Genomic DNA, 461,373 nt, shown 5'->3' on the forward strand with positions numbered 1-461,373 from the left:
GCAGCCGGTCACCGTGCCCGTCGACGCCGCCGCGGCGGCGGAGCGCCTAGGTCTGGCCTGACCCCCCGTCGCCCGCGCCCCGGTGCACGGCGCCGGGGCGCGGGCGCCCCGGGCGTACGGCCCCGGGCGTACGGCACCTCGGTGCCCGATGCTTCCGGTGGGCAGGGCTCCGGCCTCCGGTGCGGTGGTCCGGCCCCGCAGGCCGCCCCCCGCACCGGCGGGCCCGCCGACCCCGTACCGCCAGGCCCCGCGGACCCGGCACGGCCGGGGCCGGACGGCACCGGGGCCGGACGGCACCGGGGTCCGCGCGGGCCGGTGACGGGCCCGCACCCCGCCCGTACCGGACCGGGTGGCTCCCCGGGACGGGTGCCCGGCCCGGAGCCGTACCGCCGCCCCGTACCGCCGCCCCGCACCGGGCCGGCACCGCCCCGCACCGGGCGTACGCGGACCCCTTCGGGCCCGCCAGCGCCGGGTGCGCGGGCGCGGGGAGGCCGCGCGGCACCGGGAAGCACGGACGTGCGTGCGACACGCATCGTGCGCCTCCCGTGCGCCCTATGTCGCGGCTGAACCTTCCTTCGATAGGCTGTACCGAACCCACCCCGCCGCATATGCCGCGGGAGACGACGCCGTTGGTGACCGCCCACACGGCCCAGGGTCCCCCGTACGTCTGACGCCGAGCCCTCGCAGTCCCCCGCCCATCCCCACCCCGCAGGTCACCCCCGCAGGTTCAGATCAAGGAGAGTCAACGAGCGATGGCCGGTCCCGCGTTCCGCGCCGCCGCCGTACGAGTGCGCGTCCCCGCCACCAGCGCCAACCTCGGCCCGGGCTTCGACGCCTTCGGCCTGGCGCTGGGGCTCTACGACGACGTCGTCGTCAGGGTCGCCGACTCCGGGCTGCACATCGACATCGCCGGCGAGGGCGCCGACACGCTGCCGCGCGACGAGAGCCACCTCCTCGTACGCTCCCTGCGCACCGCGTTCGACCTGCTCGGCGGGCAGCCCCGCGGCCTTGAGGTGGTCTGCGCCAACCGCATCCCGCACGGCCGGGGCCTCGGCTCCTCCTCCGCCGCCATCTGCGCCGGCATCGTCGCCGCCCGCGCCGTGACCATAGGCGGCGACAGCCGGCTCGACGACGCCGCGCTGCTGGAGCTCGCGACCGAGATCGAGGGCCACCCCGACAACGTCGCCGCCTGCCTGTTCGGCGGCTTCACCCTCGCCTGGACCGAGTCCGGAGCGGCCCGCGCCATCAGGATGGACCCCAGCGGTTCCATCGTTCCGGTGGTTTTCGTCCCGGCGAACCCGGTCCTGACCGAGACGGCCCGCGGCCTGCTGCCCCGTACCGTCCCCCATGTGGACGCCGCCGCCAACGCCGGCCGCGCCGCGCTGCTCGTCGAGGCCCTGACCAGGCGCCCCGAGCTGCTGCTGGCCGCCACCGAGGACCGGCTCCACCAGGAGTACCGGGCTCCCGCGATGCCCGAGAGCATCGCCCTGGTGAACCGGCTGCGGGCGGACGGCATCCCCGCGGTCATCTCCGGCGCGGGCCCGACGGTGCTCGCGCTGGCCGAGGACGGCGCGGCGGACAAGGTCGCGCTGCTGGCGGGAGAGGGCTGGGCGGCCAACCGGCTCGCCCTCGACACCGCGGGGGCGAGCGTGCTGCCGCTCGCCCCGTAGCAGGGCCGGACGGCCGGACGGCCGGACCCGCCACGGCGCGGACCGCGGACGCGCGGAATGCCGGACGGACGGGCCGGACCGGCGCCGGAAACGGGCGCCGTACGGACGGATCGCCGGATACACGGATTGCCGGTGTGGGAGAGGGGGAATGTTTGTTGGAGCCGGTAGTGTTAACCTCAAGTCTGCACCCGACGTCTTTGTGGCGCGGTGCTGCGTGTCCCCGTCAGGGACCACCATTCTTCCGGGAGCCTCCCCAACTGCCTGAGCAGCCTGCCTGAGCAGTTTCGAGCACGCTCCGGAACCGGCGCGCGTCTCCCCTCGCTTTTCCCGCGAGAGGGCCGAGCAGGGGGCCTCGGGCCGGACCCACGCACGTTATCTCTTCCGCCGCCGAGAATCCCGGCGGAACCACCGCCCCGGCACGGACCCCCATCAGGGCCGAGGCCGGACAGCACAACCGGTCGCCGAGCCAGAAGGCCGACGTCCGCTCCAGGGAAGGACCCTTCGTGAGCGACACCACCGATCTGATGGGCGTGACTGCCGACAAGACTGTCGACACCACCGCGCCCGCCGCAGGTGCTGCCACTGGCACCACCTCACGGCGCCGCCGCTCCGGCACCGGCCTCGAGGGCATGGTCCTGGCCGAGCTGCAGCAGGTCGCGTCCGGCCTCGGCATCAGGGGCACCGCGCGCATGCGCAAGAGCCAGCTGATCGAGGTCATCAAGGAAGCGCAGGCCGGCGGCGGGGCGGCGCCGAAGTCCGCCGACGCCACCGCCACCGAGACCAAGCCCAAGCGCCGCGCCACGTCCCGCGCCCGCACCGGCGGCGAGGCCGACGGCAAGACCGCCGAGGCCGCCGACGCCGGCGCCGCCACGGCGGCGAAGGCCGAGCGGGCCGAGAAGCCCGCCAAGGCGGAGAAGGCCGACAAGGGCGACGCCGCGCGCGGCGAGAAGACCGCCGCGCAGGCGCAGATCGAGATCCCCGGCCAGCCGTCGCCGAAGGGCGCCACCGCCCTGGAGACGGGCGAGGAGGCCGCCGGCGAGCGCCGCCGCCGCCGCGCCACCGCCGCGGCCGGCAGCCCCGCCGTGGAGGCCGAGGCCCGCACGGACGTCCGTACCGACGTGCGCACGGAGGCCCGCCCCGAGGGCCAGGAGACCCGTACGGCCGAATCCGGCGCCGACGGCGCCGAGGCCGCCCGCCGGGACCGCCGCGAGCGCCGCGAGCGCGACCGCGGTGAGCGGGGCGACCGCCAGCGGGACCGCCGCGACCGCGGCAAGGGCGACGACCAGCAGGGCGGCGGCCAGCGCCAGCAGCGCCAGGGCGCCCCGCAGGGCCAGGCGGGCCCGCAGGACGACTACGACGACGAGGCCGGCGGCCGCCGGGGCCGTCGCGGCCGCTACCGCGACCGCCGCGGTCGCCGCGGGCGCGAGGACTTCGCCGGCGGCGGCGAGGTGCAGGTCTCCGAGGACGACGTCCTGATCCCCGTCGCGGGCATCCTCGACATCCTCGACAACTACGCGTTCATCCGGACCTCCGGCTACCTGCCCGGCCCGAACGACGTGTACGTGTCGCTGGCGCAGGTTCGCAAGTACGGGCTGCGCAAGGGCGACCACATCACGGGCGCCGTGCGCCAGCCGAAGGAGGGCGAGCGCCGCGAGAAGTTCAACGCGCTCGTCCGCCTGGACTCGGCCAACGGCATGGCCGCCGACTCCGGCCGCGGCCGCCCCGAGTTCAACAAGCTGACCCCGCTCTACCCGCAGGACCGGCTCCGCCTGGAGACCGACCCGGGCGTGCTGACCACGCGGATCATCGACCTCGTGTCGCCGATCGGCAAGGGCCAGCGCGGTCTGATCGTGGCCCCGCCGAAGACCGGCAAGACCATGATCATGCAGGCGGTCGCCAACGCGATCACCCACAACAACCCCGAGTGCCACCTGATGGTCGTCCTCGTCGACGAGCGTCCGGAGGAGGTCACCGACATGCAGCGGTCGGTGAAGGGCGAGGTCATCTCCTCGACCTTCGACCGGCCCGCCGAGGACCACACCACCGTCGCCGAGCTGGCCATCGAGCGCGCCAAGCGCCTGGTGGAGCTGGGCCACGACGTGGTCGTCCTGCTCGACTCGATCACCCGCCTGGGCCGCGCGTACAACCTCGCGGCGCCCGCCTCCGGCCGCATCCTGTCCGGTGGTGTCGACTCGACCGCGCTCTACCCGCCGAAGCGCTTCTTCGGTGCCGCGCGCAACATCGAGGACGGCGGCTCGCTGACCATCCTGGCCACCGCGCTGGTCGACACCGGCTCGCGCATGGACGAGGTGATCTTCGAGGAGTTCAAGGGCACCGGCAACATGGAGCTCAAGCTCGACCGGAAGCTCGCCGACAAGCGCATCTTCCCCGCGGTGGACGTCGACGCGTCCGGCACCCGCAAGGAGGAGATCCTGCTGGGCAGCGAGGAGCTCGCCATCGTCTGGAAGCTGCGCCGGGTGCTGCACGCGCTCGACCAGCAGCAGGCGATCGAGCTGCTGCTCGACAAGATGAAGCAGACGAAGTCGAACGCCGAGTTCCTGCTCCAGATCCAGAAGACGACCCCGTCGTCCGGCAACGGCAACGACTGACGCCTTCGCGGCGCCCCCGCGGCGCACGGACCGCCCCCGGCCACCACCTCGGTGACCGGGGGCGGTTCTCGCGTTGTACGATCAGCGCGTCGTAGTGGGGGGGGGAACGTACTTGCGAATACGCCCACCGAGTCAGCGGAGCCGCGCCCTGAAACACCGGGCCGCTCCGCGCCGTTGCGTCGTGGGCCGCGCCGAGTGCGTCCGCCCCGCCCGAAGCGTTCCGGTGGCCCGGCTCCTCCCCGCTCCACAGCGAGAGGAGTCTTGAGTGACATCTGCCCAGTGGAGGGCGCGTACCGTCCTCCCCGCGGCCGCCGCCGCACTCGCCCTGAGCGGTGCGATGCTCGGCGCCGCCGTGCCCGCGCAGGCCGCGGACGGGGTCCCGGCCCCGGCGAAGCAGGGCGCGGGCGAGGTGCAGGCCCCGTCCAAGGCGGACCTGCTGGAGCGGGTCCGGGGCTCGGTCGCCGACGTCAACGACGGCGAGGCCGACACCAGCCCGGCGCGCGAGCAGGAGGCCGGCGAGCCGGCCGGCTCCGGCGCCAAGGAGTCGTACATCATCGGCGGCACGCCCGCCACCATCACCGAGGCGCCGTGGATGGTGCAGCTGCACTACTACGACGACAAGGGCACCGCCGACGAGGCGGACGACGAGGGCTACTTCTGCGGCGGCTCGCTCGTCGCCCCGAACAAGGTCCTCACCGCCGCGCACTGCGTGTACGGGCTGAACTGGGCCGACAACGGCGCGGTCGTCGCCGGCACCAACCAGATGCCGACCGTGACCGACAGCGGCGCGGACCTGCACGGCGGCCGCGCCACGGGCATCTACCGCCAGTGGCTGAGCCCGACGTACGACGACGCCACGCTGACGGGCGGTGACCTCGCCGTCCTCACGCTGTTCGACCCGATGCCGTACAAGACCCTCCAGCTCACCCAGAGCGGCGACACGGTCTCGTACAAGCCGGGCACCCCCGCCACCGTCTACGGCTGGGGCCGCACCAGCTCCACCCACCAGGACGGCGCGCAGACGCTGCAGAAGGCCGTGGTCCCGATGCGGGACGACGCCACCTGCTCGGCCTACTTCCAGGGCGACTTCGTCCCGGGCCAGATGACCTGCGCCGGCAACCCGGCCAGCGGCCAGGACGCGGGCACGGTCAGCCCGTGCAACGGCGACTCGGGCGGCCCGCTCGTCGTCGGCGGCCGGGTCGCCGGTGTGGTGTCCTGGGGCGTCCAGGACTGCGTCGAGAAGGGCGCGTACGGCGTCTACGCGAAGACCGGCACGTACGTCGGCCAGGTCAACGCGCGGATCGACGACACCGACCTCGACTTCGACGGCCGCGCGGACCTCTTCGCCCGCACGTCCGCCGGCGACGCCTGGGAGTACTACTCCCGCGGGACCGGGCTGGGCGGCCGGGTGTACCAGGGCGACTGGAGCGGCTTCGACCTGGTCCGCCAGACCGACCTCGACCGGGACGGCTACCCCGACTACCTCCGCCGTACGACCGGTGGCACCCTGCAGTGGTTCCGCCCGTACACCGACCAGGCGACCAGCGTCGGCTCCGGCTGGGGCGCCATGAAGAACATCGTGGTCCCCGGCGACATGACCGGCGACGCGCTGCCCGACCTGCTCGCGCAGGACAAGAGCGGCTACCTGTGGCTGTACCCGGGCCGCGGCAACGGCACCTTCGGCTCGCGCGTCAGCGTCGGCTCCGGCTGGGGCGTCATGACCGTCTCCGGCAAGGGCGACTACACCGGCGACGGCAAGCCCGACATGCTGGCCCGCGACACGGCGGGGCGCCTGTGGGTGTACCCGGGCCGGGGCACCGCCACGGCGACGTTCACCAACCGCGTCCTGGCCGGCAAGAGCGGCTGGAACTTCACCGCGTACGCCGCCACCGGCGACATCAGCGGTGACGGCAAGGCCGACCTGCTGGCCCGCGACTCGGCCGGTGTGCTGTGGCTGTACCAGGGCCGCGGCTCCTCCGCGGCGCCGTTCGTGCCCCGCGTGAAGATCGGCTCCGGCTGGAACGCGTTCAACGTGCTCGGCTGACCGGAGTCGCCGACGGAGGAGCGGTACTCCGCCCCCCTTCCTGTGCCCGCCGTGCGCCCCGCACGGCGGGCACGGCCATGCCCGCCGCCCCCGCGCGCCGGGCACGGCCACGACCGGGCCGCGACCCGCGCGTCGCGTGGGCGGGGCGGGCCCCGGGACGGTCCGGGCGGCCGGTGCAACCCTTTCCCCGTGTCCGCTGTCTGATCGGGTGCCGCCGGGGAAACCCGGTGGGGACACGGGTCGAGGGGATCGAGGACACCATGGGCGAGCAGGGCGAGCAGGGCGAGCGGGACACGGACGGCATATCCGGCTCCGGGGAGGGCCGGGACCGGGACAGGCCCGCCCCCGCCAGACGCGGCCTGGTGATCGCGGCCTGGTCGGTCGCGGCGCTGCTGGTCCTCGGCGCGGGCGGCGGAGCGGTCGCGTACCTGAAGATCGACGGCAACATCCGCAGCGTCGACATCAACACCCAGCTCGGCGACGACCGGCCCCAGGACATCGAGGACGGCTCCCTCGACATCCTCGTCCTCGGCTCCGACTCCCGCTCGGGCGCGAACGGCGCCTACGGCCGCGACGAGGGCGCGGCCCGCTCCGACACCGCGATGGTGGTCCACGTCCACGAGGGCCGGAAGAAGGCGAGCGTCGTCTCCATCCCGCGCGACACGCTGGTCACCCGCCCCGAGTGCGCCCGCCGCGACGGCACGAGCGAACCGGCCGCGTACCGGGCGATGTTCAACACCGCCTACGAGGTCGGCGGACCCGCCTGCGCCGTGAAGACCGTCGAGCAGATGTCCGGGGTCCGCATGGACCACTACGTCGAGGTCGACTTCACCGGCTTCAAGGAGATCATCGACGCGCTGGGCGGCGTCCAGGTCACCACCACGCGCCCGATCAAGGACGGCAGCAGCCACCTCGACCTCGACCCGGGCACCCACCAGCTCGACGGGGAGCAGGCCCTCGGCCTGGTCCGCACCCGCAAGGGCGTCGGCGACCAGAGCGACCTCGGCCGCATCCAGCTCCAGCAGGCCTTCGTCAAGGCGCTCGTCGAGCAGGTCGGGAAGGTCGGCGTCTTCACCAGCCCGCAGAAGCTGTGGGGCCTCGCCGACACGGCCACCAAGGCCGTCACCACCGACTCGGAGCTGGACGGCGTCAAGGAGCTCGCCGACCTCGCCGGGGGCCTGTCCGGTCTCGGCGCGGACGACATCCACATGATCACGCTGCCCGTCCGGTACGACACGGTCGACCCCAACCGGGTCGTCCCCGTCGAGGCCCAGGCCGGGCAGGTGTGGCAGGCGCTGCTGTCGGACCTGCCCGTCCCGGCCTCCGCGACCCGCGACACCGCCACCGGCGCCGCGGCGGACGTCGTGCGCTGACCCGCGCCTCCGCCCCGCCCGCCCCGTCCCGCCCGCCTCGCCCCGCCCCGCCCCGCCCCCGGTGGAATACCCGGCGCCCCACCCCGGTTTTGGGAGATACGGCCGGTCCTGGCAGACTGGTACGTCGGCCCCGGTTCACGCGCCCGCATCCCGCCGACGCGACCCGGAGCCCTCCCGAAACTAGGAGACACCTTGAAGCGCGACATCCACCCCGAGTACGTCGAGACCCAGGTCAGCTGCACCTGCGGTGCGTCGTTCACCACCCGCAGCACGATCGAGGCCGGCACCATCCGTGCCGAGGTCTGCTCCGAGTGCCACCCGTTCTACACGGGCAAGCAGAAGATCCTCGACACCGGTGGCCGTGTGGCCCGCTTCGAGGCCCGCTTCGGCAAGGCTGCCGGCTCGAAGAAGTAGCGAGCCGTACCGCCGGTCTCCGGCCGTCCCTCGGACGGCCGGGACCGGCTTTTTGGTCGGGGGTCCGGGGTCGCCCCCCAGGGCGCCCCGCCCTCCCGCAGCCCCTCATCTACACCCCACTCCAGGAGCCCCCGATGTTCGAGGCGGTCGAGGAACTGGTCGGCGAGCACGCCGACCTCGAGAAGAAGCTCGCCGACCCTTCGGTCCACGCCGACCAGGCCAACGCGCGCAAGCTGAACAAGCGCTACGCCGAGCTGACCCCGATCGTCGGCACGTACCGCTCCTGGAAGCAGACCGGCGACGACATCGAGACGGCCCGCGAGTTCGCCGCCGACGACCCCGACTTCGCCGCCGAGGTCAAGGTGCTGGAGAAGCAGCGCGAGGAGCTCACCGACCGGCTGCGGCTGCTCCTCGTCCCGCGCGACCCCAGCGACGACAAGGACGTCATCCTGGAGATCAAGGCGGGCGCGGGCGGCGACGAGTCCGCCCTCTTCGCCGGCGACCTGCTGCGGATGTACCTGCGGTACGCCGAGCGGGTCGGCTGGAAGACCGAGATCATCGACGCCACCGAGTCCGAGCTGGGCGGCTACAAGGACGTCCAGGTCGCCGTGAAGACCAAGGGCGGCAACGGCGCCACCGAGCCCGGCCAGGGCGTCTGGGCCCGCCTGAAGTACGAGGGCGGGGTGCACCGCGTGCAGCGCGTGCCCGCCACCGAGTCGCAGGGCCGCATCCACACCTCCGCCGCCGGCGTCCTCGTCACGCCCGAGGCCGAGGAGATCGACGTCGAGATCAACCCCAACGACCTGCGGATCGACGTCTACCGCTCCTCCGGCCCCGGCGGCCAGTCCGTCAACACGACCGACTCCGCCGTCCGCATCACGCACCTGCCGACCGGCGTCGTCGCCTCCTGCCAGAACGAGAAGAGCCAGCTCCAGAACAAGGAGCAGGCCCTGCGCATCCTCCGCTCCCGGCTGCTGGCCATCGCCCAGGAGGAGGCCGAGCGCAGCGCCGCGGACGCCCGCCGCAGCCAGGTGCGCACGGTCGACCGGTCGGAGAAGATCCGCACGTACAACTACCCCGAGAACCGCATCTCGGACCACCGGGTGGGGTTCAAGGCGTACAACCTGGACCAGGTGCTGGACGGGGACCTCGACTCCGTGATCCAGGCGTGCGTCGACGCCGACGCGGCGGCGAAGCTCTCCGCCGCGTGAGCCGGTCCCCGTACCCGGCTTGAGGGCCCGTACCCGGCCCCGCCGGGCCCCGCGCCCGGCCCCGGCCACCCGGCGGGCCCGGTAGCCTCGGTTCCGCGCCCGGCCGCCGTACCCGCCCAGCGGCCCCGTCCCGGTGACCGCGACCCCCGACCCGCCCCGTACGACCAGCAGCCCGGAGGACCACGTGCAGCAGAATCCCGGGGGGAGAACCCCGAGCCCCCGCAGCCTGCTGCTGGCGGAAGTCGCCCAGGCCACGCAGCGCCTGGCCGACGCCGGCGTGCCGTCGCCGCGCTTCGACGCGGAGGAGCTCGCCGCGTTCGTGCACGGCGTGAAGCGCGGCGAGCTGCACCTCGTCAAGGACGCCGACTTCGACGCCCGCTACTGGGAGGCCGTCGCCCGCCGCGAGGCCCGTGAGCCGCTCCAGCACATCACCGGCCGGGCGTTCTTCCGCTACCTGGAGCTCCAGGTCGGCCCCGGCGTCTTCGTCCCGCGCCCGGAGACCGAGTCGGTCGTCGGCTGGGCCATAGACGCCGTGCGCGCCATGGACGTGGTCGAGCCGCTCATCGTCGACCTGTGCTCCGGCTCCGGCGCCATCGCGCTCGCCATGGCCCAGGAGGTGCCGCGCTCCCGCGTGCACGCCGTGGAGCTCTCCGAGGACGCCCTCGTGTGGACCCGGCGCAACGCCGAGGGCACCAGGGTCACCGTCCACCACGGCGACGCCCTGACGGCCCTGCCCGAGCTGGACGGCCAGGTCGACCTGGTGATCAGCAACCCGCCGTACATCCCGCTCACCGAGTGGGAGTACGTGGCGCCCGAGGCGCGCGACCACGACCCCGAGATGGCGCTGTTCTCCGGCGAGGACGGCCTCGACGTGATCCGCGGCATCGAGCGCACCGCGCACCGGCTCCTGCGCCCCGGCGGCCTCGTCGTCGTCGAGCACGCGGACACGCAGGGCGGCCAGGTGCCGTGGATCTTCAACGAGGAGGCCGGCTGGACGGACGCCGCCGACCACCCCGACCTGAACAACCGCCCCCGCTTCGCGACCGCGCGCAAGGCGACGCCGTGACCGAGCGAAACGGGAGCGCGGTCCCCGCACGGGGACACCGGACGGCGCCGCAGGCGCCCGTGACGACCCAGCCGAAGGGCGGCGGTGCCCGCAGCGTCCCCGAGGCGAACCGAGTGACCGAAACTGGGAGGGCCCGCTGATGGCACGGCGATACGACTGCAACGACGCGACCGACCGCTCGACGGGCCTGCGCGAGGCCGCGTCCGCCGTCCGCCGCGGCGAGCTCGTCGTGCTGCCGACGGACACCGTCTACGGCATCGGCGCCGACGCCTTCAGCCCGGAGGCCGTCGCCGACCTGCTGGACGCCAAGGGCCGCGGCCGCAACATGCCGACCCCCGTCCTCATCGGCTCGCCCAACACCCTGCACGGACTGGTCACCGACTTCTCCGAGAAGGCGTGGGAGCTCGTGGACGCCTTCTGGCCGGGCGCCCTGACGCTGGTCGCCAGGCACCAGCCGTCGCTCCAGTGGGACCTGGGCGACACGCGCGGCACGGTCGCGATCCGCATGCCGCTGCACCCGGTGGCGATCGAGCTGCTGACGGAGGTCGGCCCCATGGCCGTGTCCTCGGCGAACCTGACCGGCCACCCCGCGCCCGAGGACTGCGACGCCGCCCAGGGCATGCTCGGCGACTCCGTGTCGGTGTACCTGGACGGCGGGCCCACGCCGGGCATCGTCCCGTCGTCGATCGTCGACGTCACGCGGGACGTGCCGGTGCTGCTGCGCGCGGGCGCGCTGTCCGCGGAGGAGCTGCGCAAGGTCGTACCCGACCTCGAGGTGGCCAATTGACCGCCCCTGAGGGGCGTGGCATAGGCACGGCGAGCACGTTCCGCATCCTCCACGTCAGCACCGGCAACGTCTGCCGCTCGCCGATCACCGAGCGGCTGACGCGGCACGCCCTGCGCGGGCGCATCGGCGACCCGGCGGGGTGCGGCCTCATCGTGGAGAGCGCCGGTACGTGGGGGCACGAGGGCGCCCCGATGGAGGCCAACGCCGAGACCGTCCTCGCGGACTTCGGCGCGGATGCCCGCGGCTTCGTCGGCCGCGAGCTGATCGACGAGCACGTCATCCGCGCCGACCTGGTCCTCACCGCGACCCGCGACCACCGCGCCCAGGTCATCTCCATGGGGCACAGCGCGGGGCTGCGCACGTTCACGCTCAAGGAGTTCACCCGGCTCGTACGGGCCATAGACCCGACGACGCTGCCCGACCCGGAGGCCGAGGGCGTGGTGGCCCGCGCGCACGCCCTGGTGCAGGCGGCGGCGGCGCTGCGCGGCTGGCTGCTGGCGCCGAACGCCGAGGCGGACGAGGTGAACGACCCGTACGGCGCCCCCATCACCTTCTTCCGGTCCGTCGGCGACGAGATCAACCAGGCGCTGGAGCCGGTCGTGACGGCCCTCACCGGCGTACCCGCCGACCACTGAGCCCCGGGCCCCGCCCCGCCCTGCCCCGGCCCCCCGTCGCCCGCCCGTCCCCGGTCCCGCGGCCCCCCCCGGGCCCGGAACGCGCCCGCCCGTGCCCCGGCCCGGCGGGTTTGGCCGCGCGCCGTGCGTCCCCCAGCGCGGCCGCGCCCCCCCGCACCCGAGCGCGCCCCGGCTCCGTCCTGACCCCTGCCGAGCGCGCCCCGGCCACCACCCCGTGCCCGCGCACCCCGTTGCCCGCGCACCCCGTGCCGTCCCCAGCTCGTGCCGCCGCACCCCGTGCCGCCCCACCGCCGGTCGGGCGCACTCCGGGCCGGGGCCGCCGCACGCTCACCGGCCGGGCCCGTGGCAGGCGTGCTTCGTCCCCCGTGCGGGCGACCCCCGCTCACCGGGCACCCGCGCGCCCCCGCGGGCGCGCCCTGCGAACCGCTTGGCAGCCGGTCGGCCCGCCCCGCGCCGACGGCCCGCCCCGCGCGTGTACGGGCCCTGCGTCCCTCCGCGCCCCCCAGGGCACCCCGCCGGGTCCGGAGCCGCGTGCCGCGCACGGGCGGCCGGGCGGCGGCCGGCGGGCGGGGTGTGCGGCTCCGCCCTACAGTGGAGGAACCGGGGGACCCGCCTGGAGCGCCTGGAGCCACCGATGCCGCTCACCGCTGGAGCCGGGGACGCGCTCGACGGCGCCCCCGCACCGGACGCACACGGGCCGGACGGGGACGCCCCCGGGCCCGACAGGGACGCCTACGGGCCCGACGCGGACGCGTTGCGCCGCCAGGACCCTGAGATCGCCGACATCCTCGACGGGGAGGCCCGGCGGCAGGACGAGGACCTCCAGCTCAGCGCCGCCGAGAACTTCACCTCCCCGGCCGTGCTCGCCGCGCTCGGCTCACGGCTCGCCAACAAGTACGCCGAGGGCTACCCCGGCCGCCGCCACCACGGCGGCTGCGAGTACGCCGACGCCGCCGAGCGCGTCGCCGTCGACCGCGCCCGCGCCCTCTTCGGCGCCGACCACGCCAACGTCCAGGCCCACTCCGGCTCGTCCGCCGTCCTCGCGGCGTACGCGGCGCTGCTGCGGCCCGGCGACACCGTCCTCGCCCTGGGCCTCGCCCACGGCGGCCACCTCACGCACGGCTCCCCGGCGAACTTCTCGGGCCGCTGGTTCGACTTCGTCCCGTACGGCGTGGACGCGGAGAGCGGGCTCATCGCCTACGACCAGGTGCGCGCCCTGGCCCGCCGGCACCGCCCGCGCGCGATCGTGTGCGGCTCCATCTCGTACCCGCGGCACATCGACTACGCCGAGTTCCGCGACATCGCCGACGAGACCGGCGCGGCCCTCATCGCGGACGCCGCGCACCCGATCGGCCTGGTGGCCGGGGGAGCGGCGCCGAGCCCCGTCCCGTACGCGGACGTCGTGTGCGCGACGACCCACAAGGTGCTGCGCGGCCCGCGCGGCGGCCTGGTGCTGTGCGGGGACGAGCTGGCGGAGAGGATCGACCGGGCGGTGTTCCCCTTCACGCAGAGCGGCGCCCACATGCACACGGTCGCGGCCAAGGCGGTCGCGTTCGGGGAGGCGGCGGGCGCGGAGTACCGGCGGTACGCGCACCGGGTCGTCGACAACGCCCGGCTGCTCGCCGCCCACCTGGAGGCCCTGGGCCTCGCCGTCACCACGGGCGGCACGGACACCCACCTGATCACCGCCGACCCGGCCCCGCTCGGACTGGACGGCCGCACCGCGCGGGGGCGGCTGGCGGCGTCCGGGATGGTGGTGGAGACCTGCGTCCTGCCGCACGGGGACGGCCGCGGCATCCGGCTCGGCACCGCCGCGGTGACCACCCAGGGGATGGGCGCGGAGGAGATGGCCGAGATCGCGCGGCTGCTCGCCGGCGCCCTCCGCACGGACGGCGGGGACGGGACGGGTACGGCCGCGGTACGCGCGGGTGTGCGGGAGCTGACCGGAAGGTTCCCCCCGTACCGGCGCGGGTAGCCGGCCCCGCCCGCCCGCCCGCCCGCGCGCCCGCGCCGGGGCCGCACCGGTGCCGGATCGCGGCCGGATCGCGGCCGGATCGGGCCGCTTCCGAGGGAGCGCCGGAGCCCGCGGACGGGCCCGTCGCGGCCCGTCCGCGAGATCGTGCCGGGCCCGTGTGCAACCGTCCGCCGCCTCGGGGTGTCACACACCATGGAGGCCGCGCGACTAGGGTGTGGGGCTGAGATGGCCAGCTATTCCTGTGGGGCAGCCCGTGCGTGATTACCTGCTGACGCTCTGCATCACGGCCGCGGTGACCTATCTGCTCACCGGGCCGGTGCGGAAGTTCGCCATCGCGGCGGGCGCGATGCCCGAGATCCGCGCGCGTGACGTGCACCGAGAACCCACGCCCCGGCTGGGCGGCATCGCCATGTTCTTCGGCCTGTGCGCGGGCCTGCTGGTCGCGGACCACCTGGACAACCTCAACAGCGTCTTCGAGCTGTCCAACGAGCCGCGCGCGCTGCTCTCCGGTGCCGCCCTGATCTGGCTGATCGGCGTCCTGGACGACAAGTTCGAGATCGACGCGCTGATCAAGCTGGGCGCGCAGATGATCGCCGCGGGCGTCATGGTCGTGCAGGGTCTGACGATCCTGTGGCTGCCGATCCCGGGCATCGGCACGGTCGGGCTCACCCAGTGGCAGGGCACGCTGCTCACGGTCGCGCTGGTCGTCCTCACCATCAACGCCGTGAACTTCGTGGACGGCCTCGACGGCCTGGCCGCCGGCATGGTCTGCCTCGCCGCCGCCGCGTTCTTCCTGTACGCGTACCGGATCTGGTTCGGCTACGGGATCGAGGCCGCCGCGCCCGCGACGCTGTTCGCCGCCGTGCTGATGGGCATGTGCCTGGGCTTCCTGCCGCACAACATGCACCCGGCGCGGATCTTCATGGGCGACTCGGGGTCGATGCTGATCGGCCTGGTGCTGGCCGCGTCGGCGATCTCCATCACGGGTCAGGTGGACCCGGACACACTGCTGGTCTTCGAGGGCTCCACCCGCGAGGCGACGCACGCCGCGCTGCCGGTCTTCATGCCGCTGCTGCTGCCGCTGACGATCATCGCGATCCCGATGGCCGACCTGTTCCTGGCCATCGTGCGGCGCACCTGGAACGGCCAGTCGCCGTTCGCCGCCGACCGCGGGCACCTGCACCACCGGCTGCTCGAGATCGGCCACTCGCACAGCCGGGCCGTGTGGATCATGTACTTCTGGTCGTCGCTGATCGCCTTCGGAACCCTGACGTACTCCGTCCACTCGGAGTCCATGTGGATCATCCTGCCGATCGTGGTGCTGAGTGCGGTCGGCCTGGTGCTGCTGCTCCTGCCGCGCTTCCAGCCGCGCGCGCCGCTGTGGGCGCAGTCGTTCGTGCCGCCCCGCTACCGGCGCCGCAGGCGGACCGGCGAGGAGGGCGAGCCCGTCCCGGGGGAGCCGTCGCGGGAGGGGCCGGGCGCCGCCCCGGAGGAGCCCGCCGACTCCGTGCGGGTGCCGGAGGGGATCAACGGCGCGACCGCCGTGGGGCACCGCTCGCGGCTGCCCGAGCGGGGTAAAGTCGGTTCACCGCGTTGACGGACCGCCGCAATGGCCCCGTTACCAGACAAAGCTCCCTGGCGAGATGCACACTCGCGCGCTATCCCTCTCATGTGTGAGTGTTGGCACACTTTCGGGTAAAGACCTCGCCAAATAGTTTGTGATAGCGTTCACGAGGCCCGGCGATAGTGGGCGGTCGTTGTGCGAAGGCCCACGGCTCCGACGACCGGCTTCTGCCGTGCCTGGCTCTGTCCATGACGACACCCCCTGCTTGCCCCCCAGTAGCGGAGACGCCGCCATGCCCTCTAGCGCCACCCGCGCTCTTCTTCCGATGGTCGTGCCCACGGCCGCCGTCGGCGTGCTCGCCGCTGCCGTGAGCGCCGTGACCGCAGGTGCGAAGGGGGCGATCGGGTCCGTCCTGGGCGTCCTGGTCGTGCTGGTCTTCATGGCGGCGGGGCAGCTGGCCCTCCAGTACGTCGCCAAGGCGATGCCCCAGCTCTTCCAGGGCATGGGGCTCATGATCTACTCCGTGCAGCTGGTGCTGCTGCTCGTGTTCGTCATGGCCGTGCGGGACACCACGGCCTTCGACCTCCAGGCCATGGCGTTCACGCTGGTGGCCGCCGTCGTCGTCTGGATCGCCGCGCAGGCGCGGGCCGGCCTGAAGGCGCGGACCCCGTACGTCGAGCCGGCCCTGGAGACCCCGCACCAGCCGCAGGGTGCCGAGGTGCCCCATGAGAAGTAGGGGCGGTATAAGCGTCCGTGCGAAGGGCTGCTATCGTCCGGTTCAAACTGCGGCACTGAGGGTGAGGGCAGGAGCGCTGTCGTCGACCCCGACGCGAGGCTTCACGCCTGTCCGCCGCCACCACCCCCGTAAGACAAGTCCGGTGCCGACCTGCGGCTGCCTGCCGCTCCGATACAACGAGGTTGCCGTAACCATGCGCCATGCAGAAGGAGCTCTTGGTGACTGCTGACGCCCAGACGCTCGCGTTCGAGGTCGACTGCCATCTGTTCGAGGGATGCGGCTTCCCCGCCCCCTCCGTGTGGTCGTTCATCTTCGACCCGATCTTCGTGGTCGGGCCCGTCGAGTTCAACAAGCCGATGCTGCTGGCGATCATCGGGACCTTCGCCATCATCGCGTTCTTCTGGGCCGCCTTCGCCAAGGCCAAGGTGGTTCCCGGCAAGTTCCAGATGGTCGCCGAGGCGCTCTACGAGTTCGTCCGCCAGGGCGTGGCCCGCGAGGTCATCGGCAAGAAGGGCGAGCCCTTCGTACCGCTCCTCGTGTCGCTGTTCTTCTTCGTGTGGATGCTGAACCTCTGGGCCCTGATCCCGCTGGCGCAGTTCCCGGTCAGCTCCGTCATCGCCTACCCGGTCGGCCTGGCCCTCCTGGTGTGGGTCACCTACATGACGGTCACCTTCCGGAGCAACGGCTTCGTCGGCGGCATCCGCAACCTCTGCGTGCCGAGCGGCCTGCCCAAGCCGATCTACGTGCTGCTGACGCCGCTCGAGTTCGTGTCCAACGTCTTCGTACGCCCCTTCACCCTGGCCGTACGACTCTTCGCGAACATGTTCGCGGGACACATCCTGATCCTGATCTTCACCATCGCCACGTGGTACATGCTCGGCACGTTCCTGGGCACGGTCTACGCCTCGGCGTCCTTCCTGATGACGCTCGTCCTCACGGTCTTCGAGCTCTTCATCCAGGCGCTCCAGGCGTACGTGTTCACCGTCCTGACCGCCACGTACCTCTCGCAGGCGCTCGAAGAAGCGCACTGACGAAACAGCCACCCCGGCTGCCCCCAAGACGTCCGGTGGACCACCAGCCACCGGCCCACCAAGAGAAGGAACCACGGACATGTCTGCTCTCGAGACCCTCGCGGCTGTCAACGGCAACGTCGGCACCATCGGTTACGGCCTCGCCGCGATCGGCCCGGGTATCGGTATCGGCATCATCTTCGGCAACGGTGTGCAGGCCATCGCCCGCCAGCCCGAGGCCGCCGGCCTCATCCGCCAGAACATGCTGCTCGGCTTCGCCGTCGTCGAGGCCCTCGCGCTCATCGGCTTCGTCGTTCCGTTCATCGTCAAGTAACGGTCCGTTCGTAGCCGCATTCGACGGAAAGGTCCATCATGTTGCATCTGGCAGCTGAAGAGCCGCAGATGCCGCTGCTCCCGGTCTGGCCCGAGATCGTCATCGGCCTGATCGCCTTCGGCATCGTCTTCGTCATCTTCGCCAAGAAGCTCCTTCCGACGATCAACAAGGCTCTGGAAGAGCGCCGTGAGGCCATCGAAGGCCGCATGGAGCAGGCTGAGGCGGCCCAGGTCGAGGCCCAGAGTGTTCTGGAGCAGTACCGGGCGCAGCTCGACGAGGCCCGGCACGAGGCCGCGCGACTGCGCCAGGAGGCCCAGGAGCAGGGCGCCACGATCATCGCCGAGATGAGGGCGGAAGGCCAGCGCCAGCGCGACGAGATCATCGCCACGGGCCAGGCCCAGATCGAGCGCGAGCGCGCCGCGGCCGCCGCAGCCCTGCGGCAGGACGTCGGCAAGCTCGCCACCGACCTGGCCGGCAAGCTGGTCGGCGAGTCCCTCGAGGACACCGCCCGCCAGAGCCGCACCATCGACCGCTTCCTCGACGAGCTCGAGGAGAAGGCCGAGGCGTCCCGATGAACGGAGCGAGCCGCGAGGCACTGGCTGCCGCGCGCGAGCGTCTCGACGCGCTGACCGACAACACGTCGGTCGACGCCGGGAGGCTCGCCGAGGAGCTGGCCGCCGTCACCGCGCTGCTCGACCGCGAGGTGTCGCTGCGCCGGGTCCTCACCGACCCGGCGCAGGCCGGCGAGGCCAAGGCCGACCTGGCCGCGCGACTGCTGAGCGGTCAGGTGGGCGGGGAGACCGTCGACCTGGTCTCCGGCATGGTCCGCTCCCGCTGGTCCGCGTCGCGCGACCTGGTCGACGCGCTCGAGGAGCTGGCGGACACCGCGGACCTCACGGCCGCCCAGCGGGCCGGCGTCCTCGACGACGTCGAGGACGAGCTGTTCCGGTTCGGCCGCATCGCTGCCTCCAGCCCCGAGCTGCGGGCCGCGCTGTCCGACCGGGCCGCCACGGCCACCGCCAAGGGCGAGCTGCTGCGCCGCCTCCTGGGCGGCCGGGCGCACGCGGTCACCGAGCGGCTGATCATCCGCCTCGTCACCCGGCCGCGGGGACGTAGCCTGGAGGGGGGACTCGAGTCCCTGTCCAAGCTCGCCGCGGCGCGCCGGGACCGCATGGTCGCGGTGGTCACCTCGGCGGTACCGCTCACGGACCAGCAGAAGCGGCGCCTCGGCGCGGCGCTGGCCCGGATGTACGGCCGTGAGATGCACCTGAACCTGGACGTGGACCCCACGGTCCTCGGCGGGATCTCGGTGCGGATCGGTGACGAGGTCGTCGACGGCACGATCGCCACCCGCCTCGACGAGGCGTCGCGGCGACTGGCCGACTGACCCGCGGACCAGGTCACCACAGCAAGCAAAGCGTTACCTACGGCCCGGTTGGGCCGTGCACAGGATGCAGAAGTTCTGGGGGCCCGCGGCGTCAGCCGCACCGGGCAGCACAGCCCCAGACCCCCCAAAGCAACTTCGGGCCCAACAAGGAGAGCAGGGAACCCAGATGGCGGAGCTCACGATCCGGCCGGAGGAGATCCGGGACGCGCTGGAGAACTTTGTCCAGTCGTACAAGCCGGACGCGGCCTCGCGCGAGGAGGTCGGTACGGTCAGCCTTGCCGGCGACGGCATCGCGAAGGTGGAGGGTCTTCCCTCGACCATGGCCAACGAGCTGCTGAAGTTCGAGGACGGCACCCTCGGCCTCGCCCTCAACCTCGAGGAGCGCGAGATCGGTGCCATTGTCCTCGGTGAGTTCAGCGGCATCGAGGAGGGCCAGTCGGTCCAGCGCACCGGCGAGGTCCTGTCCGTCGCCGTCGGCGAGGGCTACCTGGGTCGCGTCGTCGACCCGCTCGGCAACCCGATCGACGGCCTCGGCGAGATCGAGACGTCGGGCCGTCGCGCCCTCGAGCTGCAGGCCCCCACGGTCATGCAGCGCAAGTCGGTGCACGAGCCGATGGAGACGGGCTACAAGGCCGTCGACGCGATGACCCCGATCGGCCGCGGTCAGCGTCAGCTGATCATCGGCGACCGCCAGACGGGCAAGACCGCCCTGGCCGTCGACACGATCATCAACCAGCGTGACAACTGGCGCACCGGCGACCCGAAGAAGCAGGTCCGCTGCATCTACGTCGCCATCGGCCAGAAGGGCTCCACCATCGCGTCCGTCCGCGGCGCGCTGGAGGAGGCCGGCGCCCTGGAGTACACGACCATCGTCGCCGCCCCGGCGTCCGACCCGGCCGGCTTCAAGTACCTGGCGCCCTACACCGGCTCCGCCATCGGTCAGCAGTGGATGTACGAGGGCAAGCACGTCCTCATCGTCTTCGACGACCTGTCGAAGCAGGCCGACGCCTACCGCGCCGTGTCGCTGCTGCTGCGCCGCCCGCCGGGCCGCGAGGCCTACCCGGGCGACGTCTTCTACCTGCACTCCCGCCTGCTGGAGCGCTGCGCCAAGCTCTCCGACGAGATGGGCGCCGGCTCCATGACCGGCCTCCCGATCGTCGAGACCAAGGCCAACGACGTCTCGGCGTTCATCCCGACGAACGTCATCTCCATCACCGACGGCCAGTGCTTCCTGGAGTCCGACCTGTTCAACGCCGGTCAGCGCCCGGCCCTGAACGTCGGTATCTCCGTGTCGCGCGTCGGTGGCTCCGCCCAGCACAAGGCCATGAAGCAGGTCTCCGGCCGGCTCCGTGTCGACCTGGCCCAGTTCCGCGAGCTGGAGGCGTTCGCCGCCTTCGGTTCCGACCTGGACGCCGCGTCGAAGGCCGCCCTGGAGCGCGGCAAGCGCATGGTCGAGCTGCTGAAGCAGCCGCAGTACCAGCCGATGTCGACCGAGAACCAGGTCGTCTCCGTCTGGGCCGGCACCACCGGCAGGATGGACGACGTCCCGGTCCAGGACATCCGCCGCTTCGAGACGGAGCTGCTGGACTACCTGCACCGCGAGCACAAGTCGCTCATGACGTCGATCCGCGAGGGCGGCAAGATGTCGGACGACACGCTCGAGAAGGTCGCGGAGTGCATCGTGGACTTCAAGAAGCAGTTCGAGACCTTCGACGGCAAGCTGCTCGGCGAGGACGCCCCGGCCGCCGTCAACGTCTCCAAGTGACGACGGAAGGGACCTGATCCATGGGAGCGCAGCTCCGGGTCTACAAGCGTCGCATCCGGTCGATCACCGCGACGAAGAAGATCACCAAGGCGATGGAGATGATCTCCGCCTCGCGCATCGTCAAGGCGCAGCGCAAGGTGGCGGCCTCCACGCCGTACGCGACCGAGCTCACCCGCGCGGTCACGGCGGTGGCGACCGGATCGAAGACCGACCACCCGCTCACCACGGAGGCGCAGTCCCCGACCCGTGCCGCGGTCCTGCTCGTCACGAGCGACCGCGGTCTGGCCGGCGGCTACTCCGCCAACGCCATCAAGCAGGCCGACCGGCTCTCCGAGCGGCTGCGCGGCGAGGGCAAGGAGGTCGACACGTACATCGTCGGCCGCAAGGGTGTCGCCTACTACGGGTTCCGCGAGCGCAAGGTCGCGGACTCGTGGACCGGCTTCTCCGACAACCCGACCTACGCGGACGCCAAGCAGGTGGCCGCCCCGCTGATCGCGGCCGTCCAGCAGGACACCGCGGACGGCGGTGTGGACGAGCTGCACATCGTCTTCACGGAGTTCGTGTCGATGATGACGCAGACCCCGGTGGACAACCGGATGCTGCCGCTCAGCCTCGCCGAGGCCGAGGAGGAGACGGGGACGAAGGGCGAGCTCCTTCCCCTGTTCGACTTCGAGCCGTCGGCGGAGGACGTCCTCGACGCCCTCCTGCCGCGCTACGTCGAGAGCCGTGTCTACAACGCCCTGCTGCAGGCCGCCGCCTCCGAGCACGCGGCCCGCCGCCGGGCGATGAAGTCGGCCACCGACAACGCGGGAGAGCTGATCAACACGCTCTCGCGCCTTGCCAACGCGGCCCGCCAGGCCGAAATCACCCAGGAAATCAGCGAGATCGTCGGAGGCGCCAGCGCCCTGGCCGACGCGACCGCGGGGAGTGACAAGTAATGACGACCTCTGTTGAGACGGCCACGGCGACTGGCCGCGTCGCCCGGGTCATCGGCCCGGTCGTCGACGTGGAGTTCCCCGTCGACGCGATGCCGGAGATCTACAACGCGCTGACGGTCGAGGTCGACGACCCGGCCGAGGAGGGCAAGCGCAAGACGCTGACGCTCGAGGTGGCGCAGCACCTCGGCGACGGCATCATCCGCGCCATCTCCATGCAGCCCACCGACGGCCTGGTCCGCCAGGCCCCGGTGACCGACACGGGCAAGGGCATCACCGTCCCGGTCGGCGACTTCACCAAGGGCAAGGTGTTCAACACCCTCGGCGAGGTGCTGAACGTGCCCGAGGCGAACGCCGAGGTCACCGAGCGCTGGCCGATCCACCGCACCGCCCCGGCCTTCGACCAGCTCGAGTCGAAGACCGAGATGTTCGAGACCGGTCTGAAGGTCGTCGACCTTCTCACCCCGTACGTCAAGGGTGGAAAGATCGGTCTGTTCGGTGGCGCCGGTGTCGGCAAGACCGTGCTGATCCAGGAAATGATCATGCGTGTCGCCAACCTCCACGAGGGCGTCTCCGTCTTCGCGGGCGTCGGCGAGCGCACCCGTGAGGGCAACGACCTGATCGCGGAGATGGAGGAGTCCGGCGTCCTGGACAAGACCGCCCTGGTCTTCGGCCAGATGGACGAGCCCCCGGGCACCCGTCTGCGCGTCGCCCTGGCCGGTCTGACGATGGCGGAGTACTTCCGCGACGTCCAGAAGCAGGACGTGCTCTTCTTCATCGACAACATCTTCCGGTTCACCCAGGCCGGTTCCGAGGTGTCCACCCTGCTCGGCCGCATGCCGTCCGCGGTGGGCTACCAGCCGAACCTGGCCGACGAGATGGGCCTCCTCCAGGAGCGCATCACGTCGACCCGCGGTCACTCGATCACCTCGATGCAGGCGATCTACGTCCCCGCCGACGACCTGACCGACCCGGCGCCGGCCACCACCTTCGCCCACCTCGACGCGACGACGGTTCTCTCCCGTCCGATCTCCGAGAAGGGCATCTACCCGGCCGTGGACCCGCTGGACTCCACGTCCCGGATCCTGGACCCGCGCTACATCGCGCAGGACCACTACGACACCGCCATGCGGGTCAAGGGCATCCTGCAGAAGTACAAGGACCTCCAGGACATCATCGCGATCCTCGGTATCGACGAGCTGGGCGAAGAGGACAAGCTGGTCGTCCACCGCGCCCGTCGCGTCGAGCGCTTCCTGTCCCAGAACACCCACGCGGCGAAGCAGTTCACCGGCGTGGACGGTTCGGACGTGCCGCTCGACGAGTCGATCGCCGCGTTCAACGCGATCTGCGACGGTGAGTACGACCACTTCCCCGAGCAGGCCTTCTTCATGTGCGGTGGGCTCGAGGACCTCAAGAAGAACGCCAAGGACCTGGGCGTCTCCTGAGGTCGGTGCGGTGCGAGGGGGCGGGCGCGTCCCGCCCCCTCGCACCGCACGCCCCTGACGGGAGGACCCCTCCCGGACCCCGGCCGCCCCGGCGGCCGGCCACCGGCCCGCCCGGCCGGTGCGGGTCATCGGCGCTCCGGCGCCGGCGGCCCTACTAGACTTATGACCCAACACCCGGCAAGACCCGCCGGGTGGTGACCCGAGGAGCCACCCTTGGCCGCTGAGCTGCACGTCGAGCTGGTCGCCGCGGACCGGAGTGTCTGGTCCGGCGAGGCCACCATGGTCATCGCGCGCACCACCTCCGGCGACATCGGCGTCATGCCCGGCCACCAGCCGCTGCTGGGTGTGCTGGAGTCGGGCCCGGTGACCATCCGCACCAGCGAGGGGAGCACCGTCGTCGCCGCCGTGCACGGCGGCTTCCTCTCCTTCGCGGACAACAAGCTGTCGCTGCTCGCGGAGATCGCCGAGCTTGCGGAAGAGATCGACACCCAGCGCGCCGAGCGCGCGCTGGAGCGTGCGAAGTCGGAGTCGGACGCCGCCGCCGAGCGGCGCGCCGAGGTCCGGCTGCGTGCGGTGGCGGCGCACTAGCGCTCCGCCGCTGATCACCTTGCCGGGCGCCCCCAGGGGCGGCCCGGCCCCTCAGCCGCGGCTCGATCCGGACACTCCGGACCGGGCCGCGGCTGAGGCGATGCAGATGCAGGTCGTATTCGGTAACAGGACGAGGCGAGGAGGTCGGTGGAGATGTTCCTCGCTCTGCTGTTGAGCGCACTGGTCGTCGCACTGGTGGTGATCGGGCTCTTCGTCTTCGGCCTGCGCCGGCGGCTGATCCAGCGGTCGGGCGGCACCTTCGACTGCAGTCTGCGCTGGAACGTCCCCGAGGAGGACGACACCTCCGGCAAGGGCTGGGTGTACGGGGTGGCCCGGTACAGCGGCGACCAGGTCGGCTGGTTCCGCGTCTTCTCGTACGCGCCCCGGCCGCGCCGCGTCCTGGAGCGCGCCTCCATCGAGGTCCTGGACCGCCGTATGCCGGAGGGCGAGGAGGAGCTGGCGCTGCTGTCGGACTCCGTCGTGCTCGGCTGCCTCCACCGGGGGACGCGCCTGGAGCTCGCCATGAGCGAGGACGCCCTGACCGGGTTCCTCGCCTGGCTGGAGGCCGCGCCCCCCGGCCAACGGGTGAACGTGGCGTAGTTCTTCCCTGCCCGTTGGTGGGGGTGCCCCCGGACGGAGTCTGGGGGAGGGTGAACGTGGCGTGGTTCTTCCCTGCCCGTTGGTGGGGGCGGGGAGTGCGGCGTGGTGCTTCCCTGCCGGTGGCGGGGGCCCTCCGACGCGGCGGGGGACGGTGGGCGTCGTCGCCCGGTCCCTCCCGCCCCGGGGCGGGAGAGTGAGCGCCGCGTAGGTCCCGCGTCCCGCGTCCCGCGTACACGGATCGAGCCGCACCGTTTCCGGTGCGGCTCGATCATTTCGCGGGGGGTGGTGCGAGGGGGTTACTGGAGGCCGGAGTGGACGGCCGTGGCCAGCTCACCGTTGGCGGTGTCGCCGCTGAACTCCCAGTAGAAGGCGCCGCCCAGGCCCTGGCCCTTGGCCCAGGCCATCTTGGACTGGACCGTCGCCGGGGTGTCGTAGCTCCACCAGTTGGTGCCGCAGTGGGCGTACGCGGTGCCCGCCACGGTGCCGTTCGCCGGGCAGGTGTTCTTGAGGACCTTGTAGTCCTCGATGCCCTGCTCGTACGTGCCGCCCGCCGGGCCCGTCGCGGTGCCGCCCGGCTCCTTCTGGGTGACGCCGGTCCAGCCGCGCCCGTAGAAGCCGATGCCGAGCAGCAGCTTCTTGGCGGGCACGCCCTTCGCCTTCAGCTTGGCGATCGCCTCGGCGGAGGTGAAGCCGGACTGCGGGATGCCCGGGTAGGTGGTCAGCGGGGAGTGCGGGGCCGTCGGGCCCTTCGCCGCCCAGGCGCCGAAGAAGTCGTACGTCATCACGTTGTACCAGTCGACGTACTGCGCGGCCGGGCCGTAGTCGGCGGCGTCGATCTTGCCGCCGGCCGAGGCGTCGGCGGTGATCGCCGCGGTGACCAGGTTGTTCGCACCGAACTTGGCGCGCATCGACTTCATCATCTTGGACATGGCGGTCTGGCCGCTGGCGTCGCAGGTCAGGCCGCAGGCGTTCGGGTACTCCCAGTCCAGGTCGATGCCGTCGAAGACGTCGGCCCAGCGCGGGTCCTCCACCAGGTCGTAGCAGGACTGGGCGAAGGCGTCCGGGTTCTGGATCGCCTGGCCGAAGCCGCCGGACCAGGTCCAGCCGCCGAACGACCACAGCACCTTGATGTGCGGGTACTGGGCCTTCAGCTTGCGGAGCTGGTTGAAGTTGCCGCGCAGCGGCTGGTCCCAGGTGTCGGCCTTGCCGTCGACGGACTGGTCGGCGGTGTACGCCTTGTCGTAGTCCGCGTAGGCGTCACCGATGGTGCACTTGCCGCCCTGGACGTTGCCGAACGCGTAGTTGATGTGGGTGATCTTGTTGACCGTGCCCGACGTCACCAGGTTCTTGACGTGGTAGTTGCGGCCGTAGACGCCCCAGTTGGTGAAGTAGCCCATCTTGACGGTGGACGACGGGCCGGGGCCGGGGCCCCCGTCGCCACCGGTCGTGCGGACCGCGACGGAGCCGCTGGCCGGGCCGGTCTGGTCGGCCGTGTCACGGGCCTGGACGCTGTAGGAGTAGTCGGTGCCGGCGGTCAGCCCGCTGTCGGCGTACGTCGTGCCGGTGACGGTCGCGACCTTGGCGCCGTCGCGCAGGACGTCGTAGTTCTTGACGCCCTTGTCGTCGGTGGCCGCGGACCAGCTCAGCTTCACCGAGGTGTCGGTGACGTCCGAGGCGGTCGGGGTGCCGGGCGCCGACGGCGGGTTGTCGCCGGGCTGGCCGGGGCCGCCGTCGCAGGACTCGCCGTTCAGTTTGCAGCCGGTGGGGGAGCCGGTGCCGGTGCCGTTGAACCCGAAGGTGACCGACGCCCCGGGGGCGAGGCTGCCGTTCCAGGACAGGTTCTTGGCGGTCCAGTGGTTGCCGCTGCCGGTGACGGTGGCGTCCCAGGCGGAGCCGACCGACGTGCCGGAGGGGAAGTCCCACTCGACGGTCCAGGAGTTGAGGGCGGTGGTGCCGGTGTTCTTCACCGTCCACTTGCCCTCGAAACCGCCGCCCCAGTCCGAGACCTTGGTGTAGGTGGCGGTCGCCGAGGCGGCTGCCTGGGCGGGGGTTGCGAGGCCGACCATGGCGGCCAGGGGAAGCAGCAGTGCGGTGGCTCCGGCCGTGGCTCTGGCCAGGAGTCCCGTCCTGCGCGGTGGTGCTTGAGTGCTCGTACTCAACGGTGCTCCTCAAGGTGCGGACGGACATGGTGGGGGTCCGTGTGTCCGTGAATGGTGCGCGCCGTGAGCGTAGGAAGGTCTGGACCAATCGTCAATAGGTCCAGACCACTGTGAGGGGGCGTCGACTCACACACCCAACTCGCGCGCGAGGACCGCCGCTTGCACCCGGCTGCGCAGCCCGAGCTTGCCCAGAACCCTGCTGACGTGCGTCTTCACCGTCGCCTCCGCCATGTCGAGGCGCACGGCGACCTCGGCGTTCGACAGCCCCTCCCCGAGACATGACAAAACTTCGCGCTCCCGCCGGGTGAGCGGCGCCAGGACGCCCGGATCGGGCGCCGTGCCCGCCTGCGCCGCGCCCCGCGCCGGGCGGCCCGGCCGGGGGGCCGCGAACTCGGCGATGAGGCGCCGGGTGACCGCCGGGGCGATCAGGCCCTCACCGCGCGCCACCGTCCGCACGGCCTCGATCAGGTCCCGCGCCTCGGTGTTCTTCAGCAGGAAGCCGGCGGCGCCCGCCCGCAGCGCCCCGAAGACGTACGCGTCCAGGTCGAAGGTGGTCAGGACCAGCACGTCGGCCAGGTCCTCGGCCACCACCCGCCGGGTCGCCTCCACCCCGTCCATGACCGGCATCTGAATGTCCATCAGGACCAGGTCGGGGCGCAGCGCGCGGGCCATCCGCACGGCCGTCTCGCCGTCGCCGGCCTCGCCGACGACCTCGATGTCCGGGGCGCTGCGCAGGATGAGGACGAGCCCGGCCCGTACGGCCTTCTGGTCCTCCGCGACCAGCACGCGCACGGCGGCGCCGCCCGTACGGGTGCCCGTACCGCCGTCCGTACCGGGTCCGGCCGCCGTACCGGGTCCGGCCCCCGTGCCGGGTCCCGCTTCCGCTCCCGCTCCCGGTCCGCTTCGGGTCCCGGCTTCCGTATCCCTGTTCACGGACTCGGCTCCTTGTCGTCCTTCGCCACGGGCAGTACCGCCCGCACCCGCCATGTCTCCCGCCCCGCCGCCCCGCCCACGGGGCCCGCCTCGAACTCCCCGCCCAGCAGCGCCACCCGCTCCCGCATCCCCACCAGCCCCGCCCCCGAACCGGGCGCGCGCGGCCCCGCCGCGGCCCTGCGGCCGTACGGGCTCGTCACGGTCACCTCCAGCGCGTGGTCGGCCCGCTCCACCGCGACGGCCACCTCCCCCGTGTCGGCGTGCTTCAGCGCGTTCGTCAGCGACTCCTGCACGATCCGGTACGCCGCCAGCTCCACCGGCGCCGGAAGGCCCTCCTCCTGCGGCGGGGCGGTCAGCGTGAACTCCAGCCCGCTGGCCGCGCCGTTCGCCGCCGCCTGCCGTACGAGGGCGGCCAGCCCGGCCAGCGTCGGCGCGGGCGCCGGTTCCTCGCTGTCGCCGCCGTCCCGGAGCAGCGAGATCAGGCGCCGCATCTCGGCCAGGCCCTCGACGCTGTTCTCCCGGATCACCCCCAGCGCCTCCCGGCTCGTGTCCGCGTCGTCCAGGGAGAGTGCGGCGGTCGAGTGGATGGCGATGGCGGACAGGTGCCCGGCCACCATGTCGTGGAGCTCGCGTGCCATCCGGGACCGCTCCGCGACCACCGCCTCCCGCCGGTCCATCTCGGCCAGCAGCGCCGTCTGCTCGGCCCGCAGCCGGGCCGCGTCGGCGGCCTGCCGGTGGTTGCGCACCACCGCGCCGGTCGTGGCCGGCACGAAGGACACCATGCCGGTGAGGACGCCGAGCAGCAGCGCCCACGGCTCCTGGTACCAGGCCAGCGCCCCGACCGAGACGGCGACGGTGACCAGGCCGGTGACCACCGGCAGCCGCCGGGCGGAGGCGGGGGCGCCGTACACCACCGCGGCGTACACCAGGTCCGTGAACATCAGGATCGTCGCGATGTTGCCGCGCGTGAACTGGTCCGCGACCACCGCGACCGTCCCGGCCAGCAGCGCCGTGCGCGGCATGGTGCGCCGTAGGAACTCCAGCGACGCCATGGCGCACAGGGGCAGCAGCACCGCCCACGAGGAGTCGACGACCGCGTGGTGCGGCCCCTGGTTGAAGACGCCGAGCGACCAGAGCAGCAGCCCGCCGGCGAGGCCGGTCGAGGCCAGGAACACGTCGTCGCGGTGGAGGCGGGGGAGGGGCACGGACCCATCCAACACGGCCCGGCGCCGCCATCGCCTCACCGCCGGGGCCGAACGCGACTACATCGAAGGATGCAGCGCGGATTCGTCATCGGCGACGACGCCCGCGGCGCGCGGCGGCGGCACGCTGGACCCATGGTCGTCACATTGATCGTGATCTGCGAAGTCGGCTTCTGGGTGCTGCTGGCGGCGGGGCTCGCCACCCGGTACGTGCTCCGGATGCCGCGTACCGGCGCGGCGCTGCTGCTGTGCGAGCCGCTGCTGGAGGTGGTCCTGCTGGTCGTCACCGCCGTCGACCTGCGCGGCGGCGCCGAACCGAGCTGGCGGCACGGGCTGGCGGCCCTGTACATCGGCTACACCGTCGGCCACGGGCACCGGACCGTGAAGTGGCTGGACGGCCACGCCGCCCACCGCCTGGCCGGTGCCCCGCGCCCGGCGGGCCCGCCCCGGTACGGGACGGCGCGCGCCCGGTACGAGGGCCGCCTGTGGCTCGGCACCCTGCTCGGCGCCGCCGTCGCGACGGCCCTGCTCCAGGCCGCCGTCTGGTACGTGGACGACCCGAGCCGGGTGGGCCCGCTCCAGAGCTGGATGGGCGGGGCGTGGCGGGCGGTCGCCATCCACGGGGTGATCGCCGCGTCGTACGCGATCTGGCCGAAGAAGCCCCCGAAGGAGAGCCGGGACGAGAACCGAGAGGAGACCCGGGACGAGAACCGAGACGAGAACCGAGAGGAGAACAGGGACGAGGACCGGCAGGAGCCCATGGCGGGCACCTCGGAGCAGGCCCCGCGTGAGCGGCTCCGCACGGAGGGCTCGGAGCGGGACCAGCCCCGGCAGGGCCCCCGGAACGGCTCGGCGCGCCCCCCGCGGGAGGACGCCCGCCCCGAGGACCACCTTCAGGACCGTCCCGAAGCCCGCCCGAGCAGGCGCTGAAGCCCGTCCGGCGCCGCTAGCGCTCCCCGCCCGGCACCCACAGGACGTCCCCGACCTCCTTGTTGGCCGTCCGGGCGAGGATGAACAGCAGGTCGGACAGCCGGTTCAGGTACGTGGCCGTCAGGGCGTTCATCGTCTCGCCGTGCACCTCCAGCGCGGCCCACGTCGAGCGCTCCGCGCGGCGCACCACCGTGCACGCCTGGTGCAGCAGCGCCGCGCCCGGCGTGCCGCCCGGCAGGATGAAGGAGCGCAGCTTGTCCAGGTCCTCCAGGAACCGGTCGCAGTCCGCCTCCAGCTTGTCGACGTACCCCTGCTCGACGCGCAGCGGCGGGTACTCCGGGTCCTGGACGACCGGGGTCGCGAGGTCGGCGCCCACGTCGAACAGGTCGTTCTGCACCCGTACGAGCACCTTCACGACCTCCTCCGGCAGCGCGCCGAGCGCGATGGCCGTCCCGATGACGGCGTTCGCCTCGTTCGCGTCGGCGTACGCCGCGATCCGCAGGTCCGTCTTGGCGGTGCGGCTCATGTCGCCGAGCGCCGTCGTGCCCTTGTCGCCGGTACGGGTGTAGATGCGCGTCAGATTGACCATACGGCCAGCCTAGTGACGTCCCGCCCCGCCGGAAGCCCCGCCCGCCGCGGCCCGCGTCACACCCCCGCCGGCGGGTGCCGGACCGGCGCCTTCCGGCCACGTGGCTCACGGGCCGCGGCACCCTGGTGTGATGTCCGTCATCTGAGACGTGACGCGCATCTCTTCACCGCCACAGGAACCCTTCCGGGCAGTAACCTCCCGCCGGAGAACCGAAAAGTGGACGCGTGTGAAGGGGATTGAACGTGGCCAGGAAGCTCGCCGTCATCGGCGCCGGACTCATGGGGTCCGGCATCGCGCAGGTCTCGGCCCAGGCGGGCTGGGACGTCGTCCTGCGCGACGTCACGGACGCCGCCCTCACACGCGGCACGGACGGGATCAAGGCGTCGTACGACAAGTTCGTCGCCAAGGGGAAGCTGGACGCCGCCGACGCCGAGGCCGCGCTGGGCCGCATCACCACGACCACCGACCTGGACGCCGCCGCCGACGCCGACGTCGTCGTCGAGGCCGTCTTCGAGAAGCTGGAGGTCAAGCACGAGATCTTCCGCGCCCTCGACAAGCTCGTCCGGGACGACGCGGTCCTCGCCTCCAACACCTCCGCCATCCCGATCACCAAGATCGCGGCGGTCACCGAGCGCCCCGAGCGGGTCGTCGGCACCCACTTCTTCTCGCCCGTCCCGATGATGGCGCTCTGCGAGCTCGTCCGCGGCTACAAGACGAGCGACGAGACGCTGGCCACCGCCCGCGAGTTCGCCGAGTCGGTCGGCAAGACCTGCATCGTCGTCAACCGCGACGTGGCCGGCTTCGTCACCACGCGCCTGATCTCGGCGCTCGTCGTCGAGGCCGCCAAGCTCTACGAGTCGGGCGTCGCCTCCGCCGAGGACATCGACACCGCCTGCAAGCTGGGCTTCGGCCACGCCATGGGGCCCCTCGCCACCGCCGACCTCACCGGCGTCGACATCCTCCTCCACGCCACCGGCAACATCTACACCGAGTGCCAGGACGAGAAGTTCGCCCCGCCGGAGCTGATGCGCCGCATGGTGGACGCCGGCGACATCGGCCGCAAGAGCGGTCAGGGCTTCTACAAGCACTGACCCCTCCGCACCAAACCGTGTTCACCCCCCGGGGTGAATTTGGTATCGGTTCGCTCACAACGCGCAACTGCTCAGGTGATGCGGCAGTCAGTTGTTGCAACAGAAAGATGTGACGGAAAACGAACAGCACTCTCGGGGAGCGCATATGCACATCAGGGGCGACCACACCGAGCTGGTCGTCGGGGGCCGCCTCGACGTCCGCAGCGCGGCGGACGCCCGTACGGTCCTGCACTCGGCCGTGGACGACGGGTCCGGCGACCTGGTGCTCGACCTGACCGGCCTCGACTCCTGGGACGCCACCGGGCTCGGGGTCATCATGGGAGCCCACCGCCGTGCGGGCCGCTGCGGCCGCCGCCTCGTCCTGCGCGGTGTCCCGCCCCAGATGCAGCGCCTCCTCGTGGCGACGCGGCTCCACCGCATCCTCGCCATCGAGGGCGGCCTCGCCGCCGAGTCGCTGCCGCGCGTCTGAACCGCCGCCCGGCAACCGGCGGCCCCGGCAACCGGCGGCCCCGGTGACCGGACGGCGCCCCCGTGAACCGCGGGCCGGCGGGTGCGGAACGGAGCACCCGCCGGCCCGCGGCTCGCGTACGCCGTCGCCGCGGGCCGGGGGCGTGCGAGCCGCCCGTACATGCGGGACCAATCGCCCCACCCGCCCATAGTCACAAGACCGTGACGTCTGGGGCGGCCGGCACCCCGGCTGTTTCCCCGCACCCGGCGGACGTCTAGGGTCTTGGTCGTCTGCCCATCGACGGACCCACACGGCGGGCACCGGACCAGAAGCGACAACGCGCGTGCAGATCGGCCGGGAGGGGCTTCGCCGCACCACGCTTTTGGGGGCTTTCACCATGGACCCGATGAACCCGCAGCCGGACGACCCCGGCCACGACCCGACCGGCGGCGCCGCCCGCCCCGGCGGCGACAGCGGTCGCCCCCGCACCTCCCGCGACGACCTGCCCGCCCCGGCAGGCGCCGGTACGCCGCCCGCCCCCGCCCGCACCGCCAAGCTCGTCACCGGCGACTTCCTGCTCACCGTCAACCCCGTCGACGGCAGCGAGATCGAGCCCTGCCCGCCCGGCCGCCAGCCGGAGGCCCCCGCCCGCCGCACCCCCGAGCAGCGCGCCGAACGCGACCGCGCCGCCGCCCCGCCCGTCCCCACCGGGCCGGCCGCGCCGCACCCGCCGCTGCTGCGCCGCGACGACGAGCGGGAACGGCTCGTCCAGCTCCTCTCCCGCGGCCGCTCCGTCCGCCTCACCGGCCCCGCCGGCTCCGGGCGCACCCGGCTCCTCGACGCCGTCGCCGCCGACTGCGCCGACCTCGCGCCCGACGGCGTCATCCGCCTCTCCGGCCACCGCCGCACCGTCGGTGAGGTGCTGTACGCCCTGTTCGCCGCCGTCCACCACGCCCCCGCGCACCGCCCCGACCGGGCCGGAGTGCGCGCGTACGTCCGGGAGATCGGCGCCGTCGTCCTCCTCGACGACCTGGAGTTCGGCGGCGCGGCCCTCGACGAGCTGCTCGACGCGGCCCCCGAGTGCGCCTTCCTCCTGGCCGCCACCCCCGGCACCCCGGCCCCCTCCCCGGACGCCTCCGTCGAGGAGGTCGCCCTCGCGGGCCTCGACCGGTCCACCACCCTCGAACTCCTCGAGCACGCCGTCGACCGGCCGTTGACCGACGAGGAGGCCAACTGGGCCGGCGACCTGTGGTTCGAGTCCGAGGGGCTGCCCCTGCGCTTCGTCCAGGCCGGTGCCCTGCTCCGGCAGCGCGACGCGCTGCGCGGGCCCGCCCCCGGGGACGAGGGCGCAGACCCGGACGGCAGCGTCTTCACCGACGTGCGCGACACGCCCCTGCCGAGCCTCGGCGAGGCGGCGGCGCCCGCCGCGCTGCTCGCCTCCCGGCTCTCCGAGGCCGCCCGCGACACGCTCCGCTTCGCCGTCGCCCTCGGCGGCGAGGTCCCCCACCAGGCGCACCTGCCCGCCCTCGTCGGCGACACCCACGCCGACGCCGCGCTCGGCGAGCTCGTCCGCTGCGGGCTGCTCACCCCCGTCGGCCCCCGCCACCGGCTGGCGCCCGGCGTCGCCGAACAGCTCGCGGAGCACGGCTACGAGGAGGGCGCCCCCGCCCGCGCCCACACCGCCGCCCAGCACTACGCCTGGTGGGCGGGGCACCCGTCCGTCGCACCCGAGCGGGTCGCCGCGGAGTCCGACGCGGTGCTCGCCGCCCTGCACGCACTCGCCTCCAGCCAGGAGGCCGGACACGCCAGCGCCGCCGTCCTGCTGGCCCGCAGCGCCGCGCCCGCCCTCGCGGCGGCGCTGCACTGGGGCGCCTGGGAGCGGGCGCTGCGCTCCGGCCAGGCCGCCGCGCGGCTCGCGGGCGAGGTCGCCGAAGAGGCGTACTTCCACCACGAGCTGGGCGTCCTCGCCCTGTGCCGGGGCAACCTGGAGCGGGCGCGCGCCGAGCTGGAGGCGTCCATCGCGCTGCGCGGCGCCCTCGCCGACAAGCGCGGCACGGTCGCCGGGCGGCGGGCCCTCGCCCTGGTCGCCGACCGGGAGCGCGGCGCCGCCCTGCACGGCGCCCCGGCCGCGCCGCCGGTCACCCTCCGCGCGCCCACCCCGCCCGGCACGGGCGGCACGGGCGGCGCGGCCGGGGCGGGCGGCGCCGGCGGTACGAGCGGTACGGCGCCGGGCGGTGCGGGACCGGCCGGCGCCGGGCCCGGTGCGGCGGGCGGCGCGGCCGGCGCGGGCCGGCCGGCACTCGCGGGCTCGGCGGGCGGCTCGGCCGCGGCTCCGGGCGCCTCCGGCGGGTACGGCACGTCCGCCCCCGCGGGCCGTACGACCGGCCCCGCCTTCGGCGCGGCGGCGACCGGCGGGCCCGGCGGGGACGTCGCCTCCGGTTCCGCTTCCGCCGCCGGTCCGGCGCGAGGACCCGCGTACGGCTCCGGAGGGGCGGACTTCGACACCGCGTACGCCGCCGTCGTCGCGGGCGCGCAGGGCGGCAAGTACGCCGCCGCCCCGGCCCGCCAGGCGCGGTCGGCGCGCAGGCGCCTGCGCGGCCTGATGGTGGCCGGCACCCGGCGGAACCTGGTCGCGGCCGGGGCGGGCGCCGTCCTCGCGGCGGTCCTCGGCACGGTCGTCACCATCGGCGCCACCTCCGGCAGCGGCGACGGCGCCCCGGCCGACGGCACGGCCGTCACCGAGCACTCGGCGGACACCGACGCCGTCGGCGGCGGGGGCTTCGAGGAGACGGACCCGGGCGACGGCTCCACCGGCACCCCGGGCGGCGGCACGGGCGGCCCCGGCACCGGGGCGACCGGCGACGCCCCCGGCTCGTCCCAGGAGCCCGGTACGGCCGGCCCCACCGGGGACGAGGCGTCCGACCCCGCCGCGAGCCCGTCGGCGACGGACGACGACCCGGCGTCCGGCGGCACGGGCGGCGACGACGACGGCGCGGGCACCGGCGGCGACGGCACCACGGGCGGCGGCTCCACCACCTCCCCGGGCACCACGGGCTCCCCGACCTCGGGCGGCGGCTCGGGCAGCGGCAGCCCCGACCCCTCCGGTTCCTCGTCGAGCCCGGCGCCCTCCACCTCGTCGACGCCGCCCCCGGAGCCCACCCCGACCGGTGACGCGGGCGGCACCACCGGCTCGGACAGCGGCAGCGATGGCGGCGGCGAGTCCGGCGGCTCGTCGGCGACCGCGAGCGGCCCGGTGGCCCCGCCCGGCGACCCCGGTACGACGGGCGACTCCGCGACGACGGGCGACTCCGGGACGACCGGCGGGACCGGGACGACCGGCGGCACGGCCGCCTGACCCGCCGGGGGAGCCCGCCGCGGGCCCGGTCCCGGTGCGCCCGCCCGCCCCGCCGGTCCCGCCCAGCGGACCGGCCCCGCACGGCAGGACGGCCCCGGGCGGTGTCACCGCCCGGGGCCGTCGCCGCGGAGCACGCCGTACGGCGGCGCCGTCCGTACGGTGGGGGCGGACGGTGAACCACCGGCCGCCCCCGCCGTGCTGACGCTCCGTCAGAAAAGTCGCAGCTTGTCGTCCTCGATGCCGCGCAGTGCGTCGTAGTCCAGCACCACGCAGTCGATGCCCCGGTCCGTCGCCAGCACCCGCGCCTGCGGCTTGATCTCCTGCGCGGCGAAGACGCCCTTCACCGGTGCCAGGTGCGGGTCCCGGTTCAGCAGGTCGAGGTAGCGGGTGAGCTGCTCGACGCCGTCGATCTCGCCGCGCCGCTTGATCTCGACGGCCACCGTGCCGCCCTCGCCGTCCCGGCACAGGATGTCCACCGGGCCGATCGCCGTCGGGTACTCGCGGCGGATCAGCGTGTATCCGTCACCCAGTGTCTCGATCCGGTCGGCGAGCAGCTCCTGGAGGTGCGCCTCCACGCCGTCCTTGATGAGACCGGGGTCGACCCCCAGCTCGTGGGACGAGTCGTGGAGGACCTCCTCCATCGTGATGATCAGTTTCTCGCCCGCCTTGTTGACGACCGTCCACACGCCGGAGGACTCCCCCTCGCCCTCCTTGAGGGTGCACGGCGGGGACATCCAGTTGAGGGGCTTGTAGGCCCGGTCGTCGGCGTGGATCGAGACGCTGCCGTCCGCCTTGATCAGGATCAGCCGGTGGGCGGAGGGGAGGTGGGCGGTGAGCCGGCCCGCGTAGTCCACGGAGCAGCGGGCGATGACGAGACGCATGGTGCGCAACGCTACTCGACGCACGCGGTATCGCGCGATTCGGTGCCAAACGGCCCTGGAACCTTGGCCTGTTGTGGGCCAATCTCCTGGTGCGGTCCGGACAGCGCGCCTACCGTGGAAGCGGGAGGTCGTCACTCGTGCACGCAGCGTGTGCGTACGGGGGGCTCCTCCCGCCCTGCCCGTAAGACCCCGCTCCCCGCGGGGTCGCGAGAGGAGAACCCATGTCGCTCGACGTCTCACCGGCCCTTATGGAACAGGCCGAGCGAGGCGAGGTCGACGAAGCCGCCTTCGTCGACTGCGTCCGGACCTCCCTGCCCTTCGCCTGGGAGATGATCAGTTCTCTGGTGGCCCGGCTGAGGGAGGACGGGGGTGCCTTCGCCGACAACCAGACGCCCCCGCCGGACGAGCACGCGCGCGGCCAGCTCCTGCGCGCCATGGCGAGCGACGCGATACGGGGGGCGCTGGAGCGCCACTTCGGCGTCCGGCTGGCCTTCCAGAACTGCCACCGCGTCGCCGTGTTCCCGCCGGGTCCGGTGGCCGACGAGCGGCTCGCCCGCTTCACGTCCGTACGCGCCCAGCTCCTGAACCAGTCGCCGGTGCTGCGCGACTGCTGACCGCCGCGCACGTGTTGCCGCTCCGCTCCGCGGCGCCCCGGCCGGCGCCCCGGCGCAGGGGCGGCAGTCGCGCCCCGCCGGGCCTCGCCGCCGCACCGCGTCCCGCCCCGCACGCGCGCCCGCCCCACCCGAGCCCATCGCCCGCGCGCCCGCCGCCCGAGCCGGCCGCCCACGCGCCCATCGCCCACGCGCCCGGCCACCGCGCCCGCCCCGCTCCCGGGCCGCGCCCCGCCCGCTCACCGCAGCAGCGGCAGCACCTCGGCGCCGAGCCGGTGTACGTTCTCCTCCGTCGCCGCGAGCTGCCCCGACCCCTCCACGAGCAGCGCGAACCGCCGGATGCCGGTCCGCTCCGCCGTGGCGGCCAGCCGGTCCGCCGCGAGCCGGGGCGTCCCGACCGGGTGCAGCCGGCACAGCAGCTCGGTGTACGCGTACGGATCCCGCATCGCGCGGGGCCGCCCGTCCACGGTCACATGGGCGCCCAGGCCGTCCCGGAGCCACCCCGGCACGGCCTTCAGCAGGACCTCCACGGCGTCCGCCGTGTGGTCGGCGAGCTGGGCGACCCCGGCCGACACATGGCCGTCCGCGATCCGCTCCACCTCGTCCGGGTCGTGGCCGGCCGCCAGTGCCTCGCGCCGCCACAGGGCGGTCATCTCCGCCTTCTCCTCGTCCCCGCAGTGCATGCCGAGCAGCATCGGCACCCCGTGCGCGGCGGCGAGCCGGACACTCCCCGGCGAGGTGCAGGCGAGGACCGCCTCCGGCGCGCCGGACCCGTCGATCAGCTCGTCCGGCCGGGGCACGACCGGCACCTCCCGGAAGCGGTGCCGCTCGCCGTCCGCCGCCACCCGGTCCTGGCGCAGCCAGCGCAGCAGCACCTCCAGCGACTCGGGGAAGTGCCGCTCGTACGCCTCCAGGCCCGCGCCGAACACCTCCAGGTCGACCCACGGCCCGCCCCGCCCGACGCCCAGCGTGAACCGCCCGCCCGAGGCGATGTGCAGCAGCGCGGCCTGCTCGCCCAGCGCGACCGGGTGCGCGGTCGGCAGCACGCTCACCGCCGTGCCGACCCGGATGCGGCGCGTCCGGCCCAGCAGCAGCGCGGCCAGGGTGATGGCCGAGGGGCACACCCCGTACGGCACGAAGTGGTGCTCCGCCAGCCACACCGCGTCCAGCCCGGCCTCCTCGGCGGCCTCCGCGGAACGCACCGCGCGGTGCAGCGCCTCGCTGTGGCCCTGGCCGGGGAACTGCGCCGCCGGCACGAAGGTTCCCACGCGCATTGCCTCATGCCTCCTCGACGGCAGGTACCGGTTCTCCTCATCGCGGTCAACGGCTGACACGTGCCAGGGGCAACGGCCCACGGCCGGGTTGTTGCGATTTTCTGGTAACCGCCCCCGGACGAGGGGCTGCTCGTACAGGTGTCGGAGGGTCGCCGGGTCGTCGGGGGGCCGCCGGAAGGCGCTTAGGCTGGACGGGATACCTGCCCGCCGCGCCCTGTGAGGTGTTTTCCGTGTCCCCGCGCCGCAACCGGCCCCACAAGAGGGGCGGAGAGAGGACCCCCGAGACCGGAGGGGACGACGGCGACCGCTACGGCGGCTTCCAGCGGACGGAGAGCTGGCAGGGCGAGGACTGGTCGGTGCGGAACGTGGCGGGCGCGAGCGCCGCGGGGAAGCGCTACCGCTGCCCCGGGTGCGACCAGGAGATCCCCTCCGGCGTCCCGCACGTGGTGGCCTGGCCGCAGTACGGCGGCGGCGTGGACGACCGGCGGCACTGGCACCGGGCGTGCTGGAACGCGAAGGACCGCCGCACCACCCGGGTGCAGCGGTCCCGCAACGCCCCACGCTACTGAGGCCCCGGTCCTGCGGGCCCCGCCCGCACGGACCCCGGTCCCCCGGCCGCCGGGGCCCGACCTGACGGCCCCCGGCCCACGGCGCCCCGCCCCCGCGACCCGAGCCCTCCGGCCCACGGCGCGCCCCGCCCCCCGGAACCCGACGGCCCCCGGCACCGCGCACGCCCCCTCGGCCGCCGCGCCCCGGAGCCCCCGCGCCCGTACGGCCCCTCAGGCGTCCCTGCGGTCGAGCACCGCGTACGCCCCGCCCAGCGCCGCGGCGGTGACGCCCATGAGGATCCACAGCGCCCCCCAGCCGGACGTCATCGGCACGTCGGAGGCGAGGCCCTCGGTGTACATGGCGCTCAGGAGCGTCGGGATCGAGTACTCGACGAGGGTGTCCCGCACCCCGTGCAGCGCGTTCGCGTACATCCCGATCGCCAGCACGTACGGCAGCAGCACCAGGCCGATCATGGTGGTGATCGAGCCGGCCGAGTGGCGCAGCAGGGCGCCCACGGCGAGCGACAGCAGTCCCAGGCACGCCATGAACAGCCCCACGCCGACCGTGACGCGCAGCCACTGCCCGGCGCTCGCCCCGCTCGTCGTGCCGAGCATGGCGCTCTGCACCACCGCCGTGACCGCCGAGACGATGGTCGTGGTCGCGAAGACGACCCCGAAGAAGACGATCGCCTTGGCCGTGAGCACCCGGCTGCGGCTCGGGCACGCCGTCAGCGTCGTACGGATCATGCCCGTGCCGAACTCGGAGGTGATCGTCAGCACGCCGAGCGTGATCACGCACACGGTGGCGAGCATCATGCCGGGCAGGCCCAGGCCGAGGACGGAGCCGCGGGGCTCGACCTCCCCCTCCGGCACCCCGTCGAGCGCGAACGCCAGCAGCGCTCCGAAGCCGACGACGAGCACGACCATCACGCCCAGCGTCCAGATCGTCGACCGCAGCGACCGCATCTTGGTCCACTCGGAGGCGACGGCGTCCCCGAGGTGGGCGCGGCGCACGGGGATGGGGGAGGTGTACGGGGTGGTCGGGGTGGTGGTCATCGCGCTTCCTCGGGACTCTCGTGCGTACGGCTCCGCTCCGGCCCGCCCCCGCCCGGCGCCCCGCCCCCGTCCGGCCCCGCAGCCGGCACCGCGCCGGGGGCCGGGGCGGCCGGCGCCGGCACCGCGCCGGAGACGGGTGCGGCGGGGACGGGCACCGCGCCCGGCGCCGCTCCCGGTACGGGCGGCGGGGGTGCGTACCAACCCTCCAGCGGCACCTCGGGGACGACGGGCGCCTCCGGCTGCTCCGGCAGGGGGCCCAGTTCCGCGAGCCGGTCGTCGGTGGAGCGGTAGTCCACCGCGGCCTGCGTCAGCCGCATGTACGCCTCCTCCAGCGACGCCTGGTGCGGGGACAGCTCCCACAGCCGCGCCCCCGCCCCGTGCGCCAGGTCGCTGATGCGGGGGAGCGGCAGCCCGGTCACGCGCAGCGCCCCGTCCCGCTCGGGGAGCACGAAGCCCCCGGCCTCCGTCAGCGCGGCGACCAGCCGCTTCCGCTGCTCCGGCTCGTCCGCCGGGACGCGGACGCGGGCGAAGCCGGCGGAGTTCGCCGCGATGAAGGCGCGCACGCTCATGTCCGCGAGCAGCCGCCCCCGGCCGATGACGATCAGGTGGTCGGCGGTCAGCGCCATCTCGCTCATCAGGTGCGAGGAGACGAGGACCGTGCGGCCCTCGGCGGCCAGCGCCCTCATCAGGTTCCGCACCCAGAGGATGCCCTCCGGGTCCAGGCCGTTGACCGGCTCGTCGAAGAGGAGCACCTGCGGGTCGCCGAGGAGCGCCGCCGCGATGCCCAGGCGCTGGCCCATGCCGAGCGAGAAGCCCTTGGAGCGCCTGCGCGCCACGTCCCTGAGGCCGACGACGCCAAGCACCTCGTCCACGCGGCCCGCGGGGATGCCGGCGAGCTGGGCGAGGGCGAGCAGATGGGCGCGGGCCGTGCGCCCGCCGTGCACCGCGCGCGCGTCGAGCAGGGCGCCGACCTGGCGGGGGGCGTTGGGCAGGGCGCGGAAGGGGTGGCCGCCGATGGTGACGTGGCCGGAGGTGGGCCGGTCCAGGCCGAGGATCATGCGCATGGTGGTCGACTTGCCGGAGCCGTTGGGACCCAGGAACCCGGTGACGACGCCGGGCCGCACCTGGAACGACAGGTCGTCCACGGCGGTCTTGGCGCCGTAGCGCTTGGTCAGGCGGACTGCCTCGATCATTCTCCAGCCCCACACAGGTCGGTTCGGCGGCGGGCGGCGGCGCACCGCGCGTCCGTGCGCCGCCACCCGTGAGAAGTAGGAAGGGGGCGGAGCCTTGACGGTTCCGCCCCCTACAAACGTACGCGAAACCTACGCGTCGCGGTTCCGCAGCACCAGGTAGCCGCCGGCGAGGGCCGCCGCCACCCACAGCGCCATGATCCCGAGGCCGCCCCACGGGCCGTACGGCGCGGGGTCCTGGCCCAAGGCGCCGGGCACGACCTGCATGATCGCCGAGCCGGCCTGGTCGGGGAAGTACCGCGCCACGTCACGGGTGGCGGGGATGGCCGACATGATCTGCGTCACCAGGAAGAAGAACGGCATGAGGATGCCGAGCGACAGGATCGAGGAGCGCAGCATCGCCGTCACGCCCATCGCGAAGACGGTGAGCAGGCACATGTAGAGGCCGCCGCCGACCACGGCGCGCAGCACGTTCTCCTCGCCGATCGTCGTGCCGTGCTCGCCGAGCATCGCCTGGCCGGTGAAGAAGGCCAGGAAGCTGGTGAGGAGGCCGACGACCAGCGCCAGCAGCCCCGCCACGGCGATCTTGCCGTAGAGGAACGCGGCCCGCTGCGGCACGGCCGCGAGCGAGGTGCGGATCATGCCGGTGCTGTACTCGGTGCCGACGACCAGGACACCGAAGACGATCATCGCGAGCTGCCCCAGGGTCATCCCGGAGAAGCTGATCATCGTCGGGTCGAAGGTCATCCGGGAGACCTCGTCGAGGTCGTCGAACTGCACGCGCATGAGGGCGCTGAGCGCGGCGCCGACCGCCACCGTCACGGCGAGGGCCGCGGCGAGCGTCCACACCGTCGACGCCACCGTACGGATCTTGGTCCACTCCGACCGCAGGACCGCGGGTACCGATGCCATGGTTCAGGCCCCCTTCGCGTCCGCGCCCCACTGGGGAGCGGCGCCTTCGTGTGCGTGGTACTCGACCGCTCCCGCGGTCATGCGCATGAACGCGTCCTCCAGCGAGGCGCGCTGGGCGCTCAGCTCGTGGAGGACGATCCCGTGCTCGCCGAGCAGTTCGCCGACGTGCTCCGTCGTGGCCCCGTCGATCTCCAGGGCGCCGTCCGCGCCGTCCGCGGCCGTCAGGCCGGCGGCCCGCAGGACGTCCCGGGTCTGCTCCTGCTGCGGGGTGCGCAGGCGCACATAGCTGCGCGAGTTGTGGTGGATGAAATCGGCCATGGAGGTGTCCGCGAGGAGGCGTCCCTGCCCGATGACGACCAAGTGGTCCGCCGTCAGCGCCATTTCGCTCATCAGATGACTCGAAACGAAGATCGTCCGGCCTTCCGAAGCGAGGTGCTTCATCAGATTGCGGATCCAGAGAATTCCCTCGGGGTCCAGACCGTTGACGGGTTCGTCGAACATCAGAATGCGGGGGTCGCCGAGGAGTGCCGCGGCGATTCCGAGACGCTGCCCCATACCCATCGAAAAGTTCTTCGATTTCTTGCGCGCCACCGCCGAAAGTCCGACGATGTCCAGCACCTCGTCGACCCGCCCCTCCGGAATCCGGTTCGACTGCGCCAGGCAGAGCAGGTTGTTGTGGGCGGTCCGCCCGCCGTGCATGGCCTTGGCGTCCAGCAGGGCGCCGATGTGCTTGAGCGGCTCGTCCAGCTCGCGGTAGTGGCGGCCGTCGATCCGGACCGTGCCGCTCGTCGGGGAGTCCAGGCCCAGCATCATGCGCATGGTCGTGGACTTGCCCGCGCCGTTCGGCCCGAGGAACCCGGTCACCATTCCGGGACGGACCGTGAAGGAGAGCTGGTCTACGGCCGTCTTTGTGCCGAAACGTTTGGTCAGGCCCTCTAGTTCGATCATGCGCCCTACGCTACGTAACCGAAAGGCCCCCCGCCAACCGGAATGACGGGGGGCTTTTCCGAAGCTCGCGGCTCCGGTCCCACGGGGGAACGGGACCGGCGGGTCAACCGGCCTTGCGGGCAAGCCCGTCAGGCCCGTGGGCGACCGCTCAGCGGGACTGCTGCGCCGGCACGCCGCGGCCGGTCGCGTCGTCGTCCGGAACGTTCGCCGCGGCGACCGCGGCGCCGGTCAGCGTGGCCAGCATCTCGCGGACGTTGGTGAGCTGGGCGTTGATCGAGTCGCGACGGTTCGTCAGCGCCGCCAGCTCGCGCTCCGATTCGCTGCGGATGCGGTCGGCCTTGGCGTTCGCGTCGGCGACGATGTCCTCGGCCTGGCGCTGCGCCGTCTCCACCGTCTGACGGGCCCGGCGCTCCGCGTCCGTACGCAGCTTCTCCGCCTCCAGGCGCAGCTGCTCGGCGCGGTGCTCGATCTCCGCCAGCCGCTTCTCCGCCTTCGCCTGGCGCGAGGCCAGGTCGCGCTCCGACTGCTCGCGGCGCTTGGCGAGGTTCGTCTCGAAGTCCGCGGCGGCCTGGGCGGCCTTGGCGCGGGTCTCCTCGAAGAGCGCGTCGGCCTCCTCGCGCTTGGACTGGGCGTCCTTCTGCGCCTCGGCGCGCAGCGTGGCCGCCTCGGACTGGGCCTTCTCGACGATGCGGACGCCCTCGTCCTCGGCCTTCGCCTTGCGGTCCGCCGCGTACGCCTCGGCGTCGTTGCGCACCTGCTGCGCGGCCGACTCGGCCAGCTCGCGGTGCTGCTCCGCGGCGCGGCGGGCCTCCTCGCGCAGGTCCTTGGCCTCCTCCTCGGCGAGGCGGAGGATCTTCTCGACGCGGGCGCCGAGACCGGCGTACGACGGCTCGGCGTCGCTCACCTGGGCCTGGGCGTTCTGCGTCTCGAGGTGCAGCTCCTCGATGCGCTTTTCCAGAGCAGTGATCCGGGCCAGAGCACTGTCACGGTCGGCGACGAGCTTGGTAATGCGGTCGTCCACCTGACCGCGGTCGTAACCACGCCGCACGAGCTCGAAGCCGAAGGGGGAGGAAGTGTCGCTCATGGGGTTCCTGTCGAATGAGACCGGTGAGGTGTTAGAGGGAATCCTAGGGGCCCGAGCGGCGTGTCATCGAGCGGATGACCGTTTGGTTGAGAGAATGTCCAGCCTTTCGAGTGGCTCAATCGGCGTTTGACTTGCCCCCCGTACGGGTACCGGCCGCCGCTGCCGCCTTGACGCCGCCGTCCTTGCCGCCGTCCCTCCCGCCGGGCGCGGGCACGGGCGCCTCGAAGGACTCCAGCGCCTCCAGCACCGCCTGGACGCGGGAGATCTCCCCCTGGATGTCCTTCTGACGGCGCACCAGCACCTCCAGCTCCTGCCGGGCCTCCGTCACCAGGGCCTCGGCCTCCGCCTCCGCCTCGGCCTTGACCCGCTCGGCCTCGCGGGACACGTCGGCCTTCTTCTGGTTGGCCTCCTTGAGCAGCAGCTCGGCCTTCTTCACCGCGGCGATGCGGACCTTGCTCGCCTCCGAGTTGGCGTCCGACAGCAGCTTCTTGGCCTTCGCCTCCGCCTCGGCCACCTGCTCCCGCGCCGTCTGCACCAGCTTGTCGGCCCGCTCGCCGGCGACCCTCACCTGCTCGGCGCTCTCCCGGCGGGCCCGCTCGTGCAGCTCCTCGATCTCCGCCTCGGTACGGCCGCGCAGCTCCTCCGCACGCTCCCTTATGGCGCCGGCGTCGCTGCGCGCGCCGACCAGCAGCTCGTCGGCGTCCGTCCGGGCCTTCTCCACCAGGGCGTTGCCCTCGACGGTCGCCTCGGACACGATCCGCTCGGCCTCCTTGCGGGCCGCGCCGACCATCGTGTCCGCCTGCGACTCGGCGTCCGCGGTGGCGCGCAGCGCCTCCTCCCGCGCCTTCGCCACCAGCTCGTCCGCCTGCCCGGCGGCGTCCGCCCGGCGCTTCGCCGCGGCCTCGCGGGCTTCGTCCAGCACCCGGTCCGCCTCCGCGCGGGCCTCCGCGCGCAGCCGCTCCGCGGCCTCCTCGGTCTCCTTGAGGCGCGCCTGCGCCTCCTTGCGGACCCGCTCGGCCGCCTGCTGCGCCGAACCGACCGTCTCGGCGGCCTCGGCGCGCAGCCGCTCCGCCTCCCCGGTCGCCTCGGCGCGCAGCCGCTCCGCCTCCGCCGTCGCGTCCCCGACCAGCCGCTCGGCCTTGCCCGTGGCCTCGCGGACCAGCTTCTCCGCCTCGCCCGTCGCGTCGCCGACCAGCTTCTCCGCCTCGGCGGACGCCTCGGTGACGAGCCGGTCGGCCTGCTCCGCCGCGTCCGCGCGCCGCCTGCCGGCCTCCTCGCGCGCCTCGTCGCCCAGCCGGGCCGCCTCCGCCCGCGCCTCGTCGAGGACCTCGACCGCCTCGGTCGCGAGCCGGTCGGCCTCCTCCGCCGCACGGGCCGTCAGGCGCTCCGCCTCGGCCGTCGCGTCGCCGACCAGCCGCTCGGCCTCGGCCGTGGCGTCGCCGACCAGCTTCTGCGCCTCGGCGGACGCCTCGGTGACGAGCCGGTCCGCCTGCGCGGCCGCCTCGGAGCGGATGCGGTTGGCGTCGCCGCGGGCCTCCGCGCGCGTACGGGCCGCGTCCTGCTCGGCCGACGCCAGCGAGTCCGACGCCTCCGTCCGCACCCGCTGCGCGTACTCGGCGCTGTCCGCCTTGAGCCGGTCGGCCTCCGCCAGGGCCTCCTTGACGGCCCGCTCGGCGAGCGACTTGGCGGCCTCGCTCTCCTCCTGCGCGCGCTCGCGGACCCGGGCCGCGTCCTGCGCGGCCCGCTCCCGCTCCTCGTGGGCGTCGGCGCGGACCCGGTCCGCCTCCTCCTGCGCCTCGGTGCGCGTGCGCTCCGCCGCGTGCTCGGCCGCCGACCGCAGCCCGGCGACCTCCTCCTCGGCGGCCTCCTGGAGCCCGGCCACCGAGTCCCGCACCTGCTGCGCGGTCTGCTCGGCGGCGGAGACCAGCTCCGTGGCGCGCTGGTCCGCCTCCTCGACCAGCCGCTCCGCCTCCGCCTGGGCCTCCTCGACCCGCTTGCGGGCCGACGCCAGCAGCTCCTCGCTCTGCGCGCGGGCCCGGTCGCGCTCCCGCTCCGCCTCGGCGCGCGCGGTGCCCAGCGTCTCCTCGGCCTCCCGGCGGCGCCGGTTCGCCTCGTCCTGCGCCGCCGCCAGCTCCTCGGCGGCCTCCGCCGTGAGCCGCTCGGCCGCACCCTGCGCCTCGGCGCGCACCCGGTCGGCGGTCTCCTGGGCCTCCGTGCGCAGCCGCTCCGCCTCGGCGGCGGCCTCGGCGCGCAGCCGTACGGCCGCGTTCTCCGCCTCCGCGCGCGAGCTCGACGCGTCGGCGGCGGCCTCGGTGCGCAGCCGCCCCGCCTCCTGCTCGGCCTGCTCCTGGAGCGCGCGCCGCCGCTCGGCGGCCTCCGTGCGCAGCCGCTCCGTCTCCTCGGCGGCCTCCCGCCGCAGCCGCTCGGACTCGGCGCGCGCCTCGTCGAGGGCCTTCTCGGCCGCGGCGAGCCGGGCCCGGGCCTCCTCGTGGAGCCGGGCCAGCTCCTCGGCGGCCTCGGCCCGGCGGGCCTCGACGCCCCGCTCGGCCTCCTCGCGCAGCGCCTCCGCGGCGGCCTCCGCGGCCGTGCGCACCGACTCGGCCTGCTCGTCGGCGTCGGCGCGCAGCTGCTCGGCCTCCGCGCGGGTGCGCTCCAGGACCTCGTCGGCCTGGGCGCGCAGGGCGGTGGCCCGCTCGATCGCCTCCGTACGGACCCGCTCGCTGTCGGCGGTCGCCGCAGCGCGCAGCTCGTCGGCGTCCGCCTTCGCCTTGCTCAGCAGCTCCTCGGCGGTCCTGGCCGCCTCCTCGATCTGCTGCACCGACTCGCGCCGCGCCTCGGCGCGGATGCGCTCGCCCTCCGCGACGGCCTCGGAGCGGAGCGTCTCGGCCTCCCCGCGCAGCCGCCGCGCCTCCTCCTGGAGCGCGACGGTCTTGGCGCGGTACTCCTTGGTGTCGTCCTTCGCGGCGCCGCGCAGCTGCTCGGCGGAGTCGGCGGCCTCGCCGACCAGCCGGTCCGCCTCCGCCTCGGCCTCGCGGCGGATCCGCTCGGCCTCCTCGGCCGCCTTGCGGGTGGTCGCCTGGGCCTCCTCGGACGCCTTGCCGAGCATCTCCTCGGCGGCGCGGGCGGCGTTGGCGAGCTGTGCGGCGGAGTCCTCGGCGGCCTTGGTACGGGCCTTCTCGGCGGCCTCCGCGAGGAGCTGCTCGGCCTCGGCGCGGGCGTCGGCGAGGGCCTGCCCGGCGTCCGCGCGGAGCGCCTCGGCCTCCTTGGTGGCCTCGCCGACCAGGCGGGCGATCTCCGCCTTGGCGGTGCGGGTGCGCTGCTCGTTGGCGGACTCGGCGGTGGCGATCCGCTTGGCGGCGTCCTCGGTGGCGGCGGCGACGACCTTGTCGGCCTCGGCGCGGGCCAGCCGCAGCCGCTCCTCGGCCTCCTGCATCCGCTGCTCGGCGGCCCGGGACAGCTCCGCCGCCTGCCGCCGGCTCTGCTCGGCCTCGGTGGCGGTGGCCGTGCGCAGCCGCTCCGCGTGGCCGGTGGCCTCCTGGGCCTGCGCGGAGGCGGCGTCGAGGAGCCGCTCGGCGTCCTTGCGGGCGCGCAGCAGGATCGCCTCGGCCTCGGTGCGGGCCGCCTCGGACTCGGCGGCCAGCCGCCGGCGGGCCTCCTCCGCGACGCGGGCCGCCTCGGCGCGGGCGGCGGCCAGGGCCTGCTCGGCCTCGGCGCGCGACTCCTCCATCAGGCGCCGCGCCTGGGCCTCCGTACGGGCGCGCAGCTGCTCGGCCCAGGCCACGTTCTCGTTGACGTGGGCCTCGACGGTGCGGCGGCGCTCGGCGAGCTCCTGGTCCAGCTGCTGGCGCCGCTGCACGGCCTCGTTGTGCAACTCGGCCTGGAGGCGGGCCTGGTGCTCGGCGTGCTCCTGGAGGATGCGCTGGGTCTGGGCGCGGGCCTCGCGCAGCTCGCGCTCGGCGTCGGTGCGCATCTGCTCGGCCTGCATCTGGGCGTTGCGCAGCATCTGCTCGGCCTGGTAGCCGAGGTCGGCACCGTCGTAAGCGGGCCGGGACGCGATGGTGCGCCGGGCCTCGTGGAGCTTGGCGCGCAACACCTCGACCTGGTAACCGAGGTCCTCGGCGTGCTGGACGGCCTTCTCCCGCTCGGTCTTCAGCCGGTCCATCTCGGCCTCGAACCGCGAAAGGTGGTCGTCGTCAGCCCGGTGGCTCTCCTGGCGTTCGTAGCCCCGCACTGCGCGGTCCCATCCGTCCCCTGGTCGCGAACTCTCTTCGTACGGGCACCGTTCGACGGCGAACGGCCCCCCGGGGAATGGTGTCAGATCGACGCTGCCGACGACGACGCCGCAGGGCGGCTCCGACCCGGCCCCGGCCCGGAGCCGCCCACTCTACCGGGCCGGGATGCGTCGGTTCAGTGCTCGGCTGAGGAGGGCTCAGCCGAGGTGACCAGTTCGGTGAGCACGCCGTGGCAGTCCTTGGGGTGCAGGAACGTGATCCGCGACCCCATGGAGCCGCGCCGGGGCTCGTCGTAGAGGACGCGGACGCCCTTGCCGCGGATGTCCGCGGCGTCGCCGTCCACGTCCGCGGTGCCGAAGGCGATGTGGTGGACGCCCTCGCCGTTCTTCGCCAGCCACTTCGCGACGGTGGAGTCCTCGCGGGTCGGCTCCAGCAGCTGGAGGTAGGAGGCGCCGCCGTCGGACGTCTCGTTGATCTTGAGCATGGCCTCGCGGACCCCCTGCTCCTCGTTGACCTCGGTGTGGAAGACCTCGAAGCCGTACGTCGAGCGGTAGAACTCGACGGTCTTGTCGAGGTCGAAGCAGGCGATCCCGATGTGGTCGATTCTCGTGAGCATGCGAACAGTGCAGCGCTCCGGCGGCCGGTTACGCAACGTGCGCGCCGTCACACCGACGGCCCGGTGACCGCGCGTGGTACCGCTCAGTACATTGGCGGTAAACCCTCGTTCACTCCGCAGCCCTCCCGGCTGAAAGGGGATCGTCCTCATGTCTGGAACGACCGGTACCACCTCCGTCATCGTGGCGGGCGCGCGTACGCCCATGGGCCGGCTGCTCGGCTCCCTCAAGTCCTTCTCCGGCGCGGACCTCGGCGGCTTCGCGATCAAGGCGGCGCTCGACCGGGCCGGCATCGGCGGCGACCAGGTGCAGTACGTGATCATGGGCCAGGTGCTCCAGGCGGGCGCCGGTCAGATCCCCGCCCGTCAGGCCGCCGTCAAGGCGGGCATCCCGATGAACGTCCCGGCGCTGACGATCAACAAGGTCTGCCTCTCCGGCCTCGACGCCATCGCCCTGGCCGACCAGCTCATCCGCGCCGGCGAGTTCGACGTGGTCGTGGCGGGCGGCCAGGAGTCCATGACCAACGCGCCGCACCTGCTGCCGAAGTCCCGCGAGGGCTACAAGTACGGTGCGATCGAGATGCTCGACGCGATGGCGCACGACGGCCTCACGGACCCGTTCGACCACGTCGCCATGGGCGCGTCCACCGAGCGGCACAACACCCGCCTGGGCATCGGCCGCGCCGAGCAGGACGAGGTCTCCGCCTGGTCGCACCAGCGCGCGGCGGCGGCCCAGAAGAACGGCCTCTTCGAGGCCGAGATCACCCCGGTCGAGATCCCGCAGCGCAAGGGCGACCCGGTGATCTTCGCCAAGGACGAGGGCATCCGCCCGGAGACGACCGCCGAGACGCTCGGCAGGCTCCGCCCGGCCTTCGACAAGGACGGCACCATCACGGCCGGCTCGTCCTCGCAGATCTCCGACGGCGCCGCCGCGGTCGTCGTGATGAGCAAGGCCAAGGCCGAGGAGCTCGGCCTGGAGTGGATCGCCGAGATCGGCGCGCACGGCAACGTCGCGGGACCGGACAACAGCCTCCAGTCCCAGCCGTCCAACGCGATCCTGCACGCCCTGAAGAAGGAGGGCCTCGGCGTCGAGGACCTCGACCTGGTCGAGATCAACGAGGCGTTCGCCGCCGTCACCGTGCAGTCCGTGAAGGACCTCGGGGTGTCCCCTGAAAAGGTGAACGTCAACGGTGGCGCGATCGCGCTGGGCCACCCCATCGGCATGTCCGGCGCCCGTATCGTGCTGCACCTGGCCCTGGAGCTCAGGCGGCGCGGCGGCGGCATCGGCGCGGCGGGCCTGTGCGGCGGCGGCGGCCAGGGCGACGCGCTGATCGTGCGCGTCCCGAGCGCTTCGTCGAAGTGAAGTAAGGAGCTCTGTACGAGATGGTGGACGTCCCCGCACTGGTCGCCCAGGCACGGGAGGGCCGGCCGCGTGCCGTGGCCCGGCTGATCTCGCTCGTGGAGGGGGCGTCCCCGCAGCTCCGTGAGGTGATGGCGGCGCTGGCCCCGCTGACGGGCAACGCGTACGTCGTCGGTCTGACGGGCTCGCCCGGCGTCGGCAAGTCCACGTCGACGTCGGCGCTGGTCTCCGCGTACCGCAGGGCCGGCAAGCGGGTCGGCGTGCTGGCGGTGGACCCGTCGTCGCCGTTCTCCGGCGGCGCGCTGCTGGGCGACCGGGTGCGGATGTCCGAGCACGCCTCCGACCCCGGGGTGTACATCCGCTCCATGGCCACCCGCGGGCACCTGGGCGGGCTCGCCTGGTCGGCCCCGCAGGCGATCCGCGTCCTGGACGCGGCCGGCTGCGACGTGGTGCTGGTGGAGACCGTCGGCGTCGGCCAGTCCGAGGTGGAGATCGCCTCGCAGGCCGACACCTCCGTGGTGCTGCTGGCGCCCGGCATGGGCGACGGCATCCAGGCGGCGAAGGCCGGCATCCTGGAGATCGGCGACGTGTACGTGGTGAACAAGGCGGACCGGGACGGCGCCGACGCGACCGCCCGCGAGCTGAACCACATGCTCGGCCTCGGCGAGGCCCGCGCGCCGGGCGACTGGCGGCCGCCGATCGTCAAGACGGTCGCCGCGCGCGGAGAGGGCGTCGACGAGGTCGTGGAGGCCCTGGAGAAGCACCGCGCGTGGATGGAGGAGCACGGCGTCCTCGCGGAGCGCCGCCGGGCCCGCGCCGCCCACGAGGTGGAGACCATCGCCGTCACGGCGCTGCGGGAGCGGATCGGCGACCTGCGCGGGGACCGGCGCCTGGACGCGCTGGCCGAGCGGATCACGGCGGGCGAGCTGGACCCGTACGCCGCCGCCGACGAGCTGGTGGCGGGCCTGACGGGCCGCTGAGGCGCCGCGGGGCGACCGCCTCTCGCGGGCGGCCGGCGGCAGTGCGGGTCCTCGGCCCTGTACGGCCCTCGGCCCTGTACGGCGAAGGCCCGCGCCGCGATCGGCCCGCGCCGAGAACGGCCCCGCCCCCGGAACCGGGGCGGGGCCGTTCTCGTGTCCGTGTCTGCCGCCGTCCCGGCGGTGGAGGGTCTGTCGGCGTGGCCCTCACCGGGGGAGTGGCGCCCCGCGGGGCAGCGCGGGGGCGTGGAGCGCTCGTAGGCGCTCGTGCTACGGCTTGCCGCGCAGTCCGCGCAGGTGCTCCGCGATGGGCCGCAGCGAGCCGTGCAGCCCGCTCAGCGCCTCGGGGGCGAGCTGGTCGATGAAGTGCCTGCGCACCGACTCCACGTGGTGCGGGGCCACCTTGCGCATGGTCTCCATGCCCTGGTCGGTGAGGACGGCGAACAGGCCGCGCCGGTCCGACTCGCAGTTCTCGCGGCGGACCATCCCGGCGTTCTCCATCCGGGTGATCTGGTGCGAGAGCCGGCTCTTGGACTGGAGCGTGGCGGCGGCGAGGTCGGTCATGCGCATCCGCCGCTCCGGTGACTCCGAGAGGTTCACGAGGATCTCGTAGTCGTTGTAGGTCAGGCCGAACGGCTGGAGATCTCGCTCCAGTTGGTAGGTCAGCAGTCGATTGACGTCCAGATAGGTGCGCCAGGCGCACTGCTCGTCATCGGTGAGCCACGGAATGGCCGTCTCGGTCTCCATATACGGATTCTACCTAAGATGTTGAAAGTTGGACGAAGTGAAGTGACGCCGCTTCGCTTCCCCGTCCCCCGTCCTCTCCCGCCCGCCCCGCAAGGGCGCAGGCGTTCGAGCGCGTCACACTCCGCAGACTACCGCTCACAGCCCGAAGCGACGCTGGAGGTCGCCCAGGTGGCCGGGAAGGCGCGGTACCCCCGCGGCCGGGCCGTGGCCGGAACCGTGCCCCGCGGGCGGCGCACCACCGGCCGGGACGCCCGGCTGGTGCGGAACGGTTCCCGTCCCGTGCTCCGCCATCAGCGCCTCCGACGACTGGAGCAGCACCGTCCCCGCCCCCACGAACTCGAACTGGTGCTCCTCGCCCGACGCCCCGCCGATCCCGGTCAGCGCCCGCACCCCGCCCAGCACGCCCGTCATGTACCCGTGGTCGTAGTGGTGGCACGGCGACGGGCAGTCGGCCCAGCCCACCAGCGCCTGCGGGTCCACCCGCAGCGGCGGCTCCATGAACACGACCGGCCCGTTGGACGCCGCCACGAACTTCCCCGTCCCGATCAGCGTCAGGAACCCCGGCACGATCGACTGCTTCAGCGCCAGCGACGGCTCGAAGGCCAGCAGGTTCCCCGCCCGGATCGTCAGGTTCCCCTCGTCCAGGTCGTACGAGTTCACGTCGAAGGCCCGGTCGGCCAGCAGCATCTTGCCGCTGCCCTCCGCCACCACCCAGTCGCCGGCGTGCATCGGCGAGTGGAAGCTGGTCCGCACCAGCCGGTCCAGCGCCCCGTGCCCCACGCCGTTGAAGGCGATGTCCCCGTAGTAGGCGATCATCTTCCCCTTCTGCAGGAACCACCGCGACCCCTTGAGGTCCACGCAGAAGGTGTACGGGTTGACGTTGTCGTCGCCCGGCAGGTTCGAGGGGTCGTACACCGCGGACGTGCTCACAGCTTCTCCTCCGACGCCTGGACGTACACCGCACCACTGCCGCTCAGCTCCAGCTGGAACGCCTCGCCCGAGCCGCGCCCCACCATGTCGCGCCAGCCCAGCGCGGTGGAGAGCCTGTTCCGTACGTCGCCGTGGTGCGCGACGTACGCCTGCGGGTCCACGTGGACCGGCCGCCCCGGCACGATCGGCAGCTCCAGCACCCCGCCGTGCGCCATCACCGCGACCGCGCCGTGGCCCCTGAGCGTCGTGGTGAACAGGCCCTGGCCCGTCACCTGGCCGCGCACCATGCCCATCACGCCGCCCTGCGACCCCATGAACATCGTGCCCTGCTCCAGCGTCCCGTCGAACGCCAGCAGCCGGTCCGCCTCCACGTACAGGGTGTCCCCGGCCAGCGCGATCACCTGCACGTGGTGGCCGCCGTGCCCGAACAGCACCGTGCCGTCGCCCTCGACCGTCATCAGCGGCGCCGCCTCGCCCGCCGCGCGCCGGCCCAGCATCGCCATGACGCCGCCCTGGCCTCCGGCGAGGTTCGGCGTGAAGGTGACGTTCCCCCGGTACGCGAGCATCGCGCCGCGCTGGCTGAACATCCGCTGCCCCGGCGCCACCACGGCCTCGACCATCTTGGAGTTGATCTCCCGGAACGGCATCAGACGTCCCCTCCCACCGTGTTGCGCTCGCTCGGCTGCACGTACACCAGGCCGTCGCCCTCGAACCGCATCTGGAACGCCTCGCCGCCGCCCTCGCCCAGCAGCGTGCGGAACGTCACACCCGACTGGAGGCTCTGCCGGAGGTTCCCCTGGTGCGCCACGTACGCGCCGGGGTCGACCGACAGCGGGTACGACGGCGACACGCGCAGCACGACCGCCGGGCCGTCCGACATGATCGCCACCTGCCCGGAGCCCTCGACCGTCGTCGTGAACAGGCCGGTGCCCGACGCGCCGCCGCGCAGCCCGGTGAACGTCGTGCCCGTGCGCAGCCCGCCGTCGGAGCAGAGCAGGTTGCTCGCCTCGACGTGCAGCGTGTCGCCGCGCACCGCCAGGAGCGTGATGTCGGAGGCCCGGTCGGCGAAGAAGCAGGTGCCCTGCCCCCGCACCTCCATGACCTCCATCTGCTCGCCGGTGAGCCGCCGGGTGACCATGCCGCGCAGGCCCTCGCCCCCGCCGCTCATCTTCTTGAAGGCCATCTCGCCCTCGTACGCGACCATCGAGCCGTTCTTCGCCCGGACCGTGTCGCCGGCGAGGTCGACGGCCAGGACCTTGCTGCCTTGGAGTCGGAAGGTTGCCACGGCCCGACGGTAGCCGCCCCGGCGCCCGAGCGGGACACCCTCCCCGCCGGCCGCCGCGGCGGCGCGGGGACGTGACGGGTCCGACTCCCGCCCCCTCGCCCCACCTGTTCGGCCACCTGACACAATGAGCGGACGCTTGTGCGCCCGTTCACAAGACCTATCCACACGCAGAGGTGCCAGTTCCCGTGGACATCAAGACCGCATCCGCCCTCCACCGTCTCCGGCTCGTCTCCGGCCCCGAGGCGGTCTCCTTCCTCGTGCTCCTCGTCTGCTCGGTGCTCAAGCGCACGACGGAGTTCAACGCCGTCCCCTTCATGGGCGCCGTCCACGGCTTCCTGTTCGTGGTCTACCTGGTCTTCTGGCTGGACGCCTGGAACAAGGCCAAGTGGGACCTGAAGACCGGCGTGCTGTTCTTCGCCCTGTCCGTGGTGCCCTTCGGCGGCTTCTACGCCGACCGCAAGCTGAAGCGCGCCGCCGACGACGCGGTGATCGCCTCCCGCGCCCGCCGCGAGGGGACGGTCGACGCGTGATCGTCGCCTTCTCCGTGACGCCGCTGGGCGTGGGCGAGGACGTCGGGGAGTACGTCGCCGAGGCCGTCCGCGTCGTCCGCGAGTCCGGCCTGCCGAACCGCACGGACGCGATGTTCACCTCCGTGGAAGGCGAGTGGGACGAGGTCATGGACGTCGTCCGCCGCGCGGTCGCCGCGGTGGAGGCCCGCGCCCCGCGCGTCTCCCTGGTCCTGAAGGCCGACATCCGCCCGGGCGTCACCGACGGCCTGACCTCCAAGGTCGAGACGATCGACCGCCACCTGGCCTGAGGCCTGACGCCTGCCCCGCCCGCGACCCCGCGGGCGGGGTGCTGCCGCCTCACCCGCAGCCGAGGGCCTTCCGGGCCGCCGTGTCGAACGCCGCGCTGAGGTCCTTGCGCGCGGGGAAGCCCGCGTCGGCGCGCTTCTCGGGGGTCCAGTAGTCGTTTTCGTCCCAGACGAAGTACGTCTGGCGGCCTCCGCACCGCGCGCGGGTGTAGTCGGTGTCCTTGAAGGCGGCGGTCAGGGCGGGGTGTCGCACGATCGCGAATCGCGCGAAGGGCCCCTCGCGCGGCTTCTCCGAGAACGCCGGGTCGCAGAACCAGCCGCCCCCGTCACGGGAGCCGGAGACCCGCTCCACCACCGTCCCGCCGCGCGGCCGCGGCAGTACGAACCCGTCGAGCCCGCAGACCGTGCCGAAGTCGGTCGCGGCGGCGGGTGACGCGCTGCTCGGCTCGCCCACCGCGACCGTGTCGGGCTCCGCGCAGCCGTGCCGCTCCACCAGCCCCCGGGCGGCCGACTCCAGGACCCGTGCGATCCCCGCCGGGTCGCCGTCGCCGTCGAGGACGGTAGCCCGCAGAACGGGCCGCTCGTCCTCGCCGGTCCGGGGGACGGCCTCCCGGCACGAGTCCGGCAGCAGCCCCCAGCCCCCGTATGCGTCCACCGCCCCTGCCGTACGCGAACCGGTCAGCAGGGCCTCGGAGCCCGAGACGCGCCACAGGCCCCGGTCGAAGGGGAAGCGCGACGACTCGTCCACCGGCATGAGGATCAGCGTCGTGCCCGGGCCCGAGCCCCAGCCTTCACCTGGCACGACCCGTGCACGGAGTCCTTGCCGATCACCGGATCGCCACCGCCCAGCGCCCGCTGCGCGTCGGCGGCGGCCACCCAGCCGTGGCACACCCGGTCGGGCCCGAAGGCGTTCGTCGTCTTCCCGAGCAGGACGCCGCCCGCCAGCAGTGCCAGTGCGACGAGTGGCACGCCGCCCCAGCGCAGCAGGGGTGAACGGGCCGGACTTGCGCCTGTCATCGGCCCTCCCCGACGCCGGAGCAGCCGAACGACGGGCGGACCTTCTCGACGAAGGACCGGAACTGCTGCGCGTCCCTCGGTGCGGCGGGCTCGTCCCACGACCGGAGTTGCTGCGTTCCGATCTCCATGGCGAAGTACGTCTCCTTGCCCTCGCATGTGGCCACGACGTGCGTGGCGTCGAAGCCCGTGACGGCCCAGCCGTCGATCGGCGACTCCTCGGAGTACGCCTTCGACTGCTTGATGCCGCCGATCACGACGGGGTCCTGGACGACCGAGTACGTGGCGAAGCCGCTGCCCCGGTCCCGGTCGCCGGAGTCGTCGTCCTGGCCGTGCTCCAGGGCCACGAAGCACGTCCAGAGCGGCCCGCGCGCGGCGGGCGCGATCTCGCGGACCTTCCGGGCCTGCCCGGTCGACCCGGCGGGCAGGGAGAACCCGGGCACGCCGCACAGCCTGCCGGCATCGGCGTCCCGCTCCACCGGCGTGGCACCGATGCCCGGGGGCGCCTTGAGCCGGTCGGCGTCGCACTTCGTGTGGTCCATCAGCCGGTTCGCCGCGTCCACCGCGAGCGCGGCGAGGCCCACGCGGTCGGCGGAGCCTTCCCTGCTCATGAGGCTGACGTTCACCCTCACGGACTCGCCGTCCAGGCACGCGGGCGGAAGCCACACCCACGCCTTGCGGTCCTTCTCCACGCCGCCGCTGGCCGGGCCGGAGAAGTAGGTGACCGCGGCCTGCTCGGGCCCGCCGCCCGTGAACGCCTCGTCTCCCCGGTCGCGGGTGGTGTAGAGATGCATCTCCAGGTCCGGGGAGCCGGGGAGGGCGGAGGTGTTGTCGAGCCAGCAGTCGAAGGCCGCCTCGCCCGGTCGCGGCGCCGCGTCGCCGTCGTCGGAGACCCGGCCCGTCCGCGAGAACGCCGCCTCGGCGGCCCGCGCGGACACCAGCCCGCCGCACAGCTCGTCGTCACCGAGCACGTTCGTGTTGTACGAGACGTGCACAAAGATGCCGACGAGCGCGAGTGACACCAGCGGTACCGCGATCTTCCACCGTCGTGAGGTTCTCCCCATGGCCGCCGTGTCTCCCCCGAGCGTCGATCCGAGCTGCTGATGTGCCGCGTACGGCAGTGCCCCAAGCTACCGAAGGCCCATGTCGCGTCCGTGAGCGGGCGAGTCACGGGTGAGGGACCCCGCCCCGGCCGGGGGCGACCGAGGCGTGAGACCGGGCTGACCGGCATGTGACCACTCGGTAAGGTCATGGCGTGCCGAAGCCGCTCAGTCTCCCCTTCGACCCCATCGCCCGCGCCGACGAGCTCTGGCGGCAGCGCTGGGGCCCGGTCCCGCCGATGGCCGCGATCACCTCGATCATGCGCGCCCACCAGATCCTGCTGGCCGAGGTCGACGCCGTGGTCAAGCCGTACGGGCTGACGTTCGCGCGGTACGAGGCGCTGGTGCTGCTGACCTTCTCCAAGGCGGGCGAGCTGCCCATGTCGAAGATCGGCGAGCGGCTCATGGTCCACCCCACGTCGGTGACGAACACGGTGGACCGGCTGGTCCGCTCCGGGCTCGTGGCCAAGCGGCCGAACCCCAACGACGGGCGCGGCACGCTCGCGTCCATCACGGACAAGGGCCGCGAGGTGGTCGAGGCCGCCACGGCCGACCTGATGGCCATGGACTTCGGCCTCGGCGCGTACGACGCGGAGGAGTGCGGGGAGATCTTCGCGATGCTCCGGCCGCTGCGGGTGGCGGCGGGGGACTTCGCGGAGGGGTAGCGGAGGGGCGGCCGAGGGGCGGCCGAGGGGGAGGGGCGCGCGAAGATCGCCCGGATCGGGTGGTTACGCTCGATGCCATGAAATCCAGCGTGCTGACCCGCTACCGGGTGATGGCCTACGTGACCGCCGTCATGCTGCTCGTGCTCTCCACCTGCATGGTCTTCAAGTACGGGTTCGACATGGGCGAGGACGTCACCTTCGCGGTGTCCCAGACCCACGGCGTCCTCTACATCATCTACCTGGTCTTCGCCTTCGACCTGGGCTCCAAGGCCCGCTGGCCGTTCGGCAAGCTCCTGTGGGTGCTGCTGTCGGGCACGATCCCCTTCGCCGCCTTCTTCGTCGAGCGCAAGGTGGCCGCCGAGGTGAAGCCGCTGGTCAGCGGCGCCGCTCCGGCCCCCGCCAAGGCCTGACGGGAGTCCCCGCCGCCGGGTGTGACGCGCGCCCGGCGGTCAGCCGTCGACATTTACTTGGACGTCCTAGTAAATTCGAGGGTATGGACGCTGACGCCATCGAGGAAGGCCGCCGACGCTGGCAGGCCCGTTACGACGCCGCCCGGAAGCGCGACGCCGACTTCACCACGCTCTCCGGCGACCCCGTGGAGCCCGTCTACGGGCCCCGGCCCGGCGACACCTACGACGGCTTCGAGCGGATCGGCTGGCCCGGTGAGTACCCCTTCACCCGCGGCCTGTACCCGACCGGCTACCGCGGCCGCACCTGGACCATCCGCCAGTTCGCCGGCTTCGGCAACGCCGAGCAGACCAACGAGCGGTACAAGATGATTCTCGCGGCGGGCGGCGGCGGCCTCTCGGTCGCCTTCGACATGCCGACGCTCATGGGCCGCGACTCCGACGACCCCCGCTCCCTGGGCGAGGTCGGCCACTGCGGCGTCGCCATCGACTCCGCCGCCGACATGGAGGTCCTCTTCAAGGACATCCCGCTCGGCGACGTCACCACGTCGATGACGATCAGCGGCCCGGCCGTACCGGTCTTCTGCATGTACCTCGTCGCCGCCGAGCGCCAGGGCGTCGACCCGGGCGTCCTCAACGGCACGCTCCAGACGGACATCTTCAAGGAGTACATCGCCCAGAAGGAGTGGCTGTTCGAGCCGGAGCCCCACCTGCGCCTCATCGGCGACCTGATGGAGCACTGCGCCCGCCACATCCCGGCGTACAAGCCGCTGTCCGTCTCCGGCTACCACATCCGCGAGGCCGGCTCGACGGCCGCGCAGGAGCTGGCGTACACCCTCGCGGACGGCTTCGGCTACGTCGAGCTGGGCCTCTCCCGCGGCCTGGACGTGGACGTCTTCGCACCCGGCCTCTCCTTCTTCTTCGACGCGCACGTCGACTTCTTCGAGGAGATCGCCAAGTTCCGCGCCGCCCGCCGCATCTGGGCCCGCTGGCTGAAGGAGGTCTACGGCGCCCGGACCGACAAGGCGCAGTGGCTCCGCTTCCACACCCAGACCGCCGGCGTCTCGCTGACCGCGCAGCAGCCGTACAACAACGTCGTCCGCACGGCCGTCGAAGCCCTCGCGGCGGTCCTCGGCGGCACCAACTCGCTCCACACCAACGCCCTCGACGAGACCCTGGCGCTCCCCTCCGAGCAGGCCGCCGAGATCGCGCTGCGCACCCAGCAGGTGCTGATGGAGGAGACCGGCGTCGCCAACGTCGCCGACCCGCTGGGCGGTTCCTGGTACGTGGAGCAGCTCACCGACCGCATCGAGGCCGACGCCGAGAAGATCTTCGACCAGATCAAGGAGCGCGGCCTGCGCGCCCACCCCGACGGGCGGCACCCCATCGGCCCGATCACCTCCGGCATCCTGCGCGGCATCGAGGACGGCTGGTTCACCGGCGAGATCGCCGAGGCGGCCTTCCGCTACCAGCAGTCCCTGGAGAAGGGCGACAAGCGGGTCGTCGGCGTCAACTGCCACACCGGCTCGGTCACCGGCGACCTGGAGATCCTGCGGGTCAGCCACGAGGTCGAGCGGGAGCAGGTGCGCGCCCTCGCCGACCGCAAGGACCGCCGCGACGACGCGCGGGTCCGCGCCGCGCTCGACGCGATGCTGGCCGCCGCGCGGGACGGCTCGAACATGATCGAGCCGATGCTCGACGCCGTACGGGCCGAGGCCACGCTCGGCGAGATCTGCGACGCCCTGCGCGACGAGTGGGGCACGTACACCGAGCCCGCCGGCTTCTGACCGGTCCGGGCCCGCCGGGGGCGGGTGGGAAACCCCTCGCCCCCGGTGGCCCCGGCGGGCATCCTGGAGCGCGTGCGCATCGAGATCCGTGAGGCGACCGCCGGCGACTGGCCGGCGGTCTGGCCCTTCTTCCACGCCATCGTCGCCGCCGGCGAGACCTTCACCTACCCGCCGGAGCTCGGCGCCGAGGAGGCGCGGGGCTGGTGGATGCCGGAGCCGCCGAACCGCACGGTCGTCGCCGTCGACGCGGCCGGCGCGGTCGTCGGCACGGCCAAGATGAACCGCAACCAGGCCGGCAACGGCGCCCACGTCGCCAGCGCCAGCTACATGGTCGACCCGGCGCACGGCGGGCGCGGCGTCGGCCGGGCGCTCGTGGAGGACAGCCTCCGGTGGGCGAAGGCCGCCGGCTTCCGGGGCATGCAGTTCAACGCGGTCGTCGAGACCAACGCCCACGCGGTGCGGCTCTACGAGGAGCTGGGCTTCCGCATCGTCGGCACCGTCCCGGAGGCCTTCCGCCACCCGGTGCTGGGGTACACGGGGCTGCATGTGATGTACCGGCCGCTCTGACGGCCGGGTCCTCGCGCCGCCGGGTCCTCGCGCCCCCGGGCGCTCTCGCGTCCGCGCCGGGGGCCGGTGCCGGGGCGCCGGGCTCCGGCCGGGGGCCTCAGTCGCCGGCCGCCCCGAGGCCGCCGAGGAGCAGGGCCGTGAAGCGCCGGACCCACTCGGCGTCGACGGGCCGGCCGCTGACCAGGGCACGGTGCACCACGGCGCCGGCGATCACGTCGAAGACCAGGTCGTCGACGGCGCTCCCCGCCCCCGGCGGGCCGCCCTCGGGCGCCGCCGGGAGCTCCCCGCGGGCCTGGGCGCGCGCCCGGCCCTCCAGGACCAGGCGCTTCTGGCGCTCCACGATGGAGGCCCCGATGCGGGCGCGCAGCGCCTCGTCGCGGGTCGACTCGGCGACGACGGCCATCAGCGCCGTCTTGGCCTCGGGCCGTTCGAGGAGCGCGGCGAACTGCCGCACGACGCCCTCGACGTCCGCGGCGAGACTGCCCCGGTCGGGCAGCTCCAGCTCGTCGAAGAGGACGGCGACGGCGTCCACGACCAGCTCGTTCTTCCCGGGCCAGCGCCGGTAGAGGGTGGTCTTGGCGACACCGGCGCGGGTGGCCACGTCGCTCATCGACAGCCCGGACCAGCCGAGTTCGACCAGGGCGGCGCGGGTGGCCTCCAGGATCGCGGTGTCCGCCGCCGCGCTGCGCGGACGCCCGGGGCGGCCGGGCCGTCCGGCGGTGGGGGAAAGGGGGTGGCGGCGGCGCATGACGGCGACCATACCGGCGGGTAGCCTCACCGGCCCCGGTGTCGTACGTGTGAGCCAGTTCACCCGGCCCGCCATCCCGGTGCGGCGGCGGCGCAGATACGCTACGAGGCGTAGCGAAAGGCCCGCGCGGCCCGCAGCGACGACCACCGGCACCGGGTGGGGACCCGGAGCCAACACGGCTTGTGCCGTGACTTACCGGTTACGCGCGCGGAAGGGGGAGGATGTACCCATGCAGCCTAGGAACATGTCCATGAGCGGCGTCGTCGACCTCGCCGCGGTGAAGGCGGCCGGAGAGGCCAAGGCGAAGGCGGAGAAGGCGCGAGCGCAGGCGGCCCGGCAGGGTGGCACGGGTGCCGTGCCGCCGGCGGCGCTGGTGATCGATGTCGACGAGGCCGGCTTCGAGCGCGATGTCATCCAGCGCTCCGCCGAGGTGCCGGTCGTCATCGACTTCTGGGCCGAGTGGTGCCAGCCCTGCAAGCAGCTCGGACCCCTGCTGGAGCGGCTGGCCGTCGAGTACGGCGGCCGCATCCTGCTGGCGAAGGTCGACGTCGACGCCAACCAGATGCTGATGCAGCAGTTCGGGATCCAGGGCATCCCGGCGGTGTTCGCGGTGGTGGCCGGCCAGGCCCTGCCGCTCTTCCAGGGGGCGGCGCCGGAGCCGCAGATCCGCGAGACCCTCGACCAGCTCGTCCAGGTCGCCGAGCAGCGCTTCGGCCTGACGGGCCTGACCGTCGACGGCGACGCGGCGGCGCCGGGCGCGCAGGCCGAAGCGGTGCCGGCCGGCCCGTACGACGCGCTGCTGGAGGCGGCGGTGCGGGCGCTGGACTCCGACGACATCCCCGGCGCCGTCCAGGCGTACAAGAACGTCCTGGTGGACGACCCGGAGAACCCGGAGGCCAAGCTGGGCCTCGCCCAGGCCGAACTGCTCGGCCGGGTCCGCGAGATGGACCCGCAGGCGGTCCGCAAGAGCGCCGCCGACGACCCGGCGGACGTGCCGGCGCAGCTCGCCGCCGCCGACCTCGACCTCGTGGGCGGCCATGTCGAGGACGCCTTCGGGCGGCTGGTCGACACGGTGCGGCGCACGGCCGGGGACGACCGGAACGCCGCGCGGGTGCGGCTTCTGGAGCTGTTCGAGGTCATCGGCCAGGAGGACCCGAGGGTGATCAAGGCCCGCGGCGACCTGGCCCGCGTGCTGTTCTGACCCTCGCCCCCGAGGGCGGCTCCTCCGGCGGACCGGGGGGCGGACCGGAGGGCGGGTCAACGGACTCCAGGCGGCCGCGCTTTGCCAAATCTTGGCAAACGCGGCCGCTGTTACTTCCAGTAAGTCAACGCCGTCCTTATGTCCCTCTATCGCGGCCGAAATCTCCTTTCGCCCGACCAGTCGGTGGCACCGTGCGTACCCGCGCGGCGGCGCCCCGTCGCGCCCGTTTCACCGGCCCGCTACCAGTCGGTAACGAACCCTCTTGTGCCCTGCGGCCGAATGGACCACGATCGGCCACGCTCGGTCCGACACCGCACCAGCCCGGCAACCAGCCGCGCCGCGGGGTCGGGTCCCCACCGGGTGGGCCGGGGCGTGACGCGCCGGCCGAGGACAGGGGGGTTCCTGCTCATCGGCAGGGCCTGTCCGACGGGCCGCGCGGACGCCTGCGCCGAGCGGCCGGTGGTTGTCGCTCGGGGGTGGTCGCCGGTGATCCGGACGCGGTACGCGCCCGATCCGCGGGCGTTCCCCTTCCCGAGGACGTAGCACTTCTCCCATCCCGGGCGGCCTTCGGGCCCCGCCCGGAGATGTACGTCCGAGAAGGAGGAATCTATGCAGTCCCAGGTTCGCGGTGGGACCAGATGGAAGCGGTTCGCCGTCGTCATGGTGCCCAGCGTGGCCGCGACGGCCGCGATCGGCGTCGGCCTGGCCCAGGGGGCGCTCGCGGCGTCGTTCGCGGTCTCCGGCCAGGAGTTCAAGGTCACGGCCGACCATCTGTACGGTGAGGGCTTCGCCCAGTACGGCGGCGTCGACATGGGCTACGCCAACGTGAAGGAAGGCGACCAGCTCGTTCCGCGCCCGGTCGCCATCTCGACCTTCAGGAACGCCACCATCACCAAGATGTGCCAGTCGGTCGTCACGCCCGACGTCCCGGTCTTCGGCAAGATCACGCTGAGGCTGGAGGCCGGTCCGGGGCCGGCGGCGGAGCAGAAGGTCCAGGCGACCAACCTGTACCTCGACGTCACCGACCTCGACGCCGACGCCGAGTTCAGGAACATCGACATCGGCGTGGCGGCGAAGGACACCGCGGAGGGCACGCGCTTCGGCAAGGGCCCGGCGGTCAAGGACCGGAACATCAACCAGAACGGCTTCGCCCAGCAGGCGGAGACGGCGACCCTCACGAACGTGAAGCAGAAGGCCTGGGCGACCACGGCCGGCACGTTCAAGCTGAGCGGTCTGAAGATGCGCCTGCACAAGGGCGACGGCCCCAAGGTCGAGTGCTACTGACCGGTGGTCCGTGCGGACGGGCGCGGGACCCGCGAGGCGACCGCGCCCGCCCGTCTCCCTCCTCACACAGCAACACCAGTTCCAGGGAGCTTCCATGAGCGCCGTGTCGCCGGAGCAGAACGAGCACTTCACCCGCGTCCTCAGGCGGCGGTTCCGTGACTGGCGGGGCAGCCGGCCCTTCTGGGCGGGCCTGTTCACCCTGCTGGGCGGAATACCGATCGCCTACTTCCCGTACGCGACCCTCCAGCTCGGGCAGATGACCCTCTCGATGGCGACGACCGCGGGCTCCGGGTCGCTGATCATCGGCGTCCTGCTGGTCACCCTGGGCCTGACCATGTGGTTCCAGCAGGCCGTGCGGGTCTTCGCCGGGGTCGCGGCCATCCTGCTCGCCCTCGTGTCCATCCCCGTGGCCAACCTGGGCGGGTTCGCCGTCGGCTTCCTCATGGCCCTCGTCGGCGGGGCGCTCTCCCTCTCCTGGGCGCCCGGGGAGCCGGAGGCCGGGCAGGCCGCGGGGGAGCGGCACCGCGCGGACGGCACGCCGGAGCCGGCCGGCGCGCCCGCGTACGACACCGAGACGACGCTCGACGCCAACGGCGGGAGGAACAGTGCGGGGTGACGAGACACAGCCGGCGGCGCACGGCGGCGGGGCCGCGGGCACGAGACGGGGTCCGCGTCACGCGGCCCCCCGCAAGTCGCTGCTGAGCAAGCTCCAGGCACCGGCCGGGAAGGCGCTGGCGCTGGCCGCGATGCCCACGGCCGTGCTCGTCGGCATGAGCCTCACCCAGCGCCCGGCGCTGGCGGACGACAAGGACATCCCCTTCGCGCCGGGCCCGTGCGTGACGCAGCCGGACGAGCCGGCCGGGTCGCGGGAGCCCGAGCCGCGCCCGTCCCCGTCCGGTCCGGCGTCCGCCTCGCCGGGCGCCTCCCCCTCGCCGTCCGCGACCGGCGGTGGCGGGGGCGGTACGGAGACGGAGGCGCCGACCGGGGAGCCTTCGGCGGGCGGGACGACCGGGCCGGCGAGGGAACCGGCCGGGGACGCGCGACCGGGCGCCTCCCCGTCCGCGGGCCCGAGCCCCTCGCCCACCGCGTCCCGCCACCCGCTGGACCCGCTGGGCGTGGGGGAGGCCGTCAGGGACCTCCTCACCGGACTGACGGGCCATCAGGAGCCGTCCGGGTCCGCGGTGCCGCCCGCTCCGGCACCGGCTCCCACCGCCACCGCCGCGCCCTCGCGGGACGCGGGCGGCACGGACGCCGACGCGCCCGCGACGGCGCCCGGGGCCCCGCCCGTGCTCGCCGGCAGGGCGGGGGACCAGGCGGTGGACCAGACCGCGGGCACGACGCGGGACAAGACGGCGGACCGGACCGAGGAGGCCATCAGGGAGGCCGCCGAGCGGGCCGGCGCCGAGGTCGAGGAGCTGTCCGAGGACGCCAAGGGGCTTCAGCCCAGGAAGGACCGGGACGTCCCGGACGGCGCCAAGCCGCGCTTCCCGTGCCCGACCCCCGACCCCCAGGCCCTCGCCGACGCCGAGCTGGAGCCCGGAATCCCGCTGGTGGCGGACGACCCGTGGCGGCTGGAGAGCACCATGCTCACCCTGCGCGGGCTGAAGTACCACGGCGTCGTCGAGGTCCGGACCGGCGGCGGCACGGTCAAGAAGGCCCTGAAGTTCACCGCGTCCGAGGTGGACATCAAGGACCTGCACCAGCTCACCGTGCACAGCGAGGGCCGCACCGGGCACGTGACGTCCCGGCCGGGCACCACGTCCACGATCCGGGGCGGCACGGTGACGATGTACACCGAGGAGCTGAAGGGCAACCTCTTCGGCCTCATCCCCATCACGTTCAGCCCGGCGACCCCGCCCCCGCTGGACGTGCCCTTCGCCTTCTTCACCGACGTCCAAGTCGTCCAGGCGGCCCAGTTCGGCGGCACCCTCACCGTGCCGGGGCTGGGCAACTACGTCGAGGGGTGATGCCCTCGCGGGGCGCGTCGCGCCGCCGGGGCGCGCGGGCATGCCCGAGGGCGGCGCCCCTGACCGCGGGGTGCCGCCCTCGTCGCGTACGGGACCCGGCGCCGGGCCGGGCCGGTGTCAGGCCGTCTTGTTGCTGCCCAGGTGGTGGACCCGGACCATGTTGGTGGTGCCGGGGACGCCGGGCGGCGAGCCGGCCGTGATGATCATGGTGTCGCCCGCGTTGTACCGCTGGAGCTTCAGCAGCTCGGCGTCGACCAGGTCGACCATCGCGTCGGTGTTGTCCACGTGCGGGACGACGAAGGACTCGACGCCCCAGCTCAGGGTGAGCTGGTTGCGGGTGGACGCGTCCGTCGTGAACGCCAGGATCGGCTGCGTCGCGCGGTAGCGGGACAGGCGGCGGGCCGTGTCACCGGACTTGGTGAAGGCGATCAGGGCCTTGCCGTGCAGGAAGTCCGCGATCTCGGCCGCCGCGCGGGCCACCGAACCGCCCTGCGTGCGCGGCTTCTTGCCGGGGACGAGCGGCTGGAGGCCCTTGGAGAGCAGCTCCTCCTCCGCGGCGGTCACGATCTTCGACATCGTCTTGACCGTCTCGATCGGGTACGCGCCCACGGACGACTCCGCCGACAGCATGACCGCGTCGGCGCCGTCGAGGATCGCGTTCGCCACGTCGGACGCCTCGGCGCGGGTCGGGCGCGAGTTGGTGATCATCGACTCCATCATCTGGGTCGCGACGATCACCGGCTTGGCGTTGCGGCGGCACAGCTCGATGAGCCGCTTCTGCACCATGGGGACCTTCTCGAGCGGGTACTCGACGGCCAGGTCGCCGCGGGCCACCATCACGCCGTCGAACGCCATCACGACGTCCTGCATGTTGGCGACGGCCTGCGGCTTCTCCACCTTCGCGATGACCGGGACCCGGCGGCCCACCTCGTCCATCACCCGGTGGACGTCCTTGACGTCGTCGGCGTCCCGGACGAAGGAGAGCGCGACCATGTCGCAGCCCATCCGCAGGGCGAACCGCAGGTCCTCGACGTCCTTCTCGGAGAGCGCCGGCACGTTCACCGCGGCGCCGGGGAGGTTGATGCCCTTGTGGTCGGAGATGACCCCGCCCTCGATGACGATGGAGCGCACCCGCGCGCCCTCGACCTCCAGGACCTTCAGCTCGACGTTGCCGTCGTTGATGAGGATCTGGTCGCCCTTGGCCACGTCGCCGGGAAGGCCCTTGTACGTGGTGCCGCAGATCGACTTGTCGCCGGGGACGTCCTCGGTGGTGATGGTGAACTCGTCCCCGCGGACCAGCTCGACCGGGCCCTCGGCGAAGGTCTCCAGGCGGATCTTCGGGCCCTGGAGGTCCGCGAGGACACCGACGGCCTGGCCCGTGTCCTCGGCGGCCCGCCGAAGGCGGTGGTACCGCTCCTCGTGCTCAGTGTGGGTGCCGTGGCTCATGTTGAAACGGGCCACGTTCATGCCGGCCTCGATGAGAGCTTTCAGCTGCTCGTAGGAGTCGACGGCGGGGCCCAGTGTGCAGACGATTTTGGAACGGCGCATAAGGCGATCCTATCGGTTTGTTTCTGTGCGGAATATTCCGGCCGGCGGAATGTACAAATGGGCGGACTGCCGCTCAGTCGAGTTAAGCGGGACGCGTTGTTGTTTCCCGTTGTTTCCCGGTTTCAGTTGTTTACCAGCGAGTAGGTCTGCCGTGCGATCTCCAGCTCCTCGTCGGTCGGGACGACCGCGACCGCGACGCGGGCGCCCGCGGGCGAGATCAGCCGGGGCTCGCCGGACCGGACGGCGTTGAGCTCGGCGTCCACCGAGAGGCCCAGCGGTTCCAGGCCCTCCACGGCAGCTTCCCGCACGGCGGCGGCGTTCTCACCCACACCCGCCGTGAACACCACCGCGTCCACCCGCCCGAGCACCGCGATGTACGCCCCGATGTACTTCTTCAGCCGGTGCACGTAAATGTCGAACGCGAGCTTCGCCCGCTCGTCGCCCTCCTCGATTCGGCGGCGGATCTCCCGCATGTCGTTGTCCCCGCACAGCCCGACGAGTCCGCTCCGCTTGTTCAGCAGTTCGTCGACCTCGTCGACCGACATCCCCGCCACCCGCCGCAGGTGGAAGGTGACCGCCGGGTCCACGTCCCCGGACCGGGTGCCCATGACCAGTCCCTCCAGCGGGGTCAGCCCCATCGACGTGTCCACGCAGGCCCCGCCGGCCACCGCCGAGGCGGACGCCCCGTTGCCCAGGTGCAGCACGATCACGTTCACCTCGGACGGGTCCCTGCCCAGCAGCCGCGCCGCCTCCCGCGAGACGTACGCGTGCGAGGTGCCGTGGAAGCCGTACCGGCGGATGCGGTGGGCGTCGGCGGTCTCCGTGTCGATGGCGTACCGGGCGGCGTACTCCGGCATCGTCGTGTGGAACGCCGTGTCGAAGACGGCCACCTGCGGCAGGTCCGGGCGCAGCGCCCGCGCCGTCCGGATGCCCGTGATGTTCGCGGGGTTGTGCAGCGGCGCGACCGGGACGAGGCGCTCGATCTCCGCCAGCACCTCGTCCGTGATCACCGTGGGCTCGGTGAAGCGCAGTCCGCCGTGGACGACGCGGTGGCCGATGGCCGCCAGCTCGGGCGAGTCCAGCCCCAGCCCGTCGGCGGCCAGCTCCGCGGCGACCGCCTTCAGCGCCGCCTCGTGGCTCGCCATCGGCGCGGTCCGCTCGCGCCGCTCGCCGTCCGGCGCGGTGTGCACCAGGCGCGAGACGCGCTCGCCGATCCGCTCCACCAGCCCGGCGGCCGGGCGGGAGCCGTCGCGCATGTCGAGGAGCTGGTACTTCAGCGACGAGGAACCGGAGTTGAGGACGAGGACACGGTGGGCGCTGGTCACGGGTGCGGTGCTTTCTGTGGGACGGGCGGGGCGCGGAGGGTGCGGAGGCGGGCTTCGCCGGGGCGGGCCGCCGGGCCCGCGACCGGGGGCGGGCCGGGGCGGGCGCGGGGCGAGTCGGGGGCGTACGGGAGGGGCGGGCGGTGTCAGGAGGAGGGGGTGTGCGGGGCGGTGGCCTGGGCCTGGATGGCGGTGATGGCCACGGTGTTCACGATGTCGCTGACGAGGGCGCCGCGCGACAGGTCGTTGACCGGCTTGCGCAGGCCCTGGAGCACCGGGCCGACCGCCACGGCGCCCGCCGAGCGCTGCACGGCCTTGTACGTGTTGTTGCCGGTGTTCAGGTCCGGGAAGATCAGCACGGTGGCCCGGCCCGCCACCTCCGACCCCGGCAGCTTCGTCGCCGCGACGGACGGCTCCACGGCGGCGTCGTACTGGATCGGGCCCTCGATCTTCAGCTCCGGGTGCGCCGCGCGGACCAGCTTGGTCGCCTCGCGCACCTTGTCCACGTCCGCGCCCGAGCCCGAGGTGCCGGTCGAGTACGACAGCATCGCGATCCGCGGCTCCACGCCGAACCGCGCGGCCGTCGCCGCGGACTGGACCGCGATGTCCGCGAGCTGCTCGGCGTCCGGGTCCGGGTTGACCGCGCAGTCGCCGTACACCAGCACCTCCTCGGCGAGGCACATGAAGAAGACCGACGACACGATCGACGCGTCCGGCTTCGTCTTGATGATCTCGAACGCGGGGCGGATCGTCGCCGCCGTCGAGTGCACCGACCCCGACACCATGCCGTCGGCGAGGCCCTCCTCGACCATCAGGGTGCCGAAGTAGTTGACGTCCGACACCACGTCGTACGCCAGCTCCACCGAGACGCCCCTGTGGGCGCGGAGCGCCGCGTACCGCTCCGCGAAGCGCTGCCGCAGCTCGGACTCGGCCGGGTCGATCAGCTGCGCGCCGGACAGGTCGATGCTCAGGTCGGCGGCCTTCCTGCGGATCGCGTCCGGGTCGCCGAGCAGCGTCAGATCGCACACGTCCCGGCGGATCAGCACGTCGGCGGCGCGCAGCACCCGCTCCTCCCCGCCCTCCGGCAGGACGACCCGGCGGCGGTCGGCGCGCGCCTGCTCCAGCAGCTCGTGCTCGAACATCATCGGCGTGACCCGGCCGCTGCGCGCCACGGACAGCCGCTTCACCAGGTCCGCCGAGTCCACGTGCCGCTCGAACAGGCCGAGCGCCGTCTCCGCCTTGCGCGGGGTCGCCGCCGTCATCTTGCCCTCCAGCGCGAACAGCTCCTGCGCGGTGGGGAAGCTGTTGCCGCTGACCGCGAGCACCGGCGTGCCCGGCGCGAGGCGGGCGGCCAGGGTCAGGACGGCCTCGCTGGGCTGCTCGTTCAGCGTCAGCAGGACGCCGGCGATCGGCGGCGTACCCGCCGAGTGCGCCGCCAGCGCGCCCACCACCAGGTCGGCGCGGTCGCCGGGGGTGACGACCAGGCAGCCGGGGGTCAGCGCGGCCAGGAAGTTCGGCAGCGTCGCCCCGCCGAAGACGAAGTCCAGGGCGTCGCGGGCCAGCCCCGAGCCGTCGCCGAGCACCACGCGGGCGCCGAGCGCGTGGCTGATCTGCGCCACCGTCGGCGCCGAGAGCGAGGCGTCGTCCGGCAGCACGTAGCACGGCACGGGCAGCCGGGCCCCGAGCCGTTCGGCTATCGCCTCCCGGTCCCGCGCCGCGACCCGGTTCACCACCATCGCGAGGACGTCGCAGCCGAGCCCGTCGTACGCGCGGAACGCGTTGCGCGCCTCGGCCCGCACCGCGTCGGCCTCCCGTCCCTTGCCGCCGACGACCGGGATGACGGACGCGCCGAACTCGTTGGCCAGACGGGCGTTGAGCGCCAGCTCGTCCGGGAGCTGCGTCGCCGCGTAGTCCGTGCCGAGGACGAGGACGACCTCGTACTCCCGGGCCACCGCGTGGAAGCGGTCCACCAGGCGGGAGACGAGCGCGTCGGTGCCCTGCTCGGCCTGGAGCGCCGCCGCCTGCGCGTAGTCCATGCCGTACACGGCGGCCGGGTCCTGCGACAGCCGGTAGCGGGCCCGCAGCAGTTCGAAGAGGCGGTCGGGCCCGTCGTGCACGAGCGGCCGGAACACCCCCACCCGGTCCACCTGGCGGGTGAGGAGCTCCATCACTCCCAGCTCGACGACCTGGCGGCCGTCCCCGCGCTCGATCCCGGTCACGTACACGCTGCGCGCCACGCCGTGGTCTCCTGTCCGTCAAGCGAGTGTGCGACTTGTGCTCCGTATGGGCGGAAAAACACCTCCCGAGAGGTGGCCATACCCTCTTGACAGTACCTCTGCGAGTGGGTAAAGCGCTTGCCGGGTGCCGGTCGGGCCCGCGCGGCAGGGCGGGCGGGGGGAGCGGGGCCCGTGGGACAATTCGGGTGACGTCGTGGGGCCGCCGGACGGCGCCCGCCGGGGACGCTCGTACGGTGTCCGCGGGGCGCTCGCGGGGCGCCGGTCCGGGGCCCGGCCCCGCTCCTCGTCCGCCCCCGTCCGCTCCTTCGTCCGTTCCCTCGTCCGACCCCGGCCCCCACCCCGACCCCCAGCCCCCCGGCCCCTACCGAGCAGGAGACACAGCACGATGCGCATCGGAGTCCTCACCGCAGGCGGCGACTGCCCCGGACTGAACGCCGTGATCCGCTCGGTCGTGCACCGCGCGCTGACCGGCTACGGCGACGAGGTCATCGGCTTCGAGGACGGGTTCAAGGGCCTCCTCGACGGCTACTTCCGCCCCCTCGACCTGAACGCGGTCAGCGGCATCCTCGCGCGGGGCGGCACCATCCTCGGCTCCGCCCGTCTGGAGCGCGCCCGCCTCCGGGAGGCCGCCGAGAACTGCGCCGAACTGCAGCGCCGGTACGGCATCGACGTGCTCATCCCGATCGGCGGCGAGGGCACGCTGACGGCGGCCCGCATGCTCTCCGACGCGGGCATGCCGGTGGTCGGCGTCCCCAAGACCATCGACAACGACATCTCGGCGACGGACCGCACCTTCGGTTTCGACACGGCCGTGATGGTCGCCACGGAGGCCATAGACCGACTGAAGACCACGGCCGAGTCGCACCAGCGCGTGATGGTCGTGGAGGTGATGGGGCGGCACGCCGGGTGGATCGCCCTGGAGTCCGGCATGGCGGGCGGCGCGCACGGCATCTGCCTGCCGGAGCGGCCCTTCCAGGTGGACGACCTGGTCAAGATGGTCGAGGAGCGCTTCGCGCGGGGCAAGAAGTTCGCCGTCGTCTGCGTCGCGGAGGGCGCGCACCCGGCGGAGGGGTCGATGGAGTACCGCAAGGGCGAGATCGACCAGTACGGCCACGAGCGGTTCCAGGGCATCGGCACGCGGCTCGCCAAGGAGCTGGAGAAGCGCCTCGGCAAGGAGGCCCGGCCCGTGATCCTCGGCCACGTCCAGCGCGGCGGCACCCCCACCGCGTACGACCGCGTCCTCGCGACCCGGTTCGGCTGGCACGCGGTGGAGGCCGCGCACCGGGGCGACTTCGGGCGGATGACCGCGCTGCGGGGCACGTCCATCACGATGGCGCCGCTCGCGGACGCGACGACACGGCTGAAGACGGTCCCCGAGGACCGGATGCTGGAGGCGGAGTCCGTCTTCTGACCGGCCCGGCCCGGCCCGCTCGGTCCGTGCCGCTCGGTTCCGGTCCGGTCCGGTCCGGTGGTGCGGGTCGGTCGGGGTCCGGTCGGTCGCGGTCCGGTCGGGCCCGGCCCACGGCGCACGTCGGGCGGCCCGGCCGTGCCCTTCGTCAGGCCGGGGCCGCTCCGGTGTTCTCGCCACCGGCCGGCATGCCGTCCCGTCGGGCCGGCGCCGTGCCCGGCGGCTGAAAACCACCCTTGAGCGCCCCCGCCGTTTGAACAAGGCTGGGGGCTTGTCCCGGACATGTCCGGACCGGGGCCGGGGCGGGCGAGGAAAGGGAGCGGCGGATGGCCGACGCGGAGCGGGCTCCGGGCGTCGAGGGGGAGCACCCGGCCGGGGACGCGGCCCCCGCGGTCCCCGCCGGCCCCGCGGACCCCTCGGCTCCGGCGGAATCCGCAGAGCCCGTACGTCCCGAGGGCGCCGCGCAACCCGTACGTCCCGAGGACCCCGCGGAACCCGTACGTCCCGAGGGCGCCGCGCAACCCGTACGTCCCGAGGGCGCCGCGGAGTTCCTGGACTCGACCGGCCCCGAGCGCGTGGCCGACCCCCCGGCCTCCGCGGGCCCCGGGGGGTTCGCGGACCCCGTGGCCCCCGCGGACCGGGCCGCCGCGTCCGGGACCGACCTGCCGGCGGAGCGGCGGGGGCGGGACCTCCGGGCGTGGGCCGGGCGGCTCCTGGTGCCCGTGGTGGGGGTGGCCGCGCTGGCCGCGGCGCTGCTCTCCATCGCCTCGTATCTCGGCGGCGACGGGGACGGCCCCCGCCCGCCGGTCGCGTCCGCCTCCCCGCGGCCCACCGCGCCGGGCGGCGTGCCCGCGCCGCAGGGCGGTGCCCCCGAGCCGTCGGCCGCCGCCGCACCGGGTGACGAGACTCCTGCCCGGCAGGCCGCCGCCGCGCGGGCGGTCGGGGGTCCCGTCGGGGCGCGCGCTCCGCACTCCGGGCTCCGCACCGACGGGCGGCTCGGGCAGCGCGGCGCCCGGATGGCCCGGTCCGACCACGCCGGGGCCGCGGCGGCCGAGGCCGGGGCGGCCCGCGCGTCGGCTCCCTGAGCCGCGCCCGCCGGGCCTACTCGCCGGCCAGCGCCCAGAAGTGCTCCAGTACGCGGTCCAGGTACTCCCGCCCCGCCGCCTCCCCGTCGCCGCCGTCCTGGTCGCTCCAGCCGTACGTGGCGGCCGTCCGCGCCTGGTAGCCGGCGTGCAGCCGCTGGAGGACGTCCTCCAGCCGGTCCCGGCCCAGCGGCACGAGCTTCGCGGCCGGGCGGACGTGGGCCTGCCAGCGGGTGGTGACCGCGTCACGCAGCAGCTCGGCCAGCTCGGCGTCCCGCCCGGTGGCGCTCACCAGCTCCCGCGGCCCCAGCCCGAGGGCCCGAGCGAGGGCGGAGGTCTGCCGGTCGTTGCCGCTCCACTGGCCGGTTTCCTCCATCCGCGCGTACGACCGGGGGTCGAGGCCGACCCGCCGCGCCAGGTCGTCGGGGCTCAGGCCCCGCCCGACGCGGTACTCCCGCAGGGTCGTCACGGCGGCGAGCAGGTCCTCCGGCGAGCACCACAGCACCCCGGCGAGGGCGGTCAGCTCCCGCGCGTCGGGGCGGGCGGTGCCGCGCTCCCAGGCGACGACGGTCTCCGGGGCGATGCTCAGCCCGTACTGGGCGCGCAGCCCGTAGGCGACATGGCCGGGGGTCATGCCCAGGCCCTCGCGGAGGCGGCGCGCGGACGGGGCGTGGAAGGGGGGCGTGGGGGCGGTGGGTCTCGGATGCACGCGCACAAACTAGAGCCGGCTCGTCACCCTTGGCTACGGTTCGTTCGAAGAGCGGACGATGTTGGAGGAAAGTCCATGCCGCCCCCGAGGGGGCGCCGGGGCGCCCGGACGGCGCCGGTCGCCGCACTCCGCGGGGTCGGCGCCGCCCCCGCGGCCGGGTCAGCGGCCGGCCGCCGCCGGGAGCCACCGGTACCGCAGCTCCGGGCGCCCGACCTGGCCGTACCGGGGGCTGCGCTCCGCCCGCCCGGCGGTCACCAGGTGCTCCAGGTACCGGCGGGCGGTGATCCGGGAGATCCCGACGGCGGCGCCGGCCTCGGCGGCGGTCAGCCCGCCGGACGCCGCGCGCAGGGCGACGGTCACGGCGGCGAGGGTCGGGCCGCTCAGCCCCTTGGGCGGTGCGGCGGGCTGCGGGGCGCGCAGCGCGGCGAGCGCCCGGTCCACCTCGTCCTGCCCGGACGCCTCTCCCACGGCCGCGCGGAACTCGGCGTACCGGGCCAGCCGGTCCCGCAGCGTGGCGAACGTGAACGGCTTCAGCACGTACTGCACGACGCCCAGCGACACGCCCTCCCGCACGACCGCGAGGTCCCGCGCGGACGTCACGGCGATGACGTCGGCCCCGTGCCCGGCGGCCCGCAGCCCGCGCAGGAGGTGCAGGCCGTGGCCGTCGGGCAGGTACAGGTCGAGGAGGATCAGGTCGACCGGCGCGCGCTCCAGCAGCCGTACGGCGGCGGCGCGCGAGTGGGCGACCCCGACGACGTGGAAGCCGGGCACGCGCCCCGCGTACAGGGCGTGGGCGTCGGCGGCGACCGGGTCGTCCTCGACGACCAGCACCCGGATGCTTCCGGCGCCCGCCCCGGCCCCGCCCGCACCGGCACCCGCCCCGGCCCCGCCCGCACCGGCCCCGCCCGCACCGGCACCCGCCCCGGCGCCGCCCGTACCGGCGCCCGCCCCCGCCCGGCCGCCGTCCCCGGTCCTGCCCGTACGGGCCCGCGCCCCCGGCCCGCCGCCCCGGCCGGGAGCCCCGGCTCCACCGCCCGTGCTCATCCCGGTACCTCCCCTCCCGGCTCGGTCCTTGCCGCGCCACCGTCCGCGGCCGGGGACGGCACCCGGCCCGGTCCCGTCCCGTCCGGCCCAGCGCATGCCGCCCTCCGGTCCGGCACCGTACCCGCCCGGTCCGCCGGGGCCCCGCCGGAGCCCGCGCAGGCCGGATCCGCCGCCGTCCCGCCGGAGCCCGCGCAGGCCGGGTCGGGCGCCGCCCCACTGGAGCCCACGCCCGCACCCGCCCGGTCCGCCGCCGTCCCGCCGGAGCCCGCGCCCGCCCGTTCCGCGCCCGCCGTCGGGCCCCCGGCACGGCCCGCGCCCGCCGCCTCCCGCCCCTCCGCCGGGCCCGTCCCCCGCGGGGCGTCCGGCAGGGGGAGGCGGACGGTGAACTCGGCGCCGCCCTCCGGGCCGGTGCGCAGCTCCACCCGGCCGCCCGCGCGGTGGGCCGCCTGACGCACCAGGGGCAGGCCGATGCCCCGGCCGGGGCCGTGCGTGGACCAGCCGCGCGCGAACACCGCGTCCTCCTCGCCCGGCGGCACGCCCGGCCCCGTGTCCGCGACCCGCAGCAGCAGGGCGCCGCCGGTCGCGACCAGGGTCACCGTCACCCGCGCGCCCGCCGAGCCCTGGGCGGCCTCCACGGCGTTGTCGATCAGGTTGCCCAGGATGGTGACGAGGTCCCGCGCCGCCAGACCGGGGGGCAGCACCCCGTCGTCGATCCGGCTGTCGTCGGCCAGCACCAGCTCGACGCCCCGCTCGCCGGCCTGCGCCGACTTGCCGAGCAGCAGCGCCGCCAGCACCGGCTCGCCGACCGCGTCGACCACCCGGTCGGTGAGGGTCTGCGCCAGCTCCAGCTCCGCCGTCGCGAACTCCACCGCCTCCTCCACGCGGCCCAGTTCTATGAGCGACACGACGGTGTGCAGCCGGTTCGCCGCCTCGTGCGCCTGCGCCCGCAGCGCCTGGGTGAAGCCACGCTCGGAGTCCAGCTCCCCGGAGAGCTCCTGGAGCTCGGTGCGGTCCCGCAGCGTCACGACCGTGCCGCGCCGCTCCCCGCCGACCACGGGCCGGGTCGACACGACCAGCACCCGGTCCGCCGTGAGGTGGATCTCGTCCTCGCGGGGCTCGGCCGCCAGCAGGGCGCCGGTCAGTGACGGCGGCAGCCCGAGCCCGGCGACCGGGGCGCCCACGGCGTCCTCCGGCAGGCCCAGCAGGTCCCGCGCCCCGTCGTTGACCAGCGCGATCCGCCGCTGGCCGTCCAGCATCAGCAGTCCCTCGCGCACCGCGTGCAGCGCCGCCTCGTGGTAGGCGTGGACCCGGCTCAGCTCGGTGGCGTTCATCCCGTGGGTGTGCCGCCGCAGCCGGGCGTTGACCACGTACGTGCCGACCGCGCCCAGCGCCAGCGCCGCGCCCGCGAAGCCGAGCAGCGCGGTGACCTGGCGGCGCAGCTGCGCGCTGATCCGGTCGACGGTGATGCCCGCGCTGACCAGGGCGACGACCCGGTCGCGGTCCCACACGGGCGTGACGGTCCGCACCGACCGGCCGAGGGTCCCCTCGTACGTCTCGGTCAGGGTGCCGCCGCGCTGCGCCGCGTCGATGTGGCCCAGGTACGTGCCGCCTATCCGGTCCGTGTCGGGGTGCGTCCAGCGCGTCCCGTCGGGCGCCATCACCACCACGAACGTCACCCCGTGCTCGCCGGTGAGGGCGTCGGCGTACGGCTGGAGGGCGGCCGTCGGGTTGTCGGAGCGGGCGGCGGCGACGACCGAGGGGGAGCGGGCCACGGCCGTCGCGGTGGCCGTGGCCTGCCGGCGCGCGGTCTCCTCCGCCTCGGCGCGGTCGGTGACGTACGCGAAGGCCGCGCAGCCGGCCACGACGACCGCCACCAGCACCGCCTGCATGGCGAAGAGCTGGCCGGCGAGGCTCCTGGGCCGGGGAAAGCGCATGCGGGCCAGTGTGCCCGGCCAGGGTGGCGTGAACGAAACGCACGCAACGGTGACCGGCGTCACAGGGCTGGTGGATAGTCGCGGGGATCCACAGGGACGTGGACCGATCACTTCCAGGGAGGATGCCGTGGCCGCACGCCGGGAACGCACCCACTATCTCTATCTGGCCGTCATCGCGGCCGTCGTACTCGGCGTCGCGGTGGGCTTCGCCGCGCCGGGGGTGGCGCAGGAGCTCAAGCCGCTGGGCACCGGCTTCGTCAGCCTCATCAAGATGATGATCTCGCCGGTGATCTTCTGCACGATCGTGCTCGGCGTGGGCTCGGTCCGCAAGGCCGCGAAGGTGGGCGCCGTCGGCGGCCTGGCCCTCGGCTACTTCATGGTCATGTCGACCGTGGCGCTCGCCATCGGCCTGGTCGTCGGCAACCTGCTGGAGCCCGGCGCGGGGCTGCGCATCACGGAGGAGACCCGCGCGGCGGGCGGGCAGCAGGCGGAGGGGGCGAGCGAGGGCACCGTCGACTTCCTCCTCGGGATCATCCCCAAGACCCTCGTGTCGGCGTTCACCGAGGGCGAGGTCCTCCAGACGCTGCTGGTCGCGCTGCTCGCGGGCTTCGCGCTCCAGGCGATGGGGAGAGCCGGGGAGCCGGTGCTGCGCGGCATCGGGCACATCCAGCGGCTGGTCTTCCGCATCCTGGCGATGATCATGTGGGTGGCGCCGGTCGGCGCGTTCGGCGCCATCGCCGCGGTGGTCGGCTCGACCGGTCTGGACGCGCTCAAGTCGCTGGCCGTCATCATGCTCGGCTTCTACGCCACCTGCGTCGTCTTCGTCTTCCTCGTCCTGGGCACGCTGCTGCGGCTGGTGGCGGGGGTGAGCGTGTTCGCGCTGTGCAAGTACCTGGCGCGGGAGTTCCTGCTCATCCTGTCCACGTCGTCGTCCGAGTCGGCGCTGCCGCGGCTCATCGCGAAGATGGAGCACCTGGGCGTCAGCAAGCCGGTCGTCGGCATCACCGTGCCGACCGGCTACTCCTTCAACCTGGACGGCACCGCGATCTACCTGACGATGGCGGCGCTCTTCGTGGCCGAGGCGATGGGGCAGCCGCTGGCGCTGGGCGAGCAGATCTCGCTGCTGGTCTTCATGGTCATCGCGTCGAAGGGCGCGGCGGGCGTCACGGGCGCCGGGCTCGCGACCCTCGCGGGCGGGCTCCAGTCGCACAAGCCGGCGCTGGTCGACGGCGTGGGCCTGATCGTGGGCATCGACCGGTTCATGAGCGAGGCGCGCGCCCTGACCAACTTCGCGGGCAACGCGGTCGCGACCGTGCTGATCGGCACCTGGACGAAGGAGATCGACAAGGAGCGGGTGGCGGAGGTCCTCGCCGGCCGGGCGCCCTTCGACGAGACCACCCTGCTGGACGACGGCCACGGCCCGGCCGCCCCGGACGGGGACGGCGCCGAAGCCTCCGGTACGCCGCACCGGCCCGCCGGCGCGGGCGAGCCGGCCAGGGTCTGACCGGCCCGGCCCACGCGGGTGCGGGCGCGGCGACCGGAGCGGAACCGGCCTGCCGCGCCCGCGCCTGCGTGCCCGTACCCGCGTGCCCGTACCCGCGTGCCCGTACCCGCGTGCCCGTACCCGCGCGCCCGTAACCCCCGCGCCCGTACCCCTGAGCCCCGTGCCCCGTGCCGATACCGCCCTGCCCGGTGCTCCGTGCCGGCACCCGTACCGCCGTGCCCCGCGCCCGCGCCCGTACCGCCGGGCCCGCGCCCGCGCCCGTACCGCCCGCCACGGGTCAGCTCGTGCCGCCGCCCCGCCCGCGCCCGGCCGTGCGCTGGCTCGCCGCGATCAGGAGGACGCCGGCCAGCATGAGCGCGGTGCCGCCCAGGGTCCCCCACTGCCGGACGTCGAGGTCGGCGGGCATCAGCCCGAAGGCCGCCTGGCAGCACAGGGCGGCGGCCATCACCACCTGTGCCCAGCCGTACAGCCGTGTGCGGCGGACGGTCTTCCGGTTCCAGGGGGGCACCCAGCCGCGGGTGATCGCCGCGGTGCCGGACGCGGCGACGAGCAGCGCCGCCAGCCCGACCGCCAGGCCGAGGTAGAGCCTCATGTCCCCTCCCTGCGGGCCGCGCCCGAGCCCGGCACCGGCGCGATCATGACACCTCCCGTGCCGCACGTCCATGCCCGGACCGGAGGGGCCCCACCGGAGGCCCCGGACGGCCCGGACCGGACGGGACGGGGGCGCCCGCGCGGCGGGCCGGGGGGCGTACACGAAAAAGCCCCGCGCCGCGGAAGTGGCGGGCGGGGTCGGAGCACGCGTAGACTGGTGCATTCCGCGTGCGAGCATGCGAAAGTCGCAGCGGAGTCAACAGGCAAAAGGTATCGCGTCGGGAGTGCAATTGTCAATCCGGGAGACCGAGGCGCTGCGGGACGAGCAGCGGTTCGTCAGCGGGCTCTACCACCGGCTCGACCGACTGCGCGAGCGGGCCGAGGCGGCCGTGCGCGACGCGCTGAGGGACGCCGGGAGCGGGCGGCAGGCGCGGATCGAGCGGGACATCGCCGTCGCCGAGCAGTCCGGGCTGCTCGCCGCGTACGACGCGGGGGAGCAGGGGCTGTGCTTCGGGCGGCTGGTGTTCCGCGACGGGCGCGACCACCACATCGGGCGCATCGGCGTCCGCGAGGACGACGCCGAGCGCACCCCGCTCGTGGTCGACTGGCGCGCCGAGATCGCCCGCCCCTTCTATCTGGCGACCGGCCACACCCCCATGGGCCTGAGCCGCCGCCGCCACCTCACCACGAGCGGCCGCGAGGTCACCGCGCTGCACGACGAGATCCTCGACCTGAGCGACCCGACCCGCAGCGGCCACGAGGGCCGCGACGCCGACGAGGTGCTGCTCGCCGCGCTCGACACCGCCCGCACGGGCCGCATGGGCGACATCGTGCGGACCGTCCAGGCCGAGCAGGACCGCGTCATCCGCGCACCGCACCAGGGCGTCCTCGTCGTGGAGGGCGGACCCGGCACCGGCAAGACCGCCGTCGCCCTGCACCGCGCCGCCTACCTGCTGTACGCGCAGCGCGAGCTGCTGGCCCGCCGCGCGGTCCTGGTCGTCGGGCCCAACGCGGCGTTCCTGCGCTACATCGGGGACGTGCTGCCCAGCCTCGGCGAGACCGGGGTCCTCCTCGCCACCCCCGGCGAGCTGTTCCCCGGCGTCCGCGCGACGGGCGCCGACACCCCGGAGGCCGCCGAGATCAAGGGCCGGGCCGCCATGGCCGGCGTGCTGGCCGCCTACGTCCGCGACCAGCAGACCGTGCCGCCCACCGGCGCGCCGCTGGAGGTCCCCCACGAGGACTACGGCACGCTGCTCATCGACCGGGACACCGCCGAGGACGCCCGCTGGGACGCCCGCGGCACCGGCCTGCCGCACAACCTCGCCCGCCCCCGCTTCGCCACCCGGATCGTCGACGCGCTCACCGCCCAGCTCGCGGACCGGCTCGGCGCCGACCCCTACGGGGGCCCGAACCTCCTCGACGCCTCCGACATCGCCCAGATCGGCAAGGAGGTCGCCGCCAGCGACGAGGTGCACGCCGCCATCGACGAGCTGTGGCCCGTGCTCAGCCCGCAGCGCCTGGTCGAACGGTTCCTGGAGGATCCCCACGGCTACCTCCCCGACGGCGAGGCCGAGTTCCTGCGCCGCGAGCCCGGCGCCCCCTGGACCCCCGCCGACGTGCCGCTCCTCGACGAGGCGGCCGAACTGCTCGGCGAGGACGACTCCGCCGCCCGCGCGGCGGCCGCCCGCGAGCGCGCCCGCCGCGTCGCCTACGCGCAGGGCGTCCTCGACGTGTCGTACGCCTCGCGGACCTACGAGTTCGAGGACGAGGAGTCGGAGGTGCTGGCCGCGCACGACGTCATCGACGCCGAGCGGTTCGCCGAGCGCCACGAGGAGGACGACCACCGCACCGCCGCCGAACGGGCCGCGGCCGACCGCACCTGGGCGTTCGGCCACATCATCGTGGACGAGGCGCAGGAGCTGTCCGCGATGGCCTGGCGGCTGCTGATGCGCCGCGTCCCGACCCGCTCCATGACCCTGGTCGGCGACCCCGCCCAGACCGGCGACCCGGCCGCCTGCGGCTCCTGGCGGGAGATCCTCGGCCCGTACGTCGGGGACCGCTACGAGCACGTCACGCTCGGCGTGAACTACCGCACCCCCGCGGAGATCATGGAGGTCGCCGCCGCCGTGCGGCGCGCCGAGGAGCCGGACTTCCGCCCGCCCCGCTCGGTGCGCTCCACCGGCGTGGCGCCCTGGGAGACCGTCACGGACGACCTGCCGGGCGCCGTCGCGCGGGCCGTCGCCCGCGAGGCGCGCGCCGAGGGGCGGCTCGCCGTCATCGCGCCCGCCGCCCACCATCCGGGACTGGCCGCCGCCCTCCCCGAGGCGGCGCACGGCCCCAACCCGGACCTGACCCGGCCGGTCGTCCTGCTCGACCCCCGGCAGGCGAAGGGCCTGGAGTTCGACACGGTGATCGTCGCGGACCCCGACGGCGTCCGCGCCGCCGGGCCGCACGGCGTCAACGACCTGTACGTGGCGCTGACCCGCGCGACCCAGCGGCTGGGCACCGTACGGCTCAGGCCGGCCTGAGCCAGACCGTCGCCAGCGGCGGCAGCGTCATGCGGACGCCGTCCGGCCCGCGCGTGAGCGCCCCGGCGTTGCGCACGCCGCCGCCGCCGTACCGGACGGCGTCCGTGTTGAGGACCTCCGCCCACGCCGGTACGGACTGGGGGGTCCACAGCCGGTAGTCGTGCCGCACCACGGGCGAGAAGTTGCTCACCGCCAGCAGCGGGGCGCCGTGCGCGTCGTACCGCAGGAACGCGAACACGTTGTCGTCGGCGGCGTCGCCCAGCGCCCACTGGAAGCCCTCGGGGACCGTGTCCCGCTCCCACAGCGCCGGCGTCGCCGCGTACACCGCGTTCAGGTCCCGCACCAGGTCCCGCACGCCCCGGTGGTCGCCCGCCGAGTGGTAGTCGTCGGCCAGCAGCCACCACTCGGGCCCGTCCGTGTGCGACCACTCGGCGCCCTGCGCGAACTCCTGCCCCATGAAGAGGAGCTGCTTGCCGGGGTGGGCCCACATGAAGCCCAGGTACGCGCGGTGGTTGGCGCGCCGCTGCCACCAGTCGCCCGGCATCTTCGACACCAGCGCCTGCTTGCCGTGCACCACCTCGTCGTGGGAGATCGGCAGCACGTAGTTCTCGCTGTAGGCGTACACCATCGAGAAGGTCATCTCGTTGTGGTGGTACTTGCGGTGCACCGGCTCCTTGGAGACGTACACCAGCGAGTCGTGCATCCAGCCCATGTTCCACTTCAGCCCGAAGCCGAGGCCGCCCTGGTCGGTGGGGCGGGTCACGCCCTCCCAGGCCGTGGACTCCTCCGCGACCGTCACCACGCCGGGGCAGCGCCGGTACACGGTCGCGTTCATCTCCTGGAGGAAGCGGACCGCGTCGAAGTTCTCCCGCCCGCCGTGCTCGTTGGGCGCCCACTCGCCGTACTCGCGGGAGTAGTCCAGGTAGAGCATCGAGGCGACCGCGTCCACCCGCAGCCCGTCGATGTGGAACTCCTGGCACCAGTAGACGGCGTTCGCCACGAGGAAGTTGCGCACCTCCGTGCGGCCGTAGTCGAACTCCAGCGTCCCCCAGTCCGGGTGCTCGGCGCGGCGCGGGTCGGGGTGCTCGTACAGCGGCGTGCCGTCGAAGCGGGCGAGCGCCCAGTCGTCCTTCGGGAAGTGCGCGGGCACCCAGTCGACGAGGACGCCGATGCCCTCCTGGTGCAGCCGGTCCACCAGGTGCTTGAAGTCGTCCGGGGTGCCCAGCCGGGCCGTGGGCGCGTAGTACGAGGTGACCTGGTAGCCCCACGACGGGCTGTACGGGTGCTCGGCGACCGGCATCAGCTCCACGTGGGTGAAGCCGAGGTCCTTCACGTACGCGGGCAGCACCTCGGCGAGCTCGCGGTACGACAGCCCCGGCCGCCAGGACGGCAGGTGCACCTCGTACACGGAGAACGGCGCCTCGTGCACCGGTCGCTCGCCCCGGCGGGCCATCCACGCGGCGTCCCCCCACGTGTGGTGCGAGGCGGTGACCACCGAGGCGGTCTCGGGCGGGCACTGGGTGCGGCGGGCCATCGGGTCGGCGCGCAGCGCGTGGTGCCCGTCCGGGCCGACCACCTCGAACTTGTAGAGCGTGCCCTCGCCGATGCCCGGCACGAACAGCTCCCACACGCCGCTCGCGCCGAGCGACCGCATCGGCAGTCCGGTGCCGTCCCAGAACGTCCAGTCCCCGGCGAGCCGCACCCCGCGCGCGTTGGGCGCCCACACGGTGAAGCGCGTGCCCGCCACGCCCTGATGGGTCATCACCCGGGCGCCGAGCGCCGTCCACAGCTCCTCGTGGCGGCCCTCCCGGATCAGGTGCAGGTCCAGCTCGCCCAGCGCGGGCAGGAACCGGTACGGGTCGTGGACCTCCAGCTCGGCGCCGTCGTACGAGACGAGCAGCCGGTAGCCCTCCGGCACGGCCGGAAGCGGCAGGACGCCGGAGAACAGGCCGTCGCCGTCGTCGCGCAGCGGGTGCCGCGCCCCGTCGGCGAGGACCACCGCGACCGCCCGCGCCTGCGGGCGCAGCGCCCGGAACGCCACCCCGCCGGGCACCTGGTGCGCGCCCAGCAGCCCGTGCGGGTCGTGGTGCTCCCCGGCGAGAAGCCGGGCCCGGTCGGCCCCCTCCAGGGCGGCCGGCCCCGGCACCCGGTCGGCCCCCTCGCGGGGCCGGGGCGGCGCGGCGGCGGCCGGGGCCCCGGAGCGGGCGGCGGCCGGGGCGGATCCGGCCGGGGCGGATCCGGTGCCGCCGGCCGCCATGGCCGCGCGGCCGGTCCGTGCGGCGGCGGTCCGTGCGGCGGCGGTCCCGTCCGCGGTGGCCGCGGCGGCCGGGGCGGCCGGGGTGTCCGCGCCGGCCACGGGGCGCGCGGGGGCCTCGGGGGCGGCCGGGACCGGCGGGGACGCGGGGGCCGGGGCCGGCGTGGGGGCGTCCAGGGTGGTGGCGACCGGCTGGGCGGTCCTCGTGGGCGGTTTGCGGGTCGGACGGCGGGGGGTCACGGGGGTGTGTCCTCCTCGGAGGGGTGGGTGAGCAGGGGTGGACGGGCCGGGGACCGGATCAGGGCAGACGGTCGGGGGAGTAGCGGGTGCGGCCGGTCAGCGCCCGCCCGGCGACCGGCGGCAGCGGTGCCACGCCCGGGGGCGCGGCGAGCCGTTCCACGGCCGCCATCGGCACGCGCAGCCAGTCGGGGCGGTGCCGGGCCTCGTAGACGACCTCGTACACCGCCTTGTCCGTCTCGTACGCGCGCAGCAGCGCGGCCTCGGCGCGCGGGTCGCGGCCGGACGCCTCCGCGTACCCGGCGCAGTACGCCTCGCGGCAGCGCTCCGCCCAGCGCGGGTCCAGCGGGTGGTGGGAGTGGGCCGCGTAGTCGAAGGAGCGCAGCATCCCGGCGACGTCCCGCACCGGCGGCTGCGGGCGGCGCCGCTCGGCGAGCGGCTTCGTGGGCTCCCCCTCGAAGTCGATCACCGACCACTCGCCGTCCGCGCTGCGCAGCGCCTGTCCCAGGTGCAGGTCGCCGTGGACCCGCTGGGCGCGCCACGTGCCGCCGTTCTCGGCGAGCGCGGCCACCGTCTCGAAGGCGGCCCGCAGGCCGGGGACGTACGGCATGAGCGCGGGCACCGCCTGGGTGGCGGCGTCCAGGCGGCGGCTCATCGCCACCGCCAGCTCGCGGGCCTGCCGCCGGGCGAGCCGCACCGTCGGCAGCGCCTCCGCCAGGGCCGTGTGGACCTCGGCGGTGGCCCGGCCCAGCGCGTGCGCCTCCGGGACGAAGTCCCGCCCCGCCGCCAGCGCCTCCAGGGCGAGCTGCCAGCCGTCCTGCGAACCGCGCAGGTACGGCTGGAGCACGCCGAGGGTGGCGCCGTCCGGGCCGGAGCCCGCCTCGTACCAGGCGACGGGCGCGGGGACCCGCGCGCAGCCGGCGCGGGCGAGGGCGAGCGGCAGTTCCAGGTCCGGGTTGGCGCCCGGGTGGATCCGCCGGAAGATCTTCAGGATGTAGGCGTCGCCGTAGACGAGCGACGTGTTCGACTGCTCGGCGTCCAGCACGCGCGGGGGCAGTCCGTCGGGGATGGCCACCGTCCGGTGGAAGCGCAGCGGGCCGATCGTGCCGGGCGACCGCAGCCGCTCCAGGAGCAGCGCCGCGAGCCGCGGGTCCTGGAGCGCCTCGTACACGGTGCGTCCCGCCAGCGGCCCCCCGGTGACGCGCCCGATCAGGGCGGGGGCCAGCCGGGGCGGAAGCGCGTCGCACACGCCCAGCAGGAGCTGGTAGCAGTCGCCGGGCGAGGCCGACGCGGTCAGGCCGGGCTGCTGGACGCGGACGAGCAGATGGAGCAGTCCGGGTCCGGCGGGGCCGGGCGGGAGCAGTTCGGTGGCCGACACGAGGGCGAAGCCGGTGACCGGCTTGCCCTTCCCGGCGAACCACCGTCTGCGCGGCAGCCATGCGAGGAGCAGTGGCGCCAGTGACGGCAGGAGGGCGACGGGTGCCCGGGCGGTGGATGCGGTCTCCGACATGGCAGCGCGTCCTTTCCCCGGGTACTACAGAATGCACGGAACGTGCAGAGTGTCCCGGAATGCGGCGTGGGCTGTCCGGCTGTGCGGGACGTGTCGGGCGGGGATGGTCCTTATAGACCCGAATCGACGTATGACGGGGACAGTGCCCAGGGCGGAGCGAGGGAAACGCCCCGCCCTGTCGTACGGGTGTGCGGATGTGCGGTGGGGTGACGCGCCGTCAGCGGCGCGCCGCCGCCGGCCGGGACGCAGGGCCGGCGGGGGTGCCGGCGGGTGTGCTGCCGGGGGTGCCGGCCCGGGTGGGGGCCGGGGCGGGGGCCGCGGTGGCGGACCTGGTGCCGGCCGGGGTGGGGGCCGGGCTTCCGGCCGCGGTGGCGGCCGTGGTGACAGAACTGGTGGCGGCCGTGGTGACGGACCCGGTGGCGGCCGGGGGGTGGGCCGGGGTGCCGGGCCGCGGGCCGGCCGGGGCGGGTGCCGGGGTGGTGTCCGGGGCGGAGGCCGGGGTGTCGGCCGGGATGCCGCGGGGGGTGCCGCGGGGGGTGCCGGCCGGGGTGGGGGCCGACGGGGCGCCGGGGGTCCCGGCGGGGGCGGGGCGGGGGGTGCGCCGGGCGGACCCGTCGGCCCTCGCGGGGAGCGCCGTGTGCGCCGTGTCCGCGCGCAGCCGGAACCAGTAGAAGCCGTGCCCGGCGAGGGTCAGCAGATAGGGCAGCTCGCCGACGGCGGGGAAGCGCACCCCGCCGATCAGCTCCACGGGGTGGAGGCCGTCGAACCGCCGCAGGTCCAGCTCGGTCGGCTGCGGGAAGCGCGAGAAGTTGTGCACGCACATCACCAGGTCGTCGCCGTACTCGCGGAGGAAGGCGAGGACGGCCGGGTTCGACGAGGGCAGCTCGGTGTACGAGCCGAGCCCGAAGGCCGGGTTCTGCTTGCGGATCTCGATCATCCGGCGGGTCCAGTGCAGCAGCGACGACGGCGAGGCCATCGACGCCTCCACGTTGGTCACCTGGTAGCCGTAGACCGGGTCCATGATGGTCGGCAGGTAGAGCCGCCCCGGATCGCAGGAGGAGAAGCCGGCGTTGCGGTCGGGCGTCCACTGCATCGGGGTCCGCACGGCGTCCCGGTCGCCCAGCCAGATGTTGTCGCCCATGCCGATCTCGTCGCCGTAGTAGAGGATCGGCGAGCCGGGCAGGGAGAGCAGCAGCGCGGTGAACAGCTCGATCTGGTTGCGGTCGTTGTCCAGGAGCGGGGCCAGCCGCCGCCGGATGCCGATGTTGGCGCGCATCCGCGGGTCCTTGGCGTACTCCGCGTACATGTAGTCGCGCTCCTCGTCGGTGACCATCTCCAGGGTCAGCTCGTCGTGGTTGCGCAGGAAGATGCCCCACTGGCAGTTCTCCGGGATCGCCGGGGTCTTGGCCAGGATCTCGGAGACGGGGTAGCGGGACTCCCTCCGCACCGCCATGAAGATGCGCGGCATCACCGGGAAGTGGAACGCCATGTGGCACTCGTCGCCGCCCCCGGCGAAGTCGCCGAAGTAGTCGACGACGTCCTCCGGCCACTGGTTGGCCTCGGCGAGCAGCACCGTGTCCGGGTAGGCGGCGTCGATCTCCTTGCGGACCCGCTTCAGGAAGGCGTGGGTCGCCGGGAGGTTCTCGCAGTTGGTGCCTTCCTCCTGGTAGAGGTACGGCACGGCGTCGAGGCGGAAGCCGTCGATGCCCAGGTCCAGCCAGAACCGCAGCGCGGACAGGATCTCCTGCTGCACGGCCGGGTTCTCGTAGTTGAGGTCCGGCTGGTGCGAGAAGAACCGGTGCCAGTAGTACTGCTTGCGCACCGGGTCGAAGGTCCAGTTGGACGTCTCGGTGTCGACGAAGATGATCCGGGCGTCCTGGTACTGCTTGTCGTCGTCGGCCCAGACGTAGTAGTCGCCGTAGGGGCCGTCCGGGTTGGCGCGGGACTCCTGGAACCACGGGTGCTGGTCGCTGGTGTGGTTCATCACGAAGTCGATGATCACCCGCATGCCGCGCTGGTGCGCGGCGTCCACGAACTCGACGAAGTCCGCCAGGTCACCGAAGTCCGGCAGCACCGACGTGTAGTCGGCCACGTCGTAACCGCCGTCGCGGAGCGGGGACTTGAAGAAGGGCGGCAGCCAGAGGCAGTCGACCCCCAGCCACTGCAGGTAGTCCAGTCTGGCCGTGAGGCCCCTCAGGTCGCCGATGCCGTCGCCGTTGCTGTCCTGGAAGGAGCGGACCAGCACCTCGTAGAACACGGCCCGCTTGAACCAGTCGGGGTCCCGGTCCTTGGCGGGGGTGTCCTCGAACGTGTCGTGGACGGGCTCGTTCACGGTCATGATGTGGGTGACCCTCCGATCGGGGGAGACGGTCGCAGGACCGAACGGTGCGGATCCGCGGGGAAGCCCCCGGACGACCGGCACACCACCAGCACGTGCGCGGGTCTGACACCCGGCTCCAGGCGCACATAGTTGGTCCTGCCCCAGTGATATGTGTCGCCGGTGAGCTCGTCGCGCACCGGTACGGTCTCGTGCCAGTCGAGGCCGAGATCCGGCATGTCCAACGAAACCGTCGCCTCCTGGGTGTGGTGGGGGTCGAGGTTCACGACCACCAGAACCACGTTCGAACCCCGCCGCTTGCTGTACGCGATGACCGCGTCGTTGTCGGCGTGGTGGAAGCGGAGGTTCCGAAGCCGCCGCAGCGCCGGGTGGCGGCGCCGCAGCCGGTTGAGCGTGGTGATGAGCGGGGCGATGCTGCGGCCCTCCCGCTCGGCGGCGGCCCAGTCGCGCGGCCGCAGCTGGTACTTCTCCGAGTCGAGGTACTCCTCGCTCCCCTCCCGCAGCGGGGTGTTCTCGCACAGCTCGTACCCGGCGTACATCCCCCACGTCGGCGACAGCGTGGCCGCGAGCACCGCCCGCACCTCGAACGCGGGCCGCCCGCCGTGCTGGAGGTACGCGGGCAGGATGTCGGGCGTGTTCACGAAGAGGTTCGGCCGCATGGAGGCGGCGCTCTCCCCGGACAGCTCCGTCAGGTACTCGGTCAGCTCGTGCTTGGTGTTGCGCCAGGTGAAGTAGGTGTACGACTGCTGGAAGCCGATCTCGCCGAGCGTGCGCATCATCGCCGGCCGGGTGAACGCCTCCGCCAGGAAGATCACGTCCGGGTCGGTGCGGTTGACCGCGGCGATGACCTTCTGCCAGAACACCACCGGCTTGGTGTGCGGGTTGTCCACGCGGAAGATCCGCACGCCGTGCGCCATCCAGTGCCGCAGCACCCGGACCGTCTCGCGGACGATCCCGCGCATGTCCTCGTCGAACGCGACGGGATAGATGTCCTGGTACTTCTTCGGCGGGTTCTCCGCGTACGCGATCGAGCCGTCCGCCCGGCGCCGGAACCACGCCGGGCGCCTGCGCACCCACGGGTGGTCCGGGGAGCACTGGAGGGCGAAGTCCAGGGCGACCTCCAGGCGCAGCTCCCGCGCCCGCGCCACGAACGCGTCGAAGTCCTCCAGCGTCCCCAGGTCCGGGTGGACCGCGTCGTGCCCGCCGGCGGCCGAACCGATCGCCCACGGCACGCCCGGGTCGCCCGGCCCGGCGGTCAGGGAGTTGTTCGGGCCCTTGCGGTGCGTCGTGCCGATCGGGTGGATCGGCGGCAGGTACACCACGTCGAAGCCCATCGCGGCGATGGCCGGCAGCCGCTCGGCCGCCGTGCGGAACGTCCCCGGCACCAGGCGGCCGTCCGCGTCCTCGTACGCCCCCTCGGAGCGGGGGAACATCTCGTACCAGGACCCGAACAGCGCCCGCTCCCGCTCCACCAGCAGCGGCAGCGGCTTCGAGGCGCTCACCAGTTCGCGCAGCGGGTGCCGGTCCAGGGCCTGGCGCACCTCCACCGCCAGCGCGGCGGCCAGCCGGTCGGCGGGGGAGCGGCGCACGTCCCGCAGCGCGTCCACCGCCGCCAGGACGGCCTCGCGCCCCTCGTCCTTGGGGACCCCGTCCGCCGCCCGCTCGTGCAGCGCGGCGCCCTCGGCCAGGACCAGCTCCGTGTCGATGCCGGCCGGGATCTTGATCCCCGCCTCGTGGCGCCAGGTGGCGACCGGGTCGCCCCACGCCTCCACGTGGTAGGTCCACAGCCCCTCGCAGTCCGGTGTGACGTCGGCGCCCCACCGGTCCGTGCCGGGCGCCAGCTCCCGCATCGGCGTGAACGGGCCGGTCCGACCCGCCGGGTCGGTGAGCACCGCGTTCGCGGCGACGGCGTCATGGCCCTCGCGGAAGACCGTGGCCGACACCTGGAAGGTCTCACCGGCCACCGCCTTGGCGGGCCGTCTGCCGCGGTCGACGGCGGGGGAGACGTCCAGGACGGGGATACGACCAATCAGCGCGTTCACAGCATCACCTGAGGGTTGCCTACGGGGTATCGCTCTTTGTAACGGCTTCGTTGCGGCGTGGTGCGTCGCGGGCATCACCGCTCCTCTCCGGTTTCACTCGGGTGGGCGGGTACCGGGGGAGCCTTCCCCCGCGCCTCTGGTGGGCAATCCGGGGGTTTCCCGGCCCGGGGGACCGTATGGCGTCGGGCCAGACGGCCGAGAACCGCTCTCGTTCGGCTGATTCCGTATGCCGGCGCCCGCCGGGAGTGTCGGGTGCGGCGGACGGGGCGAGCCGCCCGGGTGACCGCGCCCCGCCGTGCGCCGCCGCGCTCCGTCCACCAACGGGCGCACGCCGCGACACGCCCGGCTCGTACGTGCTCCCCCGAATGCGCCCTGCGAGCCCCCCGTGCCTCGCGCGCCCCGCGCCGTGGCCGCGCGCGGCGCCGTGGCACTACCGTCGGGCCGGGACGCCGGACGCATACCGTGGTGCGTCCGCCACTGTACGTATCTCCCCTGCGAAGGTGGAACACGTGAAGGCCATCCGTCGATTCACCGTCCGCCCCGTCCTGCCCGACCCCCTGCGACCCCTCTGCGACCTCGCGCGGAACCTGCGCTGGTCCTGGCACGCCGAGACCCGAGAGCTCTTCCAGGCCGTCGACCCCGAGGGGTGGCGCGCGTCCGGCGGCGACCCCGTGCGGCTCCTCGGCACCGTCTCCGCCGCCCGCCTCGGCGAGCTGGCCAGGGACCGCAGGTTCCTGCGCCGCCTGACCGCCGCCGCCGACGACCTCGACGACTACCTGCACGGCCGCCGCTGGTACCAGAGCCGGACCGCCGGCGACCGGGCCGCGGGCGACCGGACCGTCGGCGACCGGACCGCCGGCGGCGAGGCCGCCGACGAACCGCCCGCCGCCATCGCGTACTTCTCGCCCGAGTTCGGCGTCACCGCCGCCCTGCCGCAGTACTCCGGCGGCCTCGGCATCCTCGCCGGCGACCACCTCAAGGCCGCCAGCGACCTCGGCGTCCCGCTCATCGGCGTCGGCCTGCTCTACCGGCACGGCTACTTCCGCCAGTCCCTCTCCCGCGACGGCTGGCAGCAGGAGCACTACCCGCTCCTCGACCCCAACGAGCTCCCGCTGACCCTGCTGCGCCGCCCCGACGGCGCCCCCGTCCGCGTCGGCCTCGCCCTGCCCGGCGGCGGCTCCCTCCACGCCCACGTGTGGGTGGCGCAGGTGGGCCGCGTCCCGCTGCTGATGCTCGACTCGGACGTCGAGGAGAACGGGCCCGGCGAACGGAACGTCACCGACCGGCTGTACGGCGGCGGCAGCGAGCACCGGCTCCTGCAGGAGATGCTGCTGGGGATGGGGGGCGTCCGGGCCGTGCGGGCGTACTGCGCCGTCACCGGCCACCCCGCCCCCGAGGTGTTCCACACCAACGAGGGCCACGCCGGCTTCCTGGGCCTGGAGCGCATCCGGGAGCTCACCGACCGGGGCACCGGCTTCGACGCCGCCCTGGAGGCCGTGCGGGCCGGGACCGTCTTCACCACCCACACGCCCGTCCCCGCCGGCATCGACCGCTTCGACCGCGAGCTGGTCGCCCGCCACTTCGGACCGGGGGCGGAGCTGCCCGGCGTGGACGTCGGCCGCGTCCTCCAGCTCGGCCGCGAGACCTACCCGGGCGGCGACCCCGGCGTCTTCAACATGGCCGTCATGGGGCTGCGCCTCGCCCAGCGGGCCAACGGCGTCTCCACCCTGCACGGCGCCGTCAGCCGCTCGATGTTCGCCGGGCTCTGGCCGGGCTTCGACCCCGAGGAGGTGCCCATCACCTCCATCACCAACGGCGTCCACGCCCCCACCTGGGTGGCGCCCGAGGTGCTGCGCCTCGGCGCCCGGCGGATCGGCGCCCACCGCGCCGAGGACGCCCTCAGTGTGGGCGGCTCGCAGCGCTGGGACGCCGTCGCCGACCTCGACGACACCGCGATCTGGGAGCTGCGCCGCGAACTGCGCGAGCAGCTCGTCCACGAGGTGCGGGCCCGGCTGCGCGCCTCCTGGCGGGAGCGCGGCGCCGCCTCGGCCGAACTGGGCTGGATCGACGGGGTCCTCGACCCCGACGTCCTCACCATCGGCTTCGCCCGCCGCGTCCCCTCGTACAAGCGGCTGACGCTGATGCTGCGCGACCGAGACCGGCTGCGGGAGATGCTGCTCCACCCGACGCGGCCCGTGCAGATCGTCGTCGCCGGCAAGGCCCACCCGGCCGACGACGGCGGCAAGCGGCTGGTGCGGGAGATGGTCCGGTTCGCCGACGACCCGCGGGTGCGCCACCGCATCGTCTTCCTGCCGGACTACGGCATGGCGATGGCCAAGAAGCTCTACCCCGGCTGCGACGTGTGGCTGAACAACCCGCTGCGGCCGCTGGAGGCGTGCGGGACGAGCGGGATGAAGGCGGCGCTCAACGGCTGCCTCAACCTGTCCGTGCGCGACGGCTGGTGGGACGAGTGGTACGACCCCGACTTCGGCTGGGCCATCCCCACCGCCGACGGGCCCACCACCGACGAGGACCGCCGCGACGACCTGGAGGCGCACGCCCTGTACGAGCTGATCGAGCAGCGCGTGGCGCCCCGCTTCTACGACCGCGGTGCCAACGGGCTGCCCGAGCGGTGGATCGAGATGGTGCGCCGCACCCTGGCCTCCCTGGGGCCCAAGGTGCTGGCGGGGCGCATGGTGCGGGAGTACGTGGAGCGGCTGTACACCCCGGCCGCGCGGGCGCACCGGGCCATGACCCCGGACGCGGCGGGCGAGCTGGCGGAGTGGAAGGCCCGGGTGCGCGCCGCCTGGCCGGGGGTGGCCGTCGACCACGTGGAGGTCGACGAGGTGAGCGAGATCGCCGAACTGGGGTCGACGCTCGCCCTGCGGGTGCGGGTCACCCTCGGCGACCTGACGCCGGAGGACGTGGAGGTGCAGGCGGTCGCGGGCCGGGTGGACACCCGCGACGGGCTCGCCGACGCGCGGGCGTTCCCGCTGAAGCCCGCGGGCGGCGGCGGGCCCGACCAGCAGGGCCGCTGGGCGTACGAGGGGCCGCTGACGCTGGACCGCACCGGCCCCTTCGGCTACACCGTCCGGGTCCTGCCCGCGCACCGGCTGCTCACGGCCGGGGTGGACCTGGGCCTGGTCGCCCTGCCGGCCGATTCGGCGGCGGACGGCGCGGGGGTGCTGCTGCGCTGAGGGGCGGGCCGGCCGGGGCCGGCCGGCCGGTGCGCGGCTCCGCGTCGGTGCCGGGGGCCTTCGAGGGCCGTCGCCCCCTCCCCACGCGGGGGGCGACGGGCCCGCGCCCAGCCTGCCGCGCGGGGCCCGGTCCGGACATCCTCCCCCGGTCCCGGTCGCCTCGGCCGTGCGACGGAGGCGCGGGCGGTACCGGAGGACGAGCCGCGTGCCGGAGGCCCGTGCCGCCCGGCTTGGCTCCGTGCCGCCCGGTGCCGCCCGGCTTCGCGCCGTGCCGCCCGGCTTCGCGCCGTTCGGGCGCCGTGCGCGGGCCCGGTCGTGGGGCGGGGCGCGCACGCGTGAGGCCGCCGCCCCTGGGGGCGGCGGCCTCGTGCCGGTGCGGGGCGGCCTCGCGGCCGGGGCCTACGGGAAGGTCAGCTTGAAGCCGTTGATGTAGCCGGTGTCGTAGCGGGCCGTGTCCTGGACGCGGAGCTTCCAGGTGCCGTTGGCGACCTCGCTGGACGCGTCGACGGTGTACGTCTCCTGGACGTTGTCGGCGGAGTCGCCGCCGCTGGCGTTCTTCAGGCGGTACGCGGTGCCGTCCGGGGCCACGAGGTCGACGACCAGGTCGCCGCGCCAGGTGTGGACGATGTCCACGCCGACCTTCAGGGCGGAGGGCGCGTTGCCGGTGACGCCGGTGACGTTGACGGACGAGGTGACGGCCGCGCCCGCGTCGGGGATGCTCACGTCGGCGGTGTTCTCGAAGACCTTGCCGCCGGGGTCGCCGCCGCCGCCCGGCCGGGCGCCGACGTTGACGCCGGCCCAGGCGTGCTCGACGGCCAGGACCTCGGGGCTGCCCGCCCCGTACAGCTCGGTGGCCACGGCGACCGTGCCGGCGCGGGCGCCCGCGTAGTTGGTGGTGCTGGTGAACTTGGTGGTGAGCGCCTTGAACCAGATCAGCGCGGCCTTGTCGCGGCCGATGCCGGTGACGGGCAGGCCGTCGGAGGTCGGCGAGTCGTAGCTGACGCCGTTGACCGTCTTGGCGCCGCTGCCCTCGGAGAGCAGGTAGAACCAGTGGTTGGCGGGGCCCGACGAGTAGTGCACGTCGACGCTGCCGATGCCGGAGTACCAGTAGTCCTTGGACGAGCCGTCCCTGCTGGGCTTGTCCATGTAGCGCAGCGGGGTGCCGTTGCCGCGGATGTCGATCTTCTCGCCGACCAGGTAGTCGCCGACGTCCTTGCTGTTGTTGGCGTGGAACTCGACGGCGGCGGCGAAGATGTCGGAGGTCGCCTCGTTCAGGCCGCCGGACTCGCCGCTGTAGACCAGCCGGGCGGTGTTCGAGGTCAGACCGTGGGTCATCTCGTGCGCGGCCACGTCGATCGAGGTGAGCGGCTTGGCGTTGTTGGCGCCGTCGCCGTACGTCATGCAGAAGCAGCTGTCCTGCCAGAACGCGTTGACGTAGTTGTTGCCGTAGTGGACCCGCGAGTACGCGCCGACGCCGTCGCCCCGGATGCCGGAGCGGCCGTGCACGTTCTTGTAGTAGTCCCAGGTGAGGGCGGCGCCGTAGTGGGCGTCGGCGCCGGCCGTCTCCAGGTTGGACGGGGTGCCGTCGCCCCAGGTGTCGTCGGAGCCGGAGAACAGCGTGCCGGTGCCGGAGGAGCCCCGGTTCAGGTTGTACGTCTTGTGGCCGCCGCGCGCGGTGTCGGTCAGCGTGTACGAGCTGCCCGACTGGGCGGTGCCCAGCGTGACCTGGCCGCTGTACATGGTGTTGCCGGTGCCGTTGTGGACGGCCTGCCACTCGTAGAGCTTCTCGCCGGTGGCGGCGTCGGTGACCACGTGCAGCTCGTTGGGCGTGCCGTCGTGCTGGAGGCCCCCGACGACGGTCTCGTACGCCAGGACGGGCTTGCCCTCGGCGAGCCAGACGACCTTGCGGGGCGCGCTCTCGGGGGCCGACGCCTTGGAGCCCTCGGCGCGGGCGGCGGCGACCGCCTGGCGCTCGGCCGCGGCCGGGGCGACGTCGGCGGTGGTGTCGACGTTCCGCAGCTCCGCGCGGGACGCCTTGGCGACGCCCTCGGTGCGGCCCGCCTTGTCCTCCGTGACCACGAGGTCGCCGCCGAGGACGGGCAGTCCGGCGTAGGTCCGCTCGTAGCGCGTGTGGGTGGTTCCGTCGCGGTCCTGGACCACGTCGCGGACGACCAGCTTCTCCTGGGCGCCGAGGCCCAGTTCCCTCGCCTTCGCGGCCTTCTCGGCGTCGGCCGCGCGGATCAGCGCGGTGCGCTGGGCGGGGGTGAGGTCGGCGGGGAGGGAGCCGGGGTCGGCCTGCGCGCCGGCCTGGAGCCTGGGGGCCGGGGAGCCGAGGCCGTCGGCGGCGGTGGCCGGGCCGGTCTGGACGCCCACGGCGAGCATGGCGGCCGCGGCGACGAGGGCGCCGGTGGCGGTCGCGCGACGGGATGGCGTGGATCTCACGCGGAACTCCTTTGCGAGGGGGGTACCGGGGCGGGGTGGGCCCACGGGGCGTGCAAACAGAGCTGGCGGAGCGGGGTTGGGAGAACGGGGGAAGAGTGGCACCGCACAGGCGTACGTGTCAGGAGCGCGTCAAAAGGTTGGCCGGAAATCGTCCGTTGCTCGAAAGTCCGAGTCCGTTAACCGGACGTCAACTCGACGTAAAGGCGGCCGTGCCCGCACCGGGAGGCGTGGCGGGCGCCGGGCGGCCGGGTGGTGACGCGTACGCGGCGCTGATCGTCGCCGGGTGGCGCGGGTCCGTCCCCGCGGCGTGCGGGACGGGCCGTGGCGGCGGGGGCCGCCCTGCCCGGGACCCTCGATGGGGGCCCTGGCGGGGTGGCGGCGAGGCGTGGCCGGAAATGGCCCATGGCACACGATCGGCCCTGGGCGGGTGAGACTTGGGTCCGAACACGAGACCGAGAAGAGGAAACCGGTGACCACCCTGATCCGCCCGTCCACACCCCCCGACCACCGCCCCGGCGGGCCCCCGGACGGACGCGCGGCGCCCGGATCGGACGCGGGACCGGGCGCCGGTGCGGCCGGGCGCGGTGCGCGTGCGGTGACGGCGGATGGGCGCGGTGCGCGTGCGGTGACGGTGGCCCGGCCGGATAGGCGCGGCGGCCTTCGGCCGGGTGTGCGCGCGGCTGCCTGGGGACCGGGGGCCCGCCGGTGAGCCTCCTCCCCTTCGCCCGCCCCGTCCCGCTGTGCGTCCTGCGCTCCGGCGCGGAGCCGCGCGCCGAACACGGCCACGATCCCGACCGGTTCGTCGAGATCGGGTCGCTCACCAAGGTCCTGACCGGCACCGCCCTCGTCCGGATGGCCGCGGCGGGGCTGCTGGACGTGGACGACCCGGTGGAGCGGTGGCTGCCGGCCGCGCCCCCGTCCGGCATCACCCTGCGCCACCTGGCGGACCACACCTCCGGCCTGCCCCGGCTGCCTCCGGCCCTGGGGCCGCGTCGCGACCCGTACGCCCCGTTCACCGCCGAGGCGCTGGGCGCGACGCTGCCCCGTCTCGACCGGCTCGCCACGCGCCCGGCCGGGGAGGGCACCGAGTACTCCAACCTCGGGTACGCGGTGCTGGGCGCCGCCCTCGCCGCAGCCGCGCGGCAGCCGTATCCGGACCTCCTGCGCGCCCACGTCCTCGAACCGCTGGGCGTCGCCGACGCGGTCGCGGTGACCCCGCCGGAGAGCCGGGCCCTGCGCGCGAGGGGCCTTCTCGGACGGGTGCGCGGCTCGTGGACCATGGACGGGGCCATCCTGCCCGCCGGGGGCCTGTGGGCCACGCCCCGCGCCCTCGCGGCGGTGGTGCGCGGGCTGCTCGTGGAGCGGGCGCTCGGCGAGCCCGCCCCCTCCTGGCAGACGGCCGGGGACATCCGCTGGCACAACGGCGCCACCCGGCACGCCTCCGCTTTCGCCGGGGCGGTCACCGGCAGCGGGGAGTGGGTGCTGGTCCACCGGCTGGGCGGCAGCCCCGAGGAGACCGACCGGATCGGCGCCGCGCTGCTCACCGGGCGGGCCTGAGAGGCCCGGCCCGGCGCCGGCCGGATGTGCCGGGCCGGATGCGCCGGGCCGGGTACGCCGGGCTGATGTGCGGTGCCGCGTGCGCCGCGGCGGCCGCGGCGGCCCGGGGCGGTGCCTCCCGGGCGGGCCCGGTGGCGCGCCCCGGAGGCGCCGGGCATCCCGGCCCGCCGCACCCCGCCCGCCGCACCCCGCACCCGAACCGCCGCACCCCGCACCCGGCCCGGCGGCTTCGACAGGGGGCCGCGCCGGGCCGCCGGTCCTCCGGCTCGGGGGCCGCGCCCCGCACCCGCCGCCGCGCGTCCGGCCCGGATGCCGCGGCCCAAGGGCCGCGCCGCGCCCCAGGCGCGGTGCCCGCGGGGCGCGCCGCGCCCCAGGGGCGGTGCGCCCCGCGCCGGACCGGTCCCGCCGCCTCAGCCGACCAGGCTCTCCCGCCACGCCCGGTGCAGCCCGGCGAACCGGCCGTCCCCGGCGATGAGCCGCTCGGGCGGGCCGTCCTCCACGATCCGCCCGTCCTCCATCACCAGCACCCGGTCCGCGATCTCCACCGTGGACAGCCGGTGCGCGATCACCACCGCCGTACGGCCGTGCAGCACCGTGTCCATCGCGTGCTGCACCGCCCGTTCGCCGGGGATGTCCAGCGAGCTGGTCGCCTCGTCGAGGATCAGCACCCCCGGATCGGCCAGCAGCGCGCGGGCGAACGCCACCAGCTGCCGCTGCCCCGCCGAGATGCGCCCGCCGCGCTTGCGCACGTCCGTGTCGTACCCGTCGGGGAGCGCCGCGATGAAGTCGTGCGCGCCGATCGCCTTCGCGGCGCGCTCGACCTCCTCCCGCGTCGCGTCCGGCCGGCCGATCGCGATGTTCTCCGCCACCGTCCCCGAGAACAGGAACGCCTCCTGCGTCACCATCACCACGCCGCGCCGCAGCTCGGGCGAGGGCAGCTCCCGCAGGTCGACGCCGTCGAGCAGGACCCGCCCCTCCGACGGGTCGTAGAAGCGGGCCAGCAGCTTCGCCAGCGTCGACTTGCCCGCGCCCGTCGAGCCCACCACGGCCACCGTCTGCCCCGCCGGAAGCGTCAGGTCGAAGCGCGGCAGCACCTCGCCTCCCGTCCGGTACGCGAAGCTGACGCCCTCGAAGACGACCTCCCTGCCGGGTGCCCCCGAGGGTCGGGGCGGCAGCTCCCGCGCCGCCTCCGGCTCCGGCTCGGGCACGGTCGGGCGCTGGGCCAGCAGGCCGGCGATCTTCTCCAGGGAGGCGGCGGCCGACTCGTACGCGTTGAGGAACATCCCCAGCCGGTCGATCGGGTCGTACAGCCGCCGCATGTACAGCACGGCCGCCGCGAGCACGCCCAGCGCCAGCGTGCCGTCCGCGACCCGGTAGGCGCCCCACAGCACCATGCCGGCGACGGCCGTGTTGGCGACCAGCCGGGAGCCCACCACGTACCGGGCCATCTCCAGGATCGCGTCGCCGTTGCGCCGCTCGTGACGGCGGTTCAGCGCGCCGAAGACCTCGTCGTTGGACCGCTCCCGGCGGAACGCCCGGACCGGCCGGATGCCGTTCATGGTCTCCGCGAACTTGACGATGACCGCGGCGATGGCGGTGGAGCGGGCGCTGAACGCCGCCGACGCCCGGCGCCGGTACATCCGCACCAGCAGGTACAGCGGCACGAACGAGGCGACCGCGACCGCGCCGATGCCCAGGTCCAGCCAGAGCAGGATCAGCGAGATGCTGACGAACGACAGCACCACGTTGACCAGCTCCTGCAGGCCCTCGCTCAGCAGCTCGCGCAGCGACTCCACATCGGTCGTCGACCGCGAGATGAGCCGCCCCGACGTGTACCGCTCGTGGAAGTCCACGCTCAGCGCCTGCGCGTGGCGGAAGATCCGGCCCCGCAGGTCGAGCAGCACGTCCTGGTTGACCCGCGCCGACGCGGCGACGAAGGCGTACTGGAACAGCCCGGCGCCCAGCGCGCACAGCGCGTACCCGGCGGCCACCGCGACCACCGGCCCGTGGTCGCCCTGCCGCAGCGCGGGCACGGCCCGGTCGATGGCGTACGCCACGAGCAGCGGGCCCGCCTGCACGGCCGCCTGCTGGAGGAGGAGCATCAGCGCAGCCACCGCCACCCGGCCGCGCCGGGGCGCCAGCAGCGACCGGAGCAGTGCGCCCGTCGCCCCCTTCGGTGCGGGCAGCGCGTCCCGGTCGAACGGGTCCCGCCCGCCCTGCCCGCCCTGGCCGTCCCGCCCGTCCTCCCCGTCCCGGCCGTCGCGCCCGTCCCGTCCGGCGGGGCCGCCGGCCCCGCCGCTCCCGTCGGCGGCGCGCGCGGCCTCCCCGCTTCCCGCGGGTTCCTCGTGCTCGCGCAGCGCCTGGTCCTGAGCCGTCATCGCCCGCCCTCCTCAGCGCCCGCCGCGCCCGTGCCCGCGGGCGCACCCGACATCAGCCACGCGTACTCGGCACTGGTCCGCAGCAGCTCCTGGTGCGTGCCGACCGCCGCGATCCGGCCCTCCGACAGCAGCGCCACCCGGTCCGCCAGCAGCACCGTGGACGGGCGGTGCGCCACCACCAGCGCCGTCGTGTCCCGCAGCACCTCCCGCAGCGCGGCCTCCACCAGCGCCTCGGTGTGCACGTCCAGCGCGGAGAGCGGGTCGTCCAGGACCAGGAACCGGGGGCCGCCCGCGACCGCGCGCGCCAGCGCCAGCCGCTGCCGCTGCCCGCCGGACAGGCTCAGCCCCTGCTCGCCCACCTCGGTCGCGGTCCCGTGCGGCAGGTCCGCGACGAACCGGGCCTGCGCCACCTCCAGCGCGCGCCGCAGCTCCGTGTCACCCGCCTCGGGTCCCGCGCCCATGAGCACGTTCTCCCGGACGCTCGCCGAGAACAGCGTCGGCTCCTCGAAGGCGACCGCCACCAGCGACCGCAGCCGCTCGCGGGGCATCGCCGCGATGTCCTCGCCGTCCAGCAGGATGCGCCCGGCGGTCGGCTCGTACAGCCGGGGCACCAGCGCCGTGAGCGTCGTCTTGCCCGACCCCGTCGCGCCCACCAGCGCCAGCGTCTCGCCCGGCCGGACGCGCAGGTCCACCCCGCGCAGGACGGGCGGGGAGCCCTCGGGCGCGTCCGGGTAGCGGAACACCACCCCCTCGAACACCAACCCGCCCGCGTCCCGGGGCCCCGCGGGCGCGGGCGCCGTCGCGGCCGGGGCGCGGCCGGCGGACTCCTCCGCCTGGTCCATCACCTCGAAGTACCGCTCCGTCGCCGTCGCCGCCTCCTGGCTCATCGCCAGCAGGAAGCCGATCGACTCCACCGGCCACCGCAGCGCCAGCGCCGTCGACAGGAACGCCACCAGCGTCCCCGCCGACAGGTCCCCGTCGGCCACCTGCACCGTGCCCAGCACCAGCGCCGCGCCGATCGCCAGCTCCGGGACGGTCGTGATGAACGCCCAGATCCCCGCGAGCAGCCGCGCCTTGTGCAGCTCGGTGCCGCGCAGCCGCCCGGCCAGCACCCGGAAGGCCCGCGCCTGGCTGCGATGGCGCCCGAAGCCCTTCACCACCCGGATGCCGAGCACGCTCTCCTCGACCAGCGTCGTCAGGTCGCCCACCTGGTCCTGGGCCCGCCGCGCGGCCTTGGAGTACCGCGTCTCGAACAGCGAGCAGCCCACCACGAGCGGCACCACCGGCAGCAGCAGCACCAGCCCCAGCGTCCACTCCTGGGCCAGCAGCACCACGAACCCGGCGAGCACCGTCACACCGTTGACGAACAGGAACGTCAGCGGGAACACCAGGAACATCCGCAGCAGCGACAGGTCCGTCGTGCCGCGCGACAGCAGCTGCCCCGAAGCCCACCGGTCGTGGAAGGCCACCGGCAGCCGCTGCAGCCGCCGGAACAGGTCCGCGCGCAGGGCGGCCTCCACCGCCGTGGAGGGGCGCGCCACCAGCCAGCGCCGCAGCCCGAAGAGCAGGGCCTCGACCACGCCGAGCCCCAGCACGGCGAACGCGCCGAGCCACACGCCGTCCGGGTCGCGGTCGGCGACCGGCCCGTCCACCATCCACTTCAGGACCAGCGGGATGACCAGGCTCAGGCAGGACGCCACCACCGCGACCAGCGCGGCGGTGAGGAACCGCCCCTTCACCGGACGCAGGTACGGCCACAGCCGCAGCAGCGAGCGCACGGCGGAGCGCTTGGGGACGGGTGGGCGCGAGGGGGCGAAGGCGGAGGCAGACATCAGGACCGAGACTAGGGTTCGTTACTGACATCGCTCACGCGGTTTTCCGCCGAACGCCCCGCTGTTCACCCCCGTTCACCCCAGGCCGCCCCGTTCACCCCGGGCCACCCCCGTTCACCCCCCGACCACCCCCGTTCACCCCCGGCCGCCCCGTGCCTCCCCGACCGCCATCGGCACGCGCCCCCTCACTCCGTCACCCGCCACAGCTGCGCCGACCGCGGGGGCACCGTCACCGCCTCCCCGCCCCGGCACACCTCGCCCGGCGCCCGCTCCTGCTCCTCCCGCGAGGTGTCGACGAGCAGCTCGTACCCCTCCGCCCACGGAGGCCCCGGCAGCCGGTGCTCCAGCGGCCCGTCGCCCGCGTGCAGGACCACCAGGAAGCTGTCGTCCACCACCGCCCCGCCCCGCTCGTCCTGGCCGGGGATGTCCCGCCCCGACAGGTAGAAGGCGATGGTCCGCGCCGGGGCGTACCAGTCGCCCTCCGTCATCTCCTCTCCCGCCGCCGTGAACCACGCCAGGTCCCGCAGCCCGTCCGCGCCCTGCGGGCGGCCGGAGAAGAAGGCCCGCCGCCGCAGCACCGGGTGTGCGCGGCGCAGCGCCAGCAGCCGCCTGGCCAGCGCCAGCAGCTCGCGCGCCCACCCCTCCTCCAGCAGCGACCAGTCCACCCAGCCGGTCTCGTTGTCCTGGCAGTAGGCGTTGTTGTTGCCGCCCTGCGTGCGGCCCATCTCGTCGCCCGCCACCAGCATCGGCACACCCGTGGAGAGCAGCAGCGTGGTGAGCAGGTTGCGGATCTGGCGGCGGCGCAGCGCGTTCACCGCCTCGTCGCCGGTCTCGCCCTCGGCGCCGCAGTTCCACGACCGGTTGTCGTCCGTGCCGTCGCGGTTGTCCTCGCCGTTGGCCTCGTTGTGCTTGCGCTCGTACGACACGAGGTCCCGCAGGGTGAATCCGTCGTGGGCGGTGACGAAGTTGACCGACGCGTACGGGCGGCGCCCGCCCCACGCGTACAGGTCGCTCGACCCGGACAGCCGGTACCCGAGGTCCCGTACGTCGGGCAGGGCGCCGCGCCAGAAGTCCCGCACCGCGTCCCGGTAGCGGTCGTTCCACTCGGTCCACAGCGGCGGGAAGGCGCCCACCTGGTAGCCGCCGCTGCCCACGTCCCACGGCTCGGCGATCAGCTTCACCCGCCGCAGCACCGGGTCCTGGGCGATCACCGCGAGGAACGGCGACAGCATGTCCACGTCGTGCATCGACCGGGCGAGCGCCGCCGCCAGGTCGAAGCGGAAGCCGTCCACGCCCATCTCCGTGACCCAGTACCGCAGCGAGTCGGTGATGAGCCGCAGCACCTGCGGCTGGACGACATGGAGGGTGTTGCCGCAGCCGGTGTAGTCGGCGTACCGGCGGGCGTCGTGCTGGAGCCGGTAGTACCCCCGGTTGTCGACGCCGCGCAGCGACAGCATCGGGCCCAGCTCCCCGGCCTCGGCCGTGTGGTTGTAGACCACGTCGAGGATCACCTCGATGCCGGCCTCGTGCAGCGCCCGCACCATCCGCCGGAACTCCCCGACCTGCTGCCCGCCCGTGCCCGTCGCGGCGTACGCGGCGTGCGGCGCGAAGTAGCCGATCGAGTTGTAGCCCCAGTGGTTGCGCAGCCCCCGGCGCAGCAGGTGGTCCTCGTGCGCGAACTGGTGCACCGGCAGCAGCTCCACCGCCGTGACGCCGAGCCGTACGAGGTGCTCGACCGCCGCCGGGTGCGCGAGCCCCGCGTACGTGCCGCGCAGCTCCTCGGGGACGCCGGGGTGGCGCATGGTGAAGCCCCGCACGTGCAGCTCGTAGATGACGGAGTCCGCCCACGGCGTCTTCGGCCTGCGGTCGTCGGCCCACTCGTCGCCGGGCTCGGCCTCGTGGACCACGACGCCCTTGGGCACGTACGGCGCCGAGTCGCGGTCGTCGCGGACGGTGTCCGCCACGTGCTGGTCCGGCCAGTCCCGCACGTGCCCGTACACCTCGGGGGGCAGCCGGTCGAAGTCGCCGTCCACGGCGCGGGCGTACGGGTCGAGGAGCAGCTTCGCCGGGTTCCAGCGGGCGCCGGTCCACGGGTCCCAGCGGCCGTGCACCCGGTACCCGTACCGGCGGCCCGGCCGCACCCCCGGTACGAAGCCGTGCCAGATCTCGTGCGTCAGCTCGGTCAGCGGCACCCGCGTCTCGGTGCCGTCCGGGTCGAACAGGCACACCTCGACGGCCTCGGCGCCGCCCGCCCACAGCGCGAAGTTGGTCCCGGCCACCCCGTCGGGGCCGGTGCGGTGGCGGGCGCCGAGCGGGGTCGGCGAGCCCGGCCAGACGGGTGGCGGCGGCGCCGGCGGGGCCGCCCCCGCGGTGGCACCGGGCCCGGTGTGGGTCACCGGCCCGGTGTGGTGCACGGGGCCGGTGTGCGGTACGGGGCCGGTGTGCGGCACCGGCCCCGTGCGGGCCGCGGGCCGTGCCCGGGGCGGCCCGGCCCGCCCCGCCGCCGGGCGGGGGGCGGGGGGCGCGTCCGGAGCCCCCGGGTCGCCACCCTGAACTGGCCTCTGCTCGGCTGCGCTCGACACCTGCCGGCCTCCCGCGGCTCGTCCGGCGACCGGCCGGGGCTCCCGACACCCCCGTTCCGGTCCTCCCCGTGCTCTGTCGGTGTTCTGCCCGGACGGCACCGCTCCCAACATGGCCCGCCCCGAACACGACCCGTACAGCGGTCCGCGCGGCCTCCCCCGACCGGCCGGTGGGAGGAGACGGGGAAACGTGGGAGATGTGGGAAGCATGAGGAGCTTGAGCAGCCTGAGGAGCTGGAAGAACCCGAGGAGCCCGAGGAGCCCGGTGGCCGCGAGCGCCGGGGGAGGGGCGGCCCGCACGGGGGACGCGGAGGGCACGGGACGCCGGACCGGACCCGGAACCGCCCCGCCGGCGGACCGGTCGCCGGCGGACCGGGCGGTGGCGCCCCGGACCGCGGCGATCCGGGCGACGGCCGTCCGGTCGGCGGCGGCGCGGACGGCGATCCGGTCGGCGGTGGTCTGGGCGGTGGCGGTGGCCGCGCTCGCCGGGTGCGGGGCGGGCGGGGTGCTGGAGGGCCTCGGCGGGAAGGCCGGGTGGGGCCGGGACGAGGCGATCAGCGTCGCCCCGCACGACGGGGCGCGGGACGTCCCGCCGGACGGGCGGCTGGAGGTGCGGGTGCCGGAGGGGCGGCTGGAGTCCGTACGGGTGCGCGGGGCGCGCGACGCGGAGGCGGCCGAGGTGCCCGGCACGGTGGCGCCGGACGGGCGGAGCTGGCGGCCCCGCCCGGGGACGCGGCTGGCGCTCGCCGCCCGGTACGCCGTGGACGCGGTCGCCGTGGACGGGAACGGCCGGCGCACGGTCCGGCGCACCGAGTTCGCCACGCGCGTCCCCGACCGGCGCTTCGTCGCGTACTTCGCGCCCGAGGACCGCGCCACGGTCGGCACCGGGATGATCGTGACCTTCCGGTTCAACCGGCCCGTCCGCGACCGGGCCGCCGTGGAGCGGGCCATCCGGGTGACCGCCGACCCGCCGGTCGAGGTCGCCGGCCACTGGTTCGGCGCCGAACGGCTCGACGTGCGCCCCGCGCGGTACTGGCGCCCCGGCACGCGGGTCACCGTGGAGCTGCGGCTGAGGGACGTGGAGGCGGCGCCGGGCGTGTACGGCGTGCAGCGGCTGACCACCCGGTTCACCGTGGGCCGCTCGCAGGTCTCCCGCGTCGACGCGGCGGCCCACACCATGGAGGTGCGCCGTGACGGCCGCCTCCTGGCCACGGTGCCGATCACCGCGGGGGCGCCGAAGACCACCACGTACAACGGCCGGATGGTGGTGACGGAGCTGCACGAGGTGACCCGGATGAACGGCGCCACGGTCGGCTTCACGGACGCCGACGGCAAGAGCGAGTACGACATCAAGGACGTGCCGCACGCCATGCGCCTCACCGAGTCCGGCACCTTCCTGCACGGCAACTACTGGGCGGAGCGCTCGGTGTTCGGCGCCTCGAACGTCAGCCACGGCTGCGTCGGACTGCGGGACGTCAAGGGCGGCAGCGCCGACTCGCCCGCGGGCTGGTTCTTCGACCGCACCCTCGTGGGCGACGTCGTCGAGGTGGTCAACTCGCGGGACCGGACGGTGGCCGCCGGCAACGGGCTGAGCGGCTGGAACATGAGCTGGGCCCGGTGGAAGGCCGGCTCCGCGCTGCGCTGAGCCCGCGGGCCCCGGCCGTCCCGCGGGGGCCCGCGCCGCGCTCCCGGCACCCGCGCGGACGGGAAAGTTGCCATGTGAACGACTTGGGACCGAACGGTGACAATCCGGTGGGTTCGGTGGAACTGGCGGTGTGATTATCTAACGCGGTGCGTGCGGGTGCAGCACGCGGGGGTGCAGGTCCGACGGCGGTGCGCCGGGACCGTGCGAGGGGAGTGTTCATCGTGAAGGGGCAGCCGATATCGGGGGCGTCGGCCGGAGCCGTCGTACGGGGCGGGCGCGGCCGGCGCCGCCGGGGCGCGGGGATGACCGCGGTCGCCGGAACACTGCTGCTGCTCGTCACCGCGTGCGGCGGCGGGGACCCGGCGAGCGGCGACAAGGGCGCGCCGGGCAAGAACGGCGCGGGGCAGGTGGCGAACGCCGCCTCGGAGGCCGTGGTCACCGTGACGCCGAAGGACGGCGCCGAGTCGGTGCCGACCAGCGGCTCGCTGAAGGTCACCGCGGAGAAGGGCAAGCTGTCGACGGTCACAGTCACCGACTCCAAGGGCCGGCCCGTCGAGGGCACCCTGGCGGCCGACGGCACGAGCTGGCAGCCGGTCAGGCACCTCGCCGCGGCGACCCGGTACAAGGTGCACGCCGTCGCCGAGGACGCCGAGGGCCGCGAGTCGGCCAGGGACACCACGTTCACGACGCTCGTGCCGAAGAACACCTTCATCGGCCAGTACACGCCCGAGGACGGCCAGACGGTCGGCGTCGGCATGCCGGTGTCCATCCGGTTCTCGCGCGGCATCACCGACCCGGAGGCCGTCGAGGCGGGCATCAAGGTGACCGCCGTCCCGGCGGTGCCCGTCGAGGGCCACTGGTTCGGCAACGACCGGTTGGACTTCCGCCCGGAGAAGTACTGGAAGCCCGGCACCAAGGTGACCGTCGAGCTGAACCTGGACGGCGTCGAGGGCCGCCCCGGCGTCTACGGCAAGCAGGCCAAGAAGTTCGCCTTCACCATCGGCCGCAGCCAGGTCTCCACCGTCGACGCGAGCGCCAAGACGATGACCGTCGTCCGCGACGGCAGGACCCTCAAGACCATCCCGATCACCGCGGGCGCCCCGGCCACCACCACGTACAACGGCCAGATGGTCATCAGCGAGAAGTACAAGGTGACCCGGATGAACGGCGCGACCGTCGGCTTCGGCGGCGAGTACGACATCAAGGACGTGCCGCACGCGATGCGCCTGTCCACCTCGGGCACCTTCATCCACGGCAACTACTGGGCGTCGGCCGGCACCTTCGGCTCGGCCAACGTCAGCCACGGCTGCGTCGGCCTGCGGGACGTGCGCGGCGCGTGGGACGGCTCCACCCCGGCCGCGTGGTTCTACGACAACTCGATCATCGGTGACGTGGTCGTGGTGAAGAACTCCAAGGACAAGCAGATCCAGCCGGACAACGGCCTCAACGGCTGGAACATGCCGTGGTCGGAGTGGACCAAGTAGCCGAACGGTGAGAAACGCCCCACGGGGGCCGGTGCTGTGACCCACCGCACCGGTCCCCTCGGCGTTAACGGCGGCTAACCTGCCCCGTATGACAGTGACTCTCGAAGTTTCCGCGGGCGTCGGCACCATCCGCCTGGACCGCCCGCCGATGAACGCGCTGGACATCGCCACCCAGGACCGGCTCAAGGAGCTGGCCGAGGAGGCCGCGCGCCGCGATGACGTCCGCGCCGTCGTCGTGTACGGCGGCGAGAAGGTGTTCGCCGCCGGCGCGGACATCAAGGAGATGCAGGTCATGGACCACGCGGCCATGGTCGTGCGCGGCAAGGCCCTCCAGGACTCCTTCACCGCCGTCGCCCGCATCCCCAAGCCCGTCGTCGCCGCGATCACCGGCTACGCGCTGGGCGGCGGCTGCGAGCTGGCGCTCTGCGCCGACTTCCGGATCGCCGCCGACAACGCCAAGCTGGGCCAGCCCGAGATCCTGCTCGGCCTCATCCCGGGCGCCGGCGGCACGCAGCGGCTCGCCCGCCTCGTCGGCCCGTCCAAGGCCAAGGACCTCATCTTCACCGGCCGCCATGTGAAGGCCGACGAGGCGCTGGCCATCGGCCTCGTCGACCGGGTGGTCCCGGCCGCCGAGGTGTACGAGCAGGCGCACGCCTGGGCCGCGAAGCTCGCACAGGGCCCGGCGCTCGCCCTGCGCGCCGCGAAGGAGTCGGTCGACGCCGGCCTGGAGACGGACATCGAGACGGGCCTGGCCGTCGAACGCAACTGGTTCGCGGGCCTGTTCGCGACCGAGGACCGCGAGCGCGGCATGCGCAGCTTCGTGGAGGAGGGGCCGGGCAAGGCCAAGTTCCTCTGATCCCACTCCTGTTGCGGTGTCCGCGGTGGACGGGGCGGAACCTCGGGCGGCCGCGGCGGGGCCGGCGGGCGTCACCCCCGGTTCCCCCGTCCGAGTGGTTTGAGGCCCCCTGGTGGAACCGCCGAGGGGCTTGGAGTCGGCCATCTCCGGCACCCTCGCGGCCTGCGGTGTATCCGCAGGTCAGCGGGGGTGTCCGGGGTGCGAGATGCCTCCGTCATATGCCCGGAGCGGCCTTCGGCGGGCCCCCGCCGGCTCCGACGCCGCCCACCCGATTCCCGCGGAACCGCCCCGCCGTCACCGCCCGGCGGTCATCATGGTGGGCATGGCGGGGCTGGATGGTGTGGAGCGACCGTGGGAGTACGGCGGTGCCACCGCGGAGAGATGGACGCCCACCGCGGATGACGAACAGGCCCTCAAGGTCCTGGAGATGTACGGCGATCCGGCCGTGGAGGAGGTGCGGCTGCCGTCGCGCCCCGAGTCCGCCGCCATCGCCCGCCGGCTCGCCCAGTGCGTCGTCATGCGGACCTGGGGGCTCGGCCCGCAGATCGCCGAGGACGTGGTCCTGCTCGTCTCCGAGCTCGTCGGGAACGCCGTGCGGCACACCGGCGCCCGCGCCTTCGGGTTACGGATGACCCGCCGCCGGGGTGGCCGGATCCGAGTGGAGGTCCGCGACCCGTCGCGCGGGCTGCCGTGCCTGCTGCCGGTGCGGAGCATGGACGTCAGCGGGCGCGGGCTGTTCCTCGTCGACCGGCTCTCCGACCGCTGGGGCGTCGACCTGCTGCCGCGCGGCAAGAACACCTGGTTCGAGATGCGCGTCTCCGACCGCTGACCCCCGCGCCCTGCCCCGCCCGGTCCCGCGCCCCGCCGGGCCCCGCGCCCCGCGCGCGGACCCGAGCCGGGAAACGCGGAAGCCCCCTGCGCGCCGTCGTGGGGCGCCGCGGGGGCTTCCGGGAAGCGCCGCGGACGAAAAGGGGTGTTGCCCGACGGCGCCGTCGACGACCTGGCCCGGGTCGAGGGGGTCGTATGCCCCCGACTATGGCAGACAGGAGGCCACCCCACCAAACTCACCTATCGCATCTTATGTGTCTATTCTGGACATAACAGCGGTGAATCCAAGGTGAATGAACGATCCAGCCTGCCGAACCATGAATAACTATGGAGTCCATCGATTATTCGCTCAGTGTTACCTCCGCCGGTGCCTCGCCACGCTCCTCTGCCCGTGCTTCACCCGGCACCCCGCCCGGCACCCCGCCCGGCGCCCCGCCCGGCACCCCGCAGGGCACGGATACCGACACCGTGAACGCCCCTGCCTCCGCCACCACCCGGAGCGCTCCGCCCAGCGCCCCCACCCGCGCCCGCAGCCCCACCAGCCCCGTCCCCCGGCGCGCCCCCGCGCCGCCCGCGCCCCCCGGCAAGGGCGCCGGCACGCCGTCGTTGCGCACCGACAGGCGCAGTCCGGCGGGCGCCGCCTCCAGGCTGATCGCGCACCGCGCCGCCCGGCTGTGCTGGAGCACGTTCGCCACGGCCTCCCGCACCACCGCCCGCAGGCACTCCACCACCGCCGGGTCCGCCTCCACCCGCGGCGGTGCCACCACCCGTACGGCGATCCCGGCGAGCCCCAGCAGCCGGCCGGCCTGGCGCACCTCGTCCACCAGCGACAGCCCGTCCGGAGCCGGAAGCCCGGCCGGCGGCGGATCGCACAGCGCCCGCACGTCCTCGTGGGCCCGCCGGGCCAGACGCACCGCCGAGGCCAGCGCGAGCCGCAGGTCCTCCGCGCCCGCGCCCGCCGGAGCGCCCGCGCCCGCCGGAGCGCCCGCACCCGCCGGAGCGCCCGCACCGGCCGGGGCGCCCGCCCCCGGGGCGCCCGCCCCCGGAGCACCCGCGCCCCCCGGAGCACCCGCGCCCCCCGGAGCACCCGCGCCCCCCGGCGCGCCCGCCCGCAGCACCGACTCGGCCTGCACCGCGATGGCCGCCAGCGACGATCCGACCAGGTCGTGCAGGTCCTGGCGTATCCGCTGCCGCTCCCGCTGCTCGGCCAGCCGCGCCGCCTGCTCCCGCGCCCCGTGCGCCCACGCCACCACCATCGCCAGCCGCGCCACCGTGCACACCGCGCACGCGGTCACCACCGCCCGCAGGGCCGCCGCCACGCCCCCGCCCGGCGGCGGCGCCACCCAGCCCGCCGCCACCAGCAGGGGGCCGCCGCACACCACCGCCACCGCCAGCGGCACGGCCGACGGGAGCGGCAGCGCGCACAGCACCGCGCCCGCCAGCACCCCGGTCAGCCCCAGCCAGCTGCCCGGCAGCGACACCACCAGCACGTACGTCAGCACGGCCTGCACGGCCAGCAGCACCATCCGCCAGCCGTACGGCACCCGGCGCGGCGGCGGCTCGCACTGCACCAGCGTCAGCACCGCCACCAGTGCCGCCAGCGGCAGCCCCGCCAGCAGCCCGCGGTCGCCCCCGGCCGCCGCGACCTCCTCCACGGCGACCGCGGCGACGGACCCCGCCACCAGCAGCACCAGCCCCGCCGGCACCCACCGTCCACCCGGTGGCAGCCCCTTCCACTTCCCCGCGGAAACCGTCACTTCCGACCCCTCCCCCTGAGCACCGGCAGCCGCGCCCCCCACACCACAGGGGCAACGTGAAGATCTCACTCCTCAGCGGTGACGGCCGGTGCTTTCATCCCGCATGGTTCATGATCCTTCAGCAGAGAGTGGTGTTCCATGCCAGAGCACATACCTCCCCGCGACCAGTGGGAGGGTTCGGCCGTCGTGCTGCAGCAGCGCAGACGCGTCCTCTCCCGCGTCGCCGTCGTCGCCGCGATGGCGCTGGCCGTCGAGACCGGCCTGCTCGTCTCGGGCAGCGGCACCGCCGTCGCCGTCAACCGCCCCGCCGCGCAGACCCCCGAGGCGCCCGCCGCGCGTCCCAAGGGGCCGGACGCCGCCGACGACATCGCCTCCGCCAAGGTCGCCGCCAAGCTGTACGGCAAGCGCGTCGAAGCGCTGTCCGAGCGCACCGAGACCTCCACCACCTGGGTGAACAAGGACGGCACCCTCACCACCGAACTGGCCGCCGGACCCGTGCGCTTCGAGCGCGACGGCGAGTGGACCGACGTCGACGTCACCCTCCGGCAGGCCGGCGGCGCGGTCGCGGCCAAGGCCCACCCCCACGGACTCCGCCTCGGCGGCAAGGGCGGCGCCCTGCCGCGCAGCCTCGCCGGCGCTCGCTCCGCCGCCCCGCGCGACCTGGTCACCCTCGGCGAGGGCGACGAGCAGATCACCCTCCAGTGGAAGGGCGGCCTGCCCGCCCCCGCCCTGGACGGCACCCGCGCCACCTACCGGGACGCCCTGCCCGGCGCCGACGTGATCGTCGAGGCCACCCGCACCGGCTTCGAGCAGTACGTCCGCATCAACCGGCGGCCCGCCGAGGGCTACTCGTACACCCTGCCGCTGAAGGCCAAGGGCCTGACCGCCAAGCCGCAGGCCGACGGCAGCGTCCTGTTCACCGACCGGAAGAACACCAGGCGGGCCGTCATGCCCGCCCCGGTCATGTGGGACGCCACCGTCGACCCCGTCTCCGGCGAGCACACCCGCCAGGTCCCGGTCGCCATGAAGGTCGAGCAGAAGGGCTCCACCGTCAACCTGGTGGTCACCCCGGACGCGAAGTACCTCGCCGACCCGGCCACCCGGTACCCGGTCACCGTCGACCCGTCCACCTCCGCCCTCGGCAACGTCTTCGACACGTACGTCCAGGAGGGCGAGACCACCGACAAGTCGACCGGCACCGAGCTCTGGCTCGGCAACCCGGGCACCACCAACCCCGACGGCTCCAGCCGCTACGCCCGCTCCTTCCTCACCTGGGACACCACGCCCGTCCGGGACGCCCTCGTCTCCGGCGCCAAGCTCAGCCTCTACAACACCCACTCCGGCAACACCGACTGCACCGGCGCCTCCTGGACCGTCTGGGAGACCGGCGCCCCCTCCACCTCCACCCGGTGGGGCACCCAGCCGGCCTGGGTCCAGCAGTACGCGAGCTCCACCGAGACCAAGGGCCGCGACAACTGCGGCGGCGACGGCTGGATCAACGCCGACGTGACGAGCCTCGTCCAGAAGTGGGCGTCCGCGAAGAACACCCGCTCCCACATGGGCCTGCGCGCCCCGTCGGCCTCCACCACCCAGTGGAAGCAGGTCCGCTCCGGGAACGCCGCGTCCAACCCGCCGAAGCTGGTGGTGAACTACAACTTCCGGCCCAAGACCGGCACCAAGCAGGAGGCCGGCCCGCCGTTCTTCTCGTACAGCGGCACCTACGTCGCCAACACCCTCACCCCGACGCTCCGCGACACCTTCACGGACGCCGACGGCGACAAGGTCAACGGCACGTTCCAGATCTTCGACAACGCCACCGACACCCAGGTCGGCGACGTCATCGTCTCCAAGTACGTCGCCTCCGGGCAGGCCGCGTCCGTGACCGTGCCCGCCGGGGTGCTCACCGAGGGCAGGACGTACAAGTTCCGCACCTCCCCCTACGACGGGACGCACTACAACACCGGCTGGTCCGCCTGGCGGCTGTTCACCGTCGACACCAAGGCGCCCTCCGCGCCCACGGCGGTCACCTCCACCGACTACCCGGCCGGCCAGTGGGTGAAGGGCGAGGGCCAGCCCGGCACGTTCACCGTCACCCCGCCCGGTGCCGACCACCACTGGCTCGAGTGGTCCCTCGACGGCGTCACCTGGACCAAGGTCGCCACCGGCGGCGCGAGCACGCCCAAGGCGATCTCCGTCACCCCGCCGAAGAACGGCACCCACACCCTCCAGGTCCGGGCCGTCGACAAGGCCGACAACAAGTCCGAGGCGCGCACCTACGTCTTCCACGCGGGCTCCGGCGGCTTCGTCCAGCCCGCCGAGGGCGAGCGCACCGCCCGCCGCCTCCCGCTGGTCGCCGAGGCCGCCGCCGGCACCTACGACCGGGTCGCCTTCTCCTGGCGGCGCTCCGAGGCCGACGCCTGGACGCCGATCCCGCCCGCCCACGTCACCTCCGGCGGCACCGCGCTCGGCGCCTGGCCCGTGCCGCTGGTGAACGGCAGGAACGCGCCGCTCGTCTGGAACGCCACGGACACCGTCGACCCCGACGGCAACGTCCAGATCAAGGCCGACTTCACCGGACCCGGCGGGGCCTCCAGCAGCACCGCGCCCCTCACCGCGGTCGTCGACCGCAACGCCGAGGGCGCCTCCACCACGGACGTCGGCCCCGGCTCGCTCAACCTGCTGACCGGCAACTACACGCTGTCCGAGACCGACCTGTCGCTGTTCGGCATGTCCGTCACCCGCAGCGTCTCCTCCCGCACGCCCAACCAGGGCGCCGCCCAGGAGGGCCAGGCGCCGATCTTCGGCAGGGAGTGGGTCTCCGGCACCATGGCGGACGTCGCCGAGAGCGACTACAGCCACCTGCGCCGCGTCTCCGACACCGCCGTCGACGTGGTGCTGGAGGAGGGCGACGCCATCCACTTCACCGCCAACGCCGCCAGGACCGGCTGGGTGCCCGAGCCCGGCTCCGAGGACCTGACGCTCAAGGGCGGGGTGACCGGCACCTTCACCCTCACCGACCCCGAGGGCACGGTCACCACCTTCGCCAAGCCGGACGCCGCGGCCACCACCTGGCAGGTCTCCAGCGTCCTGGAGGACGGCCTCGCCAACACCACCACCAAGATCGTGTCCGAGACGGTCACGGTCGACGGAAAGAAGCTGGCCCGGCCCAAGCGCGTCATCGCGCCCACCTCCGCCGCCACCACCGCCGCGTGCGAGACCAGCCCGGCCACCAAGGGCTGCCGCGTCCTGGACTTCGTCTACGCGACCACCACCACGGCCACCGGCACCCAGACCGACGCCGAGTTCGGCGACTACGCCGGCCAGGTCAGCGAGATCCGCGCCTGGCTGACCGACCCCGGAGCCGCCGCCGCCACCGCGACGGCCGTCGCCAAGTACCGCTACGACTCCACCGGCGCCCTGCGCCAGCAGTGGGACCCGCGGCTCAGCCAGGCCACCCAGACCCAGTACGCCTACCACGGCGGCCGGGTCGTGTGGCTGCAGCAGAAGAGCCGGCTGCCGTACAGCTTCACCTACGGCGACGCCGCCGCGGGCACCGCGCCCGGTGACGGCATGCTGCTGAAGTCCTCCCGGCAGGCCCTCAAGCAGGGCACGGCCGACGTGGTCGAGGGCACCGCCGTCACCTCCGTGGTCTACGGCGTGCCCCTCACCGGCGCCTCCGCCCCGCACCCCATGGGCGCCTCGGACGTACGGGCCTGGGGCCAGTCCGACGCCCCGACCGACGCGACCGCCGTCTTCCCGGCGGACTCCGTCCCGGCCGCCCACTCGGGCGCCTCCCTCTCCGCCGGCGACTACCGCCGTGCCACGGTGACCTACCTCAACGCCTCCGGGCGCACGGTGAACACCGCGAGCCCCGGCGGCCACATCACCACCACCGAGCACGACAGCCGCGGCAACGTGGTGCGCGAACTGACCGCGGGCAACCGCGCCCTCGCGCTCGGCGCCACCGAGGAGCAGCGCGCCGCCCTCACCGACCTGGGCGTCAACCGGATGTCCCCGGCCGAGCGGGCCCACCTGCTGTCCACCACCTCCCTCTACGACGACTCCGGCGTGCTGAAGACCGAGGAGTTCGGCCCCCTCCACCGGGTCGACCTCACCGAGGACCTCAAGGACGGCGCCACCGTCCTGGTCCCCGCCGGCACCTCGGTGCCCGGCCGCGCCTGGACCGTCAACGAGTACGACGAGGGCCGGCCCACCGACGGCACCGCCAAGGTCAGGAACCAGCTCACCCTGTCCGTCAAGGGCGTGCGGGTGCGCGACCACTACGCCGTCATGGGCGAGAAGACCCTGGAGGAGACCCAGTACGACTGGGCGAAGGGCCTGCCGACCCTCACCATCAAGGACCCCGGCGGCAAGAACATCACCACGACCACCGGCTACGACGCCCAGGGCCGCGTCACCTCCCAGGTGCTGCCCGGCGGCACCGGCAACGACGCCGCCAGCCGCATCACCGCCTACTGGGCCGCCGACGGCACCGGCTGGTGCAAGGGCCGCCCCGAGTGGGCCGACCTGGTGTGCTGGACCGGCCCCGCGGGCGACATCACCGGCGGCGGCAGCCAGCCCGCCAAGCTCGTCAACACCACCACCGAGTACGACCGCTGGGGCAATCCGGCCGAGGTCACCGACGAGGTGAACGGGGTCACCCGCACCACCGTCACCACCTACGACGCGGCCGGCCGCAAGAGCACCGAGACCGTCACCGGCGGCCTCGGCCAGGCGGTGCCGGCCACCACCACCACGTACGACCCGGCCGGCGGCGAGATCACCGAGATCGCCTCGCCGAGCGGCACGATCACCAAGGTGTACGACAAGCTCGGCCGCCTGATCTCGTACTCCGACGCCGACGGCGCCACCACGACCTTCGCGTACGACCTCCTCGACCGCAAGGTCAAGGAGACCGACTCGGCCCCGTCCACGGTGACGTACACCTACGACCACACCGCCGAACCGCGCGGTCTGGCCACCGCCCGCACCGACTCGGTCGCCGGCACCTTCCGCGCCACCTACGACGCGGACGGCTCGCTCGCCACGGAGAAGCTGCCCGGCGGCTACACCCTGGTGGTGACCGAGGACAGCACCGGCTCCGCCGTCAGCCGCGCCTACACCCGCGACAGCGACGGCCTGTCCGTCTACACCGACGCGGTCACGTACGACGCGCACGGCAGGGTGAGCACCCACGCGGGCTGGAGCGAGCAGAGGTTCCGCTACGACCGGGCCGGCCGCCTCGTCACCGTCGAGGACACCGTCGACCTGGTGTGCACCCGCCGCTCCTACGGCTTCGACGCCCGCTCCAACCGCACCTCCCTGACCTCGGTCACCGGCGAGCCCGGCGGCGACTGCCCGGCCAGCGGCGGCACCACGGCCACGTACACGTACGACAGCGCCGACCGGCTCATCGCCGCCGGCCACACGTACGACGCGTTCGGCCGGACCACCGCCCTGCCGGGCACGACCGTCGCCTACCACGCCAACGACCTGGTCCACCGGCAGACCGCCGGCGGCGAGCGGCAGACGTGGGAGCTCGACCCGGAGCACCGGTTCCGCTCCTGGACCGTGGAGAGCGACGCCGGCGGCTCCTGGACGCGGACCGCGTCCAAGCTCAACCACTACGACGGCGACGACGACAACCCCCGGTGGATCACCGAGGACACCACCACGGGCGACCTCACCCGCAACGTGCCGTCCCTCGGCGGCGACCTGGCCGCCACCACCACCGCCACCGGCGGCACGGTGCTCCAACTGGCCACCGTCCACGGCGACATCGCCCTTCGGCTCCCGCTCGGCCCGCAGGCGGCCCCGGTCGCCCTGGACAGCGACGAGTACGGCAACCCGCGCCCCGGACGGGCCACCGCCCGCTACGCGTGGCTCGGCGCCAAGCAGCGCTCCACCGAGACCCTCACCGGCCTCACCCTCATGGGCGTGCGCCTCTACAACCCGGCGACCGGCCGCTTCCTGTCCAGCGACCCGGTCTACGGCGGCAGCGCCAACGCCTACGAGTACGGCTACGGCGACCCCGTGAACAACGTCGACCTGGACGGCAAGTGGGTGCCCCTGGCCATCGCCGCCGTCCGCGTCGGCTGGGCCTGCTGGAAGCACTGCCGCAAGGCGTACAAGGCGGTGCGGACCGGCTACCGGGCCTACCGCTCGCTGCGCCGCTTCCAGAGCAGCACGCGGCGCCTGCACCGGCAGATCAACCGCTCCCGCCGCTACACGTCGCACCGCCGCCCCGGCGGCGGCCTGCGGCACCTGGGCCGCTGCGTCGGCACGTACGCCGGATTCGGCGCCCTGGCGGGCTCGTTCAAGTCGTCGGCCCGCTGGGTCAGCTACTCGACCGCGGCCGGCGGGTTCTACGGGGCCTACCGCTATCTTCGGAAGCGGTGCTGAGCCGCACGAAACCACGGCCGACGGCCCCCGCCGCGGCGCCCGGGCCCCCGCGGCCCGGGCGCCGGACGGCGGCCGACACCGGGGCGGGCCGGGCGTGCGCACGCCCGGCCCGCCCCGCCGCTCACAAGGGGTGACATGACCGAGACCGTCCCGCGGGCGCCGCGCCCGCTCACCGACTCCGCACTCTTCGTCCTGTGGTGGGCGTGGGCCTGGCAGTCCTCGGGCGCGACCGCCCGCGGCACCACCCTCACCGACCAGCTCACGCACGGCACACCCTGGTGGTGGTGGGTGATCCTCGCCGGACTGCTCTGCGGCGCGCCGATGCTGGCCCGCGCCCCCGGCGCGGGCGTCGCCCGGGCCGTCCGCCGGCTCACGGGGGGCGCCGGCGCGCCCGCCGCCGTCGCCGCGACCCTGGCCGCCCTCGTGGCGCCCGCCCTCGTCCTCGGGGTGGGCTGCGGGGCCGTCGTCTCCGCCCTGCCGCTCGCCGAACGCTGGGACGGATTCCTCCACGTGGCGGTCGCGCCGCCCGCGCTCGCCGTGTACGCGGCCGGGTGCGCCGCGGTGCTCCTGCGCCGCCGCGGCGACCGGGGGGAGAGGGCCGCCGCACGGCGGTGAGCACGCGCGCGAGCACCCATAATCAAGCACATGATCAGGGTGCTGGTGGTCGACGACCACGCCGTCGTGCGGGCCGGACTGGTGGCGCTCCTGAACACCGCCCTCGGCATCGAGGCCGTCGGCGAGGCCGCCGACGCGCAGAGCGCCCTCGCCGAGGCGGTCCGGCTCCGCCCCGACGTGGCCCTGCTCGACATCGACCTGCCCGGCGGCACCGACGGCATCGCCCTCGCCGCCGCGCTCACCGCCCGCGTACCGGACTGCCGGCCGCTGATGCTGACCGCCCTGGACCGGCCCGGCCACCTGGAGCGGGCGCTGCGGGCGGGGGCGCGCGGCTACCTCCTCAAGAGCGCCACCGCCGAGGAGACCGCCGACGCCATCCGCCGCGTCGCCGAGGGCGGGCGCGCGCTGGACCCGCGGATGCGGGCGTCACGGCCCGAGCCCTGCCCGCTGACGGAGCGGGAGGCGGAGGCGCTCCGGCTGGCCGCGGTGGGCGCCACCGCCCGCGAGATCGCCGCCGACCTGTTCCTCAGCGTCGGCACGGTACGCAACCGCCTGTCGTCGGCGGTGGGAAAGCTGCACGCCAGAACCCTGGTCGACGCGATCGGCATAGCCCAGCGCCACGGCTGGATCTGACCCGCCCCCCAGGGCCCGTGCCCCGGCCCACCCCTCCCCAGCCCCGGCCCCCCTCCCCAGCCCCTGAAGGCACCCCTTCCCAGCCCCGGAAGGCACTCCTCCCCAGCCCCGGAAGACACCTTTCCCCAGGCCCAGAAGACACCCTCTCCAGGCCCGGAAGACACCCCTCCCCAGGCCCGGCAGGCGCCTTTCCCCAGGTCCCGGCCCGCACCCGCCACAAAGCACCCGGACCCCGCCCCCACCACCGGGCCCCGGCCGCCCCCTCCTCCCACCCCCTTCAGCGGGCGACCAGCAGCGCCTCGGCGCACACCGCCCGGTAGCCCGCAGCCTGGAAGGCGCGCACGCTGCGGGCGTTGCCCGGCGACTGCTGCGCCCACACATGCCCGTCCGGCACCAGGTGCCGCGCCGCCAGCGCCAGCCGTACGCCCAGCCCCCGGCCCCGCGCGTCCTCGTCCACCTCGACCGCGGCCTCCCAGCGGCCCGCGACGGCCCGCCCCAGCACGAGCACCCCGCCGTCCGCCCGCCACACCCGCACGTCGTCCCGGTACTTCCGCGCCCGCGCCACCCGCGGGTGCTCCGGGTCCTCGATCGCGCGCAGCGGCAGGGGCGGCTCACCGGGGAGGGCGGGCGCCACGGTCAGCAGGTCGACGGTGCCCACGAAGCGCCCGGTGCGGCGGATGAGCGACGCCAGGAACAGCGGGCTCATGGAGGCGGCGAGCGGGTCGCTCCCGGCGGCGGCCAGCTCACCCCGGATCCAGGCGGGGTCCTCGTCGAGGAAGACCAGGGAGTGCGCGGTGAAGGCCAGCACCCCGGCGTCGCGCGGGCTCGGTTGCGGGACGATCCGCGTGGTGCCGTCCGGCACCGGGAAGTCGCCGCGCGCCGCGGCCTTAAGGACACGTGCCACCTCATCGCTCATGCCCCCATCGTCCTCCCCGGCCCACGGCGTCCGCCCGGACCCCCTGCCGTTACTCTTACGGCCGTAGTACAGACATATGAAGGGGTGGAGCGATGGCGGACATCGAGTCTGCGCGCAAGGCTTTCGACCGTTACGACGTGAACGGCGACGGGTTCATCACGGCCGCGGAGTACAAGAGCGTCATGGCGCAGCTCGGCGACTTCCACGTCACCGAGCCGGTCGCCCAGGCGGTCATCAATGCCCAGGACGGCAACGGCGACGGCCTCCTGAGCTGGGACGAGTTCTGGACCCACCTCAACAAGTCCTGACCCAAGCAGGCCCAAGGGGGCGCCCCACACCACGCGGGGCGCCCCCTCGGCACAGCCGGCCCGCGCACGCCGCCCCGTCGCTCACGGGCAGCGGCTCCCGCAAGCTTCACGGCTCCTCACCGAGTGAGCGCAAGGGGGCCGGGCCGACGTATGGCCCGCGTCAGACCTTGACGATGCGGACACCGGGGCCGCAGAGCATGAGAAGGTCCTCAGGGTCCGAAGTCAGGACGGTAGCCGGGGCCGGTGAGGCGAGAGCGGTGGCGGCGACGATGGCGTCGAGGGCGTACTTGTGCCCGTGCAGCCCCGCTCCGGCGAGCAGCCTGCTGGCGCGGCGGGCGATGGCTTCGGTGGGCGGGATGACGTTCACACGGGAGACGGCGTAGTCGAAGCGTGCCTGATTCACCTTGGGGTCGCGTGCTTCGACGAGTGTGACGGAGCTGATGACGACGCGGACGTCCTCGGCTTCGGCCGCGGCCAGCCACTCGGTGATGTCGGGCGAGCGCCGTACGAGTCCGGACATGCCTTCGCAGTCCAGAACGAGCGTGCCGCTCACGCGGCGTCCGCCGAACCCGCGGCGTTACCCCGGAGAATCGCACGCTTGTCGTCGACCGCCGACTGATCGACCGGACCGTGCTCGGCTTCCGCGTCCTCGATGAGCTCGCGCAGTCTGTCCCGCTCCAGCTGACGCTGGATGAGGGCCTCGACGTAGGCGGACATGCCGCGCTTGCCCGTACGCGCTTTGAGGGCGGCGATGGTGCCTTCGTGGAGCGAGACGGACACAGGGCGGACGGGCCCTTCGCCGGGCGCCGGGGAGGTTGCCATGGCGTCCACTTTAACAAGACTCTTGTTATGTGATGTCGGGGTGGGGCTTGGAGCGACCCGGCCCCGGCGTCCAATGTCGGGTGGGTAGCACGGGCCACCCGCTCAAGCGGCCGGCGGCGAGAGCGCGCCAGGGACTCCTCCGCTGCGGGGGAAGACCCCGGCGGCGCGCTCGCACACAAGCGCGCCGCCAGGGCCCCCGAGGTCAGCACTCGATGATGTTGACCGCGAGGCCGCCTCGCGCCGTCTCCTTGTACTTGACGGACATGTCCGCGCCCGTCTCCTTCATGGTCTTGATGACCTTGTCGAGGGAGACCTTGTGGCTGCCGTCGCCGCGCATGGCCATGCGGGCCGCCGTGACGGCCTTCACCGCGGCCATGCCGTTGCGCTCGATGCAGGGGATCTGGACCAGGCCGCCCACCGGGTCGCAGGTCAGGCCCAGGTTGTGCTCCATGCCGATCTCGGCGGCGTTCTCCACCTGCTCCGGGGAGCCGCCCAGGACCTCGGCGAGGGCGCCCGCCGCCATGGAGCAGGCGGAGCCGACCTCGCCCTGGCAGCCGACCTCGGCGCCGGAGATGGAGGCGTTCTCCTTGAACAGCATGCCGACTGCGCCCGCCGCGAGGAGGAAGCGCACGACGCCGTCCTCGTCGGCGCCCGGCACGAAGTTCATGTAGTAGTGCAGCACCGCCGGGATGATGCCGGCCGCGCCGTTGGTCGGGGCGGTGACGACCCGGCCGCCGGCGGCGTTCTCCTCGTTGACCGCCATGGCGTACAGGGTGATCCACTCCATGGCCAGGGCCTGCGGGTCGCCCTCGGAGCGCAGCTTGCGGGCGGTCGTGGCGGCGCGGCGGCGGACCTTGAGGCCGCCGGGCAGGATGCCCTCGCGGGACATGCCCCGGTCGACGCACTCGCGCATGACGCGCCAGATCTCCAGCAGGCCCGCGCGGATCTCCGCCTCGGTGCGCCACGCCTTCTCGTTCTCCAGCATCAGCGCGGAGATCGACAGGCCGGTCTCGCGGGTGAGGCGCAGCAGCTCGTCGCCGGTGCGGAAGGGGTACTTCAGGACCGTGTCGTCCAGCTTGATCCGGTCCTCGCCGACGGCGTCCTCGTCCACGACGAACCCGCCGCCGACCGAGTAGTACGTCTTCTCCAGCAGCGTCTCGCCGTTCTCGCCGTACGCCCACACGGTCATGCCGTTGGCGTGGTAGGGGAGCGCCTTGCGGCGGTGCAGCACCAGGTCGGTGTCGAAGTCGAAGCCGATCTCGTGAACGCCGAGCAGGTTGATCCGCCCGCTGTCCTTGATCCGCTGGACCCTGTCGTCGGCCGTCTCCACGTCGACGGTGCGGGGCGAGTCGCCCTCCAGGCCGAGCAGGACGGCCTTGGGGGTGCCGTGGCCGTGGCCGGTCGCGCCCAGGGAGCCGTACAGCTCGCAGCGGACCGCCGTGGTGGAGGCGAGGAGGCCCTCGTTCTTCAGGCGGCGCGCGAACATCCGGGCCGCCCGCATGGGGCCGACCGTGTGGGAGCTGGACGGGCCGATGCCGACCGAGAACAGGTCGAAGACCGAGATGGCCACGGGAGTACTCCTAGGTGGTAGACGCCGCTGTCTGCCGATGGGGGGTGGTGCAGGGGCTGGGGGAGAGGGAGGGGGAGGGGGAGGGGGCCCGGGGACCGGGGACCGGGCGGACATGGTGCGGGGCACCGCACCCACTCGTCTTCCAGTGTGGCGCGGTGCCCCGCGGTGTGGCCGGTGACCTTCCCCACGCCGCCGGGGCGCGGGGGCGGGGTCCTACAGGCCGGGGTACAGCGGGTGCCTGTCGGCCAGGGCCGTCACCCGGGCCTTCAGCGCGTCGGCGTCGTACGACGGCTTCAGCGCCTCGGCGATGATGTCGGCGACCTCGGCGAAGTCCTCCGCCTGGAAGCCGCGCGTGGCCAGCGCCGGGGTGCCGATGCGCAGGCCGGAGGTGACCATCGGGGGCCGCGGGTCGTTCGGGATGGCGTTCCGGTTGACGGTGATGCCGATCCCGTGGAGGCGGTCCTCGGCCTGCTGGCCGTCGAGCTCGCTGTTGCGCAGGTCGACCAGGACCAGGTGCACGTCCGTGCCGCCGGAGAGGACGGAGACGCCCGCCTCGGTGACGTCGTCGCGGACCAGGCGCTCGGCGATGATCCGCGCGCCGTCCAGGGTGCGCTGCTGGCGCTCCTTGAACTCCTCGCTCGCCGCGACCTTGAACGAGACCGCCTTCGCCGCGATGACGTGCTCCAGCGGGCCGCCCTGCTGGCCGGGGAAGACCGCGGAGTTGATCTTCTTGGCCAGCTCGGCGGTCGACAGGATGACACCGCCGCGCGGGCCGCCCAGCGTCTTGTGCGTCGTGGTGGTGACCACGTGGGCGTGCGGCACCGGGTTCGGGTGGAGCCCGGCCGCGACGAGGCCCGCGAAGTGGGCCATGTCGACCATCAGGTACGCGCCGACCTCGTCCGCGATCCGGCGGAAGGCGGCGAAGTCCAGCTGCCGCGGGTACGCGGACCAGCCGGCGACGATCAGCTTCGGCTTGGACTCCTTGGCGAGGCGCTCGACCTCGGCCATGTCGACCTGGCCCGTGGCGTCGTCGACGTGGTAGGCGACGACGTTGTAGAGCTTGCCGGAGAAGTTGATCTTCATGCCGTGGGTCAGGTGCCCGCCGTGGGCGAGGTTCAGACCCATGATCGTGTCGCCCGGCTTGAGCAGGGCGAACATCGCCGCGGCGTTGGCCTGGGCACCGGAGTGCGGCTGCACGTTGGCGTGCTCGGCGCCGAAGAGCTCCTTGATGCGGTCGATGGCGATCTGCTCGACCACGTCGACGTGCTCGCAGCCGCCGTAGTAGCGGCGGCCGGGGTAGCCCTCGGCGTACTTGTTGGTGAGGACGGAGCCCTGGGCCTCCATGACCGCGACCGGAGCGAAGTTCTCCGAGGCGATCATCTCCAGGGTGTTCTGCTGGCGGCGGAGCTCGGCGTCGACGGCGGCGGCGACGTCCGGGTCCAGCTCGTGGAGAGGGGTGTTCAGAAGCGACATCACGCGGTCCCTAGGGGTGTGGGTGTCGGGCTGGTCAGCCGGCGAACTCGGTGTACTCGTCGGCGGAGAGCAGGTCCTCCGGCGCCTCCGTCACGCGCACCTTGAACAGCCAGCCGCCCTCGAACGGCGCGGTGTTCACCAGGGAGGGGTCGTCCACGACCGCCTGGTTGGCCTCGACGACCTCACCGGTGACCGGCGAGTAGAGGTCGCTGACCGACTTGGTGGACTCCAGCTCACCGCAGGTCTCGCCCGCGGTGACGGTGGAGCCGGCTTCCGGGAGCTGGACGTACACGACGTCGCCGAGGGCGTTCGCCGCGTGTTCCGTGATGCCGACCGTCGACACGCCGTCCTCGGCGGCCGACAGCCACTCGTGCTCCTTGCTGTAGCGCAGCTGCTGGGGGTTGCTCATGACTCGAATTCTCCTGTACGGGCGAGAGTGCTGGTGAACGGGGAGGGGGTGGGCGGGATCGGTGCCCCGCGCCGTGAGCGGCCTGCTCGCGAGCGTGTCACTTCCGCCGCTTGTAGAAGGGCAGCGCCACGACCTCGTACGGCTCGTGGGTACCACGGATGTCGACGCCCACGCCCGGCGCGCCCGGCTCGGCGTGCGCCGCGTCCACGTACGCCATGGCGATCGGCTTGCCGAGCGTGGGGGAGGGGGCGCCGGAGGTGACCTCGCCGACCACCTCGCCGCCCGCGACGACGGCCATCCCGGCGCGCGGCACACGGCGGCCCTCGGCGACCAGGCCGACCAGCTTGCGCGGCGGCGCGGCCGCGGCGCGCTCGGCGGCGGCCTCCAGCGCGGAGCGGCCCACGAAGTCGCCGGTCTTCTCGAACTTCACGACCCGGCCGAGACCCGCGTCGAACGGGGTCAGGTCCGTGGTCAGCTCGTGCCCGTACAGCGGCATGCCCGCCTCCAGGCGCAGCGTGTCCCGGCAGGACAGGCCGCACGGGATCAGCCCGGCGCCCTGGCCCGCCTCGGTCAGCGCCTTCCACAGGGTCTCGGCGTGCTCGGGCGCCGTGAACAGCTCGAAGCCGTCCTCACCGGTGTAGCCGGTGCGGGCGATCAGCGCCGGGACGCCGGCGACCGTGCCCGGCAGGCCCGCGTAGTACTTCAGGCCGTCCAGGTCGGCGTCGGTGAGCGACTTCAGGATGCCGGGGGACTCGGGGCCCTGCACGGCGATCAGCGCGTAGGCGTCCCGGTCGTCGCGGACCTCGGCGTCGAAGCCGGCGGCGCGCTCGTTCAGCGCGTCCAGCACCACCTGCGCGTTGGAGGCGTTGGCGACGACCATGTACTCCTGCTCGGCGAGCCGGTACACGATGAGGTCGTCGAGGATGCCGCCGTCCTCGCGGCAGATCATGGTGTAGCGGGCCCGGCCCACGCCGACGCCGCCGATGTTGCCGACCAGGGCGAAGTCGAGGAGGGCGGCGGCCTGGGCGCCGGTCACGGTGATCTCACCCATGTGGGAGAGGTCGAACAGGCCGGCGGCGGTGCGGACGGCGACGTGCTCGTCGCGCTCGCTGCCGTAGCGCAGCGGCATGTCCCAGCCGGCGAAGTCGGTCATGGTCGCGCCCAGCGAGCGATGCAGTGCGTCGAGGGCCGTACGGCGGGGGGTAGTGCTCATGAAAGGGCTCCCAGGTCCGGGGCATGGGTGGCGAGGACGATCCTCCCCATCTGTCATCGGAACCTGAGAGGTTCGCCGTGAACCCTCGCGGGACGCGGCTTGCACCTTGGGTGGAGCGTCCCCCGGCGGTGCGGGGAGCGGCTCGCTTTTCAGATCTGCCTCATCACGTGCGGTGCGGGGCCTGAGAGATTCAAGGGAGGAACTTGCTCCTTCGGCGTCCGGGCCGGCACGGCCCGGAACTCTCCCGCACGGATTCGAGCGGCCTGTATGAGGTTGTCGGCGCGCACATCATCGCACGAGGGCCCCGATCGGCAAACCCTCGGCTTGTCGGCAAATCGCTTGTGCTCCATTACCGGTTCTTTACACTTCTTGGGCAGGCTCCGGGCGGAGCCGAGCTCGGGAGGGGCACATGACGTTGCAGCGGTCCGGTGCGTACGCCACGACCGCGGGGGTGCCGGCGCCGCCGGCGCTGCCCGTCCGCACGACCGCCGCCGTGGCCCTGCGCGACCTGCGCGACCGTGAGGGGCGCGTCCCGCGCGAGCTGTCCTTCGCCGAGGCCGACGTCGTCGTCGTCTCCGGCCTGCCGGGCAGCGGCAAGTCCACGCTCATCCGGCGCGTCGCGCCCGACCGGGCCGTCGACTCGCAGGACGCCCGCGAGCGCTGGGAGGCGCGGGTGCCGCGGCTCCTGCCGTACGCCCTCTACCGGCCCCTCGTGCGGGCCGCCCACTACGCCGGCCTGCGCGCCCGGCTGCGCGACGGCCGGGGCGTCGTCGTCCACGACTGCGGCACGCAGTCCTGGGTGCGCCGCTGGCTCGCCCGCGAGGCCCGCCGCCGGGGCGGGGCCCTGCACCTGCTGCTCCTCGACGTGGACCCCGAGACGGCCCGCGACGGCCAGCGGCGGCGGGGCAGGGGCGTCTCCGCGTACGCCTTCGCCCGGCACCGCAGAGCCGTCGGCCGCCTCCTGCGCGACGCCGAGCACGGCGCCCTCCCGCCCGGCTGCGCCTCGGCGACCCTGCTCGACCGCCCCGCGGCCACCGCCCTCACCCGCGTCACCTTCAGCTGACCGGCCGGGCGGGCGGCCCGAGCGGCCCGGCGGGCGGGCGCCGCCCGGACGCCCCGGTCCGCCGCTCCTCCCGGCCGCTCGCCGCGGTCGCGCCTTCCGGGCGCCCCGGCCGGCGGCCCGCCCGTTCGGCGTGGCCGCGGCCCTTCCGGGCGCCCCCGGCCCGCCCGCGCCCCTCGCCGTCGCCCGCGACGACCACGGGACGGCCCCCGGGCGCTAGGGTGCTGGGCGTCGTGTTGGGAGTACGGGGAAGGACACCGTGGACACCGCAGCCATCGTCGACACCGCCTGGCCGTCCAACGAGATGGAGGAGGTCCTCTCCGCCTCCCTCGGGCAGAGCGCCGCCGGCGCCCGCATCGTCGAGGTGCTCGGCCGCAGCCAGGTCTGGGTGCCCCTGCCCAGGGGCGGCTCCGCCGAGGGCGCCGGCCCCGGCGCGCCCGGCCTCGACCTGCCCACACTGGAGTGCGACGGCCTGCCGTACGTCCCGGTGTTCACCTCCGAGAGCCAGTTCCGCGCCTGCGCCGGCGCCCACATGGCGTACGCCGTGGCCCCCGCGGTCGAGTTCGCGCGCGGCCTGCCGCCGCAGCTCGGCCTCGCCCTCAACCCCGGCGGCACCGTCGGCGCGCCCCTGCCGCCGCCCGCCGTCGCCGAGCTGTGCCGCGCCGGCCGCGACCCGCTCACCGGGCCCGCCCCCGACCCGGCCGCCCCCGGCCGGCCCGCCGCCCCCGCCCCGTCCGGCGCCCGCGTCCGGCTGTTCGAGCCCGACTGGCAGGACGACCCGGTGGACTTCCTCTCCGCCGCAGGCGCCGAGTTCGAGGCGGCCGGCACGGTCCTCACCGCCCGCCGCGCCCTCGCCAGCATCGAGGGCGACCCGCCCGTCCTCTTCGTCGGCGTCCAGCTCGCCTCCTGGGAGGAGAGCGCCCGCAGCGCGCCCATGGAGGCGCTCGGCCGCGCGCTCGGCGCCGTCCCCGTGCCGTGGCCGGTCAACCTGGTCCTCCTCGACATCGCCCAGGACCCCGTCGGGGACTGGATGCTCGAAAAGGTGCGCCCCTTCTACCGCCGCGAACACGGCGCCTGAGCGGCCCGCCCTTAAGCTGGATCCGGAAGTCTGCGAACGAGGGGCGGGATCAGGTGAGCGCGCAAGGCACCGCGGCGGCCGGTCAGGTCGAGCACATGCTGCGGCAGGTCACGCCCGGCCGCTACGACGCGTACGAGGCGCTGCTGCACACCCTCGCCGAGGGCCACGTCTGGATGCTGCTCTGGCACGGTCAGGCCGGCTCACCCGACGCCCAGTACGGGAACATGGAGGTCGAGGGGCTCGGGTACGCCCCGTGCGTCACCTCCGCCCAGGAGCTGGCCGCCTCCGGCTGGACCCGCGCCCACGAGGTCGTCGCCGTCCGCGACGTGGCCCGCGCCCTCTACCCCGACCGGTGGGGCGTCTGGCTCAACCCGCACGCCCCCGGCGGCGGCGTCGGCATCCCCTGGGCCGACCTGCGCCGCATCGCCACCGGCCTGGACCGCATGCCCGCGGGGCCGCTGCGCCTCTCCGAGCCCGCCATCGAGCTGCCGCAGTTCTACGCCCTGCTCACGCAGAACGCCCACCGCACCCCGGCCGTGCGCTCCCTGCGCCGCGCGTGGGTGCAGCCCGCGCTCGGCACGCCGTACCTCGCCATCGGCCTCGACCTGTACGACACGGGCCAGGCGTCCGTCGACGCGGTCCGCGCGATGATGGGCCAGTCCGTCGCCGCCGTCCCGGACGGGCTGCCCGTGTCGACCGTCGCCATGTCCGACGGGTACGACCCGGTCGGCCTGTGGCTGCGCGCCAACGCCCGGCCCTTCTACCACCGCGAGGCCCACCACGCCCCGCAGCAGCAGGGCGCCGCCCCGTACGGCCCCCTGCGGTAGGGCCGACGGCGCCGCAGCGGCACCGCGAAGCACGCGCAAGCACGCGGAAGTACCCGGAAGCACTCGGAAGCACTCGGAAGCACTCGGAAAAGCGCAGAGGCGCTGAGAAGCGCCGACAAGCCCTGAGAAGCGCCGACAAGCGCCGAGAAGCGCTCAGAAACACGGAGAAGCGCCGAACGGCACTGAAACCGGCATCGAGCGGAACCGAACCGGCACGGAAACGGCCCGGCGAAAAGTCCCTTTCGAACTCCCCTGTATGTCGGGCGTGTTAACCGCCGCAAGCGGGCTTGTCCGGGATGAACCCGGTTTGGTGACTGTCCGGGTCTCGACTAGGTATCACCGCTATCCGGACTGTTCTCCGGGATGCCGCCCGTCGGTAGTGTTCGGCCGGTCAAGACCTCATTCACTAGGCCAAACCAGGGGTGGCCCATGCGAATATTCAAGTCCCGTGCGGTCCGGGCGGTCACCGCGGCGCTCGCCGTCGGAATGATCGCGACGGGCTGCGCCAGCGAACGCGGCAAGGACGGCGGCAAGGGCGGCGACAAGGACACGTTCGTGTTCGCCGGCGCCGGTGACCCCGGCTCGCTCGACCCGGCCCTCGCCAGCGACGGCGAGACGTTCCGCGTCACCCGCCAGGCCTTCGAGGCCCTGCTGGAGCACGAGTCGGGCGGCAGCAAGCTCGTCGGCGGCCTCGCCGAGTCGTGGAGCGGCAACCCGGCAGGCACGGTGTGGACGTTCAACCTCCGCAAGGGGGTCACGTTCCACGACGGGGAGGCGTTCAACGCGGCCGCCGTCTGCGCCAACTACGACCACTGGTTCAACTGGAAGGGCACCTACCAGTCGAGCGCGGTCTCGTACTACTGGCAGAAGATCATGGGCGGCTTCGCGAAGAACGAGGACGCGGAGGCCCCCAAGGCGAACTACAAGTCCTGCACCGCCAAGGACGAGAACACCGCCGTCATCGAGGTCCACGAGCCCTCCGCCAACCTGCCCGGCGGCTTCTCCCTCCAGGCGCTGGCGATCCACTCGCCGAAGGCCCTCAAGGAGTACGAGAAGCAGGCCGCGACCGGCAAGGGCGAGGCCATCTCCTACCCCAAGTACAGCCAGGAGGCCGGCACGGTCGCCGGCACCGGCCCGTACCGGATCGTCAAGTGGAACAAGGGCAACAAGGAGATCACCCTTGAGCGCTTCGACGACTACTGGGGCGACAAGGCCAAGGTGAAGAACCTGGTCTTCCGCACCATCGCCACCGAGGAGGGCCGCCGCCAGGCCCTGCAGGCCGGCGACGTCGACGGCTACGACCTGGTGTCCCCCGCGGACGTGAAGACCCTGGAGAAGGGCGGCTTCAACGTCCCGACCCGTGACGTCTTCAACCTCTTCTACGTGGGCATGACCCAGGAGAAGAACCCGGCGCTGAAGAAGCCCGAGGTCCGCCAGGCCATCGCGCACGCCATCGACCGCGAGAACATCGTCAAGACCCAGCTCCCCGAGGGCGGCAAGGTCGCGACCCAGTTCATGCCCGACACGGTCGCCGGCTGGTCCGACAAGGTCAAGACGTACGCGCACGACACGAACAAGGCCAAGCAGCTCCTCGCCGCCGCCGGCGAGTCCAAGCTGAAGCTCGAGTTCTGCTACCCGACCGAGGTCACCCGGCCCTACATGCCGGCCCCGCAGGACATGTTCGAGCTGATGAAGGCCGACCTGGAGAAGGCCGGCATCACCGTCACCCCGAAGCCCATGAAGTGGGCCCCGGACTACCTGGACGCCACCGAGGCGGGCGCCTGCGCCCTGCACATGCTCGGCTGGACCGGTGACTTCAACGACGGCTACAACTTCATCGGCACCTGGTTCGCCAAGTACGACAAGCAGTGGGGCTTCAAGGAGCAGAAGATCTTCGACACGGTGAACGCCGGCTCGAAGATCGGTGACCCCGCCCAGCGCGTGGACGCCTACAAGAAGGCCAACGAGGCGATCATGGAGTACCTGCCGGGTCTCCCCATCTCCTCGTCCCCGCCGGCCATCGCGTTCGGCAAGGACGTCAACCCGCCGAAGGTCTCCCCGCTGACGCAGGAGAACTTCGCCGAGGTCTCCTTCAAGTAATCGCGCCCGCAAGCGGGGTCCCGCCCGGCCACGGCATCGCGTGGCCGGGCGGGCCCGCTTCGGCGTCCACCCAAGGCTTCCGGCGTCCACGGAGGACTTCCCGGCGTCCGCGCAGGACCTTCCCGCGTCCGCGCAGGACTTCCCGGCGTCCACGTGAGACGTCCGGCGTACACGTAAGAAAGGGGCATGCGGGGTGCTGCGACTCGTCGTACGAAGACTGCTACAGCTGATACCCACCCTGCTCGGCCTGTCGGTTCTCCTCTTCCTCTGGCTGAACCGGCTGCCCGGCGGACCCGCCTCGGCGATCCTGGGCGAACGGGCCACACCGACCGAAGTGGCCCGCATCAACCGCGCACTCGGCCTCGACCAGCCGGTCTGGGTGCAGTACGGCCGCTTCCTCAAGCGCATCTTCGAGCTCGACCTGGGGACCTCGACCAAGACCGGGCAGCCCGTGTGGGACGAGTTCGCCCTGCGCTTCCCGGCCACCGTGGAGCTGAGCGTCATGGCGATGCTCATCGCCGTCGTCGTCGGCATCCCGCTCGGCTACCTCGCCGCCAAGCGGCGCGGCGGCTGGCTCGACGTGGCCGCCGTCTCCGGCTCGCTCGTCGGCATCTGCGTCCCGGTCTTCTTCCTCGCCCTCATCCTGAAGGGCTTCTTCGCCGTCAACCTGGGCCTCTTCCCCAGCTACGGACGGCTCACCACCGGCCTCGACGCCACCGACGTCACCGGCTTCGCCGTCCTCGACGGCATCCTCACCGGCGAGTTCGACGCCACCCTGGACGCGCTGCACCACCTCGCGCTGCCGGCCATCACCCTCGCCTCCATCCCGCTCGCCGTCATCGTCCGGATGACCCGCGCCAGCGTCCTGGAGGTCCTCGGCGAGGACTACGTCCGCACCGCCGAGTCCAAGGGCCTGGAGAAGAACACCGTCCGCGTCCGCCACGTGCTGCGCAACGCCCTGCTGCCCGTGGTCACCGCGATCGGCCTGCTCACCGGCTCCCTCCTGTCGGGCGCGGTCCTCACCGAGTCCGTCTTCAGCTTCGGCGGCATCGGCTCCTTCATCAAGGACGCGATCGACGCCCGCGACTACCCGGTGCTCGTCGGCTTCATCATGTTCATCGCGATGGTGTACGTCGTCATCAACCTGCTGGTGGACCTGGCGTACAGCCTCATCGACCCGAGAGTGCGGGTGAACTGACGTGTCCACCAAGACAGACAAGATCGACCGCCTCGCGCAGCTCACCCAGGCGAACGAGACGACGACCGGCGCCAGCCTGTGGCGCGAGGCGCTGCGCCGCCTCAAGGCCAGCAAGATGGCCGTCATCGGCGCCGCGATCATCGCCGTCTTCGTCGTCGTCGCGATCGTCGGCCCGTGGCTCGCGCCGCACGCCCCGACCGCGCAGACCTGGCGCGGCGAGGTCTTCGCCAACCAGGGCCAGTTCGTCGGCGCCCGCGGCGAGAACTGGTTCGGCCTCGACCACCTCGGCCGGGACCTGTTCTCCCGGATGCTGGTCGGCGCCCGCCAGACGCTCCTCGTCGGCGTCGTCTCCATGCTCATCGGCCTGGTCGTCGGCGCCCTGATCGGCATGCTGTCCGGCGCCGCCGCCACCCTCGGCGGCAGGGCCGGGGCGCGGATCGACACGGTCGTCATGCGCTTCATCGACATCCTGCTGTCGCTGCCGTCGCTGCTGCTCGCCGTCTCCATCGCGGCGGTCATGGGCCAGTCCCTGACGACCGTGATGATCGCCGTCGGCGTCGTCCAGATCCCGATCTTCGCGCGGCTGCTGCGCGGCTCGATGCTCGCCCAGGGCGGCTCGGACTACGTCCTGGCGGCCAAGGCCCTCGGCGTACGGCGCCGGCGGATCGTGCTGACCCAGATCCTGCCGAACTCGCTCAGCCCCGTGATCGTCCAGGCGACCCTCAGCCTCGCCACCGCGATCATCGAGGCCGCCGCCCTGTCGTACCTCGGCCTCGGCAACCCGGACCCGGCCGTGCCGGAGTGGGGCGTCATGCTCGCCCAGGCGCAGCGGTTCTTCGACAACGCGCCGATGATGGCCGTCTACCCGGCGGTCGGGATCATCATCACCGCCCTCGGCTTCACCCTGCTCGGCGAGGCCATGCGCGAAGCCCTCGACCCGAAGCTGCGAGGCTGAACTGCCATGCCACTGCTCACAGTTGACGAACTGACCGTCACCTTCGGCGGACGCGGGCGCAAGCCCTCCACGGCGGTCGACGGCGTCTCCTTCACCGTCGACCAGGGCCAGGTCGTCGGCCTGGTCGGCGAGTCCGGCTGCGGCAAGTCCGTGACCTCCCTCGCCCTGATGGGTCTGCTCCCGGCCAAGGGCGTCACCGTCGGCGGGCGCGCCGTGTTCGACGGCGAGGACCTGCTCTCCATGAGCCCGCGGAAGCTGCGCGACATGCGCGGCAGCAAGCTCGCGATGATCTTCCAGGACCCGCTGTCCTCGCTGAACCCGGTCATCCCGATCGGCGTGCAGGTCACCGAGATCCTCCAGCGGCACCGCGGCCTGAAGGGCGAGCCCGCCCGCAAGGAGGCCGCGCACCTCCTCGACCGGGTGGGCATCCCCGACCCGGCGCGGCGCCTCAAGGAGTACCCGCACCAGCTCTCGGGCGGCATGCGGCAGCGCGCCCTCATCGCCATGGCGGTGGCGTGCGCCCCGCGCCTGCTCATCGCCGACGAGCCCACGACGGCGCTCGACGTGACGATCCAGGCGCAGATCCTGGAGCTGCTGAAGGAGCTCGTGGACCAGGAGGGCACCGCCCTGCTGATGATCACCCACGATCTGGGGGTCGTCGCCGGGCTCTGCGACGAGGTGAACGTGCTGTACGCGGGGAAGGCGGTGGAGTCCGCGGGCCGCCGCGAACTGTTCGCCCACCCCACGCACCCGTACGCGCACGGCCTCCTCGGCTCCATCCCCCGTCTGGACGCCCCGCGCGGTGAGCCGCTGAACCCCATCCGCGGCTCCATCAACGACAAGATCGCCTGGGCGGACGGCTGCGCCTTCGCGCCCCGCTGCGACCACTACACCCTGGAGTGCCTCACCGGCACGCCCCCGCTGACCGAGCCGCGCACCGAGGGCCACCGGGTGCGCTGCGTCAACCCCGTGCTGCCCGACGCACCGGCCGAGGAGGTACCGGCATGAGCCTGCTCGAACTGGACGGGGTGAAGGTCCACTTCCCCGTCAAGAGGGGTCTCCTCTTCGACCGCACGGTCGGTCACGTCTACGCCGTCGACGGCGTCTCGCTGAAGGTCGAGGCCGGCCAGACGTACGGCCTCGTCGGCGAGTCCGGGTGCGGCAAGACGACGCTGGGCCGGGCCGTGCTGCGGCTGGTCGACGTCACGGACGGCGAGGTCGTCTTCGACGGCACCGACCTGGCGAAGCTGCCCGAGGAGGAGATGCGGAGGTTCCGGCGCCGCCTCCAGATGGTGTTCCAGGACCCGCTGGGCAGCCTGAACCCGCGCCAGAACATCGAGTCGATCCTCTCCGAGGGGATGCTCGCGCACGGCATCGGGGCCACCCAGGAGGAGCGGCGCGAGAAGATCAAGGCGATCCTCCAGCGGGTCGGCCTGCCGGCCAACGCGCTGTCGCGCTACCCGCACGAGTTCTCCGGCGGCCAGCGCCAGCGCATCGGCATCGCCCGCGCCCTGGTGCTGGAGCCGGACGTCATCATCTGCGACGAGCCGGTGTCGGCGCTGGACGTGTCGATCCAGGCGCAGGTCGTCAACCTGCTGGAGGAGCTCCAGGAGCAGCTCGGCCTCACCTATCTGGTGATCGCCCACGACCTGGCCGTCGTCCGGCACATCTCGGACGTCATCGGCGTGATGTACCTGGGCTCCCTGGTGGAGGAGGCGCCGAGCGACGCGCTGTACGCGGCGCCGAAGCACCCGTACACCAGGGCGCTGATGTCGGCGGTGCCGGTGCCGGACCCGGAGGTGGAGGACCGGCGCGAGCGCATCCTGCTCCACGGGGACCTGCCGTCCCCGGCGAACCCGCCGACCGGGTGCCGCTTCCACACCCGCTGCCCGTGGGCGCAGGCGCGGTGCGCGGCGGAGCGGCCGGAGCTGGTGGACGCGGGCGAGGGGCACAAGGTGGCGTGCCACTTCACGGCGGAGATCGAGTCGGGCGAGCTGCCGCTGACCCGGCCGACGGACCTGGCGGCGGTGGTCGCGGCCGAGGTGCCCGCGCCGACCGCGTCCCCGGAGGGGGCGACCGACCCGGGCAGCCCGGAGGGCGCCGGGGGGCCGGAGGTTGCGACGGACGCGAAGGTCGCGACGGACGCGGCGGGCGAGAAGGACGCGTAGGACGTGCGGGGCGCGACGGGCGGCGGGCGCGAAGGGAGTGGGGAGCTGACCGGAGCGGCGGGCGCGAAGGCGTCCTGACGCCCCCGTCCTGACGCCCCCGCCCTGACGCCCCGGACCGGGTCCCGGCCCTCGGGTCCCGAACCGGCTCCCGGCCTTGGGCCCCCGAACCGGGGCCCGAGGGCCGGGGCTCCGGTGCCGCATGGGCCTCGGCCCCGGCTCTCCGGTCGCGACCGGGCTCCGGTACCCGGCCCCGGCTCCCCGGTCCCGTATCCGCCCCGCCCCGCCGACCCGGCCACGCGACGGCACGCCCGCCGCCCGGCCGGGGCGGCGGCCAGGGCCCGAGCGGCACCGGACCGTACCCGCCCGGCCGGCGCGAGGGCGTCAGCCACCCGCCCGTACCGCCCGGCTCGGCACGCGGGTGCCGGGGGTCCCTGCGTGCCCCCGCACCGGCGCGCCGGTGCGGGGGCCGCCCGCGTACGGGCGCGCGGGCGGTTGTCCCGTGACGTACCGGACGGGGTAGAACTGTCCGGTGCTCCAGGACCTGTTCACGCCCTCCGTCCTCCACTCCCTCGACCTGGCGGGCATCTTCGTCTTCGCCATCTCCGGCGCCCTCCTCGCCGTGCGCAGGAACTTCGACGTCTTCGGCATGGCCGTCCTCGCCGAGGTCACCGCGCTGGGCGGCGGGCTCTTCCGCGACCTGGTCATCGGGGCGGTCCCCCCGGCCGCCTTCACCGACCTCGGCTACTTCCTCATGCCGCTCGTCGCCACGGTGCTCGTCTTCTTCCTGCACCCGGTCGTGGAGCGCACCCAGGCCGCCGTGAACGTCTTCGACGCCGCCGGGCTGGGCCTCTTCTGCGTGGCCGGGACGACCAAGGCGTACGAGTACGGGCTCGGCCTCACCCAGTCCGCCGTGCTCGGCCTGGCCACCGCCGTCGGCGGCGGCGTGCTGCGCGACGTCCTCGCGAACGAGGCGCCGTCGCTGCTGCGCTGGGACCGCGACCTCTACGCCGTGCCCGCCATCGTCGGCTCCACGCTGGTCGTGCTCTTCATCCGGTTCGAGATGCTGAACCCCTTCACCAGCGCGCTCGCCGCCCTCGCCGCGTTCCTCCTGCGCCTGCTCGCGCTCCGCTACCGCTGGCGCGCGCCGCGCGCGTGGAACCGGCGCTCCACGGCCGTCGAGCGCCCCGACGAACAGAAAGCTACCGCTTAGTAGTTTGCTGTTGTACGGTGCTGGCCATGGACAGCAGCAGTCAGTTCGACCGCGACACCGCGGTGAACCTCCGCGCCCCGGGCGTCTACGACACGACCCTCTCCGCCGACTGGACCATCTTCGGCGTCGTCAACGGCGGCTACCTGCTCGCCCTGCTGGGCCGCGCCCTCGGCGAGGCGCTGCCGCACCCCCACCCCCTCACCGTCTCGGCCTACTACCTGGCCCCCTCGCTGCCCGGCCCCGCGGTGATCCGCACCGAGACCGTCCGCGCCGGCCGCACCCTGTCGACCGGTCAGGCGTCCCTCTTCCAGTACGCGGAGGACGGCACCGAGACCGAGCGCATCCGCGTGCTGGCCGGCTACGGCGACCTCGACGCGCTCCCCGAGGACGTCCGCACCAGCGCCAAGCCGCCCGCCCTCCCGCCGTACGAGCACTGCTTCGGGCCGGCCGACGCGCCCGCCCCGCTGCCCGGCTCCGCCGAGATCACCCGGCTCCTCGACATCAAGCTGGATCCGGCCACCATCGGCTGGGCGGTCGGCGACCCGTCCGGCAAGGGCGAGGTGCGCGGGTGGTTCGGGCTGGCCGACGGGCGCGACCCCGACCCGCTGTCCCTGCTGCTCACCGTCGACGCGCTCCCGCCGACCGCCTTCGACCTGGGCCTCAGCGGCTGGACCCCGACCGTCGAACTGACCGCGCACATCCGCTGCCGCCCCGCCCCCGGCCCGCTGCGGGTCTCCATCACCACCCGCAACCTGGCCGGCGGCTTCCTGGAGGAGGACGCCGAGGTCTGGGACAGCGCCGACCGCCTGGTCGCCCAGTCGCGCCAGCTGGCCCGCGCCCCGCGCGCGTCCTGACCGGCCCGGTCGATCGGGGATCGGCAGGGAGTCTTCGGGGCGCGGGCCCGCGGAGCGGGGCCCGCGGCGTGGGCGGCCGGGGTGCGCGTCCGTGCTCCACCGCGCCCCCGGACCCATGGCGCGCAAGCGCGGCCGTGTGCCCGGAGCGTCCCGGGGTAGGCGCGACTAGACTGACCGGTCAGTGCATAGTTGTCCGCTCCGCCCCGGGAGGCAACCCGATGCTCTTCCTCGCCGCCGCCCTGCTGCTGCTCGGCACCCTCATGGGGACGGCCGCGTTCATCCCGCCGACGGCCACCGCCGCGGGTGCCGCCGCCATCGCCGTGTGGCTCCTCGTCTTCGCCGTGCGCGAGCGCACCGCCCGCCCCCGCCGCGCCGGCTCACAGGCCGCCCGGGAGCACTGACGGGAGGCCGCGATGAATCCCGCCGCTCTCCCGCGCCGCGCCGCCGGCACCGGTGCCGGGCCTTCACGCGACGCCGGCACCGCGCGCCCGCGCCGCGACGCCGACGGCATGGCCGTCGCCTCCTTCGTGCTGGGCCTCGTCGGCCTCCTCGTCCTGAACGCCCTGCTCGGCCCCATGGCCCTCTGCCTCGCCGTGCTGGCCCTGCGCCGCGGCACCCGGCGGCGCGGACGGGCGCTTCTCGGCCTCGCCCTCGGCGCCGCCGACCTCGCCCTGCTGGCCGTCCTCGCCGCCGCCAGCGGCACCGTCTCCTGGCACCTAAGCTGACGGGCCCGTCCGGCCGGCCGGCGGTCTGGCCGTATCCGCCCCGTCGGGCCGCCGCCCCGGACTCGTAGAATCGGGGGCACCATGGCCTACCTCGACCACGCCGCGACCACTCCGATGCTCCCGGAGGCGGTCGAGGCGATGACCGCCCAGCTCACCGCCACGGGCAACGCCTCGTCCCTGCACGCCGCCGGACGGCGGGCCCGCCGTACCGTCGAGGAGGCGCGCGAGGCGCTCGCCGAGGCACTCGGGGCGCGCCCCAGCGAGGTGGTCCTCACCTCCGGCGGCACCGAGGCCGACAACCTCGCCGTCAAGGGCCTCTACTGGTCCCGCCGCGCCGCCGACCCGCGCCGCGTCCGCGTCCTGACCAGCCCCGTCGAGCACCACGCCGTCCTCGACGCCGTCCACTGGCTCGGCGACCACGAGGGCGCCACCGTCGAGTACCTCCCCGTCGACCACCACGGCCGCGTGCACCCCGAGGCGCTGCGCGAGGCCATCGCCCGCGACCCCGGCAGCGTCGCCCTCGCGACCGTCATGTGGGCGAACAACGAGATCGGCACCCTCATGCCGATCGCCGAACTCGCTTCCGCGGCGCGCGAGTTCGACGTGCCGCTGCACTCCGACGCCGTCCAGGCCGTCGGCCAGGTCCCGGTCTCCTTCGCCGAGTCCGGGCTCGCCGCCATGACCGTCTCCGGCCACAAGATCGGCGGCCCGTACGGCATCGGGGCCCTCCTCCTCGGCCGTGCCCACAGCCCCGTGCCCGTCCTCCACGGGGGCGGGCAGGAGCGCCACGTCCGCTCCGGCACCCTGGACGTGCCCGCCGTCGCCGCCTTCGCCGTGGCCGCGCGGATCGCCACCGAGCGCCGCGAGCACTTCGCCCGCGAGGTCGGCGCCCTGCGCGACGCGCTGGTCGCCGCCGTCCGCGCCGCCGTCCCCGACGCGGTCCTCGGCGGGGACCCTGAGGACCGGCTCCCCGCCAACGCCCACTTCAGCTTCCCCGGCTGCGAGGGCGACTCCCTGCTGCTGCTCCTCGACGCGCAGGGCATCGAGTGCTCCACCGGCTCCGCCTGCACCGCGGGCGTCGCCCAGCCCAGCCACGTCGTCCTCGCCACCGGCACCGACCCGGCCCTGGCGCGCGGCACGCTGCGCTTCACCCTGGGCCACACCTCCACCCGCGCCGACGTCGACGCCCTCGCCCGCGCCATCGGCTCCGCCGTGGAGCGCGCCCGCACGGCCGGCCTCAGCTGAACGGTTTCCCCGAAACGCTCCCGCCGGTCCGGACCGTGGTCCACCATGTCCCCATGACGATGGATCGCATCAGCGCGGCAGTCTCCGCCCTCGGCGTCGTCGCCGGCACGCTGGTGCTCCTCGTGGCCTTCGACCAGTACCGCGCGGGGGAATCGGCCGGCTGGGTCGCGCTGGCCGCCGCGGTCCTCCTCGCCTCCCTGTACGCGCTCGTGCGGGACGTACGACGGCTGCGGAGGCCCTCGGCCTGACCGGGGCGCCCGGCGGTCCGCGGCCGTACGCACAGCCGTCCACGCCGGCCCGCGGTCCCGGTCCCGGCCCCCGCGGTCCCGGCAGGCCCACCGCCCCCGCCCCCGGCAGGCGCCCGCCGCCCCGGCCCCCTCAGCCCTCCCGCGCCGCCGCGCGGGACGCCGGGGCGGAGGACGACGCGGACGGGGGAGTCGACGGGGACGGCCGCGGGCTCGCCGCCGCGCGGCGGACCAGCTCCATGTACCGGTCCCAGTCCCAGTGCGGCCCCGGATCGGTGTGGTCCGTGCCCTCCACCTCGACATGGCCGATGACGTGCTCCCGGTCGACCGGTATGCCGTACCGGGCGCATATGCCCGCCGTCAGCCGCGCCGACGCCGCGTACATCTCGGGCGTGAAGTCCTGCGGCCGGTCCACGAAGCCCTCGTGCTCGATGCCGATGCTCCGCTCGTTCATGTCCCGGTTCCCCGCGTGGAACGCCACGTCCAGCTCCCGGATCATCTGCGCCACCCGGCCGTCCTTGCCGACCACGTAGTGCGTCGCCGCGCCGTGCCCCGGGTTCTTGAAGACCCGCAGCGCCGTCGCGTAGCTGCCCTGCACGACGTGGATCACCACCCGGTCGATGCCGAAGTCGTCCGGCCGGTCCGCCCGCCGCCAGTTCGCGCGCGCCGCCGCCGTCCACACCGCGCCCGCGTGGTCCAGCTCCCCCTCCACCCGCCGCCTCTCCGTGCCCGGCAGCCGCCACCACAGGCGGCGCAGCTCGTCCCAGCCCGCCACCGCCGCGCCCGCCGCCGCCGCGCCGCCGCCGATCAGCAGGGCACGCCGCCCCACCCGCCGGGTCTCGCCCCGGCCCTCGTCTTCGCCCATACGGGGAGAACGCTCACTCCCGCGACGACGGTTCCCGGCGCCCCGTACCCTGGTACGGCTATGACTGAGACCTCCCCGCGCCCGCTCCGCGTCCTCGCCGCCATGTCCGGCGGCGTCGACTCCGCCGTCGCCGCCGCCCGTGCCGCCGAGGCGGGCCACGACGTGACCGGGGTGCACCTGGCGCTCTCCGCCAATCCGCAGTCCTTCCGCACCGGCGCCCGCGGCTGCTGCACCGTCGAGGACTCCCGCGACGCCCGCCGCGCCGCCGACGTGATCGGCATCCCCTTCTACGTGTGGGACCTCGCCGAGCGCTTCCGCGAGGACGTGGTGGAGGACTTCGTCGCCGAGTACGAGGCGGGCCGCACGCCCAACCCCTGCCTGCGCTGCAACGAGAAGATCAAGTTCGCCGCGCTCCTCGACAAGGCCCTCGCCCTGGGCTTCGACGCGGTCTGCACGGGCCACTACGCCAAGGTCGTCACCCTCCCCGACGGCTCGCGCGAACTGCACCGGGCCTCCGACACGGCCAAGGACCAGTCGTACGTGCTGGGCGTGCTGGACGAGCGGCAGCTCGCCCACGCGATGTTCCCGCTGGGCGACACCCTCACCACCAAGGACGAGATCCGCGCGGAGGCCGAGCGGCGCGGCCTGGCCGTCGCGAAGAAGCCGGACAGCCACGACATCTGCTTCATCGCGGACGGCGACACCCAGGGCTTCCTGGCCGCCCGGCTGGGCAGGGCCGAGGGCGACATCGTCGACGAGGCCGGCAACCGCCTCGGCGGCCACGACGGCGCCTACGGCTTCACCATCGGCCAGCGCAAGGGCCTGCGCATCGGCCACCCGGCACCCGACGGCAAGCCCCGGTACGTCCTGGACATCTCACCGGTGGACAACACCGTCACCGTGGGCCCCGCCGAGGCGCTGGACGTCACCGCGCTGACGGCGATCAGGCCCCGCTGGTGCGGCCGCGCCCCCGAGGGCCCCGGCACGTACACGGCGCAGCTGCGCGCGCACGGCGGGGAGACGGAGGTGACGGCCGCGCTGGAGGGCGACGAGCTGAGGGTCGCCTTCACGGAGCCGGTCCGCGGCGTCGCCCCCGGCCAGGCGATCGTCCTGTACGACGGCACCCGCGTCGTCGGCTCGGCCACCATCGCCACCACCACCCGCCGCGACCGAACGACCGCCCCCACGGCCTGACGGCGCCGTCCCCGCCGCCCCCGCCGCTCCCGTCGGCGGCCGTGCGGTGCCGGTCCGGCGGCCGGACGACTCGGCCGGGTCAGTCCTCGTCCTCGTCGTAGAAGCAGAAGTACCCCGCGATGGAAGCGACTTCGGGCTTGGGGTCGGGGTACGCCCAGACCGCGTCGGGGCGGCCCGGCAGGGACCAGTAGGACGCCGTCCCCTTGAACGGGCAGTACGTGTGCCGCTCCGACGGCACCAGCAGGTCCGTGCGCACGTCCTCGGGCGGCAGGTACAGCCGTACCCGGCAGCCCGTCTCGCGCAGGGCCAGGGCGCGGTCGGTCCGTGCGACCGGCTCGCCGTCCCGTACGACCCGGACCGGCCCGTCGGCCGGCTCGATGGTGATGCGGTGCCCTGAAGAGGTCATACCCGGGCAACGGCCGGGAGCCGGGCGCTGTTCCCGGTCGGTGCGTACGGCGGCCGGACACCGGACGGGCGCCCGCCGACCGGCCCGCGCCCGGCGCCCCCAGGCCCGGCCCGCGGCACGGCCCGCGGCACGGCCGTCCGGCGCCCCCGGCCCCGGGCCGCGGTGCCCGTCCGCCCGCGACCCTCCGGGTGCCGGTGGGCGCGCGGGCGGGTGCGAGCATGGCACCCATGACCACACACCTGATCACCGGCGCGGGCTCCGGCATCGGCGAGGCCGTGGCGCGCCGCCTCCACGCGCGCGGGGACGACCTGATCCTGCTCGCCCGCGACGCCGGACGGGCCAGGGAGCTGGCCGAGCTGTACCCGGGCGCCCGCACCCTCGTCGGGGACCTCGCCAACCCGGACCGGCTGTCCTGGGCCTTCTCCCACCAGCAGCTGCCCGACCGGCTCGACACGCTGCTGCACATCGCCGGGGTCGTGGACCTCGGCCCGGTCGGCGAGCTGACCACCAAGGCGTGGCGCTCCCAGCTCGACGTCAACCTGGTCGCCCCCGCCGAGCTGACCCGGCTGCTCCTGCCGCAGCTGCGGGTCTCGCAGGGGCACGTGGTGTTCGTCAACTCCGGCGCCGGGCTCCGCGCGAACCCTGACTGGGCCGCGTACGCCGCGTCCAAGCACGGGCTGAAGGCCCTCGCGGACGCCCTGCGCGCGGAGGAGCGGCCGCACGGCGTGCGCGTCACCTCCGTGTACCCGGGCCGTACGGCCAGCCCCATGCAGGCCAAGGTCCACCAGCAGGAGGGCAGGGAGTACGACACCTCCGGGCTCATGGACCCCGACTCGGTCGCCACGGCCGTGCTGACCGCCGTGGACCTGCCGCGCGACGCGGAGATCCAGGACCTGACCGTCCGGCCGGGGCCGGCGCCCCGGCCGCGTACCCTTCCCGGGTGAGCGAGAACAACCACAGCGACGACATCAACTGGGGCCCGGCCACGGGGGTCGGGTCGATGCCGGGCGGCGACGCGCGCGAGGCCGCCAGGACCGTGACCGGGTCCTTCGAGGACTTCGTCCACCTGCCCGAACTGCCCGCGCGCGGGCCCGGCGCGGACATGGTCGGCCGCACCCTCGGGCTGCTGGTCGAGGTCTACGCGCGCGTGGAGCCCAGCGGGTGGCGGGTCGGCGACCGGCCGGGCCGCGACACCCGCCGCTCCCACGCGTGGCTGCGGGAGGACCTCGACGCGCTGGAGGAGTACACGCAGGGGTACTCGGGCGTGCTGAAGGTCCAGGCCGTGGGCCCGTGGACGCTCGCCGCCGCGCTGGAGCTGCGGGGCGGCGAGGCCGCCCTCGGCGACGCCGGGGCCTGCCGGGACCTCGCCGCGTCGCTCGCGGAGGGCCTGCGCGGGCACCTCGCGGACGTGCGCCGCCGGGTGCCGGGCGCCCGCGTCGTGCTCCAGCTCGACGAGCCGTCCCTCACCGCCGTGCTGCGCGGGCGGGTCAGGACCGCGAGCGGCTACCGCACCCACCGGGCCGTCGACCGGCAGGTCGTGGAGGGCGCCCTGCGGGACGTGCTCGCCGCCCACGACGGGCCCGCCGTCGTGCACTCCTGCGCCCCCGACGTGCCGTTCGCGCTGCTGCGCCGGGCCGGTGCCGCCGCCGTGTCGTTCGATTTCGGGCTCCTCACCGAGCGTGACGATGAGGCGATCGGCGAGGCGGTCGAGGGCGGTACGACGCTGTTCGCCGGCGTCGTGCCGTCCACCGACGCCGCGTTGTCAGACCCTGCCGGTAGCGTCATGGGGGTCAGGACGCTGTGGCGCAGGCTGGGGCTGAATCCGGGGAGTCTGGCCGACTCCCTGGTGATCACTCCCACGTGCGGGCTGGCGGGTGCCTCGCCCGCGTACGCCCGCCGCGCGCTGGCGCACTGTGTCAAGGCGGCGAAGTCCCTCGCGGACAACCCTGAGTAACGGGAGGATCGACGTGGCTGTCGAACAGCACGACCAGCGCGACGCGGTACCGGCGGAGGCGCGGGAGGAGCACGCCCGCCTGGCGGAGGAGGTCGAGGAGCACCGCTTCCGGTACTACGTGAAGGACCAGCCGGTCATCAGCGACGCCGAGTTCGACGGGCTGCTGCGCTCCCTGGAGGAGCTGGAGGAGCGGTACGCGGAGCTGCGGACGCCCGAGTCGCCCACCCAGAAGGTCGCGGGGACGTACGAGACGGAGTTCACGGCCGTCGCGCACCGGCAGCGGATGCTCTCCCTGGACAACGTCTTCGACGACGCGGGCCTGGCCGCCTGGGCCGAGCGGGTGGGGCGCGACGTCGGTTCGCCGGAGCACCACTTCCTGTGCGAGCTGAAGGTCGACGGCCTCGCCGTCAACCTGACGTACGAGAAGGGCCGGCTCACGCGCGCGGCGACCCGCGGCGACGGCCGCACGGGCGAGGACATCACGCCGAACGTCCGCACGATCTCCGACATCCCCGACCGGCTGAAGGGCGACCGCGTCCCGGACCTCGTGGAGATCCGCGGCGAGGTGTACTTCCCGATGGAGAAGTTCGAGGAGCTGAACGCCCGTCTGGTCGCCGCCGGCGACAAGCCCTTCGCCAACCCGCGCAACGCCGCCGCCGGGTCGCTCCGCCAGAAGGACCCCCGCGTCACGGCCACGCGCCCGCTCCACATGGTCGTGCACGGCATCGGCGCGCTGGAGGGCCTGACCCTCGACCGGCTCTCCGAGGCGTACGAGCTGCTGCACACGTGGGGCCTGCCCACGGCCCGGCACAACCGCGTGGTCGACGGCATCGACGGCGTGCGGGAGTTCATCGCGTACTACGGCGAGAACCGCCACTCGGTGGAGCACGAGATCGACGGCGTCGTCGTCAAGCTGGACGAGATCCGCCTCCAGGGCCGCCTGGGCTCCACGTCCCGTGCCCCGCGCTGGGCGATCGCGTACAAGTACGCGCCGGAGGAGGTCAACACCAAGCTGCTCGACATCCGCGTCGGCGTCGGCCGCACCGGCCGCGTCACGCCGTACGCGCAGGTCGAGCCGGTGACGGTGGCCGGCTCCGAGGTCGAGTTCGCCACGCTGCACAACCAGGACGTGGTGCGGGCCAAGGGCGTCCTCATCGGCGACACGGTGGTGCTGCGCAAGGCCGGAGACGTCATCCCGGAGATCCTCGGCCCGGTCGTGGACCTGCGGGAGGGCGGCGAGCGCGAGTTCGTCATGCCCGCCGAGTGCCCCGAGTGCGGGACGCCGCTGAAGCCCATGAAGGAGGGCGACGTCGACCTGCGCTGCCCGAACGCCCGCACGTGCCCGGCCCAGCTGCGCGAACGGCTGTTCTACCTGGCGGGGCGCCGCTGCTTCGACATCGAGAACTTCGGCTACGTCGCCGCCGCCGCGCTCACCCGGCCGCTGGAGCCCGCCGAGCCGGCGATCACGGACGAGGGCGACCTGTTCGACCTCGACCCGGAGAAGCTGCGGCACATCAAGGCGTACGTCCTCGACCAGGACAGCGGGCTGCCCAAGCGCGACCCGAAGACCGGCGAGGAGAAGGTCGTCACCGTCTTCGCCAACCAGCAGGGCGAGCTGAAGAAGAACGCCCAGGCGATGCTCGCCAACATCGAGGCGGCCAAGACCCGCCCGCTCGCGCGCGTCATCACGGCCCTGTCGATCCGCCACGTCGGCCCGGTCGCCGCCGAGGCGCTGGCCCGCGAGTTCCGCTCCCTCGACCGCATCGAACAGGCGGACGAGGCGGAGCTGGCCGCCGTCGACGGTGTCGGAGGCGTCATCGCCGCGTCGCTGAAGCAGTGGTTCGCCGAGGACTGGCACCGCGAGATCCTGCGCAAGTGGCGCGCCGCCGGCGTCCGCATGGAGGAGGAGGGCGGAGGAGAGGACGAGGGCCCGCGCCCGCTGGAAGGGCTCACCGTCGTCGTCACCGGCACGCTGCAGAACCACACGCGGGACGGCGCCAAGGAGGTGCTGCAGAAGGCCGGGGCGAAGGTCACCGGCTCCGTCTCCAAGAAGACGGCGTTCGTCGTCGTCGGGGAGAACCCGGGCTCCAAGTACGACAAGGCGATGCAGCTGAAGGTCCCGGTGCTCGACGAGGCGGGCTTCGCCGTCCTGCTCGAACAGGGGCCCGAAGCCGCCCGCGCGGTCGCCGTCCCGGTCGAACAGGAGACGGAGGGCTGAGCCGAACAGGCTGGAAAACGTCACCCGTTCAGCGCATATCAGCTGGATAAGGGTGGCCGGGGCGCATTCGGGCAAGAGCTGTAGAGCGCTGCCCGTCAACGCCCTCCGCGGCCTACTGTGGTGATGTGCGCCTGTCGTGCACGGCCGCGTCGGGGAAGTCCAGTCGTGGTGGAACGGCAACAGGCCATCACGAGGCAGAGGCAACGGCACCGCCGGCTGTGAGAGGGACGGAATGAAACCGACCGAGAGTGCCGACCCGGTCGCGCGTCCGCGTGCGCGTGCCCGAGCGGGGTGCGCGGCGGCCCGCGACCGCGTCCTCGCCCGGCTGCCCGCCGTCGTCGTGACCCTCGCGGGCATCGCGCTCGCCTCCGGCTTCTACCGCGCCGTGAGCCAGGGCCACGCCCTGTTCCCCGGCGGGACGACCGGCTGGTCCCTCGCCGTCCTCACCGGCATCGTGGTCGGCCACCTCGTGGCCCTCGGCCGCGACCGCTGGTGGGGCGGCACGGGCTCCGGCGCCGCCCTCACCCTCGCCGTGCTGATCCTGTACGGCTGGGTGCCCGCCGGCCTGGTCAGCCTCGCCGTCGTCGTCCTCGTCGGCGCCGCCCGCCGGCACCGCTGGCGGCAGGGTGTCCTGCACGGCGCCGCCGACGTGCTCGGCATCGGCGGCGCCGCGCTCGTGCTGGCCGCCTTCGGCGCCGTCCCGTCGGTCGAACGGCCCTGGCAGCCACTCGAATGGGGGATCGCCGCCGTACCGGAGGTCGCCCTCGCCGCCGGGACGTACCTGGTGGTGACCCGGCTCCTGCTGTGGTACACGCTCTCCCCGCCGGGCGGCACCCTGCCCACGGCCGCCCGCACGGCCCTGCTCCGGCAGGGCCTCGTCGCCGTCGCCCTGCTCGGCATCGCGCCGCTGATCTGCGTCGTCGCCGTCTCCCTCCCGGTCCTGCTGCCGCTGTTCGCGGTGCCCTTAATCGCGCTCGACTCCACCCTCTGGATCGCCCGTGCCCGCGCCGAGGAGCAGCTCCGCGACCCGCTCACCGGCCTCCCCAACCGCCAGTGGCTGCTCGAACGGACCTGGGCGGCCCTGGAGGCCGCCGAGGCCGACGGCCGGCGCAGCGCGCTCGTCCTCATCGACCTCGACCGCTTCCGGTCCGTCAACGACACGCTCGGCCACCTCGCCGGCGACCGGCTCCTCCTCCAGATCGCCGAGCGGCTGCGCCTCGCCCTCCCGCGCGGCGCGGAGGCCGCCCGGCTCGGCGGCGACGAATTCGCCGTTCTCCTCCCGGTGGCCGATTCCACGACCAGCGCCCAGCGGGTCGCCCGCCACCTCGCCGCCGACCTCTCCTCCCCGCTCGACCTCGACGGACTCACGCTCGTCCTGGAGGCCAGCGCGGGCGTCGCCGTCTTCCCCGACCACGCCCTCGACGCGGAGGGGCTCCTCCAGCGCGCCGACGTGGCCATGTACCAGGCGAAGCGCGACCGCACCGGCGTCGAGGTGTACGAGTCCAAGCGGGACTCCAACACGCCCGACCGGCTCGGCCTCCTCGGCGACCTGCGCCGCGCCCTCGACGCGGGCGAGGTGGAGCTGCACTACCAGCCCAAGGTCCGCTTCGACGGCCACGTCGCCGGCCTGGAGGCGCTGGTCCGCTGGGTCCACCCGGAGCGCGGCCGCGTCCCCCCGGACGAGTTCATCGCCATCGCCGAGTCCTCCGGCCTGATGCCCCACCTCACGGAGTACGTCCTGGAGACGGCCCTCGGCCAGGTCGCCCGCTGGCGCGCCCAGGGCCTGGAGGTCCCCGTCGCGGTGAACGTCTCCCCGCGCGACGTGCACAGCCCCGGCTTCGCGGGGGCCGTCGCCGCCCGCCTGGCCCGCCACAACGTGCCCGCCGCCGCCCTCCAGCTGGAGATAACGGAGCACGTCCTGCTGGAGGACCCGCAGCGTGCCGCCGACACCCTCGCCGGGCTGACGGGTCACGGCGTGAAGATGTCCCTGGACGACTTCGGCACGGGCTACTCGTCCCTGGTCCACCTGCGCCGCCTCCCGGTCAGCGAACTGAAGATCGACCGCTCCTTCGTGGCCCGCCTCGCCGTCGACACGGAGGACGCCGAGATCGTCCGCTGCACCGTGGACCTGGCCCACTCCCTCGGCCTGCTCGTCGTCGCCGAGGGCGTGGAGGACGACGAGACCTGGGAGCGCCTGCGCGACCTGGGCTGCGACGCCGTCCAGGGGTGGCTGGTCGCCGCCGCGATGCCGCCCCACGAGACGACCGCCTGGCTGCGCGCCCGCGGGGTGCACCGCAGGCGCCCCGCCGCGGCGCTCCCGCCCGGCCACGCCGCCGACCGCCCGCCCGGCCACGCCCCGGACCGCCCGCCCGCGCACGCCGCCGACCACCCGTCCAACGGCGCACCCGGCCACGCGTCCGCCCACCCCCCGGCGCACGCTCCGACCCACCCCTCCGGCCACCCCGCCACCCACCCCTCCGCGCACCCCTCCACCCACCCCTCCGGCCATCCCACCGGCCACGCGCCCGGCCACTCCACGGGCCGGCCGTCCGGTCACCCGGTCACCTGACGGGACCCGAGCCGGGACGGGTACCCGCGGAGGGCGGGCAAACCGTTTCACGGGCATCGCGGCGCGCCCCATAGGATTGGGCCAAAACCCAATCACTCACCCCTGAGGATCGCTGCATGCCTGGCATCACGCGCGAGGAGGTCGCCCACCTCGCCCGGCTGGCGCGTCTGGAGCTGAAGGACGAAGAGGTCGACCACTTCGCCACCCAGCTCGACGACATCATCGGCGCGGTCGCCCGCGTCTCCGAGGTCGCCGACCAAGACGTCCCGCCGACCTCCCACCCGCTGCCGCTGACCAACGTCATGCGCGCGGACGAGGTCCGTCCGTCGCTCACCCCCGAGCAGGCGCTCTCCGGCGCGCCCGCCCAGGAGAAGCAGCGTTTCAAGGTGCCGCAGATCCTCGGGGAGGACTGACCGACATGACGGACAGCACCATCATCAAGCTCACCGCGGCCGAGCTCGCGGCGAAGATCGCCGCCGGCGAACTCACCGCCGTCGAGGTCGCCGAGGCGCACCTCGCCCGCATCGAGGCGGTCGACGAGAAGGTCCACGCCTTCCTGCACATCGACCGCGAGGGCGCCCTCGCGCAGGCCCGCGCCGTCGACGAGAAGCGCGAGCGCGGCGAGGAGCTGGGCCCGCTCGCCGGCGTCCCGCTCGCCCTGAAGGACATCTTCACCACGAGCGACATGCCGACCACCGTCGGCTCGAAGATGCTCGAAGGCTGGATCCCGCCGTACGACGCGACGCTCGTCGCCCGGCTGCGCGCCGCCGACGTGGTCATCCTCGGCAAGACCAACATGGACGAGTTCGCCATGGGCTCCTCCACCGAGAACAGCGCCTACGGTCCCACCGGGAACCCGTGGGACCTGACCCGCATCCCCGGCGGCTCCGGCGGCGGCTCCTCGGCCGCCCTCGCCTCGTACGAGGCGCCCCTCGCCATCGGCACGGACACCGGCGGCTCCATCCGCCAGCCGGCCGCCGTCACCGGCACGGTCGGCGTCAAGCCGACGTACGGCGCGGTGTCCCGCTACGGCATGGTCGCCTTCTCCTCCTCGCTCGACCAGGGCGGCCCCTGCGCCCGCACGGTCCTCGACGCGGCCCTGCTCCACGAGGTGATCGCCGGGCACGACCCGATGGACTCCACCTCCATCGCCGCGCCCGTCCCGCCGGTCGTCGAGGCCGCCCGCAGCGGCAGCGTCCAGGGCATGCGGGTCGGCGTCGTCAGGCAGTTCCGCGGCGAGGGCTACCAGGCCGGCGTCGTCCAGCGGTTCGACGAGGCCGTCGAGCTGCTGAAGGAGCTCGGCGCCGAGATCGTCGAGCTGGACTGCCCCTCCTTCGACCTGGCGCTCTCCGCGTACTACCTGATCGCGCCCTCCGAGTGCTCCTCCAACCTCGCCCGCTTCGACGGCCTGCGCTACGGCCTGCGGACCGGCGACGACGGCACGCGCTCGGCGGAGGAGGTCACCTCCCTCACCCGCGAGGCCGGCTTCGGCGACGAGGTCAAGCGCCGCATCATGCTCGGCACGTACGCGCTCAGCTCCGGCTACTACGACGCGTACTACGGCAGCGCCCAGAAGGTCCGCACGCTCATCAAGCAGGACTTCGACAAGGCGTTCGAGCAGGTGGACGTGATCGTCTCCCCGACGACCCCGACCACCGCCTTCCCGATCGGCGAGCGCGCCGACGACCCGATGGCGATGTACCTCGCCGACCTGTGCACCATCCCCACCAACCTGGCCGGCAACGCGGCCATGTCGCTGCCCTGCGGGCTGGCGCCGGAGGACAACCTGCCGGTCGGCCTGCAGATCATCGCCCCCGTCATGAAGGACGACCGCCTCTACCGGGTGGGCGCCGCCGTCGAGGCCGCCTTCGTGGAAAAGTGGGGCCACCCGCTGCTCGAGGAGGCTCCGTCGCTGTGAGTGCACTGTCCAAGGCCAAAGGCTTCCGTAGCTCGAAGTCCGGTCTCTACATCTCGATGGCCACGTCCGCGTTCGGCGCGGTCGGCGTGGTCAAGCAGATCAAGAAGGCCCGTGGCGAGAGCGACATGCTCCGGCTCGTCGACGCCGTCGTCACCGGCGTCGCCGTCGTCACCAACCTCGCCATCCTCTACCGCGAGGTGAAGCGCCTCGGCGACGACGACGTCCTGCTGGGCTGAGAAGGAAGTTTTCACCGTGACCACCACGACCGACCTGGTGTCGTACGAGGACGCTCTCGCGACGTACGACCCCGTCATGGGCCTTGAGGTCCATGTCGAACTCGGCACCAAGACCAAGATGTTCTGCGGCTGCTCCACCGAGCTGGGCGCCGAGCCGAACACCCAGACCTGCCCGGTCTGCCTCGGCATGCCCGGCGCGCTGCCCGTCGTCAACGCGACCGGCGTCGAGTCCGCGATCAGGATCGGCCTCGCACTGAACTGCGAGATCGCCGAATGGTGCCGTTTCGCCCGGAAGAACTACTTCTATCCGGACATGCCGAAGAACTTCCAGACCTCCCAGTACGACGAGCCGATCGCCTTCAACGGCTACCTGGACGTCCAGCTGGAGGACGGCGAGGTCTTCCGCGTGGAGATCGAGCGCGCCCACATGGAGGAGGACACCGGCAAGTCGACCCACGTCGGCGGCGCCACCGGCCGCATCCACGGCGCGTCCCACTCGCTGCTCGACTACAACCGCGCCGGCATCCCGCTGATCGAGATCGTCACCAAGCCGATCGTCGGCGCAGGCGACCGCGCCCCCGAGGTCGCCAAGGCGTACGTCGCCGAGCTGCGTGCCCTCATCCGCGCCCTCGGCGTCTCCGAGGCGCGCATGGAGATGGGCCAGATGCGCTGCGACGTCAACCTGTCGCTGCGCCCCATCGGCACGGAGAAGTTCGGCACCCGCAGCGAGACGAAGAACGTCAACTCGCTCCGGTCGGTCGAGCGGGCCGTGCGCTACGAGGTCCAGCGGCACGCCGCGGTCCTCATCGGCGGCGGCACGATCGTGCAGGAGACCCGCCACTTCCACGAGGACGACGGCTCCACGACGTCCGGCCGGGTCAAGGAGGAGGCGGAGGACTACCGCTACTTCCCCGAGCCCGACCTCGTGCCCGTCGCCCCGTCCCGCGAGTGGGTCGAGGAGATCCGCGCCGGGCTCCCCGAGCTGCCGCGCGTGCGCCGCAACCGGCTGCGCGAGGAGTGGGGCGTGACCGCACTGGACATGCAGTCCATCCTCAACGCGGGCGCGCTCGACCTGATCACCGCCACGATCGACGCGGGCGCCCCGGCCGACCAGGCCCGCAAGTGGTGGATGGGCGAGCTGTCCCGGCACGCCAACGAGACCGGCACGTCCCTGGACGAGCTGGCGATCACCCCGGCGCAGGTCGCCCGGGTGGCCGAGCTGGTGTCCCGCGGCGACCTCAACGACAAGCTGGCCCGCCAGGTCATCGAGGGCGTCCTGGTGGGCGAGGGTGACCCGGACACCGTCGTGGAGAAGCGCGGCCTGAAGGTCGTCTCCGACGAGGGCGCCCTGGGTGCCGCCGTCGACGAGGCCATCGCCGGCAACGCCGCCATCGCCGACAAGATCCGCGGCGGCAAGGTCGCCGCGGCCGGCGCGCTGGTCGGCGCGGTCATGAAGGCCACGCGCGGCCAGGCCGACGCCGCGCGGGTGCGCGAGCTGATCCTGGAGAGGCTGGGCGTCACCGAGGGCTGACGACCGGCCCCGCACGGCGTACGAGGGCGGCGCACCGGCACCGGTGTGCCGCCCTTCCGCGCGCCCGGCGCCCTCCTGCCAGCCCGTCGCCGTCCTGCGGGCCCGCCGCCCTTCCACGGGCCCGACGTCGCCCTCGTGCGTCCCCGGCGGCCCGCCGCAGGCTCCGCGTCCGCGCGTCGCGGTGCCGCTGTTCCCGCGGTCCCGCCTCTGTGAGTAACCCCACGAAACGGACAAAGGATCTCTTTTCGCTGCAAGAGTTGTTCCCGTCGCGGTCGTGCGTTCCTCCGGGAAGTTCCCGGTGTCGCGGAAGCAGGACCCCCCTATCAGGGAGCGAAGCCCTTGGCAGCCATCGCCCGCTGGTGCGTGCGCCACCGAATCGTCACCGTACTGCTGTGGCTCGCCGCGCTCGTCGGCGTCACGGTCGCCTCCGCGGTGGCCGGGTCCGCGTACTCCAACGACTACGAGGTGCCGGGCACCGAGTCCGGACGCGCCACGGCCGTGCTCCAGGAGGCGTTCCCCGGCCGCGGCGGCGACAGCGCCACCGTGGTGTGGCACACGGAGAGCGGCGACGTACGCGGCGGGGACGTCGAGCGGCGCGTCACGGCCCTGCTCGACGACGTCCGGAGCCTGCCCGGCGTGGCCGCCGTGACCGGCCCGTACGGCCCCGCGCAGCCCGCCGCGGCGGACGCCCCCGCCGGCGACCCCGCCCAGGCCCGCACCGGCGCCGAGGGCACGGCCCGGGCGCAGGGCACCGCCCCGCAGGAGGCTCAGGGCCAGAACACCCAGGCCCAGAGCGAACAGTCCCAGAACGCCCAGGCCCCGGGCGGGGCCCAGAGCGCTCGGGACCAGGCCGCCGCCGGGACCGCCGCCGAGGCCGCGAGCAACCAGATCAGCGCCGACGGCCGCACCGCCTACGCCACCGTCACCTTCGACGGCCTCGCCGAGGACATACCCGAGACCCAGGCCCGCGCCCTGGTCGACACCGTGGGCGCCGCCTCCGGCGACGGCCTGGACGTCGAGGTGGGCGGCACGGTCGCCACCCTCGCCAAGGGCGGCGGCTCCCACACCGCGGAGATGGTCGGCGTCGCCGTCGCCGCCGTCGTCCTCTTCCTGGCCTTCGGCTCCCTGGCCGCGAGCGTCCTGCCCATCGCCACCGCACTCGTCAGCGTCGGCACCGCGTACGCGGGGATATCCCTGCTCGGCCATGTGATGACCGTGGCGGACTTCGCCCCGATGCTCGGCCTGCTCATCGGCCTCGGCGTCGGCATCGACTACGCGCTGTTCATCGTCACCCGCCACCGCAAGGGCCTCAAGCGGGGCCTCGGCGTCGCGGAGGCCGCGCGGAACGCGGTCGCGACCACCGGCCGTGCCGTCGTCTTCGCCGGGGCCACCGTCTGCATCGCCCTGCTCGGGATGCTCATCCTGCGCCTGAACTTCCTCAACGGCGTCGCCGTCGCCGCCTCGCTGACCGTCGTCCTCACCGTCGCCGCGTCCGTCACGCTGCTGCCCGCCCTGCTGTCCCTCATCGGCATGCGCGCCCTGTCCCGCCGCGAGCGCCGCCGCCTGGCCGAGCACGGCCCGGAGCCGGAGGTGCCGACCGGGTTCGCCGCCCGCTGGTCCGCGTTCGTGGAGCGCCACCCGAAGAAGCTGGGCGCCGTCGCCGCCGTCGTGATGCTGGTCCTCGCCCTGCCGACGCTCTCCCTGCGCCTGGGCACCTCCGACCAGGGCAACGACCCCGCGTCGACGACCACCCGGCAGGCCTACGACATGCTGGCCGACGGCTTCGGCCCCGGCGTCAACGGCCCCCTCACCCTCGTCGCCGAGATGGAGGGCGCGAACGACCGCCTGGCCCTGAACCAGCTGTCCGACCAGCTCCGCGCGACGCCCGGCGTCGAGTCGGTCGGCCCCGTCGCGTACGGGGGCGGCGACACGGCGGTCCTCACCGTCGTACCGGACTCCGCGCCCCAGTCGCAGCAGACCAGCGACCTGGTGGACCGGCTGCGCTCCGACGTGCTGCCCGCCGCCGAGTCCGGGACCTCCCTCGACGTCCACGTGGGCGGCATCACGGCCGCGTACGACGACTTCGCGCAGGTCATCATCGGCAAGCTGCCGCTGTTCGTCGGCGTGGTGATCGCGCTCGGCTGCGTCCTGCTGCTGCTCGCCTTCCGGTCCGTCGGCATCCCGCTGAAGGCCGCGGCGATGAACGTGGCGGCCGTCGCGTCGGCCTTCGGAGTCGTGGTGGCCATCTTCCAGTGGGGCTGGGGCAGCGAGCTGCTCGGGCTCGGGCGGGCCGGACCCATCGAGCCGTTCCTGCCGGTGATCGCCGTGTCCGTGCTGTTCGGGCTGTCCATGGACTACCAGGTGTTCCTGGTCAGCCGGATGTACGAGGAGTGGCTGGAGACCGGCGACAACCGGCGGGCGGTCCGGGTCGGGCTCGCCGAGACCAGCCGGGTGATCAACTCCGCCGCCGTCATCATGATCGCCGTGTTCCTGGCGTTCGTCCTCTCCGGCGACCGGGTGATCGCGATGTTCGGCATCGGGCTCGCCGCGGCCGTCGCCCTGGACGCGTTCGTCCTGCGGACCCTGCTCGTACCGGCCCTGATGCACATGCTCGGCGGCGCCAACTGGTGGCTGCCCCGCTCGCTCGACCGCTGGCTGCCGCGCATCAGCATCGAGGCGCCGGAGAGCCGCGAGCCCGCTCGTGCGAGGATCGCCCCGCAGCGCGCGAGCGGCGAAGGGGAGCTCGTGCCGTAGGCCCGCCGCACCGGCGGGGGAGGGGGAAGCACCATGAGCGTCTTCAGCCGGTCCCTGGGGGACGGCGCCGAGCTCGGCCCGCTGGAGCCCTGGCAGGCCGAGGAGTACCTGGCCCACCTGGACCGGGGCCGCGAGCACATCGGGCGGTTCATCCCGCTCCCGGACGTCGCCCCGGACGTGCCGTCCGCGCGGGCCTTCCTCCAGGCCTACGCCGACAAGACCGCCGCCGACACGGGCCGCATCTGGGGCATCCGCCAGGACGGGACCCTGGTCGGCGGGGTGCTGTTCCGGACCATGGACCCCGCCGCGGGCACCTGCGAGGCGGGCTGCTGGCTGGAGCCCGCCGCCGTGGGGCGGGGGCTGGTGACCCGCGCGGCGCGCGTCATCATCGACTGGGCGGTCGACGTGCGCGGGATGCACCGGGTCGAGTGGCAGGTCGCCTCGGGGAACACCGCGAGCGTCAACGTCGCCAGGCGGCTCGGCATGACCCGCGAGGGTGTCCTGCGCGAGAGCCGCGTCCACCGGGGCGTACGGCTCGACATCGAGGTCTGGTCCGTCCTGGCCCCCGAGTGGCGGGCCCTGCGCGCGGGCGGGGCGGGCGCGTAGCGGCGGGGCGGGCGGGCGCGGCGAGGGGCGGGCGGCGCCGTGACCCGCCCGGTCGTGCGGACGCCCGCCCGGTCGTGCGGACGGGCGGCCTGTGCGGCGCGGAGGCGGACGGCCGGTGCGGCGCCGGTGCAGCGGCGCGGCGCCGGGTGCGGGAGGCCGCCCGAAGGCCCCGGACGGCCCTGCCCCGCCTCCTCCTACCGCACCTCCAGGAGGAGGATGCGGTCGTCTCCGGCCTCCGGGGTGCCCCGGGTGTCGGTCTCGCTCGTGACGAGCCACAGGCGGTCGCCGCCCGCCGCCGCCACGGTGCGCAGCCGCCCGTACTCGCCCTCCAGGAACGCCTGGGGCGCCGCCGACGGCCTCTCGCCCGCCATGGGGATCCGCCACAGCCGCTCACCGCGCAGCCCGGCCATCCACACCGACCCGCGCGCCACGGCGATGCCGCTCGGCGAGGCGTCGGCCGTCGGCCACTGCGCCACCGGCTCGGTGAAGCCGGCGCCGCCGTCCTTGCCCTCGGTCTCCGGCCAGCCGTAGTTGCCGCCCGGCTTGATCAGGTTCAGCTCGTCCCAGGTGTTCTGCCCGAACTCGGCCGCCCACAGCCGCTTCTGCCCGTCCCAGGCGAGGCCCTGGACGTTGCGGTGCCCGTACGAGTAGACGACCGAGTCCGCCTCCGGGTTGCCGTGCACGGGCTGACCGTCCGGGGTCATCCGGAGGATCTTGCCGCCCAGCGACGCCTTGTCCTGCGACAGTCCCGTGTCGCCGGTCTCGCCGGTGCCCGCGTACAGCATGCCGTCCGGGCCGAAGGCGATGCGGCCGCCGTTGTGGACCACGCCCTTGGGGATGCCCCGCAGCACCGTGTCGGGCGCGCCGAGCCGCTGCCCGGCCGGGCGGGACTCGTCGTACAGCAGGCGGGCGATCCGGTTGTCGGACTCGGTGGTGAAGTACGCGTACACCAGCCGGTCCTCGGCGAACTTCGGCGACAGCGCGATGCCGAGCAGCCCGCCCTCCCCGCCGGGCGCCACTCCCGGCACCTCGCCGAGCACGGTCAGCTCGCCGCTCTCGGCGTCGACGCGCGTGATGGTGCCCTCGTCGCGGGAGGAGACCAGCAGGTCGCCGCCGGGCAGCGGGGCCAGCCCCCAGGGCGACTCGAGCCCCTGGGCGACCGTCGACACCACCCGCACCGAGCCCTTCGCGGGCGGAGCGGACGGGGAGGGCGAGGCGGACGCCGGTGCGGCGGCGGACGCGGTGGAGCCGGCCGTCGGCGTGCCGGCCGCGGGGCTCGCCGGGCCGCTCCCCCCGTCCGCCGTACACCCGGTCGCCAGCAGCAGAGCGGCAGCGGCCGACACAGCCGTCACAGCGGGACGTCTCACGTTCCTCGTTCCTTCCCCGGCGGTGAGGTGGAGCCCGTTTCCGGACCAGCGTAGGGCTTCCCGGCCCCCGGCCACGGTCCGACCGGCGGCCCGGTCCGTGCCCTGGCCGCCGGGCGCGGAGGCCACGGGCCCCCGGTCGGCCGTCCACCGCACACCCCCTGCCTCGCGCAGCGGGGACGGCGGCGCACGCGCCACCGCGCCCCCGCCCGCAGCCGGGCACGACGGCCACCGCGCCACCGCCGGGGCAGGCCCACCGCGCCACCGCCCGCGCCCCCCGGCCGGGCGACGGCCACCGCGACGCTGGCCGGGCGACCGCCACCGCGACGCCGCCCGCGCCACCGCCGGGGGAGGCGGCCCGTCCCCCCCCCGCGCTCCCCGCCGGGGAGGGCGGCCCCGCGCGCCGCCGCCTCAGTCCCAGGAACCGCGGGCCGGCGGGAGGGCGGCGATCTCCGCCAGGTCGCGCGCCGTCAGCGCCAGCCGGGCCGCGCCGGCGTTCTCCACCGCCCAGCACTCCCGCTTCGTGCCCGGCACGGGGACGACGTGCCGCCCCTGCGCCAGCGTCCAGGCCAGCGCCACCTGCGCCGGGGTCACCCCCGCCGCCGCGCCCCCGTGCCGCTGTGCCACCCGCCGCAGCCCCGCGACGAGCGGCTGGTTCGCGGCCATCATCTCGGCGGTGAAGCGCGGGTGCCGGGCCCGGGGGTCGTCCGGCTCGAACCCGCTCCCCGGCGTCAGCGTCCCCGTCAGGAAGCCGCTGCCGAGCGGCATCGCGGCCAGGAACCCCACCCCGCGCGCCGCGCACCACGGCAGCAGCCGCGCCAGCGCCTCCGGCGACCACACGGACAGCTCCGCCTGCACGGCGCTCACCGGGAAGACCTGCTGTACCCGGTCGAGTTGCCGAATCGTTCCGTCGTGCACGTCACGCCACCGGTACGCGCCGCTGTGCGGACCCGGGCGCCGCGCCCCCCGCACGCCCACGGCGCACCACCCCAGCGCGCGCACCTTCCCGGCGGTCACCAGCTCCGCCATCGCGCCCCAGGTCTCCTCGACCGGCACTTCCGGGTCGACCCGGTGCAGCTGGTACAGGTCGATCACGTCCGTCTGGAGCCGCCGCAGCGAGGCGTCGCACGCGCGCCGCACGTACGAGGGGCGCCCGTTGGCCACGATGTGACCGTCGCCCACCAGCAGCCCGCACTTGGTCGCGACGAACGCGTCCGCGCGCCGCTCCCTGAGCACCCGGCCCAGCAGCAGCTCGTTGGTGAACGGCCCGTACATGTCGGCGGTGTCGAGGAGGCTCACCCCCGCGTCGAGCGCGGCGTGCACGGCGCGCAGCGAGCGGTCGCCGCGCTGCTGGGAGGTGCTGTACGCCCAGCTCATCGGCATGCAGCCGAGGCCGATCGCCCCCACGTCGAGCCCGGTCGCCCCGAGTGTCCTGCGCTCCAACTCCCCGTTCCTCCCTGTGCGGCGCACCAAAACTAACCAATGGCGAGCCGTTTCCTTCGCCTAGCCTCCTGGGCATGACTGCTGTTGACGCGACCGCCGACGTGTGGCTGCCCATCCCCGCCGACGAGGTGGAGGGGCTGCCCGACCCCGAGGCGACCGGTTTCACCTACCGATACTGGGACGGCCTCACCGATTTCCCCGCCGACCCCGCCGACTGCGCCTTCTACGTCGTCCCGTACATGAAGGGCACGGAGATCGCGGTGCGCCCGCTCGCCGCGATGACCTCGCTGCGGGTGGTGCAGACCCTGTCGGCCGGCGTCGACCACGTGACGCCCGGCCTGCCCGACGTGGCGCCCGGTGTCGCGCTGTGCAACGCCCGCGGCGTCCACGAGGCCAGTACGGCCGAGCTCACCCTGGCCCTGGTGCTGGCGTCGCTGCGCGGCATCCCCGGTTTCGTGCGCGGCCAGGACCGCGAGGAGTGGCGGGCCGGCTTCTATCCGGCGCTCGCCGACAAGTCGGTGCTGATCGTCGGGTACGGGTCCATCGGCGAGGCCATCGACGACCGGCTCGCGCCCTTCGAGTGCGCGCGGGTCGTGCGCGTCGCGCGCTCCGCCCGCACCACCGGGCGCGGCCCCGTGCACGCCTTCACCGACCTGCCGCGCCTGCTGCCCGAGGCCGACGTGGTGATCCTGTCGACCCCGCTCACCGAGGAGACCCGGAACCTCGCCGACGCGGCGTTCCTGGCCCGCATGAAGGACGGCGCGCTGCTGGTGAACGTCGCCCGCGGGCCCGTCGTGGACACCAAGGCGCTCCTCGCGGAGACCGGGAGCGGCCGCCTGACCGCCGCTCTCGACGTCACCGACCCCGAGCCGCTCCCGGCCGGGCACCCGCTCTGGCACGCGCCGGGCGTGCTGATCAGCCCGCATGTGGGCGGCTCCACCTCGGCCTTCATGCCCCGCGCCAAACGGCTGATCACCGAGCAGCTCACCCGGTTCGCGGCCGGGGAGCCGCTGCGCAACCTCGTCCTGACCACCGGCTAGATCCAGCCGTTTCGCGGGGCTCCCGGCCGTTTGGACGCGGGGCCCGTCCGGACGGCCCGTCCGGCGGGCGCGCACCTGTCGGTACGTGCCCGCCGGCTTTGCCTGCGGCCGGTACGTCCGGACGGATACGCTCCGGAACGTTTCGGGCGCAGTGCGTACGTATAGCCGACTTGATCGTTACGGAGCGTATAGAGATCCTGTCCCTGAGTGACGATCCTGGTGTATCGTCACGACTTGGGGGCACGTCGAGCAGGAGAACCGGCGCCGGGGAAGACGTGATGCCGACGTGATTGCCGATCAGAATCCGAGGGGGGCGACGGGCGATGCGCGGTCGAGACAGCGACGATCCGAAGCGGCGGGGCGACCGGAGCTTCCCGGCCGGACCCCACGCGACCGAGGGATTCCGGACGGAACCCCAGCTGAGGGAACCGACCGGCACCCAGGCCGGCCGGGCCCGAGCCGACCGGAGGGGGCCGGGCAGGACGGAGCCCGCCACACCTCCCGGCCGAACGGCTCCCGGCCGAACGGCCCCCGAGCGGCCGGCGCCCAGGCGGACGGCTGCCTTCCGTGGGGACCCCGTCCCCGCGAGGTCCGCGCGCGTGGAGCCCGTCCCCGGGAAGTCCACCGGCACGGCGCCCGCCCGCACGGTGCCCGCCCGGACGGGAGCGCTGCGATGAGGGCCCCGGCGAGCGCCCCCGGCGTCCTCGTCGAGCGCGGGCCCGCGGCCGGCGGCGCGCCCTGCGGGCCGCCCGGCGACGGAGCGGGCGGTGCGAGAGGCCAGCTGGTCCTCGCCGTCCTGTGCGGCGGATACGCCACGGGCGCGCTGCTCGGCTGGGGCTCCGAGAAGCTGGCGCTGGTGATGGGCGACTTCGGGCTGAGCGCAGCCGCCCTGGTCGCCGCCGTCTCCTGCTTCCGCTACGGCCGCGCCCACGGCAGCCCGTTCCGCCCGGCCTGGCTGCTGTTCGCCCTCTCCTCCGCGATGGCCTCCTGCGGCAACGCCGTATGGGGCTGGTACGAGGTCGTCCTGGGCCGGCCGGTGCCCGACCCGTCGCTCGCCGACGTGTTCTTCCTGCTCTTCGCGCCGCCCGCCATCGTCGGACTGCTCGTCCTCGCCAAGCGCCCGGTCAACCGGGCGGAGTGGGTCTGCCTGGCGCTCGACTCCTGGCTCATCGCCGGGTCGCTGCTCACGCTCTCCTGGAGCCTCGCCCTCGCGCACACGGCCCGCGTCGACGGCGAGAGCGTCGCCCGCGCGGCCCTCTCCCTCGCCTACCCGCTGCTTGACATCGTTCTCGTGAGCATGGTCCTCGCCCTGCACTTCCGCCGCTCCAGGGGCAACCGCACGGCGGTCCACACCGCCGTCGCCGCCCTGGCCCTCACCGTGCTGTGCGACGCCCTCTTCACGTCCCCGCTGCTGCGCGACACCTACAGCTCCGGACAGCTCCTCGACGCGGGCTGGTTCGCCGGCTCCCTGCTCCTCGCCTACGCCCCGTGGGCGGCGCGCCGGGCGGCCGGTCCGCCGCCCCCGGAGCCGGGCCGCCGGGCCCCGCGCGGCGAGCGCCCGCAGCGCCACCCCGGCCGGCCGACCGCGGGCTCGCTCGCCGCGCTCACGCCCTACCTCGCGGCCGGCGTCTGCACCCTCAGCATCCTGTACTTCTTCGTCGAAGGCCGCCGCGTGGACCGGTTCGTCGTCCTCACCGGCTGCACGGTCGTGCTCGCCCTGGTCGTCCGGCAGGGCATCATGCTGCTCGACAACATCGCCCTCACCCAGGAGCTGGCCGAGAAGGAGAACCACTTCCGGTCCCTGGTCCAGAGCTCCAGCGACGTGATCATGATCGCCGACCCCGGCGGCGTCCTGCGCTACGTCAGCCCGGCCGCCTCCGGGGTGTACGGCCGGGACGCCGAGGAGCTGATGGGCACGGAGCTCTCCGCGCTGATCCACCCCGACGACCTCGGGCAGGTCGTCCACGAGGTGCGCAGATTCCTCGCCGCGCCGCCGTCCGAGGAGCCCACCACCCGCATCGAGTGCCGCTTCCGGTCCGGTGGCGGGGGCGCCTTCCGCTCGGCCGGCGCCGAGGGCGGGGGAGACTGGCTCCACGTCGAGTCGACCGTCAACCGCCACGAGGGCGGCCTGATCTTCAACAGCCGCGACGTCACCGAGCGGGTCCGCCTCCAGGCCCAGCTCCAGCACAACGCCGAGCACGACCCGCTCACCGACCTGCCCAACCGCGCCCTGTTCACCCAGCGCGTCCGCCAGGCCCTCGCCGGCCGCCGCTCCGGCGACTCCGGCACGGCGGTGCTCTTCATCGACCTCGACGGCTTCAAGGGCGTCAACGACCGCCTCGGCCACCAGGCGGGCGACGAACTGCTCATCCAGGCCGCCCGCCGCCTCCAGGAGTCCGTACGGGCCGGGGACACCGCCGCGCGGCTCGGCGGCGACGAGTTCGCCGCCCTCATCGCCGGGGACGCCGGCCAGGACCCCGCCGCCCGTGAGTTCCAGGTCCACGAGATCGCCGACCGGCTCCGCCTCACCCTCTCCCAGCCGTACCGGATCGACGGCGCCGACGTCCGCGTCGCCGCCTCCATCGGCGTGGCCTTCGCCGAACCGGGCATCACCGCCGGCGACCTGCTGCGCAACGCCGACCTCGCCATGTACCGCGCCAAGGCCGGCGGCAAGAACCGCGTCGAGCTGTACGCCCCGCAGATGCAGGCCGAGGCCGTACGCCGCACGGCGCTCGACACCCGGCTGCGCACCGCCCTGCACGACGGCGAGTTCGCCCTCCTCCACCAGCCCGTCGTGGACCTCGCCACGGGCCGGGTCGCCGCCGTCGCCGCGCAGGCCCGCTGGCGCTCCGCGCAGGGCATCCTGTTCACCCCCGCCGAGTTCCTGCGCGTCGCCGACGACGCGGGCGAGCGCACCGCCGAGCTCGGCCGCTGGATGCTGGAGGAGGCGGTCGCCCAGGCGGCCGAGCGGCGCCGGCACGGCCACCGCGCCCCCGTCTCCGTCCGGGTGCCGGCCCGCCGCCTGCTCGACCGCTCCTTCGCGCTCGGCACCGTCGAGGCGCTGCTGGGCCGGCACGGACTGCCGGCCGGGTCCCTCGTCCTGGAGCTCGCCGACAGCGACCCGCGGCTCTCCTTCGACGAGCTGGAGCAGCGCCTCGTCGCCCTCCGCCGCCTCGGCGTGCGGGTCGCGCTCGACGGCTTCGGCAGCGGGTACGCCGCGATCAACGCCCTGCGCAGGCTCCCGGTCGACATACTGAAGCTGGACCGCGGCCTGGTGGAGGGCGTGGTCGAGTCCGCCCGGCTCCACAAGATCACCAGCGGGCTGCTGCGGATCGCCGGGGACCTCGGCCTGCACTCCGTCGCCGAGGGCGTCGACGTACCCGAGCAGGTCACCGCGCTGCGCGCCATGGGGTGCACCCACGCGCAGGGCACGGCCTTCTCCGGGCCGCTGGACGAGCACGGGCTCCGCCGCGCCCTGGCGCGCGACGCCTATCCCGTCCCCGGCGCTCAGCCGCGGCCCGTCCTCGCCGGCGGGTCGGTCCCCGCGCGGGTGGTGCCGTCCGGATCGCTCCCCTCGATGCGCTCACATAGTGAGACGCGTGTCCCACCCACTTGACACTGACCGTGCGCCGGGGGGAGGGTCAGTGCCATGCGCACCCGAATTCTCGTACTTGGAAAGCGCGTCGGCTGAGCAGGCCCACCATGGCACTGCGGACTCCCCCCGGCGCGCTCCCCTCGCTTGCCTCACGGCACGAGGGGTTTTTTGTTGCACCGGAACATCGCGACACACCCTGACAGACACCGACAGACCCGCCGAAGACTCTCGCCAAAACCCTCAGCTTCGAGAAGAGATTGCCGATGACCGAGCAGGCCACCGGGGCCCACCACCCGCAGCCACGGCCCCGTTCCGGCGGACAGCCCTCCGCCACCGTTGAGCACGTCACGGGCGCCCAGTCCCTGATCCGCTCGCTCGAGGAAGTCGGGGCCGAGACGGTGTTCGGCATCCCCGGCGGCGCGATCCTGCCCGCGTACGACCCGATGATGGACTCCACCCGGGTCCGCCACGTCCTCGTCCGCCACGAGCAGGGAGCCGGCCACGCCGCCACCGGCTACGCGCAGGCCACCGGCAAGGTGGGCGTCTGCATGGCCACCTCCGGCCCCGGCGCCACCAACCTGGTCACCCCCATCGCCGACGCCCACATGGACTCCGTCCCGCTCGTCGCGATCACCGGCCAGGTCTCCTCCAAGGCGATCGGCACCGACGCCTTCCAGGAAGCCGACATCTGCGGCATCACCATGCCGATCACCAAGCACAACTTCCTGGTCACCAAGGCCGAGGACATCCCGAGGACCATCGCCGAGGCCTTCCACATCGCCTCCACCGGCCGCCCCGGCCCCGTGCTCGTCGACATCGCCAAGGACGCCCTCCAGGCCAGGACGACCTTCAGCTGGCCCCCGCAGACGGACCTGCCCGGCTACCGCCCCGTCACCAAGCCGCACGCCAAGCAGATCCGCGAGGCCGCCAAGCTGATCACCTCCGCCAGGCGGCCCGTCCTGTACGTCGGCGGCGGCGTCCTCAAGGCCGGCGCCACCGCCGAGCTGAAGGTCCTCGCGGAGCTGACCGGGGCCCCCGTCACCACCACGCTGATGGCCCTCGGCGCCTTCCCCGACACCCACCCGCAGCACGTCGGCATGCCCGGCATGCACGGCTCCGTCACCGCCGTCACCGCCCTGCAGAAGGCCGACCTGATCGTCGCCCTCGGCGCCCGCTTCGACGACCGCGTCACCGGCAAGCTGGACAGCTTCGCCCCGTACGCCAAGGTCGTCCACGCCGACATCGACCCGGCGGAGATCGGCAAGAACCGCGTCGCCGACGTGCCGATCGTCGGCGACGCCCGCGAGGTCATCGCCGACCTGGTGCAGGCCGTCCAGGCGGAGCACACGGCGGGCCACACCGGCGACTACACCGCCTGGTGGAAGGACCTCAACCGCTGGCGCGAGACCTACCCCCTCGGCTACGACCAGCCCGAGGACGGCAGCCTCGCCCCCCAGCAGGTCATCCAGCGCATCGGCCAGCTCGCCCCGGACGACACGATCTTCGCCGCCGGCGTCGGCCAGCACCAGATGTGGGCCGCCCACTTCATCGACTACGACCAGCCCGCCACCTGGCTCAACTCCGGCGGCGCCGGGACCATGGGGTACGCCGTCCCGGCCGCCATGGGCGCCAAGGCCGGTGCCCCCGACCGCACGGTCTGGGCCATCGACGGCGACGGCTGCTTCCAGATGACCAACCAGGAACTGGTCACCTGCGCGCTGAACAACATCCCCATCAAGGTCGCCATCATCAACAACGGCGCCCTCGGCATGGTCCGCCAGTGGCAGACGCTCTTCTACAACCAGCGCTACTCCAACACCGTCCTGCACTCCGGCCCCGAGGCGGACGGCAAGGCGGCCGGCGCGGGCACCCGCGTCCCGGACTTCGTGAAGCTGGCCGAGGCGATGGGCTGCGTCGCCATGCGCTGCGAGAGCCCCGACGACCTGGACAAGGTCATCACCGAGGCCAACGCCATCAACGACCGCCCCGTCGTCATCGACTTCATCGTCCACGAGGACGCCCAGGTGTGGCCCATGGTCGCCGCCGGCACCTCCAACGACGAGGTCATGGCCGCCCGCGGCGTCCGCCCCGACTTCGGCGACAGCGAAGACGACTGAGAGAGAGTCGAGTCACCACACCATGTCCAAGCACACGCTCTCCGTCCTGGTGGAGAACACCCCCGGCATCCTCGCCCGGATCGCCGCCCTCTTCTCCCGCCGCGGCTTCAACATCGACTCCCTCGCCGTCGGCGTCACCGAGCACCCCGACATCTCCCGCATCACCATCGTGGTCAATGTCGAGGACCTGCCGCTGGAGCAGGTGACCAAGCAGCTCAACAAGCTGGTCAACGTCCTGAAGATCGTCGAACTCGAGCCCGGCGCCGCGATCCAGCGCGAGCTCGTCCTGGTGAAGGTCCGCGCCGACAACGAGACCCGCTCCCAGATCGTCGAGATCGTCCAGCTCTTCCGCGCCAAGACCGTCGACGTCTCGCCCGAGGCGGTGACCATCGAGGCCACCGGATCGAGTGACAAGCTGGAGGCGATGCTGAAGATGCTGGAGCAGTTCGGCATCAAGGAGCTCGTCCAGTCCGGCACCATCGCCATAGGGCGCGGTTCCCGGTCCATCACGGACCGGTCGCTGCGCGCCCTGGAGCGCTCGGCGTAGTCCGCGCAGTCCGCGTACCGAGACCCCCCGACGTTCTCGTCCCTCCCGCCGTACGGTGGGACGCACCACCAGAAAACCCAAGGAGAAACCCAGTGGCCGAGCTGTTCTACGACGACGACGCCGACCTGTCCATCATCCAGGGCCGCAAGGTCGCGGTGATCGGATACGGCAGCCAGGGCCACGCCCACGCGCTGTCCCTCCGCGACTCCGGTGTCGACGTCCGCGTCGGTCTGCACGAGGGCTCCAAGTCCAAGGCGAAGGCCGAGGAGCAGGGCCTGCGCGTCGTCACCCCGGCGGAGGCCGCCGCCGAGGCCGACGTGATCATGATCCTCATCCCGGACCCCATCCAGGCCCAGGTCTACGAGGACTCCATCAAGGGCAACCTGAAGGACGGCGACGCGCTGTTCTTCGCCCACGGCTTCAACGTCCGCTTCGGCTTCATCAAGCCCCCGGCCGGCGTCGACGTCGCGCTCGTCGCCCCCAAGGGCCCGGGCCACCTGGTCCGCCGTCAGTACGAGGAGGGCCGCGGCGTCCCGGCGATCGCCGCCGTCGAGCAGGACGCCACGGGCAACGCCTTCGCCCTGGCCCTGTCGTACGCGAAGGCCATCGGCGGCACCCGGGCGGGCGTCATCAAGACGACCTTCACCGAGGAGACCGAGACCGACCTGTTCGGCGAGCAGGCCGTGCTCTGCGGCGGCACCTCGGCGCTGGTCAAGGCGGGCTTCGAGACCCTGGTCGAGGCCGGCTACCAGCCGGAGATCGCCTACTTCGAGTGCCTCCACGAGCTGAAGCTGATCGTCGACCTGATGTACGAGGGCGGCCTGGAGAAGATGCGCTGGTCGGTCTCCGAGACCGCCGAGTGGGGCGACTACGTCACGGGCCCGCGCATCATCACGGACGCCACCAAGGCCGAGATGAAGAAGGTCCTCGGCGAGATCCAGGACGGCACGTTCGCCAAGAACTGGATGGACGAGTACCACGGCGGCCTGAAGAAGTACCAGGAGTACAAGACGCAGGACTCCGAGCACCTGCTGGAGACCACCGGCAAGGAGCTGCGCAAGCTCATGAGCTGGGTGGACAACGACGAGGCGTGAGCCTCGCGGCGGCGGGGCCGGGCGCGTGCCCGGCCCCGCCGCCGTACGCCCGGCCGCCGTTCGGCCGTCCGGGCCGCCCCCGGTGAGCCGTCCGGGACCCTCCCGGAAGCACCGCCCGGGGACCGCGGGCACCCGCCCGCGCCCCGCCCGTCGAAGGCTTGTCCACGACGTCCAGCCCCGTGTGGGTGATCCTGCCAACGAGGCGCAGAATCGGGTCGCCGCCGCCACTACACTGCACAGCAATACGCGTCAGGCCCACAGCGTCGTGCGTCTTCCACGCGGCAAGCCCCCCTCCACCGCCTGCGGCCGTCGGGACGGCCGTCCGCACTGGACTTGTGAGGACCTCACGTGAGCTCGAAACCCGTCGTACTCATCGCTGAAGAGCTGTCGCCCGCCACCGTCGACGCCCTCGGCCCCGACTTCGAGATCCGGCACTGCAACGGCGCCAACCGCGAGGAGCTCCTCCCCGCCATCGCCGACGTCGACGCGATCCTGATCCGCTCCGCCACCAAGGTCGACGCCGAGGCCGTCGCCGCGGCCCGCCGGCTGAAGGTCGTCGCCCGCGCAGGCGTGGGCCTGGACAACGTCGACGTCTCCGCCGCCACCAAGGCCGGCGTGATGGTCGTCAACGCCCCCACGTCCAACATCGTCACCGCCGCCGAGCTCGCCTGCGGCCTGCTCATCGCCACGGCCCGCAACATCCCGCAGGCCAACACGGCGCTGAAGAACGGCGAGTGGAAGCGCAGCAAGTACACCGGCGTCGAGCTGAGCGAGAAGACCCTCGGCGTCGTCGGCCTCGGCCGCATCGGCGTCCTGGTCGCCCAGCGCATGTCCGCGTTCGGGATGAAGGTCGTCGCCTACGACCCCTACGTGCAGCCGGCCCGCGCCGCGCAGATGGGCGTCAAGCTGCTTTCCCTGGACGAGCTGCTGGAGACCGCCGACTTCATCACCGTCCACCTGCCGAAGACGCCCGAGACGATCGGCCTCATCGGCGACGAGGCGCTGCACAAGGTCAAGCCGACCGTCCGCATCGTCAACGCCGCGCGCGGCGGCATCGTGGACGAGGAGGCGCTGTACTCGGCGCTGAAGGAGGGCCGCGTCGCGGGCGCCGGCCTCGACGTGTACGCCAAGGAGCCGTGCACGGACTCCCCGCTCTTCCAGTTCGACCAGGTCGTGTGCACCCCGCACCTCGGGGCGTCCACGGACGAGGCGCAGGAGAAGGCCGGCATCGCCGTCGCCCGCTCGGTGCGCCTGGCCCTCGCCGGGGAGCTGGTCCCGGACGCGGTGAACGTGCAGGGCGGCGTCATCGCCGAGGACGTCAAGCCGGGCCTGCCGCTCGCGGAGCGCCTCGGCCGGATCTTCACGGCCCTGGCGGGCGAGGTCGCCGTCCGCCTCGACGTGGAGGTGTACGGCGAGATCACCCAGCACGACGTCAAGGTGCTGGAGCTGTCCGCCCTCAAGGGCGTCTTCGAGGACGTGGTCGACGAGACCGTGTCGTACGTCAACGCCCCGCTGTTCGCGCAGGAGCGCGGCGTCGAGGTGCGGCTCACCACGAGCAGCGAGTCTCCCGACCACCGCAACGTCATCACCGTCCGCGGCACCCTCGGCAGCGGTGAGGAGGTCGCCGTCTCCGGCACCCTGGTCGGCCCCAAGCACCTGCAGAAGCTGGTCGCGGTCGGCGAGTACGACGTGGACCTGGCGCTCGCCGACCACATGGTCGTCCTGCGCTACGAGGACCGCCCCGGTGTCGTCGGCACCGTCGGCCGCATCCTCGGCGAGGCCGGGCTGAACATCGCCGGCATGCAGGTCGCCCGCGCCGAGGAGGGCGGCGAGGCGCTGGCCGTCCTCACCGTCGACGACACGGTGCCGCAGGCGGTGCTGACGGAGCTGGCCGCCGAGGTGGGCGCCACCTCCGCCCGCTCCGCCAACCTGGTCTGACACCCCCGCACCACTCCGGCGCCCCCGCCCCCGCAACCCTGCGGCGGCGGGGGCGCCGCAGGGTCACCGCGCGGACGGCCGGCGCGGCTCACCCGCCCGCCGGGCCGCCGAGGCGGCGGGCCTTCAGGGACAGGTGCAGCAGCAGCCGGTCCTCTCCGTCGTCGAGGTCGAGGCCGGTGAGCTGCTCGACGCGGGAGAGCCGGTAGTACAGGGTCTGCCGGTGGATGCCGAGGGCGGCGGCGGCGCGGCCCGCCTGGCCCGCGTGGTCGAGGAACACCTCGGCGGTGCGGGCCAGTTCGGCGTGCGCGCGGCCCAGCAGGGGGCGTACCGCCGGGTCGTCGGCGGCCTCCCGCGGCAGGGCGGTCAGCAGCCGGTACGGGCCGATGGAGGCCCAGGGGGCGACGGGGCCCAGGCGCGGCTCGGCCAGCGCCGCGCGCGCCGCCGAGGTGGCCTCCGCCCAGGCGCCGCGCAGCTCCGCCAGGCCCCGCCGCGGGGTGGCCACCCCGGCCGCGGCGCCGGGCCCCGCCAGGTCGCACAGCCGGGCGCCGGCCGTCAGCGCGGGGGTGAGGACGTCGGGGGAGCGGAGGCGGACCAGGGCGGCCAGCACCTGCCCGGCCGCCGCCCCCGGCGCGGCCACGTCCCGGGCGCCCTCCCGGTCGCCCGGCCCGTCCGGGGCGCCGGCCCCGGCGGCGGTCCCGGCGGCGGCTCCGGCTCGGGCGCCCAGGCCCGGCCGGGGGCCCCGCTCCGGGCGGGCGCCTTCCCCGGTGCGCTCCCTCGCCGAGCGCGCGCCCGCCCCCGCCGGGGGGCCTTCCGGGTGGGCGCCGTCCCCGGCCCGGGCGCCGGCGGTTGCGGTACCCGCCGTGGCGCCTCCCGCCTCGGTACCCGCCGCCTGGGCCCCCGCCGCCGGCCGGTCGCCGTGCCCCGGCCGGGTGCCCTCCCCGGAGCGGGCGGCCACCGCCCGGCCGCGCCCCGTCCGGTTCTCCGCCCCCGGCGCCGCCGTCCCCGGCGCGCCGCGCCCCGGCCGGGCGCCCGCCCCCGGCAGGTCCGCGCCCGGCAGCCCCGGTGCGCCGGGGCCCGGCCACGGCGCCGTGCACAGGGCCGCCGCCCCCGGAGCCGTACGTACCGACGGGCTGTCGCCGCCCGGCCACGGCGCCACGCACACCAGGGCGTGCAGCCCGTCGGCGGCCGGGCCGAGCGCCGAGCGCAGGGCGGCCAGCGCCTGGTCGTATCCCCAGTCCCGCTCCGCCGTCAGCGCGGCGCGCAGCTCGCGCGACAGGTCGCCGCCGGCCCGCTCCTCCTCGGCGAGCAGCGCGCCGATCCTGGCCGCCACCTCCATGGCCGCGGCGAGCCGCTCCGGCGACGGGCCGGGCGGGGTGTCGAGCAGCCACACGTACCCGAGGGCCACGCCCCGGTGGCGTACGGGCAGGCAGAGCCGGTCCCGGTAGACGCCCGCGTCGGGGGCGGCCGGGATGCGGACGGGGCCCGTCGCGCGTGTGATGCCGAACCCCTCGAACCACGCGCGCACCGCCGGGGTGGACCTGCGGGTGAGGATCGAGCGCGTACGGACCGGGTCCATGGCGGAGGCGTCGTCGCTGTCGTGCGCGCCGAAGGCGATCAGCCCGAAATCCCGGTTCTCCAGCGTGGCGGGGGCGCCGAGCAGCGCCGAGATCTCGTCGACCAGTTCCTGGTAATCGCCCTTCACCCGGACATTCTCCCACCGTTTCAGACAGATGTCTGAGATCCGCGGCACGGATGCGTGACAGCTGTCGATGGCCCGGCGGCGGGGTGATCCTTAGGTTTCACGGTGGTTCTCCGCGCTGTTTCCGCGATGTCGGATTCCGGCCGCCCCATCCTGTAGTCCCCCCTTGTTCGTGGAGGTGCCCCGTGCTGGGTCCCGTGATCCTCGCCGCTTCGCGCAGCGACAAGATGCGCCGCATTGTCTCGGCGGCTCCGGTGACCAAGCCGGTCGTCGACCGGTTCATCCCCGGTGAGACGGTCGACCAGGTCATCCCCATCGTCACGGGCCTCGCGGACAGGGGCCTGGAGGTCACCCTCGACGTGGTGGGCGAGGACATCACCACCCCGGAGCAGGCCGCCGCCGCCCGCGACGCCTACCTGGAGCTCATCGGCCGCCTGGAGCCGCTGGGCCTCGGCACGCGGGCCGAGATGTCGGTCAAGCTGTCGATGTTCGGCCAGGCCCTTCCGGGCGGCCACGAGCTGGCCCTCGCCAACGTGCGGCCGGTCGTCGAGGCCGCCGCCGCCATCGGCACGACCGTCACCCTGGACGCCGAGGACCACACGACGCTGGACTCGATGTTCGCCATCCACGAGGAGCTGCGGAAGGACTTCCCGCAGACCGGCTGCGTCATCCAGGCGTACCTCTTCCGCACCGAGGAGGACGCCCGCCGCCTCGCCGCGGACGGCAGCCGGGTCCGCCTGGTGAAGGGCGCCTACAAGGAGCCGGCCTCCGTGGCGCACCAGGACAAGGCGGAGATCGACCTGGCGTACGTCCGCGTCCTGAAGACCCTGATGGCCGGCTCGGGCTACCCCATGATCGGCTCGCACGACCCGCGGCTCATCGCCGTGACGCAGGAGCTCGCGCGCCGCCACGGGCGCAAACTGGACGAGTACGAGTTCCAGATGCTGTACGGCATCCGCAGCGAGGAGCACGTCCGGCTGGCCGCCGAGGGCCACCGGATGCGGGTGTATACGGCGTACGGAACCGACTGGTACGGCTACTTCATGCGCCGTCTGGCGGAGAAGCCGGCCAACCTGCTGTTCTTCGTCCGCTCGATGATCACCAAGAACTGATCCGGAGCCCGTGGGGGCGACGCCCCTGACACCCCTCACCAAAGGAGTTACGAGACCCATGGACGCTGTGACCCAGGTCCCCGCCCCGGTCAACGAGCCGGTGCACGGCTACGCCCCCGGCTCCCCCGAGCGGGCCCGGCTGGAGGCGAAGCTCAAGGAGCTGGCCGAGAACCCGATCGACCTGCCGATGACGATCAACGGCGTCAAGCGCATGGGTGGCGGCGAGCGGGTGGACGTCGTGCAGCCGCACAACCACGGGGCCGTCATCGGCACCTTCGCCGGCGCCACGCGGCAGGACGCGCAGGACGCGATCGACGCCGCCCTGGCCGCCGCCCCGGCGTGGCGCTCGATGTCCTTCGACGACCGCGCCGCGATCTTCCTGCGCGCCGCCGAGCTGCTGGCCGGGCCGTGGCGCGAGACGCTGGCCGCCTCCACCATGCTGGGCCAGTCCAAGACCGCGCAGCAGGCCGAGATCGACACCCCGTGCGAGCTGGTCGACTTCTGGCGGTTCAACGTCAAGTACGCCCGCGACCTGCTCGCCGAGCAGCCCCCGGCGAACGCGCCCGGCGTGTGGAACCGCCTGGACCACCGTCCGCTGGAGGGCTTCGTCTACGCGATCACGCCGTTCAACTTCACGGCCATCGCGGGCAACCTCCCCACCGCCCCCGCCCTCATGGGCAACGTCGTGGTGTGGAAGCCGTCCCCGACCCAGACCCACGCCGCCGTGCTGCTCATGGAGCTGCTGGAGGAGGCCGGCCTGCCGAAGGGCGTCATCAACCTGGTGACCGGCGACGGCATCGCCGTCTCCGAGGTGGCCCTGGAGCACCCGATGCTCGCGGGCATCCACTTCACCGGCTCCACCCGCACCTTCCAGCACCTGTGGAAGACGGTCGGCAACAACATCGAGAAGTACCGCTCCTACCCGCGGATCGTCGGCGAGACGGGCGGCAAGGACTTCGTCGTCGCCCACCCGAGCGCCGACCGCGCCGTCCTGAAGACCGCGCTGACCCGCGGCGCCTTCGAGTTCCAGGGCCAGAAGTGCTCGGCGACCTCGCGCGCGTACATCCCCGCCTCGATCTGGAACTCCGGCTTCAAGGAGCAGTTCGCGGCCGAGGTCGACGGCATCCGGATGGGTGACGTCACCGACCTGACGAACTTCATCGGCGCCGTCATCGACGAGCGCGCCTTCGCCAAGAACAAGGCCGCGATCGACCGCGCCAAGGCCGACCCGACCTGCGAGATCGTCGCGGGCGGCACGTACGACGACTCGGTGGGCTACTTCGTCCGCCCGACCGTCATCGAGTGCACCGACCCGGAGAACGAGGTCTTCCGGGACGAGTACTTCGGCCCGATCCTGGCCGTGTACGTCTACGAGGATGACCAGTACGACGCCATGCTCGACCAGATGGAGTCGGTTTCGGCCTATGCGCTGACCGGTTCGGTCATCGCCAACGACCGCGCGGCGGCGGCGCACACGATGGAGAAGCTGCGGTACGCCGCGGGCAACTTCTACATCAACGACAAGTCGACCGGCGCCGTGGTCGGCCAGCAGCCCTTCGGCGGCGGCCGCGCCTCCGGCACCAACGACAAGGCCGGCGCCCCGCAGAACCTGATGCGCTGGACGCTGACCCGCGCCATCAAGGAGACGCTGGTCCCGCCGACCGAGTACGGCTACCCGCACATGGGCTGACGCCCGCGCACGGGCTGACGCCCGCCCCGGCCCGTACGCACGGGCCGGCGGGCCGATGCCCGCCCCGGCCGCACCGCGGCCGGGCTGCGGCCCGCGAGGCCGCCCCCTGACGCCGCCCCCTTCCGGCCCCCACGCCGGGAGGGGGCGGTCTCCATGTCCGGGTCGTCGCGCCGGAGGCCGGGCGCGGCGGAAACGCGCCCTTGCGGTCAGTGAAGCGTTCATGTCAAGTTGCTCCCTCGGTACGTCCCCACCCGTCACCGACAAGGAGACCCCGGCATGAGACGCACCACCCGTGCGCGCACCGGCCTGTCCGCCCTGCTCCTCGCCGCCTCCCTCGGCCTCGGCGCCGCCCCGGCCGGAGCCGACGCCCCCCAGAGGCCCGCCCCCGCCCCGGCCTCCGACTCCGCCGCCGCCCTCCACGCCCTCGACGCCGCCGTCGAGCGGACCCTCGGCGACGACAGCGCCGGCACCTACGTGGACGCCGGCACCGGCGAACTCGTCGTCACCGTCACCACCGAGGCCGCCGCCGCCAAGGTCCGCGCGGCGGGCGCCACGCCCCGGCGGGTCCAGCGCGGCGCCGCCGAGCTCGACGCGGCCATGGCCGCCCTGGAGGCACGGGCCAAGATCCCCGGCACCTCGTGGGGGCTGGACCCGCGCACCAACCGGATCGCCGTGGAGGCCGACTCCTCCGTCTCCGCCCGCGACCTGGCCCGGCTCCGCAAGGTCGCCGCCTCCCTCGACGGCGCCGTCAGCGTCACCCGCGTCCCCGGCGTGTTCCAGCGCGAGGTGGCCGGCGGCGACGCCATCTACGGCGGCGGCTCGCGCTGCTCGGCGGCCTTCAACGTCACCAAGAACGGCGTCCGGTACTTCCTGACCGCCGGGCACTGCACCAACCTCTCGTCCACCTGGTCGTCCACCTCCGGCGGCACGTCCATCGGCGTCCGCGAGGGCACCAGCTTCCCGACCAACGACTACGGCATCGTCCGCTACACGACCACGACCAACGTGGACGGCCGGGTCAACCTGTACAACGGCGGCTACCAGGACATCGCCTCCGCGGCCGACGCCGTCGTGGGCCAGGCCATCAAGAAGAGCGGCTCCACGACCAAGGTCACCAGCGGCACCGTCAGCGCCGTCAACGTCACCGTCAACTACAGCGACGGCCCCGTCTACGGCATGGTCCGCACGACCGCCTGCTCCGCCGGCGGCGACAGCGGCGGCGCCCACTTCGCCGGTTCCGTCGCCCTCGGCATCCACTCGGGCAGCTCCGGCTGCACGGGCACCAACGGCTCCGCCATCCACCAGCCGGTCCGCGAGGCCCTGAGCGCCTATGGCGTGAACGTGTACTGACCCGCCCCCGCCCGGCCGGGCGGAGTGCCACAGTGGGCGGTATGAGTGATCGTCTCCATACCGCCCACACCTACGAGCTGGCACCGGCCGTGCTCGCCTCGATCCGCGCCCTCCTCCAGGACGCCTTCGAAGGCGACCTGAGCGAGGAGGACTGGGAGCACGGCCTCGGCGGCGTCCACGCGTACGCCGAGGACCGCGGCGGGCGGATCGTGGCGCACGGCAGCGTCGTCATGCGCCGCGTGGTCCACGCCGGGCGCGCCCACCGCGTCGGGTACGTGGAGGCCGTGGGCGTACGGGCGGACCGCCGCCGCCAGGGGCTGGGCACGCGGGTGATGGCGGCGCTGGAGGAGGTCCTCGACGGGGCGTACGACTTCGGCGCGCTCTCCGCCTCCGACGCGGGCGCCCTGCTCTACCGCTCGCGCGGCTGGCACCTGTGGAACGGCCGCATCGAGGCGTACGGCCCGCACGGGGTGGTCCGGATGGCGGACGAGGAGGACTGCACCTTCCTGCGGCCCTCGGCGGGCCGGCCGCTGCCCGCGCCGGAGGGCGGTCCCCTGCAGTTCGACTGGCGGGACGGCGACGTGCTCTGACGCCCCGCCGACGCGTCAGGCGGGGCGCGGGCGCGGCCCAGGTGCGGGCGCGTACGGGGCGCGCACGGGGCGCGTTCGCGGGCGCGCCACCCCCGCCGTCTCAGATAGTAGGAAGTCCGAGTAATCCTGGAGACAGCGGCGGCCCGCTCGCTTAGCGTGGAGGGAGCCGAACGTCTCGCTCCATCAGCGAACGGCGGTCGAGAGCGCGGTGCCCACGGCAGGTCACCCCTGCGGCAGCGCTCCCCGCCCCCTTCCGGCGCCTCCCCAGCCTCGCCCCGCCAAGGAGCCCCGCCATGACCGCTGCCGCCGCCGCCCGCCGTGCCCGCCGCGTCCGCCACGCGGCCGCCCGCCCCTCCGAGACCGAGCGCAAGAACGCCGCCGCCGCCCTCCAGCGCGCCCTGGACCGCCGCGACAACGGCGGCTCCACCGGCCACTGAGCCCGACCGCCGACCACACCGCGTCCGCCGCCCCGCCTCCGCCACGCGTCCGTATCGTGGACGGTGCGTGTCAGGCAGTGGGACGCGGAGTAGGGTGCCGACATGTCTCGCAGCATCAATCTCGCAGTCATCCCCGGTGACGGCATCGGCCCCGAGGTCGTGTCCCAGGGGCTCAAGGTCCTGTCCGCGGTCCTCCCGCAGGACGTGAAGCTGGAGACCCGTGAGTACGATCTCGGCGCCCGGCGCTGGCACCGCACGGGGGAGACCCTCCCCGACGCGGAGCTGGAGGACCTCAAGGGCCACGACGCCATCCTCCTCGGCGCGATCGGCGACCCGTCCGTTCCCTCCGGCGTGCTGGAGCGGGGCCTGCTGCTGAAGCTGCGCTTCGCCTTCGACCACTACGTGAACCTGCGTCCGTCGAAGCTCCTCCCGCACACCGCGACCCCGCTGGCGGGCCGCCCCGACATCGACTTCGTCGTCGTCCGCGAGGGCACCGAGGGCCCGTACACCGGCAACGGCGGCAGCCTGCGCACCGGCACCCCGGCCGAGGTCGCCACCGAGGTCAGCGTCAACACCGCGTACGGCGTCGAGCGCGTCGTGCGCGACGCCTACGAGCGGGCCCAGGCCCGCCCCCGCAGGAAGCTGACGCTCGTCCACAAGAACAACGTCCTCGTCCACGCCGGGCACATGTGGAAGAAGATCTTCGACAAGGTCGGCGAGGAGTACCCCGAGGTCACCACGGACTACCTGCACGTCGACGCCGCGACGATCTTCTTCGTCACGGACCCCGCGCGCTTCGACGTGATCGTCACCGACAACCTCTTCGGCGACATCCTGACCGACCTCGCCGCCGCCGTGACCGGCGGGATCGGCCTGGCCGCCTCCGGCAACATCAACCCGGCGGGCGCCTTCCCGTCGATGTTCGAGCCGGTCCACGGCTCCGCGCCCGACATCGCGGGCCAGGGCAAGGCGGACCCCACCGCGACCGTCCTGTCCGTCGCGCTGCTCCTGCGCCACCTCGGCCACGAGGCCGAGGCCGCCCGGATCGAGGAGGCGGTCGCCGCCGACCTCGCCGAGCGCGCCGGCGCCCCCGCGCGCTCCACGGACGAGATCGGCGACGCGCTCGCGGTACGCGTGGCGAACTGACCCGCCGACTGGAGCCACCAGAACACAGCCGCCGGGTCGCGACAGCGCCCGGCGGCTTCTGCGTGCCGCCGCCGGGTGCCACCATCGAACCCCGGACCGCGGTCACACCCGTTTCCCCGCACAGGGCCCCCGAGCGATAATCGAACGCGGGGCCGCGGCATGCGGTATCGCTCGGACGTCCTACGAAAGCCGCAGCAGCGGCGGGGCGGCGGCGTGAGCGCGGTCCGACCCACACACACCGGTGAAGGACACAGCACTCATGACGACGCCCACGACGATCGAGCTCAAGCCCTCCTCGACCCCGCTGTCCGCCGCCCAGCGCGAGGCGGTCCTGGCCAACCCCGGCTTCGGCCGCCACTTCACCGACCACATGGTGACCATCAAGTGGACCGCGGGCCGCGGCTGGCACGACGCCCAGCTCACGCCGTACGGCCCGCTCTCCCTCGACCCCGCCAACATGACCCTGCACTACGCGCAGGAGATCTTCGAGGGCCTCAAGGCGTACCGCCGCCCCGACGGCACGGTCTCCCTCTTCCGGCCCGAGGCCAACGCCGAGCGGTTCCAGCGCTCCGCCCGCCGCCTCGCCATGCCCGAGCTGCCCGTCGAGACCTTCGTCGCCGCGTGCGACGCGCTGGTCCGCCAGGACGAGGCGTGGGTCCCGCCGCACGGTGGCGAGGAATCCCTCTACCTGCGGCCCTTCATGATCGCCACGGAGGTCGGGCTGGGCGTCCGGCCGGCCGACGAGTACCTCTTCGTCGTCATCGCGTCGCCCGCGGGCGCCTACTTCCCCGGCGGCGTGAAGCCGGTCTCCGTCTGGCTGTCGGAGAACTACGTCCGCGCCGTCCCCGGCGGCATGGGCTTCGCCAAGACCGGCGGCAACTACGCCGCGTCCCTGCTCGCCCAGGCCGAGGCCGCCGAGAAGGGCTGCGACCAGGTCGTCTGGCTCGACGCGCTGGAGCACAAGTGGGTCGAGGAGATGGGCGGCATGAACCTGTACTTCGTGTACGGGAACAAGATCGTCACGCCTGAGCTGACCGGCTCCCTCCTCGCCGGCATCACCCGTGACTCGCTGCTCCAGGTCGCCCGCGACCTCGGCTACGAGTCCGAGGAGCGCCGCGTCTCCACCGAGCAGTGGCGCCGGGACACGGAGAACGGCACGCTCACCGAGGTCTTCGCCTGCGGCACGGCCGCCGTGATCACCCCGGTCGGCACGGTCAAGTCGGCGAGCGGCGAGTGGACGCAGGGCGACGGCACGCCCGGCGAGGTCACCCTGAAGCTCCGCCGGGCCCTGCTGGACATCCAGACGGGCGCCGCCGAGGACACCCACGGCTGGACCCACCCGGTCGCCTGACCCCGCCCCACCCGGTCGCCTGACCCGCCCGCCCCAGCCGGTCGCCTGACGGCCGCCGAGGTCCGCCGCGCCCGCCGCGGCCCGCGTTCCGCCCTCCACGGCGGCCCGCGGGCGGCGGCGGGCGCCGTGCTTTCCGGCGGGCGCCAGGACGCAGGCGCCGTACGTCCGTGCGCCCGCACCCTCGCGCCCCGGCCGCGCCCACTCCTCCGCCCGCGCCTGCGCCGTGCCGCCCGTGCCGCCCGTGCCGCTCGCGCCGCCCACCCGTGCCGTGCCGCCTCCGCCTGTGCCGCGCCGCCCCACCCGCGCCTCCCCGCCCGCCCCGCCCGTGTCGCGCCCTCCGGCCCCGTCCCCTCCGCGCGCGGAGCATGGAGCGGCGCTCCATCTGTTCCCCCTCACATATCCGCCCTGATTCTCATCCAGGTCCCATCCGTTTAGAGTGATGCTCTAAGTCAACCTCGTCGTACACGCCAGGAGGTGCGAGGGCCGTGCGCCTGACCCCCACGGAACGCGACCGGCTGCTCCTCTTCAGTGCCGCCGAACTCGCCCGGTCCCGCCGCGCCCGCGGGCTCCGGCTGAACATCCCCGAGGCCACCGCCCTGATCGCGGACACCGTCTGCGAGGCCGCGCGCGACGGCCTGCGCCTCGCCGAGGCCGTCGAGGCGGCCCGCTCGGTGCTCGGCCCGGACGACGTCCTGCCCGGCGTGGCCGACGTGGTCACCGAGGTCCACGTGGAGGCCGTCTTCGACGACGGCTCCCGCCTCGCCGTGGTCACCGACCCCATCGGCGGCCCCTCCGCCGGCCCCGACGCGCCCGGCGCCCTGCTGCCAGGGGCCGGATACGGCGAGGCGGCCCCGGTCGCGACGCTGACCGTCCGGAACACCGCCGCCGTGCCGGTCAGCGTCACCTCCCACTTCCACTTCTTCGAGGCCAACCCCCGGCTGCGGTTCGACCGGGCGGCCGCCTACGGGATGCGGCTGTGCGTCCCGGCCGGCTCGTCGGTGCGGTTCGACCCGGGCGGCGAGGCGGAGGTCGGGCTGGTGCCCCTCGGCGGCGACCGGGTGGCGATCGGGTTCGCCGGGCTGGTGGACGGCCCGCTGGACGCGCCCGGCGCGAAGGAGGAGGCCCTGCGCAGGGCGGCGGCCTGCGGCTACCTCGGCGCCGCACCGGACCCCGGCCCCGGCCCGGACCCCGGCCCCGGCCCGGACCCCGGCCCCGGCCCGGACCCCGGCCCCGGCCCAGACCCCAGCCCCGGCCCCGACTCCGACCCCGAGGGCCGGCCCAGCCAGGCCCCCGCCGCCCGTGAGGAGGACTGATGGACCCCTACGCGTACGCCTCCGTGCACGGCCCCCGCGCCGGCGACCGCGTCCGCCTGGGCGACTCCGGCCTCACCGTGCGGGTCGAGTCCGACGCCCAGAAGCCGGGCGACGAGTTCCTCGCGGGCTTCGGCAAGACCGCCCGCGACGGGCTGCACCTGAAGGCCGCCGCCGTCCGCGACACCTGCGACGTGGTCATCAGCAACGTCCTGGTCGTCGACGCCGTGCAGGGCATCCGCAAGGCGTCGATCGGCATCCGGGAGGGCCGGATCCACGCCATCGGCCGGGCCGGCAACCCCGACACCCTCGACGGGGTCGACGTGGTCGTCGGCACGGGCACCTCCATCGTGTCCGGCGAGGGCCTGATCGCCACCGCCGGGGCCGTCGACACCCACGTCCACCTGCTGTCGCCCCGCATCATGGAGGCGTCGTTGGCCTCCGGGGTGACCACGATCATCGGCCAGGAGTTCGGGCCCGTATGGGGCGTCGGCGTCAACTCGCCGTGGGCGCTGCGCCACGCCTTCAACGCCTTCGACGCCTGGCCGGTCAACATCGGCTTCCTGGCGCGCGGTTCGTCCTCGGACCCCGCGCCGCTGGTGGAGGCCCTGGCCGAGGGCGGCGCCTCCGGCTTCAAGGTCCACGAGGACATGGGCGCCCACACCCGCGCCCTGGACACGGCGCTGCGGGTCGCCGAGGACCACGACGTGCAGGTCGCCCTGCACAGCGACGGCCTCAACGAGTGCCTGTCCGTGGAGGACACCCTCAGGGTCCTCGAAGGGCGCACCATCCACGCCTTCCACATCGAGGGCTGCGGCGGCGGCCACGTCCCCAACGTCCTCAAGATGGCGGGCGTCCCCCACGTCATCGGCTCGTCCACCAACCCCACGCTGCCCTTCGGGCGGGACGCGCTCGCCGAGCACTACGGGATGATCGTCTCCGTCCACGACCTCAAGACCGACCTGCCCGGTGACGCGGCCCTCGCCCGCGACCGCATCCGCGCCGGGACGATGGGCGCCGAGGACGTCCTGCACGACCTGGGGGCGATCGGCATCACCTCCTCGGACGCCCAGGGCATGGGCCGGGCGGGCGAGACCGTGCGCCGCACCTTCGCCATGGCCGGGAAGATGAAGGCCGAGCTGGCCCCGCTCGACGGCGACGGGGACGGCGACGACAACGCCCGCGTCCTGCGGTACATCGCCAAGCTCACCGTCAACCCGGCCATCGCCCACGGCCTCGCCCACGAGATCGGCTCCATCGAGCCCGGCAAGCTCGCGGACATCGTGCTGTGGCGGCCCGAGTTCTTCGGCGCGAAGCCGCAGCTCGTCCTGAAGGCGGGCTTCCCCGCGTACGGGGTGGTGGGCGACCCGAACGCCGCCACCGACACCTGCGAACCGCTCGTCCTCGGTCCGCAGTTCGGCGCCCACGGCGCGACGGCCGCGGACCTCTCCGTCGCGTTCGTCTCCGGCGCCGCCGCCCAGCTCGGTGCCGACCGGATGCCCACCCGCCGCCGGCGCGTCGCCGTACGCGGCACCCGCGGCATCGGCCCCGCCGACCTGCGCCGCAACTCCCGCGTCGGCGAGGTCGCCGTCGACGCCCGCACCGGCCTGGTCACCCTCGACGGCGAGCCGGTCCGCTCGGACCCCGCCGACTCCGTCTCCCTCAACCGCCTCTACTTCCTCTGAGGACCGCCCCCATGACGTTCCGCATGCCCGCCGAGTGGACTCCCCACGAGCGCACCTGGATGGCCTGGCCCACCGCCAACCCGACCTTCGCCACACCGGAGGACCTGGCCTCGGCCCGAGCGGCATGGGCACGGGTGGCCCGCGCCGTACGCCGCTTCGAGCCGGTCACCCTGGTCACCGCCCCCGGCGACGCCGACTCGGCCCGAGCCCTCCTCGGCGACGCCGTCGACCTGGTGGAGCGCGACCTCGACGACGCCTGGATGCGGGACACCGGCCCCACCTTCGTCACCGACGGCACCCGGCTCGCCGCCGTGGACTGGGTGTTCAACGGCTGGGGCGCCGCCGACTGGGCCCGCTGGGAGCACGACGCGAAGGTCGCCCGCCATGTCGCGGACCTCGCCGGGGCCCCCGTGCACGCCAGCCCGCTCGTCAACGAGGGCGGGGCGATCCACGTCGACGGCGAGGGCACGGTCCTGCTCACCGACACGGTCCAGCTCGGCCCCGAACGCAACCCCGGCTGGACCCGCGCCCAGGTCGAGGCGGAGGTGCACGCCAGGCTCGGCACCACCAAGGCGATCTGGCTGCCGCGCGGGCTGACCGCCGACTACGGCGACTACGGCACCCGCGGCCACGTCGACATCGTGGCCGCCTTCGCCCGGCCCGGCGTCGTCGTCGCCCACACCCAGCCCGACCCCGCCCACCCCGACCACGAGCCCTGCAAGGAGATCGTCGCCCTCCTGCGCTCCCAGACCGACGCGCGGGGCCGCGCCCTGGAGGTCGTCGAGGTCCCCGCGCCGACCGTCCTCCAGGCCGACGGCGGGTGGGTCGACTACTCGTACATCAACCACTACCTCTGCAACGGCGGTGTCGTCCTGTGCGCCTTCGACGACCCGCGCGACGAGACGGCGGCGGATGTCTTCCGCCGCCTGTTCCCCGACCGCGCCGTGACCCTCGTCGACGCCCGCCCCGTCTTCGCCCACGGCGGCGGCATCCACTGCATCACCCAGCAGCAGCCCCGGGTCTGAGACCCGCGCGCGGGCGGCGCCGGGAGGACCGCTGACGCCCCCGCGCGGGCGGCACCGGGGAAAACCGCTGGTCCGGCCATGGGTGCGGCTGACAGCCTGCGCCCATGGCCGACGCACGCCCCGCCCCGCACCCCGACTACCGGATCACCCGGACCTACGCCCTGCCCGAGGACGCCTGGCACATCGAGCTCGACCACCGCGACGCGAGCCGCCTGGTCACCGCCGTCATCCCCGACGAGGACCCGGCACGCGAGCCCTCCTTCCACCTCTTCGCCCCGGACGGGCACGACGTGCCGTACGAGGTCCTGGTGTGGTTCATGGCCGAGGCGGCCGACGAGGTGCGCACCCTGCGGGCCTGGACGAAGCTCCCGGCCGCCGCCGTGGACACGGTCGTGGCGCTGCGCGAGGCGGTAGCCGCCGACGGCTGGGCCGACGAGGACGGTCCGGCCCTGCTCGCCCTGCTCTCCGGCGCGCTCCCCGGCGACCAGGTGGCGGCGGTCGTCCTGGAGGTCCTCGGAGTCGGCACGGAGGCCCTGACCGGCCCGCCGCCCGCCCCCGCCGCCGTGGCGGCTCTGCGGGAACGGATGGCGGGGGCGGGATGGGCATCGGGTACAACGGACGGGTGAACGACCCCCAAGCCGCCCCCGCCGAAGAGGGCTCCGCCGGCCCCGCCCCCGGCGCGGCAGGCCCCACCGGCCGCGCCCGCACCGGCGGCGCCTCCGCCCCCACCGGCGGCGCCTCCGCCCAGGCGGGCGGCGCCTCCGCCCCCACCGGCGACGCCTCCGTCCAGGCGGGCGGCGCCTCCGCCCCCACCGGCGACGCCTCCGTCCAGGCGGGCGGCGCCTCCGCCCCCACCGGCGGCGCCTCCGCCCAGGCTGACGGCCCCGCCGCCCGGACGGACGGCGGCCCCGCCGCCCGGACGGACGGCGGCCCCGCCCGCGCCCCCCGCCCCGCCCGGCGCCGCAACACCGCGCCGCCTCGCGAGGACGTGCTCGCCGCAGCCATGGCGACCATCGCCGAGCGCGGGCTGGACGGCCTCACCATGGCCGGCCTCGGCCGCGACGTCGGCATGAGCAGCGGCCACCTCCTCTACTACTTCCGCACCAAGGACGAGCTGCTGCTGCGCACCCTGGAGTGGAGCGAGGGCCGCCTCGGCGCGGAGCGCGGCGCCCTGCTGTCCCGGCACGACCTCCCCGTCGCCGGGCGTCTGGCCGCGTACGTCGAGCTGTACGTCCCCGACGGCCCCCGCGACCCGCACTGGACGCTCTGGCTGGAGGTGTGGAACCGCTCGCAGTACGCCGGCGACGACGCGCGCGACCGCCAGGCGGCCATCGAGGGCGCCTGGCACCGCGATCTCGTCGCCCTCATCGCCGAGGGCGTCTCGCGCGGCGAACTGCGCCCCGTCGACCCCGACCGGTACGCGGCCCGGCTGCGCGCCCTCCTCGACGGGTTCAGCGTCCACGTCGCCGTCGGCCTGCCCGGCACCGGCCGCGCCCAGGTGCTCGCCCAGGTGCGCGAACACCTCGCCGAAACCCTGCTGTCCGGGTCTTGACCGCATCGTGAGATCCGTGCCCACGCGGTGGCGCACCTGTGGCAGACTGCCGCCGTGCTCGCAAACCCGATGATTATCGGCAGCAGCGCGCCGGTCCGCAGTGACCGCTGAACGACGGCAGTGACCCCGCCGCGGCAGCGACACCGTGTCCCAGACCCGCGCGCAGACCTCTCGCACCCGCGAGGGGTCTTTTCGTTTTCCGGGCCCCACCCGAGGGCCGGCGGCGAGCGCGCGAGAATGGGGACAAGCGGAACCACCCATTCCCCCACCCGGGCCCCCCACCCCGCCCGGGACCGGGCGGGGGAGGGAATCCCACCGGAGCCCATCCGACAGGAGCAGGACAGCCATGACCACGGATCAGCCCGTCGACGACGGCTTCCACGTCTTCGACACGACACTGCGCGACGGCGCCCAGCGCGAGGGCATCAACCTCACCGTCGCCGACAAGCTGACCATCGCCCGGCACCTGGACGACTTCGGCGTGGGCTTCATCGAGGGCGGCTGGCCCGGTGCCAACCCGCGCGACACCGAGTTCTTCGCCCGCGCCCTCGCGGAGATCGACTTCCGGCACGCCCAGCTCGTGGCCTTCGGCGCCACCCGCCGCCCCGGCATCAGCGCCGCCGACGACCCGCAGGTCAAGGCGCTCCTCGACTCCGGCGCACCGGTCATCACCCTGGTCGCCAAGTCCCACGACCGCCATGTGGAACTGGCGCTGCGCACCACGCTCGACGAGAACCTCGCCATGGTCCGCGACACCGTCCGGTACCTGTGCGGGCAGGGCCGCCGCGTCTTCGTCGACTGCGAGCACTTCTTCGACGGCCACCGCGCGAACCCCGAGTACGCCAAGGCCGTCGTCCGCGCCGCGCACGAGGCCGGCGCCGACGTGGTCGTGCTCTGCGACACCAACGGCGGGATGCTCCCGGCCCAGGTCCAGGCCGTCGTCTCCACCGTCGCCGCCGACACCGGCGCCCGCCTCGGCATCCACGCCCAGGACGACACCGGCTGCGCCGTCGCCAACACCCTCGCCGCCGTCGACGGCGGCGCCACCCACGTCCAGTGCACCGCCAACGGCTACGGCGAGCGCGTCGGCAACGCCAACCTCTTCCCCGTCGTCGCCGCGCTGGAGCTCAAGTACGGCCGCCGCGTCCTGCCCGAGGGCTCCCTGGCGGAGATGACCCGCATCTCCCACGCCATCGCCGAGGTCGTCAACCTCACCCCCTCCACCCACCAGCCGTACGTCGGCGTCTCCGCCTTCGCCCACAAGGCGGGCCTGCACGCCTCCGCGATCAAGGTCGACCCGGACCTGTACCAGCACATCGACCCCGAGCTGGTCGGCAACACCATGCGCATGCTCGTCTCCGACATGGCCGGACGCGCCTCGGTCGAGCTGAAGGGCAAGGAGCTCGGCATCGACCTGGGCGGCGACCGGGAGCTGGTCGGCCGCGTCGTCGACCGCGTCAAGGACCGGGAGCTGCGCGGCTACACGTACGAGGCGGCCGACGCCTCCTTCGAGCTGCTGCTCCGCGAGGAGGTCGAGGGCCGGCCGCTGCGCTACTTCCGTACGGAGTCCTGGCGGGCCATCTCCGAGAACCGCCCCGACGGCAGCCACGCCAACGAGGCGACGGTCAAGGTCTGGGCCGACGGCGAGCGCATCGTCGCCACGGCGGAGGGCAACGGCCCGGTGAACGCCCTGGACCGGGCGCTGCTCGCGGCGCTGGAGCGGATCCACCCGCAGCTCACCAAGTTCGAGCTGGTCGACTACAAGGTGCGCATCCTGGAGGGCCGCCACGGCACCGAGTCCACCACCCGCGTCCTGATCACCACCGGCGACGGCGACACCGAGTGGTCGACGGTGGGCGTCGGGGAGAACGTGATCGACGCGTCCTGGCAGGCGCTGGTGGACGCCTACACGTACGGTCTGCTGAAGGCGGGCGTGCGGCCGGCGGAGCGGTAGCGGCGGTCCCGCGGGGCGGGGCGGCCGCACGGCGACCGCCCCGCCATCCCCGCCTCCTGGGCCTCTCCGTGATCGTCGTGAATTACCCCACATGGGGTACCGTCGATGATATGAGGAGAAACCCCCTTTCCCTCCTGGCGGTCCTGGCGGGCCTGGTGCTCTCGGCCCTCCTGGCCCTGGCACCCGCCGCGCACGCGCAGGCGTCCGAGGGGGTGCGCGAGGCCGCGCAGGCCCTGCGGCAGGGGCCGGTCTACGTGCACCCGGAGGCGGCCGGCGAACTGCCCGAGCGGGAGGCGCAGGCGCTGGAGCGCAAGATCCTCGACGCGGACAAGCCCCTGATGGTGGCGGTGCTGCCGGACACGGAGGAGTTCCCGGAGGAGACCCTGCTGCGCGAGCTGCGCACCCTGACCGGGGTGACCGGCGTGTACGCCGTCCGCCTCGGCGACGCCTTCGACGCGGGCGCCGACCGGGCGGTGATGGCCCCGCAGGCGGTCGGCAACCTCGTCTCGGCGGTCCACGGTCCCGGTGTGGACACGGGTACGGAGCTGAACGCCTTCGCCGACCAGGCCCTGCCGCAGATGCGCGGCTCGGCGCCGTCCTCCTGGGAGGGCGTGCCCGACGCGGGCGGCACCCCGGTCGGCGGCCTGATCACCATCGGCGTGCTGCTCGCGGTGGTGGCCGGCGCGGTGTCGCTGACGACCGTCCGCGGCCGCAACCGCAAGCGGGCCGAGGAGCGCGAGGCGCTGGAGAAGCTGCGCGTCGTTGTGGACGAGGACATCACCGCGTACGGCGAGGAGCTGGACCGCCTCGACTTCCAGCCGGGCGACCCGTCCGCCGACGACGCCCAGCGCCGCGACTACGAGGGCGCGCTCGACGCGTACGACAAGGCGAAGCAGCTCATGGCCGGGGCCCGCCACCCCCACGACGTCCGGGGCGTGACCGAGGCCCTCGCGGACGGCCGCCACGCGCTGGCCGTCCTCGCCGCCCGCCGCGAGGGCCGCCCGCTTCCCGAGCGGCGGGCACCCTGCTTCTTCGACCCGCGCCACGGCCCGTCCGTCACCGACCTGGCCTGGACGCCGCCCGGCGGCTCCCCGCGCGACGTGCCGGTCTGCGCGGCGGACGAGTCCCGCATCAAGGCCGGCCAGGACCCGGCGGCCCGCCAGGTCGCCACCGAGTCGGGCCCCCGCCCCTACTGGGAGGCCGGCCCCGCCTACGGCCCCTGGGCGGGCGGCTACTACGGCGGCGCCCTCCTGCCGGGCCTCCTCGTCGGCACGATGCTCGGCACCACCCTGGCCACCCCCGCGTACGCGGGCGAGTACGGCGGCGAGGGCTTCGCGGGCGGCGACTTCTCCGGCGGCGACTTCAACGCCTCCGACTTCGGCGGCGACTTCGGCGGCGGAGGCTGGGGCGGCGGCGACTTCGGCGGTGGCGGCGACTTCGGCGGCGGGTTCTGACGCACCGGCCCTCAGGCCCAGGGGCCGCGTCCGGCACCCGCGTGCGGCGGCATCGACGCGACCGGCTTCCCGCAGCCGTGCGGCGCCGTGCTCCGCGCACTCCTCACGAGACGGATCCCCGTGTCCTCGGGCCGGTGGGGCGCGGGCCCGCCTTCCGCAGGCGGCGTTCCAAGGGGTGCTCCACCCAGTGGTACGCGGCCGCCGACACGGCCAGGCTCGCCGCCAGCACCAGCAGCCACACCCCCGCCGTCGCCGTGAGGCCCACCGGGCGGCCGTACGTGCCGATCCACAGGCGGATCACGATCTCGTGGACCAGGTACCAGGCGAACGACCAGTGCCCGAGCCGGATCGCCCACCGGCCGCCCAGCCCCGTGCGGCGGCCCTCCAGGTCGGCGCGGGCGGCGGCGACGACCAGCAGGGCGAACAGCGGCGCGGAGAGCAGCTGCGACGCCTGGTACGGGCTGTACCAGAGCGCGTCCGGCACCGCCCGCGACCAGGGGACCAGCACCAGGTGCCAGGCCACGACCAGCGCGACGGCCGCGCCCGGCCGCACCGGCGGGCGCCAGCCGCGCGCCACCGCCAGCCCCGCCGCCACGCCGAGCAGGAACTGCGGGGTACGGGTCACCGGGAAGTAGCCGAGCGCCCAGGACCGTACGACCGGGTCCGCGATCACCGCCCCGCACAGCCACACCGCCAGGACGGCCGCGCACGCGGCGACCGCCACACCGGCGCGCCCGCGCGCCGAGCGCAGCCAGGGGAGGGCGAGCAGCAGCGGGAACAGCAGGTAGAACCACGCCTCGTCGCTCAGCGACCAGGCGGCCGGGTTGCCGCCGCGCAGCAGATCCGGGTCGGGCAGCCAGGCGTTGGCCAGGAGCAGGGTCGCGGCGACCGACCGCGGTGACACCCGCGTGCCCAGCGCGGCGTACGCGGCCACGGACAGCGCCGTCGTCACGGCGAGCAGCGGCCAGATCCGCGCGAACCTCCGCCACAGGAAGACCTTCGCCGGGACCCGCTGCCCGTCGTAGGTCCACGCCAGGACGAACCCGGACAGGACGAAGAAGAAGGTCACCCCGCTGCGGCCGTACCAGGTCGCGTCGCTGATCCAGGGGAGCGCGCCCGCCTGGCGGGAGAGGTGGTACAGGACGACCACGAGCGCGGCCCAGAAGCGCAGGCCGGTGAGGGAGGGGAGACGGTCCCGGCCGGAGAGGTCCGGCGCGGGGCCGTGGGCCGGGAGGCGCGCGGGGCGGGTGGTGCGGGGCATCCGGCGATTATGGCGGCGGGGGCGGGGGAGGGCCGGCGGGGGCCCGGAGGGGGGAGGGCCGGCCGGGGCCCGGAGGGGTGCGAGGGCGGTATCCGGGCCCGGAGGGGTGGCGGGACGGCTGCCGGCGCCGGTGGAGCGGGTGCCGCTCGGACGGTGGTGGCGCGGGCGGGGCGCGTACGGGCGGGGTGTGCACCGGCGCGCACGGGCTTCGTCTCGTACGGCGGCGGCGCCCAGGGCCGTATGACGACGCCCAGCGCCCACCTCGGCCGCCGGAGGGGCGGTGGGCGGGCGCTGCGGGATGGTGCGGCGGGCGGCGGGTGGCTACGCCGTGCGGATCGCGGAGATCTCGAAGGTCAGCTTGATCTTGTCGCTGACCAGGACCCCGCCGGTCTCCAGGGCCGCGTTCCAGGTGAGCCCCCAGTCGGAGCGCAGGATCTCGGCCCGGCCCTCGAAGCCGACGCGCTCGTTGCCGAACGGGTCCTTCGCGGCGCCGTTGAACTCCAGGTCGATCGCGACCGGGCGGGTCGTGCCCTTGATCGTCAGGTCGCCGTGGATCCGGTAGTCCGAGCCGCCCAGCGCCTCGGCGGACGTGGAGCGGAAGGTCATCAGCGGGAACCGCTCGGCGTCGAAGAAGTCGGCGCCGCGCAGGTGGCCGTCGCGGTCGGCGCTGCCGGTGTCGACGGAGGCCATGCGGATGTCCAGCGACGCGGCCGACGCGGCCGGGTCCGACCCGTCCAGCGTCAGGGTGCCCTCGTAGTCGGTGAAGGCGCCGCGCACATTGGTGATCATCGCGTGGCGGGCGGTGAAGCCGAGCGTGCTGTGCGCGGTGTCGATCGTGTACGTGCCGGTCAGGGCGGCGAGCGCCGGGTCGGCGGCCGGCGCGGTGGCCGTGGCGGGCTTCGTGCCGGAGGTGCGGGTGAACAGGCCCATGGGGTGCTCCTTGAGAGGAAAGTCGTTGAAGCTTGAACTACTTCGACTGTAGACCCTTTCTCTTCAACGTTCAACCACTTGGGGTCGCGCCGACACGGCTTACGCCCATCCGGTGACGTCCGGCGCCCCGCGCCGCGCCGCCGCCCGCGCGGGCGCGCCGGGCCGGCTGGAGGTCCTCCACAACACGGCCGCGACCCGGCCCGTCCGTCGCGCGTTCGCCCCGGGCCCGCCCGTGCGGGTACTGTCCACCCGGCCCGCCCCACGGCCGCGGATCGCCCCGGCGGCGGCCCCCGCCGGGTGGTGCTCGCCCGCACGGACCGCATCACGCCAGGGCCGCCCGCACGCCCCGGCCCGAGGTCCTTGTGGGAAGCCCACAACACCACTGGGCCGAAAGCTGGTACTTCGCCTGCATGACAGGACGGTTCTGTGCAGGACGGACAGCAGATCAGTCCGGAGACTGTACGGAGTCAACGGCGGGTTTTCCTTGGTCGGCTCCGTAGGGTCGGTGCATGACCGTTGTGGACGAAACCCAGGGAGAGCCCGCCGACGCCCGCGGGCGTGTGGCCGAGCTGCACGCCCTGCGCGAGGAGGCGCGGCGCGGCCCGAGCGAGCGCGCCACCGAGGCGCAGCACGCCAAGGGGAAGCTGACCGCCCGGGAGCGCATCGACCTCCTGCTGGACGAGGGGTCGTTCCGGGAGGTCGAACAGCTGCGCCGGCACCGGGCGACCGGCTTCGGCCTGGAGCACAAGAAGCCCTACACCGACGGCGTCATCACCGGCTGGGGCACGGTGGAGGGCCGCACGGTCTTCGTCTACGCCCACGACTTCCGGATCTTCGGCGGCGCCCTGGGCGAGGCCCACGCCACCAAGATCCACAAGATCATGGACATGGCCATCGCGGCCGGCGCCCCGCTGGTCTCCCTCAACGACGGCGCCGGCGCCCGCATCCAGGAGGGTGTCTCCGCCCTCGCCGGGTACGGCGGCATCTTCCAGCGCAACACCAGGGCGTCCGGGGTCATCCCGCAGATCTCCGTGATGCTCGGCCCCTGCGCCGGCGGCGCCGCCTACAGCCCCGCGCTGACCGACTTCGTCTTCATGGTCCGCGACACCTCGCAGATGTTCATCACCGGCCCCGACGTCGTCAAGGCCGTCACCGGCGAGGAGATCACCCAGAACGGGCTCGGCGGCGCCGACGTCCACGCCGAGACCTCCGGCGTGGCCCACTTCGCCTACGACGACGAGGAGACCTGCATCGCGGAGGTCCGCTACCTCCTGTCGATGCTCCCCTCCAACAACCGCGAGAACCCGCCGGTCCACCCGGCCGAGGACCCCGCCGACCGGCGCGGCGACGTCCTGCTGGACCTCGTGCCCGCCGACGGCAACCGCCCGTACGACATGCACAAGGTCATCGAGGAGATCGTCGACGACGGCGACTTCCTGGAGGTCCACGAGCGCTGGGCGCGCAACATCGTCTGCGCCCTGGCCCGCCTCGACGGCCAGGTCGTCGGCATCGTCGCCAACCAGCCGCAGACCCTCGCCGGGGTACTGGACATCGAGGCGTCCGAGAAGGCCGCCCGCTTCGTCCAGATGTGCGACGCCTTCAACATCCCGATCATCACCTTCCTCGACGTGCCCGGCTTCCTGCCCGGCGTCGACCAGGAGCACGGCGGCATCATCCGCCACGGCGCGAAGCTGCTGTACGCGTACTGCAACGCCACCGTCCCGCGCATCTCCCTCATCCTGCGCAAGGCCTACGGCGGCGCCTACATCGTCATGGACTCCCAGTCCATCGGCGCCGACCTCACCTACGCCTGGCCCACCAACGAGATCGCCGTCATGGGCGCCGAAGGCGCGGCCAACGTCATCTTCCGCCGCCAGATCGCCGACGCCGAGGACCCCGAGGCCATGCGCGCCCGCATGGTCAAGGAGTACAAGGCCGAGCTGATGCACCCGTACTACGCCGCCGAGCGCGGCCTCGTCGACGACGTCATCGACCCGGCCGAGACCCGCGAGGTCCTCATCAGGTCCCTCGCGATGCTCCGCACCAAGCACGCCGACCTGCCGTCGCGCAAGCACGGCAACCCGCCGCAGTAAGCCACGAGGAGACCTTGTGACCACGCCCCTGGCAGACCCCTCCCTCCTGCGGGTCGAGAAGGGCCACGCCGCGCCCGAGGAGCTCGCCGCGCTCACCGCGGTCATCCTGGCCCGCGCCAACGCCCGTCCCGCCGCCGTTCCCGCGCAGCGCGTCCGCTCCACGGCCGGCTGGCGCCGCCTGGAGCGCCAGGGCGGCTTCCGGGCCGCCCACTCCTGGCAGCGCTGACCCCGGCACGCCCGTCGCGAGGGCCCCGCACTCCGTCCCCGGACCGAGTGCGGGGCCCTCGCCGTGCGCCACCCGGACGCAGGCGTCGCCGGGCGGCACGCCGCGGTGTGCGGTGGGACGACGCGAGAAGCCCGCCGTACCGGACCGGTACGGCGGGCTTCTCGCGTGTCGGACGCGGCGGACGCGCCGGACGCGCCGAGCGCGGTGGGACTTACCGCAGTCGTGCCATGAGGGCGTGTTCGACGAGGGTGATGAGGGCGCTCTTGGCGTCCGCGCGGTGGCGGGCGTCGGTGGTGATGATGGGGGTGTCGGGGCCGATCTGGAGGGCTTCGCGGACTTCGTCTGGGGTGTAGGGCTGGTGTCCGTCGAAGCCGTTGAGGGCGATGACGAAGGGCAGGCCGCTGTTCTCGAAGTAGTCGACGGCGGGGAAGCAGTCGGCCAGGCGGCGGGTGTCGACGAGGACGACGGCGCCGATGGCGCCGCGTACGAGGTCGTCCCACATGAACCAGAAGCGGTCCTGGCCGGGGGTGCCGAAGAGGTAGAGGATCAGGTCCTGGTCCAGGGTGATCCGGCCGAAGTCCATGGCGACGGTCGTCGTCGTCTTGTCGCCGGTGTGGGTGAGGTCGTCGATGCCCGCGGACGCGGACGTCATGACGGCCTCGGTACGCAGCGGGTTGATCTCCGAGACGGCGCCGACGAACGTGGTCTTGCCCACGCCGAAGCCGCCCGCCACCACGATCTTCGCGCTGGTGGTTGAGCGGGCCGCACCGCCGCTAGAGCTTGCGAAGTCCACTGAGCACCCTTTCGAGCAGTGTCACGTCTGGCTGGCCGCCGGCGGCCTCGTCGCCGCCGGGCTGATGGATGGCGACGAGCCCCGCCTCGGCCAGGTCGGCGACGAGGATCCGGGCAACGCCGAGGGGGATGGAGAGCAGTGCCGAGATCTCCGCCACCGACTTGATCTCGAAGCACAGCCGGCAGATCCGCTGGTGCTCGGGCAACTGCCCGTGCAGCCGCGACGGATCGGCCGTGGTCGACACCAGCGCCTCGATGGCGAGCTGGTACCGGGGGCGGGTCCGGCCACCCGTCATGGCGTACGGCCGGACCAGCGGGTTGTGGGCGGCCGCGCGGGCGTCCGCCGCCTGCTCCGGGGACTGGTACCGCTGCCGCGCCGGATGGCTGCGCGGCGCCTGCGGCTGCTGGTAGGGCTGCTGGTACCCGCCCTGACCGCCCGGCGCGGAGGGAAAGTCGTAGTGGTTCTGGGCGTTGCCACCCTGCACCTGGTGAGCACCGCTGTAAGGGTGGTGTCCGCCCGGGGGTGTAGCCACGTTTCCTCCTCCGACTGTCGAGCGCCGGTCCACGTCCCCGTGGAACCGCGCCACCGCACCATAAGGCGCGGTGGCGAGAAACGCACGGTCCTATCGCTAGTTGAGAAGACTGCCTTGCAGTTCCGCGCGCAGGTCCGGGGTGAGGACGCTGCCGGCACGGTCCACGAGCAGGGCCATCTCGTAGCCCACGAGGCCGATGTCGGCGTCGGGGTGGGCGAGGACGGCCAGCGAGGAACCGTCCGAGATGGACATGATGAAGAGGAAGCCGCGCTCCATCTCCACCACGGTCTGGTTGACCAGTCCGCCCTCGAAGATGCGGGACGCGCCCGCCGTCAGCGAGGTCAGACCGGACGCGACGGCGGCCAGCTGGTCGGCACGGTCACGCGGGAAACCCTCGGACATCGCCAGCAGGAGTCCGTCGGCGGAGACCACCACCGTGTGCGACACCCCGGGGGTGTTGTCCACGAAGTTGGTGATCAACCAGTTCAGATTCTGCGCCGCCTGGCTCATCGGGCTCACACTAACGCTCCTGGTTGTAGGTACTACCCGGGCCACTGTGTCGATCGTAAGTGGCCGATCCGTTCATGTCCGTCCCCGCACTGCGCCCCTTCTGGACGCCGCGCCGCAGGTTGCTCAACCTGCCGCGGACGTCTTCGGGGGCGCGGGAGACCTGTGGGCCGCCCTGCGGGGTCTGTTCCGCGGTTCCCTCGACCAGGTTCGCCTTGGGAACCCGGCGGGGCAGCCCGGAGGCCGTCACCCCGCCGGCCTTCGGCTCCTTGAGCTTGCCGGCCCGCTGCCAGCGCTCGTCGTTCGCCGAACGCCAGTCACCGGTCCGCTCGGTCTCGCTCGCGGAAGCCTGCCGGACCGGCTGGACCTGCCGGTCCTGGGTGTCCTGCCGGTGGTTTCCGTTCAGGTTCGTCCGCTCCGCCGCGCGCTGGCTGCCACGGCGCGGGAGACCCGCCTCGGTCAGCTCGTGCGCGGCGTCGGGCTCGGAACCCGGACGGTCGAAGCCTACGCCGTCCCGCTCGTTCGCGGGAGCGGCGGGCGCGGATTCCGATTCGCCGCCGTAGCCGCCGTCGTAGCCGCCCTCGTACGTGGCGGTGGCCGGCCACCCGCCCTGCTCGGACCCGGAGTCGAACCGGCCGTCGGGCGACGGCTGTCCGGCGGTCCCGTCCGGGTAGCCGCCCTCCGGATACACGGGGCCCGGGTACTGTCCGGCGGTCTGCACGCCGCCGTCCGCGTAGCCGTCCTGGCGGTACTCGCCGGTGTCCTGGCCGTACCCGCCCTCCGCGCCGTGGCCCTCGGCGCGGTAGCCGTCGGCCGGGTAGCCGCCGGTCTGGTACTCGCCGGTCTGGTACTCACCGGACTGGTACTCACCGGTCTGGTACTGGCCGTCCTGGTACCCGTCCGTTCCGCCCTGGTGGCCGCCGTCCCGGTACCCGTCGGCCGGGTGGCCCTCCCGCGGCGGTACGTCGCCGTACCCGGGCTGCTGCCCGTAGCCGCCCTGGTCGTGGCCGGCGTGGGCGTCCTGCCCCTCGTACGGGGCCTCGTAGCCGCCCTCGTACCGCTCCTGCTCCCCGCCCTCGGCGGACGGACCGCCCTGGAGCTGGGCGCCGAGCGCGGCACGGCGCTCCTCGCGCATCAGGGAGCGGCCCACCGGGTTCAGGGCGGTGCCGTCCTGCTGCTGCTCGTAGCGGGAGTCGTCGAAGCCCAGCTCCGCGGCGGTCCGCAGCGGGGCCGGCTCGTACGCCTGCTGCTCCGGGATGATCTGGGAGACCGTGAAGTCCTCCTGCAGCGGCTCGCCGCCACCGCCGTGGGTGATCGCGTCCGGCAGCATGACCAGCGAGGTCGTCCCGGCCTGCTCGCCCGAGGGGCGGAGCTGGACGCGGATGCCGTGCCGGTCGGCGAGGCGGCCGACCACGAAGAGGCCCATGCGCTGGGACACCGCGACGTCCACCGTCGGCGGGTTGGCCAGCTTGTGGTTGATGTCGGCGAAGTCCTCGGCGGTCAGGCCGATGCCCTTGTCGTGGATCTCGACCATCACCCGGCCGTCCGGCAGACGGGTGGCGGTGACCCGCACCTTCGTCTGCGGCGACGAGAAGGTGGTCGCGTTCTCCAGCAGCTCGGCGAGCAGGTGCACGAGGTCGGTCACGGCCTGGCCGTGGATCTCCGCCTCGGGGACGCCCGACAGCTCGATGCGCTCGTACTGCTCCACCTCGGAGGTGGCGGCGCGCATCACGTCGACCAGCGGGACCGGCTGGTCCCAGCGGCGGCCCGGCTCCTCGCCGGCGAGGATCAGGAGGTTCTCGCCGTTGCGGCGCATGCGCGTGGCCAGGTGGTCCAGCTTGAAGAGGTTCTCCAGCTGGTCCGGGTCGGCCTCGTTGTTCTCCAGGTCCGTGATGAGGGTGAGCTGGCCCTCGATCAGGGACTGGTTGCGGCGCGACAGGTTGGTGAAGATCGCGTTGACGTTGCCCCGCAGCAGGGCCTGCTCGGCGGCGAGCCGGACCGCCTCGCGGTGGACCTGGTCGAAGGCGCGCGCGACCTCGCCGATCTCGTCCCGCGACTCGATCGGGATCGGCTCGACACGGGTGTCGACCTTGCCGGGGTCGGTCCGGGACAGTTGGTCGACCAGCATCGGCAGGCGCTGCTCGGCGACGCCCAGCGCGGCGTGGCGCAGGCGGCGCATGGAGCGGCTCATCTGCCGGGCCATGAGGCCGGCCAGGACGAAGGCGGCGAGCAGGGCGACCACGACGACGCCGCCGTTGACGAAGGCGTCGTTGCGGGCCTCGTCGGCGATGCGGGAGGCCTCGTTGAGCGCCTTGGTCAGCAGCTCCTTCTCGACCTCGGTGTAGCCGTCGAACTTGGCCGTGGAGACCGCCATCCAGGTCTCGGGGGTGACGCCGCCCTCCTTGCGCTTGACGAGCGCGCGGATGTCGTCGGCGTCCTCGGCCGCGCCGATCTCCCGGGTCATCCCCTCGAAGACCGACTTCTCGCCCGTGGCGGTCTCGGCGACCGGGGGCTGCACCCCGGAGGAGGAGAACTCCTTGGCGCCGTCCTGGGCCTTGCGGGTCATGACCTCGCCGAGGCGGTCGACGTCCTCCTGCGTACCACCCGAGACGAACTCGCCGACGGCGATGTCCTCCAGGTAGGCGTACGAGTTGAACGCCTTCGACTGGGCCTTGAAGACCTCGTCGTCCTTGCTCGGGCGCAGCAGCAGGTGCATGCCGATCGAGCGCTGCAGCGACTCGGCGGCCTTGGCGAGCTGCACGGCGTAGACGGTGCGGCCGAAGCTGGTGACGTTGCCGGTGCCGAGGCCGAGCTCGTTGGAGAACTCCATGAGCACGTGCTGGACGGCGGTGTAGCCCTCCTCGGTCTTCACCGGGTCGAGGGCCTTGGTGTACGCCGCCTTGCGCAGGTCCTGCAGGCGCGGCTCCTCCTTGCGGAACAGCGTCAGGCGGCGCTGGAGGCCCTGCCCGTCGTCGGGCATGTCGCGGACGGCCTCGTCGAACTTGCGCTTCGCGGCGTCCGTGACGGCGTACGCGTCGGTGACGGCGCCCGTCTCGCGGTCGTCCGGGCTCTTGGCGGTGAGCAGCGGTTCGGCGGTCAGGTCCCGCTCGTTCAGCAGCGCCTGGCCGTACTCGGAGGCAGCCTGCACGATGCGCGTGGTCTTCTCCGCGTCCAGCGCCTCCTGCCAGGTGTCGACGGACGACTTCACCTGGAAGCCGCCCATGACCAGGCCGATGATCACCGGGAGCAGGAGGATCGCGTTCAGGCGGGTCGCGACGCGCCAGTTGCGGGGGGAGAACCGGTTGGGGTCGCCGACCGGGGCGCCCGCGCCGGCCGATCCGGCCGGGGGTGTCGCGGGCCCGTCCGCAGGCGGCGCCGCCGTGCGCGGCGGCGGGGTGAAGTTCCCCCGCGCCTGCTGCTCCGCGGCGCTCTTCGTGCTTCGCCTCACTCGACCAACAACCTCTCGGCGTCGGCACCTAGGATGTGCCGTTCTTCTGCTTCAGAGCCGTACTACTCAGGAGTTCGTGCATTGCAGCACGTAAAGCGGCCGCGCTCCAAACAGCCCGATCGAGCGAATCCCTTCACACCGTGCGACAGATAAAACGGGCATAAAGAGCAGGGGTCGTCATAAGGTCGAGCCTGTGTGCGCACAGCGGTACCAGCCGGATGCGTCTCGTGTCCGCAGGGTCGCAATTCTCTGTCGAAATGTTATGAACGTCCCGGGCGGGCCGTGTCGGATGACACAGCCCGCCCACCGGATGCCTACGACAACTGCCGTATACCTTCGTCCACTTGTTGATCGACTTGCCGCGGCCCGTGATCGGCCGCCCGGGAGTCCCTACTTCAGTCGTGCCATGAGGGCGTGTTCGACGAGGGTGATGAGGGCGCTCTTGGCGTCCGCGCGGTGGCGGGCGTCGGTGGTGATGATGGGGGTGTCGGGGCCGATCTGGAGGGCTTCGCGGACTTCGTCGGGGGTGTAGGGCTGGTGTCCGTCGAAGCCGTTGAGGGCGATGACGAAGGGCAGGCCGCTGTTCTCGAAGTAGTCGACGGCGGGGAAGCAGTCGGCCAGGCGGCGGGTGTCGACGAGGACGACGGCGCCGATGGCGCCGCGTACGAGGTCGTCCCACATGAACCAGAAGCGGTCCTGGCCGGGGGTGCCGAAGAGGTAGAGGATCAGGTCCTGGTCCAGGGTGATCCGGCCGAAGTCCATGGCGACCGTCGTGGTCTTCTTGTCGCCGGTGTGGGTGAGGTCGTCGATGCCCGCGGACGCGGACGTCATGACGGCCTCGGTACGCAGCGGGTTGATCTCCGAGACGGCGCCGACGAACGTGGTCTTGCCCACGCCGAAGCCGCCCGCCACCACGATCTTCGCGCTGGTCGTCGACCGACCCTCGGTGGCCGTCCCGCCGCTAGAGCTTCCGAAGTCCACTGAGCACCCTTTCGAGCAGCGTCACATCCGGCGTTCCGCCGGCCTCTCCGTTTCCGGGCTGGTGGATCGCCACCATGCCCGCCTCCGCCAGGTCGGCGACGAGGATCCGCGCCACGCCGAGCGGCATCGACAGCAGGGCCGAGACCTCGGCCACGGACTTCACCTCACGGCAGAGGTGGCAGATCCGCTGGTGCTCGGGGAGCAGGGTGGCGAGGTGCGCCGGATCGGCCGTGGTCGACACCAGCGCCTCGATGGCGAGCTGGTAGCGCGGCCGGGTCCGGCCGCCGGTCATCGCATAGGGACGGACCAGCGGCTGATCGCCTTCATGCCCGTACGCGGCGTCGTCATACGACGCGCCGTACGGATCGTGAGAGGCGGGGGGCGGGGTCATGAATCCTCCGGTCGTGACAGCAGGTGGTCTGCGTGCCGTCTGACTGGGCCGGTGGGGGGCCGGATGGGGCGGCCGACGGTTTAGATGACACAAAGCCGGAAGGCGGGTACGGAGGGGCGTACCCGCCTGGCCGGGATCAGTGGAGCAGGCTGCCCTGGAGCTCCGCGCGGAGGTCCGGGGTGAGGACGCTGCCGGCACGGTCCACCAGCAGCGCCATCTCGTAGCCCACGAGGCCGATGTCGCACTCGGGGTGCGCCAGGACGGCCAGGGACGAGCCGTCCGAGACGGACATGAGGAAGAGGAAGCCGCGCTCCATCTCCACCACGGTCTGGTTGACCGGACCGCCCTCGAAGATGCGGGACGCGCCCGCGGTCAGCGAGGTCAGACCGGACGCGACGGCGGCCAGCTGGTCGGCACGGTCACGCGGGAAACCCTCCGACATCGCCAGCAGGAGTCCGTCGGCGGAGACCACCACCGTGTGCGACACCCCGGGGGTGTTGTCCACGAAGTTGGTGATCAACCAGTTCAGATTCTGCGCCGCCTGGCTCATCGCGCTCAAAACTCACGCTCCTGCTGGTGAGTGGGGCCGACCTGGAAGCTGCCGGTGTTGCCGGAGCCTGCCTGCCGTCCCTGCTGGATACCGCGCCGCAGGTTCGTCAGGCGGCCCCGGACGTCGTCGGGGGCCCGCGAGACCTGCGGACCGGACTGGTGCGGCTGCTCCTGCGCCGTGCCCGGCACCAGGTTGGCGCGCGGCACCCGGCGGGGGAGGCCGGAGGTGGTCACGCCGCCGGCCGCGGGCTTGCGCACCCGCTCCGCCTGGCGCACCAGTTCGTCGTTGGGCGTCGTACGCCAGCCCTGGGCCGCGGCGTCGGAGCCGCCGCCCCGCTGCGCCTGGCCGGGGCCCTGGTGCCGGCCGGAAGCCGCCGGGTCCTGGCCGAAGCCGCCGGGAGCCTGGTTCCGCTCCGGGGCCTGGCCGAGGCCGCCCTGCTGGGGCACCGCGTGGGCCGGGCGGCCGGGCGCGGAGCGCTGCGGCTGACCGGACTGCGGCTGCTGCGGCACGACCGGGGTGGGCATCGTCTGGTCGGGCGCCGCGTACGGCTCGCCGCCCGGACGGCCCTGGTGGCGGCCCTGCCCGTAGCCCTGGCCCTGGGCGTCCTGGCCGTAGCCCTGGCCGAAGCCCTGGTCGGGCGACGAGAACTGGGCGGGGGCGTCCTGGCCGTAGCCCCGGCCCGGCGCGTCCTGGCCGTAGCCCTGGGCCTGGCCCTGGGCGTCCTGGCGGGGCGCAGGGGCCTGGGGGGCGGCGTTCTGGTCGCCCTCCTGCTGGCCGTGGAACCAGTTGGTCTCCAGCGTGTCGTACAGCGGCGTGCGGCCGTCGCCCGCGCCGGTCGCGGGCGGCAGGCTGCCGGCCGGCTGGCGCGGCGCGCCGAAGTCGGGGCGCGGGATCGCGGCGGTGGCCGCCGGGTCCTGGCCCAGGCCCTGGTCCTGGTTCCGGCCCTGGCCCTGGCCCGGGTACGCGTTCTGGTCGGGGTACGGGTTCTGGCCGCCCTGGCGGGTGGAGGCGTCCGGTCGCGGGCCGTCGAAGTCGGGGCGCGGGAACTCGGCCGTGGAGCCGGGGCCCTGCCGGTCCGACGGGAGCGCCGGGCGCGCGAACTGGCCGGTCGCCTCGTGCTCCTCGTGGCCGCGCGGCGCGTCCGGCGGGGACTGCCGCGGGGCCTGGTCGCCGCCCCAGCCGCCCTGCTGGGCGCGCCCGGGGCGCTGCGGGGCGCCCGGCAGCTCGGCGCGCGGGCCGCCGGGGGCCGGCAGGGGCCGGCGCTGCTGCCCCTGGTCGCCCTGGGCCGGCTGGCCGCCGTGCGGGGCCTGGCCGCCCTGGCCGCCCTGCCACACGTCGGAGCGCGTCGGGATGCCGCCCGGCTGAGCGGTGCCGTCCTGCGGGTTCGGGCCCTGCTCCCCGTACGGGGCCTGGCCGCCCTGGCCGCGGCCGGAGGGGCCGCCCTGCGGCCCGCCGAACAGCCCGCCGCCCTGCGGGGAGCCGCCCTGCGGGGCACCGCCCCGGCGCCCGGACTGGTCGTCGCGGCCCGGCAGCGCGGCGCGGGAGCCGGAGCCGACCTGGCCGCGCGCGGCGAGGCCCGCGGCGAGGCGGTTCTGCGGGCCGCCGCCCGGACCGGACCGCCCTGCGGCAGTCCGCCGGGGCCGTTCGGGCCGGCCGGGCCGCCCGGCTTCCTGCCGCCCTGGGTGACGTCCACGGGGAGCATGACCAGCGCGGTCGTACCGCCCGAGTCGGAGGGGCGCAGCTGGATCCGGATGCCGTGGCGCAGCGACAGGCGGCCGACCACGAAGAGGCCCATGCGGCGGGAGACCGACACGTCCACGGTGGGCGGCGAGGCGAGCCGCTCGTTGATCGCGGCGAGGTCCTCGGGGGAGAGGCCGATACCGGTGTCGTGGATCTCGACCAGCACCCGGCCGTCGGGCAGGGCGTGGCCGGTGACGCGCACCTTGGTCTGCGGCGAGGAGAACGACGTGGCGTTCTCCAGCAGCTCGGCGAGGAGGTGGACGAGGTCGTTGACGACGCGTCCGGCGACCTCGGTGGCGGGTACGGAGGCGAGCTCGATGCGCTCGTACTGCTCCACCTCGGAGGCGGCGGCGCGCAGGACGTCGACCAGCGGCACGGGACGCGTCCACCGGCGGCCCGGCTCCTCGCCGGCGAGGACGAGGAGGTTCTCGCCGTTACGGCGCATGCGGGTCGCGAGGTGGTCGAGCTTGAACAGCGAGGAGAGCTGGTCCGGGTCGGCCTCGCGGGACTCCAGCTCCGAGATGAGCGAGAGCTGGCGCTGGATCAGACCCTGGGAGCGGCGCGAGAGGTTGGTGAACATCGCGTTGACGTTGCCCCGCAGCAGGGCCTGCTCGGCGGCGAGGCGGACCGCCTCGCGGTGCACCTCGTCGAACGCCTCGGCCACCTTGCCGATCTCGTCGCGCGAGTGGACGCCGACGGACTCCACGGACGTGTCGACGTCCTGCGGGTCGGCCTCGGAGAGCTGCTTGACCAGCTCGGGCAGCCGCTCCTGGGCGACGCGGGTGGCGGTGTCCTGGAGCCGCCGCAGCGACGTGATCATGGAGCGGGCCACCACGAAGGCGCCGACCAGCGACACGCCGAGGACCAGCAGGATCAGGGCACCGTTGATGATCGCGTCGCGCTGCGCCTCCTGGCGCAGGTCACGGGCCTTGCCCTCCATCTCGCCGAGCAGCGTGGCCTCGATGGTCTCCATCGCGCGGAGCTTGGTCTCGGCCTCCTCGGTCCAGTCGAGGTAGGTGCGGACCGGGGCGCGGCTCAGGCCGTTCGGCTCGCGCAGCACGCGGTCGGCGTACTGGTCGGCGGCCTGGATCGCGGGGTTGCCGGAGTTCAGCGGGCCGAGCAGCTCGGTGGCGTCGCCGCCCGCGGACTCGTAGACGGAGCGGAACGACTTGAGCGAGGCGCTCTCGTTGACGTGGGCGTCCCTGGCGAACTGCCGGTCGAACTCGTTGAGCCGCGGCTTCTTCGAGGTCTTGTCCGGGAGCGCGGCGGCGATGACGGCCCGCTGCATCGACGCGTACTCCTTGGCGGAGGAGAACGCCGCGAGCGCACGCGTGCGCTTGATCATGTCGGGGTTGCTGGTGGCCTGCGCCATGTCCTGCGACAGGGTGAGCAGCGACTCGATGAGCCGGTTGTACTTGCTCACCGTCGCGGAGGTCATCTGCTTGTCCGCGTAGGCGGTCTTGCGGATCTCGCCCAGCGTGATGACCTGGTTGGCGATCTGGGTGACGTTGGCGCGGATACTCGCCAGCGCCTCGTCGTCCTGGGTGTCGCCGATCTCGTCGGTGGCGCTCAGGAAGGCGCGCGTGGCCGCGTCCGTCTTCTCGCGCGGGTCCGTGATGTTGAAGTTGTCGGCGTTGGCGCTGTTGGCGATGGGGCCGGCCGACTTGTCCCGCTCCTGCTGGAGCGCCTGCGCGAGGTGGTGTGCCTCGCGGGTGAGCTTGGTGAGCAGCTGCATGTGGTCCAGCTGCTCCATGTTCTCCATGGACTCCTGGATGCGGAGTCCACCGAGGGAGGTCGCCGCGACCACGGGGAGGGCGAGCAGGGAGACGAGCCGGGTGCTGATGCGCCAGTTGCGCAGGGCTATTCGGGAGCCGGTGTCGCCGGGCACCGGGGCGTTCGGCTCCGCGTCCGGCTTGGCGGACTTCGCCGCCTTGCCCGCCTTGCTCGACTTGCCCGCCTTGTCGCGCCGTCCGGGCTTCACGCCCTTGCCGCCACCCGCGGCACCCGCCGGCTCGGGCCCGGTGGGCCCTCCCGCCGGCCGGCCGGCCTGTTCGCCGTCGCCGGCGGCCGCCGGTCCCGGGTTCTGGGTGTGCTGGGGCGAGGAGCCGCGGTCGGTCCCGCCGCGCGGCTCCTGTTCCGCCGCAGCGCTGCCATCCCTCTTGAAACGTCCCTGCACTAGCGTCGCAACCTCTGGACCAGGCGTCCCTCCGCGCGAGCGGACGAGACGGTGTCGGCGTCGTGGGAGCGCGAGCGCGCCCCTCGGTGAGCGTCGGTGACCGGCGCGGAACCCCCCCTTCCCACCGCCGCTCGGCGCTGCCTTGTGGCGCCCAGTTCGCCGGTCTCCATCGCGGCGGTGCGTGAGATTCCAGCACAGTGCCGGATCTCCAACAAGGGCGGTGGTCCGGCCCGTGGACCTGGTCACCACCCGTGATGACGTCCTCACGTGCGGTGGAAAGCGATCACGGAGGAATGGGGCATTAGCGTGCGAGTCGCTTACGCGTGGAGGGTGCCCCAGTCGAGATGATCAGCGGCGGAATGATGGATTCAGTGAGGTAATGCCCGAATTGGGTGTCCTCAACTACCGTCCGGAATGCCCGACTTGGGGGGTGCCCGGTGAGCAAACTCACATGCCATTGATGCGCTGTTCGCGGTAATGGCGGGGATACCGATGTTTAGCCTGACGCAGAACAGGGATGGGTCGATCCGTCAAGGGGCCCACGCCGCCCGCCCGAGCCGAGCAACGCCGAGCAACGAGGTCTGAAGCCACCGTGAAGACGACGATGACGATCCGCAGCACCGCCAACCCCCGCCGCACCACCCTCGCCCACCTCGAGGACGCGGCCCGGCTGGAGCGCGGCGCCCTCCCGGAGCAGGCCGGCCCGCTGCCCGCCGCCACGGCCAACCCCCGCCGCACCGTCCTGATGAAGGCCCCGGCCCCGGCGGCCCCCGCCGAGTGACCCGCACGGCCGGATGACCCGCACGGCCGGGCGCCTCGCGCCCGGCCGCGGCCGAGCCTCCCGGAGGAGCGCCCCCCCCGTACGGCCCCGAGCCGCGAGGCGGCCCGGCCCGCCGGGAGCCCCGCCCCGCCGGGACGCCTGAGCCGGCCGGACCGCCCCCGGCCGGCTCCCCTGGCCCGGCCGGCTGGCCCCGCCGCCGGAGGCCGGCACCCCGCCACCGGGCCCCGGCCCGGACGGCCCTGGTCGTACGGGGGCTCCGCCGGCCCGGTCACCCGGCCCCCGCCGGACGCCCGGCGCGCCGGTGCGCGCGGCCCGGAGCGGGGCGCGCGCACCGGCGTGCGGCGGGGCGCCCGCCCCTCGCGCGTTAGCCTGGAGCGTCAGACTCCAGCCAGCTCAGTGAGGGGCACACGCATCCGTGCGCATCGCCAGATTCTCCATCGACGGCAATGTCGCCTTCGGCGCGGTCGAGGGTGGGAGCGCCCCGGGCGCCGAGGGTGACCTCGTCCTCGACATCATCAAGGGCATCCCGTACACCGACTTCGAGCTCAGCGGCACCAAGGTCCCGCTGAGCAAGGTCCGGCTGCTGCCGCCGGTACTCCCCAACAAGGTCGTGGCCATCGGGCGCAACTACGCCGAGCACGCCGCGGAGCTCGGCAACGAGGTCCCGGAGGTGCCCGTCGCCTTCTTCAAGCCCACCACCTCGGTGATCGGCTCCGGCGACGCCATCGAGTACCCCTCCTTCTCGAACGAGCTGCACCACGAGGCCGAGCTCGCCGTCGTCATCGGCCGCATGTGCCGCGAGGTCCCGCGCGAGCGCGTCAAGGACGTCGTCTTCGGGTACACCTGCGCCAACGACGTCACCGCCCGCGACGCCCAGCGGCGCGAGAAGCAGTGGGCCCGCGCCAAGGGCTTCGACACCTCCTGCCCCCTGGGCCCCTGGGTGGAGACCGACCTCGACCCGGGCGACCTGGCGATCCAGTGCACGGTCAACGGCGAGCAGCGCCAGCTCGGGCGTACGAGCGACATGGTCCGCTCCGTCGAGGACCTGGTGGTCCACATCTCCGAGGCCATGACGCTGCTCCCCGGCGACGTGATCCTCACCGGCACCCCCGCCGGGGTCGGCCCCCTCAACGTCGGCGACGAGGTCGCCGTCACCATCGAAGGCATCGGCACTCTCACCAACAAGGTGATCAAGCGTGGTTAACACCCCCGACCGCCCCGTCCGCGTACGGTTCTGCCCGTCCCCGACGGGCAACCCGCACGTGGGCCTGGTCCGCACCGCCCTGTTCAACTGGGCGTTCGCCCGGCACCACGGCGGCACCATGGTCTTCCGCATCGAGGACACCGACGCGGCCCGCGACTCGGAGGAGTCGTACCGGCAGCTCCTGGACGCGATGCGCTGGCTCGGCCTCGACTGGGACGAGGGCCCCGAGGTCGGCGGCCCCCACGCCCCGTACCGGCAGTCCGAGCGCATGGACGTCTACCGGGACGTCGCGGACCGGCTCCTCAAGGGCGGCCACGCCTACCACTGCTACTGCACCGCCGAGGAGCTGGACGAGCGCCGCGAGGCCGCCCGCGCCGCCGGGAAGCCCTCCGGGTACGACGGCCACTGCCGCGAGCTCACCGCCGAGCGGATCGCCGGGTACGAGGCGGAGGGCCGCTCCGCGATCGTCCGCTTCCGCATGCCGGACCAGCCCATCACCTTCCGCGACCTGGTCCGCGGCGAGCTGACCTTCACCCCGGAGAACGTCCCGGACTACGGGATCGTCCGCGCCAACGGCGCCCCGCTCTACACGCTGGTCAACCCGGTCGACGACGCGCTGATGGAGATCACGCACGTCCTGCGCGGCGAGGACCTGCTCTCCTCCACCCCGCGCCAGATCGCCCTGTACAAGGCGCTGATCGAGCTGGGCGTCGCCAAGGCGATCCCGGAGTTCGGCCACCTGCCGTACGTGATGGGCGAGGGCAACAAGAAGCTCTCCAAGCGCGACCCGCAGTCCTCGCTGAACCTGTACCGGGAGCGCGGCTTCCTGCGCGAGGGCCTGCTGAACTACCTGTCCCTCCTCGGCTGGTCCTTCTCCGCCGACCAGGACGTGTTCACGGTCGCCCAGATGGTCGAGAAGTTCGACATCGCGGACGTCAACGCCAACCCGGCGCGCTTCGACCTGAAGAAGGCCGAGTCGATCAACGCCGACCACATCCGCATGCTCGGCGAGGCGGAGTTCGCCGCCGCCTGCGAGCCCTGGCTCCAGGCCCCGCACGCCCCCTGGGCGCCGGAGGACTTCGACCGCGAGGCGTGGGAGCGGATCGCCCCGCACGCCCAGACCCGCCTCACGGTCCTGTCGGACATCACCGCCAACGTCGACTTCCTGTTCCTGAAGGAGCCGGTCGAGGACGAGGCGTCCTGGCAGAAGGCGATGAAGGGCGATCCGGCTGCCCTGCTCACCACCGCCCGCGCCCGGCTGGAGGCGGCCGACTGGTCCAGCCCCGAGTCCCTGAAGGACGCCGTCCTGAAGGCGGGCGAGGAGCACGGCCTCAAGCTCGGCAAGGCCCAGGCCCCGGTGCGCGTCGCCGTGACCGGCCGCACGGTCGGCCTGCCGCTCTTCGAGTCCCTGGAGATCCTCGGCCGGGACCGGACCCTCGCCCGGATCGACGCGGCCCTGGCGAAGCTCGCCGGCTGACCCCGGCACCGTACGCACGCCCGCGGGGGCGGCGCCCACCTCACCGTGGCCGCCGCCCCCGCCCGCGTCCCCCGCCCGCGTCCCCCGCCCGCGTCCCCGTCCCGACGCCCTCCCGTCGTCCGCCCCGGACTCGTCCACCAGCGCGGCGCTCCCCCCCCCTCGCGTCCCCTGCGGTGTTCACCCGGCCGCGTCCCGCCCACCTGCCGTTCGGCCCCCACCTGTCCGCGGTCCGGCGCGCGTCCGCCTTCCGTGCGACGCCCGGCGCCGGACGGCGCGCGGCGGCCGAGCGCGCCCGGACACGCGCCCCCGTACGCGTGCCGCCCCGAACCCGGGCAGTCCGCGTCCCCGGCCCCCGCACCCACCGGCCGCGCGCGACGGGCGCCCCGCCCCCCCCGCGCGCCGCCCCCGGCCGTGTCCGGAAAGGCGCCGCCCGGCGGAGGGCGGCGGTACCGTCGGCGTATGGCGATCCGCGCGGTCCTCTGGGACATCGACGACACGATCTTCGACTACGCCGCCGCCGACCGCGCCGGGATGCGGCGCCACCTCAGCGAGGAGGGGCAGTACGGCGGCTTCGCCGACGTCGAGGAGGCCCTGCTGCGGTGGCGGGAGGCGACCACCCTGCACTGGGCGCGGTTCGCCGCAGGGGAGACCACCTGGGAGGAGCAGCGCCGCGACCGCGTCCGCACGTTCCTGGGCGTCCCGCTCGGCGACGACGAGGCGGACGCCTGGTTCGAGCGGTACCTGGCGCACTACGAGGCCGCCTGGGCGCTCTTCCCGGACACCGTCCCGGTGCTGGACGCCCTCGCCGCCCGGTACCGGCACGCCGTCCTGTCGAACTCGTCCCTGCTCAACCAGGACCGCAAGCTCCGCGTCCTCGGCGTGCGCGACCGGTTCGAGGCCGTGCTCTGCGCCGCCGACATCGGTGTGTCCAAGCCGCACGCCGCCGCCTTCCACGCCGCGTGCGACGCCCTCGCCCTGGCGCCCGGGGAGGTCGCGTACGTCGGCGACCACCCCGACGTCGACGCCCGCGGCGCCGTCGACGCGGGCCTCCACGGAGTCTGGCTCGACCGCTCCGACCTGGGCGGACACCCCGAGCTGACCCGGATCACCGACCTCCACCAGCTGCCCGCGCTGCTCGGCGGCGATACCCGTTTTGGAGCGCCGGACACCTTCGGGTAATGTTCTTCCTGCGCCGAGGGGAGCGGGCCGAAAGGCCGGAGCCCCGAAGCGCAAAGCCGAACAATATCTCCCTCGGGGGTTGCGTTCCGGTGGCCTATGGTGTAATTGGCAGCACGACTGATTCTGGTTCAGTTAGTCTTGGTTCGAGTCCAGGTAGGCCAGCTCGCAGAGCTCATCTGCAAAGCCCCCGTTGTGTAGCGGCCTAGCACGCTGCCCTCTCAAGGCAGTAGCGCCGGTTCGAATCCGGTCGGGGGTACAGATCCTTCCCGCGGGATCATCAGGGTCGCACCCGATGATCTCGATGCAGGATCGCTAGGGCCCCCGTTGTGTAGCGGCCTAGCACGCCGCCCTCTCAAGGCGGTAGCGCCGGTTCGAATCCGGTCGGGGGTACCAACTGGTCTAAACCACCAGTGGCCTATGGTGTAATTGGCAGCACGACTGATTCTGGTTCAGTTAGTCTTGGTTCGAGTCCAGGTAGGCCAGCGGGTTCACGCGAGTGATCCACGCCCCCGTTGTGTAGCGGCCTAGCACGCCGCCCTCTCAAGGCGGTAGCGCCGGTTCGAATCCGGTCGGGGGTACAAGACGAGGAAGCCCTCCCCAGCAGGGGAGGGCTTCCTCGTGTGTGCGGTCCGGGTGCGCGCACACCCGAGAGGACGCGTACCCCCGGGGCCGGCCGGATCGGGAGACAACGACGGCCCACCGCTGCGGCGTTGAAGCGGTGAGCCGGAGTTGGCGATGAGGATCATGGACAGGACGAGCGGGGCGCTCAGCCCGAGCGGCGCAGGGCCTCCGTCAGGCGGGAGGCCGCGTCGATGACGGCCTGCGCGTGCATCCGCCCGGGGTGGCGCGACAGGCGCTCGATCGGGCCGGACACGGACACGGCGGCCACCACCCGGTTCGACGGGCCCCGCACGGGCGCCGACACGGACGCGACGCCCGGCTCCCGCTCGCCGATCGACTGCGCCCAGCCGCGGCGCCGCACGCCCGACAGGGCCGTCGCCGTGAAGCGGGCCCCCTGCAGGCCCCGGTGCAGCCGCTCCGGCTCCTCCCAGGCCATGAGGATCTGTGCCGACGAGCCGGCCTTCATCGTGAGCGTGGAGCCGACCGGGACCGTGTCCCGCAGGCCCGAGAGCCGCTCCGCGGCCGCCACGCAGATGCGCATGTCGCCCTGGCGGCGGTAGAGCTGGGCGCTCTCCCCCGTCACGTCGCGCAGATGCGTGAGCACCGGGCCGGCCGTGGCCAGCAGGCGGTCCTCGCCCGCCGCCGCGGCCAGCTCGGCCAGCCGCGGGCCCAGGATGAACCGGCCCTGCATGTCCCTCGCCACCATCCGGTGGTGCTCCAGGGCCACGGCCAGCCGGTGGGCCGTGGGTCGTGCGAGCCCGGTCGCCGCGACCAGCCCGGCGAGGGTGGCCGGACCGGACTCCAGAGCGCTCAATACCAGAGCTGCCTTGTCGAGAACGCCGACGCCGCTAGAGTTGTCCATGCAACGATACTCGCGTCTCACTCTGTGAAACGCAAGTTCAATTTTCCCGGGATCTTGCCAGTCTGGTGGTGCGGCCCGGCATCCACGGTCCGCTGCCGCCGTCCCGTACGTGGAACCACGGGGAGACCCGGGCGCCGGCGCAGATGTCTCTAGATCGCCGGCACAGTCGCCGGCCGGAGGGAAAGCGATGGGTAGGACACTCGCGGAGAAGGTCTGGGACGACCACGTCGTCCGGCGCGCCGAGGGCGAGCCCGACCTCCTCTACATCGACCTGCACCTGCTGCACGAGGTGACCAGCCCCCAGGCCTTCGACGGCCTCCGCAAGAGCGGCCGGCAGGTGCGGCGCCTCGACCTGACCATCGCCACCGAGGACCACAACACCCCGACCCTCGACATCGACAAGCCGATCGCGGACCCGGTCTCCCGCGCCCAGCTGGAGACCCTGCGCAGGAACTGCGCGGAGTTCGGCGTGCGGCTCCACCCGCTCGGCGACGTCGAGCAGGGCGTCGTCCACGTCGTCGGCCCCCAGCTGGGCCTCACCCAGCCCGGCACGACCGTGGTCTGCGGCGACTCCCACACCTCCACGCACGGCGCCTTCGGCGCGCTGGCCTTCGGCATCGGCACCTCCCAGGTGGAGCACGTGCTGGCCACCCAGACGCTGCCCATGGCCCGCCCCAGGACCATGGCCATCACCGTCGACGGCGAGCTGCCCGACGGCGTCACCGCCAAGGACCTCATCCTGGCGATCATCGCGAGGATCGGCACCGGCGGCGGCCAGGGCTACGTCCTGGAGTACCGCGGCTCCGCCATCGAGAAGCTGTCGATGGAAGCCCGCATGACCATCTGCAACATGTCCATCGAGGCCGGCGCCCGCGCGGGCATGATCGCCCCCGACGAGACCACCTTCGCGTACCTGAAGGGCCGCGCCCACGCCCCCGAGGGCGACGACTGGGACGCCGCCGTGGCGTACTGGAAGACCCTGCGCACCGACGACGACGCCGTCTTCGACGCCGAGGTCGTCATCGACGCCGCCGAGCTGTCCCCCTTCGTCACCTGGGGTACCAACCCCGGCCAGGGCGCCCCGCTTTCCGCGTCCGTCCCCGACCCCGCGTCGTACGAGGACGCCTCGGAGCGGCTCGCCGCCGAGAAGGCCCTGGAGTACATGGGGCTCAAGCCCGGGCAGCCCCTGCGCGACATCAGGGTCGACACCGTCTTCGTCGGCTCCTGCACCAACGGCCGCATCGAGGACCTGCGCAACGCCGCCGCCCTCCTGGAGGGCCGCAAGGTCGCCGACGGCGTCCGCATGCTGGTCGTCCCCGGCTCCGTCCGGGTCGCCCTCCAGGCCGTCGAGGAGGGCCTGGACAAGGTCTTCAAGGAGGCCGGCGCCGAATGGCGGCACGCCGGCTGCTCCATGTGCCTGGGCATGAACCCCGACCAACTCGCCCCCGGCGAGCGCTCCGCGTCCACCTCCAACCGCAACTTCGAGGGGCGGCAGGGCAAGGGCGGCCGCACCCACCTCGTCTCGCCGCAGGTCGCCGCCGCCACCGCGGTCCTCGGCCACCTGGCCTGCCCGGCCGACCTGTCCGACGCCGACGCCACCACTCCCGCGGGGGTCTGAAGAACCATGGAAGCTTTCACCACGCACACCGGCCGCGCCGTCCCGCTGCGCCGCAGCAACGTCGACACGGACCAGATCATCCCCGCGCACTGGCTCAAGAAGGTCACCCGCGACGGCTTCGAGGACGGCCTCTTCGAGGCATGGCGCAAGGACCCCGAGTTCGTCCTCAACCGCCCCGAGCGGCAGGGCGCCACCGTGCTCGTCGCCGGCCCCGACTTCGGCACCGGCTCCTCCCGCGAGCACGCCGTGTGGGCCCTGCAGAACTACGGCTTCAAGACCGTGATCTCCTCGCGCTTCGCCGACATCTTCCGCGGCAACTCGCTGAAGAACGGGCTGCTCACGGTGGTCCTCGACCAGAAGACCGTGGACGCCCTCTGGGAGCTGACCGAGGCCGACCCGCAGGCCGAGATCACCGTCGACCTCGTCGCCCGGCAGGTCCGCGCCGAAGGCGTCACCGCCGACTTCGAGCTGGACGAGAACGCCCGCTGGCGGCTGCTCAACGGCCTCGACGACATCAGCATCACCCTGCGGAACGAGGCGGACATCGCCGCGTACGAGACCGAGCGCCCCTCGTACAAGCCGCGCACCCTGCCCGTCTGACCCGTCCGGGGCCCCGCCCCGCGCATCCCCTCCCGGTGCCCCCGGCCGCCCGACGGCCGGGGGCACCGGCGTCTCGCGGCAAGCCGCCGCGCGCCCGCCCGCGTCCGCCTGTCAACTGGCGTGAAAACGACCCTGGCGGCGCCCGTGGCACCCCCGGCCGAGCCCCCCGCCACCATCCGGCCGAAGGCCGCGCACCCCGCGGCGGGGCCGCCCCGAACAGCCGCCCGAAAGTGCCCGCGAGGACATCAACCTGGTTTGTGAACTGGGAAGTTGGGCAAACGAGCCGTATCGCGGGGAGTGCCCCCGGATCGGCCCCGAAACGCCGTCGGAGCAGGTCAGTTACCCCCTACGCAGGCGACAACTCGGCCCAGATGGCACAATCGGTGCATGGAACGCGACAGCCAACTCGAGCTCTACGAGGCGGTCGCAACCCGGCTGAAAGAAGCGCACTCCCGAGTGCGCGCACTGCAAGTCCCGGAGGGCGTAAGGATGGCGCTGTCCCGGAAGCTGCTGGTCGTCACGGCCGCGGCGAAGCACGATCTGGCGGACGCGGCGCGGCGTCTCGACCGGCTGATGAAGGACCTCGACGAAGGCCGATTCCCTGAAGGGGACTGACCGCCCGGAAGTCCGCGGACGGCTACTGCGTTGCGGCACAAGGGTGATTAGCCCGTTTCGTGTTTGATTTGCGGTATATATCTGCCTAACGTGCGAAAACGCTTGAACACTTTCGTTCCGGCAATGTCTCCGAAGGGGAAGACGTGAACAAGGCGCAGCTCGTAGAAGCGATTGCCGACAAGATGGGCGGCCGCCAGCAGGCCGCCGACGCCGTCGACGCGGTACTCGACGCGATCGTCCGTGCGGTGGTCGCCGGTGACCGGGTCTCGGTCACCGGCTTCGGCTCGTTCGAGAAGGTCGAGCGTCCGGCCCGCTACGCCCGCAACCCGCAGACCGGCGAGCGCGTCCGGGTCAAGAAGACCTCCGTTCCGCGCTTCCGCGCCGGCCAGGGCTTCAAGGACCTGGTCAGCGGCACCAAGAAGCTGCCCAAGGGCGGCGAGGTCGCCGTCAAGAAGGCGCCCAAGGGCAGCCTCACCGGCGCCCCGCCCACCATCGCCAAGGCCGCCACCAAGAAGGCCGCCGCGAAGAAGGCCGCCGCCAAGAAGGCCACGCCGGCGAAGAAGACGACCACGGCCGCGGCGGCGAAGAAGACCACGGCGAAGAAGACCACCTCCGCGGCGGCCAAGAAGACCACGGCGGCCGCCAAGAAGGCCGCGCCCGCCAAGAAGACCACCACGGCCGCGGCGGCGAAGAAGACCACCGCGAAGAAGACCACCGCGCCCGCGAAGAAGGCCACCGCCAAGAAGGCCCCGGCCAAGAAGACGACGGCCCGCAAGACGACCGCCGCCAAGAAGACCGCCACGCCGAGGAACAAGTAAGCGGCGCAAGGGCGAGGAGACACTCACCGGAACGGCGCGGGCGCCCATCGGGCGACCCGCACACGCTCGCACGCGGGGCCGGGCTCCCTCCGGGGAGCCCGGCCCGCGGTGCGTTCGGCGCGGCGGGCGGCCCCGAACTCCCCGGCCGGGCCCACCACCCCGTACCGCGGCCGCGGACCCACCCGCCCGGCCCCGGTCCGCTCCCGCCCCGCCGGCGGCCGGCCCGCCCGCGCCGCCCCCGGCTTCCGGGCCAGGAGCCGTCCGGCCTCCCCGAGCCACCACAGCGCCCCGCCCGCCGCCGATGCCGGTCCTGCCGCGCGGGGGCGCCCGCCGCCCCGAAGTCCATCCGCCCGGCACCCCGAGGCACCGCCCGCCGCCGCTCAGCCGCCGTGCGGATCAGCCGCCGTGCGGATACCGCCGCACCGAGTCGCCACCGGAACGGCCGCGCACCCGGCGCCGCCCGTGCCGGCCCGACGCCGAAGCGGCCCCGCACCGGCTGTGGACCCGGACCACCCCGGCCCCGAACGCCCGCCCCGTACGCCGGCCCGGCCCCGAACGCCCGCCCGCATCCCGCCCCCGCCCGTCAGCACGCGAGTACGTGCCGGAGCCCTTACCGCACGGCCGGAGCCGCGTACCGCACGCACGGCCGCAGTCCCGTACCGCACAGCCGGAGCGCCCCTGACGGCCGGAGCCCACCCCGGGCAGCCGGCGGAGCGCGCCCCGTCAGAACGTCTGCAGCGTCACCAGTGTGATCCGCAGGGCCCCGCCCTCGTCCTCCGTCTCGATCCGCACCCGCTGCCCCGCCCTCAGCAGCCGCAGACCCCCCGCGTCGAACGCCTCCGCGCCGAACTCCACCGGCGTGCCGTCGTCGAGCAGCACACTGCCGCTGCGGGTCTCGGGGTCGTACGTGTACGCGGTCGCCTGCATGCCCCGCAGCCTATCCGGCGACCGCCGCGAGGGCCCCGGCCCGGCACCGCTCCGCCGTGCGCGGCCCCACACCGAGCCGCAGCGCCGCCCGCAGGTCCGCCGCCGTGTCCACGTCCCGCCGCACCGACACGACACCGCCGAGCCGAATTTCCACCGCGCCCGACGACAAATGCGCCCGCCGCGACGCCCCTCCGAAAGCGGGCCGCAATTCAATTCCCGGCGCCGCCGACAGAAACGTCGTGCCGATATCGGCGGCGTCCGCCAGAAATGCCCGGGGAAATCGCCCCGCCACCGCCAGCACCCGCCCCAGTTCCGCCGGGCGCAGCGCCGGGAGGTCCGCGTTCAGCGCGGCCACCGGAGCCCCCGGCCCGCGCTCCCGCGCCGCCCCCGCCCCGTACGCCAGCGCCGCGTTGAGCCCGGCCGCCGGGCGGTCCGGCACCACGCCGGCGCCCAGCGCGGCCAGCCGCCGCGCGGCCACCGGGTCGTCCGTGACGACCACCACATCCCCCACCGCCGCGCAGGCCAGCGCCGCCGCCACCGTGTCCTGCGCGAACGCCAGCGCCAGCCGCCGCCGCTCCGCCGGGCCGACCGCCCCCGCCAGCCGGGTCTTGGCCCGCGCGAGGGGCTTCAGCGGGACCACCAGCGACCAGCGCGCCCCCGCCTGACCCCGCGCCCCGCCACCCGCGCCCGCGCGCTCTCCGTCCTTCTCCATCGGGGCCATTGTGGCGTGCTCGGGTCACGGCCCCGAGGGGCGGCGGGGGCGGCGGGGCGTACGGTGTCCTCGACAGACCAGGGGCATGGGGCGACACTTGACCCCCGGCAAGACCAGTTCCACAGCAGTCCCACAGGAAGGTGTCCGCGTGTCCCGCCGCAGAATCGGCTTCTGGTACCGCCTGGCGGCGGTCATCGCAAAACCGCCGCTGGTGGTTCTGTTCAAGCGGGACTGGCGGGGAATGGAGCACATTCCCGGCGAGGGCGGATTCATCACGGCCGTCAACCACAACTCGTACCTCGACCCGCTCTCGTACGCGCACTTCCAGTACAACACCGGACGGGTGCCGCGCTTCCTGGCGAAGGCCGGGCTCTTCAAGGGCGCCTTCGTCGGCACGATGCTCCGCGGCACGGGCCAGATCCCGGTCTACCGGGAGACGACCAACGCCCTGGACGCCTTCCGCGCCGCCGTCGCCGCCATCGAGCGGGGCGAGTGCGTGGCCTTCTACCCCGAGGGCACCCTCACCCGGGACCCCGAGATGTGGCCCATGGCGGGCAAGACCGGGGCGGCCCGCGTCGCGCTGCTCACCAGGGTGCCCGTCATCCCGGTCGCCCAGTGGGGCGCCAACCTGGCGATGCCGCCGTACGCCAAGGAGGGGAAGCTCCGCCTCTTCCCCCGCAAGACGCTGACGGTCGTCGCCGGGCCGCCCGTGGACCTGTCCCGCTTCTACGGCGACGAGCCCACCAACGAGGTCCTGCGCGAGGCCACCGAGGAGATCATGCGCGCCATCACCGCGCTGCTGGAGGAGATCCGGGGCGAGCAGGCCCCCGCCGAGCCGTACGACCACCGCACGGCCCGGCTGGAACAGCGCCGCAAGGCGGCAGGGGAGGAAGTGAAGTGACTCAGCCCGTCAAGGCGGCCGTCTACGGGACGGGCTCGTGGGGCACGGCCTTCGGCATGGTCCTCGCCGACGCCGGCTGCGACGTCACCCTCTGGGGGCGCCGCGCGGAGGTCGCCGACGCCGTCAACACCACCCGGACCAACCCGGACTACTTCCCCGGCGTCGAGCTGCCCGCGAACCTGCGCGCCACCACCGACCCGGCCGAGGCGGCGGAGGGCGCCGACTTCACGGTGCTCGCCATCCCCTCCCAGACGCTCCGCGGCAACCTCGCCGCCTGGGCGCCCCACCTCGCCCCCGGCACGGTGCTGGTGTCCCTGATGAAGGGCATCGAGCTGGGCACCTGCGAGCGGATGACCGAGGTCGTCCAGGAGGTCGCCCGGGTCCCCGCCGAGCGCGTCGCCGTCGTCACCGGCCCCAACCTCGCCCGGGAGATCGTCGCCCGGATGCCGGCAGCCGCCGTCGTGGCCTGCGTCGACGAGGACGTCGCCCGGCGGCTCCAGGCCGCCTGCCACACCCCCTACTTCCGCCCGTACACCAACACCGACGTGGTCGGCTGCGAGCTGGGCGGCGCCGTCAAGAACGTCATCGGCCTCGCCGTCGGCATCGCGGACGGCATGGGCCTGGGCGACAACGCCAAGGGCTCCCTCATCACCCGCGGCCTCGCCGAGACCACCCGCCTCGGCCTCGCCATGGGCGCCGACCCGCTCACCTTCTCCGGCCTCGCCGGCCTCGGCGACCTGGTCGCCACCTGCTCCTCGCCGCTCTCCCGCAACCACACCTTCGGCTTCAACCTCGGCAAGGGCATGACGCTGGAGGAGACCATCGCGGTCACCCGGCAGACCGCCGAGGGCGTCAAGTCCTGCCGGTCCGTCCTCGACCTGGCCCGCCGGCACGGGGTCGACATGCCGATCACCGAGACCGTCGTCGGCATCGTCCACGACGGAAAGCCGCCGATGGTGGCGCTCAAGGAGCTGATGTCGCGCAGCGCCAAGCCCGAGCGGCGCTGACGCACCGGGGGCGAGCGGGTACGCTCATCGCGATATGAGCAGCGAGAACCTCCCCACCAGCCCCGGGCGTAAGCCGCGCGTGGCCGTCGTCTTCGGCGGACGCAGCTCCGAGCACGCCATCTCCGTCGTCACGGCCGGCGCCGTCCTGCGCGCCATCGACCGGACGAAGTACGACGTGCTGCCCATCGGCATCGCCCTCGACGGCCGCTGGGCGCTGACCGCCGACGCGCCGGAGCGGATGGCCATCGCCGACCGCGCGCTGCCCAGCGTCGACGACCTCGCCGAGCCCGGCGAGGGCACGGTCGTGCTGTCCGCCGACCCCACCAGCCGGGAGATCGTCTACACGGAGCCCAGCTCCGTGCCGAAGGCCCTCGGCGAGGTCGACGTCGTCTTCCCCGTCCTCCACGGCCCCTACGGCGAGGACGGCACCCTCCAGGGCCTGCTGGAGCTGGCGGGGGTCCCGTACGTCGGCGCCGGCGTCCTCGCCTCCGCGGTCGGCCAGGACAAGGAGTACATGAAGCGCGTCTTCGCCTCCTTCGGCCTGCCCGTCGGTCCGTACGAGGTCATCCGCCCCCGCGAGTGGGACCGCGACCCGGCCGCCGCCCGGCGGAAGGTCACCGACTTCGCCGCCGAGCACGGCTGGCCGCTGTTCGTGAAGCCCGCCCGCGCCGGCTCGTCCATCGGCATCACCAAGGTGGACGACGAGTCCGGCCTCGACGCGGCCCTCGACGAGGCCCGCCGCCACGACCCCAAGGTCCTGGTCGAGTCGCTGCTCACGGGCCGCGAGATCGAGTGCGGCGTCCTGGAGTTCGAGGACGGCCCGCGCGCCAGCGTCCCGGCCTGGATCCCGCCCGTCAGCGACCACGAGTTCTACGACTTCGAGGCGAAGTACATCGACTCGGCGTCCGGTGTCGTGCCCGCCCCGATCACCCCGGAGCAGACCGCCGAGGTGCAGCGGCTCGCCGTCGCCGCGTTCGAGGCGGCCTCCTGCGAGGGCCTGGTCCGCGCCGACTTCTTCCTCACCGACGACGGCGAGTTCGTCATCAACGAGATCAACACCATGCCGGGCTTCACCCCGATCTCGATGTACCCGCGCATGTGGGAGGCGTCCGGGGTCGACTACCCGGAGCTGATCGACCGCCTCGTCCAGGCCGCGCTGCGCCGCCCGACCGGGCTGCGCTAGGCCGGACCGGACCGCGCCAGGCCGGTCCGCGGGCGTCCCCGCGGGGCGCCCGCACCGGTGCACCGCCCCGCGCCGCGCCCCCGGGATCCCGGGGGCGCGGCGCGGGCGTACCGCCGCCTCAGACCGTGTCGGGGACCGTCCTGCTCACCGGGCCGGCGAAGGCCACCAGCGGGCCCGAGTCGTGTGCGAAGCGCTCGTCCAGGGACAGCTCCACGTACGCGGCGCGGTAGGTCGTGGTGAACCGGGGACCCGTGCCCTCCCGCTGCTCCAGCAGCCAGTTGACGCCGTCCGCCTCGATCGCGTGCGCCTGCGGATCGCTCATCCGGGCGGGCCGGGGCACGCCGCAGCGCAGTACGATCGCCCCGTCGCCCCACGCGGCGGTCAGTTCGGAACGCGGCGACGTGGTGTCCCGGGCCAGCCCGGCGACCGTGTCCGGCAGTTCCCGGTGCAGGGCCCGGCAGTACGCGGCCGGCTCCGCGGCCGGGCTCGGGACCGGGACGGGCGTCTGCGAGCCCGTCGGGGCGCAGCCCGGAGCCGTCGCCAGCAGCAGGGCCGCGGCGACGGCGCCGGCCGCGGAGGGCAGGCGGGGGAACCGGTGGGAGGACTTCACCGGCTCAGCGTAGACGGGGGCTACAGGTGGACGACCGGGCAGGTCAGGGTGCGGGTGATGCCTTCCACCTGCTGGACCTTGGCGACGACCATGCGGCCCAGCTCGTCGACCGTGTCCGCCTGGGCGCGCACGATCACGTCGTACGGGCCCGTCACGTCCTCGGCCTGGAGCACGCCGGGGATCTCCGCGATGGTCTCGGCGACCAGCGACGCCTTCCCCACCTCGGTCTGAATCAGGATGTACGCCTGTACCACGAAACCTCCAGGGCGGCCGAGGGATTCGTCCCGGGCGACGAGGGCCCAGGGGAGAAAGGGACGCCACGGTATCGCGTCGCCGCGTGCGGCGGGGAGACCACGGGGCCGGGGGTGCCCGGAGCGTGGCACACGGAAGACAGAAGTTGACGGCTTCGCCCGTCTCAATGACCGTACCTACAGCAGTGACGGCTCGCGACCGCAACCGCACCAGGACCAGTCGGTCGTACGGTGAGCCCACGACGACATGGAGAGGTGGACCTCGGTGAAGGGCACTGTCGGCGAGCTCGGGGAGTTCGGGCTCATCAGGGAGCTCACCTCCCGGCTCACCACCACCCCGGCGGTACGGATCGGGCCGGGGGACGACGCCGCCGTCGTGGCCGCGCCCGACCGGCGGGTCGTCGCCAGCACGGACATCCTGCTGGAGGGCCGCCACTTCCGCCGCGACTGGTCCACCGCGTACGACGTGGGCCGCAAGGCCGCCGCCCAGAACCTCGCGGACATCGCCGCCATGGGCGCCGTGCCCACCGCGCTCCTCCTCGGCCTGGTGGTCCCCGCCGAACTCCCCGCCACCTGGCCCACCGAGCTGATGGACGGCCTGCGCGACGAGTGCCAGGTCGCGGGGGCGGCCGTCGTCGGCGGCGACGTCGTACGCGGCGACACCATCACCGTCTCCATCACCGCCCTCGGCGACCTCCGCAACCACGAGCCGGTCACCCGCGGCGGCGCCCAGCCCGGCGACGTCGTCGCCTACACCGGCTGGCTCGGCTGGTCCGCCGCCGGGTACGCGGTCCTCTCCCGCGGCTTCCGCTCCCCGCGCGCCTTCGTCGAGGCCCACCGCCGGCCCGAACCGCCGTACCACGCGGGCCCGGCCGCCGCGGGGCTGGGCGCGACCGCCATGTGCGACGTCAGCGACGGCCTCATCGCCGACCTCCGGCACATCGCGGAGGCCAGCAAGGTCCGCATCGACCTGCGCTCCGGCGCCATCGACATCCCCACCCAGATGAACGACATCGGCCAGGCCGTCGGCGTCGACCCGCTGCAGTGGGTGCTCACCGGGGGAGAGGACCACGCGATCGTGGCGACGTTCCCACCGGACGTGAAGCTGCCCGCCCGCTGGAAGGTGATCGGCGAGGTCCTCAACCCGTCCGCCCTGCCCCAGGTCACCGTCGACGGCGCGCCCTGGCACGCGGCGGGCGGCTGGGACCACTTCGGCGGCGGTCCGTACGGGGGCGTCGAGTGACCGCCTCCTCGCACCGGGCCGCCTCCTCGCCCCCGACGGCCTCCCCGCGGCAGGCCGCCCCGCCGCACGGCGCGGCTCCGGCCCGGCAGGCGCCGCCCAGGGTGCTGACCGTCGCCGGGTCCGACTCGGGCGGCGGCGCGGGCATCCAGGCCGACCTGAAGACCATGCTCGCCCTGGGCGTCCACGGCATGAGCGTGCTGACGGCCGTCACCGCCCAGAACTCGCTCGGCGTCCAGGGCGCCTGGGAACTGCCGGTGGAGGCGGTCCGCGCCCAGTACCGCAGCGTCGTCGACGACATCGGCGTCCAGGCGGTGAAGACCGGCATGCTCGCGTCCGCCCCCCTCGTGGAGGCCGTCGCCGAGCTGATCGCGGGGACCGGCGTCCCGGCCGTGGTGGACCCGGTCGGCGTCTCCAAGCACGGCGACCCGCTGCTGGCCGCGTCCGCCCTCGACTCCGTGCGCGAGCGGCTGCTGCCCGCGGCCACCGTCGCGACCCCGAACCTCGACGAGGTGGCGCAGCTCACGGACGTACGGGTGGAGCGCGAGGAGGACCTGCGGCGGGCCGCCGACGCGGTGCTGGCGTTCGGGCCGCGCTGGGCGCTCATCAAGGGCGGCCACCTGGCCGGGGAGGCGGTCGACCTGCTGACCGACGGCACCGAGGAGCACTGGTACCGGGCGCCGCGCCTCGACAACCGGCACACCCACGGCACCGGCTGCACGCTCGCCTCCGCCGTGGCCGCCGGACTGGCGCTGGGCCTGCCCGTGCCGGACGCGGTGCGGCGGGCCAAGGAGTACGTGACCGGGGCCATCGCGGCCGGGTTCGCCCTCGGCGCGGGCATCGGGCCGGTCGACCACGGCTGGGAGTTCCGCGCCCCGGGAGGTCCGTGACCGGGAGGTCCGCGTCCGGGAGGTCCGCGCCCGAGGGGTCCGCGGCTGAGCCGCCGGCGCCGCGCCGGGCGCCGCGTCGTGCCCGCGCCCCGGGCCGCGCCCGCGGCCCCGTGCCGCCCCCGCCCCGGGCCGCGCCCGCCCCGTGAGCCCCGTGCCCTACGGCCGCGGCGGGGACGGGGGCGTCCGCGTACGGCAAGAAGCCGGTCCACCCGAGGGTGGACCGGCTTCCAAGGCAACCGCAGAGGCTGCGCTACGACGAGACGTCGCCGGATCACTCCGCCTGCGCGGAGCGGCCCTTGCTTAGCGCGAGACCTTGCCGGCCTTGATGCACGAGGTGCAGACGTTGAGCCGCTTCGGCGTCCGACCGACCACGGCACGCACGCGCTGGATGTTCGGGTTCCAGCGACGGGACGTACGGCGGTGCGAGTGCGAAATGTTGTTGCCGAAGCCCGGCCCCTTGCCGCAGACGTCGCAGTTGGCAGCCACGGGTCACTCCAAAGACTTCAGATGCACGTACAGTGAAATCCGGCGAGCCGGAATCAGATCGGTGACGTACAGGTCGGTGACTGAAGTGGCGTTGCCGGGGAACGGCCCGACTCTCATCGGGCAACCGGAGCAGCATACAACGGCCACTTCGGTAGAACGAAACTACCACGGACCGCCGGGCCCCCGCCCCGGCCCCTCCCGTCCCTGGGTCTACCCTGCGGTGCAGCCCACACCCCACGCGGCGGCGTGCGGGAGCCCCACGAGGAGGATCACCAGGTGCCGGAGAAGTTGGGGCGGGACCTCGACCCCGCAGCGGTCCGCGCCTGGTGCGCGCTGGCGCTGGACGCCCTCGGCCGGGAGCGCGAGGAGATCGACGCGATCAACGTCTACCCGGTCGCCGACGGGGACACCGGCACCAACCTGTACCTCACCGTGGAGGCCGCCCGGCAGGCCGTCGAGGCCCTCTTCGCGGCCGGCGGCCACGGCGGCGGGGGCGCGGACGGCGACGGCCGCGGCGGTGCCGCCCCCGCGCCCGCCGACACCGTGCGGGCCCTGGCGCACGGCGCGCTCGTCGGCGCCCGCGGCAACTCCGGCACGATCCTGGCCCAGCTGCTGCGCGGCATGGCCGACGTGCTGGCGCACGGCTGTGACGGAGCCCACCTGGCGCGGGCCCTGAGCACCGCGTCCGCCGCCGCCCGGCAGGCCGTCGCCCACCCCGTGGAGGGCACCATCCTCAGCGTCGCCGAGGCCGCCGCACGCGCCGCCGGCGAGGCGGGCCGGGACCTCCGGGACGTCGCCCGCGCCGCGTACGACGGGGCCCGCGCAGCCCTGGACGCCACCCCCGGCCAGCTCGACGTGCTCGCCCGCGCGGGCGTCGTCGACGCGGGCGGGCGGGGCCTCGTCGCCGTGCTCGGCGCGCTCGTGGAGGCCCTGTCCGGCGAGGCCCCCGCGCCCGTGCCGCGCGCCCGCCGCGCCTCGCCCCTCCTCCCCGCCGCGGGGGCGCCCGGCGGGGACTGCGCGGCGAGCGGCCCCGCGTACGAGGTGATCTACCTGCTGGAGGCCGGCGACGACGCCGTCGCCCGGCTCCGCGCCCGGCTCGACGCGCTCGGGGACTCCCTGGTCGTCGTCGGCGGCGACGGCCTGTGGAACGTCCACGTCCACGTGGACGACGCGGGCGCGGCCGTCGAGGCCGGCGTCGAGGCGGGACGCCCGTACCGCATCCGCGTCACGCACTTCGCGGCCGACGCGGCGCGCGCCGCCGCCGCGGAGGCCGGCGGCTCCCCGGCCGAACCGGCCCAGCGCGCCGTCGTGGCCGTCGTACCGGGGGAGGGGCTGGCCGGGCTGTGCGCCGAGGTGGGCGCCACCACCGTCCTCGCCCTCCCCGGCCGCCCGCCCGCCAGCGGCGAGCTGCTCGACGCCATCCGCCGCGCCCACGCGCGCGAGGTGGTCCTCCTGCCCAACTCCGCAGAACTGCGGCACACCGCCGCCGCCGCCGCGGAGCGGGCCCGCGCCGAAGGCGTCCGCGTCGCCCTCATCCCCACCAGGGCCGCCGTCCAGGGCATCGCCGCGCTCGCCGTCCACGAGCCGGGGCGCCGCTTCGACGAGGACGTGGTCGCCATGACGGCCGCCGCCGGCGCGACCCGCTACGGCGAACTGGCCGTCGCCGAGCACCGGTCGTTCACGTCCGCGGGCGTCTGCCAGGCCGGCGACGTGCTCGGGCTCATCGACGGCGATGTCGCCGTGATCGGCCAGGACCTCGCCGAGACGGCCCAGGGCGTCCTGGACCGGATGCTGTCGGGCGGCGGCGAACTCGTCACGCTGGTCCTCGCCGCCGACGCCCCGCCCGCCCTCGCCGCCCGGCTGGAGCGGCACGTGCGGCAGCGGTACCTCGCGGTCGACACGTGCGTCCACCACGGGGGCCGCCAGCACGCGCCGCTCCTCATCGGCGTGGAGTGACCCCCGGGCCGGGCCCCGGCGTCTGCGGCCTCCGGCTCCCGCGCGGCCCCGGCTCCCGGTGGCACCCGCGCCGGTCCGGGCGCCCGCCGCTGCCGCCCGCTGTCGGTGGCGTGGTGTGGAATGGAGGCCGGACCAGGACGGGTACGGAAGGAGGAGGCCGCCGTGCTGAGCGAACCCCTGAGGAAGGTCCTCGGGCCGGCCACCGCCAAGGTGATGGCCGAGGCCCTGGACCTGCACACCGTCGGCGACCTCCTGCACCACTACCCGCGCCGGTACGCCGAGCGCGGCGAGCTGACCACGCTCGCCGACCTCCCGCTGGACGAGCACGTCACGGTCGTCGCCCAGGTCGCGGACGCCCGCCTCCACACGTACAACGGCCCGCGCGGGCGGGGCCAGCGACTGGAGGTGACCATCACCGACGGCAGCGGCCGGCTGCGGCTGGTCTTCTTCGGCAAGGGCGTCCACAAGCCCCACAAGGAGCTCCTGCCGGGCACGCGCGCGATGTTCGCGGGCAAGGTGTCGCTGTTCAACCGCAGGCTCCAGCTCGCCCACCCCGCGTACGAGCCGCTGCGCGGCGACGGCGACCCGGCCGTCGACGCCTGGGCGGGCGCCCTCATCCCCCTGTACCCGGCCACCACCAAGCTGGAGTCCTGGAAGATCGCCAAGGCGGTCGACGCGGTCCTCCCGCGCGTCCACGACGCCGTCGACCCGCTGCCCGCCGCCCTGCGCGAGGGCCGCGGCCTCGCCGACCTGCCCGACGCCCTCCACCGCATCCACCGCCCGCGCACCAAGGCCGACATCGCCGCCGCCCGCGAACGGCTCAAGTGGGACGAGGCGTTCGTCCTCCAGGTCGCCCTCGCCCGCCGCCGGTACGCCGACGCGCAGCTCCCCGCCGTCCCCCGCAGGCCCGTGCCGGGCGGCCTCCTCGACGCGTTCGACGCCCGCCTGCCGTTCACCCTCACCGACGGCCAGCGCACGGTCTCCAAGGAGATCTTCGACGACCTCGCCACCGACCACCCCATGCACCGCCTCCTCCAGGGCGAGGTCGGCAGCGGCAAGACGATGGTGGCCCTGCGCGCCATGCTCGCCGTCGTCGACGCCGGGGGACAGGCCGCCATGCTGGCCCCGACCGAGGTCCTCGCCCAGCAGCACCACCGCTCCATCACCGAGATGATGGGCGACCTCGCGCAGGGGGGCATGCTGGGCGGCGCCGAGCACGCCACCAAGGTCGTCCTGCTCACCGGCTCCATGGGCGCGGCCGCCCGCCGCCAGGCCCTCCTCGACCTGGCCACCGGCGAGGCCGGGGTCGTCGTCGGCACGCACGCCCTGATCGAGGACAAGGTCCGCTTCCACGACCTGGGCCTCGTCGTGGTGGACGAGCAGCACCGCTTCGGCGTCGAGCAGCGCGACGCCCTGCGCGGCAAGGGCAAGCAGCCGCCCCACCTGCTCGTCATGACGGCCACGCCCATCCCGCGCACGGTGGCGATGACGGTCTTCGGCGACCTGGAGACCTCCGTCCTGGACCAGCTCCCGGCCGGCCGCTCGCCCATCGCCACCCACGTCGTCCCCGCCCGCGACAAGCCGCACTTCCTCTCCCGCGCCTGGGAGCGCGTCCGGGAGGAGGTCGAGGGCGGCCACCAGGCGTACGTGGTGTGCCCCCGCATCGGCGACGACGAGGACGAGCAGGGCGCGGGCGGCAAAGGCGCCGCCGGGAAGTCCCGCGGCGGCCGGGGCGCGCGGGCCGGCGCGGACACGGCCGGGTACGGCGGCGGGCACGACGCGGAGGGCGCCGGGGACGGCCCGGACGAGGGGGCCGGCGAGGGCGCGGACGAGAAGCGGCCGCCCCTCGCGGTCACCGAGGTGGCCGAGCAGCTCGCCCGCGGCCCCCTCGCGGGCCTGCGCGTCGAGGTGCTGCACGGCAGGATGCACCCCGACGACAAGGACGCCGTCATGCGCCGCTTCGCGCGGGGCGAGGCGGACGTGCTCGTCGCCACCACCGTCATCGAGGTCGGCGTCAACGTCCCCAACGCGACCGCCATGGTCATCATGGACGCCGACCGGTTCGGCGTCTCGCAGCTCCACCAGCTGCGCGGCCGGGTGGGCCGGGGCTCCGCCCCCGGACTGTGCCTCCTGGTCACCGACATGCCCGAGGCGACCCCCGCCCGGCAGCGCCTCGCCGCCGTCGCCGCCACCCTCGACGGCTTCGAGCTGTCCCGTATCGACCTCGAGCAGCGCCGCGAGGGCGACGTACTCGGCCAGGCCCAGTCCGGCGTCCGCTCCTCCCTGCGCATGCTCACCGTCATCGAGGACGAGGAGGTCATCGCCGCCGCCCGCGCCGAGGCCACCGCCGTCGTCGCCGACGACCCGGAGCTGGAGCGCCACCCGGAGCTGCGCACCGCCCTCGACGCGCTGCTGGACGCCGAGCGCGAGCGGTACCTGGAGAAGGGGTGACACGCGCCCGGCCGGGCGGGCCCATATCGTGGAGGCGGGGCGGGCGACCGGCCCCCGCGCGACCGGGTCCCGTACAGCCGGCCCGGACCGCCCGGGCGCGCCGTGACCGTCCCGGGGCCCGCGAGGCCCGACCCCGCCGGACCACCGCCCGACGGACGACCGCCCGACGGACCACCGCCCGACCGATCACCGGGCCGACTGTTCACCGGCCGACCGACGAACCGACGAACCGACCCACCCACCGACCCACCCACCGACCCACCGACCCACCCACCGACCGACAAGGACTGAGATGACCCGCGTGATCGCCGGAGCGGCCGGTGGACGCCGCCTGGCCGTACCGCCGGGCAACGGCACCCGTCCCACCTCCGACCGGGCGCGCGAGGGCCTGTTCTCCACCTGGCAGTCGCTGCTGGGCACCCTCGACGGCATCCGCGTCGCCGACCTGTACGCCGGGTCCGGGGCGGTCGGCTTGGAGGCCCTGTCGCGGGGCGCCGCGCACGCCCTGCTGGTGGAGGCCGACGCCCGCGCCGCCCGCACCGTCCGCGAGAACGTCCGCGCGCTCGGCCTGCCCGGCGCCGAGGTCCGCGCGGCCCGTGCCGAGCAGGTCGTCGCGGGACCGCCGCCGGCCGAGCCGTACGACGCGGTCTTCCTCGACCCGCCGTACGCCGTCTCCGACGACGATCTTCGGGAGATACTCCTCACACTCCGCCTCCAGGGGTGGCTCGCGGCCGAGGCCCTCGTCACCGTGGAGCGCAGCACCAGGGGCGGGGCGTTCGACTGGCCGGACGGATTCGAGCCACTGCGGGCCCGTCGCTACGGCGAGGGAACGTTTTGGTACGGTCGCGCCGCCGCTGCGTGCGAAGACGCACCATGACCGGACCGGAGAGCGAGGGACTTCAGTTGCGCCGAGCAGTCTGTCCGGGGTCGTTCGACCCCATCACCAACGGACACCTCGACATCATCGCCCGCGCCTCCAAGCTGTACGACGTCGTGCACGTGGCCGTGATGATCAACAAGTCCAAGCAGGGCCTGTTCACGGTCGACGAGCGGATGGACCTCATCCGCCGGGTCACCGCCGAGTACGACAACGTGGTGGTGGAAGCCCACCACGGCCTCCTCGTGGACTTCTGCAAGGAGCGCGACATCCCGGCCATCGTCAAGGGCCTGCGCGCGGTCAGCGACTTCGACTACGAGCTCCAGATGGCCCAGATGAACAACGGCCTGACGGGCGTCGAGACGCTGTTCGTGCCGACCAACCCGACGTACAGCTTCCTCTCCTCCTCGCTGGTCAAGGAGGTGGCGGCGTGGGGCGGCGACGTCTCGCACCTGCTGCCGCCCGTCGTCCACGAGGCGCTCGTCGCCCGGCTGCGCGAGAAGTGACCGCCTGACGCTCCGCCAGGAGACCCCGGGGCCGCCGCCGTCGAGCCCGGGGGAGCCGGTGTCGGACGGGGCCCGACTGGCCGTACAGTCGTTGCGTCCGTCTTCCCAACCGGCTGTAGAGAGTGGCGAGCACACGGTGGACGTGCAGAAGAAGCTCGACGAGATCGTCGAGGCGGTCGGCAGCGCCCGGTCCATGCCCATGTCGGCCTCCTGCGTGGTGAACCGCGCCGAACTGCTCGCGAAGCTGGAAGAGGTGCGCCAGGCGCTCCCCGACTCCCTCGCCCGGGCGAGGGAGGTGATCGGCGGCCGGGAGCAGATGGTCGAGGAGGCCCACCGGGAGGCGGAGCGGATCATCGCCGCCGCCCACGCCGAGCGCGGCTCCCTCATCTCCGACAGCCAGGTCGCCCGGCAGTCCCAGGAGGAGGCCGACCGCATCCTCGCGGAGGCCCGCCGGGAGGCCGAGGAGATCCGCGCCGAGGCGGACGACTACGTCGACTCCAAGCTCGCCAACTTCGAGGTCGTCCTCACCAAGACCATCGGCTCCGTCGACCGGGGCCGCGAGAAGCTCCTCGGCCGGGGCCCCGGCCTGGACGAGCAGGGCTTCGCCGACGAGGACGCCCCCGAGTACAGCTCCGACCCGCAGACCCTGGTCCACCGCGCCGACGCGTACGTCGACGCCAAGCTGAGCGCCTTCGAGGCGGTGCTCAGCAAGACCCTGGAGGCCGTCGGACGGGGCCGCCAGAAGCTGCACGGGCGCACCGCCACGGACGCCCTCGGCGAGCACATGGCCGCCCAGGACGCGGCGGGCCCCGGCCAGCTCCACACGAGCGACGCCGACTACCTGGCCGGCCTGGCCGAGCAGGCCGACTTCCAGCCCGCCGCCATGGCCGCCCCGGTCGCGCCGCCCGAGCCGGCGGCCGCCCCCCAGGCCCCGCCGCCGCCCGCGCACCAGCCCGACCCGTACGGGTACCCGGCCCAGCAGCCCCAGGACGCGTACGGCTACCAGCAGGACCCCTACGGGTACGCCCAGCAGGGTTACGACCAGAACGGCTACGCCACCCACGGCTACGGCGCCCAGCAGGACCCGTACGCCTACCAGCAGCCCCTGGCGGACCACAGCGCGCAGCCGCCCCAGCAGCCGCACCAGCAGACGGCGGCGCTCGACGAGACCAGCTTCTTCGACACGAGCATGATCGACCTGGAGCAGCTGCGCCGCTACGAGCAGGGCCGCGGCCAGGGCCACTGACCCGCCCGCGGCACCGGCCCGCTCGCGCCTCCCCGCCTCCGCGCCTCCCGCCCGCTGCGGCCCCGGCCGGACCGGGCGCCTCCGGCCGGGGCCGCGAGCGGCCGGATTGGGTCCTGGGCGGAGCGTCCAGTATCCTGGCTGTTCGGTCGCGAGTACGTCCGCGATCCTGGCTGCCCGCTTAGCCCGACGGCCCGGCCGGTGCGGCCCCTCCACGATTCTCGAAAGCAGGAAGAGCCCTGAGTACGCGCCTCGACCACCGCAACCCCCTCGTGTTCGACACGCACGAGCTGGGGCGGCGTCCCGGCGCGCTCCAGCGGCTCACCCGCGAGGTGGCGGCCCCCGCCGACCTCGGGATCGACGGAGTGATCGGCGTACCGCAGGGCTCGCCCGTCGAGCTCGACATCCGCCTCGAGTCGGTCATGGAAGGGGTGCTCGTCACAGGCACCGCCCGTGCGTCGGCCGAGGGGGAGTGCGTAAGGTGTCTGGAGCCGCTGAGCCGAGAGGTCGAGGCGGACTTCCAGGAGATGTTCTCGTACCCCGACACCGACGACCGGGGCCGCCACGCGGCCTCGGGCGACGATGCCGAGGACGACGAGGGCATCATCCCCCTCGAGGACGGCATGTTCGACCTCGAGCCCGTGCTGCGTGACGCGGTGGTGCTCGCACTGCCGATGCAGCCGGTGTGCCGGGAGGACTGTGCGGGACTGTGCCCCGAGTGCGGGGCCAACCTGAACGACGACCCGGACCACCACCATGACGCCGTCGGCATCCGTTGGGCGGCACTGCAGGGACTCGCCGATTCACTCGGAACCGGTGAGAAGGACGACATGAGCGGCGCCGAACCGGGCGTCGACGAGAAGCAGGAGAAGTAGCCGTGGCTGTTCCGAAGCGGAAGATGTCGCGCAGCAACACGCGCCACCGCCGGTCGCAGTGGAAGGCTGCGGTCCCCACCCTGGTTTCGTGCGAGCGTTGCCAGGAGCCGAAGCAGCAGCACATCGCGTGCCCCAGCTGCGGCACGTACAACAAGCGCCAGGTCCTCGCGGTCTGAGGGCTGGGTGAGAGGCACCGTGTCCAGCCAGAAGACGGCGGATGAAGCCGCCGGGAAGCAGGCGGAGAACACGGCCTCGTCCCACACGCTTCTGGAAGGGCGGCTCGGCTACCAGGTCGAGTCCGCCCTTCTGGTGCGTGCGCTGACGCACCGTTCGTACGCGTACGAGAACGGCGGTCTGCCCACCAACGAGCGGCTGGAGTTCCTCGGGGACTCCGTGCTCGGCCTGGTGGTCACGGACACGCTGTACCGCACCCACCCCGACCTGCCCGAAGGCCAGCTGGCCAAGCTGCGGGCCGCGGTGGTCAACTCGCGTGCGCTGGCGGAGGTCGGGCGCGGGCTCGACCTGGGCTCCTTCATCCGGCTCGGCCGGGGCGAAGAGGGCACGGGCGGCCGGGACAAGGCTTCCATCCTCGCCGACACCCTCGAAGCGGTGATCGGCGCGGTCTATCTCGACCAGGGCCTCGACGCGGCGTCCGAGCTGGTCCACCGGCTCTTCGACCCGCTGATCGAGAAGTCCTCGAACCTCGGTGCGGGCCTGGACTGGAAGACCAGCCTCCAGGAGCTGACCGCGGCCGAGGGTCTCGGTGTGCCGGAGTACCTCGTCACCGAGACGGGGCCCGACCACGAGAAGACCTTCACTGCTGCCGCCCGCGTCGGTGGTGTCTCGTACGGCACCGGCACCGGCCGCAGCAAGAAGGAAGCGGAGCAGCAGGCGGCGGAATCCGCCTGGCGCGCGATCCGCAAGGCCGCCGACGAGCGCGAGGCGGCGGCCGCCGCCGGTGCGGAGGCGTCCGAGGCCGCGGCCGCCTCCGGGGCCCCGGCCGGGGAGGCGCCGTCCGACGCGGACCCCGCGACAGCGGACCAGGCCCCGGCCTGACCACCGGCGCTCGGGCCCCGGCCTGACGACCGGCACCCGGGCCCCCGGCCCGGCCACCGGTGACCGGGCCCCGGCCCGGTGGCCTCGGCCCGGAGGCCCGGTCGGCGAGGTGACGAACCACGCCGGCGGCCGGGGCACGGTCACAGTCCGCTGGTCCGGCCCGGCCCGGCCGACGGGCCGCAGGTCCGGCCACCGGTAGCGGTGCGACGCCCGGCCGACGGCCAGGCCGCGGCCTGCCGCCGACCGGGCCCGGAGCGCCGCCGCCCAGGCCCGAGCACCGCCGCACCTCCGATGGCCGCCCCGCCCGGCCGCCACCGGGGGTGCGGCCGCTTCTCCGGCCGGGTGGACCGACCGGGGGAACGCCTCGACGCCAGGCCGCACCACCCGGCCCCGGGCCCGCCCCCGGGCCCGCCTTCGGACCAGCGGGCACGCCCGCCCGCCTCCCGCCTCCCGTCCCCGTCCGCTGACCGGAACGCCGAGCGAACCGGCCCCGGCTCCCGCCCCCAGCCCCTTCCCCGCCGACCAGAGGAGTGCCGTGCCCGAGCTGCCCGAGGTGGAAGTCGTCCGGCGGGGTCTCGAACGCTGGGTGAGCGGCCGCACGGTCGCCTCGGTCGAGGTGCTGCACCCGCGCGCCGTGCGGCGCCACCCCGGGGGCGGCCCCGACTTCGCCGCGCGCCTGACCGGCCACCGCATCGGCGCGGCCAGGCGGCGCGGCAAGTACCTGTGGCTGCCGCTGGACGACACGGACGCCTCCGTCCTCGGCCACCTCGGCATGAGCGGCCAGCTCCTCGTCCAGCCCGAGGACGCCCCCGACGAGAAGCACCTGCGCGTGCGGGTGCGCTTCGCCGACACGCTCGGCACCGAACTGCGCTTCGTCGACCAGCGGACCTTCGGCGGGCTGTCCCTGCACGACAACACCCCCGAGGGCCTGCCCGACGTCATCGCGCACATCGCCCGCGACCCGCTGGACCCGGCGTTCGACGACGCGGCCTTCCACGCGGCCCTGCGGCTGCGGCGCACCACCATCAAGCGGGCCCTGCTGGACCAGAGCCTCATCAGCGGCGTCGGCAACATCTACGCGGACGAGGCGCTGTGGCGCTCCCGCCTCCACTACGACCGGCCCACCGCCCTGTTCACCCGGCCCCGCTCGTACGAACTGCTCGGCCACGTCCGGGACGTGATGAACGAGGCGCTCGCGGCCGGCGGGACCAGCTTCGACAGCCTGTACGTCAACGTGAACGGCGAGTCCGGCTACTTCGACCGGTCCCTCGACGCGTACGGCCGCGAGGACGAGCCCTGCCGGCGCTGCGGCACCCCGATGCGCCGCCGCCCGTGGATGAACCGGTCCAGCTACTTCTGCCCCCGCTGCCAACGCCCCCCGCGCCCCACGGCCGCGCCCCGCCCCTGACCCGCCCCGACCGGTACCGTCACCGGGGGGCCTTGCGCCGTCACGTACGCCGCCTGGCCTTCGCCTTGCGCTCGGCCTCCTGGCGCTTGCGGATCGCGTGGGAGGACCAGGCGCCGCGATGGCGGTCGCACCGGGAGGCGCCGATCACGGCGAGCCGCCGGCACCTGGTCCCCTTCCCCGCGGACGGGGCAGGCCTTGCAGCGACGCACGGCACCGGGGAGGCGCACACCGAGGCATGGCCACTCTGCCCGGTGCACAGGGGGCGCGCCGCCCGGCCGCGGCCATGGCCCTCAGGGCCTCGCCGGTTGTCCGGGCAGCCCACGCGGCACCGGGCCCCGTCGCCCGCCGGGGAGCCTCAGAAGCCGAAGTTCTGCGTCCACCACGGGCCGCCGGGGGCGATGTGGACGCCGACGCCGAGGCGCGTGAAGTCGCAGTTCAGGATGTTGTCGCGGTGGCCCTGGCTGTTCATCCAGGACTCCATGACCGCCGCCGCGTCCGCCTGGCCGCGGGCGATGTTCTCGCCGCCGAGGCCGTCGACGCCCGCCTGGGCAGCGCGCTCCCACGGGCCGTCGCCGTCGGGGTCCGTGTGGGAGAAGAAGTCCCGCACGGCCATGTCCTGGCTGAACGCCCGCGCCAGGTCGCCGAGGTCCGTCGACGCGCGGACCGGGCTGCAGCCGGCCTTGGCGCGCTCCCGGTTGACCAGCTCCAGCACCGCCGCCTCCAGGGCGGCGGCCCGGCTGGACGGGGCGAGCGACGGGGGCTTCGCCGCCGGCTTCTCCGCGGTCTTCTCCGGGGCCGGCGGCGCCTCGGAGCGGGGCGCGGGGGCGGACGTGCGGGTCTTCGCCGGGGCCGGCGGCGCCGACTTCGTACGGGCCGGGGAGGTCGACGGGGCCGCGGACGAGGAAGGGGCGGACGGGGTCGGCGAGGCCGACGGGCCGGGGGAGGGGGACTTCGAGGGCGCCGCGAGGGACGGCGAAGCCCCGGGCGGGGCCGCCGCGGACGGCGCCGCACCGCTCCGTACGGCGTCCGCACGGCCCTGCGCGTCCAGCTCCGCCGGGCCGCCGGTCCGGATGCGCTCCTGCGGCGAGGCCCCGCCGCCGATCGTGAACGTGTCGCCGCCGGGCAGGACGCCCGACGTCACCGCGACGGCGCCCACCGCCATGGCGGCCGAGGCGCCCAGCAGCCCGCCGCGCAGCGGCAGCCCGCGCTTCCCGTGCCGCCCGCCCCGGTGCCCCCGGGGCGTACCGGCGGCACCGGCCGCGTGGTCGTCGGCGGCGGGTGCGGCGCCGGAGCGTCGATGGCGTCCCATCTGCTCTGCCTCCTGCTCCTGCGTCCTGCAGTGCTGTGGTGGTGGTTCGGTCGCCCGCCCGTCATTGGCCCGGACGGGTGAGGCTCATTGCGTGGGGACTGTACGCCATGGCCCGCCGGAGCCGAGGTGCCCGGGCGGTGATCGGCCGGTTAGCGTGCAGCCATGAGCGACGAGGCACGGATCACGGCGTGGGTACGCGGACGGGTACAGGGAGTGGGCTTCCGCTGGTTCACCAGGGAGAACGCCCTGGAGATCGGTGGCCTCACCGGATTCGCCCTCAACCTCGACGACGGCCGCGTCCAGGTCGTCGCCGAAGGGCCGCGTGAGAATTGCCACCGTCTCCTGGACTGGCTCCGCTCCGGCGACACACCCGGCCGGGTCGACGGCGTCACTGAGATCTGGGACACGCCGCGCGGTGGTTACGAGGGATTCCAGGTGCGCTGAAAGGCGTCCGCGCGCCCCCATTCCGGGGGCGCGCGGAGCGTGAAAGGGGCGCTCGTGGCGCCCGTGTGCGCGGCCTCGTGAGACAGAAATGACCAGGTGATTGCCGAGAAGGGGTTGTGAGTAAGGGCCCCGCGCGCAAGGATGATCTCGGGGCCCTTCCGGGTGCCGCGCGTGAGGCGCCGCCGCAGGTTCCGCGGCAGTGACGCTTCCGGCCGCCCGTCGATCCCGGCCGTGATCGTGTTGACCGTCAAACTTTTTGGTGAGAGTCTGGAAGCCCCGCGCACCTTAGCTGTTCGGCGGTGAGAACCGCATCGGCATCCCCTCCGCCGGGCATCGCGGGTGCGAAAGCCCTCACGACCCACACCGCTTCGGTCGGTCACTCATTGTGGAGGACCATCCATCATGGCAAAGGCGCTTCTCGGATATGTCGGCGGTACCGACCCGCGACTGCTCGCCGAGATGCGACGGCTTCAGCAGCGCGTCCAGGACCTGGAATCCGAGCTGGTCCGGATCCAGTCCGAGAAGGACGCGCTCGCCGCTGCCGCCGCTCACCGCGAGCCGCTGCTCGACGGCATCGACATCGACGTACCCAAGGGCGAGCCTGCGCTCACCTGACTCCCACCCGGAGCCCGCGGCACCCGGGCCCGCGGGAAGGTGAGAAACACTCTCGCGACAGATATGCAAGGGACGCTCCGGCGTCCCTTCTTTCTTTTCCCGCCCCGCGTTCACCGGGGTGTTCCACCCCGGCCGCCCCGTGCTTACCGACTGGTCTGCCCCTCTCGTTCGGCGGTCAAACGAAACCGGCCCGGTAGAGTCCCGGAGCGTGCACCTCAAGGCCCTGACCCTCCGCGGATTCAAGTCGTTCGCCTCCGCCACCACCCTGCGGTTCGAACCGGGCATCACCTGCGTCGTCGGCCCCAACGGCTCCGGAAAGTCCAATGTCGTCGACGCGCTCTCCTGGGTCATGGGGGAACAGGGCGCGAAATCCCTGCGCGGCGGCAAGATGGAAGACGTGATCTTCGCCGGTACGACCGGCCGGCCGCCCCTCGGACGCGCCGAGGTGTCCCTCACGATCGACAACACCGACGGCGCCCTCCCGATCGACTACGCGGAGGTCACCCTCACGCGGATCATGTTCCGCAACGGCGGCAGCGAATACCAGATCAACGGCGACACCTGCCGTCTCCTCGACTTCCAGGAACTGCTCAGCGATTCCGGAATCGGCCGCGAGATGCACGTCATCGTCGGCCAGGGCCAGCTCGACTCCGTCCTCCACGCCGACCCGGCCGGCCGCCGGGCCTTCATCGAGGAGGCCGCCGGCGTGCTCAAGCACCGCAGGCGCAAGGAGAAGGCCCTGCGCAAGCTCGACGCCATGCGGGCCAACCTGGCCCGCGTCCAGGACCTCGCCGACGAGCTGCGCCGCCAGCTCAAGCCGCTCGGCCGGCAGGCCGCCGTCGCCCGCCGCGCCGCCGTCATCCAGGCCGAGCTGCGCGACGCCCGCCTGCGCCTGCTCGCCGACGACCTCGTACGCCTCCGCCAGGCGCTGGCCGCCGAGCTCGCCGACGAGGCCGCCCTCAAGGAGCGCAAGGACCGGGCCGAGGCCGAACTGGCGGCCGCCGCCTCGCGGGAGGCCGCCCTGGAGGAGGAGGTACGGCGCCTCGCCCCCCGCCTCCAGCGCGCCCAGCACACCTGGTACGAGCTGTCGCGACTGGCCGAGCGGGTGCGCGGCACGGTCTCCCTGGCCGACGCCCGCGTCCGCAGCGCCACCACCCAGCCCGCCGAGGAGCGGCGGGGCCGCGACCCCGAGGACCTGGAGCGCGAGGCCGCCCGGGTACGGGAGCAGGAGGCGGAGCTGCGGGCCGCGGTGGAGGCGGCCGACCGGGCCCTGGAGGACACCGTCGCCCACCGCGCCGAGCTGGAGCGGGCCCTCGCCGCGGAGGAGCGCCGCCTCAGGGACGCCGCCCGCGCCATCGCCGACCGCCGCGAGGGCCTCGCCCGGCTCACCGGCCAGGCCGGTGCCGCCCGCTCCCGCGCCGCCGCCGCCCAGGCCGAGATCGACCGGCTGGCCGCCGCCCACGACGAGGCCCGCGAGCGCGCCGCCGCCGCGGAGGAGGAGTACGAGCGGCTGCGCGCCGAGGTGGACGCCCTGGACGCCGACGACGCCCGACTGGCCGCCGCCCACGAGGCCGCCGAGCGGGAGCAGACCGAGGCCGAGGCCGCCCTCGCCGCGATCCGGGAGGCCGCCACCGACGCCGAGCGGCGCCGCGCCGCCACCCGCGCCCGGCACGACGCCCTCGCCCTCGGGCTGCGCCGCAAGGACGGCACGGGCGCCCTCCTCGACGCGGCCGACCGCCTCACCGGCCTGCTCGGCCCGGCCGCCGGACTCCTCACCGTCGAGCCGGGGCACGAGACCGCGCTGGCCGCCGCCCTCGGCGCCGCCGCCGACGCCCTCGCCGTGACCGGACCGGCCACCGCGGCCGAGGCGCTGCGCCTCCTGCGCAAACAGGACGCGGGCCGCGCCACCCTCCTCATCGCAGGCGCCCCCGCCCCGCCGGGACCCGAGGCGGGGGCGCCGGATGGGGGCCCGGCCGTCGCTCCGGCCGAAGCCGGGGGCCCCGCCCGCTCCGGCGCCCCGGCCGCTGCCGAATGCCCCGCCGCCTCCGGCGCCTCGGTCTCCCCGGCCGTCCCCGGCCGCCAGGCCGACTCCGGCGTCCCGGTCTCCCCGGCCGTCCCCGGCCGCCAGGCCGACTCCGGCGCCCCAGTCCCGGGCCGCCCCACGACCCCGCCCCTTCCGGACCGGGCGGAGGACGCCGCCGCCGGGCCCGGTGCCGGCGCCCCTCGCGACGGGCGAGCCGACCGCCCGGCCGGGCTGCCGGGCGGGGGCGTGTTCGCCGCCGGCCTGGTGCGGGGGCCCGACGAGCTGATGCCCTCCGTGCGCCTGCTGCTGAGGGACGTCGTGGTCGTGCCCGCGCTGGAGGACGCCGAGCGGCTGCTGCGGGCCCGGCCCGGGCTCACCGCCGTGACCGCCGACGGGGACCTCCTCGCCGCGCACTACGCGTCCGGCGGCTCCGCCGGGGCGCCCAGCCTCCTGGAGGTGCAGGCGTCCGTGGACGAGGCCGCCGCCGAGCTGGCCGGGCTGGCCGTACGGTGCGAGGAGCTGGCCGCGCGGCAGGAGGAGGCCACCGGGCGGTGCCGGGCCCACGCCGCCCGCGCGCAGGAGCTGCGGGAGCGCCGCCGGGCCGCCGACCGGGAGAAGTCGGACACCGCCCAGCGGCTCGGGCGGCTCGCCGGGCAGGCCAGGGGCGCCGCGGGCGAGGCGGAGCGGGCCGCCGCGGCCGTCGCCCGCGCCCAGGAGGCCCTCGACCGGGCGGCCGAGGAGGCCGAGGAGCTGGCCGAGCGGCTCCTCGTTGCCGAGGAGGCCCCGGTCGACGACGAGCCCGACACCTCCGTACGGGACCGGCTCGCCGCCGACGGGGCCAACGCCCGCCAGACCGAGATGGAGGCCCGCCTCCAGCTCCGCACCCACGAGGAGCGCGTCAAGGGGATCGCCGGCCGCGCCGACTCCCTGGACCGCGCCGCCCGCGCCGAGCGCGAGGCCCGCACCCGCGCGGAACGGCGCCGCGCCCGGCTGCGCCACGAGGCGGAGGTCGCCGGTGCCGTCGCGGCGGGGGCCCGGCAGCTCCTCGCGTACATCGAGGCGTCCCTCGAACGCGCGGAGCGGGAGCGGTCGGCCGCCGAGTCGGCGAAGGCCGCCGGGGAGCGGGACCTGGCGGCGGCCCGCGCGCGGGGCCGGGACCTCAAGGCCGAGCTGGACAAGCTGACCGACTCGGTCCACCGGGGCGAGGTGCTCGGCGCGGAGAAGCGGCTGCGCATCGAGCAGCTGGAGACCCGCGCCCTGGAGGAGCTGGGCGTGGAGGCGGCGGTGCTCGTCGCCGAGTACGGACCGGACCAGCCCGTACCGCCCCCGCCGCCCGCGGACGGCGGAACCCCGCGGCGGACCGGGGAGCCCGGCGGTGCCCGGGGGACCGGGGGAGCCGCGGGGGCGCCGGAGAAGCCGGCGGGCGCGGGTGAGCCGACGGACGCCGGGGACGCCGGGGACGCCGGGGACATGGAGGGCTCCGGGGATACGGGGGACACCGGGGGCACGGGGGACACCGAGACCGGGACCGCCGGCGCGTCGGCCGGCCGGCCCTTCGTCCGCGCCGAGCAGGAGAAGCGGCTCAAGGCCGCCGAACGGGCGTACCAGCAGCTCGGCAAGGTGAACCCGCTCGCCTTGGAGGAGTTCGCGGCGCTGGAGGAGCGCCACCAGTTCCTGTCCGAGCAGCTCGACGACCTGAAGAAGACCCGCGCGGACCTGCTGCGGGTGGTGAAGGAGGTCGACGAGCGGGTCGAGCGGGTCTTCACCGAGGCGTTCCGGGACACGGCGCGGGAGTTCGAGGGCGTCTTCTCGCGGCTGTTCCCCGGCGGCGAGGGGCGCCTGGTCCTGACCGACCCGGACGACATGCTGGCCACCGGGGTCGACGTCGAGGCCAGGCCGCCGGGCAAGAAGGTCAAGCGGCTGTCGCTGCTGTCCGGCGGGGAGCGGTCGCTGACGGCCGTGGCGCTGCTGGTCTCCATCTTCAAGGCCCGCCCCAGCCCCTTCTACGTGATGGACGAGGTGGAGGCGGCACTCGACGACACCAACCTCCAGCGGCTCATCGGGATCATGCGGGAGCTCCAGGAGAGCTCGCAGCTCATCGTCATCACCCACCAGAAGCGCACCATGGAGGTCGCGGACGCGCTCTACGGGGTGTCGATGCAGGGCGACGGGGTATCGAAGGTCGTGAGCCAGAGGCTCCGCTGACCCGATCCAGTGATCAACTTCAACCCTTGAATCCAACGGCCAGAGTCCTGCGCTCCACATCACACAGTGCCAGGTATTGACTTCAGGAATTGAACACATAGTCTCGGCTCGATTGATTCCACCTTCAAGTGGTGGGCGGCATGAGGTTGTGCGCCACTGGAAGGGCTCATCCCCCACGCCCGGCGACGGCGCCGGGCCCAGGAGTTCCACGTGACCAGCACGCAACACCCCGCGTCGGGAGCCCGGCAGGCCCACCCCGACCACCTCAGCCACGTCATCTTCATCACGGCCGCCGCCGCGATGGGCGGCTTCCTCTTCGGCTACGACAGCTCCGTCATCAACGGCGCGGTCGAGGCGATCCGCGACCGCTACGACGTCGGCTCCGGCGTGCTCGCCCAGGTCATCGCCATCGCGCTCATCGGCTGCGCCACCGCCGGCCGCATCGCCGACCGCATCGGCCGCATCCGCTGCATGCAGATCGCCGCCGCGTTGTTCACGGTCAGCGCCGTGGGCTCCGCCCTGCCCTTCGCCCTGTGGGACCTGGCGTTCTGGCGCGTCGTCGGCGGCTTCGCCATCGGCATGGCGTCCGTCATCGGCCCCGCCTACATCGCGGAGGTCGCCCCCGCCGCGTACCGGGGCCGCCTCGGCGCGTTCCAGCAGGCCGCGATCGTGATCGGCATCGCCGTCTCGCAGCTCGTCAACTACGCGATCCTCAACCTCGCCGGAGGCGACCAGCGCGGCGAGATCGCCGGCCTGGAGGCCTGGCAGTGGATGCTCGGCGTCATGGTCGTGCCCGCGGTCCTCTACGGCGTGCTGTCCTTCGCCATCCCCGAGTCGCCCCGCTTCCTGATCTCCGTCGGCCGCAAGGACCGCGCCCGTGAGGTGCTCGCCGAGGTCGAGGGCCGGGGCGTGGACCTCGACGCCCGCGTGGCCGAGATCGAGACGGCCATGCACCGCGAGCACAAGTCCACCTTCAAGGACCTGCTCGGCGGCCGGTTCGCGCTGCTGCCCATCGTCTGGGTCGGCATCGGCCTGTCGGTCTTCCAGCAGCTCGTCGGCATCAACGTCGCCTTCTACTACTCCGCGACCCTGTGGCAGTCGGTCGGCATCGACCCGTCCGGCTCGTTCTTCTACTCGTTCACCACGTCGATCATCAACATCATCGGCACCGTGATCGCGATGGTCCTGGTCGACCGGGTCGGCCGCAGGCCGCTCGCCCTCGTCGGCTCCGCCGGTATGGCCGTGTCCCTCGCCATCGAGGCGTGGGCCTTCTCCGCCGACCTCGTGGACGGCAAGCTCCCCGCCACCCAGGGCGCCGTCGCCCTGGCCGCCGCCCACGCCTTCGTCCTCTTCTTCGCCCTCTCGTGGGGCGTGGTGGTCTGGGTCTTCCTCGGCGAGATGTTCCCCAACCGCATCCGCGCCGCCGCCCTGGGCGTCGCCGCGTCCGCCCAGTGGCTCGCCAACTGGACGATCACCGCGAGCTTCCCCTCGCTCGCCGAGTGGAACCTCTCCGGCACGTACGTCATCTACACGGTCTTCGCCGTGCTCTCCATCCCCTTCGTGCTCAAGTTCGTGAAGGAAACCAAGGGCAAGGCGTTGGAGGAGATGGGCTAATCCCCGCTGCCCCTCTCCTCGATCTCCCGACTGCCCCGGCGCCGCCCCTTCCGCGCGCGCCGGGGCAGTCGGCCTGCCCGCGCCGTGCGCCCGCCACCGCCACGCGCCCGCCTCGGCGCCCCGTGCACCCGCCTCCGGGCGGCGCCGAGCCGTGCGCCCGCCCGGCCCGCCGCGTACGGGGCTGCCCCGCGCGCCCGCGTACGAGGCTCCCCTCACCACCTGACAGCCACCCGATCACCCGCATTCGCCGCCCCCGCCACCACAACCGCCGAAACCCGGCCTTCCGGGCAGGAGGGGCGGCGACCGCGTCGCGCATACTGGACGGACCATGGAATTCGTCATCCTTGCTGTAGTCATCGCCCTGGTCGCGGTCGGCGTGATCAGCGGCCTCGTCGTCGGCGGACGCCGGAAGAAGCAGCTGCCGCCGCCCGAGGCCCCGACCACCACGCCGACCATCACCGCCCCGCCAGCCGAGCCACGCGTCGGCGAGGAGGCGGAGACACCCCGCGACGAGCAACGCCGGGTCATCGAGGAGGTCGGCCTCCCGACGGCCGAGGAGGCCGTCGAGACGCCCGCCGCCATCGAGGACCCGGTCGTCGCGGAGCCCCCCGTCCGCGAGGTCGAGATCCCCGCGCCCACCGCCGGGCGCCTCGTCCGGCTGCGCGCCCGGCTCGCCCGCTCCCAGAACTCCCTGGGCAAGGGCCTGCTCACCCTGCTCTCGCGCGACAACCTCGACGAGGAGACGTGGGAGGAGATCGAGGACACCCTCCTCACCGCCGATGTCGGCGTCACCCCCACGCAGGAGCTGGTGGAACGCCTCCGCGAGCGCGTCCGGGTCCTCGGCACCCGCACGCCCGACGAGCTGCGCACCCTCCTCCGCGAGGAGCTGCTCACCCTCGTCGGCACCGACTCCGACCGCTCCCTGAAGACGGAGGGCGGCCTGGAGACGCCGGGCGTCGTCATGGTCGTCGGCGTCAACGGCACCGGCAAGACCACCACCACCGGCAAGCTCGCCCGGGTCCTGGTCGCCGACGGCCGCTCCGTCGTGCTCGGCGCCGCCGACACCTTCCGCGCCGCCGCCGCGGACCAGCTCCAGACCTGGGGCGAGCGCGTCGGCGCCCGTACGGTGCGCGGTCCCGAGGGCGGCGACCCCGCCTCCATCGCGTACGACGCCGTCAAGGAGGGCATCGCGGAGGGCGCCGACGTGGTGCTCATCGACACCGCGGGCCGTCTGCACACCAAGACCGGGCTCATGGACGAGCTGGGCAAGGTCAAGCGCGTCGTCGAGAAGCACGGCCCGCTGGACGAGGTGCTCCTCGTCCTGGACGCCACGACCGGCCAGAACGGCCTGATCCAGGCCCGCGTCTTCGCCGAGGTCGTGGACATCACGGGCATCGTCCTCACCAAGCTGGACGGCACCGCCAAGGGCGGCATCGTCATCGCCGTCCAGCGCGAGCTGGGCGTCCCGGTGAAGCTGGTCGGCCTCGGCGAGGGCCCGGACGACCTGGCCCCCTTCGAGCCGGAGGCCTTCGTGGACGCCCTGATCGGCGACCCGGTCTGACCCTCCCCCCCCGGACGTGAGCGGGGCGGCCCCGAGGCGCAGCGGCGCCGGGGGCCGCCCCGCCGCCGGGGGCCGCCCCGCCGCCGTCGGGAGCCCCGCCGCCGTCGGGAGCCCCGCCGCCGTCGGGAGCCCCGCCGCCGTCGGGAGCCCCGCCGCCGTCGGGAGCCCCGCCGCTCAGGCCGCCGCGGCGCGATGGCTGACGTAGGCGAGGGTGCCCAGCAGGAGCCGGGCCTGCGGAGCGCTGTGCGGGGCGTCCGGGGACGGGGCGCGCAGCCAGCGGACCGGCCCGTGGCCCCCCAGGTCGGAGGGCGGCGCCGTGATCCAGCTGCCCGGGCCCAGGCAGCGCAGGTCCAGCTCCGCGTCGTCCCAGCCCATCCGGTACAGCAGCCGCGGCAGCTCGGCCGCCGCCCCCGGCGCCACGAAGAACTGCGCCCGTCCCGTCGGCGTCACGCACACCGGCCCCAGCGGCAGCCCCATCCGCTCCAGCCGCACCAGCGCCCGCCGCCCCGCCGCCTCCGCGACCTCCAGAACGTCGAAGGCCCGCCCCACGGGCAGCAGCAGCGCCGCACCCGGGAACCGCGACCACGCCTCGGCCACCTCGTCGAGCGAGGCGCCCGCCGGGACTTCCGGCGCGAACCCCAGCGGGTGCGCCCCCGGAGCCGTACAGGACGGGTCGCCGCAGGAGCAGGCGCCGGCGGCGGCGCGGGCGCCCGGCACCACGTCCCACCCCCACAGGCCGGTGTACTCCGCCACCACGGTGCACTCCGCCGCCCGTGTCGCCCGGCGCCGGGAGCCCGGGAACGTCAACCCGGCGAGGCCGGTGAAACCGGTCCACCCGGACCGCATGTCGCGGATGCGCGTGCCGCCGATCGTGAAGCCCATGCCCCCTCCAACGGGTCGAACTCGCCGGTGGTTACGACTCGGAGCGTAGTCGTGACTCTGCGTCATATCGCCACCCGTTCGGGCGGCGCGTGGGCGCCGGAGCGGTGGTGCGCGCACCACCCGCGCGCCGCCCCGAGCCGCAGTGCGCCGGGCCCGCGTGTGTCGTGTGTCAAGTGAATCGCGCCCAGTTGCAAGGGAGTTCATTCGAAGGGGTGGCGAATGGTGGCGTTTCCGCGAAGAGCCTCGCGGAGCAGGTGATCGTAGGATTACTTTCAGTGCGCGAACCTTGGGTAGCGTCCGCACTCGTGGGTATGCCGGGGGCAACGCGGCGTCCGTCGGCAGGGGTGCGGCCCATGGGCCCGGCCCCGGGACGCCGGCGCACGGCCCACGGCACTCTGACCAGGGTTCGGCAACACGGAGATTCGGCGGATGGGGGCCTTCCAGTGGGCGGCAGCGGCACAGACGGTACGAATGCCGGGAAGCGCCCGAACGAGCAGCTCGCCTCGTGGTTCGTGCGCAGCGGCTGGTCCAAGGGCGAGCTCGCCCGCCAGGTGAACCGCCGCGCCCGCCAGATGGGCGCCCACCACATCAGCACCGACACCTCCCGCGTACGGCGCTGGCTCGACGGGGAGCAGCCCCGCGAGCCGATCCCGCGCATCCTGTCCGAGCTGTTCTCGGAGCGTTTCGGCACCGTCGTCGCCGTCGAGGACCTCGGGCTGCGCGCCGCCCACCAGTCACCCTCCGTGGCCGGGGTCGACCTGCCGTGGGCGGGGCCGCAGACGGTCTCCCTGCTCAGCGAGTTCTCCCGCAGCGACCTGATGCTCGCCCGCCGGGGCTTCCTCGGCACGTCCCTCACCCTGGCCGCCGGACCCTCCCTGATCGAGCCCATGCAGCGCTGGCTCGTCCCCACCCCGGCCGCCGAGCGCACCGACCCGCCGGCGTCCTCCCGGCGGCCCAACCGGCTCTCACGGGCCGAGCTGGACATGCTCGAGTCCACGACCGCCATGTTCCGCAGCTGGGACGCCCAGAGCGGCGGCGGACTGCGCCGCAAGGCCGTCGTCGGCCAGCTCCACGAGGTCACCGACCTGCTCCAGGAGCCCCAGCCGGCCGCCGTCTCGCAGCGCCTGTTCCGCTGTGCGGCCGAACTGGCCGAGCTGGCCGGGTGGATGAGCTACGACGTGGGCCTCCAGCCCACCGCCCAGAAGTACTTCGTGCTCGCCCTGCACGCCGCCAAGGAGGCCGGGGACAAGCCGCTCGGCTCGTACATCCTCTCCTCCATGAGCCGTCAGATGATCCACCTCGGACGGCCGGACGACGCCCTGGAGCTCATCCACCTCGCCCAGTACGGCAGTCGCGACTGCGCCACCTCCCGCACCCAGGCGATGCTGTATGCGATGGAGGCCCGCGCCTACGCCAACATGGGCCAGCCCGGCAAGTGCAAGCGGGCCGTGCGGATGGCCGAGGAGACCTTCGCCGACGCCGGCCTCGACGACGAGCCCGACCCCGACTGGATCCGCTTCTTCACCGAGGCCGAGCTCAGCGGGGAGAACTCCCACTCCTACCGCGACCTCGCCTACTTCTCCGGCCGCAGCCCCGCCTACGCCTCGCTCGCCGAGCCGGTCATGCGGCGCGCCGTCGAGCTGTTCTCCACCGACCCGGAGCACCAGCGCTCGTACGCCCTCAACCTGGTCGGCATGGCCACCGTCCACCTGCTCAAGCGCGAGCCCGAGCAGGCCGTGGAGCACGCGAGGCAGGCGCTCACCATCGCCGCCCGGGTCCGCTCCGAGCGGGTGAACACCCGGCTCCGCAAGACCGTCGACACCGCCGTACGCGACTTCGGCGACGTCCCCGAGGTCACCGACATCACCGAACTCCTCGCCAAGACCCTCCCCGAGACCGCCGAAGCGGTCTGAGCCGCCCGCGGCCCAGGGCCCCCGGCCGCGGCGGTCCACCCCGTACACCCGAAACGGTTCCCCCACCGCCAGGTCCACGGGTGCGACCGCCGCGGCCGGTTCTGTGCCGGGGGCCGGCAGGCGGAGCCGCGCACGGAACCGCGCGAACCCGCACGGAACCGTCCGGCGGCGTCGGGCGGCGTCGGGCGGCGTCCGGCGGAGGGTATCGCCGTGACCCGGCCGTGCCCCGGCGGTTCACGGCCGCGTAACACGTCCCGCCCCTTCGTCACCGCCCCGAAACACCCAGCGGCATCGCCGGAAACGGCGCTGCGCGAATCTCCTGCGTCATAACCGGCCATCCCTCACAGCCGCGCAGCCCCGGCTCCGCGCCCCGCACAGGCCGACCGACGACGAGGAGACGCCGATGCCCCCAGGCATCCTGACGCTCGCCGCAGAGGAAGCTCCCACGCTCTCTGCCGCCAACACCGGATTCATGCTCATCTGCTCCGCGCTCGTGATGCTGATGACCCCCGGGCTCGCCTTCTTCTACGGAGGCATGGTCCGCGTCAAGAGCACCCTCAACATGCTGATGATGAGCTTCGTCAGCCTCGGGATCGTCACGGTCCTGTGGGTCCTCTACGGCTTCAGCATCGCCTTCGGCACGGACACCGGTTCGCTCGTCGGCTGGTCCTCCGACTACGCCGGGCTCAGCGGCATCGGACGCGACGAGCTGTGGGGCGCCACGACCATCCCGGTCTTCGTCTTCGCCGCCTTCCAGCTGATGTTCGCGGTCATCACCCCCGCCCTGATCAGCGGCGCCCTCGCCGACCGCGTCAAGTTCGGCGCCTGGGCGCTGTTCATCGCCCTGTGGGCCACCGTCGTCTACTTCCCCGTCGCCCACTGGGTGTGGGCGGAGGGCGGCTGGCTCTTCGAGATGGGCGTCATCGACTTCGCAGGCGGCACCGCCGTCCACATCAACGCGGGCGCCGCCGCCCTCGCCGTCATCCTCGTCATCGGCAAGCGCGTCGGCTTCGGCAAGGACCCGATGCGCCCGCACAGCCTCCCCCTCGTCATGCTCGGCGCGGCCCTCCTCTGGTTCGGCTGGTTCGGCTTCAACGCCGGCTCCTGGCTTGGCAACGACGACGGCGTCGGCGCCGTGATGTTCGTCAACACCCAGGTCGCCACCGCCGCCGCCATGCTCGCCTGGCTCGGCTACGAGAAGGTCCGCCACGGCGCCTGCACCACCCTCGGCGCCGCCTCCGGCGCCGTCGCCGGCCTCGTCGCCGTCACCCCGGCCGGCGGCTCCTGCTCCCCGCTCGGCGCCCTCGCGATCGGCGCCGTCGCCGGCCTGCTCTGTGCCATGGCCGTCGGCCTCAAGTACCGCTTCGGCTACGACGACTCCCTCGACGTCGTCGGCGTCCACCTCGTCGGCGGCGTCGTCGGCTCCGTCCTCGTCGGCTTCTTCGCCACCGGCGGCGTCCAGTCCGAGGCCAAGGGGCTCTTCTACGGCGGCGGCGCCGAGCAGCTCGTCAAGCAGGTCGTCGGCGTCGCCGCCGTCCTCGCCTACTCCCTGGCCGTCTCCGCGGTCCTCGCCCTGGTCCTCCACAAGACGATCGGCATGCGGGTCGACGAGGACGACGAGGTCTCCGGCATCGACCAGGTCGAGCACGCCGAGACGGCCTACGACCACAGCGGCGCCGGCGGCGGCACCGCCCCCCGCAAGGCCGCACCGGCCACCGCCGCGACCACGCCGGCGACGCAGCAGAAGAAGGTGGACGCATGAAGCTCATCACCGCGATCGTCAAGCCGCACCGGCTCGACGAGGTCAAGGAAGCCCTCCAGGCCTTCGGGGTCCAGGGACTCACCGTCAGCGAGGCCAGCGGCTACGGCCGCCAGCGCGGCCACACCGAGGTCTACCGGGGCGCCGAGTACACCGTCGACCTCGTACCCAAGATCCGCATCGAGGTCCTCGTCGAGGACGACGACGCCGAGCAGCTCATCGACGTCATCGCCAAGGCCGCCCGCACCGGCAAGATCGGCGACGGCAAGGTGTGGAGCGTCCCCGTCGACACGGCCGTACGCGTCCGCACCGGCGAACGCGGCCCCGACGCGCTGTAAGGGAGCAGCCGGGTGACGAGCACCGACAGTGAAGCGACGACGGAAGACTCGGGACCCGGCGGGTACGCGGCGGCCCGGCTGCGCCTCCTCCAGGAGGAGACGCGGCCCGGGCCGCCGCGCCGTGCCGCGCTCGCCCGGCTCACCGACGACTGGCTCGCCGCGCTCCACGCGGCCGCCTCCCCGCCCCCCGGCACCGCCCTCGTCGCCGTCGGCGGGTACGGGCGCGGCGAACTCTCCCCCCGCAGCGACCTCGACCTGCTCCTGCTCCACGACGGCACCGCGTCCCCGGCCGCCGTCGCCGCCCTCGCCGACCGCCTCTGGTACCCCGTCTGGGACCTCGGCCTCGCCCTCGACCACTCCGTACGCACCCCCGCCGAGGCCCGCGCGACCGCCGCCGCCGACCTCAGGGCCCACCTCGGCCTCCTCGACGCCCGCCCCGTCGCGGGCGACCGCGCCCTCGCCGCCGGCCTGCGCGCCGCCGTACTCGCCGACTGGCGCGACCGGGCGCCCACCCGCCTCCCCGCCCTCCACGAGCTGTGCCGCGAACGCGCCGAACGCCACGGCGAACTGCCCCACCTCCTCGAACCCGACCTCAAGGAGGCCCGCGGCGGCCTGCGCGACGCCACCGCCCTGCGCGCCGTCGCCGCCTCCTGGCTCGCCGACGCCCCCCGCGACGGCCTCGACGACGCCCGCCGCGCCCTCCTCGACGTACGCGACGCCCTCCACCTCGTCACCGGCCGCGCCACGGACCGCCTCGCCCTCCAGGAGCAGGACCAGGTCGCCCGCGCCCTCGGCCTGCCCGACGCCGACGCCCTGCTCCGCCGCGTCTACGAGGCCGCCCGCACCCTCGCGTACGCCTCCGACGTCACCTGGCGCGAGGTCCACCGCGTCCTGCGCGCCCGCTCCCCCCGGACCCGCCTGCGCGGCCTCCTCGGCGGCCCGCGCGGCGGCAGGAGCCGGCCCGAGCGCACCCCGCTCGCCGAGGGGGTGGTCGAGATGGACGGCGAGGCCGTCCTCGCCCGCACCGCCCGCCCCGAACGCGACCCCGTCCTCCCGCTGCGCGCCGCCGCCGCGGCGGCCCAGGCCGGACTGCCGCTCTCCCGGCACGCCGTACGCCGCCTCGCCGCGACCGCCGACCCGCTGCCCGTACCGTGGCCCGCCGAGGCCCGCGAGCAGCTCGTCACCCTCCTCGGCGCGGGCGAGCCGGCCGTCGCCGTGTGGGAGGCGCTCGAAGCCGAGGGGCTCGTCACCCGCCTCATCCCCGAGTGGGAGCGGGTGCGGTGCCTCCCGCAGCGCAACCCCGTCCACACCTGGACCGTCGACCGCCACCTGGTCGAGACCGCCGTACGCGCCTCCTCCCTCACCCGCCGGGTCGGCCGCCCCGACCTGCTGCTCGCCGCCGCCCTCCTGCACGACATCGGCAAGGGGGCGCCCGGCGACCACGCGCGCGCGGGTGAGGGGATCGCCCGCGCGGTCGCCGCCCGCGCCGGCTTCGACCCGGCGGACACCGCCGTCATCGCCACCCTCGTACGCCACCACCTCCTCCTCGTGGAGACCGCCACCCGGCGCGACCTCGACGACCCCGCCACCGTCGCCTCGGTGGCCCGCGCCGTCGGCTGCGCCGCCACGCTGGAACTGCTCCACGCCCTCACGGAGGCCGACGCCCTCGCCACCGGCCCCGCCGCCTGGTCCGCCTGGCGGGCCTCGCTCGTCGCCGACCTCGTGGCACGCGTCGCCGCCGCCCTCGCGGGCGGCGCCCCGCCCCGCCCCGCCGACCCCGCCGCACCGGGCGCCCGGGAGGAGCGCCTGGCCGTGGAGGCGCTGCGCACCGGCGAGCCGGTCCTGGCCCTGCACACCCGCGCCGAGACCGCCGCGTCTCCACCGGCCGGGGGGCCGCTCACGGCCGGGGAGGCCGCGCCGGCCGGGGGGCCTCTCCCGGGCGGCGGGGACCCGGCGGCGCGCGGAACGGAGCCCGCGGCGCCCGGCGGCGGCCCCGAGCCCGTCGGCGTGGAACTGCTCATCGCCCTGCCCGACCAGCCCGGCGTCCTCCCCGCCGCCGCCGGGGTCCTCGCCCTGCACCGGCTCACCGTCCGCTCCGCCGACCTGCGCGCCGTCGACCTGCCCGACGCGCTCGGCGCCACCGGCTCCGTGCTGGTGCTCAACTGGCGGGTCGCCGCCCAGTACGGCTCCCTCCCGCAGCCCGGCCGGCTGCGCGCCGACCTCGTCCGCGCCCTCGACGGCTCCCTCGACGTGGCCGCCCGGCTCGCCGAGCGGGACGCCGCCCACCCCGGCCGGCGCGGCGTCCCGGCCCCGCCGCCGCGCGTCACCGTCGCACCGGCCGGGTCGGCCGCCCGGGCCACGGTCCTGGAGGTCCGCGCCCAGGACGCCCCCGGCCTGCTCCACCGCATCGGCCGGGCCCTGGAGGACGCGGGGGTGCGGGTGCGCAGCGCCCATGTCAGCACGCTCGGCGCGAACGCGGTGGACGCCTTCTACGTCACGACCGGCGAGGGGGCACCGCTGCCGGGCGAGGAGGCGGTGTCGGTGGCGCGGCGGCTGGAGGAGGCGCTGCGGGGGTGACCCCGTACCCGCGTCTTGCCCCGCGGGTGCGTACGCCCTCCGGTGCGCGGCCTCCCCGCCGCCCGCTCCCGTCGCCGGGCGGGGACGATCCGCCCGCCGGGCCGGATACTCTGGAGGGCGACCCAGCTCCCGACTCCGAGGACCGACGCCGCCGTGTTCGATACTCTCTCCGACCGCCTTTCAGCCACCTTCAAGTCCCTGCGGGGCAAGGGCAGGCTCAGCGAGGCGGACATCGACGCCACGGCCCGCGAGATCCGCATCGCGCTCCTCGAAGCGGACGTGGCCCTGCCGGTCGTGCGCGCCTTCATCAAGGACGTCAAGGAAAGGTGCCTCGGGGCGGAGGTCTCCAAGGCCCTCAACCCCGCCCAGCAGGTCATCAAGATCGTCAACGAGGAACTGGTCAAGGTCCTCGGCGGCGAGACCCGGCGGCTGCGCTTCGCCAAGCAGCCCCCGACCGTCATCATGCTGGCCGGCCTCCAGGGTGCCGGTAAGACGACCCTCGCCGGAAAGCTCGGCCTGTGGCTCAAGGGACAGGGCCACTCGCCGCTGCTCGTCGCCTGCGACCTCCAGCGCCCGAACGCCGTCAACCAGCTGTCCGTCGTCGCCGAGCGGGCCGGCGTGGCCGTGTACGCGCCGGAGCCGGGCAACGGCGTCGGCGACCCGGTCGAGGTCGCGAAGGACTCCCTCGAGTACGCGCGGACCAAGCTCCACGACATCGTCATCGTCGACACCGCCGGCCGCCTCGGCATCGACCAGGAGATGATGCAGCAGGCCGCGGACATCCGCGACGCGGTCTCCCCGAACGAGATCCTCTTCGTCGTCGACGCGATGATCGGCCAGGACGCCGTCAACACGGCGGAGGCGTTCCGCGACGGCGTCGGCTTCGACGGTGTCGTCCTCTCCAAGCTCGACGGCGACGCCCGCGGCGGTGCCGCGCTCTCCATCGCGCACGTCACCGGCCGCCAGATCATGTTCGCCTCCAACGGCGAGAAGCTGGACGACTTCGACGCGTTCCACCCGGACCGCATGGCCTCCCGCATCCTCGGCATGGGCGACGTGCTGTCGCTGATCGAGAAGGCCGAGCAGACCTTCAGCCAGGAAGAGGCCGCCAAGATGGCCTCGAAGCTGGCGTCCTCGAAGGGCAAGGACTTCACGCTCGACGACTTCCTGGCCCAGATGGAGCAGGTCCGGAAGATGGGCTCCATCTCCAAGCTGCTCGGCATGCTCCCCGGCATGGCCCAGATGAAGGACCAGATCAACAACATCGACGAGCGGGACGTGGACCGAACGGCCGCGATCATCAAGTCGATGACCCCGGCGGAGCGCCAGGACCCGACGATCATCAACGGCTCCCGCCGGGCGCGCATCGCGCGGGGTTCCGGTGTGGACGTGAGCGCCGTGAAGTCGCTGGTGGAGCGGTTCTTCGAGGCCCGCAAGATGATGTCGCGGATGGCGCAGGGCGGCGGCCTGCCGGGGATGCCGGGCATGCCGGGCATGGGCGGCGCCGGCCGGCAGAAGAAGCAGCAGAAGCAGGCGAAGGGCAAGCGCCGCAGCGGCAACCCGATGAAGCGCAAGGCCGAGGAGCAGGCCGCCGCGGTGCGCCGGGAGCAGCAGGTGCAGCAGGGCGGCGCGTTCGGGCTCCCGGCGGGCCAGCCGGGCCAGGACTTCGAGCTCCCGGACGAGTTCAAGAAGTTCATGCGCTGACCGCGCGCCGGGGCGGGCCGCGCCCGCCCGCGGCCCGCGCCGGTACGAGGTGAGGGGCACCCGCCCACGGCGGGTGCCCCTCACGCGTGCCGGGTGGACGGCGGCCGCACGTACGCGTCCGGGGCGCACCCGCGCCCGGCCTCGCCCCGCTCGGCCTCCCGGGCGCCCGGTCTCGCGCCGTCCGGCCTCCCGGCGTCCGGCCTCGCCCCGCCCGCACCGGGAGGAGCCCCGGGGCGGTCCCACGGCCCGGCGCGCGCGGGCGCCGGGCCGGTGGGTCACGGGATGCGGGCGACCAGGTAGCGGAAGACGTTCGGCATCCAGACGGTGCCGTCGTGCCGGACGTACGGATGGAGGGCCTCCGCGACCTCCTTCTCGACGGTCGCCTGGTCGCTGGCGGCGACCGCCGCGTCGAAGAGGCCGGTGGACAGCAGCCCGCGCACGGCGCTGTCGGTGTCCGCGTAGCCGAAGGGGCAGGAGACCCTCCCGGAGCCGTCCGGCCGCAGCCCGGCCCGCGCGGCCACCTCCTCCAGGTCGTCGCGGTGGGCCGGCCGCCAGCGTCCGCCGCCGCGCAGCCGCTCGGCCAGGCGCCCCGCGACGCGGAACACCGAGGTCGTGGCGCAGCGCTCGGGCGGGCCCCAGCCGGTGAGGACGACGGCGCCGCCGCGCTCCGCGAGCGGGACGGCCGCGGTGAGGGCCGGCACGAGGCCGTCCGAGTCGCCCGCGGTGCAGCCGACCGGCTGGAAGGCGGTGACGAGGTTGTACGGGAGTGCCGGGTCGGCGGCGGCGTCGGGTCCGCCGTACAGCAGCCGGGACTCCTGGCCGGCGCCGGGGCCCCGGTGGCCGCCCGGCCCCGAGGCCGCCGGGTCGGGGAGCAGCCGCTCCCTGGCCAGGTCCACGCGCGCGTGGTCGGTGTCCACCCCGGTGACCCGCGCCCCGCGCGTGGCGGCCATCAGCAGGGCCAGGCCGGAGCCGCAGCCGAGCCCGAGGAGCCGGGTCGCGGTGCCGACCTCCAGGTGCTCGTACACCGCCTCGTAGAGCGGTACCAGCATCCGCTCCTGGATCTCCGCCCAGTCACGGGCGCGCGCCGGCGCGTCCGCGGCGGCGGGGGCCGAGGCCGGGTGGGGTTGGTGCCGGACGAGCATCGGTGTCATCGAATGCGCCCCAATCAGCCGAGAGTGCAACTGTCGCGTCCGTGCTCTGCTGGACAGCCCCCGTGAACGTGCGCTCCGCACGGTCCGCGGCCAGGGAACTCCGCTTCCGCCCCCGCGTCCAGGGGGTCGGGCCGCAATGCGCGCGTGCCCCGGTCGTGCGCCCCCTGGCCCGGCACGAACCACTCCCCATAGTGGGGCCGCCGCGCGAATCCCGCCATGCCGGCGGGGCCGGTGCGACGAGCACCGCCCGACGGGGGTAACGTCACCCCCGGTGATGCGCCGTCACCCCGCGCCACCCGGCGCGGACCGGGCGAGGGGGCGCCCCGACGCCGTCCGAGCCGCGCTCCGTCCGGCGACCATACGTCCACCTTGGTGCGAGCTGAGTGGCTTCTTCCGCAGATCAGCGCACTGGCCCTCGTGAGGACACATCAATGCCAACTGACGGGTACGTGCAAAATATTTGGGATGCCCCGGAATGGAACCCGACGGGACCCCGGCTCGTTGTTCACGACGTGAGCACGACACCACCTGTCCTCGCCGCAGAACTGGCACAGGCGTGGGCCGACATCCAGCGGCACCACCCCGAGCTGCCCGATCTAGCCGCGCCCGAGTCCCTGATCGGAGAGTCGTCGTCCGCCTGCGGCGCCGAGCTCTCCTTCGAGCGACTGCTCCACGAGGCAGTCCACGGCATCGCCGCCGCCCGAGGAGTCCGCGACACCTCGCGCGCCGGCCGCTACCACAACCGCCGATTCCTGGCGATCGCCGAGGAGATGGGCCTGGACCACTCCGAGGAGCCGCACCCGAGCAGCGGTTTCTCCCTGGTCACGCTCAGCCCCGAGGCCAAGCGCCGGTACCGGCCGACCATCGAGCGGCTGCAGCGCGCCCTCAAGGCGCACACGGCCGCGACGGCCGCCGACACCAAGCGCTCCTTCCGGGGGCCCGCCGCGCGCCACGGCTCGTCCGGCGGCGGCGTCCGGGTCAAGGCCGTCTGCGACTGCGGGCGCAACGTCCGCGTCGTCCCGTCGGTCCTCGCCCAGGCGCCGATCGTGTGCGGCGGCTGCGGGAAGCCCTTCCGCATCCCGGAGGCGATGGGCGCCGCGAGATGACCCGCGCTCCGGCGGTCCGGGGCCGGCGGCCGCTCGCCCGGAGCGGCGGCGGCCGCCCCCGCTCCGGCGGCCCCGCGCGGTGTGGCACAATGGCTAGCTGTACTCGACAGTCGAACAGGACCCCTCTCTCCTACGGCTGACGCGTCCATCGGGCACTCGGGTACCGCAACCCCACGTGGCATTTCGTCGTGCCCTACCACGTCAAGACCAGGAGACACCACACCCGTGGCAGTCAAGATCAAGCTGAAGCGTCTGGGCAAGATCCGTTCGCCTCACTACCGCATCGTCGTCGCCGACTCCCGCACCCGCCGTGACGGCCGGGCGATCGAGGAGATCGGCCTGTACCACCCGGTGCAGAACCCGTCCCGCATCGAGGTCGACTCGGAGCGCGCGCAGTACTGGCTCTCCGTCGGCGCCCAGCCGACCGAGCCCGTCCTCGCCATCCTGAAGCTGACCGGCGACTGGCAGAAGCACAAGGGCCTGCCGGCCCCCGAGAAGCCGCTGCTGGCCCCGGCCACCAAGGAAGACAAGCGCGCTTCCTTCGAGGCCTTCGCCAAGGCGATCGAGGGCGACGAGGCCAAGGGTGAGGCCATCACCCCGAAGGCCAAGAAGGCCGACAAGAAGGCGGACGAGGCCGAGGCCGCGCCCGCTGAGTCGACCGAGGCCTGAGCATGCTCGAGGAGGCTCTCGAGCACCTCGTGAAGGGCATCGTCGACAACCCCGACGACGTGCGGGTCGCCTCACGCGACCTGCGCCGCGGGCGCGTGCTGGAGGTCCGGGTGCACCCCGACGACCTCGGCAAGGTGATCGGCCGCAACGGCCGCACCGCGCGCGCACTGCGCACGGTCGTGGGTGCCATCGGCGGCCGGGGGATCCGAGTCGACCTCGTCGACGTGGACCAGGTCCGCTGAGCGAAGTTGAACACCGGCGCACGGGCCGGGGAGGGCTGCCGCCCGCCCCGGCCCGTCGTCGTCCGACAGGAGAGTCCAGAAAGTGCAGCTCGTAGTCGCGCGGATCGGCCGCGCCCACGGCATCAAGGGCGAGGTCACCGTCGAGGTACGCACGGACGAGCCCGAGGTGCGGCTCGCGCCCGGCGCCGTGCTCGCCACCGACCCGGCCTCCGCCGGGCCCCTCACCATCGAGACCGGCCGCGTCCACAGCGGCCGGCTCCTGCTGCGCTTCGCCGGCGTACGGGACCGGAACGCCGCGGAGGCGCTGCGCAACACCCTCCTCATCGCCGACGTCGACCCCGACGAGCGCCCCGAGGAGCCGGACGAGTACTACGACCACCAGCTCGTCGACCTCGACGTGGTCCTCGCCGACGGCACCGAGGTCGGGCGGATCACCGAGGTCTCGCACCTGCCGTACCAGGACCTCTTCGTGGTCGAGCGGGCGGACGGCACCGAGGTGCTGATCCCGTTCGTCGAGGAGATCGTCACCGAGGTCGACCTCGACGCGCAGCGGGTCGTCATCGTCCCGCCGCCCGGCCTCATCGACGACCGCGCCGTGATCGCCACGGCCCGCGAGGCGGAGGCCGGGAGGGCCGGCACCGGCCACGGGACCGCGGCGGACGGGGCCGCGGGCGGGACCGCGGCGGACGGGGGCGCTCGGGGCGACGGCCCGGGGCGCGACGCCGGTGACGTCCGGGCCGCCGGGGACGGGGACGACCGCTGATGCGGCTCGACGTCGTCACGATCTTCCCCGAGTACCTCGAACCGCTGAACGTCTCGCTCGTCGGCAAGGCCCGCGCCCGCGGCCGGCTCGACGTCCACGTCCACGACCTGCGCCGCTGGACGTACGACCGGCACCACACCGTCGACGACACCCCCTACGGCGGCGGCCCGGGCATGGTCATGAAGACCGAGCCCTGGGGCGAGGCCCTCGACGAGGTCACCGCCGCCGGATACGAGGCCGGCGCCCACGGCCCCGTACTCGTCGTACCCACGCCCAGCGGGCGCCCCTTCACCCAGGAGGTCGCCGTCGAGCTGTCGCGGCGGCCCTGGCTGGTGTTCACGCCGGCCCGCTACGAGGGCATCGACCGGCGCGTCACGGACGAGTACGCCACCCGGATGCCCGTGTACGAGGTCTCCATCGGCGACTACGTGCTCGCCGGCGGGGAGGCCGCCGTACTGGTGATCACCGAGGCCGTGGCCCGCCTCCTGCCGGGCGTCCTCGGCAACGCGGAGTCCCACCGGGACGACTCGTTCGCGCCCGGCGCGATGGCGAACCTCCTGGAGGGCCCCGTCTACACCAAGCCGCCCGTCTGGCGCGGCCACGGCATCCCCGACGTGCTGCTCAGCGGCCACCACGGGAAGATCGCGCGCTGGCGCCGGGACGAGGCCCTCCGGCGCACCGCCCGGCACCGCCCCGACCTCATCGAGCGGTGCGACCCCGCGGCCTTCGACAAGAAGGACCGGGAGACCCTCTCCATCCTCGGCTGGGCCCCCGAGCCAGGTGGCCGATTTTGGCGCAGGCCGGACGACGTGGAAGAATAGGCCGCTGCCGTACGCCCGGCCGGCGCCCCTGCCACAGGGGGACACGACGCCGCCCCCGGCGCACGCGCCACCCACCCCGACTTACTAGTTGCCGCTGATGACCTGTGGCATCAGCGAGGAAGCAGACGATCATGTCTCACGTGCTCGACGCCGTCAACGCCGCGTCCCTGCGGTCCGACGTCCCGGCGTTCCGTCCCGGTGACACCGTGAACGTCCACGTTCGCGTCATCGAGGGCAACCGCTCCCGTATCCAGCAGTTCAAGGGTGTCGTCATCCGCCGCCAGGGCTCGGGCGTCTCCGAGACCTTCACGGTCCGCAAGGTCTCCTTCTCCGTCGGCGTCGAGCGCACCTTCCCGGTGCACAGCCCGATCTTCGAGAAGATCGAGCTGGTCACCCGCGGCGACGTCCGCCGCGCGAAGCTGTACTACCTCCGTGAGCTGCGCGGCAAGGCCGCGAAGATCAAGGAGAAGCGCGAGAACTGAGCGCCGGCCCAGCCCGCGCGCCCACGCTTCGGTGAGCCGCACCGGGCGGCCGGTTAGGCTCTGCCCCTGATGGACACCGAAGCCACGCACCCGGAGCGCGACCTCCCTCCCGACGCCGAAAGGCGGCCGGGGCGGGGGTCGCGCTTCGCGCTTTCCCGGCGTACCGCCGCCCTGATCGGCATCGCCTGGGCCGCCGTGCTGCTGCTCCTCGGCCACTTCGTCATCCAGCCCTTCCAGATCCCCAGCCGCTCCATGGAGCCGACGCTCCAGGTGGGCGACCGCGTCATCGTCAACAAGCTCGCGTACCGCTTCGGCGACCGGCCCGAGCGCGGCGACGTCGTCGTCTTCGACGGAACCGGCTCCTTCGTCCGCGCCCCCGCCGAGGAGAACCCGGTCGCCGGACTCGTGCGCGGGGCCGCGCGGGCGCTGGGCCTCGCCGAGCCCGACGGGACCGACTTCGTCAAGCGCGTCGTGGGCGTCGGCGGCGACCGGGTGAAGTGCTGCGACAAGGGCGGCAGGATCGAGGTGAACGGCGTCCCCGTCGCGGAGCGGTATCTGTACCCCGGCGACACGCCCTCCTCGGTCCGGTTCGACATCGCGGTGCCGCGGGGCACGCTGTGGGTCATGGGTGACCACCGCAGCCAGTCCAGCGACTCCCGCGACCACCTGGGCTCCCCGGGGGGCGGCGTGGTGCCCGTCGACATGGTGATCGGCCGCGCCGACTGGATCGGCTGGCCCGCCCGCCGCTGGTCCGCCGTGGAGGCGACCGGTGCCTTCGAAGCCGTACCGGACCCTCCCGCGCCGGGCTCCGCCGGTTCGGGCGGCGGACGTGGGTAGCCGCGGGCGGCGGGCCGGGCACCGCGCCGATCCCGGGCGGCCCGCCGGGACGCGGCCCGGGGAGGCCCGGCCGCTGCCCGGCCGGGCGGAGCGGCGCAGACTCGCCCGCAGGGTGAAGCGGCGCAGACGCCGCTCGGCGGTCAAGGAGCTCTCCCTCCTCGTCACCGTCGCGGTGGTCATCGCGCTCGTGCTGAAGACCTTCCTGCTGCAGGCGTTCGTCATCCCGTCCGGCTCCATGGAGCAGACGATCCGCATCGACGACCGCGTCCTCGTCGACAAGCTGACGCCCTGGTTCGGGTCGCGGCCCGAGCGCGGCGACGTCGTCGTCTTCCAGGACCCGGGCGGCTGGCTCCACCACGAGCAGGCCCCGCGGGAGGACGCCCCCGTCGTCGGCCAGCTCAAGCGGGGCCTCTCCCTCATCGGCCTGCTGCCGTCGGACGACCGGCAGGACCTCATCAAGCGGGTCGTCGCCGTCGGCGGCGACACGGTGAGGTGCTGCGACGCGCAGGGGCGGGTCACCGTCAACGGCGCCCCCGTGGACGAGCCGTACCTCCATCCGGGTAACGCGCCCTCGCAGATCCCGTTCGACGTGCGGGTGCCGGAGGGACGGCTGTTCGTCCTGGGCGACCACCGCTCCAGCTCGGCCGACTCCCGGTTCCACCTGGACGAGGAACACCAGGGGACCATCGCGGAGGACCAGGTCGTGGGGCGGGCGTTCGTCATCGCCTGGCCCTTCGGGCACTGGAGCCGCCTCGGCGACGGCGGGGCGTTCGACGCCGTGCCGGACGCGCCGACGGGGGCGGCGGCGGCCCTCGGCACGTCGCATAGTGTGTCCCCCTGGTACGCGAACGGATCGCAACGGCTCCCGACCCCTGCGGAACTCCCGCTCGTTATGGGAGTGATGGGCCTTCCCCTGCTTCGGGGGCGGGCGAAAGCACGGACTGAGGAGTGGACGTGGGGGATCTGGCGGTCGGCGCACGATCCGGACGCGAGGAGCCGGAGAAGGGGCGCGGACGGATCGCGGACGCGTCCCCCGGCCCGGGCGGGACATCCGCCGCGGGCGTGACCGAGAGCGCGGCCGTCCGGGGTGGCGCGCCGCACGGCGCACGGAGCGCCGAGAACACCGAGGGCGACACAGTGGACAACGACCAGACCGTGGGCGGCGGCGGGAACGGCGGCGGCCGGGACGGCGGCGAGGGCGGCGACGGCGACGGCGGGGAGGGCCGGCCGGCCAGGCAGCGCTCCTTCTGGAAGGAGCTGCCGCTGCTGGTCGGTATCGCCCTGGTCCTGGCGCTGCTCATCAAGACCTTCCTGGTCCAGGCCTTCTCCATTCCGTCCGAGTCGATGATGGACACCCTCAAGCGCGGCGACCGCGTGCTGGTGGACAAGCTGACCCCGTGGTTCGGCTCCGAGCCGGAGCGCGGCGAGGTCGTCGTCTTCGAGGACCCGGGCGGCTGGCTGAACGAGCCCGCGCCCGAGCCCAACCCGCTGCAGCGCTTCCTCAGCTTCATCGGCCTGATGCCGGCGGCCGACCAGCAGAACCTCATCAAGCGGGTCATCGCGGTCGGCGGCGACACCGTGGAGTGCAAGAAGGGCGGCAAGGTCCACGTCAACGGCAAGGCGCTGGACGAGACCTCGTACCTCTACCCCGGCTCCACGCCGTGCGACGACGAGCCGTTCGGCCCGGTCAAGGTCCCCGACGGCCGGATCTGGGTCATGGGCGACAACCGGCAGAACTCGCTCGACTCCCGCTACCACCAGGAGCTCCCCGGCGACGGCACCGTGTCCAACGAGGAGGTCGTGGGCCGCGCGGTCGTCGTCGCGTGGCCGGTCGGCCGCTGGTCCACCCTGCCGGTGCCGGACACCTTCGACCAGCCCGGACTGAGCGCCGCCGCCGCGGCCGCCGCCGGGCCGGGCGCACTGGGCCTGGCGGGGGCCGTGCCCCTGGTGCTGTGGCGCCGCCGCCGGCTCGCCGCGCGCGAGGAGGCCGGCGCCCGCGGCTGAGGGGTCTCCGCGAGGGCGCTTCGGGGCCGGCCCCGCGGGTGCGCGCCGCTGCGGCGGAGAGCGCGGCCGTACCGCTGGGCCGGGCGCACCGCCCGGCGCCGTGGCCTCGGCCGGCGCACCGCCCGGAGCCGTGGCCTCGGCCGGGGGCGTACCGCCCGGTAGCGGGCGCGGGTAGGGTGCCGTCCCGGGGCACACGACCTCCTGATCGGGGAGCGCTGGGATGGGCGGATCGATACGTGATACGGACGGCCGCGGCCGTCTCGGCGGCGTGCTGTCGGGACTGGCCGTGGCCGTCGGCTGTGTGCTGTTCCTCGGCGGCTTCGCCTGGGGCGCCGTCCTCTACCGGCCCTACACGGTGCCCACCGACTCGATGAGCCCGACCGTGACGGCGGGCGACCGGGTGCTGGCCCAGCGGATCGACGGTTCCGAGGTGCGGCGGGGCGACGTCGTCGTGTTCACCGACGCCCGGTGGGGCGGCCTGCCCATGATCAAGCGCGTGGTCGGGCTCGACGGCGACCGGGTCGCCTGCTGCGACGCGGACGGCCGGCTCACCGTCAACGGCACGCCCGTCCCCGAGCCGTACCTGCGCTCCCAGGGCTGGGGCGGCAAGGAGGCCGCGTCGCCGACCGGCTTCTCCGCGACCGTGCCGGACGGGCACCTCTTCCTCCTCGGCGACCAGCGCGCCGGGTCGCAGGACTCGCGGGTGCACCTCCAGGAGCCGGGCGGGGGCTCGGTGCCGCGCGGCGCCGTCACCGCCCGGCTGGACGCCGTCGTGTGGCCGGTGGGCGGGGCCGCGGTGGTCGACCGGCCGCTTTCCTTCGCGGCGCTGCCGGGCGGGGTCTCGGAGCCGGGACCCGTACGGACGCTGGGGTGGGCCGTGCTCGCCGGTGCGGTGCTCGTCCTGGGCGGCGCGGCCTACGGACCGCTGGCACGGCTGGGCGCCGGACGCGGCTCCGGCGCGGGGCGGGTCCCCGGTGCGGGGCGGGGGCAGGACTCCGGGCGTACGGGGCCGGGGGCGGCGCCGGGGGCGCGGCCGCCGGGCGGGGCGCGGGACGCGTCGCCGGACGGCTCCTCGGGCGGGGCCCGGCGGCGGCTGACGGGCGAGGGCTGACGGCGTGGTGCGGGAGGCGCGGGCGGTGGACGTGAGCGGACGGGTGGACGAGCCGCGCGGGGCGCGGCCCGGGAGCGCGCCGGGTGGGGCGGCCGGCGGGGACGCGTCCCTGGCGGGCGTGCCGGGTGGGGCGGCCCGCGCGGAGGGGCCCGAGACGGAGGGGCCCGAGGCGGACGGGGTCGCGGTGGGCGTGGCGGGCGGGCTGCCGCCCGGTGGGCTGCGGCGGGTGGCGCGGGTCGTCCTGCTCGATCCGGACGACCGGATCCTGCTGATGCACGGCCACGAGCCGGACGACCCCGCGCGGAGCTGGTGGTTCACGCCCGGCGGCGGGGTCGAGGGCGACGAGACGCGCGAGGAGGCCGCGCTGCGCGAGCTGGCCGAGGAGACCGGCATCACGGACGCCGAGCTGGGGCCCGTGGTGTGGCGGCGGATCTGCTCCTTCCCCTTCGACGGACGCCGCTGGAACCAGGACGAGTGGTACTACCTGGCCCGCACCCGGCACCGGACGGCCGCCCTGGGGGAGCGCCTCACCGACCTGGAGGTCCGCAGTGTCGCGGGGCTGAGGTGGTGGACCTCCGCCGAACTGTCCGCGGCCCGTGAGACGGTGTACCCGACACGACTCGCCGGGCTGCTGCGCACGCTGCTCGACGAGGGCCCGCCGCCCGCGCCGGTCGTCCTGTCCCCGGAAATCGTCTGAGGGCAGAGGTGACTGGCGCACAATGGGGGCACGCACGGCTGAAGGGGAACATGCCATGAGCGCCGAGGACCTCGAGAAGTACGAAACCGAGATGGAGCTGAAGCTCTACCGGGAGTACCGCGACGTCGTCGGGCTGTTCAAATACGTCATCGAGACCGAGCGTCGCTTCTACCTGACGAACGACTACGAGATGCAGGTGCACTCGGTGCACGGCGAGGTCTTCTTCGAGGTGTCGATGGCGGACGCGTGGGTCTGGGACATGTATCGGCCGGCCCGCTTCGTCAAACAGGTACGTGTGCTCACGTTCAAGGACGTGAACATCGAGGAGCTCAACAAGTCGGATCTGGAGCTTCCGGGCAGCTGATTCACCCGCACGGGTGAGGCGGTTCTCCACAGAGGGCCGGTTGTCCACCGGTCGCGCACCAAGATCCGCAAGGTGGGGGCCGAGGCGTCACAGTCGGTACCGGAGGTGGTGCCGAGATGAACGCCACGGGGGCACTCGGGCAGTACGGGGAGAGGCTGGCGGTACGCCGGCTGGGCGAGGCGGGCATGTCCGTCCTCGCGAGGAACTGGCGCTGCGGTCGGAGCGGCGAGATCGACATCGTCGCCCGCGACGGCGACGCGGTCGTGGTGTGCGAGGTGAAGACCCGCCGGGCGGGGTCGTTCCAGCATCCGCTGGCGGCGGTGACGCCGGCGAAGGCCGACCGGCTGAGGAGACTCGCCGCGTGCTGGGTCGACCGGCACGGCGGGCCGCCACCGGGCGGGGTCCGCATCGACCTGGTCGGTGTGGTGCTGCCCCGGCGCGGCGCCCCCGTCGTCCAGCACGTGCGGGGGGTGGCCTGATGGCGTTCGCCCGTACGTGCTCGGTGGCACTGGTCGGTGTCGACGGGGTGGTGGTCGAAGTCCAGGCGGACCTGGAGCCGGGCGTCGCCGCGTTCACCCTGGTCGGCCTGCCGGACAAGAGCCTCACCGAGAGCCGCGACCGGGTGCGGGCCGCGGTGGTCAACTCCGGGGCGCAGTGGCCGCAGAAGAAGCTGACCGTCGGGCTGAGCCCCGCCTCGGTGCCCAAGGCCGGCTCCAGCTTCGACCTCGCCATCGCCGTCGCCACGATGGCGGCGGCCGAGCTGATCGACCCGCGCGCGATCGCGGACCTCGTCCTCATCGGGGAGCTGGGCCTCGACGGCCGGGTCAGGCCCGTGCGCGGGGTGCTCCCGGCCGTCCTCGCCGCGGCCGAGGCCGGGTACGAGCACGTCGTCGTGCCCGAGCGGACCGCCGGGGAGGCGTCGCTGGTGCCCGGCGTGTCCGTACTGGGCGTACGGAGCCTGCGCCAGCTGGTCGCCGTCCTCACCGACGGGCCCGTACCCGAGGAGGAGCCCGACGAGGAGGGCAGGCCCGACCCCATGCTGGCGGGCCTGGTCGTGCCGGGCGCCGGGGTCGGCACCGGACTGGCCGCCGACCCGGGCGAGGGCCCCGACCTGGCGGACGTCGCCGGCCAGCGCGGGGCGCGGCTCGCCCTGGAGGTCGCGGCGGCGGGCGGCCACCACCTGCTGCTGTCCGGTCCGCCCGGCGCGGGCAAGACCATGCTGGCCGAGCGGCTGCCCGGACTGCTGCCGCCGCTGACGCGCGGCGAGTCGCTGGAGGTGACGGCCGTCCACTCCGTGGCGGGCATCCTGCCGCCGGACAGGCCCCTGGTGCGCCGGGCGCCGTACTGCGCGCCGCACCACTCGGCGACGATGCAGTCCCTCGTCGGCGGCGGCAACGGACTGCCGCGTCCGGGAGCCGTGTCGCTCGCCCACCGGGGGGTGCTCTTCCTGGACGAGGCGCCCGAGTTCTCCGGCAAGGTCCTGGACGCCCTGCGGCAGCCGCTGGAGTCCGGCCAGGTGGTGGTGGCCCGCGCGGCGGGCGTGGTGCGGCTGCCGGCGCGCTTCCTGATGGTCCTCGCGGCCAACCCGTGCCCGTGCGGGCGGCACAGCCGGCAGGGCGACAGCTGCGAGTGCCCGTCGTCGGTGATCCGCCGCTACCAGGCCCGCCTCTCCGGGCCGCTGCTCGACCGCGTGGACCTGCGCGTCGAGGTGGAGCCGGTCAGCCGCGCCGACCTGCTGGCCGCGAGAGGCGAGCCCACCGCCGCCGTAGCCGCCCGCGTCCTGGCCGCGAGGGAGCGGGCCGCCGCCCGGCTGATCGGCACCCCCTGGACCCGCAACGCCGACGTGCCCGGCCACGAGCTGCGCACCCGCTGGCACCCGGCCCCCGGCGCCCTGGCGGCGGCCGAACGGGACATGGAGCGCGGCCTGCTCACCGCGCGCGGCCTCGACCGGGTCCTGCGCACCGCGTGGACCCTCGCCGACCTCGCGGGCCGGGCACGCCCCGAGGCCCACGACGTCGACCTCGCGCTGGAACTGCGCACCGGCATCGCGCGCGGCGTCCCCGTCAGCGCGGGAGGCCCCCGATGACGCCCGCGGCCGGCGCGCCGGCCCCGGCTCCCGGACAGCCGCCCGGACACGGGTCCGGACGCCGGCCGCCCGCTCGGGCCCCGAAGCCGCCTGCACGGCCCGGTGCGGGAGCGCCCGGAACGGAGCGCACCGGGCCCTGGGCTCCGGAGCGCGCGGGGCCGGGCGCACCGGCGGTGGAGAGCGCCGGGCCGACGGCGCCGGTGGAGCACGCCGGGCCGGGCGCGCGGGAAGCGGAGGACACCCGGCCGGGCGTCCCCGACGAGGAGCGGATCGCCCGTGCGGCGCTGAGCCGGGTGATCGAGCCGGGGGACCCCCACGGCGGGCGGTGGCTGCGCGAACTGGGCGCCGTGGAGGTGCTGCGGCGGCTGAGCGCGGAGCCGTACCGCCCAGGAGCGCTCACCGGGGCGAGCGAGCGGCGCCTCCAGGGCTACCTGGGGCGGATGCCACGGGTGCGGCCCCGCCGGGACCTGGAGGCCGTCCACGCGCTCGGCGGGCGGTTCGTCGTCCCCGGCGACGCCGAGTGGCCGAGCCAGCTCGACGACCTCGGGGACGCCAGGCCCGTCGGCCTGTGGGTGCGGGGCGCCGCCGACCTCCGGCGGTGGGCGCTGCGCTCCGTCGCCCTCGTCGGCGCCCGCGCCTGCACGCCCTACGGGGCGCACATGGCGGCCGTGCTCGGCGGAGGGCTCGCCGAGCGCGGCTGGGTCGTCGTGTCCGGGGCGGCGTTCGGCATCGACGGCGCCGCCCACCGGGGCGCCCTCGGCGCGGAGGGCGCCACCGTCGCCGTACTGGCCTGCGGCGTCGACGTGGCCTATCCGCGCGGGCACGCCGGGCTGATCGGCCGCATCGCCCAGCAGGGACTGGTGGTCGGCGAGCTGCCGCCCGGCGACCACCCCACACCGGGGCGGTTCCTGCTGCGCAACCGGGTCATCGCCGCCCTCACGCGGGGCACCGTCGTGGTGGAGGCGGCCTACCGCAGCGGGGCGCTCGCCACCGCGCGGGACGCCCTGCGGCTCGGCCGCCACACGATGGGCGTGCCCGGCGCCGCGACCAGCGGGCTGTCCGCCGGGGTCCACGAGCTGCTGCGCGGCGGGGCCGTCCTGGTCACGGACGCGGACGAGATCGCCGAACTCGTCGGCGACATCGGGGAGCTGGCCCCGGACCGGCGCGGGCCCGTCGTGCCCCGGGACCTGCTCGACCCGGTGACCGCGCGGGTGCTCGACGCGCTGCCGCCGCCCGGCCGGGAGGCGACCGTCACCGGCGTGGCGGCGGACGCCGGGACGAGCGTTGACGACGCACTCGGCCGACTGTACGAGCTGCACTCCCTCGGACATGCCGAACGGCATGGCGACTTCTGGCGGCTGACCACCCCTGCCGGGCGCCACCCGAACGCCCGGCGAGGCGGTCCTTGACCTGGAGCAATCGGGTGAAAAGGTGAAGCGTGTGGCCCTCCTCGCCTCCCCGGCGGTGGTCCGGGCGCCTCCGGGCGCTCCGCCACCCCCATTCGAAGATGCGGCCGATGGGGTGAACCCGCCTACGGACGATCCCCACGCCTTCGCTCACCGCAACGGCCCAGTCACGCTACGCTCACCGCTACTTCCGATTCAGTCCCGCCCACGACGGCAGAACGGCTCAAGGCGACGCATGCCCCAGCACACCTCCGGGTCCGACCGCGCCGCGGTTCCACCGCCCGCTGCCCGGAGCAGCGTGCGGCCGTCCGCCCCCTCGTCGCTGGACGAGCTGTGGCGGTCGTACAAGGACACCGGTGACGAGCGGCTGCGGGAGCAGCTGATCCTGCACTACTCGCCCCTCGTCAAGTACGTCGCGGGCCGGGTCAGCGTCGGCCTCCCCTCCAACGTCGAGCAGGCGGACTTCGTCTCCTCCGGGGTCTTCGGGCTGATCGACGCGATCGAGAAGTTCGACCTCGACCGGTCGATCAAGTTCGAGACGTACGCGATCACCCGCATCCGCGGGGCCATGATCGACGAGCTGCGGGCGCTGGACTGGATCCCCCGATCCGTCCGGCAGAAGGCCAGGGCCGTGGAGCGGGCCTACGCCACGCTGGAGGCGCAGCTGCGGCGCACCCCCTCCGAGGGCGAGGTCGCCGCCGAGATGGGCATCCCCGTCGAGGATCTCCACGCGGTGTTCAGCCAGCTCTCCCTGGCCAACGTCGTGGCCCTGGAGGAACTGCTGCACGCCGGCGGGGAGGGCGGCGACCGGCTCAGCCTCATGGACACCCTGGAGGACACCGCCGCCGACGACCCCGTCGAGGTGGCCGAGGGCCGCGAACTGCGCCGGCTGCTCGCCCGTGCCATCAACACCCTCCCGGACCGGGAGAAGACGGTCGTCACGCTCTACTACTACGAGGGCCTCACCCTCGCCGAGATCGGCCACGTCCTGGGCGTCACGGAGAGCCGTGTCAGCCAGATCCACACCAAGTCCGTCCTCCAGTTGCGGGCGAAGCTGGCCGATGTCGGACGCTGACCGGGTACGGCCCCCGGCGTCGAACGGACGCCCGTAGAGTGGAACCCGTGCCAAGGATTCGAGCGGCCTCCGTGGCCGAGCACCGGACGATGCAGCGCGCCGCCCTGCTGGACGCGGCGCGCTCCCTGCTGTCCGAGGGCGGCACGGAGGCGCTGACCTTCCCCGCCCTCGCCGAGCGCACCGGCCTCGCCCGGTCGTCGGTGTACGAGTACTTCCGCTCCCGCGCCGCCGTGGTCGAGGAGCTGTGCGCGGTCGACTTCCCCGTGTGGGCCGCCGAGGTCGAGACGGCCATGGAGCGCGAGGCCGCGCCCGAGGCGAAGGTCGAGGCCTATGTGCGCCGCCAGCTCCAGCTCGTCGGCGACCGGCGCCACCGCGCCGTCGTCGCCATCTCCGCCAGCGAGCTGGACGACGGCGCCCGCGAGAAGATCCGCGCGGCCCACGGCGGCCTCGTGGCGCTCGTCGTCGACGCGCTCGCCGCGCTCGGCCAGCCCGAGCCCCGGCTCGCGGCGATGCTCCTGCAGGGCGTCGTGGACGCGGCGGTCCGCCGTATCGAGCTGGGCGCCGCCGAGGACCCCGAAGCCATCGCCGACACGGCCGTGGCCGTCGCCCTGCGCGGGGTCGCCCGCCCCTGACCGCGCCCCGCCTCACCCCGGCGGCAGGAGGCGGGACGGCGGTCGGCGCGGCAGCAGCGACAGCGGGTCCAGGTAGGCGTCCCCCCGCAGCAGCCCCCAGTGCAGGCACCTCCCCGCGCAGTGCGAGGCCGCGCCGGCCTCCGTCACCCCGACCACCTCCCCGGCCGCGACCGCCGTCCCCACCGCCACCCGTGCCCGCACCGGCTCGTACGTGATCCGCCGGGGCGCCGCCCCGGCCGGTGCGTCCAGTGTCACCACCAGCACCCCCCGGCCGCCCACCGCCCCGGCGAACGACACCCGCCCCCCGGCCGCCGCCCGCACCGGCGTGCCCGGCGGCGCGGCGAGGTCCACGCCCCGGTGCCCCCGCCCGTACGGCGAATCGGGCGGCCGCCAGCCGCGCACCACCTCGGCGCGGGGCGGCCCGACCGGCCACACCGCCCGCACCGGCGCCCGCCCGCCGGCCACCCCCGCCCCGGCCGGCGCGCCCGCCCCGGCCGGCGCCCCGGCTCCGGCCGGTGCCCCGCGTCCGCCCCCGCCGGGTGGTGCCTCCCGCCCCCCGGCCGCCACGGCATCCGCCTCGCGCGCGGCGGCCGAACGGGCCGACGGCACGGGGGGCCCGGCGGCGCCCGGCGCCCTCGGCGCCGGCAGCAGGAGCACCAGCAGCAGGAGCGGCAGGGCGAGCAGGCCGAGCGAGGCGGGCGGGGCGGGCGGGGAGGAAGGGGCGAGCGGTGCGGGCGGCGGGAGGGCCGCCCGCGCGGAGCGCCGGAGCAGGTACGCACGGTCCATGTGCGCACTCTCCGGCACGTCCACCAGCACCGGGGGGCCACGCCCCCGATCTGTGGACGGCCGCGCCGCTTGTGGACAGCGCCGTCACCCGCTGGTGCCCAGGTCCCGTACACTTCTTCTGGCGACCCGGGCCACCGGGTCGACTTCGCACGCCCCGCCACCACCCTCACCGGACGTGGCAGCGCTCATCGGTCCATTCGTGGCAGCAGCGCGCCGGGGCGTCAGGACAGAACCGACACACAAGGAGATACGGCCATGGCCGTCGTCACGATGCGGGAGCTGCTGGAGAGCGGCGTCCACTTCGGTCACCAGACCCGTCGCTGGAACCCGAAGATGAAGCGCTTCATCTTCACCGAGCGCAACGGCATCTACATCATCGACCTGCTCCAGTCGCTGTCGTACATCGACCGCGCCTACGAGTTCGTCAAGGAGACCGTCGCGCACGGCGGCTCCATCATGTTCGTCGGCACGAAGAAGCAGGCGCAGGAGGCCATCGCCGAGCAGGCCACCCGCGTCGGCATGCCGTACGTCAACCAGCGCTGGCTGGGCGGCATGCTCACCAACTTCTCCACCGTCTACAAGCGCCTCCAGCGCCTCAAGGAGCTCGAGGCGATCGACTTCGAGGACGTGGCCGCCTCCGGCCTCACCAAGAAGGAGCTCCTGGTCCTCTCGCGTGAGAAGACCAAGCTGGAGAAGACCCTCGGTGGCATCCGCGACATGCAGAAGGTGCCCAGCGCCGTCTGGATCGTCGACACCAAGAAGGAGCACATCGCCGTCGGCGAGGCGCGCAAGCTCAACATCCCGGTCGTCGCGATCCTCGACACCAACTGCGACCCGGACGAGGTCGACTACAAGATCCCGGGCAACGACGACGCGATCCGCTCCGTCACCCTGCTCACCCGCGTGATCGCCGACGCCGTCGCCGAGGGCCTCATCGCCCGCTCCGGCGCCGCCGCCGGCGACAGCAAGCCGGGCGAGAAGGCCGCCGCCGAGCCGCTCGCCGAGTGGGAGCGCGACCTCCTCGAGGGCGAGAAGAAGGCCGACGAGGCCGCCGAGAAGCCCGCCGAGGCCCCGGCCGCCGAGGCCGCCGCCGCGGAGGCCCCGGCCGCCGAGGCGCCCGCCGCGGAGGCTCCGGCCGCCGAGGCCGAGCAGGCCTGACCAGCGGTACAGACCGGTGAGGACCGGGCCGCACGGCCCGGTCCCGCCGACCGGTCCGGTCGTCGGCGGAGGGGGCGGCGAGCCCCCTCCGCCACCCCGTAGATCCTGGTAGATCTTCCAGACTTCGAGAGAGATTCACAGATCATGGCGAACTACACCGCCGCTGACGTCAAGAAGCTCCGCGAGCTCACCGGCGCCGGCATGATGGACTGCAAGAAGGCGCTCGACGAGTCCGACGGCAACGTCGACAAGGCCGTCGAGGCCCTGCGCATCAAGGGCCAGAAGGGCGTCGCCAAGCGCGAGGGCCGCTCCGCCGAGAACGGCGCCGTCGTCTCCCTCATCGCCGACGACAACACCTCCGGCGTCATCGTCGAGCTGAAGTGCGAGACGGACTTCGTCGCCAAGGGCGAGAAGTTCCAGTCGGTGGCCAACCAGCTCGCCCAGCACGTCGCCGACACCGCGCCGGCCGACATCGAGGCGCTGCTCGCCTCCGAGATCGAGCCCGGCAAGACCGTGCAGGCCTTCGTGGACGAGGCCAACGCCAACCTCGGCGAGAAGATCGTCCTCGACCGCTTCGCGCAGTTCTCCGGTGGCTACGTCGCCGCGTACATGCACCGCACCATGCCGGACCTGCCCCCGCAGATCGGTGTCCTCGTCGAGCTCGACAAGGAGAACGCCGAGATCGCCAAGGGTGTCGCCCAGCACATCGCCGCGTTCGCCCCGAAGTACCTCGCCAAGGACGACGTCCCGGCCGAGGTCGTCGAGGCCGAGCGCCGCGTCGCCGAGGAGACCACCCGCGCCGAGGGCAAGCCCGAGGCCGCGCTGCCGAAGATCGTCGAGGGCCGCCTCAACGGCTTCTTCAAGGACGCGACGCTGCTCGGCCAGCCGTACGCGCTCGACAACAAGAAGTCCGTTCAGCAGATCCTGGACGAGGCCGGTGTCACCCTGAAGCGCTTCTCGCGCATCAAGGTCGGCATCTGAGTCCGTACGCGACGGACACCGGACCCCGATAGGGTCGAAGCAGTCGTCCGCGCACGCGCCGGACGACCGCAGATCTGACGAGGAGGCCATTGCCGCACAGGGACACCAGCACCCCGGCAATGGCCTTCTTCGTATGTGCACGAGGAGATCTCCAATGAATCAGGGCGCCGCACAGAGCGACGACAACACCGGTAAAAACTCCGGGCGCTTCCTTCTGAAGCTGTCCGGCGAGGCGTTCTCCGGCGGCGGCGGCCTCGGCGTCGATCCCGACGTCGTCCACGCCATCGCCCGCGAGATCGCCGCGGTCGTCCGCGACGGCGCGCAGATCGCGGTCGTCATCGGCGGCGGCAACTTCTTCCGCGGCGCCGAGCTCCAGCAGCGCGGCATGGACCGGGCCCGCTCCGACTACATGGGCATGCTCGGCACGGTCATGAACTGCCTCGCCCTCCAGGACTTCCTGGAGAAGGAGGGCATCCAGTCCCGTGTCCAGACCGCCATCACCATGGGGCAGGTCGCCGAGCCCTACATCCCGCTGCGCGCGGTGCGGCACCTGGAGAAGGGCCGCGTCGTGATCTTCGGCGCGGGCATGGGCATGCCCTACTTCTCCACCGACACCACCGCCGCCCAGCGGGCCCTGGAGATCGACGCCGAGGCCCTCCTCATGGGCAAGAACGGGGTCGACGGGGTCTACGACTCCGACCCGAAGACCAATCCGGACGCCGTGCGCTTCGACGCCCTGGAGTACGGCGAGGTGATCGCCCGCGACCTCAAGGTCGCCGACGCCACCGCCATCACCCTGTGCCGCGACAACAAGCTGCCGATCCTCGTCTTCGAGCTGCTCACGGCGGGCAATATCGCCCGCGCCGTGAAGGGTGAGAAGATCGGCACGCTCGTGAGCGACGAGGGCACCCGGCACTGACCCCAGGGTCGCCCCAGCCGGGGATGGACAAAGGCCTGCCGGTCGGACACCGTGCAGGACAAGACGCGACGCAGGTTCCGCGGCCTTCGTGCACGCCGGGACTAACCCCAAGACACGCAGGAGCAAGTGGTGATCGAAGAGACCCTCCTCGAAGCCGAGGAGAAGATGGAGAAGGCCGTCCTGGTCGCCAAGGAGGACTTCGCCGCGATCCGCACCGGGCGCGCGCACCCGGCCATGTTCAACAAGATCGTGGCCGACTACTACGGCGCCCTCACGCCGATCAACCAGCTGGCCTCCTTCTCGGTGCCGGAGCCGCGCATGGCGGTGGTGACCCCGTTCGACAAGTCCGCGCTGCGCAACATCGAGCAGGCGATCCGCGACTCGGACCTGGGGGTCAACCCCAGCAACGACGGCAACATCATCCGGGTGGTCTTCCCGGAGCTCACCGAGGAGCGCCGCCGGGAGTACATCAAGGTCGCCAAGGGCAAGGGCGAGGACGCGAAGATCTCGATCCGCTCCGTCCGCCGCAAGGCCAAGGAGACCATCGACAAGTTCGTCAAGGACGGCGAGGTCGGTGAGGACGAGGGCCGCCGTGCGGAGAAGGAGCTCGACGACACCACCGCGAAGTACGTCGCGCAGGTGGACGAGCTGCTCAAGCACAAGGAAGCCGAGCTCCTCGAGGTCTGATGAACGACGCTTCCCGGGGGGCCCCGCCGCCAGGCGGACACGGGGGCCCGCCCGACCAGGGGTACGCTCCGGCCGCCCCGGCGGGTCCCGTCCTCGATGAGCATGCCGCCCGGCAGACCCGGCCCATGCCCATCGTGCCCGGCGCCCCCGCCGGCGGGGGCCAGGACGACCATGACCGGGGGGCCGCTCGGCTGAGCGGTCCCCTGTTCCGTGACGAGAGGCCGCAGGAGCCCATGCCCTCGGAACCACCGGAGCCCGCCGAGCCGCAGGGGCGTTCGCGGCACCGGCAGCCGCTGCCCCACGAGGCTCGGCCCCACGAGGCCCGGCACCACGGCGCTCAGCCCCACGGGGCCCCGCAGGGCGCCGCGTCCCACGGGGACCCGCAGGGCGAGACCCCGCACCGTGAGGCTCGCCACGACGCCCCTCGGCAGCCCCGGCAGCCCCGGCAGAAGAAGCAGGCCGGGCGCGACCTGCGGGCGGCCATAGGGGTCGGGGTCGGCCTCGGCGCGGTGATCGTCGCGTCGCTCTTCGTCCAGAAGGCCGTCTTCGTCGGCGTCGTCGTGGTCGCCGTCGTCGTGGGCCTCTGGGAGCTGACGTCCCGCCTCCGGGAGCGCAAGGAGGTCCGGGCGCCGCTCGTCCCGCTCGCCGCGGGCGGCGCGGCGATGGTCGTCGCCGGGTACGTCCGGGGCGCCGAGGGCGCCTGGGTGGTGATGGCGCTGACCGCTCTCGCCGTGCTGGTGTGGCGGATGGCGCAGCCGCCGGAGGGCTACCTCAAGGACGTCACCGCGGGGGTGTTCGCCGCCTTCTACGTGCCGTTCCTGGCGACGTTCGTCACGATGATGCTGGCCGCCGACGACGGGCCGCAGCGCGTGCTGACGTTCCTGGTGCTGACCATCGTCAGCGACACCGGCGCGTACGCGGTGGGCTGGCGCTTCGGCCGGCACAAGCTGGCACCCCGGATCAGCCCCGGCAAGACCCGCGAGGGGCTGTTCGGCGCGGTGGGGTTCGCGATGGCCGCCGGCGCGCTGTGCGTGGAGTTCCTGATCGACGGGGGCACCTGGTGGCAGGGGCTGGTCCTGGGCCTCGCCGTCGCGGTCAGCGCCACCCTCGGCGACCTCGGGGAATCCATGATCAAGCGGGACCTGGGCATCAAGGACATGGGCACCCTGCTGCCGGGGCACGGCGGGATCATGGACCGTCTCGACTCGCTGCTGCCGACGGCCCCGGTCGTCTGGCTGCTGCTGGTCGCCTTCGTCGGAGGCGGTTGACAGACAGCGGGTACGCTGGAAGGGCCCGTGCGTGCCGGGAGTCGTGACAGACCCCGGCCGGCGCGGGCCCTTCGTCGTCCCTGCCGCCGCGGGGACGGTCCCCGTGAGGTCTCCTGGCCTTCGGCACCGTGCCGCCGAGCTTCCCGCCGCCCGTGGGACCGCCAGACCTCGCCGTCCTGAGGAGACGCTCAATCGTGGCCCGTCCAGTTCCCGGAGAACTCACCTTCGTCGCGCCCCGCGGAGCCAAGAAGCCGCCGCGGCACCTCGCCGACCTCACCCCCGCCGAGCGCAGGGAGGCCGTCGCCGCGCTCGGCGAGAAGCCGTTCCGCGCCAAGCAGCTCTCCCAGCACTACTTCGCGCGGTACGCCCACGACCCCGGCGCGTGGACGGACATCCCCGCCGCCTCCCGCGAGAAGCTCGCCGGGGAGCTGCTGCCGGAGCTGATGACCGTCGTCCGGCACATCTCCTGCGACGGCGACACCACCCGCAAGACCCTGTGGCGGCTGCACGACGGGACGCTGGTCGAGTCGGTGCTGATGCGCTACCCCGACCGCGTCACCATGTGCATCTCGTCCCAGGCGGGGTGCGGGATGAACTGCCCGTTCTGCGCCACCGGCCAGGCCGGCCTCGACCGGAACCTGTCGACCGCCGAGATCGTGCACCAGATCGTCGACGGCATGCGCGCCCTGCGCGACGGCGAGGTCCCCGGCGGCCCCGCGCGTCTGTCGAACATCGTGTTCATGGGCATGGGGGAGCCGCTCGCCAACTACAACCGGGTCGTCGGCGCCATCCGCCGCCTCACCGACCCCGAGCCGGACGGCCTCGGCCTGTCGCAGCGCGGCATCACGGTCTCCACGGTCGGCCTCGTCCCCGCGATGCTCCGCTTCGCCGACGAGGGCTTCAAGTGCCGTCTCGCCGTCTCGCTGCACGCCCCGGACGACGAGCTGCGCGACACGCTGGTCCCGGTCAACACGCGCTGGAAGGTCCGCGAGGTCCTCGACGCGGCGTGGGAGTACGCGGAGAAGTCCGGGCGCCGGGTCTCCATCGAGTACGCGCTGATCCGCGACATCAACGACCAGGCGTGGCGGGGCGACCTCCTCGGGCGGCTGCTGAAGGGCAAGAGGGTCCACGTCAACCTGATCCCGCTCAACCCGACGCCGGGCTCCAAGTGGACCGCGTCCCGCCCCGAGGACGAGAAGGCGTTCGTCGAGGCCATCGCCGCGCACGGCGTGCCGGTCACCGTCCGCGACACCCGCGGCCAGGAGATCGACGGGGCGTGCGGCCAGCTCGCCGCCGCCGAGCGCTGACGCCGGCGGCCCCGGCCGGAAGCGCCCGATGTAGGCTGAGCTCGAACACGTTCACATTCCGACAGGGGAGCGCCACAGCGCTGAGAGTGCGGTGAGTCCGAGGCCGCAGACCCTCTGAACCTCGCCCAGGTCATTCTGGGTAGGGAGTTCGGTCTTCACTCGAGCTGTTGCGCCCTGCCCGCCGCGCCCGCGGCGGGCAGGGCCGCGTCTCTTCCTGGTCACACCCAGGAGGACATCGGTGGGCACCACCAAGAAGATCACCGCGGGCGCGGTCGCCGCGGCCCTGGGCGCCGTGACGCTCACGGCGTGCGGGGGCGAAGGCGGCGGGTCCGGCGAGAAGCCGGGCGGCGCCGGGTCCAAGACCGTGACGCTCGTCAGCCACGACTCCTTCGCCGCCTCCGACGCCGTACTGAAGGAGTTCACCGCGCGGACCGGCTACACGGTCAAGGTCCTCAAGAGCGGGGACGCCGTCGAGGCGGTCAACAAGGCCGTCCTCACCAAGGGCGCCCCGCAGGGCGACGTCTTCTTCGGCGTCGACAACACCACCCTCTCCCGCGCCCTCGGCAACGACGTCTTCGAGCCGTACGAGGCGAAGGGCCTCGACCGGGTCGACCCCGCCGTCCGGCTCGACGGGGACGGGCACCGCGTGACGCCGGTCGACTACGGCGACATCTGCGTCAACTACGACAAGCGGTACTTCGCCGACCGGAAGCTCGCCCCTCCGGCGACCTTCGACGACCTGGCGAAGCCCGCCTACAAGGACCTCCTCGTCGTGGAGAACCCGGAGCGGTCCACGCCCGGCCTCGGGTTCCTGCTGGGCACCGCCGCCGCGTACGGCGACACGGGCTGGCAGGACTACTGGAAGAAGCTGAAGGCGAACGGCGTCAAGGTCGTCGACAGCTGGGAGATCGCCTACAACCAGGAGTTCTCCGGCTCGGCGGGCGGCAGGAAGGCCGGTGCGGACCGGCCGCTGGTCGTCTCGTACGCCTCCAGCCCGCCCGTCGAGGTCCTCTACGGCGACCCGAAGCCCGCCGAGGCGCCCACCGGGGTGTCCACCGGCACCTGCTTCCGGCAGATCGAGTTCGCCGGGCTGCTGAAGGGCGCGGCGAACCGGGAGGGCGGCAAGGCCCTGATCGACTTCATGATCGGGAAGACCTTCCAGGAGGACGTGCCGCTCACCATGTTCGTGCACCCGGTGGCGAAGGACGCCGCGCTGCCCGAGCTGTTCACGAAGCACGGGGTGGTCATCGACAAGCCGCTGACCCTGGCCCCTGACAAGATCGCCCAGAACCGCGACCCGTGGGTCCAGGCGTGGTCCTCGCTCGTCCTGAAGTAGACGCCCGCCCCGCGAAGGACGCCGCGGCCCGCGCCGCCCGCTCGGCGCGGGTCCGGGGCGGCGCCGTGCGCGGGGCGCTCGCCGCGCTGCCCGCCGCCTTCTTCGCGCTGTTCTTCGCCTACCCGGTCGCCACCATCGTCGGGCGGGGCCTCAAGGGCGACGAGGGCTGGCGCCTCGGACGGCTCGGCGAGGTGCTGACCCGGCCGGACATCCTGGACGTGCTGTGGTTCACCACCTGGCAGGCGCTCGCGTCGACGGCGCTCACCCTGCTGGTGGCGCTGCCCGGCGCGTACGTCCTCGCCCGCTTCGACTTCCCCGGCAGGCGGGTGCTGCGGGCCGTGGTCACGGTGCCGTTCGTGCTGCCGACCGTCGTCGTCGGCACCGCCTTCCTGGCGCTCCTCGGGCGGGGCGGGCTCCTCGACGAGGCGTGGGGCGTCCGCCTCGACACGACGGTGTGGGCGATCCTCCTCGCCCACGTCTTCTTCAACTACGCCGTCGTCGTGCGGACCGTCGGCGGGCTGTGGGCGCAGCTCGACCCCCGGCAGGAGGAGGCCGCGCGGGTGCTCGGCGCGTCCCGCCTCGCCGCCTGGCGCCGGGTCACGCTGCCCGCGCTCGGCCCGGCGGTGGCCGCCGCCGCGCTCATGGTGTTCCTCTTCACGTACACCTCCTTCGGTGTCGTCGTGATCCTCGGCGGGCCCGCCTACCGCACGCTGGAGGCGGAGGTCTACCGGCAGACCGCCCAGCTCCTGGACCTGCCGACGGCCGCCGTGCTCACGCTGGTGCAGTTCGCCGCCGTCGGCTGCGTGCTGGCCCTGCACGCGTGGACGGTGCGGCGCCGGGAGAGCGCGCTGCGGCTGGTCGACCCGGCGGGCACGGCGCGCCGGCCGCGCGGGGCGGGGCAGTGGGCGCTGCTCGGCGGGGTGCTCGCCTCCGTCGCCCTGCTGCTGATGCTGCCGCTCGGGGTGCTCGTGGCCCGCTCCCTGGACGCCTCCGGCGGCCTCGGCTACTACCGGGCGCTGCGGTCGGTGGAGGCGAGCGGCGGTACGTTCACCGTCCCGCCGCTCCAGGCCGTGTGGAACTCCCTGCAGTTCGCGTGCGCCGCGACGGCCGTCGCCGTCGTGGTGGGCGGGCTCGCGGCGGCGGCGCTCACCCGGCGCGCGGGCCGGCTGGTGCGGGGCCTCGACGCGCTGCTGATGCTGCCGCTCGGTGTGTCCGCGGTCACGGTCGGCTTCGGTTTCCTGATCGCGCTGGACGAGCCGCCGCTGGACCTGCGCTCCTCGTGGTTCCTGGTGCCGCTGGCGCAGGCGCTGGTGGGGGTGCCCTTCGTCGTGCGGACGATGCTGCCGGTGCTGCGGGCGGTGGACGCGCGGCTGCGGGAGGCGGCGGCCGTGCTGGGGGCGTCGCCGCTGCGGGCGTGGCGGGAGGTGGACCTGCCGATGGTGCGGCGGGCGCTGCTGGTCGCCGCCGGGTTCGCGTTCGCCGTGTCGCTCGGCGAGTTCGGCGCCACGGTGTTCATCGCCCGCGCCGACCACCCGACGCTGCCGGTGGCCGTGGCGCGGCTGCTCGGCCGGCCCGGTGAGCTGAACTACGGGCAGGCCATGGCGCTGTCCACGATCCTGATGGTGGTCTGCGCGGTCGCGCTACTGCTGCTCGAACGCGTCCGCGTGGACGGCAAGGGGGAGTTCTGACGATGCTGCTGCGGCTGGACGGCGTCACCGTGCGCTTCGGCACCCGCACCGCGCTGGACGCGGTGGACCTGGAGGTCGCCGAGCACGAGATCGTGTGCGTGCTCGGCCCGAGCGGCAGCGGCAAGTCGACGCTGCTGCGGGTCGTCGCGGGGCTGCAGCCCGCCGACGCGGGCCGGGTCCTGCTGGCCGGGGCCGACCAGGCGGGGGTGCCGGTGCACCGGCGCGGGGTCGGGCTGATGTTCCAGGACCACCAGCTGTTCCCGCAGGCCGACGTGGCGGGGAACATCGCGTTCGGGTTGCGGATGCGCCGGGTGCCGCGCGCCGAGCGGGAGGCGCGGGTCGCCGAGCTGCTGGACCTGGTGGGCCTGCCGGGCGCGGGGCGCCGCCCGGTCGCCGCGCTGTCCGGCGGCGAGCAGCAGCGCGTGGCGCTGGCCCGCGCGCTCGCCCCGGGCCCGCGGCTGCTGATGCTGGACGAGCCGCTCGGCCAGCTCGACCGGGGGCTGCGGGAGCGGCTGGTCACGGAGCTGCGCGGGCTGTTCGGGCGGCTCGGCACGACCGTGCTGGCCGTCACCCACGACCAGGCCGAGGCGTTCGCGCTGGCCGACCGGGTGGTCGTCATGCGAGAGGGGCGCGTCGCCCAGGCGGGCACGCCGCTGGAGGTGTGGCAGCGGCCCGCGTCCGAGTTCGTGGCGCGCTTCCTGGGCTTCGACAACGTGGTCGCCGCGACCGTGAGCGGTGACGCCGCCGACACCGTGTGGGGCAAGGTGCCCGTCCCGCCCGGCACCCCGCAGGGCGCCGCCCGGCTGCTGGTGCGGCCCGCGGGCGTACGGCTGGGGGACGCGGCGGAGGGGCTGCGGTGCACGGTCGAGGGGCGTACGTTCCGGGGCCACCACGTGGCGGTCCTGCTGCGGCCCGCCGACGCGGACGCGCCGGTGCTGGAGGCCGAGTGCGCCCTGCGGGACGCCCCGGAGCCGGGGGCGACGGTCGGGGCCGTGTTCAGTCCGGACGAGGTCGTCGTCCTGGGCTGACGGCGGGCCCCTCTCACCGGCGCCCGCCCGCTTCTCACCGGCGCCCGCCCGCTGACGGCGGATGGCCCACGCCGGCGCCCTCCCGCCCGACGGCCGGCCGCCGACCACCGGCGGCCCTCCCGTACGCCCACGGCCCGGCCGTACCGCCATCCGGGCGCCCACCGCGCCCGCCGGGGCGGCGGGGGCCGGGAGCGCGGTACGGATGGGGCGGGGGAACCGTGCGCACATCGGAGGCACCCGTGGCCCGCCATGTCCTGATCATCGCCAACGACCCGCCCTACGGCACCGAGCGCTCCTGGAACGCCGTCCGCCTGGCCGGCTCCCTCGCCCGGCGGCCGGACGCCGAGGTCCGCGTCTTCCTGCTCGGCGACGCCGTCGGCTGCGCGGTGCGGGGGCAGGAGGTGCCCGAGGGCCACTACCGCCTGGACCGGATGCTCGCGGCCGCCGCCCGGCACGGCGCCGTGACGGGCTGCTGCGGGACCTGCGTGGACGCCCGGGGGCTCACCGGGGCGCAGCTCGTCGAGGGAGCCCGTCGCTCCACCCTCGACGAGCTCACCGACTGGACCCTGTGGGCCGACCGGGTCATCACCTTCTGACCCGGCCGGCACCGGCCCAGCGCGCCTCAGCCCCGCAGCGGCAGGGCCGTCAGGGTGGCCGCCAGCCAGGTCAGCGGGGCGAAGGCCGCCAGCAGCGCCCCCGCGCGCAGCAGCGCGGCCGAGCGCAGCAGCCCCGCCGGGGCGCCGATCCGGAGCAGCGCGGACGTCGTACCGGCCCGCAGCTGCCGGGTCTCCACGGCGGCGACGAGCACGGCCGCCACCGAGCAGGCCAGGACGACCGTCGCGCCGAGCCCGGACAGCGGGCCGAACGGGCGCGCGTCGGTCGCGGCGTACAGGCTGCTCGCCGTGAGCCCCGCCGCCAGGACCGCGCAGAGCACGCCGAGCGGCCGGCCCAGGCGGCGGGCCTCGGCCATCAGCGTCCGCCCCGCCAGCAGCCGGGCCGCGCCCGGCCGGTACGCCTGGAGGAGCCGCCCGCACAGGTGGGTGAGGCCGGGTCCGGTCACGACCAGGCCCAGCGCGAGGAGCGCCCAGCCCGCCAGCACGGGGGCGGGGCTGCCGGGCACGCCCCCCGGCAGGGGCAGGGCGCCGCCGGTGTCCCGCGCCCCGTGCATCCCCAGCGCGAGGCCCGCCGCCATCAGGGCGACGCCCCACGGCAGCCCGGTCGGCGCGGGCGCCGGGGCGAACGGGCCGCGCGCCGCGGCGGTCGCGGGCGCCGTCCCGCCGGTGTCCGGCGCGGCCCCGGTCCCGGCGGCCCGCCCACCGCCGCCCGCACGGCGCCGCCCGGCGGGCCGCAGGGCCAGCGCGACGGCGGCCGACGCGGCGGCGGGCACGAGCGCCAGCAGCGTCAGCGCCGCCGGCAGGGGCAGCGGCCGCCCGGCGCCCAGCGGTTCGGCCGCGGCGCCGCCGAAGGGCAGCCCGGCCAGGTCGCCGCGCAGGTACAGGAAGACCAGGAGGGCCAGCGCCGAGCCGAGCGTGCAGGCGACGGCGGTGGACGCGGCGGCGAGGGCGGTGAGCCGGACGGGACCGAGCCCGAGGGCACAGAGGCCGGGCCGGGGCCGGGTGGCCGGGTCCGTACGGGCGACGGCGACGGCCAGGTGCGCACAGGCGGCGAGCGGCGGCGCGCACCAGGCGAGCCGCAGCGCGGAGGCGTACGGCCGGTCGGGGTGGGCCACGGCGTAGCCGAGGACGCACAGCAGCAGGAGGCCCGCCCCGGCCGCGGCGGCGGCCACGAGCAGCCGCCGTACCAGCAGGAAGGGGTGGGCGCCGCGGGTCAGACGGAGAGCGAGCACGTGTCCCGCCCCTCCGGCTCGGTGGCCGTCACGGAGGTGACGCGCCGTCCGTCGAGCAGGGCGACGGTGCGGTCGGCGAGGGCGGCGACCTCCGCGTCGTGGGTGGCGAGGACGACGGTGAGGCGGTGGGAGCGGGCCGCGCTGGTGAGGGTGCGCAGCACCTGCCGCCCGTCGGCCGTGTGGAGGGCGGCGGTCGGCTCGTCGGCGAAGAGGACGGCGGGCTGCGCGGCCAGCGCGCGGGCGACGGCGACCCGCTGCCGCTGGGCCTGGAGGAGGGCGCGCGGCCGGCGCCCGGCGCAGGCGCCGATGTCGAGGCGCTCCAGCCATTCCAGGGCGGCGGCCTTGGCGGCGCGGTGCGGCGTGCCGCGCAGCAGCAGCGGCAGGGCGGCGTTCTCCCACGCGGTCAGCTCGGGTACGAGGGAGGGCCCGGGGTCGATCCAGGCGAAGCGGTCCCGGCGGAGCCGTTCGCGCGCGGGGCCGCTCATGGTGTGGACGGGGGCGCTGTTGAACCAGACCTCGCCCTCGTCGGGGACGGTCTGGCCGGACAGGCAGCGCAGCAGTGTCGTTTTTCCACTGCCGCGAGGACCCTGGACGGCGAGGATCTCGCCGTCGCGGACGCCGAGCGAGACGCCCAGGAGTGCGGGGGAGCCGTCGTGCGTGTGGTGCAGGGAACGCGCCCACAGCACGTCGTTGTCGGGCGGGGCCACCATGTTCCTCATCCCCTCGGATCAGCTCGGAGCCTACGGACGCCCCCCCGAACCGGTCGGAACATAACACGCGGGTCGCCGGGCCCCCACGGGATGGCGCCGGAACGGGAAACGGCCGCGGCCCGGATGCACCCGCGTGGGTGAATCCGGGCCGCGGCCGGCCGACGTCCGGCTCCGATCGGCCAGGGCGGGGGCGATCGGAGGACCGGTCAGAGCTTCGTCCAGGCCTCGGTGAGGGTGGCCCGGAGGATCTGCTCGATCTCGTCGAACGTCGACTGGTCGGAGATCAGCGGCGGGGCGAGCTGGACGACCGGGTCGCCGCGGTCGTCGGCCCGGCAGTAGAGCCCGTTGTCGAACAGCGCCTTGGAGAGGAACCCGTACAGCACGCGCTCGGTCTCGTCCGCGTCGAAGGACTCCTTGGTCTGCTTGTCCTTCACCAGCTCGATGCCGTAGAAGAAGCCGTTGCCGCGCACGTCGCCGACGATGGGCAGGTCGTGCAGCTTCTCCAGCGTCGCGCGGAAGGCGCCCTCGTTGTCCAGGACGTGCTGGTTGAGGTTCTCGCGCTCGAAGATGTCGAGGTTGGCGAGGCCGACCGCGGCGGAGACCGGGTGGCCGCCGAAGGTGTAGCCGTGCAGGAAGGTGTTGTCGCCCTTGTAGAAGGGCTCCGCCAGGCGGTCGGAGATGATGCACGCGCCGATGGGGGAGTACCCGGAGGTCATGCCCTTGGCGCAGGTGATCATGTCCGGCACGTAGTCGAACTTGTCGCAGGCGAACATCGTGCCGAGCCGGCCGAAGGCGCAGATGACCTCGTCGGAGACGAGCAGCACGTCGTGCCGGTCGCAGATCTCGCGGACCCGCTGGAAGTAACCGGGCGGCGGGGGGAAGCAGCCGCCGGCGTTCTGCACCGGCTCCAGGAAGACCGCGGCGACGGTGTCGGGGCCCTCGAAGAGGATCTGCTGCTCGATCTGGTCCGCGGCCCAGCGGCCGAAGGCCTCCGGGTCGTCCCCGAAGAGCGGGGCGCGGTAGATGTTGGTGTTCGGCACCTTGTGGGCGCCGGGCACGAGCGGCTCGAAGGGGGCCTTCAGACCGGGCAGGCCGGTGATGGACAGGGCGCCCTGCGGGGTGCCGTGGTAGGCGACGGCGCGGGAGATCACCTTGTGCTTGGTCGGCTTGCCGACGAGCTTGAAGTACTGCTTCGCCAGCTTCCAGGCGGTCTCGACGGCCTCGCCGCCGCCGGTGGTGAAGAAGACCTTGTTCAGATCGCCGGGGGCGTGGTGGGCCAGGCGCTCGGCCAGCTCGACCGCGCGGGGGTGGGCGTAGGACCACACGGGGAAGAACGCGAGCTCCTGCGCCTGCTTGTACGCGGTCTCGGCGAGCTCGGTGCGCCCGTGGCCGGCCTGGACGACGAAGAGGCCGGCGAGGCCGTCGAGGTAGCGCTTGCCCTTGTCGTCGTAGACGTAGGTGCCCTCGCCGCGGACGATGGTCGGCACGGGGCTGTTCTCGTACGACGACATGCGGGTGAAGTGCATCCACAGGTGGTCGTAGGCGGACTGGGAGAGGTCGCTGCGGGAGTTGCTCACGGCTATCGGGTTCCCCACATGTAGGTCTGCTTCTTGAGCTTGAGGTAGACGAAGCTCTCGGTGGAGCGCACGCCGGGGAGGGTGCGCACGCGTTTGTTGATCACGTCCAGCAGGTGGTCGTCGTCCTCGCAGACGACCTCCACCATCAGGTCGAAGGAGCCCGCGGTCAGCACCACGTACTCGCACTCGGGCATGGCCGCCAGCGCGTCGGCGACGGGATCGACGTCGCCCTCGACGTTGATGCCGAGCATCGCCTGGCGCCGGAAGCCCACGGTGAGCGGGTCGGTGACGGCGACGATCTGCATGACGTTCTGGTCGAGGAGCTTCTGGACGCGCTGCCGGACGGCCGCCTCGGACAGGCCCACGGCCTTGCCGATGGCGGCGTAGGGACGGCGTCCGTCCTCCTGGAGCTGTTCGATGATCGCCAGGGACACGGAGTCGATCGCGGGGGACGATCCGCTGCCGGTCCTGGAGTCTGCGCTTCGGCTGGCCACGTCCTCACTGTGCACCGGGACTCGTCGGTTTCGCAACCCGCTGCTGATGAAATTCGTTGTCTGGGGTCTTCGATCTCACTGAATCCGTAGTTGTGGAGCGTCGGGCCTGTCGAAAACGTGGGACCAGCGACTAGGCTGGTGGTCCACTCACCGGATATCGACCACGCGGGCCCGGAGAGTGGGACAGGAACACCGAAACCGACAGGAGGGGTGGCCACGTGACCACCGAGCTGCGTCGTCTGCGCAACTACATCAACGGCGAGTTCCGGGATGCCGCCGACGGCCGGACCATCGACGTCGTCAACCCCGCCACCGGGGAGGTCTACGCCACCTCCCCGCTGTCGGGCCAGGCCGACGTGGACGCCGCCATGGAGGCAGCCGCCGCCGCGTTCCCCGCCTGGCGGGACGCCACCCCCGCCGAGCGCCAGCGCGCCCTGCTGAAGATCGCCGACGCCTTCGAGGAGCGCGCCGAGGACCTGGTCGCCGCCGAGTGCGAGAACACCGGCAAGCCCTTCGGTCTCACCCGGACCGAGGAGGTGCCCCCGATGGTCGACCAGATCCGCTTCTTCGCGGGCGCCGCCCGGCTGCTGGAGGGCCGCTCCGCGGGCGAGTACATGGAGGGCATGACCTCCATCGTGCGCCGTGAGCCCGTCGGCGTCTGCGCCCAGGTCGCGCCGTGGAACTACCCGATGATGATGGCCGTGTGGAAGTTCGCCCCGGCCCTCGCCGCGGGCAACACCGTCGTCCTCAAGCCCTCCGACACGACGCCCGCCTCGACGGTCCTCATCGCCGAGATCATCGGCTCCGTCCTGCCCAAGGGCGTCTTCAACGTCGTCTGCGGCGACCGCGACACCGGCCGCATGATGGTCGAGCACGCCACCCCGGCCATGGCCTCCATCACCGGCTCGGTGCGCGCCGGCATGCAGGTCGCCGAGTCCGCCGCCAAGGACGTCAAGCGCGTCCACCTGGAGCTGGGCGGCAAGGCGCCGGTCGTCGTCTTCGAGGACGCCGACGTCGAGAAGGCCGTCGAGGACATCTCCGTCGCGGGCTTCTTCAACGCCGGCCAGGACTGCACCGCCGCCACCCGCGTACTGGTCCACGAGTCGATCCACGACGAGTTCGTCGCCGCCCTCGCCAAGGCCGCCGCCGGCACGAGGACCGGCGCGCCCGGCGACGAGGACGCGCTGTACGGCCCGCTGAACAACGCCAACCAGCTCAAGCAGGTCAGCGGCTTCATCGACCGCCTCCCGGCGCACGCCAAGGTGGAGGCCGGCGGCCACCGCGTCGGCGACAAGGGCTACTTCTACGCCCCGACCGTCGTCTCCGGCCTCCGCCAGGACGACGAGATCGTCCAGAACGAGGTCTTCGGCCCCGTCATCACGGTCCAGTCCTTCCGCGACGAGGAGCAGGCGCTGGAGTACGCGAACGGCGTCGAGTACGCCCTCGCCTCCTCCGTGTGGACCAAGGACCACGCGCGCGCGATGCGCATGTCCAAGGCGCTCGACTTCGGCTGCGTGTGGATCAACACCCACATCCCGCTGGTCGCCGAGATGCCGCACGGCGGCTTCAAGAAGTCCGGCTACGGCAAGGACCTGTCGGCCTACGGCTTCGAGGACTACACCCGCATCAAGCACGTCATGACGTCCCTGGGCTGACGCCCCGCGGGCCGGCGTCCGGCCCGGCGTCCCGCCGCACCGCGCACGGAAGGGCGGCCCCCCGCCGCGGGGGGCCGCCCTTCCGTGCGCCGCCCCGCGGGCCGGCCCCCGCGACGTCCGGGGACGCGAGCCCCCGCGGTGCCCAGGGCCCCGGCCCCGGCCCCGGGCCCGCGCCACCGCCGCCGCCCCCGGCCGTCGCCGCGGGGCGGACCCGGTGGCTCCCGGAACGCCGGACGCCCTCCGGGCCCGCCGGGCGACGCATCCCGCACCGCCCGGGTGCGGCGTCGCACCGCCGCACCCGGGGGCGGCGTCACACCGCCCTGAGCAGCAGCGCCGTGTTCTGGCCGCCCAGGCCGAAGGACGTGCTCAGCGCCGCCCGCACGGGACGGCGGCGCGGCGACTTCACCACCACGTCCAGCTCGATCTCCGGGTCCAGCCGGTCCAGGTTGGCCGTCGGCGGGATCGCCTGGTGCCCGAGCGTCAGCACCGCGCAGGCCGCCTCCACCGCGCCCGCGCCGCCGCCCGCGTGGCCCAGGACGCCCTTGACCGCCGTCACCGGCGGCGGCGCCCCCCGGAACACCCGCCGCAGCATCCGCGCCTCCGCCAGGTCGTCCCCCAGCCCCCCGCTGCCGTGCGCGTTCACATGGTCCACGTCCTCCGGGCCCAGGTCCGCGTCCGCGAACGCCGCCAGCACCGCCCGCTCCACGCCCCGCCCCCGCGCGTCCACGCCCACCCGGCCGGTGCCGCCCGGCCCCGCGCCGGCCGCGCCGCACCCCTCCGCCGCCGCGCCGTACCCGGCGAGCACCGCCCGCAGCCGCGCCCGCCGGGCCCGCGCGTCCACCACCCTCTCCAGCACCAGCACCCCCGCGCCCTCGCCGAGCACGAACCCGTCCCGCTCCGCGTCGAACGGCCGGGACGCGCCCGCCGGGTCGTGCGTACGGGACGACAGCGCACCGGCCCGGCCCAGCCCGGCCGCGACCGTGCGGCCCCGCACGGTGTCGCCCGCGCCCGCCACGGCGACGTCGCAGGCGCCCGACCGCAGCAGCTCACGCGCCACGCCGATGGCCGTCACCCCCGCGCCGCACCCGCCCGAGGTGACGAAACCGGGCCCGAGCGCGCCCAGGTCCGCGCCGACCGTCTGGGCGCACACCTCGCGTCCCGCCCCTCCGAGGCCCGGCGCGGCGCCGCCCGCTCCCAGCACCACCGCGATCCGCGCCCCGTCCCAGGACCCGGACCCCAGGCCCGCGTCGGCCACCGCCTCCCGCGCGGCCGCCAGCACCAGCGGCGTCGCCCCCTCGAAACCGGCCCCGGCGGCCCGGCAGGAGAAGTCGACCGGCAGCCCGGCCAGTTCGGGGTCCCGCCGGGCCGTGGGGAAGCCGTCCATCAGCCCGTCCCAGGTGCTCTCCGCGTCCCGTCCGGCGGGGGTGACCAGACCGACGCCGGTGACCGCGATGTCGTTCGACGGGCGTGCGCGGGTGTGCTCGCGGACGTGCAAGGCCGGCTCCGTACGGGTGCGGGGGGAGGGGAGAGCGACACCCTACGGGCGGCCCGCCCCGCCCCGGGGGCCCGGCGGCGCCGGGAGGGGCGTACGCGTCCCAAAAGCACCCGCGCGGGTGACGCGCCGGGCGGCGCGGTGCCGGCCGGGCCCGCGCCCCGCCCCCGCGGCACGGCTGTGCGGGGGCGGGCCACCGCGACCCCGCACGGTGGTGCGGCACGGCGGCGCGCACCGGCCGCCGCCGGGCCGGTCGCGCCCGTCAGGGCTTGCGGGCGACCGCGCCGAACTGGGCGACCACCGGCGGCGGCTGGCCGGGGCCGGGCCGCCAGAGGGAGCAGGAGACGACGCCGGGCTCCAGCACCTCCAGGCCCTCCAGGAAGGAGGTGAACTCCGCGCGGGTGCGGGCCGTGATGGGCGGGGTGGCGTTCGCGTTCCAGAACTCCATCGCCGCCACGTTGTCCTCGCCGCCCAGCTCGGGATCGGCCGTCGGGTGGGTCAGTACGAGGTGGCTGCCGGAGGGGACGGCCGCCATGAGGGTCCGCACGATCCGCCGGGCCTCGTCCGTGTCGAGGACGAAGTTGAGGATGCCGAGCATCATCACGGCCACCGGGCGGGCCAGGTCCAGGGTCCTCCCGGCCGCCGCCAGGATGGCCTGCGGGTCGTGGGCGTCCGCGTCGACGTACTCGGTGGCGCCCTGCGGGGTGCCGGTGAGCAGGGCGCGGGCGTGGGTCAGCACGATCGGGTCGTTGTCGACGTAGACGATCCGCGCGTCGGGGGCCGCGCGCTGGGCGACCTCGTGGGTGTTGTCGGCGGTCGGCAGGCCCGTGCCGATGTCGAGGAACTGCCGGATGCCCGCCTCCGCCGCCAGGTACGTGACGGCGCGGCCGAGGAACGCCCGGTCGGCGCGGGCGACTTCGCCGATGCCGGGGTGGAGGGAGGTGACGCGGTCGCCGACGGCGCGGTCCACGGGGTAGTTGTCCTTGCCGCGCAGCCAGTGGTTCCAGACGCGCGCGTTGTGGGCGATGTCGGTGCGGATGCGGCCGGTGTGGTGGGACGTCACGTACGGGCTCCCGTCAGTACGGAGTTGAGCGTGTCCACGCGGTTGGTGGTGATGGAGTCCACCCCGTTGCCGATCAGCTTACGCATCGACCTGCGGGTGTCGGCCGTCCAGGCGGCCACCAGCAGCCCGTCCCGGTGCACCCGGTCCGCCAGCGCCGCGCTGACCAGCCCGAAGCGGTAGTTGAGCCAGCGCGGCGCCACCGCGTCGATGAGCACCGGGCGGGCCGGCGCGAGCGTCGTCCACGTCAGGGCGATCTCGGCGGCCGGGTCGGCGGCGCGGACCAGCAGCATGGCGGGCGCGCCGGAGCAGTAGTAGACCCGGTCCTCGGCGTCGCACTCGCGGACGGCGCCGACCACGGCCCGCACGGACTGCTCGGTGGCGCCCGGCAGGTCGATCATCACGCGGTGCGGGGCGGCGGCGGTCAGCGCCTCGTGCAGGGTGGGCACGCCCTCCGGGCCGGTCAGCTCCCGCACCTCGGCGAGGGAGAGGGAGGCCAGCGGCCGGTCCACCCGCCACAGCCGCCGCAGCGTGTCGTCGTGGAGCAGGACCGGGACGCCGTCCCAGGTCAGCCGGACGTCGATCTCCACGGCGTCCGCGCCGCGGGCCAGCGCCGAGCGGATCGACCCGAGCGTGTTCTCGCGGACCCGGTAGGGGTCGCCCCGGTGGCCCACGACGGTGACGGTGCGCATGGGGCCATTGTCGCGGCGGTCGGGGTCAGGAGGCGAGTCACCGGTCCGCCCCAGGACGCGAGCCACCGGTCCGTCTCAGGACGGCGAGCCACCGGTCCGTCTCAGGACGGCGAGCCACGGCCGGGGTCAGGAGGCGAGCCACCGGTCCGTGTACGCGTCGATCTCCGCCGCGATCCGGCTCTTGCCCGCCGGGTCGAGGAAGGACGCCTCGACGGCGTTCCGCGCGAGGGCGGCGACCCCGCGCTCGTCCAGCTCCAGCAGGCGGGCGGCGACCTCGTACTCGGTGTTCAGGTCCGTGCCGAACATCGGCGGGTCGTCGGAGTTGACGGTGACCAGCACCCCGGCGGCCACCATCTCCCGGATCGGGTGCCGGTCGATGTCGGCGACGGCGCGGGTGGCGATGTTGGAGGTGGGGCAGACCTCCAGGGCGATGCGGTGCTCGGCGAGGTGGGCGAGGAGCGCCGGGTCCCGCGGGGCGCTCGTGCCGTGGCCGACGCGCTCGGCGCGCAGCTCCGTCAGGGCGTCCCAGATCGTCTGCGGCCCGGTCGTCTCGCCCGCGTGCGGCACCGAGTGGAGCCCGGCGGCGATGGCCCGGTCGAAGTACGGCTTGAACTGAGGCCGGGGCACCCCGACCTCCGGCCCGCCGAGGCCGAACGACACCAGGCCCTCGGGCCGCAGGTCCACGGCGAGGCGCGCGGTCTCCTCGGCGGCCTCCAGGCCGGCCTCGCCCGGGATGTCGAAGCACCAGCGCAGGATCACGCCCAGGTCGGACTCGGCGGCCGTGCGGGCGTCCTCGATCGCCTCCATGAACGCCTTCTCGTCGATGCCGCGCCGGGTCGAGCTGTACGGGGTGATCGTCAGCTCGGCGTACCGGATGTTCTGCCGCGCCATGTCGCGGGCCACCTCGTACGTCAGCAGCCGGACGTCCTCGGGGGTGCGGACCAGGTCGACGACCGACAGGTACACGTCGATGAAGTGGGCGAAGTCGGTGAAGGTGAAGTAGTCCGCCAGCGCCTCCGGGTCCGTCGGCACCAGGGAGTCGGGGTGGCGGGCGGCCAGCTCCGCGACGATCCGGGGGGACGCCGAGCCGACGTGGTGGACGTGCAGCTCCGCCTTGGGCAGGCCCGCGATGAAGGGGCGCAGGTCGGTCATCGAGGTCCTCCGTCTGGGCGATCCGTCCCTGGTCACGGCTCATCGTAGGCGGGTCGTTAGCATGGCCGGACACGATGGGGGAGGCTCATGCCAGAGAACAGCGACCGCAACGATCCCTGGGCGCCGCCGGAGAGCCGGCCCGCCCAGCAGCCGGGGGTCGGCCTCGGCAAGGGCGGCCCGCCGCCCTCCGGACCGCACGACCAGCCGACCGTGACGTCGATGCCCGCCGCCGGGTACGGCGCCCCGTCCGGCGACCCGCTGCCGCCGCCCCCGGTCGCGCCCGGCGGCCCCGCGCAGCCCGCGCCCGGCCCGTACGGCTACCCGGCGCAGCCGACCCCGGCGGCGGGCACCCCGGGCGGCTACGGCTACCCCCAGGGCGGCTACTCCCAGGGCGGTTACCCCGGCGCGTACGGGACGTACGGCGGCGCCGCGGCGTGGGGGCCGGGCCCGGCGAACGGCCTGGGCATCGCGGCGATGGTGATCGGCATCGTCTCGCTGGTGATGTGCTGGGCGTACGGCCTCGGAATCATCCTGGGCGTCCTCGCCCTGGTCTTCGGCATCATCGGACGCAAGCGCGTCCAGCGGGGCGAGGCGAACAACGGAGCCATGGCCACCGCGGGCATCGTCACGGGTGTGCTCGGCATCGTGCTCGGCGCGGTGGTGCTGGGCGCCATGATCTGGGCGATCGTCGAGAGCACCGAGCACGGCGGCCGGGACGACCACGACCCCTACGCGACCTCGCTGGTCGTCACGGAGCCGGGCACCGCGCTCCGCCCCTGATCGCCGGGCCCTACGATGGGCCGACGCATCCGTGGAGGGGAGACCACTCATGTCCGATCCGTACCAGCAGCAGCCCGGTGGCTACGGGCAGCCCGACCCGTACGGCGCGGGCCAGCCGCCGCAGCCCGGCTACGGCTACCCGGCGCCGGCCACCCCTCCGCCGCCGGCCGGCTACCCGACCGCCCCCCAGCCCTCGCCGTACGCGGCGCCCGCGCCCGGCTACGGCGCCCCCGCCGTCCAGCCCAGCAACGGCATGGGCACGGCCGGCCTGGTGCTCGGCATCATCGGCGTCGTGTGCGGCGTGATCGTCGTCCTGTGGCCCCTCGGCATGCTCCTCGGCATCCTCGCGATCATCTTCGGCGCGGTCGGCCGCTCCAAGGCCGTCCGGGGCGAGGCGACCAACAAGGGCGCCGCCACGGCGGGCCTGGTCACCGGCATCATCGCGACGGTCCTCATCCCCGGCATCCTCCTCCTGGTGGCGGTCAGCGCCGCCGGCATGGCGTCCGGCCTCTGACCCGTACGGCTCCGACGCCACCCACGGCCCGGCCCGCCCCGAGCGTGCCGGGCCGGGGCGTGTCCGTGCCGGGCCGCTCGGGGCACGGCGGGACCGGGCGGTTTTGGGGCGGGGCCTCGGGAAGGCGCGTACGGGCCGGGCGGAGCCCCGGCGGCGGCGTCCGTCGGCACGCCCCCACGCCTACCCCTCGCGCAGCTCCTCGCGGGCGTCCATCAGGGCGAAGCCGAGCAGGTTGAGCCCCCGCCAGCGGGCCGGGTCGTGGGCGCGCTCGTCGTCGGCGGCGAGGCCGATGCCCCAGACGCGGTCCATCGGGCTCGCCTCCACCAGGACCCGGTCGCCCGTGCCCAGCAGGTAGCCGGCCAGCTCCGGGCTCTGCCCGAACTTGTGGCGGCTGCCGGCCACCACGATCCCGTACCGCTCGCGCTCCCAGACCGCCTCGTCGAAGCCGCGCACCAGGCGCCCCGCCTTCTTCGCCAGGGCCGGGTCTGCCGCCGAGACGGCCTGCCGCTCCGCCTCCGCGTCGCCGAACAGCCGCGCCTTGGCGGCCATCATCCAGTGCTCCGCCGTCGCGTACTCCACCCCGTCCACCGTGAAGGGGGACGGCCACCACTGGCTCAGGCAGCTCGCCCCGAGCCGCCCGTCGGGGCGCGGCCGGTGGCCCCAGAAGTGCAGGTACCGGACCCGGTCACCCCGGCCGACCCGCTCGATCAGCGCTTCGCGTCGTTCCATGCCGGCCAGCATCGCAGCCGCCCCCCGCTCCCCGTACGGGCTTTTCCGGCACCGGGCGCGACAGGGCCGACCGAATCCGTCGCTTGACCAAATGGCAACAACGGAATCCCTTGTTGGGCGTGCGGGCCTCTGCCAGGATCGGCACCCACATCACGGCCGGACCATGAAAGAGCGTCCATGGACGAACGTTTCCGCACGGCCGCCGAGGCGGGGCGGCGCCGCACGGACGGCGCCCGTCCGGCGCCGCAACCGGCCACCGCCCGTCCGGCGCCGCGAAGGGCATGCCAACCTACTCCTTCGAGACGTACACGCAGGTCACGCAGGCGATGCGCGACCACACCGCGGGCGCCCGGAAGGACCGGCACCGCACCGTCCTCACCGGACCGGTGACGACGGACCCCAGCCCGCAGGCGCACCCGCCCGCCGCCCGTCCCGGCGGCCCGACCCCTCCGAAAGGCACAGCGCATGGAGCAGTACGAGCCCGACGGCCTCTCCGAGGCCCAACGCGCCGCGATGCGGCGCAGCCTGGAGACCGGCAGGGGAGCCCTCACCCGCCGCTCCCTGCTGCGCGCGTCGGGTGCCGGCGCCCTCGCCCTCGGCGGCGCCGCCGGGCTGGGCGCCTGCGGCATCCCGCCCGCCAGGCGGGAGGGGCAGGGCCCGGCGGCCACCGACCACTCGGCCCGCGAGAAGCGGCTCGCCTTCTCCAACTGGACGCAGTACATCGACGTCAGCGACGACGAGAAGCGCCGCCCGACGCTGGAGGCGTTCACCCGGCGCACCGGGATCACCGTCACGTACACCGAGGACATCAACGACAACGTCGAGTTCTTCGGCAAGATCAAGCCGCAGCTCGCCGCCGGCCAGGACACCGGGCGGGACCTGATCTGCGTCACCGACTGGCTCGCCGCCCGCATCATCCGCCTCGGCTGGGCCCAGAAGCTCGACCCGGCGAACCTGCCGCACGCCTACGCCAACCTCGCCCCGCAGTTCCGCCGCCCCGACTGGGACCCCGGCCGCGCCCACTCCTACCCGTGGACCGGCATCTCCACCGTCATCGCCTACAACGCCAAGGCCACCGGCGGGCGCACCGTCGACTCCGTCAGCCAGCTCCTGGACGACCCGAAGCTGAAGGGCCGCGTCGCCTTCCTCTCCGAGATGCGCGACACCGTCGGCATGACCCTCCTCGACATGGGCGAGGACCCCGGCACGGTCACCGCCGCCCAGTACGACGCGGCGATCGGCCGCCTCCGCAAGGGCGTGGAGACCCGGCAGATCCGCCGCTTCACCGGCAACGACTACACCGCCGACCTCAGCAAGGGAGACCTGGCCGCCTGCCTCGCCTGGGCGGGCGACCTCATCCAGCTCCAGGCCGACAACCCCGACATCCGCTTCGCCGTCCCGGCCGCCGGCTACCTCACGGCCACCGACAACCTCCTGGTCCCCACCGGGGCACGGCACAAGTCCAACGCCGAGAAGCTCATCGACTACTACTACGAGCCCCCGGTGGCCGCCCGCCTCGCGGCGTACATCAACTACGTCTGCCCCGTCGACGGCGTACGCCCGGAGCTCGCCCGGATCGACCCGGCGCTCGCGGCGAACACGCTGATCCTCCCCGACAGGGCGATGGCCGCGAAGTCGCGCGCCTTCCGCTCCCTCACCAGCGAGGAGGAGACGGCGTTCGAGGAGAAGTTCGCCGCGCTCATCGGCGCCTGAGCCCCGCCCCGATCCGCTCCCCTCGACCCCGGGACCCACACCCATGACCGACACCCCCACCGGCGGCGACGTCCGCCTCGCCGGGATCAGCAAGACGTACGGCTCCTTCACCGCCGTCCACCCGCTCGACCTGACCGTCCCCGAGGGCTCCTTCTTCGCCCTCCTCGGCGCCTCCGGCTGCGGCAAGACCACCACGCTGCGCATGATCGCCGGCCTGGAGGAGCCCACCACCGGGGCCGTCCTCCTCGGCGACCGGGACGTCACCGACCTGCCCCCGCACAAGCGGCCGGTGAACACCGTCTTCCAGTCGTACGCGCTCTTCCCGCACCTCGACGTCCACGAGAACGTCGCCTTCGGCCTGCGCCGGCGGGGCGTCAAGTCCGTCAAGCGGCAGGTCGACGAGATGCTCGACCTCGTCCAGCTCGGCGACAAGGCCCGCCACCGCCCCCACCAGCTCTCCGGCGGCCAGCAGCAGCGCGTCGCCGTCGCCCGCGCCCTCATCAACCACCCCCGCGTCCTCCTCCTCGACGAGCCGCTCGGCGCGCTCGACCTGAAGCTGCGCCGCCAGATGCAGCTGGAGCTCAAGCGCATCCAGACCGAGGTCGGCATCACCTTCGTCCACGTCACCCACGACCAGGAGGAGGCCATGACCATGGCCGACACGGTCGCGGTGATGAACGCCGGCCGCGTCGAGCAGCTCGGCCCGCCCGCCGCGCTGTACGACAACCCGCGCACCACCTTCGTCGCCAACTTCCTCGGCACGTCCAACCTCGTCGAGGGGCGGGTCACCAGCGCCGGCGCCGAGGTCGCCGTCACCGCGGGCGGCGCCGCCCTCACCCTGCCCGCCGACCGCTGCGCCGCCCCCGCCCGCGCCGGCGGCGCCCTCCTCGTCGGCGTCCGCCCGGAGAAGATCGCGCTCACCCACGCCGACGACGCCGCCACCGTGCCCGCCGGGCGCAACCGGCTCACCGGCCGGATCGCCGACACCTCCTTCATCGGCGTCTCCACCCAGTACACCGTCGACGGACCCGCCGGCACCGGCCTCCAGGTCTACGAGCAGAACATCGAACGCGACCCGCGCCTGGCCCCCGGCGCCGAGGTCGTCCTCCACTGGAACCCCGCCCACACCTTCGGCCTCGACGCCGCGCAGGACGCGGAGGCCGGGGTCGAGACGGTGGAGGGCGCCGCGTGACGACCGCCACCGACACTCCGCCCGGCGCCGCGGCCCCGGCCGCCCCCGCCGTGACGAGGCGCCCCCGGCGCGGGCGGCTCGTCCCGTACTGGCTGCTGCTGCCCGGCGTCCTGTGGCTGCTGGTCTTCTTCGCCCTGCCGCTGGTCTACCAGGCGTCCACGTCCGTGCAGACCGGCTCGCTGGAGGAGGGCTTCGAGGTCACCTGGCACTTCCCGACGTACTGGGAGGCCCTGCGCGACTACCACCCGCAGTTCGCGAGGTCGCTGCTGTACGCCGGGACCGCGACCCTGCTGTGCCTGCTGCTCGGCTACCCGCTCGCGTACCTCATCGCCTTCCGCGCCGGGCGCTGGCGGCACGTGCTGCTGGTCCTCGTCATCGCGCCGTTCTTCACCAGCTTCCTCATCCGGACGCTGGCCTGGAAGACGATCCTCGCGGACGGCGGGACCGTCGTCGGCGCGCTCGACGCCCTGCACGTCCTCGACGTCACCAGCCGGCTCGGCTGGACCGAGGGCGACCGGGTGCTGGCCACGCCGCTCGCCGTCGTCTGCGGACTGACGTACAACTTCCTGCCGTTCATGATCCTGCCCCTCTACACCTCGCTGGAGCGGATCGACGGGCGGCTCCACGAGGCGGCCAGGGACCTCTACGCCTCGCCCGCCACCACCTTCCGCAAGGTCACCTTCCCGCTGTCCATGCCGGGCGTCGTCGCCGGCACCCTGCTCACCTTCATCCCCGCGAGCGGCGACTACGTCAACGCCGAACTCCTCGGGTCGACCGACACGAAGATGATCGGCAACGTCATCCAGGGGCAGTTCCTGCGGGTGCTCGACTACCCGACCGCGGCGGCGCTGTCCTTCCTGCTGATGGCCGCCATCCTCATCCTGGTGACGGTCTACATCCGCCGGGCCGGAACGGAGGAGCTGGTCTGATGCCGCGTTCGAAGCCCCTTCCCACGCCTGCCTCCCCACCCCCTTCCGGGGCCCACTCCGGGACCCTCGCGAAGCCGCACCCGGCGCCGTCCGCCGGACGCGGGCCGGCGCCGCGGTCCGCGCCGCGCTCGGTGCCGGGCTGGATACGGCGCCACCTCGTCGTCCTCGCGGGCCTGTGCACGCTGGCCTACCTCGTCCTGCCCAACGTCGTCGTCCTCGTCTTCTCCTTCAACCAGCCCAACGGCCGCTTCAACTACACCTGGCAGCGGTTCTCGCTCGACGCCTGGAAGGACCCCTGCGGCGTCCCCGACCTGTGCGGCGCGCTCGGCCTGTCGCTCCAGCTCGCCGCCTGGGCCACGCTCGGCGCCACCGTCCTCGGCACGCTGATCGCCTTCGCGCTGGTCCGCTACCGCTTCCGCGCGCGCGGCGCCGTCAACGCGCTGATCTTCCTGCCGATGTCCATGCCGGAGGTGGTGATGGCCGCCTCGCTGCTCACCCTCTTCCTCAACATGGGCGCCGAGCTGGGCTTCCGCACGGTCCTGGTCGCCCACGTCATGTTCTGCCTGAGCTTCGTCGTCGTCGCGGTCAAGGCGCGCGTGATGTCCATGGACCCCCGTCTGGAGGAGGCCGCCCGCGACCTGTACGCCGGGCCCGTCCAGACGTTCCTGCGGGTCACCCTGCCCATCGCGGCGCCGGGCATCGCGGCCGGCGCGCTGCTGGCCTTCGCGCTCTCCTTCGACGACTTCGTCATCACCAACTTCAACGCCGGCTCGACCGTCACCTTCCCCATGTACGTCTGGGGCTCCGCGCAGCGCGGCACCCCCGTACAGATCAACGTCGTCGGCACGGCGATGTTCGCCGTGGCCGTACTCGCCGTCGTCGCCGCGCGGTTCCTGACCGCCCGGCGCAAGCGGACCCGGAGCCGCCGGTGACACCCCACCGGTAACCCGCAACCCCCGAGGGAGTTGGAAGCCATGGCCCCAGCCGCCATGCGTACCGCCGCACGATCGCTGACCGACGCCCGGCCCGCCCCCTTCTGGCTGGAGGACCCCGGCAGGCCCGCCGCCCGGCCCGCCCTCGCCGGCACCGACCACTGCGACCTGCTCGTGGTCGGCGGCGGCTACAGCGGGCTGTGGACCGCGCTGCTCGCCAAGGAGCGCGACCCCGGACGGGACGTCGTGCTCATCGAGGGCCGGGAGGCGGGCTGGGCCGCCTCCGGCCGCAACGGCGGCTTCTGCGCCGCCTCCCTCACCCACGGTCTCGGCAACGGCCTCGCCCGCTGGCCCGCCGACCTGCCCGCGCTGGAGGAGCTCGGCGCCCGCAATCTCGACGCGATCGAACGGGCCGTCACCGCGTACGGCATCGACTGCGACTTCGAGCGCACCGGCGAGATCGACGTCGCCACCCGCCCCCACCAGCTCGCCGAGGTCCGCGCCCTGTACGAGCGGGCCCGCCGGCTCGGCCTCGCCGACGGCCTGGAACTGCTCGACCGGGACGCCGTCCGCGCGCAGGTCGACTCGCCGACCTTCCTCGGCGGCGTCTGGGACCGGCGCGGCGTCGCCCTCCTCCACCCGGCCAGGCTCGCCTGGGGCCTCAAGCGCGCCTGCCTCGACGCGGGCGTGCGGATGTACGAGAACACCCCCGGCCTGCGGCTGGCCCCCGCCGGCGCCGCCATGGCGGTCCGCACCCCCTACGGCCGCGTCCTCGCCCGCCGGGTCGCCCTCGGCACCAACGCCTTCCCGTCCCTGGTCCGCCGCGCCCGCCCGTACACCGTGCCCGTCTACGACTACGCCCTGGTGACCGAGCCGCTCACCGCCGCGCAGCTCGACTCGGTCGGCTGGCGCGCCCGCCAGGGCCTCGGCGACCTCGCCAACCAGTTCCACTACTTCCGCCTCACGCCCGACAACCGCGTGCTGTGGGGCGGCTACGACGCGGTCTACCCGTTCGGCGGGCGCGTCCGCGCCGAACTGGACCAGCGCCCCGAGACGTTCCTCACCCTCGCCGAGCACTTCTTCCGGTGCTTCCCGCAGCTGGAGGGGGTGCGCTTCACCCACACCTGGGGAGGTGTCATCGACACCTGCTCCCGCTTCTCCGCCTTCTACGGCACGGCGCACCGGGGCCGGGTCGCGTACGTCGCCGGGTACACCGGACTGGGCGTGGGCGCCTCCCGGTTCGGCGCGGACGTGATGCTGGACCTGCTGGCGGGCGAACGCACCGCGCGCACCGCGCTGGAGATGGTCCGCACCAAGCCGCTGCCGTTCCCGCCGGAGCCCCTGGCGTGGGCGGCCATCGGGGTCACCAAGTGGTCCATGGCCCGCGCCGACACCCGCGACGGCCGCCGCAACCTCTGGCTGCGCGGCCTGGACCGGCTGGGGCTGGGCTTCGACAGCTAGATGAGTGAGTCCGATGTCTGTGCTGGTCGCGACCATGGCGAAGGGCGCCCGTCGGTCAGTGTGTGAAGACTGGTGCTCCACGCCGACCGGGAACGCTGCCAGGGCGCCGGCATGTGCGCGCTGACCGCCCCGGACCTCTTCGACCAGGACCCCGAGGTCGGCCGCGTCGTCCTGCTGCGTCCTGCGGCGGCGTACGGGACCGGGCCGACCGGGGCGGCCGCCCGGGAGGCCGTCTCCCTCTGCCCCGCCGGAGCACTCTCCTTCGCCCCGGACCCGCCCGACGCCCCGCCGGTGGGCAGGACATGACGCCGCGAGCGGTCTGTGACGCGGTAGTCCGTGAGGCGGGTGGTCCGTGACGGGTGGTCCGTGACGGGAGGTCCGTGACGCGGGAGGTCCGTGAGCCCGTCGGGGCGCGGGGACGGCGAAGCGGGCGCCGACCGAGCCCCTCCGCCCGGGTCGATAGGGTGCCGCCGTGACCGGCTCCCCGCAGCGTCCGCTGCTCTTCCTCGACGTCGACGGACCTCTCATCCCCTTCGGGGCGGAGCCCCACGAGTACCCCAGCCATCCGACGGGGCACGTGCCGGGCTGCGGGGCGCATCCGCTGCTGACCCGGATCGACCCGGCGCACGGGCCCCGGCTGGCGGCGCTGTCCTGTGACGTGGTCTGGGCGACGACGTGGGCGGACGACGCGAACGAGTGCGTCGCCCCGCTCATCGGCCTGGCGGAACTGCCGGTGGTGCGCTGGCCCGAGCCGTCCGACGCCGATGACCGGGACGCGCGGGACGGGTTGCACTGGAAGGTCCGCGGCCTCGTCTCCTGGGCGGCGGGCCGTCCGTTCGCCTGGGTCGACGACGAGATCACCGGGGTCGACCGGGCATGGGTCACCGCCCACCACCCGGGGCCCGCCCTGCTGCACCGGGTCGACCCCCGTCGTGGGCTGACGGAGGTCGACTACGCGGCTCTCGACTCCTGGCTGCGACGGCCGGCCTGATCCCTCACGCGCTCCGGTCGGTGGTCCGCGGCCGGGGGGCGAGCTTCTCCGTGAAGCGGGCGCGGTTGATGACCGCCCGGGTGTGGCGCCCGCTGAGGACGGTGGCGGCCGCGTCGCGTGCGACGACGTCGAAGACGAGCTTGCGGCCCTCCACCCCGGTCAGGGTCGCCGAGACGGTCACCTCCTCGCCGACCGGGGTCGGTGCGAGGTGGGCCGAGTCGTGCGCGAGCCCCACCGTCATGTCCTGGTCGGTGACGGCCGGGTCGATCACCTTCATCGCGGCGATCTCGCTCAGCCACAGGAGGACCGGCGTGGCGAGGACGGGCAGGTCGTTGCCCCAGTTGGTGGCCGCGTCCTTGTCGGTGACCCGGTGGACGACGTCGGCGCTCCTGCCGATCAGGGAGGCGAGGTCGGTGGCGCCGGTCTGGGCGGGCGTGCTGGTCATGGTGTCCCTCGCTGTCGGGGTTCGGGGTTCGCAGTTCGAGGCGCTGAGTGAGGTGTCGGGCGCGGTGCCGGCGTGGGGGCGCGGCGCGGTGCGCGCGATGTGGTGATCGTCCGTCAGGCCGTGTGCGCCGAGGCGTCGGTGGCCGGCCGGGTGTACACGGTCATGGGGATCGCCGCCGCGCAGACGACGCAGCCGGCGAGCACCAGGACCGGACGGGGGCCGAAGTGGCTGCCGATGACACCGGCCAGGGCGGAGCCCACCGGCAGGCAGCCGAAGGCGATCAGCCGGTACGCCGACGTGACCCGGCCCAGGAGGTGCTGCGGGACCGTGCGCTGCCGGTACGACACGGTGACGACGTTGATCAGGATGAGCAGACCGGTGAGACCCAGTCCGACGCCGAGCACGGCCACCGTGGGGCGCAGTCCCGGCAGGAGGAAGCCGGCGGCCATCCCCGCGAGCCCCAGCGCCATGCTGGGGCGCGCCCCCAGGCGGCCGATGGCGGTGGCGGACAGCAGCCCGACGACGAGGCCGCTGACGCCCGCGACCATCAGCAGGGACCCGTACGACGCGCTGCTCAGCCCCAACGGGCCGGGGGGCAGGGCCAGTACGGGCAGCGCGGCGTAGACCGCGGCCCAGGCGAGGTTCAGGGCGCCCACGCCCAGGGCGTAGACGAACAGGGTGCGGTTGCCGACGAGGAAGCGCAGTCCGGTGCGGATGTCGGCGATGATGCCGGGCCGCCCGGCAGGGGAGGTGTCGCCCCCGGCCCCTGGGGCCCCCGGAGACCCCGGAGCGCCCGGAGCCCCCGGAGCGCCCGGGGCGTCCGGGGCGGTCTTCCCGGAGGCGGGCAGGGCCAGGAGTGCCAGGACGGTGGCGAGGTAGAGCAGGGCGGTGGCGCCGAAGGCCAGACCGGCGGACAGACCGAGCAGGATGCCGCCGAGGGGCGGGCCGGCCATCTGGTTGGTGGTGATCTCGGCGGCCTGGAGCCGCGAGTTGGCCCGTTCCAGCTGGTCCGGCGCGACCAGGCCGGGGGTCGTGGTGTGGAACGCCGTGTCGAAGATCGTCTCCCCGATGCCGAGGAGGAACGCGGCCGTGGCGAGTACGGCGATGTCCGCCCGGCCGAGCGCCAGTAAGAGCGCCGTGGTGCCGAGGACGACGACGCGCCCGCTGTTCACGATCCGCATGAGCCGGCGCTCGTCGCACCGGTCGACGAGGAGGCCGGAGAAGAGCGCGAAGACCAGCCACGGGGCCCGCGACATGGCCGCGACCAGGGCCACCCCGCCGGCACCGCCGCCGAGGTGGACGGCGGTGACGGGCAGGGCGACCTGGTAGATGCCGTCGGCCAGGTTCGAGCCCGCGCACGCGTGCCAGAGCCAGACGAAGGGGCGTCCGAGGGGGGTGGGCGGCCGGGTGTCGGACGCCACGGGGGTAGCGGTCATGAGGTCCTCGTTCGGTTCGCGTACGCGGGTGCGGGGGTGAACCGCCGTCAGCCCCTGTGGTGCGCCAACATCTGGTTGAGGATGTTCTTGCGCTGCATCTCGGTGGTTCCCCCGGCGATAAGGGTGCCCAGGGCGTCCTGGACGATGCGGGTCAACGGGCCGCGCTCGTAACCGGCGTGGCCGTGCAGGCGCATCAGGTTCTGCGCGGCCTCGACCAGCCCCTCGGACCCAGTCAGCTTCGCAACCGAACAGCGCAGGGACGCCTCCGGGTCGCCGGCGACCAGCGCCTCGATGCCGGCCATCGCCGTCGCCCGGGCGACCTCGATGGTGATGCGGATGTCGGTGAGGCGCCCCTGGACGTACTGGTGCTCCAGGATCGGCTGGCCGAACGCCTCGCGCCGCCACGTGAAGGAGATCACCTCGTCGAGGCGCGGCTCCAGGAACGCCGCGGCGACGAGACCGTAGAGGGCGCGGTCGAAGCTGATGATGTCGTACAGGGTGCGCAGCCCCTCGCCGGGCGCGCCCAGCACGGCGCCCTCCGGCAGCGCGACGTCCTCCAGGTGGATGGCGCCCGTGGGGCTGGTCCGCAGTCCGAGGAGCTCCTCGGCCGGGCCGCGCCGGACGCCCGGGCTGTGCAGGTTCACCAGGAACAGGGTGATGTCGCGGCGGCCGAGCTCGGGTACCCGGCCGAGGATGAGCGCCCGGTCGGCGACGGGCGCGTTCGTGATGTGGTCCTTCAAGCCGGTCAGGCTCCACCCCTCGGGGGTGCGCACGGCGGTGGTCCGCGTGCGGGCCACGTCGGACCCGCCGTGCGGCTCGGTGAGGGCGGTCGCGCCGACGGCACCCTTCATCAGGGACGGCAGGACCGTCCGGTGGTGGTACTCGCCGCCGTGCTCGACCAGGGCGCGCACCAGGCCGGCGTGGGCGATCAGGGAGAGGACGAAGCCGAGGTCGTCGCCCTCGCGGGCGATGTCGGCGATGCGCTCGGCCAGGTCACGCCACGTGCCCCCGACACCGCCGAGGTGCTCGGGGACGCCGACGCGCCACAGACCGCGGTCCGCCAGGCGCTGCCAGGACAGGCGGTCGAGGATCTCGGCCCGGTAGGCGCCGTCGGCGCGGGGGGCGATGTGCGTGCGGGCGAACTCGGCGAAGCCCGGGTCGTGCGGGAGCTCCCCCCGCCCGCCCCGGGGCTCCTCCAGGTGGGGGAGCGGGCCGGCGGGGGTGGACGAGGTGATGACGGGTGCGGTCACGTGAGGGTTCTCCTGGCTCTCGGACGGGGTGGCTGGACGGGGTTACCGGTGCCGGCGCGCAGGCGCGGGGCACCGCGTGGGCGGGTCGGCGGGGGCGTGCATGGCGTGGGTGGCGTACGTGGCCACGGGTGAAGTGCGCGCCCTGCGTGCCGGGGTCGGGCGGTCGCGGGGACGTGCGCGGGGCCGGGGCGGGCCGGCCGCCGGCGGCGGCGCAGCGGGACGGGGAAGAGGCGGTCAGTACCAGCGCAGGACGAGCGCACCCGCCGTCATGCCCCCGCCCACTGCGGCCAAGACGACGACGTCACCGCGCCGGATGCGGCCCGCGGCGTGCGCCTCGGCCAGGGTGATGGGCACCGAGGCGGCGGCGGTGTTGCCGTAGCGCTCGACGGTGGTCGGGATCCGGTCCAGCGGGATGCCGGCCCGGTTGGCGCACTCCTCGATCAGCCGGGCGTTGGCCTGGTGGGTGACGAGGAGGTCCACGTCGCCGACGTCGAGTCCGGCCGAGGCGAGCGCGCCCTTGACGACGCGGGGGACGGCCTGGGTGGCGAAGTTCCACACCCGGCGCCCGTCCATGTGGAAGTAGTGCCGCCGCTCCCGCACGGTGCGCGCGTCCGCGGGCTCGGTGGCGCCTCCCGCCGGGACGCCGACCACGTCCAGCTGGGCGCTGTCGGCGATCAGGTCGCAGCCGAGGACGCCGTAGCCGTCGGGCACGTGCCCGAGGACGGCGGCGCCGGCGCCGTCACCGAAGAAGACGCAGGTGCCGCGGTCCTCGTAGTCGAGGATCCGGCTGTACGTCTCGCAGCCGACGACCATGACGCGGCGGTGCTGGGGGAAGCTCCCCATCAACCCGGCGGCGGTGGCGGCCGCGTAGATGAAGCCGCTGCACACCGCGCCGACGTCGAAGGCCGGCACCTGGGTCAGCCCCAGCTTGGCGTGGATGTGGCAGGCGGTGGACGGCTGGATCCGGTCGGGCGAACTGGTGGCGACGACCAGCGCGTCCACCTGGTCCACCGTGAGGCCGCCGTTGTGGAGGGCGGCCACCGCCGCCCGGTGCCCCAGGTCGGAGGTCGTCTCGTCCGGCCGGGCGCGGCGGCGCTGCCGGATGCCGGTGCGGGAGGTCACCCAGGCGTCGGAGGTGTCCACCGTCCGGGCGAGGTCGTCGTTGGTGACGATGTGGTCGGGCAGGTACGAGCCGGTGGCGAGGATGCCGATGGCCATCGGTCTGCTCCTTGGGGTCAGGCTGCCTGTCGACGGCGGGCGGCGAGCACGTCGTCATAGGCGGCGGTGAAGCGTTCCAGCACCTCGTCTACCTGGCCGGGCGTGATGATCAGTGGCGGCGCGAAGACGACGGTGTCGCCCATGGCCCGCAGCAGCAGACCGCGCTGCTTCGCCACCTCCAGGACCTCCTGGCCCAGCCGTCCGGGCTCCGCGTCGGCCTGCTCCGGGTCGAACTGCACCCCGCCGAGCAGGCCGTAGTGCCGCACGTCGCGGACCAGTTCGGCCCCGCGGAACTTCTCCAGCCCCCGTGCCAGGTGGGGGGCCACCTCGCACACGTGACCGGGGATGTCCCGTTCGCGCACGATGGCCAGGGTCTCGCGGGCCACGGCGGCGGCCACCGGGTGGCCCGAGTAGGTGAAGCCGTGCCCGAAGGTGCCGATCTGCCGGCTCCCCTCGGCCAGGACCTCGCTGACCCGCTCGCCGACCAGGGTGGCGGAGACGGGCAGGTAGGAGGAGGACAGGCCCTTGGCGCTGGTGATGATGTCGGGGCGCAGCCCCAGGGCCGTGGTGGCGAACATCTGCCCGGTGCGGCCGTAGCCGGTGATGACCTCGTCGGCGATGAACAGGATGCCGTGGCGGTCGAGGACTTCCTGGATCCGGGCGAAGTACCCGGCCGGGGGGATGATGAGCCCGCCGGCGCCGAGGATCGGCTCGGAGATGAAGGCGGCGACCGTCTCGGGCCCCGTCTCCAGGACGAGGTTCTCGAAGTCCCGCACGAGCCAGTCGACCTGCTCCTCCTCGCTCATGCCGCGCGAGGCCGGGTGCAGCGGGTCGGGGCAGTGGGCCGAGAGGAAGTCGTCGCCGGCGAGCCCGAAGCCGTGGTGGATGTGGGGCAGCCCGGTGGCCGAGCCGGCGGCCAGGGTGGTGCCGTGGTACCCGCAGTGGTGCGAGATGACCTTGCGGCGCTCCGGCCGGCCCTGGGCCCAGTGGTAGTAGCGGGCGAACTTGATGGCGCTGTCGTTCGCGTCGGACCCGGAATTGCCGAAGAAGACCCGGCCCATCGGTATCGGAGAGATCTCCGCGATGTCGGCTGCCAGGGCGAGCGCGACGTCGTTGGTGCGGTGGTTGAACGAACCGTAGAACGGCAACCGGTTCATCTGCTCCGTGGCCGCCCGCACCAGGCGGGGTTCGCTGTAGCCGAGGGTCACGCTCCACAGGCCGGCGACGCCGTCGACGTACCAGCGGCCCTCGGCGTCACGGACCTCGATGCCGGAGCCCTCGGTGATGACGTGCGGTGGCGTGTCCAGGTAGAGGGGGGTGTGGGGTTCGAGCATGCGGGTGGGTGCAGTGGACATGGTGGCTTCTTCCCGTGCGCGGGGCGGGGCTCAGCGGCCGCCGCCCACCTCGAGGACGGACCCGGTGATATAGGAGGCGGCCGGGGAGAGCAGGAAGACCACGGCTTCCGCGACCTCCTCCGGGGTGCCGATGCGACCCATGGGCACGGTCGCCTTGAGGCGTTCGGGGCGGTCCGGGACCCCGTTGGCCTGGTGCAGTCCTGTGTGGATCAACCCGGGGGCGACGGCGTTGATCCGTACGCCGTCGGCCGCCGCCTCCTGGGCGGCGCCCCAGGTGTGGGCGTTCACGGCGGCCTTCAGGGCGGCGTAGTGGACCCATTCGCCCCCACCGCCGGTACGGGCGCCGGTGGAGGAGATGTTGACGACGCAGCCCCCGGGGCCGCCGCGGCTGAGGGCCATCGCCCGCAGCGCCTCCCGCGTGCACAGCACCACGCTGCGCAGTACGGCGCGGTAGGCGGTGTCGAGCCGGGCGACGTCCAGGTCGATCACCCGACCCAGACCGCCGGTCACCCCGGCGTTGTTGACGACGGCGCTGAGCGGGCCGAGCTTGTCCGTGGCGGTCGCGAAGAGCCGCACCACCTCGCCCTCCTCGGTGACGTCGGCCTGGAGGGCCAGTGCCTCGACACCCGCCTCCCGCACGTCCCGTACGACCTGTTCGGCGCCGGCGGCGCTGGTCCGGTAGTTGACGCACACCGGTCGTCCCAGCGCCGCCGCGCGGCGGGCGATGGCGGCACCGATGCCCTGGCCACCGCCGGTGACGATGATCATGCGGTCAGCCGTTGACGACGCCGTAGCGGTCGCCGAGGAAGAACTCCTCGAACGCCTGACGGGTGTAGACGTTGTGAGTCTTCAGCAGCCAGCGCTGCTTGAGCCCCTCGACGTCGTGGATCGCGTGCACCTCACGCCCGTGGATCACGTGCCGGTTGGAGAAGGTGACCGAGTCGCCCGGCTTGGACACGCGCATCCGCTTGCGGGAGTGCAGCGCGGCGACGAAGCGGCCCAGGACCTGCTGCGCCTCCTCGTCCAGCCCGCGCGTGCGCCCCTCGAAGACCCGCGCGCCCTCGTCGCCGTTGAGGACGGCGTGGTCCTCGGCCCGCCGGCCCTCCAGGAGGTTGCCCTCCCGGGTCGACACGTCGTCGAAGGGCGTGTGGAAGCGCCGCTGCGCCAGGATCTCGCGGTCCCCGTCGCTGAGCTCCTCCAGGGCGTGGGCCGTGACCGTGAACGTGGAGTACACCTCGTTCGTCGGGGTGTCCCGGAGCGTCAGCGTGTTGACGAAGTCGGGGCTGACGAAGTGGTTGGTGAAGTCGCGGTGGAACTTCAGCGTGCCGAGGGTCTTCTGCGACTGGGTGTCGAACATGGACTCCTTGGGGTAGATGTCGTGGAAGAAGTCACCGCCGTTCACGCTGAGGTGGCCGATGATCTCGGTGCCCGTGAGGACGGCGTAGGCGGCCAAGAACCCCTCGGCCACGAACGTCTTCTTCAGGCGGTACTTCTCCTGTACGGGGTCGGTCGAGCCGAACCTCGGCAGGTCGAGGTCGATGGGCGCGTTGCCGATCACGACGAGCGGGCGCTCGGCGAAGTCACGCAGCATCGACATCTCGCAGAAGTCCGTGAACCTGCTGCCGAGCCGCTGGTCACGGTGGAGCCGGGTCATGTCGGAGATGTAGGAGTCGAAGTCGCTGTAGGGGCTGGTGGCGATGTCGGTGAGCACCGCCCGCAGCGCGTCCCGCTCGGCGTCGGTGAAGACGAAGTCGTACTTGATCTGCTGCATGGTGCGTCCTTCCACGAGGGCGTGAGGGTGTACGGCCGTGGGGCCGTGGATGCGGGATGGGATCAGGGAGCGTGACCGCACCGCCGCCGCGCCCGTACCCGCGCTCGGCGGGCCGGACGGACAGGGGAGGGCGCGGTGGGGTTCGGCCGCGAGGCGTCCCCGGGGCGCCGGCGGTCGCGGCCGCGCGGGGACGCCGCTCGGACCGGCCGGGATGACGAGGGTCGTACCCGGCCGGATGGTGGCGGCGCGCGGTGACGGGGGTGGGCGGGGGGGGTGAACCGGCCGACCGTGGGCATCGGCCGGTCGTGGGCACCTGGCGGACCGGCGCGCACCGGTGGGCCGACACCGGCCGGCCGCGGGAGCCCGGCCGGGCACGGACGGCGGGCCGTGCGTCGGGCGTACGGTGCCACGGCCCGTCACGCTGACGGACGTCGGCCGGTTCGGGCCGTCCGGTGGCTCCTGGCCGCCCGGCGCGGCGCGGGGCTGCCGCGCGGGCCCGCCGTTGGCGACAGCGGTGCGCGAGGGTCAGTCGGTGATGACGGCCGTGTGGGAGTCGAGGACCTCCAGGTCGCGGCGGAGCGTGTCGAAGTCGTCGTTCCAGAGCAGGACGCTCGCCGCGAAGTCGCGGATGTCCTGCGGGGCGGAGGTCGTCTGACCGACCTCCACGTTCCACTGCCAGTGGTGGTCACTGCGCAGTCGCGCGCGGTCCAGGCGGGAGACGCGCCCCTCGGCCTTGGGGAAGTACACCCAGGCCGCGTGGGGCCCCTCGGTCCTGCTACCGGGCAGGCCCTCGCCCCGCTGCAGACGGAAGTGCGCCTCCTCGATGTCCAGGCCCCAGCGGATCCGGCTCGTGGAGGGCACGAGCGCGGCCGGGGCCCGTGCGGCGATCTCCAGGAACACCAGACTGCCGTCGGGCCGTTGGTAGATCTCGTGGTGGTAGGCGCCGTTGCGGGGCTTGTCCGCCAGGGCGTCGAGGACGCGGCGGTTGAACTCCAGCAGGGACGGCCGGGCCGGGTGGTCGTCCGGGAGGGTGTGGCTCGCGCACACCCGGCCGTTGACGTACTCGTAGCACGGGTGGAGGTAGGCGTTCGCCTCCGCGTGCACGATTTCGCCGTTCTGGACGGCCGTGTCCACGTGGTACAAGGTCCCCCGCAGGAACTCGTCGACCTCGAACCGGCGGGACCCGGCCTCCTCGGCCCACGCGTGGAGCTCCGCGGCGTCGTCCAACCGCCGGGCGCCCACGCTGCCGGACTCGTCCAGCGGTTTCACGAACATCGGCCAGCCGAGGGCCTCCTCCAGCGCGGCGACGTACCCCTCGGGATCGTCGCGGTGGGCGGCGGCGTCCCAATCGCGGTGCGCCGGCAGGGCGATGCCGGCGCACCGCAGGGCCTCCTTCATGGCGATCTTGTTCGTGAACGGTGCGAGCCGTGCGGGCTCGTCACCCGCAAGTCCGAGCCGTGCGCGCACCTCGGCGACGACCCCGAGGGAGTACTCGTCGTGGCACAGCAGGGCCACCTCGTCCCGGTCCGCCCCGGGCAGGTCGTTCCGCATCTCCTCCACGCACGTCGCGAGGGAGTCGGCGGTGAACTCCTCCAGTACGGCCGTCTTCGAGAAGACGTCGGCGCGGCCCCGCTTGAGGAGCTTCTGATGCTGTGCCGGGCTGGTGACCAGCCAGGTGCGGCGGTGCGGGCGGCTCAGGAGGGCGGGGTCGATCCGGAAGGAGGCGACGTCCTGCACGACGATGTCGGTACGCACGTCTCAGCCCTCACGCAGCGGGACGAAGTCCCATATGTTGCCGTGGCGGACGACTGTCGGCGCCGACTCCGGCGACAGCGCCGGCGCGGGCGCCGGGGAGGCGACCAGGACCACTCCGGCCGTCACCGCGGCGATGGTCCATGCGGCCGTTGACCGTTCCATCTAGTTCCCCTTCATCACACGTCGATCCGGGCAAGCAGACGGCTATCCGGATACTCCTGGGGCATGCTCAGCTTCGTGTGACAGGAAGTGGTCAGACCGCTACTGGACAGGGGAAAGGCATGACCATCCGACTGGATCGCGTGGATGTGGAGCTCTACCGGGCCGAGATCCAACGGCCCAAGAACGGCGAGGCCGAACTGGCCCGGCGGTTGGGAGTGGCACCCGAAGAGGTGTGCCGGCGCAGGCAGCGGCTGACCGAGCTGCGTCTGCTCGAACAGGTCGACGACGAGACCTGGGTCGCGCGCAGCCCGCACGCAGCCGCCGACGCCCTGCTGGGCGAGGAGGAGAGGCAACTGGAACGACGACGTCTCGGCGTCGCGCAACGCCGCGAGGCACTCACCGCCCTGACCGCCGACTACCTGGACGCCCGGCGCCTGCGGTCCGACGCCGGCCAGGTGGAGGTGCTCCAGGGGGTCGAGACCGTCCGCGCCACGCTCAGCGAACTGGCCGCGCTCGCCGCCACCAGCGTCGACTCGATGGCCCCGGGCGGGGCCCAGAGCGAGCACGCCATCCGCGCCGCCCTGCCCCTCGACAAGGAGTTACTCGGCCGCGGAGTCGCCCTCCGCAGCCTTTTCCTCGACTCCGCACGATCGCACTCCGCCACCATCCGCTACCTCAAGGACATCCACGACGCGGGGGCCCACGTCCGTACGACGAGTCTCCTGCCCACGCGCATCCTGATATACGACCGCGAGACGGCCATAGTCCCCCTGGACGCGCAGAACACCGCGCGCGGCGCGGTGGTCGTCCGTGACCTGCCGCTGCTCAACCTCCTCAACCACCTCTTCCACCTCTACTGGGACCAGGCCACCCCCCTGGACGCCGCCCGCACGAGGCCGGTGGAACTCAGCGACCTGGAACGGACCGTCCTGCGGCTGATGGCCGCCGGTCAGCTGGACGAGGTCATCTCCCGTCACATCGGCCTGTCGGTCCGCACGACCCGCCGGATCATCAGCGACCTCACCAGACGCCTCGGTGCCCACAGCCGCTTCCAGGCCGGGGTACGGGCCGCCGAGCGGGGGTGGATCGCCTGACCGCCGCCGCCCATCTGCCGCACCCCGGCTGCGGTGGGCGACCCGCTCCGCCGCCGTGCGGCGCCGCGCCGGTGACCCGCCGCCCGGAAGAGCGGTGCGGCGGCGGAGCCGTGGCACGATCGGAGCATGATCCAAGCGTGTCTGAACGGTCGGCGCACGACGCGGGACCACTCGGCGGTACCCCTCACGGCGCGGCAGTTGGCGCGGGACGCCGCGCTCGCCCGTGCCGCCGGGGCCTCCGGTGTGCACCTGCACCCCCGGGACCGCCACGGCAGGGAGAGCCTGGACGCGGCGGTCGTCTCGGAGGCCGTACGCGCGGTCCGCCGGGCCTGTCCCGGACTGGAGGTCAGCGTGTCGACCGGTCTGTGGATGTGCGAGGGGGACGCCTCCGCGCGCGAGGCCGCCGTGGCCCGTTGGGCCGACACGGAGCACCGCCCGGACGTCGTGTCGCTCAATCTCGACGAACCGGGCTTCGACCGCATGGCGGGCGCCTTGGGGGAGCTCGGTGTCGGCGTCGAGGCGGGCGTGTGGTCGGCGGCGGACGCCGAGCGCCTGCTCGACGGCCCCCACGCCGCCACCTGCCACCGCGTCCTCGTGGAGATGATCGACCTCCCCACCGAGCGGGCGCTTCCCGAGGCCGACGGCATCCTGGACCGACTGGCGCGGGCGCGGCTCGACGTCCCCGTCCTCCTGCACGGCGAGGGCGAGTGCACCTGGCCCGTCCTGGACCACGCGCTCGCCCTCGGCCTGCAGACCCGCATCGGCCTGGAGGACACCCTCACCGACCCCGAGGGCCAGGGCGTGGACGGGAACGCCGTGCTGGTGCGCCACGCCGTCACCCGCCGGGCGCGCGTCCACTGACGCCCCGCCACGCCGGCCCGCGGGTGCGTCAGCCGCGGGTGCCGAGGTCCAGTCGGTCGGCCAGCCCGGCCGCGCCGAACGCCGCGACGAGCCGGTCGCGGCCCTCGGTGAAGTGCGCCCAGCTGTCGTAGTGGACGGGCACGACACGGCGGGCGCCGAGGAGGACGGCGGTGTCCACGGGCCCGAACCGGGCCGCGATCTCCTTCAACAGGTCGAGTGAGGCGTTGTCGCCGCTGACGTAGACCGTGGGGAGGCCCTCGCCGGTGAGGACGAAGCCGACGACCTGGCCGGTGATCGCCTCGACCTCGTCGCGCTCCCCGGGGCCGTGGAGGGCGGGCACGCCGGTGACGGTCACCGTGCCGCCGCCGGGGCGTTCCAGCTCGACCGACTCCCAGTCGGCCAGGCCCTTCGCCCCGTCCCTCAGGCGCTCCCCGCCGCCGGGCGGTGCGCCGTCACGCTGCCCGGCGGGCAGCGCCTTGATCTCCTCGACACCCCCGCAGGTACCGAGCGGTGGCTCGTCGACCGCGGACTCGCCCCAGTCGACACCGGCATGCAGGAGCTCTGCGCCTCCCTGCTGCGCTCCCTGCGCGAGCACGTCCGCGCCCTCCTCGCGGCCCACGTCGCCGGCCTGCCCGCCCCCGCCGACGCGCTGGCCGCCCTCAACGGCGCGCTCACCCGGGCCCCCGCCGCCTCCCTGCTCCGCTGGAACCCGGACCGCGGCCTGTACCGCGAGACGGCCCACCCGGTCGCGCAGATCGTCGAACACGCCCTCGCCGTCCCCGCCGCCGACCTGCTGACCGGCCCCGACGCCGACCGCCTCACCGCCTGCGGCTCCACCCCCTGCAACCGCTACCTGCTCCGCCACGGCCGCCGCCACTGGTGCTCGGTCCGCTGCGGCGACCGCGCCCGAGCCGCCCGCGCCTACGCCCGCCGCACCGCGGCCGCCGCCCCGCATCCCGGCGGCACCACGACGCCGCCGGACGGCACGCGACCGCCCCGGGCGCGGCTTTGACGGATCCTTGATGGCGGACCGACACCGCGCCGGAAACGCTCGGGCCCCGCGGGGAGAGACGGTCGCCCCCGCCGTCGCCTCGCGCCGTCGCCACGGCAGTGCCGCCGGGGGAGAGCCACGTGCGCGGCGGGTACGGCGTGACCGTCGTCGGCATCAAGCGCCCGGGCCGGGCCTTCACCTACGCGACCGCCGAAACGGTCATCGAGAAAGGGCGACGTCATCGTCGGCAGGACGCAGGCCGTGGAGGCGTTCGCGGCGCTCGGGGTGGCGTGCGGGCGTCGCGGAGGCCCCTTCGGGCGCTCGGGTGCGCGCACGCGCCGCCGCCACCGCCGCGGCAGGGGAGGCCGGGGAACGGCCGGTCGACTGCCCCTCCGCGGCGTGCGCTAGTAGGCCGTCCGCCCGATGTCCCGTACCCGCGGGCGGGCGCCGGGCCTGGCGGGTGCCGGGGGCTCGGGCGGACGCCGGCGGGCCGGGCGGCCGGGCGGGCGCCGTGGGGCGGACATGGGCGGCCGGACGGGCGTCGATGGCCGGGCGCTGATCGCGCGCCGCATCGCGCGCCTCCGTGCGCCGGTTCACTCCACCGGGGCGGGCCGACCCGCGTAATGATCCCCGCGCGCCCGCCTCTCCGGTGTGAAGGCACTGCCGAGCAGGGCAGTCACACACGGACATGGAGGCTGTGGCATATGACGGGTTCTCGGGGATCGGGGAGTGAGGGCGCTCCGGGCGCCGCGGCGGCCGCGGGTGCCGCCGGGGCCGGTGCCGGGGCCGCCGGGGGCGCGGGTGTCCGGGCCGCCTCGGGTGCCGTGGGCGGCGCGGGGGGCGCGGGGGGCGCCGGGGTGCCCGGGAGGGGCGGCCCGTGCGGGGCCAGGGCGGTGGTGGAGTGGCTGGCCGCGGTGGCGCCCGACCCCGGCGCCTGCCGCTGGGAGTGGGAGCGCGACCCGCGGGGGGTCGCCCTCCTGCCCGCCGGGCGGCGCTGGGACGTGCTCATCATCCCGGCGCGGCTGGGCTATCCGACGCTGGACGTCCTCCAGCGGCTCGTGGCCAGGCCGGGCCCCGTGCTCTGCGACTTCGGCGACGAGCGGATGGGCTTCTTCGTCCCGCCCGGGACGGCCGCGCGCTGGCTGGGCACGGGGGTGCGCGGCGCCGGTCGCGGCACCTGGATCGTCGTCCCGTACCCGGGGCGGACCACGGGCGCCGCGCGCTGGCTGGTGCTGCCGGACGGGGTGGGGACCCTCACCGACCCCGCGCTGCTGGAGCTGGCGATGCACGAGGCGGCGGCGCGGCTCGCGGCGGGAGGTGACGACGGGAGGTCTTGACACGGCGATTGGTCTGGACCATTTTGTGTGCGCCGCACCCGACACCCCCACATCCGGAGGCAGTTGTGTACCGCACCCGTCGCACCAGACCTCTCGCCGCCACCCTGGCGGCCGTGCTCGCGGCGGGCGGACTCCTCGCCGCGGCCCAGACCGCCGAGGCCCGCCCGCACCGCACGGCCCCCTCCGGGGCCGCCGCCCCCGCCCCGGCCGCCGCCCCCGCCGCGTCAGCCCCGGCCGCCGGACGGGCCGGGGCCGCCGACGCCGAGCTCCTGCGCAACGGGGGCTTCGAGACCGCCCTGGACGGCTGGACGTGCACGGCGGGGAGCGGGACCGCAGTCGCCTCGCCCACGCGCACCGGCACCGGCGCCCTGAAGGCCGTCCCCGCGGGCGGCGACAACGCCCGCTGCTCCCAGACCGTCGCCGTACGCCCCGACTCGGCGTACACGCTGAGCGGCTGGGTGCGCGGCGGCTACGCGTACCTCGGCGCGTCCGGCACGGGCACCGGGGACACGTACGCCTGGACGCCCTCGGCCGCCGACTGGCAGCGGCTCACCACCGCCTTCCGCACCGGCCCCGCCACCACCTCGGTCACCGTCTACACCCACGGCTGGTACGGCACCCCCGCCTACCACGCCGACGACCTGTCCCTCACCGGCCCCGGCGGCGACCCCGTCACCATCCCCGACACCCCCGGTGGCCTGGCCGCCGGCACCCCCACCGCCACGAGCGTGCCGCTCGCCTGGCGGCCCGTCGGCGGCGCGACCGGCTACACCGTCTACCGCGACGGCGTCAGGGCCCAGACGGTCACCGGCACCTCGGCCACCGTCACCGGGCTCGCCGCCGACACCGCGTACGCCTTCCAGGTCACCGCCTCCAACAGCGCGGGCGAGTCGCCCAGGTCCCCGGCCGTCACCGCGCGCACGGCCCCCCGCGACACCCCGGGACCCGGCCCGCACCTGCCCGCCCACGCCCTCGTCGGCTACCTCCACGCCAGCTTCGCCAACGGCTCCGGGTACACCCGCATGGCCGACGTCCCGGACTCCTGGGACGTGATCAACCTCGCCTTCGGCGAGCCCACCTCGGTCACCTCCGGCGACATCCGCTTCGCCCTCTGCCCGCGCACCGAGTGCCCGCACGTCGAGTCGCCCGAGGAGTTCAAGGCCGCGATCAGGGCGAAGCAGGCGGCGGGCAAGAAGGTGCTCATCTCCATCGGCGGACAGAACGGCCAGGTCAGACTGGCCACACCGGCCGCCCGCGACGCCTTCGTCGCCTCCGTGTCGAAGATCATCGACGAGTACGGCCTCGACGGCCTCGACGTCGACTTCGAGGGCCACTCCCTCTCCCTCGACACCGGCGACACCGACTTCCGCCGGCCCACCACCCCGGTCGTCGTCCACCTGATCAGCGCGCTGAAGACCCTGAAGGCGAGGTACGGCGACGGCTTCGTCCTCACCATGGCGCCCGAGACCTTCTTCGTGCAGCTCGGCTACCAGTTCTACGGCTCCGGCCCCTGGGGCGGCCAGGACCCGCGCGCCGGCGCCTACCTGCCCGTCATCCACGCCCTGCGCGACGACCTCACCCTGCTCCACGTGCAGGACTACAACTCCGGCCCGATCATGGGCCTGGACAACCAGTACCACCACATGGGCGGCGCGGACTTCCACATCGCGATGACGGACATGCTGCTCACCGGCTTCCCCGTCGCGGGCGACGCGAGCCGCTTCTTCCCGGCGCTCCGGCCCGAGCAGGTCGCCATCGGCCTGCCCGCCTCGCCGAACGCGGGCAACGGCCACACCCCGCCCGCCGAGGTGGCCAAGGCGCTGAACTGCCTCACCCGGAACACCGACTGCGGGAGCTACCGCCCGCACGGCACCTGGCCCGCCCTGCGCGGGCTGATGACCTGGTCCATCAACTGGGACCGCTTCAACGGCTGGGAGTTCTCCCGGAACTTCGACGCCTACGACTGGCGCTGACCCCCGGGCGCGGCGGCCCGCACGGCACCGGCGCGCCCCGCCCGCGCGGCGCGCACGGCACCGGCCCCGCCGAGCACCGCGCCGCACAGCAGCAGGCTGCCCGCCACGTCCAGCGGCCAGTGGTAGCCGCGCAGCACCAGTCCCGCGCCCGTCGCCGCCGTCAGCACCGCGGCGACGGGCACGAGCGCCCGGCGGTGGACCAGCAGCGCCGCCGCCCCGTACGCCACCAGCGACGTCGCGGTGTGCCCGGACGGGTAGTAGCCCGTCGCGTCGGTGAACGGCCCCGGCCGGTCCAGCAGCAGTTTCAGCGGGATTACCAGGGCGGGCACGAGCACCATGGCCGCGGCCGCGTACAGCGCCGCCCGCCGCCGCCCGCGCCACAGGGCGTACGCCGCGGCGGCGGCCAGCACCGGCAGGGCGACGGGCGGGTTGCCGAGGTCGGCGCCGAGTTCGGTGAGCCACGCGGGTCCCCGGCCGGCCAGCACGCGCCCGGCGCGCTCGTCCAGCGCGGCGAGCGGGCCGCGTACCGCCACCTGCCAGGTGACCAGCGCGAACCCGCACAGCGAGAGCACCGCCACGACGAAAGCCGGCCGTCCCGGAACAGGGGGGGTTGTTCCGGGACGGCCGGCGGGACCGGTGTGCCGCTCGCCCCGGGGGGTGTGGGGCGGGCGACGGTCCGATCGGTGAGGATCGCCGGCACGCGAGGCGCCGGCACCGTGCGCGAAGGCACGTCCGGGGCGGTACTGGGGAGGTCCCGTCCCGGGTCCGCCCGCAGTCCCCTGCGAGCGGGGTTCTTCTCTCATCGGCGCCGACGTTACGCGACGCGAGAGGGGACCGACAGCCGGACCCCCATCCCGCCATCGGCCCCCCACACCTTCTTCACGTACCGGTGCGTACGGCTCCCACCCGCCTCCCGGCGGTGGGACACCCGGCACCGGGCGGTCTGCGCCGAGGTGCCCGGTGCCGGGTGCGTCAGATGCCGGCGAAGGCGTTCTCGAGGATGTCCAGGCCCTCGTTCAGCAGCTCCTCGCCGATCACCAGCGGCGGCAGGAAGCGGAGCACGTTGCCGTAGGTGCCGCAGGTCAGGACCAGCAGGCCCTCCGCGTGGCACGCCTTCGCCAGGGCGCCGGCGGCCTCCGGGTTCGGCTCCTTGGTGGCCGGGTCCTTCACCAGCTCGATGGCGATCATGGCGCCCCGGCCGCGGATGTCACCGATGCTGCATCCGACCTTGTCGGCGTACTTCTCCCGCATGGCGGCGAGGCGGCCCTTCATGACCTCCTCGATGCGCTTGGCCTTGCCGTTGAGGTCGAGCTCCCTCATCGTCTCGATGGCGCCGAGCGCACCGGCGCAGGCCACCGGGTTGCCGCCGTAGGTGCCGCCCAGGCCGCCGCCGTGCACGGAGTCCATGATCTCGGCGCGGCCGGTGACGGCGGCGAGCGGCAGGCCGCCCGCGATGCCCTTGGCCGTGGTGATCAGGTCCGGGACGATGCCCTCGTCCTCGCACGCGAACCACTGGCCGGTGCGGCAGAAGCCGGACTGGATCTCGTCCGCGACGAAGACGATGCCGTTGGCGTTGGCGAACTCCACGATCGCGGGGAGGAAGCCCTTGGCCGGCTCGATGAAGCCGCCCTCGCCGAGGACCGGCTCGATGATGATGGCGGCGATGTTCTCGGCGCCGATCTGCTTGGTCATCTGGTCGATGGCCTGGGCCGCGGCCTCGGGGCCGCAGTTCTCCGGGCCGGTCGGCCAGCGGTAGCCGTACGCCACCGGGACGCGGTAGACCTCGGGCGCGAACGGGCCGAAGCCCTGCTTGTACGGCATGTTCTTGGCGGTCAGCGCCATCGTGAGGTTCGTACGGCCGTGGTAGCCGTGGTCGAAGACGACGACGGCCTGCCGCTTGGTGTACGAACGGGCGATCTTGACCGCGTTCTCGACGGCCTCGGCGCCGCTGTTGAACAGCGCGGACTTCTTGGGGTGGTCGCCCGGCGTCAGCTCGGCCAGCGCCTCGCAGACCTCCACGTACCCCTCGTACGGCGTGACCATGAAGCAGGTGTGGGTGAAGTCGGCGAGCTGCGCGGAGGCGCGGCGCACGACGGCCTCGGCGGAGGCGCCCACGGAGGTCACGGCGATACCGGAGCCGAAGTCGATCAGGCGGTTGCCGTCGACGTCCTCGATGACGCCGCCGCCCGCGCGGGCGGTGAACACCGGGAGCACCGAACCGACGCCGCCCGCGACGGAGGCGACGCGGCGGGCCTGAAGCTCCTGCGACTTCGGGCCGGGAATGGCGGTGACGACGCGGCGCTCCTGCGGAATTTCGGTCATGCGGGGCTCCTGGGGGTGCTGACGGACGCGGTGGGTCTGCTTTCTCCCGCAGGCTAGGCCCGCGCGGGGCGGCCGGGCATGCGCCGTTCGGGAGTGGTTCGGCCCGTGTCGTTGTCCGCGGCGGACATAGCGGTGCCGACCCGCCCGCGCGCTCCCGCGCGGACCCGCCCCAACACCGCGCCCGGGCACTAGATTGGCCGGTGCAGACGCGCGCGGCCTGGCAGCACAGGGGGCAGGGACGGATGGACAGGGACGCTACGCCACACGACACCCGGGGCACCCGCCCCATCCCCCCACCCCACCCCCCGGCCCCGCCGGCGGCGTCCCCGGCCCCGCCCGCGCGACCGCCCGCGCCCCCCGCGCCCGCCCCGGCGCAGGCCTCCGGGTACGCCGTCCCGCCGTCGCCGTCCGGGTACGTCGCCTCTTCGGCGCCGCCCCCGCCCGCCCCGCTCCACGCGCCCGTGCCGCAGGCCGGGTCCTCCGTCGTGGACTGGCTGCGCACCCCCCGCCCGGAGTCGGAGCCCGGCGTGTGGCGGCTCGGCCACCGCCCGCGCCCCCAGGAGGAGCCCGAGCGGGTCCCCGCCCGGCGGCTCTTCGCCGGAGCGGTGATCTCCCTGCTCAGCGGCTGGCTGCTGTGGTCCCTGCTCTGGAACGGCTACCTGGGCCACTACTGGCTGTGGCCGCTGCTGGTCCTCACCCCCGACTCCTGGCGGTTCGAGCCCGCGACCTGGGCCACCGCGAGCTACGTCTACTACGCCCTCGTCGGCGGCGCCCTCCTGGTCTTCTTCGCCCGCGTCGGCCATGTGCCGGAGATCTTCCGCCGGTACGCGCGCCGCCCCCGCGCCAAGGCCGCCGCGCTTCCGCCGCCGCGCTCCGGGGCCGACCCCGCCGACTGGCCCGAGCTGCGCGCCGCCGGGCTGGACGAGGCGGCCGACCGGCTCGCCGAGGCCGCCCGCACGGGGGCGCTCGGCGACGTGGACTACGCCCGCATCCAGCGCGCCTGGCAGGGTGTGCGCACCCGGCCGGGCCGCCTCGCCGCCTTCACCGAGTCCGTCCGGGACCGGGGCCCCGCCGCCTGCGCCCACCCCTCCGGGGCACGGGACCTGCCGGTGCGGACGGCCACCCACGACCTCGCCACCGGCCAGGTCCGCATCGGCACGGCCGCCGACCACCCCCGCAACCCGTACGCCCGCCGCACCACCGGCGTCGCCCTCGAACCGGACCTGCTGGGCACCTCCCTGCTCGCGGTGGGCCCCGCGGCCTCCGGCAAGACCGTCCACCTGGTCCGGCCCGTCACCGAGGCGCTGTGCCTCCAGGCCCTGGCCAACCGCGCCGCCGTCGTCGCCGTCACCGCGCAGGGCGCGCCGCTCGCCCCGGACGAGGCGTTCGACGTGGTCATCGCGGTCGGGCGCCCCGACGCGCGGTACGACCTCGACCTGTACGGCGGCGCCGACGACCCCGACGAGGCCGCCCGCACCCTGGCGGAGGCCCTGGTCGGGGACCTGGTGCCGGACAGCCGCCGCGCCGCGACCGCGCTGGCCCAGCTCATCGGCCCCTACCGGGCCGCGTACGGGCGCTTCCCCGCCGTACCGGAGCTGCGCGAACTCCTCGGCGGCTCCCCGCAGGCCCTCGCGGAGCTGCGCGCCGCCGTCGCGGGGGATCCCGCCCAGCTCAGGGAGCTGGACGCCCGCGCCCGGCAGGCGGAGCGCGGCGACGACGTGGCGGTGCTCCTCGCCGAGCGCGTCGCCTTCCTGGACCGCCCCGCCTTCGCCCACGCCTTCCGCACCGACGGCGAGGGCCACCGCTTCTCGCTGCGCGCCGTCGAGCACCCGCTGCGCGTCCGCGTCGACCTGCCCGAGCGCGGCCACGCCGAGGCGTCGCGGATCGTGGCGCGGCTGCTGTTCGCCCAGTTCACGGAGGCCGCGCTCGGCCGCGCCGACCGGTCGCTGTTCGCCTGCCTGGTCCTGGACGACGCCACCGACACGATCACCGCCGACTCGGTGCGCGCCGTCCAGCGCCTGCGCTCCGCGCACGCGGGCGTCGTCCTGTCGCTGCGCACCCTGCAGGACGTGCCCGAGGCGCTGCGCGGGCCGCTGCTGGGCGCGGTGGGCTGCCGGATGGCGTTCTCGGGGCTGGCGCCGTGGGACGGGGGCCGGTTCGCCGAGGTGTGGGGCACGGAGTGGGTGCAGACCCGCGACGTCACCAACCGGCAGATCATCTCCGACGAGCCGCTCACCAAGGCCGTGCACCTCATGCGGCGCCTGGTCACGGGCCGGGCCGCCACCGCCGAGGCGGTCACCGTGCGGGAGGTCGAGCGCCAGCGGTGGTCCGCCTCGGAGCTGGCGCACGGCGTCCCGGCCGGGCACGCGGTCCTGTCGGTCACGGGCGTCCGCGGCGAGTACGCCCCGCCGCTGCTGGTCGACCTCCGGGGCTGACCCGAGGGGGCCGGCACCCGCGCCCCGGGGGTCGTGCCCCGCGCCGTCGGGGTGCCGGGAGCCGTGCCTCTCGGGCCGGGGCCCGCGCGCCGGGGGCCGGCCATGTACGTGGGAATCAGGAACGTGCCGGTCCTGCCGGGGCCCGCGCGCCCGGGGGCCGGCCCCCCGGGGGCGCGCGGCGGGAGCCGTGCCGTGCGGGTGCCGGGGCGGGCGGTCGCGCCCGTGCCCCAGGGGTCGTGCCGCGCCGTCGGGGTGCCCGGGGCCGCGGTCAGGGGGTCGCGGGGCCTGTCCGGGGCACGCCCGCGCCCGGGTCGTGAGCGGCCTTCCCGCCCACGACCCGGCGGGTGCCCGTCCCGTCGCCCCGCGAGACGTCCCCACCCCCGCGCCCCCGACGCGTCGTGCCCGGTGCCCCGCGGCACGTGCCCTTCATGCCCTGCGGGGCGCGCCCACCCGCCCCCCGGTCGGCGCCGGCGCCGACCGGGGGGACGTACCCCTACGTCCTGGCAGAATTGAGGGGAGCCGTTCATACGGGACGGCGAAATACCGCCCCGTGTCCCCTTCCGAAGGCCCGCCGGTCCCATGCCGCTCACCCTCGCCTCGCTCGTCCAGCACTCCGCGCTGAAGCTCGCCGTACGGGCCGGCGCGGACCGCCTCGACACGCCCGTCCGCTGGGCCCACGTCAGCGAACTGGCCGACCCCGTCCCGTACATGGAGGGCGGTGAGCTGCTGCTCACCACCGCCATGACGCTCGACGCCGAGGACGCCGACGCCATGCGCCGGTACGTCCGCCGGCTCGCCCGCGCGGGGGTCGTCGGGGTCGGCTTCGCGGTCGGCGTGAACTACGACGAGATCCCCGGCGCCCTGCTTCAGGCGGCCCGCGAAGAGGGGCTGCCCCTGCTGGAGGTGCCCCGCCGCACCCCGTTCCTCGCCATCTCCAAGGCGGTGTCCGCCGCGCTCGCCGCCGACCAGTACCGGGCCGTCACGGCGGGGTTCGAGGCGCAGCGGGAGCTGACCCGCGCCGCCCTCGCCGAGGGCCCGGACGCCGTGGTGGCCCGGCTGGCCGCCCACGTCGACGGCTGGGCCGCGCTGTACGACGCGTCGGGCGCCGTCCTGGCCGCCGCGCCGGAGTGGGCGGCGCGGCGTGCGGCCCGGCTCACCCCGGACGTGGAGCGGCTGCGGGAGCGGTCCGCCCCGGCCAGCGCCGTGGTGGGCGGCACCGACGACCGGGTGGAGCTCCAGTCGCTGGGCACCGGGCGGCGCGTGCGGGGCGCGCTGGCGGTGGGCACGGGCGCGCCGCTCGGCACGGCGGAGCGGTACGCGGTCCACTCGGCCGTCGCCCTGCTGACCCTCACGACGGAGCGGTCGCGGTCCCTGCAGGCCGCCGAGCAGCGCCTGGGCGCGGCCGTGCTGCGGATGATGCTGGCCGGGCAGCCCGACCACGCCCGGACGGTGGCGGGCGACCTGTACGGCGGGCTGCTCGACGCCCCGTTCCGGCTGCTCATCGCGGAGGCGTCGGGGGACGCGGACCAGGCGGCCGAGCCGCCGCTCGACGTGCTGGCCGACGCGCTGGAGGCGGCCGCCGCCCGTGCCGGGGAGGCCGTGCTCACCGTCCCGGAGGGCGAGGACCGGCTGGTGGTGCTCGCCCAGGACGGGGGAGCGGTGGTCACCGCCTGCGACGCGTACGCCGCCCGCGAGGCCGACGAGGCGGGCGTCGTGATCGGCCTGTCCGCCCCGGCCGGCCCGATAGCGGCGACCACCGCCTACAAGCAGGCCGAGCAGGCGCTGTCGGTGGCCCGCCGGCGCGGTCGCGCCCTCGTCGAGCACGAGGAGCTGGCCGCCGGCTCGCTGCTGCCCCTGCTGGCGGACGACGCCGTGCGGGCGTTCGCCGACGGCATGCTGCGCGCCCTGTACGAGCACGACGCGACCGGCCGCGGCGACCTGGTCGCCTCCCTGCGGGCCTGGCTCTCCCGGCACGGCCAGTGGGACGCCGCGGCGGCCGACCTGGGCGTCCACCGCCACACGCTGCGGTACCGGATGCGGCGCGTCGAGGAGATCCTGGGCCGTTCCCTGGACGACCCGGACGTCCGCATGGAGCTGTGGCTGGCGCTGAAGACGACGGGAGGCCGCCCGCCGGGACCGGACCGGCCCCCCACCACCCGCTGACGGGGGAACGGCGAAACGCCACCGCCCGCGCCGGGGAACGCCGCGGCAGCCTCGGCGGCGCCGGCGGTGGCGGAGATCACGGAAGCGGCCAACCCCCGCCGGCCGACGGAAGCGGCCAACCCCCGCCGGCCGACGGACGCGGCCAACCCCCGCCGGTCGACGGACGCGGCCACCACCCCCGCCGGCCGAGAGCGTCGAAACCGCCCCATCAGCCTTCGAAACCACGCCCCGTCTGCCCGAATCCGGGCAAATCCTTTGCCGATCAGGCGCCGGATCCTTACTCTCCTGGTCATGACAACCGCGCGCATCAGCGGCACCGTGTGGGCCGCGCTGGGGATCGTGTACCTCGTGTGGGGCTCCACGTACCTCGGCATCCGCATCGCCGTCGAGACGATGCCCCCCTTCCTCTCGGCCGGCGCCCGCTTCGTCGTCGCGGGCCTCCTCCTCGCCGCGCTGCTCGCCTGGCGCCACGGGCCGGGCGTCCTCAGGGTCACGCGGCCCCAGCTCGCCTCCGCCGCGGTGGTCGGCGTCCTGCTGCTCGTCGGCGGCAACGGCCTGGTGGTCCTCGCCGAGACCACCGTGCCGTCCGGGCTCGCGGCCCTGCTCATCGCGGTCGTCCCGGCCTGGGTGGTCGTGCTGCGCACCGCGTTCGGCGAACGGCCCGGCCCCGCCGCGTATGCGGGCGTCGTCTTCGGGCTGGCCGGGCTCGCCCTGCTCAGCCTCCCCGGCCTGAGCGGCGACGTGCGGATCGGCGGCGTCCTCACCGTCGTCGCCGCCACCCTCATGTGGTCGGTGGGCTCCTTCTCGTCCTCCCGCATCCCGATGCCGCGCAACCCCTTCACGGCGAGCGCCTACGAGATGCTCGCGGGCGGCGTCGGCTGCGCCCTCGTCGGCCTCGGCCGGGGGGAGCAGCGCGGGCTGGACCTGGCCGAGGTGTCCGCCCGCTCCTGGACCGCGCTCGCGTACCTCGTCGTCTTCGGCTCGCTGGTCGCCTTCACCGCGTACGCCTGGCTGCTCCAGACCGCGCCGATCTCGCTCGTCGCCACGTACGCCTACGTCAACCCGGTGGTGGCCGTCCTCCTCGGCTGGCTGGTCCTCGACGAGCGGCTGACCTGGCCCATCGCGGTCGGCGGCGCCGTGGTCGTGGCGGGCGTGTGGCTCATCGTCCGCGCCGAACGCCGCCCCGCGCCGCCGGAACCCCCCGCGCCCGCCACCGCCCTCGCGCCCGCCGCCGACGGCGGCGCGGCGCCCCGCGACCCCGGCGCCGAGGCGCCACCGGCCACGGTGGTGGGCGGCCCCGGCACCGACCGCCGGTAGCCCCCGGGGGCGGCGCGACCGGGCAGCCCCAGGGCCTCCGCCCGCGGGGCCACGCGCCGATCCGGCGGACCCGGCGCCGCCACCACTCCACGGCGGACAAACGCCCAGCGGCCTGACCGGGCCTACCGTGTGAGCCGAGCGCCATGCGCACACGCGCCAGACACCCACTACTCGGAAGGGCCGGGACCGCGATGACCGTCACCCACGCCTTCTGGCTCGCCGGCCGCCAGGCCACCGGCGAGGCCACCTTCGACGTCACCTCCCCCTGGGACGGCCGCCTCGTCGGCCAGGTGAGCGTGCCCACCGAGGCCCAGGTCGAGGAGGCCGTGGCCGCCGCCCACGCCGTCGTCGACGAGTTCGCCGCCACCCCCGCGCACGTGCGCGCCGCCGCCCTCGACCACGTGTCGAAGCGGCTCGCCGAGCGCACCGAGGAGATCGCGCGGCTCATCACCGCCGAGAACGGCAAGCCCCTGAAGTGGGCGCGCGGCGAGGTCGGCCGCGCCGTGTCCGTCTTCCGCTTCGCCGCCGAGGAGGCCCGCCGCTTCAACGGCGGCGAGGCCCAGCGCCTCGACACGGACGCCGGTGGCAACGGCCGCCTCGCCCTGACGCGCCGCTTCCCGAAGGGCGTCGTCCTCGGCATCGCGCCGTTCAACTTCCCGCTGAACCTGTGCGCCCACAAGGTCGCCCCGGCCATCGCCGTCGGCGCCCCGATCATCCTCAAGCCGGCCCCGGCCACCCCGATCTCCGCCCTGATCCTGGGCGAGCTGCTGGCCGAGACCGACCTGCCGGTCGGCTCCTGGTCCGTCCTGCCGGTGCCGAACGACCGCATGCCCGCCCTCGTCCAGGACGAGCGGCTGCCGGTCATCTCCTTCACCGGCTCCGACACGGTCGGCTACGCCATCCAGCGCTCCGTGCCGCACAAGCACTGCACCCTGGAGCTGGGCGGCAACGCCGCGGCCGTCGTCCTCGCCGACTGGTCCTCCGAGGAGGACCTGGACTGGGCGGCGACCCGCATCGCCACCTTCTCCAACTACCAGGGCGGCCAGTCCTGCATCTCCGTCCAGCGGGTGATCGCGGACGCCTCGGTGTACGACCGGCTGGTCCCGAAGGTCGTCGCCGCGGTCGAGGCGCAGGTCACCGGCGACCCGACCGACGAGGCCACCGAGGTCGGCCCGCTCGTCAGCGAGGACGCCGCCAAGCGCGTCGAGGCGTGGGTGGACGAGGCCGTCAAGGGCGGCGCCACCCTGCTGGCCGGCGGCAAGCGCGAGGGCGCGACCTACGCCCCGACCGTCCTCGCCGACCTCCCCGCCGACGCCACCCTCGCCCGCGAGGAGGTCTTCGGCCCGGTCCTGACGCTCCACCGGGTGGACGGCGAGGCCGCGGCCTTCGCCGAGGTCAACGACTCCAAGTTCGGCCTCCAGACCGGTGTGTTCACCCACGACCTGCAGACCGCCTTCCGCGCCCACCGCGCTCTGGAGGTCGGCGGCGTGATCGTCGGCGACGTCCCGTCCTACCGCGCCGACCAGATGCCGTACGGCGGCGTCAAGCAGTCCGGCGTGGGCCGCGAGGGCGTCGCGTACGCGATGGACGACTACACGTACGAGCGGGTCCTGGTCCTCACCGGCCTGGCCCTGTAAGGCTCGTACCGCCGAGCAGGCGGCCGCAGCCCACTGTGCGGGGGCTGCGGCCGCCTTTCCCCATGTCGGCTCAGTGCACGCAGCACCCCTTGGCCGAGGCGGAGGCGCTGCGTCGCGGCGGGGGATCAGAGGGACAGACCGACTGCCTTCTGCAGAACCGTGGTGCTCGACGCGGTGTCGTGGTTCAGGGTGAGTGCCTGGTACGGGAGCTGGGCGAGTCGCGCCAGGAGGCCGTGGGCCGGCCGCGGCTCGGGAAGGAGCCCGAACACGTCCGGGTAGCGGTCCTCGGTGGCGCTGCCGATGAAGTCGCTCGGCTGGACCATGCGGCCCGAGTCGGTCAGCGTCGGCTCGTTGTCCGGTGCGATGGTGGGGAACAGCAGCGCGGCGGCCGTGCCCTCGGTGGCGAGGGTGAGGCCGAGCCAGCGGCTGAGCTGGTCGGGGAAGAACTGAGGCTTCAGCTCCTTGCCGTCGGACTTCCACAGGGGGGTGCGGTCCCCGGCCAGGAGGGCGTCGGTCACCCGCTGGTGCTGGGTGGGGTGCATCCCCTCGCCGGCCTGGAGGCGTTCGCGGACGGGCTGGTACCAGCCGACCGCGTGGAGCAGGCCGAAGCCGATCGCGGCTGCTGAAGGCCACGGCAGGACCCGGATGGTGTCGCCCTCGGCGCGGGCGAACACGCGGTCGTTGGCGAGCAGGTGGAGCCCCGTGCGGGCGAGGAGGAACCCGCTGGTGGTCTTGCCCGCGCCCTTGTCCCCGAGGGCGAGCACGGTCGCGCCGTCCTCGGGGCGGGTGACGGCGGAGGCGTGGAGGATGTGCCAGCCGTCCGCGAGGAGCTGGCCGCGCACGATCTCCCGCGCGAGGCGCGCGGTCGCCGCGGCCACCGCGGTCGCGTCCTCGCCGACGATCCGGAGCCGCTGGTCGTCGGGCCGCCACTCGTACGCCAGGATGTCGTCGGGCTGGGACGCCAGCACGATGTTGGAGTGGCTGCGCGTGCGGTACACCAGCCGCGCGTTGGCGTAGGTCGTCTCCTCGAACCCGCCGGTGAGGACGTCGGCGGTGAGCGCGTCGTACTCCTCGGGGTCGAGGTCAGCCACGACGGTGGGGCCGGTGACCGTGTCCGGGTCGACGCCGCCGGCGGTCCACCACGTGCCCATGTAGCGGGCCGCCCACGCGGTCACGGAGGGGGTGCTGCTGACGACGGTGACGGCCTGGCCGTCGGCCGTCTCGATGCGGGTAGCGGTGGTCATGCGGGGGTCTTCTCCTTCTCTGCGGCTTGCAGGGTCTCGTACGCGGCGCGGAGCTTCGACTCGGCGGCCGCGAGCTGGCTGGCCTCGTTCGGGGCCAGGGTCGGCATGCATTCGGTGCGGCGGCCGCCGGTGAAGTGCAGCGGCACCCCGAGGTGGACGCCGTCGCGCCAGTGGGCGGACAGCTCGACCACGCCGTCCGTCACGCCGAGCGCGTGGGCCAGGGCGGTCACCGTGGCGGCGGCGGGCCCGCACCGGGTCCGGCCGATCCCGTCCGCGATGCGCCCCGGCCGGGCCGCGAGTTCCTCGCGGATCTCCGTCACCGGCACGGGCACGGGCATGCGACGGCCGTGGACGGTGGTGGTGCTGGCGCAGATCACGGCGTGGTCGCCGTGCTCCCCGATGACGTGCCCGTGGACGGCGGCGGCCGGGACGCGCAGGCGGCGCGCGAGGATCGCCCGGTACCGCGCGCTGTCGGTGTTCGACCCGACGCCCAGGACCCGTGCGCAGCCGGACTCCTCCGCGAACAGCCGGGTCATCACGTCGACGGGGTTGGTGACGACCAGGACCACGCCGCTGTACGCGGTGAACTGGCGGGCCAGGCGCCGCAGCAGCACCCCGTTGGCGCGCAGCCCGGCCATCCGGACATCGCGGGTCGCGGTGTTGGTGAACGCGGCGCGGGGGCAGACCACCACGGCGTCGCAGGCCCGCATGTGGGCGGGCGCCGCGGTGACCAGCCGTACGGGTGAGCCGCCGGCCTGGCCCATGTCCTCCAGATCGGTGACGAGCGCGGCGGCACTGCGCCCGGAGCGCGAGGCGACCGCCACGGTGCGGCACCATCCGGAGGCGGCGAGGAGCATCCCGACGGCCTGGCCGACGGCCCCGGCGCCGATGACGCCGACGGCGGTCACGCGGCGGCCGCCTGGGCCGCCTGGTCCACGCAGGCCCGCCACGCCGACACCGGGGAGTCGGCTTCGAGGAGGTGGCCGCTGGCCTTGTTGAGCATGCGGACGACCGTGGACGCGCGGGCGACGAGGGCCGTCCCCTGGAGGGGGAGCGGCAGTCCGGCCGGTGCGGACAGGCACGTCGTGAGGATGTTCGTGGTGTCCATCAGCCACAACGTCGTTGTCTGGTAGAGCCATGTGGTGCGGTCCCGTCCCGGCTGGGCGGCGGCTTGGGCCAGGACGTGGTCGGTGATGCCGTCGAGGACGGTACGGCTGTGCTCAGCCGGGGCGTGCGCGGTGACGAGCCCGAGGACGAGCCGCGACGCGACCTTCGCGAGGTCGGCGCACGGCTGGCTGCGCATCAGGCCCGGGTCGATGAACAGCGGGCCGCCGCCGTGGTCGGGCCAGATCACGTGCTCCGGCTTCAGGTCGCCATACACGACGGGCCGATCCAGGAGAGCGGGCCCGGCGGAGGCGCGGCGCAGCCGGGACACCACCGCGTCGAGGACGGCGCCGTGGGGGGCCTGGGCGAGATAGCGCGGGCCCGAGACGCCGTTGAACTTGCGCAGGAACGTGCGGCTGATCGACCGCTCGGGGATGGGCAGCCGGTCGACGAGCGCCGTGACCCGCTCGTCCCGGAGCGGCCCCGCGACGGCGGTGGTCACGGCGGCGAGGATCTCGGCGGTCCGGGCCGGGTCGGCGGTGATCCGGTCGGCCAGCGTCACACCGGGCACGGGCTCCGTGAACAGCACCCCGTGTGCGACCCGGACCGCGGGGACCGGAAGGCCGGCGTCGGCGAGCGCCTGGAGCTGGGCGGCCTCGCGGTGGACGAGCGTGTCCGGGGCCGCGACGTACCGGGCCTGCGCGCGCTGGACGGTCGGCCAGTCACCGCACGACCCGCCCAGCAGCGACACGAGCGACGACCCGAGGACGCTGTACTTCGCGATCCACGGCAGGCCGTTCACGTCGACCTGCTGGACGTGGCTGGTAACGCTCGGGATGATGCGCCCGAGGCGTACCGTCGCATCCGGCCAGAGATGGTGGGCGGCGGCCTCCATCTGCCGGATGGCGTGGCCGGTGACCAGGTCCGGGCTCGGCGGCTGGACGACGTCCAGGCCCCAGCCGAGTGTGGTTGATTCGGGCATCGGCGCTCCTTCGGCCATGCGGGGCGGCGCCCCGCGACCCTGTGGGATGAGGGCCGCCCCCGAGGCCGGGGGCATTCGGCTCGTCCCGGCCTCGGGGCGGCTCGCTCATTCAACGGACGACGCCGCGAGGTCCGGGGTGCCAGGAATGGGTGCGTTTCCCGGCGGGGGGCCACGTTGGGGGGCCAGAGTGGGTATCACCCTTGCGACGACACAGGAGGCGCGGCTCATGATGAGTCCGGAGGGCGTCGGCGCCCTCTTACGGGGAGTCCGTGAACAGGCGGGCCGCACCCGCGAGGAGCAGGCTCTGCTGGTCGAGGAAGCCCAGGGCGGCCGGTTCTTCGACCCGGAGAACCTCAAGCGATGGGAGACGGAACGGCGGCTGCCGACACCCGTGTTCCACGAACCGATCGCCCGCGCGTACGGGGTGACGGCCGCTGAGGTGCGCCGCGCCATCGCGGCATCACGGCAAGCCCGCCGCCGGCGGGGCACGGAGGAGATGAGCGACGTGGACCGACGACGCTTCATAGGGGCAGCCGCCGCGACCGTCGGCGTCGCCGGGCTGCCGGGCATCGCCCAGGCGAGGGACGCCATCGACAGTGCCCTCGTTGCGGAGTCCGACGGGGATCTGACGTATCTCGGAGCCGCGTTCGAACGGCACAGCGGCGGCTACGGCGGCCGCCTCCCGGAGGTTGTCCTGGCCGAGATGCGCGCCGACCTCGACCTGCTGCGGGATGTACTGGCCCGTCCCCATCCGGCGGGTGCGCGGGCCGACCTGGTGCGCACGGCGGCGGGGATGGCCGGTCTGGTCGCGATCATCCAACACGACCGCGGCGACCAGCCGGACGCGGCCCGCTGGTTCGCGACGGCGGAGCGGGCCGCGCGCGAGTCCGGCGACCGCCGCGTCACCGGCTGGGTGCTGGCCCGGCACGCCATGGTGCCGCTGAACTACGGCGCACCCCGGCAGGCCGCGGCGCTGGCGGCCAGGGCCCGGCGGGAGACCGGCGCCGCACCGTCGGCGGCAGCAGCGCTCTCCGCCGCCGTCACCGCGCGGGCGCTGGCGGCGCTGGGAGACCGGGCCGGGGCGCGACGCGCGGTGGACGACGTGCGGACGCTGGTGGAGCGGTTGGACGGCGCGGAGACGGCCGACACGTGGACCGGCTATCCGGCGCAGAAGCACCACGTGCACCTTTCGCAGGCGTACACCCTGCTGGGAGACTCCCGCGCGGCCTACGCGGCGCAGGACGAGGCGCTGGCGCTCACGCGGTCGGGGTCGACGATGACGAGGGCACTGCTCGCCCTCGACCGGGCGGCCTGCCTGCATGCGGACGGCGACCCGGCGGCGGCCGCCGAGATGGCGGCCGAGACGCTGGAGCGGTTGCCCGGCGCGTACCGGACGGGCCTGGTCGGGGCACGCGGGCGGGCGTTGCACGGGCGGTTGCCCGGCCGGGCTCGCGACCGACTCGGGCAGGCCCTCGAACGCCGAACGTGACGACGCCCGTCGCGGTGGGGGGCGTTCCACGGGCCCCGGACCTGTGGACCAGACGCCCCACCTCCGGGCCGGGTGTGCGGACCAACTGGCCGACGGCGTCAGCCGCCAGGCCCGGCCCCGCGTCGACGGCACCCCTTCGGCCGCCTCGGGGACGACACCGGCGACGCCGACCACAAGGCCGGCGAGGACGTCCTCGCCGGTCGCCACCCGGCCGGCGCCCTTGCCCCCGGCGGCGACGGTCCCCGGATGGCCGGCGCCACCCCGGCCCCTCCGCCCGCGAGAACCTCCACCACCCGCCTCCGCCGACCGGCCCGCCCGATCGGCCGGGCCCGCCCGCCTGCGAGCGGCCACCTCGGGGGAGCGGTCAACGGCGGGGCCGGATGCGGTGAGAATGGGGGGCATGAGCGACAGCCCAGCACCCCTCGCCGACCCGCACATCGCCTTCGATCCGGCCGAAGGCCGCCGGGACGTCGTCGTCCTCGGCTCCACCGGGTCCATCGGCACCCAGGCCATCGACCTGGTGCTGCGCAACCCCGACCGGTTCCGCGTCACCGCGCTGTCCGCCGCGGGCGGGCGCCCCGGGCTCCTCGCCGAGCAGGCGCGCCGGCTGCGCGTCGCCGCCGTCGCCGTGGCCCGCGAGGACGCGGTGCCGGCCCTGCGGGAGGCGCTGAAGGAGGCGTACGGCTCCGAGCCGCTGCCCGAGATCCTCGCGGGCCCGGACGCCGCCACGCACCTCGCGGCCTCCGACTGCCACACGGTGCTCAACGGCATCACCGGCTCCATCGGTCTCGCGCCGACGCTCGCCGCGCTGGAGGCGGGCCGCACGCTCGCCCTCGCCAACAAGGAGTCGCTCATCGTCGGCGGCCCGCTGGTCAAGGCCGTCGCCAAGCCCGGCCAGATCATCCCGGTCGACTCCGAGCACGCCGCGCTCTTCCAGGCCCTCGCGGCCGGCACCCGCGCCGACGTCCGCAAGCTCGTCGTCACCGCCTCCGGCGGCCCCTTCCGCGGCCGTACGCGCGCGGAGCTGGCGACCGTCACCCGCGAGGACGCCCTCGCCCACCCCACCTGGGCCATGGGCCCGGTCATCACCGTCAACAGCGCCACGCTCGTCAACAAGGGGCTGGAGGTGATCGAGGCCCACCTGCTGTACGACATCCCGTTCGACCGCATCGAGGTCGTCGTCCACCCCCAGTCGTACGTGCACTCCATGGTGGAGTTCACCGACGGCTCCACGCTCGCCCAGGCCACCCCGCCCGACATGCGCGGCCCCATCGCCATCGGCATCGGCTGGCCCGAGCGCGTCCCCGACGCCGCCCCCGCCTTCGACTGGTCCACGGCCTCCACCTGGGAGTTCTTCCCCCTCGACACCGAGGCGTTCCCCTCCGTCGGCCTCGCCCGGCACGTCGGTGAGCTGGGCGGCACCGCGCCCGCCGTCTTCAACGCCGCCAACGAGGAGTGCGTCGACGCCTTCCTCGCCGGCCGGCTGCCCTTCACCGGCATCATGGACACCGTCACCGAGGTCGTCGCCGAGCACGGCACGCCCGCCCCGGGAACCTCCCTGACGGTCGCGGACGTCCTCGAAGCGGAGACCTGGGCGCGCGCCCGGGCCCGCGAGCTGGCGGCCGAGGCCGCACGGACGACCGCGGAGGTCCGCGCATGACGGTACTGCTGACGATCCTCGGCATCGCGCTGTTCGCCGCGGGTCTGCTGGTCTCGATCGCCTGGCACGAGCTGGGCCACCTCTCCACGGCCAAGCTGTTCGGCATCCGGGTGCCCCAGTACATGGTCGGCTTCGGCCCGACGCTCTGGTCCCGCACCAAGGGCGAGACCGAGTACGGCGTCAAGGCCATCCCCATGGGCGGCTACATCCGCATGATCGGCATGTTCCCGCCCGGCGCGGACGGCCGCCTGGAGGCCCGCTCCACCTCCCCCTGGCGGAGCATGATCGAGGACGCCCGCTCGGCGGCGTACGAGGAGCTGCGGCCCGGCGACGAGAAGCGGCTGTTCTACACGCGCAAGCCGTGGAAGCGCGTCATCGTGATGTTCGCCGGGCCCTTCATGAACCTGGTCCTCGCCGTGGCGATCTTCCTCGGGGTCGCCATGTCGTTCGGCTTCGCCACGCAGACGACCGAGGTCGCCGGCGTCCAGAAGTGCGTCATCGCGCAGAGCGAGAACCGCGACCGGTGCGCCACCGGCGACAGGGTCGCCCCGGCCCACGCCGCCGGCCTGCGCGTCGGGGACCGCATCGTCGCCTTCAACGGCGAGCCCGTCGCCGACTGGCCCGAGCTGTCCGCCCGCATCCGCGACACGATCGGCCCCGCCACGGTCACCGTCGAGCGCGGCGGCGAACGGCTCGACCTCCACCCCGTCCTCGAACGGAACATGGTGGTGAAGAAGGACGCGGACGGCGAGGTCGTCCCCGACGAGTACGTCCCCGCCGGCTACCTCGGCTTCGCCGCCAAGACCGAGATCGTCCCGCTCACCTTCGGCCAGTCCGTGGACCGCATGGGCGACATGATCGCGGACGGCGCCCACGCGGTCGTCGCCCTGCCCGGCAAGATCCCCGACCTGTGGGACGCCACCTTCGGCGACGGCGAGCGCAAGGCCGACTCCCCGGTCGGCATCGTCGGCGCCGCCCGCATCAGCGGCGAGGTGATGAACCTCGACGTGCCGACGCAGAACATCGTCGCCACGTTCCTGCTGGTCCTCGCCACCTTCAACCTGTCGCTGTTCCTCTTCAACATGCTGCCGCTGCTGCCCCTCGACGGCGGCCACATCGCCGGCGCCCTGTGGGAGTCCGCGCGGCGGAACCTGGCGCGGCTGCTGCGCCGGCCCGACCCGGGCCCGTTCGACGTGGCGAAGCTGATGCCCGTCGCGTACGTCGTCGCGGGGCTCTTCGTCTGCTTCACGGTGCTGGTGCTCCTCGCCGACATCGTGAACCCGGTGAAGATCTCGTAGTCCCGCCGCGGGCTGCCGGCAGCCCGCGGCCGAGGGCGGCACGGGCGCGGGGACGCGTCCGCGCCGCCCTTCCGTACGGTCCCTCCCCGCGCCTTTCCGCACGTCCCGCGCGTCCGTACGCCGTGCGCGTGGTCCGCGCCGCTCTCCGGTACGCCGTGGTCGTCCGCCGCGCCGCCCTTCCGCACCTCCCGCGAGCCGCCCCGGGGTGCTCCGGGGGCGTGCCACGCGCTCGCCGCGGTGTGCCCGGGGCCGTGCCCCACCTGTAATCTCGGACCCTGGAGCCCGCCGATATCGGGACCTCGATCCACACCTTGGGGTTGCACAGCAGATGACCGCGATTTCTCTCGGCATGCCGTCCGTTCCGACCAAGCTGGCCGAGCGCCGGAAGAGTCGGCAGATCCAGGTCGGCTCCGTCGCCGTCGGCGGCGACGCACCCGTCTCGGTGCAGTCGATGACCACGACCCGCACCTCCGACATCGGCGCGACGCTCCAGCAGATCGCCGAGCTGACCGCGTCCGGCTGCCAGATCGTCCGGGTGGCCTGCCCCACGCAGGACGACGCCGACGCGCTCTCCGTGATCGCCAAGAAGTCGCAGATCCCGGTCATCGCGGACATCCACTTCCAGCCGAAGTACGTCTTCGCCGCCATCGACGCCGGCTGCGCGGCCGTGCGCGTCAACCCGGGCAACATCAAGCAGTTCGACGACAAGGTGAAGGAGATCGCGAAGGCCGCCCGCGAGACGGCCACGCCGATCCGCATCGGCGTCAACGCGGGCTCCCTCGACCGGCGGCTCCTCCAGAAGTACGGCAAGGCGACGCCCGAGGCGCTGGTCGAGTCGGCGCTGTGGGAGGCGTCCCTCTTCGAGGAGCACGACTTCCACGACATCAAGATCTCGGTCAAGCACAACGACCCGGTCGTCATGGTCAACGCCTACCGTCAGCTCGCCGCCCAGTGCGACTACCCGCTCCACCTCGGTGTGACGGAGGCGGGCCCGGCCTTCCAGGGCACCATCAAGTCGGCCGTGGCCTTCGGCGCGCTCCTCTCCGAGGGCATCGGTGACACCATCCGCGTCTCGCTCTCCGCGCCCCCCGCCGAGGAGGTCAAGGTCGGCATCCAGATCCTGGAGGCGCTGAACCTGCGCCAGCGGCGGCTGGAGATCGTCTCCTGCCCGTCCTGCGGGCGCGCCCAGGTCGACGTGTACAAGCTGGCCGACGAGGTCACGGCGGGCCTGGAGGGCATGGAGGTGCCGCTGCGGGTCGCCGTCATGGGCTGCGTCGTCAACGGCCCCGGCGAGGCCCGCGAGGCGGACCTGGGCGTGGCCTCCGGGAACGGCAAGGGGCAGATCTTCGTGAAGGGCGAGGTCATCAAGACGGTGCCCGAGTCGAAGATCGTCGAGACGCTGATCGAGGAGGCGATGAAGATCGCCGAGCAGATGGAGAAGGACGGCGTCCCCTCGGGCGAGCCCGAGGTCTCCATCAGCTGACCCCGGCCGCCCCGCGCCCCAGGCGGCCCCAGGCGGCTCCCGGCGGTGTCGGCCCCCGGCCGCCTGACCGCATCGCCGCCCCGCCGGTGGTCTCCTGACCGTCCCGCCGGCGCGCCGCGCCCCGTCGGCCACCGCCCCCGAGCAGCCCGCTGCCGGGGGCGGCGGCACGTCGCGTACCGGTGAACCGTCTCCGCCGTCCCCGGCCCGGGGCCCTGCCCCTCGACCCCCGCCCTCGGGCGCCGCCCGGAGGCCCCCCGCCCGCCGGCCGGCCTCCCACCGGACCCGGTGCCCACCCGCCCCCACCCGCCCGCATCTCGCCCGAATCCGCTACCGCCCCGGCAACACCCCGCCCCGGTATCCCGGCTCCGGCCCCCCGCCCCGGCGGGGACCGCCTCCCACGCCCCGGCCGAAGGCCCCTGCCCCTCGGCCCCCGCGCCCGCCGGCCCCCGCGCCCGGAGGGCCCCGCCCGCCGCCCGGCCTCCCATTGGACCGGGCGCCCCTGCCCGGCCGCACCCGCCCGCACCGCGCTCGGATCCGCCCCCGCCCCGGCCGCCCGCCCCGGCCGCACCCCGCCCCGGCCGCCCCCTCCCGCCCCCCGGCCGGACCCCGGCCGGACCCCGTCGCCGCCCCGGCGTGCGGCGGGCGGGGCCGGGTACAGTGCGGAGACCGACAGACCCACTGGTGAGGCCCCCGTGTTGACGCACACCACCACCCGGGTCCTCGAACCCGGGGACCTCGGCGCCGCGCTCGCAGTCCTCGACAGCGAGCCGGTGGCCAACGCGTTCGTCACCGCCCGCGTCCAGGCCGCCGGCCTCGACCCGTGGCGCCTGGGCGGCGAGATGTGGGGCTGGTACTCCGAGGGGCGGCTGCGCTCCCTGTGCTACTCGGGCGCCAACCTGGTCCCCGTCTGCGCCACCCCCGAAGCGGTCCGCGCCTTCGCCGACCGCGCCCGCCGCACCGGCCGCCGCTGCTCCTCGATCGTCGGCCCCGCCGAGGCCACCGCGGAGCTGTGGCGGCTCCTCGAACCGAGCTGGGGCCCCGCCCGCGACGTCCGGCGGCACCAGCCGCTGATGGTCGCCGAGCGGCCCTCCGCCGACGTGGCGCCCGACCCGCTGGTCCGCCGCGTCCGCAAGGACGAGATGGACGTGATCATGCCGGCGTGCGTGGCGATGTTCATCGAGGAGGTCGGCGTCTCCCCGATGGCCGGGGACGGCGGGCTGCTGTACCAGGCCCGCGTCGCCGAACTCGTCTCGTCCGGCCGGTCCTTCGCGCGCGTGGAGGATGGCAAGGTGGTCTTCAAGGCCGAGATCGGCGCGGCCACCTCCAAGGCGTGCCAGATCCAGGGCGTCTGGGTCGCCCCCGAGTACCGGGGCCGCGGCCTGTCCGAGACCGGCATGGCCGCGGTGCTCCGGTACGCGCTGGCCGACGTGGCCCCGGTCGCCAGCCTGTACGTCAACGACTACAACACCCCCGCCCGCGCCGCGTACCGCAGGGTCGGCTTCCGCGAGGTCGGCGCGTTCATGAGCGTGCTGTTCTGAGGGACCGGACGGGACGTAGGGTCGGGCCATGGACGACGCCGTGTCGCTTGAACCGCTCGACCTGGCCGCCCGGGTGGACGACGCGCTGGCCGTGCAGGCCGTCGCCTTCGGGCTGAGCGCGGGCGAGGTCGCGGTGCGCCGCCACATCGTGGTCCGCCACATGGCCTGCCGGGGCGCCCGCGCGTACGGGGCGACCGCACCCGACGGCCGCCTCGTCGGCTTCGTGTACGGGATGCCCAACGACCGCGCCCACTGGTGGTCCACCGTCGTCCAGCCGTACCTGGTCCGCGAGGGCAACGACGACTGGCTCGACGACTCCTTCGTGATCACGGAGCTGCACGTCCACCCCTCCCACCAGGGCCGCGGCATCGGCACGGAGCTGATCACCACCATCACCGGCACGGCGGAGGAGCGGCGCTCCATCCTGTCCGCCATCGACACCGAGAGCCCCGCCCGCCGGCTGTACCGCTCCCTCGGCTACGTCGACCTCGCCCGCCGGGTCCACTTCCCCAGCGCCGCCCGCCCCTACGCCGTCATGGGGGCCCCGCTGCCGCTGCGCCGCCGCCCCGCGGCCGGGCCGCCCGGCGACGCCCCGGCGGGCAACTGATTTCCGCGGGCCGGGGGCGCCCGGCTAACCTCCTGCCCATCACACTTTTCACCGCAGGAGAGATCCCCATGGCCCAGGTCCAGCGCATGTCCCGCATGATGATCAAGACACTGCGCGACGACCCGGCGGACGCCGAGACGCTCAGCCACAAACTGCTCGTCCGCGCCGGCTACGTCCGCCGCAACGCCGCCGGCATCTGGTCCTGGCTGCCGCTGGGCAAGAAGGTCCTGGAGAACGTCGCGCGCGTCGTGCGCGAGGAGATGGACGCCATCGGCGCGCAGGAGGTGCTGCTCCCGGCCCTGCTGCCCAAGGAGCCGTACGAGGCGACCGGCCGCTGGGAGGAGTACGGCGCCGAGCTGTTCCGCCTCAAGGACCGCAAGGGCGCCGACTACCTGCTCGGCCCCACCCACGAGGAGATCTTCACCCAGCTGGTCAAGGACCAGTGCACGTCCTACAAGGACCTGCCGGTGATCCTCTACCAGATCCAGATCAAGTACCGCGACGAGGCCCGCCCCCGCTCGGGCATCCTGCGCGGCCGCGAGTTCCACATGAAGGACTCGTACTCGTTCGACACCACCGACGAGGGCCTCGCCGAGTCGTACCGCCTGCACCGTGAGGCGTACGTGCGGATCTTCGACCGCCTGGGCCTGCGCCACAAGGTCGTCTCGGCGGTGTCGGGCGCCATGGGCGGCTCGGCCTCCGAGGAGTTCCTCGCCCCGGCTGCCGCCGGTGAGGACACCTTCGTGTACTGCCCGTCCTGCGACTACGCGGCCAACACCGAGGCCGTCACCTTCGCGGGCGGCGCGCCCGTCGACGGCTCCGGGCACGGCCCCGTCGAGGAGCTGGACACCCCGGACACGCCGACCATCGAGACGCTGGCCGAGCACCTCGGCGTCCCGGCGTCCGCCACGCTGAAGAACCTGCTGGTCAAGGTGGACGGCGAGATCGTCGCCGTGGGCGTCCCCGGTGACCGCGAGGTCGACCTCGGCAAGCTGGAGGACCACCTGGCGCCCGCCGTGGTCGAGATGGTCACCGCCGAGGACTTCACCGGCCGCCCCGACCTGGTGCGCGGCTACGTCGGCCCGCAGGGCCTGGACAAGGTCCGCTACATCGCCGACCCGCGCGTCGCCCCCGGCACGGCCTGGATCACCGGCGCCAACCAGCCGGACAAGCACGCCAGGAACGTCGTCTGCGGCCGCGACTTCCAGGTGGACGACTACCTCGACGTCGTCGTGGTCGAGGAGGGCGACCCCTGCCCGCGGTGTGGCACGGGCCTGAAGCTGGACCGCGCCATCGAGATCGGCCACATCTTCCAGCTCGGCCGCAAGTACACCGACGCCTTCCAGCTCGACGTGCTCGGCCAGCAGGGCAAGCCGGTCCGCGTGACCATGGGCTCGTACGGCATCGGCGTCTCCCGCGCGGTCGCCGCCCTCGCCGAGCAGACGGCCGACGACAAGGGCCTGTGCTGGCCGCGCGAGATCGCCCCGGCCGACGTCCACGTCGTCGCCGCCGGCAAGGCCCTCCAGACCGAGCTGGCCCTGGACGTCTCCGAGAAGCTGCGCGAGGCGGGGCTGCGGGTCCTGGTCGACGACCGGGCCGGGGTGTCGCCGGGCGTGAAGTTCACCGACGCCGAGCTGATCGGCGTGCCCCGGATCCTCGTCGCCGGGCGCCGGTCGGGCGAGGGCGTCGTGGAGCTGAAGGACCGCCGTACGGGCGAGCGCGAGGAGCTGACGGTCGAGGAGGCGGTGGCCCGCCTCACGGCCGAGTAGCCCACGCCGGCGGGCGCCCCCTGCCGGGGCTCCCGCGGGCCGCCCGCGCCGCGTAGCCACGCCGACGGGCGGCCCGCACCCGGCGGCCCATCACCCGGCGACCGTCAGAGGCACCCCGCCGTACCGGCGTCGTCCTCCCGCACCGGCGGGGCGGTCGGCGCCGATGCGCGTCCGGGCGCGGCGGCGGCCGTCCGCGTCCGGTCCGGGGCGCGGGCTCCGCCCTCGGGTTCGGCGGCCGGCTCGGGTCGTCCGCCGCCGCGCAGGCCCGCGGGGCGCGCCCCGGCGAGCGCGGCGGAGGGCCCGGCGCCGTCCGTGACGGCGTCCTCCCGGCCGCCCTGGCCCTCCCGGGCCTCCCCGGCCGCCCGGCCCCCGGACCGCCCGGCGGGGGACCGCTCGGCCGTCCGGTGCTCGGCGGCCTCCGCGGACCGCTCCAGGAACCGCAGCAGTTCCACCGGGATCGGCAGCACCAGCGTCGAGTTCTTCTCCGCGGCGACCGCCATCACCGTCTGGAGGAGGCGCAGCTGGAGCGCCGAGGGCGTCTCGGACATCTCCCGCGCCGCCTGCGACAGCTTCTTGGACGCCTGCAGCTCCGCGTCCGCGTTGATCAGCCGGGCCCGCCGCTCGCGGTCGGCCTCGGCCTGCCGGGCCATGGAGCGCTTCATGGTCTCGGGCAGCGACACGTCCTTGATCTCGACGCGGTCGATGGTGACGCCCCACTCGACGGCCGGGTTGTCGATCATCAGCTCCAGGCCCTGGTTCAGCTTCTCCCGGTTGGAGAGCAGGTCGTCCAGGTCGCTCTTGCCGATGATGGACCGCAGCGAGGTCTGGGCGATCTGGGAGACGGCGAACCGGTAGTCCTCGACCCGGATCACGGCGTCCACCGGGGCGACCACCTTGAAGTAGATCACCGCGTCGACCCGCACCGTGACGTTGTCGCGGGTGATGCCGTCCTGCGCGGGCACGGGCATCGTCACGATCTGCATGTTGACCTTGTGCATCCGGTCCACGAGCGGCACGACGAAGGTCAGCCCCGGCCCCCGCACCCGGCTCCGCAGCCGCCCGAACCGCAGGACGACGCCCTGTTCGTACTGGCGGACGACCCGCGCGGCGGCCCCGACGTACACGATGACGGCCACGCCCGCCAGTACGGCCGCGGTCAGCAGTTCCTCGCCCATGACGACCCCCTGCCGTCGAAGCACTACCGCGCATTCTGTGCGATACGCCCATAGTGCACCCACGGGGCCGCTCGGTGCCCCGGTCCACCACCGCCCACCCGCACCCCGGCGGACATGACGCCGGCGCCCGCCCGACCGCCGGCACCGGCCGTCAACCCGGCCGCCCGCCTCCCGCGGCCCACCGCCCCCGGCCGGCGACCCCCGCCGCCGACCCCGCTCCCGACCTCCGGGCCGCAACCCCGCCCCGGCCCTCGACTCGACCGCCACCCATCGGCTCCGCCCCAGGCCGGCCGCCACCCGCAGTCCACCGCAGACCGCCCCAGGGCCCACACCCGACCGTCCGCCGGTCCAGGGCCTTCCGCCTCACGGCATGTGCCCACCGCCGGTCCACGGCCTTCCGCCTCACGACCTCTGTCCCACCGCCCGGTCCAGGGCCTCCGCCCCGCGCTCCGCGGCCTGCGGCCACCGGCGGCTCAGAGCCAGCCCGCGAACTCCAGCAGCGGCTCCGCCTCGCGCTCCCGCCCGGCCGCCAGGGCCCGCGTGCCCGCCTCCACCGCACGGAACAGCGTCCAGCCGCGCACCCGCTCCGCGTCCAGGTCCAGCGACCCCGCCAGCCGGCTCACCCGCCGCCGCGCCGCCACCGGCCCGGACGCCTCCGCCACCAGGTCCTCGACCCGGTCCCGCACCAGCCGCGCCAGGTCGTAGGCCCGCTCGCCCACCACCGGCTCGGGCCCCACCGCCAGCCACGGCGCCCGGTCGCCGGCCAGCACCTTGCCCTGCCGGAAGCAGCCGTGCAGCAGCAGCGCCTCCGCCGCGTCGGCCAGCAGCGCCTCACGGGCCTCCAGCGCGGCGGCCACCAGGGCGCCCACCGCCTCGTCCGCCCGGAGCGGGGCCATCGCCTCCGCCATCCGCGCCGTCCGGTCGGCCACCGACTCGAAGCGGTGCCCCTCCGGCGGCTCCACCCAGAGCCGCCGCACCGTGCCGGCCGCCTCCAGCAGCGCCTTCGCCTCCGGCAGGGACCGCAGCGACACGTCGGGCCGCAGCCGCTCCAGCAGCAGGCCGGGACCGTCCGGGGCGTCGTCCAGCAGCCGCACCGCGCCCCAGCCGTTCCAGTGGGCCAGCGCCTCCCGCTCCAGAGCGGGCGCGGCGAACGGCGGCGCCAGCTTCAACGCGGCCGGCTCTCCGCCGGGAAGCCGCACCAGGGCCACCACACTGCTGCGCCCGCCCGGCTCCACCACCCGTTCGGCGGTCGCGCCCCGCTCTCCCAGCGCCCGGCGCGCGGTGTCCGGCAGCTCGCCGAGCCACGCGCCCGCGGCGTCCTCGCCGTACGTCTCGCCGAGCGCCCGCACCAGGCGGCGCGGCGGTTCGGACAGGGGGGCGTCAGCGGCGTGGGCCATGCGTGCGGGGCCACCTTTCGGTACTGCGCCCGGGACTGCGGCGCGGGTGAGCGGGGCTCACGGTCGCTCGGCGAGCCCAGGAAAGGCTACGCCGCCGCCCCGCCAGCGCACGGCCCGCACCGCCGCCTCCCGCAGCGCCGCCGCCGCGTCCCGCCGCGCGGCGCCCGAGGCGGCCCGCACGAGGTCGGCGTACGCGCCCGCGACCCGGTCCTCCAGTACGGCGGCCAGCCGCACCGCCGCGTCCGCGTCGGCCACCGGGAACGGCAGCGCGTAGGCGGGCGCCGACACGCCGGGCTCGCCGCCCAGGTCCCGCACCGCCCGCGCGGCGGCGTCCCGCAGCGCCCGGTGCGCCGCGAGGCCCGCCGCGGCCTCCTCCCGGCGCGCCGCGCCGACCCGGGCGCCGACCACGCCGTACCCGTACACCGCCGCGTGCTCCGCGGCCAGCACCGCCTGCACGGCCTCCAGCGCGCTCACCCCCGGCCCCCCTCGCCCAGCAGGTAGGCCTGCGCCGCCCCGGCCGCGGCGACCGACGCCAGCAGCCGGGCCGACTCCGGCGGCGCGCCGACCAGCGCGGCGGTGTGCGCGGCGGCCGTACGGGAGGCCAGCGCGGCGAGCTCCGCCAGCGCCGCCCCCGGCTCGGCCGGCACCCCGCGCGGGAACGCCCCGCCCGCCGAGGCGCCGGACGCCGCCACTCCCGCGGCCCCGGCCCCGGACGCCGTACCGGCCCCGGGCGGGCCCGCACCGGCGTCCGGACCCGCCGTACGGCCGTCCGGTGAGCCCGTACCGGGGGCGCGGGAGCCCGCGCCCGGGTCCGGGGACCCCGTACGGGCGCCGGTCGAGGCCGTCGCGGGGGCACGCTCTCCCGGCGGGGTCAGCGCCGCCACATGGCGCGCCGCCGCCTCGCGGAGCGGGGCCAGCCGCGTGCCCAGCGCCGCCGGGTGGGCGGCCAGCGCCTCGTCGTATCCGGCCAGCAGCACCCCGCTCACCGCCGCCGAACGGCGGAGCAGGGCCAGCTCGGCGCGGCGCGCCGCCTCGGCGGCGGAGGGCCGGGCGGCGCCGCCCCCGCCGGTACCGGGCCCCGTGCAGCCGGCCAGGACGCCCGGCACCCCGGCCGCCGTCGCCGCCGTGACGAGCGCACGTCTCCGCGTCAGCCCCGAGCGCCCCACGCGTCACCCCTTCAGGAAGACCGGACGGAAGATCGGCCGAAGACCGGACGATGCCGGCCGGATGCCGGCCGGGCGATGCCGATCCGATGATGCCGATCGGATGATGATCACCGCAGGCGAGCGTACCCGCGGGTGGCCACGGTGGACGGCAACACCCTCCGCGACCGGATACCCTTTGTCTGACACGCGACGAACCCACAACAGCACACGCGGCCGAGGAGTCACCCGGATGAGCACCACCCAGAGCGAGAGGCTGCGCGGGCTGCTTGAACCGCTGGTCACCGACAGGCAGCTGGATCTGGAAGAGATCGAGGTGTCCCGGGCGGGCCGCCGCACGGTGCTGAGGGTCGTCATCGACTCGGACGACGGCGTGGAACTCGACGCCGTCGCCGACGTGAGCCGCGCCATCTCCCAGAAGCTCGACGAGACGGACGCGATGGGCGAGGGGGAGTACCTCCTCGAAGTGAGCTCCCCCGGCGCCGACCGCCCCCTCACCGAACACCGCCACTTCGTGCGCGCCACCGGGCGCCTGGTGAGGTTCCGGCTGCACGAGGGCGGCGAGCTCGTCGCCCGCGTCCTCGGCGTGGACGGCGAAGGGCTCGACGTCGAGGTCCCCGGGGTGAAGGGCCGCAAGGCCACCACCCGCCGCGTGGAGTTCCCCGAGATCGCCAAGGCGCGCGTGGAGATCGAGTTCAACCGCAAGGACAAGAAGGAAGAGGAGGAGGCGTAGCCGTGGACATCGATGTGAAGCTTCTCAAGGGCTTGGCACAGGAGAAGGAGATCCCCTTCGAGCTGCTGGTCGAGGCGATCGAGTCGGCCCTCCTCATCGCCTACCACCGCACCGAGGGAGCCCGCCGCCACGCCCGCGCCGTGCTGGACCGGCAGACCGGTCACGTGACGGTGTGGGCGAAGGAGGACCCGGCCGACCTGGAGGAGGGGCAGGAGCCCAAGGAGTTCGACGACACCCCGTCGGACTTCGGCCGCATCGCGGCGACCACCGCCCGCCAGGTCATCCAGCAGCGGCTGCGCGACGCCGAGAACGACATGACCTTCGGCGAGTACGCGCGCCGCGAGGGCGACATCGTCGCCGGCGTCGTCCAGCAGGGCAAGGACCCCAAGAACGTCCTGGTGAAGCTGGACGACAAGCTGGAGGCCATCCTCCCGGTCCAGGAGCAGGTGCCGGGCGAGGAGTACCCGCACGGCCTGCGCCTGCGCACCTACGTCGTCCGCGTCGCCAAGGGCGTGCGCGGCCCCTCCGTCACCCTCTCCCGCACCCACCCGAACCTCGTGCGCAAGCTGTTCGCGCTGGAGGTCCCGGAGATCGCCGACGGCTCCGTCGAGATCGCCGCGATCGCCCGCGAGGCCGGCCACCGCACGAAGATCGCCGTACGGTCGACGCGCTCCGGGCTCAACGCCAAGGGCGCCTGCATCGGCCCCATGGGCGGCCGTGTGCGCAATGTCATGGCCGAGCTGCACGGCGAGAAGATCGACATCGTGGACTGGTCGGACGACCCGGCCGACATGGTGGCGAACGCGCTGTCCCCGGCGCGGGTGTCCAAGGTCGAGATCGTCGACCTGGCCGCCCGGTCCGCCCGCGTCACCGTGCCGGACTACCAGCTCTCCCTGGCGATCGGCAAGGAGGGCCAGAACGCCCGCCTCGCCGCCCGCCTCACCGGCTGGCGCATCGACATCCGGCCCGATACCGAGCAGACGGCGCCCCCCGCCGGGGAATAGAGTCGGGGGTGGTCACGTTGTGCCACAGCGAGACCACCCCGCATCACGGCGGTACCACGTCCGCTCCCTCCCGCCTCACGGCGCGGGTGGTGCGGTCCCGTACGACCCCCGTACGGATCACGACAACAACCGTTCGATTCTTGCCCCAAAGGGGTGAGGTCGGTGCGGGGAGGTAGACTTAAGCGTGTCTGGCCGGACGCATGCCCTCACATGCCCTGAGCGAACCTGCGTGGGATGTCGGGAGCGGGCGGCCAAGACCGATCTGCTGCGGATCGTGGCGATCGAGGGCGAGTGCGCCCCCGATCCGCGCGGTACGCTGCCAGGTCGGGGTGCCTATGTGCATCCCGACCCGTCCTGTCTCGATCTGGCGGTCCGCCGCCGGGCGTTCCCCCGGTCCCTCCGGGTCCAGGGTCCGCTCGACACCGCGGACGTACGACGCCACATCGAGCAGGCGGCACCGTAAGGAAAGAAGCACGGCACGGGGAGAGCCCGTGCGGTCAGGTACCTCGCGAGTTGGAAGTAGGTCGAGATTGCGATGAGCACTCGATGAGTACGCGATGAGTACGCCCATGAAGTAGCGACGGTCCGGCGGTACACCGGACCTCAAAGGAGCGAAGTGGCTAAGGTCCGGGTATACGAACTCGCCAAGGAGTTCGGTGTGGAGAGCAAGGTCGTCATGGCCAAGCTCCAGGAACTCGGTGAATTCGTCCGTTCGGCGTCTTCGACGATCGAGGCGCCGGTTGTCCGCAAGTTGACCGACGCTTTGCAGGGACCCGGCTCCGCCGGCAAGTCCGCTGCCAAGCCCGGCGCGCCCCGCAAGGCAGCGCCCGCAGCCCCCGCCGCCAGGCGCGAGGGCTCCCCCGTCCCCGCCAAGCCCGCCGCGCCCACCCCGGCGCAGGCAGGCGGCACCCCCCGCGCGGCGGCCCCGAAGCCGGGTGCGCCCGCGCCGAGGCCCGCCGCCGCGGAGAAGCCCGCGGCGCCGGCCCCCGGCCCGCGCCCCACCCCGGGTCCGAAGCCCGCCCCGGCCAAGCCGGCCCCGGCGGCCCCGGCCCCGACCCGGCCCGAGTTCACCGCGCCGCCGTCGGCTCCCGCCGCCGGTCCCCGGTCCGGTGCCACCCCCGGCCCCCGCCCCGCCGCGCGTCCCCAGACGCCCGGCGGCCAGCAGGGCGGCGGACGCCAGGGCGCCCCGCGCCCCGGCCAGCAGGCCCCCCGTCCGGGTGGCGCCCGCCCCGCCGGTCCGCGTCCGGGCAACAACCCCTTCACCTCCGGCGGCTCCACCGGCATGGCGCGCCCGCAGGCGCCCCGTCCCGGCGGCGCCCCGCGTCCCGGCGCGCCGGGCGCTCCCGGCGGTCCGCGTCCGCAGGCTCCCGGTCAGGCCGGCGGCCCGCGTCCGCAGGCGGGTCCCGGCGGCCCGCGTCCCACGCCCGGCTCCATGCCGCGTCCCCAGGCCCCGCGCCCGGGTGGCGGCCCCGCCGGCAACCGCCCGAACCCGGGCATGATGCCGCAGCGTCCCGCTGCCGGTCCGCGCCCCGGCCCCGGCGGCCGCGGTCCCGCGACCGGCGGGCGTCCCGGCGGCCCCGGCGGCCGTCCGGGCGGCGGCGGCTTCGCCGGCCGTCCCGGCGGTGGCGGCGGCTTCGCCGGCCGTCCCGGTGGCGGCGGTGGCGGCGCCGGCCGTCCCGGTGCTCCGGGTGGCGGCGGCTTCGGCGGCCGTCCCGGCTTCGGTGGCCGTCCCGGCGGCCCCGGTGGCCGCGGTGGCACGCAGGGCGCGTTCGGCCGTCCGGGCGGTCCCGCCCGTCGCGGCCGCAAGTCGAAGCGTCAGAGGCGCCAGGAGTACGAGGCCATGCAGGCCCCGTCCGTGGGCGGCGTGATGCTGCCTCGCGGCAACGGCGAGACCGTTCGCCTGTCGCGCGGTGCGTCCCTCACCGACTTCGCGGAGAAGATCAACGCCAACCCGGCGTCGCTCGTCGCGGTCATGATGAACCTCGGCGAGATGGTCACGGCCACGCAGTCCGTCTCCGACGAGACGCTGCAGCTCCTCGGCGACGAGATGAACTACACCGTTCAGATCGTCTCCCCCGAGGAGGAGGACCGCGAGCTGCTCGAGTCCTTCGACCTCGAATGGGGCGAGAACGAGGGCGGCGAGGAGTACCTCGCCCCGCGTCCGCCGGTCGTCACGGTCATGGGTCACGTCGACCACGGCAAGACCCGCCTGCTCGACGCGATCCGCAAGACCAACGTCGTCGCGGGCGAGGCGGGTGGCATCACCCAGCACATCGGCGCCTACCAGGTGGCGACCGAGGTCAACGACGAAGAGCGCCGCATCACCTTCATCGACACCCCGGGTCACGAGGCGTTCACCGCCATGCGTGCCCGCGGTGCCAAGTCCACCGACATCGCGATCCTCGTGGTGGCGGCGAACGACGGTGTGATGCCCCAGACGATCGAGGCGCTGAACCACGCCAAGGCGGCCGACGTGCCGATCGTGGTCGCGGTCAACAAGATCGACGTCGAGGGCGCGGACCCGGTCAAGGTGCGCGGCCAGCTCACCGAGTACGGCCTGGTCGCCGAGGAGTACGGCGGCGACACGATGTTCGTCGACATCTCCGCCAAGCAGGGTCTGCACATCGACTCCCTGCTCGAGGCCGTCATCCTCACGGCGGACGCCTCGCTCGACCTGCGGGCCAACCCGGAGCAGGACGCGCAGGGCATCGCGATCGAGTCGCACCTCGACCGCGGCCGCGGCGCCGTCGCGACCGTCCTGGTCCAGCGCGGCACGCTGCGGGTCGGCGACACGATGGTGGTCGGCGACGCGTACGGCCGTGTCCGGGCGATGCTCGACGACAAGGGCAACAACGTCGAGGAAGCGGGTCCGTCGACCCCCGTCCTGGTCCTGGGCCTCACCAACGTCCCGGGCGCCGGCGACAACTTCCTCGTCGTCGACGAGGACCGCACGGCCCGCCAGATCGCCGAGAAGCGCGCGGCGCGCGAGCGCAACGCGGCCTTCGCCAAGCGCGTCCGCCGGGTGTCCCTCGAGGACCTCGACAAGGTGCTCAAGGCCGGTCAGATCCAGGAACTCAACCTCATCATCAAGGGCGACGCGTCCGGTTCGGTGGAGGCCCTCGAGTCCTCGCTGCTCCAGCTCGACGTCGGCGAAGAGGTGGACATCCGGGTCCTGCACCGCGGTGTGGGTGCGGTCACCGAGTCCGACATCGACCTGGCGATGGGCTCCGACGCCATCGTCATCGGCTTCAACGTCCGCGCGGCCGGCCGTGCCGCGCAGATGGCGGAGCGCGAGGGCGTCGACGTCCGGTACTACTCGGTGATCTACCAGGCCATCGAGGAGATCGAGGCGGCCCTCAAGGGCATGCTCAAGCCGGAGTACGAGGAGGTCGAGCTCGGCACCGCGGAGATCCGCGAGGTCTTCCGCTCGTCCAAGCTGGGCAACATCGCCGGTGTCCTCATCCGGTCCGGCGTGGTCAAGCGCAACACCAAGGCGCGCCTCCTGCGCGACGGCAAGGTCGTCGCGGAGAGCCTCAACATCGAGGGTCTGCGCCGCTTCAAGGACGACGTCACCGAGATCCGCGAAGGCTTCGAGGGCGGTATCAACCTCGGCAACTTCAACGACATCAAGGTCGACGACGTCATCGCGACGTACGAGATGCGCGAGAAGCCGCGCGGCTGACCCAGCCGGAGCGACTTCAGGGAGCGGAAGCCGGGGCCGGTCGGCGGAAGGAAATTTCCGTCGATCGGCCCCGGCCGCTGCGTGTACGGTTCGGATGTCCCCGCCGCCAGTGACGGCGGGGCCACCCGAACCCGAACCGGCGGGACATCCGGACCATTCATGTATGTGGGGACGCTGTCCTTCGATCTGCTCCTCGGCGACGTACGGTCGCTCAAGGAGAAGCGCTCCGTCGTCCGGCCGATCGTCGCCGAACTCCAGCGGAAATTCGCGGTGAGTGTGGCGGAGACCGGCAACCAGAACCTCCATCGCAGGGCCGAGATCGGCGTCGCGATGGTCTCCGGGGACGTCGGGCACCTCACCGGGGTACTGGACCGGTGTGAACGCCTCGTCGCCGCCCGGCCCGAGGTGGAGCTGCTGTCCGTACGGCGGCGCCTGCACACCGACGATGAAGAGTGAAAGCAAGACGGAAGAGGAGACGGACCGGTGGCCGACAACGCGCGGGCCCGCAAGCTGGCCGATCGCATCCAGGTCGTGGTCGCGGAGACCCTGGACCGGCGAATCAAGGATCCGCGGCTGGGGTTCGTGACCATCACGGACGCCCGCGTCACCGGCGACCTGCGGGAGGCCACGGTCTTCTACACGGTCTACGGTGACGAGGAGGAGCGCGCGGCGTCCGCCGCCGCGCTGGAGTCCGCCAAGGGCATCCTGCGCTCCGAGGTCGGCAAGCAGACCGGCGTCCGCTTCACGCCGACGCTGACGTTCGTCCCGGACGCCCTGCCCGACAACGCACGCACCATCGAGGACCTCCTCGACAAGGCGCGCGCCAAGGACGCCGAGGTACGCCAGGTGTCCACCGGCAAGACCTACGCGGGCGAAGCGGACCCGTACCGCAAGCCCGGCGACGAGGACGACGCCGAGGCGGACGACGAGGACGGCGCCGGCGCCTGATGAGCAGCACAGCGAACACGCCCCTCCCGGCCGGTGCCGGGAGGGGCCCCCGCGACGGCCTCGTCATCGTCGACAAGCCGGCCGGGTTCACCTCCCACGACGTCGTCGCCAAGATGCGCGGCATCGCCCGCACCCGCCGCGTCGGCCACGCCGGCACGCTCGACCCCATGGCCACGGGCGTCCTCGTCCTCGGCGTGGAGAAGGCCACCAAGCTCCTCGGCCACCTCGCGCTGACGGAGAAGGAGTACCTGGGCACCATCCGCCTCGGCCAGAACACCGTCACCGACGACGCGGAGGGCGAGATCACCTCGTCCACCGACGCGTCCCGCGTCACCCGCGAGGGCGTCGACGCGGCCGTCGCCAAGCTCACCGGCGACATCATGCAGGTCCCGTCGAAGGTCAGCGCCATCAAGATCGACGGGAAGCGGTCCTACGCGCGGGTGCGCGGCGGTGAGGACTTCGACATCCCGGCCCGCCCGGTCACCGTCTCCCAGTTCACCGTGTACGACATGCGCGACGCCGTCGCCGAGGACGGCACCCCCGTCGTCGACCTGGTCGTCTCCGTCGTCTGCTCGTCCGGCACGTACATCCGCGCCCTCGCCCGCGACGTCGGCGCCGACCTGGGCGTCGGCGGCCACCTGACCGCCCTGCGCCGCACCCGCGTCGGCCCCTACAAGCTCGACGCGGCCCGCACCCTGGACCAGCTCCAGGAGCAGCTCACCGTCATGCCCATCGCGGAGGCCGCCGCTGCCGCCTTCCCCCGCTGGGACGTGGACGAGCGGCGAGCGAAGCTGCTGCTCAACGGCGTACGGATCGACATGCCCGCCTACGGGGAGGGCCCCGTCGCCGTCTTCGGCCCCGAGGGCCGCTTCCTGGCCCTCGTCGAGGAGCGCGGGGGCCGGGCCAAGAGCGTCGCCGTCTTCGGCTGACGCGGTCGGGCCCGGCCATGGGGCGGATGGCGGGTGACCGTCGTCCGTGGCCGACGGGGCTGCTCGTCCGTGGGCGATGGGCGCCGGGCGCCAGGCGTCGGGCGCCGGGCGTCGGCGGGAGTCGGACGCCGGGCGTCGGTGGGCGATGAGCGCCGGGCCTCTGTCGGTGACGGAGGCCACGCCGCGCCGAACGGGGCGCTGGGGGCGGCACCGCCCGGCTTGTGCCCGGCTGCCTGTCCGGCCCCTTCCGGCCGGGGACCGGCTGCCTGTCCGGCCCCTTCCGGCCGGGGACCGGCTGTCCGCCCTGCTGCGACCGGCTGATCGCCCGGCCTGCGGCCGGTCGCGGGCGGGGCGGGTACGCGGCGTGCCGATCCGCCGGGCCGCGAGGGCCCGGGGGACGGGAGGGCGGGCGTGCCGGCCGGTCGATCGTGGAGCGGGCCGGTCGCCCGGACCCGCTCCACGATTCCCCTCCGCTTTGTCTCTCTCCGCACAAGAATGCCTATTCACCCGCTTGGACGGGCGCTCGGAGTGAAGGCGGGCTCATTGGGGGGCGCGTGGCCCGGCCGGGTTTCCCGGTCCGATCAGCCCGGACCTAACGTCGACCCATGGGACGACAGGACCGGGCGACGCTGGTGAGCATCTGCGACCAGGCCGGCCGGACACGCGGCACCGGCTTCGTCGCCGACCACCTCGGCACGGTCGTGACCACCCACGAGACCATCGCCGGGCTCGGCCGCATCGTGCTGCGCGCCCCCGACGGCAGTGGGTGCGCGGTCACCTCCGACGCGGTCACCGCACTGCCCGCCGACGCCCTGGCCCTCATCCGAGCCGAGGGCCTCGCCGTGCGCCCCCTGGCCATCGCCACCCGCCCCGCCCCGGACGGGGCGTACGTGCGCGTCCACGCCCTCGGCTGGCGCGAGGCCCGCGTCCTGGCCACCGTCCCCGCCTCGTACGCCGACGGGCGCACCGCCCACCCCGTCGGCGACGTCCTGGCACTGGCCATCGGCACCGAGGGCCGCGAAGCGCTCCAGGGCGGCGACGCCGCGGGCAGCCCCGTCCTCGACGCGGCCACGGGCACGGTCCTGGCCGTCCTCGCCCCGGCCCTGCGCACCGGCCACCCCACCGCGGCGCCGGCCCTGCCCCTCGCGACCGCCGCCGCCCGCGCCCCCGGCGGCCCCCTGGCGCGGCTGCTTGGCCGCAACGCCGCCACCGTCCCCTCCTACGGCCCCGACCTCAACCTCGCGGGCGCCCTCCGACTCGCCGGGCTCACCCATCCGGCGCCCCCCGCCGTGCGCCCCGTCCCGCGCCACCACCTCGACCACCACCTCGCCCTCTTCACGGCGGGCGGCCCCGGCGCCGACCCCCGCCCGCCGGCCGCCCGCCCGGCGGTGTGCGCGCTCGTGGGCGAACCCGGCACGGGACGCACCACCCTGCTGGCCGAGACGGCCCGCCGCCACGGCACGGGCGGCGCCCCCGCCGTGTGGCTGCGCGGTGCGGATCTGCGGGACGGCGACCTCTCCCTCGCGGACGCGGTGGGCCGGGTCCTGGGCCGGGCGGGCAGGGCCGTCGCCGCGGCCGACGGCGACTGGAGCGCCTACCCGGCCGCCCACCCCGCCGCCCTGCGCGACCTGGCCCGGCGGGTCGCCCGGCTCGGCGCCGACGCCGGCCGCCCCCTGCTCGTCCTGCTGGACGGCCCCGAGGAGACGCCGCCCGCGCTCGCCGCCCGGCAGCCCGACTGGACCGCCGACACGCTGCGCTGGCTGCGGCGGCACGGCGCGCGCCTCGCCCTCGCCTGCGGGCCCGCCCACTGGGAGACGGCGGGGCCCCTGTACCCGGCGGGCAGCCTGTACGGGTACGACCCAGCCCCGCACGCCGCCGCACCGGCCGGTGCCGCCTTACCGGTCGGGGACCTGACCCGCGAGGAGGCCGAGCAGGCGCGTGCCCGGTACGGCCTGCCCGCCGGGGCGCTCGCCGCGCCGGACGCCCGGCATCCGCTGGCGCTGCGGCTCCTCGCCGACCTGCGGGCGGCGCTGCCCGGCGCGGTACCCGAGCGCGCCGCGCGGGACGACCTGTTCGCCGCGCACCTGAACCTGCTGTGCCTGCGGGCCGCCCGGCGCGTCGCCGCCGGGTGCCGTCCGGCGCCGGTGGAGGCGGAGCTGAGGGGCCTCGCCGCACGGGTCGCGGGCCGGGTCCACGAGGCGGCGCGGCGCTGCCTGGGGCCGGGCCACGGCGAACTGGACCGGGGGGCGTTCGAGGAGCTGTTCCCGTGGGGCACCGGCTGGGCGTCCGCGGTACTCGCCGAAGGGCTGCTGGTTCCCGCGGGTGCGGGGTACCGGTTCGCGGACGAGGAGTTCGGGGAGTGGCTGCAGGCCGCCCACCTCGACCTGGACGCAGCCCTTGAGGCGTTGGTGCTGGCCCGCCGCGAGGACGCCTCGCCACCGGACCGGCTGCCGTGCGGCGGAGCGGTGAGGGGTGGGTGGCCTGATGGGGCCGGGGTGGCTCGTGGTGGGGTGGGTGCGGGCGGAGCGGTTCCAGGTGGGGCGGCTTCGGCGGGTGGGGCCGGTCCTCGCGGGGCGGCTCACCGTGCGGTGCCGGTGGGCGGAGCCGGTCCCGAGGGTGCGCCCCGCGGGGGCGCCGCGCCGGTGAGTGGGGCGCTCCTCGGCGCGGCGGCCTTCGACGGGGCGGTGTTCGACGGGACGGCTCTTGACGGGTCCGTTCCGGGCGGGGCGCTGGTGGGCGGTGCTGCCCTGGCCGGTGCGGTCCTGGACGGATCGCCCGTCAGGACGGCGCCGTTCGGTGGCGGGGCGTCCGGGGCGGTGCCCGGTGGTGGCGGGGCGTTCCTCGGGGCGGTGCCCGGCGGTGCGGTGGCCGGCGGTGCGGTGGCCGGCGGTGCGGTGGCCGGCGGTGGCGGGGCGCGGGCGGTGGACGGCGGTGGGGGCCGTGCGGTGGCCGGGCGGCCGCCGACGGCGGGGTACGGGCCGGTGCCTGGCGGCTGCGCCGATGGGCGGCGGCCGGGGGAGCGGCCGGTTCCGGGACCGGTCGAGGCGGGTGGGCCCCGTCCGGCTCGGTGGGGCGGGCCCGCGGCGGAGCGCGCTCCCTCGGCCTGGCGGGCGCTGGAGGCGGGGCGGGCCCCTGCGGGCGCCCTCCCCGCGAGCGGTGCGCACACGAGTGCCTCGGGTGCGGGGAGGGCGTCCGGCGTGCCGGGGCGCGGCCTGTCGGGGCACGCCGTCTCGGGGCGCACCGTGCCGGGGCGTGCGGTGCCGGACTTCGCCGTGCCGGACTTCGCCGTGCCGGGGCGCGGAGGCTCCGGTGCCGCCGGGCCGGGCCCCGACGCGGCGGACCTCGCCGTGCCGGACCTCGCCGTGCCGGACCTCCACGGGGCCGGGCTCGGCGGTGGTGACGCGGGTGCGCCGGAGCGGTACACGGATGCGGTGGACGCCCGGCCCGTCGAGACGACCCTCCGGCTCGACCCCCTGCCCGGCGCCTCCACCGCGGAGGGGGCGCGCGAGGACACCGCGCGGTACGCCGCTGCGCCCCCGTCCGGCCGTCCACGGTCCGGGGCGCCCGAGACCGGAGAGCGGGCGGTGCTGCGGGGCCACGTGTTCCCCGCGGGGTCCGCCCCGGTGTCGCGGGGGCCCGCGCCGCAGGGGCCCGCCGCCTCGCCGGGAGCGGGCGCGCCTGTGGCGTACGGGGGCGCGTCCGTGTCTGCCGGGGCCGCCGACCGGCCGGGTGGCCAGGTGACCGACCCGTCCTCCGGCGGCCCGTGGCCCGGCGACCTGTGTCCCGGCGGCCTCGAACCGGTCGGCCGGCCGGTATGGCCGGGCCACACGCCGACGCCCCCGCCCGTGCCGGGGCCCGCCCCCTGCGCGTGCGCGGCGCCCGGCGGCTACGCCCCCGCGGGTCCGGGCGGGTACGCGACGGCACCGGAAAGCGGCGGGGCGCCGTGCCTGTGCGCCGCGCCAGGCAGCACGGCCGGGTGCGCGAGCGGCTGCGCCGCGCCCTGCCGGGACGGGGCGCCCTGCCGGGACGGGGCGCCCTGCCGGGACGGGGCGAACGGCTTCGGGGACCGGGCCGGCGGGGTACCGCCGCATCGCGCGGGCGTGGTCGTACGGGCCCTGCTCATGCTGGAGCGCCGGTACGGCGCCGCTGCCGCCGCCGCACGGCTCGAACGGCTCGCCCGCCATGCCGGCGGCCCCGCCGACGCCGACCGGTGGGCGCGGCGGCTGCTGCGCGGCGCGCTCCTGGGCGCGGCCGACGCCCGGCCGTACGCCGCGGCCCTGCGGACGCTGGCCGCCCGCCTCGCCACCCGGCCCGCCGCCGGCGACCCCGACACGTACGGACCGGACTTCTGGGAGCGGCTGCGGCTCCGCGAGGACGAGCGCCTCGACCTGCTGCGCCGCGTCCTGCCCGCCGACCGCCCCCGCCCCGGCCGGCCCGGCGGCCCGCGCCGCTCCGGCTACCTGGCGGCCGTCGCCCGGCACCTGGCCGCCGACCCGCGCGGCGTGCAGCCGCTGCTGTGCCGGTGGTTCACCGACGAGCGGCCCCTCCCCGCGGAACCCGGCTCCCACGTGCGGCCCACCGTCGCCGGGGTCGCCCAGGCGCTGCTCCACACCCACCGGGACCTCGCCGTCGACGACCTGTGCGAGGCCCTCGTCGCCACCGCCCACCCCCGTGCCGACGAACTGCTCGCCGGCCTGGTCCACGACGACCCCGCCGCCCTGTGCCGCGCCGTCGACCGCTGGGCGCACGACGACGCGCGCCCCGCCCGGCGCGTCGCAGCCGCCGCCTACGGTCCGCTCCTCGCCGCGCACGTCACCGCCGACGCCGACCGCGAGGTGCTCCGCTACGCCGCCCTCGCCCTGCTCGCCCGCCCCGGCGACCGCTCCCTGCACGGCGCCGCCCTCGGCGTCCTCGTCCGCGACCCGCACAGCCGCGCCCGCCACCTGCCCCAGGCCCTCGCCGCCTTCCGGGCCGGTGAGCCGCGGCCCCCGGCCCGCGCCCTCGCCGCCGCGCTCACCACCCACCCCGGCCCCGTCCTCGACGCCTTCCGGGACGGGCTGCGCGACGGCGACCCCGCCACGGCTGCCGACGTCCTCGACGCCCTGGCGGAGGTGCGCGCCCCGGCGCAGGCCCGCCGCGCCACCGCCCTCGTGAGCGAGTACGTCGACCGCCATCCGGAGGGCGCCGCCCTCGCCGCCGCCCACGTGGACCGGCGCCTGGAGCAGGGCCCGGCCGTCAGGACCGCCCTGTTCCCGCTCGTCACCGACCTGCTGCGGGGCCGCCCCGCCGAGGTGCGGGCCGCGCTCGCCCCCGTACTCGGGGCGCCCGGCACGCCCGTGTCGCGTGACACGCGCGCCGAACTCCTCGACGTCCTCCTGCGCCTGGAGCGCGACGAGGCGCCGCACCCGGCCGTGCCGGAGGCGCTGCTGCGGGCGGCCGCCCACGGAGCGGCGGACCGCCCGGAGGGCCGGACCCGTGCGCTCGTCCTGCGGGCCGGGGCGCTGCTGGCCCGCACACCGGGCGGGACGGCGGCCCTCGACCGGTGCCTCGCCGACCTGGGCGCCGAGGTGCCCGCCTTCGCCGGGCTGCTGCGCGCGTGGGCCGCGGCGCGGCAGGCCGGACCCGCCGGGGCCCTCACCGGGGGAGATGCCGGGCGGTTCGCCGGGGACGGTACGGAGGGCGGCGGTACCGGGTCCGGTGCTGCGGAGGGCCGGGCCGGTGACGACGCCGGGTGCGGCGCGGGCGCGGCTGCGCGCGCGGGGGACCGAGGGGACCGGTGAGCGTGGCCGACCGGGCACCGGCCGCTATGCCGATGCGGGGCGAACCAGACCGGCATGGCACCCTTAGACCTGCGTATCGGTCATGACGTACTGACGTACACGGGTTCGGGCGAGGAGCGGTCACAGTGCAGCGCTGGCGAGGCTTGGAGGAGATTCCCCAGGACTGGGGGCGCAGCGTCGTCACCATCGGTTCGTACGACGGCGTCCACCGGGGGCACCAGCTGATCATCGGCCGGGCCGTGGAGCGCGCCCGCGAGCTGGGCGTGCCGGCCGTCGTCGTCACCTTCGACCCGCACCCCTCCGAGGTCGTCCGCCCCGGCAGCCACCCCCCGCTGCTCGCCCCGCACCACCGGCGCGCCGAGCTGATGGGCGAGCTGGGCGTCGACGCGGTGCTGGTCCTGCCGTTCACGGCCGGCTTCTCACAGCTCTCGCCCGCCGACTTCATCGTGAAGGTCCTCGTCGACAAGCTCCGCGCGCGCGTGGTCGTGGAGGGCCCGAACTTCCGCTTCGGCCACCGCGCGGCCGGGAACGTCGACTACCTGGCCGAGCTGGGCACCACGTACGACTACGAGGTCGAGGTCGTCGACCTGTACGTGACCGGCGAGGCGGGCGGCGGGCAGCCGTTCTCCTCGACGCTCACCCGGCGGCTGGTCGCCGAGGGCGACGTCGAGGGCGCCGCCGAGATCCTGGGCCGCCCCCACCGTGTCGAGGGCGTCGTCGTGCGCGGCGCGCAGCGCGGCCGGGAGCTGGGCTACCCCACGGCGAACGTCGAGACCCTGCCGCACACGGCCATCCCGGCGGACGGCGTCTACGCCGGGTGGCTGACGGCCGACGGCGAGCGGATGCCGGCCGCGATCTCCGTCGGCACGAACCCGCAGTTCGACGGGACGGAGCGGACCGTCGAGGCGTACGCCATCGACCGCGTCGGGCTGGACCTGTACGGGCTGCACGTGGCGGTCGACTTCCTCGCGTACGTGCGGGGGCAGCGGAAGTTCGACTCGATCGAGGCGCTGCTGGAGGCCATGGCCGACGACGTGAAGCGGTGCCGCGCCCTGACCGCGGAGTACGACGGGCGGTAGGCCCGCGGGGCCCGTCGAGCGGCCCGCGGGAGGCGGAGGGCCCGCACCGGTCCGGAGGGATGCGGTGCGGGCCCTTTCCGCGTCCGGGGGCGAGCGTCACCGGTCACCGGTCGCCGGTCGCCGTCGGGCGGCGGCCGGGCGGCGTGCGGCCGGGGCCCGGGGCGTGGGTTGGGCGGGCGTGGCTTGGGAGGGCGCGGGTGGCGTGGCGGCGCGGCGGGTCGGCCCCCGCTGATGGGGGGCTTCCGCCGCGCCGCGCCGCCCTACTGCTGGGGCGGGGCCTGGGGAGCCTGCTGCGGCTGCTGGGGCCAGGCCGGTGCCGCCGCGGGCGCGCTGGGGTCGGTGCCCTGGGCGGGGCCGGAACCGGGGTGCTGCTGAGGGGCGCCCTGGTGGGGTGCCTGCGGCGCTCCCGGCTGCGGGGGCTGCCCCGCCCAGCCCTGCGGGGGAACGCCCGGCTGGCCGTAGGCGCCGGGGGCCTGCGGGGGCTGTCCGTACGGCTGGCCCGGCTGCCCCGGCGCGGCCTGTCCCGGTACGGGGGGCTGAGCCCCGTACGGGGGCTGCCCGCCGTACGGCCCGCCGGGCGCCGGCTGGCCCTGCCCCGGATACGGCTGGCCGGGTGCGGGCTGTCCCGGTGCGGGCTGGCCGCCCGGCATCGGCTGACCCGGCATCGGCTGACCCGGCATCGGCTGACCGGGCATCGGCTGACCGGGTGCCGGCTGGCCCTGCGCGGGCTGGCCCGGCAGCGGCGGGGCCATCTGCGGGGGCATGGCCCCGTGCCCGTCGCCCGTCCACAGCCCCTGCGCCTGCTGCGCCCGCGTGAAGTCCTCGGCGACCATCGCGGCGAGGTTGAAGTACGCCTCCCGCGTCTTGGGCCGCATCATGTCGAGGTCCACCTCGGCGCCCGCCGCGAGGTGCTCGTCGAACGGCACCACCACGACGCCCCGGCACCGCGTCTCGAAGTGCTGGACGATGTCCTCCACCTTGATCATCTTGCCGGTCTCGCGCACTCCGGAGATGACCGTGATGGAGCGCTGCACCAGATCGGCGTACCCGTGCGCGGACAGCCAGTCCAGCGTCGTCGAGGCGCTGGAGGCCCCGTCGACGGAGGGCGTGGAAATGATGATCAGCTGGTCGGCGAGGTCCAGCACACCGCGCATGGCGCTGTACAGCAGACCCGTGCCCGAGTCGGTGAGGATCACCGGGTACTGACGGCCCAGCACGTCGATGGCCCGCCGGTAGTCGGCGTCGTTGAACGTGGTCGAGACGGCCGGGTCCACGTCGTTGGCGATGATCTCCAGACCGGAGGGGGCCTGCGAGGTGAACCGGCGGATGTCCATGTACGAGTTGAGGTACGGGATCGCCTGCACCAGGTCGCGGATGGTCGCCCCGGTCTCGCGGCGCACACGGCGGCCGAGCGTGCCGGCGTCCGGGTTCGCGTCGATGGCCAGGATCTTGTCCTGCCGCTCGCTCGCGAGGGTGGCGCCGAGCGCGGTCGTCGTCGTGGTCTTGCCGACACCGCCCTTGAGGGAGATGACGGCGATCCGGTAGCAGGACAGGACGGGCGTGCGGATGAGCTGGAGCTTGCGCTGGCGCTCCGCCTCCTCCTTCTTGCCGCCGAGCTTGAAGCGCGAGGCGGCGGCCGGGTTGCGGCTGCTCTTGGGCTTCTGCCTGGTGTTGCGCAGCAGCCGGTCGGAGGACAGCTCCACGGCCGCCGTGTACCCGAGCGGGGCGCCCGGCACGGAGGGCTGGCGCTGGTCGTGCGTCACGGCGGAGGGCCAGCCGGCGCCGGTACGGGGGTCGGCGGGCGCCGCCTGCGCTCCCTGCGGGTGCGCCTGCCCGTACTGGGGAGCCGGGGCCGGGGCCGGGGCCGGGGCCGGGGGCTGGGCGTGCGGGTGCGGGCCGTGCTGGTGGGCCGGGGGCTGCTGGTCCTGGGGCCCACCCGGGTGCGGGAAGCCGTAGCCGCCCTGAGGGGTGGGCTGGGGCCGGCCCGGGGCAGCCGGGTGGGCCGGGGCGGCGGGGTGCGGGGGCTGGCCGGGGTGGGCCTGCCCGCCGGGAGCGCCGTAGGGGGCCTGCGCGGGCGGGTGCTGGCCGGGGGCCGGGGCGTACGGTGCCTGACCGTGCCCGTACGGCGTCTGCGGGTCCGGGGCCTGCGGGAGGGCGTGGCCGCCCTGGGTGTCGGGTGCCGGAGGCTGGGCGTGCGGGTGCGGGAAGCCGTAGCCGCCTTGTGGCGGGGGCGTGTGGGCGTTCTGGTCCGGGGCCTGCGGGAGGGTGTGGCCGCCCTGGGTGTCGGGTGCCGGAGGCTGGGCGTGCGGGTGCGGGAAGCCGTAGCCGCCTTGTGGCGGGGGCGTGTGGGCGTTCTGGTCCGGGGCCTGCGGGAGGGTGTGGCCGCCCTGGGCGTTGGGCGCCGGAGGCTGGGCCTGAGGGTGCGGGAAGCCGTAGCCCGCGGGCTGCGCTCCGGGTACGGGGGCGGCGCCCGGCCACGCGGGCGCGGGCGCGGCCGACGGGTCGGTGGGGGGCGCGGCGCCCGGCCACTGCTGCGCCGTGGCCGGCGCGGCGGGCTGGAACTCGGGCGGGAGCGGCGGCAGCCCGGGTACCGGACCGCTGTCCTGCGCCTCCTGCGGGCCCCACGGCTGGGCCCCGGCCCCGCCTGGCACGGTCGGGGCGCCCGCCGCCTCCTCCGGCGCGGGCTGCCCACCGGAGGGCTCGGCGTGGCCGGCACCGCCGTCCGCGGCGTGGACCCCCTGAAGGCCCTGGCCGTCCTGGCCGTCCAGGCCTTCCCGGTCGTCCTGACCGTCCCGCAGGCCCCGGCCCTCCGGACTCTCCTGACCCTCCGCGACTTCGCCGCCCCGGTCGTCCGCCCCTGCGGGGGCTTCCCCGACAGGCCCTTCCCCGAGGGAGCCCTCCGCCGGGCCGGGAGCGTCGGGGGACGGCGCCTCGATCCGGGAGTCAGGGCCGTCGACCCCGTCGGAGCGCTCGCCGTCGCCGGAGAGCGTGCCCGTGCCGCCCTCCTCGCCCTGCGCCCCGGCCCCGGAGGCGTCGTACGCTCCGGCCGCGGGCGCGGGACGCGCCTCGGCGGAGGCCGCCGCCTCGGCCTCGGCGCGCCTGGCGATCTCCTCCATCTCCTGCTTCAGCGCGGCGGGGGAGAAGCGCATCGTGGCCCCGCTCTCCACGTCACCCCCGCCGAACGGCGCGGTGGCGGGAGCGCCGGGCTGAGCCGCGGCGGGCGGCGCGTACGCAGAGGGCTCCGCCCCCGCGTACGGCGCTCCCGCGGGAGCCCCCGGCACCTCGCCGGGCGCCCCGCCGGGCGCCCCGCCGGGCGCCCCGCCCGGTTCCCCGGCCGCGGCACCCTGCGGCACGGCCTCCGGCGGCGCCATGGGTACGGCGGGCGGTCCGGCAGGCGGCGCAGGAGGTGCAGCGGGCGCGGCGGACACGGGGGCGGGCGGCGCGGCGTGTGGCTGGAACCCGCCGCCCTGCGGAAGCCCGGGCACGGGGAGCGGCTGCCCGGTCGGCGGCGGGGGAGGCGGCGTCGCACCCGGCGCCGCCGGGGCGTCCCCGCCCCCGGCGTTCTGCGTGTACCAGGCGGGCGGGGTGTAGTCGATGGTGAACTCCCCCGTCATCTCGGCGGCGTCCATGTCGGACGGATCGTCGACGGGAGGAGCGTTCCATCCCCGGTGGATCTCGTCCCGATCGCCGTTCACTTTGCCTCCTGGTGTGGTCGAGCACCCTTGTGCCGTCATGGGTGTGGGCGACCGTTCCTGTCGTCCGTGGCCCGGCTCTCCCCGCGGGCACCGCATGCCCGCGCGGGTCATGGCCGGCCCATCCCACCCTAATCGCCGACGGCGCCCGAGCGTCAGGCCCGTCCACCCGTGGAGGCTCATCAGGAGCGCCCGTCACGGCGTCCCGTGACGTACCGGAAGCCGTGCGTGATCACGTGCGCCGCGGAGACGACCGGCGCGGGACGCGCTGACGCCAGGTCACCGGCGCGTACGCGTGCCGCCCCACCGGCGATCCGGTCCGGCAGGCACGCCGCGCGACCGACGGCACAGGCGACCGCCACGAAGCGACGGCGAACCGACCCACCCGGAGAACGCCACAGCGGACCAGGCCGCCCGGACACCTCCGGGCCGCGCGGTCCGCCGCCACCCGCGGGGCAGGACGCCGACGGGTCACTTCAGGTCGAACTCCCCGTCGCGGGCGCCCAGCACGAACGCCCGCCACTCCGCCTCCGTGTAGCGCAGGACCGTCTCCGGGTCCAGCGACGACCGCATGGCGACTGCGCCGCCGGGCAAGTAGGCGATCTCGACGCGTTCCTCGTCGGGGCTGGTGCCGGGAGCCCCGTGCCACTCCACCCCGGAGATGTCGAGGGCGTACAACTCGTCCTTCTCCTGTGCGCTGCCCATCGCTCGAGTCCTTTCGGTAACGGCTGGGACGAACGGCCCGTCGGGCCCCGCCCGGTCTGCTGAGGCGATCCGAGGCTGTCCGCGGTGATCCGAGGTGATCCACGCGGACCTGGAACGGGTCTGGGGCGTCGACGAGACGGCGACCGCGCATACGGCCGGTCACGTTCCGGCATCCTAGGTGCGGAACGCCCGGCGGCACCGGCCACTTGACAGAAGGCCCGAGACCCGCACCGCCGTCGCGGCGGATGCTCAGTCCATCCGCCGGGCCGTGCCCAGCAGGCCCGTCTCCGCGTCCGTGCCGCTCGTCATCACCCAGTGCCGCTCCCGCCCCGCGCACCACAGCGTCACGCCGTCCGCGAGGGTCGGCAGCGCCTCGTACTCGGCCCGCGACAGCCCCAGGATGCGCCCGATCCGCTCGGCCTCCTGCGGGGACACCCGCTGGACGCCCACCAGCGTCGCCGCGCGCATCAGACGGGGCGCCACCGGGCTCAGATAGGGCAGCAGCGTCAGCACCGACTGCCAGGGAGACGACACGACCCGGCCGCGCGGCGGCCGCATGCCGCAGTCGCGGACGACCACGACCGGACTGCCCACGGTGGCGCCCATCGGCGGTACCCGGCCCACGTCGTGCAGCGTGACGCACTCCAGGCCCGCACCCGCCGCGTGGGCCAGCGCCGTCCACGCCTGGGCGCGTCCCGTCTCCACCGCGACCCGCGCGCCCGTGCCCGCCGCGCGCAGCGCCAGCACCTGCGCCGTCCACAACCCGCCGATGAGCAGCACGTCGTACGGGGCGGAGCGGTGGAAGCCCACGATCCGCGGATTGCCCTCCGCGTCGTCCCCGATGACCACGCCGTCGTCGCCGACGGGCAGGGACAGCGCGCCCATGCCCTCCACGGCCACGCTGTGGCCCGCGTGGCGGGGGCCGAACAGCCCGCGCGGTGCCCGAGCGGACCGAGTCCTGAGCCTCACTGCGTCCCTCCCAGCGGGAGCGTCGCCAGCACGCCGGGCAACTGCTCCCGGTCGAGCCGCACCAGGCCGACCTTGGCCGACCGGGCGGCCTGCTCCAACGCTCTTCGCACTCCGATGAGTTCGGTGTCCGATCCGCCGGTGATGCGCACGTACCCGGCCACGTCGACGGCGCCCTGCCGCGAGCCCCGGCGCATGGCGAGGCTGAATGTCGTCGCGTACGCGGGCGTCGCCGTCAGCAGCGACACCAGCTTCGCCAGCGGCGACCCCTCGCCGCCCGCCAGCGCGGGCCAGCGGCCCACCGCGTACGTGGTGTGCCACCGGTCGTCGCACCGCCACACCCGCGCGGTCTCCACCGTGCGGCGCTGCGGCGTGGCGTCCGGGCGGTGCGCGCGGGCCGCCAGCCGGGGGCTCGCGCACGCCGCGGTCGCCATGGTGGAGTTCAGCTCCTCCTGGTCCAGTACGACCGCCTCGAACCCGGCGCCCGTGATCCTGCTCGCCACGTGGTCCGCCGCCCGCACCAGGCACCGCTGGGCGCCCTCGACACCGCCGCCGCGCGCCTCGATGGCCTCCCGGCAGCGCTCCGGGTCCAGCTTCAGCGCCACCCACGTCATCCGCAGCGCCGGCGCCCCGGTCCGCTCCTGGAGCGGCGCGTACGACAGCCGGGCCACCGCCTGCTGCGGCAGGTGCGGCGCCGGAGCGGACCGCACCTGCTGTACGAGCTGCACCGACTCCAGGACGATGTCGTCCACCTCCAGCGCCCCGCCCAGGAGCGACAGGGGAAGCGACCGCGCGCCGAACGCGGGGCGCGGTGCCGCGCCGCCCGCCTCCACCCGCACGACCGCCGTCAGGAACGTGCCGTCGCCGAGCATGCCGACCGTGCGGCGCTTGCGGTCCACGTACGGGAAGGGCCGGAACCCCGGCAGCCCCTCGGCGATCGGGGCCAGGGACGGGTCGACGTCCACCGCCGCGGGAGCGGCGGCCCGGCGGCGCCCGCGCAGCGCCAGCGCCGTCGACGACCAGTCCGGCACGGCCTGGCCGCGGCGGCGCACCACCGCGAGCAGCAGCAGGACCACGGCGACGGTCAGCGTGGGGACCAGCCACAGCCCGCGCAGGGCGAGACCGACGGCCGCCAGTGCCAGGGCCAGCTCGACCAGGACCAGCTGGCGGAGCTGGAAGGGGCCCACGCGGCCGACCCGCGACAGCGGGCGCGGTACGGGGGCGGCAGGGGCCCCGGACCTCGGAACGGGGGCGGAGCGGTGCCCTCCGGCCCGGCGGCCGTTGCCGCGCTGCCCGCGGGAACGGGCGGGGCGTCCCTCGCCGGACCGCCTCGTGCGCGCGCGCGTCGCCGTACCCATCGCCGCGTTGCCCCCTCGTGTCCGTAAAAGCCGAATTCACACGGCCGTTGACCGGGCGATCACCCTACCTGAGCAGAGCCGCCCGGCTTCCAGCAGGCATAGTAGGGGGGCGGTTACGACGGCCGGCGCCCCTTGGCGACCAGGGGGACGCAGCGGCCCAGCGGGGAGAGGGACACCGGATACATGGCATCGCGTCGGGACGAACTCAACGCCTACACCTTCGCGAAGCGGAGACTCGTCGCCCAGTTCGTCCAGCCCAACTCCACCGGCTCCGAGGAGAGCGCGCCGCGCCCGCTGCGCGCGGTCCTGCCCGGCGTCATCGTCGGCGTCGTGGTGCTCGCCGTGTTCGGCGCGTGGGGGATGTTCCGCCCCGTCGCCCCGAAGGACTGGGACAGCCCCGGCGAGAACGTCATCATCGCCAGCAAGTCGACGACCCGCTACGTCGTCCTGAAGACCGGCAAGACGAAGCAGCTCCACCCCGTCCTCAACATGGCCTCCGCGAAGCTGCTCCTCAACCCCGACAAGGGGACCGTCATCAAGGTCGACGAATCCGTCCTCGACAACGGGAAGATCCGGCACGGCGCCACCCTCGGCATCCCCTACGCCCCCGACCGGCTCCCCGACGCGAAGGAGGCGGGCGCGGCCAAGCGCTGGGCCGTGTGCGAGCGGCCCGTCGAGGGCGGGCGCGCCATCCAGAAGGCGGCGTTCGTCTTCGCCGACCGGGAGAAGAACAGGACCGAGGGCTCGGGCCGACTCGACGGCGGGGACCTCCTGTACGTCGAGGGACCCGCCCCGGAGCGCACCCGCTACATCGTGGACCGGGCCGGCACCGCGTACCCGGTGAAGAAGGACGAACTGCTCCTCCGCCAGCTCGTCGGCCAGGGCCGCACCCCGCAGCGCGTCTCCGCCGGGTGGCTGGAGACCCTCCACAAGGGCGACGAGATCGACTTCCCCTCCGTCGAGGGGCGACCCGGCGACGAGGCGAACGTCCCCGGTGAGCTGGCCGACGACGTGAACAAGGTCGGCATGGTCCTCACCGCCCCCGACGGAACGAGGATGCAGAGTTACGTCGTCCTGCCCGGCCGGGTGGCGCCCGTCTCCGACTTCACCGCGAAGCTGCTGCTCAGCAGCCGCGAACTGATCGACCTCGGACAGGACGGCAAGGCCACCCCCGTCCACGCCGGCACCTTCCGGCCGAGCGAGGCCTTCGGCGCCGACCTGAAGTGGCCGAAGGACGCCCCGAAGCCCGTCAACTCCGCCGGCACCGGCGAGGGCAGCCCCAACACCGTCTGCAACGTGCTGCGCGAGGTCGACCAGGACAGCGGCTCCACCACCCTCAGCACCTGGGTCGGCGACGACTTCCCCGCGCCTCTGCCGACAGGGTCCAGCAGCGCGTACGTCACGCCCGGCACCGGCCTGCTGTTCCGCCAGTTCACCGGGTCCCGCACGGACGCCGGCTTCCAGTTCCTGGTGACCGACACCGGCCTGCGGTACGCGATGCAGTCCAACGGCGACAACGCGGCCGACGACTCCGGCATCGGCACCTCCGGCTCGGCCGAGGAGCGCAAGGCCCGGCTCCTGGAGGCGCAGCAGGCCCAGAACCGGCTCGGTTACAAGGACGTCGACCCGCAGCCCGTTCCGGCGGCCTGGTCCGCCTTCCTGCCGACCGGTCCGCGCCTGTCGACGGCGGCGGCCAGGCAGCCGCAGGGCTCGTGAGGCAGGAGGCGTACGCGATGAGCACGAACAGTCCCGGTACGGGTTCCGGTAGGGACAGGCGCCGGGCCGCCGCCCTGGCCGCGGCGGCCTTCCTCGGCGTCACCCTGCCCGCCCCGCCCGCCGCAGCCGACACGCCCGGCCAGTGCACGTACCCCGCCAAGCCGTACGAGGGCCGCCCCTGGGCGCTCCAGCGGGTCCTGCTGGACGAGGTGTGGAAGCAGTCCACCGGCAAGGGCGTCCGCGTCGCCGTCATCGACACCGGTGTGGACATCGCGCACCCGCAACTGAAGCCCGCCGTGGACGTCGGGAGCGGGATCAACCTCATCCCCAAGGACGCCGAGGACGAGAACGGCAACAAGGTCGAGCGCGGCAAGGAGGACGGCACCACCGACACCGTCGGCCACGGCACGAAGGTCGCCGGGATCATCGCCGCCCGCCCCATGAAGGGCACCGGCTTCGTCGGCCTCGCCCCGGACGCCACGATCATCCCGATCCAGCAGAACGACGCCGACGGCAACGGCACGGCAGGCACCCTGGCGACGGCCATCCAGCACGCCATCGACGAGGAGGCCGACGTCATCAACATCTCGCAGGACACGGCCAACGCCATCGAGCCGACGCCGCTCCTGAAGGAGGCCGTCCAGAAGGCCCTGGACAAGGAGATCGTCGTCATCGCCTCGGCCGGCAACGACGGCCTCGACGGCAACGTCAAGAAGACCTACCCGGCCTCCTACGAGGGCGTCCTCGCCGTGGCCGCCTCCGACCGCAACAACGAGCGCGCCGCCTTCTCGCAGTCCGGCGACTTCGTGGGCGTCGCCGCCCCTGGTGTGGACATGATCACAACTGTGCCGGGCGGCGGCCACTGCGCCGACAACGGCACCAGCTTCTCCGCCCCGTACGTGGCGGGGGTCGCCGCGCTCATCAAGGCCAAGCACAAGGACTGGACGCAACGGCAGATCGTCGCCCAGATCCAGCAGACCGCGGAGCGCTCGGTCGCCGGCCACGACCGGCTTGTAGGGTGGGGCGTCGTGGATCCCGTCCGGGCCCTGACGGAGGACGAGAAGCCGATCGAGGCCCCGGTCGCCCACGAGGGCGTCACCAAGGCGGAACCGCCTACTCCGGCCGAACTCCACCTGGGCGAGACGCCCGAGCAGCGCAACGCCCGACTCGCGACGTACGTCGTCGTGGGCGGCGGCGTCCTCGTCGCCGCCATCGCCGGCACCGCGGTCGCCCTCCGTGACGCCCGTCGCCGCAACCGTACGACGGCGCGCCCCGCCGGCGGGTGACGGTGTCCACGCGATCCGACCGCAACCGGAGTGCCGTTCTCCGGCGTCAAGCCGTAAGGCGCGCCATGGGTAAGGCACTTGGGACTGTCGGAGGCACTGGATAGAGTGGCACGCGTGCGATCGGTGAACAGGGCAAGAGTTCGATCGCAATGCGTGACAGCAGGAACAACGGGGAGGGACACGGGTCATGGCCGACCTTGAGCGCGGCGCAGGCGCGCTACGGAGTTTCCAGTCCAAGATCAACGCGCTTCTGACGGACTTCGAGACGGGCCCCGGCGGCCCCCAGAAGGTCGCCGAGCACACCATCGAGCGCGGGTCGTTCAGCGGTACGAGCCTGCCCTTCGGCGAGGCGGACGGCTTCTTCACGCAGTACGCCCGTGTCCACAAGGAACTGGTGTCCCTCTCCAAGCTGCTGGCCGACCAGATGGAGCTGCTCCGCCTCGGCGCCCGCGCGGCCGACGTCGGCTTCGACAACGTCGACGAGGACACCCGCCGCCGCTTCCACGCCATCCAGGCACGGCTGGACACGGCGATGGAACAGCGCGAAAAGCAGGACCAGAAGGCCGAGGCGCCGGACCAGCCCCGCACGGACATGCCGAACGTCTCGAAGGACCTGGGGTAAGCCATGGGAACCGAAGAGAAGAACCTCACCCCCCAGCAGCAGCAGTCCCAGGATGCTGCCAGCATCCAGTCGACGTTCACCGCCACGGACCGGATGGAGCGCATCTCCGCCCAGTTCGCCCGCATCGGTTTCGGCCCGGGCAGCGGCCCCGGCGGCTTCTTCGGCAAGACCAACTTCGAGAACGCGCCGCTCAACGCCATGCTCGACCTCCTGGAGGCGGCCAACCCGTCCGACCTCGAGGCCGCGGGCACGGCGCTGGAGTCCGCCCGCAAGGCGCTCAACGACGCGGCCCGCGACCTGAAGAAGGACGCCGCAGCCGTGGACCTGAAGGGCGAGGCGGGCACGGAGTTCCAGCGCTTCGCCTCCGACCTCGCGGCCTACACCTACAACCTGGCGAGCTTCGCCAACATCGTGGGCGCGCAGATGAAGGTCGCCAGCACGGGCCTGGCCTCCGTCCGCAACGCCCGCCCGCCCCGCGACAACCGCCCCGACCCGAAGAAGCCCACGGACTTCCCCCCATCGGAGCGCACGGCGGACAACGAGGACTACCAGAAGGCCCTCAAGGCGGAACGCGACCGCCAGGAAGCCATCAACCAGCTGAACCGCCTGGCCTCCTTCTACGCGGTCTCCGAGTCGACCCTGGCGTCCCAGGAACCCCCGAAGTTCCCGGAACGGTTGAAGGCGGCGGTGCCTCCGCCTACACGAAGCTTCGACGGTGGCGAGATGAGGAGTGGTGCGGGTACCGCTACTTTGGGGTCCGCGCGAGCTGAGGGGCCTCAAGGCGCTTACCAGAGACTTCCGGAAGGTAGCGCGCCTACCGGTGGCGCCCACACGAGTGCTCTCGGTGTGACGCCGCCGGCCTCACCTCCGACCCTGGACCCGTCGATGCAGATCGACACCATCGCGCCCCCGGCTCCACCGGTCACCGCTCCGGCGACGCCTCCGCCCACGCCGACCGCACCCGCGACGAGCGGCAACCCGTTCACTCCTCCGCCGATGACCCCCGGTCTCCCGGCCACAGGGAAGGGCCCGTCCACCGGCCGGAACCAGGGCGGGCCCGCCGTCCCGCGTACCGCAGGTCCCCAGAGCACCAGCCAGGTGGGCCGTCCCGGCGTTCCCGGAAGCCCGAAGGTGACACAGGGGGGCCCCGGACAGCCGGGCCGGCCCGCCGGTCCCGGCCAGTCGAACGTGGTCGGCCGTCCGGGCACGCCGGGTGCGCCCGGAGCTCCCGCCGCCGGGCGGCAGAGCACGGTCGGCGGTCCGGCGGCGAACAACATGGTGGGCCGTCCGGGCACCCCCGGCACCCCGGCTACCGGACGTGCAGGTGGACCCGGGACGCCGGCGGCAGGTCGGGCCGGCACGGGCATCGTGGGCGGTACGCCGCAGCCCCGTTCGGCTCCGGGTGGGGCCGGCGGCTCCCGCATTCCCACCGGCACGGTGATCGGCGGACAGGGTGCGCCGCAGGGCCGCCCGTCCGCCGCACGCCCTGGTACGGGAAGCGTCATCGGAGCCCATCCCGGGGCAGCCGCACGTTCGGCGGGCCGAGGGACTCCCAGTGTGAACGGCGTGGTGGGCACCCCGCGTTCCCAGCGCGGCAAGGGACAGAAGAACGAGGAACAGCCCGGCTCGGAGCGCCCCGACTACCTGGTCGAGGACGAAGAGACGTGGACGTCCCGACGGCGCGGCGCCGTTCCGCCGGTGATCGACTGACCACAGGAAAGGTGCAGGGGAGCCAGGATGACAGCAGGAACGACGCGGCGACTGCGGCGGCGGGTCACATGCGCGGTCGCGCTGGTCGGTGCGTGGGCCATCGGCTTCGTCGGCCTGGCTCCGGCCGCTGCGGCGGAGGACATCCGCGCGAAGCAGTGGTACCTGGACGCGATGCACGTCGACAAGATCTGGCAGAAGACCAGGGGCGAGGGCATCAAGGTCGCGGTCATCGACTCGGGCGTCAACCCGTCCACGCCCTCGCTCAAGGGCCAGGTACTCAAAGGGCTCGACGCGACTGAGGTGGACGGCAAGACTGATGACTACTCTGGCCATGGAACCACCATGGCCGAGCTGATCGCGGGCACGGGGAAGGGTGGAGGTCTCCAAGGCCTTGCTCCAGGCGCCAAGATCATCCCTTACCGTATTGCGGCCGATGACGTCAAGCGGCGCAAGAACAACTGGGATGCCGAAGACGCCATCCGCGCCGCAGCCGACAGTGACGCGAAGATCATCAACATGTCCTTCGGAGGTATCGGCAAGACCGACCGGATGATGGAAGCCGCGAAGTATGCCCAGAGCAAGGGCAAGCTCATGTTCGCCTCGGTAGGCAACACCGGCAACAAGGAGAACACGCGTCAGTACCCTGGTGCCCTTCCGGAGGTTGTAGGGGTTGCCGGTACCGACCCCGAGGGCCGGGTCGGCAAGTACTCCACGCACGGCGACATGGTTGACATCGCGGCTCCGGGCAGTGGCATCCCTCAGTGGTGCGATGCCACATTCACGCGCTACTGCGATGTCGACGGCACCAGCGCCGCCACCGCCATCGCCTCCGCCACCGCAGCCCTGATCTGGTCGTACCACCCGGACTGGACCGCGAACCAGGTCCTGCGCGTCATGCTGGAAAGCGCCGGCAAGGGCGAGGGGTGGAAGCCCGGCACCACGAGCAACTACGTGGGCCACGGCGTGGTCCGCCCCGGCGCGCACATCAACCGCGGGCTCGGCAAGCCCGGTGACCCGAACGTCGACCCGCTGACGAACGAGAACTCCGCAGCGCCCGGCGGCGGTTCGTCCGCGACACCGGCGGCGCCCGCCACGCCCGGCACGTCTGCACCAGCTTCGTCACAAGCCCCGCAGGACCAGGCCACGCCGGCCCAGGCCGTGACAGGCTCCAGCGGGGAAACCGGGGGCGGGAGTTCCCTCGGTCTCGTCCTTGGCGGCGCCGCAGTCGTGGTCGTCGTCGCGGGGGGAGCGTTCTACTTCGCCCGCAAACGCCGTACGGCGTAGCGGCAGGAACAAGCCGCCCGCACCCGACGGTGGAGATCCGACCCACCGGGGAACCTCCAGAGAGGAACACATCGCATGGCAGTGCAGAAGGTCAATGGCGTAGCGCTGACGAAGCTCCAGGGCGAGCTGACGCGCCAGTTCGACGACGTGAAGAGCCAGCTCTCGGCCCTGCAGGGGACGATCGACAGCCTGGAGGGCCGCTGGGCCGGTATCGGTGCCGGCGCCTTCAACGTGAAGCAGGACGCGATCAACCGGAACATGGTCGGCATCGGCAAGCTCCTGCTGAAGTTCCAGGAGGCCATCGAGGCGGCCCGTACCATCGCCGGCAACACCGACACCGAGGTCGAGGCCGCCCTCCGCGGTGTCGACGTGGTGGACGGCTACTCGGGTGACGCCGCGACCGAGGCCCGCACCTCGAACCTCGCCAAGTACTGACCTCTTCCGGCCGTGCACCGCTGGCGGCCGACTCACCACAGCACGAACCGGTTGGAGGACCGATGGCTAACAACGACGGCACCATGATCGTCACTTACGCGAGCCTGCAGGAGGCCGCGAGCACGATCGAGCAGCAGGCGAAGCGGCTCAACATCAGCCTGGAGGCCATCCAGGCCAAGATCGCTTCGCTCCAGGAGCTCTGGCAGGGCGAGGCCCGCGAGGCCTACAAGACGGCGCAGACCGACTGGGACCGCCGCGCCAGGGAGATCCACCAGGCGCTGAACCAGATCGCCAGGGCGGTCCGCGAGGCCGCTCCGGCCTACCAGCAGGGCGACAAGAAGGCCGCACAGGGCTTCATGTAAGCAGTAGCGGTACCAGCCGGGCCACCGGCGGCCGGGGGCGGACACGCGCGGGAGGTGTCCGCCCCTTCCGCGTGCCCGGCCCCACCGCACGCGGGTACCCAGGGGACTCACCGACGCCCGGACAACGCGGTTTGTGCGGGGCCCCGCCCGGAAGGGCCGGACGCAGGCTGTGCGTCCCCCGCCCGCTCCACCACGCAGCCGCCCGCCCATGAGCACCGCGAAGCGGCTCCCGGACAGACGGAGGGGGCGCCCGCCACCCGGCGGGCGCCCCCTCGGCGCGCCAGACCCTTACCGCGCGTCCGGCGGCATCAGGCCCGTCTGCACCAGCGGGTTGCCGCGCTGGCGGGAGACGAAGACGCCGCGGCCCGGCGGCATCGGCCGGGGGCGCACCCCGCCGAGGACGTCGCCCTCCTGCGGGTCACCCGACAGGATCACGCCCTGCGCGCCCAGCTCCATCATGCGCTGCATGAACGGCTCGTACGCCGAGCGGCTCGCGCCCGCCGAGTTCCGGGCGATGATGAACCGCACGCCCACGTCCCGCGCGAAGGGCAGCAGTTCGGTCAGCGGCGCCAGCGGGTTGCCGCTCGACGTCGACACCAGGTCGTAGTCGTCGACCACCACGTACACCGTCGGGCCCTGCCACCAGCTCCGGTCGCGCAGTTGCTGTGCCGTGACGTCCTCCGACGGGGTACGGCGCCGCATCAGCCCCGACAGGGCCTCCACGTGGTGGTCCATGTTGTTGGACATCGGCACGTACTCCGCCAGGTGCGTCCGCGGGGTGACGTCCAGCAGCCCGCGCCGGTTGTCGATCACGAACAGCTTGCAGTCGTCCCCGTCGTACCGCTCGCTCAACTGCTTGATCAGCAGCCGCAGCAGGTTCGTCTTGCCGGACTCGGTCTCACCGACGACCAGGAAGAACGGGTCGCGCTCGAAGTTGACGAACACCGGCGCCAGGTTGTTCTCGTCGATCGCGAAGGCGACGCCCCGCTCCGGGTGCGCGAAGCCCGCGGGCAGGTTCGCTGCCGGCAGCTCGCGCGGCAGGAGGCGTACCTGGGGCGCACCGGGCAGGGTCCAGTGCCGGGACACCTCCTGCGCCATGGCCGCCGTCGCCTCCGACAGGTCGCTGTCCGAGTTGATGCCGTCGATGCGCGGCACCGCCGCCATGAAGTGCAGTTTCTCCGGGCTGAGGCCCCGCCCGGGCACACCGGGCGGCACGTTCTGCGCGACGCGGCGGTCCAGCTCCGAGTCCATCGGGTCGCCGAGCCGCAGCTCCAGCCGGTTCATCAGGTGGTCCTTGAGATTGGCGCGCACCTCCATGGACCGCGACGCGGTGAGGACCAGGTGGATCCCGTAGCCGAGACCGCGCGCGGCGATGTCCATCACGAGGTGCTCCAGGCCCTCGTAGTCCGTGCGGAAGTTGCCCCAGCCGTCGATGACGAGGAACACATCACCCCACGGCTGTTCCTGCACGGAGATGTCGCCGCGCTCCCGCAGCCTCCGGTACGTGGCGATCGAGTCGATGCCGGCGCTGCGGAAGAACTCCTCGCGCCGTGACAGGATCCCGTACACCTCCGCGACCGTGCGCCGCACCCGCTCCGGGTCCAGGCGCGAGGCGACCCCGCCCACATGCGGCAGTCCGGCGATCGACGACATGCCGCCGCCACCGAAGTCGAGGCCGTAGAACTGCACCTCGTGCGGGGTGTGCGTCAGCGCGAACGCCGAGATGATCGTCCGCAGCAGCGTGGACTTGCCGGACTGCGGGCCGCCGACGATCTGCATATGGCCCGCCGCGCCGGAGAAGTCCCGGTACAGCGTGTCGCGCCGCTGCTCGAACGGCTTGTCCACCACGCCCACCGGTACGACGAGCCGGCCCGCGCCCTCGAAGCCGGGCTGCGTCAGACCGCGCCCCCGCACCTCGGCGAGGCCCGGCAGCAGCTCGTCCAGCGGCGGCGGGTTGTCCAGCGGAGGCAGCCACACCTGGTGGGCCTCCACACCGCGGCCTTCCAGCCGCCGCACGATCACGTCCAGCACGGTGTCGGCGAGCGCGTCGTCCTCGGCCGGAGCGCTCTCCGCCCGCACCGGCCGCGCCGCGGGCTGCACGTACCGGATGGGCACCGGCGCCGCCGTGAAGGGCACCGGCCGCCGGTCCACCGGCAGGGGACCCCCGACCGAGGCCAGCGCCTGCGCGTTCGACCGGTACACCCCGGACACGTACGCCGCCTTGAAGCGCACCATCTCGTCCGTGCCGAACTTCAGGTATCCGGAGCCGGGCACGTTCGGCAGGTGGTAGGCGTCCGGGACGCCGATCGCGGCGCGCGACTCGGCCGTGGAGAACGTCCGCAGACCGATCCGGTACGACAGGTAGGTCTCCAGACCGCGCAGCCGGCCCTCCTCGAGCCGCTGCGACGCCAGCAGCAGGTGCACGCCGAGAGACCGGCCGATACGGCCGATCTGCACGAACATCTCGATGAAGTCCGGTTTCGCGGTGAGCAGTTCGCTGAACTCGTCGATGACGAGGACCAGCGAGGGGATGGGCTGGAGCGGGGCGCCGGCCGCGCGCGCCTTCTCGTAGTCGTGGATGTTGGCGTAGTTGCCCGCGTCGCGCAGCATCTCCTGGCGGCGGTTGAGCTCGCCGCGGATGGAGTCGCCCATGCGGTCGACGAGGGTCAGGTCGTCCGCCAGGTTGGTGATGACGGCGGCGACGTGCGGCATCTGCGACATGCCCGCGAAGGTGGCGCCGCCCTTGAAGTCCGCGAGGACGAAGTTCAGCGTCTCCGACGAGTGGGTGACCGCCAGGCCCAGCACCAGCGTCCGCAGCAGCTCCGACTTGCCGGAGCCGGTCGCTCCCACGCACAGACCGTGCGGGCCCATGCCCTCCTGCGCGGCCTCCTTCAGGTCCAGCATGACCGGCGAGCCGTCCTCGCCGACACCGATCGGCACCCGCAGCCGCTCCGACTGCGACCTCGGCCGCCAGGTGCGGCTGACGTCCACCGACGCGGCGTCGCCCAGGTTCAGCAGGTCGGTGAACTCCAGGTTGGCCAGCAGCGGCTCGTCGTCGTCGCCGCCCGAGGCCATCCGCAGCGGCGCCAGCTGACGGGCCAGCGCCTCGGCGGCCTCCAGGCTCAGCCCGTCCGGCGTGCCCTCGTAGACGATCCCGTGCCCCGACTCCAGGCGCAGCTCGCCGGGGCGGACCACCACCGAGAGCTGGCCGCGCGCCCCGGCACCCTCACCCCGCACGACCTCCACGATCGTGACGCCCTGCAGGCCCTCCGCGGCGGCCAGCGGCGACATCGGCGGCACGGTCTGCCCGTCCAGGACCACCACGACGTGCGGCTGGTCCAGCAGTGGGTGGTCACCGCCCTGGAACCGCGGCCGGCCCTCCAGCAGCCCGGCGAGCAGGTCCTGGAGGTCCATCGGGTCCGTCGTGATCAGCCGCCGTGACCCGGCACCGTCCACGGCGCCCCGCGCCTGCGCGTGCGGCAGCCACTTGGCCCACTCCCACGCGGACGCGGCGTCCTGGCCGGTCGCGATGGCGACGACCAGGTCCTCCGGCGACTGGAGCGACGCCAGCGACGCGACCATGGCGCGCGCGGACGCCCGTACGGACTCCTGCTCGCCGCTCACCGTCACGTGGTAGAAGGACCGCAGCGAAACCGCCATCGGGAGCCCGTCGAGCGTGCCGTGCGTCGACAGGAACTGCCGCATCGCGCCCGCCGTCAGCGGCTCCAGGTCGTCCACCGGCGCCGTCTCGGGGGCGATCAGCGGTGTGGCGAGCTGCTGACTGCCCAGGCCGATCCGCACCTGCCCGAAGTCGGGGTCGGCCACGCGCCGCTCCCACACCCGGCTGCCCTCGGCGACCAGCGCCCAGAGCTGCTCGGGGGAGGGGTGCAGGTAGAACTGGGCGTCCCGCTGCAGCCGCGCGGTCCGCAGTACCGCGCGGCGGGTCTGGTTCAGGTACTTGAGGTAGTCGCGCCGCAGGTCCGCGAGCTGTCCCTGGGTGCCGCGCCGGTAGCGCACCAGCATCGCGATGCCCATCGCGAGGGTCGACGCGATCATCACCATGCCCATGATCCGCATGATCGGATTCGGGGTCATGAAGAAGAACACGACGGAGCCGCCCATGCCGAGCATCGGCAGAATCTGCATCAGCGCGCCCTCCTGCTGCCCCCGGGGCAGCTCGGGCGGAGGTTGCAGCTGCACCTGCTCGTCGGGCACTTCGGACGGCAGGACCCGTGGTGGGCGCTTGACGACGATCTGACTCACAGCTCACCAATTCCCTTGCCGGACGGAAATGTTCCTATCGGCGCCCCCGTGGCGACGGGTTCCATCCGCGGTTGGGGATCCTACTTGCGTGGGGGGTGACGGCCGGGCGGTAGGGTGACGCGACGGATTCCGCGGAGCTGCGAACTGCCGCGGGGCGAGGGACATTCGGAGCGCGGGCAGGCACTCCGGCCGCGACGGCGGGGGCACATCGCCGTCCACACCCGAGAAGTCACGCATTTCACGAGGGGAAGCAGCAGGTGAGCATGACGGCCCAGGCGGCGGCCACCACGACCGGTCACCCGGCTCCCGCGACGCCGGCCGGCGGCGGAACCGGCTTCTGCCGCGTCACCGTCGTCGCGCCCGACGGACGTGTCGACGTGGCGCTGCCCGAGGACATCCCGGTCGCCGACCTCCATCCGGAGATCCTCCGGCTGTCCGGCCAGAGCCCCGTCGAGGGCGGTCCGGTCGGATACCACCTGGTCCGCCGCGACGGCACGGTCCTCGACTCGGCCAGGTCGCTGGCCGCCCAGCGCATCCTCGACGGCGAGCTGCTGTCCTTGCGGCCGTTCGCCGAGTCGCTGCCGCCCGCCGTCTTCGACGACGTCTCGGACGCCGTCGCCTCCGCCGTCTCCCGCGACCGCCGCTTCTGGACGGACGCACTCATGCGGGGCTCCGGCCTGTTCGGCGGCTCCGTACTGCTGGTGCTGCTGGCCTTCGTCCTGTGGCAGGCCGACCCGCGCCACGACATGCACGGTCTGCCCGGCATCCTCGCCGGCGTCGCCGCGGTGCTCCTGCTGGCGCTCGCCTGCGTCCGGGCCCGCGTGTACGACGACCGGGGCTCGGCCGTCGCCCTCGGCCTCGGCGCCATGGCGAACGCCGCGGTCGGCGGCTCCGGGCTGCTGTCCGTCGCCGCCGGGCAGGGGCCGGGGCGGCTGCAGTTCCTGCTGGCCTGCGCGGCGGTCCTGGTCACGGCGCTCGTCCTGATGCTGGTGTCGCCGTCGGGGGACGGGCCGTTCGTCGCGTTCGTCCTCGCCTCGGCCGTGGGGCTGCTCGTGACCTTCGTCGCCACCCTGACCGGCATGACCCCGGTGGAGACCGCCGCCGTCTGCCCGCCGCTCGCCGCGGGCGCGCTCGCCTTCCTCCCCGGCCTCTCCACCCGCTTCGCCCGGCTCCCCATCGGCTTCGACCCGCCCCGCACCAGCGTCGGCGGGTACGACGGCGGTGAGGGCGCCCCGCAGGGTCCGGTCGACTCCGCCCGCATCGCCGCCCAGGCCCGCCGCGGCCATGAACTGCTCCTCGGCCTCGTCGGCGGTTGCGCTCTGGTCGCCGTCACCGCCGCAGGCGTCCTCGGCTTCTCCGACAACCTCTGGGGCCAGCTCCTCGCCCTCGCCACGGGCGCCGCGATGATGATGCGCGCCCATCTCTTCCGCTACTCCGCCCAGGTCGGCTGCGCGCTCGCCGCCGGCCTCGGCTCCCTCGTCCTGCTCGGCCTCGGCCTGTGCCTCAACCCGCCGGAGAGCGTTATCCGCGCCGCCCTGCGCGGTGACGGCGGGCCGCTGGACATCCGTACGGTGTGGCTCGCCGCGGCCGTGGCCCTGATCGCCGCGCTGATCGTCGCGATCGGGCTGATCGTGCCGAACAAGGGCGTCACCCCGTTCTGGGGCCGCTTCCTGGAGATCGCCGAGGGCTTCTTCCTGCTCACGCTGGTCCCGCTCTGCCTGGCGGTCTTCGGCGTGTACCACTCCATCCGCGCCCTCACGTCCTAGCCCCCGGCCTCTCCGGCCCCCGCCCCACCCGTCGGCCTCCCCGCCTCCCGCCGGCCGGCCCGCCGCCCCCGGCCCGGCGCGTCCGCGTGGGCTGGTACGCTGTGTGACGGCCGTTTGTGTACGCGCCCCCGGAGCATCTGGGAGCAGCGCTCATCGAGCCTTCGCCTCCGAGTCACGGAAGCCCCCCTGAGACCAAGACCAGGGGCACTCGCGGGCGCATCGAACACCAAGAGGAGTACCGAGTGTCTCTCGACGCCGCCACGAAGAAGCAGATCATGGCCGAGTTCGGCACCAAGGAGGGCGACACCGGCTCCCCCGAGGTCCAGGTCGCGCTGCTCTCCCGCCGCATCTCGGACCTGACCGAGCACCTCAAGACGCACAAGCACGACCACCACTCCCGCCGGGGTCTGCTGATCCTCGTCGGCCAGCGCCGCCGCCTGCTGCAGTACCTGGCCAAGAAGGACATCCAGCGCTTCCGCGCGCTGGTCGACCGCCTCGGCATCCGCCGCGGTGCGGCCGGCGGCGCCAAGTAAGTCGCCGTGAGGGGAGCGGTTCCCGACGACAGGGAGCCGCTCCCTTTGCCGTACACGGGAGTCCGCCGCCTTCCGGCGGAGTCCACCGGGCCCGGAGTCCGGGGGCGCCCACCAGGAGCCCCCGGCATCCACCGGGAGCCCCTCGGCCGACCGGCGGCGACCGGCAGGGCGCCACGGCGGCCGACCGCAGGCGACCGCATGCGACCGACTGTGATCGACGGTGGTCGCGGATGACAGCGGGTGTACGTCCCCGCCGACCGGAAATGCGATCCTGGGCACCGGCTCAGTAATCTGGTCGCACAACGACACAACGAACGCGCCATGACGCGGAACGGCACCCGACCGGGTGGCCCGACGCCCATGGCAAGAGGAGAGGCCGCCTCGCCGCCGCCGGTCCTCGGTAGTGGCCCCCGGGCCAGCCCACGGGACGAGATCCCCGGGCGCACCCGGGTGCTTCGATCGAAGACCGGCCCGCACACAAGGCGACTCCTCTCCACCCCCGTCCCGCGCCACACGGGCGCCGGGGCGAAAAGACGACAAGCAAACGGAGAAACCGCTGGTGGAGAACGAGACCCACTACGCCGAGGCCGTCATCGACAACGGCTCCTTCGGCACCCGCACCATCCGCTTCGAGACGGGCCGCCTGGCCAAGCAGGCCGCCGGCTCCGCCGTCGCGTACCTGGACGACGACACCATGGTGCTGTCGGCCACCACCGCGTCCAAGAAGCCCAAGGACCAGCTCGACTTCTTCCCCCTGACGGTCGACGTCGAGGAGCGGATGTACGCGGCCGGCAAGATCCCCGGCTCCTTCTTCCGCCGGGAGGGCCGGCCCTCCGAGGACGCGATCCTCACCTGCCGCCTGATCGACCGGCCGCTGCGCCCCTCCTTCAAGAAGGGCCTGCGCAACGAGATCCAGATCGTCGAGACGATCATGGCGCTCAACCCCGACCACCTCTACGACGTGGTCGCCATCAACGCCGCCTCCTGCTCCACGCAGCTCGCCGGCCTGCCCTTCTCCGGCCCGATCGGCGGCACCCGCGTCGCCCTGATCAAGGGCCAGTGGGTCGCCTTCCCGACGCACAGCGAGCTCGAGGACGCCGTCTTCGACATGGTCGTCGCGGGCCGCGTCCTGGAGGACGGCGACGTCGCGATCATGATGGTCGAGGCCGAGGCCACCGAGAAGACCATCGAGCTGGTCAAGGGCGGTGCCGAGGCCCCCACCGAGGAGGTCGTCGCCGCCGGCCTCGAGGCCGCGAAGCCGTTCATCAAGGTCCTGTGCAAGGCCCAGTCGGACCTCGCCGCCAAGGCCGCCAAGCCGGTCGGCGAGTTCCCGGTGTTCCTCGACTACCAGGACGACGTCCTGGAGGCGCTGACCGCCGCGGTGAGGAACGAGCTCTCCCAGGCGCTCACCATCGCCGGCAAGCAGGAGCGCGAGGCCGAGCTGGACCGCGTCAAGGAGATCGCCGCCGAGAAGCTGCTCCCGCAGTTCGAGGGCCGCGAGAAGGAGATCTCCGCCGCGTACCGCGCGCTGACCAAGAAGCTGGTCCGCGAGCGCGTCATCAAGGACAAGGTCCGCATCGACGGCCGCGGCCTGACGGACATCCGTACGCTCGCCGCCGAGGTCGAGGCCATCCCGCGCGTCCACGGCTCCGCGCTGTTCGAGCGTGGCGAGACCCAGATCCTGGGCGTCACCACCCTCAACATGCTCCGCATGGAGCAGCAGCTGGACACCCTCTCCCCGGTGACCCGCAAGCGCTACATGCACAACTACAACTTCCCGCCGTACTCCGTGGGTGAGACCGGCCGCGTGGGTTCGCCCAAGCGCCGCGAGATCGGCCACGGCGCCCTCGCCGAGCGCGCGATCACCCCGGTGCTGCCGACGCGCGAGGAGTTCCCGTACGCGATCCGCCAGGTGTCCGAGGCCCTCGGCTCCAACGGCTCGACGTCCATGGGCTCGGTCTGCGCCTCCACCATGTCGCTGCTGAACGCCGGTGTGCCCCTCAAGGCCCCGGTCGCCGGCATCGCCATGGGCCTGATCTCCGAGGAGGTCGACGGCAAGACCCACTACGTCGCCCTCACCGACATCCTCGGTGCCGAGGACGCCTTCGGCGACATGGACTTCAAGGTCGCCGGTACGAAGGAGTTCGTCACCGCCCTCCAGCTCGACACCAAGCTGGACGGCATCCCGGCCTCCGTCCTGGCCGCGGCCCTCAAGCAGGCCCGCGACGCCCGTCTCCACATCCTCGACGTGATGATGGAGGCGATCGACCGCCCGGACGAGATGTCCCCCAACGCCCCGCGGATCATCACCGTCAAGATCCCCGTGGACAAGATCGGCGAGGTCATCGGCCCCAAGGGCAAGATGATCAACCAGATCCAGGAGGACACCGGCGCCGAGATCACGATCGAGGACGACGGCACCATCTACATCGGTGCCCAGGTCGGCTCGCAGGCCGAGGCCGCCCGCGCCACGATCAACGGCATCGCCAACCCGACCATGCCGGAGGTCGGCGAGCGCTACCTGGGCACGGTCGTCAAGACGACCACCTTCGGCGCGTTCGTCTCGCTCCTGCCGGGCAAGGACGGCCTGCTGCACATCTCGCAGATCCGCAAGCTCGCCGGCGGCAAGCGCGTGGAGAACGTCGAGGACGTGCTCGGGGTCGGCTCCAAGGTCCAGGTCGAGATCGCCGAGATCGACCAGCGCGGCAAGCTCTCCCTCATCCCCGTCCTCGCGGACGAAGAGGGCGCCGAGAGCGCCGAGGACGCAAAGGACGACACCGACAAGTGACGTCCCGTAGTCTCCGGACGACGGCCCGCACCTCCTCGGAGGCGCGGGCCGTCGCCCGTACCCAAACGCTTCTCCCCGGCAAGGACGGCATCGGCACGGTCCGCCGCACCACCCTGCCGGGCGGCCTGCGCGTCGTCACCGAGACGCTGCCCTCCGTACGCTCCGCCACCTTCGGCATCTGGGCCCACGTCGGCTCCCGGGACGAGACGCCCACGCTCAACGGCGCCACGCACTACCTGGAGCACCTCCTCTTCAAGGGCACGCGCGAGCGCAGCGCCCTGGACATCTCCGCCGCGATCGACGCGGTCGGCGGCGAGATGAACGCCTTCACGGCGAAGGAGTACACCTGCTACTACGCGCGGGTGCTCGACACGGACCTGCCGCTCGCCATCGACGTCGTCTGCGACATGCTGACCGGCTCGCTGATCCTCGCCGAGGACGTCGACGCCGAGCGCGGCGTGATCCTCGAAGAGATCGCGATGACCGAGGACGACCCCGGCGACGTCGTGCACGACCTGTTCGCGCGGACGATGTTCGGCGACACCCCGCTGGGCCGCCCGGTCCTCGGCACGGTCGACACGATCAACGCGCTCACCCGCGACCAGATCGCCCGCTTCTACAGGAAGCACTACGACCCGACGCACCTGGTCGTCGCCGCCGCGGGCAACGTCGACCACGCCACCGTCGTCCGCCTCGTCCGCCGCGCCTTCGAGAAGGCCGGCGCCCTGACCCGTACCGACGCCGTCTCCCTCGCCCCGCGCGACGGCCGCCGCGCCATCCGCACGGCCGGCCGCGTCGAGGTGGCCGCCCGCAGGACGGAGCAGGCGCACGTCGTCCTCGGCATGCCCGGCCTCGCCCGCACCGACGAGCGCCGCTGGGCCCTGGGCGTGCTGAACACCGCGCTCGGCGGCGGCATGTCCTCCCGCCTGTTCCAGGAGGTCCGCGAGAAGCGCGGCCTGGCCTACAGCGTGTACTCGTACACCTCGGGCTTCGCCGACTGCGGCCTCTTCGGCGTGTACGCGGGCTGCCGGCCCAGCCAGGTCCACGACGTCCTGGGCATCTGCCGGGACGGGCTGGACCGGGTCGCGGCCGAGGGGCTGACCGACGACGAGATCGCCCGCGCCATCGGCCAGCTCTCCGGCTCCACCGTCCTCGGCCTGGAGGACACCGGGGCCCTGATGAACCGCATCGGCAAGAGCGAGCTGTGCTGGGGCGACCAGATGTCCGTCGACGACATGCTCGCCCGCATCGCCGCCGTCACCCCCGACGACGTGCGCGCGGTGGCCTCCGAGCTCCTCGGGCAGCGGCCGTCGCTCGCGGTGATCGGCCCGCTCAAGGACAAGCAGGCGGACCGCCTCCACACGGCCGTCTCCTGACCCGCTGCCCCGCCCCTCCGACCGATTCCCGCCGCAACCCGTAAGGAAGCAAGCATGAGCAAGCTGCGCGTCGCCGTCCTCGGCGCCAAGGGCCGCATCGGCTCCGAGGCGGTACGAGCCGTGGAGGCCGCCGACGACATGGAGCTCGTCGCGGCCCTGGGCCGGGGCGACGACCTCGGCGCGCTCACCGAGAGCGGCGCCCAGGTCGCCGTCGAGCTGACCACGCCCGACTCGGTGATGGACAACCTCGACTTCTGCGTGCGCCACGGCATCCACGCCGTCGTCGGCACCACCGGCTGGACCGACGAGCGGCTCGCGACCCTGCGCGGCCTGCTCGACACGTCCCCGGGAACGGGCGTGCTCATCGCCCCCAACTTCTCCCTCGGCGCCGTCCTCACCATGAGGTTCGCGCAGCTCGCCGCCCCCTACTTCGAGTCCGTCGAGGTCGTGGAGCTGCACCACCCCAAGAAGGTGGACGCCCCCTCCGGCACGGCCACCCGCACCGCCCAGCTCATCGCCGCCGCCCGCGCCGAGGCGGGCTGCGCCCCCCAGCCCGACGCCACGGCCACCGCGCTCCCGGGGGCGCGCGGCGCCGACGTGGACGGCGTCCCCGTCCACGCCGTACGGCTCCGCGGGCTCCTCGCCCACCAGGAGGTGCTGCTCGGCGGCGAGGGCGAGACGCTCACGCTCCGCCACGACTCCCTGCACCACAGCAGCTTCATGCCGGGCATCCTGCTGGGCTGCCGCCGCGTCGTCTCCGCTCCGGGCCTCACCTTCGGCCTGGAGCACTTCCTCGACGTGGGCTGAGCCATGGGCGCGAGAATCATGTACTTCGTGATGGCGGCCTTCCTGGCCGTCTGGTTCGTCCTGGTCGGAGGCCGGGGAGTGGCCCTCATCCGGCAGGGGACGGCCGTCACGGTGGTGCTCGGCGCCGCGGCGCTGGTCCTGCCGGCGATCGGGGTGTGGTTCCTCTGGATGAACACCCGGTTCGTCACGCGGGCCAACCGCCTGGCCGGCGAGCTGGAGGCGGAGGGCGGGCTCCCCGTCGACGAGCTGCGCCGCACACCGGACGGGCGGATCGACCGCGACTCGGCCGACGAGGTGTTCGCCCGGCGGCGCGCCGAGACGGAGGCGGCGCCGGACGACTGGCGCTGCTGGTTCCGGCTGGCCGTCGCCTACCGGGACGCCCGTGACACACCGAGGGCCCGCAAGGCGATGCAGCGCGCCATCGCCCTGCACGACAAGCGGCCGGCCGCGCCCTGACGGGCCGGGCCCCGCCGTGCGGCGGCCGTGCGCCCCACCCGAGGCCACCCGCGTACGGGAACGCACTCGCCCGCACCCGCTCGCCCGCGCGTGCCCGTACGCGCACGCACCCGCCCGTACGGACCCGCCCGTCCGCGTACGCGCACGCAGGCGACCCCGCACACACCCGTGCCCCGCGCCCCGGACCAGGTCCGGTCGGACCGAGTCCGGGGCGCGGGGCACGCCGGTGAGCAGACCGGGCCGGTCCCGGCCGCGCGGGAGCCGCCGGTCAGGAGACGGACTGCGTCCGGCCCGCCGGCACGGACGGCGCGGCCACCGGCCCGTACTCCGCGCTCCACGCCTCGACCGTGTCGGCCGCCCGGTCGAAGGCCTCCACCCGCGCCAGGAAGTCGGCGTTGTGGTCGGTGAAGAGCGTCACGGGCTCCCCGCCCCCCTGCCGGACCAGCACGAGCGCCTGCCCCTGCACGGTCCGCGGCAGCCCCAGCCAGCGCACCGGCTGCTGCACGGTGCGCAGCGAGGCCGTACGGGCCCACGGCACGGTGGCGGTACGGAAGAAGCGCACGTGGCGCACGCCGTGCCGGCTCACCCAGGTGCCCACCCGCAGCAGGCGCAGCGCCAGCAGGATGACCACCGCGGCCGCGCCCAGGCACGCACCGGCGGCGGGCAGGGCTCCGGCCAAGGCGACGATCATCGTCGCCAGCAGCATGAAGGAGGCGACCAGCAGCGCCAGCGCCGCCGCGATCACCCGCCAGGGGCCGGGCCGGTAGGGACGGCGCCACTGGTCGTGGTCGTCGAACGGGAGCGCGATGTCGTCGCTCGTGGCTTCGAAAGCGCGGTCGGCCGTCAGGAAGGGCAGGGGCACGACAGTTCCTTAACTCTTTGCACGCTCGTTCGGGCTGTGCCCGGTGAGGCTACCCAGCGACCCCGCACCCGGCCACAGCAGGGGGCGCGTACGGGTCAGCGGCCCTCGGAAGCCTCGGACTGCTGCGTCTGCCCGGCCTGGGGCCCGGCCTGCAGCGCCGGCATCCCGAACAGCAGCGACCCCACGAGCCCGGCCACCACAGTCAGTCCGATCAGCGTACGGCCGGCGATCTCCGGGAGGCTGGGACGCTGCCGGGCCGGAGGGGTGACATTGCTGCGGAAGCGGTCGGTCTCCGCGACGAACGCGAACGGGACGGCCTCTCGCCGGGACTGCATGGTGGGCTCTCCTTCGTGACGGACGGTGGCCGGGGCCACCGCCGGTGGACGGTGACGGCGGCGCCCGGGCGACCAGGGCCGCGATCGGGCACCGCGAAGCGCTGTGAAATGCCGCTCCTACCCGGTACAGACGGCCGTACGAGCGATTTGGTGCCCGAATCGGGGCGCCGTTCCGGGGCCGTAGAGTGGGCGCCGCCCGTGCGACGCGATTTCGGAAGGACCCGCCGGTGAGCGACACCCCCGCCGCAGCCCCCCAGGAACCCCAGGCCGCCCAGGCCGACGAGGCGACCGAGGCGGTGCGCCCCGGTTTCCGCAGCGACGTCACCGTCGAGCTGGTCAAGCACAGCGCCGCCGACTCCGACGTGCTGTGGGCCGCCCGGGTCTCCACGGCGGGCGAGCAGTCCCTGGAGGAGCTGTCGAAGGACCCCGAGCGGTCCAGGGGATTGATCAACTACCTGATGCGGGACCGCCACGGCAGCCCCTTCGAGCACAACTCGATGACGTTCTTCATCAGCGCCCCGATCTTCGTCTTCCGCGAGTTCATGCGGCACCGCGTCGGCTGGTCGTACAACGAGGAGTCGGGCCGCTACCGGGAGCTCCAGCCGGTCTTCTACGTGCCGGACGCCTCCCGCAAGCTGGTCCAGGAGGGCCGCCCCGGCAAGTACGTCTTCGTCGAGGGCACGCAGGAGCAGTACGGGCTCGCCACCCGCGCGATGCGGGACTCCTACGTCCAGGCGTACGCGGCGTACCAGGAGATGCTCGCCGCGGGCGTCGCCCGCGAGGTCGCCCGTTCGGTCCTCCCCGTCGGGCTCTACTCCTCCATGTACGCCACCTGCAACGCCCGCTCGCTCATGCACTTCCTGGGGCTGCGCACCCAGCACGAGCTGGCGAAGGTGCCCTCGTTCCCGCAGCGGGAGATCGAGATGGTGGGCGAGCTGATGGAGGCGGAGTGGGCCCGCCTCATGCCGCTGACGTACGAGGCGTTCAACAAGAACGGCCGCGTGGCGCCGTAGCGCGCGGGCCCGGAGCGGCCCAGAGCTGTACGGATGGACGGAGACGCCGCACGAGGTGTCCGTATTGCCACGTTCTGCGAAGTTCATCTAGGCTGATCAAACGGACCCGGCACTGCTTGAACCCCCGAGCAGGCAGTGCCGGGCTCCACTGCGTCACATCCCCCGAAGGCCCCCCGCGCGCTGAGCAGCGAGTAGCGTGTTACCCATGGCTCCGATCTCCACTCCGCAGACCCCCTTCGGGCGGGTCCTCACCGCCATGGTCACGCCCTTCACGGCGGACGGCGCACTCGACGTCGACGGCGCTCAGCGGCTCGCCACCCATCTCGTGGACGCGGGCAACGACGGCCTGATCGTCAACGGCACCACCGGCGAGTCCCCGACCACCAGCGACGCGGAGAAAGACCAGCTCGTACGAGCGGTCCTGGAGGCGGTGGGCGACCGCGCCCACGTCGTCGCCGGCATCGGCACCAACGACACCCGCCACACCCTGGAGCTGGCCCGGGCCGCCGAACGCGCCGGCGCGCACGGCCTGCTCGCCGTCACGCCGTACTACAACAAGCCCCCGCAGGAGGGCCTGTACCGGCACTTCACGGCCATCGCCGACGCGACCGCGCTGCCCGTGATGCTGTACGACATCCCCGGCCGCAGCGGCGTCCCCATCGACACCGAGACGATCGTCCGCCTCGCCGAGCACCCGCGCATCGTCGCCAACAAGGACGCCAAGGGCGACCTCGGCCGTGCCAGCTGGGCCATCGCCCGCTCCGGCCTCGCCTGGTACTCGGGCGACGACATGCTCAACCTGCCGCTGCTCTCCGTCGGCGCCTGCGGCTTCGTCTCGGTCGTCGGCCACGTGGTCACCCCCGAGCTGCGCGCCCTCCTGGAGGCCCACCTCAGCGGCGACGTCCAGAAGGCGACCGAGATCCACCAGAAGCTGCTCCCGGTCTACACCGGCGTGTTCCGCACCCAGGGCGTGATCACCACCAAGGCCGCCCTCGCCCTCCAGGGCCTGCCGGCCGGCCCGCTGCGGCTGCCCCTCGTGGAGCTGTCCCCGGCCGAGACGGCGCAGCTCACGGCAGACCTGGCCGCCGGCGGGGTAGAGCTCTGACAACGACTTCACAACTGAATACGCACCATCCACGCCATCCGCACCTGCACGGAAGTGCACTGCAGACCAGTCACGCGCGCCATGTGTCCCGACGGCACGTGGCGTGTGTGGTGAGGAGAGTCTTTTGAGCCATCCGCACCCTGAACTCGGCGCTCCGCCGAAGCTGCCCGAGGGCGGCCTGCGCGTCACCCCGCTCGGCGGCCTCGGTGAGATCGGCCGCAACATGACCGTCTTCGAGTACGGCGGCCGCCTGCTGATCGTCGACTGCGGCGTGCTCTTCCCCGAGGAGGAGCAGCCCGGCATCGACCTGATCCTGCCGGACTTCACGACCCTGAAGGACCGCCTCGACGACATCGAGGCCATCGTCCTCACCCACGGCCACGAGGACCACATCGGCGGCGTCCCGTACCTGCTCCGCCTCAAGCCGGACATCCCGCTGATCGGCTCCAAGCTGACCCTCGCGCTGATCGAGGCGAAGCTCCAGGAGCACCGCATCCGCCCCTACACCCTCGAGGTGGCGGAGGGGCAGCGCGAGGTGCTGGGCGCGTTCGACTGCGAGTTCATCGCGGTGAACCACTCCATCCCGGACGCCCTCGCCGTCGCCATCCGCACCCCCGCGGGCCTGGTGGTGCACACGGGCGACTTCAAGATGGACCAGCTCCCGCTGGACAACCGGCTCACGGACCTGCACGCGTTCGCCCGCCTGAGCGAGGAGGGCATCGACCTCCTGCTGAGCGACTCCACCAACGCCGAGGTCCCCGGCTTCACCGCGCACGAGCGCGACATCTCCAACGTGATGCGCCAGGTCTTCGCCGGCGCCCAGCGGCGCATCATCGTGGCGAGCTTCGCCAGCCACGTGCACCGCATCCAGCAGGTTCTCGACGCGGCGTACGAGTACGGCCGCCGCGTCGCCTTCGTGGGCCGCTCGATGGTCCGCAACATGGGCATCGCCCGCGACCTCGGCTACCTGCGCGTGCCGCCGGGCCTCGTCGTGGACGTGAAGACCCTGGACGACCTGCCGGACCACGAGGTCGTGCTCGTCTGCACGGGCTCCCAGGGCGAGCCGATGGCGGCCCTGTCCCGCATGGCCAACCGCGACCACCAGATCCGCATCGTCCAGGGCGACACGGTGATCCTGGCGTCCTCCCTGATCCCGGGCAACGAGAACGCGGTCTACCGCGTGATCAACGGCCTGACCCGCTGGGGCGCGAACGTCGTCCACAAGGGCAACGCCAAGGTCCACGTCTCGGGCCACGCCTCGGCCGGCGAGCTGCTGTACTTCTACAACATCTGCAAGCCGAGGAACCTGATGCCGGTGCACGGCGAGTGGCGCCACCTGCGGGCCAACGCCGAGCTGGGCGCCATGACGGGAGTCCCGAAGGACCGCATCGTCATCGCCGAGGACGGCGTGGTCGTCGACCTGGTCGACGGCAAGGCCAAGATCACCGGCAAGGTCCAGGCCGGGTACGTGTACGTCGACGGCCTATCCGTCGGCGACGTCACGGAGGGCGCCCTCAAGGACCGCCGCATCCTCGGCGAGGAGGGCATCGTCTCGGTCTTCGTCGTGGTCGACTCGACCAGCGGCAAGATCGTCGGTGGTCCGCACATCCAGGCACGCGGCTCCGGCATCGAGGACAAGGCGTTCGACGCCGTGCTCCCGAAGGTCGAGGAGGCGCTGAACAAGTCCGCCCAGGACGGCGTCGTGGAGCCCCACCAGCTCCAGCAGCTCATCCGCCGCACCATCGGCAAGTGGGTGTCGGACACCTACCGCCGCCGCCCGATGATCCTGCCCGTCGTGGTGGAGGTCTGACGCCTCACCAGGCACGACCGGAGCGGGGCGCCCTCGATTTGCATCGGGGCGCCCCGCTCCAGTACGTTTACGGCTCCGCCCGAGGGGAACCCGGCTCGTTCACGCGCCGTAGGGGAACCGGGAGGGCGGGAAATCCGGCTCAGAACTTCTGATAAAGTCGGAAAGCGCCGAAAGGCAAAGGCCCTCCAACGGCCACCGGAAACGAAATCCGACCGGAAACGGAACGGAAAAAGGATCTGGTAAGGTTGGAAACACCGAAGGGAAGCGCCCGGAGGAAAGCCCGCAGGGAAGCCTGAGGGTGAGTACAAAGGAAGCGTCCGTTCCTTGAGAACTCAACAGCGTGCCAAAAGTCAACGCCAGATATGTTGATAACCCCGTCTCTCAGAGACGAGGTTCCTTTGAAACACACAGCGAGGACGCTGAGAACCAGAAGGATCATTCCTCCTTCCGGTTCCGCTCAACGCGAGTGTTCACCCGGATTACCGGGAAGCATTCACGGAGAGTTTGATCCTGGCTCAGGACGAACGCTGGCGGCGTGCTTAACACATGCAAGTCGAACGATGAACCCACTTCGGTGGGGGATTAGTGGCGAACGGGTGAGTAACACGTGGGCAATCTGCCCTGCACTCTGGGACAAGCCCTGGAAACGGGGTCTAATACCGGATACGACCACTTCAGGCATCTGATGGTGGTGGAAAGCTCCGGCGGTGCAGGATGAGCCCGCGGCCTATCAGCTAGTTGGTGAGGTAACGGCTCACCAAGGCGACGACGGGTAGCCGGCCTGAGAGGGCGACCGGCCACACTGGGACTGAGACACGGCCCAGACTCCTACGGGAGGCAGCAGTGGGGAATATTGCACAATGGGCGAAAGCCTGATGCAGCGACGCCGCGTGAGGGATGACGGCCTTCGGGTTGTAAACCTCTTTCAGCAGGGAAGAAGCGAAAGTGACGGTACCTGCAGAAGAAGCGCCGGCTAACTACGTGCCAGCAGCCGCGGTAATACGTAGGGCGCAAGCGTTGTCCGGAATTATTGGGCGTAAAGAGCTCGTAGGCGGCCTGTCACGTCGGATGTGAAAGCCCGGGGCTTAACCCCGGGTCTGCATTCGATACGGGCAGGCTAGAGTTCGGTAGGGGAGATCGGAATTCCTGGTGTAGCGGTGAAATGCGCAGATATCAGGAGGAACACCGGTGGCGAAGGCGGATCTCTGGGCCGATACTGACGCTGAGGAGCGAAAGCGTGGGGAGCGAACAGGATTAGATACCCTGGTAGTCCACGCCGTAAACGTTGGGAACTAGGTGTGGGCGACATTCCACGTCGTCCGTGCCGCAGCTAACGCATTAAGTTCCCCGCCTGGGGAGTACGGCCGCAAGGCTAAAACTCAAAGGAATTGACGGGGGCCCGCACAAGCGGCGGAGCATGTGGCTTAATTCGACGCAACGCGAAGAACCTTACCAAGGCTTGACATACACCGGAAACACCCAGAGATGGGTGCCCCCTTGTGGTCGGTGTACAGGTGGTGCATGGCTGTCGTCAGCTCGTGTCGTGAGATGTTGGGTTAAGTCCCGCAACGAGCGCAACCCTTGTCCCGTGTTGCCAGCAGGCCCTTGTGGTGCTGGGGACTCACGGGAGACCGCCGGGGTCAACTCGGAGGAAGGTGGGGACGACGTCAAGTCATCATGCCCCTTATGTCTTGGGCTGCACACGTGCTACAATGGCCGGTACAAAGAGCTGCGATACCGCAAGGTGGAGCGAATCTCAAAAAGCCGGTCTCAGTTCGGATTGGGGTCTGCAACTCGACCCCATGAAGTCGGAGTCGCTAGTAATCGCAGATCAGCATTGCTGCGGTGAATACGTTCCCGGGCCTTGTACACACCGCCCGTCACGTCACGAAAGTCGGTAACACCCGAAGCCGGTGGCCCAACCCCTTGTGGGAGGGAGCTGTCGAAGGTGGGACTGGCGATTGGGACGAAGTCGTAACAAGGTAGCCGTACCGGAAGGTGCGGCTGGATCACCTCCTTTCTAAGGAGCACTTCTAGGCCACCACGGTGGTCCAGAGACCAGTACATCAGCGAACGTCTGATGCTGGTTGCTCATGGGTGGAACGTTGACTACTCGATCTGGTTCACGGGTCGAAGGCCGCAAGTACTACCCGCAAGGGTGTGGAACGCGTGATCTTCGGACGGGACCAGGTCGGGCACGCTGTTGGGTGTCTGAAGGTACGGGCCGTATGGTCTTGTTCCTTCACACGCCGGCCCCAGTGAACTCCGGATCTTGTCCGGGGATGATGGGTGGCTGGTCGTTGCTTGAGAACTGCACAGTGGACGCGAGCATCTGTGGCCAAGTTTATAAGGGCGCACGGTGGATGCCTTGGCACCAGGAACCGATGAAGGACGTGGGAGGCCGCGATAGGCCCCGGGGAGCTGTCAACCGAGCTTTGATCCGGGGGTGTCCGAATGGGGAAACCCGGCAGTCGTCATGGGCTGTCACCCTTACCTGAACACATAGGGTAAGTGGAGGGAACGAGGGGAAGTGAAACATCTCAGTACCCTCAGGAAGAGAAAACAACCGTGATTCCGGGAGTAGTGGCGAGCGAAACCGGATGAGGCCAAACCGTATGCGTGTGATACCCGGCAGGGGTTGCGCATGCGGGGTTGTGGGATCTCTCTTTCACGGTCTGCCGGCCGTGAGACGAGTCAGAAACCGTTGATGTAGGCGAAGGACATGCGAAAGGTCCGGCGTAGAGGGTAAGACCCCCGTAGCTGAAACATTGACGGCTCGTTTGAGAGACACCCAAGTAGCACGGGGCCCGAGAAATCCCGTGTGAATCTGGCGGGACCACCCGCTAAGCCTAAATATTCCCTGGTGACCGATAGCGGATAGTACCGTGAGGGAATGGTGAAAAGTACCGCGGGAGCGGAGTGAAATAGTACCTGAAACCGTGTGCCTACAAGCCGTGGGAGCGTCGGACATGCTTTGCATGTCTCGTGACTGCGTGCCTTTTGAAGAATGAGCCTGCGAGTTTGCGGTGCGTTGCGAGGTTAACCCGTGTGGGGAAGCCGTAGCGAAAGCGAGTCCGAATAGGGCGATCGAGTAGCGCGCTCAAGACCCGAAGCGGAGTGATCTAGCCATGGGCAGGTTGAAGCGGAGGTAAGACTTCGTGGAGGACCGAACCCACCAGGGTTGAAAACCTGGGGGATGACCTGTGGTTAGGGGTGAAAGGCCAATCAAACTCCGTGATAGCTGGTTCTCCCCGAAATGCATTTAGGTGCAGCGTCGTGTGTTTCTTGCCGGAGGTAGAGCACTGGATAGGCGATGGGCCCTACCGGGTTACTGACCTTAGCCAAACTCCGAATGCCGGTAAGTGAGAGCGCGGCAGTGAGACTGTGGGGGATAAGCTCCATGGTCGAGAGGGAAACAGCCCAGAGCATCGACTAAGGCCCCTAAGCGTACGCTAAGTGGGAAAGGATGTGGAGTCGCAGAGACAACCAGGAGGTTGGCTTAGAAGCAGCCACCCTTGAAAGAGTGCGTAATAGCTCACTGGTCAAGTGATTCCGCGCCGACAATGTAGCGGGGCTCAAGCGTACCGCCGAAGTCGTGTCATTCACACAATAGGCCCAACGGCTGTGTGGATGGGTAGGGGAGCGTCGTGTGCCGGGTGAAGCAGCCGCGGAAGCGAGTTGTGGACGGTTCACGAGTGAGAATGCAGGCATGAGTAGCGATACACACGTGAGAAACGTGTGCGCCGATTGACTAAGGGTTCCTGGGTCAAGCTGATCTGCCCAGGGTAAGTCGGGACCTAAGGCGAGGCCGACAGGCGTAGTCGATGGACAACCGGTTGATATTCCGGTACCCGCTTTGAAGCGCCAGCGCTGAACCCAGCGATGCTAAGCCCGTGAAACCGCCGTGTGCGTCTTCGGACAAGCACGGAGTGGTGGAGCCGGTGGCCCAGACTGGTAGTAGGTGAGCGATGGGGTGACGCAGGAAGGTAGTCCAGCCCGGGCGGTGGTTGTCCCGGGGTAAGGGTGTAGGCCGTGTGGTAGGCAAATCCGTCACACGTTAAGGCTGAGACCTGATGCCGAGCCGATTGTGGTGAAGTGGATGATCCTATGCTGTCGAGAAAAGCCTCTAGCGAGTTTCATGGCGGCCCGTACCCTAAACCGACTCAGGTGGTCAGGTAGAGAATACCGAGGCGTTCGGGTGAACTATGGTTAAGGAACTCGGCAAAATGCCCCCGTAACTTCGGGAGAAGGGGGGCCACTTCTGGTGATCACTCTTGCAGTGTGAGCTGGGGGTGGCCGCAGAGACCAGCGAGAAGCGACTGTTTACTAAAAACACAGGTCCGTGCGAAGCCGTAAGGCGATGTATACGGACTGACGCCTGCCCGGTGCTGGAACGTTAAGGGGACCGGTTAGCTTGGATTCGTCCGGGCGAAGCTGAGAACTTAAGCGCCAGTAAACGGCGGTGGTAACTATAACCATCCTAAGGTAGCGAAATTCCTTGTCGGGTAAGTTCCGACCTGCACGAATGGCGTAACGACTTCTCGACTGTCTCAACCATAGGCCCGGTGAAATTGCACTACGAGTAAAGATGCTCGTTTCGCGCAGCAGGACGGAAAGACCCCGGGACCTTTACTACAGTTTGATATTGGTGTTCGGTTCGGCTTGTGTAGGATAGGTGGGAGACTGTGAAACTGTGACGCCAGTCATGGTGGAGTCGTCGTTGAAATACCACTCTGGTCGTGCTGGATGTCTAACCTGGGTCCGTGATCCGGATCAGGGACAGTGTCTGATGGGTAGTTTAACTGGGGCGGTTGCCTCCTAAAGGGTAACGGAGGCGCCCAAAGGTTCCCTCAGCCTGGTTGGCAATCAGGTGTTGAGTGTAAGTGCACAAGGGAGCTTGACTGTGAGACCGACGGGTCGAGCAGGGACGAAAGTCGGGACTAGTGATCCGGCGGTGGCTTGTGGAAGCGCCGTCGCTCAACGGATAAAAGGTACCCCGGGGATAACAGGCTGATCTTCCCCAAGAGTCCATATCGACGGGATGGTTTGGCACCTCGATGTCGGCTCGTCGCATCCTGGGGCTGGAGTCGGTCCCAAGGGTTGGGCTGTTCGCCCATTAAAGCGGTACGCGAGCTGGGTTTAGAACGTCGTGAGACAGTTCGGTCCCTATCCGCTGCGCGCGCAGGAACATTGAGAAGGGCTGTCCCTAGTACGAGAGGACCGGGACGGACGAACCTCTGGTGTGCCAGTTGTTCTGCCAAGGGCATGGCTGGTTGGCTACGTTCGGGAGGGATAACCGCTGAAAGCATCTAAGCGGGAAGCCTGCTTCGAGATGAGTGTTCCCACCTCCTTGAGAGGGTAAGGCTCCCAGTAGACGACTGGGTTGATAGGCCGGATATGGAAGCCCAGTGATGGGTGGAGTTGACCGGTACTAATAGGCCGAGGGCTTGTCCTCAGTTGCTCGCGTCCACTGTGTTAGTTCTGAAGTAACGAACACGACCATGTTGCCGGTTGGTTGTTATCTTCATAGTGTTTCGGTGGTCATAGCGTTAGGGAAACGCCCGGTTACATTCCGAACCCGGAAGCTAAGCCTTTCAGCGCCGATGGTACTGCAGGGGGGACCCTGTGGGAGAGTAGGACGCCGCCGAACTATTGTTGACGGGGAGCCCCGTGCCTGATGGCACGGGGCTTTCCGCATTTCCGGACCGGGAATCGGGCGGGGTCGGCCACGGCCGGCACGGGAGCAGGTGGGCGACTCCTGCCCACTCCAGGCGCATCCGCGTACCGGCGAGCCGGCGCACACGGCGATTAGGTGTTCGGGATCGGCCTGGGATATAGTTCTGACGTCGCCGCGAGGGAAACCTCCCAAGGCGACAGGCCCCTATAGCTCAGTCGGTAGAGCGTCTCCATGGTAAGGAGAAGGTCAACGGTTCGATTCCGTTTGGGGGCTCCGAAAAGGAAGGCCCCCCGCCTCACGGCGGGGGGCCTTCGGCGTATCCGGGGCACCTACTGGCGGTGCGGCTCCGGTACGCGGAGCGTCAGGATCGCCATGTCGTCCGACGCGGGCTCCGCGGCGAACCGCTCCACCGCCCGCAGCACCCGCGCGGCGACCGCGCCGGCCGTCAGGCCCGTACACGTGCGCAGCACCTCGGCCAGGCCGTCGTCTCCCAGCATGCGGGTGCCCTCACGCCGCTCCGTCACGCCGTCCGTGACGCAGAGCAGCACGTCGCCCGGCTCCAGCGTCACCGACTCCTCGTACAGCTCCAGGTCCTCCATCACGCCCAGCAGCGGCTGCGGCTCCGCCGCGGGCTCCACCGTGCCGTCCTGACGCAGCCGCAAAGGCAGCGGATGGCCCGCGCACACCACCTTCAGTGCCGCGCTGCCGTCCTCCTGAGGCCGCAGCTCCCCGTACAGCAGCGTCAGGAAGCGGCTGCGGGAGCCCTCGTCGAGGATCGCCGCGTTCAGCCGCTCCAGTACCGCCGGGCCGCCGAACCCCTCCCGCGCCAGCAGCCGCAGTGCGTGCCGGGCCAGACCCGTCACGGCCGCCGCCTCCGGACCCGTACCGCACACGTCGCCGATCGCGAAGCCGTACGCCCCGTCCTGGATCGGGAACACGTCGTAGAAGTCGCCGCCCACCTCGTTGCCCTCGCCGGCCGCCCGGTAGATCACGTCCACCTCGACGCCGGAGATCTGCGGCAGCCCCGGCGGCAGCAGGCTGCGCTGCAGCGACTGGCTGATCGCCGTACGCTCGCTGTACAGCCGCGCGTTGTCCAGGGCCAGCGCGGCGCGGCGGGACAGGTCCTCCGCCAGTTCGAGGATCTCCTGCCGGAAGTGGTCGTCCGACGGCTTGCCGAGGGTGAGCATGCCGATCACGCGATTGCGCGCGACCAGCGGCAGGACCACGGTCTCGCCGCCCACCGCGGCGGCCGTCGCCAGCGCCGTGCCGATGCCCGACGACAGCGGCGACGCCTCCTCCCCGAGCCGCCTGCGGGACGCCTCCAGCGCCGCGCGCTGCGCCGCCTCCGCGGGCGCGTGCCACACGCGCGCGCCGGGGGCCGGTACCGGATCGGGCGGGGTGACGCTCGACAGCAGCTCCTTCAAACCGTCGATGAGCTCCTCGTCCTCGTGCAGCACGTACGACAGGTACGGGTCCGAGGACTGGTCGGCGATCGTGTACACCGCGCACCACGTGGCCAGCGTCGGCACGGTCATCTGAGCCATCAGCGCCAGCGTCTGATCCCGGTCCAGCGTGCCCGCCAGCAGGTCCGACGCCTCGACCAGGAAGCTCAGGGAGCCGCGGCGCAGCCGTTCCAGCTCGCCCAGCCGCGCCGACTCGACGGCCAGCGCGATCCGGTCCGCGGCGAACTGCAGCCGCAGCGCCTCCTCGTTGGCGTAGCGGCCGGGGGCCTCCGCCGCCACCCCCAGGGAGCCCGTCAGCCGGCCCTCCACCTTCAGCGGGACCGTCACGACCGAGCGCATGCCCGTGCCGCTCAGCAGCGGCACCGCGCCCGGCACGGCCGCCAGGTCCTCGTGGACGGCCGGCATGCGGGCGGAGGCGTACCGGCTCGTGCCCGCCTCCACGGGGACGCGTGCGAAGCGCTGCCGCGCCGACGGCAGTCCCGTCGTGGCCCGCACCTCCAGCTCCGTCTCGTCGTCCGTCGCCAGCAGCAGGAACGCGGCGTCCCCGTCCAGCATGTCGCGGGCCCGCTCCACCGTGCGCTGCAGCAGACCGTCCAGGTCCTCCGGGGCGGGGGAGCCGATGAACACCTCGAACGGGTCCGCCGTGCGGCCCTCGCCCGACGCGTCGCCGCCCGTCGCGCGCGGCGGGCTCTGCAGGACGGCCCGCTCGTACTCGCGCACCAGCAGGCACACCGTGGACGGCTCGCCGTGCGTGTCGCGGATCCGCAGATGGGAGGCGTACACCGGGATCACGCGGCCGTCCGTGCCGCGGATGCCGTAGCTGCCCTCCCAGCGGGACAGCCGCAGGGCCTCCGCCAGGCCCGTCCCCGTGCCCGGCGTGTGCGGCCAGGCGGCGAGGTCCCCGAGCTGCTTGCCGACGACCTGGTCGGCGGCGTACCCGAAGAGGTGCTCCGCGTCGTCGTTCCAGGCGGTGACGGCACCCGAACGGTCGACCTGCGCCACCGCGACCCGGACGCGCTCGTCGGCCACGGGCAGCAGGTCGGCGGGGAGCGCGGGACCCGCGTGGCGGGTGCCCACCGGGCGCTCGGGCAGGTCGAGCTGGAACCAGACGCGCTTGCGGGCCGGCGAGTACTCGACGCCCCAGCGGGTGGCGAGGGCGGCGCACAGCAGCAGGCCCCGGCCGTTCTCCCGGTCCGGGGCCGCGGTGGGCTGGGCGGAGCCCTGGAGGGGCACCTCGCGCTCCGGGTAGCGGTCGGCGACCTCGACCCGTACGCCGTGGTCGGTGCGCAGGCACAGGACGTCCGCGGCGGTGCCGGCGTGGACCACCGCGTTGGTGACGAGTTCGCTGGTCAGGACGACGGCGTCGTCGACGATGTCGGAGTGGCCCCAGCCCTGCAGGGTGTCCCGGACGAAGGCGCGGGCGGTCGCGACCGCCCGCCCCACAGGTTCGAAGGTGGCAGCCGCCCGCGCGGTGATCACAGAACTCCTCGTACGCGTCTCGACGCCCGGCTTCGCCATGATCGGCTCCCGCCCCTCCCGGTCCCTCGCGGTCCCTCGCGGTCGTACGGTCGCACCGCCCCCGCCGGGCGGACCGGGGCGGTTGGACAGCCGCATGCCAGGTTACTTACCTTCGCAGTCCGGGCGGGCGGCGGTCACGGCTGTTTCCGTCCCCAGAGGACGGGGACGTTATGCGAAGCAGCCGAACCGTTATGGCGCGGACCGCCGACGGTGACAGACTGGGAAGGTTTCCGGGGGCGCCCGCCGAGAGCGGCGTGGCCGGAAGAGGCACCCGAGCAAGAGCCCGAGGAATGACGGTCGACCCCTGCGGGAGGGACACGGTGGAGTCTGGCGTGGCGGCGCGAGGCGGCAGCACGCGCGCGAAGGGCGGACGGTCCCGGAGCAGCGGAACCGTCGAGGTGGACGCCGCTGCACTGGAGCGGCTGCTGGGTGCCCTGACGGCGATGCGGGACGGCAACTTCCGCAGGCGGCTGACGGTCACCGGTGAGGGGCCGATGGCGGAGATCGCCGCCGTCTTCAACGAGGTCGCCGACCGCAAGCTGCACCTCACGGGCGAGCTGGCGCGGGTGCGCCGGGTCGTGGGGCGTGAGGGGAAGCTGTCGGAGCGGCTGGAGGTGGGCGCCAGCGAGGGCGCCTGGGCGACCGCGATCGAGGCCGCCAACGCGCTGGTGGACGACCTGACGAGGCCGGTCTCCGAGGTGGGGCGGGTCCTGTCGGCCGTCGCGGACGGCGACCTGGAGCAGCGGATGGAGCTGCGCTCCGAGGGGCCCGACGGGGCGGGGCGTCCGCTGCGCGGTGAGTTCCTGAAGGTGGCCCGTACGGTCAACAACCTCGTCGACCAGCTGTCGTCGTTCACCGACGAGGTGACCCGCGTCGCGCTCGAAGTCGGTACGGAGGGCAAGCTGGGCGGGCAGGCCCAGGTGCGCGGGGTGTCCGGTTCGTGGAAGGACCTCACGGACTCGGTCAACACGATGGCGTACCGGCTCACCGCCCAGGTGCGGGACATCGCGCTGGTCACCACGGCGGTCGCCAAGGGCGATCTGTCGCGGAAGGTCACGGTGCACGTGGCCGGGGAGATGCTGGAGCTGAAGAACACCGTCAACACGATGGTGGACCAGCTGTCGTCGTTCTCGTCCGAGGTGACGCGCGTCGCGCGCGAGGTGGGCACGGAGGGCAAGCTCGGCGGGCAGGCCGAGGTGCCGGGCGTGGCCGGGGTCTGGAAGGACCTCACCGACTCCGTCAACACGATGGCGGGCAACCTCACCTCGCAGGTGCGCGGCATCGCCGAGGTCACCACCGCCGTCGCCAACGGGGACCTGTCGCAGAAGGTCCGGGTCAGCGCGCGCGGCGAGGTCGCGCAGCTGGCGGACACCATCAACCAGATGACCGAGACGCTGCGCACCTTCGCCGACGAGGTGACGCGGGTCGCGCGGGAGGTGGGTGTCGAGGGGCTGCTGGGCGGTCAGGCGCAGGTGCCGGGCGCGGCCGGTACGTGGAAGGACCTGACGGACTCGGTCAACACGGCGTTCCGGAACCTGACGGGTCAGGTGCGGGACATCGCGCAGGTGACGACGGCGGTGGCCAACGGCGACCTGTCGCAGAAGGTCACGGTCGACGTGGCCGGCGAGATGCTCGAGTTGAAGAACACCGTGAACACGATGGTGGATCAGCTCTCCGCGTTCGGTTCCGAAGTGACCCGGGTGGCCCGCGAGGTGGGCGTCGAGGGCCGGCTCGGCGGTCAGGCGGAGGTGCGCGGGGCGGCGGGCACGTGGAAGGACCTGACGGACTCGGTCAACACGGCGTTCCGGAACCTGACGGGTCAGGTGCGGGACATCGCGCAGGTGACGACGGCGGTGGCCAACGGCGACCTGTCGCAGAAGGTCACGGTCGACGTGGCCGGCGAGATGCTGGAGCTGAAGAACACCGTCAACACGATGGTGGCGCAGCTGTCGTCCTTCGCCGACCAGGTGACGCGCATGGCGCGGGACGTGGGCACGGAGGGGCGGCTGGGCGGTCAGGCGCGCGTACCGGGGGTGTCGGGTACGTGGAAGGAGCTCACCGACTCCGTCAACTTCATGGCGGGGAACCTGACGTCCCAGGTGCGGCAGATCGCGCAGGTGACGACGGCGGTGGCGCGCGGTGACCTGTCGCAGAAGATCGACGTGGACGCGCGCGGCGAGATCCTGGAGCTGAAGAACACCATCAACACGATGGTCGACCAGCTGTCCGCGTTCGCCGAGCAGGTGACGCGGGTGGCCCGCGAGGTGGGCACCGACGGGCGGCTGGGCGGTCAGGCGCAGGTGCCCGGTGTGGCCGGGGTGTGGCGCGATCTGACGGACTCCGTGAACGGCATGGCCGGCAACCTCACCGCGCAGGTCCGCAACATCGCGCAGGTGGCCACGGCGGTGGCGCGCGGTGACCTGTCGCAGAAGATCGACGTGGACGCGCGCGGCGAGATCCTGGAGCTGAAGAACACCCTCAACACGATGGTGGACCAGCTGTCGAACTTCGCCGAGCAGGTGACGCGGGTCGCCCGCGAGGTGGGTACGGAGGGCCGCCTCGGCGGTCAGGCCGAGGTGCAGGGCGTCTCCGGCACCTGGAAGGACCTGACGCAGTCGGTCAACTTCATGGCGAGCAACCTGACCTCGCAGGTGCGGCAGATCGCCCAGGTGACGACGGCGGTCGCCAAGGGCGACCTGTCGAAGAAGATCACCGTCGACGCCCGGGGCGAGATCCTCGACCTGGTCACCACGGTCAACACGATGGTGGACCAGCTCTCGAACTTCGCGGACGAGGTCACCCGGGTGGCGCGCGAGGTGGGCACCGAGGGCATCCTCGGCGGCCAGGCGCGGGTGCGCGGCGTGACGGGCATCTGGAAGGACCTCAGCGACAACGTCAACGTGATGGCGAACAACCTCACCTCGCAGGTGCGGAACATCTCGCGGGTGTCGTCGGCGGTGGCCAACGGCGACCTGACGAAGAAGGTGACCGTCGAGGCGCGCGGTGAGGTCGCGGAGCTGGCCGACACGGTCAACACGATGGTGACGACCCTGTCGTCGTTCGCGGACGAGGTCACGCGGGTGGCGCGCGAGGTGGGTACCGAGGGCGAACTGGGCGGCCAGGCGCACGTGCCGGGGGTGTCGGGCACGTGGAAGGACCTCACCGAGTCGGTGAACTCGATGGCGTCGAACCTGACCGGTCAGGTGCGGCAGATCGCGGCCGTGACCACGGCCATCGCCAAGGGCGACCTGACCAAGAAGATCGACATCGACGCGCGCGGTGAGATCCAGGAGCTGAAGAACACCATCAACACGATGGTCGACCAGCTGTCGTCGTTCGCCGAGGAGGTCACCCGCGTCGCGCGGGAGGCGGGCACGGAGGGCATCCTCGGCGGTCAGGCGCGGGTGCGGGACGTCGACGGCACCTGGCGGGACCTCACCGAGTCGGTGAACGAGATGGCCGGGAACCTGACGCGGCAGGTGCGCGCCATCGCGGCCGTGGCCACGGCGGTGACCAGGGGCGATCTCAACCTGAAGATCGACGTGGACGCGTCGGGTGAGATCCAGGTACTCCAGGACAACATCAACACGATGATCGCCAACCTGCGCGACACGACCCTCGCCAACGAGGAGCAGGACTGGCTGAAGGGCAATCTGGCGCGCATCTCCGGTCTGATGCAGGGCCGCAGGGACCTGGACGACGTCGCCTCGCTGATCATGAGCGAGCTGACGCCGGTGGTGTCCGCGCAGCACGGCGCCTTCTTCCTGGCCCTGCCGGCGGGCGGCGGGTCGGCGGAGCCGGGCGGGGAGGACGACGGGGCGTACGAGCTGCGGATGAGGGCCAGCTACGGCTACTCGGCCGGGTCGATGCCGACGTCGTTCCGGCCGGGGGAGACGCTGATCGGGACGGCCGCCGAGGAGAAGCGGACGATCCAGGTGAACGTCCCGCCGGGGTACCTGAAGATCTCGTCGGGGCTGGGGGAGGCCGCGCCGGCGCATGTGATCGTCCTTCCGGTGCTGTTCGAGGGGAAGGTGCTCGGGGTGATCGAGCTGGCGTCGTTCCAGCCGTTCACGCAGATCCAGCGGGACTTCCTCAACCAGATCGCCGAGATGATCGCGACCAGCGTCAACACGATCAGCGTCAACTCCAAGACGGAGGTGCTGCTGAAGCAGTCGCAGGAGCTGACCGAGCAGCTGCGGGAGCGTTCGGCGGAGCTGGAGAACCGTCAGAAGGCCCTGCAGGACTCCAACGCGGAGCTGGAGGAGAAGGCCGAGCTGCTGGCGCGGCAGAACCGCGACATCGAGGTGAAGAACACCGAGATCGAGGAGGCCCGGCAGGTGCTGGAGGAGCGCGCGGAGCAGCTCGCCGTCTCCATGCGCTACAAGTCCGAGTTCCTGGCGAACATGTCGCACGAGCTGCGCACCCCGCTCAACTCGCTGCTGATCCTGGCGAAGCTGCTGGCGGACAACGCGGACGGCAACCTGTCGCCGAAGCAGGTCGAGTTCGCCGAGACGATCCACGGCGCGGGCTCCGACCTGCTCCAGCTGATCAACGACATCCTGGACCTGTCGAAGGTCGAGGCCGGCAAGATGGACGTCAGCCCGACACGGATCGCGCTGGTGCAGCTGGTGGACTACGTGGAGGCCACGTTCCGCCCGCTGACCGCGGAGAAGGGGCTGGACTTCTCCGTGCGGGTCTCCCCGGAGCTGCCGGCGACCCTCCACACGGACGAGCAGCGTCTCCTGCAGGTGCTGCGCAACCTCCTGTCGAACGCGGTGAAGTTCACCGACTCCGGCGCGGTGGAGCTGGTCATCCGCCCGGCGAAGGCGGACGTGCCGGCGTCGATCCGGGAGCAGCTGCTGGAGGCCGGTTCGCTGCGGGACCCGGACGCCGAGCTGATCGCGTTCTCGGTGACCGACACGGGCATCGGCATCGCGGCGAGCAAGATGCGGGTCATCTTCGAGGCGTTCAAGCAGGCGGACGGCACGACGAGCCGCAAGTACGGCGGTACGGGCCTGGGGCTGTCCATCAGCCGGGAGATCGCCCGGCTGCTGGGCGGCGAGATCCACGCGGCCAGCGAGCCGGGCCGCGGTTCGACCTTCACGCTGTACCTGCCGCTGCACGGCAACGAACTGCCGCCGCACGGGTACGGCTCCGCGGCCGGGGCGGCGCAGGACGCGCACGCGGCCGGGGCCGAGGGCGGTCCTGGTACGGGGTCCGGGGCGGAGGCGGCGGAGGGTGCGCCGGAGGAGCGGGGGACGGCGCTGCCGGCCGCGCCCGCCGCGCCGGTGGGGCACGTGGCGCCGGCGCCGTCCGCCCCGCAGCCGCCGGGTCGCGGGGCCCCGGCGGGCGGTACGGGGCCGGGGGAGAGCGGACGGAACGGTACGGGCGCGCTGTTCCGGCACCGCCGCAGGGCGTCCGCCGCGGCGGAGGGCCGCGCAGAGGGCGGCGGCCGGCGGGAGACCGGGGCGGGGCCGGACTCGGGCCGGGACGCGGGTGCGGAGGCGGCCGGGCAGGAGGCGGCCGAGCCGCGCCGGCCGATCCGCTTCAGCGGCGAGAAGGTGCTGATCGTCGACGACGACATCCGCAACGTCTTCGCGCTCACCAGCGTGCTGGAGCAGCACGGCCTGTCGGTGCTGTACGCGGAGAACGGACGCGAGGGCATCGAGGTCCTGGAGCAGCACGACGACGCCGCGGTGGTGCTGATGGACATCATGATGCCGGAGATGGACGGGTACGCGACGACGACCGCGATCCGCAGGATGCCGCAGTTCGCGGGCCTGCCGATCATCGCGCTGACCGCGAAGGCGATGAAGGGCGACCGGGAGAAGGCGATCGAATCCGGGGCGTCGGATTACGTCACCAAGCCGGTCGACCCCGATCATCTGCTCTCCGTGATGGATCAGTGGATGCACGGAAAGTGATCACGGCTTGAACAAGGTTCGATAACACGCCTCCGGGCCGCGGCCCGGAGGCGTGTGAAGGGGCCCATCTGCGGGAACCTTCTGGTCTCCCCCCACGTTTTCGCTGTGTGCACAGTGACATCTCGGTGACAGGGTGTGGTGACGGGCGGGGTGCGGCTACGATGACCGGCACAAGGGCGGACGGCACAAGGGGGTCGTCCCCTGGGGCGGCGCCCGGCCAACTGCCGGGGCGAGGAGGACGGGCCATGGTGCAGAAGGCCAAGATCCTCCTGGTCGATGACCGGCCGGAGAATCTGCTGGCGCTGGAGGCCATTCTCTCCGCGCTCGATCAGACGCTGGTGCGGGCATCGTCAGGGGAGGAAGCGCTCAAGGCGCTGCTGACGGACGATTTCGCGGTCATCCTGCTGGATGTCCAGATGCCGGGCATGGACGGTTTCGAAACGGCCGCGCACATCAAACGGCGGGAACGCACCCGCGACATTCCGATCATCTTCCTGACCGCGATCAACCACGGCCCGCACCACACGTTCCGCGGGTACGCCGCGGGCGCGGTCGACTACATCTCCAAGCCGTTCGACCCGTGGGTCCTGCGCGCGAAGGTCTCCGTGTTCGTCGACCTGTACATGAAGAACTGTCAGCTCCGCGAACAGGCCGCCCTCCTCCGCCTCCAGCTGGAGGGGAGCAACGGCGACGGCGGTCAGGGCGGTGTCGCCACGCACGAGTCGGCCGGCCTCCTCGCGGAGCTGTCCGCGCGGCTCGCCGCCGTCGAGGAGCAGGCCGAGGCGCTCTCCAAGCAGCTCGACGAGGAGTCGGCCGACACCGCGGCCGTCGCCACCGCCGCGCACCTGGAGCGGAAGCTGACGGGGCTGCGGCGGGCGCTGGACGCGCTCGAGCCCGGCACCGGCGGCGGGCCCGGCCTCCCGACCTGACCCCCGTCCATGGAGCCCGCACCCGCCGGGCCCCGCACCCGGTGCTCCCGGCTCAGCGGCTGACGCGCCCGCACCGGGCGCCTTCGGGCCGTACCCGACGCGCCCGCACCCGACGCGCCCGCACCCGGCGCTCCCGTACCGCAGGGGCGCGGTGTCCCGACCGCCAGCCGCCCGCCCCGACGGCGACGACCCCCGTCCGGCCCCCTGACCGCAGGCTGAGCGCGTGTCACCTTCCGTACCCCGCCCCCGCGACACGAACGGGTGAAGGGGTCGGACGCGTGTCCAGCGCCCCCCGCACCGGTAACCTCACCCCCATGGCCTCACGTACGTCCGGCAAGGGTCCCCACGGCACGGCGGGCACCGCGAAGCCGCGCGCCGCCGGCCGTACGACGGGCGCCGCGCAGAAGGCGGCGCCCGGCAAACCGCCCGCCAGGAAGACCGCAGCCAAGCAGCCCGCACCCGCCCGGAAGGGCGCGGCGAAGAAGGCCCCGGCGAAGAAGACCGCGAAGAAGGCGGCCGCCCGGACGGCGCCCAAGCCGGCGCCGTCCCCCACGGGCGGTGTCTACCGGATCGTCCGCGCCCTGTGGCTCGGCCTCGCCCACGCGGTCGGCGCGCTCTTCCGGGGCATAGGGCGCGGCGCCAAGGGACTCGACCCGGCGCACCGCAAGGACGGCCTCGCCCTGCTGCTGCTCGGCCTCGCCCTCGTCGTCGCCGCCGGCACCTGGGCGAACCTGCAGGGGCCGGTCGGCGACCTCGTGGACATGCTGGTCACCGGCGCGTTCGGCCGGCTCGACCTGCTCGTGCCGCTGCTGATCGGCACCATGGCCGTGCGGCTGATCCTCCACCCCGAGAAGCCCGAGGCGAACGGACGGATCGTCATCGGCCTCTCCGCCCTGGCCATCGGGGTCCTCGGGCAGGTCCACATCGCCTGCGGCTCGCCCGGCCGCGACGAGGGCGCCCAGGCCATGCAGGACGCGGGCGGCCTCATCGGCTGGGCCGCGTCCACCCCCCTGATCTTCATGACGGGCGAGGTCCTCACCGTCCCCCTGCTCGTCCTGCTGACCGTCTTCGGCCTCCTCGTCGTCACTGCGACCCCCGTCAACGCCATCCCCCGGCGGCTGCGGGCCCTCGGCGAACGGCTCGGCGTCCTCGAGCCGTACGAGACGTGGACCGAGGACGACCAGCGCTACGACGAGCAGTGGCGCGAGGGCCTGCCCGCCTCCGCCCGCCGCCGCTCCGGTGCCCCCGCGGCCCCCGGCGCCGACGGGTACGACCCCGACCGGGCCGAGGACGAGGCGCTCACCCGGCGCAGGCGGACGCGCACCCGCAAGGCGGCCGACGCGGCCGACCCCGCCTTCGGGCGGCCGCTCGACCCCGTGGACATCGCCGCCGCTGCCGCCGCCGACCTCGACGGCGCCGTGCTGAACGGCATGCCGCCCTCGCCCCTCGTGGCCGACCTGACCAGGGACGTCACCCCCGATCGCGCGCCCGAGCCCACGGGCGGCGCCACCGCGGCGGCGGGCTCCGGCGGTGCGGGGCGCGCGGCCGGCCGGGGCAGGGGCGGCGCGGGCGCCCCCGCCGTACCGCCCGCCCGTGAGGAGGGCGACGGACGCGTACCGGACCTGACGAAGCCGGCGCCCGTGCGGGAGGAGCCGGAGCCGATGCCCGCGCGGGCCGAGCAGCTGCGGCTCGCCGGGGACATCACGTACGCCCTGCCCTCCCTCGACCTGCTGGAGCGCGGCGGGCCCGGCAAGACCCGCAGCGCGGCCAACGACGCCATCGTCGCGTCCCTGCGGAACGTGTTCTCCGAGTTCAAGGTGGACGCGGACGTCACCGGCTTCACCCGCGGTCCGACGGTCACCCGCTACGAGGTGGAGCTCGGGCCCGCCGTGAAGGTCGAGCGGATCACGGCGCTGACGAAGAACATCGCGTACGCCGTGGCCAGCCCGGACGTGCGGATCATCTCGCCGATCCCCGGCAAGTCCGCCGTCGGCATCGAGATCCCCAACACCGACCGCGAGATGGTCAACCTCGGCGACGTGCTGCGGCTCGCCGACGCGGCCGAGGACGACCACCCGATGCTCGTGGCGCTCGGCAAGGACGTCGAGGGCGGCTACGTGATGGCCAACCTGGCGAAGATGCCGCACGTGCTGGTCGCCGGCGCCACCGGCTCCGGCAAGTCGTCGTGCATCAACTGCCTGATCACGTCGGTGATGATAAGGGCGACCCCGGAGGACGTCCGGATGGTGCTCGTCGACCCCAAGCGGGTCGAGCTGACGGCGTACGAGGGCATCCCGCACCTGATCACCCCCATCATCACCAACCCGAAGCGGGCCGCCGAGGCGCTCCAGTGGGTGGTGCGGGAGATGGACCTGCGCTACGACGACCTGGCGGCGTTCGGGTACCGCCACATCGACGACTTCAACGCGGCCGTGCGCAGCGGCAAGCTGACGACGCCTCCGGGCAGCGAGCGCGAGCTCCAGCCCTACCCGTACCTGCTGGTCATCGTGGACGAGCTGGCCGACCTGATGATGGTCGCGCCCCGGGACGTCGAGGACGCCATCGTCCGCATCACCCAGCTGGCCCGCGCGGCCGGCATCCACCTGGTGCTGGCCACGCAGCGGCCCTCCGTGGACGTCGTCACCGGCCTCATCAAGGCGAACGTCCCGTCCCGGCTCGCGTTCGCCACCTCCTCGCTCGCCGACAGCCGGGTCATCCTCGACCAGCCCGGCGCCGAGAAGCTCATCGGCAAGGGCGACGGCCTGTTCCTGCCGATGGGCGCCAACAAGCCCGTACGGCTCCAGGGCGCCTTCGTCACGGAGGACGAGGTCGCGGCGGTCGTCCGGCACTGCAAGGAGCAGATGGAGCCGGTCTTCCGCGACGACGTCACGACCGGGACGAAGCAGAAGAAGGAGATCGACGAGGAGATCGGCGACGACCTCGACCTGCTGTGCCAGGCGGCCGAGCTGGTCGTCTCCACGCAGTTCGGCTCCACGTCGATGCTCCAGCGCAAGCTCCGCGTCGGCTTCGCGAAGGCGGGCAGGCTCATGGACCTGATGGAGTCGCGGAACATCGTCGGCCCCAGCGAGGGGTCCAAGGCGCGGGACGTCCTGGTCAAACCGGACGACCTGGACGGCGTACTCGCCCTGATCCGGGGCGAGAGCGGCTCCTGACCCGGCTGTGTCCCTCCCGTAAGTGAACCGTGAGCAACCGTTGCCCCGCCCTGCGCGTCAAGTCGGCCGAAGGGACGGACAATGGTGGTTCCCGCACTCCCGGCGGCGGCCATTCCGATGGCGTACAAACCACGTCCGCCCGGTTGCCCCACCCTTTCGTACCACCCATAGACTGAACCTCCAGCAGGTGGTTACACGCTCGAAAGGCGCCCTCGTGTCCATCGGCAACGCCCCCGACGGCAAACCCCCAGCAGACGACCGGCCTTCGCCTCCCGAGGACGAGCGGCCCCAGGACGACCGTCCCCCGATCGGCCGCGCGCTCCGCGACGCGCGCCTCGCCGCCGACCTGACCGTCGAGCAGGTCAGCGAATCCACCCGGGTGCGCGTCCCCATCGTGCACGCCATCGAGGAGGACGACTTCTCGCGGTGCGGCGGCGACGTGTACGCCCGCGGGCACGTGCGCACCCTCGCGCGGGCCGTCGGGCTCGACCCGGCCGCCCTCGTCGCGCAGTACGACGCGGAGCACGGCGGTCGTCCCGCCCCCACCCCCGCCGCACCCATGTTCGAGGCGGAGCGCATCCGCCCTGAGCGGCGCCGGCCCAACTGGACCGCCGCCATGGTCGCCGCCATCGTCGCGGTGGTCGGCTTCGCCGGCTTCACCCTCTTCGGCCAGGACGGTACGGACAGCGGCTCCACGACCGTGGCGGACGCTCCGGCCGCCACCGGAAGCCGCGCCCCGAAGGCCGCGCCGTCCAAGCCCGCGCCCGCCCCCTCCGAGAGCGCGATCGCGGCCGTCCCCCAGGACAAGGTCACGGTCAAGCTCACCGCGACCGGCGACAAGAGCTGGATCTCGGCCAAGGCCCACGACGGCAAGCTCCTCTTCGACGGCCTGCTCAAGAAGGGCGACTCCAAGACCTTCCAGGACGACGAGCGGATCGACCTGATCCTCGGCAACGCCGGCGCGATCGAGCTGTTCGTCAACGGCAAGAAGGTCGAGGACGAGTTCTCCTCCGGCCAGGTCGAGCGCCTCACGTACACCAAGGGCGACCCCCAGGTCGGCTGACCGGTCCCCTGCCCGCACCGCCGCAGGCCCCGCCCGCGCCCCCCGATCCCGGGGGGACGGGCGGGGCCCGCGGCCGTCCGCGGGGCGGGGGCGGACCTGCGCGCCGGAGGGGCACCGGGGACGAAGTAGTCTTGAGTCCATGCCCGAACGCCGTACCGTCGCCCTTGTCACTCTTGGCTGCGCCCGTAACGAGGTGGACTCGGAGGAGCTCGCAGGCCGCCTGGCAGCGGACGGCTGGGCGCTCGTCGAGGACGCCGCCGACGCCGATGTCGCCGTCGTCAACACCTGCGGCTTCGTCGAGGCCGCCAAGAAGGACTCCGTCGACGCCCTCCTCGAAGCGAACGACCTGAAGGACCACGGCCGCACCCAGGCCGTCGTCGCCGTCGGCTGCATGGCCGAGCGGTACGGCAAGGAGCTCGCCGACGCCCTGCCCGAGGCCGACGGCGTGCTCGGCTTCGACGACTACGCCGACATCTCCGAGCGGCTGCGCACCATCCTCGGCGGCGGCAGCGTGGAGGCCCACGCCCCGCGCGACCGGCGCAAGCTGCTGCCGCTCAGCCCGGTCGAGCGCCAGGACGCCGCCGCGGCCGTCGCCCTGCCCGGCCACGGCGCGCCGCAGGGCCCCGGGGCCCCGCAGGCCCCCGCCGATCTGCCCGAGGGCATCGCGCCCGCATCCGGCCCGCGCGCCCCGCTGCGCCGCCGCCTCGACTCCAGCCCGGTCGCCTCCGTGAAGCTGGCCTCCGGTTGCGACCGGCGCTGCTCCTTCTGCGCGATCCCGTCCTTCCGCGGCTCCTTCGTCTCCCGCCGCCCCGCCGACGTGCTGGGCGAGACGCGCTGGCTGGCCGAGCAGGGCGTCAAGGAGATCATGCTGGTCTCCGAGAACAACACCTCGTACGGCAAGGACCTCGGCGACATCCGCCTGCTGGAGACGCTGCTGCCCGAGCTGGCCGCCGTCGACGGCATCGAGCGCGTCCGCGTCAGCTACCTGCAGCCCGCCGAGATGCGGCCCGGCCTGATCGACGTGCTGACCTCCACGGAGAAGGTCGCGCCCTACTTCGACCTGTCGTTCCAGCACTCCGCGCCCGCCGTGCTGCGCGCCATGCGCCGCTTCGGCGACACGGACCGCTTCCTGGAGCTGCTGGACACCATCCGCGGCAAGGCCCCGCAGGCGGGTGTGCGCTCCAACTTCATCGTGGGCTTCCCCGGCGAGACCGAGGAGGACTTCGCCGAGCTGGAGCGGTTCGTCCTGCACGCCCGCCTCGACGCCGTCGGCGTCTTCGGCTACTCCGACGAGGACGGCACCGAGGCCGCCACCTACGACGGCAAGCTCGACCAGGACACCGTCGACCAGCGCCTCGCCCACCTGTCCCGGCTCGCCGAGGAGCTCACCGCCCAGCGTGCGGAGGAGCGGCTGGGAGAGACCCTGGAAGTACTGGTCGAGTCGGTCGAGGGCGACGACCTCGAGGACGAGGAGTACGCCGCCGCGGGCCGCGCGGCCCACCAGGCGCCCGAGACGGACGGGCAGGTGCTCTTCACGACGGGCGCCGGGCTCTCCGTCGGCCGTATGGTCAAGGCGAAGGTGGTGGGCACGGAAGGCGTCGATCTGGTGGCCGAGGTTCTCGAGGAGGCGGGCAGATGACCGGAGTCCCGGCGTCCGCCGCGGGCGGCACGGGGAGGCGGGCACCCGGCGGGAAGCTGGGAGCGGCGGCCGTGAACCAGGCCAGCCTGTGGAACATCGCCAACATCCTCACCATGCTGCGGCTGGTGCTCGTCCCCGCCTTCGTGGTGCTGCTGCTCCAGGACGGCGGGTACGACCCCGCCTGGCGCGCCTGGGCGTGGGCGGCGTTCGCCGTCGCCATGATCACGGACGTGTTCGACGGGCACCTGGCGCGTACGTACAACCTGGTCACGGACTTCGGGAAGATCGCCGACCCCATCGCCGACAAGGCGATCATGGCGGCCGGCCTGATCTGCCTCTCCGCCCTCGGTGACCTGCCCTGGTGGGTCACCGGCGTGATCCTCTTCCGCGAGCTGGGCATCACGCTCATGCGGTTCTGGGTGATCCGGCACGGGGTGATCCCGGCCAGTCGCGGCGGCAAGATGAAGACGCTCGCCCAGGGCACGGCCGTGGGCATGTACGTACTCGCGCTGACCGGGCCGCTGGCCACGCTGCGGTGGTGGGTGATGGCCCTGGCGGTCGTCCTGACCGTCGCGACGGGGCTCGACTACGTGCGGCAGGCCGTGGTGCTGCGCCGCCGGGGGCTCGCCGCCGAGCGGGCCGCGGCCCGTGCGGCGGAGGCCGCGGGGGCGGCGGAGGCGGCGGCCGGGGCCGCGCGGGCCGGAGCGGACGGCGCCGGCGCCGAGGCGGATGGGGGCGTCGGTGACGTCGCCGGCGTCGGGCTCGCGGCTGGTGACGCCGAGGCGGGTGGGTCCGCCGGGCGTGCTGGGTCCGCACGGGCCGGTGAGGGTGCCGCGTCCGGTGGGGTCGGTGGGGCTGGTGGGACCGCTGAGGCCGCTGCGGAGCCGCCCCGGTGAGTCAGGCGGTACGGCAAGGGGACCCGGCGGTGGCCGCCGCACAGCGGCCCGGCGCCGGGGCCGGTGCGCGGCCGGTGGCGGAGCGGGTGCTGCGCCTGCTGGCGGAGCGTGACCAGACGCTCGCCGTGGCGGAGTCCCTCACGGGTGGTCTCGTCGCCGCCGAGCTGACGTCGGTGCCGGGCGCGTCCCGCGTCTTCCTGGGCTCCGTCACGGCGTACGCGACGCGGCTGAAACGGGACCTGCTGGGCGTCGACGGCGAGCTGCTCGCGCGGCGCGGGGCCGTCGACGCGGAGGTCGCGTTGCAGATGGCGCGGGGGGTACGAAGCCGGCTCGGAGCCTCGTGGGGCGTCGCGACGACGGGAGTCGCGGGGCCCGAACCGCAGGACGGCCGGCCCGTCGGCACGGTGTACGTCGCCGTGTGCGGCCCGCCCGGCGGCCCCGCGGAGGCGGGGAAAGCGGCCGCGCTGCGGTTGGACGGCGGGCGCGCGGAAATCCGTGGAGAGAGTGTACGGAGCGTGCTGGAACTGCTCGCGCACGAACTCTTCGAGAATGCGCGGGCAAAGGATACGGAACAGAACGGGGGGAATTGATGTTTGCAGCCCTGAGTGAACACGACATCGCTCCCCGCACGGCCGCAGCACAAGGCGGTACGGTGGGGCGTGAAGGATGCGGCTACGCGGTCCGAGGAGGGAGCCACCGATGATTCTGCTCCGTCGCCTGCTGGGTGACGTGCTGCGTCGGCAGCGCCAGCGCCAGGGCCGTACTCTGCGCGAAGTCTCCTCGTCCGCCCGAGTATCGCTCGGCTATCTCTCCGAGGTGGAGCGGGGGCAGAAGGAGGCTTCCTCCGAACTGCTCTCCGCGATCTGCGACGCGCTGGACGTACGGATGTCCGAGCTCATGCGGGAAGTGAGCGACGAACTGTCGCTGGCGGAGCTGGCGGAATCGGCAGCGGCGAGTGAGCCGGTGTCCGCGCCAGTACGCCCGATGCTCAATTCTGTGTCCGTGACGTCGGTGGCGGGTGTGCCGACGGAGCGGGTGACCATCAAGGCACCCGCCGAAGCGGTGGACGTCGTCGCCGCCTGACCCCCTCCTCCGGCCTCGCGGCCCATCCGCCGCGATTGCCGGAGGATCGACGTTTTGGGCTGAGCCCCGGCCGGGTACCCGAGGTGCCGACCGGGGCTTTCGCTATGGGGCGAATGCCCGTGATGCGTGCTGTGTGTCATGGTGGAACGTGCGCACGGAATGGAGGATTCGCATGGCTGTCGTCAAGAGTTCGCTGTCCGACGCCGATCTCAAGGTGGTCGGTGAGGCTCTGCAGGGCGCCCTAGTGGATCTGGTCGACCTCTCCCTGGTCGCCAAGCAGGTGCACTGGAACGTGGTCGGCCCGCGCTTCCGCTCCATCCACCTGCAGCTCGACGATGTCGTCTCCACCGCCCGCACCCACTCCGACGTGATGGCGGAGCGCGCCTCGGCCATCGGCGTCAACCCGGACGGCCGCGCCGCGACGGTGGCCGCCGGCAGCGCCATCGCGGACGTGCCGACCGGCTGGATCCAGGACGCCGACGCCGTACGGATCATGGTGGACGCGCTGGTCGCGGTGATCGAGCGGATGCGTGAGCGGGTCGCCGCCACCGACGAGCCGGACCCGATCTCGCAGGACCTCCTGATCGCGCTGACCGGGGAGCTCGAGAAGCACGCGTGGATGTTCCAGGCGGAGAACGCCTGATGCGTCCCGCTCCGGGGCCCCCGGCCCCCGGACCCGGTGGGTTCGGGGGCCGTCCCGGCACTGTGGGCCCCGGACGGGGGCGCGGAACGGCGGACGCGCCGGTGGCTGCTCCGGTGCGCCCTGACGCCCGGTGATCGTGCCGGTCTAGCGTCGACCGGAGGAGGCGGCATGGTACGGCGACGGATTCCGCTGCCGGCGCTGGTGTCGGCGCTCGTGCTTCTCGTACTCGGCGGACTGTGGTGGTGGGCGGTGCTGCGCCTGGTGCTCGCGCCCGATCGGGCGGGGGTGGTCGAAGGGGTGGCGGTGGCGAGCGGCTGGGGGCTCAGCCTGCTTCCCGTCCACGCCGCGGCGGCGCCCCGGCGTGGGCGGCCGGGCGGCCGGCGCTCCCGGTGGCGCGCGGCGGTGCGGGACTCCTTCCCGGAGGCGCTGCGGGGCCTGGTGTGGGACGTCGTGGGGGCTTTCGGCCGGGGGCCGCAGCGGCGGGCGGGTGACGGGAAGTGAGCGGCGCGCGGTCGGGGTGGCGGTTCAGGCGGGAGCTTCGGCGTGTGGCCGCGACGGGTGGCCGCGGCGTGGGTGTCCGCGGTGGGTGGCTCGGGCGGGCGCTGGACGCGGTTGCGGACGAGGGCCTGAGGCGGGCGGTTCAGGCGGGTGCGGGGCCGCTCTGGCAGCGGGGGCACCAGTAGGAGACCCGGTCGGTCGGCTGGTCGCCGCCGCCGTCCCAGCGGATCGGTGCCCCGCAGCGGTAGCAGGGCCTGCGGGCGCGTCCGTACACGTACAGCTTGCGGTCGGAGCGGCCTCCGGGGACCGTGCGGCGCTCGAAGCGGTCCTTGTTCTCCTCCAGCAGCCGCCGGGCCGTCGCGACGAGGCGCTCCGGGACATCGGCGGGGAGGTCGCCGACCGGGAACCACGGCGTGACGCGGGCCAGGAACGCCAGCTCGCACTTGTAGACGTTGCCGATCCCGGCCAGGTTCCGCTGGTCGAGGAGGGCTTCGCCGAGGGGGCGGGCCGGGTCGGACAGCAGGCGCCGCACCGCCTCGTCGGCGTCCCAGTCCGGGCCCAGCAGGTCGGGCCCCAGATGGCCCACCACCGTCGGTTCGTCGGCGGTGCGGAGCAGTTCCAGCACGGGCAGCCGATAGCCGACCGCGGTGCGTTCGGCGGTGCCGAGGATCGCGCGGATCTCGTGTCCGGGTCCGCCGCGCCAGCGCTCGCCGGGGGCGTACAGCTTCCACGCGCCGTCCATCCGCAGGTGCGAGTGGAGCGTGAGCCCGCCCTCGACACGGGTGAGCAGGTGCTTCCCGCGGGGGACGACCGCGGTGACGGCCCGGCCGGTCAGGTCGACGGTGGCCAGGCGGGGGACGCGCAGGTCGGACCGCGTCAGGAGCCGGCCGGCGAGCGCGTCGTGCAGCCGGTGGGCGGCCAGCCAGATCGTGTCTCCTTCGGGCATGGCTCCATCATGCGCCCTGCGGGAGGCGTGACCGGCTCGGCCGCCTCACCCGCCCCGGCGGGGCCGGTTCTCGCTTCCGTCCCCGGGCGGTCGGGTTCGGGGAGAGCCGGCGCGGGGGCGCTTGGCGTCGGGGCGCTCAGTCGTCGGCGAGCACCACCGCGTCGAGAGGGTGCTCCAGCAGGCCCGGTCACTCCTCCAGCCGCACCGCGCCGGGCAGCTCCGCCCGTGCCGCTGCGCGGTGCCCCGTGTCGCGGTCGCACACGGCGACGACGTCCAGCCCCAGCCCGCGGCACCACAGCGCCGGGTGCAGTCCCCTTCTGGGGCCCACCACTCCCACCCGCATGGATGCGTCCTCCCGGCCAGACCCCGCGTCCGTGAACGCGTCTTCGGACGCCCCTCCCCAGGGCACGCCCTCGGCTGCCCCGCCGCGGCAGCCTCCTCACCGCTCGCGCGCCGCGTGTGCTTCCCGCCCGCCTCGCGAGGCGGCCGGTTCGTCGGGCGTCAGGCGCGCAGGCGCAGGCCCCGCGGGGTGGCGTGGAAGCCCGCCGCCTCCAGGGCGCGGGACAGCGGTGACGTCAGTGCGGCGGCGCCGTTGACGCGCTCGACCGTGACCGTGCCCAGCGCGCCCGCGCTCGCGGCCGCCGCCAGGGCGTCGGCCGCCGCCCGCAGGGCCGGGGCATCCGGGTCGAGCGGCCACGACAGCAGGGACTTGCCGCCCCGCTCCATGTACAGCGTCAGCTCGCCGTCCACCAGGACCACCAGGGAGCCCGCCTTGCGGCCCGGCTTGTGCCCGGCGCCGTCCGGCGGCTCCGGCCACGGCAGGGCGGCGCCGTAGGCGTTGGCCGGGTCGGCCGCGGCCAGGACGACGGCCTGCGGCGCCGCAGACCCCTCCCCGCGCTCGCGGGCCGACGCGGCGGCCCGCAGCCGGTCCACCGCCCCGTCCATGGCGAACTGCGCGGCGCCCAGGCCCTCCACGACGTACCCGCGGCGGGCCTGGCCACTGTCCTCGAAGGCGGACAGCACCCGGTACGTCGCGGAGAAGCCGCCCTCGACGCCCTCGGCGGCCACCGCGCCGCGCGTCACCACACCGTGCCGGTCCAGCAGGGTCCGGGCCAGGGCGTGGGCGCGGTGCGTGGCCTCCGGCTCGGCGGCCGGGAGCAGCGACCAGCGGCCGCTCACCGTCGGCGGCCCGGATCGGGACGCCGTGCGGGCGGCGGCCGTCAGCGTGCCGTACCGGCCGCGCGGGACGGGGCGCCTGGCGCGGTGCGCGGTGGACCCCGCCGTACGGCCGGAGCCCAGCATCGCGCGGAGCGGGGCGAGCGTGTCGTTGGTGAGCCGGCCCGACCAGGCCAGGTCCCACAGTGCGTCGGCCAGCTGGGGGTCCGTCACGTCCGGGTGGGTCGTCGCCCGCACCTGGTCCCCGATCTGACGGAAGAACAGCCCGTACCCGCCGGACAGGATCGTGAGCACCGACTCGTGCAGTGCCGTCAGCTCCAGCGGGTGTGGCGGCGGCAGCAGAAGCGGGGCGGCGTCGGCCAGGTACAGCGACACCCAGCCGTCCTTGCCCGGCAGGGCGCCCGCCCCGGCCCACACGACCTCGCCCGTGGTGGTCAGCTCGTCGAGGAGCTGGGGGCCGTAGTCGCGGACGCGGGACGGCAGGACCAGCTTCTCCAGCGCCGACGCGGGCACCGGCGCGCCCTGCAGCTGCTCGATCGCGCGGGCCAGGCCGTCGATGCCGCGCAGTCCGCTGCTGCCCACGTGCTGCCACTGCGGCAGGAACGTGGCCAGCGCGGACGGCGGGACCGGCTCCAGCTCCTGCCGCAGCGCCGCCAGGGAGCGGCGCCGCAGCCGGCGCAGCACCGCCGCGTCGCACCACTCCTGGCCGATTCCCGACGGGTGGAACTCGCCCTGCACGACACGGCCCGCGGCGGCGAGGCGGTGCAGCGCGCCGTCCGTGACGGCCGTGCCCAGGCCGAAGCGGGCGGCCGCCTCGGCGGAGGCGAAGGGGCCGTGGGTGCGCGCGTACCGCGCGAGGAGGTCGCCGAGCGGGTCCTTCACCGGCTCGGTGAACGCCTCGGGGACGCCGACCGGCAGGGCCGTGCCCAGCGCGTCGCGCAGGCGCCCGGCGTCCTCGATCGCCGCCCAGTGGTCGGCGCCCGCGACACGGACCCGGATCGCACGGCGGGCGGCCGCCAGCTCCCGCGCCCACGCCGGGTCGGCGCCCCGCGCGGTCAGCTCGGCGTCGGTGAGCGGGCCCAGCACGCGCAGTGCGTCGGCGACCCCCTCGGGGTCCTTCACCCGCCGCTCGTCCGTGCGCCACTGCAGCTCGCCCTCCAGCTCGGCCAGCACCTCCGGGTCGAGGAGTTCCCGCAGCTCCGCCTGGCCCAGCAGCTCGGCCAGCAGCCGGGAGTCGAGGGACAGGGCTGCCGCGCGGCGCTCGGCGAGCGGCGAGTCCCCCTCGTACAGGAACTGGGCGACGTATCCGAACAGCAGTGAGCGGGCGAACGGCGACGGCTCCGGGGTGGTGACCTCCACCAGCCGGACGCGGCGCGACTCGAGGTCGCCCATCAGCTCCTGGAGGCCCGGCACGTCGAACACGTCCTGGAGGCATTCCCGGACCGCTTCCAGCACGATGGGGAACGAACCGAACTCGCTCGCCACCTGCAGCAGTTGCGCGGCGCGCTGGCGCTGCTGCCACAGCGGTGTGCGCTTGCCCGGATTGCGCTTGGGCAGCAGCAGCGCGCGGGCGGCGCACTCCCGGAAGCGGGACGCGAACAGCGCCGAACCGCCGACCTGCTCGGTGACGATCCGGTCGATCTCGCCCTTGTCGAAGGCGACGTCGGCGGCGCCGACGGGTGCCTGCTCGCTGTCGTACTCCAGGCCCGGCGCGGCCGGTTCCTCGTCGAGCAGGTCGAGACCCATCAGGTCCGCGTCGGGCAGGCGCAGCACGATTCCGTCGTCGGCGTGCATGACCTGTGCGTCCATGCCGTACCGCTCGGCGAGGCGGGCGCCGAGCGCGAGCGCCCACGGGGCGTGCACCTGGGCGCCGAACGGCGAGTGGACCACCACGCGCCAGTCGCCCATCTCGTCGCGGAACCGCTCCACCAGGATCGTCCGGTCGTCCGGCACGTGCCCGCAGGCACGGCGCTGCTCGTCCAGGTACGCCAGGACGTTGTCGGCGGCCCACGCGTCCAGGCCCGCCGCCACCAGCCGCAGCCGCGCGTCCTGGGGCGGCAGCGAACCGACCTCCCGCAGGAAGGCCCCCACCGCCCTGCCCAGTTCGAGCGGGCGGCCCAGCTGGTCGCCCTTCCAGAACGGCAGCCGGCCCGGCACGCCGGGCGCGGGTGACACCAGCACCCGGTCGCGCGTGATGTCCTCGATGCGCCAGGACGACGTGCCGAGGGTGAACACGTCGCCCACGCGCGACTCGTACACCATCTCCTCGTCGAGCTCGCCGACCCGGCCGCCGCCCCGCTTGGGGTCGGCGCCCGCCAGGAACACCCCGAACAGCCCGCGGTCCGGGATCGTGCCACCCGAGGTGACGGCGAGCCGCTGGGCGCCGGGGCGGCCCGTGACAGCCCCGGTGACCCGGTCCCACACGACTCTGGGCCGCAGCTCCGCGAACGCGTCCGACGGATAGCGCCCGGCGAGCATGTCCAGCACGGCCGTGAACGCCGACTCCGGCAGCGACGCGAACGGAGCCGCCCGACGCACCAGCGCCAGCAGGTCGTCATGGCTCCACGTGTCCATCGCGACCATGGCGACCAGCTGCTGGGCCAGCACGTCCAGCGGGTTGGCCGGGACGCGCAGCGACTCGATGGCGCCCTGCCGCATGCGCTCGGTCACCACCGCCGCCTGCACCAGGTCGCCCCGGTACTTGGGGAACACCACGCCCCGCGACACGGCGCCCACCTGGTGCCCGGCGCGGCCCACGCGCTGGAGCCCGGACGCCACGGAGGGCGGCGACTCCACCTGGACGACCAGGTCGACCGCGCCCATGTCGATGCCCAGCTCCAGACTGGACGTGGCCACCACCGCGGGGAGGCGGCCCGCCTTCAGGTCCTCCTCGACGAGGGCCCGCTGCTCCTTGGACACCGAGCCGTGGTGCGCCCGCGCCAGCAGCGGCGGGGCGCCCTTGGCGGCGCCGGACTGGGCCATCACCTCGGCGGGGGAGGCGTCCGACGGCATCGCCTCGCCGGTGGCGCGCTCGTACGCGATCTCGTTCAGCCGGTTGCACAGCCGCTCCGCGAGGCGCCGCGAGTTGGCGAACACGATCGTCGAGCGGTGTTCCTGCACCAGGTCGGCGATCCGCTCCTCCACGTGCGGCCAGATCGACGGCTTTTCGCCCGGTCCCTCTCCCGCGTCGGCGGCCGGCGAGCCGCCCAGCTCGCCCAGGTCCTCCACGGGCACCACCACGGACAGGTCGAACTCCTTGCCCGACCGCGGCTGGACCACCTCGACCTTCCGCTGCGGCGACAGGTACCGCGCCACCTCGTCCACCGGCCGCACCGTCGCCGACAGGCCGATGCGGCGCGCGGGGCGCGGCAGCAGCTCGTCCAGCCGCTCCAGGGACAGCGCCAGATGGGCGCCCCGCTTGGTGCCCGCCACGGCGTGCACCTCGTCGAGGATCACCGTCTCCACACCCGCCAGCGCGTCCCGCGCCGCGGACGTCAGCATCAGGAACAGCGACTCCGGCGTGGTGATCAGGATGTCCGGCGGGCGCGTCGCCAGCGACCGCCGCTCCGCGGCGGGCGTGTCACCCGAACGGATGCCGACGCGGACCTCCGGCTCCGGCAGCCCCAGCCGTACGGCCTCCTGGCGGATGCCCGTCAGCGGACTGCGCAGGTTCCGCTCCACGTCGACCGCGAGCGCCTTCAGCGGGGACACGTACAGCACCCGGCAGCGCTTCTTCGCGTCGGCGGGCGGCGGGACCGAGACCAGCCGGTCCAGGGCCGCCAGGAACGCCGCCAGTGTCTTGCCCGAGCCGGTCGGCGCCACCACCAGCACGTCCGAACCCGCGCCGATCGCCCGCCACGCCCCCTCCTGGGAGGCGGTGGGCGCGCTGAAGGCCCCCGTGAACCACCTGCGGGTCGCGGGGGAGAAGGAGTCGAGTGCGGTCCCGGCCATGCCCCCCATCGTGCACCCCCGCACTGACAACCGGCGTCCGCACCGTGGACCCGCAGGCCACCGGGGCCCCGACCGGCGCAGAATGGACGCATGGCGACCACCCCGGACGGCGGACGGCCCGACGAGTGGGCCAGGCACTGGCAGTACCCGGGCGTGCCCGGCCTCGACCTGCTGCGCGCCCGGTACGTCCGCCACGCCTTCTCCCGCCACAGCCACGAGGGGTACGTGCTCGGCGCCGTCCGCCGGGGCATCGAGGACGTCGTCATGCCGGAGGGCACCATCCGGGCCCGCCCCGGCACCGTCGTCATGATCAACCCCGAGGTGCCCCACTCCGCGCACGCGGGCGTGCCCGAGGGCTGGTCATACGCCACGCTCTACCCGTCGGCCGGCCTGGTCGCCGCGATCGCCGAGGAGGAGACCAGTCTGCGCGGCACGGTCGCCTTCGGCGAGACCATCGTCGACGACGAGAGCACCGCCCGGCTCATCAGCGCCGTGCACCGCGCGGCCGAGGAGGGGAACGCCCTCGCGGCCGACAGCCTCCTGCGCGTCGCCGTCGCCCGCCTGCTGCGCCGCCACGGCCGCTCCCTCCCGCAGCGGGCCCCGCGCTCCGCCGGAGCCCGCACGGCCGCCGCCGCCCGCGAGGCGCTCCTCGACCGGATGGCCGCGCCGCCGACGCTGGAGCAGCTCGCCCGGGAGCTCGGCACCAGCCCCTTCGCCCTGCTGCGCGCCTTCAAGGCGGCGTACGGGATGCCGCCCCACGCCTGGCTCACCAACGCGCGCGTACGGGCCGCCCGCCGCCTCCTGGAGAGCGGCACCGCCCCAGGAGAGGCGGCCGTCGTGGTCGGCTTCACCGACCAGCCCCACCTCAACCGCCACTTCACCCGGATCGTGGGCGTCCCGCCGGGCGCCTACCAGCGGGAACGCGCAAGAACGTACAAGACCGGGGGCGCGGGCCGGCCGTAGCGTCCGGGGCGTGGCAGAACAACGGATACCACCAGCAGCACCGGCACCGGCACCCGAAGCACCGACACCCGGAGCACCGGCACCCGAAGCGCCGGCATCCGGAGCTGAAGCGGCAGGGCGCCCCGCGCGCGTGGACACGGCCGCGGACCCGCACGGCGGGCCGCCGCCGCGGGACGCGGCGAAGCCCGACCGTGCCGTCGTACGGGACTCGCTCGGCGTGGGCGTCGCCGTCGGCCTGTCCGGCTTCGCCTTCGGGGTCACCTCCGTCGGCGCGGGGCTCGACCTTCTCCAGACCTGCGCGCTGAGCCTGCTCGTCTTCACCGGAGCCTCGCAGTTCGCGCTGGTCGGCGCGCTCGCCGCCGGAGGCAACCCCTTCACGGCGGCTGCCGGGGCCTTCTTCCTCGGCACCCGCAACGCCTTCTACGGGCTGCGCCTGTCGCAGCTGCTGGCCCTCCCGCGCGCGGTGCGCCCGTTCGGCGCCCACTGGGTCATCGACGAGACCGCGGCGGTGGCCCTCGCGCAGCCCACCCGGCGTGCCGCGCGGATCGGCTTCACGGTGACCGGCCTGACGCTCTACGTTCTGTGGAACCTCACCACGCTGATCGGCGCACTCGGGGCGGAGGCCATCGGCGACACCGACGCCTGGGGCCTCGACGCCGCAGGCCCGGCCGTCTTCCTCGCACTGCTCGCCCCCATGCTGCGCTCGACCACCGAGCGGGCCGTCGCGGCGCTGGCGGTCGTCCTGGGGCTCGGGTCCCTGCCTGTGCTGCCCGCCGGAGTGCCGGTGCTGGTGGCCGCGCTGGCCGCGCCCGCCGTCCTGTGGCTGAGCGGGCGCGGGGAGGCGCGGCGATGAACGGCACCGCGGTCTGGATCGCCGTCGGCCTCACCGCCGTCGGCTGCTACCTGCTGAAGCTCGGCGGCCTGCTGGTGCCGGCCCACACTCTGGAACGCCCCCTCGTGCGGCGGCTCGCCGCGCTGCTCCCGGTCGCCCTGCTGGCCGCCCTGACCGCCCAGCAGACCTTCAGCGCCGACGGGGCGCTCGTCGTGGACGCCCGCGGGGCGGGCCTCGCCGCCGCGGCGCTCGCCCTGCTGCTGCGGGCGCCGTTCCTGGTGGTCGTCGCCTCGGCCGTGGTGGTCACCGCCGCGGTGCGGGCCCTCGGCGGGTGACGCGGGCGGCGGCCGTGGGCTTCTGCCGTGGCGGCGTGGACCGGCGGTGACGCGGGGCGGCTGAGCGGGCCGCGGTGGCGCGTGGGCGGTGCGGAGCACGGGCTCCGTAACGGTGGGCGTACCGCGGGCCGAACCGGCGGCTGCGTGAGAGGCCGCGTCCCGCGGGCCGTACCGGCGGCGGCTGCCACCGGTACGGCGCGCCGGACGCGGTCAGCCGACCGGCCGGCCGTGGGCCCGCAGGGTCCGCAGCGCCTCGATGGTGATGATCGGGCGGGATTCCAGGGCGCTCCCCGGCGCCCGCCGCGGCCGGCGGACCGGCCACCCGCCGTCCTCGGCCTGCTCCGCGGCCAGGTGGTCCAGGGAGCGGTCCAGCTCCGCGTCGGTGAACCACCTCCGGGCCAGGGAGCCCGGCACGCGGGCGTAGTCGTGCGGGAAGCGGTGCTCGCCCGGCGCGTACCCGGAGCCCGGCGGGTACGCCGCCGCCCGCTCCGGTTCCAGGACGGCCAGGTGCCGCTCCCGCACCACCCGGCCCAGCCGGTCCGCGGCCGCCTCCGCCCGGGACCGGTCGGGAACACCGTCGAGGAACGCCACGGCGGCCTCCACCTCGTACGGGTGCGTCGGCCGGCCCTCCACGACGGCTTCGACCGCCGCCCAGCAGAAGTCCGTGGCGCGGAACAGCCACGCGTGCCACACCTGGTTGCGGTGGAGCAGCCCCACCACCGGCCCGGTGGCCGGCAGGTCGCCCGGCGGGTCGCCGTCCACCGGCGCGGGCGGTCCGGCGGGCCGGTCCCGTACGGGACGGTGGAGGGCCGGCAGGGCGCCCTCGCGCGTGGAGACGCCGGTCAGGTACCGGCAGACCCGCTCCACGCGGGGTCCGTGGCACCGGCCGATCGCGTCGAGCACGCGCAGGGCGTGCGCCGTGTGCGCCGGCCGGCTGGCCGGGCCCCGCACGTCCGGCTCCAGGGCGTGCCCGTAGCCGCCGTCCTCGTTGGCGTACGGGGCCAGCGCCGCCTCCACCGCGTCGGGGCTCCCGCCCTGGAAGTGGTAGGCGAAGCGGCGCTGCTCGAGGACGCGGGCGGTCAGCCAGACGAACTGCTCGGCCCGCGCGAGGGGGGATTCCGCCGTGTGTCGACCCATGTCCCCGACCGTAGGGCCGCGGCGGTCCGCGGCGGACGTCCTGGGCGCGGGGTCCACTCTCAGGAGCGCGATACTGGGCCCATGCGGTTGACGACTTTCTGGGAGCGCATGGCGGACCACTTCGGTGCGGTCTACGCCGAGTCCTTCGCCCGTGATCACGTGATGTCCGAGCTGGGCGGGAGGACGGTCCACGAGGCCCTCGAGGCAGGTTGGGAGGCGAAGGACGTGTGGCGCGCCGTGTGCGCCGCCGTCGACGTCCCCGCCGACAAGCGCTGACACCCCGCGCCCCGGCGCCGCGTCCGGCCACCCCGTCCCCCGCGCCCCGGCGGCCCGTCCGGCGGGCCGCCGCCCCATCCCGTTCCGGGGGTTTTCCACAGGTTGAGCGCGCTGTCACCGCGGTGCGCGACACTTTTCCCGTGGCCCCGATCGACGACACCCCGAAGAACGCCCCCGACTCCGAACCGACCACCGAGCCCGCTGCCGGCCCGGCCGGCCCGGTCGCGCCCCCGTCGTCCGCCCCGCCTACCGGTGCGACGGCCGCACCGACCGCACCCGCTCCGGCCCCGCCCGCGGCGGGCGCCGCGACACCGGCCCGCATGCCGCGCTGGCTCCCCAAGGCGATGGCCCTCGCCCTCGCCCTGTACGCCTGCTTCCAACTCGGCAGCTGGGCGTTCCACCAGCTCACCGGGCTGCTGCTCAACATCCTGATCGCGTTCTTCCTCGCCCTCGCCGTGGAGCCGGCGGTCGGGCGCATGGCCGCACGGGGGATGCGCCGGGGCCTGGCCACCTTCCTGGTGTTCGTCGCGGTCGCCATCGTGAGCGTCGGCTTCGTCGTCCTGCTCGGGTCGATGCTCGCGGGCCAGATCGTCGACATGGTCGAGGACCTGCCCGAGTACCTCGACTCACTCATCAACTGGATCAACCACACCTTCAACACGGAGCTGTCCCGCGTCGCCGTCCAGGACAGCCTCCTGCGCTCGGACTGGCTGCGCAGTTACGTGGAGAACAGCGCGAGCGGCGTGCTCGACGTGTCCGCCACCGTGCTGGGCGGCCTCTTCAAGCTGCTGACGATCTTCCTGTTCTCGTTCTACTTCGCCGCCGACGGACCCCGGCTGCGCCGCGCCCTGTGCTCCGTCCTCCCCCCGGCGAAGCAGGCGGAGGTCCTGCGGGCCTGGGAGATCGCGGTCGACAAGACCGGCGGCTACCTCTACTCGCGCGGCCTGATGGCGCTCGCCTCGGGAGCGGCGCACTTCGTCCTGCTGGAGTTCCTCGGCGTCCCCTACGCGCCCGCGCTCGCCGTCTGGGTCGGCCTCGTCTCGCAGTTCCTGCCGACCATCGGCACGTACCTGGCGGGCGCGCTGCCGATGCTGATCGCGTTCACGGTCGCCCCGTGGTACGCGCTGTGGGTGCTGGCGTTCGTCGTGGTGTACCAGCAGTTCGAGAACTACCTGCTCCAGCCGAAGCTCACGGCCAAGACCGTGGACATCCACCCGGCGGTGGCGTTCGGCTCGGTCGTCGCGGGCACCGCGCTGCTCGGTGCCGTCGGCGCCCTGATAGCCATCCCGGCGGTCGCCACCCTCCAGGCGTTCCTCGGGGCGTACGTGAAGCGGTACGCGGTCACGGAGGACCCACGGGTGCACGGCCACCGGCGGCACGGCGAGATGGTGCTGGCGCGGATCCAGCGGGCGCTGCGCACCGGGCGCGACCAGGCGCCGCCGCCCGGCAGCGGCGCCTGACCGGGGAGTCGGCACGGCCCCGGTGAGCGCCACCGCCCGCGAGGGCGCCGCGCAGCCGATGCGGCGGGGCGGCCCCGCCGCAGGTCACAGGTAGGAAGGGCCGGTCACGCGGTGCCGGAAGACCCACCAGGTCCCCGCCTGCACGGCGACGAGCAGCGGCGTCACCACGAGCAGCGCGGGGACGAGCAGCCCGAGCGTGGCGCCGTCGGCCGCCGCCCCGGCCAGCGGCAGCGCCGTCCCGGCGGCCACCGGGACCGCCGCCATCAGGACGGCGGTCAGCGCGAAGGAGGCCCCCGCGCGCGTACGCCCGACCAGTCGCCGGGCCCGCTCGTACGGCGGCCCCGTCAACCGGGCCGCCGCGAAGCCCAGCCCGTGCGCGGCGAACAGCGCCGCGACGGCGACGGACGTCACCACCGCGACCGCCCCGGTCGCGACCCGGCCGGGCGTCCCGCCCAGCACCCCGGCGAGCAGCCAGCCCCACGCCAGGGCCACCGTCCAGCTGCCGCACACGACCGCGCCGTCGCAGCCCGCCCGCCAGCCCCGCCCCGCCCGCCCGGTCACCCGCCCACGCAGCCACAGCCCCGCGTCGCGGACGACCCAGCCGGCCAGCAGCGGAACGACCACGGCGAACTGACCGGTGAGGAGTTCGCCCTCCAGCACGGGGAAACAGCCCACGAACACCCCGGCGGTCGCGACCAGCCACACCTCGTTGCCGAGGAGGAACGGCGCGAACGAGGCGATCACCAGCCGCCGCTCGCGGTCGGTTCGCCCCAGGTAGGGCGCCACCATCCCGGTGCCGATGTCCGCCCCGGCGAGGACGAAGTAGCCGGTCGCGTAGAAGCCGAGCAGGGCGACGGCGAGGGTTTCCACGGAAGGCACGAGGAGGGCTCCTTCGGTCAGTAGCGGGGGGCGGGCAGGGCGTCGGCCGGACCGACCGGGGGCCCGTCACGCGGGTCGGTGTCCGCGTCCGCCCGCTCGTCGCGGCCCAGGGCCACATCGCCGGGACCGCGCCGCGCGTGCCGCCCCAGCAGCCACGCGTTGAGGACGACGAGCGCCGCGAACAGTGTGGTGAAGACGACCAGGGAGAAACGCATCGCGGCGGGCGAGAGGTCGGAGACCGCGTCCTCGGTCCTCAGCAGCCCGTACACCACCCACGGCTGGCGGCCCGCCTCGCGGAAGACCCAGCCGCCGATCATCGCGAGGTACGGCAGGGGAACGGCGGCGATCAGCGCCACATGCCACACCCGGAACCGGAACACGGCATTTCGGAAGAAGGCCAGCACGAACCCGGCGAGCGTGAGGTACAGCATCAGCGCGAAGGCGATCAGCATGACCAGCGCGCCGCCGCGGGTCCAGGCCTCCGACGGGATGTAGTCACCCGGCCCGAACCGCGCGGTCAGCTCCGCCTGGAGCCGGGCCAGCTCCGCCGTGTCATGCCGGAACACCGCCGACTTCACCGGCTGCAGCACGGCGATGGACGCCATCTGGAGCCCGCCGAGGACCGCCGTCACCACCGCCGCCGGGAACGCCAGGAACACCCCGACGCGCAGGCTGCGGCCGAAGAACACCCACTCCGGGGTGCGCCGTAACAGGTGGTACGCGCTGACGGCCGCCATGAAGAACCCCGCCGTGAGCAGCGCGCCGGCCAGGACGTGCCCGAAGGCCAGCAGGGCGCTCGGATTGGTCAGGACGGCGGCCGGGTCCGCCAGGACCACCCGGCCGTCCTCCACGCGGTGGCCGACGGGGTTGTTGAGGAAGCCGTTCGAGACGAGGATCCAGTACGCCGACGCGTACGCGGTGAGCGTGACGATCCAGATGGCCGCCAGGTGCGCCCAGCGGCCCATCCGGTTCCAGCCGAAGATCCACAGGCCGAGGAAGGTCGACTCCACGAAGAACGCCACGATCGTCTCCACGGCGAGCGTCGCCCCGAGGACGTTCCCCGCGTGGTGGGTCAGTCCGCTCCAGCTCAGCCCGAACTGGAACTCCATGACGATGCCGGTCACGATGCCGACCGCGTAGTTGACGACGTAGAGCTGCCCCCAGAACCGGACCAGCCGGGCGTCCAGCTCGCCGCCGCCGAAGGTCGCCTTCGTCTGCAGGCACGCGACGACCGTCACCAGCCCCAGGGTGAGGGCGACGAACAGGAAGTGGCCGCCCGCGGTGAGCGCGAACTGCAGCCGGGCGAGGTCGAGGACTTCCGAGGCGTCTGATTCCACCCCGGCAGCGTCGGGGTACGGCCGCCCCTCTGTCGTCGCCCCCCGGGCGTCAGTGCCCCTACCCCACCGGTTGCGGTCCCCCGCTTCGCGCGTACTCCCGGAGTAGGAGCCGCGGGTCCGCCGGGTCGGGGGTGTCTCAGGGGCGGGATCAGGGCCGCAGCCCGGGACACACGGCCCACCGGGTCGTACCCGGGCCCCCGGGCACGGGGCCTTCCGCCGGGACGGAGCCGGTGCTCGGGTGCGGGGCTTCCATGACGCCGGGCCGGCGCCTCGGCCCGGACGTCAGGCGAGCCAGCCCGGCGTGATCATGCCCGACTCGTACGCGAGGACCACCACCTGCGCCCGGTCGCGCACGCCCAGCTTGGTCATGATGCGGCTGACGTGCGTCTTCGCGGTGGCCGGCGAGAGCACCAGCCGACGGGCGATCTCGTCGTTGGACAGCCCCGCGCCGACCAGGCCCATCACCTCGCGCTCCCGCTCGGTCAGCGCGTTCAGCCGGGGACTCGGGTCCGGCCGCCGACCACGGCGCGCGGCGAACTCGGCGATCAGCCGACGGGTCACGGCGGGGGCGATGAGCGCGTCCCCGCGCGCCACGACCCGGACGCCGTGCAGCAGCTCCATCGGCTCGGTGTCCTTCACCAGGAATCCCGAGGCTCCCGCGCGCAGTGCCCCGTACACGTAGTCGTCGACGTCGAAGGTGGTGAGGATCACCACGCGGACACCGTCCAGCCGGGGGTCGCCGGTGATGCGGCGGGTGGCCTCCAGACCGTCCGCGCCCGGCATGCGGACGTCCATCAGGACGACGTCGGGCCGCAGCTCGCGGGCGAGGGCGACGGCCCGCTCGCCGTCGGACGCCTCGCCCACGACCTCGATGTCGGACTCGCCGTCGAGGATCGACCGGAACCCGGCCCGTACGAGCGTCTGGTCGTCGGCCAGTACGACGCGGATCATTCCGTTCCCCTGGTGGTGGTGAGACGTGTGGGGGCGAGACCCGTGGGGGCGAGGGGGCCGGTGAGCGGCAGACGGGCGGAGACGCGGAAGCCCTGGCCGGTGTCGCCCGCGGTGAGCTCGCCGCCGAAGGCCCGCGCCCTTTCCGCCATGCCGCGCAGGCCGCTGCCCCCCGCCCCGCCGTCGGGTGAGCCCTCGCCGTCGTCCTCGACGCACAGCCCGAGGGCCTCGTCCGTCCAGGTGAGTGTGATCAGGACTTCGCTCGCGCGCGCGTGCCGGGTGACGTTCGTCAGGGACTCCTGCACGATGCGGTACGCGGCGAGGTCCAGGGCGGGCGGCAGCCGTCGCGCCGTGCCCTCCGTGCGGGTGGTGACGTCCAGGCCGGCGGCGCGGGCCCGGCCGACCAGTTCGTCGAGGCGGCCCAGGCCGGAGACGGGGGCGATCGGCGCCTCCTCGGCGCCCTGGCGGAGCACGCCGAGGGTGCCGCGCAGCTCCCGCAGCGCGTCCTTGCTGGTCGCCTTGACCGCCTCCAGGGCCCGTGTGGCGGCGGGCAGTGCCTCTGCGGGCGCCGGCCTCCTGGTCAGCCCGTGCAGGGCGGCGCTGGACTGGACGTGGATCAGCGAGAGGCTGTGCCCGAGGACGTCGTGCACCTCACGCGCGATGCGCAGCCGTTCCTCGGCGACGCTCTGGAGGGCGCGCGCCTCCTGCTCCCGCTGGGCAGCCAGGGCGCGCTGCTCGGCCTCGCGGAGGTAGGCGAGCCGGGCGCGCTGGGCACGGCCCACGGCGACGAGGCTGATCAGCCAGCCGGCCAGCATCACCAGGGAGGTGTCGTCGATCTGGCGCCGCCCCGTCTCCTGGCGCATCTCGCCCAGGCCGACCGCCAGGAGCGTGACGGACGCCAGGGCGGCGGCGGCCGCGAACCGGCCCTCAGCGGCCGCCGTGTACAGGGCCAGCGCGAAGGTGACCATGAGCGGGCCGTCGTGCGAACTGGTCGGGTAGTAGACGACCGAGGCGAGCAGTGTGACGACGGCCACGGCGACCGGGGCGCGGCGCCGCAGCGGCAGCGCGCCGCACGCCACCGCGATGAGGAGCCAGCCGAGGAGCGTACGCGGAAGCGACTCGCTGCCCGCCGGAGCGGAGAGGATGGAGAAGGCCGTCCAGCCGGTGACGAGGACGGTGACGGCGGCGGTCACGGCCAGGTCGGCCGTCCGCGCGGACACACGGCCGCGTCGTACGGGGGAGGGGAGGGCCATGCCAGGAAGGATAGGCGCGCCCGGCACCGACGGCGCCGCCGACCGGTGCCGGGGACGTGATCCGGCGGGCCCCGATCCCGCAGGGCTTCCCGCCCTGTGAGTCGCCCCCCCCGCAGGGCTCGCCGCCCGGCGAGGCAACCCCGGGGTGCTCCCGCCCGCCGAGGTCCCTGTTCCGGCGGCGCCCCCGGCCCCGCCGGGCACCGATTCGGCGATGGCGCAGGTCGGCGTCCGGCTCGCCGGGGTTGTCCACAGCCGGCGTGGCTCGCTTGACACTGAAATCGAACGTCCGTTCTTATGGGGGTGTGGCCTGGCGCTTCGCGAAGTGAGGCGGGAGTTATCCACAGGCCGGGAGGTACGTCGGGGCGCATTGTCAGTGGCAGGGGTTAGCGTCTTTGACGTGAAGCGATCGACTCAAGCAAACCGGGTGGAACCCATGGCAGGAACCGACCGCGAGAAGGCGCTCGACGCCGCGCTCGCACAGATTGAACGGCAGTTCGGCAAGGGCGCCGTGATGCGCATGGGCGAGCGGTCCCAGGAGCCCATCGAGGTCATCCCGACCGGCTCGACCGCGCTCGACGTGGCGCTCGGTGTCGGTGGCCTGCCGCGCGGCCGTGTGGTGGAGATCTACGGCCCGGAGTCCTCCGGCAAGACGACCCTGACCCTGCACGCCGTGGCCAACGCGCAGAAGGCCGGCGGCCAGGTCGCGTTCGTCGACGCGGAGCACGCCCTCGACCCCGAGTACGCCAAGAAGCTCGGCGTCGACATCGACAACCTGATCCTGTCGCAGCCGGACAACGGCGAGCAGGCCCTGGAGATCGTGGACATGCTCGTCCGCTCCGGGGCGCTCGACCTGATCGTCATCGACTCCGTCGCCGCACTCGTGCCGCGCGCGGAGATCGAGGGCGAGATGGGCGACTCGCACGTGGGCCTCCAGGCCCGCCTGATGAGCCAGGCGCTCCGCAAGATCACCAGCGCGCTCAACCAGTCCAAGACCACGGCGATCTTCATCAACCAGCTCCGCGAGAAGATCGGCGTGATGTTCGGCTCGCCGGAGACCACGACCGGTGGCCGCGCGCTGAAGTTCTACGCGTCGGTGCGCATCGACATCCGCCGCATCGAGACGCTCAAGGACGGCACGGACGCGGTCGGCAACCGCACCCGCTGCAAGGTCGTCAAGAACAAGGTGGCCCCGCCGTTCAAGCAGGCCGAGTTCGACATCCTCTACGGCGAGGGCATCAGCCGCGAGGGCGGCCTGATCGACATGGGCGTGGAGCACGGCTTCATCCGCAAGGCCGGCGCCTGGTACACGTACGAGGGCGACCAGCTGGGCCAGGGCAAGGAGAACGCCCGCAACTTCCTCAAGGACAACCCCGACCTCGCCAACGAGATCGAGAAGAAGATCAAGGTGAAGCTGGGCGTCGGCGTCCGTCCCGACACCTCGGCGGCTGAGCCCGCCGCAGCGGCCTCGGGCACGGCGGACGCGACGGCCGAGGCGGCCAAGTCCGTCCCCGCACCGGCGACGAAGGCCGCGAAGGCGACCAAGGCGACGGCGGCCAAGGCGTAACCCATGGCCCGGCGCACCGAATGGCCGGGCGGCAGCCCCGACTCGTCGAGGGCCGAGAAGGAGCTGCCGCCCCAGGACCCGGCCGAGCAGGCGCGGGCGATCTGCCTGCGCCTGCTCACCGGGATGCCGCGCACCCGCAGACAACTCGCGGACGCGCTCCACAAGCGGGGGATCCCGGAGGAGGTCGCCGAGGACGTCCTGTCCCGCTTCGAGGACGTGGGACTGATCGACGACGCCGCGTTCGCCGGGGCATGGGTGGAGTCCCGGCACCACGGCCGCGGGCTGGCCCGCCGCGCCCTGGCACGGGAGCTCCGCACCAAAGGCGTCGACTCGGCCGTGATCGACGAGGCGGTCGGCCGGCTCGACGCGGACCGGGAGGAGGCGACGGCCCGCGAGCTCGTCCAGCGCAAGCTGCGCTCCACGCGCGGGCTCGACCGCGACCGCCGGCTCCGCCGCCTCGCGGGCATGCTCGCCCGCAAGGGCTACCCCGAGGGCCTCGCCCTCCGCGTCGTCCGCCGCGCCCTGGAGGAGGAGGGCGAGGACACCGAGGACCTGGACTTCGACCCCACCTGACCACCGCCGCCGCCGACCGTACGCGAGGACTGCCGCGACGGCACGCCGCCCGAGGAGGCAGGGAGGACCCTGCGCCCGCCCGCGCCGGGGCACCGCCGTGGTGCGCCACGCCCGGCGGTGGCGCGCGGGGCGCGCCGGTGTGCCAGACCCGGTCCACCCGGTCGCGGACGCGTTCACGTCGGCCGCCGGGGCGGCCGAGACCTGCCGGTCCGTACCACCAGCCGCGAAGCGCCGGCCGTCGAGCTCGTGCGCCTGGCCGCCGGTCGGCAGACGCAGCGCCGGTTCGGGCAGCCACGACCGACGCAGCCACGTCGGCCCCTCGCCGCCCAGCCCGTCGACCACTGGCCCCTCGGCCCATGGCTCGGCCCCTCACCTGGTGGAGCCGTCAGAGCGCGTGGACGCCGGGCCCGGTCACCGGCGCTTCGGATGACGCGCGTGGTTCGGTACGGGCGCCGGGCCGGCCCGGCGGGCCGAGGGCGACCAGGGCCGCGGCCGGGCGCAGGCGCCGCGGCCACCGGCGCGGTCGGGCCGTCCGGCTCAGGGCACGGACGCTTCCTCCGGGGTTTCGGACCCCTGCCTGTCGGGCGCGCCACCGCGCAGGGTCCGCGCCGCCGTACGCAGCGCGTCGGGGTGGACGCCCGCGAAGGCCGCGGCGAGGTGGCCGTCAGGCCGTACGAGCAGGACCGTGTGGGCCGCGGCGCCCGGGTACGCCTCGGTGACCAGCAGCTCGGCCGCCACGGGCAGGGCCCGCACCGTCTCCGCGAGCCGGGGCATGACGCCGGCGGTCACCCAGTGGCGCCTGTCCCACACGCCCGTGCCCGGCGCTACCAGGACGACCAGCGCACTGCGCCCCAGCCGGTCGCGCAGCCGACCCGCCGTGCCGTCCGGCGCGGTCACCGGCACGTCGGCGACCGGCGCGCCCGGCTCCGTACCGACCTCCACCGCGCTCTCCGGGTCCATCGGTGTGAGCGGCGAGAGCGGGTACGCGGGCGGAGCGCCCAGCGGTCCCCGCCCCAGATGCGCGTCCGCCAGGAGCGCGTCGAGCCCTCGCGCGCCGCCCCGCAGGTACGTCCGCAGCCCGCCCCCGCTCCGCAGCGCCGGAAGGGCCTGGTCGGCGGCGCGGAGCCGGGCGGCCACCGCCGTGCGCCGCTCCGCCTCGTAGCTGTCCAGCAGCACCTGCGGCGAGTCTCCGCCGTGCCAGGCCCCGGCGAGCTTCCACGCCAGGTTCTCCGCGTCCCGCAGGCCCTCGTCCAGACCCTGCGTGCCCAGCGCGCCCAGCAGGTGCGCGGCGTCCCCCGCCAGGAACGCCCGGTCCACACGCCAGCTCCGCGCCAGCCGGTGGTGCACGGTGTACACGCCCGTGTCGACCAGCTCGTACGCGGGCGTGTCCCCGCACCAGCCGGCCAGGGTCTCCCGGATGCGGCTCACCAGGGCCTCCGGCGTCACCAGCTCGCCGCGCGGCGGCAGCAGCCAGTCCAGCCGCCAGCCCCCGTCCGGCAGCGGGCGCGCCGACACCTCGTCCCCGCCGCTCCGCCACGGGGGCCGGCGGTGCAGCACCGCCTCGCCGGGCCACGGCAGCTCCGTGCGCAACATCGCCACGGCGTGGCGCTCCACCGCCGTACGCCCGGGGAAGCGGATGCCCAGCAGTTTGCGGACCGTGGAACGGGCGCCGTCGCACCCCACCACGTAGCCGCCCCGCCACCAGGTCTCGTGGCGTCCCCGGGTGTGGACCGACACTCCTCCCGCGTCCTGCTCCAGCGCGTCGACCCGGCTCTCCGTGACGAGCCGGACCAGCCGCGCGGCGGGCGGCGCCGCGAGGGCGGCGCGCAGCGCGCCCGTGAGCGCGTGCTGCGGGACGTGCAGCGGCGCGGGGACGCCCTCGACGCCCTCCTCGGCAGCGTTGGCGTCCGGCCCCGGGCCGGTGACCTCGCCCGGCCCCCGGCCCGCACCGCGCCCCAGACCTCCGAGCCCGGCCGACCCGCGGCCGGCGGCGTCCCGCTCGCCCGGCAGGCCATGGCCGTGGCCGCGCGCCTCACCGGTTCCGGCGACGCCCTCGGGGGCGTCCGCGAAGGTGTGGCGGTGTACCAGCTGACGACGCCGCACGGCCCGCCAGGCGTTCCACCGCACGCCCTCCTCGTGCAGCGCCGCGCCGCAGCCCAGCCGCTCCACGAATCCGGCCGTGTCAGCCCGGAGCACCGCGGTCCGGGCGGGCCGGTACTCGTCCTCACCCGCCCCCTCGTCCAGCACCACGCACGGCACCTCCTGGGCGGCCAGCGCCAGGGCCAGCGCGAGCCCGACCGGGCCCGCGCCGACGATGATCACCGGGTCCACGACAGGACTCCAGTGGCACCTGTGGTTCCAGTGAGCTGAGTGATGTCAGTGGCCGCTGTGACTCCAGTGACCTCTGAGGCTCGGGCGCCCCTCCGATGAGCAGGAGAAACGCATGAAGATACGACTGGAACCCGGTGAGTGATCACAGTTCGTATGCAACCCACTGCCTGTGCTTGCGTCAAGTGACGGGGCAGGGAGGCCCCGCGCTCGCGCGTGCGCGGCGCACCGGAGACGCAAGGGCGGCGCATCGCAGGCAAGTGGGAGCGGCGCACCGCAGGCAGGGGACGCGGCGCACCGGAGGCGAAGGGCGACGCGGGCGGGCGAGGGCGTCCACGCGGGCGCAGGTGAGGCCCGCGACGGTCGTTGACGGCGAAGACAGACGGTCGATCACGGCGAAGACAGACGACGGCGCACGCGAGGCCCGCGACCGTCGCGGGCCTCGCGTGCGCCGAGGGGGCGGCGGCCACCAGGCCACCGCCCCCCGCAGCATCCGGCTCCCTACGCGACGCCGCCGCCCATCTGGGAGTCGATCTCCTTGATGTCCACGACCGCGCCGGTGCTCTTCTTGCGCCGCCGCATCAGACCCTCCAGCCACGCGGCGAGCTGCGTCAGCGCGCCGTTCACGAGGATGTAGATCAGTGCCACCACGGTGATCGTCGCGATCGTGTTGGCGCCGTAGTTGGCGGTGATCGGGCGGATCTGGAAGAGCAGCTCGCTCAGACCCAGGATCGCGCCGCCCAGCGCGGTGTCCTTGACGATGACCACGAGCTGGCTGACCAGCGCCGGCAGCATCGCCGTGACCGCCTGCGGCAGCAGCACGTACCCCATGATCTGGCCCTTGCGCATGCCGATCGCCTTGGCGGCGTCGGTCTGGCCGTACGGCAGGGACAGGATGCCGGCCCGGACGATCTCCGCGATGACGGAGGCGTTGTACAGAACGAGGCCGGTCACCACCGCGTACAGCGGCCTGACCTCCGACGCGATCGGCGTGAACTGGGCGAACACCGCGTTCGCGAAGATCATCATCAGCAGCACGGGGATCGCGCGGAAGAACTCCACGACCGCGCCCACCGGACCCCGGACCCACGCGTGGTCGGAGAGGCGGCCGATGCCGAGCAGCGCGCCCAGCGGCAGGGCGATCACCAGCGCCAGCCCCGCCGCCTTCAGCGTCTCGACGAGGCCCGGCAGGAGGAAGGTCGTCCAGACGGCGCCGTCGGTGACGAACGGCTTCCACTTGTCGGCCGCCAGCTGCCCCTTGTCGGCCATGACGGACAGTGCCCACCAGACCACGAGGCCCACCAGGACGACGAAGACGGCCGAGTACAGGATGTTCCGCAGCCTGGCCTTGGGGCCCGGGGTGTCGTACAGAACGGAACTCATCGCTTCACCGCCACGCGCTTGGCCACCCAGCCCAGGAGCAGGCCGGTGGGAAGAGTGAGGAGCACGAACCCGAGGGCGAAGACGCCGAAGACGGCGAACAGCGCGTCGGCCTCGTTCTCGACCATTTCCTTCATCAGCAGCGCCGCCTCGGCGACGCCGATCGCCGCCGCGACGGTCGTGTTCTTCGTCAGGGCGATCAGGACGTTCGCGAGCGGGGCCACCACCGAGCGGAACGCCTGCGGCAGCACGATCAGGGTCAGCACCTGGAAGAAGCTCAGCCCCAGGGCCCGCGCCGCCTCGGCCTGCCCGACCGGCACGGTGTTGATGCCGGAGCGCAGCGCCTCGCAGACGAACGTGCCCGTGTACGCCACCAGGCCGAGCACCGCCATGCGGAAGCCGATGTCCTTGAAGGTCTCGCCCCCCAGGGCGAACCCGAGCGTCTGGTTGAGCACCAGCGAGCAGCTGACGACCACGATGGTCAGCGGGGTGTTCCGGACGAGGTTGACGTACGCGGTCCCGAAGGCCCGCATCAGCGGTACCGGGCTCACCCGCATGCCCGCCAGCAGGGTGCCCCAGATCAGGGAGCCCACCGCCGAGTAGAGGGTGAGCTGGACGGTCACCCAGAAGGCGCCGAGCAGGTCGTACTGCGGAGAATCAAGAAAGTCGAACACGTTGACCCGCGCTCTCCCCTGGTTGGATCGTGGGAGGCGCCGCCGGCCCGGCCTGGGCCGACGGCGCCTCACCGCTGCTGCTGCCTTGCGCCGGTCCGCCGCTCAGGCGGCGGGGCGGCTCACTTCTCGGTGATCTGCGGCGCGGGCTCGTTCTTGTAGTTCGCCGGACCGAAGTTCTTCTCGACGAACTTGTCCCAGGAGCCGTCCGACTTCATCTTCTCGATGGCCGCGTTGATCTTGTCGCGGAGCTCCTTGTCGCCCTTCTTCAGGCCGATGCCGTAGGGCTCGTCGCTCAGCTTCAGACCGGCCAGCTTGAACTTGCCCTGGTGCTCCTTCTGCGCCGCGTAGCCGGCGAGGATGGAGTCGTCGGTGGTCAGGGCGTCGACGCCCTTGTTCTCCAGGCCGGTCAGGCACTCGGAGTAGCCGCCCTGCTGCAGCAGGTCCGCCTTGGGGGCCAGCTTCTCCTTGACGTTCTGCGCGGAGGTGGAGCCGGTGACCGAGCAGAGCTTCTTGGAGTTGAGGTCCTCGGCCTTCTTGATCGAGTCGTCGTCGGCGCGGACCAGGAGGTCCTGGTGGGCGAGGAAGTACGGGCCGGCGAAGTCCACGACGGCCTTGCGCTTGTCGTTGATCGTGTAGCTGGCCACGACGAACTTCACGTCGCCGTTGCGGATCAGGTTCTCGCGCTCGGCGCTGGGCGCCTGCTTCCACTCGATCTTGTCGGCGCTGTAGCCCAGCTCCTTGGCGACGTACGTGGCCACGTCGACGTCGAAGCCGGTGTACTTGCCGTCCGTGGTCCGCAGGCCGAGACCGGGCTGGTCGAACTTGATACCGATGGTGATCTTGTCGCTGCCGGAGGCCGTGTCGCCGCCGGAGCCGCACGCGGTCGCGCCGATCGAGAGGGTCAGAACCGCGGCGAGGGCCGCACTGGTCTTGCGGAACTGCATGGTGAACATCCCTTGTGTCGTGGTCCGGCCGTGGTCGTCCGGCGCAGGGGGGTGGTCAGTGGTGAAGGATCTTCGAAAGGAAGTCCTTGGCCCGGTCGCTGCGCGGGTTGCTGAAGAACTGGTCGGGCGCCGCCTCCTCGACGATCCGCCCGTCGGCCATGAAGACCACCCGGTTCGCCGCGGAGCGGGCGAAGCCCATCTCGTGGGTGACGACGACCATCGTCATGCCCTCGCGCGCCAGCTGCTGCATGACTTCGAGGACCTCGTTGATCATCTCCGGGTCGAGCGCCGAGGTGGGCTCGTCGAAGAGCATCACCTTGGGTCCCATGGCCAGCGCCCGCGCGATGGCGACGCGCTGCTGCTGGCCGCCGGAGAGCTGCGCCGGGTACTTGTCGGCCTGCGTGCCGACCCCGACGCGGTCCAGCAGGGCCCGCGCCTTCGCCTCGGCCTCCTTCTTGTCCGCCTTGCGGACCTTGACCTGGCCCAGCGTGACGTTCTCCAGCACCGTCTTGTGCGCGAAGAGGTTGAAGGACTGGAAGACCATCCCGACGTCCGCCCGCAGCCGGGCGAGCTCCCTGCCCTCGTCGGGCAGCGGCTTGCCGTCGATGGTGATCGTGCCCGAGTCGATCGTCTCCAGGCGGTTGATGGTGCGGCACAGCGTGGACTTGCCGGACCCGGACGGCCCGATGACGACCACGACCTCGCCGCGGGCGATCGTCAGGTCGATGTCCTGGAGCACGTGCAGCGCGCCGAAGTGCTTGTTGACGTTGCTCAGTACGACCAGGTCGCCCGCCGTCGGTGCGGCGTCCGCTGCTCCCTTGGTCACTGACACTCCGCTCATCGCCTCTCGCTCCGTCCTGCTCGGTTGCACAGGACATTAAGCACGCCTGACGAGCAGCGTCAGCACATCTGAGCGGAAATTGAGCATAACGATCCGGCGGCAACCGGACACTCCGTGTGAACGGGGCGTGTGCCGGAATACCGGCTGCGTAACGGATGTGCGCACCGGCCGCGCGCGCTCTTGACTGGCGCTCCGCCATCGGGATTCATGCCAGTGGTGGAACGCTGCCGGAACGCGGTCGCCACCTGGCACCATCTCCGGGTACGCCCGCGGCGCCGCGGACCGGCCGGCCGGCGGACACGCCGTACGGCCGACCCTGCGCCACCGGGGCGACGCTCCGGTGACGCCCGCGTGTCCGCGGGCCGAGCCGGTCCTGAACGCCGTGAGACCCGCATGACCGGGACCCGTACGACGGACGGGACCCGCACGACGGCACCCGCGGCCCCGACACCCGCGGACGCGGGACCGACCGAGACCGACGAGACGGACCGAGACCGACCGAGACCGACCGAGACCTACCCAAGACCGACCGAGACCGACCGAGACCGACCCGAGACCCGAGATGCGAGCGAGGCCCGTGCGAGCCGCGGGGCTCATGAGACCTGGAGCCACTTCCGGAGGGGGGCCCGAAATGAGACTGCTGCTGGTCGAGGACGACGACCACGTCGCCGCCGCTCTGTCCGCCGTCCTCAGGAAGCACGGCTTCACCGTCACCCACGCCCGCAACGGCGAGGAGGCCCTCAAGGCCGTCCTCCCCTGCGACGAGCCGGGAAGGCCGCCGTTCGGCGTGATCCTCCTCGACCTCGGCCTCCCCGACCAGGACGGCTACCAGGTCTGCGGCAGGCTCCGGAAGCTGACGGCCACCCCCGTGATCATGGTGACCGCCCGCGCGGACGTCCGGTCGCGCATCCACGGGCTGAACCTCGGCGCCGACGACTACGTGGTCAAGCCGTACGACACGGGCGAGCTGCTGGCCCGTATCCACGCCGTCAGCCGGCGCGCCACCGGCCCCGCCGACCCGGAGGACACCGGCTCCCACCCGGTCGTCGGCCCCGCCGACCCGGTCCGCCTCGGCCAGGTCGTCGTCGAGCTGCCCACCCGCCGCGTCACCGTGGACGGCTCGGCCGTCCAGCTGACCCGCAAGGAGTTCGACCTGCTCGCGCTCCTGGCGCAGCGGCCGGGCGTCGTCTTCCGCCGCGAGCAGATCATCAGTGAGGTGTGGCGGACGAGCTGGGAGGGGACCGGCCGGACCCTGGAGGTCCATGTGGCCTCCCTCCGCTCGAAGCTGCGGATGCCCGCCCTCATCGAGACGGTCCGCGGCGGCGGCTACCGGCTCGTCGCCCCCGCCCCGTCCCCGCGCGCGTAGCGCCGGACGGCCGGAACCGACGGGCGACCCTTGCGCACACGCCTCCTCCCCCTGCTGATCATCCTCATGGCCGGCGTCCTGCTGGCCCTGGGCTTCCCGCTCGCCGGAAGCCTCGCCTCCGCCCATCAGCAGACGGTCGTCGTGGACCGCATCGACGACACCGCGCGGTTCGCCGCGCTCGCCCAGTACGTCACCGACAGCGGGCCCGGCCTCGACGAGCGCCGCTCCACCCTCCAGAACGAGCTGGTCCGCTACCGCGAGGTGTACGGCATCGACGCGGGGGTCTTCTACCGCGACGGCACCACCATGGCCGCCGCCCCCGAGGGCTGGCGCATCCCGCAGGAGGGCGAGCTGCGCCGCGCCCTGGCGGAGGCCCGGCTGGGGCGCCGCTCCCACGACCCGCCGCAGGTGTGGCCGTGGCAGCCCGACGCGCGCCTGGCCGTCGCCTCACCGGTGGTACGGGACGGGGACGTCGTCGCCGTGGTGGTCACCGACTCGCCGACCGGGGCCCTGCGCGGCCGCATCCTCCGGGGCTGGCTGCTGATCGCGGCGGGGGAGTGCGCCGCCATGCTGCTCGCCGTCGGCGCGGCCTTCCGGCTCGCCGGCTGGGTCCTGCGGCCCGTACGGGTGCTCGACGCGGCCACCCACGACATCGCCACCGGCCGCCTCAACTCCCGAGTCGCGGCGGCCGGCGGCCCTCCGGAGCTCCGCCGGCTGGCCCGCTCGTTCAACGAGATGGCCGACCACGTGGAGGAGGTGCTGGAGCAGCAGCGGGCGTTCGTCGCGGACGCCTCCCACCAGCTGCGCAATCCGCTCGCCGCGCTCCTGCTCCGCATCGAGCTGCTCGCGCTCGAACTGCCCGAGGGGAACGAGGAGATCGCCTCCGTGCGGGCGGAGGGCAAGCGCCTCGCGCGGGTCCTCGACGACCTGCTGGACCTGGCGCTCGCCGAGCACGCCTCCGCCGACCTGCAGCTCACCGACATCAAGGAGCTGGCGGCGGAGAGGGTCGCAGCGTGGCGCCCGCTCGCCGAGGAGCGGGGTGTCCGCCTCACCGCGACCGGCCCCGCCGTCACCGCATGGGCGGACCCGATCGCCCTGTCCAGCGCCCTCGACGCGGTGATCGACAACGCCCTCAAGTTCACCGCCGAGGGCGAGGAGGTGACGGTCGAGGCCGGCGCGCGGGGCGACACGTCCACCGTCGTCGTCGCCGACCGGGGGCCGGGCCTGACCGACGAGGAGCTGGCCCGCGTGGGCGACCGCTTCTGGCGCAGCGGCCGCCACCAGAACGTGAAGGGCTCCGGCCTGGGCCTGTCCATCAGCCGGGCGCTGCTCGGCGCCGGCGGCGGCACCCTGAGCTTCGCCCACAACGAGCCGCACGGCCTGCGCGTGACCATCGCCCTGCCGCGCACCGAACCGGCCCCCGACGGCGGTGGCTACGGTTTGACGGACCGGTAGTAGCGCCGCGCTCCCTCGTGCAGCGGCAGCGGGTCCGTGTAGATCGCCGTACGGAGGTCGACGACCTGCGCGGGGTGCACCTCGCGACCCACCCGGTCCCGGCTGCCGATCACGGTGCGCGTGACGCCCTCCGTGAGCGCCGCGTCCACCCGGCCGGTGGTCACCAGCAGGTTCGCCACGGCGACCGTCTGCACGGGGCCGTCCTGGGCCGCCGGGTAGGCGTCGGCCGGTATCACGGCCGAACGGTAGTAGCGGCTCGGGCCGCCTTCCGCGTGCACCCGGTCCACCAGATCCCGGTCGAGCGGGACCAGCCGCACCGGGAAGCGCTCCGACAGCCGCAGCACGGCGCTGGTCGGCAGCCCGCCGGACCAGAAGAAGGCGTCCAGCCGTCCCTGCTCCAGGAGCTTCGGCATCGTGTCGATCCCGGCCGGCACGGGCCGCACGTCCTGTGACGGGTCCAGGCCCGCCGCGTCGAGGAGCCGGTCGGCCAGCAGCCGCACCCCGGAGCCCTCCTGGCCGACGCCCACGCGCAGCCCCCTGAGGTCGGCCGCCGTCCGCACCGGAGACCCCTTCGCCACGACCAGCTGCACATAGTCGTCGTACAGCCGGGTGCAGCCGCGCAGTTCCCCCGCGCCCGGCCGCTCCTCCTGCAGGTACGTGGCGACCGCGTCGGCCGTGGCGATGGTGAAGTCGGCCTCCCCGGACGCCACGCGCGCGAGGTTCTGCTGGGAGCCCTCGCTGTCGCGCAGGGTCGTCGCCACCCGCGGCAGCTCCCGGTCGAGCGCGCCCTTCAGCAGCTGCCCGTACCGCTGGTACACCCCGGTCCGCACGCCCGTGCTGAACGTGATCCGCCCGCTCGGCTGGTCCTGCCCGAGCGGCAGCAGCCACCACAGCAGCAGCCCGCCCACCGCCAGCAGTACCGCCGCCAGCCGCAGGGCGCGACGGCGCCGCGCGCGGCGGGGCCCGGTGCCGGGGGAGGAGAGAAGAGGGACGGCAGGCATGCGGCGATCCTGCCAGCAGGCACCCCGCGAGGGGAACCGCCTGCCGCCGGGGCCCCGCGGTGGTCCGGGCGGGGCGGTGTGCGCGGCGGCGGCCCCGACAGCTCCCGCCGCCGGCGCGGCGGTCCGGTGGCGCCGCGACGGCGGGGTGCCCGGCGGCGGTGCGCCGGTGCGTCCCGGGCCGGGGTCGTCCCGGGCCGGGGGTCGTCCACAGGCCGGGCCCGGGCCGGGGGTTGTCCACAGGCCGGGCCCGGGCTCCTCGCGGTACCGCCTACCCTTGTCCCATGACCAGCAGCGACCGGAGCCAGACAGTGGACGTCACGCGTACCTATGCAGTTCGCACCTACGGGTGCCAGATGAACGTCCACGACTCCGAGCGTCTCTCCGGCCTGCTGGAGGACGCCGGGTACGTGCGCGCGCCCGAGGGCGCCGACGAGGCCGACATCGTGGTCTTCAACACCTGCGCGGTCCGCGAGAACGCCGACAACAAGCTCTACGGCAACCTCGGCCGCCTCGCCCCCGTGAAGGCCCGCAGGCCCGGCATGCAGATCGCCGTCGGCGGATGCCTCGCCCAGAAGGACCGCGACACCATCGTCAAGAAGGCGCCCTGGGTCGACGTCGTCTTCGGCACGCACAACATCGGCAAGCTGCCGGTCCTGCTGGAGCGCGCCCGCGTCCAGGAGGAGGCGCAGGTCGAGATCGCCGAGTCGCTGGAGGCCTTCCCCTCCACGCTGCCGACCCGCCGCGAGTCCGCGTACGCCGCGTGGGTCTCGATCTCGGTCGGCTGCAACAACACCTGCACCTTCTGCATCGTCCCCGCGCTGCGCGGGAAGGAGAAGGACCGCCGCCCCGGCGACATCCTCGCCGAGATCGAGGCGCTGGTCGGCGAGGGCGTCTCCGAGATCACCCTCCTCGGCCAGAACGTCAACGCCTACGGCTCCGACATCGGCGACCGGGAGGCGTTCAGCAAGCTCCTGCGGGCCTGCGGCACGATCGAGGGCCTGGAGCGCGTCCGCTTCACCTCGCCGCACCCCCGCGACTTCACCGACGACGTCATCGCGGCGATGGCCGAGACGCCGAACGTGATGCCGCAGCTCCACATGCCGCTGCAGTCGGGCTCCGACACCGTCCTCAAGGCGATGCGCCGCTCGTACCGCCAGGAGCGCTTCCTCGGGATCATCGAGAAGGTCCGCGCCGCCATCCCGCACGCCGCGATCTCCACCGACATCATCGTGGGCTTCCCCGGCGAGACGGAGGAGGACTTCGAGCAGACCCTGCACGTCGTCCGCGAGGCGCGCTTCGCGCAGGCGTTCACCTTCCAGTACTCCAAGCGGCCGGGGACGCCCGCCGCCGAGATGGCGGACCAGATCCCCAAGGAGGTCGTGCAGGCCCGCTACGAGCGCCTCGTCGCCCTCCAGGAGGAGATCTCCTGGGAGGAGAACAAGAAGCAGGTCGGCCGCACCCTGGAGGTCATGGTCGCGGAGGGCGAGGGCCGCAAGGACGACGCCACCCGCCGCCTCTCCGGCCGCGCCCCCGACAACCGCCTCGTCCACTTCACCCGGCCGGACGAGCCGGTGCGCCCGGGCGACGTGGTGACGGTCCAGATCACGTACGCCGCGCCGCACCATCTGCTGGCCGAGGGACCCGTCGCGGCCGTGCGCCGGACGCGCGCGGGCGACGCCTGGGAGAAGCGCGACACGGCCCGGTCGGCCAAGCCCGCGGGGGTCATGCTCGGCCTCCCCGGGATCGGCGCCCCCGCCCCGCTGCCCCCGGCGGAGAGCGGCTGCGCGGTCGGCGGCTGATCCGCGCTGCTCCCGGGCGTCGGGCGCTGCTCCCGGGCGTCGGGCGCCGCTGCCGGGCGACGCGCGGCGCGACGGCGCACGGCGCTCGTGCCGAGGGGCGGGGCCGCGGTGTGCGGGGCCCCCGCCGCGCAGGGGCCGCCGGGCGCGAGGCGCGGCGTCCGGGGCCCACCGCGGCCGCGCCGGTCGCGTTACGCTGCGGATCATGCTTGTCGCCGCAGCCGTCTGCCCCTGCCCGCCGCTCCTCGTACCGGCCGTCGCCGCCGGTGCCGCGCCCGAACTGGACCGCGCGCGCACGGCCTGCCTGGACGCGGTCGGCGTCCTGGCCGCCGCCCGCCCCGACCGGCTCGTGGTGGTCGGCCCCGACCCGGACGCCGACCCCGACGACGGCGGCACCGTGACGTACCCGGAGGGCGCCGTGGGCGGTTTCCGGGGCTTCGGCGTCGATCTCGACGTACGACTCGGGGCCGGTGCGCCCGGCGACGGCGGCCCGACCCGCCCGCTGCCGCCGTCTCTGGCCGTGGCCGCCTGGCTGCTCCAGCGCGCCGACTGGGCGGACGCCCCCGTGGAGGGCGTCGGGGTCGCCGCGCCGCTGACACCCGAGCGGTGCGCCGAGGCCGGCGGGGAGATCGCCGCGCGGGCCCCCAGGGTCGCCCTGCTCGTGATGGGGGACGGCAGCGCCTGCCGCTCCGTGAAGGCGCCCGGCTACCTCGACGAGCGGGCGGCGGACTTCGACGAGCGGGCCGCGCGCGCCCTGGGCGCCGCCGACACGGCCGCCCTGGCCGCGCTGGACGCCGATCTCGCGTACGAGCTGAAGGCGGCCGGCCGGGCCCCGTGGCAGGTCCTCGCGGGCGCCGCGCGCGGCGCGTCCCCGGAGGGTCGGCTGCTGTACGACGAGGCCCCGTACGGCGTCGGCTACCTGGTCGCCACCTGGTCGTAGCGGCGAGCGCCGGTGCCGGCCGCCCGGCGCCCCGCTCCGGCGACGTGCGCGGTCCCGGCGCCGTGCGCGGGCGGGCCCGGAGCCGCGCCGTCGGCCGGTGGCGAGCGGGCTCCCGACACGGCGGCGGGCGGTCGCGGAGCGTGCTGCTCCGCGACCGCCCGCGGTGCCGTACACCCGGCGGCGGCGCCGGGCGGAGGCCGCTCAGGCCGACGGCGGCGGTCCTGGGGGCGTCGGGGGCGACGCCTCCGGTCCGGATGGCGTGTCGCCCTTCTCGCCCTGGTGGGCGAGCCGGTCCATGGCGTGCCGCGCCTTGACGGTGCCGGACTCGATCTTGTCGGTGTACTTGCCCTTGGTCTTCTGATCGACCATGCGGGCGGCCTTCTCGATGCCGTGGTCGATCTTCTCGCCGTGCTGCTGGGCGAGGTCGGAGACCTTGCCCTTGGCAGGGCCGAGCTTGGTCTTCAACGTGTCCAGGAAGCCCATGACCCACCTTCCCTCGTACTGACCGGTTCCCACCGGACCGGCCGGACGGACCCGTTCCGCCGGCCCTGCCTAGGTGCGGGCGCCTTCGCCCGCTCCGCTGTCGGCCGCTTCCTCGGCCGACTGCTGCTTCGGGATGTCCACTCCGTCGGCGGCGTCCTCTCCCTCGGCGGCGTCCCGCGAAGCCGTCCCACCCGAGGCCGTCGCGCCCGCGGCCGCCCCTTCCGGGGCCGTCCCGGCCGACGCGGCCTGCCGGGCGGCCTCGTCGCCGTGCTCCCGGCCCTCGGCCTCCCCGGCGGTGGAGAGCGCCGCCTGCGAGCCGGACCGGACCGCCTGGGGCGGGACCGCGTCCGGCCCGGACGCCTCGGACTCGGAGGACGTCGCCGGGGGTGCGGAGGGCCCGGAAGGCGCGGACGCCTCGGGGGACGCGGCGGGACCGGTCAGAGCGGAGCCACCACCGGACCGCTCCCCGGCGTCGGCGTCAGCGTCAACGTCGGCGTCAACGTCGGCGACGGCGCTCGCGGTCGGCGTGGCGCTCCCCGCCTCGTCGGCGGCGACTTCGGCCATCTGCCCGCCCTTCTCGCCTTTCCGGCGAAACCATGCAAAAACGCCCATATCAACTCCATAGCGTACTCGTGCGGGCGAAATCCCGCGCTGTCCGGAGCGCCCCATCGCGTCGTCCGGGCGGGGCCGGTCGCTGAACCGGCGGTCGGAACCTCGCAACTGGCAACGACCCCGCCCCCACCCCGTCACGTAACTCGTTCGGGGACACCGCTCCGCGTTTGCGAGACTGGGGCGGTGAGCAGCACTCTCCCCACTCCCCGTGTCATCGCCGTCGTCGGCCCCACCGCAGCGGGAAAGTCCGATCTGGGCGTCCACCTCGCGCGGGAACTCGGCGGCGAAGTCGTCAACGCCGACTCCATGCAGCTGTACCGGGGGATGGACATCGGCACGGCCAAGTTGACCCGCGAGGAGCGCGGCGGAGTCCCCCACCACCTCCTCGACATCTGGGACGTCACGCAGACCGCCAGCGTCGCCGAGTACCAGCGCCTCGCGCGCGCGCGGATCGACCGGCTGCTCGCCGCCGGCCGTACGCCGATCCTCGTAGGCGGCTCCGGGCTCTACGTCCGCGGGGCCATCGACGCCCTGGAGTTCCCCGGCACCGACCCGCTCGTCCGCGCCCGCCTGGAGGCGGAGCTGGAGGAGCTCGGCTCCGGCGTCCTGCACGCCCGGCTCGCCGCCGCCGACCCGGACGCCGCCCGCGCCATCCTCCCCAGCAACGGCCGCCGCGTCGTACGCGCCCTGGAGGTCATCGAGATCACCGGCAGGCCCTTCACCGCCAATCTCCCCGGCCACGACTCCGTCTACGACACCGTCCAGATCGGTGTGGACGTGGCCCGCCCCGAACTGGACGCCCGCATCGCCGAGCGGGTGGACCGGATGTGGGAGGCCGGACTGGTCGACGAGGTGCGCGCGCTGGAGGGCCGGGGCCTGCGGGACGGGCGCACCGCCTCCCGGGCCCTGGGGTACCAGCAGGTCCTCGCGGCCCTCGCGGGGGAGTGCACCGAACAGGAGGCGCGCGACGAAACGGTGCGCGCCACCAAGCGTTTCGCGCGCCGTCAGGACTCGTGGTTCCGCCGTGACCCGCGGGTCAGATGGCTCAGCGGAGCCGCCGCGGACCGGGGGGAACTCCCGCGCCGGGCCCTGACGTTGGTCGAACGAGCGGTTACAGCCTGATCACGTGATGGCATCGGGACGCCCTGCCCGTCATTCCGGCGGTCGTGGCCGTGCCATCATCGAGCATCGATCGACCAGTGGATCCGAGTGGGGAGGGCGCGTGGCGATGGAGGCCGGCCCTCGCGACAGAGAAGGGCGAGAGACGTCGGACGGCGCGGACCCGCAGGTGCGGGAAGCGCCTCGGCTCAGCCCCGACGGCCCGGAGCTGGACGAGGACGGGGCGCAGGACGTCACCCCCGACGAGGTCGAGGTCGAGCTGCGCCCGCAGCGGCGCCTGCGCATCTGGCAGCTCGCTCCCATCGTCGGCCTCGGCGCCCTGGGCTCGCTGATGTTCGCCTTCCCCCTGGCCTTCGGCTCCGGTGACGGCGGCGCCGTCCTGGCGATGCTCGGGCTGCTGCTCTGCGGCTGCGCGGCCGGCTGGGGCATGATGGCCGCCCGCCGCGTCGGTTACAGCTGGCCGGGACTGCCGCCGCGCGGCTCCGGCGAGCGCCCCGACTGGCGCGTGATCGCCCTGTACGCGACCCTGGTCACCCTCATGGTCGCCCTCGCCGTCTGGCGCGTGGCCCGCCTCCGCTAGCGCGCGTCTGTACTGGATTCCGTCTGCCGGCGTCGAACCCGTCTGCCGGCGGTGAACCCGTCTCCGCCGGAGCCCGCCCCCACGGCCCGGCCGAGCCCCCGCCGCAGCCCGACACCCCGCCTCCGCCCTCGCCCTCCCGCCCTCGCCTTTCCGCCCTCCGATGCGGCCCGGCCGCCGGCCCCGAGGCCCCCCGCACGGCGGCGCGCCCGGGAGTCCGCCGTTCGGACGTCCCCGCCGGCTGTCGTACCCGCCCCGTACGATTGATCGCGTGAACAGCACACCCCTCGCCTTCCTCAAGGGCCACGGCACCGAGAACGACTTCGTGATCCTCCCCGACCCGGAGAACGCCGTCGATCTGACCGCCGCCCTGGTGGCGAGAGTCTGCGACCGCCGCGCCGGCATCGGCGGCGACGGGGTGCTGCACGTCGTCCGCAGCGCCGCCCACCCCGAGGCGCGGCACATGGCCGGCGAGGCCGAGTGGTTCATGGACTACCGCAACGCCGACGGCTCCGTCGCCGAGATGTGCGGCAACGGCGTCCGCGTCTTCGCCCGCTACCTGGAGCACGCCGGGCACGTCACGGCCGGCGACCTCGCCGTGGCCACCCGTGCCGGCGTCAAGCTGGTCCACCTCGCGAAGGACGGCGACGTCACCGTCTCCATGGGGCGTGCCGTGCTGCCCGACGCCGGCGTCACCGTCACCGTCGACGGCCGCAGCTGGCCCGCGCGCAACGTCAACATGGGCAACCCCCACGCCGTCGCCTTCGTCGACGACCTCGCCCACGCCGGGCACCTCCGCGCCGAACCGGCGTACGCCCCCGCCGCCGTCTACCCCGACGGCGTCAACATCGAGTTCGTCGCCGACCGGGGCCCGCGGCACGTCGCCATGCGCGTCCACGAGCGCGGCGCCGCCGAGACCCGGTCGTGCGGGACGGGCGCCTGCGCCGTGGCCGTCGCCGCCGCCCGCCGCGACGGCGTCGACCCGGCGGTGACGGGCGCCCCCGTCACGTACACCGTCGACGTGCTCGGCGGCACGCTGGTGATCACGGAGCGGCCCGACGGGCGGGTCGAGATGACCGGCCCCGCCGTGATCGTCGCCGAGGGGCACATCGATCCGGCGTGGCTCTCCGAATCGGCCGTCTGAGCACGCGGTTCGATCACGGGACGAAACGGTACGCGCGCCAACCTCCCTCGAATGGGTGATCCCGTTCACGCTGGGCGAGAGCGGGGCTGCGCCGCGTGGTGGGCTCGGTAGCATCAAGCACCGGCAGGGCGGTCACGCCGTACCCGCCCACCGCCGGTCGACGCCGCCGGAGGTGCCCCATGAGCGCAGAGGCCACCAACCCCAGCGCCCCCGGCCGCAGGCGCGGCCGCCCCCGTATCGACCTGCGCAGGATCGGCCGGGCCGCGCTGCTGGGCCCCACCGCCCGTGACCGCCTGCCCGACGCCATCGGCCATGTCGCGGACGCCCACCGCGCCCACCACCCGGACGCCGACCTGGCCGTCCTGCGCCGCGCGTACGAGCTGGCGGAGTCGTCCCACCGGGGCCAGTTCCGCAAGAGCGGCGAGCCCTACATCACCCATCCCCTCGCCGTCACGCTGATCCTCGCCGAACTCGGCGCCGAGACGACCACCCTGACGGCGTCACTCCTCCACGACACCGTCGAGGACACCGAGGTGACCCTCGACCAGGTGCGCGAGGAGTTCGGTGACGAGGTGGCCTACCTCGTCGACGGCGTCACCAAGCTGGAGAAGGTGGACTACGGCGCCGCCGCCGAGCCCGAGACGTTCCGCAAGATGCTCGTCGCCACCGGCAACGACGTCCGCGTCATGTCCATCAAACTGGCCGACCGGCTCCACAACATGCGCACCCTCGGCGTCATGCGGCCCGAGAAGCAGGCGCGCATCGCCAAGGTCACCCGCGACGTCCTCATCCCGCTGGCCGAGCGCCTCGGCGTGCAGGCCCTCAAGACGGAGCTGGAGGATCTGGTCTTCGCCATCCTCCACCCCGTCGAGTACGAGCGGACCCGCGCCCTGATCGCGCGCAACGCCGACGCGGGCGACGCCCTCGCCACCGTCGCCGACGACGTGCGCACCGTCCTGCGGGACGCCGGGATCACCGCCGAGGTCCTCGTCCGCCCACGCCACTTCGTCTCCGTCCACCGCGTCAGCCGCAAGCGCGGCGAGCTGCGCGGCACCGACTTCGGGCGGCTCCTCGTCCTGGTCGGGGAGGACGCCGACTGCTACGCCGTGCTGGGCGAGCTGCACACCTGCTTCACCCCGGTGATCTCCGAGTTCAAGGACTTCATCGCCGCCCCGAAGTTCAACCTGTACCAGTCGCTGCACACGGCCGTCGCCGCGCCCGACGGCGCCGTCGCGGAGGTCCTCATCCGCACCCACCGGATGCACAAGGTCGCCGAGGCGGGCGTCGTCGCCCTCGGCAACCCCTACGCCCCCGCCCCCGCCCCCGCGGCCTCAGCCCCGCCCTCCTCCGCTGCCGCGGCCACCGCGTCCTCCGCCGGCGCCCCCGCCGCAGCCGGATCCGCCCCCGCCCCCGCCGCCCCGACGGGCGACCCGGCCGACGGACCAGACCCGGCCGAGGACGGCGAACGCGCCGACCCCACCCGCCCCGGCTGGCTGTCGCGCCTGCTCGACTGGCAGCAGTCCGCTCCCGACCCCGACACGTTCTGGACGTCGCTGCGCGCCGACCTCGCGCAGGACGGCGAGATCACCGTGTTCCTCCCCGACGGCGGCACGCTCGCCCTCCCCGCGGGCGCCACCTGCGTGGACGCCGCCTACGAGCAGTACGGGACGGCCGCCCACGCCTGCGTCGGCGCCCGCGTCAACGGGCGGCTCGCCACACTCGGCACCGTCCTGCGCGACGGCGACACCGTCCAGCCCCTGCTCGCCGAGGACGAGGGGTCCGGGCCCTCGCCCGACTGGCTGGAGCACGCCCGCACCCCCACCGCGCGCATCGCCATCGACCACTGGCTCGCCGCCCACCCGCACGGCCCGGACGCCCCCGACGCCGACCCGCGCCCGGCCGCCGCCGTCGTGACCGGCCGCCGGCCCACCGCCAACGCCGTCGTCGACGCCCCGCACACCGGTGTCCGCCTGGCGGGCTGCTGCACGCCCGTGCCGCCCGACGCGGTGACCGGCTTCGCCGTACGCGGCGGCGCCGTCACCGTCCACCGCGCCGAATGCCCGGCCGTACGCCGGATGGAGTCCCTCGGACGGCAGCCCGTCACCGTGCGCTGGAGCGGCGAGGCGCCCTGCCGGGTCACCCTCGTCGCCGAATCGTTCGGCCGCCCCCGTCTGCTCGCCGACCTCACCGAGGCCATCGCCACGGCGGGGGCCGCCGTCGTCTCGGCCACCGTCGAACCTCCGAGCGAACAGCGGGTCCGCCACACGTACACCCTCCTGCTCGCCGACGCGGCCGGCCTGCCCGCGCTGATGCGCGCCATGCGGGACGTCCCCGGCGTGTACGACGTCAGCCGCGCCGCCCAGCACCCGCCGTCGACGCGGTAGCGCCCTCGGGGCGCGCCAAGGCTCCCGTCGGCCTGGTCCGCCGCCCGGACACCCGCCGTCGCCGCCGCGGAGCACGGAGCGGCGCCGCCGTGGTCCGCCGGGCGCCGCCCCGGGATCCGACAGAAGCCGCTGGTACGCCTGCGCCCCGGCCCCCGGAGGCCGGGTGCTGCCGCGGAGCCGGGCTCGGGCCGGGCGCGCACGCGCGCGTGCCGCGGGCCAGAGCGACGCGGTCACGCTGGGGCGCCTCCGAAGGGCGCACGCGGCCCTCCTCGCCGGACGCCGGACGAGCCGCCGTACGCCCGCGCGCGGCGCTCGTTCGGGTGTGCGGGGCGCGCGCCGCACCGGCGTACGCCCCGCGCGCTGGTAGCGCTGGCCACATGCCCCCCACCACCCCGTCCCCGCGCATCCCTCGGCCGGGCGCCCCCCGGCCACGCGCCCCGCACCTGCGCGTCCAGGACCCTCGCCCCCGCACACGGAGCCCCCACACCCCGAGCCCCCGCACCCCGAGTCTTCGGGTTCGGAGGCCGCGCCTGCGCGCCGCACTCCTCGCCGCGGTGTCCGCCGGACTCGTCGCGGCGGCCCTCCCGGCGCCCGAGCCGCTCGGCATCGGCGACCCGCTCTACCCGCACCTCGGCAACCCCGGCTACGACGTCCTCGCGTACGACATCGCCCTCACCTACAGCGGCGACAACCGCAAGCCCCTCGACGCGCTCACCAGGATCGACGCGCGGGCCACCGAGCGTCTGGACCGGTTCAACCTGGACTTCTCCCACGGAACCGTCGCATCCGTGACCGTCGACGGCCGCCCCGCCGGCTTCACCCGCACCGGCGAGGACCTGGTGATCGACCCCGCCCTGCCGGTGGCCCCGGGGGATCGGCTCACCATCGCCGTCACCCACACCAGCGACCCGGTCGCCGCCGGAGCCGAGGGCGGCTGGGTCCGCACCGCCGACGGGCTCGCCCTCGCCGGCCAGCCCCATGCCGCCCACCGCGTCTTCCCCTGCAACGACCACCCCGCCGACAAGGCCCTCTTCACCTTCCGCGTCACCGCGCCCAAGGACCTCGTCGCCGTCGCCAACGGCCGGGCGGTCGCCCGCGCCGTCGCCGGACCCTCCGCCACCTGGACCTTCCGCGGCGACCACCCCATGGCGACCGAGCTCGCACAGGTCGCCATCGGCCGCTCCGCCGTCGTCCGGCACACCGGCCCCCACGACCTGCCCCTGCGCGACGTCGTCCCCGCCGCCGACCGGAAGCTGCTGGAGCCCTGGCTGCGCAGGACACCCGGCCACCTGCGCTGGATGGAGGAGAAGACGGGCCGCTACCCCTTCGACACGTACGGCGTGCTCGTCGCCGCCGCGTCCACCGGCTTCCAGCTGGAGACCCAGACCCTCTCGCTCTTCGAGCGGTCGCTGTTCACCGACCCCGAGCTACCCGAGTGGTACGTCGAGTCGATCATGGTCCACGAGCTGGCCCACCACTGGTTCGGCAACAGCGTCACCCCCCGCTCATGGTCCGACCTGTGGCTCAGCGAGGGCCACGCCACCTGGTACGAGGCGCTGCACGCCGACGAGTCCGGCCACGAACAGCTGGAGCGCCGCATGCGCGAGGCGTACACCGCGTCGGACGGCTGGCGCGCTGCGGGCGGCCCTCCGGCGGCGCCGCGCCCACCCGCGACGGACGCGAAGACGGCCCTGTTCCGGCCGGTCGTCTACGACGGCAGCGCCCTCGTCCTGTACGCCCTGCGCCAGGAGATCGGCGCCGCCGCCTTCGGCACGCTCCAACGGCGCTGGACGGCCGAGTACGCGCACGCCACCGCCGGGACCGCCGACTTCGTCCGGCTCGCCTCCGCCGTCGCCGGCCGCGACCTGACCGGCTTCCTGCGCGGCTGGCTGTACGGCGAGAAGACCCCGGCCATGCCGGGCCACCCCGACTGGCGCGCCGCCACCCCGACGGCCGCCTCCTCGGCCGGCGCGCGTCCCACGGCCCACGGCCCCGTCGCGGGGCCGGTCCGCGCCCCCGTCACCGGAGCCGCCGGCGGGTAAACCCGCGTGACGGGCCCGGTGGTGCCGTGCGACCATCGTCGTGTCGGCGGGGCGCCCCGCCCGCGGCCCGGCCCCGGCCGGGAATCATCCGGGGTGCCCGGGCGTTGTGCCCGACGAATCGACTTTTCCATCGACGTAAGGATCCAATGACCTCCTCTTCATCCCCTTCCCAGGACAAGCAGGACAAGCTGAGCTCCTCCGAGCCGACCCGCGCCGAGAGCCTTCGGGCCGATGCCCTGATGGAAGAGGACGTCGCCTGGAGCCACGAGATCGACGGAGAGCGGGACGGCGACCAGTTCGACCGCCAGGAGCGCGCGGCGCTCCGCCGGGTGGTCGGCCTTTCCACCGAACTCGAGGACGTCACCGAGGTCGAGTACCGGCAGCTGCGCCTGGAGCGCGTCGTGCTGGTGGGCGTCTGGACCTCGGGGACCGTGCAGGACGCCGAGAACTCCCTGGCCGAGCTGGCCGCCCTCGCCGAGACGGCGGGCGCGCTCGTGCTGGACGGCGTCATCCAGCGCCGCGACAAGCCGGACCCGGCCACGTACATCGGCTCGGGCAAGGCGGACGAGCTGCGCGACATCGTGCTGGAGACCGGCGCGGACACGGTCGTCTGCGACGGTGAGCTGAGCCCCGGCCAGCTCATCCACCTGGAGGACGTCGTCAAGGTCAAGGTGGTCGACCGGACCGCCCTGATCCTCGACATCTTCGCCCAGCACGCCAAGTCCCGCGAGGGCAAGGCGCAGGTGGCCCTCGCCCAGATGCAGTACATGCTGCCGAGGCTGCGCGGCTGGGGCCAGTCGCTGTCCCGGCAGATGGGTGGCGGCGGCAGCGGTGGCATGGCCACGCGAGGCCCCGGTGAGACCAAGATCGAGACGGACCGGCGACGGATCCGCGAGAAGATGGCGAAGATGCGCCGGGAGATCGCGGAGATGAAGACGGGCCGCGACATCAAGCGCCAGGAGCGGCGCCGCAACAAGGTCCCGTCCGTGGCCATCGCCGGGTACACCAACGCCGGCAAGTCCTCCCTGCTGAACCGGCTGACCGGTGCGGGGGTGCTGGTGGAGAACGCCCTGTTCGCCACCCTCGACCCCACGGTCCGCCGCGCTGAGACGCCCAGCGGCCGGCTGTACACGCTGGCCGACACGGTCGGCTTCGTCCGGCATCTGCCGCACCACCTGGTCGAGGCGTTCCGCTCCACCATGGAGGAGGTCGGTGACGCCGACCTGATCCTCCACGTGGTGGACGGCGCGCACCCGGCGCCGGAGGAGCAGCTGGCCGCCGTGCGCGAGGTGATCCGGGACGTGGGCGCCACCGACGTGCCCGAGATCGTGGTGGTCAACAAGGCGGACGCGGCCGACCCGCTCGTCCTCCAGCGGCTGCTGCGCGTCGAGAAGCACTCCATCGCCGTGTCGGCGCGGACCGGCCAGGGCATCGCGGAACTGCTCGCGTTGATCGACGCCGAGCTGCCCCGGCCGGAGGTCGAGGTGGAGGCCCTCGTGCCGTACACGCAGGGCGGTCTGGTCTCGCGGGTGCACGCCGAGGGCGAGGTGATCTCCGAGGAGCACACCCCGGAGGGCACGCGCCTGAAGGCGCGGGTGCACAGCGAGCTCGCCGCGCTGCTCGCCCCGTACACGGTCGTCACGGCCTGACGCGACGGGACTCGACGAGGAGGGGCCCCGGACCAACTGGTCCGGGGCCCCTCCTCACGTCGTATGTCGAACGCCCGATCCGGTGGCGGCCGGGCCGGGCGACCGCCTCCCGGCCGGCACCGTCCGTCCCCGGCGGTCACCGCTCGACGCGGCGGTTCCGCCCCGCCCCTCGCCCGGTGCGCACCGGGCGGGCGCCGGCCGCCGGCCGCCGGGCTCCCCCCGGCCCGCGGCGCGCAGGCTCGGGCCGATCTTCCGCCCGCGCCCGCCGACCCGCAGTGACGCTCACCCCACCCCGCGGGACGGGGGGACGGGGGCGGCACGGCTCAGCGGCTCAGCGGTGGAGCTCAGCAGCAGACGCGCGGCGGCAGCGGCTCAGCGCCCCGCGAACTTCTCGCTGACCGCCGTGAACACGCCCTTCGCCTCGGCGCCCAGACGGGGCCCGGCGAGCCAGCCCGCCTGCACCGGCCCGATCGAGGTGTTGGACACCAGCGCCGGCTTGCCGTCCTTGCCCGCGGCGACCCAGCCACCGCCCGACGAGCCACCGGTCATGCTGCACCCGATGCGGTACATCGTCGGCTGCTCGGCCTTCAGCGACAGCCGGCCGGGCTTGTCCGCGCACTGGAACATCCGCTGGCCGTCGTACGGCGGCGCCGCCGGGTAGCCGGTCGCCTCCATGCTCGCGATCCGCGGCGCGGCCGGCGCGTCGAACTCGACGGGCAGGGCCGAACCGACCGTCTCCTCCAGCGACTTGCCGCCGCCGCCCTTCTCCGGCGTCACGTGGACGACGGCGAAGTCGTACGGGGCGCCCTGGCCGCCCGTCGAAGCGCCCTGGTCGATCCACTGCTCGGAGGTCTGCGCCCAGTCGCCCCACCACACGCCGTACGGGGCGACGTCCTCGCGGGAGGCCTTCTCCAGCTGGGCCGTCGACAGGCCCTTGTCGTTGTACGACGGTACGAAGGCGATGTTCCGGTACCAGCCGCCGTTCTTGCCGGCGTGGACGCAGTGGCCCGCCGTCCACACCAGGTTGGACCTGCCCGGGTTCGCGGGGTCCTGCACGACGGTCGCCGAGCAGACCATCGAGCCCTTGGGGCCGTCGAAGAGCAGCTTGCCGGCCTCCGGGGCGCCGTCGTGGTAGGCGGGCTTCACGGCCGTGGCCTCCACGCGCGCGGGCGTCGGGTCCGTCACGCCCGCGTCGTCGGGGATGTCCCCGTCCTCGACGGGCTGGTCCGGCTCCTCCGCCTCACGCATGCGGTCCGGGTCCCACAGGTCCTCGATGATCGGGTTGACGAAGTCCTGCGCCTCACGCAGCCACTTGTCCCGGTCCCAGTTCTTCCACTCGCCGCCCCGCCACTTGTCGAGGTCGATACCGTGCTGCTTGAGCCGGTCCTTCAGATCGTCCGGGATGGTGATCTTGCCGTCCCCGCCGGGCACCGGGGCGGCGGAGGCGCCGGGCGCGGCGGACGGGTCCTCCTCCGGACCGCAGCCTGTGGCGGTGAGCGCGAGCGCCGCCGCGAGGGCGGTCGACGCGAGCAGCGGACGTATCGTGCGCATGAGTGATCCCCCTGGGAACTTCGTGAACCGGGCGCCTTGCGACAAGCCGCCCGCCAACGCGGAACTACGTGAGCGCGCACTCCGGAACCCGGCCTCCGGCGGCGCCGGGCGCCCGGCGCCGAAGTGCGGCCCCCACTATGCCGGTGCCGTTGGGGACGGCGTGCGGCAGGGCCGCGGTTCCTCGGGGCGCGGCCCCCCACACCGTCCGTGACCCTCCGCACAGGGCCCGCGGGAGAGCCCCGCGCACCGGCGCCGCCGCCGGACCCGGGCGGAGGGGGACGGCCGCCCACCCGTCAATGGGGTGCGTTTTCAGTCACCCGTCCGGGTGGCGGTGTGCCGTTGTGCGGGGTGGGCACGCCGGGGGAGTGTCCGGAACGGGCGGGGAGGACGCTCGGGGCGGTCCGGCTGTCAGTGCGGAGCCGTAGGGTGGACGGGCTATGACGAAGCCATCCCTCCCCGAGCTCCTCCACGCCGCCGTCGCCGCCGTCGGCGGCATGGAAAGGCCAGGCCAGGTCGCCATGGCCGAGGCAGTCGCCCAGGCCGTCGACGACGGTACGCACCTGCTCGTCCAGGCCGGCACCGGCACCGGCAAGTCCCTCGGCTACCTGGTGCCCGCCCTGGCGCACGGGGACCGCGTCGTCGTGGCGACGGCCACGCTCGCCCTCCAGCGCCAGCTCGTCGAGCGGGACCTGCCGCGGACGGTCGACGCGCTGCACCCGTTGCTGCGCCGCCGTCCGGAGTTCGCCATGCTCAAGGGCCGCTCCAACTACCTGTGCCTGCACCGCATCCACGAGGGCGTGCCGCAGGAGGAGGAGGACGGACTGTTCGACCCGTTCGAGGCGGCCGCCCCGACCAGCAAGCTCGGCCAGGACCTGCTGCGCCTGCGCGACTGGTCGGACGAGACCGATACGGGCGACCGCGACGACCTGACGCCGGGCGTCTCCGACCGGGCGTGGGGGCAGGTGTCCGTCTCCTCGCGCGAGTGCCTGGGGGCGAGCAAGTGCGCATACGGTGCCGAGTGCTTCGCGGAGGCGGCGCGGGAGCGGGCCAAGCTCGCCGATGTGGTGGTGACCAACCACGCGCTGCTCGCCATCGACGCCATCGAGGGCGCCCCCGTCCTGCCGCAGCACGAGGTGCTGATCGTCGACGAGGCGCACGAGCTCGTCTCCCGCGTGACCGGGGTCGCCACCGGCGAGCTCACCCCCGGCCAGGTCAACCGGGCGGTGCGCAGAGCCGCGAAGCTCGTGGACGAGAAGGCCGCCGACCAGTTGCAGACGGCCGCGGAGGGCTTCGAGAAGCTGATGGAGCTGGCCCTGCCGGGCCGCCTCCAGGAGGTGCCCGAGGACCTCGCGTACGCCCTGATGGCGCTGCGGGACGCGGCCCGCACCGTGATCACGGCGCTGGGCGGCAACCGTGACCGGTCCGGGCAGGACGAGGACGCCGTCCGCAAGCAGGCCATGGCCGCCGTGGAGAACGTCCACGCGGTCGCGGAGCGCATCGCCAACGGCTCCGAGTACGACGTCGTCTGGTACGAGCGGCACGACCGCTTCGGCGCGTCCCTGCGGGTGGCCCCGCTGTCCGTGTCGGGTCTGCTGCGCGAGAAGCTCTTCGCCGACCGCTCGGTGGTCCTGACGTCGGCGACGCTCAAGCTCGGCGGGGACTTCAACGGGGTGGGCGCCTCGCTGGGGCTCGCGCCGGAGGGCGTCGAGGGCGAGGACCTGCCCGTGTGGAAGGGCATCGACGTCGGCTCGCCCTTCGACTACCCCAAGCAGGGCATCCTCTACGTCGCACGCCATCTGGCGACTCCCGGACGGGAGGGCAGCCGGACGGACATGCTGGACGAGCTGGCGGAGCTGATCGAGGCTGCCGGGGGCCGCACGCTCGGCCTGTTCTCCTCCATGAGGGCCGCGCAGGCCGCCGCCGAGGAGCTGCGGGGCCGCCTGGACAAGCCGGTGCTGCTCCAGGGCGAGGACACGCTCGGCGAGCTGATCAAGACGTTCGCCGCCGATGCGGAGACCTGCCTCTTCGGAACGCTGTCGCTGTGGCAGGGCGTCGACGTGCCGGGGCCGAACTGCCAGCTCGTGGTGATGGACCGGATCCCGTTCCCCCGCCCGGACGACCCGCTGATGAGCGCCCGGCAGAAGGCGGTCGAGGAGGCGGGCGGCAACGGCTTCATGGCGGTCGCCGCGACCCATGCCGCGCTGCTCATGGCGCAGGGCGCCGGCCGTCTCGTACGGGCCACGGGCGACCGCGGTGTGGTGGCCGTCCTCGACCCGCGGCTGGCGAACGCCCGCTACGGCGGCTTCCTGCGGGCCTCCCTGCCCGACTTCTGGTACACGACGGACCGCAATCAGGTCCGCCGCTCCCTGGCCGCCATCGATCAGGCGGCGAAGGCGGGCGCGTAGCGGCGAAGGCGGGCGCGTGGCGGGGCGCGCACCGGCGGCGCCCTTCGGGGTCCGGCGGCCGCCTTCGAACGCGCAGGCGCGGCGTTGGCGCCGGTCCGTGGTTCCCGGTGCCGGGCCGCAGCGGACATGGCGGGGCCCCGGGACCGGCGCAGAGGTCCCGGGGCCCGGTTCGGGGCCGGCGCAGGGGTCAGACTCGCCGCAGTACCGCGACCACCTTGCCGAGGATGGTCGCCTCGTCACCGGGGATGGGCTGGTAGGCGGCATTGTGCGGGAGCAGCCAGACGTGGCCGTCCTCCCGCTTGAAGCGCTTGACCGTGGCCTCGCCGTCGAGCATGGCTGCCACGATGTCGCCGTTCTCCGCGACCGGCTGGCGGCGGACCGTCACCCAGTCGCCGTCGCAGATGGCGGCCTCGATCATGGAGTCGCCCACGACCTTCAGGACGAACAGCTCACCGTCGCCCACCAGCTGCCGGGGGAGGGGAAAGACGTCCTCGACGGACTCCTCGGCCAGGATCGGGCCGCCGGCGGCGATCCGGCCGACGAGTGGGACGTACGAGGCGGCGGGCTTGCCGGTGGTGTCCGCGGGCTGGGCGCTCGGCTGGTCGGAGGCGCGCACCTCGTACGCGCGCGGCCGGTGCGGGTCGCGGCGGAGGAAGCCCTTCCGCTCCAGGGCCATCAGCTGGTGCGCCACCGAGGAGGTGCTGGACAGCCCGACCGCCTGGCCGATCTCCCGCATCGACGGGGGGTACCCCCGCCGCTGCACCGAGTCGCGGATGACCTCGATGACCCGGCGCTGCCGGTCCGTGAGTCCCGAGCTGTCGGCCCGGATGCCGGGAGGTCGGCCGGGGAGGGCGCGCGCGGGCTTGCCGGGCTCGGGCGTCGTGCCCGCCTCGTTCGCGTTCTTCACGGTCATGGCGTGTACCGGCTCGAATCGGCCCTGGGAGCGGTCCTGGGCGGTGATGGTGGCGCTGGCGCTGTCTGCGGTGGTGGTCACGTCGGCCCCTCTCGAATGGTCTCCCTGGCTGGCACAACGGTAGTTGCTTTCGAAAGGTTGCGCCAAACACACGTTCGAGTGAAAAACCACGGAATGGCTTACCTGTGCGTGCGCCTGGGTGTATGTGCGACCTTTCGCCCTGCGGGCGGGTGCGCCTCCGGTGCGGCCGATGCGCGTGCGACAGCGAGGCAATTCGGGCTATTACGGTATCGCCTGCCCGTCCCGCGAGCGGGGCCACCCCCCTCCGGCGCTGAGCCGGCTCCTCTCCGGGAGCGCGACACGCCGTGTACGGCGAATGAGGGCGGCCCTCTCCGCGGTGCCTTTCCGGGGTCTCCCCGAGTCCATGCGCACGGTGTTCCCGGGGCCTCTACGGCGCCTTCTCCGGGCCTTCCCGGGGCCTCCCCGGCGCCTTCGCGGGCACATTTACGGGGGCCTTTTCGGCGCCCTCCGGCGGGCCTCGCGGGGCTCTGTCGACGGCCCTCCCGCACCCCCGGCACCCCCGCCCCCGGCGGCGCCGGGGGCGGCCCGTGCCGTAGGCTCGTCCGCGGCCCGGGGGATGGCGCGCGGGGCGACACGCTCCGCGCCGCGAATGGGCCCGGGACCCTACATGTAGTGGTTGCATGGTGACAGCCACCTAGAAGTTGTGGTCCCCGGTCCGTCCGGGGTGATGGCATCGCCTATGCTTGAAGCTGCTTCGAGGGGGCCCGGAAGGGCCTCGCGGGGCTGTTCAGTCGTGCTGTGAAGGAGGGTTGGGACCATGCACTGCCCCTTCTGCAGGCACCCCGACAGCCGTGTCGTCGACAGTCGCACCACCGACGACGGGACGTCCATCCGCCGCCGCCGCCAGTGCCCCGACTGCTCCCGCCGCTTCACCACGGTGGAGACCTGCTCCCTCATGGTCGTGAAGCGCAGCGGGGTGACCGAGCCCTTCAGCCGGACCAAGGTCATCAACGGTGTGCGCAAGGCCTGCCAGGGGCGGCCCGTCACCGAGGACGCCCTGGCGCAGCTGGGCCAGCGCGTCGAGGAGGCCGTCCGGGCCACCGGCAGCGCGGAGCTCACCACGCACGACGTCGGCCTCGCCATACTCGGCCCGCTGCGGGAGCTCGACCTCGTCGCGTACCTGCGCTTCGCGTCCGTGTACCGCGCGTTCGACACCCTCGAGGACTTCGAGGCCGCCATCGCGGAGCTGCGCGAGCGGCGGCCGTCCGCGGAGGAGGGCGGCACCGGTACGGCCCCCGCGGTCCCGGTGCCCGCGACCTGAAGCCGGCCGAGCGGCCGACCGGACCCGCCGCGATGCGGTGACCGGCCGCGGACGCGGCCTATTCGACCTGTCACGGGTGCTGCTCGCAGTGCTCACGACGAAAGACGGAAACCGTGCCCTGGGAAGCTATGGGCACATCAGGGCGTTTTTGCCCGTATATGGGAGGCGGCATGACAGAGACGACGAGCGGCCCGGCACGAGGCTCCCGCGCCAAGGGGTCCAGCAAGGCGGGCAAGGGCCTGCGCATCGAGCGCATCCACACGACCCCCGGCGTGCACCCGTACGACGAGGTCGTCTGGGAACGCCGTGACGTCGTCATGACCAACTGGCGCGACGGCTCGGTCAACTTCGAGCAGCGTGGCGTCGAGTTCCCCGACTTCTGGTCGGTGAACGCGGTCAACATCGTCACCAGCAAGTACTTCCGGGGTGCCGTCGGCACGCCGCAGCGCGAGACGAGCCTGAAGCAGCTCATCGACCGCATCGTGAAGACCTACCGCAAGGCCGGCGAGGAGTACGGCTACTTCCCGTCCCCCGCCGACGCGGAGGTCTTCGAGCACGAGCTCGCCTACGCCCTCCTGCACCAGATCTTCAGCTTCAACTCGCCGGTGTGGTTCAACGTCGGCACGCCGCAGCCCCAGCAGGTCTCCGCCTGCTTCATCCTGTCGGTCGACGACTCCATGGAGTCGATCCTCGACTGGTACAAGGAAGAGGGCATGATCTTCAAGGGCGGCTCGGGCGCCGGCCTGAACCTCTCCCGCATCCGCTCCTCCAAGGAACTGCTCTCCTCCGGCGGCAACGCCTCCGGTCCGGTTTCCTTCATGCGCGGCGCCGACGCCTCCGCCGGCACCATCAAGTCGGGCGGCGCCACCCGTCGCGCCGCCAAGATGGTCATCCTCGACGTCGACCACCCCGACATCGAGGACTTCATCGAGACCAAGGTGAAGGAGGAGGAGAAGATCCGCGCCCTGCGCGACGCGGGCTTCGACATGGACCTGGGCGGCGACGACATCACGTCCGTCCAGTACCAGAACGCCAACAACTCCGTCCGCGTGAACGACGAGTTCATGAAGGCCGTGGAGGCCGGCGGCACGTTCGGCCTGCGCGCCCGCATGACCGGCGAGGTCATCGAGGAGGTCGACGCCAAGGCGCTGTTCCGCAAGATGGCCGAGGCCGCCTGGGCCTGCGCCGACCCGGGTATCCAGTACGACGACACGATCAACCACTGGCACACCTGCCCCGAGTCCGGCCGCATCAACGGCTCGAACCCGTGCAGCGAGTACATGCACCTGGACAACACGTCCTGCAACCTGGCCTCGCTGAACCTGATGAAGTTCCTGAAGGACGACGGCAAGGGCAACCAGTCCTTCGACGTCGAGCGCTTCGCGAAGGTCGTCGAGCTGGTCATCACGGCGATGGACATCTCCATCTGCTTCGCCGACTTCCCGACCGAGAAGATCGGCGAGAACACCCGCGCCTTCCGCCAGCTCGGCATCGGCTACGCCAACCTCGGCGCCCTGCTCATGGCGACCGGCCACGCCTACGACTCCGACGGCGGCCGCGCCCTGGCCGGCGCGATCACCTCGCTGATGACCGGCACTTCCTACCGCCGCTCGGCCGAGCTGGCCGCGGTCGTCGGCCCGTACGACGGCTACGCCCGCAACGCCGAGGCGCACCAGCGCGTCATGAAGCAGCACGCCGACGCCAACGGCGCGGCCGTCCGCATGGACGACCTCGACACCCCGATCTGGGCCGCCGCGACGGAGGCCTGGCAGGACGTGATCCGCCTCGGCGGGAAGAACGGCTTCCGCAACTCCCAGGCGTCCGTCATCGCCCCGACCGGCACCATCGGCCTCGCGATGTCCTGCGACACCACCGGCCTCGAGCCCGACCTCGCCCTGGTCAAGTTCAAGAAGCTGGTCGGCGGCGGCTCCATGCAGATCGTCAACGGCACGGTCCCGCAGGCCCTGCGACGCCTGGGCTACCAGGAGGAGCAGATCGAGGCGATCGTCGCGCACATCGCCGAGCACGGCAACGTGATCGACGCCCCCGGCCTCAAGCAGGAGCACTACGAGGTCTTCGACTGCGCGATGGGCGAGCGCTCGATCTCCGCGATGGGCCACGTGCGGATGATGGCGGCCATCCAGCCGTGGATCTCCGGCGCCCTCTCCAAGACGGTGAACCTGCCCGAGACGGCCACCGTCGAGGACGTCGAGGAGGTCTACTTCGAGGCGTGGAAGATGGGCGTCAAGGCGCTCGCCATCTACCGCGACAACTGCAAGGTCGGCCAGCCGCTCTCCGCCAAGAAGAAGGAGGAGGAGAAGAAGACCGAGGTCGCGAAGGTCGCCGAGCCCGCGAAGGTCGAGAAGGTCGTCGAGTACCGCCCGGTCCGCAAGCGCCTCCCGAAGGGACGTCCCGGCATCACCACCTCCTTCACGGTCGGCGGCGCCGAGGGCTACATGACGGCCAACTCCTACCCGGACGACGGCCTGGGCGAGGTCTTCCTCAAGATGTCCAAGCAGGGCTCGACCCTCGCGGGCATGATGGACGCCTTCTCCATCGCCGTCTCGGTCGGCCTCCAGTACGGCGTGCCGCTGGAGACGTACGTCTCGAAGTTCACCAACATGCGCTTCGAGCCGGCCGGTATGACGGACGACCCGGACGTGCGGATGGCGCAGTCGATCGTCGACTACATCTTCCGCCGCCTGGCGCTCGACTTCCTGCCCTTCGAGACCCGCTCGGCGCTCGGCATCCACTCCGCGGAGGAGCGCCAGCGGCACCTGGAGACCGGTTCGTACGAGCCGGCGGACGACGAGGTGGACGTCGAGGGCCTCGCCCAGTCCGCCCCGCGCCGTCAGGAGGCACCGAAGTCCGTCCCCGCCCCCAAGGCGGAGGCCCCGGCCGCCCCGGCCTCCCCGCAGGCGCCGCACACCTCGGCGGAGCTGGTCGAGATGCAGCTCGGCATCCAGGCCGACGCCCCGCTCTGCTTCTCCTGCGGTACGAAGATGCAGCGCGCCGGCTCCTGCTACATCTGCGAGGGCTGCGGCTCCACCAGCGGCTGCAGCTGACCCGCGGTGCCGCGCACGGCTTCGGCCGGCGCGGCGCCCCTCGGGTGAACGGCGTGAGGGGACCGGCCGCCGGCCGGTCCCCTTCGCCGTGCCCCGGCCGCCCCGGAAGGGGGCCGGCCGCGCGGGCGCCGCGGCGAGCCGGAACCGCCGAGTCAGCGCAGGGCGCCCATGCTGCGGGTGAAGGCCTCCGGATCAGCGTCGTAGCCGTGCACGGCGGCCCGGTACGTCCAGGTCTGCGGGCCCTGGCGGGTGAACTCGACGACGGTGGCCGACGTGGCGTCCCGGACGGCGCCGAAGTCGTCGCGGAACAGCTCCTCGTAGCCCTCCTTGACGAAGACGGCCGTGTTCGCCACGTCGCCGAAGGTCACGCGGCCGCCGCCCTGCTGGATGGCGATGCCGACGACCACGCGCGCGTAGGCGGGCGCGAGGCGGTTCAGCTCCAGCACCATGGACTCGTCGATGCCCAGCCCCAGCCCCGTGCGGCTGTCGCGGCTCAGGGTGATCGTCCCGTCCGGGGACCGGCTGTCGAAGTGGACCAGGTACGCCGGTTCGCCGGCCGGCGCCTGCGCGGTGTAGACGGCGGCGATGATGTCCAGGTCGTGGACCGGGCCGCCGCTGCTCGGGTCCCACTTGAGGGACACCTCGACCTTTCCTACGCCCTTGTTGAGACTGCTCACAGCTCCCCCTCTCCGGGACCGGCGCGCGCAGGGGCCGACTCCCCTCCGTGCCCGGTCGGCTCCCCATGGTGTCACGAGGCGTCGGTCGTGAAGGGCTGATGGGCGGGATCCCGGCGCCGTACGATGGCGCGGTGCTGGTCAAGTGGATTCGCTGCACCGTCGTGGACCGTCGGGGGTTCGAGCGGGGGCAGCGGAAATGGGCGGGGCTGCCGGGGGAACCGGGCTTCCGGGGGCAGGGCGGCGGGTGGAGCCGGCTGCGCCCCGGCGTCGCCCACGTCTTCTCCTTCTGGGAGAGCCGCGCCTTCTACGACTCCTTCATGGCGCGGTCCCACGACAGGCTGGCCGCCGCCCAGTCCGGCACCTTCAAGGGGGCGCAGGCCAAGCTGTTCGACCACCGCTTCGACGTCAAGACCGGTTTCGAGCCCCGCTTCACCGACGCCGACGTCGTACGGGTCGCCCACAGCCGTATCCGCGAGGACCGCGTCGAGCACTACGCCCTGATGCAGGAGAAGGTCTGGAATCCGGCGATGGCCGGTTCGCCCGGCATGCTGCGCGGTCTCTTCGGGGAGGCTCCGGGCAACGAGTTCCTGGTCCTGTCGATGTGGCGGTCGGCGGCCGAGCACGGCAAGTACCGGGCCGAGCGGGTGGAGCGGCTGGCCCTGCGCGCCCAGCTCGCCACCGACGTCGTGGCGCTGACCGGGGACGTCGTGGACCTCGAACCGGCCTGGACCGTCTGACCCGTCGGCCCGCCCGGGAGTGAGCGGGGGCGCGGGCGGGGGCATGGACGTGGCTCGAGCCGGGCGTGCGGCGTCTCGCGCGTGTGGTGGCCGCCCGCGCCCGGGGCGGGGCGGACGCCGCGGCGGTGCACCATCCGGGGCCGGGCCGGGCTCGCCGGGGTGTGCGTCTGGCCCGGGCCGTCACCGGGGCGGGTGGCAGGGTCCGGGCGCCGCCCCGGCACGTGCCTGAGCACGGGGCGCCGCCCGGTGAGTGCGCCTGATCCCGGTCGTCACCGAGGCGTCCGCGGCGGCGCCGTGGCCGTCCGCGCATCGGTGGCCGTGGCCGTCCCCGCCCCGGTGGACGGCGTGAACGCCCCGGCCCGTACCGCCGCGGCCACCGCCGCCGCCGACTGGTCGGCCAGCGCCGTGTCGACCGGCTCGCGCGTGACGAACAGCCGGAGGAACAGCGGGGCCGACACGGCCCGTACGACCGCGCCCGCGTCCGTGCCGACCGGGGCCTCGCCCCGCGCGACCGCCCGTTCCACGACGGCCTCGCAGCGCCCGAACCGCTCCGTGTAGAAGGCCCGCAGCGCGTCGGCCGCCCGCTCCGACTGGAACGCCGCCGCAATGAAGGCGGTGGGCGCCGCGGCCGCCGCGGGGTCGCCGAACGCCTCGCACACCTCACGGGCGAGGGCCCGCAGATCGCCGTCCAGAAGGCCCGTGTCGGGCGGTGCCCACGTGTCCTCGCCCGCGAGGTCCAGGGCGTCGGCCACCAGCCCCTCCAGGCCGCCCCACCTGCGGTACAGCGTCGTCTTGTGCACGCCCGACCGCTCCGCCACGTACTCGACGGTCAGGCCCGGATACCCATGCTCGGCCAGACCCGTCAGGACGGCGTCGCGCACGGCCGCGCGGGTCCGCGCCGTACGGCCGCCGGGGCGGCGGGTGCCGGGCGGGGGCGCCGCCCCCTCCGCGTTCTCACTCAATATCGCTACTCCTGTTGCGTTAGGTGCTAGGAGTGTGCCACACTCGTCGTAACGCCACACGAGTAGCGTTTAGCCCTGGTGACGGTCACCGCCGCCGTCGCCGACCGACCCGCCGGGAGGCGCCCTTGCCCACACAGATCAGCCTTCACCACGTCTCCAAGTCCCAGGGCGGCAGGCTGCTGCTCGACGACGTCTCCCTCACGGTGCGTCCGGGTGAGCGCCTCGGCATCGTGGGGGAGAACGGCGCGGGCAAGTCGACGCTGCTGCGCCTCCTCGCCGGTGCGGAGCGGCCCGACGAGGGCGAGGCGACCACCGTCGCGGAGGGTGGGGTCGGCCTCCTCGCCCAGACCCCCCAGCTCCCGCCCGGCAGCACGGTCGCCGAGGCCGTCGACGCGGCCCTGGGCGAGCTCCGCGCCATGGAGGCCCGCCTCCGCGCCCTCGAAGCCGCCCTCGCCACCGCCGGCGAGGCCGCCCTCGCCGAGTACGGCGGGCTGCTCACCGCGTACGAGCTGCGCGGCGGCTACGAGGCCGACGCCCGTGTCGACAAGGCCCTGCACGGCCTCGGTCTCGGCGGCGTCGGCCGCGACCGTCCCCTGGGCAGCCTCTCCGGCGGCGAGCAGGCCCGCCTCGGCCTCGCCTGCCTGATCGCCGCCGCCCCGGAGGTGATGTTCCTCGACGAGCCCACCAACCACCTGGACGAAGCCGCCCTGGACTGGCTGGAGGGTGCCCTGCTCGCCCACTGCGGCACGGTCGTCGCCGTGTCCCACGACCGCACGTTCCTGGAGCGGGTCACCACCGCCGTCCTCGAAGTGGACGCCGACCGCCGCACGGTCGTCCGCTACGGCCACGGCTACGCCGGGTACCGGCAGGAGCGCGCCGCCGCCCGCCGCCGCTGGGAGCAGGCCCACGCCGAATGGCGCGACGAGACCGCCCGCCTGGAGGAGTACGCCGCCACCACCGCCCACGGGGTGGCCGCGGGGCGCGGGATGAAGGACGGCAACAAGATGGCCTACGACCGGGCCGCGGGACGCGTCCAGGCGTCCGTCTCCGGACGGGTCCGTGCCGCCCGTGAGCGGCTGCGCCGCCTCCGCGAGAATCCCGTGCCCCCGCCCCCGCGCCCCCTCGCCTTCACCGCGCGGCCCCTGACCGGCACGGCCGGCGGCGATCTGGTGACCCTCGCCGGCGTGCGGGTCGGGGACAGGCTCGCCGTCGACCACCTCACCGTCGGCGCGGGGGAGCGGCTGCTGGTCCACGGCGACAACGGCGCGGGCAAGTCCACCCTGCTGCGGGTCATGGCCGGACTCGTCGCGCCCGACGCGGGCACCGCCACCCGGCGGGGAGCCATCGGCCACCTCGCACAGGAGATACCGGTCGGCCGTCCGCAGGAGCGTCTGCTGGCCGCGTTCGGCCGGGGCCTCGCCGGGACGGGCGAGGAGAAGGAGGAACTGCTCCTCTCCTACGGACTGTTCCGCCCGAGTGACCTCCACACGCCCGTGGGCTCCCTGTCCGCCGGGCAGCGCCGCCGACTCGCCCTCGCACGGCTCCTCGCCCGCCCCGCCGACCTGCTGCTCCTGGACGAGCCCGCCAACCACCTCGCGCCCGGCCTCATGGAGGAGCTGGAAGAGGCTCTCGACCAGTGGCCCGGGGCCCTGGTCGTCGTCTCCCACGACCGGCACCTGCGCCGCCGGTTCACCGGCCGGAGCCTGCGGCTGGAGGCCGGACGCCCGGTGCGCTGAGCCCGGGCCGGAAGGGGACCCACCGGATACAGTGGCAAGGCGATGACCGCTGACTCCTCTCACCGCCGACGCTTCGAGCGCGCCCTCGCCAGCCTCCGGGGGCTGGCCGTCGGGGACGCCCTGGGCTCCCAGTTCTTCGTCCCCGCCCACTACCCGCTG

General features: G+C 74.0%; 363 protein-coding genes, 6 tRNA genes, 3 rRNA genes, 6 pseudogenes and 1 riboswitch (2 of these 379 cut by a window edge). Of the genes and pseudogenes, 253 read left to right on the forward strand and 125 right to left on the reverse strand.

Features of this window, described 5'->3' with window-relative positions:
• From thrC to CP974_RS21395, 22 genes are all read left to right on the forward strand, one after another.
• Window positions 1–61 carry the 3' portion of a threonine synthase gene (thrC, locus tag CP974_RS21290; protein WP_031130236.1) on the forward strand. Its footprint begins 1,010 nt before the window's first position, so the window shows 61 of its 1,071 coding nt (coding positions 1,011–1,071); its start codon lies beyond the left edge, outside the window; the stop codon is at window positions 59–61.
• Window positions 62–752: 691 nt separating this feature from the next.
• Window positions 753–1,670, forward strand: coding sequence for a homoserine kinase (gene thrB / locus CP974_RS21295; protein WP_031130237.1), 918 nt, complete (start codon window positions 753–755; stop codon window positions 1,668–1,670).
• Between the two features lie 503 nt (window positions 1,671–2,173).
• The gene (rho, locus tag CP974_RS21300; RefSeq protein ID WP_031130238.1) at window positions 2,174–4,279 is read left to right on the forward strand and encodes a transcription termination factor Rho; all 2,106 of its coding nucleotides are present in this window, start codon (window positions 2,174–2,176) and stop codon (window positions 4,277–4,279) included.
• Between the two features lie 265 nt (window positions 4,280–4,544).
• Window positions 4,545–6,323 (forward strand): trypsin-like serine protease, encoded by a 1,779-nt coding sequence (locus CP974_RS21305; RefSeq protein ID WP_031130239.1) that lies wholly within the window; start codon window positions 4,545–4,547, stop codon window positions 6,321–6,323.
• Window positions 6,324–6,583: 260 nt separating this feature from the next.
• Window positions 6,584–7,696 carry an LCP family protein gene (locus CP974_RS21310; protein WP_031130240.1) on the forward strand — a complete coding sequence of 371 codons (1,113 nt, stop codon included), beginning with the start codon at window positions 6,584–6,586 and terminating at the stop codon, window positions 7,694–7,696.
• Window positions 7,697–7,888: 192 nt separating this feature from the next.
• Complete coding sequence (gene rpmE / locus CP974_RS21315) at window positions 7,889–8,110, forward strand: 50S ribosomal protein L31 (protein WP_031136586.1); 222 nt, start codon at window positions 7,889–7,891, stop codon at window positions 8,108–8,110.
• Window positions 8,111–8,244: 134 nt separating this feature from the next.
• On the forward strand, window positions 8,245–9,321 hold the full coding sequence (gene prfA / locus CP974_RS21320) for a peptide chain release factor 1 (protein WP_031136584.1): 1,077 nt from the start codon (window positions 8,245–8,247) through the stop codon (window positions 9,319–9,321).
• Between the two features lie 184 nt (window positions 9,322–9,505).
• Window positions 9,506–10,387 carry a peptide chain release factor N(5)-glutamine methyltransferase gene (gene prmC / locus CP974_RS21325; RefSeq protein WP_051840064.1) on the forward strand — a complete coding sequence of 294 codons (882 nt, stop codon included), beginning with the start codon at window positions 9,506–9,508 and terminating at the stop codon, window positions 10,385–10,387.
• Window positions 10,388–10,526: 139 nt separating this feature from the next.
• Window positions 10,527–11,174: an L-threonylcarbamoyladenylate synthase gene (locus tag CP974_RS21330; RefSeq protein ID WP_031136580.1), complete on the forward strand. Its 648-nt coding sequence runs from the start codon at window positions 10,527–10,529 to the stop codon at window positions 11,172–11,174.
• Window positions 11,171–11,809: an arsenate reductase/protein-tyrosine-phosphatase family protein gene (locus CP974_RS21335; protein ID WP_031136578.1), complete on the forward strand. Its 639-nt coding sequence runs from the start codon at window positions 11,171–11,173 to the stop codon at window positions 11,807–11,809. The genes CP974_RS21330 and CP974_RS21335 overlap by 4 nt, the downstream gene beginning before the upstream one ends.
• Before the next feature lie 634 nt (window positions 11,810–12,443).
• The gene (glyA, locus tag CP974_RS21340; protein WP_078915562.1) at window positions 12,444–13,784 is read left to right on the forward strand and encodes a serine hydroxymethyltransferase; all 1,341 of its coding nucleotides are present in this window, start codon (window positions 12,444–12,446) and stop codon (window positions 13,782–13,784) included.
• A gap of 253 nt (window positions 13,785–14,037) precedes the next feature.
• On the forward strand, window positions 14,038–15,381 hold the full coding sequence (locus tag CP974_RS21345; RefSeq protein ID WP_037937723.1) for an MraY family glycosyltransferase: 1,344 nt from the start codon (window positions 14,038–14,040) through the stop codon (window positions 15,379–15,381).
• A gap of 259 nt (window positions 15,382–15,640) precedes the next feature.
• Window positions 15,641–16,084 carry a Cg1360 family ATP-synthase-associated protein gene (locus CP974_RS21350; protein ID WP_031131072.1) on the forward strand — a complete coding sequence of 148 codons (444 nt, stop codon included), beginning with the start codon at window positions 15,641–15,643 and terminating at the stop codon, window positions 16,082–16,084.
• 200 nt (window positions 16,085–16,284) lie between these two features.
• Window positions 16,285–17,115 carry a F0F1 ATP synthase subunit A gene (gene atpB / locus CP974_RS21355; protein WP_031131074.1) on the forward strand — a complete coding sequence of 277 codons (831 nt, stop codon included), beginning with the start codon at window positions 16,285–16,287 and terminating at the stop codon, window positions 17,113–17,115.
• Window positions 17,116–17,194: 79 nt separating this feature from the next.
• The gene (atpE, locus tag CP974_RS21360; protein WP_031131076.1) at window positions 17,195–17,428 is read left to right on the forward strand and encodes an ATP synthase F0 subunit C; all 234 of its coding nucleotides are present in this window, start codon (window positions 17,195–17,197) and stop codon (window positions 17,426–17,428) included.
• 38 nt (window positions 17,429–17,466) lie between these two features.
• Window positions 17,467–18,003 (forward strand): F0F1 ATP synthase subunit B, encoded by a 537-nt coding sequence (locus tag CP974_RS21365; protein ID WP_031131078.1) that lies wholly within the window; start codon window positions 17,467–17,469, stop codon window positions 18,001–18,003.
• Window positions 18,000–18,815 (forward strand): F0F1 ATP synthase subunit delta, encoded by an 816-nt coding sequence (locus CP974_RS21370; RefSeq protein WP_031131080.1) that lies wholly within the window; start codon window positions 18,000–18,002, stop codon window positions 18,813–18,815. Before CP974_RS21365 ends, CP974_RS21370 begins: the two co-directional genes overlap by 4 nt.
• Window positions 18,816–18,981: 166 nt before the next feature.
• Window positions 18,982–20,580 (forward strand): F0F1 ATP synthase subunit alpha, encoded by a 1,599-nt coding sequence (gene atpA / locus CP974_RS21375; RefSeq protein ID WP_031131082.1) that lies wholly within the window; start codon window positions 18,982–18,984, stop codon window positions 20,578–20,580.
• Between the two features lie 20 nt (window positions 20,581–20,600).
• Window positions 20,601–21,518, forward strand: coding sequence for a F0F1 ATP synthase subunit gamma (locus CP974_RS21380; protein ID WP_031131084.1), 918 nt, complete (start codon window positions 20,601–20,603; stop codon window positions 21,516–21,518).
• Window positions 21,518–22,960: a F0F1 ATP synthase subunit beta gene (atpD, locus tag CP974_RS21385; RefSeq protein ID WP_031131086.1), complete on the forward strand. Its 1,443-nt coding sequence runs from the start codon at window positions 21,518–21,520 to the stop codon at window positions 22,958–22,960. Before CP974_RS21380 ends, atpD begins: the two co-directional genes overlap by 1 nt.
• 213 nt (window positions 22,961–23,173) lie before the next feature.
• The gene (locus CP974_RS21390) at window positions 23,174–23,548 is read left to right on the forward strand and encodes a F0F1 ATP synthase subunit epsilon (RefSeq protein ID WP_031131088.1); all 375 of its coding nucleotides are present in this window, start codon (window positions 23,174–23,176) and stop codon (window positions 23,546–23,548) included.
• Window positions 23,549–23,701: 153 nt separating this feature from the next.
• On the forward strand, window positions 23,702–24,148 hold the full coding sequence (locus CP974_RS21395) for a DUF2550 domain-containing protein (RefSeq protein WP_031131090.1): 447 nt from the start codon (window positions 23,702–23,704) through the stop codon (window positions 24,146–24,148).
• A 296-nt stretch (window positions 24,149–24,444) separates the two neighbouring features.
• Here the strand turns inward: CP974_RS21395 and CP974_RS21400 are convergent, their stop codons facing one another.
• The 3 genes from CP974_RS21400 to CP974_RS21410 form a co-directional block, all read right to left on the reverse strand.
• Complete coding sequence (locus CP974_RS21400) at window positions 24,445–26,307, reverse strand: glycoside hydrolase family 18 chitinase (RefSeq protein WP_031131092.1); 1,863 nt, start codon at window positions 26,305–26,307, stop codon at window positions 24,445–24,447.
• A 126-nt stretch (window positions 26,308–26,433) separates the two neighbouring features.
• The gene (locus CP974_RS21405) at window positions 26,434–27,099 is read right to left on the reverse strand and encodes a response regulator (RefSeq protein WP_031131094.1); all 666 of its coding nucleotides are present in this window, start codon (window positions 27,097–27,099) and stop codon (window positions 26,434–26,436) included.
• Between the two features lie 137 nt (window positions 27,100–27,236).
• The gene (locus CP974_RS21410) at window positions 27,237–28,445 is read right to left on the reverse strand and encodes a sensor histidine kinase (RefSeq protein ID WP_031131096.1); all 1,209 of its coding nucleotides are present in this window, start codon (window positions 28,443–28,445) and stop codon (window positions 27,237–27,239) included.
• 132 nt (window positions 28,446–28,577) lie between these two features.
• On the opposite strand from CP974_RS21410, the pseudogene CP974_RS21415 reads away from it, so the two are divergent.
• Window positions 28,578–29,144 (forward strand): annotated as a pseudogene (locus CP974_RS21415) (hypothetical protein); the annotation flags it as partial.
• Between the two features lie 244 nt (window positions 29,145–29,388).
• Here CP974_RS21415 and CP974_RS21420 read toward each other — a convergent pair.
• Window positions 29,389–29,961, reverse strand: a complete 573-nt coding sequence (locus CP974_RS21420) for a cob(I)yrinic acid a,c-diamide adenosyltransferase (RefSeq protein WP_031131099.1) — start codon at window positions 29,959–29,961, stop codon at window positions 29,389–29,391.
• Between the two features lie 242 nt (window positions 29,962–30,203).
• Between CP974_RS21420 and CP974_RS21425 the strand changes: the two genes are divergently transcribed.
• The 3 genes from CP974_RS21425 to CP974_RS21435 all read left to right on the forward strand — a co-directional run bounded on the left by CP974_RS21425 (window position 30,204) and on the right by CP974_RS21435 (window position 34,855).
• Window positions 30,204–31,052, forward strand: a complete 849-nt coding sequence (locus CP974_RS21425; protein WP_031131102.1) for a 3-hydroxyacyl-CoA dehydrogenase family protein — start codon at window positions 30,204–30,206, stop codon at window positions 31,050–31,052.
• Window positions 31,053–31,197: 145 nt separating this feature from the next.
• Window positions 31,198–31,521, forward strand: coding sequence for an STAS domain-containing protein (locus CP974_RS21430; RefSeq protein WP_031131104.1), 324 nt, complete (start codon window positions 31,198–31,200; stop codon window positions 31,519–31,521).
• Window positions 31,522–31,897: 376 nt separating this feature from the next.
• Complete coding sequence (locus tag CP974_RS21435) at window positions 31,898–34,855, forward strand: ATP-binding protein (protein WP_224354482.1); 2,958 nt, start codon at window positions 31,898–31,900, stop codon at window positions 34,853–34,855.
• Between the two features lie 209 nt (window positions 34,856–35,064).
• On the opposite strand, the gene nucS is transcribed toward CP974_RS21435, so the two are convergent.
• Complete coding sequence (nucS, locus tag CP974_RS21440; RefSeq protein WP_031136969.1) at window positions 35,065–35,736, reverse strand: endonuclease NucS; 672 nt, start codon at window positions 35,734–35,736, stop codon at window positions 35,065–35,067.
• Window positions 35,737–35,957: 221 nt separating this feature from the next.
• Between nucS and CP974_RS21445 the strand changes: the two genes are divergently transcribed.
• Complete coding sequence (locus CP974_RS21445) at window positions 35,958–36,350, forward strand: SCO5389 family protein (protein WP_031136971.1); 393 nt, start codon at window positions 35,958–35,960, stop codon at window positions 36,348–36,350.
• Window positions 36,351–36,586: 236 nt separating this feature from the next.
• On the opposite strand, the gene CP974_RS21450 is transcribed toward CP974_RS21445, so the two are convergent.
• The gene (locus tag CP974_RS21450; protein WP_031136915.1) at window positions 36,587–37,621 is read right to left on the reverse strand and encodes an LLM class flavin-dependent oxidoreductase; all 1,035 of its coding nucleotides are present in this window, start codon (window positions 37,619–37,621) and stop codon (window positions 36,587–36,589) included.
• Between the two features lie 230 nt (window positions 37,622–37,851).
• Between CP974_RS21450 and CP974_RS21455 the strand changes: the two genes are divergently transcribed.
• Entirely contained in the window at window positions 37,852–38,190 is a 339-nt protein-coding gene (locus tag CP974_RS21455; protein WP_031136917.1) for an Rv1322 family protein, read from the forward strand.
• Between the two features lie 210 nt (window positions 38,191–38,400).
• On the opposite strand, the gene CP974_RS21460 is transcribed toward CP974_RS21455, so the two are convergent.
• The 7 genes from CP974_RS21460 to mce form a co-directional block, all read right to left on the reverse strand.
• Window positions 38,401–39,225, reverse strand: a complete 825-nt coding sequence (locus tag CP974_RS21460; protein WP_031136919.1) for an ABC transporter permease — start codon at window positions 39,223–39,225, stop codon at window positions 38,401–38,403.
• Complete coding sequence (locus CP974_RS21465; RefSeq protein ID WP_085921240.1) at window positions 39,222–40,418, reverse strand: ATP-binding cassette domain-containing protein; 1,197 nt, start codon at window positions 40,416–40,418, stop codon at window positions 39,222–39,224. The genes CP974_RS21460 and CP974_RS21465 overlap by 4 nt, the downstream gene beginning before the upstream one ends.
• 129 nt (window positions 40,419–40,547) lie before the next feature.
• Window positions 40,548–41,327: an ABC transporter permease gene (locus CP974_RS21470; RefSeq protein WP_031129837.1), complete on the reverse strand. Its 780-nt coding sequence runs from the start codon at window positions 41,325–41,327 to the stop codon at window positions 40,548–40,550.
• A 3-nt stretch (window positions 41,328–41,330) separates the two neighbouring features.
• On the reverse strand, window positions 41,331–42,275 hold the full coding sequence (locus CP974_RS21475; protein ID WP_031129835.1) for an ABC transporter ATP-binding protein: 945 nt from the start codon (window positions 42,273–42,275) through the stop codon (window positions 41,331–41,333).
• 148 nt (window positions 42,276–42,423) lie between these two features.
• The gene (locus CP974_RS21480; protein ID WP_031129833.1) at window positions 42,424–43,359 is read right to left on the reverse strand and encodes a coiled-coil domain-containing protein; all 936 of its coding nucleotides are present in this window, start codon (window positions 43,357–43,359) and stop codon (window positions 42,424–42,426) included.
• A gap of 115 nt (window positions 43,360–43,474) precedes the next feature.
• The gene (gene scy / locus CP974_RS21485; RefSeq protein ID WP_031129832.1) at window positions 43,475–47,590 is read right to left on the reverse strand and encodes a polarized growth protein Scy; all 4,116 of its coding nucleotides are present in this window, start codon (window positions 47,588–47,590) and stop codon (window positions 43,475–43,477) included.
• 176 nt (window positions 47,591–47,766) lie between these two features.
• Entirely contained in the window at window positions 47,767–48,207 is a 441-nt protein-coding gene (gene mce / locus CP974_RS21490; RefSeq protein ID WP_031129831.1) for a methylmalonyl-CoA epimerase, read from the reverse strand.
• A gap of 148 nt (window positions 48,208–48,355) precedes the next feature.
• Between mce and CP974_RS21495 the strand changes: the two genes are divergently transcribed.
• Window positions 48,356–49,567 (forward strand): acetyl-CoA C-acetyltransferase, encoded by a 1,212-nt coding sequence (locus CP974_RS21495; protein WP_031129830.1) that lies wholly within the window; start codon window positions 48,356–48,358, stop codon window positions 49,565–49,567.
• A 20-nt stretch (window positions 49,568–49,587) separates the two neighbouring features.
• Window positions 49,588–50,544: a methylmalonyl Co-A mutase-associated GTPase MeaB gene (gene meaB / locus CP974_RS21500; protein WP_031129829.1), complete on the forward strand. Its 957-nt coding sequence runs from the start codon at window positions 49,588–49,590 to the stop codon at window positions 50,542–50,544.
• Window positions 50,545–50,811: 267 nt separating this feature from the next.
• Here the strand turns inward: meaB and CP974_RS21505 are convergent, their stop codons facing one another.
• The 4 genes from CP974_RS21505 to CP974_RS21520 all read right to left on the reverse strand — a co-directional run bounded on the left by CP974_RS21505 (window position 50,812) and on the right by CP974_RS21520 (window position 53,503).
• Window positions 50,812–51,288, reverse strand: coding sequence for a MarR family winged helix-turn-helix transcriptional regulator (locus tag CP974_RS21505; protein ID WP_031129827.1), 477 nt, complete (start codon window positions 51,286–51,288; stop codon window positions 50,812–50,814).
• Between the two features lie 135 nt (window positions 51,289–51,423).
• Window positions 51,424–52,218 (reverse strand): AIM24 family protein, encoded by a 795-nt coding sequence (locus tag CP974_RS21510; RefSeq protein WP_031129826.1) that lies wholly within the window; start codon window positions 52,216–52,218, stop codon window positions 51,424–51,426.
• Window positions 52,215–52,865: an AIM24 family protein gene (locus tag CP974_RS21515; protein WP_031129825.1), complete on the reverse strand. Its 651-nt coding sequence runs from the start codon at window positions 52,863–52,865 to the stop codon at window positions 52,215–52,217. The genes CP974_RS21510 and CP974_RS21515 overlap by 4 nt, the downstream gene beginning before the upstream one ends.
• Window positions 52,865–53,503, reverse strand: a complete 639-nt coding sequence (locus CP974_RS21520; protein ID WP_031129824.1) for an AIM24 family protein — start codon at window positions 53,501–53,503, stop codon at window positions 52,865–52,867. The genes CP974_RS21515 and CP974_RS21520 overlap by 1 nt, the downstream gene beginning before the upstream one ends.
• A 185-nt stretch (window positions 53,504–53,688) precedes the next feature.
• On the opposite strand from CP974_RS21520, the gene CP974_RS21525 reads away from it, so the two are divergent.
• Together CP974_RS21525 and CP974_RS21530 are read left to right on the forward strand one after the other, a co-directional pair.
• A complete protein-coding gene (locus CP974_RS21525; protein ID WP_031129823.1) occupies window positions 53,689–54,033 on the forward strand; it encodes a DUF3817 domain-containing protein in 345 nt (114 codons plus the stop codon).
• Window positions 54,030–54,320, forward strand: a complete 291-nt coding sequence (locus CP974_RS21530; RefSeq protein WP_031129822.1) for an MTH1187 family thiamine-binding protein — start codon at window positions 54,030–54,032, stop codon at window positions 54,318–54,320. The genes CP974_RS21525 and CP974_RS21530 overlap by 4 nt, the downstream gene beginning before the upstream one ends.
• A gap of 49 nt (window positions 54,321–54,369) precedes the next feature.
• Here the strand turns inward: CP974_RS21530 and CP974_RS21535 are convergent, their stop codons facing one another.
• Genes CP974_RS21535 through CP974_RS21545 form a run of 3 tightly spaced genes read right to left on the reverse strand, consistent with a single transcriptional unit; the run spans window position 54,370 to window position 56,395 of the window.
• Window positions 54,370–55,071 carry a hypothetical protein gene (locus CP974_RS21535; protein WP_031129821.1) on the reverse strand — a complete coding sequence of 234 codons (702 nt, stop codon included), beginning with the start codon at window positions 55,069–55,071 and terminating at the stop codon, window positions 54,370–54,372.
• 5 nt (window positions 55,072–55,076) lie between these two features.
• Window positions 55,077–55,334, reverse strand: a complete 258-nt coding sequence (locus CP974_RS21540; RefSeq protein WP_085921241.1) for a hypothetical protein — start codon at window positions 55,332–55,334, stop codon at window positions 55,077–55,079.
• Window positions 55,331–56,395 carry a hypothetical protein gene (locus CP974_RS21545; protein ID WP_140160780.1) on the reverse strand — a complete coding sequence of 355 codons (1,065 nt, stop codon included), beginning with the start codon at window positions 56,393–56,395 and terminating at the stop codon, window positions 55,331–55,333. Before CP974_RS21545 ends, CP974_RS21540 begins: the two co-directional genes overlap by 4 nt.
• 191 nt (window positions 56,396–56,586) lie before the next feature.
• On the opposite strand from CP974_RS21545, the gene CP974_RS21550 reads away from it, so the two are divergent.
• The 4 genes from CP974_RS21550 (at window position 56,587) to CP974_RS21565 (ending at window position 59,857) form a co-directional block, all read left to right on the forward strand.
• Complete coding sequence (locus CP974_RS21550) at window positions 56,587–57,096, forward strand: MarR family winged helix-turn-helix transcriptional regulator (RefSeq protein WP_031129817.1); 510 nt, start codon at window positions 56,587–56,589, stop codon at window positions 57,094–57,096.
• A 77-nt stretch (window positions 57,097–57,173) separates the two neighbouring features.
• Entirely contained in the window at window positions 57,174–57,506 is a 333-nt protein-coding gene (locus CP974_RS21555) for a DUF3817 domain-containing protein (RefSeq protein WP_031129816.1), read from the forward strand.
• An 83-nt stretch (window positions 57,507–57,589) separates the two neighbouring features.
• A complete protein-coding gene (icmA, locus tag CP974_RS21560) occupies window positions 57,590–59,290 on the forward strand; it encodes a coenzyme B12-dependent isobutyryl-CoA mutase large subunit (RefSeq protein ID WP_031129815.1) in 1,701 nt (566 codons plus the stop codon).
• 78 nt (window positions 59,291–59,368) lie between these two features.
• Complete coding sequence (locus CP974_RS21565) at window positions 59,369–59,857, forward strand: GNAT family N-acetyltransferase (protein ID WP_031129813.1); 489 nt, start codon at window positions 59,369–59,371, stop codon at window positions 59,855–59,857.
• A gap of 97 nt (window positions 59,858–59,954) precedes the next feature.
• Here the strand turns inward: CP974_RS21565 and CP974_RS21570 are convergent, their stop codons facing one another.
• Window positions 59,955–60,605 carry a TetR/AcrR family transcriptional regulator gene (locus tag CP974_RS21570; protein WP_085921242.1) on the reverse strand — a complete coding sequence of 217 codons (651 nt, stop codon included), beginning with the start codon at window positions 60,603–60,605 and terminating at the stop codon, window positions 59,955–59,957.
• Window positions 60,606–60,834: 229 nt separating this feature from the next.
• Between CP974_RS21570 and CP974_RS21575 the strand changes: the two genes are divergently transcribed.
• The 4 genes from CP974_RS21575 (at window position 60,835) to CP974_RS21595 (ending at window position 65,057) form a co-directional block, all read left to right on the forward strand.
• Entirely contained in the window at window positions 60,835–61,806 is a 972-nt protein-coding gene (locus CP974_RS21575; RefSeq protein WP_150485844.1) for a tetratricopeptide repeat protein, read from the forward strand.
• A gap of 609 nt (window positions 61,807–62,415) precedes the next feature.
• A complete protein-coding gene (locus CP974_RS21585) occupies window positions 62,416–63,090 on the forward strand; it encodes a DUF6230 family protein (protein ID WP_031129810.1) in 675 nt (224 codons plus the stop codon).
• 94 nt (window positions 63,091–63,184) lie between these two features.
• Entirely contained in the window at window positions 63,185–63,706 is a 522-nt protein-coding gene (locus CP974_RS21590) for a DUF6114 domain-containing protein (protein ID WP_031129809.1), read from the forward strand.
• Window positions 63,696–65,057, forward strand: coding sequence for a hypothetical protein (locus CP974_RS21595; protein ID WP_031129807.1), 1,362 nt, complete (start codon window positions 63,696–63,698; stop codon window positions 65,055–65,057). The genes CP974_RS21590 and CP974_RS21595 overlap by 11 nt, the downstream gene beginning before the upstream one ends.
• Before the next feature lie 117 nt (window positions 65,058–65,174).
• On the opposite strand, the gene pyk is transcribed toward CP974_RS21595, so the two are convergent.
• The 3 genes from pyk to pta form a co-directional block, all read right to left on the reverse strand.
• Window positions 65,175–66,605 (reverse strand): pyruvate kinase, encoded by a 1,431-nt coding sequence (gene pyk, locus CP974_RS21600; protein ID WP_031129806.1) that lies wholly within the window; start codon window positions 66,603–66,605, stop codon window positions 65,175–65,177.
• Between the two features lie 122 nt (window positions 66,606–66,727).
• A complete protein-coding gene (locus CP974_RS21605; protein ID WP_031129804.1) occupies window positions 66,728–67,930 on the reverse strand; it encodes an acetate kinase in 1,203 nt (400 codons plus the stop codon).
• A gap of 143 nt (window positions 67,931–68,073) precedes the next feature.
• Entirely contained in the window at window positions 68,074–70,164 is a 2,091-nt protein-coding gene (pta, locus tag CP974_RS21610) for a phosphate acetyltransferase (protein ID WP_031136789.1), read from the reverse strand.
• Window positions 70,165–70,549: 385 nt separating this feature from the next.
• On the opposite strand from pta, the gene CP974_RS21620 reads away from it, so the two are divergent.
• Both CP974_RS21620 and CP974_RS21625 read left to right on the forward strand, forming a co-directional pair.
• Window positions 70,550–71,575 (forward strand): ATP-dependent 6-phosphofructokinase, encoded by a 1,026-nt coding sequence (locus CP974_RS21620; protein WP_069978051.1) that lies wholly within the window; start codon window positions 70,550–70,552, stop codon window positions 71,573–71,575.
• Between the two features lie 323 nt (window positions 71,576–71,898).
• A complete protein-coding gene (locus tag CP974_RS21625; protein ID WP_037939922.1) occupies window positions 71,899–72,657 on the forward strand; it encodes a hypothetical protein in 759 nt (252 codons plus the stop codon).
• A gap of 16 nt (window positions 72,658–72,673) precedes the next feature.
• On the opposite strand, the gene CP974_RS21630 is transcribed toward CP974_RS21625, so the two are convergent.
• From CP974_RS21630 to CP974_RS21640, 3 genes are all read right to left on the reverse strand, one after another.
• Window positions 72,674–73,363, reverse strand: coding sequence for a helix-turn-helix domain-containing protein (locus tag CP974_RS21630; RefSeq protein ID WP_373276780.1), 690 nt, complete (start codon window positions 73,361–73,363; stop codon window positions 72,674–72,676).
• 159 nt (window positions 73,364–73,522) lie between these two features.
• Window positions 73,523–74,200 (reverse strand): response regulator, encoded by a 678-nt coding sequence (locus tag CP974_RS21635; RefSeq protein WP_031136785.1) that lies wholly within the window; start codon window positions 74,198–74,200, stop codon window positions 73,523–73,525.
• 203 nt (window positions 74,201–74,403) lie between these two features.
• The gene (locus CP974_RS21640; RefSeq protein ID WP_078915800.1) at window positions 74,404–76,341 is read right to left on the reverse strand and encodes a sensor histidine kinase; all 1,938 of its coding nucleotides are present in this window, start codon (window positions 76,339–76,341) and stop codon (window positions 74,404–74,406) included.
• Window positions 76,342–76,468: 127 nt separating this feature from the next.
• On the opposite strand from CP974_RS21640, the gene CP974_RS21645 reads away from it, so the two are divergent.
• A complete protein-coding gene (locus tag CP974_RS21645) occupies window positions 76,469–77,845 on the forward strand; it encodes a cation:dicarboxylate symporter family transporter (protein ID WP_037938874.1) in 1,377 nt (458 codons plus the stop codon).
• 277 nt (window positions 77,846–78,122) lie between these two features.
• On the opposite strand, the gene CP974_RS21650 is transcribed toward CP974_RS21645, so the two are convergent.
• Entirely contained in the window at window positions 78,123–78,437 is a 315-nt protein-coding gene (locus CP974_RS21650; RefSeq protein WP_031134819.1) for a hypothetical protein, read from the reverse strand.
• A 313-nt stretch (window positions 78,438–78,750) separates the two neighbouring features.
• Here CP974_RS21650 and CP974_RS21655 point away from each other — a divergent pair, with 313 nt between their 5' ends.
• Window positions 78,751–80,964, forward strand: coding sequence for a HelD family protein (locus CP974_RS21655; protein WP_031134817.1), 2,214 nt, complete (start codon window positions 78,751–78,753; stop codon window positions 80,962–80,964).
• Here CP974_RS21655 and glgB read toward each other — a convergent pair.
• From glgB to CP974_RS21675, 4 genes and pseudogenes are all read right to left on the reverse strand, one after another.
• The gene (gene glgB, locus CP974_RS21660) at window positions 80,951–83,458 is read right to left on the reverse strand and encodes a 1,4-alpha-glucan branching enzyme (protein ID WP_085921171.1); all 2,508 of its coding nucleotides are present in this window, start codon (window positions 83,456–83,458) and stop codon (window positions 80,951–80,953) included. The genes CP974_RS21655 and glgB overlap by 14 nt on opposite strands.
• Window positions 83,459–83,516: 58 nt before the next feature.
• Entirely contained in the window at window positions 83,517–84,965 is a 1,449-nt protein-coding gene (locus tag CP974_RS21665; RefSeq protein WP_031137170.1) for a maltokinase N-terminal cap-like domain-containing protein, read from the reverse strand.
• Window positions 84,966–85,611: 646 nt separating this feature from the next.
• A pseudogene (gene treS / locus CP974_RS21670) lies at window positions 85,612–87,303 on the reverse strand (maltose alpha-D-glucosyltransferase); the annotation flags it as partial.
• Window positions 87,300–89,336 carry an alpha-1,4-glucan--maltose-1-phosphate maltosyltransferase gene (locus CP974_RS21675; protein WP_031135469.1) on the reverse strand — a complete coding sequence of 679 codons (2,037 nt, stop codon included), beginning with the start codon at window positions 89,334–89,336 and terminating at the stop codon, window positions 87,300–87,302. The pseudogene treS and the gene CP974_RS21675, both read right to left, overlap by 4 nt.
• Before the next feature lie 518 nt (window positions 89,337–89,854).
• Here CP974_RS21675 and glgP point away from each other — a divergent pair.
• Window positions 89,855–92,542: an alpha-glucan family phosphorylase gene (gene glgP / locus CP974_RS21680; RefSeq protein WP_085921518.1), complete on the forward strand. Its 2,688-nt coding sequence runs from the start codon at window positions 89,855–89,857 to the stop codon at window positions 92,540–92,542.
• Window positions 92,543–92,941: 399 nt separating this feature from the next.
• Here glgP and CP974_RS21690 read toward each other — a convergent pair whose 3' ends face one another.
• Window positions 92,942–94,984 (reverse strand): M4 family metallopeptidase, encoded by a 2,043-nt coding sequence (locus tag CP974_RS21690; RefSeq protein ID WP_069978060.1) that lies wholly within the window; start codon window positions 94,982–94,984, stop codon window positions 92,942–92,944.
• 705 nt (window positions 94,985–95,689) lie between these two features.
• Between CP974_RS21690 and CP974_RS21695 the strand changes: the two genes are divergently transcribed.
• A complete protein-coding gene (locus tag CP974_RS21695) occupies window positions 95,690–96,541 on the forward strand; it encodes a serine hydrolase domain-containing protein (protein WP_037939135.1) in 852 nt (283 codons plus the stop codon).
• A 410-nt stretch (window positions 96,542–96,951) separates the two neighbouring features.
• On the opposite strand, the gene CP974_RS21700 is transcribed toward CP974_RS21695, so the two are convergent.
• From CP974_RS21700 to glgX, 3 genes are all read right to left on the reverse strand, one after another.
• Window positions 96,952–98,919 (reverse strand): ABC transporter ATP-binding protein, encoded by a 1,968-nt coding sequence (locus tag CP974_RS21700; RefSeq protein ID WP_166463174.1) that lies wholly within the window; start codon window positions 98,917–98,919, stop codon window positions 96,952–96,954.
• A complete protein-coding gene (locus CP974_RS21705; RefSeq protein WP_069978067.1) occupies window positions 98,916–100,751 on the reverse strand; it encodes an ABC transporter ATP-binding protein in 1,836 nt (611 codons plus the stop codon). The genes CP974_RS21700 and CP974_RS21705 overlap by 4 nt, the downstream gene beginning before the upstream one ends.
• Window positions 100,752–100,936: 185 nt before the next feature.
• Window positions 100,937–103,333, reverse strand: coding sequence for a glycogen debranching protein GlgX (glgX, locus tag CP974_RS21710; RefSeq protein ID WP_373276736.1), 2,397 nt, complete (start codon window positions 103,331–103,333; stop codon window positions 100,937–100,939).
• A gap of 376 nt (window positions 103,334–103,709) precedes the next feature.
• On the opposite strand from glgX, the gene CP974_RS21715 reads away from it, so the two are divergent.
• From CP974_RS21715 to CP974_RS21730, 4 genes are all read left to right on the forward strand, one after another.
• Complete coding sequence (locus tag CP974_RS21715; RefSeq protein ID WP_373366060.1) at window positions 103,710–104,975, forward strand: L,D-transpeptidase; 1,266 nt, start codon at window positions 103,710–103,712, stop codon at window positions 104,973–104,975.
• Between the two features lie 221 nt (window positions 104,976–105,196).
• Window positions 105,197–106,459 carry a L,D-transpeptidase family protein gene (locus tag CP974_RS21720; RefSeq protein ID WP_031135163.1) on the forward strand — a complete coding sequence of 421 codons (1,263 nt, stop codon included), beginning with the start codon at window positions 105,197–105,199 and terminating at the stop codon, window positions 106,457–106,459.
• 88 nt (window positions 106,460–106,547) lie between these two features.
• Window positions 106,548–107,315, forward strand: a complete 768-nt coding sequence (locus CP974_RS21725; protein WP_031135161.1) for an enoyl-CoA hydratase/isomerase family protein — start codon at window positions 106,548–106,550, stop codon at window positions 107,313–107,315.
• 322 nt (window positions 107,316–107,637) lie between these two features.
• Window positions 107,638–108,144, forward strand: a complete 507-nt coding sequence (locus CP974_RS21730) for an ATP-binding protein (RefSeq protein WP_031135159.1) — start codon at window positions 107,638–107,640, stop codon at window positions 108,142–108,144.
• Between the two features lie 340 nt (window positions 108,145–108,484).
• Here CP974_RS21730 and CP974_RS21735 read toward each other — a convergent pair whose 3' ends face one another.
• Entirely contained in the window at window positions 108,485–109,900 is a 1,416-nt protein-coding gene (locus CP974_RS21735; protein ID WP_150485845.1) for a sensor histidine kinase, read from the reverse strand.
• Between the two features lie 237 nt (window positions 109,901–110,137).
• Between CP974_RS21735 and CP974_RS21740 the strand changes: the two genes are divergently transcribed.
• The 3 genes from CP974_RS21740 to CP974_RS21750 all read left to right on the forward strand — a co-directional run bounded on the left by CP974_RS21740 (window position 110,138) and on the right by CP974_RS21750 (window position 117,550).
• The gene (locus CP974_RS21740; protein ID WP_373276739.1) at window positions 110,138–116,302 is read left to right on the forward strand and encodes a DNRLRE domain-containing protein; all 6,165 of its coding nucleotides are present in this window, start codon (window positions 110,138–110,140) and stop codon (window positions 116,300–116,302) included.
• Window positions 116,303–116,437: 135 nt separating this feature from the next.
• Window positions 116,438–116,917 carry a hypothetical protein gene (locus tag CP974_RS21745; protein WP_031137299.1) on the forward strand — a complete coding sequence of 160 codons (480 nt, stop codon included), beginning with the start codon at window positions 116,438–116,440 and terminating at the stop codon, window positions 116,915–116,917.
• Window positions 116,918–116,947: 30 nt separating this feature from the next.
• Window positions 116,948–117,550 carry a response regulator transcription factor gene (locus CP974_RS21750; protein ID WP_031137297.1) on the forward strand — a complete coding sequence of 201 codons (603 nt, stop codon included), beginning with the start codon at window positions 116,948–116,950 and terminating at the stop codon, window positions 117,548–117,550.
• 277 nt (window positions 117,551–117,827) lie between these two features.
• Here CP974_RS21750 and CP974_RS21755 read toward each other — a convergent pair whose 3' ends face one another.
• On the reverse strand, window positions 117,828–118,466 hold the full coding sequence (locus tag CP974_RS21755; protein WP_031135241.1) for a GNAT family protein: 639 nt from the start codon (window positions 118,464–118,466) through the stop codon (window positions 117,828–117,830).
• Window positions 118,467–118,558: 92 nt separating this feature from the next.
• On the opposite strand from CP974_RS21755, the gene CP974_RS21760 reads away from it, so the two are divergent.
• Window positions 118,559–118,774 carry an EF-hand domain-containing protein gene (locus tag CP974_RS21760; RefSeq protein WP_031135239.1) on the forward strand — a complete coding sequence of 72 codons (216 nt, stop codon included), beginning with the start codon at window positions 118,559–118,561 and terminating at the stop codon, window positions 118,772–118,774.
• A 160-nt stretch (window positions 118,775–118,934) separates the two neighbouring features.
• Here the strand turns inward: CP974_RS21760 and CP974_RS21765 are convergent, their stop codons facing one another.
• The 6 genes from CP974_RS21765 to gcvT all read right to left on the reverse strand — a co-directional run bounded on the left by CP974_RS21765 (window position 118,935) and on the right by gcvT (window position 124,261).
• On the reverse strand, window positions 118,935–119,327 hold the full coding sequence (locus CP974_RS21765; protein ID WP_031135237.1) for a type II toxin-antitoxin system VapC family toxin: 393 nt from the start codon (window positions 119,325–119,327) through the stop codon (window positions 118,935–118,937).
• A complete protein-coding gene (locus tag CP974_RS21770; RefSeq protein WP_031135235.1) occupies window positions 119,324–119,596 on the reverse strand; it encodes a hypothetical protein in 273 nt (90 codons plus the stop codon). Before CP974_RS21770 ends, CP974_RS21765 begins: the two co-directional genes overlap by 4 nt.
• 202 nt (window positions 119,597–119,798) lie before the next feature.
• A complete protein-coding gene (locus CP974_RS21775) occupies window positions 119,799–121,166 on the reverse strand; it encodes an L-serine ammonia-lyase (protein ID WP_031135233.1) in 1,368 nt (455 codons plus the stop codon).
• Window positions 121,167–121,379: 213 nt separating this feature from the next.
• Complete coding sequence (gene glyA, locus CP974_RS21780) at window positions 121,380–122,639, reverse strand: serine hydroxymethyltransferase (protein WP_031135231.1); 1,260 nt, start codon at window positions 122,637–122,639, stop codon at window positions 121,380–121,382.
• 34 nt (window positions 122,640–122,673) lie between these two features.
• Window positions 122,674–123,048, reverse strand: coding sequence for a glycine cleavage system protein GcvH (gene gcvH / locus CP974_RS21785; RefSeq protein ID WP_031135229.1), 375 nt, complete (start codon window positions 123,046–123,048; stop codon window positions 122,674–122,676).
• A 97-nt stretch (window positions 123,049–123,145) separates the two neighbouring features.
• A complete protein-coding gene (gcvT, locus tag CP974_RS21790) occupies window positions 123,146–124,261 on the reverse strand; it encodes a glycine cleavage system aminomethyltransferase GcvT (protein WP_031135227.1) in 1,116 nt (371 codons plus the stop codon).
• Window positions 124,262–124,421: 160 nt separating this feature from the next.
• A riboswitch (glycine riboswitch) is annotated at window positions 124,422–124,518 on the reverse strand.
• A 152-nt stretch (window positions 124,519–124,670) separates the two neighbouring features.
• Here gcvT and CP974_RS21795 point away from each other — a divergent pair.
• From CP974_RS21795 to CP974_RS21860, 14 genes are all read left to right on the forward strand, one after another.
• Window positions 124,671–125,324, forward strand: a complete 654-nt coding sequence (locus tag CP974_RS21795; RefSeq protein ID WP_031135225.1) for an AAA family ATPase — start codon at window positions 124,671–124,673, stop codon at window positions 125,322–125,324.
• Between the two features lie 301 nt (window positions 125,325–125,625).
• Window positions 125,626–126,399 (forward strand): enhanced serine sensitivity protein SseB, encoded by a 774-nt coding sequence (locus CP974_RS21800; RefSeq protein ID WP_150485902.1) that lies wholly within the window; start codon window positions 125,626–125,628, stop codon window positions 126,397–126,399.
• 53 nt (window positions 126,400–126,452) lie between these two features.
• Window positions 126,453–127,226, forward strand: a complete 774-nt coding sequence (locus CP974_RS21805) for an enhanced serine sensitivity protein SseB C-terminal domain-containing protein (protein WP_031130958.1) — start codon at window positions 126,453–126,455, stop codon at window positions 127,224–127,226.
• Window positions 127,227–127,655: 429 nt separating this feature from the next.
• Window positions 127,656–129,326, forward strand: coding sequence for an ABC transporter substrate-binding protein (locus CP974_RS21810; protein WP_031130959.1), 1,671 nt, complete (start codon window positions 127,656–127,658; stop codon window positions 129,324–129,326).
• 193 nt (window positions 129,327–129,519) lie between these two features.
• Window positions 129,520–130,524 (forward strand): ABC transporter permease, encoded by a 1,005-nt coding sequence (locus tag CP974_RS21815; RefSeq protein WP_031130961.1) that lies wholly within the window; start codon window positions 129,520–129,522, stop codon window positions 130,522–130,524.
• Between the two features lies 1 nt (window position 130,525).
• Window positions 130,526–131,479, forward strand: coding sequence for an ABC transporter permease (locus CP974_RS21820; protein ID WP_031130963.1), 954 nt, complete (start codon window positions 130,526–130,528; stop codon window positions 131,477–131,479).
• Window positions 131,480–131,485: 6 nt separating this feature from the next.
• Complete coding sequence (locus CP974_RS21825) at window positions 131,486–132,487, forward strand: ABC transporter ATP-binding protein (RefSeq protein WP_031130964.1); 1,002 nt, start codon at window positions 131,486–131,488, stop codon at window positions 132,485–132,487.
• Complete coding sequence (locus CP974_RS21830; RefSeq protein WP_031130966.1) at window positions 132,484–133,647, forward strand: ABC transporter ATP-binding protein; 1,164 nt, start codon at window positions 132,484–132,486, stop codon at window positions 133,645–133,647. Before CP974_RS21825 ends, CP974_RS21830 begins: the two co-directional genes overlap by 4 nt.
• Window positions 133,648–134,176: 529 nt before the next feature.
• A complete protein-coding gene (locus CP974_RS21835) occupies window positions 134,177–134,857 on the forward strand; it encodes a trimeric intracellular cation channel family protein (protein WP_031130968.1) in 681 nt (226 codons plus the stop codon).
• A 26-nt stretch (window positions 134,858–134,883) separates the two neighbouring features.
• Entirely contained in the window at window positions 134,884–135,711 is an 828-nt protein-coding gene (locus CP974_RS21840; RefSeq protein WP_031130970.1) for a thioesterase family protein, read from the forward strand.
• Window positions 135,712–135,929: 218 nt separating this feature from the next.
• Window positions 135,930–136,112, forward strand: coding sequence for a hypothetical protein (locus CP974_RS21845; protein ID WP_031130973.1), 183 nt, complete (start codon window positions 135,930–135,932; stop codon window positions 136,110–136,112).
• 12 nt (window positions 136,113–136,124) lie between these two features.
• Window positions 136,125–136,436 carry a hypothetical protein gene (locus CP974_RS21850; protein WP_031130975.1) on the forward strand — a complete coding sequence of 104 codons (312 nt, stop codon included), beginning with the start codon at window positions 136,125–136,127 and terminating at the stop codon, window positions 136,434–136,436.
• An 81-nt stretch (window positions 136,437–136,517) separates the two neighbouring features.
• Window positions 136,518–137,681, forward strand: a complete 1,164-nt coding sequence (locus CP974_RS21855; RefSeq protein WP_031130977.1) for a cysteine desulfurase family protein — start codon at window positions 136,518–136,520, stop codon at window positions 137,679–137,681.
• Window positions 137,682–137,734: 53 nt separating this feature from the next.
• On the forward strand, window positions 137,735–137,929 hold the full coding sequence (locus tag CP974_RS21860; RefSeq protein WP_031130979.1) for a hypothetical protein: 195 nt from the start codon (window positions 137,735–137,737) through the stop codon (window positions 137,927–137,929).
• Between the two features lie 130 nt (window positions 137,930–138,059).
• Here the strand turns inward: CP974_RS21860 and CP974_RS21865 are convergent, their stop codons facing one another.
• Window positions 138,060–138,791, reverse strand: coding sequence for an N-acetylmuramoyl-L-alanine amidase (locus CP974_RS21865; RefSeq protein WP_031130981.1), 732 nt, complete (start codon window positions 138,789–138,791; stop codon window positions 138,060–138,062).
• 60 nt (window positions 138,792–138,851) lie between these two features.
• On the opposite strand from CP974_RS21865, the gene mnmA reads away from it, so the two are divergent.
• Complete coding sequence (gene mnmA, locus CP974_RS21870) at window positions 138,852–139,985, forward strand: tRNA 2-thiouridine(34) synthase MnmA (RefSeq protein ID WP_031130984.1); 1,134 nt, start codon at window positions 138,852–138,854, stop codon at window positions 139,983–139,985.
• A gap of 79 nt (window positions 139,986–140,064) precedes the next feature.
• On the opposite strand, the gene CP974_RS21875 is transcribed toward mnmA, so the two are convergent.
• On the reverse strand, window positions 140,065–140,391 hold the full coding sequence (locus tag CP974_RS21875) for a DUF427 domain-containing protein (RefSeq protein ID WP_031130986.1): 327 nt from the start codon (window positions 140,389–140,391) through the stop codon (window positions 140,065–140,067).
• 227 nt (window positions 140,392–140,618) lie between these two features.
• Between CP974_RS21875 and CP974_RS21880 the strand changes: the two genes are divergently transcribed.
• From CP974_RS21880 to CP974_RS21925, 10 genes and pseudogenes are all read left to right on the forward strand, one after another.
• On the forward strand, window positions 140,619–141,335 hold the full coding sequence (locus CP974_RS21880; protein ID WP_031130987.1) for an SDR family oxidoreductase: 717 nt from the start codon (window positions 140,619–140,621) through the stop codon (window positions 141,333–141,335).
• Window positions 141,332–142,345, forward strand: a complete 1,014-nt coding sequence (locus tag CP974_RS21885; protein WP_031130989.1) for a methionine synthase — start codon at window positions 141,332–141,334, stop codon at window positions 142,343–142,345. The genes CP974_RS21880 and CP974_RS21885 overlap by 4 nt, the downstream gene beginning before the upstream one ends.
• A gap of 13 nt (window positions 142,346–142,358) precedes the next feature.
• The gene (gene ligA / locus CP974_RS21890; protein WP_031130991.1) at window positions 142,359–144,563 is read left to right on the forward strand and encodes an NAD-dependent DNA ligase LigA; all 2,205 of its coding nucleotides are present in this window, start codon (window positions 142,359–142,361) and stop codon (window positions 144,561–144,563) included.
• Window positions 144,564–144,795: 232 nt separating this feature from the next.
• Window positions 144,796–146,901, forward strand: a pseudogene (locus CP974_RS21895) (putative bifunctional diguanylate cyclase/phosphodiesterase); the annotation flags it as partial.
• A gap of 347 nt (window positions 146,902–147,248) precedes the next feature.
• The gene (gene gatC, locus CP974_RS21900; protein WP_031130853.1) at window positions 147,249–147,545 is read left to right on the forward strand and encodes an Asp-tRNA(Asn)/Glu-tRNA(Gln) amidotransferase subunit GatC; all 297 of its coding nucleotides are present in this window, start codon (window positions 147,249–147,251) and stop codon (window positions 147,543–147,545) included.
• Window positions 147,546–147,550: 5 nt separating this feature from the next.
• Window positions 147,551–149,050: an Asp-tRNA(Asn)/Glu-tRNA(Gln) amidotransferase subunit GatA gene (gene gatA, locus CP974_RS21905; RefSeq protein ID WP_031130854.1), complete on the forward strand. Its 1,500-nt coding sequence runs from the start codon at window positions 147,551–147,553 to the stop codon at window positions 149,048–149,050.
• A complete protein-coding gene (locus CP974_RS21910) occupies window positions 149,047–149,286 on the forward strand; it encodes a hypothetical protein (RefSeq protein WP_031130855.1) in 240 nt (79 codons plus the stop codon). Before gatA ends, CP974_RS21910 begins: the two co-directional genes overlap by 4 nt.
• 16 nt (window positions 149,287–149,302) lie before the next feature.
• Window positions 149,303–150,817 carry an Asp-tRNA(Asn)/Glu-tRNA(Gln) amidotransferase subunit GatB gene (gatB, locus tag CP974_RS21915; RefSeq protein WP_031130857.1) on the forward strand — a complete coding sequence of 505 codons (1,515 nt, stop codon included), beginning with the start codon at window positions 149,303–149,305 and terminating at the stop codon, window positions 150,815–150,817.
• A 339-nt stretch (window positions 150,818–151,156) separates the two neighbouring features.
• Window positions 151,157–153,571: an MMPL family transporter gene (locus tag CP974_RS21920; RefSeq protein ID WP_037937664.1), complete on the forward strand. Its 2,415-nt coding sequence runs from the start codon at window positions 151,157–151,159 to the stop codon at window positions 153,569–153,571.
• Window positions 153,572–153,604: 33 nt separating this feature from the next.
• Window positions 153,605–154,177, forward strand: coding sequence for a GNAT family N-acetyltransferase (locus tag CP974_RS21925; protein ID WP_031130861.1), 573 nt, complete (start codon window positions 153,605–153,607; stop codon window positions 154,175–154,177).
• Window positions 154,178–154,371: 194 nt separating this feature from the next.
• Here the strand turns inward: CP974_RS21925 and CP974_RS21930 are convergent, their stop codons facing one another.
• Window positions 154,372–155,544, reverse strand: a complete 1,173-nt coding sequence (locus CP974_RS21930; protein ID WP_031130862.1) for a PQQ-dependent sugar dehydrogenase — start codon at window positions 155,542–155,544, stop codon at window positions 154,372–154,374.
• A 408-nt stretch (window positions 155,545–155,952) separates the two neighbouring features.
• Window positions 155,953–156,984 carry an aldo/keto reductase gene (locus CP974_RS21935; protein ID WP_031130864.1) on the reverse strand — a complete coding sequence of 344 codons (1,032 nt, stop codon included), beginning with the start codon at window positions 156,982–156,984 and terminating at the stop codon, window positions 155,953–155,955.
• 74 nt (window positions 156,985–157,058) lie between these two features.
• Here CP974_RS21935 and CP974_RS21940 point away from each other — a divergent pair, with 74 nt between their 5' ends.
• The 6 genes from CP974_RS21940 to serA all read left to right on the forward strand — a co-directional run bounded on the left by CP974_RS21940 (window position 157,059) and on the right by serA (window position 167,315).
• Window positions 157,059–158,024, forward strand: a complete 966-nt coding sequence (locus CP974_RS21940; protein WP_174887751.1) for a 2-hydroxyacid dehydrogenase — start codon at window positions 157,059–157,061, stop codon at window positions 158,022–158,024.
• 673 nt (window positions 158,025–158,697) lie between these two features.
• Window positions 158,698–161,640: a putative bifunctional diguanylate cyclase/phosphodiesterase gene (locus tag CP974_RS21945; RefSeq protein WP_031130868.1), complete on the forward strand. Its 2,943-nt coding sequence runs from the start codon at window positions 158,698–158,700 to the stop codon at window positions 161,638–161,640.
• A 242-nt stretch (window positions 161,641–161,882) separates the two neighbouring features.
• Window positions 161,883–163,736, forward strand: coding sequence for an acetolactate synthase large subunit (locus CP974_RS21950; RefSeq protein WP_031130870.1), 1,854 nt, complete (start codon window positions 161,883–161,885; stop codon window positions 163,734–163,736).
• Between the two features lie 22 nt (window positions 163,737–163,758).
• Window positions 163,759–164,283: an acetolactate synthase small subunit gene (gene ilvN / locus CP974_RS21955; protein ID WP_031130871.1), complete on the forward strand. Its 525-nt coding sequence runs from the start codon at window positions 163,759–163,761 to the stop codon at window positions 164,281–164,283.
• Between the two features lie 92 nt (window positions 164,284–164,375).
• The gene (gene ilvC / locus CP974_RS21960) at window positions 164,376–165,377 is read left to right on the forward strand and encodes a ketol-acid reductoisomerase (protein ID WP_031130872.1); all 1,002 of its coding nucleotides are present in this window, start codon (window positions 164,376–164,378) and stop codon (window positions 165,375–165,377) included.
• Window positions 165,378–165,725: 348 nt separating this feature from the next.
• Window positions 165,726–167,315: a phosphoglycerate dehydrogenase gene (gene serA, locus CP974_RS21965; protein ID WP_031130874.1), complete on the forward strand. Its 1,590-nt coding sequence runs from the start codon at window positions 165,726–165,728 to the stop codon at window positions 167,313–167,315.
• Window positions 167,316–167,403: 88 nt separating this feature from the next.
• Here the strand turns inward: serA and CP974_RS21970 are convergent, their stop codons facing one another.
• Entirely contained in the window at window positions 167,404–169,017 is a 1,614-nt protein-coding gene (locus CP974_RS21970) for a helix-turn-helix domain-containing protein (RefSeq protein WP_085921445.1), read from the reverse strand.
• A 182-nt stretch (window positions 169,018–169,199) separates the two neighbouring features.
• On the opposite strand from CP974_RS21970, the gene CP974_RS21975 reads away from it, so the two are divergent.
• From CP974_RS21975 to CP974_RS22035, 14 genes are all read left to right on the forward strand, one after another.
• Window positions 169,200–170,126: a proline dehydrogenase family protein gene (locus CP974_RS21975; protein ID WP_031133282.1), complete on the forward strand. Its 927-nt coding sequence runs from the start codon at window positions 169,200–169,202 to the stop codon at window positions 170,124–170,126.
• Window positions 170,127–170,184: 58 nt separating this feature from the next.
• Complete coding sequence (gene pruA, locus CP974_RS21980) at window positions 170,185–171,816, forward strand: L-glutamate gamma-semialdehyde dehydrogenase (RefSeq protein ID WP_031133284.1); 1,632 nt, start codon at window positions 170,185–170,187, stop codon at window positions 171,814–171,816.
• A gap of 276 nt (window positions 171,817–172,092) precedes the next feature.
• Window positions 172,093–173,166: a S1 family peptidase gene (locus CP974_RS21985; RefSeq protein WP_031133286.1), complete on the forward strand. Its 1,074-nt coding sequence runs from the start codon at window positions 172,093–172,095 to the stop codon at window positions 173,164–173,166.
• A 41-nt stretch (window positions 173,167–173,207) separates the two neighbouring features.
• On the forward strand, window positions 173,208–173,756 hold the full coding sequence (locus CP974_RS21990; protein WP_031133288.1) for a GNAT family N-acetyltransferase: 549 nt from the start codon (window positions 173,208–173,210) through the stop codon (window positions 173,754–173,756).
• Between the two features lie 293 nt (window positions 173,757–174,049).
• Window positions 174,050–174,193, forward strand: coding sequence for a hypothetical protein (locus CP974_RS29730; RefSeq protein WP_162887739.1), 144 nt, complete (start codon window positions 174,050–174,052; stop codon window positions 174,191–174,193).
• 102 nt (window positions 174,194–174,295) lie between these two features.
• The gene (locus tag CP974_RS21995) at window positions 174,296–175,339 is read left to right on the forward strand and encodes a 3-isopropylmalate dehydrogenase (protein ID WP_031133290.1); all 1,044 of its coding nucleotides are present in this window, start codon (window positions 174,296–174,298) and stop codon (window positions 175,337–175,339) included.
• A 259-nt stretch (window positions 175,340–175,598) separates the two neighbouring features.
• Entirely contained in the window at window positions 175,599–176,690 is a 1,092-nt protein-coding gene (locus CP974_RS22000; RefSeq protein ID WP_031133292.1) for a branched-chain amino acid aminotransferase, read from the forward strand.
• A 485-nt stretch (window positions 176,691–177,175) separates the two neighbouring features.
• Window positions 177,176–178,003: an urease subunit gamma gene (gene ureA, locus CP974_RS22005; RefSeq protein ID WP_078915715.1), complete on the forward strand. Its 828-nt coding sequence runs from the start codon at window positions 177,176–177,178 to the stop codon at window positions 178,001–178,003.
• The gene (locus tag CP974_RS22010) at window positions 178,003–179,685 is read left to right on the forward strand and encodes an urease subunit alpha (protein WP_031133296.1); all 1,683 of its coding nucleotides are present in this window, start codon (window positions 178,003–178,005) and stop codon (window positions 179,683–179,685) included. Before ureA ends, CP974_RS22010 begins: the two co-directional genes overlap by 1 nt.
• Before the next feature lie 11 nt (window positions 179,686–179,696).
• Window positions 179,697–180,710, forward strand: coding sequence for an agmatine deiminase family protein (locus CP974_RS22015; RefSeq protein WP_031133298.1), 1,014 nt, complete (start codon window positions 179,697–179,699; stop codon window positions 180,708–180,710).
• A gap of 104 nt (window positions 180,711–180,814) precedes the next feature.
• Complete coding sequence (locus tag CP974_RS22020) at window positions 180,815–181,336, forward strand: hypothetical protein (RefSeq protein WP_051839629.1); 522 nt, start codon at window positions 180,815–180,817, stop codon at window positions 181,334–181,336.
• Between the two features lie 377 nt (window positions 181,337–181,713).
• Entirely contained in the window at window positions 181,714–182,262 is a 549-nt protein-coding gene (locus CP974_RS22025; protein WP_078915892.1) for a TetR/AcrR family transcriptional regulator, read from the forward strand.
• Window positions 182,263–182,608: 346 nt separating this feature from the next.
• Window positions 182,609–184,216, forward strand: coding sequence for a citramalate synthase (gene cimA, locus CP974_RS22030; protein ID WP_031136232.1), 1,608 nt, complete (start codon window positions 182,609–182,611; stop codon window positions 184,214–184,216).
• Between the two features lie 110 nt (window positions 184,217–184,326).
• The gene (locus tag CP974_RS22035; protein WP_031136234.1) at window positions 184,327–185,670 is read left to right on the forward strand and encodes a hypothetical protein; all 1,344 of its coding nucleotides are present in this window, start codon (window positions 184,327–184,329) and stop codon (window positions 185,668–185,670) included.
• Between the two features lie 103 nt (window positions 185,671–185,773).
• Here CP974_RS22035 and CP974_RS22040 read toward each other — a convergent pair whose 3' ends face one another.
• Together CP974_RS22040 and CP974_RS22050 are read right to left on the reverse strand one after the other, a co-directional pair.
• The gene (locus CP974_RS22040; RefSeq protein WP_051840021.1) at window positions 185,774–186,931 is read right to left on the reverse strand and encodes an acyltransferase family protein; all 1,158 of its coding nucleotides are present in this window, start codon (window positions 186,929–186,931) and stop codon (window positions 185,774–185,776) included.
• Window positions 186,932–187,252: 321 nt separating this feature from the next.
• Window positions 187,253–187,861: a YceI family protein gene (locus CP974_RS22050; RefSeq protein WP_031136765.1), complete on the reverse strand. Its 609-nt coding sequence runs from the start codon at window positions 187,859–187,861 to the stop codon at window positions 187,253–187,255.
• Between the two features lie 509 nt (window positions 187,862–188,370).
• On the opposite strand from CP974_RS22050, the gene CP974_RS22055 reads away from it, so the two are divergent.
• Both CP974_RS22055 and CP974_RS22060 read left to right on the forward strand, forming a co-directional pair.
• Window positions 188,371–189,954: an acyl-CoA carboxylase subunit beta gene (locus CP974_RS22055; RefSeq protein ID WP_031136763.1), complete on the forward strand. Its 1,584-nt coding sequence runs from the start codon at window positions 188,371–188,373 to the stop codon at window positions 189,952–189,954.
• A gap of 16 nt (window positions 189,955–189,970) precedes the next feature.
• The gene (locus CP974_RS22060) at window positions 189,971–190,180 is read left to right on the forward strand and encodes an acyl-CoA carboxylase subunit epsilon (RefSeq protein ID WP_373276734.1); all 210 of its coding nucleotides are present in this window, start codon (window positions 189,971–189,973) and stop codon (window positions 190,178–190,180) included.
• Window positions 190,181–190,391: 211 nt separating this feature from the next.
• On the opposite strand, the gene CP974_RS22065 is transcribed toward CP974_RS22060, so the two are convergent.
• The 8 genes and pseudogenes from CP974_RS22065 to CP974_RS22100 form a co-directional block, all read right to left on the reverse strand.
• Window positions 190,392–190,973 (reverse strand): GTP-binding protein, encoded by a 582-nt coding sequence (locus CP974_RS22065; protein ID WP_069978110.1) that lies wholly within the window; start codon window positions 190,971–190,973, stop codon window positions 190,392–190,394.
• A complete protein-coding gene (locus CP974_RS22070; RefSeq protein ID WP_031136599.1) occupies window positions 190,954–191,505 on the reverse strand; it encodes a DUF742 domain-containing protein in 552 nt (183 codons plus the stop codon). Before CP974_RS22070 ends, CP974_RS22065 begins: the two co-directional genes overlap by 20 nt.
• A gap of 96 nt (window positions 191,506–191,601) precedes the next feature.
• Window positions 191,602–192,015, reverse strand: coding sequence for a roadblock/LC7 domain-containing protein (locus tag CP974_RS22075; RefSeq protein WP_058942316.1), 414 nt, complete (start codon window positions 192,013–192,015; stop codon window positions 191,602–191,604).
• A gap of 10 nt (window positions 192,016–192,025) precedes the next feature.
• Window positions 192,026–195,460 (reverse strand): sensor histidine kinase, encoded by a 3,435-nt coding sequence (locus CP974_RS22080; protein ID WP_031136597.1) that lies wholly within the window; start codon window positions 195,458–195,460, stop codon window positions 192,026–192,028.
• 390 nt (window positions 195,461–195,850) lie between these two features.
• Complete coding sequence (locus CP974_RS22085) at window positions 195,851–196,441, reverse strand: GTP-binding protein (protein WP_079140267.1); 591 nt, start codon at window positions 196,439–196,441, stop codon at window positions 195,851–195,853.
• Complete coding sequence (locus CP974_RS22090) at window positions 196,422–196,832, reverse strand: DUF742 domain-containing protein (protein WP_031136350.1); 411 nt, start codon at window positions 196,830–196,832, stop codon at window positions 196,422–196,424. The genes CP974_RS22085 and CP974_RS22090 overlap by 20 nt, the downstream gene beginning before the upstream one ends.
• A gap of 136 nt (window positions 196,833–196,968) precedes the next feature.
• Window positions 196,969–197,382 carry a roadblock/LC7 domain-containing protein gene (locus tag CP974_RS22095; RefSeq protein WP_069978114.1) on the reverse strand — a complete coding sequence of 138 codons (414 nt, stop codon included), beginning with the start codon at window positions 197,380–197,382 and terminating at the stop codon, window positions 196,969–196,971.
• 5 nt (window positions 197,383–197,387) lie between these two features.
• Window positions 197,388–201,298 (reverse strand): annotated as a pseudogene (locus CP974_RS22100) (sensor histidine kinase).
• A gap of 592 nt (window positions 201,299–201,890) precedes the next feature.
• On the opposite strand from CP974_RS22100, the gene CP974_RS22105 reads away from it, so the two are divergent.
• The 9 genes from CP974_RS22105 to CP974_RS22145 all read left to right on the forward strand — a co-directional run bounded on the left by CP974_RS22105 (window position 201,891) and on the right by CP974_RS22145 (window position 206,517).
• The gene (locus tag CP974_RS22105) at window positions 201,891–202,079 is read left to right on the forward strand and encodes a hypothetical protein (protein WP_031136353.1); all 189 of its coding nucleotides are present in this window, start codon (window positions 201,891–201,893) and stop codon (window positions 202,077–202,079) included.
• Window positions 202,080–202,494: 415 nt separating this feature from the next.
• Window positions 202,495–203,283: a fumarylacetoacetate hydrolase family protein gene (locus CP974_RS22110; protein ID WP_031137000.1), complete on the forward strand. Its 789-nt coding sequence runs from the start codon at window positions 202,495–202,497 to the stop codon at window positions 203,281–203,283.
• Window positions 203,276–204,760 (forward strand): glutamate--tRNA ligase, encoded by a 1,485-nt coding sequence (gene gltX, locus CP974_RS22115; RefSeq protein ID WP_031136998.1) that lies wholly within the window; start codon window positions 203,276–203,278, stop codon window positions 204,758–204,760. The genes CP974_RS22110 and gltX overlap by 8 nt, the downstream gene beginning before the upstream one ends.
• A 459-nt stretch (window positions 204,761–205,219) precedes the next feature.
• A complete protein-coding gene (locus CP974_RS22120; protein WP_031135813.1) occupies window positions 205,220–205,939 on the forward strand; it encodes an HAD family hydrolase in 720 nt (239 codons plus the stop codon).
• A 90-nt stretch (window positions 205,940–206,029) separates the two neighbouring features.
• Window positions 206,030–206,101, forward strand: a tRNA-Gln gene (locus tag CP974_RS22125).
• Window positions 206,102–206,122: 21 nt separating this feature from the next.
• Window positions 206,123–206,195: transfer RNA gene (locus CP974_RS22130), tRNA-Glu, on the forward strand.
• A gap of 61 nt (window positions 206,196–206,256) precedes the next feature.
• A tRNA-Glu gene (locus CP974_RS22135) sits at window positions 206,257–206,332 on the forward strand.
• An 18-nt stretch (window positions 206,333–206,350) separates the two neighbouring features.
• A tRNA-Gln gene (locus CP974_RS22140) sits at window positions 206,351–206,422 on the forward strand.
• A gap of 22 nt (window positions 206,423–206,444) precedes the next feature.
• Window positions 206,445–206,517 (forward strand) — tRNA-Glu (locus CP974_RS22145).
• A 188-nt stretch (window positions 206,518–206,705) separates the two neighbouring features.
• On the opposite strand, the gene ndgR is transcribed toward CP974_RS22145, so the two are convergent.
• Window positions 206,706–207,422: an IclR family transcriptional regulator NdgR gene (ndgR, locus tag CP974_RS22150; protein ID WP_031135815.1), complete on the reverse strand. Its 717-nt coding sequence runs from the start codon at window positions 207,420–207,422 to the stop codon at window positions 206,706–206,708.
• Between the two features lie 187 nt (window positions 207,423–207,609).
• Here ndgR and leuC point away from each other — a divergent pair, with 187 nt between their 5' ends.
• The 4 genes from leuC to CP974_RS22170 all read left to right on the forward strand — a co-directional run bounded on the left by leuC (window position 207,610) and on the right by CP974_RS22170 (window position 211,073).
• The gene (gene leuC, locus CP974_RS22155; protein WP_031135817.1) at window positions 207,610–209,040 is read left to right on the forward strand and encodes a 3-isopropylmalate dehydratase large subunit; all 1,431 of its coding nucleotides are present in this window, start codon (window positions 207,610–207,612) and stop codon (window positions 209,038–209,040) included.
• A 6-nt stretch (window positions 209,041–209,046) separates the two neighbouring features.
• Entirely contained in the window at window positions 209,047–209,640 is a 594-nt protein-coding gene (leuD, locus tag CP974_RS22160; RefSeq protein WP_031135819.1) for a 3-isopropylmalate dehydratase small subunit, read from the forward strand.
• 387 nt (window positions 209,641–210,027) lie between these two features.
• Entirely contained in the window at window positions 210,028–210,255 is a 228-nt protein-coding gene (locus tag CP974_RS22165) for an SCO5555 family protein (protein ID WP_031135820.1), read from the forward strand.
• 143 nt (window positions 210,256–210,398) lie between these two features.
• On the forward strand, window positions 210,399–211,073 hold the full coding sequence (locus CP974_RS22170; RefSeq protein ID WP_031135822.1) for an HU family DNA-binding protein: 675 nt from the start codon (window positions 210,399–210,401) through the stop codon (window positions 211,071–211,073).
• Window positions 211,074–211,796: 723 nt separating this feature from the next.
• Here CP974_RS22170 and CP974_RS22175 read toward each other — a convergent pair.
• Together CP974_RS22175 and cofC are read right to left on the reverse strand one after the other, a co-directional pair.
• Window positions 211,797–212,000: a hypothetical protein gene (locus CP974_RS22175; RefSeq protein WP_031129867.1), complete on the reverse strand. Its 204-nt coding sequence runs from the start codon at window positions 211,998–212,000 to the stop codon at window positions 211,797–211,799.
• A 10-nt stretch (window positions 212,001–212,010) separates the two neighbouring features.
• The gene (gene cofC, locus CP974_RS22180; RefSeq protein WP_051839179.1) at window positions 212,011–212,712 is read right to left on the reverse strand and encodes a 2-phospho-L-lactate guanylyltransferase; all 702 of its coding nucleotides are present in this window, start codon (window positions 212,710–212,712) and stop codon (window positions 212,011–212,013) included.
• A 148-nt stretch (window positions 212,713–212,860) separates the two neighbouring features.
• Between cofC and CP974_RS22185 the strand changes: the two genes are divergently transcribed.
• The 3 genes from CP974_RS22185 to CP974_RS22195 are packed head-to-tail and all read left to right on the forward strand — an operon-like array spanning window position 212,861 to window position 215,803.
• On the forward strand, window positions 212,861–213,613 hold the full coding sequence (locus tag CP974_RS22185) for a lysophospholipid acyltransferase family protein (protein ID WP_031129870.1): 753 nt from the start codon (window positions 212,861–212,863) through the stop codon (window positions 213,611–213,613).
• Window positions 213,610–214,620, forward strand: a complete 1,011-nt coding sequence (locus tag CP974_RS22190; protein ID WP_031129871.1) for an NAD(P)H-dependent glycerol-3-phosphate dehydrogenase — start codon at window positions 213,610–213,612, stop codon at window positions 214,618–214,620. Before CP974_RS22185 ends, CP974_RS22190 begins: the two co-directional genes overlap by 4 nt.
• Window positions 214,621–214,654: 34 nt before the next feature.
• Window positions 214,655–215,803, forward strand: coding sequence for a D-alanine--D-alanine ligase family protein (locus tag CP974_RS22195; RefSeq protein ID WP_031129873.1), 1,149 nt, complete (start codon window positions 214,655–214,657; stop codon window positions 215,801–215,803).
• Between the two features lie 118 nt (window positions 215,804–215,921).
• Here the strand turns inward: CP974_RS22195 and CP974_RS22200 are convergent, their stop codons facing one another.
• Both CP974_RS22200 and CP974_RS22205 read right to left on the reverse strand, forming a co-directional pair.
• The gene (locus tag CP974_RS22200) at window positions 215,922–216,413 is read right to left on the reverse strand and encodes a DUF3515 domain-containing protein (RefSeq protein WP_031129874.1); all 492 of its coding nucleotides are present in this window, start codon (window positions 216,411–216,413) and stop codon (window positions 215,922–215,924) included.
• A gap of 20 nt (window positions 216,414–216,433) precedes the next feature.
• A complete protein-coding gene (locus CP974_RS22205; protein ID WP_373276737.1) occupies window positions 216,434–216,652 on the reverse strand; it encodes an Lrp/AsnC ligand binding domain-containing protein in 219 nt (72 codons plus the stop codon).
• Between the two features lie 277 nt (window positions 216,653–216,929).
• Between CP974_RS22205 and CP974_RS22210 the strand changes: the two genes are divergently transcribed.
• Entirely contained in the window at window positions 216,930–217,907 is a 978-nt protein-coding gene (locus CP974_RS22210; protein WP_031129876.1) for a thiamine-phosphate kinase, read from the forward strand.
• Between the two features lie 101 nt (window positions 217,908–218,008).
• A complete protein-coding gene (gene thiD, locus CP974_RS22215) occupies window positions 218,009–218,794 on the forward strand; it encodes a bifunctional hydroxymethylpyrimidine kinase/phosphomethylpyrimidine kinase (protein ID WP_031129877.1) in 786 nt (261 codons plus the stop codon).
• 300 nt (window positions 218,795–219,094) lie between these two features.
• Here the strand turns inward: thiD and rpmB are convergent, their stop codons facing one another.
• Entirely contained in the window at window positions 219,095–219,280 is a 186-nt protein-coding gene (rpmB, locus tag CP974_RS22220; RefSeq protein ID WP_003957616.1) for a 50S ribosomal protein L28, read from the reverse strand.
• A gap of 276 nt (window positions 219,281–219,556) precedes the next feature.
• Here rpmB and fakA point away from each other — a divergent pair, with 276 nt between their 5' ends.
• From fakA to mutM, 9 genes are all read left to right on the forward strand, one after another.
• A complete protein-coding gene (gene fakA, locus CP974_RS22225) occupies window positions 219,557–221,236 on the forward strand; it encodes a DAK2 domain-containing protein (protein ID WP_031129879.1) in 1,680 nt (559 codons plus the stop codon).
• Between the two features lie 120 nt (window positions 221,237–221,356).
• Window positions 221,357–223,687, forward strand: coding sequence for an ATP-dependent DNA helicase RecG (gene recG / locus CP974_RS22230; RefSeq protein WP_051839177.1), 2,331 nt, complete (start codon window positions 221,357–221,359; stop codon window positions 223,685–223,687).
• A gap of 292 nt (window positions 223,688–223,979) precedes the next feature.
• Window positions 223,980–224,564 carry a 16S rRNA (guanine(966)-N(2))-methyltransferase RsmD gene (rsmD, locus tag CP974_RS22235; protein WP_031129881.1) on the forward strand — a complete coding sequence of 195 codons (585 nt, stop codon included), beginning with the start codon at window positions 223,980–223,982 and terminating at the stop codon, window positions 224,562–224,564.
• 26 nt (window positions 224,565–224,590) lie between these two features.
• Window positions 224,591–225,070, forward strand: coding sequence for a pantetheine-phosphate adenylyltransferase (coaD, locus tag CP974_RS22240; RefSeq protein ID WP_031129882.1), 480 nt, complete (start codon window positions 224,591–224,593; stop codon window positions 225,068–225,070).
• A 136-nt stretch (window positions 225,071–225,206) separates the two neighbouring features.
• Entirely contained in the window at window positions 225,207–226,316 is a 1,110-nt protein-coding gene (locus tag CP974_RS22245) for an ATP synthase F0 subunit B (protein ID WP_031129883.1), read from the forward strand.
• 269 nt (window positions 226,317–226,585) lie between these two features.
• Window positions 226,586–227,188 (forward strand): YceD family protein, encoded by a 603-nt coding sequence (locus CP974_RS22250; RefSeq protein WP_223844427.1) that lies wholly within the window; start codon window positions 226,586–226,588, stop codon window positions 227,186–227,188.
• A gap of 2 nt (window positions 227,189–227,190) precedes the next feature.
• On the forward strand, window positions 227,191–227,364 hold the full coding sequence (gene rpmF, locus CP974_RS22255; RefSeq protein WP_003957604.1) for a 50S ribosomal protein L32: 174 nt from the start codon (window positions 227,191–227,193) through the stop codon (window positions 227,362–227,364).
• Between the two features lie 7 nt (window positions 227,365–227,371).
• The gene (gene rnc, locus CP974_RS22260; protein WP_078915451.1) at window positions 227,372–228,244 is read left to right on the forward strand and encodes a ribonuclease III; all 873 of its coding nucleotides are present in this window, start codon (window positions 227,372–227,374) and stop codon (window positions 228,242–228,244) included.
• Between the two features lie 535 nt (window positions 228,245–228,779).
• Entirely contained in the window at window positions 228,780–229,652 is an 873-nt protein-coding gene (mutM, locus tag CP974_RS22265; RefSeq protein WP_031129886.1) for a bifunctional DNA-formamidopyrimidine glycosylase/DNA-(apurinic or apyrimidinic site) lyase, read from the forward strand.
• Window positions 229,653–230,007: 355 nt separating this feature from the next.
• Here the strand turns inward: mutM and CP974_RS22270 are convergent, their stop codons facing one another.
• Window positions 230,008–230,961 carry a CAP domain-containing protein gene (locus CP974_RS22270; protein WP_031129887.1) on the reverse strand — a complete coding sequence of 318 codons (954 nt, stop codon included), beginning with the start codon at window positions 230,959–230,961 and terminating at the stop codon, window positions 230,008–230,010.
• Between the two features lie 162 nt (window positions 230,962–231,123).
• Here CP974_RS22270 and CP974_RS22275 point away from each other — a divergent pair, with 162 nt between their 5' ends.
• The 5 genes from CP974_RS22275 to ftsY all read left to right on the forward strand — a co-directional run bounded on the left by CP974_RS22275 (window position 231,124) and on the right by ftsY (window position 239,423).
• Window positions 231,124–231,405 (forward strand): acylphosphatase, encoded by a 282-nt coding sequence (locus CP974_RS22275; protein ID WP_031129888.1) that lies wholly within the window; start codon window positions 231,124–231,126, stop codon window positions 231,403–231,405.
• Window positions 231,406–231,807: 402 nt separating this feature from the next.
• Window positions 231,808–232,020 carry a hypothetical protein gene (locus CP974_RS22280; RefSeq protein ID WP_010472387.1) on the forward strand — a complete coding sequence of 71 codons (213 nt, stop codon included), beginning with the start codon at window positions 231,808–231,810 and terminating at the stop codon, window positions 232,018–232,020.
• 208 nt (window positions 232,021–232,228) lie between these two features.
• On the forward strand, window positions 232,229–236,248 hold the full coding sequence (locus CP974_RS22285) for an SMC hinge domain-related protein (protein WP_037937196.1): 4,020 nt from the start codon (window positions 232,229–232,231) through the stop codon (window positions 236,246–236,248).
• Between the two features lie 210 nt (window positions 236,249–236,458).
• Window positions 236,459–237,862, forward strand: coding sequence for a sugar porter family MFS transporter (locus CP974_RS22290; protein WP_150485846.1), 1,404 nt, complete (start codon window positions 236,459–236,461; stop codon window positions 237,860–237,862).
• A 328-nt stretch (window positions 237,863–238,190) separates the two neighbouring features.
• Window positions 238,191–239,423, forward strand: coding sequence for a signal recognition particle-docking protein FtsY (ftsY, locus tag CP974_RS22295; protein WP_031129891.1), 1,233 nt, complete (start codon window positions 238,191–238,193; stop codon window positions 239,421–239,423).
• Window positions 239,424–239,597: 174 nt separating this feature from the next.
• Here ftsY and CP974_RS22300 read toward each other — a convergent pair whose 3' ends face one another.
• On the reverse strand, window positions 239,598–240,305 hold the full coding sequence (locus CP974_RS22300; protein WP_031130177.1) for a bifunctional DNA primase/polymerase: 708 nt from the start codon (window positions 240,303–240,305) through the stop codon (window positions 239,598–239,600).
• A gap of 443 nt (window positions 240,306–240,748) precedes the next feature.
• Between CP974_RS22300 and nsdA the strand changes: the two genes are divergently transcribed.
• The 5 genes from nsdA to ffh all read left to right on the forward strand — a co-directional run bounded on the left by nsdA (window position 240,749) and on the right by ffh (window position 248,596).
• Complete coding sequence (nsdA, locus tag CP974_RS22305) at window positions 240,749–242,218, forward strand: transcriptional repressor NsdA (protein ID WP_031130176.1); 1,470 nt, start codon at window positions 240,749–240,751, stop codon at window positions 242,216–242,218.
• A 403-nt stretch (window positions 242,219–242,621) separates the two neighbouring features.
• Window positions 242,622–243,980, forward strand: coding sequence for an ammonium transporter (locus tag CP974_RS22310; protein WP_031130175.1), 1,359 nt, complete (start codon window positions 242,622–242,624; stop codon window positions 243,978–243,980).
• On the forward strand, window positions 243,977–244,315 hold the full coding sequence (locus CP974_RS22315) for a P-II family nitrogen regulator (RefSeq protein WP_031130174.1): 339 nt from the start codon (window positions 243,977–243,979) through the stop codon (window positions 244,313–244,315). Before CP974_RS22310 ends, CP974_RS22315 begins: the two co-directional genes overlap by 4 nt.
• Before the next feature lie 12 nt (window positions 244,316–244,327).
• On the forward strand, window positions 244,328–246,892 hold the full coding sequence (locus tag CP974_RS22320) for a [protein-PII] uridylyltransferase (RefSeq protein ID WP_031130173.1): 2,565 nt from the start codon (window positions 244,328–244,330) through the stop codon (window positions 246,890–246,892).
• Between the two features lie 153 nt (window positions 246,893–247,045).
• Complete coding sequence (ffh, locus tag CP974_RS22325; RefSeq protein ID WP_031130172.1) at window positions 247,046–248,596, forward strand: signal recognition particle protein; 1,551 nt, start codon at window positions 247,046–247,048, stop codon at window positions 248,594–248,596.
• Window positions 248,597–248,871: 275 nt separating this feature from the next.
• On the opposite strand, the gene CP974_RS22330 is transcribed toward ffh, so the two are convergent.
• Entirely contained in the window at window positions 248,872–249,747 is an 876-nt protein-coding gene (locus CP974_RS22330) for a methyltransferase domain-containing protein (RefSeq protein ID WP_031130171.1), read from the reverse strand.
• 512 nt (window positions 249,748–250,259) lie between these two features.
• Between CP974_RS22330 and CP974_RS22335 the strand changes: the two genes are divergently transcribed.
• From CP974_RS22335 to CP974_RS22415, 17 genes and pseudogenes are all read left to right on the forward strand, one after another.
• Complete coding sequence (locus CP974_RS22335; protein ID WP_031130170.1) at window positions 250,260–250,853, forward strand: hypothetical protein; 594 nt, start codon at window positions 250,260–250,262, stop codon at window positions 250,851–250,853.
• Window positions 250,854–251,078: 225 nt separating this feature from the next.
• On the forward strand, window positions 251,079–251,522 hold the full coding sequence (rpsP, locus tag CP974_RS22340; RefSeq protein ID WP_031130169.1) for a 30S ribosomal protein S16: 444 nt from the start codon (window positions 251,079–251,081) through the stop codon (window positions 251,520–251,522).
• Between the two features lie 2 nt (window positions 251,523–251,524).
• Complete coding sequence (locus CP974_RS22345; protein WP_031130168.1) at window positions 251,525–251,764, forward strand: RNA-binding protein; 240 nt, start codon at window positions 251,525–251,527, stop codon at window positions 251,762–251,764.
• Between the two features lie 82 nt (window positions 251,765–251,846).
• Window positions 251,847–252,527, forward strand: coding sequence for a ribosome maturation factor RimM (gene rimM, locus CP974_RS22350; RefSeq protein ID WP_031130167.1), 681 nt, complete (start codon window positions 251,847–251,849; stop codon window positions 252,525–252,527).
• Window positions 252,527–253,348 (forward strand): tRNA (guanosine(37)-N1)-methyltransferase TrmD, encoded by an 822-nt coding sequence (gene trmD / locus CP974_RS22355; protein ID WP_031130166.1) that lies wholly within the window; start codon window positions 252,527–252,529, stop codon window positions 253,346–253,348. Before rimM ends, trmD begins: the two co-directional genes overlap by 1 nt.
• Window positions 253,349–253,479: 131 nt before the next feature.
• Window positions 253,480–253,830, forward strand: coding sequence for a 50S ribosomal protein L19 (rplS, locus tag CP974_RS22360; protein WP_031130165.1), 351 nt, complete (start codon window positions 253,480–253,482; stop codon window positions 253,828–253,830).
• A 69-nt stretch (window positions 253,831–253,899) separates the two neighbouring features.
• Complete coding sequence (lepB, locus tag CP974_RS22365) at window positions 253,900–254,667, forward strand: signal peptidase I (RefSeq protein ID WP_031130164.1); 768 nt, start codon at window positions 253,900–253,902, stop codon at window positions 254,665–254,667.
• Window positions 254,660–255,695 (forward strand): annotated as a pseudogene (gene lepB, locus CP974_RS22370) (signal peptidase I); the annotation flags it as partial. The gene lepB (CP974_RS22365) and the pseudogene lepB (CP974_RS22370), both read left to right, overlap by 8 nt.
• A complete protein-coding gene (gene lepB / locus CP974_RS22375; RefSeq protein WP_037937382.1) occupies window positions 255,631–256,671 on the forward strand; it encodes a signal peptidase I in 1,041 nt (346 codons plus the stop codon). The pseudogene lepB (CP974_RS22370) and the gene lepB (CP974_RS22375), both read left to right, overlap by 65 nt.
• A gap of 220 nt (window positions 256,672–256,891) precedes the next feature.
• Window positions 256,892–257,635: pseudogene (lepB, locus tag CP974_RS22380) on the forward strand (signal peptidase I); the annotation flags it as partial.
• Window positions 257,636–257,966: 331 nt separating this feature from the next.
• Window positions 257,967–258,479, forward strand: a complete 513-nt coding sequence (locus tag CP974_RS22385; protein ID WP_037937376.1) for an NUDIX hydrolase — start codon at window positions 257,967–257,969, stop codon at window positions 258,477–258,479.
• Between the two features lie 55 nt (window positions 258,480–258,534).
• A complete protein-coding gene (locus CP974_RS22390) occupies window positions 258,535–258,843 on the forward strand; it encodes a DUF2469 domain-containing protein (RefSeq protein ID WP_031130160.1) in 309 nt (102 codons plus the stop codon).
• 116 nt (window positions 258,844–258,959) lie between these two features.
• Window positions 258,960–259,322, forward strand: coding sequence for a YraN family protein (locus CP974_RS22395; RefSeq protein WP_031130159.1), 363 nt, complete (start codon window positions 258,960–258,962; stop codon window positions 259,320–259,322).
• The gene (locus CP974_RS22400) at window positions 259,322–260,929 is read left to right on the forward strand and encodes a YifB family Mg chelatase-like AAA ATPase (protein WP_031130158.1); all 1,608 of its coding nucleotides are present in this window, start codon (window positions 259,322–259,324) and stop codon (window positions 260,927–260,929) included. The genes CP974_RS22395 and CP974_RS22400 overlap by 1 nt, the downstream gene beginning before the upstream one ends.
• 173 nt (window positions 260,930–261,102) lie before the next feature.
• A complete protein-coding gene (gene dprA / locus CP974_RS22405) occupies window positions 261,103–262,338 on the forward strand; it encodes a DNA-processing protein DprA (RefSeq protein ID WP_373276732.1) in 1,236 nt (411 codons plus the stop codon).
• A 232-nt stretch (window positions 262,339–262,570) separates the two neighbouring features.
• A complete protein-coding gene (gene whiG / locus CP974_RS22410) occupies window positions 262,571–263,410 on the forward strand; it encodes an RNA polymerase sigma factor WhiG (protein ID WP_031130156.1) in 840 nt (279 codons plus the stop codon).
• 71 nt (window positions 263,411–263,481) lie between these two features.
• A complete protein-coding gene (locus tag CP974_RS22415; protein WP_031130155.1) occupies window positions 263,482–264,042 on the forward strand; it encodes a TetR/AcrR family transcriptional regulator in 561 nt (186 codons plus the stop codon).
• Between the two features lie 12 nt (window positions 264,043–264,054).
• Here the strand turns inward: CP974_RS22415 and CP974_RS22420 are convergent, their stop codons facing one another.
• Complete coding sequence (locus CP974_RS22420; protein ID WP_150485847.1) at window positions 264,055–264,828, reverse strand: murein hydrolase activator EnvC family protein; 774 nt, start codon at window positions 264,826–264,828, stop codon at window positions 264,055–264,057.
• Between the two features lie 255 nt (window positions 264,829–265,083).
• Between CP974_RS22420 and rpsB the strand changes: the two genes are divergently transcribed.
• From rpsB to CP974_RS22470, 10 genes are all read left to right on the forward strand, one after another.
• A complete protein-coding gene (gene rpsB / locus CP974_RS22425) occupies window positions 265,084–265,986 on the forward strand; it encodes a 30S ribosomal protein S2 (protein ID WP_031133800.1) in 903 nt (300 codons plus the stop codon).
• Between the two features lie 144 nt (window positions 265,987–266,130).
• A complete protein-coding gene (gene tsf, locus CP974_RS22430) occupies window positions 266,131–266,967 on the forward strand; it encodes a translation elongation factor Ts (protein WP_031133798.1) in 837 nt (278 codons plus the stop codon).
• 154 nt (window positions 266,968–267,121) lie between these two features.
• Window positions 267,122–267,886 carry a UMP kinase gene (gene pyrH / locus CP974_RS22435; RefSeq protein WP_031133796.1) on the forward strand — a complete coding sequence of 255 codons (765 nt, stop codon included), beginning with the start codon at window positions 267,122–267,124 and terminating at the stop codon, window positions 267,884–267,886.
• 129 nt (window positions 267,887–268,015) lie between these two features.
• Window positions 268,016–268,573 carry a ribosome recycling factor gene (frr, locus tag CP974_RS22440; RefSeq protein WP_031133793.1) on the forward strand — a complete coding sequence of 186 codons (558 nt, stop codon included), beginning with the start codon at window positions 268,016–268,018 and terminating at the stop codon, window positions 268,571–268,573.
• The gene (locus CP974_RS22445; RefSeq protein ID WP_031133791.1) at window positions 268,573–269,841 is read left to right on the forward strand and encodes a phosphatidate cytidylyltransferase; all 1,269 of its coding nucleotides are present in this window, start codon (window positions 268,573–268,575) and stop codon (window positions 269,839–269,841) included. Before frr ends, CP974_RS22445 begins: the two co-directional genes overlap by 1 nt.
• A gap of 194 nt (window positions 269,842–270,035) precedes the next feature.
• Window positions 270,036–271,148, forward strand: coding sequence for a dual-specificity RNA methyltransferase RlmN (rlmN, locus tag CP974_RS22450; protein ID WP_031133789.1), 1,113 nt, complete (start codon window positions 270,036–270,038; stop codon window positions 271,146–271,148).
• Between the two features lie 238 nt (window positions 271,149–271,386).
• On the forward strand, window positions 271,387–272,484 hold the full coding sequence (locus CP974_RS22455; protein ID WP_031133787.1) for a thiamine ABC transporter substrate-binding protein: 1,098 nt from the start codon (window positions 271,387–271,389) through the stop codon (window positions 272,482–272,484).
• 65 nt (window positions 272,485–272,549) lie between these two features.
• The gene (locus CP974_RS22460) at window positions 272,550–274,172 is read left to right on the forward strand and encodes an ABC transporter permease (protein WP_031133785.1); all 1,623 of its coding nucleotides are present in this window, start codon (window positions 272,550–272,552) and stop codon (window positions 274,170–274,172) included.
• 2 nt (window positions 274,173–274,174) lie between these two features.
• Window positions 274,175–275,200 (forward strand): ABC transporter ATP-binding protein, encoded by a 1,026-nt coding sequence (locus CP974_RS22465; RefSeq protein ID WP_031133783.1) that lies wholly within the window; start codon window positions 274,175–274,177, stop codon window positions 275,198–275,200.
• A gap of 239 nt (window positions 275,201–275,439) precedes the next feature.
• Window positions 275,440–275,796: a DsrE/DsrF/TusD sulfur relay family protein gene (locus tag CP974_RS22470; RefSeq protein WP_031133781.1), complete on the forward strand. Its 357-nt coding sequence runs from the start codon at window positions 275,440–275,442 to the stop codon at window positions 275,794–275,796.
• Window positions 275,797–275,822: 26 nt separating this feature from the next.
• Here CP974_RS22470 and CP974_RS22475 read toward each other — a convergent pair whose 3' ends face one another.
• The 4 genes from CP974_RS22475 to CP974_RS22490 all read right to left on the reverse strand — a co-directional run bounded on the left by CP974_RS22475 (window position 275,823) and on the right by CP974_RS22490 (window position 279,827).
• Window positions 275,823–277,046: a hypothetical protein gene (locus CP974_RS22475; RefSeq protein ID WP_085921355.1), complete on the reverse strand. Its 1,224-nt coding sequence runs from the start codon at window positions 277,044–277,046 to the stop codon at window positions 275,823–275,825.
• Entirely contained in the window at window positions 277,028–277,756 is a 729-nt protein-coding gene (locus tag CP974_RS22480; RefSeq protein WP_031136358.1) for an ABC transporter ATP-binding protein, read from the reverse strand. The genes CP974_RS22475 and CP974_RS22480 overlap by 19 nt, the downstream gene beginning before the upstream one ends.
• Window positions 277,757–277,962: 206 nt before the next feature.
• Entirely contained in the window at window positions 277,963–279,333 is a 1,371-nt protein-coding gene (locus tag CP974_RS22485; protein WP_031136360.1) for an aspartate aminotransferase family protein, read from the reverse strand.
• A gap of 2 nt (window positions 279,334–279,335) precedes the next feature.
• On the reverse strand, window positions 279,336–279,827 hold the full coding sequence (locus CP974_RS22490) for an Lrp/AsnC family transcriptional regulator (protein WP_031136362.1): 492 nt from the start codon (window positions 279,825–279,827) through the stop codon (window positions 279,336–279,338).
• Window positions 279,828–280,045: 218 nt separating this feature from the next.
• Between CP974_RS22490 and CP974_RS22495 the strand changes: the two genes are divergently transcribed.
• Window positions 280,046–281,482 (forward strand): gamma-aminobutyraldehyde dehydrogenase, encoded by a 1,437-nt coding sequence (locus CP974_RS22495; RefSeq protein WP_031136364.1) that lies wholly within the window; start codon window positions 280,046–280,048, stop codon window positions 281,480–281,482.
• A gap of 310 nt (window positions 281,483–281,792) precedes the next feature.
• On the opposite strand, the gene CP974_RS22500 is transcribed toward CP974_RS22495, so the two are convergent.
• The 4 genes from CP974_RS22500 to CP974_RS22515 all read right to left on the reverse strand — a co-directional run bounded on the left by CP974_RS22500 (window position 281,793) and on the right by CP974_RS22515 (window position 285,878).
• Entirely contained in the window at window positions 281,793–282,977 is a 1,185-nt protein-coding gene (locus tag CP974_RS22500; RefSeq protein WP_051839313.1) for a beta-ketoacyl synthase N-terminal-like domain-containing protein, read from the reverse strand.
• Between the two features lie 259 nt (window positions 282,978–283,236).
• Entirely contained in the window at window positions 283,237–284,037 is an 801-nt protein-coding gene (locus tag CP974_RS22505; protein ID WP_031130814.1) for an SAM-dependent methyltransferase, read from the reverse strand.
• Window positions 284,034–284,726, reverse strand: coding sequence for a glycerophosphodiester phosphodiesterase (locus CP974_RS22510; protein ID WP_031130815.1), 693 nt, complete (start codon window positions 284,724–284,726; stop codon window positions 284,034–284,036). The genes CP974_RS22505 and CP974_RS22510 overlap by 4 nt, the downstream gene beginning before the upstream one ends.
• Window positions 284,727–284,852: 126 nt before the next feature.
• Entirely contained in the window at window positions 284,853–285,878 is a 1,026-nt protein-coding gene (locus CP974_RS22515; protein ID WP_031130817.1) for an adenosine deaminase, read from the reverse strand.
• An 87-nt stretch (window positions 285,879–285,965) separates the two neighbouring features.
• Here CP974_RS22515 and CP974_RS22520 point away from each other — a divergent pair, with 87 nt between their 5' ends.
• On the forward strand, window positions 285,966–286,658 hold the full coding sequence (locus CP974_RS22520; RefSeq protein ID WP_031130819.1) for a DUF4190 domain-containing protein: 693 nt from the start codon (window positions 285,966–285,968) through the stop codon (window positions 286,656–286,658).
• A gap of 49 nt (window positions 286,659–286,707) precedes the next feature.
• Window positions 286,708–287,172, forward strand: a complete 465-nt coding sequence (locus CP974_RS22525) for a DUF4190 domain-containing protein (protein ID WP_037937658.1) — start codon at window positions 286,708–286,710, stop codon at window positions 287,170–287,172.
• 180 nt (window positions 287,173–287,352) lie between these two features.
• Here the strand turns inward: CP974_RS22525 and ybiA are convergent, their stop codons facing one another.
• Window positions 287,353–287,901, reverse strand: coding sequence for a riboflavin biosynthesis intermediates N-glycosidase (gene ybiA, locus CP974_RS22530; RefSeq protein ID WP_031130823.1), 549 nt, complete (start codon window positions 287,899–287,901; stop codon window positions 287,353–287,355).
• A gap of 465 nt (window positions 287,902–288,366) precedes the next feature.
• On the opposite strand from ybiA, the gene CP974_RS22535 reads away from it, so the two are divergent.
• From CP974_RS22535 to CP974_RS22565, 7 genes are all read left to right on the forward strand, one after another.
• Entirely contained in the window at window positions 288,367–289,614 is a 1,248-nt protein-coding gene (locus CP974_RS22535; RefSeq protein ID WP_031130825.1) for a polyamine ABC transporter substrate-binding protein, read from the forward strand.
• Window positions 289,615–289,657: 43 nt separating this feature from the next.
• Window positions 289,658–290,806, forward strand: a complete 1,149-nt coding sequence (locus tag CP974_RS22540; protein WP_031130826.1) for an ABC transporter ATP-binding protein — start codon at window positions 289,658–289,660, stop codon at window positions 290,804–290,806.
• On the forward strand, window positions 290,803–291,735 hold the full coding sequence (locus tag CP974_RS22545; protein WP_031130828.1) for an ABC transporter permease: 933 nt from the start codon (window positions 290,803–290,805) through the stop codon (window positions 291,733–291,735). The genes CP974_RS22540 and CP974_RS22545 overlap by 4 nt, the downstream gene beginning before the upstream one ends.
• A 131-nt stretch (window positions 291,736–291,866) precedes the next feature.
• Window positions 291,867–292,667 (forward strand): ABC transporter permease, encoded by an 801-nt coding sequence (locus CP974_RS22550; RefSeq protein ID WP_031130830.1) that lies wholly within the window; start codon window positions 291,867–291,869, stop codon window positions 292,665–292,667.
• Between the two features lie 42 nt (window positions 292,668–292,709).
• Complete coding sequence (locus CP974_RS22555) at window positions 292,710–294,128, forward strand: NAD(P)/FAD-dependent oxidoreductase (RefSeq protein WP_031130832.1); 1,419 nt, start codon at window positions 292,710–292,712, stop codon at window positions 294,126–294,128.
• A gap of 72 nt (window positions 294,129–294,200) precedes the next feature.
• Window positions 294,201–294,434 (forward strand): ferredoxin, encoded by a 234-nt coding sequence (locus CP974_RS22560; RefSeq protein WP_373276749.1) that lies wholly within the window; start codon window positions 294,201–294,203, stop codon window positions 294,432–294,434.
• A 166-nt stretch (window positions 294,435–294,600) separates the two neighbouring features.
• A complete protein-coding gene (locus CP974_RS22565; RefSeq protein WP_031130835.1) occupies window positions 294,601–295,119 on the forward strand; it encodes an HAD domain-containing protein in 519 nt (172 codons plus the stop codon).
• 4 nt (window positions 295,120–295,123) lie between these two features.
• Here the strand turns inward: CP974_RS22565 and CP974_RS22570 are convergent, their stop codons facing one another.
• The 9 genes from CP974_RS22570 to CP974_RS29735 all read right to left on the reverse strand — a co-directional run bounded on the left by CP974_RS22570 (window position 295,124) and on the right by CP974_RS29735 (window position 304,511).
• Window positions 295,124–295,564 carry a thioesterase family protein gene (locus tag CP974_RS22570; RefSeq protein ID WP_051839316.1) on the reverse strand — a complete coding sequence of 147 codons (441 nt, stop codon included), beginning with the start codon at window positions 295,562–295,564 and terminating at the stop codon, window positions 295,124–295,126.
• A 113-nt stretch (window positions 295,565–295,677) separates the two neighbouring features.
• On the reverse strand, window positions 295,678–297,000 hold the full coding sequence (locus tag CP974_RS22575) for an MFS transporter (RefSeq protein WP_051839317.1): 1,323 nt from the start codon (window positions 296,998–297,000) through the stop codon (window positions 295,678–295,680).
• Between the two features lie 47 nt (window positions 297,001–297,047).
• The gene (locus CP974_RS22580; protein ID WP_031130841.1) at window positions 297,048–298,250 is read right to left on the reverse strand and encodes an acyl-CoA dehydrogenase family protein; all 1,203 of its coding nucleotides are present in this window, start codon (window positions 298,248–298,250) and stop codon (window positions 297,048–297,050) included.
• A gap of 234 nt (window positions 298,251–298,484) precedes the next feature.
• Window positions 298,485–299,468: a 3-oxoacyl-ACP synthase III family protein gene (locus CP974_RS22585; protein ID WP_031130843.1), complete on the reverse strand. Its 984-nt coding sequence runs from the start codon at window positions 299,466–299,468 to the stop codon at window positions 298,485–298,487.
• A gap of 17 nt (window positions 299,469–299,485) precedes the next feature.
• A complete protein-coding gene (locus CP974_RS22590) occupies window positions 299,486–300,823 on the reverse strand; it encodes an aminotransferase (RefSeq protein ID WP_031130845.1) in 1,338 nt (445 codons plus the stop codon).
• A gap of 30 nt (window positions 300,824–300,853) precedes the next feature.
• Window positions 300,854–301,591 (reverse strand): SDR family oxidoreductase, encoded by a 738-nt coding sequence (locus CP974_RS22595; RefSeq protein ID WP_031130847.1) that lies wholly within the window; start codon window positions 301,589–301,591, stop codon window positions 300,854–300,856.
• Window positions 301,592–301,595: 4 nt separating this feature from the next.
• Window positions 301,596–302,594, reverse strand: a complete 999-nt coding sequence (locus CP974_RS22600; protein ID WP_031130849.1) for a Fe(II)-2OG oxygenase family protein — start codon at window positions 302,592–302,594, stop codon at window positions 301,596–301,598.
• 525 nt (window positions 302,595–303,119) lie between these two features.
• A complete protein-coding gene (locus tag CP974_RS22605) occupies window positions 303,120–304,349 on the reverse strand; it encodes an ATP-grasp domain-containing protein (RefSeq protein WP_031134269.1) in 1,230 nt (409 codons plus the stop codon).
• A 3-nt stretch (window positions 304,350–304,352) separates the two neighbouring features.
• Window positions 304,353–304,511: a hypothetical protein gene (locus CP974_RS29735; RefSeq protein WP_158100747.1), complete on the reverse strand. Its 159-nt coding sequence runs from the start codon at window positions 304,509–304,511 to the stop codon at window positions 304,353–304,355.
• A gap of 119 nt (window positions 304,512–304,630) precedes the next feature.
• On the opposite strand from CP974_RS29735, the gene CP974_RS22610 reads away from it, so the two are divergent.
• Window positions 304,631–305,605, forward strand: coding sequence for a helix-turn-helix transcriptional regulator (locus CP974_RS22610; protein WP_031134267.1), 975 nt, complete (start codon window positions 304,631–304,633; stop codon window positions 305,603–305,605).
• A gap of 126 nt (window positions 305,606–305,731) precedes the next feature.
• Window positions 305,732–306,466 carry a 3-keto-5-aminohexanoate cleavage protein gene (locus CP974_RS22615; RefSeq protein ID WP_031134265.1) on the forward strand — a complete coding sequence of 245 codons (735 nt, stop codon included), beginning with the start codon at window positions 305,732–305,734 and terminating at the stop codon, window positions 306,464–306,466.
• Between the two features lie 28 nt (window positions 306,467–306,494).
• Here CP974_RS22615 and CP974_RS22620 read toward each other — a convergent pair whose 3' ends face one another.
• On the reverse strand, window positions 306,495–307,022 hold the full coding sequence (locus CP974_RS22620; RefSeq protein WP_223844508.1) for an MBL fold metallo-hydrolase: 528 nt from the start codon (window positions 307,020–307,022) through the stop codon (window positions 306,495–306,497).
• Here CP974_RS22620 and CP974_RS22625 point away from each other — a divergent pair.
• From CP974_RS22625 to CP974_RS22635, 3 genes are all read left to right on the forward strand, one after another.
• Window positions 306,924–307,478: an ABATE domain-containing protein gene (locus tag CP974_RS22625; RefSeq protein ID WP_223844507.1), complete on the forward strand. Its 555-nt coding sequence runs from the start codon at window positions 306,924–306,926 to the stop codon at window positions 307,476–307,478. The two genes, CP974_RS22620 and CP974_RS22625, sit on opposite strands and share 99 nt — an antisense overlap.
• An 875-nt stretch (window positions 307,479–308,353) precedes the next feature.
• Window positions 308,354–308,794, forward strand: coding sequence for a hypothetical protein (locus CP974_RS22630; protein WP_031134261.1), 441 nt, complete (start codon window positions 308,354–308,356; stop codon window positions 308,792–308,794).
• 65 nt (window positions 308,795–308,859) lie between these two features.
• On the forward strand, window positions 308,860–310,767 hold the full coding sequence (locus CP974_RS22635) for a chitinase (RefSeq protein ID WP_031134259.1): 1,908 nt from the start codon (window positions 308,860–308,862) through the stop codon (window positions 310,765–310,767).
• Here CP974_RS22635 and CP974_RS22640 read toward each other — a convergent pair.
• A complete protein-coding gene (locus tag CP974_RS22640) occupies window positions 310,752–311,345 on the reverse strand; it encodes a phosphatase PAP2 family protein (RefSeq protein ID WP_031134257.1) in 594 nt (197 codons plus the stop codon). The genes CP974_RS22635 and CP974_RS22640 overlap by 16 nt on opposite strands.
• A gap of 394 nt (window positions 311,346–311,739) precedes the next feature.
• A complete protein-coding gene (gabT, locus tag CP974_RS22645; RefSeq protein WP_031134255.1) occupies window positions 311,740–313,089 on the reverse strand; it encodes a 4-aminobutyrate--2-oxoglutarate transaminase in 1,350 nt (449 codons plus the stop codon).
• A gap of 242 nt (window positions 313,090–313,331) precedes the next feature.
• Between gabT and CP974_RS22650 the strand changes: the two genes are divergently transcribed.
• From CP974_RS22650 to CP974_RS22665, 4 genes are all read left to right on the forward strand, one after another.
• Window positions 313,332–315,524 carry an ATP-binding protein gene (locus CP974_RS22650; protein WP_166463180.1) on the forward strand — a complete coding sequence of 731 codons (2,193 nt, stop codon included), beginning with the start codon at window positions 313,332–313,334 and terminating at the stop codon, window positions 315,522–315,524.
• A 579-nt stretch (window positions 315,525–316,103) separates the two neighbouring features.
• Window positions 316,104–317,687, forward strand: coding sequence for a PucR family transcriptional regulator (locus CP974_RS22655; RefSeq protein WP_031132064.1), 1,584 nt, complete (start codon window positions 316,104–316,106; stop codon window positions 317,685–317,687).
• 291 nt (window positions 317,688–317,978) lie between these two features.
• A complete protein-coding gene (locus CP974_RS22660) occupies window positions 317,979–319,004 on the forward strand; it encodes an EamA family transporter (RefSeq protein ID WP_078915620.1) in 1,026 nt (341 codons plus the stop codon).
• Window positions 319,005–319,195: 191 nt separating this feature from the next.
• On the forward strand, window positions 319,196–320,641 hold the full coding sequence (locus CP974_RS22665) for an aldehyde dehydrogenase family protein (RefSeq protein WP_031132060.1): 1,446 nt from the start codon (window positions 319,196–319,198) through the stop codon (window positions 320,639–320,641).
• 125 nt (window positions 320,642–320,766) lie between these two features.
• Here the strand turns inward: CP974_RS22665 and CP974_RS22670 are convergent, their stop codons facing one another.
• From CP974_RS22670 to CP974_RS30420, 3 genes are read right to left on the reverse strand one after another with little or no spacing between them, the layout of a single operon-like run.
• Window positions 320,767–321,885, reverse strand: a complete 1,119-nt coding sequence (locus CP974_RS22670) for a phosphoenolpyruvate carboxykinase (ATP) (RefSeq protein ID WP_031132058.1) — start codon at window positions 321,883–321,885, stop codon at window positions 320,767–320,769.
• Window positions 321,882–322,793 (reverse strand): lactate/malate family dehydrogenase, encoded by a 912-nt coding sequence (locus tag CP974_RS22675; RefSeq protein ID WP_031132056.1) that lies wholly within the window; start codon window positions 322,791–322,793, stop codon window positions 321,882–321,884. The genes CP974_RS22670 and CP974_RS22675 overlap by 4 nt, the downstream gene beginning before the upstream one ends.
• On the reverse strand, window positions 322,790–323,971 hold the full coding sequence (locus CP974_RS30420; protein ID WP_051839466.1) for a phosphotransferase: 1,182 nt from the start codon (window positions 323,969–323,971) through the stop codon (window positions 322,790–322,792). Before CP974_RS30420 ends, CP974_RS22675 begins: the two co-directional genes overlap by 4 nt.
• Before the next feature lie 226 nt (window positions 323,972–324,197).
• Here CP974_RS30420 and CP974_RS22685 point away from each other — a divergent pair, with 226 nt between their 5' ends.
• The 7 genes from CP974_RS22685 to CP974_RS22715 all read left to right on the forward strand — a co-directional run bounded on the left by CP974_RS22685 (window position 324,198) and on the right by CP974_RS22715 (window position 333,815).
• Window positions 324,198–325,460 (forward strand): NsdA family TPR-like regulatory protein, encoded by a 1,263-nt coding sequence (locus CP974_RS22685; RefSeq protein ID WP_223844506.1) that lies wholly within the window; start codon window positions 324,198–324,200, stop codon window positions 325,458–325,460.
• 400 nt (window positions 325,461–325,860) lie between these two features.
• Window positions 325,861–327,120, forward strand: a complete 1,260-nt coding sequence (dxr, locus tag CP974_RS22690) for a 1-deoxy-D-xylulose-5-phosphate reductoisomerase (RefSeq protein ID WP_031132051.1) — start codon at window positions 325,861–325,863, stop codon at window positions 327,118–327,120.
• Window positions 327,117–328,418 carry a M50 family metallopeptidase gene (locus CP974_RS22695; protein ID WP_031132049.1) on the forward strand — a complete coding sequence of 434 codons (1,302 nt, stop codon included), beginning with the start codon at window positions 327,117–327,119 and terminating at the stop codon, window positions 328,416–328,418. The genes dxr and CP974_RS22695 overlap by 4 nt, the downstream gene beginning before the upstream one ends.
• Window positions 328,419–328,746: 328 nt before the next feature.
• Entirely contained in the window at window positions 328,747–329,901 is a 1,155-nt protein-coding gene (ispG, locus tag CP974_RS22700) for a flavodoxin-dependent (E)-4-hydroxy-3-methylbut-2-enyl-diphosphate synthase (protein WP_031132047.1), read from the forward strand.
• Between the two features lie 692 nt (window positions 329,902–330,593).
• A complete protein-coding gene (locus CP974_RS22705; protein ID WP_031134602.1) occupies window positions 330,594–331,439 on the forward strand; it encodes a GNAT family N-acetyltransferase in 846 nt (281 codons plus the stop codon).
• Between the two features lie 28 nt (window positions 331,440–331,467).
• Window positions 331,468–332,046 carry a GNAT family N-acetyltransferase gene (locus CP974_RS22710; protein ID WP_051839813.1) on the forward strand — a complete coding sequence of 193 codons (579 nt, stop codon included), beginning with the start codon at window positions 331,468–331,470 and terminating at the stop codon, window positions 332,044–332,046.
• Window positions 332,047–332,114: 68 nt separating this feature from the next.
• Window positions 332,115–333,815 (forward strand): proline--tRNA ligase, encoded by a 1,701-nt coding sequence (locus tag CP974_RS22715; RefSeq protein ID WP_031134606.1) that lies wholly within the window; start codon window positions 332,115–332,117, stop codon window positions 333,813–333,815.
• 104 nt (window positions 333,816–333,919) lie between these two features.
• Here the strand turns inward: CP974_RS22715 and CP974_RS22720 are convergent, their stop codons facing one another.
• The 4 genes from CP974_RS22720 to CP974_RS22735 all read right to left on the reverse strand — a co-directional run bounded on the left by CP974_RS22720 (window position 333,920) and on the right by CP974_RS22735 (window position 337,553).
• Window positions 333,920–334,990 carry a slipin family protein gene (locus tag CP974_RS22720; RefSeq protein WP_031134607.1) on the reverse strand — a complete coding sequence of 357 codons (1,071 nt, stop codon included), beginning with the start codon at window positions 334,988–334,990 and terminating at the stop codon, window positions 333,920–333,922.
• A gap of 473 nt (window positions 334,991–335,463) precedes the next feature.
• The gene (locus CP974_RS22725; RefSeq protein WP_031134609.1) at window positions 335,464–336,387 is read right to left on the reverse strand and encodes an aminoglycoside phosphotransferase family protein; all 924 of its coding nucleotides are present in this window, start codon (window positions 336,385–336,387) and stop codon (window positions 335,464–335,466) included.
• A gap of 57 nt (window positions 336,388–336,444) precedes the next feature.
• Window positions 336,445–336,861: a DUF4439 domain-containing protein gene (locus CP974_RS22730; RefSeq protein ID WP_031134611.1), complete on the reverse strand. Its 417-nt coding sequence runs from the start codon at window positions 336,859–336,861 to the stop codon at window positions 336,445–336,447.
• Window positions 336,858–337,553: a hypothetical protein gene (locus tag CP974_RS22735; RefSeq protein WP_031134613.1), complete on the reverse strand. Its 696-nt coding sequence runs from the start codon at window positions 337,551–337,553 to the stop codon at window positions 336,858–336,860. Before CP974_RS22735 ends, CP974_RS22730 begins: the two co-directional genes overlap by 4 nt.
• A gap of 229 nt (window positions 337,554–337,782) precedes the next feature.
• Between CP974_RS22735 and rimP the strand changes: the two genes are divergently transcribed.
• From rimP to CP974_RS22785, 9 genes are all read left to right on the forward strand, one after another.
• The gene (rimP, locus tag CP974_RS22740; RefSeq protein ID WP_031134614.1) at window positions 337,783–338,283 is read left to right on the forward strand and encodes a ribosome maturation factor RimP; all 501 of its coding nucleotides are present in this window, start codon (window positions 337,783–337,785) and stop codon (window positions 338,281–338,283) included.
• Window positions 338,284–338,285: 2 nt separating this feature from the next.
• Window positions 338,286–339,287, forward strand: a complete 1,002-nt coding sequence (gene nusA, locus CP974_RS22745) for a transcription termination factor NusA (protein ID WP_031134616.1) — start codon at window positions 338,286–338,288, stop codon at window positions 339,285–339,287.
• Between the two features lie 184 nt (window positions 339,288–339,471).
• The gene (locus CP974_RS22750; protein WP_078915786.1) at window positions 339,472–339,750 is read left to right on the forward strand and encodes a YlxR family protein; all 279 of its coding nucleotides are present in this window, start codon (window positions 339,472–339,474) and stop codon (window positions 339,748–339,750) included.
• Between the two features lie 153 nt (window positions 339,751–339,903).
• On the forward strand, window positions 339,904–342,969 hold the full coding sequence (gene infB / locus CP974_RS22755; protein WP_150485848.1) for a translation initiation factor IF-2: 3,066 nt from the start codon (window positions 339,904–339,906) through the stop codon (window positions 342,967–342,969).
• Window positions 342,970–343,128: 159 nt separating this feature from the next.
• Window positions 343,129–343,425, forward strand: coding sequence for a DUF503 domain-containing protein (locus tag CP974_RS22760; protein WP_031133347.1), 297 nt, complete (start codon window positions 343,129–343,131; stop codon window positions 343,423–343,425).
• 27 nt (window positions 343,426–343,452) lie between these two features.
• Window positions 343,453–343,917 (forward strand): 30S ribosome-binding factor RbfA, encoded by a 465-nt coding sequence (gene rbfA / locus CP974_RS22765; RefSeq protein WP_031133349.1) that lies wholly within the window; start codon window positions 343,453–343,455, stop codon window positions 343,915–343,917.
• Complete coding sequence (gene truB / locus CP974_RS22770) at window positions 343,917–344,846, forward strand: tRNA pseudouridine(55) synthase TruB (RefSeq protein WP_031133351.1); 930 nt, start codon at window positions 343,917–343,919, stop codon at window positions 344,844–344,846. The genes rbfA and truB overlap by 1 nt, the downstream gene beginning before the upstream one ends.
• A 605-nt stretch (window positions 344,847–345,451) precedes the next feature.
• A complete protein-coding gene (locus CP974_RS22780) occupies window positions 345,452–350,626 on the forward strand; it encodes a hypothetical protein (RefSeq protein WP_140160885.1) in 5,175 nt (1,724 codons plus the stop codon).
• 125 nt (window positions 350,627–350,751) lie between these two features.
• Window positions 350,752–351,705 (forward strand): bifunctional riboflavin kinase/FAD synthetase, encoded by a 954-nt coding sequence (locus CP974_RS22785; RefSeq protein WP_031133353.1) that lies wholly within the window; start codon window positions 350,752–350,754, stop codon window positions 351,703–351,705.
• A 260-nt stretch (window positions 351,706–351,965) separates the two neighbouring features.
• On the opposite strand, the gene CP974_RS22790 is transcribed toward CP974_RS22785, so the two are convergent.
• The 4 genes from CP974_RS22790 to eccE form a co-directional block, all read right to left on the reverse strand.
• Complete coding sequence (locus tag CP974_RS22790; protein ID WP_150485849.1) at window positions 351,966–355,400, reverse strand: SCO5717 family growth-regulating ATPase; 3,435 nt, start codon at window positions 355,398–355,400, stop codon at window positions 351,966–351,968.
• Window positions 355,401–355,868: 468 nt separating this feature from the next.
• Entirely contained in the window at window positions 355,869–356,102 is a 234-nt protein-coding gene (locus CP974_RS22795; protein WP_031129746.1) for a DUF397 domain-containing protein, read from the reverse strand.
• A gap of 249 nt (window positions 356,103–356,351) precedes the next feature.
• Window positions 356,352–357,071, reverse strand: coding sequence for a hypothetical protein (locus CP974_RS22800; protein ID WP_031129744.1), 720 nt, complete (start codon window positions 357,069–357,071; stop codon window positions 356,352–356,354).
• Window positions 357,068–358,426, reverse strand: coding sequence for a type VII secretion protein EccE (gene eccE, locus CP974_RS22805; protein ID WP_174887773.1), 1,359 nt, complete (start codon window positions 358,424–358,426; stop codon window positions 357,068–357,070). Before eccE ends, CP974_RS22800 begins: the two co-directional genes overlap by 4 nt.
• Window positions 358,427–358,609: 183 nt before the next feature.
• Here eccE and eccB point away from each other — a divergent pair, with 183 nt between their 5' ends.
• The 7 genes from eccB (at window position 358,610) to CP974_RS22840 (ending at window position 365,841) form a co-directional block, all read left to right on the forward strand.
• The gene (eccB, locus tag CP974_RS22810; protein WP_031129741.1) at window positions 358,610–360,142 is read left to right on the forward strand and encodes a type VII secretion protein EccB; all 1,533 of its coding nucleotides are present in this window, start codon (window positions 358,610–358,612) and stop codon (window positions 360,140–360,142) included.
• A 17-nt stretch (window positions 360,143–360,159) separates the two neighbouring features.
• On the forward strand, window positions 360,160–361,428 hold the full coding sequence (gene mycP / locus CP974_RS22815; protein WP_031129739.1) for a type VII secretion-associated serine protease mycosin: 1,269 nt from the start codon (window positions 360,160–360,162) through the stop codon (window positions 361,426–361,428).
• 187 nt (window positions 361,429–361,615) lie between these two features.
• Entirely contained in the window at window positions 361,616–362,050 is a 435-nt protein-coding gene (locus CP974_RS22820) for a DUF2563 family protein (RefSeq protein WP_031129737.1), read from the forward strand.
• A gap of 3 nt (window positions 362,051–362,053) precedes the next feature.
• Window positions 362,054–363,760, forward strand: a complete 1,707-nt coding sequence (locus CP974_RS22825) for a hypothetical protein (protein ID WP_031129735.1) — start codon at window positions 362,054–362,056, stop codon at window positions 363,758–363,760.
• 27 nt (window positions 363,761–363,787) lie between these two features.
• Window positions 363,788–365,044 (forward strand): S8 family serine peptidase, encoded by a 1,257-nt coding sequence (locus CP974_RS22830; RefSeq protein ID WP_031129734.1) that lies wholly within the window; start codon window positions 363,788–363,790, stop codon window positions 365,042–365,044.
• Between the two features lie 75 nt (window positions 365,045–365,119).
• On the forward strand, window positions 365,120–365,479 hold the full coding sequence (locus CP974_RS22835) for a WXG100 family type VII secretion target (RefSeq protein ID WP_031129733.1): 360 nt from the start codon (window positions 365,120–365,122) through the stop codon (window positions 365,477–365,479).
• Between the two features lie 62 nt (window positions 365,480–365,541).
• Window positions 365,542–365,841, forward strand: coding sequence for a WXG100 family type VII secretion target (locus CP974_RS22840; RefSeq protein ID WP_031129731.1), 300 nt, complete (start codon window positions 365,542–365,544; stop codon window positions 365,839–365,841).
• A gap of 288 nt (window positions 365,842–366,129) precedes the next feature.
• On the opposite strand, the gene CP974_RS22845 is transcribed toward CP974_RS22840, so the two are convergent.
• On the reverse strand, window positions 366,130–370,104 hold the full coding sequence (locus CP974_RS22845; protein WP_031129729.1) for a type VII secretion protein EccC: 3,975 nt from the start codon (window positions 370,102–370,104) through the stop codon (window positions 366,130–366,132).
• A gap of 263 nt (window positions 370,105–370,367) precedes the next feature.
• On the opposite strand from CP974_RS22845, the gene eccD reads away from it, so the two are divergent.
• The 6 genes from eccD to CP974_RS22875 all read left to right on the forward strand — a co-directional run bounded on the left by eccD (window position 370,368) and on the right by CP974_RS22875 (window position 377,830).
• Entirely contained in the window at window positions 370,368–371,870 is a 1,503-nt protein-coding gene (gene eccD / locus CP974_RS22850; protein WP_031129728.1) for a type VII secretion integral membrane protein EccD, read from the forward strand.
• 242 nt (window positions 371,871–372,112) lie between these two features.
• The gene (rpsO, locus tag CP974_RS22855; protein ID WP_023586232.1) at window positions 372,113–372,403 is read left to right on the forward strand and encodes a 30S ribosomal protein S15; all 291 of its coding nucleotides are present in this window, start codon (window positions 372,113–372,115) and stop codon (window positions 372,401–372,403) included.
• A gap of 559 nt (window positions 372,404–372,962) precedes the next feature.
• A complete protein-coding gene (locus CP974_RS22860; protein WP_031129727.1) occupies window positions 372,963–375,191 on the forward strand; it encodes a polyribonucleotide nucleotidyltransferase in 2,229 nt (742 codons plus the stop codon).
• Window positions 375,188–376,567 (forward strand): M16 family metallopeptidase, encoded by a 1,380-nt coding sequence (locus CP974_RS22865; protein ID WP_031129725.1) that lies wholly within the window; start codon window positions 375,188–375,190, stop codon window positions 376,565–376,567. Before CP974_RS22860 ends, CP974_RS22865 begins: the two co-directional genes overlap by 4 nt.
• Before the next feature lie 54 nt (window positions 376,568–376,621).
• Window positions 376,622–377,374 (forward strand): 4-hydroxy-tetrahydrodipicolinate reductase, encoded by a 753-nt coding sequence (dapB, locus tag CP974_RS22870; protein WP_031129723.1) that lies wholly within the window; start codon window positions 376,622–376,624, stop codon window positions 377,372–377,374.
• Window positions 377,375–377,377: 3 nt separating this feature from the next.
• Window positions 377,378–377,830, forward strand: coding sequence for a tetratricopeptide repeat protein (locus CP974_RS22875; RefSeq protein WP_031129722.1), 453 nt, complete (start codon window positions 377,378–377,380; stop codon window positions 377,828–377,830).
• Window positions 377,831–378,098: 268 nt separating this feature from the next.
• Here the strand turns inward: CP974_RS22875 and CP974_RS22880 are convergent, their stop codons facing one another.
• Window positions 378,099–378,692: an SCO5741 family PH domain-containing membrane protein gene (locus CP974_RS22880; RefSeq protein WP_031129721.1), complete on the reverse strand. Its 594-nt coding sequence runs from the start codon at window positions 378,690–378,692 to the stop codon at window positions 378,099–378,101.
• Window positions 378,693–378,787: 95 nt separating this feature from the next.
• Window positions 378,788–379,027: a hypothetical protein gene (locus CP974_RS22885; RefSeq protein WP_031129720.1), complete on the reverse strand. Its 240-nt coding sequence runs from the start codon at window positions 379,025–379,027 to the stop codon at window positions 378,788–378,790.
• Window positions 379,028–379,323: 296 nt separating this feature from the next.
• On the opposite strand from CP974_RS22885, the gene thyX reads away from it, so the two are divergent.
• From thyX to CP974_RS22920, 7 genes are all read left to right on the forward strand, one after another.
• The gene (gene thyX / locus CP974_RS22890; protein WP_031129719.1) at window positions 379,324–380,040 is read left to right on the forward strand and encodes an FAD-dependent thymidylate synthase; all 717 of its coding nucleotides are present in this window, start codon (window positions 379,324–379,326) and stop codon (window positions 380,038–380,040) included.
• 205 nt (window positions 380,041–380,245) lie between these two features.
• Window positions 380,246–381,145, forward strand: coding sequence for a 4-hydroxy-tetrahydrodipicolinate synthase (dapA, locus tag CP974_RS22895; RefSeq protein ID WP_031129718.1), 900 nt, complete (start codon window positions 380,246–380,248; stop codon window positions 381,143–381,145).
• Window positions 381,146–381,269: 124 nt separating this feature from the next.
• The gene (locus CP974_RS22900; RefSeq protein WP_031129717.1) at window positions 381,270–382,955 is read left to right on the forward strand and encodes a ribonuclease J; all 1,686 of its coding nucleotides are present in this window, start codon (window positions 381,270–381,272) and stop codon (window positions 382,953–382,955) included.
• 492 nt (window positions 382,956–383,447) lie between these two features.
• Window positions 383,448–384,975, forward strand: a 16S ribosomal RNA gene (locus tag CP974_RS22905).
• Window positions 384,976–385,291: 316 nt separating this feature from the next.
• Window positions 385,292–388,410 (forward strand): 23S ribosomal RNA (locus CP974_RS22910).
• A gap of 78 nt (window positions 388,411–388,488) precedes the next feature.
• Window positions 388,489–388,605 (forward strand): 5S ribosomal RNA (gene rrf / locus CP974_RS22915).
• The 16S, 23S and 5S rRNA genes sit together here with 1 tRNA gene alongside, the layout of an rRNA operon.
• A 227-nt stretch (window positions 388,606–388,832) precedes the next feature.
• Window positions 388,833–388,905, forward strand: a tRNA-Thr gene (locus CP974_RS22920).
• Between the two features lie 56 nt (window positions 388,906–388,961).
• Here the strand turns inward: CP974_RS22920 and CP974_RS22925 are convergent.
• Window positions 388,962–391,613 carry a SpoIIE family protein phosphatase gene (locus CP974_RS22925; RefSeq protein ID WP_037936109.1) on the reverse strand — a complete coding sequence of 884 codons (2,652 nt, stop codon included), beginning with the start codon at window positions 391,611–391,613 and terminating at the stop codon, window positions 388,962–388,964.
• 320 nt (window positions 391,614–391,933) lie between these two features.
• Here CP974_RS22925 and CP974_RS22930 point away from each other — a divergent pair, with 320 nt between their 5' ends.
• The 10 genes from CP974_RS22930 (at window position 391,934) to CP974_RS30425 (ending at window position 407,464) form a co-directional block, all read left to right on the forward strand.
• On the forward strand, window positions 391,934–397,537 hold the full coding sequence (locus tag CP974_RS22930; protein WP_191092846.1) for a hybrid sensor histidine kinase/response regulator: 5,604 nt from the start codon (window positions 391,934–391,936) through the stop codon (window positions 397,535–397,537).
• 245 nt (window positions 397,538–397,782) lie between these two features.
• On the forward strand, window positions 397,783–398,466 hold the full coding sequence (locus CP974_RS22935) for a response regulator (RefSeq protein ID WP_031127910.1): 684 nt from the start codon (window positions 397,783–397,785) through the stop codon (window positions 398,464–398,466).
• A gap of 314 nt (window positions 398,467–398,780) precedes the next feature.
• Complete coding sequence (locus CP974_RS22940; protein WP_051838814.1) at window positions 398,781–401,639, forward strand: DNA translocase FtsK; 2,859 nt, start codon at window positions 398,781–398,783, stop codon at window positions 401,637–401,639.
• A gap of 214 nt (window positions 401,640–401,853) precedes the next feature.
• On the forward strand, window positions 401,854–402,702 hold the full coding sequence (locus tag CP974_RS22945; protein WP_031127908.1) for a helix-turn-helix domain-containing protein: 849 nt from the start codon (window positions 401,854–401,856) through the stop codon (window positions 402,700–402,702).
• A 139-nt stretch (window positions 402,703–402,841) separates the two neighbouring features.
• Window positions 402,842–404,341 (forward strand): 30S ribosomal protein S12 methylthiotransferase RimO, encoded by a 1,500-nt coding sequence (rimO, locus tag CP974_RS22950; RefSeq protein WP_031127907.1) that lies wholly within the window; start codon window positions 402,842–402,844, stop codon window positions 404,339–404,341.
• Entirely contained in the window at window positions 404,338–405,237 is a 900-nt protein-coding gene (pgsA, locus tag CP974_RS22955; RefSeq protein WP_078915254.1) for a CDP-diacylglycerol--glycerol-3-phosphate 3-phosphatidyltransferase, read from the forward strand. The genes rimO and pgsA overlap by 4 nt, the downstream gene beginning before the upstream one ends.
• Before the next feature lie 29 nt (window positions 405,238–405,266).
• Entirely contained in the window at window positions 405,267–405,827 is a 561-nt protein-coding gene (locus tag CP974_RS22960) for a CinA family protein (protein WP_223844513.1), read from the forward strand.
• Window positions 405,828–405,936: 109 nt separating this feature from the next.
• Window positions 405,937–406,320 carry a helix-turn-helix domain-containing protein gene (locus CP974_RS22965; RefSeq protein WP_028963738.1) on the forward strand — a complete coding sequence of 128 codons (384 nt, stop codon included), beginning with the start codon at window positions 405,937–405,939 and terminating at the stop codon, window positions 406,318–406,320.
• 172 nt (window positions 406,321–406,492) lie between these two features.
• Window positions 406,493–406,963: a Dps family protein gene (locus tag CP974_RS22970; protein ID WP_031127904.1), complete on the forward strand. Its 471-nt coding sequence runs from the start codon at window positions 406,493–406,495 to the stop codon at window positions 406,961–406,963.
• Window positions 406,964–407,131: 168 nt separating this feature from the next.
• The gene (locus tag CP974_RS30425) at window positions 407,132–407,464 is read left to right on the forward strand and encodes a hypothetical protein (protein WP_223844512.1); all 333 of its coding nucleotides are present in this window, start codon (window positions 407,132–407,134) and stop codon (window positions 407,462–407,464) included.
• Window positions 407,465–407,603: 139 nt separating this feature from the next.
• On the opposite strand, the gene CP974_RS22980 is transcribed toward CP974_RS30425, so the two are convergent.
• The 3 genes from CP974_RS22980 to CP974_RS22990 all read right to left on the reverse strand — a co-directional run bounded on the left by CP974_RS22980 (window position 407,604) and on the right by CP974_RS22990 (window position 413,534).
• Window positions 407,604–408,407, reverse strand: coding sequence for an Fpg/Nei family DNA glycosylase (locus CP974_RS22980; protein WP_031127900.1), 804 nt, complete (start codon window positions 408,405–408,407; stop codon window positions 407,604–407,606).
• Between the two features lie 187 nt (window positions 408,408–408,594).
• Complete coding sequence (locus CP974_RS22985) at window positions 408,595–408,750, reverse strand: hypothetical protein (RefSeq protein WP_174887775.1); 156 nt, start codon at window positions 408,748–408,750, stop codon at window positions 408,595–408,597.
• Between the two features lie 158 nt (window positions 408,751–408,908).
• Window positions 408,909–413,534, reverse strand: a complete 4,626-nt coding sequence (locus CP974_RS22990) for an ATP-dependent helicase (protein ID WP_031127896.1) — start codon at window positions 413,532–413,534, stop codon at window positions 408,909–408,911.
• A 90-nt stretch (window positions 413,535–413,624) separates the two neighbouring features.
• On the opposite strand from CP974_RS22990, the gene CP974_RS22995 reads away from it, so the two are divergent.
• From CP974_RS22995 to CP974_RS23005, 3 genes are all read left to right on the forward strand, one after another.
• Window positions 413,625–414,497, forward strand: a complete 873-nt coding sequence (locus tag CP974_RS22995) for a helix-turn-helix transcriptional regulator (RefSeq protein WP_031127894.1) — start codon at window positions 413,625–413,627, stop codon at window positions 414,495–414,497.
• Window positions 414,498–414,627: 130 nt separating this feature from the next.
• Window positions 414,628–415,350 (forward strand): AzlC family ABC transporter permease, encoded by a 723-nt coding sequence (locus tag CP974_RS23000; protein WP_031127892.1) that lies wholly within the window; start codon window positions 414,628–414,630, stop codon window positions 415,348–415,350.
• Entirely contained in the window at window positions 415,347–415,664 is a 318-nt protein-coding gene (locus CP974_RS23005) for an AzlD domain-containing protein (protein WP_031127891.1), read from the forward strand. The genes CP974_RS23000 and CP974_RS23005 overlap by 4 nt, the downstream gene beginning before the upstream one ends.
• Before the next feature lie 210 nt (window positions 415,665–415,874).
• Here the strand turns inward: CP974_RS23005 and CP974_RS23010 are convergent, their stop codons facing one another.
• Window positions 415,875–416,801, reverse strand: a complete 927-nt coding sequence (locus CP974_RS23010) for a hypothetical protein (protein WP_031127890.1) — start codon at window positions 416,799–416,801, stop codon at window positions 415,875–415,877.
• Between the two features lie 81 nt (window positions 416,802–416,882).
• Here CP974_RS23010 and CP974_RS23015 point away from each other — a divergent pair, with 81 nt between their 5' ends.
• Window positions 416,883–417,077, forward strand: a complete 195-nt coding sequence (locus CP974_RS23015) for a DUF3046 domain-containing protein (RefSeq protein WP_031127889.1) — start codon at window positions 416,883–416,885, stop codon at window positions 417,075–417,077.
• 320 nt (window positions 417,078–417,397) lie between these two features.
• Window positions 417,398–418,537 (forward strand): AI-2E family transporter, encoded by a 1,140-nt coding sequence (locus CP974_RS23020; protein ID WP_037936133.1) that lies wholly within the window; start codon window positions 417,398–417,400, stop codon window positions 418,535–418,537.
• Window positions 418,538–418,621: 84 nt separating this feature from the next.
• Here CP974_RS23020 and CP974_RS23025 read toward each other — a convergent pair whose 3' ends face one another.
• The 4 genes from CP974_RS23025 to CP974_RS23040 all read right to left on the reverse strand — a co-directional run bounded on the left by CP974_RS23025 (window position 418,622) and on the right by CP974_RS23040 (window position 422,954).
• Complete coding sequence (locus CP974_RS23025; RefSeq protein ID WP_223844510.1) at window positions 418,622–419,416, reverse strand: cytochrome d ubiquinol oxidase subunit II; 795 nt, start codon at window positions 419,414–419,416, stop codon at window positions 418,622–418,624.
• A 17-nt stretch (window positions 419,417–419,433) separates the two neighbouring features.
• Window positions 419,434–420,753, reverse strand: a complete 1,320-nt coding sequence (locus tag CP974_RS23030; protein ID WP_031127885.1) for a cytochrome ubiquinol oxidase subunit I — start codon at window positions 420,751–420,753, stop codon at window positions 419,434–419,436.
• Between the two features lie 282 nt (window positions 420,754–421,035).
• Entirely contained in the window at window positions 421,036–421,704 is a 669-nt protein-coding gene (locus tag CP974_RS23035) for a response regulator (RefSeq protein WP_031127883.1), read from the reverse strand.
• Entirely contained in the window at window positions 421,701–422,954 is a 1,254-nt protein-coding gene (locus CP974_RS23040) for a sensor histidine kinase (protein ID WP_078915253.1), read from the reverse strand. Before CP974_RS23040 ends, CP974_RS23035 begins: the two co-directional genes overlap by 4 nt.
• A gap of 433 nt (window positions 422,955–423,387) precedes the next feature.
• On the opposite strand from CP974_RS23040, the gene recA reads away from it, so the two are divergent.
• Together recA and recX are read left to right on the forward strand one after the other, a co-directional pair.
• On the forward strand, window positions 423,388–424,518 hold the full coding sequence (gene recA, locus CP974_RS23045; RefSeq protein ID WP_031127880.1) for a recombinase RecA: 1,131 nt from the start codon (window positions 423,388–423,390) through the stop codon (window positions 424,516–424,518).
• Window positions 424,519–424,521: 3 nt separating this feature from the next.
• Window positions 424,522–425,091, forward strand: a complete 570-nt coding sequence (gene recX, locus CP974_RS23050; RefSeq protein ID WP_031127879.1) for a recombination regulator RecX — start codon at window positions 424,522–424,524, stop codon at window positions 425,089–425,091.
• A gap of 537 nt (window positions 425,092–425,628) precedes the next feature.
• Here the strand turns inward: recX and CP974_RS23055 are convergent.
• The 5 genes from CP974_RS23055 to CP974_RS23075 form a co-directional block, all read right to left on the reverse strand.
• On the reverse strand, window positions 425,629–427,422 hold the full coding sequence (locus tag CP974_RS23055; protein WP_037936103.1) for an FAD-dependent monooxygenase: 1,794 nt from the start codon (window positions 427,420–427,422) through the stop codon (window positions 425,629–425,631).
• A gap of 498 nt (window positions 427,423–427,920) precedes the next feature.
• A complete protein-coding gene (locus CP974_RS23060) occupies window positions 427,921–428,802 on the reverse strand; it encodes an amino acid ABC transporter permease (RefSeq protein ID WP_031127876.1) in 882 nt (293 codons plus the stop codon).
• Complete coding sequence (locus CP974_RS23065) at window positions 428,799–429,473, reverse strand: amino acid ABC transporter permease (protein ID WP_031127875.1); 675 nt, start codon at window positions 429,471–429,473, stop codon at window positions 428,799–428,801. Before CP974_RS23065 ends, CP974_RS23060 begins: the two co-directional genes overlap by 4 nt.
• A gap of 119 nt (window positions 429,474–429,592) precedes the next feature.
• The gene (locus tag CP974_RS23070; protein WP_031127873.1) at window positions 429,593–430,417 is read right to left on the reverse strand and encodes a glutamate ABC transporter substrate-binding protein; all 825 of its coding nucleotides are present in this window, start codon (window positions 430,415–430,417) and stop codon (window positions 429,593–429,595) included.
• A gap of 55 nt (window positions 430,418–430,472) precedes the next feature.
• Window positions 430,473–431,258 (reverse strand): amino acid ABC transporter ATP-binding protein, encoded by a 786-nt coding sequence (locus CP974_RS23075; protein ID WP_031127872.1) that lies wholly within the window; start codon window positions 431,256–431,258, stop codon window positions 430,473–430,475.
• A gap of 631 nt (window positions 431,259–431,889) precedes the next feature.
• On the opposite strand from CP974_RS23075, the gene CP974_RS23080 reads away from it, so the two are divergent.
• The gene (locus CP974_RS23080; RefSeq protein ID WP_150485851.1) at window positions 431,890–432,624 is read left to right on the forward strand and encodes a response regulator transcription factor; all 735 of its coding nucleotides are present in this window, start codon (window positions 431,890–431,892) and stop codon (window positions 432,622–432,624) included.
• 30 nt (window positions 432,625–432,654) lie between these two features.
• Window positions 432,655–434,079: a sensor histidine kinase gene (locus CP974_RS23085; RefSeq protein ID WP_031127869.1), complete on the forward strand. Its 1,425-nt coding sequence runs from the start codon at window positions 432,655–432,657 to the stop codon at window positions 434,077–434,079.
• Here CP974_RS23085 and CP974_RS23090 read toward each other — a convergent pair.
• Complete coding sequence (locus CP974_RS23090) at window positions 434,058–435,080, reverse strand: TAXI family TRAP transporter solute-binding subunit (protein ID WP_031127868.1); 1,023 nt, start codon at window positions 435,078–435,080, stop codon at window positions 434,058–434,060. The genes CP974_RS23085 and CP974_RS23090 overlap by 22 nt on opposite strands.
• 281 nt (window positions 435,081–435,361) lie before the next feature.
• Here CP974_RS23090 and miaB point away from each other — a divergent pair, with 281 nt between their 5' ends.
• Both miaB and CP974_RS23100 read left to right on the forward strand, forming a co-directional pair.
• On the forward strand, window positions 435,362–436,879 hold the full coding sequence (miaB, locus tag CP974_RS23095) for a tRNA (N6-isopentenyl adenosine(37)-C2)-methylthiotransferase MiaB (RefSeq protein ID WP_031127866.1): 1,518 nt from the start codon (window positions 435,362–435,364) through the stop codon (window positions 436,877–436,879).
• Between the two features lie 202 nt (window positions 436,880–437,081).
• On the forward strand, window positions 437,082–437,816 hold the full coding sequence (locus tag CP974_RS23100; protein WP_031127865.1) for a class III extradiol dioxygenase subunit B-like domain-containing protein: 735 nt from the start codon (window positions 437,082–437,084) through the stop codon (window positions 437,814–437,816).
• Window positions 437,817–438,017: 201 nt separating this feature from the next.
• Here CP974_RS23100 and CP974_RS23105 read toward each other — a convergent pair whose 3' ends face one another.
• Window positions 438,018–438,299 carry an antitoxin gene (locus tag CP974_RS23105; protein WP_031127863.1) on the reverse strand — a complete coding sequence of 94 codons (282 nt, stop codon included), beginning with the start codon at window positions 438,297–438,299 and terminating at the stop codon, window positions 438,018–438,020.
• A gap of 69 nt (window positions 438,300–438,368) precedes the next feature.
• On the reverse strand, window positions 438,369–438,863 hold the full coding sequence (locus CP974_RS23110) for a hypothetical protein (RefSeq protein ID WP_037936100.1): 495 nt from the start codon (window positions 438,861–438,863) through the stop codon (window positions 438,369–438,371).
• 231 nt (window positions 438,864–439,094) lie between these two features.
• On the opposite strand from CP974_RS23110, the gene miaA reads away from it, so the two are divergent.
• From miaA to hflX, 6 genes are all read left to right on the forward strand, one after another.
• The gene (gene miaA, locus CP974_RS23115) at window positions 439,095–440,033 is read left to right on the forward strand and encodes a tRNA (adenosine(37)-N6)-dimethylallyltransferase MiaA (RefSeq protein WP_031127860.1); all 939 of its coding nucleotides are present in this window, start codon (window positions 439,095–439,097) and stop codon (window positions 440,031–440,033) included.
• Window positions 440,034–440,139: 106 nt separating this feature from the next.
• Window positions 440,140–440,610: a hypothetical protein gene (locus CP974_RS23120; protein WP_031127858.1), complete on the forward strand. Its 471-nt coding sequence runs from the start codon at window positions 440,140–440,142 to the stop codon at window positions 440,608–440,610.
• 268 nt (window positions 440,611–440,878) lie between these two features.
• Window positions 440,879–441,751: a diaminopimelate epimerase gene (gene dapF / locus CP974_RS23125; RefSeq protein WP_031127857.1), complete on the forward strand. Its 873-nt coding sequence runs from the start codon at window positions 440,879–440,881 to the stop codon at window positions 441,749–441,751.
• A 179-nt stretch (window positions 441,752–441,930) separates the two neighbouring features.
• Complete coding sequence (locus CP974_RS23130) at window positions 441,931–444,135, forward strand: RelA/SpoT family protein (RefSeq protein WP_031127855.1); 2,205 nt, start codon at window positions 441,931–441,933, stop codon at window positions 444,133–444,135.
• A gap of 554 nt (window positions 444,136–444,689) precedes the next feature.
• A complete protein-coding gene (locus CP974_RS23135) occupies window positions 444,690–446,177 on the forward strand; it encodes a M1 family metallopeptidase (RefSeq protein ID WP_308447657.1) in 1,488 nt (495 codons plus the stop codon).
• Window positions 446,178–446,323: 146 nt separating this feature from the next.
• Window positions 446,324–447,826, forward strand: coding sequence for a GTPase HflX (gene hflX, locus CP974_RS23140; protein ID WP_031127852.1), 1,503 nt, complete (start codon window positions 446,324–446,326; stop codon window positions 447,824–447,826).
• 372 nt (window positions 447,827–448,198) lie between these two features.
• Here the strand turns inward: hflX and CP974_RS23145 are convergent, their stop codons facing one another.
• On the reverse strand, window positions 448,199–449,377 hold the full coding sequence (locus tag CP974_RS23145; protein WP_031127851.1) for a trypsin-like serine peptidase: 1,179 nt from the start codon (window positions 449,375–449,377) through the stop codon (window positions 448,199–448,201).
• Window positions 449,378–449,814: 437 nt separating this feature from the next.
• On the opposite strand from CP974_RS23145, the gene CP974_RS23150 reads away from it, so the two are divergent.
• The gene (locus CP974_RS23150; protein WP_031127849.1) at window positions 449,815–451,782 is read left to right on the forward strand and encodes an ATP-dependent DNA helicase; all 1,968 of its coding nucleotides are present in this window, start codon (window positions 449,815–449,817) and stop codon (window positions 451,780–451,782) included.
• Window positions 451,783–451,969: 187 nt separating this feature from the next.
• On the opposite strand, the gene lexA is transcribed toward CP974_RS23150, so the two are convergent.
• Window positions 451,970–452,776, reverse strand: a complete 807-nt coding sequence (gene lexA / locus CP974_RS23155) for a transcriptional repressor LexA (RefSeq protein ID WP_031127847.1) — start codon at window positions 452,774–452,776, stop codon at window positions 451,970–451,972.
• A 757-nt stretch (window positions 452,777–453,533) separates the two neighbouring features.
• On the opposite strand from lexA, the gene nrdR reads away from it, so the two are divergent.
• Both nrdR and CP974_RS23165 read left to right on the forward strand, forming a co-directional pair.
• On the forward strand, window positions 453,534–454,037 hold the full coding sequence (gene nrdR, locus CP974_RS23160; protein ID WP_031127846.1) for a transcriptional regulator NrdR: 504 nt from the start codon (window positions 453,534–453,536) through the stop codon (window positions 454,035–454,037).
• Between the two features lie 170 nt (window positions 454,038–454,207).
• Complete coding sequence (locus CP974_RS23165) at window positions 454,208–457,102, forward strand: vitamin B12-dependent ribonucleotide reductase (protein ID WP_031127844.1); 2,895 nt, start codon at window positions 454,208–454,210, stop codon at window positions 457,100–457,102.
• 152 nt (window positions 457,103–457,254) lie between these two features.
• On the opposite strand, the gene CP974_RS23170 is transcribed toward CP974_RS23165, so the two are convergent.
• Complete coding sequence (locus tag CP974_RS23170; protein WP_031127843.1) at window positions 457,255–457,779, reverse strand: TerD family protein; 525 nt, start codon at window positions 457,777–457,779, stop codon at window positions 457,255–457,257.
• Window positions 457,780–457,910: 131 nt separating this feature from the next.
• Between CP974_RS23170 and CP974_RS23175 the strand changes: the two genes are divergently transcribed.
• A complete protein-coding gene (locus tag CP974_RS23175; RefSeq protein WP_031127841.1) occupies window positions 457,911–458,516 on the forward strand; it encodes a YdbC family protein in 606 nt (201 codons plus the stop codon).
• Between the two features lie 269 nt (window positions 458,517–458,785).
• On the opposite strand, the gene CP974_RS23180 is transcribed toward CP974_RS23175, so the two are convergent.
• Complete coding sequence (locus CP974_RS23180) at window positions 458,786–459,478, reverse strand: TetR/AcrR family transcriptional regulator C-terminal ligand-binding domain-containing protein (protein ID WP_031127840.1); 693 nt, start codon at window positions 459,476–459,478, stop codon at window positions 458,786–458,788.
• 125 nt (window positions 459,479–459,603) lie between these two features.
• Between CP974_RS23180 and CP974_RS23185 the strand changes: the two genes are divergently transcribed.
• Window positions 459,604–461,214, forward strand: a complete 1,611-nt coding sequence (locus tag CP974_RS23185; RefSeq protein WP_031127838.1) for an ABC-F family ATP-binding cassette domain-containing protein — start codon at window positions 459,604–459,606, stop codon at window positions 461,212–461,214.
• A gap of 42 nt (window positions 461,215–461,256) precedes the next feature.
• Window positions 461,257–461,373: the 5' portion of an ADP-ribosylglycohydrolase family protein gene (locus tag CP974_RS23190; RefSeq protein WP_085921501.1), read on the forward strand. 795 nt of this gene lie beyond the right edge of the window; only the first 117 of its 912 coding nucleotides appear in the window; the start codon lies at window positions 461,257–461,259; its stop codon lies off the right edge, out of view.

This window comes from Streptomyces fradiae ATCC 10745 = DSM 40063, assembly GCF_008704425.1.
Taxonomy (GTDB): Bacteria; Actinomycetota; Actinomycetes; order Streptomycetales; family Streptomycetaceae; genus Streptomyces; species Streptomyces fradiae.

Coding starts and splice junctions, on each gene's coding strand:
- thrB (WP_031130237.1), top strand. CDS start 753: ATGGCCGGTCCCGCGTTCCGCGCCGCCGCCGTACGAGTGCGCGTCCCC.
- CP974_RS21310 (WP_031130240.1), top strand. CDS start 6,584: ATGGGCGAGCAGGGCGAGCAGGGCGAGCGGGACACGGACGGCATATCC.
- prfA (WP_031136584.1), top strand. CDS start 8,245: ATGTTCGAGGCGGTCGAGGAACTGGTCGGCGAGCACGCCGACCTCGAG.
- CP974_RS21330 (WP_031136580.1), top strand. CDS start 10,527: ATGGCACGGCGATACGACTGCAACGACGCGACCGACCGCTCGACGGGC.
- glyA (WP_078915562.1), top strand. CDS start 12,444: ATGCCGCTCACCGCTGGAGCCGGGGACGCGCTCGACGGCGCCCCCGCA.
- CP974_RS21350 (WP_031131072.1), top strand. CDS start 15,641: ATGCCCTCTAGCGCCACCCGCGCTCTTCTTCCGATGGTCGTGCCCACG.
- atpB (WP_031131074.1), top strand. CDS start 16,285: ATGCAGAAGGAGCTCTTGGTGACTGCTGACGCCCAGACGCTCGCGTTC.
- atpE (WP_031131076.1), top strand. CDS start 17,195: ATGTCTGCTCTCGAGACCCTCGCGGCTGTCAACGGCAACGTCGGCACC.
- CP974_RS21365 (WP_031131078.1), top strand. CDS start 17,467: ATGTTGCATCTGGCAGCTGAAGAGCCGCAGATGCCGCTGCTCCCGGTC.
- CP974_RS21370 (WP_031131080.1), top strand. CDS start 18,000: ATGAACGGAGCGAGCCGCGAGGCACTGGCTGCCGCGCGCGAGCGTCTC.
- atpA (WP_031131082.1), top strand. CDS start 18,982: ATGGCGGAGCTCACGATCCGGCCGGAGGAGATCCGGGACGCGCTGGAG.
- CP974_RS21380 (WP_031131084.1), top strand. CDS start 20,601: ATGGGAGCGCAGCTCCGGGTCTACAAGCGTCGCATCCGGTCGATCACC.
- atpD (WP_031131086.1), top strand. CDS start 21,518: ATGACGACCTCTGTTGAGACGGCCACGGCGACTGGCCGCGTCGCCCGG.
- CP974_RS21395 (WP_031131090.1), top strand. CDS start 23,702: ATGTTCCTCGCTCTGCTGTTGAGCGCACTGGTCGTCGCACTGGTGGTG.
- CP974_RS21420 (WP_031131099.1), bottom strand. CDS start 29,961: ATGGTCAATCTGACGCGCATCTACACCCGTACCGGCGACAAGGGCACG.
- CP974_RS21430 (WP_031131104.1), top strand. CDS start 31,198: ATGCACATCAGGGGCGACCACACCGAGCTGGTCGTCGGGGGCCGCCTC.
- CP974_RS21435 (WP_224354482.1), top strand. CDS start 31,898: ATGGACCCGATGAACCCGCAGCCGGACGACCCCGGCCACGACCCGACC.
- nucS (WP_031136969.1), bottom strand. CDS start 35,736: ATGCGTCTCGTCATCGCCCGCTGCTCCGTGGACTACGCGGGCCGGCTC.
- CP974_RS21445 (WP_031136971.1), top strand. CDS start 35,958: ATGTCGCTCGACGTCTCACCGGCCCTTATGGAACAGGCCGAGCGAGGC.
- CP974_RS21450 (WP_031136915.1), bottom strand. CDS start 37,621: ATGCGCGTGGGAACCTTCGTGCCGGCGGCGCAGTTCCCCGGCCAGGGC.
- CP974_RS21460 (WP_031136919.1), bottom strand. CDS start 39,225: ATGACCACCACCCCGACCACCCCGTACACCTCCCCCATCCCCGTGCGC.
- CP974_RS21465 (WP_085921240.1), bottom strand. CDS start 40,418: ATGATCGAGGCAGTCCGCCTGACCAAGCGCTACGGCGCCAAGACCGCC.
- CP974_RS21470 (WP_031129837.1), bottom strand. CDS start 41,327: ATGGCATCGGTACCCGCGGTCCTGCGGTCGGAGTGGACCAAGATCCGT.
- CP974_RS21475 (WP_031129835.1), bottom strand. CDS start 42,275: ATGATCGAACTAGAGGGCCTGACCAAACGTTTCGGCACAAAGACGGCC.
- CP974_RS21480 (WP_031129833.1), bottom strand. CDS start 43,359: ATGAGCGACACTTCCTCCCCCTTCGGCTTCGAGCTCGTGCGGCGTGGT.
- mce (WP_031129831.1), bottom strand. CDS start 48,207: ATGCTCACGAGAATCGACCACATCGGGATCGCCTGCTTCGACCTCGAC.
- CP974_RS21495 (WP_031129830.1), top strand. CDS start 48,356: ATGTCTGGAACGACCGGTACCACCTCCGTCATCGTGGCGGGCGCGCGT.
- meaB (WP_031129829.1), top strand. CDS start 49,588: ATGGTGGACGTCCCCGCACTGGTCGCCCAGGCACGGGAGGGCCGGCCG.
- CP974_RS21505 (WP_031129827.1), bottom strand. CDS start 51,288: ATGGAGACCGAGACGGCCATTCCGTGGCTCACCGATGACGAGCAGTGC.
- CP974_RS21515 (WP_031129825.1), bottom strand. CDS start 52,865: ATGCCGTTCCGGGAGATCAACTCCAAGATGGTCGAGGCCGTGGTGGCG.
- CP974_RS21535 (WP_031129821.1), bottom strand. CDS start 55,071: ATGCCGGTGGACGAGTCGTCGCGCTTCCCCTTCGACCGGGGCCTGTGG.
- CP974_RS21540 (WP_085921241.1), bottom strand. CDS start 55,334: ATGACAGGCGCAAGTCCGGCCCGTTCACCCCTGCTGCGCTGGGGCGGC.
- CP974_RS21545 (WP_140160780.1), bottom strand. CDS start 56,395: ATGGGGAGAACCTCACGACGGTGGAAGATCGCGGTACCGCTGGTGTCA.
- CP974_RS21555 (WP_031129816.1), top strand. CDS start 57,174: ATGAAATCCAGCGTGCTGACCCGCTACCGGGTGATGGCCTACGTGACC.
- icmA (WP_031129815.1), top strand. CDS start 57,590: ATGGACGCTGACGCCATCGAGGAAGGCCGCCGACGCTGGCAGGCCCGT.
- CP974_RS21570 (WP_085921242.1), bottom strand. CDS start 60,605: ATGCGCCGCCGCCACCCCCTTTCCCCCACCGCCGGACGGCCCGGCCGC.
- CP974_RS21575 (WP_150485844.1), top strand. CDS start 60,835: ATGCAGCCTAGGAACATGTCCATGAGCGGCGTCGTCGACCTCGCCGCG.
- CP974_RS21585 (WP_031129810.1), top strand. CDS start 62,416: ATGCAGTCCCAGGTTCGCGGTGGGACCAGATGGAAGCGGTTCGCCGTC.
- CP974_RS21590 (WP_031129809.1), top strand. CDS start 63,185: ATGAGCGCCGTGTCGCCGGAGCAGAACGAGCACTTCACCCGCGTCCTC.
- pyk (WP_031129806.1), bottom strand. CDS start 66,605: ATGCGCCGTTCCAAAATCGTCTGCACACTGGGCCCCGCCGTCGACTCC.
- CP974_RS21620 (WP_069978051.1), top strand. CDS start 70,550: ATGCGCATCGGAGTCCTCACCGCAGGCGGCGACTGCCCCGGACTGAAC.
- CP974_RS21625 (WP_037939922.1), top strand. CDS start 71,899: ATGGCCGACGCGGAGCGGGCTCCGGGCGTCGAGGGGGAGCACCCGGCC.
- CP974_RS21640 (WP_078915800.1), bottom strand. CDS start 76,341: ATGCGCTTTCCCCGGCCCAGGAGCCTCGCCGGCCAGCTCTTCGCCATG.
- CP974_RS21650 (WP_031134819.1), bottom strand. CDS start 78,437: ATGAGGCTCTACCTCGGCCTGGCGGTCGGGCTGGCGGCGCTGCTCGTC.
- CP974_RS21665 (WP_031137170.1), bottom strand. CDS start 84,965: ATGTCGGAGACCGCATCCACCGCCCGGGCACCCGTCGCCCTCCTGCCG.
- CP974_RS21700 (WP_166463174.1), bottom strand. CDS start 98,919: ATGACGGCTCAGGACCAGGCGCTGCGCGAGCACGAGGAACCCGCGGGA.
- CP974_RS21705 (WP_069978067.1), bottom strand. CDS start 100,751: ATGTCTGCCTCCGCCTTCGCCCCCTCGCGCCCACCCGTCCCCAAGCGC.
- CP974_RS21725 (WP_031135161.1), top strand. CDS start 106,548: ATGACAGTGACTCTCGAAGTTTCCGCGGGCGTCGGCACCATCCGCCTG.
- CP974_RS21730 (WP_031135159.1), top strand. CDS start 107,638: ATGGCGGGGCTGGATGGTGTGGAGCGACCGTGGGAGTACGGCGGTGCC.
- CP974_RS21740 (WP_373276739.1), top strand. CDS start 110,138: ATGGCGCTGGCCGTCGAGACCGGCCTGCTCGTCTCGGGCAGCGGCACC.
- CP974_RS21745 (WP_031137299.1), top strand. CDS start 116,438: ATGACCGAGACCGTCCCGCGGGCGCCGCGCCCGCTCACCGACTCCGCA.
- CP974_RS21750 (WP_031137297.1), top strand. CDS start 116,948: ATGATCAGGGTGCTGGTGGTCGACGACCACGCCGTCGTGCGGGCCGGA.
- CP974_RS21755 (WP_031135241.1), bottom strand. CDS start 118,466: ATGAGCGATGAGGTGGCACGTGTCCTTAAGGCCGCGGCGCGCGGCGAC.
- CP974_RS21760 (WP_031135239.1), top strand. CDS start 118,559: ATGGCGGACATCGAGTCTGCGCGCAAGGCTTTCGACCGTTACGACGTG.
- CP974_RS21770 (WP_031135235.1), bottom strand. CDS start 119,596: ATGGCAACCTCCCCGGCGCCCGGCGAAGGGCCCGTCCGCCCTGTGTCC.
- glyA (WP_031135231.1), bottom strand. CDS start 122,639: ATGTCGCTTCTGAACACCCCTCTCCACGAGCTGGACCCGGACGTCGCC.
- gcvH (WP_031135229.1), bottom strand. CDS start 123,048: ATGAGCAACCCCCAGCAGCTGCGCTACAGCAAGGAGCACGAGTGGCTG.
- gcvT (WP_031135227.1), bottom strand. CDS start 124,261: ATGAGCACTACCCCCCGCCGTACGGCCCTCGACGCACTGCATCGCTCG.
- CP974_RS21795 (WP_031135225.1), top strand. CDS start 124,671: ATGACGTTGCAGCGGTCCGGTGCGTACGCCACGACCGCGGGGGTGCCG.
- CP974_RS21800 (WP_150485902.1), top strand. CDS start 125,626: ATGGAGGAGGTCCTCTCCGCCTCCCTCGGGCAGAGCGCCGCCGGCGCC.
- CP974_RS21810 (WP_031130959.1), top strand. CDS start 127,656: ATGCGAATATTCAAGTCCCGTGCGGTCCGGGCGGTCACCGCGGCGCTC.
- CP974_RS21825 (WP_031130964.1), top strand. CDS start 131,486: ATGCCACTGCTCACAGTTGACGAACTGACCGTCACCTTCGGCGGACGC.
- CP974_RS21830 (WP_031130966.1), top strand. CDS start 132,484: ATGAGCCTGCTCGAACTGGACGGGGTGAAGGTCCACTTCCCCGTCAAG.
- CP974_RS21840 (WP_031130970.1), top strand. CDS start 134,884: ATGGACAGCAGCAGTCAGTTCGACCGCGACACCGCGGTGAACCTCCGC.
- CP974_RS21845 (WP_031130973.1), top strand. CDS start 135,930: ATGCTCTTCCTCGCCGCCGCCCTGCTGCTGCTCGGCACCCTCATGGGG.
- CP974_RS21850 (WP_031130975.1), top strand. CDS start 136,125: ATGAATCCCGCCGCTCTCCCGCGCCGCGCCGCCGGCACCGGTGCCGGG.
- CP974_RS21855 (WP_031130977.1), top strand. CDS start 136,518: ATGGCCTACCTCGACCACGCCGCGACCACTCCGATGCTCCCGGAGGCG.
- CP974_RS21860 (WP_031130979.1), top strand. CDS start 137,735: ATGACGATGGATCGCATCAGCGCGGCAGTCTCCGCCCTCGGCGTCGTC.
- CP974_RS21865 (WP_031130981.1), bottom strand. CDS start 138,791: ATGGGCGAAGACGAGGGCCGGGGCGAGACCCGGCGGGTGGGGCGGCGT.
- mnmA (WP_031130984.1), top strand. CDS start 138,852: ATGACTGAGACCTCCCCGCGCCCGCTCCGCGTCCTCGCCGCCATGTCC.
- CP974_RS21875 (WP_031130986.1), bottom strand. CDS start 140,391: ATGACCTCTTCAGGGCACCGCATCACCATCGAGCCGGCCGACGGGCCG.
- CP974_RS21880 (WP_031130987.1), top strand. CDS start 140,619: ATGACCACACACCTGATCACCGGCGCGGGCTCCGGCATCGGCGAGGCC.
- gatC (WP_031130853.1), top strand. CDS start 147,249: ATGCCTGGCATCACGCGCGAGGAGGTCGCCCACCTCGCCCGGCTGGCG.
- gatA (WP_031130854.1), top strand. CDS start 147,551: ATGACGGACAGCACCATCATCAAGCTCACCGCGGCCGAGCTCGCGGCG.
- CP974_RS21925 (WP_031130861.1), top strand. CDS start 153,605: ATGAGCGTCTTCAGCCGGTCCCTGGGGGACGGCGCCGAGCTCGGCCCG.
- CP974_RS21940 (WP_174887751.1), top strand. CDS start 157,059: ATGACTGCTGTTGACGCGACCGCCGACGTGTGGCTGCCCATCCCCGCC.
- CP974_RS21945 (WP_031130868.1), top strand. CDS start 158,698: ATGAGGGCCCCGGCGAGCGCCCCCGGCGTCCTCGTCGAGCGCGGGCCC.
- CP974_RS21950 (WP_031130870.1), top strand. CDS start 161,883: ATGACCGAGCAGGCCACCGGGGCCCACCACCCGCAGCCACGGCCCCGT.
- ilvN (WP_031130871.1), top strand. CDS start 163,759: ATGTCCAAGCACACGCTCTCCGTCCTGGTGGAGAACACCCCCGGCATC.
- pruA (WP_031133284.1), top strand. CDS start 170,185: ATGGACGCTGTGACCCAGGTCCCCGCCCCGGTCAACGAGCCGGTGCAC.
- CP974_RS21985 (WP_031133286.1), top strand. CDS start 172,093: ATGAGACGCACCACCCGTGCGCGCACCGGCCTGTCCGCCCTGCTCCTC.
- CP974_RS21990 (WP_031133288.1), top strand. CDS start 173,208: ATGAGTGATCGTCTCCATACCGCCCACACCTACGAGCTGGCACCGGCC.
- CP974_RS29730 (WP_162887739.1), top strand. CDS start 174,050: ATGACCGCTGCCGCCGCCGCCCGCCGTGCCCGCCGCGTCCGCCACGCG.
- CP974_RS21995 (WP_031133290.1), top strand. CDS start 174,296: ATGTCTCGCAGCATCAATCTCGCAGTCATCCCCGGTGACGGCATCGGC.
- CP974_RS22000 (WP_031133292.1), top strand. CDS start 175,599: ATGACGACGCCCACGACGATCGAGCTCAAGCCCTCCTCGACCCCGCTG.
- CP974_RS22010 (WP_031133296.1), top strand. CDS start 178,003: ATGGACCCCTACGCGTACGCCTCCGTGCACGGCCCCCGCGCCGGCGAC.
- CP974_RS22015 (WP_031133298.1), top strand. CDS start 179,697: ATGACGTTCCGCATGCCCGCCGAGTGGACTCCCCACGAGCGCACCTGG.
- CP974_RS22020 (WP_051839629.1), top strand. CDS start 180,815: ATGGCCGACGCACGCCCCGCCCCGCACCCCGACTACCGGATCACCCGG.
- CP974_RS22025 (WP_078915892.1), top strand. CDS start 181,714: ATGGCGACCATCGCCGAGCGCGGGCTGGACGGCCTCACCATGGCCGGC.
- cimA (WP_031136232.1), top strand. CDS start 182,609: ATGACCACGGATCAGCCCGTCGACGACGGCTTCCACGTCTTCGACACG.
- CP974_RS22035 (WP_031136234.1), top strand. CDS start 184,327: ATGAGGAGAAACCCCCTTTCCCTCCTGGCGGTCCTGGCGGGCCTGGTG.
- CP974_RS22040 (WP_051840021.1), bottom strand. CDS start 186,931: ATGCCCCGCACCACCCGCCCCGCGCGCCTCCCGGCCCACGGCCCCGCG.
- CP974_RS22050 (WP_031136765.1), bottom strand. CDS start 187,861: ATGGGCCTGTTCACCCGCACCTCCGGCACGAAGCCCGCCACGGCCACC.
- CP974_RS22055 (WP_031136763.1), top strand. CDS start 188,371: ATGACCGTTGTGGACGAAACCCAGGGAGAGCCCGCCGACGCCCGCGGG.
- CP974_RS22075 (WP_058942316.1), bottom strand. CDS start 192,015: ATGAGCCAGGCGGCGCAGAATCTGAACTGGTTGATCACCAACTTCGTG.
- CP974_RS22090 (WP_031136350.1), bottom strand. CDS start 196,832: ATGACCCCGCCCCCCGCCTCTCACGATCCGTACGGCGCGTCGTATGAC.
- CP974_RS22095 (WP_069978114.1), bottom strand. CDS start 197,382: ATGAGCCAGGCGGCGCAGAATCTGAACTGGTTGATCACCAACTTCGTG.
- CP974_RS22120 (WP_031135813.1), top strand. CDS start 205,220: ATGGCGATCCGCGCGGTCCTCTGGGACATCGACGACACGATCTTCGAC.
- ndgR (WP_031135815.1), bottom strand. CDS start 207,422: ATGGACAACTCTAGCGGCGTCGGCGTTCTCGACAAGGCAGCTCTGGTA.
- leuC (WP_031135817.1), top strand. CDS start 207,610: ATGGGTAGGACACTCGCGGAGAAGGTCTGGGACGACCACGTCGTCCGG.
- leuD (WP_031135819.1), top strand. CDS start 209,047: ATGGAAGCTTTCACCACGCACACCGGCCGCGCCGTCCCGCTGCGCCGC.
- CP974_RS22165 (WP_031135820.1), top strand. CDS start 210,028: ATGGAACGCGACAGCCAACTCGAGCTCTACGAGGCGGTCGCAACCCGG.
- CP974_RS22175 (WP_031129867.1), bottom strand. CDS start 212,000: ATGCAGGCGACCGCGTACACGTACGACCCCGAGACCCGCAGCGGCAGT.
- cofC (WP_051839179.1), bottom strand. CDS start 212,712: ATGGAGAAGGACGGAGAGCGCGCGGGCGCGGGTGGCGGGGCGCGGGGT.
- CP974_RS22195 (WP_031129873.1), top strand. CDS start 214,655: ATGAGCAGCGAGAACCTCCCCACCAGCCCCGGGCGTAAGCCGCGCGTG.
- recG (WP_051839177.1), top strand. CDS start 221,357: ATGGAGGCCGGACCAGGACGGGTACGGAAGGAGGAGGCCGCCGTGCTG.
- rsmD (WP_031129881.1), top strand. CDS start 223,980: ATGACCCGCGTGATCGCCGGAGCGGCCGGTGGACGCCGCCTGGCCGTA.
- CP974_RS22270 (WP_031129887.1), bottom strand. CDS start 230,961: ATGGGACGCCATCGACGCTCCGGCGCCGCACCCGCCGCCGACGACCAC.
- CP974_RS22275 (WP_031129888.1), top strand. CDS start 231,124: ATGAGCGACGAGGCACGGATCACGGCGTGGGTACGCGGACGGGTACAG.
- CP974_RS22280 (WP_010472387.1), top strand. CDS start 231,808: ATGGCAAAGGCGCTTCTCGGATATGTCGGCGGTACCGACCCGCGACTG.
- ftsY (WP_031129891.1), top strand. CDS start 238,191: ATGGAATTCGTCATCCTTGCTGTAGTCATCGCCCTGGTCGCGGTCGGC.
- CP974_RS22300 (WP_031130177.1), bottom strand. CDS start 240,305: ATGGGCTTCACGATCGGCGGCACGCGCATCCGCGACATGCGGTCCGGG.
- CP974_RS22310 (WP_031130175.1), top strand. CDS start 242,622: ATGCCCCCAGGCATCCTGACGCTCGCCGCAGAGGAAGCTCCCACGCTC.
- CP974_RS22315 (WP_031130174.1), top strand. CDS start 243,977: ATGAAGCTCATCACCGCGATCGTCAAGCCGCACCGGCTCGACGAGGTC.
- CP974_RS22330 (WP_031130171.1), bottom strand. CDS start 249,747: ATGACACCGATGCTCGTCCGGCACCAACCCCACCCGGCCTCGGCCCCC.
- CP974_RS22345 (WP_031130168.1), top strand. CDS start 251,525: ATGCTCGAGGAGGCTCTCGAGCACCTCGTGAAGGGCATCGTCGACAAC.
- trmD (WP_031130166.1), top strand. CDS start 252,527: ATGCGGCTCGACGTCGTCACGATCTTCCCCGAGTACCTCGAACCGCTG.
- rplS (WP_031130165.1), top strand. CDS start 253,480: ATGTCTCACGTGCTCGACGCCGTCAACGCCGCGTCCCTGCGGTCCGAC.
- lepB (WP_031130164.1), top strand. CDS start 253,900: ATGGACACCGAAGCCACGCACCCGGAGCGCGACCTCCCTCCCGACGCC.
- CP974_RS22390 (WP_031130160.1), top strand. CDS start 258,535: ATGAGCGCCGAGGACCTCGAGAAGTACGAAACCGAGATGGAGCTGAAG.
- CP974_RS22395 (WP_031130159.1), top strand. CDS start 258,960: ATGAACGCCACGGGGGCACTCGGGCAGTACGGGGAGAGGCTGGCGGTA.
- CP974_RS22400 (WP_031130158.1), top strand. CDS start 259,322: ATGGCGTTCGCCCGTACGTGCTCGGTGGCACTGGTCGGTGTCGACGGG.
- whiG (WP_031130156.1), top strand. CDS start 262,571: ATGCCCCAGCACACCTCCGGGTCCGACCGCGCCGCGGTTCCACCGCCC.
- CP974_RS22420 (WP_150485847.1), bottom strand. CDS start 264,828: ATGGACCGTGCGTACCTGCTCCGGCGCTCCGCGCGGGCGGCCCTCCCG.
- rpsB (WP_031133800.1), top strand. CDS start 265,084: ATGGCCGTCGTCACGATGCGGGAGCTGCTGGAGAGCGGCGTCCACTTC.
- tsf (WP_031133798.1), top strand. CDS start 266,131: ATGGCGAACTACACCGCCGCTGACGTCAAGAAGCTCCGCGAGCTCACC.
- pyrH (WP_031133796.1), top strand. CDS start 267,122: ATGAATCAGGGCGCCGCACAGAGCGACGACAACACCGGTAAAAACTCC.
- CP974_RS22445 (WP_031133791.1), top strand. CDS start 268,573: ATGAACGACGCTTCCCGGGGGGCCCCGCCGCCAGGCGGACACGGGGGC.
- CP974_RS22465 (WP_031133783.1), top strand. CDS start 274,175: ATGCTGCTGCGGCTGGACGGCGTCACCGTGCGCTTCGGCACCCGCACC.
- CP974_RS22480 (WP_031136358.1), bottom strand. CDS start 277,756: ATGGTGGCCCCGCCCGACAACGACGTGCTGTGGGCGCGTTCCCTGCAC.
- CP974_RS22510 (WP_031130815.1), bottom strand. CDS start 284,726: ATGCGCACCGTCACCGTCGTGGGCCACCGGGGCGACCCCTACCGGGTC.
- CP974_RS22515 (WP_031130817.1), bottom strand. CDS start 285,878: ATGACCGACCTGCGCCCCTTCATCGCGGGCCTGCCCAAGGCGGAGCTG.
- CP974_RS22520 (WP_031130819.1), top strand. CDS start 285,966: ATGCCAGAGAACAGCGACCGCAACGATCCCTGGGCGCCGCCGGAGAGC.
- CP974_RS22525 (WP_037937658.1), top strand. CDS start 286,708: ATGTCCGATCCGTACCAGCAGCAGCCCGGTGGCTACGGGCAGCCCGAC.
- ybiA (WP_031130823.1), bottom strand. CDS start 287,901: ATGGAACGACGCGAAGCGCTGATCGAGCGGGTCGGCCGGGGTGACCGG.
- CP974_RS22535 (WP_031130825.1), top strand. CDS start 288,367: ATGGAGCAGTACGAGCCCGACGGCCTCTCCGAGGCCCAACGCGCCGCG.
- CP974_RS22540 (WP_031130826.1), top strand. CDS start 289,658: ATGACCGACACCCCCACCGGCGGCGACGTCCGCCTCGCCGGGATCAGC.
- CP974_RS22555 (WP_031130832.1), top strand. CDS start 292,710: ATGGCCCCAGCCGCCATGCGTACCGCCGCACGATCGCTGACCGACGCC.
- CP974_RS22570 (WP_051839316.1), bottom strand. CDS start 295,564: ATGACCAGCACGCCCGCCCAGACCGGCGCCACCGACCTCGCCTCCCTG.
- CP974_RS22575 (WP_051839317.1), bottom strand. CDS start 297,000: ATGACCGCTACCCCCGTGGCGTCCGACACCCGGCCGCCCACCCCCCTC.
- CP974_RS22585 (WP_031130843.1), bottom strand. CDS start 299,468: ATGGCCATCGGCATCCTCGCCACCGGCTCGTACCTGCCCGACCACATC.
- CP974_RS22590 (WP_031130845.1), bottom strand. CDS start 300,823: ATGTCCACTGCACCCACCCGCATGCTCGAACCCCACACCCCCCTCTAC.
- CP974_RS22595 (WP_031130847.1), bottom strand. CDS start 301,591: ATGATCATCGTCACCGGCGGTGGCCAGGGCATCGGTGCCGCCATCGCC.
- CP974_RS22600 (WP_031130849.1), bottom strand. CDS start 302,594: ATGCAGCAGATCAAGTACGACTTCGTCTTCACCGACGCCGAGCGGGAC.
- CP974_RS29735 (WP_158100747.1), bottom strand. CDS start 304,511: ATGGAACGGTCAACGGCCGCATGGACCATCGCCGCGGTGACGGCCGGA.
- CP974_RS22610 (WP_031134267.1), top strand. CDS start 304,631: ATGACCATCCGACTGGATCGCGTGGATGTGGAGCTCTACCGGGCCGAG.
- CP974_RS22615 (WP_031134265.1), top strand. CDS start 305,732: ATGATCCAAGCGTGTCTGAACGGTCGGCGCACGACGCGGGACCACTCG.
- gabT (WP_031134255.1), bottom strand. CDS start 313,089: ATGACCGAAATTCCGCAGGAGCGCCGCGTCGTCACCGCCATTCCCGGC.
- CP974_RS22650 (WP_166463180.1), top strand. CDS start 313,332: ATGGACAGGGACGCTACGCCACACGACACCCGGGGCACCCGCCCCATC.
- CP974_RS22655 (WP_031132064.1), top strand. CDS start 316,104: ATGCCGCTCACCCTCGCCTCGCTCGTCCAGCACTCCGCGCTGAAGCTC.
- CP974_RS22660 (WP_078915620.1), top strand. CDS start 317,979: ATGACAACCGCGCGCATCAGCGGCACCGTGTGGGCCGCGCTGGGGATC.
- CP974_RS22665 (WP_031132060.1), top strand. CDS start 319,196: ATGACCGTCACCCACGCCTTCTGGCTCGCCGGCCGCCAGGCCACCGGC.
- CP974_RS22670 (WP_031132058.1), bottom strand. CDS start 321,885: ATGACCACCGCTACCCGCATCGAGACGGCCGACGGCCAGGCCGTCACC.
- CP974_RS30420 (WP_051839466.1), bottom strand. CDS start 323,971: ATGCCCGAATCAACCACACTCGGCTGGGGCCTGGACGTCGTCCAGCCG.
- CP974_RS22685 (WP_223844506.1), top strand. CDS start 324,198: ATGATGAGTCCGGAGGGCGTCGGCGCCCTCTTACGGGGAGTCCGTGAA.
- dxr (WP_031132051.1), top strand. CDS start 325,861: ATGAGCGACAGCCCAGCACCCCTCGCCGACCCGCACATCGCCTTCGAT.
- CP974_RS22695 (WP_031132049.1), top strand. CDS start 327,117: ATGACGGTACTGCTGACGATCCTCGGCATCGCGCTGTTCGCCGCGGGT.
- ispG (WP_031132047.1), top strand. CDS start 328,747: ATGACCGCGATTTCTCTCGGCATGCCGTCCGTTCCGACCAAGCTGGCC.
- CP974_RS22710 (WP_051839813.1), top strand. CDS start 331,468: ATGGACGACGCCGTGTCGCTTGAACCGCTCGACCTGGCCGCCCGGGTG.
- CP974_RS22715 (WP_031134606.1), top strand. CDS start 332,115: ATGGCCCAGGTCCAGCGCATGTCCCGCATGATGATCAAGACACTGCGC.
- CP974_RS22720 (WP_031134607.1), bottom strand. CDS start 334,990: ATGGGCGAGGAACTGCTGACCGCGGCCGTACTGGCGGGCGTGGCCGTC.
- CP974_RS22725 (WP_031134609.1), bottom strand. CDS start 336,387: ATGGCCCACGCCGCTGACGCCCCCCTGTCCGAACCGCCGCGCCGCCTG.
- rimP (WP_031134614.1), top strand. CDS start 337,783: ATGAGCACCACCCAGAGCGAGAGGCTGCGCGGGCTGCTTGAACCGCTG.
- CP974_RS22760 (WP_031133347.1), top strand. CDS start 343,129: ATGTATGTGGGGACGCTGTCCTTCGATCTGCTCCTCGGCGACGTACGG.
- truB (WP_031133351.1), top strand. CDS start 343,917: ATGAGCAGCACAGCGAACACGCCCCTCCCGGCCGGTGCCGGGAGGGGC.
- CP974_RS22780 (WP_140160885.1), top strand. CDS start 345,452: ATGGGACGACAGGACCGGGCGACGCTGGTGAGCATCTGCGACCAGGCC.
- CP974_RS22795 (WP_031129746.1), bottom strand. CDS start 356,102: ATGGGCAGCGCACAGGAGAAGGACGAGTTGTACGCCCTCGACATCTCC.
- eccE (WP_174887773.1), bottom strand. CDS start 358,426: ATGGGTACGGCGACGCGCGCGCGCACGAGGCGGTCCGGCGAGGGACGC.
- eccB (WP_031129741.1), top strand. CDS start 358,610: ATGGCATCGCGTCGGGACGAACTCAACGCCTACACCTTCGCGAAGCGG.
- mycP (WP_031129739.1), top strand. CDS start 360,160: ATGAGCACGAACAGTCCCGGTACGGGTTCCGGTAGGGACAGGCGCCGG.
- CP974_RS22820 (WP_031129737.1), top strand. CDS start 361,616: ATGGCCGACCTTGAGCGCGGCGCAGGCGCGCTACGGAGTTTCCAGTCC.
- CP974_RS22825 (WP_031129735.1), top strand. CDS start 362,054: ATGGGAACCGAAGAGAAGAACCTCACCCCCCAGCAGCAGCAGTCCCAG.
- CP974_RS22830 (WP_031129734.1), top strand. CDS start 363,788: ATGACAGCAGGAACGACGCGGCGACTGCGGCGGCGGGTCACATGCGCG.
- CP974_RS22835 (WP_031129733.1), top strand. CDS start 365,120: ATGGCAGTGCAGAAGGTCAATGGCGTAGCGCTGACGAAGCTCCAGGGC.
- CP974_RS22840 (WP_031129731.1), top strand. CDS start 365,542: ATGGCTAACAACGACGGCACCATGATCGTCACTTACGCGAGCCTGCAG.
- eccD (WP_031129728.1), top strand. CDS start 370,368: ATGACGGCCCAGGCGGCGGCCACCACGACCGGTCACCCGGCTCCCGCG.
- dapB (WP_031129723.1), top strand. CDS start 376,622: ATGAGCAAGCTGCGCGTCGCCGTCCTCGGCGCCAAGGGCCGCATCGGC.
- CP974_RS22875 (WP_031129722.1), top strand. CDS start 377,378: ATGGGCGCGAGAATCATGTACTTCGTGATGGCGGCCTTCCTGGCCGTC.
- CP974_RS22885 (WP_031129720.1), bottom strand. CDS start 379,027: ATGCAGTCCCGGCGAGAGGCCGTCCCGTTCGCGTTCGTCGCGGAGACC.
- dapA (WP_031129718.1), top strand. CDS start 380,246: ATGGCTCCGATCTCCACTCCGCAGACCCCCTTCGGGCGGGTCCTCACC.
- CP974_RS22925 (WP_037936109.1), bottom strand. CDS start 391,613: ATGGCGAAGCCGGGCGTCGAGACGCGTACGAGGAGTTCTGTGATCACC.
- CP974_RS22935 (WP_031127910.1), top strand. CDS start 397,783: ATGGTGCAGAAGGCCAAGATCCTCCTGGTCGATGACCGGCCGGAGAAT.
- CP974_RS22940 (WP_051838814.1), top strand. CDS start 398,781: ATGGCCTCACGTACGTCCGGCAAGGGTCCCCACGGCACGGCGGGCACC.
- rimO (WP_031127907.1), top strand. CDS start 402,842: ATGCCCGAACGCCGTACCGTCGCCCTTGTCACTCTTGGCTGCGCCCGT.
- pgsA (WP_078915254.1), top strand. CDS start 404,338: ATGACCGGAGTCCCGGCGTCCGCCGCGGGCGGCACGGGGAGGCGGGCA.
- CP974_RS22965 (WP_028963738.1), top strand. CDS start 405,937: ATGATTCTGCTCCGTCGCCTGCTGGGTGACGTGCTGCGTCGGCAGCGC.
- CP974_RS22970 (WP_031127904.1), top strand. CDS start 406,493: ATGGCTGTCGTCAAGAGTTCGCTGTCCGACGCCGATCTCAAGGTGGTC.
- CP974_RS30425 (WP_223844512.1), top strand. CDS start 407,132: ATGGTACGGCGACGGATTCCGCTGCCGGCGCTGGTGTCGGCGCTCGTG.
- CP974_RS22980 (WP_031127900.1), bottom strand. CDS start 408,407: ATGCCCGAAGGAGACACGATCTGGCTGGCCGCCCACCGGCTGCACGAC.
- CP974_RS22985 (WP_174887775.1), bottom strand. CDS start 408,750: ATGCGGGTGGGAGTGGTGGGCCCCAGAAGGGGACTGCACCCGGCGCTG.
- CP974_RS22990 (WP_031127896.1), bottom strand. CDS start 413,534: ATGGCCGGGACCGCACTCGACTCCTTCTCCCCCGCGACCCGCAGGTGG.
- CP974_RS22995 (WP_031127894.1), top strand. CDS start 413,625: ATGGCGACCACCCCGGACGGCGGACGGCCCGACGAGTGGGCCAGGCAC.
- CP974_RS23005 (WP_031127891.1), top strand. CDS start 415,347: ATGAACGGCACCGCGGTCTGGATCGCCGTCGGCCTCACCGCCGTCGGC.
- CP974_RS23010 (WP_031127890.1), bottom strand. CDS start 416,801: ATGGGTCGACACACGGCGGAATCCCCCCTCGCGCGGGCCGAGCAGTTC.
- CP974_RS23015 (WP_031127889.1), top strand. CDS start 416,883: ATGCGGTTGACGACTTTCTGGGAGCGCATGGCGGACCACTTCGGTGCG.
- CP974_RS23020 (WP_037936133.1), top strand. CDS start 417,398: ATGCCGCGCTGGCTCCCCAAGGCGATGGCCCTCGCCCTCGCCCTGTAC.
- CP974_RS23035 (WP_031127883.1), bottom strand. CDS start 421,704: ATGATCCGCGTCGTACTGGCCGACGACCAGACGCTCGTACGGGCCGGG.
- CP974_RS23040 (WP_078915253.1), bottom strand. CDS start 422,954: ATGGCCCTCCCCTCCCCCGTACGACGCGGCCGTGTGTCCGCGCGGACG.
- recA (WP_031127880.1), top strand. CDS start 423,388: ATGGCAGGAACCGACCGCGAGAAGGCGCTCGACGCCGCGCTCGCACAG.
- recX (WP_031127879.1), top strand. CDS start 424,522: ATGGCCCGGCGCACCGAATGGCCGGGCGGCAGCCCCGACTCGTCGAGG.
- CP974_RS23060 (WP_031127876.1), bottom strand. CDS start 428,802: ATGAGTTCCGTTCTGTACGACACCCCGGGCCCCAAGGCCAGGCTGCGG.
- CP974_RS23070 (WP_031127873.1), bottom strand. CDS start 430,417: ATGCAGTTCCGCAAGACCAGTGCGGCCCTCGCCGCGGTTCTGACCCTC.
- CP974_RS23075 (WP_031127872.1), bottom strand. CDS start 431,258: ATGAGCGGAGTGTCAGTGACCAAGGGAGCAGCGGACGCCGCACCGACG.
- CP974_RS23080 (WP_150485851.1), top strand. CDS start 431,890: ATGAGACTGCTGCTGGTCGAGGACGACGACCACGTCGCCGCCGCTCTG.
- CP974_RS23090 (WP_031127868.1), bottom strand. CDS start 435,080: ATGCCTGCCGTCCCTCTTCTCTCCTCCCCCGGCACCGGGCCCCGCCGC.
- miaB (WP_031127866.1), top strand. CDS start 435,362: ATGACCAGCAGCGACCGGAGCCAGACAGTGGACGTCACGCGTACCTAT.
- CP974_RS23100 (WP_031127865.1), top strand. CDS start 437,082: ATGCTTGTCGCCGCAGCCGTCTGCCCCTGCCCGCCGCTCCTCGTACCG.
- CP974_RS23105 (WP_031127863.1), bottom strand. CDS start 438,299: ATGGGCTTCCTGGACACGTTGAAGACCAAGCTCGGCCCTGCCAAGGGC.
- CP974_RS23110 (WP_037936100.1), bottom strand. CDS start 438,863: ATGGCCGAAGTCGCCGCCGACGAGGCGGGGAGCGCCACGCCGACCGCG.
- CP974_RS23120 (WP_031127858.1), top strand. CDS start 440,140: ATGGAGGCCGGCCCTCGCGACAGAGAAGGGCGAGAGACGTCGGACGGC.
- CP974_RS23130 (WP_031127855.1), top strand. CDS start 441,931: ATGAGCGCAGAGGCCACCAACCCCAGCGCCCCCGGCCGCAGGCGCGGC.
- hflX (WP_031127852.1), top strand. CDS start 446,324: ATGACCTCCTCTTCATCCCCTTCCCAGGACAAGCAGGACAAGCTGAGC.
- CP974_RS23145 (WP_031127851.1), bottom strand. CDS start 449,377: ATGCGCACGATACGTCCGCTGCTCGCGTCGACCGCCCTCGCGGCGGCG.
- CP974_RS23150 (WP_031127849.1), top strand. CDS start 449,815: ATGACGAAGCCATCCCTCCCCGAGCTCCTCCACGCCGCCGTCGCCGCC.
- nrdR (WP_031127846.1), top strand. CDS start 453,534: ATGCACTGCCCCTTCTGCAGGCACCCCGACAGCCGTGTCGTCGACAGT.
- CP974_RS23165 (WP_031127844.1), top strand. CDS start 454,208: ATGACAGAGACGACGAGCGGCCCGGCACGAGGCTCCCGCGCCAAGGGG.